Origin of the sequence: Pseudomonas sp. R1-6 (assembly GCF_051132115.1) — a bacterium.
GTDB lineage: Bacteria > Pseudomonadota > Gammaproteobacteria > Pseudomonadales > Pseudomonadaceae > Aquipseudomonas.
The window spans coordinates 228,944-687,120 of sequence record NZ_CP071662.1 but is presented as its reverse complement, the minus strand read 5'-3'; the positions used below and the strand labels follow the sequence as shown (position 1 = coordinate 687,120).

General features: G+C 60.9%; 420 protein-coding genes, 7 tRNA genes, 3 rRNA genes, 1 other RNA gene, 4 pseudogenes and 1 riboswitch (2 of these 436 running past the window's edge). Of the genes and pseudogenes, 189 read left to right on the top strand and 246 right to left on the bottom strand.

What is annotated here, in order from left to right; translation table 11 throughout:
- From J3P81_RS03170 to J3P81_RS03140, 7 genes are all read right to left on the bottom strand, one after another.
- Positions 1-233, bottom strand: the 5' end (the start) of a protein-coding gene (locus tag J3P81_RS03170; RefSeq protein ID WP_420767567.1) for an MBL fold metallo-hydrolase. It extends 652 nt beyond the left edge of the window; 233 of the gene's 885 nt are visible here — the first part of the coding sequence; the start codon lies at positions 231-233; its stop codon lies beyond the left edge, outside the window.
- A 272-nt stretch (positions 234-505) separates the two neighbouring features.
- Positions 506-1,336, bottom strand: a complete 831-nt coding sequence (locus J3P81_RS03165; protein WP_434562090.1) for a YfaP family protein — start codon at positions 1,334-1,336, stop codon at positions 506-508.
- Positions 1,337-1,339: 3 nt separating this feature from the next.
- On the bottom strand, positions 1,340-2,959 hold the full coding sequence (locus J3P81_RS03160; RefSeq protein ID WP_434562088.1) for a DUF2300 domain-containing protein: 1,620 nt from the start codon (positions 2,957-2,959) through the stop codon (positions 1,340-1,342).
- A gap of 1 nt (position 2,960) precedes the next feature.
- Positions 2,961-7,529 (bottom strand): alpha-2-macroglobulin family protein, encoded by a 4,569-nt coding sequence (locus J3P81_RS03155; protein WP_434564074.1) that lies wholly within the window; start codon positions 7,527-7,529, stop codon positions 2,961-2,963.
- Positions 7,526-8,185, bottom strand: coding sequence for a DUF1175 domain-containing protein (locus tag J3P81_RS03150; protein WP_420767564.1), 660 nt, complete (start codon positions 8,183-8,185; stop codon positions 7,526-7,528). Before J3P81_RS03150 ends, J3P81_RS03155 begins: the two co-directional genes overlap by 4 nt.
- Positions 8,170-9,879 carry a DUF2138 domain-containing protein gene (locus J3P81_RS03145; protein ID WP_434562086.1) on the bottom strand — a complete coding sequence of 570 codons (1,710 nt, stop codon included), beginning with the start codon at positions 9,877-9,879 and terminating at the stop codon, positions 8,170-8,172. The genes J3P81_RS03150 and J3P81_RS03145 overlap by 16 nt, the downstream gene beginning before the upstream one ends.
- Positions 9,880-9,915: 36 nt before the next feature.
- Positions 9,916-10,707 carry a YfaP family protein gene (locus J3P81_RS03140; RefSeq protein ID WP_420767584.1) on the bottom strand — a complete coding sequence of 264 codons (792 nt, stop codon included), beginning with the start codon at positions 10,705-10,707 and terminating at the stop codon, positions 9,916-9,918.
- A gap of 469 nt (positions 10,708-11,176) precedes the next feature.
- Between J3P81_RS03140 and J3P81_RS03135 the strand changes: the two genes are divergently transcribed.
- The 4 genes from J3P81_RS03135 to J3P81_RS03120 all read left to right on the top strand — a co-directional run bounded on the left by J3P81_RS03135 (position 11,177) and on the right by J3P81_RS03120 (position 16,345).
- Entirely contained in the window at positions 11,177-11,419 is a 243-nt protein-coding gene (locus J3P81_RS03135) for an exodeoxyribonuclease VII small subunit (RefSeq protein WP_003185917.1), read from the top strand.
- Positions 11,416-12,303 (top strand): (2E,6E)-farnesyl diphosphate synthase, encoded by an 888-nt coding sequence (gene ispA, locus J3P81_RS03130; RefSeq protein WP_420767562.1) that lies wholly within the window; start codon positions 11,416-11,418, stop codon positions 12,301-12,303. Before J3P81_RS03135 ends, ispA begins: the two co-directional genes overlap by 4 nt.
- 113 nt (positions 12,304-12,416) lie before the next feature.
- The gene (dxs, locus tag J3P81_RS03125; protein ID WP_434562084.1) at positions 12,417-14,315 is read left to right on the top strand and encodes a 1-deoxy-D-xylulose-5-phosphate synthase; all 1,899 of its coding nucleotides are present in this window, start codon (positions 12,417-12,419) and stop codon (positions 14,313-14,315) included.
- A 149-nt stretch (positions 14,316-14,464) separates the two neighbouring features.
- Positions 14,465-16,345, top strand: coding sequence for a TonB-dependent receptor domain-containing protein (locus J3P81_RS03120; protein WP_434562082.1), 1,881 nt, complete (start codon positions 14,465-14,467; stop codon positions 16,343-16,345).
- Positions 16,346-16,482: 137 nt separating this feature from the next.
- Here J3P81_RS03120 and J3P81_RS03115 read toward each other — a convergent pair whose 3' ends face one another.
- From J3P81_RS03115 to nrdR, 12 genes are all read right to left on the bottom strand, one after another.
- The gene (locus J3P81_RS03115) at positions 16,483-17,268 is read right to left on the bottom strand and encodes a cobalamin-binding protein (protein WP_434562080.1); all 786 of its coding nucleotides are present in this window, start codon (positions 17,266-17,268) and stop codon (positions 16,483-16,485) included.
- Positions 17,268-17,687: an MFS transporter gene (locus J3P81_RS03110; protein ID WP_420767558.1), complete on the bottom strand. Its 420-nt coding sequence runs from the start codon at positions 17,685-17,687 to the stop codon at positions 17,268-17,270. Before J3P81_RS03110 ends, J3P81_RS03115 begins: the two co-directional genes overlap by 1 nt.
- Positions 17,684-18,301: a GTP cyclohydrolase II gene (ribA, locus tag J3P81_RS03105; protein ID WP_420767557.1), complete on the bottom strand. Its 618-nt coding sequence runs from the start codon at positions 18,299-18,301 to the stop codon at positions 17,684-17,686. The genes J3P81_RS03110 and ribA overlap by 4 nt, the downstream gene beginning before the upstream one ends.
- A gap of 109 nt (positions 18,302-18,410) precedes the next feature.
- Positions 18,411-19,169: a substrate-binding periplasmic protein gene (locus J3P81_RS03100; protein WP_434562078.1), complete on the bottom strand. Its 759-nt coding sequence runs from the start codon at positions 19,167-19,169 to the stop codon at positions 18,411-18,413.
- An 11-nt stretch (positions 19,170-19,180) separates the two neighbouring features.
- Positions 19,181-19,684: a phosphatidylglycerophosphatase A family protein gene (locus tag J3P81_RS03095; protein ID WP_420767555.1), complete on the bottom strand. Its 504-nt coding sequence runs from the start codon at positions 19,682-19,684 to the stop codon at positions 19,181-19,183.
- Positions 19,681-20,646 (bottom strand): thiamine-phosphate kinase, encoded by a 966-nt coding sequence (thiL, locus tag J3P81_RS03090; protein WP_434562076.1) that lies wholly within the window; start codon positions 20,644-20,646, stop codon positions 19,681-19,683. Before thiL ends, J3P81_RS03095 begins: the two co-directional genes overlap by 4 nt.
- A gap of 22 nt (positions 20,647-20,668) precedes the next feature.
- Positions 20,669-21,169, bottom strand: a complete 501-nt coding sequence (nusB, locus tag J3P81_RS03085) for a transcription antitermination factor NusB (protein WP_039594265.1) — start codon at positions 21,167-21,169, stop codon at positions 20,669-20,671.
- Positions 21,166-21,642 (bottom strand): 6,7-dimethyl-8-ribityllumazine synthase, encoded by a 477-nt coding sequence (gene ribH, locus J3P81_RS03080; protein WP_039594266.1) that lies wholly within the window; start codon positions 21,640-21,642, stop codon positions 21,166-21,168. Before ribH ends, nusB begins: the two co-directional genes overlap by 4 nt.
- Positions 21,643-21,731: 89 nt before the next feature.
- Positions 21,732-22,823: a bifunctional 3,4-dihydroxy-2-butanone-4-phosphate synthase/GTP cyclohydrolase II gene (gene ribBA, locus J3P81_RS03075; protein ID WP_420767553.1), complete on the bottom strand. Its 1,092-nt coding sequence runs from the start codon at positions 22,821-22,823 to the stop codon at positions 21,732-21,734.
- Between the two features lie 16 nt (positions 22,824-22,839).
- Positions 22,840-23,502 carry a riboflavin synthase gene (locus J3P81_RS03070; RefSeq protein ID WP_420767552.1) on the bottom strand — a complete coding sequence of 221 codons (663 nt, stop codon included), beginning with the start codon at positions 23,500-23,502 and terminating at the stop codon, positions 22,840-22,842.
- A gap of 46 nt (positions 23,503-23,548) precedes the next feature.
- Entirely contained in the window at positions 23,549-24,682 is a 1,134-nt protein-coding gene (ribD, locus tag J3P81_RS03065) for a bifunctional diaminohydroxyphosphoribosylaminopyrimidine deaminase/5-amino-6-(5-phosphoribosylamino)uracil reductase RibD (RefSeq protein ID WP_434562074.1), read from the bottom strand.
- Complete coding sequence (gene nrdR, locus J3P81_RS03060; RefSeq protein WP_013694316.1) at positions 24,679-25,143, bottom strand: transcriptional regulator NrdR; 465 nt, start codon at positions 25,141-25,143, stop codon at positions 24,679-24,681. The genes ribD and nrdR overlap by 4 nt, the downstream gene beginning before the upstream one ends.
- A 128-nt stretch (positions 25,144-25,271) precedes the next feature.
- On the opposite strand from nrdR, the gene J3P81_RS03055 reads away from it, so the two are divergent.
- From J3P81_RS03055 to trxA (J3P81_RS03045), 3 genes are all read left to right on the top strand, one after another.
- Entirely contained in the window at positions 25,272-25,736 is a 465-nt protein-coding gene (locus tag J3P81_RS03055; RefSeq protein WP_420767550.1) for a YbaY family lipoprotein, read from the top strand.
- Positions 25,733-26,392, top strand: a complete 660-nt coding sequence (locus tag J3P81_RS03050) for a class I SAM-dependent methyltransferase (RefSeq protein WP_434562072.1) — start codon at positions 25,733-25,735, stop codon at positions 26,390-26,392. Before J3P81_RS03055 ends, J3P81_RS03050 begins: the two co-directional genes overlap by 4 nt.
- Positions 26,393-26,579: 187 nt before the next feature.
- A complete protein-coding gene (gene trxA / locus J3P81_RS03045) occupies positions 26,580-27,452 on the top strand; it encodes a thioredoxin (RefSeq protein ID WP_420767548.1) in 873 nt (290 codons plus the stop codon).
- Here trxA (J3P81_RS03045) and J3P81_RS03040 read toward each other — a convergent pair.
- Positions 27,446-27,793 (bottom strand): hypothetical protein, encoded by a 348-nt coding sequence (locus tag J3P81_RS03040; protein ID WP_434562070.1) that lies wholly within the window; start codon positions 27,791-27,793, stop codon positions 27,446-27,448. The genes trxA (J3P81_RS03045) and J3P81_RS03040 overlap by 7 nt on opposite strands.
- A gap of 120 nt (positions 27,794-27,913) precedes the next feature.
- Between J3P81_RS03040 and J3P81_RS03035 the strand changes: the two genes are divergently transcribed.
- From J3P81_RS03035 to J3P81_RS03015, 5 genes are all read left to right on the top strand, one after another.
- A complete protein-coding gene (locus J3P81_RS03035; RefSeq protein ID WP_434562068.1) occupies positions 27,914-28,510 on the top strand; it encodes a DUF2796 domain-containing protein in 597 nt (198 codons plus the stop codon).
- Between the two features lie 136 nt (positions 28,511-28,646).
- Positions 28,647-29,357: an ABC transporter ATP-binding protein gene (locus tag J3P81_RS03030; protein ID WP_434562066.1), complete on the top strand. Its 711-nt coding sequence runs from the start codon at positions 28,647-28,649 to the stop codon at positions 29,355-29,357.
- Position 29,358: 1 nt separating this feature from the next.
- On the top strand, positions 29,359-30,624 hold the full coding sequence (locus J3P81_RS03025) for an ABC transporter permease (RefSeq protein WP_434562064.1): 1,266 nt from the start codon (positions 29,359-29,361) through the stop codon (positions 30,622-30,624).
- Positions 30,625-30,635: 11 nt separating this feature from the next.
- Positions 30,636-31,154, top strand: coding sequence for a DUF3299 domain-containing protein (locus tag J3P81_RS03020; protein WP_434562062.1), 519 nt, complete (start codon positions 30,636-30,638; stop codon positions 31,152-31,154).
- Positions 31,155-31,292: 138 nt separating this feature from the next.
- Complete coding sequence (locus tag J3P81_RS03015) at positions 31,293-31,991, top strand: OmpW/AlkL family protein (protein ID WP_434562060.1); 699 nt, start codon at positions 31,293-31,295, stop codon at positions 31,989-31,991.
- Positions 31,992-32,195: 204 nt separating this feature from the next.
- On the opposite strand, the gene J3P81_RS03010 is transcribed toward J3P81_RS03015, so the two are convergent.
- Positions 32,196-33,125 (bottom strand): NAD-dependent epimerase/dehydratase family protein, encoded by a 930-nt coding sequence (locus J3P81_RS03010; protein WP_434562058.1) that lies wholly within the window; start codon positions 33,123-33,125, stop codon positions 32,196-32,198.
- On the bottom strand, positions 33,118-34,002 hold the full coding sequence (locus J3P81_RS03005; RefSeq protein WP_420767540.1) for a sugar nucleotide-binding protein: 885 nt from the start codon (positions 34,000-34,002) through the stop codon (positions 33,118-33,120). Before J3P81_RS03005 ends, J3P81_RS03010 begins: the two co-directional genes overlap by 8 nt.
- 339 nt (positions 34,003-34,341) lie before the next feature.
- On the opposite strand from J3P81_RS03005, the gene J3P81_RS03000 reads away from it, so the two are divergent.
- A complete protein-coding gene (locus tag J3P81_RS03000; protein ID WP_434562056.1) occupies positions 34,342-38,655 on the top strand; it encodes a DEAD/DEAH box helicase in 4,314 nt (1,437 codons plus the stop codon).
- A 127-nt stretch (positions 38,656-38,782) separates the two neighbouring features.
- Here J3P81_RS03000 and J3P81_RS02995 read toward each other — a convergent pair whose 3' ends face one another.
- Positions 38,783-40,870 (bottom strand): mechanosensitive ion channel family protein, encoded by a 2,088-nt coding sequence (locus tag J3P81_RS02995; RefSeq protein WP_434562054.1) that lies wholly within the window; start codon positions 40,868-40,870, stop codon positions 38,783-38,785.
- A gap of 320 nt (positions 40,871-41,190) precedes the next feature.
- On the opposite strand from J3P81_RS02995, the gene J3P81_RS02990 reads away from it, so the two are divergent.
- Genes J3P81_RS02990 through J3P81_RS02975 form a run of 4 tightly spaced genes read left to right on the top strand, consistent with a single transcriptional unit; the run spans position 41,191 to position 45,215 of the window.
- Positions 41,191-42,117 carry a DUF72 domain-containing protein gene (locus J3P81_RS02990; protein WP_420767538.1) on the top strand — a complete coding sequence of 309 codons (927 nt, stop codon included), beginning with the start codon at positions 41,191-41,193 and terminating at the stop codon, positions 42,115-42,117.
- On the top strand, positions 42,114-42,932 hold the full coding sequence (locus tag J3P81_RS02985) for an endonuclease/exonuclease/phosphatase family protein (protein WP_420767537.1): 819 nt from the start codon (positions 42,114-42,116) through the stop codon (positions 42,930-42,932). The genes J3P81_RS02990 and J3P81_RS02985 overlap by 4 nt, the downstream gene beginning before the upstream one ends.
- Entirely contained in the window at positions 42,929-44,227 is a 1,299-nt protein-coding gene (clsB, locus tag J3P81_RS02980; RefSeq protein ID WP_420767536.1) for a cardiolipin synthase ClsB, read from the top strand. The genes J3P81_RS02985 and clsB overlap by 4 nt, the downstream gene beginning before the upstream one ends.
- A complete protein-coding gene (locus J3P81_RS02975; RefSeq protein WP_420767535.1) occupies positions 44,214-45,215 on the top strand; it encodes a lysylphosphatidylglycerol synthase domain-containing protein in 1,002 nt (333 codons plus the stop codon). Before clsB ends, J3P81_RS02975 begins: the two co-directional genes overlap by 14 nt.
- A gap of 44 nt (positions 45,216-45,259) precedes the next feature.
- On the opposite strand, the gene J3P81_RS02970 is transcribed toward J3P81_RS02975, so the two are convergent.
- From J3P81_RS02970 to J3P81_RS02960, 3 genes are all read right to left on the bottom strand, one after another.
- Positions 45,260-46,018 (bottom strand): alpha/beta hydrolase family protein, encoded by a 759-nt coding sequence (locus J3P81_RS02970; RefSeq protein ID WP_305498458.1) that lies wholly within the window; start codon positions 46,016-46,018, stop codon positions 45,260-45,262.
- Positions 46,008-47,117, bottom strand: a complete 1,110-nt coding sequence (locus J3P81_RS02965) for a DUF3182 family protein (protein WP_420767534.1) — start codon at positions 47,115-47,117, stop codon at positions 46,008-46,010. The genes J3P81_RS02970 and J3P81_RS02965 overlap by 11 nt, the downstream gene beginning before the upstream one ends.
- 190 nt (positions 47,118-47,307) lie before the next feature.
- The gene (locus tag J3P81_RS02960; protein WP_434562052.1) at positions 47,308-48,303 is read right to left on the bottom strand and encodes a GlxA family transcriptional regulator; all 996 of its coding nucleotides are present in this window, start codon (positions 48,301-48,303) and stop codon (positions 47,308-47,310) included.
- A 98-nt stretch (positions 48,304-48,401) separates the two neighbouring features.
- On the opposite strand from J3P81_RS02960, the gene J3P81_RS02955 reads away from it, so the two are divergent.
- On the top strand, positions 48,402-48,959 hold the full coding sequence (locus J3P81_RS02955) for a cysteine hydrolase family protein (protein ID WP_420767532.1): 558 nt from the start codon (positions 48,402-48,404) through the stop codon (positions 48,957-48,959).
- 91 nt (positions 48,960-49,050) lie between these two features.
- Here the strand turns inward: J3P81_RS02955 and J3P81_RS02950 are convergent, their stop codons facing one another.
- Complete coding sequence (locus J3P81_RS02950) at positions 49,051-49,566, bottom strand: single-stranded DNA-binding protein (RefSeq protein ID WP_024778338.1); 516 nt, start codon at positions 49,564-49,566, stop codon at positions 49,051-49,053.
- A 9-nt stretch (positions 49,567-49,575) separates the two neighbouring features.
- Positions 49,576-50,973 carry an MFS transporter gene (locus J3P81_RS02945; RefSeq protein ID WP_434562050.1) on the bottom strand — a complete coding sequence of 466 codons (1,398 nt, stop codon included), beginning with the start codon at positions 50,971-50,973 and terminating at the stop codon, positions 49,576-49,578.
- A gap of 168 nt (positions 50,974-51,141) precedes the next feature.
- Here J3P81_RS02945 and uvrA point away from each other — a divergent pair, with 168 nt between their 5' ends.
- Entirely contained in the window at positions 51,142-53,976 is a 2,835-nt protein-coding gene (gene uvrA, locus J3P81_RS02940) for an excinuclease ABC subunit UvrA (protein ID WP_434562048.1), read from the top strand.
- A 79-nt stretch (positions 53,977-54,055) separates the two neighbouring features.
- Here uvrA and bfr read toward each other — a convergent pair whose 3' ends face one another.
- The 56 genes from bfr to tyrS all read right to left on the bottom strand — a co-directional run bounded on the left by bfr (position 54,056) and on the right by tyrS (position 97,768).
- Positions 54,056-54,520 carry a bacterioferritin gene (gene bfr, locus J3P81_RS02935; protein WP_420767529.1) on the bottom strand — a complete coding sequence of 155 codons (465 nt, stop codon included), beginning with the start codon at positions 54,518-54,520 and terminating at the stop codon, positions 54,056-54,058.
- 158 nt (positions 54,521-54,678) lie between these two features.
- Positions 54,679-56,127: a catalase gene (locus J3P81_RS02930; RefSeq protein WP_434562046.1), complete on the bottom strand. Its 1,449-nt coding sequence runs from the start codon at positions 56,125-56,127 to the stop codon at positions 54,679-54,681.
- Positions 56,128-56,367: 240 nt separating this feature from the next.
- Positions 56,368-56,754 carry a 50S ribosomal protein L17 gene (rplQ, locus tag J3P81_RS02925; RefSeq protein WP_003176402.1) on the bottom strand — a complete coding sequence of 129 codons (387 nt, stop codon included), beginning with the start codon at positions 56,752-56,754 and terminating at the stop codon, positions 56,368-56,370.
- A gap of 42 nt (positions 56,755-56,796) precedes the next feature.
- Positions 56,797-57,798, bottom strand: coding sequence for a DNA-directed RNA polymerase subunit alpha (locus tag J3P81_RS02920; protein ID WP_420767527.1), 1,002 nt, complete (start codon positions 57,796-57,798; stop codon positions 56,797-56,799).
- A 22-nt stretch (positions 57,799-57,820) separates the two neighbouring features.
- Complete coding sequence (gene rpsD / locus J3P81_RS02915) at positions 57,821-58,441, bottom strand: 30S ribosomal protein S4 (RefSeq protein ID WP_003176404.1); 621 nt, start codon at positions 58,439-58,441, stop codon at positions 57,821-57,823.
- An 18-nt stretch (positions 58,442-58,459) separates the two neighbouring features.
- The gene (rpsK, locus tag J3P81_RS02910) at positions 58,460-58,849 is read right to left on the bottom strand and encodes a 30S ribosomal protein S11 (protein ID WP_002555466.1); all 390 of its coding nucleotides are present in this window, start codon (positions 58,847-58,849) and stop codon (positions 58,460-58,462) included.
- A gap of 30 nt (positions 58,850-58,879) precedes the next feature.
- Positions 58,880-59,236, bottom strand: coding sequence for a 30S ribosomal protein S13 (gene rpsM / locus J3P81_RS02905; RefSeq protein WP_009045849.1), 357 nt, complete (start codon positions 59,234-59,236; stop codon positions 58,880-58,882).
- Between the two features lie 130 nt (positions 59,237-59,366).
- A complete protein-coding gene (rpmJ, locus tag J3P81_RS02900; protein WP_002555468.1) occupies positions 59,367-59,483 on the bottom strand; it encodes a 50S ribosomal protein L36 in 117 nt (38 codons plus the stop codon).
- 30 nt (positions 59,484-59,513) lie between these two features.
- On the bottom strand, positions 59,514-60,842 hold the full coding sequence (gene secY / locus J3P81_RS02895) for a preprotein translocase subunit SecY (protein ID WP_018612224.1): 1,329 nt from the start codon (positions 60,840-60,842) through the stop codon (positions 59,514-59,516).
- Complete coding sequence (gene rplO / locus J3P81_RS02890) at positions 60,843-61,280, bottom strand: 50S ribosomal protein L15 (RefSeq protein WP_003186032.1); 438 nt, start codon at positions 61,278-61,280, stop codon at positions 60,843-60,845.
- A 3-nt stretch (positions 61,281-61,283) separates the two neighbouring features.
- Entirely contained in the window at positions 61,284-61,460 is a 177-nt protein-coding gene (gene rpmD, locus J3P81_RS02885; RefSeq protein ID WP_003176408.1) for a 50S ribosomal protein L30, read from the bottom strand.
- A 2-nt stretch (positions 61,461-61,462) separates the two neighbouring features.
- Entirely contained in the window at positions 61,463-61,963 is a 501-nt protein-coding gene (gene rpsE / locus J3P81_RS02880) for a 30S ribosomal protein S5 (RefSeq protein WP_003186035.1), read from the bottom strand.
- 3 nt (positions 61,964-61,966) lie between these two features.
- Positions 61,967-62,317: a 50S ribosomal protein L18 gene (gene rplR / locus J3P81_RS02875; RefSeq protein ID WP_003186037.1), complete on the bottom strand. Its 351-nt coding sequence runs from the start codon at positions 62,315-62,317 to the stop codon at positions 61,967-61,969.
- 10 nt (positions 62,318-62,327) lie between these two features.
- The gene (gene rplF / locus J3P81_RS02870) at positions 62,328-62,861 is read right to left on the bottom strand and encodes a 50S ribosomal protein L6 (RefSeq protein WP_003186039.1); all 534 of its coding nucleotides are present in this window, start codon (positions 62,859-62,861) and stop codon (positions 62,328-62,330) included.
- Between the two features lie 12 nt (positions 62,862-62,873).
- Complete coding sequence (rpsH, locus tag J3P81_RS02865) at positions 62,874-63,266, bottom strand: 30S ribosomal protein S8 (RefSeq protein ID WP_017848802.1); 393 nt, start codon at positions 63,264-63,266, stop codon at positions 62,874-62,876.
- A gap of 210 nt (positions 63,267-63,476) precedes the next feature.
- The gene (rpsN, locus tag J3P81_RS02860) at positions 63,477-63,782 is read right to left on the bottom strand and encodes a 30S ribosomal protein S14 (protein WP_003186042.1); all 306 of its coding nucleotides are present in this window, start codon (positions 63,780-63,782) and stop codon (positions 63,477-63,479) included.
- 13 nt (positions 63,783-63,795) lie between these two features.
- The gene (gene rplE, locus J3P81_RS02855; RefSeq protein ID WP_030140492.1) at positions 63,796-64,335 is read right to left on the bottom strand and encodes a 50S ribosomal protein L5; all 540 of its coding nucleotides are present in this window, start codon (positions 64,333-64,335) and stop codon (positions 63,796-63,798) included.
- Positions 64,336-64,355: 20 nt separating this feature from the next.
- On the bottom strand, positions 64,356-64,670 hold the full coding sequence (gene rplX / locus J3P81_RS02850) for a 50S ribosomal protein L24 (protein WP_003186046.1): 315 nt from the start codon (positions 64,668-64,670) through the stop codon (positions 64,356-64,358).
- 11 nt (positions 64,671-64,681) lie between these two features.
- Positions 64,682-65,050: a 50S ribosomal protein L14 gene (rplN, locus tag J3P81_RS02845; RefSeq protein WP_420767526.1), complete on the bottom strand. Its 369-nt coding sequence runs from the start codon at positions 65,048-65,050 to the stop codon at positions 64,682-64,684.
- Positions 65,051-65,073: 23 nt separating this feature from the next.
- On the bottom strand, positions 65,074-65,340 hold the full coding sequence (rpsQ, locus tag J3P81_RS02840; RefSeq protein ID WP_003194644.1) for a 30S ribosomal protein S17: 267 nt from the start codon (positions 65,338-65,340) through the stop codon (positions 65,074-65,076).
- Between the two features lie 2 nt (positions 65,341-65,342).
- Positions 65,343-65,534 carry a 50S ribosomal protein L29 gene (gene rpmC / locus J3P81_RS02835; RefSeq protein ID WP_002555481.1) on the bottom strand — a complete coding sequence of 64 codons (192 nt, stop codon included), beginning with the start codon at positions 65,532-65,534 and terminating at the stop codon, positions 65,343-65,345.
- Positions 65,534-65,947 (bottom strand): 50S ribosomal protein L16, encoded by a 414-nt coding sequence (gene rplP, locus J3P81_RS02830; protein WP_003186052.1) that lies wholly within the window; start codon positions 65,945-65,947, stop codon positions 65,534-65,536. Before rplP ends, rpmC begins: the two co-directional genes overlap by 1 nt.
- 12 nt (positions 65,948-65,959) lie before the next feature.
- The gene (gene rpsC / locus J3P81_RS02825) at positions 65,960-66,646 is read right to left on the bottom strand and encodes a 30S ribosomal protein S3 (protein ID WP_003176422.1); all 687 of its coding nucleotides are present in this window, start codon (positions 66,644-66,646) and stop codon (positions 65,960-65,962) included.
- A gap of 13 nt (positions 66,647-66,659) precedes the next feature.
- Positions 66,660-66,992, bottom strand: a complete 333-nt coding sequence (rplV, locus tag J3P81_RS02820; RefSeq protein ID WP_003103908.1) for a 50S ribosomal protein L22 — start codon at positions 66,990-66,992, stop codon at positions 66,660-66,662.
- A gap of 11 nt (positions 66,993-67,003) precedes the next feature.
- Positions 67,004-67,279 (bottom strand): 30S ribosomal protein S19, encoded by a 276-nt coding sequence (rpsS, locus tag J3P81_RS02815; protein WP_002555486.1) that lies wholly within the window; start codon positions 67,277-67,279, stop codon positions 67,004-67,006.
- Positions 67,280-67,295: 16 nt separating this feature from the next.
- Positions 67,296-68,120, bottom strand: coding sequence for a 50S ribosomal protein L2 (gene rplB / locus J3P81_RS02810; protein WP_007924198.1), 825 nt, complete (start codon positions 68,118-68,120; stop codon positions 67,296-67,298).
- A gap of 14 nt (positions 68,121-68,134) precedes the next feature.
- Complete coding sequence (gene rplW, locus J3P81_RS02805; protein WP_002555488.1) at positions 68,135-68,434, bottom strand: 50S ribosomal protein L23; 300 nt, start codon at positions 68,432-68,434, stop codon at positions 68,135-68,137.
- Positions 68,431-69,033 carry a 50S ribosomal protein L4 gene (gene rplD / locus J3P81_RS02800; RefSeq protein WP_003186057.1) on the bottom strand — a complete coding sequence of 201 codons (603 nt, stop codon included), beginning with the start codon at positions 69,031-69,033 and terminating at the stop codon, positions 68,431-68,433. Before rplD ends, rplW begins: the two co-directional genes overlap by 4 nt.
- A 12-nt stretch (positions 69,034-69,045) precedes the next feature.
- The gene (gene rplC / locus J3P81_RS02795; protein WP_003186059.1) at positions 69,046-69,681 is read right to left on the bottom strand and encodes a 50S ribosomal protein L3; all 636 of its coding nucleotides are present in this window, start codon (positions 69,679-69,681) and stop codon (positions 69,046-69,048) included.
- 80 nt (positions 69,682-69,761) lie between these two features.
- Positions 69,762-70,073 (bottom strand): 30S ribosomal protein S10, encoded by a 312-nt coding sequence (gene rpsJ, locus J3P81_RS02790; RefSeq protein WP_003186070.1) that lies wholly within the window; start codon positions 70,071-70,073, stop codon positions 69,762-69,764.
- Between the two features lie 155 nt (positions 70,074-70,228).
- Positions 70,229-71,422: an elongation factor Tu gene (gene tuf / locus J3P81_RS02785; protein WP_339481469.1), complete on the bottom strand. Its 1,194-nt coding sequence runs from the start codon at positions 71,420-71,422 to the stop codon at positions 70,229-70,231.
- A 31-nt stretch (positions 71,423-71,453) separates the two neighbouring features.
- Positions 71,454-73,559, bottom strand: a complete 2,106-nt coding sequence (gene fusA, locus J3P81_RS02780) for an elongation factor G (protein ID WP_434562044.1) — start codon at positions 73,557-73,559, stop codon at positions 71,454-71,456.
- A 30-nt stretch (positions 73,560-73,589) separates the two neighbouring features.
- Positions 73,590-74,060, bottom strand: coding sequence for a 30S ribosomal protein S7 (rpsG, locus tag J3P81_RS02775; protein WP_003186074.1), 471 nt, complete (start codon positions 74,058-74,060; stop codon positions 73,590-73,592).
- A 102-nt stretch (positions 74,061-74,162) separates the two neighbouring features.
- Complete coding sequence (rpsL, locus tag J3P81_RS02770; protein WP_003186084.1) at positions 74,163-74,534, bottom strand: 30S ribosomal protein S12; 372 nt, start codon at positions 74,532-74,534, stop codon at positions 74,163-74,165.
- Between the two features lie 216 nt (positions 74,535-74,750).
- Complete coding sequence (rpoC, locus tag J3P81_RS02765) at positions 74,751-78,950, bottom strand: DNA-directed RNA polymerase subunit beta' (protein WP_420767525.1); 4,200 nt, start codon at positions 78,948-78,950, stop codon at positions 74,751-74,753.
- Between the two features lie 64 nt (positions 78,951-79,014).
- Positions 79,015-83,088: a DNA-directed RNA polymerase subunit beta gene (gene rpoB / locus J3P81_RS02760; RefSeq protein WP_420767524.1), complete on the bottom strand. Its 4,074-nt coding sequence runs from the start codon at positions 83,086-83,088 to the stop codon at positions 79,015-79,017.
- A 220-nt stretch (positions 83,089-83,308) separates the two neighbouring features.
- Positions 83,309-83,674, bottom strand: coding sequence for a 50S ribosomal protein L7/L12 (gene rplL, locus J3P81_RS02755; RefSeq protein ID WP_434562042.1), 366 nt, complete (start codon positions 83,672-83,674; stop codon positions 83,309-83,311).
- 78 nt (positions 83,675-83,752) lie between these two features.
- Positions 83,753-84,253, bottom strand: a complete 501-nt coding sequence (gene rplJ, locus J3P81_RS02750) for a 50S ribosomal protein L10 (protein ID WP_003206099.1) — start codon at positions 84,251-84,253, stop codon at positions 83,753-83,755.
- A 197-nt stretch (positions 84,254-84,450) separates the two neighbouring features.
- The gene (gene rplA / locus J3P81_RS02745) at positions 84,451-85,146 is read right to left on the bottom strand and encodes a 50S ribosomal protein L1 (RefSeq protein ID WP_030138521.1); all 696 of its coding nucleotides are present in this window, start codon (positions 85,144-85,146) and stop codon (positions 84,451-84,453) included.
- The gene (gene rplK, locus J3P81_RS02740; protein ID WP_003176435.1) at positions 85,146-85,577 is read right to left on the bottom strand and encodes a 50S ribosomal protein L11; all 432 of its coding nucleotides are present in this window, start codon (positions 85,575-85,577) and stop codon (positions 85,146-85,148) included. Before rplK ends, rplA begins: the two co-directional genes overlap by 1 nt.
- Before the next feature lie 117 nt (positions 85,578-85,694).
- Complete coding sequence (gene nusG, locus J3P81_RS02735) at positions 85,695-86,228, bottom strand: transcription termination/antitermination protein NusG (protein WP_010443972.1); 534 nt, start codon at positions 86,226-86,228, stop codon at positions 85,695-85,697.
- Between the two features lie 9 nt (positions 86,229-86,237).
- Positions 86,238-86,606, bottom strand: a complete 369-nt coding sequence (gene secE / locus J3P81_RS02730) for a preprotein translocase subunit SecE (RefSeq protein WP_024776457.1) — start codon at positions 86,604-86,606, stop codon at positions 86,238-86,240.
- A gap of 45 nt (positions 86,607-86,651) precedes the next feature.
- A tRNA-Trp gene (locus tag J3P81_RS02725) sits at positions 86,652-86,727 on the bottom strand.
- Positions 86,728-86,780: 53 nt separating this feature from the next.
- Positions 86,781-87,974, bottom strand: a complete 1,194-nt coding sequence (gene tuf, locus J3P81_RS02720) for an elongation factor Tu (protein WP_339481469.1) — start codon at positions 87,972-87,974, stop codon at positions 86,781-86,783.
- Between the two features lie 84 nt (positions 87,975-88,058).
- Positions 88,059-88,134: transfer RNA gene (locus J3P81_RS02715), tRNA-Thr, on the bottom strand.
- 26 nt (positions 88,135-88,160) lie between these two features.
- Positions 88,161-88,234 (bottom strand) — tRNA-Gly (locus tag J3P81_RS02710).
- Between the two features lie 24 nt (positions 88,235-88,258).
- A tRNA-Tyr gene (locus J3P81_RS02705) sits at positions 88,259-88,343 on the bottom strand.
- 142 nt (positions 88,344-88,485) lie between these two features.
- A complete protein-coding gene (locus J3P81_RS02700) occupies positions 88,486-88,941 on the bottom strand; it encodes a hypothetical protein (protein WP_434562040.1) in 456 nt (151 codons plus the stop codon).
- Positions 88,942-88,948: 7 nt separating this feature from the next.
- Positions 88,949-89,698: a pantothenate kinase gene (locus J3P81_RS02695; protein WP_434562038.1), complete on the bottom strand. Its 750-nt coding sequence runs from the start codon at positions 89,696-89,698 to the stop codon at positions 88,949-88,951.
- Complete coding sequence (birA, locus tag J3P81_RS02690) at positions 89,688-90,644, bottom strand: bifunctional biotin--[acetyl-CoA-carboxylase] ligase/biotin operon repressor BirA (protein ID WP_434562036.1); 957 nt, start codon at positions 90,642-90,644, stop codon at positions 89,688-89,690. The genes J3P81_RS02695 and birA overlap by 11 nt, the downstream gene beginning before the upstream one ends.
- Positions 90,645-90,778: 134 nt before the next feature.
- Positions 90,779-90,894 (bottom strand): 5S ribosomal RNA (rrf, locus tag J3P81_RS02685).
- A gap of 155 nt (positions 90,895-91,049) precedes the next feature.
- A 23S ribosomal RNA gene (locus J3P81_RS02680) occupies positions 91,050-93,941 on the bottom strand.
- Positions 93,942-94,182: 241 nt separating this feature from the next.
- Positions 94,183-94,258, bottom strand: a tRNA-Ala gene (locus tag J3P81_RS02675).
- 10 nt (positions 94,259-94,268) lie between these two features.
- Positions 94,269-94,345: transfer RNA gene (locus J3P81_RS02670), tRNA-Ile, on the bottom strand.
- Positions 94,346-94,468: 123 nt separating this feature from the next.
- Positions 94,469-96,007: ribosomal RNA gene (locus J3P81_RS02665) — 16S ribosomal RNA — on the bottom strand.
- The 16S, 23S and 5S rRNA genes sit together here with 2 tRNA genes alongside, the layout of an rRNA operon.
- Before the next feature lie 561 nt (positions 96,008-96,568).
- On the bottom strand, positions 96,569-97,768 hold the full coding sequence (gene tyrS, locus J3P81_RS02660) for a tyrosine--tRNA ligase (RefSeq protein WP_434562034.1): 1,200 nt from the start codon (positions 97,766-97,768) through the stop codon (positions 96,569-96,571).
- Positions 97,769-97,980: 212 nt separating this feature from the next.
- On the opposite strand from tyrS, the gene J3P81_RS02655 reads away from it, so the two are divergent.
- Together J3P81_RS02655 and J3P81_RS02650 are read left to right on the top strand one after the other, a co-directional pair.
- Complete coding sequence (locus J3P81_RS02655) at positions 97,981-99,387, top strand: peptidoglycan DD-metalloendopeptidase family protein (protein ID WP_434562032.1); 1,407 nt, start codon at positions 97,981-97,983, stop codon at positions 99,385-99,387.
- A gap of 3 nt (positions 99,388-99,390) precedes the next feature.
- Positions 99,391-100,482 (top strand): anhydro-N-acetylmuramic acid kinase, encoded by a 1,092-nt coding sequence (locus tag J3P81_RS02650; protein WP_420764844.1) that lies wholly within the window; start codon positions 99,391-99,393, stop codon positions 100,480-100,482.
- A 66-nt stretch (positions 100,483-100,548) separates the two neighbouring features.
- On the opposite strand, the gene erpA is transcribed toward J3P81_RS02650, so the two are convergent.
- Together erpA and argC are read right to left on the bottom strand one after the other, a co-directional pair.
- Positions 100,549-100,899, bottom strand: coding sequence for an iron-sulfur cluster insertion protein ErpA (gene erpA / locus J3P81_RS02645; protein WP_420764845.1), 351 nt, complete (start codon positions 100,897-100,899; stop codon positions 100,549-100,551).
- A 146-nt stretch (positions 100,900-101,045) separates the two neighbouring features.
- Positions 101,046-102,080: an N-acetyl-gamma-glutamyl-phosphate reductase gene (gene argC, locus J3P81_RS02640; RefSeq protein WP_434562030.1), complete on the bottom strand. Its 1,035-nt coding sequence runs from the start codon at positions 102,078-102,080 to the stop codon at positions 101,046-101,048.
- 134 nt (positions 102,081-102,214) lie between these two features.
- Between argC and hemJ the strand changes: the two genes are divergently transcribed.
- From hemJ to coq7, 6 genes are all read left to right on the top strand, one after another.
- Positions 102,215-102,646 carry a protoporphyrinogen oxidase HemJ gene (gene hemJ / locus J3P81_RS02635; RefSeq protein WP_434562028.1) on the top strand — a complete coding sequence of 144 codons (432 nt, stop codon included), beginning with the start codon at positions 102,215-102,217 and terminating at the stop codon, positions 102,644-102,646.
- A 32-nt stretch (positions 102,647-102,678) separates the two neighbouring features.
- On the top strand, positions 102,679-103,647 hold the full coding sequence (locus J3P81_RS02630) for an NAD(P)H-dependent flavin oxidoreductase (protein ID WP_434562026.1): 969 nt from the start codon (positions 102,679-102,681) through the stop codon (positions 103,645-103,647).
- A 42-nt stretch (positions 103,648-103,689) separates the two neighbouring features.
- Positions 103,690-104,649: a DUF805 domain-containing protein gene (locus tag J3P81_RS02625; protein WP_420764849.1), complete on the top strand. Its 960-nt coding sequence runs from the start codon at positions 103,690-103,692 to the stop codon at positions 104,647-104,649.
- Positions 104,650-104,711: 62 nt separating this feature from the next.
- Positions 104,712-105,500 carry an SDR family NAD(P)-dependent oxidoreductase gene (locus J3P81_RS02620; RefSeq protein ID WP_434562024.1) on the top strand — a complete coding sequence of 263 codons (789 nt, stop codon included), beginning with the start codon at positions 104,712-104,714 and terminating at the stop codon, positions 105,498-105,500.
- Positions 105,501-105,581: 81 nt separating this feature from the next.
- A complete protein-coding gene (locus tag J3P81_RS02615; RefSeq protein ID WP_305498431.1) occupies positions 105,582-105,920 on the top strand; it encodes a histidine triad nucleotide-binding protein in 339 nt (112 codons plus the stop codon).
- A 74-nt stretch (positions 105,921-105,994) separates the two neighbouring features.
- Positions 105,995-106,642: a 2-polyprenyl-3-methyl-6-methoxy-1,4-benzoquinone monooxygenase gene (gene coq7, locus J3P81_RS02610; protein ID WP_420764852.1), complete on the top strand. Its 648-nt coding sequence runs from the start codon at positions 105,995-105,997 to the stop codon at positions 106,640-106,642.
- Positions 106,643-106,723: 81 nt separating this feature from the next.
- Here the strand turns inward: coq7 and speD are convergent, their stop codons facing one another.
- A complete protein-coding gene (gene speD, locus J3P81_RS02605; RefSeq protein ID WP_039590886.1) occupies positions 106,724-107,518 on the bottom strand; it encodes an adenosylmethionine decarboxylase in 795 nt (264 codons plus the stop codon).
- Positions 107,519-107,756: 238 nt separating this feature from the next.
- The gene (locus J3P81_RS02600; protein WP_008061600.1) at positions 107,757-108,179 is read right to left on the bottom strand and encodes an OsmC family protein; all 423 of its coding nucleotides are present in this window, start codon (positions 108,177-108,179) and stop codon (positions 107,757-107,759) included.
- A gap of 238 nt (positions 108,180-108,417) precedes the next feature.
- Between J3P81_RS02600 and crp the strand changes: the two genes are divergently transcribed.
- A complete protein-coding gene (gene crp, locus J3P81_RS02595) occupies positions 108,418-109,062 on the top strand; it encodes a cAMP-activated global transcriptional regulator CRP (protein ID WP_420764853.1) in 645 nt (214 codons plus the stop codon).
- Here the strand turns inward: crp and J3P81_RS02590 are convergent.
- The 14 genes from J3P81_RS02590 to J3P81_RS02525 all read right to left on the bottom strand — a co-directional run bounded on the left by J3P81_RS02590 (position 109,059) and on the right by J3P81_RS02525 (position 124,802).
- Entirely contained in the window at positions 109,059-109,751 is a 693-nt protein-coding gene (locus J3P81_RS02590) for a lipoate--protein ligase family protein (RefSeq protein WP_434562022.1), read from the bottom strand. The two genes, crp and J3P81_RS02590, sit on opposite strands and share 4 nt — an antisense overlap.
- A gap of 2 nt (positions 109,752-109,753) precedes the next feature.
- Complete coding sequence (trpC, locus tag J3P81_RS02585) at positions 109,754-110,590, bottom strand: indole-3-glycerol phosphate synthase TrpC (protein ID WP_434562020.1); 837 nt, start codon at positions 110,588-110,590, stop codon at positions 109,754-109,756.
- Complete coding sequence (gene trpD / locus J3P81_RS02580) at positions 110,587-111,636, bottom strand: anthranilate phosphoribosyltransferase (protein WP_420764856.1); 1,050 nt, start codon at positions 111,634-111,636, stop codon at positions 110,587-110,589. Before trpD ends, trpC begins: the two co-directional genes overlap by 4 nt.
- A gap of 9 nt (positions 111,637-111,645) precedes the next feature.
- On the bottom strand, positions 111,646-112,239 hold the full coding sequence (locus J3P81_RS02575; RefSeq protein WP_420764857.1) for an aminodeoxychorismate/anthranilate synthase component II: 594 nt from the start codon (positions 112,237-112,239) through the stop codon (positions 111,646-111,648).
- 84 nt (positions 112,240-112,323) lie between these two features.
- A complete protein-coding gene (gene trpE / locus J3P81_RS02570) occupies positions 112,324-113,805 on the bottom strand; it encodes an anthranilate synthase component I (RefSeq protein ID WP_434562018.1) in 1,482 nt (493 codons plus the stop codon).
- A gap of 70 nt (positions 113,806-113,875) precedes the next feature.
- Positions 113,876-114,694, bottom strand: coding sequence for a phosphoglycolate phosphatase (locus tag J3P81_RS02565; protein WP_434562016.1), 819 nt, complete (start codon positions 114,692-114,694; stop codon positions 113,876-113,878).
- Complete coding sequence (gene rpe, locus J3P81_RS02560; RefSeq protein WP_434562014.1) at positions 114,691-115,365, bottom strand: ribulose-phosphate 3-epimerase; 675 nt, start codon at positions 115,363-115,365, stop codon at positions 114,691-114,693. The genes J3P81_RS02565 and rpe overlap by 4 nt, the downstream gene beginning before the upstream one ends.
- Positions 115,366-115,443: 78 nt before the next feature.
- On the bottom strand, positions 115,444-116,592 hold the full coding sequence (locus J3P81_RS02555) for an iron-containing alcohol dehydrogenase (RefSeq protein WP_434562012.1): 1,149 nt from the start codon (positions 116,590-116,592) through the stop codon (positions 115,444-115,446).
- A gap of 203 nt (positions 116,593-116,795) precedes the next feature.
- Positions 116,796-117,620, bottom strand: coding sequence for an ABC transporter permease (locus J3P81_RS02550; RefSeq protein WP_420764862.1), 825 nt, complete (start codon positions 117,618-117,620; stop codon positions 116,796-116,798).
- Between the two features lie 12 nt (positions 117,621-117,632).
- The gene (locus tag J3P81_RS02545) at positions 117,633-118,880 is read right to left on the bottom strand and encodes an ABC transporter permease (RefSeq protein WP_420764863.1); all 1,248 of its coding nucleotides are present in this window, start codon (positions 118,878-118,880) and stop codon (positions 117,633-117,635) included.
- 226 nt (positions 118,881-119,106) lie between these two features.
- The gene (locus J3P81_RS02540) at positions 119,107-120,150 is read right to left on the bottom strand and encodes an ABC transporter substrate-binding protein (RefSeq protein ID WP_042730717.1); all 1,044 of its coding nucleotides are present in this window, start codon (positions 120,148-120,150) and stop codon (positions 119,107-119,109) included.
- Positions 120,151-120,200: 50 nt separating this feature from the next.
- Positions 120,201-121,325 carry an ABC transporter ATP-binding protein gene (locus tag J3P81_RS02535; protein WP_434562010.1) on the bottom strand — a complete coding sequence of 375 codons (1,125 nt, stop codon included), beginning with the start codon at positions 121,323-121,325 and terminating at the stop codon, positions 120,201-120,203.
- A 345-nt stretch (positions 121,326-121,670) separates the two neighbouring features.
- Positions 121,671-122,348: a response regulator gene (locus J3P81_RS02530; protein ID WP_420764865.1), complete on the bottom strand. Its 678-nt coding sequence runs from the start codon at positions 122,346-122,348 to the stop codon at positions 121,671-121,673.
- Positions 122,349-122,405: 57 nt separating this feature from the next.
- Positions 122,406-124,802: a PAS domain-containing sensor histidine kinase gene (locus tag J3P81_RS02525; protein ID WP_434562008.1), complete on the bottom strand. Its 2,397-nt coding sequence runs from the start codon at positions 124,800-124,802 to the stop codon at positions 122,406-122,408.
- 74 nt (positions 124,803-124,876) lie between these two features.
- Here J3P81_RS02525 and J3P81_RS02520 point away from each other — a divergent pair, with 74 nt between their 5' ends.
- On the top strand, positions 124,877-125,872 hold the full coding sequence (locus tag J3P81_RS02520; RefSeq protein WP_434562006.1) for an alpha/beta hydrolase family protein: 996 nt from the start codon (positions 124,877-124,879) through the stop codon (positions 125,870-125,872).
- A gap of 172 nt (positions 125,873-126,044) precedes the next feature.
- Here the strand turns inward: J3P81_RS02520 and J3P81_RS02515 are convergent, their stop codons facing one another.
- The 3 genes from J3P81_RS02515 to J3P81_RS02505 are packed head-to-tail and all read right to left on the bottom strand — an operon-like array spanning position 126,045 to position 128,507.
- Positions 126,045-126,812 carry a TerB family tellurite resistance protein gene (locus J3P81_RS02515; protein WP_434562004.1) on the bottom strand — a complete coding sequence of 256 codons (768 nt, stop codon included), beginning with the start codon at positions 126,810-126,812 and terminating at the stop codon, positions 126,045-126,047.
- Between the two features lies 1 nt (position 126,813).
- Positions 126,814-127,485 carry an N-acetylmuramate alpha-1-phosphate uridylyltransferase MurU gene (gene murU / locus J3P81_RS02510; protein WP_434562002.1) on the bottom strand — a complete coding sequence of 224 codons (672 nt, stop codon included), beginning with the start codon at positions 127,483-127,485 and terminating at the stop codon, positions 126,814-126,816.
- Positions 127,482-128,507, bottom strand: a complete 1,026-nt coding sequence (locus J3P81_RS02505) for an aminoglycoside phosphotransferase family protein (RefSeq protein WP_434562000.1) — start codon at positions 128,505-128,507, stop codon at positions 127,482-127,484. The genes murU and J3P81_RS02505 overlap by 4 nt, the downstream gene beginning before the upstream one ends.
- Positions 128,508-128,637: 130 nt before the next feature.
- Between J3P81_RS02505 and J3P81_RS02500 the strand changes: the two genes are divergently transcribed.
- From J3P81_RS02500 to J3P81_RS02450, 11 genes are all read left to right on the top strand, one after another.
- Positions 128,638-131,436 (top strand): LPS-assembly protein LptD, encoded by a 2,799-nt coding sequence (locus J3P81_RS02500; RefSeq protein WP_420764871.1) that lies wholly within the window; start codon positions 128,638-128,640, stop codon positions 131,434-131,436.
- Complete coding sequence (surA, locus tag J3P81_RS02495) at positions 131,417-132,733, top strand: peptidylprolyl isomerase SurA (RefSeq protein ID WP_434561998.1); 1,317 nt, start codon at positions 131,417-131,419, stop codon at positions 132,731-132,733. The genes J3P81_RS02500 and surA overlap by 20 nt, the downstream gene beginning before the upstream one ends.
- Positions 132,730-133,719 (top strand): 4-hydroxythreonine-4-phosphate dehydrogenase PdxA, encoded by a 990-nt coding sequence (gene pdxA, locus J3P81_RS02490; protein ID WP_434561996.1) that lies wholly within the window; start codon positions 132,730-132,732, stop codon positions 133,717-133,719. The genes surA and pdxA overlap by 4 nt, the downstream gene beginning before the upstream one ends.
- Positions 133,716-134,534 carry a 16S rRNA (adenine(1518)-N(6)/adenine(1519)-N(6))-dimethyltransferase RsmA gene (gene rsmA, locus J3P81_RS02485; RefSeq protein ID WP_420764874.1) on the top strand — a complete coding sequence of 273 codons (819 nt, stop codon included), beginning with the start codon at positions 133,716-133,718 and terminating at the stop codon, positions 134,532-134,534. Before pdxA ends, rsmA begins: the two co-directional genes overlap by 4 nt.
- A 108-nt stretch (positions 134,535-134,642) precedes the next feature.
- Positions 134,643-135,023, top strand: coding sequence for a Co2+/Mg2+ efflux protein ApaG (apaG, locus tag J3P81_RS02480; protein ID WP_434561994.1), 381 nt, complete (start codon positions 134,643-134,645; stop codon positions 135,021-135,023).
- The gene (locus J3P81_RS02475) at positions 135,023-135,898 is read left to right on the top strand and encodes a symmetrical bis(5'-nucleosyl)-tetraphosphatase (RefSeq protein WP_434561992.1); all 876 of its coding nucleotides are present in this window, start codon (positions 135,023-135,025) and stop codon (positions 135,896-135,898) included. The genes apaG and J3P81_RS02475 overlap by 1 nt, the downstream gene beginning before the upstream one ends.
- A 33-nt stretch (positions 135,899-135,931) precedes the next feature.
- Complete coding sequence (glpE, locus tag J3P81_RS02470) at positions 135,932-136,261, top strand: thiosulfate sulfurtransferase GlpE (protein WP_420764877.1); 330 nt, start codon at positions 135,932-135,934, stop codon at positions 136,259-136,261.
- Between the two features lie 299 nt (positions 136,262-136,560).
- Positions 136,561-138,483, top strand: coding sequence for a PrkA family serine protein kinase (locus J3P81_RS02465; protein WP_420764878.1), 1,923 nt, complete (start codon positions 136,561-136,563; stop codon positions 138,481-138,483).
- Between the two features lie 117 nt (positions 138,484-138,600).
- On the top strand, positions 138,601-139,872 hold the full coding sequence (locus J3P81_RS02460; protein ID WP_420764879.1) for a YeaH/YhbH family protein: 1,272 nt from the start codon (positions 138,601-138,603) through the stop codon (positions 139,870-139,872).
- A complete protein-coding gene (locus tag J3P81_RS02455) occupies positions 139,869-141,434 on the top strand; it encodes a SpoVR family protein (RefSeq protein ID WP_434561990.1) in 1,566 nt (521 codons plus the stop codon). The genes J3P81_RS02460 and J3P81_RS02455 overlap by 4 nt, the downstream gene beginning before the upstream one ends.
- 64 nt (positions 141,435-141,498) lie before the next feature.
- Entirely contained in the window at positions 141,499-142,728 is a 1,230-nt protein-coding gene (locus J3P81_RS02450) for a multifunctional CCA addition/repair protein (RefSeq protein ID WP_434561988.1), read from the top strand.
- 46 nt (positions 142,729-142,774) lie between these two features.
- Here the strand turns inward: J3P81_RS02450 and folK are convergent, their stop codons facing one another.
- Together folK and folB are read right to left on the bottom strand one after the other, a co-directional pair.
- Positions 142,775-143,293, bottom strand: a complete 519-nt coding sequence (gene folK / locus J3P81_RS02445) for a 2-amino-4-hydroxy-6-hydroxymethyldihydropteridine diphosphokinase (protein ID WP_420764882.1) — start codon at positions 143,291-143,293, stop codon at positions 142,775-142,777.
- Positions 143,284-143,637 (bottom strand): dihydroneopterin aldolase, encoded by a 354-nt coding sequence (gene folB, locus J3P81_RS02440; RefSeq protein ID WP_420764883.1) that lies wholly within the window; start codon positions 143,635-143,637, stop codon positions 143,284-143,286. The genes folK and folB overlap by 10 nt, the downstream gene beginning before the upstream one ends.
- Positions 143,638-143,711: 74 nt before the next feature.
- Here folB and plsY point away from each other — a divergent pair, with 74 nt between their 5' ends.
- Positions 143,712-144,281: a glycerol-3-phosphate 1-O-acyltransferase PlsY gene (gene plsY / locus J3P81_RS02435; RefSeq protein WP_420764884.1), complete on the top strand. Its 570-nt coding sequence runs from the start codon at positions 143,712-143,714 to the stop codon at positions 144,279-144,281.
- Between the two features lie 8 nt (positions 144,282-144,289).
- Here plsY and tsaD read toward each other — a convergent pair whose 3' ends face one another.
- Entirely contained in the window at positions 144,290-145,315 is a 1,026-nt protein-coding gene (gene tsaD, locus J3P81_RS02430; protein WP_434561986.1) for a tRNA (adenosine(37)-N6)-threonylcarbamoyltransferase complex transferase subunit TsaD, read from the bottom strand.
- Between the two features lie 199 nt (positions 145,316-145,514).
- Between tsaD and rpsU the strand changes: the two genes are divergently transcribed.
- From rpsU to J3P81_RS02405, 5 genes are all read left to right on the top strand, one after another.
- Entirely contained in the window at positions 145,515-145,730 is a 216-nt protein-coding gene (rpsU, locus tag J3P81_RS02425; protein ID WP_002551877.1) for a 30S ribosomal protein S21, read from the top strand.
- Between the two features lie 480 nt (positions 145,731-146,210).
- Complete coding sequence (gene dnaG / locus J3P81_RS02420; RefSeq protein ID WP_434561984.1) at positions 146,211-148,169, top strand: DNA primase; 1,959 nt, start codon at positions 146,211-146,213, stop codon at positions 148,167-148,169.
- Between the two features lie 67 nt (positions 148,170-148,236).
- Positions 148,237-150,084 carry an RNA polymerase sigma factor RpoD gene (gene rpoD, locus J3P81_RS02415; RefSeq protein ID WP_420764887.1) on the top strand — a complete coding sequence of 616 codons (1,848 nt, stop codon included), beginning with the start codon at positions 148,237-148,239 and terminating at the stop codon, positions 150,082-150,084.
- Positions 150,085-150,207: 123 nt separating this feature from the next.
- The gene (locus J3P81_RS02410) at positions 150,208-153,951 is read left to right on the top strand and encodes a bifunctional diguanylate cyclase/phosphodiesterase (protein ID WP_434561981.1); all 3,744 of its coding nucleotides are present in this window, start codon (positions 150,208-150,210) and stop codon (positions 153,949-153,951) included.
- 15 nt (positions 153,952-153,966) lie between these two features.
- Positions 153,967-154,043, top strand: a tRNA-Ile gene (locus tag J3P81_RS02405).
- Positions 154,044-154,142: 99 nt separating this feature from the next.
- Here the strand turns inward: J3P81_RS02405 and J3P81_RS02400 are convergent.
- On the bottom strand, positions 154,143-154,850 hold the full coding sequence (locus J3P81_RS02400; RefSeq protein ID WP_434564073.1) for a CatB-related O-acetyltransferase: 708 nt from the start codon (positions 154,848-154,850) through the stop codon (positions 154,143-154,145).
- Between the two features lie 312 nt (positions 154,851-155,162).
- On the opposite strand from J3P81_RS02400, the gene J3P81_RS02395 reads away from it, so the two are divergent.
- The 11 genes from J3P81_RS02395 to J3P81_RS02345 all read left to right on the top strand — a co-directional run bounded on the left by J3P81_RS02395 (position 155,163) and on the right by J3P81_RS02345 (position 168,384).
- Complete coding sequence (locus J3P81_RS02395) at positions 155,163-157,454, top strand: hypothetical protein (protein WP_434561979.1); 2,292 nt, start codon at positions 155,163-155,165, stop codon at positions 157,452-157,454.
- A gap of 35 nt (positions 157,455-157,489) precedes the next feature.
- A complete protein-coding gene (locus J3P81_RS02390; protein ID WP_420764891.1) occupies positions 157,490-157,951 on the top strand; it encodes an Lrp/AsnC family transcriptional regulator in 462 nt (153 codons plus the stop codon).
- Between the two features lie 274 nt (positions 157,952-158,225).
- Positions 158,226-159,908 (top strand): flavin monoamine oxidase family protein, encoded by a 1,683-nt coding sequence (locus J3P81_RS02385; RefSeq protein ID WP_434561977.1) that lies wholly within the window; start codon positions 158,226-158,228, stop codon positions 159,906-159,908.
- Between the two features lie 10 nt (positions 159,909-159,918).
- Positions 159,919-160,713 (top strand): carbon-nitrogen hydrolase family protein, encoded by a 795-nt coding sequence (locus J3P81_RS02380; protein ID WP_420764893.1) that lies wholly within the window; start codon positions 159,919-159,921, stop codon positions 160,711-160,713.
- Between the two features lie 48 nt (positions 160,714-160,761).
- Entirely contained in the window at positions 160,762-163,197 is a 2,436-nt protein-coding gene (pqqF, locus tag J3P81_RS02375; RefSeq protein ID WP_434561975.1) for a pyrroloquinoline quinone biosynthesis protein PqqF, read from the top strand.
- 170 nt (positions 163,198-163,367) lie between these two features.
- Entirely contained in the window at positions 163,368-163,442 is a 75-nt protein-coding gene (gene pqqA, locus J3P81_RS02370) for a pyrroloquinoline quinone precursor peptide PqqA (protein ID WP_003177660.1), read from the top strand.
- A gap of 79 nt (positions 163,443-163,521) precedes the next feature.
- Positions 163,522-164,433, top strand: coding sequence for a pyrroloquinoline quinone biosynthesis protein PqqB (pqqB, locus tag J3P81_RS02365; RefSeq protein ID WP_420764895.1), 912 nt, complete (start codon positions 163,522-163,524; stop codon positions 164,431-164,433).
- 11 nt (positions 164,434-164,444) lie between these two features.
- Positions 164,445-165,197, top strand: a complete 753-nt coding sequence (gene pqqC / locus J3P81_RS02360) for a pyrroloquinoline-quinone synthase PqqC (protein ID WP_434561973.1) — start codon at positions 164,445-164,447, stop codon at positions 165,195-165,197.
- On the top strand, positions 165,194-165,469 hold the full coding sequence (gene pqqD / locus J3P81_RS02355) for a pyrroloquinoline quinone biosynthesis peptide chaperone PqqD (RefSeq protein ID WP_434561971.1): 276 nt from the start codon (positions 165,194-165,196) through the stop codon (positions 165,467-165,469). The genes pqqC and pqqD overlap by 4 nt, the downstream gene beginning before the upstream one ends.
- Entirely contained in the window at positions 165,462-166,592 is a 1,131-nt protein-coding gene (gene pqqE / locus J3P81_RS02350; protein ID WP_434561969.1) for a pyrroloquinoline quinone biosynthesis protein PqqE, read from the top strand. The genes pqqD and pqqE overlap by 8 nt, the downstream gene beginning before the upstream one ends.
- Positions 166,558-168,384 (top strand): prolyl oligopeptidase family serine peptidase, encoded by a 1,827-nt coding sequence (locus J3P81_RS02345; protein WP_434561967.1) that lies wholly within the window; start codon positions 166,558-166,560, stop codon positions 168,382-168,384. The genes pqqE and J3P81_RS02345 overlap by 35 nt, the downstream gene beginning before the upstream one ends.
- A gap of 133 nt (positions 168,385-168,517) precedes the next feature.
- Here J3P81_RS02345 and J3P81_RS02340 read toward each other — a convergent pair whose 3' ends face one another.
- The 11 genes from J3P81_RS02340 to bioB all read right to left on the bottom strand — a co-directional run bounded on the left by J3P81_RS02340 (position 168,518) and on the right by bioB (position 181,693).
- A complete protein-coding gene (locus J3P81_RS02340; RefSeq protein ID WP_038436734.1) occupies positions 168,518-168,676 on the bottom strand; it encodes a YqaE/Pmp3 family membrane protein in 159 nt (52 codons plus the stop codon).
- A 342-nt stretch (positions 168,677-169,018) separates the two neighbouring features.
- Positions 169,019-170,797, bottom strand: coding sequence for an acyl-CoA dehydrogenase C-terminal domain-containing protein (locus tag J3P81_RS02335; protein WP_434561965.1), 1,779 nt, complete (start codon positions 170,795-170,797; stop codon positions 169,019-169,021).
- 251 nt (positions 170,798-171,048) lie between these two features.
- Complete coding sequence (locus J3P81_RS02330) at positions 171,049-172,845, bottom strand: acyl-CoA dehydrogenase C-terminal domain-containing protein (protein WP_434561963.1); 1,797 nt, start codon at positions 172,843-172,845, stop codon at positions 171,049-171,051.
- Between the two features lie 91 nt (positions 172,846-172,936).
- Positions 172,937-174,226: a GGDEF domain-containing protein gene (locus J3P81_RS02325; protein WP_434561961.1), complete on the bottom strand. Its 1,290-nt coding sequence runs from the start codon at positions 174,224-174,226 to the stop codon at positions 172,937-172,939.
- A 368-nt stretch (positions 174,227-174,594) separates the two neighbouring features.
- Positions 174,595-176,400, bottom strand: a complete 1,806-nt coding sequence (locus J3P81_RS02320; protein ID WP_420764903.1) for a phenylacyl-CoA dehydrogenase — start codon at positions 176,398-176,400, stop codon at positions 174,595-174,597.
- A 275-nt stretch (positions 176,401-176,675) separates the two neighbouring features.
- Complete coding sequence (locus tag J3P81_RS02315) at positions 176,676-176,972, bottom strand: pyrroloquinoline quinone biosynthesis protein PqqE (protein WP_420764904.1); 297 nt, start codon at positions 176,970-176,972, stop codon at positions 176,676-176,678.
- A gap of 119 nt (positions 176,973-177,091) precedes the next feature.
- Complete coding sequence (bioD, locus tag J3P81_RS02310) at positions 177,092-177,772, bottom strand: dethiobiotin synthase (protein WP_420764905.1); 681 nt, start codon at positions 177,770-177,772, stop codon at positions 177,092-177,094.
- On the bottom strand, positions 177,769-178,581 hold the full coding sequence (gene bioC / locus J3P81_RS02305; RefSeq protein ID WP_420764906.1) for a malonyl-ACP O-methyltransferase BioC: 813 nt from the start codon (positions 178,579-178,581) through the stop codon (positions 177,769-177,771). The genes bioD and bioC overlap by 4 nt, the downstream gene beginning before the upstream one ends.
- Positions 178,574-179,305 (bottom strand): alpha/beta fold hydrolase, encoded by a 732-nt coding sequence (locus J3P81_RS02300; RefSeq protein WP_434561959.1) that lies wholly within the window; start codon positions 179,303-179,305, stop codon positions 178,574-178,576. The genes bioC and J3P81_RS02300 overlap by 8 nt, the downstream gene beginning before the upstream one ends.
- Positions 179,298-180,476, bottom strand: a complete 1,179-nt coding sequence (bioF, locus tag J3P81_RS02295) for an 8-amino-7-oxononanoate synthase (protein WP_420764908.1) — start codon at positions 180,474-180,476, stop codon at positions 179,298-179,300. The genes J3P81_RS02300 and bioF overlap by 8 nt, the downstream gene beginning before the upstream one ends.
- A gap of 161 nt (positions 180,477-180,637) precedes the next feature.
- On the bottom strand, positions 180,638-181,693 hold the full coding sequence (gene bioB, locus J3P81_RS02290) for a biotin synthase BioB (RefSeq protein WP_434561957.1): 1,056 nt from the start codon (positions 181,691-181,693) through the stop codon (positions 180,638-180,640).
- 90 nt (positions 181,694-181,783) lie between these two features.
- Here bioB and J3P81_RS02285 point away from each other — a divergent pair, with 90 nt between their 5' ends.
- From J3P81_RS02285 to rarD, 5 genes are all read left to right on the top strand, one after another.
- Positions 181,784-182,524, top strand: coding sequence for a double zinc ribbon domain-containing protein (locus tag J3P81_RS02285; protein WP_434561955.1), 741 nt, complete (start codon positions 181,784-181,786; stop codon positions 182,522-182,524).
- Positions 182,525-182,578: 54 nt separating this feature from the next.
- Positions 182,579-183,343 (top strand): TOBE domain-containing protein, encoded by a 765-nt coding sequence (locus J3P81_RS02280; RefSeq protein WP_434561953.1) that lies wholly within the window; start codon positions 182,579-182,581, stop codon positions 183,341-183,343.
- A gap of 67 nt (positions 183,344-183,410) precedes the next feature.
- Positions 183,411-185,312, top strand: a complete 1,902-nt coding sequence (locus tag J3P81_RS02275; RefSeq protein ID WP_434561951.1) for a PhoX family protein — start codon at positions 183,411-183,413, stop codon at positions 185,310-185,312.
- A gap of 129 nt (positions 185,313-185,441) precedes the next feature.
- Positions 185,442-186,416 carry a serine/threonine protein kinase gene (locus J3P81_RS02270; protein ID WP_420764913.1) on the top strand — a complete coding sequence of 325 codons (975 nt, stop codon included), beginning with the start codon at positions 185,442-185,444 and terminating at the stop codon, positions 186,414-186,416.
- Positions 186,417-186,537: 121 nt separating this feature from the next.
- Positions 186,538-187,425 (top strand): EamA family transporter RarD, encoded by an 888-nt coding sequence (gene rarD, locus J3P81_RS02265; protein ID WP_434561949.1) that lies wholly within the window; start codon positions 186,538-186,540, stop codon positions 187,423-187,425.
- Between the two features lie 217 nt (positions 187,426-187,642).
- On the opposite strand, the gene J3P81_RS02260 is transcribed toward rarD, so the two are convergent.
- Complete coding sequence (locus J3P81_RS02260; protein ID WP_420764915.1) at positions 187,643-188,161, bottom strand: glycine cleavage system protein R; 519 nt, start codon at positions 188,159-188,161, stop codon at positions 187,643-187,645.
- Between the two features lie 438 nt (positions 188,162-188,599).
- On the opposite strand from J3P81_RS02260, the gene J3P81_RS02255 reads away from it, so the two are divergent.
- A complete protein-coding gene (locus J3P81_RS02255) occupies positions 188,600-190,777 on the top strand; it encodes a malate synthase G (protein ID WP_434561947.1) in 2,178 nt (725 codons plus the stop codon).
- Positions 190,778-190,996: 219 nt separating this feature from the next.
- Here J3P81_RS02255 and J3P81_RS02250 read toward each other — a convergent pair whose 3' ends face one another.
- Positions 190,997-191,443 (bottom strand): response regulator, encoded by a 447-nt coding sequence (locus tag J3P81_RS02250; protein WP_060740319.1) that lies wholly within the window; start codon positions 191,441-191,443, stop codon positions 190,997-190,999.
- Between the two features lie 259 nt (positions 191,444-191,702).
- Between J3P81_RS02250 and J3P81_RS02245 the strand changes: the two genes are divergently transcribed.
- The 8 genes from J3P81_RS02245 (at position 191,703) to J3P81_RS02210 (ending at position 201,007) form a co-directional block, all read left to right on the top strand.
- Positions 191,703-193,637 carry a putative nucleotidyltransferase substrate binding domain-containing protein gene (locus J3P81_RS02245; RefSeq protein ID WP_434564072.1) on the top strand — a complete coding sequence of 645 codons (1,935 nt, stop codon included), beginning with the start codon at positions 191,703-191,705 and terminating at the stop codon, positions 193,635-193,637.
- On the top strand, positions 193,634-194,341 hold the full coding sequence (locus J3P81_RS02240; RefSeq protein WP_434561945.1) for a 3'-5' exonuclease: 708 nt from the start codon (positions 193,634-193,636) through the stop codon (positions 194,339-194,341). Before J3P81_RS02245 ends, J3P81_RS02240 begins: the two co-directional genes overlap by 4 nt.
- 220 nt (positions 194,342-194,561) lie before the next feature.
- A complete protein-coding gene (locus tag J3P81_RS02235; RefSeq protein WP_420764918.1) occupies positions 194,562-195,080 on the top strand; it encodes an RNA polymerase sigma factor in 519 nt (172 codons plus the stop codon).
- On the top strand, positions 195,077-196,057 hold the full coding sequence (locus J3P81_RS02230; protein ID WP_434561943.1) for a FecR domain-containing protein: 981 nt from the start codon (positions 195,077-195,079) through the stop codon (positions 196,055-196,057). Before J3P81_RS02235 ends, J3P81_RS02230 begins: the two co-directional genes overlap by 4 nt.
- 227 nt (positions 196,058-196,284) lie before the next feature.
- Positions 196,285-198,723, top strand: coding sequence for a TonB-dependent siderophore receptor (locus tag J3P81_RS02225; protein WP_434561941.1), 2,439 nt, complete (start codon positions 196,285-196,287; stop codon positions 198,721-198,723).
- A 248-nt stretch (positions 198,724-198,971) separates the two neighbouring features.
- The gene (locus J3P81_RS02220) at positions 198,972-200,102 is read left to right on the top strand and encodes a PepSY-associated TM helix domain-containing protein (protein WP_434561939.1); all 1,131 of its coding nucleotides are present in this window, start codon (positions 198,972-198,974) and stop codon (positions 200,100-200,102) included.
- Complete coding sequence (locus J3P81_RS02215; RefSeq protein WP_420764922.1) at positions 200,099-200,278, top strand: hypothetical protein; 180 nt, start codon at positions 200,099-200,101, stop codon at positions 200,276-200,278. Before J3P81_RS02220 ends, J3P81_RS02215 begins: the two co-directional genes overlap by 4 nt.
- Before the next feature lie 99 nt (positions 200,279-200,377).
- Positions 200,378-201,007, top strand: a complete 630-nt coding sequence (locus J3P81_RS02210) for a glutathione S-transferase (RefSeq protein ID WP_434561937.1) — start codon at positions 200,378-200,380, stop codon at positions 201,005-201,007.
- Positions 201,008-201,185: 178 nt separating this feature from the next.
- Here the strand turns inward: J3P81_RS02210 and creD are convergent, their stop codons facing one another.
- The 4 genes from creD to J3P81_RS02190 form a co-directional block, all read right to left on the bottom strand.
- Positions 201,186-202,559 (bottom strand): cell envelope integrity protein CreD, encoded by a 1,374-nt coding sequence (creD, locus tag J3P81_RS02205; RefSeq protein WP_434561935.1) that lies wholly within the window; start codon positions 202,557-202,559, stop codon positions 201,186-201,188.
- 124 nt (positions 202,560-202,683) lie between these two features.
- On the bottom strand, positions 202,684-204,102 hold the full coding sequence (gene creC, locus J3P81_RS02200; RefSeq protein WP_434561933.1) for a two-component system sensor histidine kinase CreC: 1,419 nt from the start codon (positions 204,100-204,102) through the stop codon (positions 202,684-202,686).
- Positions 204,102-204,782: a two-component system response regulator CreB gene (gene creB / locus J3P81_RS02195; protein ID WP_420764926.1), complete on the bottom strand. Its 681-nt coding sequence runs from the start codon at positions 204,780-204,782 to the stop codon at positions 204,102-204,104. The genes creC and creB overlap by 1 nt, the downstream gene beginning before the upstream one ends.
- Positions 204,783-204,851: 69 nt before the next feature.
- Positions 204,852-205,358 (bottom strand): ATP-dependent zinc protease family protein, encoded by a 507-nt coding sequence (locus tag J3P81_RS02190; RefSeq protein WP_420764927.1) that lies wholly within the window; start codon positions 205,356-205,358, stop codon positions 204,852-204,854.
- Positions 205,359-205,547: 189 nt separating this feature from the next.
- Between J3P81_RS02190 and J3P81_RS02185 the strand changes: the two genes are divergently transcribed.
- From J3P81_RS02185 to J3P81_RS02165, 5 genes are all read left to right on the top strand, one after another.
- Complete coding sequence (locus tag J3P81_RS02185) at positions 205,548-206,441, top strand: acyltransferase (protein ID WP_434561931.1); 894 nt, start codon at positions 205,548-205,550, stop codon at positions 206,439-206,441.
- A 154-nt stretch (positions 206,442-206,595) separates the two neighbouring features.
- On the top strand, positions 206,596-206,970 hold the full coding sequence (locus J3P81_RS02180; protein WP_434561929.1) for a hypothetical protein: 375 nt from the start codon (positions 206,596-206,598) through the stop codon (positions 206,968-206,970).
- 311 nt (positions 206,971-207,281) lie between these two features.
- On the top strand, positions 207,282-207,710 hold the full coding sequence (locus J3P81_RS02175; protein WP_420764930.1) for a DUF3757 domain-containing protein: 429 nt from the start codon (positions 207,282-207,284) through the stop codon (positions 207,708-207,710).
- Positions 207,711-207,801: 91 nt separating this feature from the next.
- Complete coding sequence (locus J3P81_RS02170) at positions 207,802-208,377, top strand: hypothetical protein (protein WP_434561927.1); 576 nt, start codon at positions 207,802-207,804, stop codon at positions 208,375-208,377.
- A gap of 120 nt (positions 208,378-208,497) precedes the next feature.
- Positions 208,498-208,851, top strand: a complete 354-nt coding sequence (locus J3P81_RS02165) for a hypothetical protein (protein WP_434561925.1) — start codon at positions 208,498-208,500, stop codon at positions 208,849-208,851.
- A 64-nt stretch (positions 208,852-208,915) separates the two neighbouring features.
- On the opposite strand, the gene fdhA is transcribed toward J3P81_RS02165, so the two are convergent.
- The 8 genes from fdhA to J3P81_RS02125 form a co-directional block, all read right to left on the bottom strand.
- Entirely contained in the window at positions 208,916-210,115 is a 1,200-nt protein-coding gene (gene fdhA, locus J3P81_RS02160) for a formaldehyde dehydrogenase, glutathione-independent (protein ID WP_039590652.1), read from the bottom strand.
- A 227-nt stretch (positions 210,116-210,342) separates the two neighbouring features.
- Positions 210,343-211,200 (bottom strand): formyltetrahydrofolate deformylase, encoded by an 858-nt coding sequence (gene purU / locus J3P81_RS02155; protein WP_420764933.1) that lies wholly within the window; start codon positions 211,198-211,200, stop codon positions 210,343-210,345.
- A gap of 174 nt (positions 211,201-211,374) precedes the next feature.
- Positions 211,375-212,007: a sarcosine oxidase subunit gamma gene (locus J3P81_RS02150; RefSeq protein ID WP_420764934.1), complete on the bottom strand. Its 633-nt coding sequence runs from the start codon at positions 212,005-212,007 to the stop codon at positions 211,375-211,377.
- Between the two features lie 146 nt (positions 212,008-212,153).
- Entirely contained in the window at positions 212,154-215,171 is a 3,018-nt protein-coding gene (locus J3P81_RS02145) for a sarcosine oxidase subunit alpha (protein ID WP_420764935.1), read from the bottom strand.
- Positions 215,168-215,497 carry a sarcosine oxidase subunit delta gene (locus J3P81_RS02140; RefSeq protein WP_434561923.1) on the bottom strand — a complete coding sequence of 110 codons (330 nt, stop codon included), beginning with the start codon at positions 215,495-215,497 and terminating at the stop codon, positions 215,168-215,170. Before J3P81_RS02140 ends, J3P81_RS02145 begins: the two co-directional genes overlap by 4 nt.
- Before the next feature lie 14 nt (positions 215,498-215,511).
- Entirely contained in the window at positions 215,512-216,762 is a 1,251-nt protein-coding gene (locus J3P81_RS02135) for a sarcosine oxidase subunit beta (protein ID WP_030139293.1), read from the bottom strand.
- A gap of 22 nt (positions 216,763-216,784) precedes the next feature.
- Complete coding sequence (gene glyA / locus J3P81_RS02130) at positions 216,785-218,038, bottom strand: serine hydroxymethyltransferase (RefSeq protein ID WP_420764937.1); 1,254 nt, start codon at positions 218,036-218,038, stop codon at positions 216,785-216,787.
- A 191-nt stretch (positions 218,039-218,229) separates the two neighbouring features.
- Positions 218,230-218,940 (bottom strand): TraX family protein, encoded by a 711-nt coding sequence (locus J3P81_RS02125; protein WP_434561921.1) that lies wholly within the window; start codon positions 218,938-218,940, stop codon positions 218,230-218,232.
- Between the two features lie 193 nt (positions 218,941-219,133).
- Here J3P81_RS02125 and J3P81_RS02120 point away from each other — a divergent pair, with 193 nt between their 5' ends.
- Positions 219,134-220,174, top strand: coding sequence for a low specificity L-threonine aldolase (locus J3P81_RS02120; RefSeq protein WP_434561919.1), 1,041 nt, complete (start codon positions 219,134-219,136; stop codon positions 220,172-220,174).
- A gap of 172 nt (positions 220,175-220,346) precedes the next feature.
- Here J3P81_RS02120 and gbcB read toward each other — a convergent pair whose 3' ends face one another.
- Positions 220,347-221,447, bottom strand: coding sequence for a glycine-betaine demethylase subunit GbcB (gene gbcB / locus J3P81_RS02115; RefSeq protein ID WP_434561917.1), 1,101 nt, complete (start codon positions 221,445-221,447; stop codon positions 220,347-220,349).
- A 284-nt stretch (positions 221,448-221,731) separates the two neighbouring features.
- On the opposite strand from gbcB, the gene gbcA reads away from it, so the two are divergent.
- A complete protein-coding gene (gene gbcA, locus J3P81_RS02110) occupies positions 221,732-223,027 on the top strand; it encodes a glycine-betaine demethylase subunit GbcA (protein ID WP_434561915.1) in 1,296 nt (431 codons plus the stop codon).
- Between the two features lie 116 nt (positions 223,028-223,143).
- On the opposite strand, the gene J3P81_RS02105 is transcribed toward gbcA, so the two are convergent.
- The 9 genes from J3P81_RS02105 to J3P81_RS02065 form a co-directional block, all read right to left on the bottom strand.
- Entirely contained in the window at positions 223,144-224,388 is a 1,245-nt protein-coding gene (locus tag J3P81_RS02105; protein WP_420764942.1) for a metallophosphoesterase, read from the bottom strand.
- A 27-nt stretch (positions 224,389-224,415) separates the two neighbouring features.
- Positions 224,416-226,284 (bottom strand): hypothetical protein, encoded by a 1,869-nt coding sequence (locus J3P81_RS02100; protein WP_420764943.1) that lies wholly within the window; start codon positions 226,282-226,284, stop codon positions 224,416-224,418.
- 153 nt (positions 226,285-226,437) lie between these two features.
- Positions 226,438-229,890 carry a GMC oxidoreductase gene (locus tag J3P81_RS02095; protein ID WP_434561913.1) on the bottom strand — a complete coding sequence of 1,151 codons (3,453 nt, stop codon included), beginning with the start codon at positions 229,888-229,890 and terminating at the stop codon, positions 226,438-226,440.
- Positions 229,891-230,988: 1,098 nt separating this feature from the next.
- Positions 230,989-231,759 (bottom strand): electron transfer flavoprotein subunit beta, encoded by a 771-nt coding sequence (locus J3P81_RS02090; RefSeq protein WP_434561911.1) that lies wholly within the window; start codon positions 231,757-231,759, stop codon positions 230,989-230,991.
- Positions 231,760-231,774: 15 nt separating this feature from the next.
- Positions 231,775-232,995 (bottom strand): electron transfer flavoprotein subunit alpha/FixB family protein, encoded by a 1,221-nt coding sequence (locus J3P81_RS02085; protein ID WP_434561909.1) that lies wholly within the window; start codon positions 232,993-232,995, stop codon positions 231,775-231,777.
- The gene (gene dgcB / locus J3P81_RS02080; RefSeq protein WP_434561907.1) at positions 232,995-234,944 is read right to left on the bottom strand and encodes a dimethylglycine demethylation protein DgcB; all 1,950 of its coding nucleotides are present in this window, start codon (positions 234,942-234,944) and stop codon (positions 232,995-232,997) included. The genes J3P81_RS02085 and dgcB overlap by 1 nt, the downstream gene beginning before the upstream one ends.
- 171 nt (positions 234,945-235,115) lie before the next feature.
- Entirely contained in the window at positions 235,116-237,176 is a 2,061-nt protein-coding gene (dgcA, locus tag J3P81_RS02075; protein WP_434561905.1) for a dimethylglycine demethylation protein DgcA, read from the bottom strand.
- A 15-nt stretch (positions 237,177-237,191) separates the two neighbouring features.
- On the bottom strand, positions 237,192-237,722 hold the full coding sequence (locus J3P81_RS02070) for a DUF5943 domain-containing protein (protein ID WP_018612374.1): 531 nt from the start codon (positions 237,720-237,722) through the stop codon (positions 237,192-237,194).
- A 79-nt stretch (positions 237,723-237,801) separates the two neighbouring features.
- Complete coding sequence (locus J3P81_RS02065; RefSeq protein WP_420765167.1) at positions 237,802-238,779, bottom strand: dipeptidase; 978 nt, start codon at positions 238,777-238,779, stop codon at positions 237,802-237,804.
- A 233-nt stretch (positions 238,780-239,012) separates the two neighbouring features.
- Here J3P81_RS02065 and J3P81_RS02060 point away from each other — a divergent pair, with 233 nt between their 5' ends.
- The 3 genes from J3P81_RS02060 to J3P81_RS02050 all read left to right on the top strand — a co-directional run bounded on the left by J3P81_RS02060 (position 239,013) and on the right by J3P81_RS02050 (position 240,766).
- Positions 239,013-239,414 (top strand): lysozyme inhibitor LprI family protein, encoded by a 402-nt coding sequence (locus J3P81_RS02060; RefSeq protein ID WP_434561903.1) that lies wholly within the window; start codon positions 239,013-239,015, stop codon positions 239,412-239,414.
- Positions 239,415-239,523: 109 nt separating this feature from the next.
- On the top strand, positions 239,524-240,300 hold the full coding sequence (locus tag J3P81_RS02055) for a DUF4239 domain-containing protein (protein WP_434561901.1): 777 nt from the start codon (positions 239,524-239,526) through the stop codon (positions 240,298-240,300).
- 49 nt (positions 240,301-240,349) lie between these two features.
- Positions 240,350-240,766 (top strand): DUF3010 family protein, encoded by a 417-nt coding sequence (locus tag J3P81_RS02050; protein WP_434561899.1) that lies wholly within the window; start codon positions 240,350-240,352, stop codon positions 240,764-240,766.
- A 130-nt stretch (positions 240,767-240,896) separates the two neighbouring features.
- On the opposite strand, the gene J3P81_RS02045 is transcribed toward J3P81_RS02050, so the two are convergent.
- Positions 240,897-241,856 (bottom strand): GlxA family transcriptional regulator, encoded by a 960-nt coding sequence (locus J3P81_RS02045; RefSeq protein WP_434561897.1) that lies wholly within the window; start codon positions 241,854-241,856, stop codon positions 240,897-240,899.
- 187 nt (positions 241,857-242,043) lie between these two features.
- On the opposite strand from J3P81_RS02045, the gene choX reads away from it, so the two are divergent.
- The 6 genes from choX (at position 242,044) to J3P81_RS02015 (ending at position 247,511) form a co-directional block, all read left to right on the top strand.
- Positions 242,044-242,988 carry a choline ABC transporter substrate-binding protein gene (gene choX / locus J3P81_RS02040; RefSeq protein ID WP_420764953.1) on the top strand — a complete coding sequence of 315 codons (945 nt, stop codon included), beginning with the start codon at positions 242,044-242,046 and terminating at the stop codon, positions 242,986-242,988.
- A 71-nt stretch (positions 242,989-243,059) separates the two neighbouring features.
- Positions 243,060-243,947 (top strand): 3-keto-5-aminohexanoate cleavage protein, encoded by an 888-nt coding sequence (locus J3P81_RS02035; protein WP_045157164.1) that lies wholly within the window; start codon positions 243,060-243,062, stop codon positions 243,945-243,947.
- Positions 243,948-244,090: 143 nt separating this feature from the next.
- Positions 244,091-245,056: an L-carnitine dehydrogenase gene (locus J3P81_RS02030; RefSeq protein WP_434561895.1), complete on the top strand. Its 966-nt coding sequence runs from the start codon at positions 244,091-244,093 to the stop codon at positions 245,054-245,056.
- A gap of 160 nt (positions 245,057-245,216) precedes the next feature.
- Positions 245,217-245,693 (top strand): thioesterase family protein, encoded by a 477-nt coding sequence (locus J3P81_RS02025; protein ID WP_434561893.1) that lies wholly within the window; start codon positions 245,217-245,219, stop codon positions 245,691-245,693.
- A gap of 20 nt (positions 245,694-245,713) precedes the next feature.
- A complete protein-coding gene (locus tag J3P81_RS02020; RefSeq protein WP_434561891.1) occupies positions 245,714-246,877 on the top strand; it encodes a gamma-butyrobetaine dioxygenase in 1,164 nt (387 codons plus the stop codon).
- Positions 246,878-247,247: 370 nt separating this feature from the next.
- The gene (locus tag J3P81_RS02015; protein WP_434561889.1) at positions 247,248-247,511 is read left to right on the top strand and encodes a hypothetical protein; all 264 of its coding nucleotides are present in this window, start codon (positions 247,248-247,250) and stop codon (positions 247,509-247,511) included.
- A gap of 93 nt (positions 247,512-247,604) precedes the next feature.
- Here the strand turns inward: J3P81_RS02015 and J3P81_RS02010 are convergent, their stop codons facing one another.
- Both J3P81_RS02010 and J3P81_RS02005 read right to left on the bottom strand, forming a co-directional pair.
- The gene (locus J3P81_RS02010; protein ID WP_013694424.1) at positions 247,605-248,708 is read right to left on the bottom strand and encodes a GlxA family transcriptional regulator; all 1,104 of its coding nucleotides are present in this window, start codon (positions 248,706-248,708) and stop codon (positions 247,605-247,607) included.
- Positions 248,709-249,185: 477 nt separating this feature from the next.
- Positions 249,186-250,562: an L-serine ammonia-lyase gene (locus J3P81_RS02005; protein WP_434561887.1), complete on the bottom strand. Its 1,377-nt coding sequence runs from the start codon at positions 250,560-250,562 to the stop codon at positions 249,186-249,188.
- Between the two features lie 433 nt (positions 250,563-250,995).
- On the opposite strand from J3P81_RS02005, the gene J3P81_RS02000 reads away from it, so the two are divergent.
- The 3 genes from J3P81_RS02000 (at position 250,996) to choV (ending at position 254,030) form a co-directional block, all read left to right on the top strand.
- Entirely contained in the window at positions 250,996-251,943 is a 948-nt protein-coding gene (locus tag J3P81_RS02000) for a choline ABC transporter substrate-binding protein (RefSeq protein ID WP_420764959.1), read from the top strand.
- Positions 251,944-252,009: 66 nt separating this feature from the next.
- Positions 252,010-252,855: a choline ABC transporter permease subunit gene (gene choW / locus J3P81_RS01995; RefSeq protein WP_420764960.1), complete on the top strand. Its 846-nt coding sequence runs from the start codon at positions 252,010-252,012 to the stop codon at positions 252,853-252,855.
- Positions 252,852-254,030, top strand: coding sequence for a choline ABC transporter ATP-binding protein (gene choV, locus J3P81_RS01990; protein WP_420764961.1), 1,179 nt, complete (start codon positions 252,852-252,854; stop codon positions 254,028-254,030). The genes choW and choV overlap by 4 nt, the downstream gene beginning before the upstream one ends.
- 130 nt (positions 254,031-254,160) lie before the next feature.
- Here the strand turns inward: choV and J3P81_RS01985 are convergent, their stop codons facing one another.
- Positions 254,161-255,696, bottom strand: a complete 1,536-nt coding sequence (locus J3P81_RS01985; protein ID WP_434564071.1) for a BCCT family transporter — start codon at positions 255,694-255,696, stop codon at positions 254,161-254,163.
- Positions 255,697-256,061: 365 nt separating this feature from the next.
- Between J3P81_RS01985 and betI the strand changes: the two genes are divergently transcribed.
- From betI to yccS, 9 genes are all read left to right on the top strand, one after another.
- Positions 256,062-256,682, top strand: coding sequence for a transcriptional regulator BetI (gene betI / locus J3P81_RS01980; RefSeq protein WP_434561885.1), 621 nt, complete (start codon positions 256,062-256,064; stop codon positions 256,680-256,682).
- A 79-nt stretch (positions 256,683-256,761) separates the two neighbouring features.
- Positions 256,762-258,234, top strand: coding sequence for a betaine-aldehyde dehydrogenase (gene betB, locus J3P81_RS01975; RefSeq protein WP_420764963.1), 1,473 nt, complete (start codon positions 256,762-256,764; stop codon positions 258,232-258,234).
- Positions 258,235-258,452: 218 nt separating this feature from the next.
- Positions 258,453-260,156 carry a choline dehydrogenase gene (gene betA, locus J3P81_RS01970; protein ID WP_420764964.1) on the top strand — a complete coding sequence of 568 codons (1,704 nt, stop codon included), beginning with the start codon at positions 258,453-258,455 and terminating at the stop codon, positions 260,154-260,156.
- A gap of 255 nt (positions 260,157-260,411) precedes the next feature.
- On the top strand, positions 260,412-261,854 hold the full coding sequence (locus tag J3P81_RS01965) for a TldD/PmbA family protein (protein WP_434561883.1): 1,443 nt from the start codon (positions 260,412-260,414) through the stop codon (positions 261,852-261,854).
- Complete coding sequence (locus J3P81_RS01960; RefSeq protein ID WP_434561881.1) at positions 261,854-263,191, top strand: TldD/PmbA family protein; 1,338 nt, start codon at positions 261,854-261,856, stop codon at positions 263,189-263,191. Before J3P81_RS01965 ends, J3P81_RS01960 begins: the two co-directional genes overlap by 1 nt.
- Before the next feature lie 174 nt (positions 263,192-263,365).
- Positions 263,366-264,793 carry a multidrug transporter subunit MdtD gene (gene mdtD, locus J3P81_RS01955; RefSeq protein ID WP_420764967.1) on the top strand — a complete coding sequence of 476 codons (1,428 nt, stop codon included), beginning with the start codon at positions 263,366-263,368 and terminating at the stop codon, positions 264,791-264,793.
- A gap of 331 nt (positions 264,794-265,124) precedes the next feature.
- Positions 265,125-266,462 carry an ATP-dependent RNA helicase DbpA gene (dbpA, locus tag J3P81_RS01950; protein ID WP_420765169.1) on the top strand — a complete coding sequence of 446 codons (1,338 nt, stop codon included), beginning with the start codon at positions 265,125-265,127 and terminating at the stop codon, positions 266,460-266,462.
- 146 nt (positions 266,463-266,608) lie between these two features.
- Positions 266,609-267,787 (top strand): NAD(P)/FAD-dependent oxidoreductase, encoded by a 1,179-nt coding sequence (locus J3P81_RS01945; RefSeq protein WP_434561879.1) that lies wholly within the window; start codon positions 266,609-266,611, stop codon positions 267,785-267,787.
- 176 nt (positions 267,788-267,963) lie between these two features.
- Complete coding sequence (gene yccS / locus J3P81_RS01940; RefSeq protein WP_434561877.1) at positions 267,964-270,147, top strand: YccS family putative transporter; 2,184 nt, start codon at positions 267,964-267,966, stop codon at positions 270,145-270,147.
- A 67-nt stretch (positions 270,148-270,214) separates the two neighbouring features.
- On the opposite strand, the gene J3P81_RS01935 is transcribed toward yccS, so the two are convergent.
- Positions 270,215-270,952, bottom strand: coding sequence for a substrate-binding periplasmic protein (locus J3P81_RS01935; RefSeq protein ID WP_434561875.1), 738 nt, complete (start codon positions 270,950-270,952; stop codon positions 270,215-270,217).
- Positions 270,953-271,213: 261 nt separating this feature from the next.
- Here J3P81_RS01935 and J3P81_RS01930 point away from each other — a divergent pair, with 261 nt between their 5' ends.
- Positions 271,214-271,666: a GNAT family N-acetyltransferase gene (locus J3P81_RS01930; RefSeq protein ID WP_420764971.1), complete on the top strand. Its 453-nt coding sequence runs from the start codon at positions 271,214-271,216 to the stop codon at positions 271,664-271,666.
- Between the two features lie 99 nt (positions 271,667-271,765).
- Here the strand turns inward: J3P81_RS01930 and J3P81_RS01925 are convergent, their stop codons facing one another.
- From J3P81_RS01925 to J3P81_RS01915, 3 genes are read right to left on the bottom strand one after another with little or no spacing between them, the layout of a single operon-like run.
- Entirely contained in the window at positions 271,766-272,062 is a 297-nt protein-coding gene (locus J3P81_RS01925; protein ID WP_420764972.1) for a winged helix-turn-helix domain-containing protein, read from the bottom strand.
- A gap of 4 nt (positions 272,063-272,066) precedes the next feature.
- Positions 272,067-272,570 (bottom strand): M48 metallopeptidase family protein, encoded by a 504-nt coding sequence (locus tag J3P81_RS01920; protein WP_420764973.1) that lies wholly within the window; start codon positions 272,568-272,570, stop codon positions 272,067-272,069.
- A gap of 41 nt (positions 272,571-272,611) precedes the next feature.
- Positions 272,612-274,735 carry a putative bifunctional diguanylate cyclase/phosphodiesterase gene (locus J3P81_RS01915; RefSeq protein WP_434561873.1) on the bottom strand — a complete coding sequence of 708 codons (2,124 nt, stop codon included), beginning with the start codon at positions 274,733-274,735 and terminating at the stop codon, positions 272,612-272,614.
- 323 nt (positions 274,736-275,058) lie between these two features.
- On the opposite strand from J3P81_RS01915, the gene J3P81_RS01910 reads away from it, so the two are divergent.
- The 5 genes from J3P81_RS01910 (at position 275,059) to J3P81_RS01890 (ending at position 278,248) form a co-directional block, all read left to right on the top strand.
- Positions 275,059-275,730, top strand: a complete 672-nt coding sequence (locus J3P81_RS01910) for a polysaccharide lyase family 7 protein (protein ID WP_434561871.1) — start codon at positions 275,059-275,061, stop codon at positions 275,728-275,730.
- Positions 275,731-276,064: 334 nt separating this feature from the next.
- The gene (locus J3P81_RS01905; protein ID WP_420764976.1) at positions 276,065-276,733 is read left to right on the top strand and encodes a polysaccharide lyase family 7 protein; all 669 of its coding nucleotides are present in this window, start codon (positions 276,065-276,067) and stop codon (positions 276,731-276,733) included.
- A gap of 461 nt (positions 276,734-277,194) precedes the next feature.
- Positions 277,195-277,479 carry a fructose-bisphosphate aldolase gene (locus J3P81_RS01900; RefSeq protein WP_420764977.1) on the top strand — a complete coding sequence of 95 codons (285 nt, stop codon included), beginning with the start codon at positions 277,195-277,197 and terminating at the stop codon, positions 277,477-277,479.
- Positions 277,480-277,654: 175 nt separating this feature from the next.
- Positions 277,655-277,933, top strand: coding sequence for a ribbon-helix-helix domain-containing protein (locus J3P81_RS01895; protein ID WP_420764978.1), 279 nt, complete (start codon positions 277,655-277,657; stop codon positions 277,931-277,933).
- Positions 277,934-278,248 carry a type II toxin-antitoxin system RelE/ParE family toxin gene (locus J3P81_RS01890; RefSeq protein WP_434561869.1) on the top strand — a complete coding sequence of 105 codons (315 nt, stop codon included), beginning with the start codon at positions 277,934-277,936 and terminating at the stop codon, positions 278,246-278,248.
- Between the two features lie 107 nt (positions 278,249-278,355).
- Here J3P81_RS01890 and fba read toward each other — a convergent pair whose 3' ends face one another.
- From fba to tkt, 6 genes are all read right to left on the bottom strand, one after another.
- Positions 278,356-279,420, bottom strand: coding sequence for a class II fructose-bisphosphate aldolase (gene fba / locus J3P81_RS01885; RefSeq protein ID WP_003177554.1), 1,065 nt, complete (start codon positions 279,418-279,420; stop codon positions 278,356-278,358).
- Positions 279,421-279,665: 245 nt separating this feature from the next.
- The gene (locus tag J3P81_RS01880; protein ID WP_434561867.1) at positions 279,666-280,001 is read right to left on the bottom strand and encodes an MliC family protein; all 336 of its coding nucleotides are present in this window, start codon (positions 279,999-280,001) and stop codon (positions 279,666-279,668) included.
- Positions 280,002-280,057: 56 nt separating this feature from the next.
- On the bottom strand, positions 280,058-280,282 hold the full coding sequence (locus J3P81_RS01875) for a hypothetical protein (RefSeq protein ID WP_434561865.1): 225 nt from the start codon (positions 280,280-280,282) through the stop codon (positions 280,058-280,060).
- Positions 280,283-280,313: 31 nt separating this feature from the next.
- Positions 280,314-281,477, bottom strand: coding sequence for a phosphoglycerate kinase (locus tag J3P81_RS01870; RefSeq protein WP_434561863.1), 1,164 nt, complete (start codon positions 281,475-281,477; stop codon positions 280,314-280,316).
- Positions 281,478-281,501: 24 nt separating this feature from the next.
- Entirely contained in the window at positions 281,502-282,557 is a 1,056-nt protein-coding gene (epd, locus tag J3P81_RS01865) for an erythrose-4-phosphate dehydrogenase (RefSeq protein ID WP_420764983.1), read from the bottom strand.
- Positions 282,558-282,711: 154 nt separating this feature from the next.
- Positions 282,712-284,709, bottom strand: a complete 1,998-nt coding sequence (tkt, locus tag J3P81_RS01860; protein ID WP_420764984.1) for a transketolase — start codon at positions 284,707-284,709, stop codon at positions 282,712-282,714.
- 254 nt (positions 284,710-284,963) lie between these two features.
- Between tkt and J3P81_RS01855 the strand changes: the two genes are divergently transcribed.
- Positions 284,964-285,959, top strand: a complete 996-nt coding sequence (locus J3P81_RS01855; RefSeq protein WP_434561861.1) for an ArsR/SmtB family transcription factor — start codon at positions 284,964-284,966, stop codon at positions 285,957-285,959.
- A gap of 19 nt (positions 285,960-285,978) precedes the next feature.
- Positions 285,979-287,169 carry a methionine adenosyltransferase gene (gene metK, locus J3P81_RS01850; protein WP_030137860.1) on the top strand — a complete coding sequence of 397 codons (1,191 nt, stop codon included), beginning with the start codon at positions 285,979-285,981 and terminating at the stop codon, positions 287,167-287,169.
- 75 nt (positions 287,170-287,244) lie between these two features.
- Here metK and J3P81_RS01845 read toward each other — a convergent pair whose 3' ends face one another.
- Positions 287,245-287,865, bottom strand: coding sequence for a LysE family translocator (locus J3P81_RS01845; RefSeq protein ID WP_434561859.1), 621 nt, complete (start codon positions 287,863-287,865; stop codon positions 287,245-287,247).
- 207 nt (positions 287,866-288,072) lie between these two features.
- Here J3P81_RS01845 and ligB point away from each other — a divergent pair, with 207 nt between their 5' ends.
- Positions 288,073-289,746 carry an NAD-dependent DNA ligase LigB gene (ligB, locus tag J3P81_RS01840; RefSeq protein WP_434561857.1) on the top strand — a complete coding sequence of 558 codons (1,674 nt, stop codon included), beginning with the start codon at positions 288,073-288,075 and terminating at the stop codon, positions 289,744-289,746.
- A 91-nt stretch (positions 289,747-289,837) separates the two neighbouring features.
- Positions 289,838-290,233, top strand: a complete 396-nt coding sequence (locus tag J3P81_RS01835) for a DUF1090 domain-containing protein (RefSeq protein ID WP_434561855.1) — start codon at positions 289,838-289,840, stop codon at positions 290,231-290,233.
- A 69-nt stretch (positions 290,234-290,302) separates the two neighbouring features.
- Here the strand turns inward: J3P81_RS01835 and J3P81_RS01830 are convergent, their stop codons facing one another.
- On the bottom strand, positions 290,303-290,752 hold the full coding sequence (locus tag J3P81_RS01830; protein ID WP_420764989.1) for a c-type cytochrome: 450 nt from the start codon (positions 290,750-290,752) through the stop codon (positions 290,303-290,305).
- Positions 290,753-290,875: 123 nt separating this feature from the next.
- Between J3P81_RS01830 and mltA the strand changes: the two genes are divergently transcribed.
- Complete coding sequence (gene mltA, locus J3P81_RS01825) at positions 290,876-292,063, top strand: murein transglycosylase A (RefSeq protein ID WP_434561853.1); 1,188 nt, start codon at positions 290,876-290,878, stop codon at positions 292,061-292,063.
- Positions 292,064-292,143: 80 nt separating this feature from the next.
- On the opposite strand, the gene J3P81_RS01820 is transcribed toward mltA, so the two are convergent.
- The gene (locus J3P81_RS01820; RefSeq protein WP_434561851.1) at positions 292,144-292,527 is read right to left on the bottom strand and encodes an MAPEG family protein; all 384 of its coding nucleotides are present in this window, start codon (positions 292,525-292,527) and stop codon (positions 292,144-292,146) included.
- 45 nt (positions 292,528-292,572) lie between these two features.
- Positions 292,573-292,671: pseudogene (locus J3P81_RS01815) on the bottom strand (EamA family transporter); the annotation flags it as partial.
- A 190-nt stretch (positions 292,672-292,861) separates the two neighbouring features.
- On the opposite strand from J3P81_RS01815, the gene J3P81_RS01810 reads away from it, so the two are divergent.
- Positions 292,862-294,031 carry an MFS transporter gene (locus J3P81_RS01810; protein ID WP_434561849.1) on the top strand — a complete coding sequence of 390 codons (1,170 nt, stop codon included), beginning with the start codon at positions 292,862-292,864 and terminating at the stop codon, positions 294,029-294,031.
- Here the strand turns inward: J3P81_RS01810 and J3P81_RS01805 are convergent.
- On the bottom strand, positions 293,982-294,866 hold the full coding sequence (locus tag J3P81_RS01805) for a formate/nitrite transporter family protein (RefSeq protein ID WP_434561847.1): 885 nt from the start codon (positions 294,864-294,866) through the stop codon (positions 293,982-293,984). The two genes, J3P81_RS01810 and J3P81_RS01805, sit on opposite strands and share 50 nt — an antisense overlap.
- A 91-nt stretch (positions 294,867-294,957) precedes the next feature.
- Entirely contained in the window at positions 294,958-295,359 is a 402-nt protein-coding gene (locus J3P81_RS01800) for an acyl-CoA thioesterase (RefSeq protein ID WP_420764994.1), read from the bottom strand.
- Positions 295,360-295,548: 189 nt separating this feature from the next.
- Positions 295,549-295,655, top strand: a riboswitch (S-adenosyl-L-homocysteine riboswitch).
- 23 nt (positions 295,656-295,678) lie between these two features.
- Here J3P81_RS01800 and ahcY point away from each other — a divergent pair.
- The 5 genes and pseudogenes from ahcY (at position 295,679) to J3P81_RS01775 (ending at position 302,249) form a co-directional block, all read left to right on the top strand.
- Positions 295,679-297,088, top strand: coding sequence for an adenosylhomocysteinase (ahcY, locus tag J3P81_RS01795; protein WP_420764995.1), 1,410 nt, complete (start codon positions 295,679-295,681; stop codon positions 297,086-297,088).
- 180 nt (positions 297,089-297,268) lie between these two features.
- Positions 297,269-298,114 (top strand): methylenetetrahydrofolate reductase [NAD(P)H], encoded by an 846-nt coding sequence (gene metF, locus J3P81_RS01790; protein WP_420764996.1) that lies wholly within the window; start codon positions 297,269-297,271, stop codon positions 298,112-298,114.
- Between the two features lie 80 nt (positions 298,115-298,194).
- Complete coding sequence (locus tag J3P81_RS01785) at positions 298,195-299,277, top strand: hypothetical protein (RefSeq protein ID WP_434561845.1); 1,083 nt, start codon at positions 298,195-298,197, stop codon at positions 299,275-299,277.
- A 55-nt stretch (positions 299,278-299,332) separates the two neighbouring features.
- A pseudogene (locus J3P81_RS01780) lies at positions 299,333-300,141 on the top strand (substrate-binding periplasmic protein); the annotation flags it as partial.
- A 233-nt stretch (positions 300,142-300,374) separates the two neighbouring features.
- Positions 300,375-302,249, top strand: a complete 1,875-nt coding sequence (locus J3P81_RS01775) for a DEAD/DEAH box helicase (protein ID WP_434561843.1) — start codon at positions 300,375-300,377, stop codon at positions 302,247-302,249.
- Between the two features lie 244 nt (positions 302,250-302,493).
- On the opposite strand, the gene J3P81_RS01770 is transcribed toward J3P81_RS01775, so the two are convergent.
- The 3 genes from J3P81_RS01770 to J3P81_RS01760 all read right to left on the bottom strand — a co-directional run bounded on the left by J3P81_RS01770 (position 302,494) and on the right by J3P81_RS01760 (position 306,114).
- Complete coding sequence (locus J3P81_RS01770; RefSeq protein WP_420764999.1) at positions 302,494-303,075, bottom strand: YceI family protein; 582 nt, start codon at positions 303,073-303,075, stop codon at positions 302,494-302,496.
- 32 nt (positions 303,076-303,107) lie between these two features.
- On the bottom strand, positions 303,108-303,659 hold the full coding sequence (locus J3P81_RS01765; protein WP_434561841.1) for a cytochrome b: 552 nt from the start codon (positions 303,657-303,659) through the stop codon (positions 303,108-303,110).
- A 694-nt stretch (positions 303,660-304,353) separates the two neighbouring features.
- A complete protein-coding gene (locus J3P81_RS01760) occupies positions 304,354-306,114 on the bottom strand; it encodes a flavin monoamine oxidase family protein (RefSeq protein WP_434561839.1) in 1,761 nt (586 codons plus the stop codon).
- A gap of 248 nt (positions 306,115-306,362) precedes the next feature.
- On the opposite strand from J3P81_RS01760, the gene J3P81_RS01755 reads away from it, so the two are divergent.
- Positions 306,363-307,769 (top strand): adenosylmethionine--8-amino-7-oxononanoate transaminase, encoded by a 1,407-nt coding sequence (locus J3P81_RS01755; RefSeq protein WP_420765002.1) that lies wholly within the window; start codon positions 306,363-306,365, stop codon positions 307,767-307,769.
- An 88-nt stretch (positions 307,770-307,857) separates the two neighbouring features.
- The gene (locus tag J3P81_RS01750; protein WP_434561837.1) at positions 307,858-308,577 is read left to right on the top strand and encodes a 16S rRNA (uracil(1498)-N(3))-methyltransferase; all 720 of its coding nucleotides are present in this window, start codon (positions 307,858-307,860) and stop codon (positions 308,575-308,577) included.
- Positions 308,578-308,692: 115 nt separating this feature from the next.
- Here J3P81_RS01750 and J3P81_RS01745 read toward each other — a convergent pair whose 3' ends face one another.
- Both J3P81_RS01745 and J3P81_RS01740 read right to left on the bottom strand, forming a co-directional pair.
- Positions 308,693-309,595 carry a transporter substrate-binding domain-containing protein gene (locus tag J3P81_RS01745; RefSeq protein ID WP_434561835.1) on the bottom strand — a complete coding sequence of 301 codons (903 nt, stop codon included), beginning with the start codon at positions 309,593-309,595 and terminating at the stop codon, positions 308,693-308,695.
- 23 nt (positions 309,596-309,618) lie between these two features.
- The gene (locus J3P81_RS01740; RefSeq protein ID WP_434564070.1) at positions 309,619-310,857 is read right to left on the bottom strand and encodes a D-amino acid dehydrogenase; all 1,239 of its coding nucleotides are present in this window, start codon (positions 310,855-310,857) and stop codon (positions 309,619-309,621) included.
- A gap of 105 nt (positions 310,858-310,962) precedes the next feature.
- Here J3P81_RS01740 and J3P81_RS01735 point away from each other — a divergent pair, with 105 nt between their 5' ends.
- Complete coding sequence (locus J3P81_RS01735) at positions 310,963-311,886, top strand: LysR family transcriptional regulator (RefSeq protein ID WP_434561833.1); 924 nt, start codon at positions 310,963-310,965, stop codon at positions 311,884-311,886.
- On the opposite strand, the gene trhA is transcribed toward J3P81_RS01735, so the two are convergent.
- A complete protein-coding gene (trhA, locus tag J3P81_RS01730; protein ID WP_420765005.1) occupies positions 311,874-312,491 on the bottom strand; it encodes a PAQR family membrane homeostasis protein TrhA in 618 nt (205 codons plus the stop codon). The genes J3P81_RS01735 and trhA overlap by 13 nt on opposite strands.
- A gap of 172 nt (positions 312,492-312,663) precedes the next feature.
- On the opposite strand from trhA, the gene J3P81_RS01725 reads away from it, so the two are divergent.
- On the top strand, positions 312,664-313,578 hold the full coding sequence (locus tag J3P81_RS01725) for a LysR family transcriptional regulator (protein WP_434561831.1): 915 nt from the start codon (positions 312,664-312,666) through the stop codon (positions 313,576-313,578).
- 119 nt (positions 313,579-313,697) lie between these two features.
- On the opposite strand, the gene madM is transcribed toward J3P81_RS01725, so the two are convergent.
- The 15 genes from madM to pilG form a co-directional block, all read right to left on the bottom strand.
- Positions 313,698-314,462 (bottom strand): malonate transporter subunit MadM, encoded by a 765-nt coding sequence (madM, locus tag J3P81_RS01720; RefSeq protein ID WP_420765007.1) that lies wholly within the window; start codon positions 314,460-314,462, stop codon positions 313,698-313,700.
- Positions 314,463-314,467: 5 nt separating this feature from the next.
- Positions 314,468-314,860 (bottom strand): malonate transporter subunit MadL, encoded by a 393-nt coding sequence (gene madL / locus J3P81_RS01715; RefSeq protein WP_420765008.1) that lies wholly within the window; start codon positions 314,858-314,860, stop codon positions 314,468-314,470.
- 66 nt (positions 314,861-314,926) lie between these two features.
- Complete coding sequence (mdcH, locus tag J3P81_RS01710; RefSeq protein WP_434561829.1) at positions 314,927-315,847, bottom strand: malonate decarboxylase subunit epsilon; 921 nt, start codon at positions 315,845-315,847, stop codon at positions 314,927-314,929.
- Positions 315,844-316,464, bottom strand: a complete 621-nt coding sequence (locus J3P81_RS01705; protein ID WP_434561827.1) for a malonate decarboxylase holo-ACP synthase — start codon at positions 316,462-316,464, stop codon at positions 315,844-315,846. The genes mdcH and J3P81_RS01705 overlap by 4 nt, the downstream gene beginning before the upstream one ends.
- Positions 316,461-317,264: a biotin-independent malonate decarboxylase subunit gamma gene (gene mdcE, locus J3P81_RS01700; RefSeq protein WP_420765011.1), complete on the bottom strand. Its 804-nt coding sequence runs from the start codon at positions 317,262-317,264 to the stop codon at positions 316,461-316,463. The genes J3P81_RS01705 and mdcE overlap by 4 nt, the downstream gene beginning before the upstream one ends.
- Entirely contained in the window at positions 317,261-318,112 is an 852-nt protein-coding gene (locus tag J3P81_RS01695) for a biotin-independent malonate decarboxylase subunit beta (protein ID WP_434561825.1), read from the bottom strand. The genes mdcE and J3P81_RS01695 overlap by 4 nt, the downstream gene beginning before the upstream one ends.
- Complete coding sequence (locus J3P81_RS01690) at positions 318,105-318,404, bottom strand: malonate decarboxylase subunit delta (RefSeq protein ID WP_420765013.1); 300 nt, start codon at positions 318,402-318,404, stop codon at positions 318,105-318,107. The genes J3P81_RS01695 and J3P81_RS01690 overlap by 8 nt, the downstream gene beginning before the upstream one ends.
- Positions 318,404-319,279 carry a triphosphoribosyl-dephospho-CoA synthase gene (locus J3P81_RS01685; RefSeq protein ID WP_434561823.1) on the bottom strand — a complete coding sequence of 292 codons (876 nt, stop codon included), beginning with the start codon at positions 319,277-319,279 and terminating at the stop codon, positions 318,404-318,406. Before J3P81_RS01685 ends, J3P81_RS01690 begins: the two co-directional genes overlap by 1 nt.
- Positions 319,280-320,950, bottom strand: a complete 1,671-nt coding sequence (mdcA, locus tag J3P81_RS01680) for a malonate decarboxylase subunit alpha (RefSeq protein WP_434561821.1) — start codon at positions 320,948-320,950, stop codon at positions 319,280-319,282.
- A 163-nt stretch (positions 320,951-321,113) separates the two neighbouring features.
- A complete protein-coding gene (locus tag J3P81_RS01675; RefSeq protein WP_434561819.1) occupies positions 321,114-321,575 on the bottom strand; it encodes a chemotaxis protein CheW in 462 nt (153 codons plus the stop codon).
- Positions 321,568-327,495: an Hpt domain-containing protein gene (locus J3P81_RS01670; RefSeq protein WP_434561817.1), complete on the bottom strand. Its 5,928-nt coding sequence runs from the start codon at positions 327,493-327,495 to the stop codon at positions 321,568-321,570. Before J3P81_RS01670 ends, J3P81_RS01675 begins: the two co-directional genes overlap by 8 nt.
- Before the next feature lie 201 nt (positions 327,496-327,696).
- Complete coding sequence (locus tag J3P81_RS01665) at positions 327,697-329,757, bottom strand: methyl-accepting chemotaxis protein (protein ID WP_434561815.1); 2,061 nt, start codon at positions 329,755-329,757, stop codon at positions 327,697-327,699.
- A 153-nt stretch (positions 329,758-329,910) separates the two neighbouring features.
- Entirely contained in the window at positions 329,911-330,450 is a 540-nt protein-coding gene (locus J3P81_RS01660) for a chemotaxis protein CheW (RefSeq protein ID WP_420765020.1), read from the bottom strand.
- A 10-nt stretch (positions 330,451-330,460) separates the two neighbouring features.
- Entirely contained in the window at positions 330,461-330,826 is a 366-nt protein-coding gene (gene pilH, locus J3P81_RS01655; protein WP_420765021.1) for a twitching motility response regulator PilH, read from the bottom strand.
- Between the two features lie 45 nt (positions 330,827-330,871).
- Complete coding sequence (gene pilG / locus J3P81_RS01650) at positions 330,872-331,300, bottom strand: twitching motility response regulator PilG (RefSeq protein ID WP_434561813.1); 429 nt, start codon at positions 331,298-331,300, stop codon at positions 330,872-330,874.
- Positions 331,301-331,522: 222 nt separating this feature from the next.
- Between pilG and gshB the strand changes: the two genes are divergently transcribed.
- The 7 genes from gshB (at position 331,523) to J3P81_RS01615 (ending at position 337,560) form a co-directional block, all read left to right on the top strand.
- On the top strand, positions 331,523-332,494 hold the full coding sequence (gene gshB, locus J3P81_RS01645) for a glutathione synthase (protein WP_434561811.1): 972 nt from the start codon (positions 331,523-331,525) through the stop codon (positions 332,492-332,494).
- Positions 332,495-332,590: 96 nt separating this feature from the next.
- Complete coding sequence (locus J3P81_RS01640) at positions 332,591-333,487, top strand: energy transducer TonB (RefSeq protein WP_420765024.1); 897 nt, start codon at positions 332,591-332,593, stop codon at positions 333,485-333,487.
- Between the two features lie 180 nt (positions 333,488-333,667).
- Positions 333,668-334,237 (top strand): YqgE/AlgH family protein, encoded by a 570-nt coding sequence (locus tag J3P81_RS01635; RefSeq protein WP_434561809.1) that lies wholly within the window; start codon positions 333,668-333,670, stop codon positions 334,235-334,237.
- Complete coding sequence (ruvX, locus tag J3P81_RS01630; protein WP_434561807.1) at positions 334,237-334,674, top strand: Holliday junction resolvase RuvX; 438 nt, start codon at positions 334,237-334,239, stop codon at positions 334,672-334,674. The genes J3P81_RS01635 and ruvX overlap by 1 nt, the downstream gene beginning before the upstream one ends.
- A gap of 82 nt (positions 334,675-334,756) precedes the next feature.
- Positions 334,757-335,263 carry a bifunctional pyr operon transcriptional regulator/uracil phosphoribosyltransferase PyrR gene (gene pyrR, locus J3P81_RS01625; protein ID WP_420765026.1) on the top strand — a complete coding sequence of 169 codons (507 nt, stop codon included), beginning with the start codon at positions 334,757-334,759 and terminating at the stop codon, positions 335,261-335,263.
- 24 nt (positions 335,264-335,287) lie between these two features.
- A complete protein-coding gene (locus J3P81_RS01620; RefSeq protein ID WP_434561805.1) occupies positions 335,288-336,292 on the top strand; it encodes an aspartate carbamoyltransferase catalytic subunit in 1,005 nt (334 codons plus the stop codon).
- Positions 336,289-337,560 carry a dihydroorotase gene (locus tag J3P81_RS01615; protein WP_434561803.1) on the top strand — a complete coding sequence of 424 codons (1,272 nt, stop codon included), beginning with the start codon at positions 336,289-336,291 and terminating at the stop codon, positions 337,558-337,560. Before J3P81_RS01620 ends, J3P81_RS01615 begins: the two co-directional genes overlap by 4 nt.
- 133 nt (positions 337,561-337,693) lie before the next feature.
- Here J3P81_RS01615 and J3P81_RS01610 read toward each other — a convergent pair whose 3' ends face one another.
- Positions 337,694-338,122, bottom strand: coding sequence for an NINE protein (locus J3P81_RS01610; protein WP_420765029.1), 429 nt, complete (start codon positions 338,120-338,122; stop codon positions 337,694-337,696).
- Between the two features lie 249 nt (positions 338,123-338,371).
- On the opposite strand from J3P81_RS01610, the gene J3P81_RS01605 reads away from it, so the two are divergent.
- A complete protein-coding gene (locus J3P81_RS01605) occupies positions 338,372-338,983 on the top strand; it encodes a C40 family peptidase (protein WP_420765030.1) in 612 nt (203 codons plus the stop codon).
- A 164-nt stretch (positions 338,984-339,147) separates the two neighbouring features.
- Here the strand turns inward: J3P81_RS01605 and J3P81_RS01600 are convergent, their stop codons facing one another.
- Positions 339,148-340,182 carry a type IV pilus twitching motility protein PilT gene (locus J3P81_RS01600; protein ID WP_434561801.1) on the bottom strand — a complete coding sequence of 345 codons (1,035 nt, stop codon included), beginning with the start codon at positions 340,180-340,182 and terminating at the stop codon, positions 339,148-339,150.
- Between the two features lie 56 nt (positions 340,183-340,238).
- Between J3P81_RS01600 and J3P81_RS01595 the strand changes: the two genes are divergently transcribed.
- The 9 genes from J3P81_RS01595 (at position 340,239) to J3P81_RS01555 (ending at position 347,018) form a co-directional block, all read left to right on the top strand.
- The gene (locus J3P81_RS01595; RefSeq protein WP_434561799.1) at positions 340,239-340,931 is read left to right on the top strand and encodes a YggS family pyridoxal phosphate-dependent enzyme; all 693 of its coding nucleotides are present in this window, start codon (positions 340,239-340,241) and stop codon (positions 340,929-340,931) included.
- 27 nt (positions 340,932-340,958) lie between these two features.
- Positions 340,959-341,777: a pyrroline-5-carboxylate reductase gene (gene proC / locus J3P81_RS01590; RefSeq protein WP_420765033.1), complete on the top strand. Its 819-nt coding sequence runs from the start codon at positions 340,959-340,961 to the stop codon at positions 341,775-341,777.
- Positions 341,778-341,787: 10 nt separating this feature from the next.
- Entirely contained in the window at positions 341,788-342,378 is a 591-nt protein-coding gene (locus J3P81_RS01585) for a YggT family protein (RefSeq protein WP_420765034.1), read from the top strand.
- A 281-nt stretch (positions 342,379-342,659) separates the two neighbouring features.
- Entirely contained in the window at positions 342,660-343,799 is a 1,140-nt protein-coding gene (gene metX, locus J3P81_RS01580; protein ID WP_420765035.1) for a homoserine O-succinyltransferase MetX, read from the top strand.
- Between the two features lie 7 nt (positions 343,800-343,806).
- Positions 343,807-344,427: a methionine biosynthesis protein MetW gene (metW, locus tag J3P81_RS01575; protein ID WP_420765036.1), complete on the top strand. Its 621-nt coding sequence runs from the start codon at positions 343,807-343,809 to the stop codon at positions 344,425-344,427.
- A 25-nt stretch (positions 344,428-344,452) separates the two neighbouring features.
- Positions 344,453-344,887, top strand: coding sequence for a DUF4426 domain-containing protein (locus J3P81_RS01570; RefSeq protein ID WP_434561797.1), 435 nt, complete (start codon positions 344,453-344,455; stop codon positions 344,885-344,887).
- Positions 344,884-345,480, top strand: a complete 597-nt coding sequence (gene rdgB, locus J3P81_RS01565; protein ID WP_434561795.1) for an RdgB/HAM1 family non-canonical purine NTP pyrophosphatase — start codon at positions 344,884-344,886, stop codon at positions 345,478-345,480. Before J3P81_RS01570 ends, rdgB begins: the two co-directional genes overlap by 4 nt.
- Positions 345,477-346,676 (top strand): radical SAM family heme chaperone HemW, encoded by a 1,200-nt coding sequence (hemW, locus tag J3P81_RS01560; protein ID WP_434561793.1) that lies wholly within the window; start codon positions 345,477-345,479, stop codon positions 346,674-346,676. The genes rdgB and hemW overlap by 4 nt, the downstream gene beginning before the upstream one ends.
- 18 nt (positions 346,677-346,694) lie before the next feature.
- Complete coding sequence (locus J3P81_RS01555) at positions 346,695-347,018, top strand: DUF3392 domain-containing protein (RefSeq protein WP_014340681.1); 324 nt, start codon at positions 346,695-346,697, stop codon at positions 347,016-347,018.
- A gap of 129 nt (positions 347,019-347,147) precedes the next feature.
- On the opposite strand, the gene trmB is transcribed toward J3P81_RS01555, so the two are convergent.
- The 4 genes from trmB to J3P81_RS01535 form a co-directional block, all read right to left on the bottom strand.
- Positions 347,148-347,873, bottom strand: a complete 726-nt coding sequence (gene trmB, locus J3P81_RS01550) for a tRNA (guanosine(46)-N7)-methyltransferase TrmB (RefSeq protein ID WP_434561791.1) — start codon at positions 347,871-347,873, stop codon at positions 347,148-347,150.
- A gap of 9 nt (positions 347,874-347,882) precedes the next feature.
- Complete coding sequence (locus tag J3P81_RS01545; RefSeq protein WP_003177480.1) at positions 347,883-348,677, bottom strand: thiazole synthase; 795 nt, start codon at positions 348,675-348,677, stop codon at positions 347,883-347,885.
- 54 nt (positions 348,678-348,731) lie between these two features.
- Positions 348,732-348,932 carry a sulfur carrier protein ThiS gene (gene thiS, locus J3P81_RS01540; RefSeq protein ID WP_420765040.1) on the bottom strand — a complete coding sequence of 67 codons (201 nt, stop codon included), beginning with the start codon at positions 348,930-348,932 and terminating at the stop codon, positions 348,732-348,734.
- A gap of 91 nt (positions 348,933-349,023) precedes the next feature.
- Positions 349,024-349,404 carry a DUF423 domain-containing protein gene (locus tag J3P81_RS01535; RefSeq protein ID WP_420765041.1) on the bottom strand — a complete coding sequence of 127 codons (381 nt, stop codon included), beginning with the start codon at positions 349,402-349,404 and terminating at the stop codon, positions 349,024-349,026.
- A gap of 74 nt (positions 349,405-349,478) precedes the next feature.
- On the opposite strand from J3P81_RS01535, the gene mtgA reads away from it, so the two are divergent.
- Complete coding sequence (gene mtgA / locus J3P81_RS01530) at positions 349,479-350,201, top strand: monofunctional biosynthetic peptidoglycan transglycosylase (protein ID WP_434561789.1); 723 nt, start codon at positions 349,479-349,481, stop codon at positions 350,199-350,201.
- A gap of 193 nt (positions 350,202-350,394) precedes the next feature.
- Here mtgA and rpoH read toward each other — a convergent pair whose 3' ends face one another.
- The 4 genes from rpoH to ftsY form a co-directional block, all read right to left on the bottom strand.
- Positions 350,395-351,249: an RNA polymerase sigma factor RpoH gene (rpoH, locus tag J3P81_RS01525; protein ID WP_003177476.1), complete on the bottom strand. Its 855-nt coding sequence runs from the start codon at positions 351,247-351,249 to the stop codon at positions 350,395-350,397.
- Positions 351,250-351,361: 112 nt separating this feature from the next.
- On the bottom strand, positions 351,362-352,384 hold the full coding sequence (ftsX, locus tag J3P81_RS01520) for a permease-like cell division protein FtsX (RefSeq protein WP_420765043.1): 1,023 nt from the start codon (positions 352,382-352,384) through the stop codon (positions 351,362-351,364).
- Positions 352,381-353,052: a cell division ATP-binding protein FtsE gene (ftsE, locus tag J3P81_RS01515; RefSeq protein WP_024778908.1), complete on the bottom strand. Its 672-nt coding sequence runs from the start codon at positions 353,050-353,052 to the stop codon at positions 352,381-352,383. Before ftsE ends, ftsX begins: the two co-directional genes overlap by 4 nt.
- Positions 353,049-354,476, bottom strand: coding sequence for a signal recognition particle-docking protein FtsY (gene ftsY, locus J3P81_RS01510; RefSeq protein WP_434561787.1), 1,428 nt, complete (start codon positions 354,474-354,476; stop codon positions 353,049-353,051). The genes ftsE and ftsY overlap by 4 nt, the downstream gene beginning before the upstream one ends.
- Before the next feature lie 344 nt (positions 354,477-354,820).
- Between ftsY and J3P81_RS01505 the strand changes: the two genes are divergently transcribed.
- From J3P81_RS01505 to J3P81_RS01490, 4 genes are read left to right on the top strand one after another with little or no spacing between them, the layout of a single operon-like run.
- Complete coding sequence (locus tag J3P81_RS01505) at positions 354,821-356,176, top strand: M16 family metallopeptidase (RefSeq protein ID WP_434561785.1); 1,356 nt, start codon at positions 354,821-354,823, stop codon at positions 356,174-356,176.
- Positions 356,169-357,659: a M16 family metallopeptidase gene (locus J3P81_RS01500; protein WP_434561783.1), complete on the top strand. Its 1,491-nt coding sequence runs from the start codon at positions 356,169-356,171 to the stop codon at positions 357,657-357,659. Before J3P81_RS01505 ends, J3P81_RS01500 begins: the two co-directional genes overlap by 8 nt.
- Positions 357,659-358,270, top strand: coding sequence for a 16S rRNA (guanine(966)-N(2))-methyltransferase RsmD (rsmD, locus tag J3P81_RS01495; RefSeq protein WP_420765047.1), 612 nt, complete (start codon positions 357,659-357,661; stop codon positions 358,268-358,270). Before J3P81_RS01500 ends, rsmD begins: the two co-directional genes overlap by 1 nt.
- Before the next feature lie 31 nt (positions 358,271-358,301).
- Positions 358,302-359,300, top strand: a complete 999-nt coding sequence (locus tag J3P81_RS01490) for a hydrolase (RefSeq protein ID WP_434561781.1) — start codon at positions 358,302-358,304, stop codon at positions 359,298-359,300.
- 122 nt (positions 359,301-359,422) lie between these two features.
- Here J3P81_RS01490 and J3P81_RS01485 read toward each other — a convergent pair whose 3' ends face one another.
- A complete protein-coding gene (locus J3P81_RS01485) occupies positions 359,423-360,277 on the bottom strand; it encodes a sulfurtransferase (RefSeq protein WP_434561779.1) in 855 nt (284 codons plus the stop codon).
- Positions 360,278-360,314: 37 nt separating this feature from the next.
- Positions 360,315-360,986: a TetR/AcrR family transcriptional regulator gene (locus J3P81_RS01480; RefSeq protein ID WP_420765050.1), complete on the bottom strand. Its 672-nt coding sequence runs from the start codon at positions 360,984-360,986 to the stop codon at positions 360,315-360,317.
- A 148-nt stretch (positions 360,987-361,134) separates the two neighbouring features.
- On the opposite strand from J3P81_RS01480, the gene J3P81_RS01475 reads away from it, so the two are divergent.
- The 5 genes from J3P81_RS01475 to J3P81_RS01455 all read left to right on the top strand — a co-directional run bounded on the left by J3P81_RS01475 (position 361,135) and on the right by J3P81_RS01455 (position 365,775).
- Positions 361,135-362,565 carry a coniferyl aldehyde dehydrogenase gene (locus J3P81_RS01475; protein WP_434561777.1) on the top strand — a complete coding sequence of 477 codons (1,431 nt, stop codon included), beginning with the start codon at positions 361,135-361,137 and terminating at the stop codon, positions 362,563-362,565.
- Positions 362,566-362,592: 27 nt separating this feature from the next.
- A complete protein-coding gene (locus J3P81_RS01470) occupies positions 362,593-363,138 on the top strand; it encodes a twin-arginine translocation pathway signal protein (protein ID WP_420765052.1) in 546 nt (181 codons plus the stop codon).
- Positions 363,139-363,187: 49 nt separating this feature from the next.
- Positions 363,188-364,783: a GMC family oxidoreductase N-terminal domain-containing protein gene (locus J3P81_RS01465; RefSeq protein ID WP_434561775.1), complete on the top strand. Its 1,596-nt coding sequence runs from the start codon at positions 363,188-363,190 to the stop codon at positions 364,781-364,783.
- Between the two features lie 115 nt (positions 364,784-364,898).
- Positions 364,899-365,378 (top strand): pantetheine-phosphate adenylyltransferase, encoded by a 480-nt coding sequence (gene coaD / locus J3P81_RS01460; protein WP_007897855.1) that lies wholly within the window; start codon positions 364,899-364,901, stop codon positions 365,376-365,378.
- A gap of 145 nt (positions 365,379-365,523) precedes the next feature.
- Positions 365,524-365,775 carry a YfhL family 4Fe-4S dicluster ferredoxin gene (locus tag J3P81_RS01455; RefSeq protein ID WP_009683359.1) on the top strand — a complete coding sequence of 84 codons (252 nt, stop codon included), beginning with the start codon at positions 365,524-365,526 and terminating at the stop codon, positions 365,773-365,775.
- A gap of 130 nt (positions 365,776-365,905) precedes the next feature.
- Here J3P81_RS01455 and J3P81_RS01450 read toward each other — a convergent pair whose 3' ends face one another.
- The 3 genes and pseudogenes from J3P81_RS01450 to J3P81_RS01440 all read right to left on the bottom strand — a co-directional run bounded on the left by J3P81_RS01450 (position 365,906) and on the right by J3P81_RS01440 (position 367,994).
- Positions 365,906-366,226 carry a multidrug transporter gene (locus tag J3P81_RS01450; RefSeq protein WP_420765054.1) on the bottom strand — a complete coding sequence of 107 codons (321 nt, stop codon included), beginning with the start codon at positions 366,224-366,226 and terminating at the stop codon, positions 365,906-365,908.
- A 56-nt stretch (positions 366,227-366,282) separates the two neighbouring features.
- A pseudogene (gene mutM / locus J3P81_RS01445) lies at positions 366,283-367,094 on the bottom strand (bifunctional DNA-formamidopyrimidine glycosylase/DNA-(apurinic or apyrimidinic site) lyase).
- A 30-nt stretch (positions 367,095-367,124) separates the two neighbouring features.
- Entirely contained in the window at positions 367,125-367,994 is an 870-nt protein-coding gene (locus tag J3P81_RS01440; protein WP_420765056.1) for an HDOD domain-containing protein, read from the bottom strand.
- Between the two features lie 178 nt (positions 367,995-368,172).
- Here J3P81_RS01440 and J3P81_RS01435 point away from each other — a divergent pair, with 178 nt between their 5' ends.
- The 6 genes from J3P81_RS01435 to ilvD all read left to right on the top strand — a co-directional run bounded on the left by J3P81_RS01435 (position 368,173) and on the right by ilvD (position 375,764).
- The gene (locus J3P81_RS01435; RefSeq protein WP_434561773.1) at positions 368,173-368,712 is read left to right on the top strand and encodes a type 1 glutamine amidotransferase domain-containing protein; all 540 of its coding nucleotides are present in this window, start codon (positions 368,173-368,175) and stop codon (positions 368,710-368,712) included.
- Between the two features lie 109 nt (positions 368,713-368,821).
- Positions 368,822-370,018 (top strand): class I SAM-dependent rRNA methyltransferase, encoded by a 1,197-nt coding sequence (locus tag J3P81_RS01430; RefSeq protein WP_434561771.1) that lies wholly within the window; start codon positions 368,822-368,824, stop codon positions 370,016-370,018.
- A 421-nt stretch (positions 370,019-370,439) separates the two neighbouring features.
- Complete coding sequence (locus tag J3P81_RS01425) at positions 370,440-371,507, top strand: SagB family peptide dehydrogenase (RefSeq protein ID WP_434561769.1); 1,068 nt, start codon at positions 370,440-370,442, stop codon at positions 371,505-371,507.
- Positions 371,504-372,457: a diiron oxygenase gene (locus J3P81_RS01420; RefSeq protein ID WP_434561767.1), complete on the top strand. Its 954-nt coding sequence runs from the start codon at positions 371,504-371,506 to the stop codon at positions 372,455-372,457. The genes J3P81_RS01425 and J3P81_RS01420 overlap by 4 nt, the downstream gene beginning before the upstream one ends.
- Positions 372,450-373,655, top strand: a complete 1,206-nt coding sequence (locus J3P81_RS01415; RefSeq protein WP_434561765.1) for an MFS transporter — start codon at positions 372,450-372,452, stop codon at positions 373,653-373,655. The genes J3P81_RS01420 and J3P81_RS01415 overlap by 8 nt, the downstream gene beginning before the upstream one ends.
- 267 nt (positions 373,656-373,922) lie before the next feature.
- Positions 373,923-375,764 (top strand): dihydroxy-acid dehydratase, encoded by a 1,842-nt coding sequence (gene ilvD, locus J3P81_RS01410; RefSeq protein WP_420765062.1) that lies wholly within the window; start codon positions 373,923-373,925, stop codon positions 375,762-375,764.
- Positions 375,765-375,889: 125 nt separating this feature from the next.
- On the opposite strand, the gene J3P81_RS01405 is transcribed toward ilvD, so the two are convergent.
- Positions 375,890-376,945 (bottom strand): haloacid dehalogenase-like hydrolase, encoded by a 1,056-nt coding sequence (locus J3P81_RS01405; protein ID WP_434561763.1) that lies wholly within the window; start codon positions 376,943-376,945, stop codon positions 375,890-375,892.
- Between the two features lie 241 nt (positions 376,946-377,186).
- Here J3P81_RS01405 and J3P81_RS01400 point away from each other — a divergent pair, with 241 nt between their 5' ends.
- Positions 377,187-378,578 (top strand): L-cystine transporter, encoded by a 1,392-nt coding sequence (locus tag J3P81_RS01400; RefSeq protein ID WP_434561761.1) that lies wholly within the window; start codon positions 377,187-377,189, stop codon positions 378,576-378,578.
- A 49-nt stretch (positions 378,579-378,627) separates the two neighbouring features.
- On the opposite strand, the gene J3P81_RS01395 is transcribed toward J3P81_RS01400, so the two are convergent.
- Positions 378,628-379,140 (bottom strand): dihydrofolate reductase, encoded by a 513-nt coding sequence (locus J3P81_RS01395; RefSeq protein ID WP_434561759.1) that lies wholly within the window; start codon positions 379,138-379,140, stop codon positions 378,628-378,630.
- 77 nt (positions 379,141-379,217) lie between these two features.
- On the opposite strand from J3P81_RS01395, the gene J3P81_RS01390 reads away from it, so the two are divergent.
- Positions 379,218-380,585: a DUF2868 domain-containing protein gene (locus J3P81_RS01390; protein WP_434561757.1), complete on the top strand. Its 1,368-nt coding sequence runs from the start codon at positions 379,218-379,220 to the stop codon at positions 380,583-380,585.
- Positions 380,578-381,951 carry a GTPase/DUF3482 domain-containing protein gene (locus J3P81_RS01385; RefSeq protein WP_434561755.1) on the top strand — a complete coding sequence of 458 codons (1,374 nt, stop codon included), beginning with the start codon at positions 380,578-380,580 and terminating at the stop codon, positions 381,949-381,951. Before J3P81_RS01390 ends, J3P81_RS01385 begins: the two co-directional genes overlap by 8 nt.
- A gap of 156 nt (positions 381,952-382,107) precedes the next feature.
- On the opposite strand, the gene J3P81_RS01380 is transcribed toward J3P81_RS01385, so the two are convergent.
- Together J3P81_RS01380 and J3P81_RS01375 are read right to left on the bottom strand one after the other, a co-directional pair.
- Positions 382,108-382,599 (bottom strand): DUF523 domain-containing protein, encoded by a 492-nt coding sequence (locus tag J3P81_RS01380; protein ID WP_434561753.1) that lies wholly within the window; start codon positions 382,597-382,599, stop codon positions 382,108-382,110.
- Positions 382,600-382,601: 2 nt separating this feature from the next.
- Positions 382,602-383,231, bottom strand: a complete 630-nt coding sequence (locus J3P81_RS01375) for a 2OG-Fe(II) oxygenase (protein ID WP_420765069.1) — start codon at positions 383,229-383,231, stop codon at positions 382,602-382,604.
- Positions 383,232-383,371: 140 nt separating this feature from the next.
- On the opposite strand from J3P81_RS01375, the gene J3P81_RS01370 reads away from it, so the two are divergent.
- A complete protein-coding gene (locus J3P81_RS01370; RefSeq protein WP_434561751.1) occupies positions 383,372-384,115 on the top strand; it encodes a DUF2059 domain-containing protein in 744 nt (247 codons plus the stop codon).
- Between the two features lie 98 nt (positions 384,116-384,213).
- Here the strand turns inward: J3P81_RS01370 and J3P81_RS01365 are convergent, their stop codons facing one another.
- Entirely contained in the window at positions 384,214-385,161 is a 948-nt protein-coding gene (locus J3P81_RS01365; protein ID WP_434561749.1) for an alpha/beta hydrolase, read from the bottom strand.
- Positions 385,162-385,268: 107 nt separating this feature from the next.
- Here J3P81_RS01365 and J3P81_RS01360 point away from each other — a divergent pair, with 107 nt between their 5' ends.
- From J3P81_RS01360 to J3P81_RS01350, 3 genes are all read left to right on the top strand, one after another.
- Entirely contained in the window at positions 385,269-385,856 is a 588-nt protein-coding gene (locus J3P81_RS01360; RefSeq protein ID WP_434561747.1) for a DUF6436 domain-containing protein, read from the top strand.
- A gap of 108 nt (positions 385,857-385,964) precedes the next feature.
- A complete protein-coding gene (locus J3P81_RS01355; RefSeq protein ID WP_434561745.1) occupies positions 385,965-388,373 on the top strand; it encodes a penicillin acylase family protein in 2,409 nt (802 codons plus the stop codon).
- Positions 388,374-388,472: 99 nt separating this feature from the next.
- A complete protein-coding gene (locus J3P81_RS01350) occupies positions 388,473-388,814 on the top strand; it encodes a carboxymuconolactone decarboxylase family protein (RefSeq protein WP_014340738.1) in 342 nt (113 codons plus the stop codon).
- Between the two features lie 2 nt (positions 388,815-388,816).
- On the opposite strand, the gene J3P81_RS01345 is transcribed toward J3P81_RS01350, so the two are convergent.
- Entirely contained in the window at positions 388,817-389,782 is a 966-nt protein-coding gene (locus tag J3P81_RS01345) for a GlxA family transcriptional regulator (protein WP_434564069.1), read from the bottom strand.
- Positions 389,783-389,966: 184 nt separating this feature from the next.
- Here J3P81_RS01345 and J3P81_RS01340 point away from each other — a divergent pair, with 184 nt between their 5' ends.
- Positions 389,967-390,605 (top strand): HD domain-containing protein, encoded by a 639-nt coding sequence (locus J3P81_RS01340; RefSeq protein WP_434561743.1) that lies wholly within the window; start codon positions 389,967-389,969, stop codon positions 390,603-390,605.
- 128 nt (positions 390,606-390,733) lie between these two features.
- On the opposite strand, the gene J3P81_RS01335 is transcribed toward J3P81_RS01340, so the two are convergent.
- The 8 genes from J3P81_RS01335 to J3P81_RS01300 form a co-directional block, all read right to left on the bottom strand.
- Entirely contained in the window at positions 390,734-391,621 is an 888-nt protein-coding gene (locus J3P81_RS01335) for an ABC transporter permease subunit (RefSeq protein WP_420765075.1), read from the bottom strand.
- The gene (locus tag J3P81_RS01330) at positions 391,621-392,538 is read right to left on the bottom strand and encodes an ABC transporter permease subunit (RefSeq protein WP_420765076.1); all 918 of its coding nucleotides are present in this window, start codon (positions 392,536-392,538) and stop codon (positions 391,621-391,623) included. The genes J3P81_RS01335 and J3P81_RS01330 overlap by 1 nt, the downstream gene beginning before the upstream one ends.
- Positions 392,535-393,677: an ABC transporter ATP-binding protein gene (locus J3P81_RS01325; RefSeq protein ID WP_420765077.1), complete on the bottom strand. Its 1,143-nt coding sequence runs from the start codon at positions 393,675-393,677 to the stop codon at positions 392,535-392,537. Before J3P81_RS01325 ends, J3P81_RS01330 begins: the two co-directional genes overlap by 4 nt.
- 71 nt (positions 393,678-393,748) lie before the next feature.
- On the bottom strand, positions 393,749-394,846 hold the full coding sequence (locus J3P81_RS01320) for a polyamine ABC transporter substrate-binding protein (protein ID WP_434561741.1): 1,098 nt from the start codon (positions 394,844-394,846) through the stop codon (positions 393,749-393,751).
- Between the two features lie 184 nt (positions 394,847-395,030).
- Positions 395,031-396,128 (bottom strand): polyamine ABC transporter substrate-binding protein, encoded by a 1,098-nt coding sequence (locus J3P81_RS01315; protein ID WP_420765174.1) that lies wholly within the window; start codon positions 396,126-396,128, stop codon positions 395,031-395,033.
- A 198-nt stretch (positions 396,129-396,326) separates the two neighbouring features.
- Positions 396,327-397,691, bottom strand: a complete 1,365-nt coding sequence (locus J3P81_RS01310; RefSeq protein ID WP_434561739.1) for an aspartate aminotransferase family protein — start codon at positions 397,689-397,691, stop codon at positions 396,327-396,329.
- A gap of 55 nt (positions 397,692-397,746) precedes the next feature.
- On the bottom strand, positions 397,747-399,105 hold the full coding sequence (locus J3P81_RS01305) for a glutamine synthetase family protein (protein WP_030138097.1): 1,359 nt from the start codon (positions 399,103-399,105) through the stop codon (positions 397,747-397,749).
- 40 nt (positions 399,106-399,145) lie between these two features.
- A complete protein-coding gene (locus J3P81_RS01300; RefSeq protein ID WP_434561737.1) occupies positions 399,146-399,922 on the bottom strand; it encodes a gamma-glutamyl-gamma-aminobutyrate hydrolase family protein in 777 nt (258 codons plus the stop codon).
- A 278-nt stretch (positions 399,923-400,200) separates the two neighbouring features.
- On the opposite strand from J3P81_RS01300, the gene J3P81_RS01295 reads away from it, so the two are divergent.
- Positions 400,201-401,577 (top strand): glutamine synthetase family protein, encoded by a 1,377-nt coding sequence (locus tag J3P81_RS01295; RefSeq protein ID WP_420765081.1) that lies wholly within the window; start codon positions 400,201-400,203, stop codon positions 401,575-401,577.
- Between the two features lie 239 nt (positions 401,578-401,816).
- Positions 401,817-402,449: a TetR/AcrR family transcriptional regulator gene (locus tag J3P81_RS01290; protein ID WP_434561735.1), complete on the top strand. Its 633-nt coding sequence runs from the start codon at positions 401,817-401,819 to the stop codon at positions 402,447-402,449.
- A gap of 75 nt (positions 402,450-402,524) precedes the next feature.
- Here J3P81_RS01290 and J3P81_RS01285 read toward each other — a convergent pair whose 3' ends face one another.
- From J3P81_RS01285 to J3P81_RS01255, 7 genes are all read right to left on the bottom strand, one after another.
- Positions 402,525-402,740, bottom strand: a complete 216-nt coding sequence (locus tag J3P81_RS01285; protein WP_003177394.1) for a TOBE domain-containing protein — start codon at positions 402,738-402,740, stop codon at positions 402,525-402,527.
- A gap of 25 nt (positions 402,741-402,765) precedes the next feature.
- Positions 402,766-403,572: an aliphatic sulfonates ABC transporter ATP-binding protein gene (ssuB, locus tag J3P81_RS01280; RefSeq protein ID WP_434561733.1), complete on the bottom strand. Its 807-nt coding sequence runs from the start codon at positions 403,570-403,572 to the stop codon at positions 402,766-402,768.
- Entirely contained in the window at positions 403,569-404,351 is a 783-nt protein-coding gene (gene ssuC, locus J3P81_RS01275) for an aliphatic sulfonate ABC transporter permease SsuC (RefSeq protein ID WP_434561731.1), read from the bottom strand. The genes ssuB and ssuC overlap by 4 nt, the downstream gene beginning before the upstream one ends.
- Before the next feature lie 7 nt (positions 404,352-404,358).
- Positions 404,359-405,507, bottom strand: coding sequence for an FMNH2-dependent alkanesulfonate monooxygenase (gene ssuD, locus J3P81_RS01270; protein WP_420765085.1), 1,149 nt, complete (start codon positions 405,505-405,507; stop codon positions 404,359-404,361).
- 24 nt (positions 405,508-405,531) lie between these two features.
- Complete coding sequence (locus tag J3P81_RS01265) at positions 405,532-406,497, bottom strand: sulfonate ABC transporter substrate-binding protein (protein ID WP_434561729.1); 966 nt, start codon at positions 406,495-406,497, stop codon at positions 405,532-405,534.
- 91 nt (positions 406,498-406,588) lie between these two features.
- Positions 406,589-407,182 carry an NADPH-dependent FMN reductase gene (gene ssuE / locus J3P81_RS01260; RefSeq protein WP_434561727.1) on the bottom strand — a complete coding sequence of 198 codons (594 nt, stop codon included), beginning with the start codon at positions 407,180-407,182 and terminating at the stop codon, positions 406,589-406,591.
- A 299-nt stretch (positions 407,183-407,481) separates the two neighbouring features.
- Positions 407,482-408,120: a peroxiredoxin gene (locus J3P81_RS01255; protein WP_434561725.1), complete on the bottom strand. Its 639-nt coding sequence runs from the start codon at positions 408,118-408,120 to the stop codon at positions 407,482-407,484.
- 330 nt (positions 408,121-408,450) lie between these two features.
- Between J3P81_RS01255 and mntA the strand changes: the two genes are divergently transcribed.
- Entirely contained in the window at positions 408,451-408,846 is a 396-nt protein-coding gene (mntA, locus tag J3P81_RS01250; RefSeq protein ID WP_420765088.1) for a type VII toxin-antitoxin system MntA family adenylyltransferase antitoxin, read from the top strand.
- A pseudogene (gene hepT / locus J3P81_RS01245) lies at positions 408,836-409,265 on the top strand (type VII toxin-antitoxin system HepT family RNase toxin). The gene mntA and the pseudogene hepT overlap by 11 nt, the downstream one beginning before the upstream one ends.
- An 83-nt stretch (positions 409,266-409,348) precedes the next feature.
- Here hepT and J3P81_RS01240 read toward each other — a convergent pair.
- The 3 genes from J3P81_RS01240 to argE all read right to left on the bottom strand — a co-directional run bounded on the left by J3P81_RS01240 (position 409,349) and on the right by argE (position 413,735).
- Positions 409,349-410,668, bottom strand: coding sequence for an OprD family porin (locus J3P81_RS01240; RefSeq protein ID WP_420765090.1), 1,320 nt, complete (start codon positions 410,666-410,668; stop codon positions 409,349-409,351).
- A gap of 473 nt (positions 410,669-411,141) precedes the next feature.
- On the bottom strand, positions 411,142-412,440 hold the full coding sequence (gene argA, locus J3P81_RS01235) for an amino-acid N-acetyltransferase (protein ID WP_420765091.1): 1,299 nt from the start codon (positions 412,438-412,440) through the stop codon (positions 411,142-411,144).
- A 137-nt stretch (positions 412,441-412,577) separates the two neighbouring features.
- Positions 412,578-413,735, bottom strand: coding sequence for an acetylornithine deacetylase (argE, locus tag J3P81_RS01230; RefSeq protein WP_434561723.1), 1,158 nt, complete (start codon positions 413,733-413,735; stop codon positions 412,578-412,580).
- A gap of 157 nt (positions 413,736-413,892) precedes the next feature.
- Between argE and J3P81_RS01225 the strand changes: the two genes are divergently transcribed.
- Positions 413,893-415,260, top strand: coding sequence for an inorganic triphosphatase (locus J3P81_RS01225; protein ID WP_434561721.1), 1,368 nt, complete (start codon positions 413,893-413,895; stop codon positions 415,258-415,260).
- Between the two features lie 144 nt (positions 415,261-415,404).
- Here J3P81_RS01225 and J3P81_RS01220 read toward each other — a convergent pair whose 3' ends face one another.
- The gene (locus J3P81_RS01220) at positions 415,405-415,875 is read right to left on the bottom strand and encodes an Lrp/AsnC family transcriptional regulator (RefSeq protein WP_434561719.1); all 471 of its coding nucleotides are present in this window, start codon (positions 415,873-415,875) and stop codon (positions 415,405-415,407) included.
- A 126-nt stretch (positions 415,876-416,001) separates the two neighbouring features.
- Between J3P81_RS01220 and J3P81_RS01215 the strand changes: the two genes are divergently transcribed.
- The 6 genes from J3P81_RS01215 (at position 416,002) to J3P81_RS01190 (ending at position 421,045) form a co-directional block, all read left to right on the top strand.
- Positions 416,002-416,340: a hypothetical protein gene (locus J3P81_RS01215; RefSeq protein ID WP_420765095.1), complete on the top strand. Its 339-nt coding sequence runs from the start codon at positions 416,002-416,004 to the stop codon at positions 416,338-416,340.
- Positions 416,341-416,490: 150 nt separating this feature from the next.
- The gene (locus J3P81_RS01210; protein WP_434561717.1) at positions 416,491-418,275 is read left to right on the top strand and encodes a GspE/PulE family protein; all 1,785 of its coding nucleotides are present in this window, start codon (positions 416,491-416,493) and stop codon (positions 418,273-418,275) included.
- Between the two features lie 125 nt (positions 418,276-418,400).
- Positions 418,401-419,321 (top strand): SPFH domain-containing protein, encoded by a 921-nt coding sequence (locus J3P81_RS01205; RefSeq protein ID WP_434561715.1) that lies wholly within the window; start codon positions 418,401-418,403, stop codon positions 419,319-419,321.
- Between the two features lie 7 nt (positions 419,322-419,328).
- Positions 419,329-419,778, top strand: coding sequence for an NfeD family protein (locus tag J3P81_RS01200; RefSeq protein ID WP_434561713.1), 450 nt, complete (start codon positions 419,329-419,331; stop codon positions 419,776-419,778).
- Between the two features lie 68 nt (positions 419,779-419,846).
- Positions 419,847-420,164 carry a DUF2388 domain-containing protein gene (locus tag J3P81_RS01195; protein WP_434561711.1) on the top strand — a complete coding sequence of 106 codons (318 nt, stop codon included), beginning with the start codon at positions 419,847-419,849 and terminating at the stop codon, positions 420,162-420,164.
- A gap of 17 nt (positions 420,165-420,181) precedes the next feature.
- On the top strand, positions 420,182-421,045 hold the full coding sequence (locus tag J3P81_RS01190; protein ID WP_434561709.1) for an outer membrane protein: 864 nt from the start codon (positions 420,182-420,184) through the stop codon (positions 421,043-421,045).
- 95 nt (positions 421,046-421,140) lie between these two features.
- Here J3P81_RS01190 and gcvH read toward each other — a convergent pair whose 3' ends face one another.
- The 8 genes from gcvH to J3P81_RS01150 all read right to left on the bottom strand — a co-directional run bounded on the left by gcvH (position 421,141) and on the right by J3P81_RS01150 (position 430,275).
- On the bottom strand, positions 421,141-421,524 hold the full coding sequence (gene gcvH / locus J3P81_RS01185; protein ID WP_434561707.1) for a glycine cleavage system protein GcvH: 384 nt from the start codon (positions 421,522-421,524) through the stop codon (positions 421,141-421,143).
- 53 nt (positions 421,525-421,577) lie between these two features.
- Positions 421,578-422,660, bottom strand: a complete 1,083-nt coding sequence (gene gcvT / locus J3P81_RS01180) for a glycine cleavage system aminomethyltransferase GcvT (RefSeq protein ID WP_420765100.1) — start codon at positions 422,658-422,660, stop codon at positions 421,578-421,580.
- Positions 422,661-422,828: 168 nt separating this feature from the next.
- A complete protein-coding gene (locus J3P81_RS01175) occupies positions 422,829-424,454 on the bottom strand; it encodes an ABC transporter permease (protein ID WP_420765101.1) in 1,626 nt (541 codons plus the stop codon).
- A 214-nt stretch (positions 424,455-424,668) separates the two neighbouring features.
- A complete protein-coding gene (locus J3P81_RS01170; RefSeq protein ID WP_434561705.1) occupies positions 424,669-425,673 on the bottom strand; it encodes an extracellular solute-binding protein in 1,005 nt (334 codons plus the stop codon).
- Positions 425,674-425,895: 222 nt separating this feature from the next.
- Positions 425,896-427,113 carry a 2-octaprenyl-3-methyl-6-methoxy-1,4-benzoquinol hydroxylase gene (locus J3P81_RS01165; RefSeq protein WP_434564068.1) on the bottom strand — a complete coding sequence of 406 codons (1,218 nt, stop codon included), beginning with the start codon at positions 427,111-427,113 and terminating at the stop codon, positions 425,896-425,898.
- Positions 427,114-427,174: 61 nt separating this feature from the next.
- Complete coding sequence (gene ubiH / locus J3P81_RS01160) at positions 427,175-428,362, bottom strand: 2-octaprenyl-6-methoxyphenyl hydroxylase (RefSeq protein ID WP_434561703.1); 1,188 nt, start codon at positions 428,360-428,362, stop codon at positions 427,175-427,177.
- Complete coding sequence (gene pepP, locus J3P81_RS01155) at positions 428,359-429,693, bottom strand: Xaa-Pro aminopeptidase (RefSeq protein WP_434561701.1); 1,335 nt, start codon at positions 429,691-429,693, stop codon at positions 428,359-428,361. The genes ubiH and pepP overlap by 4 nt, the downstream gene beginning before the upstream one ends.
- 27 nt (positions 429,694-429,720) lie before the next feature.
- Positions 429,721-430,275 carry a YecA family protein gene (locus tag J3P81_RS01150; RefSeq protein WP_420765105.1) on the bottom strand — a complete coding sequence of 185 codons (555 nt, stop codon included), beginning with the start codon at positions 430,273-430,275 and terminating at the stop codon, positions 429,721-429,723.
- A gap of 129 nt (positions 430,276-430,404) precedes the next feature.
- Between J3P81_RS01150 and J3P81_RS01145 the strand changes: the two genes are divergently transcribed.
- The 4 genes from J3P81_RS01145 to J3P81_RS01130 all read left to right on the top strand — a co-directional run bounded on the left by J3P81_RS01145 (position 430,405) and on the right by J3P81_RS01130 (position 431,858).
- Positions 430,405-430,614, top strand: a complete 210-nt coding sequence (locus tag J3P81_RS01145) for a TIGR02449 family protein (RefSeq protein ID WP_030138125.1) — start codon at positions 430,405-430,407, stop codon at positions 430,612-430,614.
- Positions 430,611-430,928, top strand: coding sequence for a cell division protein ZapA (locus J3P81_RS01140; protein WP_039590276.1), 318 nt, complete (start codon positions 430,611-430,613; stop codon positions 430,926-430,928). Before J3P81_RS01145 ends, J3P81_RS01140 begins: the two co-directional genes overlap by 4 nt.
- Before the next feature lie 30 nt (positions 430,929-430,958).
- Positions 430,959-431,138, top strand: a non-coding RNA gene (ssrS, locus tag J3P81_RS01135) — 6S RNA.
- A gap of 117 nt (positions 431,139-431,255) precedes the next feature.
- Entirely contained in the window at positions 431,256-431,858 is a 603-nt protein-coding gene (locus tag J3P81_RS01130) for a 5-formyltetrahydrofolate cyclo-ligase (RefSeq protein WP_420765106.1), read from the top strand.
- A 39-nt stretch (positions 431,859-431,897) separates the two neighbouring features.
- On the opposite strand, the gene J3P81_RS01125 is transcribed toward J3P81_RS01130, so the two are convergent.
- Positions 431,898-432,044, bottom strand: a complete 147-nt coding sequence (locus tag J3P81_RS01125) for a hypothetical protein (protein ID WP_420765107.1) — start codon at positions 432,042-432,044, stop codon at positions 431,898-431,900.
- A 195-nt stretch (positions 432,045-432,239) separates the two neighbouring features.
- Between J3P81_RS01125 and J3P81_RS01120 the strand changes: the two genes are divergently transcribed.
- A complete protein-coding gene (locus tag J3P81_RS01120) occupies positions 432,240-432,692 on the top strand; it encodes an EVE domain-containing protein (RefSeq protein ID WP_434561699.1) in 453 nt (150 codons plus the stop codon).
- 135 nt (positions 432,693-432,827) lie between these two features.
- Here J3P81_RS01120 and J3P81_RS01115 read toward each other — a convergent pair whose 3' ends face one another.
- Positions 432,828-433,235, bottom strand: coding sequence for a flagellar basal body-associated protein FliL (locus tag J3P81_RS01115; protein WP_420765109.1), 408 nt, complete (start codon positions 433,233-433,235; stop codon positions 432,828-432,830).
- 150 nt (positions 433,236-433,385) lie between these two features.
- Between J3P81_RS01115 and J3P81_RS01110 the strand changes: the two genes are divergently transcribed.
- Positions 433,386-434,363 (top strand): NADPH:quinone oxidoreductase family protein, encoded by a 978-nt coding sequence (locus J3P81_RS01110; protein ID WP_420765110.1) that lies wholly within the window; start codon positions 433,386-433,388, stop codon positions 434,361-434,363.
- A 219-nt stretch (positions 434,364-434,582) separates the two neighbouring features.
- On the top strand, positions 434,583-435,932 hold the full coding sequence (glpT, locus tag J3P81_RS01105) for a glycerol-3-phosphate transporter (protein WP_434561697.1): 1,350 nt from the start codon (positions 434,583-434,585) through the stop codon (positions 435,930-435,932).
- Here the strand turns inward: glpT and J3P81_RS01100 are convergent.
- The 6 genes from J3P81_RS01100 to J3P81_RS01075 all read right to left on the bottom strand — a co-directional run bounded on the left by J3P81_RS01100 (position 435,908) and on the right by J3P81_RS01075 (position 442,097).
- Positions 435,908-436,576 (bottom strand): gamma-glutamylcyclotransferase, encoded by a 669-nt coding sequence (locus J3P81_RS01100; RefSeq protein ID WP_434561695.1) that lies wholly within the window; start codon positions 436,574-436,576, stop codon positions 435,908-435,910. The two genes, glpT and J3P81_RS01100, sit on opposite strands and share 25 nt — an antisense overlap.
- Before the next feature lie 307 nt (positions 436,577-436,883).
- Positions 436,884-437,852 (bottom strand): CDP-6-deoxy-delta-3,4-glucoseen reductase, encoded by a 969-nt coding sequence (locus J3P81_RS01095; protein ID WP_434561693.1) that lies wholly within the window; start codon positions 437,850-437,852, stop codon positions 436,884-436,886.
- On the bottom strand, positions 437,852-439,318 hold the full coding sequence (gene ubiD / locus J3P81_RS01090) for a 4-hydroxy-3-polyprenylbenzoate decarboxylase (protein WP_434561691.1): 1,467 nt from the start codon (positions 439,316-439,318) through the stop codon (positions 437,852-437,854). The genes J3P81_RS01095 and ubiD overlap by 1 nt, the downstream gene beginning before the upstream one ends.
- A 120-nt stretch (positions 439,319-439,438) precedes the next feature.
- The gene (gene rho, locus J3P81_RS01085; protein ID WP_003206716.1) at positions 439,439-440,698 is read right to left on the bottom strand and encodes a transcription termination factor Rho; all 1,260 of its coding nucleotides are present in this window, start codon (positions 440,696-440,698) and stop codon (positions 439,439-439,441) included.
- A 240-nt stretch (positions 440,699-440,938) separates the two neighbouring features.
- The gene (gene trxA, locus J3P81_RS01080) at positions 440,939-441,268 is read right to left on the bottom strand and encodes a thioredoxin TrxA (RefSeq protein WP_003206727.1); all 330 of its coding nucleotides are present in this window, start codon (positions 441,266-441,268) and stop codon (positions 440,939-440,941) included.
- Positions 441,269-441,389: 121 nt separating this feature from the next.
- Positions 441,390-442,097 carry a FadR/GntR family transcriptional regulator gene (locus tag J3P81_RS01075; RefSeq protein WP_434561689.1) on the bottom strand — a complete coding sequence of 236 codons (708 nt, stop codon included), beginning with the start codon at positions 442,095-442,097 and terminating at the stop codon, positions 441,390-441,392.
- 254 nt (positions 442,098-442,351) lie between these two features.
- On the opposite strand from J3P81_RS01075, the gene J3P81_RS01070 reads away from it, so the two are divergent.
- The 5 genes from J3P81_RS01070 (at position 442,352) to ppx (ending at position 446,817) form a co-directional block, all read left to right on the top strand.
- A complete protein-coding gene (locus tag J3P81_RS01070) occupies positions 442,352-443,137 on the top strand; it encodes a transporter substrate-binding domain-containing protein (protein ID WP_434561687.1) in 786 nt (261 codons plus the stop codon).
- Between the two features lie 21 nt (positions 443,138-443,158).
- The gene (locus J3P81_RS01065) at positions 443,159-443,827 is read left to right on the top strand and encodes an amino acid ABC transporter permease (RefSeq protein WP_420765117.1); all 669 of its coding nucleotides are present in this window, start codon (positions 443,159-443,161) and stop codon (positions 443,825-443,827) included.
- Positions 443,824-444,474: an amino acid ABC transporter permease gene (locus J3P81_RS01060; RefSeq protein WP_420765118.1), complete on the top strand. Its 651-nt coding sequence runs from the start codon at positions 443,824-443,826 to the stop codon at positions 444,472-444,474. The genes J3P81_RS01065 and J3P81_RS01060 overlap by 4 nt, the downstream gene beginning before the upstream one ends.
- A complete protein-coding gene (locus J3P81_RS01055; RefSeq protein WP_420765119.1) occupies positions 444,461-445,195 on the top strand; it encodes an amino acid ABC transporter ATP-binding protein in 735 nt (244 codons plus the stop codon). Before J3P81_RS01060 ends, J3P81_RS01055 begins: the two co-directional genes overlap by 14 nt.
- A gap of 119 nt (positions 445,196-445,314) precedes the next feature.
- A complete protein-coding gene (ppx, locus tag J3P81_RS01050; RefSeq protein ID WP_420765120.1) occupies positions 445,315-446,817 on the top strand; it encodes an exopolyphosphatase in 1,503 nt (500 codons plus the stop codon).
- 182 nt (positions 446,818-446,999) lie between these two features.
- Here the strand turns inward: ppx and ppk1 are convergent, their stop codons facing one another.
- Positions 447,000-449,216, bottom strand: a complete 2,217-nt coding sequence (gene ppk1, locus J3P81_RS01045; RefSeq protein WP_434561685.1) for a polyphosphate kinase 1 — start codon at positions 449,214-449,216, stop codon at positions 447,000-447,002.
- Between the two features lie 17 nt (positions 449,217-449,233).
- The gene (hemB, locus tag J3P81_RS01040; RefSeq protein ID WP_420765122.1) at positions 449,234-450,247 is read right to left on the bottom strand and encodes a porphobilinogen synthase; all 1,014 of its coding nucleotides are present in this window, start codon (positions 450,245-450,247) and stop codon (positions 449,234-449,236) included.
- A 206-nt stretch (positions 450,248-450,453) separates the two neighbouring features.
- On the opposite strand from hemB, the gene J3P81_RS01035 reads away from it, so the two are divergent.
- On the top strand, positions 450,454-451,074 hold the full coding sequence (locus tag J3P81_RS01035) for a DedA family protein (protein ID WP_434561683.1): 621 nt from the start codon (positions 450,454-450,456) through the stop codon (positions 451,072-451,074).
- Here the strand turns inward: J3P81_RS01035 and J3P81_RS01030 are convergent.
- Positions 451,058-452,290, bottom strand: coding sequence for a sterol desaturase family protein (locus J3P81_RS01030; protein ID WP_420765124.1), 1,233 nt, complete (start codon positions 452,288-452,290; stop codon positions 451,058-451,060). The two genes, J3P81_RS01035 and J3P81_RS01030, sit on opposite strands and share 17 nt — an antisense overlap.
- A gap of 125 nt (positions 452,291-452,415) precedes the next feature.
- On the opposite strand from J3P81_RS01030, the gene elbB reads away from it, so the two are divergent.
- The gene (gene elbB, locus J3P81_RS01025; RefSeq protein WP_434561681.1) at positions 452,416-453,084 is read left to right on the top strand and encodes an isoprenoid biosynthesis glyoxalase ElbB; all 669 of its coding nucleotides are present in this window, start codon (positions 452,416-452,418) and stop codon (positions 453,082-453,084) included.
- Positions 453,085-453,119: 35 nt separating this feature from the next.
- On the opposite strand, the gene J3P81_RS01020 is transcribed toward elbB, so the two are convergent.
- Positions 453,120-453,575 carry a YaiI/YqxD family protein gene (locus J3P81_RS01020; RefSeq protein WP_434561679.1) on the bottom strand — a complete coding sequence of 152 codons (456 nt, stop codon included), beginning with the start codon at positions 453,573-453,575 and terminating at the stop codon, positions 453,120-453,122.
- 114 nt (positions 453,576-453,689) lie between these two features.
- On the bottom strand, positions 453,690-455,588 hold the full coding sequence (locus J3P81_RS01015; protein WP_434561677.1) for an FTR1 family protein: 1,899 nt from the start codon (positions 455,586-455,588) through the stop codon (positions 453,690-453,692).
- 313 nt (positions 455,589-455,901) lie between these two features.
- Here J3P81_RS01015 and J3P81_RS01010 point away from each other — a divergent pair, with 313 nt between their 5' ends.
- From J3P81_RS01010 to lpoB, 3 genes are all read left to right on the top strand, one after another.
- Positions 455,902-457,296 (top strand): COG3014 family protein, encoded by a 1,395-nt coding sequence (locus J3P81_RS01010; RefSeq protein ID WP_434561675.1) that lies wholly within the window; start codon positions 455,902-455,904, stop codon positions 457,294-457,296.
- Positions 457,297-457,314: 18 nt separating this feature from the next.
- Entirely contained in the window at positions 457,315-457,686 is a 372-nt protein-coding gene (locus J3P81_RS01005) for a DUF1425 domain-containing protein (RefSeq protein ID WP_420765129.1), read from the top strand.
- Between the two features lie 92 nt (positions 457,687-457,778).
- Positions 457,779-458,177: the 5' portion of a penicillin-binding protein activator LpoB gene (gene lpoB / locus J3P81_RS01000; RefSeq protein ID WP_030138155.1), read on the top strand. The gene runs 189 nt beyond the window's last position; 399 of the gene's 588 nt are visible here — the first part of the coding sequence; it begins with the start codon at positions 457,779-457,781; the stop codon falls past the right edge of the window.

Below are 458,177 nucleotides of genomic sequence, written 5' to 3'. Positions count from 1 at the left end.
AGGCGATGCTCGAACTTGATGTTGTTGAACGCGCGGAAAAATCGACTCAGACGCTCGGGCGTCTGCACATCGCGCTGGCCAAAACCGGTGTCCACCAGTATCAGACCGTTGGTGTCGGTTTCAATCAACAGGCAATGACACACCAGGCACGCCGTCAGCCCCCGGCTGTAACCGTCGAACAGCTTTCCGCCCACCGGGCACATGCAACCGCAGTTGAGGTGGTGGATATGCATGGAGGCCTCCTGCACGAATGGCGCGTCGATTTCTGGTTATTTCCGGACTCTAAGAAATCGACAGGAAGGCGACAGGCTCAATTCCGCAAAGGCGACAGGCGGTGCCCATGCCTGGCCAAACCACAGATTGGGTGGGAGCGAGCCTGCTCGCGAAAGCGCTGGGTCAGCTTGCATTGATGTTGAATGTGCCCTCGTCTTCGCGAGCAGGCTCGCTCCCACAGGTATTTTGGTGTTTGAGCGCTCCCTCACCACAGGGATCACAGCCCACAGGTTTATGGGTAGCTGAAGCTCTTCACCAACGTCAGCTCCCCCACCGCCCGCATGGGCACCACGAAGGTTTCCATCTTCTCGCTCGGCGTGCCTTCTTCGGTGATGACGGTGACTTTCGCCGTGGTCAGGGCCTGTTGCGCCTGTTCGACTTGTTCGCCATCGCCTTCTTCATCCTCGTCACTGCGATAACCGCCGCCGTAGTAGTTCACATACACCAGGTATTGGCCCTTGATCGGCGCGGGCATGGCGAAGATTTCCGGGCCGTAGCCGGTGGTGACGTCGACGTCGAGGGCGGCGCCGTTGGCGACGGCGCGGTCGCCGTACCAGATGTGGGCGCCGTCGGGCGTAACCAGGTGCAGGTCCAGGTCGGTACCATCGCTGTCCCAGGTCAGCAATACCCGCAGCTTGGCCGGGGTCGCGCCGCCGCTGGTATTGAGGAATTGCGTGCGGTGGCGCTGCTGGCCATCGGCGCTGCGCACTTCCACGCTGTTGCTGCCGTTGGGGAACGAGAACGGCCGATCGAAGCGGCCTTCCTCATCAACCTTCAACGGCAGGCTCACACCGTTGACGATGAGTTGGCCTGGCTCATTGCTCTTCGGCGTGCCTTTGATCTGACCGCTGATGCGCGCCGTGTTCGCCTGGCCCTGGGGCGTGTTGACGGACGAGGCCGGGTAGTTGACGGTCTGGCTGAAGCTTTCGCCCTCGCCGCCCGGCGCGCCGCTGCGCCAGCCGCCGACTGGGGTTTCTAGCTTTATCGGGTCGGCGGCCATGGCCGATGGCAACGCAGCGAGGCCGCAAAGCAACAGCAAGACCTGTGAATAACGGAGTGTCATGGTCTATTCCAGCAAGAGGTGACGGGCGAGCCCTTCGATATAGGTTTCGTCCTGGCCGTTGGGGTGAGCTTCAAAGGCCAGGTGCAGATATTCATGGGTCAGGTCGAGGCGGTCTTGCAGCGACAGCACGCCGCGCACGTAGATGCGCTGGCGCTCGCGGTCCACATACGGCCGGCCGAAGGCGACGCGGCACACCGCGAAGGAACTGATTTCGTTGTAGCCCACTTCGCTTTCCAAGCGTTGACGCCAGCCACGTCGCTGCTTCAGCAACCATTCCTGGGCGGCGGGCAATGCTTGGCAGGATGCCACCGGATTGTCCCAACGGCTGAGGCTCGCGCGCGGATAGGCATGCAGCAGGATCGCGTCGTAACGCTGGCCGTCGTGGGCTTGTTCGACGGCTTGGACCCAGGATAGTTTGTCCGGGCCGGGTTGATCGGAGTGATAAGTGACGTCGGTGCCAGCCAGGACCAGGTCGCTGGTCCAAGCGGCAATGGCCCGGGTTTCAGGCGCCGCCGGACGTGGCGCGACGCGCTGGCGATGGCTGCTGTCGTCGATGCTCAGGCAATCGCCGTTGCGCTGGGCGTTTTGCAGCAGGTAGGTGCGAATCGCCACGGCCAGGGCTTTGGCCGCTTCGGCGGGTTCGGCCTTGGCTTCGCGTTGCAGGACCCGGGCGACGTATTCCTCCCGGTCCAGTCGCGCCACCAGTTTGCCCGGCAGCAGGAACAGTTCGCCGTCGCTGTGGATGTCCAGCTGGTTACCGTTGGTGAACTCGACGCGGTAGTCGCCGCGCAACTGGCCCGGCGTGGCGGGTCGCTCGCCAGCCATCACCCGTTGCAACGGGTAACGGGCAAACAGGTCGACTTCCACGCAGCGTCCGGTGTCCACAGGCCAGCGGGACGGCAGCGCCGTGGCCAAGCCATCGCCGAATTTCTTCAGGACCTGCTGACTGGTGCCGCGGCCACCGGCCCACACCGGGGTGCCATCAGCCAGCCAACCGGCGAAACCGCCTTGGCGCGACGAGGGCCCCTGGTCGCCCAACCAACTCCAGGTCTTGACCCGCAGGCGAGCGCCCAACTGGCCGACCAACCGACCATCCGCCGCGCCGAGCACCACGTCGAGCAATACCCGACGGGCCTGCTCCTGAGCCGGTAGCATCGCCAGCGCCTTGAGCAGTTCGGCCACCGGCACCTGGGTTTGCGGCTGCAAGGTCGGCAGGTCCAACAACCATTTCGGCGCCTGGCGCGCCTGCCAGTAATCACGCCATCCCGGCGCGGAAATCCCGAGTCGCTGGGGTTCGAAATACAAACCACAGGACTTCACCAGCGCCTGATCGCGGCCGATGCTCTGCCCAGCGTTGCAGCAATAGACCTCTTCCTTCGATTCGCCGCGGCATTCGTAAACCGGCTCGCGAGCATCGGTGTCCACCAGCCAGGCGTAGACGAAGAGTTTCCACAAACTGCCCAACGGTGCATGCAAGGAATTGGTCAACGGCTGGCGATCCAGCACCTGGGTCTGGCTCACCCGCAACAGTTGACCGTCGAAGGCCAGGCGCAACGGCTCCTCCTGCGCTGTCGTCAGCGCAGGAATCAGGCACAACCACCACCAGCCCCAAGCCCTGCGCATGTCAGTTGACCGTCACCTGACCCAGCGCCGGTTTCTGCTCCCGCGCCTGGTTCTGTGGCGCATAGACCTGGGTGAAACGCACCGGCGGCAAGGTGAACTGACCCTTCTGGGAGAAGCGCACCAAATGTCGCAGGCGCAACTCGCCACTGAGGGCATCGACCGGTACCGCGTAGGCCATCTGGCCCGGCTCGAAGCGCGCCTTTTCCAGGGAAGTTGGCTCGCTGTCGGCCTTGCCCATCAACTGGATGCCCCACGTGGTGCGCTCCACATCGGCGCCCGGTGGCAACGGCACTTCGAGCATGCCGTAGCGCAGCGGTGTCGCGGCCTTGCTGTTGATGATCACTTCATCCAGGTAGAGGGCGTCGCTGGACAACGGCTTGTTGCCCACGGCTTCAAGCTTGAACGTGAAAGCCTCGTCGCCCGGCACCAGGCGCGACAGGCGACGGGTGATGGACACCGCCATCGGCGCGACGGGCGCTTGCTGACTCTGGAAGCTCAATGCCGCTTGCAACGGACGCTCCTGGGCGCCGCTGAGCGTCAGCAAGGTCGGCAACTGCGCGCCCTGCCATTGCCAGTAGGTTTCACCCGTGGCGCCTTGCTGGGCTTTCCAACCTTCGCCCGGCGTCAATGCCACGGCCGGCGCGGCCTGTTCGATGCTGCGTTGCAGCCAGGTCAGGGCCAACGCGCGTTCCAAGGTGGATTGCTGCGGCAGCACGCGCTCCAGCAATGCACTGGCGCGGGCCTGATCGAAGCCCTGCAACGACAGCAGCAGTGCTTCCACGAACGGCTGCGAGCTCAGCTCCAACTGCTGTTGCGCGGCCTCGGCCTGACGGCTGAACGCTGCGGGCAACGGCACCTTCGCCTGCTTGGCGAGGGATGCGGTCAGCACCCGGGCGCTGGCCAGGCCGAGGGCCGAATCCGGCGCGTACATGACCAGGCTGTCTTCACCGCTGTCCAGCACGCTCTCGGTGCTGTCTTCACTGGCTTTCGCCAGGTCGTCCATCAGCCCGCTGAGCAAGGTATTCACCGGCAGTTGCATCTGCTTGGCGAACGACAGGATCAACGCCCGCTGCAACAGCGGCGTGTCAGCGGCCTGCTTGGCATAGACCTCCAGCACCCGCTGCCAGTGTTCCGCCGGCAGGTTCAGGTCCAAAGCCTTGCTGGCGTGCCAGTCGGCGTAATAGGCATAAGCGGTGAGGAATGCATCCGGCTCGCCGTCCTGACCCCACCAGGTGAAGCTCGCCGACGGCCCGGCCATCTGCACCAGGCGCAAGCGGCTGTTCTGCATGATCAACCGCAAGCGGTCGCGGATCTGCGGGTTCGACGCCAGGGTCGGATACGCGATGCTCAATGGCAATAGGCGGCTGGCCGTCTGCTCGACGCCGCCGTACGGGTAGCTCAGCAATTCGTCCAGGGCAGAACGGAACAGCGCTTGCGGGCTATCGTCCAGGCGCAGGCGGATATCGCTGGCGTCGGCCGGCAGGTTCAGTGGTGTGTCGCCGCCGGCCACATCGAGGCGCTGGCTCTGGGTGACTTGCCAACCGTTGCCGATGGCATTGAGGTGCATGGCCAGGGCGTCCTGGGTCTCACCGTTCAACTGCAACTGGACGCTCAAGTCGCCGCTGCTCAGTTCCAGGGCCGGCAACGCTACGTAGTTGATGCCATTTTTCAGTTCCGCCACCACGCGCTGTTCGGCGCCGGCGTAGCGGATCAGCAGCTCGGCTTTCAAAGGTTTCTCGGACTGGCTGAAAGCGAACAGGCCCAATTGCGGCTTGTCGCCCACACGGAAGCGGGTCGGGCCGCTCCACTTCAGGTACAGCGGTTTTTCCGACGCGATGAATTGCTTCTTCTGACCGACCTGGCCGTCGTCCGCGATTGCCTTGGCGGTGATGCGCCAGCGGGTCAACGAGTCCGGCATTTTGAAGGTAAAGCGGGCCTTGCCGTTGGCGTCGGTGACCAGCTCCGGTTGCCAGGCGGCGGTGTCGACGTCTTCGCGACGCGGCCGCTCCAGCACCTTGACCCCACGCTCGCTGCGGTTGGCCTTGCCCGGCGCGCCGGGGCTGCCTGGCAGTGCCACGTCGTAGCTGATGAACGACAGGCTGGCGCTGGTGCGCACGTTGTTGCGGCGCGGGTGATAGAAGAATTGGTCGATGGTTGGCGCGACTTCCGGTTGCAGCGCGTAGACCATCTCATCGACAACGCTGACGGTCAGGTGCGCCGGGATCGCCTTGCCTGCGAACTGGGTGCCCAGGTCGACGGTCACCGTGTCGCCGGGGCGATAGGTCGCTTTGTCGGTGGTGATCGCTACGTCGATCTGCGGCGCAACGACCTTGATGCCTGCGTTCTGGAAACTGTACTGGCCGCCCTTGGTGTACAGCACGGAGAAGGTCAGGTTCGGCGCGAAATGATCCTTCACGGCGATGCGTGCGCGGTACTGGGTATCGCTGAGTTTTTCCATCTTCAGCCAGTCGGCGCCCTTGGAGAGCATCGCGGTGGCCTCGACCTTGTCCCGCTCCAGTGACAACAGCGCGTCGCTGACCGGCTCCGGGAAGGTGATCAGCGCCAGGGCTTCGTCACCCGTCTTGTACTCGGCTTTATCGAGGACGATTTCGACCGTACCCGGCACGGCCTTGATGCCTTCGCCCGTCACCGCATGGCTGGTCGCGCCGATGGCCCGGCCATGGTCGTCCTTGAGCGTGAGGTTATAGGTGCCGGGACGGTCGAAGGTCAGGCTGAAGCCCTTGTCGTTGGCGGCGAGCTTGCCTTCGCCGGTGGTCTGGTCTTCCAGACGCACCCAGGCGTAGCTGCCCGGTGTCACGGCCTTGCTTTGTTCGCTGCCCCCTTCGTTGGCGTAGCTGAACGCGACTTTCTCGCCGGCTGCGCTGAAACGTCGAGGCGCGCCCAGGCGGAAATTCGCCGCGCCGCGGTCGATGAGGATTTCCTTGGTGGTCTTGACCCGATACGCCGCGCCATCACTGGCGAACACCGTGAGCGTGTAGCGGCTCGGTTTGTCGGCGGCAGGCAAATCGAGCGTGGCGTTGCCCTTGTCATCGGTGGTCACTTCGCTGCTGGTCAGCTCGACCGGGAATTGCCCAAGGTATTGCAGCTCGTTATCCACCATCGACAACTGCTGGGCCCGCAGGCTCAGGCTGACCTTGGCGTTCGCCACTGGCTTGCCGTCCGGGTACAGCAGCACCAGATTGCCCTTGACCGGCTCACCGGTGCGGTAATCCTGCTTGGCCAGGTTCAGCGCGATCTCGAAATGCGGCTTGATGTATTCGGCCACGCGGAAGGCGCTGCTGTAGAGCTGGTCCTTGTAGCTGAAGCGCAATTCATAACCACCGGCCACGGCATTTTCCGGCAGTTGGAAACGACCTTGTGTACCGGCCTTGGAATCGAGCTTCAGGGCCAGGGTTTGCAACGCCGTGCCGGTGGCATCGAGCACGCTGACGTTGACGTCGGCGGCCGCTGGTTGCACCGAGTCGCGGGCGTTCTTGAACTCGCGACCGACGATTTTCAGCGACACCCAATCTCCTGGCCGGTACAGCGGCCGGTCAGTGAAGGCGTAGAGCTTGGTGTCGTAGATTTCGCTGTCGTAGTAAAAGCTTTCCGAGACGAATACTCCGCCCTCTTCGTCTTCACCGATGACAAACGAACGCTCCGGGCTGACGTGCTTGAGACGCACCAGGCCGTCTTCATCAGTGGCACCGCTGCTCATCACGCCCAGGCCGTCGGTCCACAGCACATTGACCTTGGGTACCGAGCGCCCTTCATGCTTGCGCGCGGCCCAGACCAGCAATTCGTCCCCGGCGATCTTGCTTACGGCCACGGTATTGGACACGAAAACCATGGTGGTCGCGCGGTATTTGCCAATCAGCGCTTCCACCAGGTACAGGCCCGGTTTCAACTGCCCCAACGGCACGTAGACGTTACCCGGCGCGACGCTGACTAACTCGCTGGACGAACCGGCCAGGTTGACGCCGGCTGGCGGCTGGATCGGCTTGGCCTGCCACAGCGGATAGCGGAACTGGCTGACCACCGGCAAACCGGGGATCAAGGCGAATTGTGCCGGCGCATCGTATGGCGTCGGCGCGATCAGGGCGTTGCCGATCTTCAGCTCCGGCACCTCTTCGGTAACCTGCTGGCGGGATTCGTAGGAGAACGCCCGCTGCATCACGCGACGGGATTTGCGGTACCAGTTGTCCCACAGGTACGCGAGGGTGTTGGACAGGCCTTCACCCTTGAACTGGCCGTCGCTGACCACCCGGTGCAGATTCTTTTGGCGCTTGAGGAACTCCAACGGCTTTTCGATCCGATAGACCCGGATATCAGCACCGCCGTAGGGCTCCATGCGAAACCGTCGGTAATCACGCCCCGGGGCTTCGAGGCGGACCATCGCCTGCTCGTCGCTGGCGAAGCTGCTGTCGGCCAGCAGGAAAAAGCTTTCACCGGACACCGGCGTATAGCCACTGGGCTCCACGGTGTCTTCGGCATTCACGAGGGGCGCCAACAACAGAGCAAACAGCAGGGGCAGTTTCGAACACAAGCGCAGCATGCGGGCACCGGTCATTGGGTGAGAAAGTTGAGTCGATAGACGCCGATGAAGTTGGGGTTGGCTGCGTCGGGTATCCATCGGGTGTCCTTCCAGTTCATGAGTTGTTGCAGGCTTGCGGAGCGCATGCCGTTGTCGGTTGGGGTGGTGGTGCCGGTGTGATAGGCGATGTAGCGGCCCATCCAGATCATCAAGTGTTGATCGTCGCCCTGATCGAAGAACATCAGGTCGCCGGGGCGGGCCTGGGTGACATCCCGGCCCACCAGGCGGCTGTTGAACTGGATCAGCTTGATCGCATTGACGTAGGGCCCGATCTTGCCGCCGCCCTGTTGCCATTGCTGGGCGAGACGCCGTTGCGCATCGCTGAGGGGCAGTTCCGGCGGCAGGTAGCGATTGGACAAGCCATTGCTGCGCAGCCATTTTTCATCGTGGACCTTTAGCGCTTCGTTGGCCGCGAAACGCACCAGTCCGGCGCAGTCCTGCTGGTACCAGCGCGGGCTCGGGCCTTTGGTCAGCTGTTCCTGGGCGATGCGCACGAACCAGGCGCGAAAGACCTGGGATTGCTGTGCATCCAGCGCCGGCGCCTCGACGGCAAGCGCCGGCCCGCCGAGCAGCAAAGCCAGCAGCAACGCCCATGCGCGGTTGCGGATCAATCCCGTCACAGCGCTTTCCATTCCAGCGGCAACCACTGCCAGCGACCGTCCGGCTCGCTGCCTTCAGGCAATGTCAGAGCGTATTTGCCGTAGCCGCCGAGGGTGCGCAGTTTAGGGATCAGATAGGTTTGCGCGGCGTTGTAGAACACCGGCTCCATGTCTTGAGGCAGGCTGTCGAGGGTTTCGCGTTGCATCAGTTGCGCCATGGAATCCGGGCCGAAGTAGACCGGCATCAGCAAGTCCTTGGGCACCACGTCGGCCATGGGCGGGAAGCGCTTGTCGAGGGTACCGAGGGCTTTGTCGACCAGCTTGTCATCAAGGGAGAACAGCAATGTCGAACCGTGGCGCGCCAGGCTCACGCGCATGAACGCCTTGCCGGTGATCGCTTCAGGCTGCTCCGCCTCCTTGGCCGCGTAAGGGCCGAAGTTGGTGCTGACCTGGCGTTGCCATTGGTGCGTTGAACCTTGTTGTTTCTCTACCACCGGGAACGCGTGTTCAGCGACATTGTTTTCATATGCCCCCACCATCGAACCAAACAGGTTGCCCAAATCGGCGTCGAGCTTGCCATCGTCTTCGTTCAGGCTCGCCACCAGCAATGGCGTGTACAGGCGAGAATCGGCGTACCAGCACAGGCCCGCCGCGCCCGCCACATGATCAACCATGGCCTGGGCGGCTTTTTCCTCGGCGCCCAGTTTCACCAGCAACGGTTTCTGCTGCTCGGCGGCCAGGGGCAACGCTACGCAGGCGCTGGCGCCCATGGGCATGGCTTGCCAGATCGGCTTGAAATCGAAGTCCGGCTGGTTTTCCAGTTCGTCCATGGCCAAAAAGCTGTGCCAGCCCTTGTCGTCCATGTCGAAGCGCAAGCCGGCGAAGTTCGGGATGAAACGCTGGTAGCCCATGGCAAGCACACTGGCGTTGACCGAGATGCGCTGCTTGACCTCGGGTGCCTTGGCCGCCAGGCCGAATGCTTCGGGGAAGAGTTTTTCCCCCGCCAGCAGGGCTTCTAAGGCCTGGGTCGAAACCATGCCGGCTTCATCGGTAGGGCCATGGCCTTGGTCGTACAGCTTGCTCGGGTTGGAGAGCACGACGAGTTTGTCGCCGTGGGAGGCGAAAACCAGGGATTTGCTGGCGTTATAGCTCAGTTGATAGAGCGCGACCTCATCGCCGCTCACCTTCAGGTCGCCGAGCTTGCTCAACTGGGTGTCATCCAGGGCGACTTTCGCCAGCGGTTCCAGGACCTTGGCCAACCCGCCGCGATCCATCACCAGCAGGAAATCCTTGAGACGACCGTCCGCCCCGCGCCACAAGGCCACGTCCGCCGGCTGGTCGAAAAGCTGCTCGATCAGGCTGTCCTGCAGCTTGAGGTCATGCTCGTAGATGATCCGGCGCAGGCTGCCGATCAGGCCGAGACGGTCGGCGTGGGCTTCGTAATAGAAGACAAAATCTTCGGTGAGCGTGGCCTTGAGAAACGGCACCGTTAACAGGTCCTTGGGCAACTGGCTCAGGGAATGCGCCTCGATCAAGCCGTCGGGACGACTCACGCCGAGTTTTTCCAACGCCAGCGCCATGGGCGGGGCCTTGGGCTTGGTCATGAACCAGCCCAACCCGGCGGCAGCGCCGGCCACCAGGCACAGCCCGATCAGAATCGCCGGCCAACGGCGCCCAGGTTTGGCGACAGGTGTCGGCGTGGTCGGGGAAGCAGTGTTGTCGCTCATATTCACAAGGGCCTATTCATCCGTGGAGCGGAGTACTTAGTAGTTGAACGTCTTGACCAGCAGCAGATCGCCAATGGCGCGCAGGGGCACGACAAAGGTTTCGCGTTTTTCATCGACGGTGTTTTCGTTGAGCACCAGGTTGATCTGCGAGGTGATTACCTCGTTCTGGTTGCTGGCTTCGTCGAAGTTGTAGCCGCCGCTGCCGTAGTTGCCCCAATAGTTCACGTACACCAGGTAAGTGCCGTGCATGGGTGCGGTCATGGTGAACATCTCGGGGCCGGGGCCGTCGACGCCGTCCGGGTCGAGGCCGCCGCCGTTGGTCAGGGCCGGCCGGCCGAAAAAAGCATGTTGGCCGTCGGGTGTGACAATATGCAGGTCGAGTTCGGCTTTCGGATCGTCCCAGCCCAGCACCACGCGGATTTGCGCCGGAGTGCGCAAGTTGTTGGCTTCATAGAATTGCACGCGCTTGAGGGACTGGCCTTCGGAGCTGCGCACCTCGACGCTGTTGGAGCCGGCGCCAAACGCGTACGGCCGGGCGAAACGCCCCTCGTCATCGGTGTAGAGATTCAGCGGGTTGCCGTTGACCGACAAACTATGGGGCTGGCGCGCCGTGCCCATGTCCTTGATCCGGCCTTCGATCATCGTGCGGTTGCGCTGCACGCCCCGATCGATCGGTGGCGTGGGGTAGGCGACTTGCGGGTTTTGCGTGCGATCGAGCAAGCCGTGGTAACGCCAGCCGCCGACCGGCTCCGACATTTCAGCCGAAGGCCCGGCCCACGCCAGCGGCGCGCCGAGCAGCACGATCAACAATGAAAGAAAACGCACTATGCCTCCTGCCATGCACGACGCAACCCGGCGCCCTTCCTCGGCGCTGCTTGTCATTGTTCGGGTTTCGTCTGAAGGCCCCGTCGCAAGAGGGCCGTAGATGGCGCGAAGAGTAGCCATTTGACGGATTTTTCACAATCGGGGGACGCGCGATTCTGTGTGGGAAATCACGTATCAAAGCTGATGTGAGCCGAATAGGGAATTTATTCGGCTCACGAAATGAGCCGAATACGGAACCCGACGTCACTTCTGACGAAATCCCGTGGCGAGGGAGCTTGCTCCCGCTGGGCTGCGCAGCAGCCCCAAACCCGCCGGGTTGATCCAGTTTGCGACCGCTGCGCGCTCGAGCGGGAGCAGGCTCCCTCGCCACAAAAGCACTGGATCATAGCCCGCATTACCCCGCCCTGATTTGCCCGAGCACCCCATGTCTGCTAGTGTCGCGCCGGTTTAACAGTCAACCGGAATAGCCGCCATGGCCCGCAAAAAAGCTGCATTGGATTTCGAACAATCTCTGGCCGACCTGCAGACGCTGGTCGAACGCCTGGAGAACGGCGAACTGTCGCTGGAAGACTCGCTGACTGCTTTCGAGCAAGGTATCGGCTTGACTCGCGACTGCCAGGCAGCGCTGGCCCAGGCCGAGCAGAAGGTACAATTGCTGCTCGAACGCGACGGCGAGCTGACCGAAGAACCTTTCGACGCGGAACAGCCTGAATGATCGGCGCCTATCAGGCCAGCAGCCAGGCCCGGGTCAATGCTGCACTGGAGACCCTGTTCAGCGCCCCGAGCCCGGAACTGGCGCGCCTGTACGAAGCCATGCGCTACAGCGTGATGAACGGCGGCAAGCGTGTGCGCCCGCTGCTGGCCTATGCCGCGTGCGAAGCCCTTGGCGGCGTGGCCGAGCAGGCCAACGGCGCGGCCTGCGCGGTCGAGCTGATCCATGCCTATTCCCTGGTGCATGACGACCTGCCCGCCATGGACGACGACGACCTGCGTCGCGGCCAGCCGACAACCCACAAGAAATTCGACGAAGCCTGCGCAATTCTTGCGGGCGACGGTTTGCAGAGCCTGGCTTTCAGCGCCCTGCTGGACCCGACCCTGAGCGAATGCCCGGCGCAGGTTCGCCTGGACATGGTCAGCGCCCTGGCGTTGGCGGCGGGCCCGGCCGGCATGGTGGGCGGCCAGGCCATCGACTTGGGTTCGGTGGGCCTGAAGCTGGATCAGAGCGCGCTGGAATACATGCACCGGCACAAGACCGGCGCTCTGATCGAGGCCAGCGTCCGGCTCGGCGCCCTGGCCAGCGGCCGGGCCACGCCGGAACAACTGCAAGCCTTGCAGACCTACGCCCGGGCCATCGGCCTGGCGTTCCAGGTTCAGGACGATATCCTCGACGTCGAAAGCGATACCCAGACCCTGGGCAAGCGCCAGGGCGCCGACATTGCGCGCGACAAGCCGACCTATCCGGCCTTGCTCGGCCTCGATGCAGCCAAGGCCTACGCCCTGGAACTGCGCGACCAGGCCCTGGCCGCGCTGCGACCCTTTGACGCGGCGGCCGAACCGTTGCGCGATCTGGCGCGTTATATCGTCGAACGACGCAGCTGATCCACGGTCAACCCATTTAAGTGCGTATCGGCCAAGTTCCGGCCGACGCGTGGGCAGCTTGCGATGCATAAGGTAAACTGCCGCCTCTTTCTATACCTATAACGATTCGCCTGATGCCCACGACGTTTCAAGAGATCCCCCGCACACGCCCGACCACGCCCCTGCTGGACCGCGCCAACACGCCGGACGGCCTGCGTCGACTGGGTGAAGCCGAGCTGGAGACCCTGGCCGATGAGTTGCGCCTGGAACTGCTCTACACGGTCGGCCAGACCGGTGGGCACTTTGGCGCGGGCCTGGGTGTCATCGAGCTGACCATCGCGTTGCACTACGCCTTCGACACACCGGACGACCGGTTGGTGTGGGACGTCGGGCACCAGGCGTATCCGCACAAGATCCTCACCGGTCGTCGCGACCGCATGGGCACGTTGCGCCAGAAGGACGGTGTCGCCGCCTTTCCGCGCCGCTCCGAGAGCGAATACGACACCTTTGGCGTCGGTCACTCCAGCACCTCCATCAGCGCCGCCCTGGGCATGGCGATTGCCGCCCGCCTGCAAAACAGCGAGCGCAAGGCGATTGCCGTGATCGGCGACGGTGCACTGACCGCAGGCATGGCCTTCGAGGCGCTGAACCATGCGCCGGAGGTCAACGCCAACATGCTGGTAATACTGAACGACAATGACATGTCGATCTCGCGCAACGTTGGCGGATTGTCCAATTACCTGGCGAAGATCCTCTCGAGCCGCACCTACGCCAGCATGCGCGAAGGCAGCAAGAAGGTCCTGTCGCGCCTGCCGGGCGCCTGGGAAATCGCCCGACGCACCGAAGAATATGCCAAGGGCATGCTGGTGCCCGGCACGCTGTTCGAGGAGCTGGGCTGGAACTACATCGGCCCCATCGACGGCCATGACCTGCCCACGCTGATCGCCACCCTGCGCAACATGCGCGATCTCAAGGGCCCGCAGTTCCTGCACGTGGTCACCAAGAAAGGCAAAGGCTTCGCCCCGGCGGAAGTCGACCCGATCGGTTACCACGCCATCACCAAGCTTGAACCCCTGGATGCCCCGGCCGCCGCGCCGAAAAAGACCGGTGGGCCGAAGTATTCCGGCGTGTTCGGCCAATGGCTGTGCGACATGGCCGCCGCCGACCCGCGCCTAGTGGGCATTACCCCGGCGATGAAGGAAGGCTCCGACCTGGTGGCGTTCAGCGAACGCTACCCGCAGCGTTATTTCGACGTAGCGATTGCCGAACAACATGCCGTGACCCTTGCGGCCGGCATGGCCTGCGAAGGCGCCAAGCCGGTGGTGGCAATCTATTCGACTTTCCTTCAGCGCGGCTATGACCAACTCGTCCACGACGTGGCTGTGCAAAACCTCGATGTGCTGTTCGCCATCGACCGCGCCGGGCTGGTGGGCGAAGACGGCCCGACCCACGCTGGCAGCTTCGACTTGTCCTACCTGCGCTGCATCCCCGGCATGTTGGTGATGACGCCGAGCGATGAAAACGAACTGCGCAAGATGCTCACCACCGGCCACCTGTTCAATGGCCCGGCGGCAGTGCGCTACCCTCGCGGCACCGGCCCGAACGCGACGATCGAGGCTGACCTTGAGCCCATCGAGATCGGCAAGGGCGTGATCCGCCGTCAAGGCAAGCAAGCGGCCCTGTTGGTGTTTGGCGTGCAGTTGGCCGAAGCCCTGAAAGTCGCCGAAAAGCTTGATGCCACCGTGGTGGACATGCGCTTTGTCAAACCCCTCGACGAAGACCTGGTGCGCGAGATGGCCGACAGCCACGAACTGCTGGTGACCATCGAGGAAAACGCCATCATGGGTGGTGCCGGCGCCGCGGTCAGCGAATTCCTGGCGCGGGAAAACATCCTCAAGTCGGTACTGCACCTTGGGCTGCCGGATCTCTACGTCGAACACGCCAAGCCTGCGCAAATGCTGGCCGAATGCGGGCTGGACGAGGCGGGGATCGAAGCGGCGGTGCGACTGCGGTTGCAGCTGTTGGGCCTGTAACTCTTCAGACCACACGGCCCCCCTGTGGGAGCGAGCCTGCTCGCGATAGCGGTAGACCAGTCGATGCTGTGCTGACTGACCTACCGCTATCGCGAGCAGGCTCGCTCCCACATTGGTTTCTGTGTGGACCACGAAATCATGGAACACCGATGAAACGCCGCCTCGCCCTCGCCCTCGCCCTGCTCCCCACCCCCGACCTGCTGGCCAATACCTTCGAACGCGACCAAGCCCTCAAGCTGCCCGACATCCTCATCAGCGCCAACCGCCAGGTAGAGGCCCGCAACGACAGCAGCGCCGCCAACACGGTATTCACCCGTGACGACATCGACCGCCTGCAACCGGCCAGTGTCACCGACTTGCTCAGCCGCGTGCCGGGCGTGCAAGTGGCGCCATTGGGCGGGCGCGGCAGCCTGCCGGGGATTTACATCCGCGGCACCAAGTCGGCCCAGAGCCTGGTGTTGGTGGACGGCCAGCGCATCGGCAACGCCACCTCTGGCGACAGCAACCTGCAACGCCTGAATATCAACCAGATCGAGCGGGTAGAAGTGTTGCGTGGCTCGCGCTCGGTGATCTACGGCGCCGATGCGGTGGGCGGGGTGATCCAGATCTTCACACGGCGCGGCAACGATCAAGGGCTGCGACCACGCCTGCACCTGGGTATTGGCAGCCACCAGACCTGGGAGCGCAGCGTGGGCATGTCCGGAGGCGACGAGCAGACGCGTTTCAACCTCGGCGCCAGCCTGGACGAAACCGCAGGAAGCAATCGGACCCACGAGTCCTACGCCAGCGACCGAGACGCCGACGCCAACCGCAACCGGTCCTTCAGCCTGAGCTTGAGCCATGCCGCCAGCGACGATCTGGAGCTCGGCCTGAACCTGCTGGATAACCGTGGCAAAAGTGAATACGACAACCCGTTCGGCCGCTTCGACCCCAGCACCTTCGAGTCCTTGCCCCAGCAGCCGTACAGCGAGTTTGCGGTAAGCAGTTTCAGCAGTTACGCGGACGCTCGGATCAACGACGCCTGGACGTCCCGCCTCGAACTGAGCCACAGCGAGAACCGTGAGAAAACGTTCGACAAGCTCAGTGATGTTCGCGAAGTCTTCAACACCTACCGCGATTCGGTGAATTGGCAGAACGACGTGACACTGGACGAGCGCAACAGCCTGATCGTGGGCGGCGACTGGTATCAAGACCGGGTCAACAGCAGCACGCCGTTCGAGGAAGACAGCCGCTGGAACCGCGCGGCGTTTATCCAGCATCGCTACCAGGCCGAAACCTTCTCGACAGAGTTGGGCCTGCGCCGCGACCAGAACCAGCAATTTGGTGGCCAGAACAGTTGGAGCGGCACCTTCACCTTGCCAGTGAACTCGGACAACGACGTATTGCTGACCTACAGCGAAAGCTTTCGCGCCCCCACATTCAACGACTTGTATTACCCGGACTTCAGCAACCCAGACCTGAAACCCGAAACGGCCAAGAGCTACGAAGTGCAATGGCGCAGCCAACTTAGCGACAGCGCCCGCCTGGAGGCTTCGCTGTACCGCACGGACCTGGAGGACGCGATCATCTTCGGCAGCGGCTCACGCCCGCAGAACGTTGCGTCGGCGCGGATCAATGGTTTCGAAGCGGCCTTGCGGCAGGAATTGTTCGGTTGGCAGGGCAACCTGGGCCTGGCCTTCATCGACCCACGGGACCGTGACAGCGGCCACACCCTGGCCCGCCGCGCTCGTCGCACGTTGAGCCTGGACCTGGACCGACAATTCGATCGCCTGGGTTTCGGCGCCACCTGGCAAGCGGTGAGCAGCAGCTATGACGACGAAAACAACCGCAATGCCCTGAGCGGCTATGCCCTGCTCGGGTTGCGCGGCAGTTGGGCGCTGAGCCGGGAAGTGAAGTTGGAGATGAAGGTGGATAACCTGTTGGACAAAGGTTACAGCCGGGCGCTGTATAGCCATGAGGGGTTGCAGCACGGGTATCGGGAGGAGGGTCGGGCGTGGTTGTTTGGGGTGACCTGGACCCCGGAATTTTGATCCAGAATCTGTTGTGCCTGGGCCGCCCCCATCGCGAGCAGGCTCGCTCCCACAATTTGATTCGATGTGAATCCAAAATCAGCGGCGCTACGAATTCTTGTGGGAGCGAGCTTGCTCGCTATTGAAGGCACCGCGGTCTACCGGTCGGGCGCAATCAACCCACACAGCCGCGCTGTCGCCTCGATCATCTGCCCACTGGGCCGCTCCAGCCCTTTGTCATCCACCAGCAAAAGTCGCCCCTGCGCCACCGGCCAGGCTTTCCAGGCATCGAGCTGTGCCTGATCCGTGGCGAGGATCATCTGCGGCTGGCGCTGGAGTACCGATTCCACACTCACTTGCGGCGCCGGTACGCTCAGGTCGGCGAACACATTGCGCGCGCCGCATATCGCCAAGGCGTCACTGATGATCTGCCCACCGCCGACGGTATACAGCGGCCGGTCCCAGACCTGATAGAACACCGGCACAGGCCTCTCCCGTCGGTAGCGTTGGCGTAGCGCCTCCAGGCGCTGGCGCAGTTGCGCCGCTCGCTGCACGCCCCGCTCCGGGCGGCCGAGTTGGGTGGCTATATCTTGAATTTGCGTAATGAGTTGATCGAGATCGTGGGGCTCGGCGATGTAGATCGGGATGCCCAACGCCTTGAGCTGCTGGCGCTGGGCCGGGCCCACGCTGCCTGGCCAAAGCAGGAGCAGATCAGGCTTGAGGCTGAGCAGGCGCTCCATATCCAGTTGGCCGTAACGCCCAACGGAAGGCAGCTCTTTGAGGGCCGGCGGACGTTCACCACCGTCCAACACACCCACCAGCAGGTCAGCGGAGTCCAGCTCAACGACTATTTCAGAAAGCGAGGGCGCCAGGCTGACAACGCGCGAAGCCGCCATCGTCGAGGCGCTGGCGGCCAGCAGGAGGACCGCCAGCCAGAGACGCATCAACCGAGCTGACGCGGGATGCGATACAGGTAGAACAGCACGGCGGTGGATAACGCCAACAGCATCAGCGGCACCGCTTCGAGGCCGACGAATACCGCCAACGCGCCAATCCAGGCCGGCAGGCCTGCCACCAGGAAAGCTGCGCGACGCCGGGCTGCCAGGGTGATCCAGGCCTCGGGTTCTTCAGGCGTATCGAGGGATTTTTGCGTGGCGATCAAGGCGTTTTTATAGCCGCCGAAAAACCGCAGGCTGACAAACATCGACGCCACGCCCGCGATGAACAGCGGCATCGCCAGCACCGGCAGGATCGCCTCGCCCTGACCAAATACCGTGTTGATCACAAATAATGGCAGCAAGGCCAGCGCCAGGTACTGCCACCAACTGACGGCCAGCCGCCGCCGAACCTGGCCGCGCGTCACGCCCGGTCGACCTCGCCCTGGTGCTCGTTGCCCATCATGTGGTCGAGTTTGCTGGCTTTGGTCGCCAGGTAGAGCTTGTTGTGAGGGTTGTGGCCGGTGTGCAGCGGCACGCGTTCAGCCACCGCGATGCCCATGTCGGTCAGTGCCTTGACCTTGCGCGGGTTGTTGGTCATCAACCGCAAGGCCTTGACGCCCAGGTGTTCCAGCATCGGCAGGCAGATGCTGTAATCGCGCAAATCGGCGGCGAAGCCGAGGCGCTCGTTGGCTTCCACGGTGTCGGCCCCGCCGTCTTGCAATTCATAGGCACGGATCTTGTTCAACAGGCCAATGCCGCGCCCTTCCTGGCGCAAATACAGCAGCACGCCGCGACCTTCACGGGCGATGGCTTGCAGCGCGGCTTCAAGCTGCGAGCCGCAATCACAGCGCTGGCTGAACAACGCATCGCCCGTCAGGCATTCGGAGTGCAGGCGACCGAGTACCGGAGCACCGTCGGCGAAATCACCCAGGCTCAGCACGACGTGCTCGCGACCGGTGGCTTCATCGAGAAAACCATGCATGGTGAATTGAGCAAAAGGCGTTGGCAGCTTGGAAGCGGCAACAAAAACGACAGGCACCGGTGTGCTCCTGATCTAGTACTGGAGATTCGCAGAGGCGGGCATTGTAACAGCACGATCCGATGGGCGCTTAGGCTGAATTATCACGCATAACCATCGAAAAGTTTGATCACAACTTCGGTGGTTTGCCGTGCTCGTCGAAGGGATAGGGTTGATTCCAACGCTCGAAAATCGGTTTCAGCTCACCGCTCTTCACTAACACTTCCATGCGTCGGTCGAACAGCGCACGCAGCACGCGACCGTTTTCGTTGTCGGCGAAGCCCAGGTACAGCGGTAGATTGATCAGCGGCGACATTTTGAATTGCTGGGGATCGTCGGCCTTGGCGAGCACCTCCTCGATCTCCATGGAAGCATCGATATAAAAATCGGCACGGTCATGGGCCAGCATCGGCAGGATTCCCACGGCGCGATGAATTTCGTTGAAACGTCGTACGTTGGGCAGGTAGTTGTCGTACTCGTAGCCGCGCACCCACACCAGTCGATAGTTGCCGATGGTGGCTAACGTTGGGGACGGCTTGGAGGCCAGCCCGAGGGCATAGATATGGTCAACATCGTAGTGCCACTTTGGGTAAAGCACTCCTGCGGACTCATTCCGATAGGCGCCGACCTGCACATCGACCTCGCCGCGCTGCACCAACCCGATCGAGCGCGTGTAGGGCACGCTACGGGTTTCCAGCTTGACGCCTTCGGGCTCGAATACCGCGCGCAAAAGCTCCCACCCCATGCCCTGCCCATCGGCCTGTGTGTAATCGGCCCACTCTTCACTGGCGGCGCGAATCTTGCCGGGCAGCGGCGCCGACTCGGCCACCCGAACGCCGAACAACGCTCCGATACACAGCAACAGCAAAAGTGCGCGGCTTACGCCCATGCCTCGTTCCCTCAGGTGAAACACCACACCAACCCTTGCATTGCAAGCCAGGCAAAAACGCCGGCCAACACGTCGTCGAGCATGATGCCGACACCCCCGTGTACCTTCCGGTCGATCCAGCGGATCGGCCATGGCTTGAGGATATCGAAGAAGCGGAACACCAGGAAACCGGCCAACAGCCATTGCCAACCTTCAGGCACCAGCCACAAGGTGATCCACATGCCGACCATTTCGTCCCAGACGATGCCTTCGTGGTCGTGTACCCGCAGGTCATCCGCCACTTTGCCGCACAGCCAGAAGCCGAACAGCATGGTGATGCCCAGCATCAGCCAGTAGCCCCAATCCGGCAACATCTGCCACAACGGTATAAAGGGTAGCGCAACCAGCGAGCCCCAGGTGCCCGGCGCCTTGGGCAAGGTACCCGAACCGAAGCCGAACGCCAGGAAATGCCAGGGATTGCGCCAGACCGAGGGCGGAACGAATTCGGCCGGTACCTGGTTGGGATGATCTGTCACGGTGTCTCCCCAAAATGTTGATAGCCCCGTGTTTGCGGGGTGATGTCGCGCCCAAGGTCGTCAACCAGCATGACGCCCTGCCCCTGCGTGACACTGCCGACCACATGGATCGGCCAGCCTTCGGCCAGAAGTGCCGACAATCGGACCGACGGCAGGGTGAACAGCAATACATAGTCGTCCCCACCACTCAGGGCGGCGTGTTGCGCGCCTGACGGGCCGAGCAACGCCAGAAGTGCATTGGACAGCGGAAGCCGGTCACGTTCAACCGTCAACGCCACGCCGGACGCCACCGCGATATGCCCACAGTCGGCCAGCAGGCCGTCGGAAATGTCCATCGCCGCGCTGGCCTTGCCCCGCAGTGCCAGGCCGAGGTCGATCTGCGGTCGCGGCGCCCAGTAATGGCCCAGCAATGGCTCGGCGACTGCAGGCTCAGCGCTGCGCTGGCCGAGGACCAGCGGCAACGCGCCGGCGGCATTGCCCAGCTCACCGCCGACACACAGCAGATCGCCGGGCTGCGCGCCGCCGCGGGTCAAGGCCTGGCTGGACGGGACGCGGCCGAACACGGTCAGGGTCAGGCTCAGGGGCCCCCGCGTGGTATCGCCGCCCACCAACGCCACGCCGCATGCCCGGGCCATCTGACTCAAACCCTGGGCATAGGCTTGCAGCCAATCAGCGGCAACCATCGGTAAGGTCAGGGCAAGGGTAAAGGCGAAAGGGCTCGCGCCCATGGCGGCCAAGTCACTGACCGCCACGGCCAGCGAGCGCTGGCCGAGCAGGAACGGATCGCAAGGATCCGGGAAATGCACACCGGCGACCAGCGTGTCGGTGGAAACCGCCAGCTGTTCCCCGGGAGGGACGGCCAGCAAGGCGCAGTCGTCGCCGATCCCCAGCGCAACGCCCTCGCCGCCCTGCGCGCATGGCGCAGCGGCGAAGTAGTTACGGATCAGCTCGAATTCACCCATAGTCAGTCGTCACAAACGCCAATCAGCGCTTGAACGCCTTCACTTCGGCTTCACGCAGGCGCGGGGCGAGCTTGTCGAGCACACCGTTGACGAACTTGTGGCCGTCGGTGGAACCGAAGACTTTCGCCAGCTCGATCCCTTCGTTGATCACCACGCGGTACGGCACGTCGACGCGCTGCATCAGTTCCCAGGTGGACAAGCGCAACACCGCGAGCTCGACTGGGTCCAGCTCATCGATGGTCAGGTCCAGGCAAGGTGCCAGGGCGTTGTCGATTTCAGTCTTGTGGGCGGGGACGCCGTGCAGGATCTCGCGGAAGTACGCACCATCGACATCACTGAAATCGTTATCGACGCGAAACTGCGCTTCGATCTCGTTCAGCGATTGCTTGGCCATGTGCCACTGATACAGGGCCTGGGTCGCGAGCTGACGGGCTTCGCGGCGCTTGACGCTTTTCGAAGGCTTGCCGGCGTCCGCAGGCTTTGGATCGCGCGGGTTGAAACGATCGCTCTCGTCGCTAATCACTTGGCCTCCAACTGCGCCAGCAGGCTGACCATTTCCAGGGCGGACAAGGCAGCTTCGGCACCTTTGTTACCGGCCTTGGTGCCGGAACGTTCGATGGCTTGCTCGATGGAATCAACGGTCAGCACGCCGAAAGCGACCGGCACGCCGAACTCCATGGACACCTGGGCCAGGCCCTTGGTGCATTCGCCGGCCACGTATTCGAAGTGCGGAGTACCGCCACGAATGACCGCACCGAGGGCGATGATTGCCGCAAATTCGCCCTTTTGGGCGACTTTCTGCGCAACCAGCGGGATTTCGAAGGCGCCAGGCGCACGGATGATGGTGATGTCGCCTTCGCTCACGCCATGGCGAACCAGCGCATCCACCGCGCCGTCGACCAGGCTTTCAACCACAAAGCTGTTGAAACGGCCGACTACCAGCGCGTAGCGGCCCTTGGGGGCGATGAAGGTACCTTCGATGGTCTTCAGGGTCATTCGTCAGATCTCTTAAAGAGCCGGAGCACGTTCGATACGCGCTCCTCAGTGATATTAGCCACGAATACAGGGCGGGAAATCCCGGGCCATTATTCGGAGGGCACGTATTCTACAACTTCCAGATCGAAACCGGATATCGCATTAAATTTCATCGGCGCGCTCATCAGACGCATCTTGCGCACGCCCAGGTCGCGCAGGATCTGCGAACCGGCGCCGACAATGCTGTAGGTGGTCGGTTTTTTCACCGGTTGCTGCTCGGTGGTCTCACGGATGTGGGCCAACAGCACGTCACCATCGAGTGGATGCCCGAGCAACAGCACCACGCCGCTGCCCGCCTCGGCCACGGCGGCCATGGCCGCGCGCAGGCTCCAGCGGCCCGGTTGCTTGACCATCAGCAGGTCGCGTAGAGGGTCCATGTTATGCACGCGGACCAGGGTCGGCTCTTCAGCACAAACAGTGCCCAGGGTCAGCGCCATGTGCACGTCGCCTTCCACCGAGTCGCGGTAGGTCACCAGGTTGAACTGGCCCAGTTCGCTGTCCAGCGGCTGCTCGGAAATCCGCTGAACGGTACGTTCGTGGATCATTCGGTAGTGAATCAGGTCGGCGATGGTGCCGATCTTGATGTTGTGCTCGGCGGCGAACGCTTCCAGCTCGGCGCGACGGGACATGGTGCCGTCGTCGTTCATCACTTCGCAGATGACGCCGGCGGGCTCGAAGCCGGCCATGCGCGCCAGGTCGCACGCCGCCTCGGTATGGCCGGCGCGGGCCAGGGTGCCGCCGGCCTGGGCCATCAACGGGAAGATGTGGCCGGGGCTGACGATGTCTTCGGCCTTGGCGTCGGCGGCCGCGGCCGCTTGTACGGTGCGCGCGCGGTCAGCGGCGGAGATACCGGTGGTCACGCCCTCGGCGGCCTCGATGGACACGGTGAACTTGGTGCCGAAGCCCGAGCCATTGCGCGGCGCCATCAGCGGCAGCTTCAGCAGCTCGCAGCGTTCGCGGGTCATCGGCATGCAGATCAGGCCACGGGCGTGCTTGGCCATGAAGTTGATGTGTTCGGCCTTGCAGCATTCGGCGGCCATGATCAGGTCGCCTTCGTTCTCGCGGTCTTCGTCATCCATGAGGATGACCATCTTGCCTTGGCGGATGTCTTCAACCAGTTCTTCGATGCTATTGAGCGCCACGCGGCACCCCCTTGGGTCAGGATTTGAGGTAGCCGTTAGCGGCCAGAAAGCTTTCAGTGATATTGCCGGCTGCTGGCTCCGCGGCCTTGTCGCCCAGCAGCAGACGCTCCAGATAGCGGGCCAGCAGGTCGACCTCCAGGTTGACCCGACGACCAGGCCGGTACGAGGCCATGATGGTTTCGCTCAGGGTATGGGGGATGATCGTCAGCATGAACTCAGCGCCGTCCACCGCGTTGACCGTCAGGCTGGTGCCATCGACGGTGATCGAGCCTTTATGGGCGATGTACTTGGCCAGCTCTTTCGGGGCCCGGATACGAAACTCCACGGCCCGGGCGTTATCGGTACGCGAGACCACTTCGCCGACACCGTCGACGTGGCCGCTGACCAGGTGCCCGCCGAGGCGCGTGGTCGGCGTCAGGGCTTTTTCCAGGTTGACCGGGCTGCCACTCTTGAGATCGTTCATCGCGGTACAGTCGAGGGTTTCGCGGCTGACGTCAGCCAGGAAGCCATTGCCGGGCAGCTCGACGGCAGTCAGGCAGACGCCGTTCACGGCGATGCTGTCGCCCAACTTGACGTCGCTCAGGTCGAGCTTGCCGGTTTCGACATGCACCCGCACATCGCCGCCCTTGGGGGTGAGTGCGCGGATACTGCCGATGGATTCGATGATGCCGGTAAACATGGAGTCCTCCTCGAGAACGGGCCGCCGCTTGAGCGAAAGCCGGGAATTATACGCTGGCCGATGAAACGGGAACGGCGATGACTCGCCAGTCATCGCCCACGGCGCGGATTTCGGTGATTTTCAGCGGCGCGGCGTCCTTCATCTGCGCCAGCGGCCAGTCCAGCAGCGGTCGCGCCGAGGAGCCCAGAAACTTGCCGGCGATGAAAATCTGGAACTCGTCCACCAGGCCCTGACGGGCAAAGGCTCCCGCCAGGCGCGGGCCGGCTTCCACCAACACTTCGTTGACGCCTCGGGCCGCCAACTCCGCCAACAGGCGGCGCAGATCGACCTGACCGTCGTCACCCGCCACGATCATGCATTCGGGGCCGTTGGCGTACTGTTCTTCCACCGCCATGCAGGTAGCGACGAGCGCCGGGCCGGCCCTGAAAAACGGCGCATCCAGCGGCACTCGCAAGCGGCCGTCCACCAGCACCCGCAGCGGCGGACGGCTCATGGCCAAGGCGGTCTGCTCGGCGTCCAGCCCGAGCTCGTCGGCACGCACGGTCAGCCGGGCATTGTCCGCCAGCACCGTATCGGCGCCGGTCAGCACCACGCTGGCCTGGGCCCGCAGGCGTTGTACCGCCGAGCGCGCGGCGGGGCCGGTGATCCACTGGCTCTCGCCACTCTCCATGGCGGTGCGCCCATCAAGGCTCATGGCGAGCTTGACCCGCACGAACGGCAGGCCATGTTCCATGCGCTTGAGGAAACCTTCATTGAGCTTGCGCGCTTCGCCTTCCAGCACGCCGCTTTCTGTGGCGATGCCGGCCTGGGCCAGCCGCTGCAGGCCGCGCCCGGCGACTTCCGGGTTCGGGTCTTGCATCGCGGCCACCACCCGCGCCACCCCGGCGGTGACCAACGCATCGGCACAGGGCGGTGTGCGCCCATGGTGGCTGCACGGTTCGAGGGTCACGTAGGCCGTGGCGCCCCGGGCATTTTCACCGGCGGCGCGCAGGGCATGGACTTCGGCATGGGGTTCGCCAGCGCGGATGTGCCAGCCTTCGCCGACGACTTCGCCGTCCCGCACGATCACGCAACCCACCCGTGGGTTGGGATGGGTCGTGTAGTGACCGCGTCGCGCCAATTCCAGGGCGCGGGCCATGTAATGGGCGTCGAGGACGGCTTGTTGCGCCGGGCTGGTCATTCTTTCACCGGCTCGCGGGCCAGGCGGTCGATTTCCTCGCGGAACTCATTGAGGTCCTGGAAACGCCGGTACACAGAGGCGAAACGGATGTAGGCCACTTCATCGAGCTTCTGCAGCTCGGCCATCACCAGCTCGCCGACCACCAGGGATTTGACCTCGCGCTCGCCGGTCGCCCGCAGCTTGTGCTTGATGTGCACCAGCGCGGCTTCCAGGCGTTCGACGCTCACCGGGCGTTTTTCCAGGGCGCGCTGCATGCCGGCGCGCAGTTTTTCTTCATCGAACGGCTGGCGACTGCCGTCGGTCTTGATCAGGCGCGGCAACACCAGTTCAGCGGTCTCGAACGTCGTAAAACGTTCGCCGCAGGCCAGGCATTCGCGGCGGCGGCGGACCTGTTCGCCCTCGGCGACCAGTCGCGAGTCGATGACTTTGGTGTCGTTGGCACCGCAGAAGGGACAGTGCATGGTGGGCAGGCAACAAAAAAAGGGAGGGCCATGGTAGCGCATCCCACTGGCAAGACAAGCCATAGGGTTTACGGTATACAGACGGGCTTAACGCCAGATCCATCGAATTCACCTTGCTGGAGCCACCCATGCCGCTACGATCCATTGTTCTGCTCAGTCTCTTCAGCCTGCTGATGGCGTGCAGCAGCGACGCCCCGAAACCCGCCGCGCCAGCCCCGGCGCCTGCGCCTAAACAGGCTCAGGAAAAGGCCCGCCAAGCCACCGAGCTTGGGCCGCTGCCGGCGCATCAGCGAGAACTGAGCGGTACCTTGCAAGGCGTGCCGGCAGGGGCCGAGGTGGAACTGGCGCTGCTGGTGATCGATGACAAGGATCGCCCGCAGCAACTGCTCGCCAGTTCCAGCCTGATCGGCACCAACCAGGCACTGCCCTTCCGCCTGCGCTTCAACCCCGAAGCCTTCCCCGTTGGCGCCCGCGTGGAACTGCGCGGCCGGGCCAGCCAGTCGGGCCAGTTGATCCTGCACCTGCCGGAGCAACGCATCAGCCAACCGACCACCCAGGCGCTGGGCGTCCTGCAATTCGTCAAAGCGCCATGAGGCCACCGCAGGACCTGCAACAAGCGCTGGACGAGTTACTTGGCGATGCACGTTTGGTGGCCTGTGCGCTGCCGGACACAGACTTGAAGCTGTGGTTGATCGACGGCGACAACATGGACCAAGCCTTCAGCCCGGAAGAAACCCGGTGCATCCTCCACGAGCCGCCGTATTGGAGCTTCTGCTGGGCCAGCGGCCTGGCGATGGCGCGCTATCTGGCCGAACAGCCACAGTGGGTCGAGGGCAAGCGAGTGCTGGATTTCGGTGCCGGCTCCGGCGTGGCGGGCATTGCGGCGGTCAAGGCCGGGGCGCTGGAAGTGGTGGCCTGCGACCTGGATCCGCTGGCGCTTGCCGCGTGCCAGGCCAATGCAGCGCTTAACGGCGTGACGTTGGGTTATTCGGCGGATTTTTTCGCCGAGGCTGATCGCTTCGATCTGATCCTCGTCGCCGACGTGCTCTACGACCGGGCGAACCTGCCGCTGCTGGACCAGTTCCTCAGCCGTGGCCGCGAGGCACTGGTGGCGGATTCCCGGGTGCGGGACTTCCAGCATCCGCTGTACCGACGCATCGAAATGCTCGAGGCCATGACCTTGCCGGACCTGGCTGAGCCGGAGGAGTTTCGGCATGTGAGCCTGTACCACGCGCGGCGCTTGTCTTAAAGCATCGCGAGCAGGCTCGCTCCCACATAGAACTTTTTTCAGTTCATGAAAAATGCAGGCAGCATAAAACACGGTGGGAGCGAGCCTGCTCGCGATAGCGGTCTATCAGGCGCCGCAAGCCCCCGCTTTCAGCCACCCCCCACCAAGCCGTATAGTTGCCCCATTCAAGCGTTCTACGAGATTCCCCATGACCCAGGACACGTCTTACATCTTCGACGCCACCACGGCCGATTTCGACCAGTCGGTGATCGCCAACTCTTTTCACAAACCGGTGCTGGTGGATTTCTGGGCCGAGTGGTGTGCGCCCTGCAAGGCACTGATGCCCATGTTGCAAGGTATCGCCGAGAGCTATCGGGGCGAATTGCTGCTGGCCAAGGTCAACTGCGACGTCGAGCAAGACATCGTCGCCCGCTTCGGCATTCGCAGCCTGCCGACCGTGGTGCTGTTCAAGGACGGCCAGCCGGTGGACGGCTTCGCCGGGGCTCAACCGGAATCGGCGGTGCGGGCAATGCTCGAGCCCCATGTGCAGATGCCGCCTCCAGCCGCAGCCGACCCTTTCGAACAGGCCCAGGCGCTGTTCGATGAGGGCCGCTTCGCCGATGCCGAAGCCGTGCTCACCGTGTTGCTGGGCGAAGACAACACCAACGCCAAGGCGCTGATCCTTTACGCACGTTGCCTGACCGAGCGCGGCGAGCTGGGCGAGGCGCAAACGGTGCTCGACGCCGTGAAAAGCGATGAACACAAGGCCGCACTGGCCGGCGCCAAGGCGCAGATCCAGTTTCTCGGCCTGGCCAAGGATCTGCCGGACGCCGCCGACCTCAAGGCGCGGCTGGCGAAAGATCCTCAGGACGACGAGGCGGTGTATCAACTGGCGATCCAGCAACTGGCGCGCCAGCAGTACGAGCCAGCGCTCGAGGCGCTGCTCAAGTTGTTCATCCGCAATCGCAGCTACAGCGAAGGCCTGCCCCATAAAACCTTGCTGCAAGTGTTCGAACTGCTGGGCAACGATCACCCGCTGGTGACGACCTACCGTCGCAAGCTGTTCGCCGCGCTTTACTGACCGATCCAGCTATAGAGCGGCGTATCCCCGCCGCTCAGCACCTTGACCTCGGCGCTGTGGCGCAGGCGCACCAGCAAGCGCTTGCCTGACGAAGTGCTGCCGGTCAGGCCCTCAAGCTGTTCGAGCAAGTCCGGGCCGCTCAGTTGCCCGGCCTTGCGCAACAACTCCCGGGCGATCTGCCACTGGGCGTCATCCTGATTCGTCGACTTGGCGGGCGCCGCCGCCGCGCCTTCGGACTTGGCCACTTGCAACCGCGCGCCGAGCTGCGCCCAGTCGCCTTCATCCATCTCTATCGTCAAGTCCACCGGCCAATCACCGACCGTCCCGCGTATCCGCAACATCAGCGTGCTCCTGAAGATTTCATCTGCCCATGCTCCCATGGGCCTTGCGCGACGCCAAGCAGATGGTCAAACTCCTCGCACTATCGTTATAAGATTACATAACCTTTCTGGAGATTAGTCATGCGTCGTTTGCTTCTTGCCCTGCCATTCGCCCTGCTGCCATTGGCTGTCGCTCACGCGGCGGTGGAGCATGACCACGATCATGAGCATGATCACGAGCACGGCAGCCTGGGCGCCCATGAGCACGGCGTCGCCCGGTTGAATGCGGCCCTGGATGGCCAGACCCTGGAATTGGAATTGGAAAGCCCGGCGATGAACCTGGTGGGCTTCGAACACGCCGCCAGCAGCGATGCCGACAAAGCCAAGGTCGCCGCCGTGCGGGCGCAGCTGGATAAACCCCTGGCGTTGTTCAACCTGCCGGCCGCCGCCAAGTGCACCGTGGCCCAGCAGGAATTGGAAAGCCCGTTGTTCGGTGATGAGCCGGACCATGAAGACCACGACGAAGAGGCCGATGGCGACGAGCACCATGGCGAACACAGCGAGATCCATGCCGACTATCAATTCACTTGCACGGCCCCTGGCGCCTTGAAGAACCTGGATCTGGCGACACTGTTCAAAACCTTCCCGGCCACGCAGAAAATTCAGGTACAACTGATCAGCCCGAGCGGCCAGCAAGGCGTGGAAGTGACGGCCAAGGCGCCAGCGTTGAAATTCTGATTCACCGCAAAAACCATGTGGGAGCGAGCCTGCTCGCGAAGGCGCCGGCACATCCAAACCGATGTTGACTGACTCACCGCATTCGCGAGCAGGCTCGCTCCCACAGGAATTCCCGTTAACCTGAAAAACCGGCGATATGACCCAAGCACTCATCGAACTGTCCGACCTGGGCTTCAGCTGGCCCGGGCATCCGCCACTGCTGGACATCCCGGCGTTTCGCCTGGATGCCGGCGAAACCTTGTTCCTCAAGGGGCCGAGCGGCAGCGGCAAGACCACTTTGCTGGGGCTGTTGGGCGGTGTGCAAACGCCGGATCGCGGCAGCATCCGCCTGCTTGGCCAGGAGCTCACCGAATTGGGCGCGGGCAGCCGCGACCGCTTTCGCGTGGACCACACCGGCTACATCTTCCAGCAGTTCAACCTGCTGCCGTTTCTCTCGGTGCGCGAGAACGTCGAACTGCCTTGCCATTTCTCGAAATTGCGCGCGCAACGGGCCATCCAGCGCCACGGGAGTGTCGATCAAGCCGCCGCCACATTGTTGGCCCACCTGGGGCTGAACGATACGAACCTGCTGGAGCGCCGGGCCGACTCGCTGTCCATCGGCCAACAACAACGGGTCGCCGCCGCTCGGGCACTGATCGGTCAACCGGAACTGGTGATCGCCGACGAACCGACCTCAGCCCTGGACTACGACGCCCGGGAAAACTTCCTGCGTCTGCTGTTCGCCGAATGCCGCGAAGCCGGGTCGAGCCTGTTGTTCGTCAGCCACGACCAGAGCCTGGCGCCGCTGTTCGACCGTCACCTCTCGCTGGCCGATCTGAATCGCGCCGCCAAGCCACTCGAGGTCTGAGATGTATTTGCTCCGTCTAGCCATGGCCAGCCTGGCGAACCGTCGCTTCACCGCGATCCTTACCGCTTTTGCCATTGCCCTCTCGGTGTGCCTGTTGCTCGCGGTGGAGCGAGTGCGCACCGAGGCGCGGGCCAGCTTCGCCAGCACCATCAGCGGCACCGACCTGATCGTCGGCGCCCGCTCCGGCTCCGTGAATCTGTTGCTGTACTCGGTGTTTCGCATCGGCAACGCCACTAACAACATCCGCTGGGACAGCTTCGAGCAGTTCGCCAACAACCCGAAAGTGAAGTGGGCGATCCCCATGTCCCTTGGCGACTCCAATCGCGGTTACCGGGTGATGGGCACCACCGGGGCCTACTTCGAGCATTACCAGTACGGCCGCCGGCAACACCTGGCGTTGGCCGATGGCCGCGCGTTCGCCACCGACCCATTCGAAGTGGTGCTCGGCGCGGAAGTGGCCGAGGCGCTCCATTACAAACTCGGGGAAAAGCTGGTGCTGGCCCACGGCGTGGCGGCGATCAGCCTGGTCAAGCACGACGACAAACCCTTTACCGTGGTGGGGATTCTCAAGCGCACTGGCACGCCGGTGGATCGCACGCTGCACATCAGCCTCGGCGGCATGGAGGCCATCCATATCGATTGGAAAAATGGCGTGCCGGCCCAGGGCAATGGGCGCATCAGCGCCGACCAGGCCCGCAACATGGACCTCACGCCGAAAGCGATCACCGCGTTCATGCTTGGCCTCAACAGCAAGATTTCCACCTTCGCCTTGCAACGCGAAATCAATGAGTTTCGTGGCGAACCGCTGCTGGCGATCCTGCCGGGCGTGGCGCTGCAAGAACTGTGGAGCCTGATGGGCACGGCGGAAAAAGCCTTGTTCGTGATCTCGCTGTTCGTCGTGCTGACTGGCTTGATCGGCATGCTCACGGCGATTCTCACCAGCCTCAACGAGCGGCGCCGGGAGATGGCGATCCTGCGTTCGGTGGGCGCGCGGCCCTGGCATATCGCGAGCCTGCTGGTACTCGAAGCCTTCGCCCTGGCATTGGCCGGGGTCACCGCCGGGCTGGCCTTGTTGTACATCGGCATCGCCGCCGCCCAGGGTTATGTGCAGTCGGCCTACGGTTTGTACCTGCCATTGGGCTGGCCGAGTGAGTATGAATGGACGCTGCTGGCTGGCATTCTGGTCGCCGCCCTGCTGATGGGCAGCGTGCCGGCCTGGCGCGCCTATCGCCAATCGTTGGCCGATGGCCTGTCGATCCGTTTATGAGGACGTTGAAAATGCCCCGCGCCCTGCTTGCGCTGTTGATGATGGTTTCCCTGCCGCTGTGGGCGGCCGAGCCGAGGGACCTGGCCTGGTCGGAGATGATCCCACCGGATGCGCTGCCGGAAGTGCCGAACATGACGCCCCTGCACGACCTGTCGAAGATGAGCGATGCCTTGGCCGCCGAATCCGCCCCGGCGGCCAAGCAGGACCTGCCCAATGCCCCGGTGGTCAAGGCCCTCGATGGCCAGCAGATCCGCTTGCCCGGTTATATCGTGCCGCTGGAAGTCAGCGAGGAAGGCCGCACCACCGATTTCCTGCTGGTGCCGTATTTCGGCGCCTGCATCCACGTGCCGCCCCCGCCGTCGAACCAGATCGTGCATGTGAAAAGCGAAGTCGGGGTCAAGCTCGACGAGCTGTACCAACCGTACTGGGTCGAAGGGCCGATGCAGGTCAAGCCGTCCACCAGTGAACTGGCCGATGCCGGGTATCAGATGGAGGCGCAGAAGATTTATGTCTATGAACTGCCGGAGTGAACCCCGCAGTGATGCGTTGTTTTTGCGATAGCTTGCTCGCGATGGGCTTCATCACATTTTCATTGAGCTGAGTCAAAAGACCGGACCAGACGGCTCCGTACCATGGGACATCAATTTTCGATGCCTTCTGGAGCCCCCATGCACAAGTCTCTGCTCAGCGCCTCCCTCATCGCGCTAGCCCTCGCTGCGCCGTTTGCCCAAGCCCATACCGCCGGCGACATCATCGTTCGCGCCGGCGCGATCACGGTCAACCCGGACGCCGACAGCTCCAGCGTCAAGGTCGACCGTGGCCCGCTGGCCGGCGCCGACCTGGGCGGTAAGGCGACCCTGAGCAGCGACACACAGTTGGGCCTGAACTTCGCCTACATGCTCACCAACAACTGGGGAATCGAATTGCTGGCGGCCTCGCCATTCGAGCACGACGTGAAACTCAAGGGCACCGCACTCGGCGCCGCCAACAACAAGCTCGGCACCCTCAAGCACCTGCCGCCGACCCTGAGCGTGGTCTACTACCCGCTCGACGCCAAGTCGGCATTCCAACCCTATGTCGGCGCCGGCATCAACTACACCTGGATCTATGACGAACACGTCGGCAGCGAAGCCAGCGCCAATGGATTCAGCAACTTTCGCGCGAAAAACAGCTGGGGCATGGCGTGGCAAGTCGGTGCCGACTACATGCTGACAGACAACATCATGATCAACGGCCAGATCCGCTACATCGACATCGACACCACGGCCTATGTCGACAACAACGCCGTGGCCGGCGGTACCCGGGCCAAAGTGGACGTCGATGTGGACCCGTTCGTCTACATGGTTGGGTTGGGTTACAAGTTCTGACCCCACACGACATTGACATGCCTACACACCCCGTGGCGAGGGAGCTTGCTCCCGCTGGACTGCGAAGCAGGCCCGACGAATTTGCGACCGCTTCGCGCTCGAGCGGGAGCAAGCTCCCTCGCCACAGGTTTCACTTGCCACAAAAGCGATGCATGACTTACAAAAAAGGCGCCCCGAAAGGCGCCTTTTTTTCGGCTGCGAAACTCAGCGCCCCAACAACCGCGCCAGCCCCACGCTCATCGGCGTCTGCTTCGGGACGTTGAAACGCTCCAGTAAACGAGCATTGTTTGCCCGCGAATGGCGGATATCGCCGGAGCGCGCCGGGCCATGGCTGATCGTAGGTAAATCGCCCACCACCACGGCCAGGGCCTGGAGCATCTGCTTCAAGGTCGTGGCCTGGTTCCAGCCGACATTCACCGCGCCGACCTCCACGTCAGGTTTTTCGATGGCCTGGACCAGCACGTCCACCAGATCCTCAACGTAGACGAAATCCCGAGTCTGCTCGCCGTCGCCAAACACGGTGATCGGCAGGCCTTTCTGCGCCCGTTCGCTGAAGATACTGATGACGCCTGAATACGGCGAGGATGGATCCTGGCGCGGACCATAGATGTTGAAGAAGCGGAACACCACCGGCTCCAGTTCATGCTGGCGACGATAGAAGTCGAAATAGAATTCGCTGGCCAGTTTGTCTGCCGCATAAGGCGTCAACGGCGCCTTGGGCGTCTCTTCGTCGATGGACTGGCCTTCGCCATTGTTGCCGTAGACCGCGGCGCTGGAGGCGAACAGCACCCGCTTCACCCCGGCCTGGCGCATGGCTTCGCAGACGTTCAGGGTGCCGATGAAATTGCTCTGGTGCGTGCGCACCGGGTCGTCCACCGAGGCTTGCACCGAGGCCACGGCGGCCAGATGCGCCACGGCGCTGCAACCGGCCACGGCCCGGGCGACCAGCGCGGCGTCGGCGACATCGCCCTCGATCAGCTCCAGAGCCGGGTTATCCAGCGGCAGGTTGCTGCGCTTGCCAGTGGACAGGTCATCGAGAATGCGCACCGAATGCCCTTTGGCAAGCAAGGCGTCGGTCAGGTGCGAACCAATGAAACCCGCGCCGCCGGTGATGAGAACTGGGCCTTCAGCCATGGCGATAGAACCTATCCAGTAGGGCCGGGAGTGCGGCGCGCCAGGCGCGGGGCTTGATCCCGAAGGTGTGCAGAATTTTCTTGCAGGCCAATACCGCGTGCTGCGGTTCTTCCGCCGCGTCCGGCCTTGCGGCGTGGGCCTGGGGCGTCGGCGACTCGATGGCCAGCGGGTGCAGGGCGCGGGCTTCGGTGAGGATCGCCTGGCCCAAAGCCAGCGGCGTGGTCGCCTCATGCCCGGCGTAATGATAGGTGCCCCACAGCGGCGCCGCGCAATCGAGTTGCTTGAGCACCGAGATGATCACCCGCGCGGCATCATCCACCGGCGTGGGGTTACCCCGACGGTCGTCGGCCAGCAACAGCTCTTCAGGCTGCTCGGCCCGGGCCAGGAAACGGCCGAGGATGCCGTCGGCGCTGTCGTCCAGCAGCCAGCCAAAACGCAGCAGAACATGTTGCGGGCAAGTGGCGCGCACGCTTTGCTCGATGCGCCACAACGCCTGGCCACGCAGGCCCAGGGGCACCGGTTCATCCTTTTCGCTGTAGGCGGTGGCGCGGGAGCCGTCGAACACGCGATAGCTCGACGGTTGCAGCAAGACAATGTTGTGATGCTGGCACAGTTCGGCCAGGCGCTCGACCGCCCGCTCTTGGCTGGCCAGGCGTTGCTCGCTGACGGTTTCGGCCTGGAACCAGTCGAAGTAGTACGCCAGGTTGATCAAGGCGTCCGGCCGGGTGTCGTCGAGCAACTGCGTGAGGCTCGCGGCATCCCAGCCGTCTTCGGGGGGGCGGGGGGCGAGAAAACCGATGTCTTCTTCCGCACCGAGGCGAATCAGCGCCTGCCCAAGGGCATTTCCGCCGCCCAGTAACATAAGGCGCATTCGCATAAAGTCAGCAGGCCCAGTCTGTTGGCACAAGAATTTGGTCGACAACGCCCGAGGGCGTCGCAGGAATCGTTGCATTTTGCGGGTTTAGTGCGCAACCGTCATCCGTAATGTGTAGATCGCCGGGTTTGCCGTCTTCCAAGGCGGTTGCCGAGCTCTTGTGGCGAGGGGATTTAGCGAAACGTCGCACCGCCCCGCTGGGCTGCGCAGCAGCCCCAACCAAGCAAATGAGGCGAGCCTGACCCACCCAGGTGTTAATTAAAGGGACTGCTGCGCAGTCCAGCGGGGATAAATCCCCTCGCCACTTGCATCCTCCCCACCCCACCCGCCTAAACTGCCCCCATGAATCTGCCCCTTGCAGCCGACCACGCCATGGCAGGCTTTCATCCCGCCGTTCGCGCCTGGTTCAGCCAGACATTCCCGGCCGTCACGGCCGCCCAGGCCCGGGCGTGGCCGTTGATCGGCCAGCGCCGCTCGGTGCTGGTCGCCGCGCCCACGGGTTCGGGCAAGACCCTTACTGCATTTCTCGCGGTCCTGGATGACTTGGTACATCGTGGCCTGGAGCAAGGCGGGCTGCCGGACGAGACACTCGTGGTCTACGTCTCGCCGCTCAAGGCCTTGAGCAACGACATCCAGATCAACCTGCAGAATCCCCTGGCCGGCATCACCGAGCAATTGCAGCGAATGGGGCTGCCGCCCTTGCCCATCACCACCGCCGTGCGCACCGGCGACACGCCGCAAAAAGAACGCTCGGCGATGCGCAAGACCGCGCCGCACATCCTCGTGACCACGCCCGAATCGCTCTATGTGCTGCTCGGCTCCGATTCCGGCCGGCAGATGCTTGCCAGCACCCGCACGGTGATCGTCGATGAAATCCACGCCATCGCCGCCAGCAAGCGCGGCAGCCATCTGGCCTTGAGCCTGGAACGGCTGCAAGCACTGTGCGCCGAACCGTTGGTGCGCATCGGCTTGTCCGCCACGCAAAAGCCCATCGAGGCGGTATCGCGGTTTCTCGTCGGTGAAGGACGCGCCTGTGAAATTGTCGACATCGGCCACGCCCGCCCCCGCGACCTGGACATCGAGGTGCCGCCGGTGCCGCTTTCTGCGGTGATGGCCAACGACGTCTGGGAACTGGTCTACAACCGCCTCGCCGAGCTGGCCCGGGCGCACCGAACCACACTGGTATTCGTCAACACCCGGCGGCTGGCCGAACGCCTGAGTCGTCACTTGAGTGAGCGCCTGGGCAAAGACTCGGTGGCGGCCCACCACGGCAGCCTGGCGAAGGAGTTTCGCCTCGACGCCGAGCAACGCCTCAAGCGCGGCGAGCTGCAGGTACTGATCGCCACGGCGTCGCTGGAGTTGGGCATCGATATCGGCGACGTCGACCTGGTCTGCCAGATCGCCTCGCCCCGTTCGATCTCGGCGTTCCTGCAAAGGGTTGGCCGCTCCGGTCACCAGGTCGGCGGCACGCCCAAGGGGCGCCTGTTCGCTACCACGCGCGACGACTTGATCGAGTGCGCCGCCCTGCTCGATTGTGTGCGCCGTGGCGAGCTGGACATCCTGCACATCCCCAAGGCGCCGCTGGACGTCCTGGCCCAGCAGATCGTCGCCGAGGTCAGTTGCCAGGAATGGCATGAGCAGGCGTTGCTGGAGATGTTCCGCCGCGCCTCGCCCTATGCCGGGCTCGACGAAGATCATTACCAGGCCCTGTTGCAAATGCTCGCCGAAGGCCTCAATGGCCGGCAAGGCGTACGCAGTGCCTACCTGCACCGCGATGCCGTGACCCGGACCTTGCGTGGACGGCGGGGTAGCAAGCTGACGGCCGTGACCAGCGGCGGCACCATCCCGGACAACGCTGACTACAGCGTGCTGCTCGAACCGCAGGGCTTGAACATCGGCAGCGTCAACGAAGACTTCGCTGTCGAGAGCATCGCCGGCGACGTCTTCCAACTCGGCAATACCTCGTACCGGATCATTCGCGTCGAGACCGGCCGCGTGCGGGTCGAGGACGCCCAGGGCCAACCGCCCACCATTCCGTTCTGGCTCGGCGAAGCCCCAGGGCGCAGCGCCGAACTGTCCCTGGCCGTGGCCCGCCTGCAAGCCCAGCTGGATCAGTTGCTCGGCGCCACGCCGGGCAACCTGCAACCGGCCCTCGACTGGCTGACCGGCACCTTGCACCTGAACCTCGCCAGCGCCGAACAGATCCTCGACTACCTGGCCCCGGCGCGCCTGGCCTTCGGCGCCCTGCCCTCCCAGGACACCTTGGTGATGGAACGGTTTTTCGACGAATCCGGCGGAACCCAACTAATCATCCACACGCCCTTCGGCAGTCGCATCAACCGCGCCTGGGGCCTGGCCCTGCGCAAGCGTTTCTGCCGCACCTTCAACTTCGAATTGCAGGCCGCCGCCAGCGAGGACGCCATCGTGCTGTCGCTGTCCACCAGCCACAGCTTCGAACTCGACGAAGTCTGGCGCTACCTCAACAGCCAGAGCGCCGAGCAGATCCTGGTCCAGGCGGTGCTGGACGCGCCGTTGTTCGGCGTGCGCTGGCGCTGGAACGCCGGCGTGGCCCTGGCGTTGCCGCGCTACACGGGCGGGCGCAAAGTCGCCCCGCAGATCCAGCGCATGAAAAGTGAAGATTTGATCGCCAGCGTATTTCCTGACCAGATCGCGTGCCTGGAAAACCTCGCCGGCGAGCGTGAGATTCCCGACCACCCGCTGGTGGAACAGACCCTCGACGATTGCCTCCATGAAGCCATGGACAGCGAAGGCTGGCTGGCCCTGCTGCGACGGATGGAGGCGGGCGAGATACACCTGGTCAGCCGCGACCTGCCTGCGCCCTCGCCCCTGGCGGCAGAAATCCTCAGCGCCCGACCCTATACCTTTCTCGACGACGCGCCGCTGGAAGAACGCCGCACCCAAGCGGTGATCAATCGACGCTGGAGCGATCCGCAGTCCACCGATGACCTGGGCGCGTTGGACGCCGATGCCATCCAGGCCGTGCGGGAAGAGGCGTGGCCGACGCCGACCAGTATCGATGAAATCCACGAAGCGCTGATGAGCCTGGCCTGCATCGCCGACAGCGAAGCCAGCGCCGATCCGTCGTGGCTGGAGGGGCTGCAAACCCTGGCCGAGCGCGGCCGCGCCAGCCATGTGCGAATCAGCGATGAACGCGGCCTGTGGGTGCCGTTGGAGCGGCTGACGTGCTTGCAAGCAATTTATCCACAAGCCCAATGGCAGCCGCCGCTGGCACCGCTGCCGGGGTTTGATGCGCCGTGGGACAGCGACGAGGCCGTGGTGGAAGTGCTGCGCGCGCGTCTCAGTGCCTTTGGCCCGCAGCCATTGACTGCGATCGCCTACCCGCTCGGGCTGTCGCCGGCGCAAGCGACCCAGGCCCTGGCCCAGCTGGAACAGCAAGGCTATGTGCTGCGCGGTCGCTTTACCCCGGGCACCGGGCAAGAGGAATGGTGCGAACGGCATCTGCTGGCGCGGATCCACCGCTACACGGTCAAGCGCCTGCGCCGGGAAATCGAGCCGGTAATGTTGCAGGACTTCATGCGGTTCCTGTTCGACTGGCAGCACTTGTCGCCGTCCAGCCAGGGCCGGGGCAGCGCCGTGCTGCCATCGATCATCAGCCAGTTCGAAGGCTACCCGGCCGCCGCCTCGGCCTGGGACAGCGACCTTTTGCCGGCGCGGATCAAGGATTATTCGCCGAGCTGGCTTGACGAGCTGTGCCGCAGCGGCAAGTTCGTCTGGACGCGCCTGAGCGCCCGCCAGAAGCTGTCCGTCAGCGCCCTGCGCAGCACGCCAGTCGTGTTGCTGCCGCGCGCCAAGGTCGCGCTGTGGAGCAGCCTCGCCGAGCAGACACCCATCAGCGAACTGTCGCTCAAGACGCAAAAAGTCCATCAAGCCCTGAGTGAACACGGCGCGTTGTTTTTCGATGAATTGCTGCACGAGGCCCACCTGCTGCGCAGCGAACTGGAAACCGCCTTGCAGGAATTGGTCGGTGCCGGGCTGGTGAACGCCGACAGCTTCGCCGGGCTGCGTGCCTTGATCACCCCCGCCAGCAAACGCCAGGCCCGCAGCAGCCGGCGCGGGCGCGGGGCGTTTGTCGGAGGCATGGACGATGCTGGGCGCTGGGCCTTGCTGCGCCGCAGCTCGCCAGCGCCAGAACCCGGCAACCGGCCCGCGCCCACACCGCCCGACACCCTGGAACACATCGCCATGGCCCTGCTGCGCCGTTATGGCGTGGTGTTCTGGCGTTTGCTGGAACGCGAAGCCGACTGGCTGCCGAGCTGGCGTGAGTTGCTGCGCACGTTTCATCGCCTGGAGGCGCGAGGCGAGATTCGGGGCGGGCGTTTCGTCAGCGGGCTGGCCGGCGAACAGTTCGCCTTGCCTGAAGCCATCCCGCTGCTGCGCGACGCACGGCGCAGGCCCATCGATGGCAGCCTGGTGGCGGTGTGCGGGGTCGATCCGTTGAACCTCGCTGGCACGTTGCTGCCGGGGGCGAAAGTACCGGCGCTGGCGAGTAATCGGCTGGTTTATCGGGACGGGTTGCCGGTGGCTGCGATGGTTGCGGGCAAGCAGCATCTGTTTGTGGAGTTGGATGCAGAAGGGATGGCTGGGGTCAGGAACAAGCTTATTCAGAAAAGTTGAGGGTGTCTGGCTGGACCCCATCGCGAGCAAGCTCGCTCCCACAGGGGCTGTCCAATCACCACAAACCTACTGTGGGAGCGAGCTTGCTCGCGATGGAGCCATAAGCCCCACCACAAACCTGAAGTAATCATTGAGCTTGATCAGCCTGCTCGCCCCCTGCCTTCGGCTCCTCAACCAAGCGCTTCGGCAACACCACCTGCTGTGGATAAGTCTGCGCGAAGTGCACCGACGGCTCGTTATCCACAAGCTTTTTCAACCGCTGGTTGAACGCCCGGCTCACGGCATATTGTCCGCCCGAGACCGTGCGGAACTGGGCGGTGAGGACCACGCCGTTGAGGTCCATCTTGTCCACGCCGAATACATCCAGCGGCCCTTGCAGGTTGAACTTGAGAAATGGGTCCTCGGAGATCGAATCGCCGGCTTCGCGGATCAGCTCGATGGCGCGGTCCACGTCGGTGTCGTAGGTGAACTGCACCGAGAAAAACGCAAAGGCGAATTGCCGGGATTGGTTGGTCACGGCCTTGATCTGCCCGAACGGCACCGAATGCACGAAGCCCTTGCCGTCGCGTAGGCGCAGGGTGCGGATGGTCAGGCCTTCGACGGTGCCGGCATGGCCGGAGCTGAGCACCACCCAGTCGCCAATGGACAGCGTGTCCTCGATGATGATGAACAGCCCGGTGATCACGTCCTGGACCAATTGTTGCGATCCAAAACCAATCGCCAGCCCCACCACGCCGGCCCCCGCGAGCAATGGCGCGACGTTGATGCCGAGATTGGCCATGGTGGTGATCGCGCAAATCACCACCAGGATTATTTTCGACGCGTTGCGCAACAGCGGCAGGATGGTCTTGACCCGCGTGCTGGGCTGGCGAGCGCCGCGCTTGTTGAGCGGTGGTTTCAGTGCTTCCTGGATCGCCGTGTCGAGCACTACCCACGTCAACCACGTCACCAGGAAGATCAAGCCAATGCGGCTCAGGGAATCACTGATCGCCCGCCCCACGGCATTGCGCGAGGCGAACTCGAACAGCGACACGCCCCAGATCCGCCCGAGGATCTCAATGAATGCCACGGCCATGACGATGCGCAACAATCCATGCAACAGGCTCAACAGCCGCCCTTTGTAGGCGCTGTGGCGCTGGATGGCCTCGGCTTTGGGTGATTTGAAGATGTGCTGGAACACGGTGCTGAGGAACACCGTCGCGATCAGCAAAATGGTGGTGAACAAGGCGCAACGCAGGGCTTTCTGGTTGTCCTCGCCGACACCGACCAGGCTCACCGCCGACACCAGCACCATCAGCAGGATCGGCCAGTACCAAAGGCCGGAAAAGATCCGCAGCGACTCCTGCAATGCGGGTTGCTTCAAGCGCTGGGCCAGCGACCGGTTGCGGATGAGATGGGCCACCGGCCGGCGCATGTGGATCACCAGCCAACCGAAGATCATCGAAGCCGACAGGCCGGTGAACACCGCGACGCTGCTGGTGATGTTGCCACCCAACTGTCGAGCGATCTGCGGGCTGGTCAAGGCATCGCTCAGCGCGGCCAGGAAGCCGATCAGGAACAACGGCCGCGGGCTGAAACGACGAAGGATCGCCACTGCTCGCCGCTTGTGGCCGCCATTGAACATGACGATGACGCAGAGCAGCACCGATGTGGAAACAATGCCGCTGCTGGTGGCGTAGGCGAAACACAACGCCAACGCCCGGCCGACCGACACTTGCAGGAAATGGCTGACATAGAGGGTCAGCGGCAGACAGGCCACGGCCGGTAACGTGTAAGGCAGCAGGTAGCCGAGCAGGTCCAGCATCCGTTGGCGAGTGCGCAGCCAGCGGCGCCGACTCAAACGGCGCATCAGCAATCGCGCGCTGCTCCATATCAGCGCAAACGTCCCCAGCCACACGCCCGAAAGCAACAGGAAATCCCCCGCCACACGCCACGACGAGCGGGACGTCTGATCCACCAGGCGATCCACCTCGTCCGCCGCACGATCCGCCCGCAGACGCCACGCGCCCACCAGGCTGCGGTCAAGGTCGAGCTTGTCCTGGACGTCGTCGATGCTCGAGCTGATGGCCCCCAACAGGCCCCCCTGTACCAGCGGCTCGGGTTCGGCCGGGGCTTCGGCGGGCTTGGAGGTGCCGGGGATCGCAGCGGTCCCGTAGGCGCTGGTGCCGGTCATGGCCAGCAGGAAAAGCAGCAACACAGTGCTCAATCGGGACAAGACGCAGGGCTCCTTCACGCAGGATCGGTAAGGAACTGATCAACAACGGGCCGGCAAGTTCGCTCGGAAGGCCAATACAACCCTGGTGGCGAAGGGATTTATCCCCGCTGGGCTGCGCAGCGGCCCCAAAAGCAGCCCCTCGGTGTCTCAGGCTGATCATGCCCGACCTTATTGGGCCTGCTGCGCAGGCCAGCGGGGATAAATCCCCTCGCCACAACTGCTCAGCCCCTTCCGTCGGTAAGGCCATCGAAACTTTCCAGCCCGCCCAGCGGTCATCAAAAGACACAGGCGGTACGAGGTCATTGGCACGGGAGGGATACATGACGGCGATCCACATTGGCATTTCCGGTTGGCGCTACACGCCTTGGCGGGGCGACTTCTACCCCAAGGGGCTGGCGCAGAAACGGGAACTGCAATTCGCCTCTCGAGCGGTCAACAGCATCGAAATCAATGGATCGTTCTACGCCCTGCAACGTCCCGAGCGGTATGCCCAGTGGTACGCCGAGACGCCGCCAGGCTTCGTGTTCAGCGTCAAGGCGCCGCGCTTCATCACCCATGTCAAACGCCTGCGGGATATCCACAAGCCGTTGGCGAATTTCTTCGCTTCCGGGGTGCTGGAGCTCAAGGAAAAACTCGGCGCCATCCTCTGGCAGTTTCCGCCCAACTTCAAATTCGACCCGGAGCTGTTCGAGGACTTCCTCAAGCAGCTGCCCCACGACACCCACGCCGCCGCCGCGCTGGCACGCGAGCACGAGTCGCGCCTGGACGGCCACGCCAGCACCGAGACCGATAAAAAGCGACCATTGCGCCACGCGGTGGAGATCCGACATGAAAGCTTCGTCGACCCACGCTTCGTCGCCCTGCTCAAACGCTACGACGTCGCCTTGGTGGTCGCCGATACCGCCGGAAAATGGCCCTATCGCGAGGACGTGACCAGTGACTTCGTCTACCTGCGCCTGCACGGCGCCGAAGAGCTGTACGCCAGCGGCTATACCGACGAGGCGCTCAAGCGTTGGGGCGACCGGATCGAGGCCTGGAGCCACGGCACGCAGCCGAGCGACGCCCAGTTGATCGATCCGAAAAAAAAGCCTCGGGCACGCAAGAGCCGAGAGGTGTTCTGCTATTTCGACAACGACATCAAGGTCCGCGCGCCCTACGACGCGCGCCACCTGCTGGAGCGCTTCGACCTGGACAAGCACCTCGCCACCGCTCCCGGTGAGCGCCCGGCAGAAGGAGTATTGCCATGAGCACGCCAGAATCCAGCGAAGCCACCCGCGAGCCGTTGCAGGACGCCGCGCAGCGCTTGCTCGACCAGGTCAATCGATTCACGGTGCTGACGGTCAATACGCACAAGGGCTTCACCGCGTTGAACCGGCGTTTCATCCTGCCGGAACTGCGCGAAGCCGTGCGCAGCGTTTCCGCCGACGTGGTGTTCCTGCAAGAAGTGCATGGCACCCACGAGCACCATCCCCAGCGCTACAGCAACTGGCCGAGCATTCCCCAATACGAATTCCTCGCCGACACCCTCTGGCCGCAGTTCGCCTACGGGCGCAACGCGGTGTATCCGGCGGGCGACCATGGGAACGCGTTGCTGTCGAAATTCCAGATCATCCGCCACGACAACCTCGACGTGTCCATCAGCGGCCACGAAAGCCGCGGCATGCTGCACAGCGTATTGCGCCTGCCGAACGCTGAGGGTGGACGGGACGTGCACGCCATTTGCGTCCACCTGGGGCTGCGTGAAGGCCATCGCGTCGAACAATTGAAGTTGCTTTGCCAACGCCTGGGCGAGCTGCCGCCCGAGGCCCCGGTGATCGTCGCGGGGGATTTCAACGATTGGCGCGGCAAGGCCACTGACCTGCTCGAGCCCTGCGGTTTGCGGGAGGTGTTCGCTGAACAGTGGGGCAAACCGGCCCGAAGTTTTCCGGCACGCCTGCCGATTTTGCGCCTGGACCGGATCTATGTGCGCAACCTCAAGGCCCATCACGCCCAGGTACTGAATGTACGACCCTGGTCGCACCTTTCCGACCACGCACCGCTGTCGGTGGAGATTGAATTATGAGCGCGACGATGAACAAGGCGACGGTGGAAAAGGTCGAGGTACCGCCCACCGAGCGCAACCCGGCGCTGGCCGACGTCGAATATGGCTGGCATGGCAACAACCGCGTCACGCTCCTGGAAAACGGAGAGGAGTATTTCCCACGTGTCTTCGAGGCGATTCGCCGTGCCCAGGAAGAAGTTCTCCTGGAGACTTTCATTCTGTTCGAGGACAAGGTCGGCTTCGAACTGCGGGACATATTGGTGGACGCGGCCAAGCGCGGCGTACGCATCACCGTCAACCTCGACGGTTTTGGTTGCGGTGAGCTGAGCACTGCGTTTCTCGCGTCGTTGAGCGATGCCGGAGTACGCCTGCAAATGTTCGACCCTGCCCCACGGCACCTGGGCATCCGCACCAACTGGTTCCGCCGCCTGCACCGCAAGATCGTGGTAGTGGATGGCGTGATCGCATTCATCGGCGGGATCAACTTTTCCGCTGACCACCTGGGCGATTTCGGCCCCGAGGCCAAGCAGGATTATTCGGTGGAGATCAAAGGCCCGGCGGTGGTGGATATCCATCACTTCGCGCTGCTGCAAACCGGGCGTCCGGCCCGGGCCAAGTATTGGTGGCAACGTCGCCGCAGCCGCCGTACCGAGCTGGCATTCAATGATCATGACGGTCAGGTGCGCCTGGTTTATCGCGATAACCACGAGCATCAGACCGACATCGAGGAGGTCTACCTGCAAGTGCTGCGCAGCGCCCAGCGCCGGGTAGTGATCGCCAACGCCTATTTCTTCCCCGGTTATCGGTTGCTGCGTGAGCTGCGCAACGCCGCGCGACGCGGCGTCGAGGTGCGGCTGATCCTGCAAGGGCAACCGGACATGATGATCGCCAAGCTCGCGGCGCGGATGCTTTATGACCATTTGATCAAGGCCGGCGTGACGATCTACGAATATTGCGAGCGCCCGCTGCATGGCAAGGTCGCCCTGGTGGACGAGGACTGGGCCACCGTGGGTTCGAGCAACCTCGACCCGCTGAGCCTGTCGCTGAACCTGGAAGCCAACGTGCTGATCCGCGACCGCGGCTTCAACCGCGAACTGTTCGAGCGCCTCGAACACCTGAGCCGCAATCACTGCACCGTCATGCCAGAAAACCACGCCCCGCGCGGGCTGCTCTGGCGCATGACTATCGGTTTCATGGTGTTCCACTTCCTGCGTCATTTTCCGGCCTGGGCCGGATGGCTGCCGGCCCATAAACCACGTCTGAAACCTTTTTCACCGCCGACGGCGGTCCGGAGCGAACCCCATGAACCACTCTGACGCGCACACCGCGCCGAGAGATGCCCATGCGCCGGAACAGGCCAAGCCCAAGTCCCGCTGGAGCCGCTGGAAACGCCCGCTGACCCTGGCTTTTTTCCTGCTGTTGATTGTGCTGTTCACCGCATTGGCCCGGCGCATCGACTGGTCCGAGGTTTTCACCACACTGGCGGACTTCAAGCTGCGCACGCTTTTCATTGCCGCCGCCCTGACCATCACCAGTTTCGTCACCTACGCCTGCTTCGATCTGATCGGCCGTACCTACATCCGGCAGAAACTTGGGTGGCGGCAGATCCTCCCGGTGGGGGTGATCAGTTATGCGTTCAATCTCAACCTCAGCGCCTGGGTGGGTGGCATCGCCATGCGCTACCGACTTTATTCGCGGCTGGGGGTGAGCACGGGCAATATCGCCAAGATCCTGGGCTTGAGCCTGGCAACCAACTGGTTCGGTTATATGACCCTGGCCGGCGTGGTGTTCAGCAGCGGCCTGGTGACCATGCCTCCAGGCTGGAAGCTGAGCAGCAATGCACTGCAAGGCGTCGGGGCGCTGTTGTTGCTGGCAAGCGCCGGCTACCTGCTGGCCTGCCGCTTTTCAAAACGCCGCGCCTGGACGGTTCGTGGGATGGAGATCAACCTGCCTTCCCTGCGCATGGCCGTGCTGCAACTGGCCCTCGGGGCGTTGAACTGGTCGCTGATGGCGGCGGTGATCTTTACGTTGCTGCCGAGCAAACTGGATTACCCGGTGGTGCTCGGGGTGTTGCTGATCAGCAGTATCGCCGGGGTGATCACTCACATTCCCGCTGGGCTCGGCGTGCTGGAAGCGGTGTTCGTCGCGCTGCTGCAGCATGAGGTGTCGCGGGGCAGCTTGATCGCGGGGCTGATTGCCTATCGGGCGATCTATTTCATCCTGCCGTTGTTGATCACGGTGGTGATGTACCTGGTGATCGAGGCGAAGGCCAAGGCGTTGCGGGTCAAGCCTGGGGTCAAGTGATGCGGTGCCTGATCCGACGAACAGGCCCGCCTGGACACTTATGTCTACCGCTCCTGAATGATGCTCAACCGCTCGCCCACCACCATCTCCGTGATCCAGCTCACCAGGATCGAGGTGTAGGCCTGTTGTGACACGGGGTCGCTCAGGGAATGGTCGGCGCCGTCGATGATCCGGTGGGTCAGCGAATGGGTCTGCTGACAGGCGGCGCGGTAGCTCATGATGGTGGCATGGGGCACATGATCGTCGGTCTCGGACTCCACCAGCAGCACATCGCCTGTGAACTGCGAGCACGCGTGCAAGGCGCGATTGGTGTCGGCATGGACGAGCGTGCTGCGATAATCGAGCAGATCGGCTTTATCCAGGTCGCGCTTGGGCGTGTGCCATTGCTCGTCGCGATAAAGTGCCGGCACGCGCAAGGCGAGCCAACGCACCGGACGCAGCGAGGTCAGGATCGAGGCCAGGTAGCCACCGTAGCTGGTGCCAACCACGGCTATCGCCGAGGTATCGAGGGCGGGATGGGCGAGCAATCGGTCGTAGGCCGCCAGCAGGTCCCGCAGATTGTCCTCCCGCGTGACCCGTGACAGCGGGATCCCGGCGCCCCCCGTATGCCCGCGCAAGTCGAACGTCAGGCAGACACAGCCCAGGCCGGCGATGCCCTTGGCCCGCTCCAGGTCGCGCTCCTGGCTGCCGCCCCAACCGTGTACGAACAACACGCCGGGGACCTTCGACTTGGGGCTGAGGAAGGTCCCGTTCATATGCTCATCGTCAATGGCAATCTGGATGGTTTCGCTTCTAGCCGTCATAGGATTGGACCGTTACGTATTTGAGTAGGAAATCACCATTCTCTGCCGCGCCGCGATAAACCTCCGTAGCGCCGGCCGGCAGTGGTTGGTCGGTGTAGGTCTCAACCGAGGACACCCGAACCGCGCGGGTCGCGGGATCCTCGACAAACACCTGCAATGCCGCGAGCTCCGCGCTGCTGGCGCCGCCCATTCGCCACGACTGCTCCAGCACGCCGCCGCGAAATTGGCCACCGGTGTCGGTCCCTTGGGCAATGTCGTAGTTGCGCCGCGAAGCAAAGAACGTGGGATACGCCTGGTTGGCAGCGTCATCGAACACCTGCGCCAACCGCACCGCTTCGCGTACATCGTCCGGCAATTCCAGGCCGAGCAACTCGATGTAGCCACCCTGAGCCACCAGCAGGTCAGAGCCGCCGTAGACCTCTTCGCCTTGGTTGTCGCGGGTCAGGTGCTGGACGCCGCAATAGCTCAGGACCTTGCCGTTGATAAAGCTCTGGCCCACGCTCTGGGTCTTGACCTCATTGAGGTTCTGCTCCAGCACGATCCCCTCGCTGAATAACGCCTGGGCGTCTGGAGCCGCGACGATTTCATCGAATTGCGCGATGCTGCGGATAACCCGCTGACCCCGTCCGGCACAAGCATGGATTGGCTTGAAGCGAATCGGCCCGGCGTAGAGCAAATGCTCGGCGGCCTGGCGCGCATCCTTGAGCGAGAAGACGCTGACACCATCAAGCACGACGCCACGGGTCAACTTGCCGAACAGCGGTGACCAGCCCTTCGGCGCGACCGCGTCCTTATTCAACAGACCATGGGCAATCGCCTTGGTGCAGATGAAATCGTGATCGACATAGCCGCCCCAAAGATCGTCCGGTCCCTTGACGCCCAGACGCAACGCGGCCTCTGGACCGATCAGAGTTTGCGTTGGCAACAGATACAAATCCCGCTCGGCGTGTTGCTGGCTGTCGTAACTGCCGCCGTATTCCAAGCCAAGGATATTCGCCAACCAGCGGGCCAGAGCCCTATTGGTTTCGACTTCATGCAGGGGTGCCTGGGGATTGACCGAGTGGGCCACCACTAATTTGTCACGAGGGATCGACGTCATGCGTTGTCCTTTTAACTGCGCTCAATAGCCGTAGCTATAAGGATTGCAGAGATCAGGCCAACGGCTCGGCGGGGGACGAACGGTCGAGGAAACGGGGGGATGGGCGAATAATGTGGCACGGGGCCTGTTTCATTCTGCACGACTGCAAGCGGCCGTCCGGCAATTTGCACGACCGCTGCGCACATCCCCGTCAGCCTCTGGGTGCGTTCTGAGGGGTCACGCCAAATTTCGCCCGGTAGTCACTCGGCGCTAAGCCGGTGATTTTCTTGAAAGTCGCTCGAAAGGCAGAAGGGTCCTGATAGCCGACGGTCCAGGCGATGTGATCGATGGTGCCGTTGGTGAATTCCAGCATTTCCCGGGCCTTGCCAACTCGCAGGTGCTGGCAGTATTCGGTGGGCTTGAGGCCCGTGGCCGCGCGGAACCTGCGCAGGAAGGTGCGCTCTTCCAGTCCCGCCTGTTCGGCCATCGCGCCAAGGGAAACATCCACCGCGCCGCTGCGTTGCAGCCAGTGTTGCACCTTCAGGATCGCACCGTCGCCATGCCCCAGGATTGGCGCGAAATTGCTGCCGCACTGGCTCGCGCTGTCGCTGTGCTCGATCACCAGAAACTGCGCGGTGCGTGTGGCGATGCTTGGCCCGAGCAGACGATCCACCAGCCGCAGCCCAAGCTCCGCCCAGGCCATGAGCCCGGCGGTGGTGATCAGATCGCCGTCGTCCACAATGGGTTTATCGGCGTCCAGCTTGATCTTGGGATAACGCGCCGCGAAGGTCGTGGCTGAAGTCCAATGGGTGGTCGCGCTGCGCCCATTCAGCAAACCGCTTTCGGCCAGCAGGATCGAGCCGACGCAAACCCCGCCCAAAACGGTGCCGCCTGCGTGCTGCGTCCGTAGCCAATCCATCAGTGTCGGCGTCGCGATAGCTTCATTGAAGCCGGCAATAGAGGGCGGTATCAACAAGGCGGTCAAGGGCGCGTGCGGACCGGCATCGCTGGCAAACACCCGCGACGGCACTTCGCCGTTCGCCGTTTGCCAGTGACTTACGCGCAGCCGTGGCAATTGCACACTGGCCTGCTCCGCCGCGATGGCATCCGCCACCGCAAACAGGTCGGTCAAACCGTGCACCGCCGCCATTTGCGCGCCGGGGTAGATCAGCACGCCGAGTTCGACGAATGCCCTTTCCTGCGCCATTGTCAGTTTTCCCTCGCTTATTGTCGTTGCGGCCAATCGTCGAATCCCGGACAAACGCCAATACTGGCGCCACATCCTGATTAAACGAGGAAGACCCCATGTCCAAGCAAGCGCTCATCGTAGTCGATATCCAGAATGACTACTTCCCCCAAGGGAAATGGCCTCTGGCCGGCGCCGAAGCAGCCGCCGATAACGCCGCCAGGTTGATCGAGGCGTTTCGCCAGGCCGCAAACCAGGTGATTCACATCCGCCACGAATTCACTTCCGACCAGGCCCCTTTCTTCACGCCAGGCTCCGAAGGCGCGCAGTTGCACCCCAAGGTAACCAACCGCGCCGACGAACCGGTGGTGCTCAAACACTTCGTCAATGCGTTTCGCGAAACCGAGCTGCAAGCGACACTCGAGCATCACGGTATCGAACGGCTGGTGGTCGTGGGTAGCATGAGCCACATGTGCATCGACGGCATTACGCGGGCGGCCGCTGACATGGGTTATGAGGTGACGGTGGTCCACGACGCCTGCGCCAGCCGCGACCTGGAATTCAATGGGCTTGTCGTCCCTGCTGCCCATGTCCATGCCGCGTTCATGTCAGCGCTGGGGTTTGCCTATGCGAAGGTGGTGAGTACGGAACAACTACTGGCTGTCGAAAAGCCCTAACCAACTCTCAGGCAGAAAAAAACCGCGCCTCGGGAACCGAAGCGCGGTTTTGTTTTAGCTTGGAGCTTGGGGCTTGATGCTCAGAGCTGCCTCAGAACGGAATATCGTCATCGAAGCTGTCGAAATCCGGTGCCGGCTGCGGCGCGGCCTGTTGTGGGGCCGGGCGCTCGCGTTGTGGCTGTGGCGCTGACTGCGGACGAGGGGCTTGCTGGCGCGGGGCGGACTGCTGGTAGTTGTTGCCACCCTGCTGCTGGTCGCCTTGCGGACGGCCACCAAGCAATTGCATGGTGCCTTGCATGTCGACCACGATTTCAGTGGTGTAGCGCTTGATGCCGTCCTTTTCCCACTCGCGGGTCTGCAGCTTGCCTTCGATGTACACCTGCGAACCCTTGCGCAGGTATTCGCCGGCGATCTCGGCCACTTTGCCGAACATCGACACGCGGTGCCATTCGGTCTTCTCGACCTTCTGGCCGGTCTGCTTGTCGGTCCATTGTTCGCTGGTCGCCAGGCTCAGGTTGGTCACGGCGTTGCCGTTAGGCAGGTAGCGAACTTCTGGATCCTGGCCGCAAGTACCGACCAATATGACTTTGTTAACCCCACGGGCCATAACGTTCTCCTAGGCTTCGCACGCTGCCGGGGCCGGGTTGTTCACCAGGCGCTCGAGCGTCGCACGATCCAATAATTCGGTGTCCAGTTTGATGTATACGGCCGCCTCGTCGGCGACCACCACTGCATCGGTTACTCCAACGACGGCCCTGAGGCGCTCGGCCAGGCCTGCTTCGCGAATGGCTTCGGGCGACAACGGCAAGCGCAGGCTCGTCACATACGGAGGTTCGCGCATGGTAACAGCAAAGGCCAACCAAAGTGCAGCCAGCGCGGCGCAACCCAGGAACACAACCGACAAACCGCCATGCTGGAACAGCCAGCCGCCGAGAATCCCGCCCAACGCCGAACCGAGGAATTGGCTGGTGGAATACACCCCCATCGCCGTGCCCTTGCCGCCCGCCGGTGAAACCTTGCTGATCAGCGACGGTAACGACGCCTCCAGCAGATTGAACGCGGTAAAGAAAACCACGGTGCCGATCACCAGGGCCCGCAGGCTGTCGCCGAACTGCCAGAAGAATAGCTCAGTGAGCATGAGGGTCACGACGGCGCCGAGTAAAACTCGTTTCATTTTGCGTCGCTTCTCGCCATAGATGATGAACGGGACCATGGCGAAGAACGAAATAACCAGTGCCGTCAGGTATACCCACCAATGCTGCTCCTTGGGCAGGCCGGCCTTTTGCACAAGTGCCAGCGGCAGGGCCACGAAGCTGGACATCAGCATGGCGTGGAGGACGAAGATGCCCAGGTCCAGGCGCAGCAGGTCGGGATGTCTGAGTGTCGGCACCAGCGCCTGGCGGGCCACGCCGGATTCGCGGTGCTGCAAGGGCCCGGTAGAGCGCGGCACGAAGACCGCGACGATGAGGATACCGACCAATGCCATGGCACCGGTTGCCAGGAACAGGCCCGATAAGCCAAAGGCACGCGTCACCAATGGTCCTAGAACCATGGCGACCGCGAACGACAGACCAATCGTCATGCCGATCATGGCCATGGCTTTTGTCCGATGCTGTTCGCGAGTCAGGTCTGACAGCAAGGCCATGACGGCGGCGGAAATCGCCCCCGCCCCTTGCAGGATCCGTCCGGCGATCACGCCCCAGATCGAATCCGCGTTCGCCGCCAGCACACTGCCGAGGGCAAACACGATGAGCCCCAGGTAAATGACGGGACGTCGCCCGATACGGTCGGAAATAATGCCGAAGGGAATCTGGAAAATGGCCTGGGTCAGGCCATAGGCGCCGATCGCCAACCCGATGAGGGCCGGGGTCGCGCCCGCCAGGTCCATGCCATAGGTCGCCAGTACCGGCAACACCATGAACATGCCCAGCATGCGGAAGGCGAACACCAGGGCCAGACCGCTTGCCGCGCGGGTCTCGCCGCTACTCATGCGTTCGCTGTGGGGATCGTGCATGGAAAAACCTCGTGTGAACCGGCGGGGATTCTACCAGTCCCATCGATTGAGGGGGTATATGGCGACCGTTTGCCGCGCAGTCTTCATGTATGACACTTGATAGTGTGTATCCATCCAGTGTTTACCCGTATACTCCTACGTTTTCGACGCCCGCCGAGCGAGGCCACTTTGGACAAGATCCTGATTCGTGGGGCCCGTACCCACAACCTGAAGAACATCGACCTGACCCTGCCCCGGGACAAGCTGATCGTCATCACCGGCCTGTCCGGATCCGGTAAATCATCCCTGGCCTTCGATACCTTGTACGCCGAAGGCCAACGACGCTATGTCGAATCGCTGTCGGCGTATGCCCGGCAGTTCTTGTCGATGATGGAAAAACCCGACGTCGACACCATCGAAGGCCTGTCGCCGGCGATCTCCATCGAGCAGAAATCGACCTCCCACAACCCGAGGTCGACGGTAGGCACCATTACCGAGATCTACGACTACCTGCGCCTGCTGTATGCGCGTGTCGGCATGCCCCGCTGCCCCGATCACGACATCCCGCTGGAAGCCCAGACCGTCAGCCAGATGGTCGACCTGGTGCTGGCCCAACCCGAAGGCAGCAAGTTGATGCTCCTGGCGCCGGTCATACGCGAGCGCAAGGGCGAACACCTTATGGTGTTCGAAGAACTGCGCGCTCAAGGCTTCGTACGTGCCCGGGTCAACGGCAAGCTGTGCGAGCTGGACGAACTGCCGAAGCTGGATAAACAGAAGAAGCACTCGATCGACGTGGTAGTGGACCGTTTCAAGGTCCGGGGCGACCTGCAACAGCGCCTCGCCGAATCCTTCGAGACGGCCCTGAAACTGGCGGACGGCATAGCGTTGGTTGCGCCGATGGACGACGAACCCGGCGAAGAGATCATCTTTTCCGCGCGCTTTGCCTGCCCGATCTGCGGCCACGCCATCAGCGAGCTGGAGCCCAAGCTGTTCTCGTTCAACAACCCGGCCGGCGCTTGCCCGACCTGCGACGGTCTGGGGGTCAAGCAGTTCTTCGACACCAAGCGTTTGGTCAATGGCGAACTGACCCTGGCCGAGGGCGCGATTCGCGGCTGGGACAGGCGTAACGTCTACTATTTCCAGATGCTCGGGTCGCTGGCGGCTCACTATAAGTTCAGCCTGGACAAACCCTTCAACGAACTGCCCGCCGAACAGCAGAAGTTCATCCTGCAAGGCAGCGGCTCGCAAAACGTCGACTTCAAATACCTGAACGACCGTGGCGATATCGTCAAGCGCTCCCACCCGTTCGAAGGCATCGTGCCCAACCTGGAGCGGCGCTACCGCGAGACCGAGTCGGCCAGCGTGCGTGAGGAACTGGCCAAGTTCCTCAGCACCCAGCCCTGCCCGGACTGCCGCGGCACCCGTTTGCGCCGGGAGGCGCGGCACGTGTGGGTCGGCGAGAAAACCTTGCCGGCGGTGACCAGCCTGCCGATCGGCGATGCGACCGATTATTTCGGTGGGCTCAAGCTGACGGGCCGTCGGGGCGAAATCGCCGACAAGATCCTCAAGGAAATCCGCGAGCGCTTGCAGTTCCTCGTGAACGTAGGCCTGGACTACCTGACCCTCGACCGCAGCGCTGACACGCTGTCTGGTGGCGAGGCCCAGCGTATCCGCCTCGCCAGCCAGATCGGCGCCGGCCTGGTGGGCGTCATGTACATCCTCGACGAACCGTCCATTGGCCTGCATCAGCGGGACAACGACCGCTTGCTCGGAACGCTGAAACACCTGCGGGACATTGGCAACACAGTCATCGTGGTCGAGCACGATGAGGACGCTATCCGCCTGGCCGACTATGTAGTGGACATCGGTCCCGGCGCGGGCGTGCACGGCGGCCACATTGTCGCCCAAGGGACGGCGGCCGAGGTCATGGCGCACCCTGACTCGTTGACCGGCAAGTACCTGTCTGGCCGAGTGAAGATCAAGGTGCCGGCCAAACGTACGCCGCGTAACAAGAAGTTGTCGCTGACCCTCAAGGGCGCCCGCGGCAACAACTTGCGCAATGTCGACCTGGAAATTCCCATTGGTCTGCTGACCTGCGTCACCGGCGTATCCGGCTCCGGCAAGTCGACGTTGATCAACAACACGCTGTTCCCGCTGAGCGCCACGGCCTTGAACGGTGCCACGACCCTGGAAGCCGCCGCCCACGACAGCATCAAGGGCCTCGAGCATCTCGATAAAGTCGTTGACATCGACCAGAGCCCGATTGGCCGGACGCCACGTTCCAACCCCGCGACATACACCGGATTGTTCACACCGATCCGTGAGCTGTTCGCCAGCGTACCGGAATCGCGCTCACGGGGCTACGGGCCAGGCCGGTTCTCGTTCAACGTCAAGGGCGGACGCTGCGAAGCCTGCCAGGGCGATGGCTTGATCAAGGTGGAAATGCACTTCCTGCCCGATATCTACGTGCCGTGCGACGTATGCAAGAGCAAGCGCTACAACCGGGAAACACTGGAGATCAAGTACAAGGGCAAGAACATCCACGAAACCCTGGAGATGACCATCGAAGAGGCCCGGGTCTTCTTCGACGCGGTGCCAGCATTGGCGCGCAAGCTCCAGACATTGATGGATGTAGGCCTTTCGTACATCAAGCTCGGGCAATCGGCGACGACCTTGTCCGGTGGGGAGGCCCAACGGGTGAAGCTATCCCGCGAGCTGTCCAAGCGCGATACCGGCAAGACCCTGTATATCCTCGACGAGCCGACCACCGGTCTGCATTTCGCCGATATCCAGCAGTTGCTCGACGTGCTCCACCGCCTGCGCGATCACGGCAACACCGTGGTGGTTATCGAGCACAACCTGGACGTGATCAAGACCGCTGACTGGCTGGTGGACCTGGGGCCGGAGGGCGGATCCAAGGGCGGACAGATCATCGCGGTAGGTACGCCGGAACAAGTGGCGGAAATGAAGCAGTCCCACACTGGGCACTACCTCAAGCCATTGCTGGAGCGTGACCGGGACTGATTGGCCCGGACACGAAAAAGCCCCTGGCATCTCATCGATGCCAGGGGCTTTTCGCTTTCCAGAGAGAGCCTGCCTACGATCAATATTGCGATTGCAGGTAATTCTCCAACCCGATCAGCTTGATCAGGCCCAACTGTTTTTCCAGCCAGTAAGTGTGATCTTCTTCGGTGTCGTTGAGCTGCACACGTAAGATCTCGCGAGTTACATAGTCGTTGTGCTGCTCGCACAGCTCGATACCTTTACACAAAGCAGCGCGAACCTTGTACTCCAAACGCAAGTCGGCAGCGAGCATGTCAGGCACGGTAGTGCCGATGTCCAGGTCGTCCGGACGCATGCGTGGCGTGCCTTCAAGCATCAGGATCCGGCGCATCAGCGCATCGGCGTGCTGAGCCTCTTCTTCCATCTCATGGTTGATACGTTCGTAGAGCTCGGTAAAACCCCAATCCTCGTACATCCGCGAATGGATGAAATATTGATCACGGGCCGCCAGTTCGCCGGTCAGCAACGTGTTGAGGTAATCGATTACGTCTGGGTGACCTTGCATCGCCCTACATCTCCACAAGCTTTGAAAGGCTCTAGTTTGAACCAAGCTGACTGCAAGGTCACTCGCCCAGCGGAACAAAAGCGAAGAAAATCTAAGAAAAGAGCGCTAAATAACGCAAAAACCGCCCAAATGAGGGCGGTTCTGCTTCTCGTTTAGACTTAGTTAAGCTGTACGCCCAACGCCTTCGCGATACCCTCTCCGTAAGCAGGGTCTGCCTTGAAGAAATGCTGCAGTTGGCGATCAATCACGTCAGCCGACACCCCTGCCATTGCACCGGCGATATTGCTGATCAACAGCGCCTTCTGTTCCTCGTTCATCAAGCGGAACAGCGCACCTGCATGGCTGTAGTAGTCGGTGTCCTCGCGATGATCATAACGATCCGCTGCACCGCTGAGGGCCAGCGCCGGCTCCGCATAACGCGGGGCTTGCTTCGGCGCCTCCACGTAACTGTTGGGCTCATAGTTTGGCGCTGCGCCGCCGTTACTGCCAAAAGCCATGGAACCGTCGCGCTGGTAGGTATTGACCGGGCTGCGGGGAGCATTCACCGGCAGTTGCTGGTGGTTGGTACCTACGCGGTAGCGGTGAGCATCGGCGTAGGCGAATACACGGCCCTGCAACATGCGATCAGGCGAAAGACCCACGCCCGGCACCATGTTGCTCGGCCCGAACGCCGCTTGCTCCACTTCGGCAAAGTAGTTCAAGGGATTACGATTCAGCTCGAGTTCGCCGACTTCGATCAGCGGGAATTCCTTCTGCGACCAGGTCTTGGTCACGTCGAACGGATTCTCGTAATGGGCTGCAGCCTGGGCTTCGCTCATGATTTGGATGCAGACGCTCCATTTTGGAAAGTCACCGCGCTCAATCGCATTGAACAGGTCACGCTGGGCGTAATCCGGATCGGTGCCCGCCAGGCGCGCGGCTTCGGCCGGCGCGAGATTCTTGATGCCTTGCTTGGTCTTGTAGTGCCATTTAACCCAGTGACGCTCGCCTTGGCCATTGATCAGGCTGTAGGTGTGACTGCCGAAGCCGTGCATATGACGGTAGCCGTCAGGAATACCCCGATCGGAAAACAGAATGGTGACCTGGTGCAGCGCCTCTGGGGAATGCGACCAGAAATCCCACATCATCTGGGCACTCTTGAGGTTGCTTTGCGGCAAGCGTTTCTGAGTGTGGATGAAGTCTGGGAATTTCAGCGGGTCGCGGATGAAGAACACCGGGGTGTTGTTGCCAACGATGTCCCAGTTACCTTCTTCTGTGTAGAACTTAAGGGCGAAGCCTCGAGGATCGCGCTCGGTATCCGCAGAACCGCGTTCGCCGCCCACGGTAGAGAAGCGAAGGAACGTAGGCGTCTGCTTACCGACCGATTCGAACAGCTTGGCGCTGGTGTATTGGGTAATGTCACGCGTTACGGTAAACGTACCGTATGCGCCCGACCCTTTAGCGTGCACACGACGCTCGGGAATATTTTCGCGGTTGAAATGAGCAAGCTTCTCGATCAAGTGGAAATCATCGAGCAGCAGCGGGCCACGAGGACCTGCGGAGCGAGAGTTCTGGTTATCGGCGACGGGGGCGCCGCTAGCGGTCGTAAGCGTTTTGATCTGGCTCATGCTCAATTCTTCCTAGGTCGGTCTTCGGACTGCCGGCTAATCGGCTGGTGAGGAGTATTGATCAACAAGATGAGCGCCACAAATTCATTAAATCGTGCGCTTCAATAGAAATTATCTAACAACAACCCCAACGCCATATAGTGGCGTTTGCGACCCAAGCAAGCTTGTATGAATAAGCTCTTTTCTTGCGAGCACAAAAAACCGGGCACTGGGCCCGGTTCTTCGTTGCAGACTGTCGTCTTACTCGGCGCTTACAGCTTCGCCAGCAGTAGCACGATCAACCAACTCGACGTACGCCATAGGCGCGTTGTCGCCAGCGCGGAAACCGCACTTGAGGATGCGCAGGTAGCCACCCTCACGGGTAGCGTAACGCTTGCCCAGGTCGTTGAAGAGCTTACCAACGATGGCTTTCGAACGGGTACGGTCGAAGGCCAGGCGGCGGTTAGCCAGGCTGTCTGTCTTGGCCAGAGTGATCAGCGGCTCGGCAACGCGGCGCAGTTCTTTGGCTTTCGGCAGTGTAGTTTTGATCAGCTCGTGCTCGAACAGCGACACCGCCATGTTCTGGAACATGGCCTTGCGGTGCGAGCTGGTGCGGCTCAGGTGACGACCACTTTTACGATGACGCATGGTTCATTCCTTACCAAACACAACGTTCGGTGATTACGACGATCAGGCAGTCGCCTTGTCGTCCTTCTTAAGACTTGCAGGCGGCCAGTTGTCGAGGCGCATGCCGAGGGACAGACCGCGGGAGGCCAGAACGTCCTTGATTTCAGTCAAGGATTTCTTGCCAAGGTTCGGAGTCTTCAACAGCTCTACTTCGGTACGCTGAATCAGGTCGCCGATGTAGTAGATGTTTTCCGCCTTAAGGCAGTTAGCCGAACGTACAGTCAGTTCCAGATCGTCAACCGGGCGAAGCAGGATCGGATCGATCTCGTCTTCCTGCTCGATAGCCTCAGGCACGATGTCACCCTTGAGGTCGACGAACGCAGCCAACTGCTGTTGCAGAATGGTTGCAGCGCGGCGGATTGCCTCTTCAGGATCCAGGGTACCGTTGGTTTCCAGATCAATAACCAGCTTGTCCAGGTTGGTACGCTGTTCGACACGGGCGTTTTCCACCACGTATGCGATACGGCGAACCGGGCTGAACGAAGAGTCAAGCTGCAAGCGACCAATGCTGCGGCTTTCGTCTTCATCGCTCTGACGCGAGTCTGCCGGTTCATAACCACGACCACGAGCTACGGTGAGCTTCATGTTCAGGGCGCCGTTAGACGCCAGGTTAGCGATTACGTGATCGGGGTTAACGATCTCGACATCATGATCCAGCTGAATATCGGCAGCGGTAACCACCCCCGAACCCTTCTTCGACAAGGTCAGCGTAACTTCGTCACGACCGTGCAGCTTGATAGCCAGACCTTTAAGGTTCAACAGGATTTCAATTACGTCTTCCTGTACACCTTCGATGGCGCTGTACTCATGGAGCACACCGTCAATCTCGGCCTCGACTACTGCACAGCCGGGCATTGAGGACAACAGGATGCGGCGCAGCGCGTTGCCCAGGGTGTGGCCGAAACCACGCTCGAGAGGCTCGAGTGTGATCTTGGCGCGGGTTGGACTGACAACCTGCACATCAATATGGCGGGGTGTCAGGAACTCATTTACCGAAATCTGCATGGATGCACCTATTTTCTAGCCCTTACTTGGAGTAGAGCTCGACAATCAGGCTTTCGTTGATGTCGGCGGACAGATCACTGCGAGCAGGAACGTTCTTGAAAACGCCCGACTTCTTCTCAGTGTCTACTTCTACCCATTCTACGCGGCCACGTTGGGCACACAGATCGAGAGCTTGGACAATGCGAAGTTGGTTCTTTGCTTTCTCGCGAACAGCAACCACGTCACCAGCACGAACCTGGTAGGACGGAACGTTCACGGTCTGGCCGTTAACGCTGATCGACTTGTGCGATACCAGCTGACGGGATTCGGCACGAGTAGAACCGAAACCCATACGGTATACAACGTTGTCCAGGCGGCATTCGAGCAGCTGCAACAGGTTTTCGCCGGTTGCGCCTTTCTTGCCAGCAGCTTCTTTGTAGTAGCCGCTGAATTGACGCTCGAGAACGCCGTAGATACGACGGACCTTCTGCTTTTCACGCAGTTGGGTGCCGTAGTCGGACTGGCGACCGCGGCGTTGGCCGTGGATACCAGGTGCTGCTTCGATGTTGCACTTCGATTCGATCGCGCGCACGCCGCTCTTCAGGAAGAGATCGGTGCCTTCGCGACGAGCGAGTTTGCATTTTGGACCAATGTAACGAGCCATTCTTTACAATCTCCTGGATTACACGCGGCGCTTCTTCGGCGGACGGCACCCGTTGTGCGGGATTGGCGTCACGTCGGTGATGCTGGCGATCTTGTAGCCACAGCCGTTCAAAGCGCGGACTGCGGATTCACGACCTGGACCTGGACCTTTGACGTTGACGTCGAGGTTTTTCAGGCCGTATTCCAGCGCAGCTTGACCAGCACGCTCAGCAGCTACTTGAGCAGCGAACGGGGTGGACTTGCGGGAACCGCGGAAACCCGAACCACCGGAGGTAGCCCAGGAAAGAGCGTTACCTTGACGGTCGGTAATGGTCACGATGGTGTTGTTAAAAGAAGCATGGATGTGGGCGATGCCATCAACCACTGTCTTTTTAACTTTTTTACGAGGACGAGCAGCAGGTTTTGCCATGATTAAATTCCTGTCGATTCGCTGGGGCGATTACTTGCGGATCGGCTTACGCGGACCTTTACGGGTACGCGCGTTGGTCTTGGTACGCTGACCGCGTACTGGCAGACCACGACGATGACGCAGACCGCGATAGCAACCGAGGTCCATCAAGCGCTTGATTTTCATGTTGATTTCGCGACGCAGGTCACCTTCAGTGGTGAACTTCGCCACTTCGCCACGCAGCTGTTCAATTTGCTCGTCGCTCAGATCCTTGATCTTTGCGGCTGGGTTGACCCCAGTCTCTGCACAAATTTTCTGTGCAGTAGTGCGACCAACACCATAGATGTAGGTCAGCGAGATAACAGTATGCTTGTTATCTGGAATGTTAACGCCTGCAATACGGGCCATTCAGTGGGACTCCAATTGACAGCTACCTACGCCCCGGAAGCCAAGAAATAGGGCGCGAGATAATATCGCTGTAATAACAAATAATCAACCCGGCAGCGCACTAGCTGCCGGGCTTAAAGCACAATCACACTCAGCCTTGGCGCTGTTTGTGACGCGGTTCCGCGCTGCAAATTACCCGAACAACACCTTCGCGGCGAATAATCTTGCAGTTGCGGCACAGCTTTTTCACCGATGCACGAACTTTCATCACCAACTCCTCGAACCTTATGGACGCTACTCAGCGCAACATGCCGCTGCCGTAGCCCTTCAGGTTGGCTTTCTTCATCAGGGATTCGTACTGGTGCGAAACGAGGTGCGATTGTACTTGGGACATGAAGTCCATCACAACCACGACCACGATCAGCAACGAGGTCCCGCCAAGGTAGAACGGAACGTTTGCCGCAACCACCAGGAACTGGGGAAGCAAGCAGACGGCCGTCATGTAAAGAGCACCGAACAAGGTCAAACGAGTCAGAACGCCATCAATGTAGCGCGCAGACTGCTCACCAGGACGGATACCCGGAATAAAGGCACCGGACTTCTTCAGGTTTTCCGCTACGTCTTTCGGATTGAACATCAACGCCGTATAGAAGAAGCAGAAGAAAATAATCCCTGCACTAAACAGCAGAATATTCAACGGCTGACCAGGAGCGATCGACTGCGAGATGTCCTGCAACCAGCCCATACCTTCAGACTGGCCGAACCAGGCACCCAACGAAGCCGGGAACAGCAAGATGCTGCTCGCGAAAATGGCCGGGATAACACCGGCCATGTTCACCTTCAACGGCAAGTGGCTGGTCTGCGCAGCAAAAACCTTACGGCCCTGCTGACGCTTGGCGTAGTGAACAGCAATACGACGCTGACCACGCTCGATGAACACCACGAAACCGATAATCGCTACTGCCAGCAAACCGATGGCAACCAGAGCAAAGATGTTGATATCGCCCTGACGCGCAGACTCGAAAGACTGCCCGATCGCTCTCGGAAGACCGGCGACGATACCTGCGAAGATCAACATCGAGATACCGTTGCCAACACCACGCTCAGTAATCTGCTCACCCAGCCACATCATGAACATCGCGCCCGCCACAAAAGTGGTTACCGCGACGAAATGGAAGCCAAAGTCACCAGTGAACGCTACGCCCTGCCCCGCCAGACCGATGGACATGCCAACGGCCTGGACGAGAGCGAGGACGACAGTGAGGTAGCGGGTGTACTGGCTGATCTTGCGACGGCCAGCTTCACCTTCCTTCTTCAACTGCTCCAACTGCGGACTGACAGCGGACATCAGCTGCATGATGATCGATGCCGAAATGTACGGCATGATCCCCAGTGCAAAGATGCTCATCCGCTCCAGCGCGCCGCCGGAAAACATGTTGAACAAGCTAAGAATGGTCCCCTCATTCTGTCGAAACAGGTCCGCGAGTCGGTCCGGGTTGATACCTGGAACCGGGATGTGTGCGCCTATTCGGTAGACGATAATCGCCAGGAACAGAAAACGCAGACGAGCCCAGAGTTCAGACATACCGCCTTTGCCGAGCGCAGAGAGAGCACCTTGCTTAGCCATTTATTCCTCGAACTTGCCGCCAGCTGCTTCGATAGCCGCACGCGCACCTTTGGTGGCGCCGATTCCCTTTCCGATGGTGACAGCACGAGCAACTTCGCCCGACAGCATGATTTTCACACGCTGTACGTTCTGGTTGATCACGTTGGCATCCTTCAGGGACTGCACGGTGACGATGTCGCCGTCCACTTTGGCCAGCTCGGACAGACGCACTTCAGCGCGGTCCATGGCTTTCAGGGAAACGAAACCGAATTTCGGCAGGCGACGATGCAGCGGCTGTTGACCGCCTTCAAAGCCTGGAGCGATGGTGCCACCGGAGCGGGAGGTCTGACCTTTGTGGCCACGGCCACCGGTCTTGCCCAAACCACTACCGATACCACGGCCCGGACGATGCTTTTCGCGACGGGAACCCGGCGCTGGACTCAGATCATTGAGTTTCATCGATTAACCCTCGACACGCAGCATGTAGTAAGCCTTGTTGATCATCCCGCGATTCTCGGGAGTATCCTGGACTTCTACAGTGTGACCGATGCGACGCAGACCCAGACCCTTAACGCACAGTTTGTGGTTAGGGATGCGGCCGGTCATGCTTTTGATCAGCGTAACTTTTACGGTAGCCATGATCAGAAGATCTCCTTGACGCTTTTGCCACGCTTGGCGGCAATGGATTCAGGAGACTGCATTGCTTTCAAACCCTTGAAAGTGGCGTGAACCACGTTTACTGGGTTAGTCGAGCCGTAGCACTTGGCCAGAACGTTCTGAACGCCAGCAACTTCGAGGACAGCACGCATAGCGCCACCAGCGATGATACCGGTACCTTCAGAAGCAGGCTGCATGTACACCTTCGAAGCGCCATGGGCAGACTTCATTGCGTACTGCAGGGTGGTGCCGTTCAGATCAACCTGGATCATGTTGCGGCGAGCAGCTTCCATTGCCTTCTGGATCGCAGCAGGCACTTCACGCGACTTGCCACGGCCGAAGCCAACACGGCCCTTACCATCACCTACCACGGTCAACGCGGTGAAAGTGAAGATACGGCCGCCTTTAACGGTTTTGGCTACGCGGTTAACTTGAACCAGCTTCTCGATGTAGCCTTCGTCGCGCTTTTGGTCGTTATTTGACATAACTTAGAACTCCAGCCCAGCTTCACGAGCAGCATCAGCCAGCGCCTTGACGCGGCCGTGGTACTTGAAGCCAGAGCGGTCGAAAGCCACCTGCGAGACGCCAGCGGCTTTAGCACGCGTAGCGACCAGCTGGCCAACCTTAGTGGCCGCGTCGATGTTGCCAGTGGCGCCATCACGCAGTTCTTTATCCAAAGTCGAGGCACTTGCCAGGACTTTGTTGCCGTCGGCCGAAATGACCTGGGCGTAGATGTGCTGCGACGAGCGGAACACGCAGAGACGCACGACTTCGAGTTCGTGCATTTTCAGGCGTGCTTTGCGAGCGCGACGCAGTCGAGTAACTTTTTTGTCGGTCATTTGCTATGCCCTACTTCTTCTTGGCTTCTTTACGACGGACGACTTCGTCCGCGTAGCGCACACCTTTGCCTTTGTACGGCTCTGGTGGACGGAAGTCGCGGATCTCGGCGGCCACTTGACCTACCAGCTGCTTGTCGATGCCCTTGATCAGGATATCGGTCTGGCTAGGAGTCTCAGCGGTGATGCCTTCCGGCAGTTCATAATCCACTGGGTGCGAGAAGCCAAGAGCCAGGTTCAGCACTGTGCCTTTTGCTTGCGCTTTGTAACCAACACCGACCAGCTGGAGCTTGCGCTCGAAGCCTTGGCTTACGCCTTGGACCATGTTGTTAACCAACGCACGAGTGGTACCAGCCATTGCGCGAGTCTGTTGATCGCCATTGCGAGCAGCGAAACGCAGCTCACCAGCTTCTTCAACGATCTCAACGGACGAATGGATGTTCAGTTGCAGAGTGCCCTTGGCACCCTTCACCGAAAGCTGTTGGCCTGCGAATTTGACTTCGACACCGGCTGGCAGCTTAACGGGGTTCTTAGCGACGCGTGACATGCTTATCCCCCCTTAGAACACAGTGCAAAGAACTTCGCCGCCGACACCGGCAGCGCGCGCAGCACGATCCGTCATCACACCTTTGTTGGTGGAGACGATAGACACGCCCAGGCCGCCACGAACTTTCGGCAGATCCTCAACGGACTTGTACTGACGCAGGCCAGGACGGCTAACGCGCTTCACTTCCTCGATGACCGGACGGCCTTCGAAGTACTTCAGCTCGATGGACAGCAGAGGCTTGATTTCGCTGCTGATCTGATAACCCGCAATGTAACCTTCGTCCTTCAGGACTTTGGCAACAGCTACCTTCAACGTGGAAGATGGCATGCTTACGACGGACTTTTCAGCCATCTGGGCATTACGGATACGAGTTAGCATGTCCGCTAACGGGTCCTGCATACTCATGGGCTAGACGCTCCTAATACACAAAAAATTAGCCTTTCGGCTAGTACGTGTCGCCGAGCGCATCCGCGCAATAAAAACACGGGCTCAGGCGAGCCGGGTATTCTAGACACACCCCAGAAATGAATCAAGCCCCAAAAGGGGCTTGATTCAAGTTCAAGGTCACCGGCGGTCAGGATCTCGCGACCCCGAACACCAGGACATTGACAGTGCTTACCAGCTGGCTTTGACCAGACCTGGAACGTCACCACGCATAGCGGCTTGACGCAGCATGTTACGGCCGAGGCCGAACTTGCGGTACACGCCGTGCGGACGACCAGTCAGGCGGCAGCGGTTACGCATGCGCGAGGCGCTGGCGTCACGTGGCTGCTTCTGCAGTGCTACGGTAGCTTCCCAACGCGCTTCTGGACTTGCGTTCAGATCAACGATGATAGCTTTCAGCGCTGCACGCTTGGTGGCGTACTTGGCAACGGTGAGCTGACGCTTCAGCTCACGGTTCTTCATGCTCTTCTTGGCCATTGTCCTACTCCAATCAGTTGCGGAACGGGAATTTGAAAGCACGCAGCAGCGCGCGACCTTCTTCATCCGTCCGAGCAGTGGTGGTCAGGGTAATGTCCAGACCGCGGAGAGCGTCGATCTTGTCGTAATCGATTTCCGGGAAAATGATCTGCTCTTTCACGCCCATGCTGTAGTTGCCACGACCATCGAAGGACTTGGCATTCAGGCCGCGGAAGTCGCGAACCCGAGGCAGGGAGATCGACAGCAGACGATCCAGGAACTCGTACATACGCTCACGGCGCAGGGTCACTTTGACGCCGATCGGCCAACCTTCACGGACTTTAAAGCCAGCGATGGATTTCCGAGCGTAAGTCACAACGACTTTCTGACCGGTGATCTTTTCCAGGTCGGCAACGGCATGCTCGATGACTTTTTTGTCGCCGATCGCTTCGCCCAGACCCATGTTCAGGGTGATTTTGGTAACGCGCGGAACTTCCATCACGTTCGAAAGCTTAAGTTCTTCCTTAAGTTTCGGTGCGATTTCCTTCCGGTAAATCTCTTTTAGTCGTGCCATGGTCTTCTACCTAGCAGTGTTCAAGCATCAACCGCTTTTTGGGTCGACTTGAAGACACGAATTTTCTTACCGTCTTCTACTTTGAAACCAACGCGGTCAGCCTTGTTGGTTTCGCCGTTGAAGATGGCGACGTTGGAAGCGTGCAGTGGCGCTTCTTTCTCGACGATACCGCCTTGTACGCCCGACATCGGGTTAGGCTTGGTATGACGCTTGACCAGGTTCAGACCACCAACAACCAGACGGTTGTCAGCAAGAACCTTCAGCACCTTACCGCGCTTACCCTTGTCTTTGCCGGCGATCACGATGATCTCGTCGTCACGACGAATCTTTTGCATGTCGGATCTCCTTACAGCACTTCTGGGGCGAGCGAGACGATCTTCATAAACTTCTCAGTACGAAGTTCACGGGTCACTGGCCCAAAGATACGGGTGCCGATTGGCTCTTGCTTGTTGTTCAACAGAACAGCAGCGTTGCCATCAAAGCGGATGATGGAGCCGTCAGCACGACGAACACCGTGGCGAGTGCGGACTACGATAGCAGTCATCACTTGGCCTTTTTTCACCTTACCGCGAGGAATTGCTTCCTTGACGGTAACTTTGATGATGTCACCGATACCAGCGTAACGACGATGGGAGCCACCCAGCACCTTGATGCACATAACACGGCGAGCGCCGCTGTTATCGGCCACATCGAGCATGGATTGAGTCTGAATCATATAATTTCTCCGACCCCTAGCCCTTAGACTTCCACAGCGCGTTCGAGAACATCAACCAGTGCCCAAGACTTGGTCTTAGCCATCGGACGAGTCTCACGAATAGTGACCTTGTCGCCGATGTGGCACTGATTGGTTTCGTCGTGCGCGTGCAGCTTAGTCGAACGCTTAACGTATTTACCGTAGATCGGGTGCTTAACGCGACGCTCGATCAGAACGGTGATGGTTTTGTCCATCTTGTCGCTGACAACACGGCCAGTCAGCGTACGGACAGTTTTTTCGGCTTCAGCCATGATTACTTACCTGCCTGCTGGTTGAGCACAGTTTTCACGCGAGCGATGTCACGCTTAACTTGCGAGAGCAGATGAGACTGCCCCAACTGGCCAGTTGCTTTCTGCATACGCAGATTGAACTGGTCGCGCAGCAGGCCGAGCAGTTGCTCGTTCAGCTGCTGTGCTGATTTTTCACGAAGTTCATTCGCTTTCATCACATCACCGTCCGTTTAACAAAGGAGGTGGCGAGCGGCAGCTTTGCAGCAGCCAGGGCGAAAGCCTCACGCGCCAGCTCTTCAGAAACACCCTCGATTTCGTACAGGACTTTGCCTGGCTGAATCTGGGCAACCCAGTACTCCACGTTACCCTTACCTTTACCCATCCGAACTTCGAGTGGCTTCTTGGTGACAGGCTTGTCCGGGAATACACGGATCCAGATCTTGCCGCCACGTTTTACGTGACGGGTCAGAGCACGACGCGCTGACTCGATCTGACGAGCGGTGAGACGACCACGAGCAACAGACTTCAGCGCGAACTCGCCGAAGCTGACTTTGCTACCGCGCAATGCCAGGCCACGGTTGTGACCGGTCATCTGCTTGCGGAACTTCGTACGCTTTGGTTGCAACATTTGGCGTACCCCTTACTTAGCAGCTTTTTTACGAGGCGCTGGTGCTTGTGGCTTCAGTTCTTCTTGGCGACCACCAATTACTTCGCCTTTGAAGATCCAAACCTTTACACCGATCACACCGTAGGTGGTGTGAGCTTCGTAGTTGGCATAGTCGATGTCGGCACGCAGGGTGTGCAGTGGCACACGACCTTCGCGATACCATTCAGTACGTGCGATTTCAGCACCGCCGAGACGACCGCTCACTTGGATTTTGATGCCTTTGGCACCAATGCGCATTGCGTTCTGTACAGCGCGCTTCATAGCGCGACGGAACATTACACGGCGCTCCAGCTGCTGAGCTACGCTCTGCGCAACCAGCATACCGTCGAGTTCCGGCTTGCGGATCTCTTCGATATTGATGTGCACAGGCACACCCATTTGCTTGGTCAGGTCCTGACGCAGTTTCTCAACATCTTCACCTTTCTTCCCGATAACGATACCTGGGCGAGCGGTGTGGATGGTGATACGTGCAGTCTGAGCCGGACGATGGATATCGATACGGCTGACGGACGCGCTTTTTAGTTTGTCTTGGAGATACTCACGCACCTTCAGATCAGCGAACAAGTAGTCCGCATAAGTCCGACCGTCTGCGTACCAGACGGAGGTGTGCTCCTTGACGATTCCCAGGCGAATGCCAATGGGATGTACTTTCTGACCCATCTCTTCGACTCCGTTACTTGTCAGCAACCTTGACAGTGATATGGCAAGACCGCTTGACGATGCGATCAGCACGGCCTTTGGCACGTGGCATGATGCGCTTCAGCGAACGCCCTTCGTTGACGAAAACGGTGCTGACCTTCAGGTCATCAACGTCTGCGCCTTCGTTATGCTCGGCGTTGGCTACGGCCGACTCCAGCACTTTTTTCATGATCTCGGCGGCTTTCTTACTGCTGAAAGCCAACAGGTTGAGCGCTTCGCCCACCTTCTTCCCGCGGATCTGGTCGGCGACCAAGCGGGCTTTCTGGGCGGAGATTCGAGCGCCCGACAACTTAGCGGCTACTTCCATTTCCTTACCCCCTAACGCTTGGCTTTCTTGTCAGCCACGTGCCCACGGTATGTGCGGGTACCGGCGAACTCGCCCAGTTTGTGGCCGACCATGTCTTCGTTCACGAGAACTGGGACGTGCTGGCGACCGTTGTGTACAGCGATGGTCAGACCGACCATTTGTGGCAGGATCATCGAACGGCGCGACCAGGTCTTAACTGGTTTGCGATCGTTCTTTTCCGCCGCCACTTCGATCTTCTTCAGTAGGTGAAGATCAATAAAAGGACCTTTTTTCAGAGAACGTGGCACTGTCGTATCCCTCTATTTACTTGCGACGACGGACGATCATTTTGTCGGTACGCTTATTACCACGAGTCTTCGCGCCCTTAGTCGGGAAGCCCCATGGCGATACCGGATGACGACCACCAGAGGTACGACCTTCACCACCACCATGTGGGTGGTCAACCGGGTTCATGGCAACACCACGAACGGTTGGGCGAACGCCACGCCAGCGCTTGGCACCAGCTTTACCCAACGAACGCAGGCTGTGCTCGGAGTTCGAGACTTCGCCCAGGGTCGCACGGCATTCAGCCAGTACTTTACGCATCTCACCAGAACGCAGACGCAGGGTCACGTAGACACCTTCACGAGCGATCAGCTGAGCCGAAGCACCAGCGGAACGAGCGATTTGCGCGCCTTTACCTGGCTTCAATTCGATGCCGTGTACGGTGCTACCAACTGGAATGTTACGCAGTTGCAGAGCGTTGCCCGGCTTGATCGGCGCCAAGGCACCTGCGATCAGCTGGTCGCCAGCGCTCACGCCTTTAGGGGCGATGATGTAGCGACGCTCGCCATCTGCGTACAGCAGCAGAGCGATGTGAGCAGTACGGTTTGGATCGTATTCGATACGCTCGACGGTGGCAGCGATGCCATCCTTGTCGTTGCGACGGAAGTCGACCAGACGATAATGCTGCTTATGACCACCACCAACGTGACGAGTGGTAATACGGCCATTGTTGTTACGACCACCAGACTTCGATTTTTTCTCGAGCAGCGGTGCGTGAGGAGCGCCTTTATGCAGCTCCTGGTTGACCACCTTGACCACAAAACGGCGGCCAGGGGAAGTCGGTTTGCATTTAACGATTGCCATGATGCACCCCTTCCTTACTCAGCACTGCTGCTGAAATCGAGATCTTGGCCTGGCTGAAGGGAGATAACTGCCTTCTTCCAGTCATTACGCTTGCCCAGACCGCGAGCAGTGCGCTTGCTCTTACCCAGAACATTCAGGGTAGTAACGCGCTCTACTTTGACGCTGAACAGGCTTTCGACGGCCTTCTTGATTTCCAGCTTGGTTGCATCGGTTGCAACCTTGAAAACGAACTGGCCTTTCTTGTCTGCCAGAACCGTAGCCTTCTCGGAAACGTGCGGGCCAAGCAGAACTTTAAATACGCGTTCCTGGTTCATCCCAGCAGCTCCTCGAATTTCTTCACGGCCGACACGGTGATCAACACCTTGTCGTATGCGATCAGACTGACCGGATCGGAACCCTGCACGTCACGAACGTCGACGTGTGGCAGGTTGCGAGCAGCCAGGTACAGGTTCTGATCAACAGCGTCAGACACGATCAGGACGTCAGTCAGACCCATGCCATTCAGCTTGTTCAGCAGATCTTTGGTTTTCGGTGCTTCAACAGCGAAGTCCTGAACCACGACCAGACGATCAGTACGCACCAGCTCAGCAAGGATGGAACGCATTGCTGCGCGGTACATCTTCTTGTTCAGCTTCTGGGAGTGATCCTGAGGACGAGCTGCGAAAGTGGTACCGCCGCCACGCCAGATTGGGCTACGGATAGTACCGGCACGAGCACGGCCAGTACCTTTCTGACGCCATGGGCGCTTACCGCCACCAGAAACGTCGGAACGGGTCTTTTGCTGCTTGCTACCTTGACGGCCGCCGGCCATGTAGGCCACGACTGCTTGGTGAACCAGCGTCTCGTTGAATTCGCCGCCAAATGTCAGTTCGGAAACTTCGATCGCTTGAGCGTCATTTACATTTAATTGCATGTCAGCTTCCCCTTAACCGCGAGCCTTGGCTGCTGGACGTACAACCAAGTTGCCGCCAGTAGCGCCAGGAACAGCGCCCTTGACCAACAACAGATTGCGTTCAGCGTCCACGCGCACTACTTCGAGGGACTGCACGGTCACGCGCTCAGCGCCCATATGACCGGACATTTTTTTGCCCTTGAATACACGACCAGGAGTCTGGCACTGGCCGATAGAGCCTGGAACGCGGTGGGATACGGAGTTACCGTGGGTGTTATCTTGCCCGCGGAAGTTCCAACGCTTGATCGTACCCTGGAAGCCTTTACCTTTGGACTGACCGGTTACATCAACCAGTTGACCAGCAGCGAAGATTTCAGCGTTGATCAGATCGCCGGCCTGGTACTCGCCTTCTTCAAGGCGGAATTCCATTACGGTACGACCAGCGGCTACGTTCGCCTTGGCGAAGTGGCCAGCTTGAGCAGCTGTTACACGCGAAGCGCGACGCTCGCCGACAGTGACTTGCACTGCACGATAGCCATCGGTCTCTTCAGTTTTGAACTGGGTGACGCGATTCGGCTCGATCTCAATGACCGTGACCGGAATGGAGACACCTTCTTCGGTGAAAATACGGGTCATACCGCATTTACGACCGACTACACCAATAGTCATGTTGTAAACCTCATGAGTGTACGGGGCTTTCACCCGCTATGGCCGCCCATTTCAGAGCGTTACACGACTAAGACCGAGTCTTAGCCGAGGCTGATCTGCACTTCCACACCGGCCGCAAGATCAAGCTTCATAAGAGCATCAACGGTTTTATCCGTTGGCTGGACGATGTCCAGAACGCGCTTATGAGTACGGATCTCGTACTGGTCACGCGCGTCTTTGTTGACGTGCGGGGAGACCAGAACGGTGAACCGCTCTTTACGGGTAGGCAGTGGAATTGGACCACGCACTTGAGCACCAGTACGTTTCGCGGTTTCCACGATTTCCTGGGTGGATTGGTCGATCAGGCGATGGTCAAAAGCCTTCAACCTGATACGGATTTGCTGATTTTGCATTGGATTTCAGACTCCGGCTGCTATTCCCACCGGGCGCAATACGCCCGTTAAAAGGAGGCGCAATTCTATAGACGCCCCTGATAGGTGTCAACCTAATAAAAAAGCCCCCGCTAAGCGGGGGCTTTCTTGTTCATCGAGTCGGCTCTGAAAGAGTCTTATTCGATGACTTTGGCTACGACGCCAGCGCCGACGGTACGACCGCCTTCACGGATAGCGAAACGCAGGCCGTCTTCCATTGCGATGGTCTTGATCAGAGTGACAGTCATCTGAATGTTGTCACCTGGCATTACCATTTCAACGCCTTCTGGCAGCTCGCAGTTACCAGTCACGTCAGTTGTACGGAAGTAGAACTGTGGACGGTAGCCTTTGAAGAACGGAGTGTGACGACCGCCTTCTTCCTTGCTCAGAACGTAGACTTCTGCGGTGAACTTGGTGTGCGGCTTGACGGTGCCTGGCTTGACCAGAACCTGGCCACGCTCAACGTCGTCACGCTTGGTGCCGCGCAGCAGTACGCCGCAGTTCTCGCCAGCACGACCTTCGTCGAGCAGCTTGCGGAACATTTCAACGCCGGTGCAGGTAGTTTTCTGAGTGTCGCGCAGACCGACGATCTCAACTTCTTCCTGGATACGGACGATGCCACGCTCAACACGACCAGTCACAACAGTACCGCGACCGGAGATCGAGAATACGTCTTCGATTGGCATCAGGAACGGCTTGTCGATAGCACGCTCTGGCTCTGGGATGTAGCTGTCCAGAGTTTCCACCAGCTTCTTGACAGCAGTGGTGCCCATTTCGTTGTCGTCTTGGCCGTTCAGAGCCATCAGAGCCGAACCGATGATGATTGGAGTGTCATCACCTGGGAAGTCGTAAGTGCTCAGCAGGTCGCGCACTTCCATCTCAACCAGTTCCAGCAGCTCAGCGTCGTCAACCATGTCAGCCTTGTTCAGGAAGACAACGATGTACGGAACGCCTACCTGACGGGACAGCAGGATGTGCTCACGGGTTTGTGGCATCGGACCATCAGCGGCCGAGCAAACCAGGATCGCGCCGTCCATCTGGGCAGCACCGGTGATCATGTTTTTTACGTAGTCGGCGTGACCTGGGCAGTCAACGTGTGCGTAGTGACGCACGGACGAATCGTATTCAACGTGAGCGGTGTTGATGGTGATACCGCGAGCCTTCTCTTCCGGGGCGCTGTCGATCTTGTCGAAGTCAACCTTGGCCGAACCGAAAACTTCGGAGCAGACACGGGTCAGAGCAGCGGTCAGGGTAGTTTTACCGTGGTCAACGTGGCCGATGGTGCCAACGTTGACGTGCGGTTTGTTCCGTTCAAATTTTTCTTTAGCCACGACAATTAACTCCTAGCTTAAAGGGGCTGGATCAGCCTTGCTTTTTGGTAACAGTCTCGACGATATGCGACGGAGCTGTATTGTATTTTTTGAATTCCATAGAGTAGCTTGCGCGACCCTGAGACATGGAGCGAACGTCGGTTGCGTAACCGAACATCTCACCCAACGGAACCTCGGCGCGGATAACCTTGCCGGAAACCGTATCTTCCATACCCAGAATCATGCCACGACGACGGTTAAGGTCGCCCATGACATCACCCATGTAGTCTTCAGGCGTAACGACTTCTACCGCCATGATAGGTTCAAGCAACTCACCACCGCCCTTCTGGGCCAGTTGCTTGGTAGCCATGGAAGCAGCCACCTTAAACGCCATCTCGTTGGAGTCGACGTCGTGGTAAGAACCGTCGAACACAGTCGCCTTCAGGCCGATCAGCGGATAGCCGGCAACAACGCCGTTCTTCATCTGCTCTTCGATACCTTTCTGGATCGCCGGGATGTATTCCTTAGGAACCACACCACCAACGACTTCGTTCAGGAATTGCAGACCTTCCTGACCTTCGTCAGCCGGTGCAAAACGGATCCAGCAATGACCGAACTGGCCACGACCGCCGGACTGGCGAACGAACTTACCTTCGATTTCACAGCTCTTCGTGATGCGCTCACGATAGGAAACCTGAGGCTTACCGATGTTGGCTTCGACGTTGAACTCACGGCGCATCCGGTCAACCAGGATGTCCAGGTGCAGCTCGCCCATGCCGGAGATGATCGTCTGACCAGTCTCTTCATCAGTCTTGACGCGGAAAGAAGGGTCTTCCTGAGCGAGCTTGCCCAGAGCGATACCCATTTTTTCCTGGTCGTCCTTGGTCTTAGGCTCAACGGCAACCGAGATAACCGGCTCCGGGAAGTCCATGCGAACCAGGATGATTGGCTTGTCAGCGTTGCACAAGGTTTCACCGGTGGTGACGTCCTTCATGCCGATCAAGGCCGCGATGTCGCCAGCGCGCACTTCCTTGATTTCTTCACGGGCGTTTGCGTGCATTTGCACCATACGACCCACGCGCTCTTTCTTGCCTTTTACCGAGTTGATCACGCCGTCGCCGGATGCCAACACGCCCGAGTAAACTCGAACGAAGGTCAAGGTACCCACGAATGGGTCAGTAGCGATCTTGAACGCCAAAGCCGCGAACGGCTCGTCGTCACTTGCGTGACGCTCCATTTCCTCTTCCTCGTTATCCGGGTTGGAACCCTTGATAGCAGGAATGTCGGTTGGAGCAGGCAGGAAGTCGATAACGGCGTCGAGAACCAGGGGAACGCCCTTGTTCTTGAAGGAAGAACCGCAAACAGCCAGAACGATCTCACCAGCGATAGTACGCTGACGCAGAGCGGCCTTGATTTCCTCGTTGGAGAGTTCTTCGCCCTCGAGGTACTTGTTCATCAGCTCTTCATTGGCTTCGGCCGCAGCCTCAACCATGTTGCTGCGCCATTGCTCGGCTTCTTCCAACAGCTCGGCAGGAATTTCCTTACGAACAGGGACCATGCCCTTGTCGGAGTCATTCCAGTACACGGCCTGCATGTTGATCAGGTCGATCTGGCCCTGGAAGTTGTCTTCCGAACCGATAGCGAGCTGGATAGGCACCGGAGTGTGACCCAGACGCTGCTTGATCTGACCGATCACGCGCAGGAAGTTGGCACCAGCACGGTCCATCTTGTTTACATAAACAAGACGTGGAACACCGTATTTGTTGGCCTGACGCCATACGGTTTCCGACTGAGGCTCAACGCCCGAAGTACCACAGAACACAACGACCGCACCGTCGAGTACACGCAGGGAACGCTCAACTTCAATGGTGAAGTCTACGTGGCCCGGGGTATCGATAACGTTGAAGCGATGCTCGTGCGGATACTGCTTCTCGGAACCTTTCCAGAAGGCGGTAATAGCAGCAGAAGTAATGGTAATACCACGCTCCTGCTCCTGAACCATCCAGTCTGTGGTCGCGGCGCCGTCATGCACCTCGCCCATTTTGTGACTTTTGCCGGTGTAAAAAAGGACGCGCTCGGTGGTGGTGGTCTTACCAGCATCCACGTGAGCAACGATACCGATGTTACGGTAGCGGTTAATCGGTGTAGTACGAGCCATAAAGCCCTCGCAAATTGAGTGACGCTAAAATTAGAAGCGGTAGTGCGAGAAAGCCTTGTTGGCTTCAGCCATACGGTGCACGTCTTCACGCTTCTTAACTGCAGCACCTTTACCTTCAGCAGCGTCCAACAGTTCACCAGCCAAACGCAGGGCCATAGACTTCTCGCCGCGCTTGCGGGCGAAGTCTACCAGCCAGCGCATTGCCAGGGCGTTACGACGGGAAGGACGAACTTCGACCGGAACCTGGTAAGTAGCACCGCCTACACGGCGCGACTTCACTTCGACCAGCGGAGCGATGGCGTCGAGAGCTTTCTCGAAGATTTCCAGGGGATCGCTGTTCTTGCGTTCCTTAACTTTGTCCAGTGCGCCATAAACGATACGTTCGGCAACGGCTTTCTTGCCGCTTTCCATAACGTGGTTCATGAACTTGGCGAGAATCTGGCTTCCGTATTTCGGATCGTCCAGAATCTCACGTTTGGCTGCTACGCGACGTCTTGGCATGATAAGCCCTCAAGCGGTCTTCAGGTTAGCCCGGGACAGCGGATGCGTGCCCGACCTTACTCTTATCGACTCAATAAAAATGAAAAACTGCAAAACGACCGATTACTTCGGACGCTTGGTACCGTACTTCGAGCGACCCTGGTTACGACCTTTAACGCCGGAAGTATCCAAAGAACCGCGGACGGTGTGGTAACGAACACCTGGCAAGTCTTTTACACGACCGCCGCGGATCAGTACCACGCTGTGCTCTTGCAGGTTGTGACCTTCACCACCGATGTACGAGGAAACCTCGAAACCGTTGGTCAGGCGCACACGGCATACTTTACGCAGTGCCGAGTTAGGTTTTTTCGGCGTGGTGGTATACACACGGGTGCATACGCCACGACGTTGCGGGCAGTTCTGCAGCGCAGGCACGTCGGATTTCTCGACGATACGCTTACGCGGCTGACGTACCAGCTGGTTGATAGTTGCCATCTACTAGCTCCACTGTTGTCTTGCGACGCTATTGTCTTACAAGAAAAGCAAAATGGCAGGAACGAATTCCCGCCAAATTTAGGGGATCAAGAGTCTAAAGAGGATCTTGTCCCCAGTCAAGGCAAGGCCCCGACCTCCCCGCCCGCCGAATCTCGACAATTTGTCTCGATCCGCCGAACGGGATGGCCAGGGCCAGGCACTTAATCAAGGCCGAACTCAGTTACCGCTCGAGTTCAGTGCTTCGGTCAGTGCAGCTTCCACTTCACTGGCGCTCACGCGCAGCGGCTTGTCTGCATCACGACGACGCTTGCGTTCGCTGTGATAGGCCAAACCGGTACCGGCCGGAATCAGACGACCCACGACCACGTTTTCTTTCAGGCCGCGCAAGTAGTCGCGCTTGCCGGTTACCGCCGCCTCGGTCAGTACGCGAGTGGTTTCCTGGAAGGAAGCCGCCGAGATGAACGATTCGGTGGACAGCGACGCCTTGGTGATACCCAGCAGTACGCGAGTGAACTTGGCAAGGAACTTGTCCTCGTTCGCCAGACGCTCGTTTTCCACCAGCACGTGAGTCAGTTCCATCTGGTCGCCCTTGATGAAGCTGGAGTCGCCAGACTCGGAGATCTCAACTTTACGCAGCATCTGACGCAGGATGGTCTCGATGTGCTTGTCGTTGATCTTCACGCCCTGCAGACGATAAACGTCCTGGATTTCGTTCACGATGTACTTGGCCAGCGCACTGACACCCAGCAGACGCAGGATGTCATGTGGATCGCTCGGACCGTCGGAGATAACTTCGCCGCGGTTTACCTGTTCGCCTTCGAAGACGTTCAGGTGACGCCACTTAGGAATCAGCTCTTCGTACGGATCGCTACCGTCGTTCGGGGTGATAACCAGGCGGCGCTTGCCCTTGGTTTCTTTACCGAACGCGATGGTGCCGCTGACTTCAGCCAGAATCGAGGCTTCTTTCGGACGACGAGCTTCGAACAAGTCGGCAACACGCGGCAGACCACCGGTGATGTCGCGGGTCTTCGAAGTTTCTTGCGGGATACGAGCGATAACATCACCGATCGCGATCCGCGCACCGTCCGCAACACCGACCAGGGCGTTGGCTGGCAGGAAGTACTGAGCGATTACGTCAGTACCTGGCAGCAACAGATCCTTGCCGTTGTCGTCGACCATCTTCACGGCCGGACGGATGTCCTTGCCTGCAGCTGGACGATCTTTTGCGTCGAGCACTTCGATGTTGGTCATACCGGTCAATTCGTCAGTCTGACGCTTGATCGTGATGCCTTCTTCCATGCCCACGTAGGTCACGGTACCTTTCATCTCGGTGACGATTGGGTGAGTGTGCGGATCCCACTTGGCCACGATGGCACCAGCGTCGACCTTGTCGCCTTCCTTCACCGAAATCACGGCACCGTACGGCAGCTTGTAGCGCTCGCGCTCACGACCGAAGTCGTCGGCAATCGCCAACTCACCGGAACGGGAAACGGCGACCAGGTGACCGTCGACACGCTCAACATGCTTCAGGTTGTGCAGGCGGACAGTACCGCCATTCTTCACCTGAACGCTGTCGGCCGCGGAGGTCCGGCTTGCCGCACCACCGATGTGGAACGTACGCATGGTCAGCTGGGTACCCGGCTCACCGATGGACTGGGCAGCAATAACGCCGACCGCTTCACCGATGTTCACCTGGTGACCACGTGCCAGGTCGCGACCGTAGCACTTGGCGCAGATGCCGTAGCGGGTTTCACAGCTGATCGGCGAGCGCACGATCACTTCGTCGATGCTGTTGAGCTCGATGAATTCGACCCACTTCTCGTCAACCAGGGTGCCAGCAGGAACGATGACGTCCTCGGTACCCGGCTTGAATACGTCACGGGCGATGACACGACCCAATACGCGCTCACCCAGCGGCTCAACAACGTCACCGCCTTCGATGTGCGGAGTCATTACCAGGCCATGCTCGGTGCCGCAATCGATCTCGGTCACGACCAGATCCTGGGCAACGTCTACCAGACGACGAGTCAGGTAACCGGAGTTCGCCGTTTTCAACGCGGTATCCGCAAGACCCTTACGAGCACCGTGAGTGGAGATGAAGTACTGGAGTACGCTCAAACCTTCACGGAAGTTCGCAGTAATCGGGGTCTCGATGATGGAGCCGTCCGGCTTGGCCATCAGGCCACGCATACCGGCGAGCTGACGGATCTGCGCAGCAGAACCCCGCGCACCCGAGTCGGCCATCATGTACATCGAGTTGAAGGATTCCTGGTCGACTTCCTTGCCATGGCGGTCGATGACCTTCTCTTTCGAGAGGTTGGCCATCATGGCCTTGGATACTTCGTCGTTCGCCTTGGACCAGAGGTCGATCACCTTGTTGTACTTCTCGCCCTGGGTTACCAGGCCGGAGGCGTACTGGCTTTCGATCTCTTTCACTTCTTCGGTGGCTGCACCGATGATGCGGGCTTTTTCATCAGGGATAACGAAGTCGTTAACACCGATGGAAACGCCGGAGATGGTCGAATAGGCAAAACCGGTGTACATCAACTGGTCAGCGAAGATCACGGTCTCTTTCAGACCAACCACGCGGTAGCACTGGTTGATCAGCTTGGAGATCGCCTTTTTCTTCATCGGCAGGTTGACGACATCGAAGGACAAGCCTTTCGGCACGACCTGGAACAGCAGCGCACGGCCGACGGTGGTGTCGACGATACGAGTGTTGGTCACGCTGTTGCCATCACGATCGTTTACGGTTTCGTTGATCCGCACCTTGACCTTGGCGTGCAGTGCGGCTTCGCCGGCACGGAACACACGGTCAACTTCCTGCAGGTCCGCGAACACACGACCTTCGCCCTTGGCGTTGATCGCTTCACGAGTCATGTAGTACAGACCCAATACAACGTCCTGGGACGGAACGATGATTGGCTCACCGTTGGCTGGCGACAGGATGTTGTTGGTCGACATCATCAACGCACGCGCTTCGAGCTGGGCTTCCAGCGTCAGCGGTACGTGCACGGCCATTTGGTCGCCGTCGAAGTCGGCGTTGTACGCAGCACAGACCAGCGGGTGCAGCTGGATAGCCTTACCTTCGATCAGTACCGGTTCAAACGCCTGGATACCCAGACGGTGAAGGGTCGGTGCACGGTTGAGCAGCACTGGGTGTTCGCGAATCACTTCGGCAAGAACGTCCCAGACCTCTGGCAGCTCGCGCTCGACCATCTTCTTGGCGGCCTTGATGGTGGTCGCAAGACCACGCATTTCCAGCTTGCCGAAGATGAACGGTTTGAACAGTTCCAGGGCCATTTTCTTTGGCAGGCCGCACTGGTGCAGACGCAGGGTCGGGCCTACGGTAATTACCGAACGACCGGAGTAGTCAACACGCTTACCGAGCAAGTTCTGACGGAAACGACCCTGCTTACCCTTGATCATGTCAGCCAGGGATTTCAGAGGACGCTTGTTCGAACCGGTGATAGCGCGGCCACGACGACCGTTGTCGAGCAATGCGTCCACCGCTTCCTGCAACATACGCTTTTCGTTGCGCACGATGATGTCCGGAGCGGACAGATCGAGCAGGCGCTTCAAGCGGTTGTTACGGTTGATCACCCGACGATACAGATCGTTGAGGTCGGAAGTCGCGAAACGACCGCCATCGAGCGGAACCAGCGGACGCAGGTCTGGCGGCAGTACCGGCAGAACGGTCAGCACCATCCACTCTGGCAGGTTGCCGGAACCCTGGAAGGCTTCCATCAACTTCAGACGCTTGGACAGCTTCTTGATCTTGGTTTCGGAGTTGGTTTGCGGAATCTCTTCACGCAGACGACCAATCTCGTGCTCCAGGTCGATAGCGTGCAGCAGTTCGCGGACAGCTTCGGCACCCATGCGGGCATCGAAATCGTCGCCGAACTCTTCCAGCGCTTCGAAGTACTGTTCGTCGTTGAGCAGCTGACCTTTTTCAAGAGTGGTCATGCCTGGATCGATAACGACATAGCTCTCGAAGTAGAGAACGCGTTCGATATCACGCAGGGTCATGTCCATCAGCAGGCCGATACGGGACGGCAGCGATTTCAGGAACCAGATGTGGGCAACCGGCGAGGCCAGTTCGATGTGCGCCATGCGCTCACGACGAACTTTTGCCAGCGCGACTTCAACGCCGCACTTCTCGCAGATCACGCCGCGATGCTTCAAGCGCTTGTACTTACCGCACAGGCACTCGTAATCCTTTACCGGGCCAAAGATCTTGGCGCAGAACAGACCATCACGCTCGGGTTTGAACGTACGGTAGTTGATGGTTTCCGGTTTTTTTACTTCACCGAACGACCACGAACGGATCATCTCAGGCGAGGCCAATCCAATACGGATGGCGTCGAACTCTTCGACTTGACCCTGGTTTTTCAGCAAATTCAGTAGGTCTTTCAAGGCCTTTCCTCCTGGCGGAGCAGAGAGCGGGCAAAACAGCCCCGCTCTCGATTCGCGTCACGTGTTATTCGGTTTCCAGATCGATATCGATGCCGAGGGAACGAATTTCCTTGATCAACACGTTGAAGGACTCGGGCATGCCCGGCTCCATACGGTGATCGCCGTCCACGATGTTTTTGTACATCTTGGTCCGGCCGTTCACATCGTCCGACTTCACTGTGAGCATTTCTTGCAGAGTGTATGCAGCACCGTATGCTTCCAGTGCCCAGACCTCCATCTCCCCGAAACGCTGACCACCGAACTGCGCCTTACCACCCAGCGGCTGCTGGGTAACCAGGCTGTAAGAACCGGTAGAACGAGCGTGCATCTTGTCGTCTACCAAGTGGTTCAGCTTCAGCATGTACATGTAGCCAACGGTAACCGGACGCTCGAACTTGTTGCCGGTACGACCATCGAACAGCTGCATCTGGCCGCTTTCTGGCAGGTCCGCCAGTTTCAGCATGGCCTTGATTTCGCTTTCCTTGGCACCGTCGAACACCGGGGTAGCCATTGGAACGCCGCCGCGCAGGTTCTTCGCCAAGTCCAGGATTTCCTGGTCGGAGAAGGTGTCCAGCTCTTCGTTGCGCCCGCCGATCTCGTTGTAGATCTCGTGCAGGAACTTACGCAGATCAGCGACCTTGCGCTGCTCTTCGATCATGCGGTTGATCTTCTCGCCCAACCCTTTGGCCGCGAGGCCCAGGTGAGTTTCGAGAATCTGACCAACGTTCATACGCGAAGGTACGCCCAACGGGTTGAGAACCACATCGACCGGGGTGCCATTGGCATCGTGCGGCATGTCTTCAACCGGCATGATCACGGAGACCACACCCTTGTTACCGTGACGACCGGCCATCTTGTCGCCCGGCTGGATGCGACGACGGATTGCCAGGTAAACCTTGACGATTTTCAGCACGCCTGGAGCCAGGTCATCGCCCTGCTGCAGTTTGCGCTTCTTGTCTTCGAACTTGTCGTCCAGCAGACGGCGGCGATCAACGATATAGGCCTGGGCCTTCTCGAGCTGCTCGTTCAGAGCATCTTCAGCCATGCGCAGCTTGAACCACTGGCCATGCTCAAGACCGTCGAGGACTTCGTCGGTAATCTCCTGACCTTTCTTCAGGCCGGCGCCGCCTTCGGCTTTGTGGCCGACCAGGGCGGAGCGCAGACGTTCGAAAGTCGCGCCTTCGACGATACGGAACTCTTCGTTCAGGTCCTTGCGGATCTCGTCGAGCTGAGTCTTCTCGATCGACAGTGCGCGAGCGTCACGCTCAACGCCGTCGCGGGTGAAGACCTGTACGTCGATGACGGTACCCTTGGTGCCGGTAGGCACGCGCAGGGAGGTGTCTTTCACGTCGCTGGCTTTTTCACCGAAGATCGCACGCAGCAGCTTCTCTTCCGGAGTCAGTTGGGTCTCGCCTTTCGGAGTGACCTTGCCGACCAGGATGTCGCCCGCGCCTACTTCAGCACCTACATAAACGATACCGGCTTCGTCCAGCTTGTTCAGTGCAGCTTCACCCACGTTCGGGATGTCCGCAGTGATTTCCTCTGGGCCAAGCTTGGTGTCACGAGCCACACAGGTCAGTTCCTGGATGTGGATCGTGGTGAAGCGGTCTTCCTGGACCACACGCTCGGACAGGCAGATGGAGTCTTCGAAGTTGAAGCCGTTCCATGCCATGAACGCGATGCGCATGTTCTGACCCAGCGCCAGTTCACCCATGTCGGTGGACGGGCCGTCGGCCATGATGTCGCTGCGCTGAACCCGATCACCTTTGCTGACCAGCGGACGCTGGTTGATGCAGGTGTTCTGGTTGGAGCGGGTGTACTTGGTCAGGTTGTAGATGTCGACACCGGCTTCGCCCGGCTCTACTTCGTCATCGGCAACACGAACCACGATACGGCTGGCGTCGACGGAATCGATCACACCGCCACGACGAGCCACGACGCAAACGCCGGAGTCGCGCGCAACGTTGCGCTCCATGCCAGTACCTACCAGCGGCTTATCGGCACGCAGGGTCGGTACAGCCTGACGCTGCATGTTCGAACCCATCAACGCACGGTTGGCGTCGTCGTGCTCGAGGAACGGGATCAGCGACGCTGCAACCGACACTACCTGCTTCGGCGATACGTCCATCAAGGTGACGTCTTCCGGCGCCTTGACGGTGAACTCGTTCAAGTGACGAACAGCTACCAGCTCGTCGGTCAGGACTTTCTTGTCGTTCATCGTGGCCGAAGCCTGGGCGATCACGTGATCAGCCTCTTCGATGGCAGACAGGAACACGATCTCGTCGGTGACCAGGGCGTCTTTCACCACACGGTACGGGCTTTCGAGGAAGCCATACTGGTTGGTGCGCGCATAGGCGGCCAAAGAGTTGATCAGACCGATGTTCGGACCTTCCGGCGTTTCGATCGGGCATACACGACCGTAGTGAGTCGGGTGTACGTCACGAACTTCGAAGCCTGCACGCTCACGGGTCAGACCGCCTGGGCCGAGTGCGGAAACACGACGCTTGTGGGTGATCTCGGACAGCGGGTTGTTCTGGTCCATGAACTGGGACAGCTGGCTCGAGCCGAAGAATTCCTTCACCGCCGCGGCCACTGGCTTGGCGTTGATCAGGTCTTGCGGCATCAGGCCTTCGCTTTCAGCCATCGACAGGCGTTCCTTGACCGCGCGCTCTACGCGCACCAGGCCAACACGGAACTGGTTTTCGGCCATTTCGCCTACGCAGCGAACGCGACGGTTACCCAGGTGGTCGATGTCATCGACGATGCCTTTGCCGTTACGGATGTCGACCAGGGTCTTGAGCACCGCAACGATGTCATCCTTGTTCAGCACGCCCGAACCTTCGATCTCGGTACGACCGATACGACGGTTGAACTTCATCCGGCCGACCGCGGAGAGGTCATAGCGCTCTGGGCTGAAGAACAGGTTGTTGAACAGGGTCTCGGCAGCATCCTTGGTTGGCGGCTCGCCAGGACGCATCATGCGATAGATCTCGACCAAGGCTTCCAGCTGGTTGCCAGTGGAGTCGATCTTCAGCGTGTCGGAGATGAACGGACCGCAGTCGATGTCGTTGGTGTACAGGGTCTCGATACGAACGACCTGAGCCTTGACGATTTTCGCCAGGATCTCGACGGTGAGCTCGGTATTGCACTCAGCGATGATCTCGCCGGTGGCTGGATGCACGATGACCTTGGCGGTGGTGCGACCCAGGACGTAGTCCATCGGCACCTGCAGCTCTTTGATACCGGCTTTTTCCAGCTGGTTGATGTGGCGAGCAGTAATACGACGGCCTTGCTCGACAATAACCTTGCCCTTGTCGTCCTGGATATCCAGGACCGCGATTTCACCGCGCAGGCGCTGAGGCACCAACTCCAGGCTCAGGTTCTCACCTTGCACATGGAAGACGTTGGTGGTGTAGAACGCGTCCAGCACTTCTTCGGTGGTATAGCCGAGCGCGCGCAGCAGTACCGATGCAGGCAGCTTGCGACGACGGTCAATACGCACGAATACGCAGTCTTTCGGGTCGAACTCGAAGTCCAGCCACGAACCGCGGTAAGGAATGATGCGCGCGGAGTAGAGCAGTTTGCCGGAACTGTGCGTCTTACCACGGTCGTGGTCAAAGAACACGCCCGGGGAACGGTGCAGCTGGGAAACGATTACACGCTCGGTACCGTTGATTACGAAGGTACCGTTCTCAGTCATCAGGGGGATTTCACCCATGTAGACTTCTTGCTCTTTGATGTCCTTGATCGCTTTATTCGACGATTCTTTGTCGAAAATGATCAGGCGCACTTTTACCCGCAAAGGTACGGCGTAAGTAACACCGCGCAATACGCATTCTTTGACATCAAATGCCGGTTCGCCCAGGCGATAACCGACGTACTCCAGCGCAGCATTGCCGGAGTAGCTGATGATCGGGAAAACGGATTTGAAGGCCGCATGCAGGCCCACGTCGCGGAACTGATCTTTAGTCGCTCCCGCTTGCAAGAATTCACGATACGAATCCAGCTGGATGGCCAGGAGGTACGGCACATCCATGACGTCCGGCAACTTGCTAAAGTCCTTGCGGATACGTTTTTTCTCAGTATATGAGTAAGCCATCAGCGTTCCCCAGCTTGGTCACCTGCTTGTTTGGCCCCTCCCGACGGGAGCAGCCAGAAAATCGTGCAAACCCCATGGTTTGCGCCACCACATCGGGTGGTTACAGCTCGCGATCAGCACCGACCCAGTCGGCTGCCAATAACGGAAAAAGGCCGGTGGCAAGAGCCACCAGCCATCAGCCTGTCGCTTAACGCTCGGGCTGGAGACGCAAAGTCGATGCTTACTTCAGCTCGACTTTAGCGCCTGCTTCTTCCAGTGCTGCTTTGGCTTTGTCAGCTGCGTCTTTGGCAACAGCTTCCAGAACCATGGCAGGAGCGCCGTCAACTACAGCCTTGGCTTCTTTCAGGCCCAGACCGGTCAGTTCACGTACTGCCTTGATCACGTTTACTTTCTTATCGCCAGCTTCGGTCAGCATGACGTTGAATTCGGTTTGCTCTTCAGCAACGGCAGCGGCAACAGCTGGACCAGCGGAAGCAGCAGCAGCGGTAACACCGAATTTTTCTTCGAAAGCTTTGATCAGCTCAACAACTTCCATTACGGACATGTTGCCAACGGCTTCGAGGATATCGTTTTGAGAGATAGACATGACTCTAAATTCCTGGATTGGGGGACGGCCTACGCGACCATCGAAATAAACAAAAAACGCGAAAAGGAGTGTCGAGCCTTAGGCTGCGGCAGCTTCTTTCTGGTCGCGCAGTGCCGCCAGAGTACGAGCCAACTTGCTGGTAGCGCCTTGAATCACGCTCATCAGCTGGGAGATTGCTTCGTCACGGGTCGGCAGAGTTGCCAGTACGTCGATCTGGTTAGCTGCGAGGAACTTGCCCTCGAACGCAGCTGCCTTAATCTCGAACTTGTCCTGACCTTTGGCGAATTCCTTGAACAAACGGGCAGCAGCGCCAGGATGTTGGGTGGAGAACGCGATCAAGGTCGGGCCGGTGAACACGTCGTTGAGGACACTGTATTCAGTGTCAGCAACAGCGCGCTTGAGCAGGGTGTTACGTACTACACGTACGTAAACGCCAGCTTCACGAGCCTCTTTACGGAGTCCGGTCATAGCGCCTACTGTTACGCCACGGGCATCAGCCACGACAGCGGACAGAGCAGCTTTGGCAGCCTCGTTGACTTCAGCGACGATGGCCTTCTTGTCTTCGAGTTTAATTGCCACGGGTTTAACTCCTGCTTGTTACCGTTTCATCCGATCGAAACCGAATGTCGTTTTGGTGTCTGATTCGGTAAGGAACCGGGAGCACCATCTGCGTAGGCTTGTGGTTTAAGACTTTCGTCGCCTACGGTCTTGGACAGCCCCCGCCAGGCAGGGACCCCAATATTTGATTGGCGCAATCGCTTGCGCCAACCTTTGTCTTACGCGTCGAGCGAGCTCTGATCAATGATCAGACCTGGGCCCATAGTGGTGCTCAGGGTAACGCGCTTGACGTAGATACCTTTCGAAGAAGCTGGCTTGATGCGCTTCAGATCAGCGATCAGAGCTTCAACGTTTTCCTTCAGCTTGACGGCGTCGAAGCCGATTTTGCCAACGGAAGTGTGAATGATGCCGTTCTTGTCGGTGCGATAACGAACCTGACCGGCCTTGGCGTTTTTAACCGCGGTGGCTACGTCTGGGGTTACGGTGCCGACTTTAGGGTTAGGCATCAGACCACGTGGACCGAGGATCTGACCCAACTGGCCTACAACGCGCATGGCATCCGGGGATGCGATCACGACGTCATAGTTCAGGTCGCCGCCTTTCATTTCAGCAGCCAGATCGTCCATGCCTACGCGATCAGCACCAGCGGCCAGAGCAGCTTCAGCTGCTGGGCCCTGGGTGAACACGGCAACACGAACAGTCTTGCCAGTGCCGTGTGGCAGCACGGTAGCGCTACGTACGACCTGGTCGGATTTACGTGGGTCAACGCCCAGGTTAACAGCAACGTCGAACGACTCGCTGAACTTGACAGTCGACAGCTCGGCCAGCAGAGCGGCGGCGTCTACAAAGTTGTAGGCCTTGCCTGCTTCGATTTTGCCGGCGATAGCCTTTTGACGCTTGGTCAGCTTAGCCATTACACACCCTCCACGTTAAGGCCCATGCTACGAGCAGAACCGGCGATAGTACGCACGGCTGCATCCATATCAGCTGCAGTCAGATCCGCGTTTTTGGTTTTCGCGATTTCTTCCAGCTGAGCACGGGTAACGGTGCCAACCTTAACGGTGTTTGGACGAGCGGAACCGCTGGTCAAACCTGCAGCCTTCTTCAGCAGAACCGAAGCAGGGGTGCTTTTTGTTTCGAAAGTGAAGCTGCGGTCGCTGTAGACAGTGATGATCACTGGAGTCGGCAGACCTGGCTCAAGACCCTGAGTACGGGCGTTGAAAGCCTTGCAGAATTCCATGATGTTCACGCCGTGCTGACCCAGTGCAGGACCAACAGGTGGGCTTGGGTTAGCCTGAGCGGCCTTCACTTGCAGCTTGATGTAAGCGGTAATCTTCTTGGCCATGAGGCACTCCAATTACGGGTTCGAACGCCTCGAAAGGCTCCCCGGTTGCTTGCGCGTTTATCCCAGTGACGACAAAACCCCACAGCCTTGGGCTGCGGGGTTGGGATGCCTGTCCAATCAGACCTTTTCGACCTGACTGAACTCCAACTCTACCGGAGTAGAGCGACCGAAAATGAGCACCGCGACCTGAATCCGGCTCTTTTCGTAGTTAACCTCTTCAACCGTGCCATTGAAGTCAGCGAATGGACCGTCGGTGACGCGCACAACCTCACCTGGCTCAAACAATGTCTTCGGCTTCGGCTTGTCGCTACCATCAGCGACACGACGCAGAATCGCTTCCGCCTCTTTATCTGTGATCGGCGCCGGCTTGTCGGCGGTACCGCCAATAAAGCCCATCACCCGAGGGGTATCCTTGACCAAGTGCCAAGTCCCTTCGTTCATATCCATCTGTACCAGCACATAGCCTGGAAAGAACTTACGTTCACTTTTGCGCTTCTGGCCATTACGCATTTCAACCACTTCTTCAGTGGGAACCAGAATCTCGCCAAAGCCATCTTCCATGCCTGCCAGCTTCACACGCTCTATCAACGAGCGCATAACATGCTTCTCGTAACCCGAGTAAGCATGCACAACGTACCAACGCTTAGCCACGGGACACCCTTAGCCAACAATCAAGGAAACAAGCCAACCGAGCAGGGAATCGAGCCCCCACAGCAGCAACGCCATCACCAAAACAACAGCCACAACGATCAACGTGGTCTGCGTGGTTTCCTGGCGAGTCGGCCATACGACTTTACGAATCTCGGTGCGAGCTTCCTTAGCGAGTACAAAGAAAGACTTGCCCTTGGCTGTCTGCAGGCCTACAAAGGCAGCTACAGCAGCAATGGCAAGCAATGCAAGTACACGGTACAGGATCGGCGAAGCAGAAAAATACTGATTGCCAACAACGCCAACAACCACCAAAGCGACTACCACTAGCCACTTGAGCAGATCGAAGCGAGAGCCTTGAGCTTCAGCTTTAGGAGTCATCTATGAAGATCCTGTGAAAAGAAAGCCAGACACACCGAGTGAATCTGGCAGGTCAGGAGGGAATCGAACCCCCAACCTACGGTTTTGGAGACCGTCGCTCTGCCAATTGAGCTACTGACCTAAAACAAAATCAGGCCGACCATTATGCCGGCCCGAAAAAGACATTACAACTATTTACTCGATGACTTTGGCTACGACGCCGGCGCCGACGGTACGACCGCCTTCACGGATAGCGAAACGCAGGCCGTCTTCCATCGCGATGGTCTTGATCAGAGTGACAGTCATCTGAATGTTGTCACCTGGCATTACCATTTCAACGCCTTCTGGCAGCTCACAGTTACCAGTCACGTCAGTTGTACGGAAGTAGAACTGTGGACGGTAGCCTTTGAAGAACGGAGTGTGACGACCGCCTTCTTCCTTGCTCAGAACGTAGACTTCTGCGGTGAACTTGGTGTGCGGCTTGACGGTGCCTGGCTTGACCAGAACCTGGCCACGCTCAACGTCGTCACGCTTGGTGCCGCGCAGCAGTACGCCGCAGTTCTCGCCAGCACGACCTTCGTCGAGCAGCTTGCGGAACATTTCAACGCCGGTGCAGGTAGTTTTCTGAGTGTCGCGCAGACCGACGATCTCAACTTCTTCCTGGATACGGACGATGCCACGCTCAACACGACCAGTCACAACAGTACCGCGACCGGAGATCGAGAACACGTCTTCGATTGGCATCAGGAACGGCTTGTCGATAGCACGCTCTGGCTCTGGGATGTAGCTGTCCAGAGTTTCCACCAGCTTCTTGACAGCAGTGGTGCCCATTTCGTTGTCGTCTTGGCCGTTCAGAGCCATCAGAGCCGAACCGATGATGATTGGAGTGTCATCACCTGGGAAGTCGTAAGTGCTCAGCAGGTCGCGCACTTCCATCTCAACCAGTTCCAGCAGCTCAGCGTCGTCAACCATGTCAGCCTTGTTCAGGAAGACAACGATGTACGGAACGCCTACCTGACGGGACAGCAGGATGTGCTCACGGGTTTGTGGCATCGGACCATCAGCGGCCGAGCAAACCAGGATCGCGCCGTCCATCTGAGCAGCACCGGTGATCATGTTTTTTACGTAGTCGGCGTGACCTGGGCAGTCAACGTGTGCATAGTGACGCACGGACGAATCGTATTCAACGTGAGCGGTGTTGATGGTGATACCGCGAGCTTTCTCTTCCGGGGCGCTGTCGATCTTGTCGAAGTCAACCTTGGCCGAACCGAAAACTTCGGAGCAGACACGGGTCAGAGCAGCGGTCAGCGTGGTTTTACCGTGGTCGACGTGACCGATGGTACCAACGTTGACGTGCGGCTTATTACGTTCGAACTTTTCCTTAGCCATCGAAATCACCCCTAGGAGAAGAATTTAGCAAGTCACACGAGCCATTAAAACAAAGGCAGATATTTTCATATCTGCCTTGTAATATGGAGCTCTTGAGCGGATTTGAACCGCTGACCTCACCCTTACCAAGGGTGTGCTCTACCAACTGAGCTACAAGAGCAAAACATTTTGCACAACCTGCAAACTTGGAGCGGGTAGCGGGAATCGAACCCGCATCATCAGCTTGGAAGGCTGAGGTTCTACCACTAAACTATACCCGCGGAGCTTGCAGCTCACGCTAAAACTGGTGGAGGGGGAAGGATTCGAACCTTCGAAGTCGTAGACGTCAGATTTACAGTCTGATCCCTTTGGCCGCTCGGGAACCCCTCCTAAGCGAGCCGGCATTCTATATCATGCCAGCCTTCTGTCAAGCATTTTCTCATTAAAAACCTGAGGTTAGCTGCGTTGACATCGCTCCGCACTGATAACCGTTAAAGGTCTTCACTGCGAAGCGGGCGCCATTCTATGCAAACTACCCAGCAGGCGCAACCCCTTCGCATGGCATTATTTTATGTTTTAACTCATTGAATTCTTTAGAAAGGTTTTGAACCAACCCTTCATTAACCTTTCCTGCGCTTTCAGGAACAACCTGGACCCAAAATCCTCCGCCCTCAGGTGCACCTTCGGAGCTCAGCACGGATGTACGCCCCATCACGCCCAACGAAACCAATCGCTGCTCCAGCTGCCTGGCCAGCTCAGCACGAGCAAAACCGCCTAGATAATTACAATTCTTGCGCACCTCTCCGGACTTGCCGAAATCACGCCTGACAAGCGAATCCGCCGTTTCACTCAGAAGATGAATATCCTGCTGCGAGCCGCGATACAAGCTCAGTGGCGTTACATCCTTGGCCCGCAGCGGGGCCTCCTGCTGATGCCAGACATAGTAGAAGCCATTCAGAACCAGTAACAACAGAAACAGCCACCGCATAGAAACCTCAAGACAAAGGACAAGCCATCGCCAAGCCAACAAAAACCAGGTCAGGCGCAACCTTGGCTTGCGGTACGACCCCAACAACCAGACTGGCGTCCCCTCCCGTTAAAAACACCTCGAAATCCTGCCCCCAATATTGCCGCGCCAATTCAAGCTGGGTCAGGACGAAACCTCTGAGCATCAGCATACAACCGCGCTCAACCGCCTCGACCGTCGCCCTTCCCGGAGCAAGAGTCTCGTGCGCTCGCTCGGCAGCAGTGTCATCGTAGCGAATTCGCCGAGTATGGGTACGCAACTGGTTGCGCATCAAAGGCATGCCCGGACAAATGAACCCCCCTAGATGCTCACCGTCCGCCGCCACGAAGTCGGCTGTAACGGCCGTGCCAAAATCGAGCACCAGGCAAGCACCGGAAGCGAGATGGAAACCGCCAAGCAAGGCAAGCCAACGATCAAGACCTAACCGATCGTACTCTTCGTAACCATTTGTCACGCCCGCCATTTCTCGAGCCGGTACGGCACGTACCACGGACACCCCGAAGGTCTGTGTCAAGGAAGCGACCAACGAGTCAGTTTCCTCGGGCGTCCTGACGCTGACCAGACGGCATTTCTTTAGCTGAAACCTCTGGGCATCGCCCAGGCTGGCGAGCAGATCATCATCGGAACCGACCACACCACCTTCAACAGGCGTAACACCGTCGGAGCAAAGAACCCGCCATTTGATAAAACTGTTGCCGCAATCGAGCTCAAGAATCATCACGCAACCTCAAACTGAGCTCACCGCCGCTAAAGCTCTTTTCCACACCATCCACCTTCAAACGCAGCGCTCCCTGGTGGTCAATGCCCATCACTACGCCGTCAATCTGGTTCACACCCGCAATTAGCGAAACGGCACGGCCCTGCCATAAATGATAGTTTTCCCACTCCAGCTGGATCGCCGCAAACCCCGACGCATGATGCAACTCGAGGTACTGTTGAAGCTTCGCGCTCATATGGACCACAAGATCGTTACGATCAAATACACGGCCTGCCTCTAGGCTCATGGACGTCCACTGCTGATCAACCTCGTCAGTTGATTGCATATTCACGTTGACCCCGACACCCAGGACGACATGACAGACGTCCGCCGGATCACCCACTAATTCGAGCAAGATACCGGCAATTTTTTTGTTGCCCACCAACACATCGTTGGGCCATTTCAACCCAGCCTCAGCGATTCCAAAATCACGAAGCGCATGCATGACAGCGAGCCCAACAACGAGACTCAGCCCTTCGATTTGCCGCATACCGCCATCAATGCGCAAGACCAGACTGTAATAAAGATTGGCAGCGAACGGACTGACCCATTTACGGCCACGACGACCGCGGCCAGCGAGCTGCCGCTCAGCCAAGACCAAGAATGGCGCATCCACTCCGCGCTCTATGGAACGCAACGCTTCGGCATTGGTAGAGTCGATGGAGTCATGGATATAGACAGGCCACTCAAGGCCTTCTTTCGCGCAGATTTTCGCAGCATCCAAAAGTGACAGCGGCCTAGCCAACTGATACCCCTTGCCTCTAACTTTATGAACAGACAATCCCAACTCGGCCTCCAGATGCTGCAATTGCTTCCAGACAGCACTGCGACTGATGCCCAGCCCGGCACCTAGTGCCTGGCCTGAATGGAAACGACCATCCTTCAGAAGTTTTAACAACGTGAGCATACGAACCGCGCCTGATTACCGAGGCCAGCATGATAGCCATGCACAGGACTGTTGCATAGAAACTCGAAACGGCTTTACCAGGCGCAAAAACAAAACCCCTACCTGCGTCAGCAGATAGGGGTTTCGGAATTTAATCTTGACGATGACCTACTCTCACATGGGGAAACCCCACACTACCATCGGCGATGCATCGTTTCACTTCTGAGTTCGGGATGGGATCAGGTGGTTCCAATGCTCTATGGTCGTCAAGAAATTCGGTAGCCAGCGCGTGCCTTGCGGTCACGTTCCAGCGAATGGGTATGTGATAGCGTGTTGTTTTGTGAGTATCTCGAACTTTCGGTTCGTTTCGTCTTCACAACACCGCAATCTGGCCTCTTTCGAGTCTACAAATTGCTTGGGTGTTATATGGTCAAGCCTCACGGGCAATTAGTACAGGTTAGCTCAACGCCTCACAGCGCTTACACACCCTGCCTATCAACGTCGTAGTCTTCGACGGCCCTTCAGGGAGCTCAAGGCTCCAGTGAGATCTCATCTTGAGGCAAGTTTCCCGCTTAGATGCTTTCAGCGGTTATCTTTTCCGAACATAGCTACCCGGCAATGCCACTGGCGTGACAACCGGAACACCAGAGGTTCGTCCACTCCGGTCCTCTCGTACTAGGAGCAGCCCCTCTCAAATCTCAAACGTCCACGGCAGATAGGGACCGAACTGTCTCACGACGTTCTAAACCCAGCTCGCGTACCACTTTAAATGGCGAACAGCCATACCCTTGGGACCGGCTTCAGCCCCAGGATGTGATGAGCCGACATCGAGGTGCCAAACACCGCCGTCGATATGAACTCTTGGGCGGTATCAGCCTGTTATCCCCGGAGTACCTTTTATCCGTTGAGCGATGGCCCTTCCATACAGAACCACCGGATCACTAAGACCTACTTTCGTACCTGCTCGACGTGTCTGTCTCGCAGTCAAGCGCGCTTTTGCCTTTATACTCTACGACCGATTTCCGACCGGTCTGAGCGCACCTTCGTACTCCTCCGTTACTCTTTAGGAGGAGACCGCCCCAGTCAAACTACCCACCATACACTGTCCTCGATCCGGATAACGGACCTGAGTTAGAACCTCAAAGTTGCCAGGGTGGTATTTCAAGGATGGCTCCACGCAGACTGGCGTCCACGCTTCAAAGCCTCCCACCTATCCTACACAAGCAAATTCAAAGTCCAGTGCAAAGCTATAGTAAAGGTTCACGGGGTCTTTCCGTCTAGCCGCGGATACACTGCATCTTCACAGCGATTTCAATTTCACTGAGTCTCGGGTGGAGACAGCGCCGCCATCGTTACGCCATTCGTGCAGGTCGGAACTTACCCGACAAGGAATTTCGCTACCTTAGGACCGTTATAGTTACGGCCGCCGTTTACCGGGGCTTCGATCAAGAGCTTCGCGTTAGCTAACCCCATCAATTAACCTTCCGGCACCGGGCAGGCGTCACACCCTATACGTCCACTTTCGTGTTTGCAGAGTGCTGTGTTTTTAATAAACAGTCGCAGCGGCCTGGTATCTTCGACCGGCGTGGGCTTACGCAGCAAGTGCTTCACCCTCACCGGCGCACCTTCTCCCGAAGTTACGGTGCCATTTTGCCTAGTTCCTTCACCCGAGTTCTCTCAAGCGCCTTGGTATTCTCTACCCAACCACCTGTGTCGGTTTGGGGTACGGTTCCTGGTTACCTGAAGCTTAGAAGCTTTTCTTGGAAGCATGGCATCAACCACTTCGTCACCCAAAGGGTAACTCGTCATCAGCTCTCGGCCTTAAGATCCCGGATTTACCTAAGATCTCAGCCTACCACCTTAAACTTGGACAACCAACGCCAAGCTGGCCTAGCCTTCTCCGTCCCTCCATCGCAATAACCAGAAGTACAGGAATATTAACCTGTTTTCCATCGACTACGCTTTTCAGCCTCGCCTTAGGGACCGACTAACCCTGCGTCGATTAACGTTGCGCAGGAAACCTTGGTCTTTCGGCGTGGGTGTTTTTCACACCCATTGTCGTTACTCATGTCAGCATTCGCACTTCTGATACCTCCAGCAAGCTTCTCAACTCACCTTCACAGGCTTACAGAACGCTCCTCTACCGCATCACTTACGTGATACCCGTAGCTTCGGTGTATGGTTTGAGCCCCGTTACATCTTCCGCGCAGGCCGACTCGACTAGTGAGCTATTACGCTTTCTTTAAAGGGTGGCTGCTTCTAAGCCAACCTCCTAGCTGTCTAAGCCTTCCCACATCGTTTCCCACTTAACCATAACTTTGGGACCTTAGCTGACGGTCTGGGTTGTTTCCCTTTTCACGACGGACGTTAGCACCCGCCGTGTGTCTCCCATGCTCGGCACTTGTAGGTATTCGGAGTTTGCATCGGTTTGGTAAGTCGGGATGACCCCCTAGCCGAAACAGTGCTCTACCCCCTACAGTGATACATGAGGCGCTACCTAAATAGCTTTCGAGGAGAACCAGCTATCTCCGAGCTTGATTAGCCTTTCACTCCGATCCACAGGTCATCCGCTAACTTTTCAACGGTAGTCGGTTCGGTCCTCCAGTCAGTGTTACCTAACCTTCAACCTGCCCATGGATAGATCGCCCGGTTTCGGGTCTATTCCCAGCGACTAGACGCCCTATTAAGACTCGCTTTCGCTACGCCTCCCCTATTCGGTTAAGCTCGCCACTGAAAATAAGTCGCTGACCCATTATACAAAAGGTACGCAGTCACCCAACAAAGTGGGCTCCCACTGCTTGTACGCATACGGTTTCAGGATCTATTTCACTCCCCTCTCCGGGGTTCTTTTCGCCTTTCCCTCACGGTACTAGTTCACTATCGGTCAGTCAGTAGTATTTAGCCTTGGAGGATGGTCCCCCCATATTCAGACAAAGTTTCTCGTGCTCCGTCCTACTCGATTTCACTTCTAAGATCCTTTCGCGTACAGGGCTATCACCCACTATGGCCGCACTTTCCAGAGCGTTCCGCTAAAATCAAAGAAGCTTAAGGGCTAGTCCCCGTTCGCTCGCCACTACTAAGGGAATCTCGGTTGATTTCTTTTCCTCAGGGTACTTAGATGTTTCAGTTCCCCTGGTTCGCTTCTTGCACCTATGTATTCAGTACAAGATAGCCATCTTATGATGGCTGGGTTCCCCCATTCAGACATCTCCGGATCACAGTCTGTTTGCCGACTCCCCGAAGCTTTTCGCAGGCTACCACGTCTTTCATCGCCTCTGACTGCCAAGGCATCCACCGTATGCGCTTCTTCACTTGACCATATAACCCCAAGCAATCTGGTTATACTGTGAAGACGACATTCGCCGAAAATTCGATCTGGCTCTAAGAGCCACTCACAAATTTTACCTTAGCCTGATCCGTTACCAGTGAAAGTAACGTTCAGTCTATCTTTCTATCACATACCCAAATTTTTAAAGAACGATCTAATCAAAAGACTAGAAATCAACATTCACCATCCAGCGGATGGAACGCTCATTTCTAAGCTTTCAGAAGCAGTTTATGGTGGAGCCAAGCGGGATCGAACCGCTGACCTCCTGCGTGCAAGGCAGGCGCTCTCCCAGCTGAGCTATGGCCCCATAACAAAATTGGTGGGTCTGGGCAGATTCGAACTGCCGACCTCACCCTTATCAGGGGTGCGCTCTAACCAACTGAGCTACAGACCCAATTTCGAGCTTGTAACTGTTAGCTGTGAGCTATCAGCTTGGAGCTTAAAGCTGCTTCTATCGTCTTCTTCAATGAATCAAGCAATTCGTGTGGGAGCTCATGGAGCCGCTGCTGTCGTCGATTAAGGAGGTGATCCAGCCGCAGGTTCCCCTACGGCTACCTTGTTACGACTTCACCCCAGTCATGAATCACACCGTGGTAACCGTCCCCCCGAAGGTTAGACTAGCTACTTCTGGTGCAACCCACTCCCATGGTGTGACGGGCGGTGTGTACAAGGCCCGGGAACGTATTCACCGCGACATTCTGATTCGCGATTACTAGCGATTCCGACTTCACGCAGTCGAGTTGCAGACTGCGATCCGGACTACGATCGGTTTTGTGGGATTAGCTCCACCTCGCGGCTTGGCAACCCTCTGTACCGACCATTGTAGCACGTGTGTAGCCCAGGCCGTAAGGGCCATGATGACTTGACGTCATCCCCACCTTCCTCCGGTTTGTCACCGGCAGTCTCCTTAGAGTGCCCACCATAACGTGCTGGTAACTAAGGACAAGGGTTGCGCTCGTTACGGGACTTAACCCAACATCTCACGACACGAGCTGACGACAGCCATGCAGCACCTGTCTCAATGCTCCCGAAGGCACCAATCCATCTCTGGAAAGTTCATTGGATGTCAAGGCCTGGTAAGGTTCTTCGCGTTGCTTCGAATTAAACCACATGCTCCACCGCTTGTGCGGGCCCCCGTCAATTCATTTGAGTTTTAACCTTGCGGCCGTACTCCCCAGGCGGTCAACTTAATGCGTTAGCTGCGCCACTAAGAGCTCAAGGCTCCCAACGGCTAGTTGACATCGTTTACGGCGTGGACTACCAGGGTATCTAATCCTGTTTGCTCCCCACGCTTTCGCACCTCAGTGTCAGTATCAGTCCAGGTGGTCGCCTTCGCCACTGGTGTTCCTTCCTATATCTACGCATTTCACCGCTACACAGGAAATTCCACCACCCTCTACCATACTCTAGCTCGACAGTTTTGAATGCAGTTCCCAGGTTGAGCCCGGGGATTTCACATCCAACTTAACGAACCACCTACGCGCGCTTTACGCCCAGTAATTCCGATTAACGCTTGCACCCTCTGTATTACCGCGGCTGCTGGCACAGAGTTAGCCGGTGCTTATTCTGTCGGTAACGTCAAAACACTAACGTATTAGGTTAATGCCCTTCCTCCCAACTTAAAGTGCTTTACAATCCGAAGACCTTCTTCACACACGCGGCATGGCTGGATCAGGCTTTCGCCCATTGTCCAATATTCCCCACTGCTGCCTCCCGTAGGAGTCTGGACCGTGTCTCAGTTCCAGTGTGACTGATCATCCTCTCAGACCAGTTACGGATCGTCGCCTTGGTGAGCCATTACCTCACCAACTAGCTAATCCGACCTAGGCTCATCTGATAGCGCAAGGCCCGAAGGTCCCCTGCTTTCTCCCGTAGGACGTATGCGGTATTAGCGTCCGTTTCCGAGCGTTATCCCCCACTACCAGGCAGATTCCTAGGCATTACTCACCCGTCCGCCGCTCGCCACCAGGTACAAGTACCCGTGCTGCCGCTCGACTTGCATGTGTTAGGCCTGCCGCCAGCGTTCAATCTGAGCCATGATCAAACTCTTCAGTTCAAACATCTTTGGGTTTTGAGAAAACCCTAAACTTGGCTCAGCAATCGTTGGTTACATCTTTGATTTCTCGCGGAGCAACTTGTGATGCTGATAATCTGTTGACTAGCAGTCTGACTCCACAAGCACCCACACGAATTGCTTGATTCAGTTGTTAAAGAGCGGTGGGTTGAGCCTTTCGTCTCAACCGAGGCGCGCATTCTACAGCGCCCCGTGTATCTGTCAAGCGGTTATTTTAAGAAGTTTTCAAAGTTTCGCTTGGAAATCCTTAACAACTTCAACCACTTGCGCTTTCGATCTCTCGTTAGCGGGAGGCGAATTCTACAGCGTTACTCGCTGCTGTCAACACCTCTTTTTTACCGCTTTCGACCGAGAGGATCGAACCGTCGATAGCGCCCAACAAACCGGCCTATCCACTCCTTCCGCGCTTCGATGAACTGAAGCGAAGCACTTACCGAAACTTGGTTAACTCATTGAAACTCAAGGAGTTTTCCGTTTCGACTGCGCCGGAAGTGGGGCGAATTATAGACATCCAGAATTTGCCGTCAACCGTTATTTTCAGCTTTACGCAGATTTCAGCGTAATACGTGCGAAAGCCTTCTTGCCGGCCTGGCACACATGAGTAGAACCCAGCTTATATATGTAGGCGCGATCCACCACCTCACCATCTATACGCACACCTCCCGAACCCAGGAGATCCCGCGCCATTGCGGCATTCTTGACCAAACCTGCCTTATTAAGCACCGCAGCGATCGGCATATCCTCAGCGGCGATCAACTCGACCTCAGGCAAATCATCCGGCAACTCACCATCTTTCATGCGATTACCTGCTGCACGATGAGCATTGGCCGCAGCCTCCTCACCATGGAAACGCGCAACGATTTCCTCGGCCAACTTGATCTTGATGTCACGCGGATTCGTCCCAGCCTCCACATCCGCACGGAACCCATTGATCTCGTCCATGGACCGGAAACTCAACAGCTCGAAATAACGCCACATCAGAACATCAGGAATAGAGACCAATTTGCCATACATGACGCCTGGCGCTTCCTGGATGCCTACGTAGTTGCCCAGGGACTTGGACATCTTCTTCACGCCATCGAGCCCTTCCAGCAAAGGCATGGTCAGGATGCACTGCGCCTCCTGGCCATAACCGCGCTGAAGTTCACGCCCCATCAACAGGTTGAACTTCTGGTCGGTTCCGCCAAGCTCAACGTCCGCGCGCAACGCGACCGAGTCATAACCCTGCACGAGCGGGTAGAGAAACTCATGAATGGCGATTGGCTGGTTGGTTGTGTAGCGCTTGTCGAAATCATCACGCTCGAGCATGCGAGCGACAGTGTATTGGGAAGTCAGGCGAATGAAATCAGCCGGCCCCATCTGATCCATCCAAGTAGAGTTGAAAGCCACCTCAGTCTTGGCGGGGTCAAGAATCTTGAAAACCTGAGTCTTGTAGGTTTCCGCGTTGTCGAGAACCTGCTCACGGGTCAACGGTGGGCGTGTCGCGCTCTTCCCGCTCGGATCACCGATCATCCCGGTGAAGTCACCTATAAGAAAGATGACCTGGTGCCCAAGGTCCTGGAACTGGCGCAGCTTATTGATAAGCACGGTATGGCCAAGGTGCAGGTCAGGCGCCGTCGGATCGAAACCAGCCTTGATGCGCAGCGGCTGCCCGCGCTTGAGCTTTTCGATCAGCTCGGACTCGACCAACAGTTCTTCCGCACCACGTTTGATCAGCGCTAGCTGCTCTTCAACCGACTTCATAACAGACCCGTAAGGCTCAGATTCAAAGGGCCCCAACCATACAAGATCGCGCACCAAATACAAGGTTTGCCGGGCATGAGGAAGCCCATCCAACAGAACAGAAGGCTCGCGGGCTTGCTTCGCAGGGGTTTTGGTTATATTTTATACAGTTATTTCATCTTCATCATGTCATTCATCTTTTCCAATTCATTTTTTAAAAGTCAAAATTACTTATGACCTCAGAACCGTCTAAAGCGCCGCCGCTTTACCCGAAGACCCACCTGCTTGCTGCAAGTGGCATCGCAGCCCTCCTTAGCCTGGCGCTCCTGGTGTTTCCCTCCAGCGATGTTGAAGCCAAAAAGACGACTTTGAGTCTCGAACTGGAAAGCCCTGCTGAACAACTGACACAAGAACAAGACGCCGCCGAAGCCGTTCAGGCCACAAACGAACCGGCCGCCTCTCCTTTTGCGCAGATTGAAAACAGCCCGGAAGATACTGCCCAGGCTGCAGCACCTGTCGCAGAAGAACAGAAAGGACCGGACCATCGCGAAGTGATCGTTGCGAAAGGCGACACGCTCTCTACCCTTTTTGAAAAGGTCGGCCTGCCCCCGACTGCCGTCCATGAAATCCTGGCCAGCGACAAGCAAGCCAAACAATTCGCCCAACTGCAACGCGGCCAGAAGCTGGAATTCGAACTCGATCCAGAAGGCCAACTGACCAACCTGCACACCAAGCTGAGCGATCTGGAAACCATCACCCTGACCAAGAACGACAAGGGTTATGTGTTCAACCGCGTCACCGCCAAACCTACCGTTCGCTCAGCCTACGTTCATGGCGTCATCAACAGTTCGTTGTCTCAGTCGGCAGCGCGCGCCGGCCTTTCCCATAGTCTGACCATGGACATGGCCAATGTGTTTGGCTACGACATCGACTTTGCCCAGGACATTCGCCAGGGTGACGAATTTGACGTCATCTATGAACAGAAGATGGTAAATGGGAAGAGCGTCGGCAACGGCCCGATTCTTTCCGCGCGCTTCACCAACCGTGGAAAAACCTACACCGCGGTGCGCTACACCAACAAACAAGGCAATAGCAGTTACTACACCGCCGACGGCAACAGCATGCGCAAGGCATTCATCCGCACACCGGTTGATTTCGCCCGCATCAGCTCGAAGTTTTCCGCCGGTCGCAAGCATCCGATCCTGAACAAGATCCGCGCCCACAAAGGTGTCGATTACGCTGCTCCTCGCGGTACGCCAATCAAGGCTGCCGGTGATGGAAAGGTACTGCTGGCCGGACGTCGCGGCGGGTATGGCAATACGGTGATCATCCAGCACGGCAATACCTATCGCACGCTGTACGGTCACATGCAGGGATTTGCCAAAGGCGTGAAAACGGGCGGCACCGTCAAGCAAGGCCAAGTCATCGGCTATATTGGCACCACCGGCCTGTCCACCGGTCCGCACTTGCATTATGAGTTCCAGGTCAACGGCATCCACGTCGACCCGCTTGGCCAGAAACTGCCGATGGCCGATCCGATTGCCAAGGCCGAGCGCATGCGCTTCTTGGCTCAGAGCCAACCCTTGATGGCTCGCATGGATCAAGAGAAAGCCACGATGCTAGCCTCGAGCAAGCGCTAAGTCATGGCGCTTTATATCGGTGTGATGTCCGGGACCAGCCTGGATGGCTTGGATATCGCACTGGTTGAACTGGAGCCGGCGATCAAATTGATCGCCACCCACTACATCCCCATGCCCACCGCCCTGCGCACCGAGCTGCTCGAATTGTGCACCAGCGGGCCCGACGAGATTGCTCGCTCGGCGATTGCCCAGCAAAACTGGGTAAAGCTGGCCGCACAGGGCATACACGCCTTACTCAACGAACAGAAACTCAAGCCGGCGGACATCACGGCAATTGGCAGCCATGGCCAGACCATTCGCCATGAGCCGGCCCGTGGATTTACCGTGCAGATCGGCAATCCAGCATTGCTGACTGAGTTGACCGGCATCACCGTCGTTAGCGATTTCCGCAGCCGTGATGTGGCTGCTGGCGGACAAGGCGCCCCACTCGTTCCTGCGTTTCACGAGGCGCTGTTTGAAGAGCGAGTCGGTAATCGCGCCGTTCTGAACGTCGGCGGCTTCAGCAATCTCAGCCTGATAGAGCCCGCGAAACCCGTAGCCGGTTTCGACTGCGGTCCGGGGAACGTATTGCTCGATGCCTGGATACTTCAACAACGAGGCGAGCACTTCGATCGCGATGGCCAATGGGCCGCCAGCGGGAAAGTCGAACCAGTCCTGCTGAAGACCCTGCTCAGCGACCCGTTCTTCGTCACCAAGGGGCCGAAAAGCACCGGGCGTGAAGTCTTCAACTTGCCTTGGCTGACCCGGCATCTGTCGCAGCTGCCAGGCATCGCCCCGCAAGACGTACAGGCCACGCTGCTCGAACTCACTGCCCTGACGATTGTTGAATCACTGCAACATGCCCAGTCAAATACCCAAGAGTTGTTGGTCTGCGGCGGCGGCGCGCACAACCACACGCTCATGAAGCGCCTGGCTGACTTGCTGCCGCATGCTACCGTCAACAGTACTGCAGTTTACGGCGTTGATCCGGATTGGGTCGAAGCCATGGCCTTCGCCTGGCTTGCCCATTGCTGCCTTGGCGGTATTCCAGGCAATCGCCCAAGCGTCACAGGCGCCCGCGGCCTGCGCGTTCTCGGCGCTATCTACCCGGCCTGAGGTCAAAATTGCAGGCAACAAAAAACCGCAGTGCCGTAAGGCACCCGCGGTTTTTTTATGAAGCTATCAGATCGAGAATGAAGAGCCGCAGCCACAAGTAGTGGTAGCGTTTGGATTCTTGATCACGAAACGCGACCCTTCCAGGCCCTCCTGGTAATCCACCTCGGCCCCGGCCAGATACTGGAAGCTCATCGGATCGACCACCAGGCTCACGCCTTCGCGCTCGACAATAGTGTCATCCTCAGCCACTTCTTCATCAAAAGTGAAGCCGTACTGGAAACCTGAACAACCGCCACCCGTTACAAATACGCGCAGCTTCAAACGATCATTGCCCTCTTCATCGACCAGGCTCTTCACCTTGTGCGCGGCACCTTGGGTGAATTGCAAAGCCGTGGGGGTGAAGGTTTCGACGCTCATGCTGAATATCTCCCGGCGCTTACGCCGCCATAATGCGTGATGGCGGGCATTATCCGCTTCTCCTACAAAATTGGTCAACTATTAGAAAAGCAACGGCAGCTACAAGCCCGAGCCTATAGCTGCCGCGGTGAAGCTTGCAGTTGCGGTTACGGCAACATCCCTGCGTGGGACAGGCCCAGGCGTTCATCCAGGCCTAACAGGATGTTCAGGTTCTGCACTGCCTGGCCGGACGCACCCTTGACCAAGTTGTCGATGACCGACAATACCACTACCAGGTCGCCATCCTGCGGACGATGCACGGCAATCCGGCAAACGTTCGCACCACGCACGCTGCGGGTCTCAGGGTGGCTGCCGGCGGGCATTACGTCGACAAACGGCTCATTGGCGTAACGCTTTTCAAACAACGCCTGCAGGTCCACCGAACGGTCGACGACGGTCGCATACAGGGTGGAATGGATACCACGTATCATCGGTGTCAGGTGCGGCACGAAGGTCAGGCCGACATCCTTGCCCGCTGCCCGGCGCAACCCTTGGCGAATCTCCGGCAGGTGGCGGTGCCCCTTCACCGCGTAGGCCTTCATGCTTTCCGACGTTTCGGAATACAGCGAACCGACACTGGCGCCACGCCCGGCACCGCTGACACCCGACTTGCAGTCGGCAATCAGCCGCGAGGTATCTGCAAGGCCGGCTTCCAGCAGCGGCAGGAACCCCAGTTGCGTTGCAGTCGGGTAGCAACCAGGGACAGCGATCAGCCGTGCCTGCCTGATTTTCTCCCGATTGACTTCCGGCAGCCCATAGACCGCCTCGTCAAGCAGCTCCGGCGCGCCGTGAGGCTGGCCGTACCACTTGGCCCATTCGTCGGCGTCCTGCAGGCGGAAGTCCGCTGACAGATCGATGACCTTGGTTCCGGCGGCGAGCAATTCGCCTGCCAGCGCGTGAGCCACGCCGTGGGGGGTGGCGAAGAACACCACATCGCAGGCGCCAAGGGTCTTGATATCCGGAACACTGAATGCCAGGCCATCATAATGACCACGCAGGTTCGGATACAGGTCGGCGACGGCCAGGCCGGCCTCGGATCGGGAGGTGATGACCACTACCTCAACCTGCGGATGCTGTGCCAGCAGACGCAGCAGTTCGACACCGGTGTAACCCGTGCCGCCGACAATACCGACCTTGACCATAGACCTGCCCTCAACGAACCCACTGGAAAGCCGTCGATGATAGGGGGCACGCGTCGCCGCGACAACCGCCAAGGTGACGTGTGGCCGCTCTAACCTCTACTATCGGCCTACCGTGAATCTGGGAATAACCAAAAATGCTCTATCTGTGGCTCAAAGCACTTCACATCGTCAGCATGGTCTGCTGGTTTGCCGGCCTGTTCTATCTGCCTCGCCTGTTTGTCTATCACGCCCAAAGCGAAGACAGCGTCAGCAAGGAACGCTTCAGCATCATGGAACGCAAGTTGTATCGCGGCATCATGGGTCCGGCGATGATCGCTACCCTGGTGTTTGGCATCTGGCTGCTCAGCCTTAACGCCGGCGCCTACTTCACTCAAGGCGGCTGGATGCACGCCAAGCTCACCCTGGTGGTATTACTGATCGGTTATCACCACATGTGTGGAGCCCAGGTGAAGCGCTTCGCCCGTGGCGAAAACACCCGCAGCCATGTCTTTTATCGCTGGTTCAATGAAATACCGGTCGTGATATTGCTGGCTATCGTAATTCTCGTCGTGGTCCGGCCGTTCTGATTTCAAACGCACACTGACCCGGGGTACCTCCAATGTCACTGCCCGCCTTGCTTGAACAACGTCTGCGGCTGCCCGTCGTGGCAGCACCCATGTTTCTCATTTCCAACCCCCAATTGGTGCTGGCCTGCTGTCGCAACGGTGTAGTCGGCAGCTTTCCGGCCTTGAACCAACGCGAGAGCAGCGGCTTCAAGGCGTGGTTGGAAGAAATCGAAGCGGGCTTGGCCAAGCTGGAAAAACCGGCCCCCTACGCGGTCAATCTGATCGTCCATAACAGTAATCCACGGCTTCAGGCCGACCTGGCGATCTGCATCGAACACAAGGTGCCGATCGTCATCACCAGCCTGGGTGCAGTGAAAGAACTGGTCGATGCGGTCCATGGCTATGGCGGACTGGTCTTCCACGATGTGACGACTCGCCGCCATGCCGAAAAAGCCGCCGAAGCAGGCGTCGACGGCCTGATTGCCGTCGCGGCCGGTGCGGGTGGGCATGCCGGGACCTGGAGCCCGTTCGCACTGGTTGCGGAAATCCGGCAATTCTTTGATAAAACCCTGCTACTCGCAGGATGCTTGAACCACGGCCATCAGATCCTGGCGGCTCAAATGCTCGGCGCGGATCTGGCCTACTTCGGAACGCGCTTTATCGGCACGATCGAAAGTCACGCGTCCGACGCTTATAAAGAGATGTTGCTCACATCCAAAGCCGCGGACATCGTGCATACTCCCGCTGTATCTGGAGTGCCGGCCAGTTTCATGCGCCAGAGCCTGGAAAGTGCCGGCTTCGACCTGGCGGCCCTGCAAGGCAAGGGTGCGTCGGGCTCCGATTCGAAACTCAAACCGCTCAATGATGAAGCCAAGGCCTGGAAAACCGTATGGTCCGCAGGTCAAGGCGTGGGCGAGATCGATGATTTGCCAAGCGTCGACCAACTGATCGCACGCCTGGATGAAGAATACCGCCAGGCGCAAGCGCGGGCGGCACAGCTTGGCGGCCAATGGCCCCGCTGAAACCAACCACAAATACAACTTGGAAAGACAAGGATGCCAGGCATGAGCGAAAACCGCTTCAACATTGTATTCGACGGGGCTTTGCTGCCTGGCGTCGATACAACTACCGCCAAGCTCAATCTCGCCGAACTGTTCAAAAGCGATGTCAGTGCCATAGAACGTCTGTTCAGCGGTCGCAAAGTGTCCCTGAAGCACAACCTCTCCCAGAATGAAGCGCAGCAGTATCTGGAAGCGCTCCATAAAACCGGGATCGATGCACGGATCGAAACGGAACCGTCCCTCCAACTGAACCTTGGCGAAGTGCAGGAATCGCCCCAGTCGAGTGCGCGTCATCCCGAGTCGGTGATCGACCCAGTCTCTCCCTACGCGCCTCCCCGGGCACAGGTAGGTGAAGCATTCGCCGAGTACGGCACGCTCAAGCCCTTCAGTTTCGAAGGCCGTATCGGGCGCCTGCGCTACCTGGCATGGACCATGGTTTTGACTCTGGCCGTCCTGCCGCTGGTCGGCCTGGGATTCTGGCTCGCCACGACCTGGCTGCTCGCTTCCGATTCGATAGCGGGGCTGATCGTCGGCGGCCTGGTCGCTGCCGTGGTTGTGCTGGCTTTTGCCTTCGTGAGTATCCAGTTCAACGTCCAGCGCCTGCATGACCTCGGCTGGTCAGGTTGGTTGTGGCTGATCAACCTCGTGCCTTTCGTGGGCAGTATTTTCCCGTTCATCCTCATCATCGCCCCGGGCAATACCGGCGCGAACCAATACGGCCCACCTCCGCCACGCAATACCACGGCAGTCAAAGTACTTGCGTCGCTCTGGCTGGTGATGATCGTGTTGATTTTCATGGCCACGTTTGCCGGCATCTTCGGAGCCCTCCAGGATTACGACAGCAGCGACGTAAGCAGCTATGAGAGCAGCGAATACAGCGACCAGAGCGCCGAAGAACCCGCCGTCGAGGCAGCGGAGCCCGCCTCGCCTTCTGTAGACTATCAAGAAGAAGAGGAACAATAAGCGTACTTCGTGCCGGTGACTGCCCCATCCACCGGCGCGAAGCCGTTGCGATGGAGAACTGCATGACCCGTTACGCTCTGATCACTGGCGCCTCCAGTGGTATCGGCCTGGCCATGGCCGAAGCACTGGCTCGGCGCGGGCGCAACCTGTTACTGGTAGCTCGACAGCGCGATCGGCTGGAAAGCATTGCGATCGAACTGACCCAACGATTTGGCGTGGAGGTTTTGTTTCGGGCCTGCGACCTGAGCGAGCCCCTGCGGCTTTCAGGTTTCCTGCTCGAGCTGGAGGAAGGTGAACGCCAGATCGACCTGCTGGTCAACTGCGCCGGCATCAGCACCTGCGGTCCGTTCCTGGGCCAGGACTGGATGACCGAGCAAGACCTGATCGAGGTGAACATCCTTGCCCTGACCCGCCTTTGTCATGCCGTAGGCAATAGCATGGCGTTGCACGGAGGCGGTCAGATTCTCAACGTTGCTTCTATCGCAGCGTTCCAGCCTGGCCCCTGGATGAGCACCTATCACGCCAGCAAAGCCTATGTATTGCACTTCTCCGAAGCCCTTCGAATAGAGCTGAAGAAATACGCAATCAACGTATCCGTACTTTGCCCAGGCCCCACCCAAACTGCCTTTTTTAGCAAGGCCCAGCCCGACGGGAAGACGCTGCGCAGCACTAGCAACTCGATGCCCCCTGAGGAGGTCGCGCTGTACGCCGTCCGCGCACTGGAAAGAAACCGGGCCATCATCATTCCTGGGCGCCGCAATCGCTGGATTGCCCTGCTGCCACGACTCGGGCCGCGCTGGCTGGTTCGAATCCTTGCCGGCCGATCCAACAGAGCCTGTTACTCACGTTGAAGCCCCTTCCCCTGAAAAACCCGGGCTCGATGACCGAGCCTTCAGTAAACTTGGCTCAAACAACTCAACGGAGAAACAGCTGTGGATACTCTGTTTACCAAGATCATCAACCGGGAAATCCCGGCCAGGATCATTTACGAGGATGATCAGGTCCTGGCCTTCCATGACATTGCCCCACAGGCTCCGGTGCACTTCCTGGTCATTCCGAAAAAGCCGATCCGAACCCTCAACGACCTGACCGAGGAAGACAAGGGACTGGCCGGGCACATCCTGTTCACCGCCCAGCGCCTGGCGCTCGAACTTGGCTGCGAGGAAGGCTTCCGCGTAGTGATGAACTGTAATGAACTTGGCGGGCAGACTGTCTATCACATCCATATGCACGTGCTGGGACAGCGCCAGATGAACTGGCCGCCGGGTTGATACCCTGCCCCAACGCAAATCCTCAGCGGCCGATTGAGTTAGACTGGCCGCCGTGATTTTTTCCGGAGGTAAGCATGACTACCCAACGTCACTACTCGCCCATTGACCGTCTGTTGCTGCAGGCCGATACCGCGATGCGCACGCTGCTGCCTTTCAGTGGCCAACCGTACCGCCCATCACCGGCAATCGTGCAGCCGGAAGTGCAGATGAGCGATGAAGAGACTCGCCATGTCGCTGGGCTGATGCGCATCAACCACACCGGCGAAGTTTGCGCCCAGGCCCTATACCAGGGCCAGGCGCTGACGGCGAAACTGCCGCAGGTCCGGGAGGCGATGGAACAGGCCGCCGAGGAAGAAATCGATCACCTGGTCTGGTGCGAGCAACGTATCCACCAACTGGGAAGCCACACCAGCGTGCTGAATCCCTTGTTCTACGGCATGTCTTTCGGGATCGGCGCAGTCGCCGGGTTGATCAGCGACAAGGTCAGCCTCGGATTCGTAGCGGCAACCGAACATCAAGTGTGCAAGCACCTGAACGAACATTTGCAGCAATTGCCGGCCGAGGACGAAAAGTCCAGGGCGATTCTCGAACAGATGCGCCAGGACGAAGAACATCATGCTGAAAGCGCGCTCGATGCAGGCGGCTTCCGATTCCCGGCCCCCGTCAAATTCGGCATGAGCTTGTTGGCCAAAGTGATGACCAAGAGCACCTATCGGATCTGACAGCGGACGCGGAACCAAACCTTCAAAACCAAAAAAGGCGACTGTCCATTCAGGGCAGTCGCCTTTTTTTCAGCCGAAACCTTAGCGCGGCATGTTGCGCGCGTAGAAGATCTCCAGCATTTCGTGTTTCACGCGCTCTTCCACCTGGCCACGCTGTTCGATGGACAGGTTGCTGGTGGCGTCACCGAACAGGTAGTTGTCCAGTTCGAAGTCCTTGAGGAGCATTTTCGTGTGGAACAGGTTCTCCTGATACACGTTCACGTCGGTCATCTGGTACGCGTCGCGAGTGTCTTCGGAGAGGTAGTTCTGGATCGAGTTGATTTCATGATCGATGAAGTGCTTGTGCCCTTCCACGTCCCGGGTAAACCCACGCACACGATAATCCACCGTCACAATGTCGGAATCGAACTGGTGAATCAGGAAGTTGAGCGCCTTGAGCGGTGAAATGACGCCACAGGTCGACACATCAATGTCCACTCGGAACGTCGCGATACCGTCCACCGGATGAATTTCCGGGTAGGTGTGTACCGTGATGTGGCTCTTATCGAGGTGGGCCAGGATAATTTCAGGCAACGGGCCCGGCGACTCTTCGATCTGGCTGTCGGTCGGTGTCACCGGCTCTTCCGAGATCAGAATGGTCACGCTGGCGCCTTGGGGTTCATAGTCCTGACTGGCGATGTTCAGGATGTTGGCACCAATGATATCGACAACTTCCGTGAGGATCTGCGTGAGGCGCTTGGCGTTGTACTCTTTATTGATGTACTCGACGTAGGCCTGTTGGTCTTGCGGGGTTTCCGCATAGCAGATGTCATAGATGTTGAAGCTCAAGGTCTTTGTCAGGTTATTGAACCCATGGAGCTTGAGTTTGCTTTTCACCGTTTGAAAACTCTCTGTGTATTGCGGCCTGGCCGCGTGATCAAGCATGCCCGTCAGATGCGAACGACGCACCTGCGTAGGACGGTTAACACCTCTTCGCGATGGCGATTTTGGTTGTCTGTCCAGACAAGTGAGCGGCCTCTGGCCGATCACTGCCCTGAAAAAAGTGGCGCATTATGCAGACGTCAGCTTCTGATCGCCAGAGCTTGCACCGCTTTTGTGATGGTTGGATGTCGATTTAACCCAACTCGATGATTTCATAATCATGGGTGATTTCGACGCCTGCCGCACCGAGCATGATCGAGGCCGAGCAGTATTTCTCCGCCGACAGCTCAATGGCGCGCTTGACCTGGGCCTCCTTCAACCCTCGGCCCTTTACTACAAAATGCATATGGATCTTGGTGAACACCTTTGGATCCTCGGTCGCGCGCTCGGCTTCCAGAAAAGCTTCGCAGCTTTCCACTGCCTGGCGCGACTTCTTGAGGATGCTGACCACGTCGAAATTACTGCAGCCACCCACACCCAGCAGAAGCATTTCCATTGGTCGAACACCCAGGTTCCGACCTCCGGCATCCGGCGGGCCGTCCATGACAACTACATGACCACTGCCCGACTCACCGAGGAACATGGCTTCGCCAGCCCATTGGATGCGTGCCTTCATCGCCAAGACTCCACTGTCAAAAAAAGGGGGCGCCAGCTTAGCACAGGGCCCCGTCATGGCAGCGGTCGCCTGGCGTTACTTGGAGCTGATACAGCTAAGTAAATTCTCGAATCAATTTTGAACGCCTCTGTTAAGCTGGCGCCCAATCGCTGGCGTATGGCCAGCTTTTTTTGCGAAAGCTATTCGCACCCACAACAACACCAAACCAACACAAAGCGCAGTTTTCCGGGACACAACCATGGTTGCTATTACTCCCACGTCCAAGATCAAGAATCTCGACAAACTCTTGATGCATTGCCAGCGTCGCCGTTACCCCGCCAAGCACAACATCATCTGCGCAGGTGATCGTTCCGACACGCTGTTTTTTATCATCAAGGGCTCGGTCACTATCCTGATTGAAGATGACGATGGGCGAGAGATGATCATCGCCTACCTCAATTCAGGGGATTTTTTTGGCGAGCTAGGGTTGTTCGAACAGGCGGGGAAAGAGCAGGAACGCAGTGCCTGGGTGAGAGCCAAGGTCGAATGCGAAGTTGCGGAAATCAGTTACGGCAAGTTCCGGGAACTGTCGCAGCAAGACCCGGACATCCTCTACGTCCTAAGTGGACAAATCGCACAGCGCTTGCGCAACACCACTCGCAAGGTCGGCGACCTCGCCTTCTTTGATGTAACAGGCCGCGTTGCCCGCTGCCTCCTGGAACTGTGCAAGCAACCCGACGCCATGACTCATCCGGACGGCATGCAGATCAAGGTGACCCGCCAGGAAATCGGTCGGATCGTGGGCTGTTCGCGGGAAATGGTCGGCCGGGTACTCAAGGATCTGGAAGAACGTAACCTGGTCAATGTCAAAGGCAAGACCATGGTGGTGTTCGGAACCCGCTAAAGGCTGTCGAGCAAGTTCTGATAGAGCGTTTGGAGCCGTTCCAGCGCGTGAGGCGCCGGGTATTTTTCATGGAGGGCGATGTGGCTCTCGGCGCGCACGCGCTGCTCCAGGCCACACGCCTCATTGAAACGATTGACCGCAGCCACCATGCAGTCGCGTTCGTCTTCCAGCAACAACGCGCCATGCACCAGCCCTACAGGCCGTTGCCCGCCCTTGCTCTGGCGCCAGCGCTGCGCAGTGCCGACCATCTTGCGACCGTCAAGATTGACATTGAAGCGCCCGTCACAAAACGCTCCCTCCACTTCACCCAGCGAAGCGACCCCGCCCAACTCATCGAGCAACTGGCAGATGGGATCGCACAAGCGGCGGTAAGCGGTTTCGATCCGACCGTGGTCACCCTCGCTTCTCTGTGGTGCGTAGACCAACGCGATATTGACGGTGGCAGCGGATTGAGGCACCGGCTCACCGCCGGTTTCACGCAACAGCACGGGCCACCCATTGGCGGCCGATACTTCACAAGCCAGCTCGAAGCCAGGCAAGCGGCTCAAGCGCCGCGGCATGACCAATGCGCGGTCACTGGGCTGCCAGAACAGCAAGCCGGACTCAGCGTCCCCGGCGCAGATGCTGGCCAGCAGATCCTGTTCGGCGTGGAGTCCGTTTTCAATGGTGAAGGCTATGGCTGGAGGCATCATCAGTCCAGCGTCGAGCCGCTCACCGGAACGCCGCGCTCAGGGAAAAACAACCGCTGCAATTCCGTGCCCGGGCTTTCAGCCCGCATGAACGCCTCGCCCACCAGGAACGAATACACATCGCTGACTTCCATCAACTCGACATCGGCCCGGTTGAGGATGCCGCTCTCGGTGATGACCAGCCGATCACGGGGGATCCGTGGCAACAGGTCCAAGGTCGTCTCCAGGCTGACTTCAAAGGTGTGCAGGTTGCGGTTGTTCACGCCAACCAGTTTGGTGTCCAACGTCTTGAGGGCACGCTCCAGCTCGTCGCCATCATGAACTTCCACCAGCACATCCAGGCCAACGTCCTTGGCGACCGCAGCCAACTCGGCCATCTTCACGTCGTCCAGGGCAGAGACGATCAACAGCACGCAATCGGCGCCCAACGCTCGCGCCTCGACGATTTGATACGGATCGATCATGAAGTCCTTGCGGATGACCGGCAACTTGCATGCCGCCCGAGCCTGCTTGAGGTAATCGTCCGCGCCTTGGAAAAAATCGACATCGGTCAGCACCGAAAGGCAGGTCGCGCCGCCTTTCTCGTAGCTCTTGGCAATGTCGGCCGGAACAAAATGCTCCCGGATCACGCCCTTGCTGGGGGAAGCTTTTTTGATCTCGGCGATTACCGCCGGTTGCTTTCTCTTCGCCTGGTCGATCAATGCCTGGGCAAAGCCACGTGGCGCGTCCGCCAAACGTGCGAGGGCTTCAAGCTCGGTCAGACTGACCCGGGCACTGCGCTCGACGACTTCCTGCCTTTTGCGGGCCAGAATGTTTTCCAGAACCGTTGGCACGCTCATCCTTCATTCTCCACTTTGAATACGGCGGTAAATGCGCCCAATTCTTCCAGTTTTTCCCTGGCCAGCCCGGTGTGCAATGCATCGTGGGCGAGCTCTACGCCTTGCTTGAGGCTGCTGGCGTGATCAGCGGCGTACAACGCGGCACCCGCGTTGAGCATGATCATTTCCGCCGCTTTCTGGCCATTCTCCGTTTTACGACGTCCCAGGGCATCGCGGATCAACTCCAGCGACTGGGCCGGTCCATCCACCGCCAGGCCATGCAGGCTCTGGCTCTTCATGCCCAGGTCTTCAGGTTCGACCCAATATTCAGTGATCTGATCGTTTTTCAGCTCAGCCACGAAGGTCGGCGCGGCGAGACTGAACTCATCCAGGCCATCCTTGGAATGGACCACCAATACGTGTTTACTGCCCAGGCGCTGCAGGACCTCGGCCAAGGGGCGGCACAGCGCCTGGCTGAATACCCCGACGACCTGGTGCTTCACGCCGGCCGGATTCGTAAGCGGGCCGAGCATGTTGAACAGCGTGCGCAGTCCCAGTTCACGGCGCGGTGCCGCCGCGTGCTTCATGGCGCTGTGGTGGGTCTGGGCAAACATGAAACCGATGCCGACGCTATCGATACACCGGGCCACCTGGACTGGCGTCAGGTTCAGGTAGATACCGGCGGCCTCCAGCAAGTCGGCGCTGCCGCTCTTACCCGAGACAGCGCGATTGCCGTGTTTGGCGACGGTGCAGCCGGCTGCCGCAACCACAAACGCCGAGGCCGTGGAAACGTTGAAGATGTTGGCGCCATCGCCCCCCGTACCCACGACATCCACCACGCCGTCCAGCGTCTTGAGTTCAACTTTGTCCGCCAATTCACGCATGGTCGTGACTGCACCGACGATCTCGTCGATGCTCTCGCTCTTCATGCGCATGGCCATCATGAACGCGCCGATCTGCGCATCCGTGCATTGGCCGGTCATGATTTCGCGCATCACGTCGCGCATTTCATCGGTGCTCAGGTCGAGCTGGCCGACGATACGGTTCAGGGCTGCCTTGATATCCATGAAAAGTCCTTAGCGCGTGCCGCCGCTTTGTTTGAGGAAGTTGGCGAACAGCTCGTGGCCCTGCTCTGTGAGGATAGACTCGGGGTGGAATTGCACACCCTCAATATTTAACGTCTTGTGTCGCAGTCCCATGATCTCGTCCACCGAGCCGTCTTCGCGCTGGGTCCAGGCGGTCAATTCCAGGCAATCAGGCAAGGTTTCGCGCTTGACGACCAGGGAATGGTAGCGAGTGACCGTAAGCGGATGATTCAGGCCTTCGAATACGCCCTTGTCTTGGTGGAACACCGGGCTGGTCTTGCCATGCATGACTTGCCGGGCGCGCACGACGTCGCCACCGAACGCCTGGCCGATGGACTGGTGGCCCAGGCAGACACCGAGGATCGGCAATTTGCCGGCGAAATACTTGATGGCCTCGATGGACACGCCCGCTTCGGTCGGCGTGCACGGGCCGGGCGAGACCACGATACGTTCGGGCTTGAGGGCCTCGATCTCGGCGATGGTCAGCTCGTCGTTGCGCACCACCTTGACCTCGGAGCCCAGCTCGCCGAGGTATTGCACAACGTTGTAGGTAAAGGAGTCGTAATTATCGATCATCAGCAACATGGCGTAGCAACCTTTGGATTCACTGACTTTAAATACGGCCTCGGAGCGCGAAAAGCTCCGGGCCACAGGTTGTCGGGGAGCAATTCAGTTGCCTGAAGTCTGCTCCGCCAACGCCACGGCGCGGAACATCGCCCGACGCTTGTTCAAGGTTTCTTCCCACTCCAATGCGGGCACAGAGTCGGCGACAATGCCACCGCCCGCCTGTACATGCAGTTCGCCGTTCTTGATGACCGCGGTACGAATGGCGATGGCCGTGTCCATGTTGCCGTTCCAGGCGAAATAACCCACCGCGCCGCCGTACACACCGCGCTTGACCGGTTCCAGCTCGTCGATGATTTCCATCGCCCGGATTTTCGGCGCGCCAGACAAGGTGCCCGCCGGCAGGATCGCCCGTAACGCATCCATGGCCGTCAATCCGGCCTTCAACTCGCCGGTGACGTTGGACACGATGTGCATCACGTTGGAATAGCGCTCGATGACCATTTTCTCAGTGAGCTTCACCGAACCCACTTCCGATACCCGCCCGGTGTCATTGCGGCCAAGGTCGATCAGCATCAGGTGTTCGGCAATTTCCTTGTCGTCCGACAGCAGGTCTTCTTCCAGAGCCCGATCCGCTTCTTCCGTGGCGCCGCGAGGACGAGTGCCGGCAATCGGACGCACGGTGATCAGGTTGTCTTCGACTCGCACCAGCACTTCCGGCGAACTGCCCACGACGTGGAAGTCGCCGAAATTGAAGAAGTACATATAGGGTGTGGGGTTGAAGCAGCGCAGCGCCCGGTAGAGGTCGATAGGCGCGGCCTTGAAGTCGATGGACATCCGTTGCGACGGCACGACTTGCATGCAATCGCCGGCGAGGATGTATTCCTTGATGGTATCGACGGCCCGTTCGTAATCGTCCTGCGTGAAGCTGGAGCGGAACACCGGGTCGGTCGCCGACTGCTTGCTGAAATCCAGGCCTGGGCGTGGCGTGATCGGCTGGCGGAGTTTTTCCAGCAGCGCCTGCAGGCTTTTCTGACCTTGCTCGTAGGCATCTTCCTGAGACGGATCGGCCAGGACGATCGCGTGCATCTTGCTCGCCAGGTTATCGAAGACGACAACCGCATCGGAGACCATCAACAGGATGTCCGGTACGCCCAACGGATCAGGGTTGGGACAAGTGCCGAGGCGCTTCTCCACATAGCGCACGCAGTCGTAGCCGAAATAACCCACCAGGCCGCCGTTGAAACGGGGCAGGCCGGGGATGGTCGGCACGTTGTAGCGAGCCTTGAAGGTCTCGACGAACGCCAGCGGGTCTTCGGCTTCGAGGCTTTCGATCTCAACGCCGTCCTGGGTCACGCTGATGTGATGGCCATGCACCCGCAACACGGTGCGACACGGCAAGCCGATGATGGAATAACGGCCCCATTTCTCACCGCCCTGCACCGATTCGAGCAGATAGGAGTTGGGCTGGTCAGCCAGCTTGAGATAGATCGACAACGGCGTGTCGAAGTCGGCCAGGGTTTCGCGGGCGAGCGGGATGCGGTTGTAGCCGGCAGCGGCTAGACGCAGGAATTCTTCGCGGATCATGGGGTGCCTCGTGGCAAGAGGAGCTGTCAGTCAGGTATGCAAACGCGCCGGATAACCGGCCAGGAACAAGTCAGGCGCGCCAACGCCAGCGGGCCAAGGCCTTCATGACTTTCATCCAGAGTTTGCGAGTGACCACCACGATGGCGTTTCCAGAAGAGGATTGAACAGCGTCGGGCAACGTTATCTCAGCGGCCGGGTCCAGGCAACCGGGAATTAACAGGCGCAAATCATCGATCACCAGTGTCGGAAACTCTTCGGCGATCGGCCGGCCGTGGTTGTAGCCATAACTCAGCGCCACGCATTTGACTCCGGCCGCCTTTGCCGCCAGCACATCACTGCGCGAGTCGCCGACGAACAGCGATTGGGAAGCCGGGACATTGGCCATTTTCATCACGAAGAACAGCGCGGCCGGGTCTGGCTTTTTCTGCGGCAGGGTGTCGCCGCCGATGATCCAGCGAAAATATCGGCCGATTTTCATCTGGTCCAGCAGCGGCGCGACGAAGCGTTCCGGCTTGTTGGTGATCAACGCCATTTCCACGCCTTGCTTGTGCAGCCATTTGAGCGTGGAACGCACTCCGGGATAGACCACGGTCAGTTCGTGGTTGCCTTCGTAGGCTTCGTTGAAAAGCTCCATCGCCCGCTCGGCCTCGGCTTCATCGACGCTCTGGGCATCGATGTGGTTGGCCAGGGCCCGGCGCACCAGCATGGGCGCGCCGTTGCCAACCCATTGGCGAACCGCGTCGATACCAGCGGGGGGACGTCCAAGTTTGAGCAGCATGCTGTCCACGGCTGCCGCGAGGTCCGGGACCGAATCAACCAGCGTGCCATCGAGGTCGAACATCACCAGGCGCGGCAGGCTGCCGGGAAACAGCTGCTCGAAACCGCTCATGGGCGCGCCAGGGCCAATTCGGCGCGCATTTTCTCAATGACCTCTTTGTAGTCGGGCGCATTGAAGATCGCCGAACCGGCGACAAAGGTGTCGGCGCCGGCCGCGGCGATTTCGCGGATGTTGTTCACGTTCACGCCACCGTCGATCTCCAGCCGGATGTCGCGCCCCGAGGCATCGATCAGCGCCCGGGCTTCGCGCAGCTTGTCGAGGGTGCCCGGGATGAACTTCTGCCCGCCGAAGCCGGGGTTGACGCTCATCAGCAAGACCATGTCGACCTTGTCCATCACGTATTTGAGTATATCCAAGGGCGTTGCCGGGTTGAACACCAGGCCAGCCTTGCAGCCACCTTCGCGGATCAACTGCAAGGAGCGGTCGACATGCAACGTGGCTTCCGGGTGGAAGGTGATATAGGTCGCGCCTGCCTCGATGAAATCACCGACGATGCGATCCACCGGGCTGACCATCAGGTGCGCGTCGATCGGCGCGGTGATGCCGTACTTGCGCAGCGCCGCACAGACCATCGGGCCGATGGTCAGGTTGGGTACGTAATGGTTGTCCATGACATCGAAGTGCACGATGTCGGCCCCGGCGGCCAGAACGTTGTCCACTTCTTCGCCCAAGCGGGCGAAGTCGGCGGAGAGAATCGACGGAGCAATAGCGAAGGGCTGCATGACGCACCTGTTTTGAGCGAAATCACGATGGCGCGCATTGTATACCTCAAGATTTGGCGCGCCCACCGTGGCAGACGATCAATACGCCGCGCGGTAGATCTTCTCGATATCGGCGGCGCTCAGTTGCCGCGGGTTGTTGCGCATCAGCCGCTCTATCCCCGCAGCCTCCGCTGCCATGGACGGGATCACATCCTCGGTCACGCCCAAGCCGCTGAGCCCTGAGGGGATTTCAACGGCGGCACACAACGCAACCATGGCTTGCACCGCCTCGTCCGCGGCTTCGAGGTCGCTCAGATGGGCGGTCTTGATGCCCATGGCGTCGGCGATGTCTCGCATGCGTTCGACACAGGCCATTTTGTTCCACGCCATGACATAAGGCAGCAGCAACGCGTTGGCCACACCATGGGATACATGGAACCGCCCGCCCAGCGGATAAGCCAGCGCGTGCACAGCCCCCACCCCGGCATTGCCGAACGCCATGCCCGCCATCAGGCTTGCGGTGGCCATGTCTTCGCGGGCTTGCAGGTGCGAAGGGTTGGCGTAGGCCTTGGGCAGTGCGCGGGTGATCAGTTTGATTGCGCCGATGGCCAGGGCATCGGTGATCGGTGAAGCATTGAGCGACAGATAGGACTCGATCGCGTGCACCAGCGCATCGACACCGCTGGCGGCGGTCACCCCCCGCGGGCAGGTGAGGGTCATTTGCGGGCTGACCAGCGCCACGTCCGGCAACAGGTAATCGCTGACGATGCCTTTCTTCAGCTGTGCAGCCTTGTCGGAGAGGATCGCCACGTTGGTGACTTCCGACCCGGTACCGGCCGTGGTGGGGATGGCGATCATCGGCGGGCCTTTGCGCGGCACCTGATCGACGCCGAACATGTCTTGCAGTTCGCCGTGATAACCGGCATAGACGCCCACGCACTTGGCGATATCGATGGCACTGCCGCCGCCCAGGCCGATCAGGCCGTCATGGCCACCGTCGCGGTAGGCTTGCATGCAGTCTTCGACGATGGCGATTTCCGGGTCCGGCATGACCCGGTCGAAAATCTCGTAGTCGCGACCGCCAAGATGCTGCAGCGCCAACTCCACGGTGCCGGACTTCACCAGCGCCGCATCGGTCACGATCAGCGGGTTGTCGACATCCAACCGCGTCAGTTCCGCCGCCAGTTGCTCGATGGCAGCGGCACCGGTGATCAGTTTGTGGGCGATCTTGAACGAGGAAAGACTCATGTGCGCGGCCTCTTGCTCGAGAGTGGGCTGGCACAAGGATAGCTCGGTATGGCGGGTTGTCTGCTATTCAGCGTGTGAATGCCCCAACGAATCCCAATGTGGGAGCGAGCCTGCTCGCGAAGCGGAGTGTCAGCCGACATAAACGTTGAATATGCCACCGCATTCGCGAGCAGGCTCGCTCCCACACTGCTCTACCGCAAGCCTCAGACCTGGGTAGTACGCAGCTTCTCGCTGCGCCCACGCAACCACTCCAGGGTCAGCAACAGGATCACCGAGAAGGCGATCAGCAGCGTTGCTGCCGCCGCGATGGTGGGGCTGAGGTTTTCACGGATGCCGCTGAACATCTGCCGAGGCAACGTCGCCTGCTCCGGCCCCGCCAGGAACAAGGTCACCACCACTTCATCGAACGACGTCGCGAAGGCGAACAGCGCGCCGGAAATGACGCCCGGGGCGATCAACGGCAAGGTCACCCGGCGAAACGCCGTCAATGGCGACGCTCCGAGGCTGGCGGCAGCCCGGACCAGGTTGTGGTTGAAGCCCTGCAAGGTCGCCGAAACGGTGATGATGACAAACGGTACGCCCAGCACAGCGTGGACGACGATCAGTGAAAAGAAGCTGTTTCCCATTCCCAACGGCGCGAAGAACAGGTAGCTGGCCACGCCGATGATCACCACCGGCACCACCATGGGCGAAATCACCAGGGCCATCACCAGCGCCTTGCCCGGGAAGTCGCCACGGGTCAGTCCGATAGCGGCCAATGTGCCAAACACCATCGCCAACAGCGTCGCCGCCGGAGCGACGATGATGCTGTTCTTCAAGGCCCGCATCCATTCCGCCGAAGCGAAGAAGTCGTGGTACCACTGCAGCGAAAAGCCCTGCAACGGGTAAACCAGGAAGCTGCCGGAGTTGAACGACAACGGAATGATCACCAGCACCGGCAGGATCAGGAACAACAGGATCAGCCCGCAGAGTATGCGCAAGCTGTAGAACCACACCCGTTCGACGGGGGACATGTAAGGACTCAGCATTTCGATCTCCCCTTAGCTCAGGCGCAGGCGACTGGCGCCCACCAGCCAGCTGTAAATCAGATAAAGCACGATGGTCGCCAGCAACAGCAGGCCGCCGAGCGCCGTGGCCATGCCCCAGTTGATGCTGGTGTTGGTGTAGAACGCGACGAAGTAGCTGACCATCTGGTCGTTCGGGCTGCCCAGCAGCGCTGGGGTGATGTAGTAGCCGATGGCGAGAATGAACACCAACAGGCAACCGGCACCGACACCTGCGTAGGTCTGCGGGAAGTATACCCGCCAGAAACTGGCGAACGGGTGGCAACCCAGGGAAATCGCCGCGCGCATGTAGGTGGGCGAGATACCCTTCATCACGCTGTAGATCGGCAGGATCATGAACGGCAGCAGGATGTGGACCATGGAGATGTACACACCGACGCGGTTGAACACCAGTTCCAAAGGTTTATCGATGATGCCCATGGCCATCAAGGCGCTGTTGATCAAGCCTCCCGATTGCAGCAGCACGATCCACGCCGCCACACGCACCAGGATCGAGGTCCAGAACGGCAGCAGCACCAGAATCATCAACAGATTGCTCTGGCGCGACGGTAGGTTCGCCAGTAGATAAGCCAACGGATAGGCGAGCACCAGGCAAATGGCGGTAATGACCAGGCCCATCCAGAAGGTGCGGGTAAAAATGTCCAGGTAGATCGCCTGGTCGGGAGTGGCCGGCGCGAGTTCACCGAGATCGTCGATGCGATGGTCGACCGCCGCGAGCAGGTAGTACGGCGTGACGTCGCTGGTGTTGCGGCGGATCACCTGCCAATAGGCCGGGTCGCCCCAACGTTCGTCGAGGCCTTCGAGCGCTTCTTTATAGGAAGCCGGTTCGGCAGCGAACGGCAGCGCCCTGGCAGTCTTGGTCAGGAGGCTGCGATAGCCGGCCAGTTCCATGTTCAATCGTTTGGACAGGTCGCCCAAAGTCTGATTTTTCCGGGCTTCAGCCAGGTCCTCGCTGGCTGCCTTGTAAACAGGCTCGCCTGGCAATCCACGTCCATCCCAGGCGGCGACCGCAGCCACGGTGCGCGGCATTGCGTTGACCACTTCCGGGTTGCTGACGCTTTTGAACAACAGCGCGACGATGGGCACCAGGAACACCAGCAACAGAAACAGCACCAACGGCGCGATCAAGGCCTGGGCCTTCCAGCGGTTGACCCGCTCGGCGCGCTTGAGCCGCTGCTTTAGGGTGGGGCTGGTGCCCGCGTTCAGTGGAACGGCGATGGCCATGGCGAACTCCGCAAATCTTTTTATCGTTACAGGGGCGGCGGGCCGCCTCTGTTCTTTTGAAACCACAACCTGGACGTACGCGTGATCGTGGCGAGGGAGCTTGCTCCCGCTGGGCCGCGAAGCGGCCCCAAAAAATGTCGGCAATGCCTATCTCGTGAGTGCTGCGCACTCAAGCGGGAGCAAGCTCCCTCGCCACAAAAAGCCTCGCCTCCCAGGAAGACGTGGGTTACTTCGCCGCCCAGGAGTTGAAGCGCTGTTCCAGTTGCTCGCCGTTGTCAGCCCAGAAGCTCACGTCGATCTGCACTTGGTTGGCAATGTTCTCCGGAGTGGTCGGCATGTCTTTCAGGACATCCTTGGCCAGCAACGGAACAGCCTGGGTGTTGGCCGGGCCGTAGGCGATGTTTTCCGAGTAGGTCTTCTGCTGCTGTGGCGCCACAGAGAAGGCGATGAATTTCTTCGCCGCTTCTGCGCGCGTCTTGTCCAGGCCACGAGGAATAGCCCAGGCGTCGAAGTCGTAGATGCCGCCGTTCCACACCACTTTCAGGTTGCTTTCTTTCTGCACCGCGGCGATCCGGCCGTTGTAGGCCGAGCTCATGACAACGTCACCGGAAGCGAGGTATTGCGGCGGTTGCGCACCAGCTTCCCACCATTGGATGTTCGGCTTGAGTTCGTCCAGCTTCTTGAAGGCGCGGTCCTGGCCATCTTTACCAGCCAGCACTTTGTAGACGTCTTTGGGCGCCACGCCGTCGGCCATCAAGGCAAATTCCAAGGTGTACTTCGCGCCCTTGCGCAGGCCACGCTTGCCCGGGAACTGCTTGGTGTCCCAGAAATCAGCCCAGCTGGTCGGTGCGGTTTTCAGCTTATCGGCGTTGTAGGCCAGCACGGTCGACCAGACGAAAAAGCCCACGCCGCAAGGCTGGATGGCGCCCTTGACGTAGTCTTCGGTCTTGCCGAACAAGGCCGGATCGAGCTGCTCGAACATGTCCTCGTCGCAGCCACGGGACAATTCCGGCGACTCGACTTCCACCAGGTCCCACGAGACGCTCTTGGTATCGACCATGGCCTTGACCTTGGCCATTTCGCCGTTGTACTCGCCCGCCACGATCTTGCCATTGCCGGCAGCTTCCCACGGTGCATAAAAGGCTTTGACCTGAGCCGCCTTGTTCGCCCCGCCGAAAGACACCACGGTCAGGTCCGGGCCCGCCGCCATCGCGCTTGCCGCACCCATCATGCCCAATGTCAGGGCTGTGAACTTCAAGGATCTCAACATTTATTGTTCTCTCCACGTGCAGGGTTGGTGTTGGTACAGCAGGGGGGCGATCAGTTCGCCTCTAAAAGGGGATCGAGCGCGCGCACATGCTCGACTTGCCAGCCAAGCGGAACCACGTCCCCGACGGCGAGCGCGGGATCGAGCTCGGCAATGGGCTGTTTCACGAAGAAGTCGTTCTTGCCGCAGACCTCCAGGCGAACCCGGACGTGGTCGCCCAGATAGATGAATTCCGCCACCCTCCCTGAAAAGCGGTTGACGCATTGTTCGCTGGAGCCGTTGAGGCTCACCCGCTCCGGCCGGATCGAGAGCGTGACCGGCTCGCCAGGCTGGCCGACATTGACGGCCAGGGCCTCGACTTTCTCACCGCGCGCCAACTCCACCAGGCACCGATCGCCGGTCTGGCTGTGCAGGCGGCCGTTGAGGCGGTTGTTTTCGCCGATGAAGTTGGCGACGAAGGTGTTTTTCGGTTCTTCGTACAGTGTGCGCGGCGGGGCGATCTGCTGGATCTCGCCCTGGTGGAACACGGCCACACGGTCGGACATGGTGAGGGCTTCGCCCTGGTCGTGCGTCACGTAGACCACGGTGACACCGAGGCGCTGGTGCAGGTGCTTGATTTCCATCTGCATGTGTTCGCGCAGCTGTTTGTCCAATGCACCAAGGGGTTCGTCCATCAAGACAAGTTGCGGCTCGAACACCAGCGCCCGGGCCAGGGCCACGCGCTGCTGCTGGCCACCGGACAATTGCGCCGGATAACGCTGGGCAAAGGTTTCCAGCTGGACCATGCTCAAGACTCGCTTGACCCGATCACCGACGTCGCTCTTGTTCAAGCCGCGAACGGTCAACGGGAAGGCCAGGTTCTCGGCGACGGTCATGTGGGGAAACAAGGCGTAGTTCTGGAACACCATGCCGATGTCGCGCTTATGAGGCGGCACGTTGTTGATGGAACGGCCAGCCAGCAGGATTTCACCGGCGGTCGGAGTCTCGAAACCGGCGAGCATCATCAGGCTGGTGGTCTTGCCGGAGCCGGAAGGTCCGAGGAGGGTCAGGAATTCGCCTTTGCGAATGTCCAGGTTGAGGTCTTTGACGATCAGGTTCTCGCCGTCGTAGCTCTTTTGCACACCACGAAAGCTGACCAGCACATCACTGGCCCCCGCGCTTGAATCGACCTGGCTCATACCCGCACCTTTTGTATTGATGACTGCTTGTGAGTCCAAGCCTAGTGGAGCCCGGGACCCGCGCAAATCGGGCCGCAGGAGAGAATCGCCTCAGCCGGATGGAAGAGTCGGGGTAGGGATTTCCCTACACGGGTGGCGGGATTGGATAAGTGCAATGGCAAGTTTCAAGCAGCGAGCTGCAAACCGGGGCAAACGCTGTGCTGGGGCGTGTCGCAAATGGATATGCCAACACAAACCCTGTGGGGGCGAGCTTGCTCGCGATGGCGGTCTGTCAGCTACCTATGCGCTGTATGGTCCGACGCTATCGCGAGCAAGCTCGCTCCCACAAGGGGACAATGGTGGGATTCAGAGCAACTTGTGCTCCATCGCGTATTTCACCAGTTCCGCCAGCGAGGTGATGTTGAGTTTCTGCATCAGCCGCGCCTTGTGGGTACTGATGGTCTTGCTGCTCAGGGCCAGTTGCTGGGCGATGTCGTTGACATTGGCGCCTTGGGCGAGGCGTTCGAAGACTGAGAACTCGCGCTCCGACAATAGGGAATGCAGCGGTCGGGTGTCGGTCAGGCCCACTTCGAAGACCATGCGGTCGGCCAGGTCCGGGTCGATGTAGCGTCCGCCGGCAGCGACTTTTCGAATCGCCATGAGCAGCAATGCCGGGTCGCTGTCCTTGGTGGCGTAGCCGGCGGCGCCGACCTTAAGGGCGCGAGCCGCCATTTGCGCTTCGTCATGCATGGACAACACCAGGATGGCCGGCGGGTTGTTCAACGCCCGGATCCGTGGGATCGCCTCCAGGCCGTTGACGCCCGGCATGGAAATATCCAGCAGCACGACTTCGCAGGGCACGTGTCGCAGGGTCTCGAGCAGTTGTTCGCCATTGCTCGCCTCCCCCGCCACCACCAGATCCTTGGCCAGGCCGATCAACTGCTTGATCCCTTCGCGGACGATGGTGTGGTCTTCGGCTACCAGTACACGGATCACATTGTTCTCCAGATTCAGAATCTCATCGCGAGCAAGCTCGCGTAACATTAATCCTTGTGGGAGCGAGCTTGCTCGCGATGCGGTCACCCCGGATAACCACTCCCGTCATGCCTCACCCAACGGCACGCGCACCGACAAGGTCGTCCCCTCCCCCGGCTCGCTGTCCAGAGTCAACTGTCCGCCCATGATCAACACACGCTCACGCATGCCAACCAAACCAAAGGACGTTGGCCTACTGGCGTCGGCAATGAATCCTACACCGTCATCGCTGACCGTCAGGCATAGATGGCCGCCTTCCTGGGTCAGCGTCAGTTCCACAGTATGCGCCTGGGCGTGGCGCATCACATTGGTCAGCGCTTCCTGGAGAATCCGGAACAGACCGATGGCCTTCGCGTCGCTCAACGGTGGCAAGTTGTCAGGCACCTGCACCAGGCACGGGATGTGGGTACGCGCCTCGAAACGCCGTGCCTGCCATTCAATTGCCGAAGCGATACCGGCATCCAGGATAGGTGGGCGCAACGCTGTCGCCACGTCTCGCACCAGTTGAAACAGCTGGGCGATCAAGCGCTTCATGCTGTTGAGCCGCTCCTGCAGGCCAGGATCCAGCTGCGCGTAGGCCAATTCGCACATGGAAGTCTCCAGCTTCAGCACCGTCAGCATCTGGCCCAGCTCGTCGTGGACCTCCCGGGCAATACGTGCTTTTTCTTCCTCTCTTACGCTTTCCAGGTGCGCCGACAACTCACGCAACTGTTCACGCGAGCTGGCCAGCTCCAGTTCGATGCGCTTGCTTTCAGTAATGTCCCAGACGATACCGTCCCAGACGTAGGCGCCATCCTCGAGACGACGTGTGATTGCCTTGATCTCGGCCCAGCGTTGCTGCCCTTCGCGCGTCAGGATGCGGCCTTGCCATGACCAGTCGCTGTCGCTGTCCAGCGCCTGGTCCTGGGTGCGGTGGTAATCGGCCTTGTCGTCCGGATGGACCAGGCTGCGCAGACCGGTATCACTGCGGGCCAAAGTCGCCGGGGAGTAGCCCACCAGGCTTTCGCTGCCTTCGCTGATGTAGGCAAAGTCGATTTGTCCAGTCACTGGAGCCCGCTCCAGGCGAAAGACCAACCCCGGCACGTTCGCCGCGATGCCTTGCAGGCGCGCCTCGCTTTCACGCAAAGCCGCCAGTGCGCGTCGACGCTCCGTCACGTCGTTTAGGTAGACGACCAGGTATTCGGCATCGCGAAAACGCAGGAAACTCAGGGAAACGTCGGCCGGCAGGATGCTGCCATCGGCGCGCACACATTCGGTCTCGAAACTCTGCGGCCCGTCTTCACTGGCTCGGGCGCGCTTCCACAAATTCAACCAACGGTCCATGTGCAAGCCCGGCTCGAAATCGATCAGCGGGCGGTCGATGATTCCGCCCGGGCCGTAGCCCAGCATGGTTTCGGCGGCGCGGTTGGCGTAGCGCACATGACTGTCCCAGTTGACCCAGAGGATGCCGACCGTACTTTGATCGATGGAAAACTGCGTCAGCCGCAAGGCTGCTTCGCTGGCGGTGCGTTGGGCGATGTCCTCTCGCGCGGCACGCAACCGGCGCTCCAGTCCACGTTGCTGGCGGCGTTGCCAAGACACGGTGGCCACGCTGGCGAGCAGCAATGCCAGCAATAGCAAGGTCAGGTTCTGCCAGAAACCCGGAGTTTCGGTCAGGCGCGGGTATTTCGGCTTGAGCCAACGACTGTGCAGTTGCTCAAGTTCCTTGGCCGGGATGGCTTGCAGCCCCTTGTCGATAATTTCGGCCAACTGGGGCCAGTCCCGGCGCGTGGCGACCCGTAGCAACTGTGGCGACCCAATATCGCCCACCACCGCCAGTTCCGAGAACTCGGGCTCGACCATCAACCGTCCCAGCTGCGCCTCATCGACCACCGCGAACCGGGCCTGCTGGGTCAGCAACAATTGCAGCGCCTCGCGCTCCATCGGCACCCCTTGCAGGTTCAACGCTGGGTAATTGCTGCGCAGATAATCCGCCGTGGCGCTGGGCATGCGCACCGCAACGCGGACCTGGCCGTCGAGCTTCTCCAACTCCACGCCCTCGGCGCTTTTCTGCGCGCCGACGATCAATTGCGGCACTCGCATGTAAGGGTCGGAAAACTGCCAGAGCCTGAGCCCGACCGGGGTCTGGGTCAGGCCGGGCGCGACATCGATTTCGCCGTCACGTACCGCTGCTTCCAGCTGCGCGACGTCTTGGAAATTGCGCCAGGTCAACTCGACGTTCAACGTCTTGCCCAGCCATTGCATCAACTCGACATGGGTACCGGACAACCGCTGTAAACGCCGATCGTATTGTGCATAGGGGGCCTGCAATACCACGCCGACCCGCAGCTGTTGATGTTGCGCCAGCCATTGACGCTGTTCCGCACTCAGTTGCACGCCATGAACCTGCGGCGCAGGCGCAGCCCACACCATCAAGGGAAGCCATAAACAGCCGATAACCCACAGGCAGCAATAACGCATCATCGAAGTCTCATGCACTGACAAATACTGACCAACCCATTAGGCTGCCGGAAATACTTCTGGTCATGGAATATCCGATGCCCTCTGTTTATCGCCTGGCGTTGCCAGCATTGTGCCTGTCGCTGATCCTGCCGAGTGCATTTTCTGTGCAGGCTGGCGAAACGGCACCCGCCGCAGTGGAACCATCCGCTGGGGAAAAGCCGGTCGAACGCCAACCCTTGCTCGAGCGTAGCCAGGAAGAGGCGGCGGCGCTCGTAAGAAAAGTCCCCGCTCAAGAACAGCAACAGCTACAAACCGGTAGCGACGCCTTCCTCGCGCTGTGGAAGCCAGCCAATACCAGCGAGCCCGAGGGCGCCGTCATCATCATCCCTGGCGCCGGTGAAACCGCTGACTGGCCTCAAGCAGTCGGCCCCCTGCGCAAGAAACTGCCTGATGCCCAATGGAGCAGCCTGAGTATCACCCTGCCGGACCTGCAAGGCGACGTCATCGCTCCGCGCACCGTGGAAACGCCACCCGAGACCAAACCCGCCGACGTCGCGGCCGCGGCACCGGACGCCACCACCGCCGCACCGATCGAGCAAGTGACGGGGGGCGAAGCCGAGGCAGCGGATGCCGCCATCGCCGAAACCGGTGAAGAACACGCCAACGCCGATGCCGAGCGCATTTTCGCCCGCATCGATGCGGCGCTGGCCTACGCCGAACAGCAGAGCGCCCGCAGCATTGTGCTGCTAGGCCATGGCACGGGCGCCTATTGGGCAGCGCGCTACCTTAGCGAAAAGCAACCCTCGCAGATCGAACGCTTCGTGATGGTCGCGGCCCAGACTCCGGTAACCGCCAAGCCTGGCCTGGCAGAGCTGACACCCACCCTGAAGCTGGCGACCGCCGATATCTTCTATATGGACAAGCCACTGGACCGCAACGCGGCACTGGAGCGCTTGCAAGCGAGCAAACGCCTGAAAGGATCGACCTTCAGCCAGGTTGCCCTCAAAGCCGTGCCGAACCGTTCGGCGGAGCAAGAGCAATTGTTCCGTCGGGTCCGGGGTTGGTTGAATCCGCAAAACCCTGGGGAGTGAAACCTTCCCAGCGGTAAGCGACACGCTAGCTATCTGTGGCAAGGGAGCTTGCTCCCGCTCGGCTGCGCAGCAGTCGTCAGCCAACTGAGACTCCGTAAGAAATTCGGCGCTAGGTTGAGGCGCCGCTTCGTGAACCAGCGGGAGCGAGCTCCCTCGCCACAGGCACCCCGTATTAGCGGAAATCCCTCCGCTCGCGAATCAAACGATAGGCATTGTGCAGCTCTCGGGTCCTGTCGGTCGCTTCACGCACCTGTAAAGGCGTGGCGCCGCTGCCGGCGATCTTGTCCGGGTGATGCCGGCTGAGCAAGCGGCGATAAGCCCGCTTTATTTGCGACGGCTCGCTGGTGGCCGAAACACCCAGCAATCGCAATGCCTCCTGATAAGTCACGCCGCTTGAGGGTTGCGACAGTTTCTGCGGTTCGTAATCCATCGCCAACGTCTGGACCTGCTGCGGCGTCCAGCCCAGCCATTTGCCCCACTGGACAAGCAACTCGCGCTCGCTGGCGCCAGCGCGACCGTCAGCCCAGACCATCCTCCAGCAGGCGCGTAGCACGCCTTCGGCCGCGTGGGGCTGAGTGGCGAGGCGACGCAGATAACCGCGCAAGCGATCATGCTCGGACTTGCCTCGGTTGAATGCCGCAATGGCACGACGCTGCGCCGGTTCGCTCAAGTCGAGGGCGCGCATTTCCAGGCGAGCCTGCTGAATGTGACCGTCCACAACCCGCCCATCGCTTTTCGCCAGGCGTCCGAGCAACACGAACAATAATTCATCGTTGCGCAACGCCGGGCGCCCGCCCAGCCGTTCGCGCACTTGCGCCCAGCTGTGGACGTTCAGGCGCCTGTCCAGCGCCTGTCCCAGCAATGCGCCAAGCATGGCCCCCGGGATGCTGGCTATGGCAAAGCCTGCTCCCGCTCCGATCAGAGTCCCTGGCCACCACATATCAACGGCTCGCTTCTATCAATTTTTCAACCTGCGCCAAACGTTCAAGGGTTCCCACATCTACCCAATGACCTTGCAGCCGCTCGCCGCTGACCTGCCCATGGTCCATGGCCTTGCGCAGCAACGGTGCGAGCTTGAACGCGCCAGCCGCGCAACCGTCGAATAATCGCGGATGCAGGACGGCGATACCGCTGTAGGTCAGTTTGTCGGCCGTGGACGCGCCTTCATGAACCTTTCCGTCGGTGAGGACGAAATCGCCATCTGGGTGATGTTCAGGATTGTCCACCAGCACCAGATGAGCCGACGCGTGGAGCGAACGAGGCAAGGTGCTGAAATCGAAATCAGTCCATATGTCGCCATTGACCACGAGAAACGCTTCATCGCCCAGCAACGGCAGCGCCCGGAGAATCCCCCCGCCGGTTTCCAGCGGCTCGCCTTCCGGGGAATAGACGATGCGCACGCCGAACCGTGAGCCGTCCCCCAGGTGGTCTTCGATCTGCTGCCCGAGCCAGGCGTGATTGATGACGATCTCGCCAAACCCGGCGGCGACCAGCGCCCGCAGGTGATATTCGATCAAGGGAATTTCGGCGACACGGATCAAAGGCTTAGGCGTGGTAAGCGTCAGCGGGCGCATGCGCTCCCCCTTGCCCGCCGCGAGGATCATCGCCTTCATGCATTTGCCCCGGCCGATTGGCGCAGGCTGCGGAGCAACCCATCCAGCGGCGCCAGCTCAGGACGGCGGTCGATGACCGCTTCTATATAGTCGAAGAAGCGCGGTACGTCCTTCAGGTAGCGCGGCTTGCCGTCGCGGTGGCAAATGCGCGCGAAGATGCCGATCACCTTGAGATGGCGTTGCACGCCCATCAAGTCGCTGGCCCGCAGGAAATCTTCGAAGTCCGGCTGCACAGCAATGCCAAGGGCACCGGCCTGCTGCCAATAATCCTCCAGCCAACCGCGCACTCGCGCCTCGGGCCAACTGAGGAAAGCATCCTTGAAAAGGCAGGTCACATCGTAGGTCACCGGCCCGTAGACCGCGTCCTGGAAATCGAGCACACCTGGATTGGGATCGCTGAGCATGAGATTGCGCGGCATGTAGTCGCGGTGCACCAGCACTTTCGGCTGGGCCAGGGCGCTGTTGATCAACAGTTCGCAAGCCTGCTGCCAAAGTTGCTGCTGTGTCGCATCGAGTTCGATGCCCAACTCGCGCTTGACGTACCACTCCGGGAACAGCTCCAACTCGCGACGCAGCAAAGCAACGTCATAACTGGGCAGCGGAGCCACCATAGGCAATTGCTGAAAAGCCAACAATGCCTGCAAGGCATCGCGGAATAAATCGTCGGCATTTTCGCCGTTGATTACATCCAGGTAGGTCTGGTTACCCAGATCATTGAGCAAAAGAAAACCGCGATCGAGGTCTTCGGCATAAATTTTTGGCACGTTGATGCCGGATTTCGCCAGCAAAAACGCGATATCCACGAAGGGTTTGCAGTTTTCCTGGGGCGGCGGTGCATCCATCACGATCAGGCTGCGGCCCTCGCCTTCCCAGCGGAAATATCGCCGGAAACTCGCGTCGCTGCTGGCCGCGGTCAACGTGGCCGGGGGTACGGCACCCCACCCCTGTTGATTGAAAAGGATCGGTAACTGCTCATCGAGCCAAACTTTCAGGTGTTGCAAGCGTACATCTTGGTCAGGCATTGCAAGGGTCTCCGACGGCGCTAGCCGTCAAGCGGGTCATGCTTTATTATCCAGCATCTTTTTCAGACCATCGAGAGGCGTGCGGCCCACACCGCGGGCAGATGGCACGCAGGAAGCCCGGACTAATAAGATGGCATTGAAATCCCCCGCGTTTCGTAAAAAATTTCCGTTGCTGGTTACCGGCAGTCTGCTGGCCCTGCAACCCCTGGCCTCTTCATTCGTCGTTGCGGCGCAACAGTATGACTGTTCCGTCTCCGCTTCGGGTGCCTGGGACTGTTCACCCAAGACGCCGGCCGCTGCATTGCCGCCACGCCCCGTGCATGAAGGCAGCGCGGTTGCCGACAGCGGCAGCGCACCGGCCGACAGCGATTCGGGCGAGGTGGCCGGCGACAAGCCGATGCTCGTCACCGAAGCCAAGGGCCGCGGCTTGAAGACGCGCAGTGAAGACTACAGTCACTTGGACTGGGTTCCGCGCGAGAACCTCACGCCCGCTCAACTGGCTGAAACCGGTCCTTACTGCGCTGGCGCGTACATCGAGCCGACGCGCCCGGGCATGAACGACAAGACCGCCAAGAGCGACGCGCCGACCTTCCTGGGCGCCAAGGCTTCGCGCTACGAGCAGGAGCAGCAGGTGGCGACCCTGGCCGGCGACGTGGTCATGCGCCAGGGCAGCATGCAGGTCGAAGCCGACGAGGCCAGCCTGTACCAGGCCGAGAACCGTGGCGAGCTGAACGGCAACGTGCGGGTCCGCGACAACGGCGCGCTGATTGTCGGCGACCACGCCGACGTGCAGCTGGACACCGGTGAAGCCAAGGTCGACAACGCTGAATACGTGATGCACAAGTCGCGCATCCGCGGTAACGCGCTGTACGCCCGCCGCGCCGAAAACGCGATCATCCGCCTCAAGGACGGTACGTACACCACGTGCGAACCGGGCAGCAACGCGTGGACACTCAAGGGCAACAACATCACCTTGAACCCGGCCACGGGCTTCGGCACCGCGACCAACGTCACGCTGCGGGTCAAGGACTTCCCGGTCCTGTACACGCCTTATATCTATTTCCCGATCGACGACCGTCGTCAGTCCGGCTTCCTGCCGCCGACCATCGGCAGCGGCAGCGATACCGGCTTCCTGCTGGTCACCCCGTATTACTTCAACCTGGCGCCGAACTACGACGCCACGTTGTACCCACGCTATATGAGCAAGCGCGGCTTGTTGATGGAAGGCGAGTTCCGTTACCTGACCAAGTCCAGCGAAGGCCAGTTCGGCGCCGCGTACCTCAACGACGAAGACGATGAGCGCAGTGGGCAGAGCGACTACGACAAGACCCGCTACATGTACAACTGGCAGCACAAGGGCGGCCTCGACTCGCGCGTGCTGACAGAAGTCGACTACACCAAGATCAGCGATCCGTATTATTTCCAGGATCTGCAGACCGATCAGATCGGCGTCGAGTCGCGGGACTACGTGAACCAGCAAGGCGCTGTCAGCTATCGCGGCGACAACTACACCGCTCGGCTCAATGCCCAGGCTTACCAGATGGCGACGATTTCGAAGATCACGCCATATAACCGCCTGCCTCAGATCACCTTCAATGGCTCGCTGCCCGAACATCCGTATGGACTGGATTTCGCGTACAAGACCGAACTGGTGCGGTTTGATCGTGATTTGCGCACCGGTGACTACACCGATGAAGACGGCAACACCGAGCCGTTCCTGGATAACAACATCCGCGGCTTGGCCAGGGCTAACGGCGACCGGCTGAACCTGGCACCCGTCATGAGCCTGCCGATGACCGCAAGCTATGGCTACATCAAGCCGTCGCTCAAGTACCAGTACACACAATATGACCTGGACCTGGATAGCAGGGGCAGATCTCAGGTCGCTGCGCAGAACGCCGAGGCCGATCGCCTGCGCGGCACCTACAGCAGCAGCCAGAGCCGTGGTGTTCCAATCGCCAGCATCGACAGTGGCCTGTATTTCGACCGCGACACCCAATGGTTCGGCACCAACTATCGCCAGACCCTGGAGCCCCGCCTGTTCTATCTCTATGTACCGGAGAAGGACCAGAGCGATATCCCCGTGTTCGACACTAGCGAATCGACCTTCAGCTACTCCTCGCTGTTCCGGGATAACCGTTTCACCGGCTCCGACCGTGTCGGCGACGAAAACAAACTGTCCCTTGGCGTGACCAGTCGCTGGATCGAAGAAAACGGGTTCGAGCGTCAGCGCATCAGCGTCGGCCAGGCCCTGTACTTCAAGGATCGTGAAGTCCAACTGCCAGGCATCGACTTCAAGACACGTGAAGACGCCAAGTCCGACGTTTCCCCGTATGCCTTGGAATACGAATATCGCTGGAACCGCGATTGGCGCACCACGGCGACCTACAACTGGGATCCGGACACCCGCAGCCCCCGTTCGGGCAGCGCGATGTTCCACTACCAGCCTGAAGACAACCCGAACAAGGTCATCAACGCCGGTTATCGCTATCGCAACGACCAGGTCCGCTATGACGAATCCACCGGCCAATGGCAAGTGGGCGGTGGCGACTATGGCCGTCCGGGCGATCCGAACTACGTGAAGGACTACTACAAGATCAAGCAGCACGATTTTTCGATCATCTGGCCGATCGTGCCGCAGTGGAACGCCATCAGCCGCTGGCAATATGACTACAACCGCAACCGTACCCTGGAAGCCTTCGGTGGTTTCGAATACGACAGCTGCTGCTGGAAACTGCGCCTGATCAACCGTTACTGGGTCGACTATGAAGAATTCAGTCAAGCCGCCCCGCAAAACGAAAAAGGCGACCACGGCGTCTTCCTCCAAATTGTTCTGAAGGGACTCGGCGGCCTTACCGGCGCCAAAGTAGAGAGTTTCCTCGACAAAGGCATTCAAGGTTATCGTGAACGTGAAGACCAAGCTTTCTGATTGTCTGCGCCCGCTGATGCTGGGCGCGCTGTTCCTGGGTACCGCAGCGAACGCTGCGGTACAGTCCATCGACAAGGTCGTGGCCATCGTCGACAACGACGTGGTCATGCAGAGCCAACTGGACCAGCGTGTCCATGAAGTGCAGCAAACCATCGCCAAGCGTGGCGGCGGCTTGCCACCACCGGGCGTGCTGGACCAACAGGTGCTCGAGCGCCTGATCGTCGAAAACCTGCAGCTGCAGATTGGCGAACGTTCCGGTATCCGCATCACCGATGAGGAACTGAACCAGGCCGTCGGCACCATTGCCCAGCGCAACAACATGTCCATCGATCAGTTCCGCGCCGCCCTGGCTCGCGACGGCCTGTCCTTTGATGACGCCCGCGACCAGATCCGCCGTGAGATGGTCATCAGCCGCGTACGTCAGCGACGCGTGGCCGAGCGCATCCAGGTGTCCGAGCAGGAAGTGAAGAACTTCCTCGCTTCCGACCTGGGCAAGATGCAGCTGTCTGAAGAACTGCACTTGGCGAACATCCTGATCCCAACCCCCGAGAGCGCCAACTCCGAAGCGATTCAGAGTGCCTATCGCCAGGCGATGGATGTTTACCAGCAGCTCAAGCAAGGTGCTGACTTCGGCCAGATGGCCGTGGCGCGTTCGGGCAGTGAGAACGCCCTGGAAGGTGGTGACATGGGCTGGCGTAAAGCCGCTCAATTGCCGCCTCCGTTTGATCGCGAGCTCAGCGCCATGGCCGTGGGCGACATCACCCAGCCGGCCCGCACTCCAGGTGGTTTCATCATCCTCAAGCTGCTGGAAAAACGCGGCGGCGGCACCCAGGTGCGCGACGAAGTACATGTCCGCCATATCCTGATCAAGCCGAGCGAGATCCGTAGCGAAGCCGAGACCAAGCGCCTGGCCGAAAAGCTCTACGAGCGGATCACCGCCGGCGAAGACTTCGCCGATCTGGCCAAAAGCTTCTCGGAAGACCCGGGTTCCGCCCTTAACGGTGGCGACCTGAACTGGGTCGACCCGAATGCGCTGGTCCCCGAGTTCCGCCAGGTCATGGCCGAAACACCCCAGGGCCAACTGTCCAAGCCGTTCAAGAGCCCTTACGGCTGGCACGTCCTGGAAGTCCTTGGCCGTCGCGCCACGGACAGTACCACCCAGGCGCGCGAGCAACAGGCGATGACGGTATTGCGTAACCGCAAATACGACGAAGAGTTGCAAACCTGGCTTCGCCAGATTCGCGACGAAGCCTACGTCGAGATCAAACTCCCTGGTGCAGACCAGGCCGCGCAGTGAAACCCAAGCGTTTCGCGCTGACCCCCGGCGAGCCTGCCGGCATTGGTCCCGACCTGTGCCTGCTGCTCGCCTCGCAAGCCCAGCCTCACCCCCTGATTGCCATCACCAGCCGCGACCTGCTCCTCGAGCGGGCCGCGCAACTGGGGCTGGCCGTCGATCTGCGGTTGGTTACGCCAGACGCCTGGCCCGATGCCCCGGCGCCTGCGGGCAGCCTGTATGTCTGGGATACGCCCCTTGGCGCCCCGGTCGTCACCGGTCAATTGGATACGGCAAACGCGGCGTTTGTTCTGGAAACCCTGACCCGCGCCGGCCAAGGCTGCCTGGATGGGGCTTTCGCCGGGATGATCACCGCCCCGGTACACAAGGGTGTCATCAATGAATCCGGTATTCAGTTTTCCGGACACACGGAATTCCTGGCAGACCTGACCCGAACCTCGCAAGTCGTGATGATGCTCGCCACGCGCGGCCTTCGCGTAGCCTTGGTCACCACTCATCTGCCCTTGCGAGATATCGCCGACGCGATCACACCGCAACGCCTGGAACGGGTCACGCGCATACTGCACGCCGACCTTCAGGAAAAATTCGGCATCGCCCGGCCACGAATCCTGGTGTGTGGGCTCAATCCCCATGCCGGCGAAGGCGGACACCTGGGCCGTGAAGAAATCGACATCATCGAACCTACATTGGAACGCCTGCGTAGCGAGGGCATGGACCTGCGTGGCCCGCTGCCTGCCGACACTCTGTTTACCCCCAAATATCTGGAGCACTGCGATGCGGTGCTGGCGATGTACCACGACCAGGGCTTGCCCGTGCTGAAGTACAAAGGCTTCGGCGCGGCGGTCAATGTGACGCTGGGCTTGCCGATCATCCGCACCTCCGTGGACCACGGCACCGCCCTGGACCTGGCCGGCAGCGGCAGGATCGACACCGGCAGCCTGCAAGTCGCCTTGGAAACCGCTTACCAGATGGCCGAGACCCACTTATGACCGAGCAATACCAACACCGCGCGCGCAAGCGCTTCGGCCAGAATTTTTTGCATGACGCTGGCGTGATCGACCGCATCCTGCGTTCCATCAATGCCAAGCCCGATGATCGCCTGCTGGAGATCGGTCCGGGCCAGGGTGCACTGACCCAAGGCCTGCTCGGTAGCGGCGCGCAACTGGACGTGGTGGAACTGGACAAGGATCTGGTGCCGATTCTCAACCAGCAATTTGCCGGCAAGAGCAATTTCAACCTGCACCAGGGCGACGCACTGAAGTTTGACTTCAACAGCCTGGACGCCGCGCCGGGCAGCCTTCGGGTGGTTGGCAACCTGCCCTATAACATTTCCACGCCGCTGATTTTCCATCTGCTGAGCAATGCCGCACTGATCCGCGACATGCATTTCATGCTGCAGAAAGAAGTGGTCGAGCGCCTCGCCGCCGGTCCTGGCGGTGGTGATTGGGGCCGACTATCGATCATGGTCCAGTACCATTGCCGGGTCGACCATTTGTTCAACGTGGGCCCGGGAGCATTCAACCCGCCCCCTAAAGTCGATTCCGCGATCGTCCGCCTCGTACCTCATGCGGTCCTTCCGCACCCGGCCAAGGATCACCGCCTGCTGGAACGCGTAGTGCGCGAAGCTTTCAACCAGCGTCGCAAAACCCTGCGCAACACGTTGAAACTGCTGCTCAGCAGCGCTGAAATCGAAGCCGCGGGTGTTGACGGCAGCTTGCGCCCCGAGCAACTGGACCTGGCGGCCTTCGTGCGCCTGGCCGACAAGCTCAGTGAACAGGTCGCGCCAAAAGACAACGCCATTTGACATGCGAGGCCGTTATCGGGAAGTACGCCGGTCTGGTTTACTACCCGACACTTGGCCTAGACTGACTCCCTCAGTTCTTCCCGCGTCCCGCTTTCAAGGCCTTTTTGCATGTCCGATCCTCGTTACCAGGTCGACGTCAGCGTCGCCACCCGCTTCCTCGCTGAACAGTCACAACCCGAGCACGACCGCTTCGCCTTCGCCTACACCATCACAGTGCGCAACAATGGCTCGCTGCCCGCCAGGCTGCTGTCACGGCATTGGATCATCACCAACGGCGACGGCCATGTAGAAGAAGTGCGTGGTGAAGGCGTGGTTGGCCAACAGCCACTGATCGATGCCGGCAAGAGCCACAGCTATAGCAGCGGGACAGTGATGACGACCAAGGTCGGCACCATGGAGGGCACCTACCAAATGCTCGCCGACGACGGTAAGCGCTTCGATGCGATCATCAAGCCCTTCCGACTGGCGGTGCCCGGAGCGCTGCACTGATGGCCACGTATGCGGTTGGTGACCTGCAGGGCTGCCTGGACCCGCTTAAATGCCTGCTGGAGCAGGTAGCGTTCGACCCACGCAAAGACACGCTGTGGCTAGTCGGCGACCTGGTCAACCGTGGCCCGCAGTCGCTGGAAACCCTTCGTTTCCTCTATGGTATCCGCGACTCTTTGGTATGCGTGCTCGGCAATCACGATCTGCACCTGTTAGCCGCCTGGCAAAACATCGAGCGCCTGAAAAAATCCGACACCTTGAGCGAGATTCTCGACGCCCCCGATTGCGTCGAGGTGCTTGAATGGTTGCGCCAGCAAAAACTCATGCATTACGACGAGGCGCGCAACCTCGCGCTGGTCCATGCCGGCATCCCACCCCAATGGTCGCTGCGCAGAGCGCTCAAGTGCGCTGGCGAAGTGGAACAGGCGTTGCGCGACGACAACCTGTTCGGCCCCTACCTGGACGGCATGTACGGCAACGAACCCGTCAAATGGGACAACGACCTCACCGGCACGGCCCGTCTTCGCGTCATCACCAATTATTTCACGCGCATGCGCTTCTGCACCCGCGACGGCAAGCTCGATCTCAAGGGCAAGGAAGGCATCGAGACCGCCCCGCCCGGCTACGCGCCGTGGTTCAAGCACAAGGAGCGCAAAACCCGCGACCTGAAGATCATTTTCGGGCACTGGGCGGCGCTCGAAGGCCAAACTGACGAAGCCGGGGTTATTGCCCTCGATACCGGCTGCGTCTGGGGCAGCGCGATGACACTGATGAACGTCGACACCGGCGAGTTGCTGCGCTGCGATTGCGACGAGAAGGGCCACGCCAGACCCAATACATCGACCATTGCATCATTGCCGGCCGGCACCGACGCTTGACCGGCGTTGCGCCCAAGGCCACAGGAGTACCTCATGACCGAATTCAAACGCATCTCCCCCGAGCAGGCCCAGGCCCTGCGTGAACAAGGCGCGGTGCTCGTCGATGTGCGCGACCCGGCCACTTACGCAACTTCACATATCAGTGGCTCCAAGCATTTGGATAACCATTCCCTTCACGCTTTCATCCAGGGCGCTGATCTCGATGCGCCTACCATCGTAGTCTGCTATCACGGCAACTCCAGCCAAAGCGCAGCGGCTTACCTGGTCAGCCAGGGTTTCAGTGACGTGTACAGCATGGACGGCGGCTTTGAGCTGTGGCGCACGGTTTATCCTGATGAAACAGAGCAAGGCACCCACGAATAATTTTTTATGACACCCAAGCCCACGAGAACCGCGGGCTTGGGCGATGGCGGACGAACGGTCTGCCACAACTAATTACGTATTCAACCTTTACCTCTCGGATTCCGAACTATCCTTAGCCTCAGGCCATCCAAAACAGGGGAGAGCCGGTACACCGGCGCGCGGATCATCGGGAGTCAGCTTTCAGGAGCCGCATTCTTGAAAGCATTCTGGGGGGTAAAACGGCAACTGGGGTCCCAGCGGCTGTCCAGCATCGACTGATTGATCCGACACCGGCTCCACGTATCGAGCGAGGTGACGTCATGAGTATTTTTAGCCACTTCCAGCAACGTTTCGAGTCCACGCGGCAGGAGGAGTACTCGCTGCAGGAATACCTCGAACTCTGCAAGCAAGACCGCAGTGCCTACGCATCGGCTGCGGAGCGTCTGTTGCTGGCAATCGGAGAACCGGAACTGCTGGACACCTCCACCAACTCGAGGCTCTCGCGGATTTTTTCCAACAAAGTGATCCGGCGCTACCCGGCCTTTGCAGACTTCCACGGGATGGAGGAATGCATCGAACAGATCGTGTCCTATTTCCGCCATGCCGCCCAAGGCCTGGAGGAGAAGAAGCAGATTCTCTATCTGCTCGGCCCCGTCGGTGGCGGTAAATCGTCCCTGGCCGAGAAACTCAAGCAACTGATCGAAAAAGTGCCCTTCTACGCCATCAAGGGCTCTCCTGTCTTCGAATCGCCCCTGGGGCTTTTCAACGCCACCGAGGACGGCGCGATCCTCGAAGAGGACTTCGGCATTCCCCGTCGCTACCTCAACACCATCATGTCGCCATGGGCCACCAAGCGCCTGGCGGAGTTCGGCGGCGACATCAGCCAGTTCCGCGTGGTCAAGCTCTATCCTTCGATCCTCAACCAGATCGCGGTGGCCAAGACCGAACCAGGTGACGAAAACAACCAGGACATCTCGGCCCTCGTGGGCAAGGTCGATATCCGCAAGCTAGAGGAATTCCCACAGAACGACGCCGATGCCTATAGCTATTCGGGCGCGCTGTGCCGGGCCAACCAGGGCCTGATGGAGTTCGTCGAGATGTTCAAGGCGCCGATCAAGGTGCTTCACCCATTGCTGACCGCCACCCAGGAGGGTAACTACAACAGCACCGAGGGGCTGGGGGCGATACCATTCAGCGGCATTCTGCTCGCTCACTCCAACGAATCGGAATGGCATACCTTCCGCAACAACAAAAACAACGAAGCCTTCATCGACCGGATCTACATCGTCAAGGTGCCTTACTGCCTGCGCGTCTCCGATGAGGTGAAGATCTACGACAAGCTGCTGTTCAACAGCTCGCTGTCCAAGGCCCATTGCGCGCCCGACACGCTGAAGATGCTCGCCCAGTTCACTGTGTTGTCGCGCCTGAAGGAGCCGGAGAACTCCAACATCTATTCGAAGATGCGGGTGTACGACGGCGAAAACCTCAAGGACACCGATCCGAAGGCCAAGTCGATCCAGGAATACCGGGACAACGCGGGCGTGGACGAAGGGATGAACGGACTGTCCACCCGTTTTGCGTTCAAGATCCTGTCCAAGGTGTTCAACTTCGACCCCCACGAAATCGCCGCCAACCCTGTCCATCTGCTGTACGTTCTCGAGCAACAGATCGAGCAGGAGCAGTTCCAGGCGGAGACCCGGGAGCGCTACTTGCGTTTCCTCAAGGAGTACCTGGCGCCACGGTACATTGAGTTCATCGGCAAGGAGATCCAGACGGCCTACCTGGAGTCTTACAGCGAGTACGGCCAGAACATTTTCGACCGTTACGTGCTGTATGCGGATTTCTGGATCCAGGACCAGGAATATCGCGATCCGGAAACGGGCGAGATTCTCAATCGCGTAGCGCTCAACGAAGAGTTGGAAAAGATCGAGAAACCCGCGGGCATCAGCAATCCGAAGGACTTCCGCAACGAAATCGTCAATTTTGTCCTACGCGCCCGGGCCAACAACAACGGCAAGAACCCTACCTGGCTCAGCTACGAGAAGCTTCGGGTGGTCATCGAGAAGAAAATGTTCTCCAACACCGAAGACCTGTTGCCCGTCATCAGCTTCAATGCCAAGGCCAGCAAAGAGGACCAGCAAAAACACAACGACTTCGTTACACGCATGGTCGAACGTGGCTATACCGACAAACAGGTACGGCTGCTGTCCGAGTGGTACCTGCGGGTCCGTAAATCACAATAGCCAGCAACAAGCCGCAAGCGACAAGCTGCAAGAGGAAAGCGCGTGAACCCTGGAGCCGGGTTACTGCTTCCACTTGCAGCTTGCAGCTCACCACTTGAAGCTGCCCGGAGGGCACCCATGAGCTATGTGATCGACCGACGCCTGAATGGCAAGAACAAGAGCACGGTAAATCGCCAGCGTTTCTTGCGGCGCTACCGCGACCACATCAAGAAGGCCGTCGAGGAGGCGGTCAGTCGTCGTTCCATTACGGATATGGAACATGGCGAGCAGATCAGCATCCCTGGCCGGGATATTGACGAGCCGGTGCTTCACCATGGCCGGGGCGGCAAGCAGACCGTCGTACACCCCGGAAACAAGGAATTCACCAGCGGCGAGCATATCCCTCGTCCACCCGGTGGAGGCGGCGGCAAGGGCCCGGGCAAGGCTGGCAATTCCGGCGAGGGCATGGATGAATTCGTCTTCCAGATCACCCAAGAAGAGTTCCTTGAATTCATGTTCGAGGACCTGGAACTGCCAAACCTGGTCAAACGCAACCTGACCGGCACCGATACTTTCAAGACCGTGCGCGCCGGTATCAGCAATGAGGGTAATCCGGCGCGGATCAATATCATCCGCACCCTGCGCTCAGCCCACGCACGTCGCATCGCGCTTTCGGGCAGCAGCCGGGCAAAACTGCGCGAGGCCAAGGAGGAGCTTGCCCGCCTCAAGCAGGAGGAGCCGGACAATTTCGGCGACATCCAGGCCTTGGAAGCAGAAATCGAGCGTCTTAGCGCGCGCATCCATCGCGTGCCGTTCCTCGATACCTTCGACCTCAAGTACAACCTTTTGGTGAAGCAACCGAATCCTAGCTCCAAAGCGGTCATGTTCTGCCTGATGGACGTGTCCGGCTCAATGACGCAGGCCACCAAAGACATCGCCAAGCGGTTCTTCATCCTCTTGTACCTGTTCCTCAAGAGGAATTACGACAAGATCGATGTGGTGTTCATCCGGCACCACACCAGCGCCAGGGAAGTCGACGAAGAAGAGTTTTTCTATTCAAGGGAAACCGGCGGCACCATTGTTTCCAGCGCCTTGAAGCTGATGCAGGAAATCATGGCTGAACGCTACCCCGCCAACGAATGGAACATCTATGCGGCCCAGGCGTCCGACGGTGACAACTGGAACGACGACTCGCCGATTTGTCGCGACATTCTGATCAACCAGATCATGCCGTTCGTCCAGTACTACACGTACGTCGAGATTACGCCGCGCGAACATCAAGCGCTGTGGTATGAATACGAACGCATTGCCGAAGCGTTTTCCGATACGTTTGCCCAGCAGCAACTGGTCTCGGCCGGGGATATCTACCCGGTCTTCCGTGAACTCTTCCAGCGCAGGTTAGTGACATGACCGCCAAAAAAGAGCAGAAACGCCAGCCTATTTCCACCGGCTCCGAATGGACGTTCGAGCTGATACAAGCATACGACCGCGAGATCAGCCGTATCGCGGATCGCTATGCCCTGGACACCTATCCCAACCAGATCGAAGTGATCACCGCCGAGCAAATGATGGATGCCTATGCATCCGTCGGTATGCCGTTGGGTTATCACCATTGGTCGTATGGCAAGCATTTTCTCAGTACCGAGAAATCCTATAGCCGCGGCCAGATGGGCCTGGCCTATGAGATCGTGATCAACTCCGACCCATGCATCGCCTACCTGATGGAGGAGAACACGATCTGCATGCAGGCGCTGGTGGTGGCCCATGCCTGTTATGGCCATAACAGCTTTTTCAAGGGCAACTATCTGTTCCGCACTTGGACCGATGCCAGCTCGATCATCGACTACCTGGTCTTCGCCAAGCAGTACATCATGCAGTGCGAAGAGCGCCATGGCATCGACGCGGTGGAGGACTTGCTGGACTCTTGCCATGCCCTGATGAACTACGGCGTGGACCGCTACAAGCGACCCTATCCGATCTCCGCCGAAGAGGAACGGCGACGCCAGAAGGATCGAGAGGAACATCTGCAGAAACAGATCAATGACCTATGGCGGACCATTCCCAAAGGCGCCGACAAGTACAACGAGAAGGACAACGCACGCTTTCCGGCCGAGCCCCAGGAAAACATTCTCTACTTCATCGAAAAACATGCGCCGCTGCTGGAGCCCTGGCAACGGGAAATCGTGCGTATCGTGCGCAAGATCGCCCAGTATTTCTATCCGCAGCGCCAGACCCAGGTCATGAACGAAGGGTGGGCGACGTTCTGGCACTACACCTTGATGAACGACCTGTACGACGAGGGCCTGGTCACGGACGGCTTCATGATGGAGTTCCTGACCTCCCATACCAGCGTGGTGTTTCAGCCCGGCTTCGACAGTCCGTATTACAGCGGCATCAATCCCTATGCTCTGGGTTTCGCCATGTATCGGGACATCCGGCGCATGTGCGAAAACCCTACGGAGGAAGATCGCCGCTGGTTCCCGGAAATCGCCGGCTCGGACTGGCTGTCGACGATCAAATTCGCGATGAGCAGCTTCAAGGATGAAAGTTTTATCCTGCAATACCTGTCGCCCAAGGTAATACGCGACCTCAAGCTGTTCAGCATCCTTGACGACGATCAAAAAGATGACCTGCTGGTGCCCGCCATCCATGACGAAGGTGGTTACCGCGTCATCCGGGAAACCCTGGCGGCGCAATACAATCTGGGCAACCGCGAGCCCAACGTGCAGATCTACAGCATCGACCGCCGTGGTGATCGCTCACTGACTCTGCGTCATCAGCAGCACAACCGCAAACCGCTAGGCGAATCAACGGATGAGGTACTCAAGCACCTGCATCGTCTATGGGGGTTCGACATCCATCTGGAAACCCTGCAGGGCGATCAAGTGATGAAAACCCATCATGTGCCGCCACGCACCGAACAAGCCGAAGGAGATTATGGGCGCCTGGATCTGGCCGTCATTCATCTTTGATCACGCTTTCGCCTCCGAACGTCTGACATAAAGGTTTATCCTGTCGGCCCAACGGAGGTTTTTTATGCAGATCTACAAAGTCGGCGGCGCTGTACGCGATCGCCTGCTAGGCATCCCCGTCACCGACGTTGACCGGGTCGTGGTGGGCGCCACTGCCGAGGAGATGCTCGCCAAGGGTTTTCGCCCCGTAGGGGCTGATTTTCCGGTATTTCTTGATCCAAAGACTGGCGAGGAATACGCCCTGGCCCGCACGGAGCGCAAGAACGGCCGAGGTTATGGTGGTTTCGTGTTCCATGCCAGCCCCGAGGTCACGCTCGAAGAAGACCTGGTCCGCAGAGACTTGACGATCAACGCGATGGCCGAGGACGACCACGGCAATCTCACCGATCCCTACCACGGGCAGCGCGATCTGGAAGCACGCTTGCTCCGTCACGTTTCCCCCGCATTCGCCGAAGATCCCCTTAGAGTCTTGCGCGTTGCACGTTTTGCGGCACGCTATGCCCCCCTGGGTTTCAAGGTGGCCGACGAGACGCTCGAGCTGATGCGCCAGCTCAGCGAATCCGGCGAACTGGAGGCATTGACGGCTGAACGCAGCTGGAAGGAAATTTCCAGAGCGCTGATGGAGAGCCAGCCCCAGGTATTTATCCAGGTACTGCGCGACTGCGACGCCCTAAAAATCCTCATGCCCGAAGTGGATGCGCTGTTTGGCGTTCCACAACCCGAAGTCCATCATCCGGAAATCGACACCGGCGCTCACACGCTGAGCGTGCTGGAACAGTCGGCACGGCACAAGCAACCGCTGACCGTGCGCTGGGCTTGCCTGCTGCATGACCTGGGCAAAGGCCTGACACCCGAGCATGAATGGCCGAGACACATCGCCCATGAGCACAAGGGGCTGAAGCTGATCAAAGCGGTCAACGAACGCTTCAAGGCGCCACGCGACTGTCAGGAATTGGCACTGCTGGTTGGCCAATATCACACGCACGGACACCGCGCGCTTGAATTGAAGGCGTCTACGCTGCTGGAACTGTTGCAAAGCTTTGATGTGTACCGCCGTCCCCAGCGCTTCGAGGAGTTCATCATGGCCTGCGAAATGGATGCACGGGGGCGCAAGGGGCTTGAGGAACGGAATTATCCACAGGCTGATTATCTGCGGGGAGCCGCGGCAGCGGCTCGCGCAGTGGCGGTGCAGCCGCTGTTGGAAAAGGGCTTCAAGGGACAGGAACTGGGTGAGGCAATCAAGCGTGAGCGCCTCAGGGCATTGAAGGCCTACAAGGAAGCAGCAGCGAATTAAAGGCGGTCGTGCCAGTTTCCACGTGTTCGCCGGGGGTTCCGCCGCCTCAGAGCAGATCCGGCGGCGTAAGCTGCTGCCCTCGCCATTGGAAAGCCACCGGGGCCAATACCTGGTCGATCTGCGCCTCTTCCCACAACGTAGCAAAGCTTTTGCCCACGCCAGGGTGGATTCGATCCGGCGCGATCAAAGACAAAGGCCACAGGACAAAGGCATTCTTGAGAATTTCGGCACGCGGCAGGATCAAGCCGTCGAAGTTGCCTACCTGCTCGCCATACAACAACACGTCGATGTCCAGCGGCAGGCCCTTGCGGTCCGGTGCATAACGACCGTTGTCGGCCTCGATGAACTTGAGGCGACGGTCCAACTCAATCAGCGACAGGTCAGTGAAGGCCGACAAGACGAAATTGAAAAAAGGCCCACTCTTGATACCCACCGGCTGGCTCTCGAACACGGCCGAACAGCGCATGTCCACCAGGAAACCGGCCAGTGCTTCAAGCCCCGCGCATAGATGGGTTTCGCGCTCGATATTGCTACCAAGCCCGAGGAAAACCTGTGTCAGCGACATCCGCGCTCGATCTCCACGCCCACACCGCTGGCAGCCGGTACGGCGCCAGGCTTGGTCACTTTCAGGCGCAGCCAGGTGATTTCGAACTCATCCATGAGCACCTGGGCCAGTCGTTCGGCAAAGGTCTCGACCAACTGGAACTGCGCCTGCTCGGCGAACGCCTGGATGCGTGACGATACGCTGGCGTAATCGAGCGCCAGGGTCAGGTCGTCGCCCGCAGCGGCCGGACGGTTGTCCCAGGCAAAACTCAAGTCAAGGCGCAGGCACTGTCGGATGCCTCGTTCCCAGTCGTAGGCACCGATTACCGTGTCGACTTCAAGGCCTTCGATAAAAACTCTGTCCAAGCACTCTTCTCCGCAGCACGACAAGGGCGCATTGCGCCGTTAGAATCAGGGCGTCCCCGCCCGGAATGGTTAGCATGTTTTGGTTACTGGCGATCCTCGCCTACCTGCTCGGCTCACTGTCCTTCGCCATTTTGCTCAGCCGCCTGACCGGTCGTCCGGATCCGCGAATGAGTGGCTCGGGTAATGCCGGCGCCACCAACATGCTACGCCTGGCCGGACGAAAACTCGCCATCCTGACCCTGCTCGGTGACCTCTGCAAAGGCCTCTTCCCGGTACTGATCGCCAGCCTTGCAGGACTGTCGTTACAGCAACAGGCCTGGATCGGCGTCTGTGCCGTCATCGGCCATCTGTTCCCATTGTACTTTCGCTTTCGTGGCGGCAAGGGCGTCGCCACTGCCGCTGGAATGCTGCTGGGCCTGTATCCGCCGGCCGCCCTGCTTGCCGTCTGCACCTGGCTACTGACTTTCTACCTGACCCGCACCAGCTCGCTAGCCGCGCTGATCGCCACACCGCTCACCCTGCCATTACTGGCTTGGCAGGAGCCGGCGGCCCTGCTGCCGATGACAGCGCTCGTCGCGCTGATCGTCTGGCGTCACCGGGGCAATCTACGCGACCTGTTCGCCGGGCGCGAACGGCATTTCTAAACATCGCTTCACAGCGGCGACAACTGCTCCATTGGCCAACGGGCCTGCACGCTGATCGCCAGGCTCTCCTGCTGGCCCGCTTGCAGGCGCTGGCAGCCGGCAAAGGCAATCATCGCGCCGTTATCCGTGCAGAACTGTGGTCGAGCGTAGTAAACGTCGCCCTTCATGTCGCCGAGCATTTTTTCCAGGGATATCCGCAACGCCTTGTTCGCGCTCACGCCGCCGGCGATAACCAGACGCTTGAGCCCGGCCTGCTTCAACGCGCGCTTGCACTTGATGGTCAAAGTCTCTACCACGGCCTGCTGGAACGCCACGGAGATGTCGCAACGGGCTTGCTCACTGTCGTCCCCGGCGCTGACACATTGCTGCCAGGTGTTCAGCGCGAAGGTTTTCAAGCCGCTGAAGCTGAAATCCAGACCCGGTCGATCGCACATCGGACGCGGAAAGACGAAACGTCCTTCAACACCCTGGGTTGCCAGCCGTGCGATTTCCGGCCCGCCCGGATAGTTGAGCCCCATCATCTTCGCGGTTTTGTCGAAAGCTTCCCCGGCGGCATCATCGAGCGATTCACCCATGAGCTCGTATTGACCGATCCCATCCACGCGGACCAGCTGGGTATGCCCACCCGACACCAACAAAGCGACGAACGGGAATTGCGGCGGCTGCGGCTCCAGCATCGGCGCCAGCAGATGGCCTTCCATGTGATGCACGCCCAGCGCCGGGATGCCCCAGGCAAAGGCCAGCGCCTGGGCGCAGGAAGCGCCGACCAGCAGCGCGCCCACCAGGCCCGGCCCGGCCGTATAGGCAATGGCATCGATCTCGGTCGGCACACAGTCGGCTTCGGCCAGGACCTGGCGGATCAAGGGCAGCATGCGCTTGACGTGGTCGCGGGACGCAAGCTCGGGCACCACGCCGCCGTAGGCGCGATGCAGGTCGATTTGACTGAACAAAGCGTCAGCCAGCAGGCCGCGCTCACTGTCGTAGAGGGCAACGCCGGTTTCGTCGCAGGATGTTTCTAATCCCAGTACTAGCATGGGTTTGCGCCTTGTAGAGGCTGAATTCGAAGGCGCGCATAATAGTCGCCGCGTTGTGCCCCGACCAGCGGTTTTCGATCAGAGGCTTTGCATTCCGAGCGATGAGGGGTTAACATCCGCAACCCTTAAAAACCGACGTCTTCAAGTGCTCTTTTGCCGCGAGGATGTTGACCCCGGTAATGAATGAAGGTAGCTCTGGATGCCAGCCGTCAAAGTAAAAGAGAACGAACCCTTCGACGTAGCTCTGCGTCGTTTCAAGCGCTCCTGCGAAAAAGCCGGTGTTCTGGCTGAAGTTCGTAGCCGCGAATTCTACGAGAAGCCGACTTCCGAGCGTAAGCGCAAAGCAGCAGCCGCTGTTAAGCGTCACGCCAAGAAAGTTCAGCGCGAACAGCGCCGCGCCGTACGTCTGTACTAATACACAGACGCCCGTCGCAAGCTTCTTGCCAAGCCCGGCCTTCAAGCCGGGCTTATGGCATTTGCGGAACAACGCTTGATGCTTCACCGTCAAAGTCGCAGACGCGACCTAGACAACCCGCTTCACCGCGTCAGACCTGGCTCTTTTGCCAGCGGTGCACGTCTCTTCTGACGAGCCTTCCAAGGCTACTGACGAGCACACCCTGATTCCTCTAACGACGATCAGCCCAAGGCACCTGCCTGCGTGCCCGCCTCATGAGCTATCCGTGGCCAGATCGGCCGTTACCGGATTCAGCGCAACACATTCATACAGTCGAGTACTGATAGTAATTAACGTCAGTGGACAATCGGCAGATACACTTCCGACAGCAATGAAGCAAACGATCCGGTCGAGCCACCTTTTTGCCGTGCCTCGAAACCTGGAATCGATCATGCCTGCTGGTTTCGGATCCCTATTTCGCGCAGTGATGATGAGAACGCCATGGCCGGGCTAATTCCCCAGAGCTTTATTGACGACCTCCTGAACCGCACCGACATCGTCGACGTGGTCAGCTCTCGCCTGCAAATGAAGAAAGCAGGCAAGAACTACACCGCCTGCTGCCCGTTTCACAAAGAGAAAACCCCGTCCTTCAGCGTCAGCCCCGACAAGCAGTTCTATTACTGCTTTGGCTGCGGCGCGGGCGGCAATGCCCTCGGCTTCATCATGGACCACGACAACCTGGACTTCCCCCAGGCAGTCGAAGAACTGGCCAAAGCCGCAGGCATGGAAATTCCACGGGAAGAGAGCGGCCGGCAGCACAAGCCACGCCAACCCACCGATTCGCCGCTTTATCCGCTGCTGACGGCGGCAGCGGACTTTTATCGCCAGGCGCTTAAAAGCCACCCCGCGCGCAAGGCGGCGGTGGATTACCTCAAGGGTCGCGGATTGACTGGCGAGATTGCCCGGGATTTCGGCCTCGGCTTCGCCCCGCCCGGCTGGGACAATCTGTACAAACACCTGAGCAGCGACACGCTCCAGCAGCGCGCCATGATCGACGCAGGCCTGCTCATCGAGAACGCCGAGACAGGCAAGCGCTACGATCGCTTCCGTGACCGAGTGATGTTTCCGATCCGCGATACACGGGGGCGCATCATCGCCTTCGGCGGCCGGGTTCTGGGCGATGACAAGCCCAAGTACCTGAACTCTCCGGAAACCCCGGTTTTCCATAAAGGCCAGGAACTCTATGGCCTTTACGAGGCACGCAAGAACAACCGCAACCTCGACGAGATCATTGTCGTGGAAGGCTACATGGACGTTATCGCCCTGGCACAGCAAGGCTTGCGCAACGCCGTTGCGACCCTGGGAACGGCCACCAGCGAAGAACACATGAAGCGCCTGTTTCGCGTGGTGCCCAGCGTGCTGTTCTGCTTCGATGGCGACCAGGCGGGACGCAACGCCGCCTGGCGCGCATTGGAAGCGACATTGCCATGCCTGCAGGACGGGCGACGTGCACGTTTCCTGTTCCTGCCCGAAGGCGAGGACCCGGATACCCTGGTGCGCTCCGAAGGCACCGACGCATTTCGTGCGCGGATCAACCAGCACGCCCAACCGCTGGCCGATTATTTTTTCCAGCAACTGACCGAAGAAGCCGATCCACGCTCCCTTGAAGGCAAGGCCCACATGGCCACTCTCGCGGCACCGCTGATCGACAAGGTGCCCGGTGCCAACCTGCGCACACTCATGCGCCAACGGCTCAGCGAAATCACCGGCCTGAACAACGAAGCGATGAATCAATTGGTGCACAGCGCTCCGCAGAAAGCACCGCCAGCGTATGACCCAGGCATCGATTACGACGCGATGCCGGATTTCGCCGACTATCATCAACCTCAGCAGGATTACGCGCCTCAGCAGGAATGGACGTCGAAAAAAACCGCCGGTGGCGGCAAGAAATGGGACAAGAAACCCTGGGACAAGAACGGCAAGCGGGGCGATCGCGACCAGCCACGTGTCCCGCGCGTGCCGGCCGCCGTCGAACCACCAACACTGGCCGCCCTGCGCACCTTGCTGCATCACCCGCAACTGGCTGAGAAGGTCGAGGACGCAGGACATTTTGCCGCCGAGGACCACAGCAATACACAATTGCTGGTCGCACTCCTTGAAGCCGTGCAGAAGAACCCCAAGCTAAACTCATTCCAGTTGATCGCTCGGTGGCATGGCACCGAGCAGGGGCGCCTCTTGAAGGCGCTGGCCGAGAAGGAATGGCTGATAGAGGGAGACAACCTTGAACAACAGTTTTTCGACACCATTACTAGCTTGTCCGCCCGCCAACGCGAGCGAAACCTGGAACAACTTCTGCGCAAAGCTCGCCAGAGCGAGTTGACCAGCGAAGAGAAAAACCAATTGCGGGATTTACTCAGCCGCAATGTTTGCGCATCAAACCCGACCTCAACTGGCGCGTGAGGTCACAGCTCAGGTATAATCCTCGGCTTGTTTTTTGCCCGCCAAGACCTTCAGTGGATAGGGTGTTATGTCCGGAAAAGCGCAACAGCAGTCTCGTATCAAAGAGTTGATCCTATTGGGTCGTGAGCAGGGCTACCTGACTTACGCGGAGGTCAACGACCACCTGCCGGAGGATATTTCAGATCCGGAACAGGTGGAAGACATCATCCGCATGATCAATGACATGGGGATCAACGTATTCGAGGTTGCTCCAGATAAGGATGCCCTTATGCTGGCCGACGCCGATACCGACGAGGCGGCCGCTGAAGAAGCGGCCGCAGCGTTGGCGGCGGTCGAGACCGACATTGGTCGCACCACCGACCCCGTGCGCATGTATATGCGTGAAATGGGTACGGTAGAGCTCCTCACGCGTGAAGGCGAAATCGAAATCGCCAAGCGTATTGAAGAAGGCATACGTGAAGTGATGGGCGCGATCGCGCACTTCCCTGGCACGGTCGACCATATTCTCTCCGAGTACACCCGCGTTACCACCGAAGGTGGCCGCCTGTCCGACGTCCTGAGCGGCTACATCGACCCGGACGACGGCATCGCGCCGCCTGCCGCTGAAGTGCCGCCGCCGATCGACGCGAAAGCCGCCAAGGCTGACGACGATACCGATGACGAAGACGCCGAAGCGAGCGATGACGAAGAAGAGGCCGAAAGCGGTCCCGATCCGGTCATCGCTGCCCAGCGCTTCGGTGCCGTGGCCGACCAGATGGAGATCACCCGCAAGGCCCTGAAAAAGCATGGTCGCAACAACAAGCAGGCAATCGCCGAGCTGTTGGCGCTGGCCGAGCTGTTCATGCCGATCAAGCTTGTACCCAAGCAGTTCGAAGGCTTGGTAGAGCGTGTTCGCAGTGCCTTGGATCGCCTGCGTCAGCAAGAGCGCGCGATCATGCAATTGTGCGTTCGTGATGCGCGCATGCCCCGTGCAGACTTCCTGCGCCAGTTCCCTGGTCACGAAGTCGACGAAAGCTGGACCGATGCACTGGCCAAGGGCAAGAGCAAATACGCCGAAGCCATTGCCCGCCTGCAACCGGACATCATTCGTTGCCAGCAGAAGCTAAGCGCGCTGGAGACCGAGACCGGCCTGAGCATCGCTGAAATCAAGGACATCAACCGTCGCATGTCGATCGGCGAAGCCAAGGCCCGCCGCGCGAAGAAAGAGATGGTCGAAGCGAACTTGCGTCTGGTGATCTCCATCGCCAAGAAGTACACCAACCGTGGCCTGCAATTCCTCGACCTGATCCAGGAAGGCAACATCGGCCTGATGAAAGCGGTGGACAAGTTCGAATACCGTCGCGGCTACAAGTTCTCGACTTATGCTACCTGGTGGATCCGTCAGGCGATCACTCGCTCGATCGCCGACCAGGCCCGCACCATCCGTATCCCGGTGCACATGATCGAGACGATCAACAAGCTCAACCGTATTTCCCGGCAGATGTTGCAGGAGATGGGTCGCGAACCAACCCCGGAAGAGCTGGGCGAACGCATGGAAATGCCTGAGGACAAGATCCGCAAGGTACTGAAGATCGCCAAAGAGCCGATCTCCATGGAAACCCCGATCGGCGATGATGAAGACTCCCATCTGGGTGACTTCATCGAAGACTCCACCATGCAGTCGCCGATCGATGTCGCCACCGTTGAGAGCCTCAAGGAAGCGACTCGCGAAGTACTTTCCGGCCTCACGGCCCGTGAAGCCAAGGTTCTTCGCATGCGTTTCGGCATCGACATGAATACCGACCACACCCTCGAGGAAGTCGGTAAGCAGTTCGATGTGACCCGTGAGCGGATTCGTCAGATCGAAGCCAAGGCGTTGCGCAAACTGCGCCACCCGACGCGAAGCGAGCATCTACGCTCTTTCCTCGACGAGTGACCTTCAAAACCCCCGGCCATGCCGGGGGTTTTGCTATGCGCAGATAAAACGCTTTCGTTGCCACCCCCGCCCTTTTGCCCGTCTACACTCGAAACATCCTCCCCAAGCCAAGACGAGACCGTGATGCCCAGACTGACGGCCGTGCTTTTGCTGTCACTGATGACATGGACCGCGACGGCCGGCGCGTTGACGCTCACCGACGAAGAGCGCCGCTGGCTCAAGGACCACCCCGACCTGCGCCTGGGTGTCGATGCCTCATGGCCGCCGTTCGAATTCCGCGACGATCAGGGGCGCTACCAAGGCCTGGCCGCCGATTACGTCGATATCATTCGCCAGCGACTGGCGATTACATTGACGCCCATCGAGCCAGTGAGCTGGACCGTGGTGCTGGAGCAGGTCGCACAGGGCAAAATCGATCTTTTGCCGGGCATCATGTCCACCCCCGAACGCCAGAATTATCTGGCTTTTACCCGTCCCTACCTGGATTTCCCGATTGTCATCCTCGCCCATCACGGTGGCGCCCAACCGCGCAGGCTGGAGGACTTGTACGGCTTGAAGATCGCCGTGGTGGAAAACTATGCCCCCCACGAGTTGTTGCGCAATCACCATCCCGACCTGAATCTGGTTGCCCTGCCCAACGTCAGCTCGGCCTTGCAGGCGCTGGCGACGGATCAGGTGGATGCCGTGGTGGGTGACCTTGCTTCCAGCGTCTGGAGCCTGCGCCAGCTCAAGCTCGATGGGCTTTATGTAAGCGGGGAAACGCCTTACCGGTATCAATTGGCGATGGCCGTCCCCCAGGAAAACAAGATTCTCGTGGGCATTCTGGACAAAGTGATGGCAGACATGACGTCAGCCGAAATCAGCGAGATCCAGGAAAAGTGGATCGGCAATGTGCGCGATTATCGTCAACTCTGGTCAGATCTGCTGCTTTACGGCCTGCCAGGAATGCTTCTGCTGGGCGGCATCCTGGCCGTGGTGATTCGCATCAATCGTCGCCTCAGCTCGGAAATAGCCCGGCGAGTCGATCTTGAACAGGAACTGCGCAGCAGCGAATACCATTATCGGGGATTGGTCGAGAGCCTTTCGGCCATCGCATGGGAAGCGAGGGTCAGCGATTTCACCTACAGCTACGTGTCGCCCCACGCCGAAGAGCTGCTCGGCTACCCTCTCGCCCATTGGCTCATTCCTGGCTTCTGGCGCAACATCATCCACCCGGCAGACCTCATACGCGCCCAGACTTATTGCGACCACGAAGTGCTTGCCGGCCGCGATCACTGCGTCGATTACCGGGTTATCACCGCTGATGGTCGCTGCCTCTGGGTCAGGGATATCGTCAGCCTCATCCAGCACGGCCACGAGCCGCTGATGCGTGGCTTGATGATCGACATCAATGAAGCCAAGCACACCGAGGAAGCGTTACGTCTTTCCGAACAAAAATTCGCCTCGGTGTTTCGCCAGTGCCCCGACATCCTGGTGATTGCGCGCCTGCAGGACGGCTGCCTGCTGGAAGTGAACAAAGCTTTCGAGGAACAGATCGGCATCAGTGCCGACCAGGTGATTGGCAAAAACACTACGGACCTGGACATCTGGGGCATCCAAGGCGTCGGGCCAAGCCTGTTGCAGCGTTTGCAGGCCGGCAGCATCCGCAACCTCGAAATGCCCTTTCGACGCAGCAACGGCCAGGTGTTTACCGGCCTGATCTCGGCCGAACCCTTCGATCTCGACACCACCCCCGCCCTGGTGGTGGTCGTGCGCGACATCAGCCAACTCAAGGAAACCCAACAACAACTGCAGACCTCCGAAGAAAAGTTCGCCAAGGCTTTTCATGCCTCGCCCGACGGCCTGTTGCTGTCCCGGCAAAGCGACGGCCTGCTGATAGAAGTCAACGAGGGCTTCAGTCGCATCACCGGTTTCAACAGCGCCCTGTCGGTGGATCGCTCCACGCTGGACCTCGGCATCTGGGTCAACCTCAACGAACGCAAACAGATGCTCGACCTGCTGCAACGGGACGGTTTCGTCAAGGATTTCAGCTGCCATATCCGCCGCAACGATGGGCAGATCCGGCTCTGCGAGGTGTCCAGCCGTCCCCTGCCCATCGGCAATGAAGATTGCATGCTGACCATCGCCCGGGACATCACTGAGCGCCACTTCATGCAGGAAAAACTGCAACAGGCAGCCACCGTGTTCGAAAGCACCGCCGAGGGCGTCCTGATCACCGACACGCAACAGCACATCAACGCCGTCAACCGCGCCTTCACCGAAATCACCGGCTATAGCGAAAGCGAAGCATTGGGCCACACCCCTCGCTTACTGGCCTCCGGCCTACATGACAGTGCCTTCTATGCGGCAATGTGGCATCAGCTGACGGCGGAGGGTCATTGGCAAGGAGAGATTTCCAACCGACGTAAAAACGGGGAACTGTACCCCAGCTGGCTAACCATCAGCGCCGTGCGCAACCGGGGCCATCAAATCACTCACTTCGTTGCGGTTTTTGCCGATATTTCAAGCCTCAAGCACGCCCAGGCCCGACTCGATTACCAGGCACACCACGACCCGCTCACCGGCCTTCCGAATCGCACCTTGTTCGAAAGCCGCTTGCTGACCGCCCTGAACAGCCAGCAGGAAAACGGGGGACAAGGCGCAGTGTTGTTCCTTGATCTGGACCGTTTCAAACACATCAACGACAGCCTCGGGCACCCGGTCGGTGACCTGCTGCTAAAGGGCATCGCCGTACGGCTGCGCGAGCAGCTACGGGACATCGACACAGTGGCGCGCCTGGGAGGCGACGAGTTCATCATCCTGCTGCCTGGCCTGCAACAGCCCAGCGACGCCGAGCACATCGCCCAAAAACTCCTGAACTGTTTTGGCGCGCCCTTCCAGGCAGGTGAACACGAGTTTTTCATCAGCGCCAGCATTGGTACCAGCCTGTATCCTCAGGATGGCTGCGACGTGGCCACGCTGGTCAAGAATGCCGACGCGGCGATGTACCGATCCAAAGCCAAGGGGCGCAACCGGGTAGAAAGCTATACCCGCGACCTCACGGCCCAAGCCAGCGAGCGCGTGGCGCTGGAACACGAACTGCGACGGGCGATCGAGCGCAACGAGTTATCGTTGTCTTTCCAGCCAAAAATCAGCCTGGTCGACAACAGCCTGGTGGGCGCCGAGGCACTGATTCGCTGGACCCATCCGACGTTCGGCGACGTGCCCCCGGAACACTTCATCCCACTGGCCGAAGAAAACGGGATGATCCTGCAGATCGGCGACTGGGTGCTAGAGACCGCCTGCCGACAGCTATGCGAATGGAATTGCACTCACGAAAGCCTCGGCCCGCTGTCAGTGAACCTGGCTGGCGTCCAACTGCGCCAACCCAACCTGCTGGGTCGTATCGAACAACTCTTGCGGGAAAACCATCTCGAACCGGGCTTATTGCAACTGGAGATTACCGAAAACTTCATCATGAGCCAGGCCGAAGAAGCCCTGGCAGTGTTGCACCAGTTAAAAAAGCTCGGTGTGCAACTGGCCATCGACGACTTCGGCACCGGCTATTCCTCACTCAGCTACCTCAAGCGCCTGCCGCTGGATATCCTCAAGATCGACCAATCCTTCGTCCGCGGCCTGCCCGATGACCCCCACGACGCCGCCATCGTACGGGCAATTATCGCCCTGGGTCGCAGCATGCAATTCACCATCATCGCCGAAGGCGTCGAAACCCTGGCCCAACAACAATTCCTCGCCGAGGAGGGCTGCGAACAGATCCAGGGCTACATTGTCAGCCTGCCCCTGTGCGCCGAAGAGTTTGCCGCAACGTTTCTGCGTGTAACCGTATCGGATTTTTCGGATAGCACAGCCGAGAAACCGTCGCTATAATCCGCGGCCTACTGAGGGCCCATAGCTCAGTTGGTTAGAGCAGAGGACTCATAATCCTTTGGTCCACGGTTCGAGTCCGTGTGGGCCCACCAAATTGAAAGCCGCGCATTGCGCGGCTTTTGCTTTTCCAGACGGTCATCATCTTGACTTGTCGGGGCCAGAAAAAAGCGTACAACCATCAATCGCAAGCACTACGTCACGGTCATCATTTCACCCGCGCGACAACCCTTACGTGTCACGCTGATTTTTCGGTACTGAGCAGCCGCTGGAGCTTTGCGCTCCAGCAGTTCCAGGCAGGTTTCAGGCTCGTCGAGGGGCAGCGTCTTCAATTCCTCCACCTCGATTTCCCACCACCGACTCGCCAACAGGCGCTCGATAACATCAGGAGCGTGCCTGAACCGCACTACCTTGGCCGGGACGCCCGCTACGATTGCGTAGGCCGGCACATCCCCAGCCACGACTGCCCGGGTTGCAATCACCGCGCCCGTGCCGACGTTGACGCCCTCCATGACCATGGCATGACTGCCCACCCAGACGTCGTGGCCAATCGTGGCCATTTGGGTCCTGGCACGGTAACTCAGCGGGGAAGCCGTGTATTGGAAAGGATGAGAGCTGAGCCAATCGGTGGGATGCGTGTGCTTTTCCTGGCCTATCACCACGCCAGTGCCCATTGAGCAAAAGCGACCGATCGATGCCACCAGGGATAGATGGCTGCCACTGCGGATATAAGTGTGGGCGCCGATCGCGAGACGCGGCGAGTCAATGTCGACGTGCCCAAGGGCAACGCCCTCCTCCAGGGTCAGCTTTGTCCTCCTGCTCAGCGATTGGAGGCCGCCAGCAAGCTTGCACCGGTGTCTCTTGACCCAACGCTTCCAGTAAAAATCTTTTAACGATCCCATCTTGTTTCCCAAGACTGCAAAGCAGTTCATAGCGGAACGCAATTGCAGCAGAGATACCGGGCCGTGTATGTCAGGCCATTCCGAAAATCCTCATGAAGCCGGTTAGCCTCGACCCGTCGTTTTTTTCAGTGCGGCTCACTTACAATTGCAAACCCCGGCCTTCGAGAGACCTCCATCATCGCCACTCCCAGCCTGTCCCGCCTGTTCCTCGAACTCTTCTGGCAACTCGCCATCCTCGTGGTGCCAGCCTTTTTCGTTACCGTTCTGCCCCCGCCGCTGGCCTTGCTGGCAGTGATTTTCCTAGGGTCGCTGATGGGCCTCGCCGCGCGCCTGGGCGCTCTGACGATGGGCCGGGGCATCGCGCGGCTGACGGTGGGTGCCATATTTGGCCTGGGCTTCAGCCTGGGCCGGGCGCTGCCGGAGTGGTGGGGCATTCTCGTGGCGATCATCGCCATCATTGTCGGGCTCGCCTGTGTCAGCAAATGGGAGCGGCGCCTTGGGTTGGCACCGGTTTCCACCAAGGGGCCAAGCGCCTGGGGCGGTAACGAGCCGCTTCTGACCCCGGAAGGCGAGCCAATCCGGGTCTTCAACCACAGTGAAATCGCCATGGGCGGTCCTGTGTATTGCGATTACTTGTTTCCAGACGGCGTACTTTTGCAAGGGATCGGCTCTTCGGCGGTGTTTTCCAGCGAAGGGCGCTATTTTGCCGCGCCGGTGCCGTCACGGCAGGACTGGGGACTGGTCATTCTCGACCGCCAGCAGCGCACCTTATACCGCTGCGCCGAAAGCGAATTTTGGGAGCTGGACGCTTTTGATTCTGATCAACTGAGCGGCCGCTACAGCCCATTGGTCGATAACGGCGTCCGTCAGGTTCGCCTGGAAAAGCTGCTACAAACCGCAGAGGCAGTCGACCTGATTCCCGTCGCGGATCTTTGGCTGGAGCCTGGCTGGCACCCGGACAATCTCCAGCCCACCTTCGAACGTCCGTCCGCTGATGGTCGACAATGCCTGGCTGGCAACATCATCTTGCCGGCTACGCTGCGCGATTTGGACCGACCCCTGGAGCCACTGTATTCGCCGCGCTATGCCGTCAGCATCAATGGGCAGCCGTCCGGGCTCTTGATGACCGCCGATGCGCCATTGGTGTGGAGCACCGATCACCGCGCCCTGGTGTGCCTGGCCGGGGAACAGGCCAACGAGGCGCAAGGCGAACGGTATTGGTCGTGGCAAGTGGAGAAAGGCTGGCGCGACCTGCCCTTGCCTTGGATCAAGAGCACCACCGAACCGTCTTTTTATTGGCATGACTTGCTGAAGCTCGATGCAGGCCAAGTGCATATCGACGCTTACCTCGACTATCCACGACCGGGTTCCGGCCAGTATGGCTACCGCTTGGACAGTATCCACAGCGATACCGAGACGCAGACGGGCCACGACATTCAGGGTCGGGTGCAGGTGGGCGAGTTCAAGCTGACGCGCATGGCCATCGTCATGCCATTGGACAGCCCGGGCCGCCGGGGCGATTCGCACATCGAGACACAAGCGCTGCTGGGCTGCACAAGCGCGCGCCTGAGCTGGCAGGGTGACAATCGCGAAGGGCTTGGTGGCTATCGCTGCCAGATCGGTGACTGGCTCCTGCCGGAACGCTGGCTGCTGGATCATCGCGCCTCGGACTGTGGTCGCTACCTGGCGCTGCTGCCTTTTGGAGGGGCAACGACCGTTGCCACCCATGCAGTGGTGGCCGACGTGCAAGAGCGGCGCCTGCTGAAAGGGCCCGCCATGTGGGTAGAACGGATCCTCGACTTTCGCGATGGTCGGTTGAGTCTGGCGGTGGTCGTAGGTCGTCTCGACAATGATCTGCAGAGCAGCCCGCTCCGGCGCTTCAATGTCGCGGCGCCAGAGGTCGGCAGCGACGCGTTTTTCTGTCGCCCCAACGAGCAATCCCGGCCGTTCTACGACACGGTGCAGTTGCAGCCCACAGACTCGCAACTAAACGTCATCCCCCCGTGGCGCTTGGTGGATCGGCCGCAGGCGGCGACTGCCGATGGCGATTTCATCCAGCCCGCGCCGACTCATCGGGACGCCGCCTGGCTGTTCGGCAGCGAGACCGAATATGCCGACAGCTGGGTGCGCGCCGGTACGCCGCGGCTTGGCGGTTATCTGCTGACGGCTTCAGGCTGCGCCTTGGTCGATCTGGCCCCTTCGATGATCTGGTCCTCGGATGGCCGCTACCTGGCCCTGACCCGCATGGCAACTGACGTGGCGCAGCTGTGCGGAAGTTATCGGGGCTGGCAACTGATGCTTCTCGATGTCCAGGCGCACACGCTGCGGATTCATCCGCGATGGCTGGGCAATCGGCCCGAGTTCGAAGGCTTCGATGAAGAAAAGCTGCGGGTCCGGTGTTTCGAACGCGACTGGGAAACCGAAGACGATGAGGATCGAGGCGCGGCGCAGTCGTTTACGCTCGACGATTTGCTGCTGCTGCCCGCGGAACAACTGATCGGCGAGGACGGCCTCTGGCTCAGGCCTTCGCAAGCGCACCTCGCCCCAGCCTGGCAAGCGCTGGCCTTGCCTGCCATCAGCTACTTCGAACGCCGGAGCCTGTAACATGCCCGCCAATGATGCCTGCGCCGGAGCTGACCTTGACTGATACCCGCCCTCCCGTCCTCGACGAAATTGATCGCCAGCTGATCGCGGCGCTGCAAATCAACGCCCGGGAAAGCGTCGCCGTGCTTGCCCGGCAGTTGGGCATCGCCCGCACGACCGTGACCTCGCGCCTGGCTCGACTGGAAAAATCCAAGATCATCACCGGATACGGCGTGCGCCTGGGGCAGCGAGTGATCGATGGCGGTTTGCAGGCTTACGTCGGCATAAAGGTCCAGCCACGCTCGGGGAAAGACGTATTGCGGCGCTTGAGTGCGATGGCCCAGGTCCAGCAGTTGTGCGCGGTGAGCGGCGAGTTCGATTACGTGGCCTGGCTGCGCACCGACTCGCCGGAACAGCTGGATCAACTGCTGGACCAGATCGGCAGCGTGGACGGGGTGGAGAAAACTACCACTTCGATCATTCTCAGCAGCAAGATCGACCGGGGGCAGCCCGTCTAGAACCTGCCCAAAATCCTGTGGGAGCGAGCCTGCTCGCGATGGCGGCGGATCAGTCAACATTTGCACGGGCTGACGGCCCGCTATCGCGAGCAGGCTCGCTCCTACAAGAGCTGGTTTCGTCATTAAGCCTATTTAGCCAGTGAAAATGACGGCTATACGTACAAAACGACGACACATTGCGTCTTATTAACGTGTTTCATGCTCTCTAGAATGGCTGGCATCTTTCCTATACTCAGACGCGAACACCGCGCCGAGTCGCCTCCCAAGGTCAGCCATGAACAAGAACAATCGCCACCCTGCCAACGGCAAGAAACCCATCACCATTTTCGGCCCGGACTTTCCCTTCGCCTTTGACGACTGGATCGAACACCCAGCTGGCCTGGGCATGATTCCGAAGCACAATCACGGCGCCGAGGTAGCGATTGTCGGCGCCGGGATCGCCGGCCTGGTGGCGGCTTACGAGCTGATGAAAATGGGCCTCAAACCGGTGGTGTACGAGGCGTCGAAGCTGGGCGGACGCCTGCGCTCCCAAGCGTTCAACGGCGCCGAAGGTATCGTCGCCGAACTCGGCGGCATGCGTTTCCCAGTGTCGTCCACGGCGTTCTACCACTACGTCGACAAGCTGGGCCTGGAGACAAAACCCTTTCCCAACCCGTTGACGTCGGCCTCGGGCAGCACGGTCATCGACCTTGAAGGACAGACCTATTACGCAGAAAGCATGGCTGACCTTCCGGCGTTATTCCAAGAAGTGGCCGACGCCTGGGCCGACGCATTGGAGGCTGGCTCGCGCTTCGGCGACATCCAGCAAGCGATCCGCGACCGCGACGTCCCGCGTCTCAAGGAGCTGTGGAACACCCTGGTGCCGCTGTGGGATGACCGCACCTTCTACGACTTTGTCGCTACGTCAAAGGCCTTCGCCAAGCTCTCGTTCCAGCATCGCGAAGTGTTCGGCCAGGTTGGTTTCGGCACTGGCGGCTGGGACTCGGACTTTCCCAACTCGATGCTCGAAATCTTTCGCGTGGTGATGACCAACTGCGACGATCATCAGCACCTGGTGGTCGGCGGCGTCGAGCAGGTCCCCCACGGAATCTGGAAACACGTGCCAGAGCGCTGCGTGCATTGGCCGGAAGGCACCAGCCTGAATTCGTTGCACCTGGGCGCGCCTCGCAGCGGCGTGAAGCGCATTGCCCGTGCCGATAACGACCGCTTCACCGTGACCGACGTCTGGGGTGACACCCGGGAATACGCCGCCGTGCTGGTGACGTGCCAGACTTGGCTGCTGACCACCCAGATCGAATGTGAAGAAGCGCTGTTCTCGCAAAAAATGTGGATGGCCTTGGACCGCACCCGCTACATGCAAGCATCGAAGACATTCGTGATGGTCGACCGGCCCTTCTGGAAGGACAAGGACCCGCAGACCGGCCGCGACTTGATGAGCATGACCCTCACCGACCGGCTGACTCGCGGCACTTACCTGTTCGACAACGGCGACGACAAGCCAGGCGTTATCTGTCTGTCCTACTCATGGATGAGCGATGCGTTGAAAATGCTGCCGTATCCCGTGGAAAAACGCGTGAAACTGGCGCTTGATGCACTGAAAAAAATCTATCCGAACGTCGACATCGCCGCGCGGATCATTGGCGATCCGATCACAGTTTCCTGGGAAGCCGACCCCTATTTCCTCGGTGCATTCAAAGGCGCCCTGCCGGGCCACTACCGATACAACCAACGCATGTATGCACACTTCATGCAAGACGACATGCCGGCTGAACAAAAAGGGATCTTTATCGCCGGTGATGACGTCTCATGGACACCCGCCTGGGTAGAAGGCGCGGTCCAGACCTCGCTCAATGCCGTGTGGGGGATCATGAAACATTTCGGCGGTGAAACTCACCCCGAGAACCCGGGGCCAGGCGATGTGTTCGACGAAATCGGTCCGATCGCCTTGCCCGAATAAGGAGTTGTCGATGCGCGTAGCCCTTTACCAATGCCCACCGCTGCCCATGGAACCGGCCGGCAACCTGCAGCGACTGCACCAGGTCGCGCTGGAAGCCAGGGGTGCCGATGTGCTGGTGTTGCCGGAGATGTTCTTGACTGGCTACAACATTGGGGTCGATGCGGTGAATGTACTGGCCGAGGTCTACAACGGCGAATGGGCGCAGCAAATCGGCCGCATCGCCAAGGCGGCCGGCCTGGCCATTCTCTATGGTTACCCGGAGCGCAGCGAAGATGGGCAGATCTACAATTCGGTCCAATTGATCGACGCCCACGGCGAGCGCCTGGCCAATTATCGCAAGAGTCATTTGTTCGGCGACCTCGACCGCACAATGTTCAGCGCGGGCGATTCAGCGTTGCCGATCGTGGAGCTCAACGGTTGGAAGCTCGGCTTCCTGATCTGCTATGACCTGGAGTTTCCAGAAAATGCCCGGCGCCTGGCGCTGGCCGGCGCCGAGCTTATCCTCGTACCCACCGCCAACATGCATCCGTACGAGTTCATCGCCGACGTCACCGTGCGCGCCCGGGCCATCGAGAACCAGTGTTTCGTGGCCTATGCCAACTATTGCGGCCACGAAGGTGAGTTGCAGTATTGCGGTCAGAGCAGCATTGCCGCCCCGAACGGCAGCCGTCCGGCGTTGGCGGGGCTGGACGAAGCGTTGATCGTGGGTGAGCTGGATCGGCAATTGATGGAGCAATCGCGGGCAGCCTACAACTACCTGCACGATCGGCGTGCGGCGCTGTACGGCGACTTGCATAAACACTGATCCGGGCTAATCCGCTAGCATGAGCACATCCCAGTCCTGGAAGCGCTCATGCCGGCCCCCGATTCCCTCCGCCCCCATACCGAAACCCTGTCCAACGGCCTGAAATTGACGTTGCGTCATGCTCCTGGCCTCAAGCGCAGCGCTGCGGTGTTGCGCGTGGCCGCCGGTAGCCATGATGCGTCCAAGGCCTGGCCGGGGCTGGCGCACTTTCTTGAACATCTTTTCTTTCTGGGGACGGAGCGTTTTCCCACTGGGCAGAACCTGATGGCCTACGTGCGGGACCACGGCGGGCAGGTCAACGCGCGTACCAGTGAACGCACCACGGAGTTTATTCTGGAGCTGCCACCTGCCGCCCTGCCCGGTGGGCTTGAGCGGTTGACGGACATGCTGGCCCATCCGCGTCTGGATGAGACCGACCAGTTGCGAGAGCGGGAAGTGCTGCACGCAGAGTTTATTGCCTGGTCCCAGGATGCGGCGGCCCAGCGGCAGGTTGCCTTGTATGAAGGACTGTCGAAGGATCACCCATTGCGCGGCTTTCATGCGGGCAATCGCGACAGCCTCGCCGTACCACAGCCAGAATTCCAGAGCGCGCTGCGCGATTTCTACCAGCGTTTCTATCGGAGCGGCCAGATGACCTTGAGCCTGGCCGGCCCGCAACGCATCGGGACCTTGGAGGCGCTGGCCACTCAGTTCGGTGAAAGCCTGCCAACCGGCAGGACGCAGGTCAGGCAGCCACCGCCGAGGCTCATGGCAGCAACCGAGACCGGGTACCAGCAGGCCCGGCAAGATTCGCTCGACGTACTGTTCGCCTTCGAAAGCTTGCCTGCCGCCTCGCCCCAAGCCTTGGATTTCCTCTGCCACTGGCTCAACGCCCCTAAACCGGGCGGGTTGCTTGCAACGTTGCGCCAACGCGGTCTGGCTGACAGCCTCAAAGCCGTGCCCCTGTATGAATTTTCTGGTCAGGCACTGCTTCACATCGAGTTCAAGCACGACCGCGACCAGGTGCCGACTGATATCCAACCGCTGCTGCGCGATTGGCTGGGTTTTTTTGCCGCTCAGGATGACTGGGTATCACTTCGCCAGGCGTTCACTGCGCTACGCCAACGCCAACTGGAGACGGCAACAGCCTTGCAACTGGCTCGTTGGGACAGCGAAGGACGCCAAGGCCCCTTGTCGGAAAACGACCTGATGCGCCTCAGGGAAATCCTCAAGCAATTAGACGCCGTCGATCAGCCCGTCGAACCGTGGCAATTGCCCTCGCCCAACCGGTTTCTGCAAAGCATCAACGAACCACCCCGCGCCGGATTGATTCGCGGCCAAACCAGTGCCCACCGCGGCTTACGAACATTCGCACAAGACCGCAGCCGGGGCCGGCGCGAACGCTCGCCCATGCAGTTCAGCCAGGCATTGCCGGATACCTCGCCGGAAGGCGCGGTGTACCTGCGCTGGCTATTGGCGGCCCCCGTATCGCCCGGCCACCAACGCAGGCTCGATCGGCAATTGGCGGATCTGCGCGAAGACGCCCGCCAGGCCGGCGTGGACATTACCTTCGAGACTCATGACGAACAATGCCTGCTGAAACTGACCGGCTTGCAGGCACCGATGCCGCGAGTACTTGAACACCTGCTGGTGGAACTGGGCCAGCCGCTGCCGCCAGTCCCGGCCAATAGCGAGCCTCCCTTGATACCGATCCGACAGCTGTTGCGTGAATTGCCGGAGCTCTTGCGGCAAACCCCACGATCGCCATCATCGTCCGACAGCGATCAGAGCGTCTGGACGAACGCCCGATGGGACGGCTTGGCTGTCGGTCTGGCGGCGGCCACTCAAGTGGCGCTGGGCCCCGTTCTGGCGCGAATTCCTGGGATCGCCCGAGAAGAAGCGGTGTCGACGCTCGTGGCTGCTCCGGGACGCACCTGGCACACGCTCGAAACTCCAGGAGACGACCACGCCGTACTGATGTTCTGCCCCACGGCAACCCAGGACATTTGCGACGAGGCTGCGTGGCGTTTGTTCGCCCATCTGAGCCAAACCCCGTACTACCAACGCCTGCGAGTGGACCTGCAACTGGGCTATGCGGTGTTCAGTGGTTTGAAGCAGATCGACGGACGCACCGGCCTGCTACTGGGCGCCCAATCACCCGGTGCCTCGGCAGCGCAGTTGGCTGAACATATGGAGCAGTTCCTGGAAGCCTTGCCTGAGTTGATCCAGCAGCTAGACGACTCGACCCTGACCAGCCAGCAACAGGCCTTGGCCAGCCAGCTTCAAAGCGCGGCGATGCCCATCGCCCAGGCAGCCGAACTGCTCTGGCAGGGCAAACTGGCCGGTCGTCCAACGGACTACCTGCAACGGTTACCCGACGTCATAACATCGATGACACGCGGACAACTGGTCGACGCCGCGCACCGTTTGAAAGAAGCCCTCGGCGGACGTTCCTGCCTGAGCAACGCGCCGTGCCCGGGAACGCCCTGGCGCGCGGTGCAATGATCGTTACCGGCCATGCAACGAGCTTTCTCAAAGAATCGCGGCGAAGGAATTTGTCAGATTTAGTAACATAGCCGCCTAAGCATCTGAACATCTCCGAGCGGAGGTGGACTATATGTATAGGTTCCACCCGTACCATCTAACCGAAGTATCCCAACCAAAGGAGTATTCCCATGTCCTGGTCCAAACCCGCATATATCGATCTGCGTATCGGCTTCGAAGTCACCATGTACTTCGCCAGCCGTTGATTGCTGCAGGCGGTAGTACGCAACACCACGCCTCGGTCATCCGGGGCGTTTTTATTTTCGGTTTGCAGATGGAGCGACCATGTTCGTCCAGATTCTAGGCTCCGCCGCGGGCGGCGGTTTTCCCCAGTGGAACTGCAACTGCGCCAATTGCGCAGGTTTTCGCAACGGCAGCCTGCGGGCCCAAGCGCGTACCCAGTCGTCCATCGCGATTTCCGACGACGGCGTGAGCTGGGTGCTGTGCAACGCCTCGCCGGACATTCGCGCCCAGCTCCAGGGATTTGCCCCGATGCAGCCTGGCCGGGCCCTGCGGGACACCGGTATCGGCGCGATCATTCTGATGGACAGCCAGATCGACCACACCACCGGCCTGCTCAGCCTGCGCGAAGGTTGCCCGCACCAGGTCTGGTGCACCGACATGGTCCATGAAGACCTGAGCACGGGTTTCCCACTGTTCAACATGCTCACCCACTGGAACGGCGGCCTGAGCTGGAACCGCATCCAACTCGATCAGAGTTTCACTATTGCCGCTTGCCCAAGCCTGCGCTTTACCCCACTGCCACTTCGCAGCGCCGCCCCGCCCTATTCCCCGCACCGCTTCGACCCGCACCCGGGCGATAACATCGGGCTGATCGTCGAAGACCTGCGCACCGGCGGCAAGCTGTTCTATGCACCGGGCCTGGGCAAGGTCGACGGTCCGCTGCTGGACATCATGGCCGGCAGCGACTGCCTGTTGGTGGACGGCACGATGTGGGACGACGATGAGATGCAGCGCCGTGGCGTCGGCACCCGCACCGGTCGGGAAATGGGCCACCTGGCGCAGAACGGTCCCGGCGGCATGCTCGAAGTGCTGGAGCAACTGCCCGAGCAACGCAAGGTCCTTATTCATATCAACAACACCAACCCGATACTCGACGAGGATTCACCCGAGCGGGCCGAGCTGGTGCGACGCAATGTCGAAGTCGCCTACGACGGCATGAGCATCGAACTGTAGGAGGCCCCGAAATGACTGACACGCCATTGACCACCGCAGAATTTGAAGCAGCCTTGCGCGCCAAGGGCGCCTTCTATCATATCCATCACCCGTACCACGTGGCGATGTACGAAGGCCGAGCCACCCGCGAGCAGATCCAGGGTTGGGTCGCGAACCGCTTCTATTACCAAGTGAACATTCCGCTCAAGGACGCCGCGATCCTGGCCAACTGCCCGGATCGGGAGATCCGCCGCGAGTGGATCCAGCGTTTGCTTGACCATGACGGCGCCCCTGGCGAAGACGGCGGCATCGAAGCCTGGCTACGGCTGGGTCAAGCGGTGGGCCTCGATCCCGATCAATTGCGTTCCCAGGAACTGGTGCTGCCAGGTGTGCGCTTCGCCGTGGACGCCTACGTCAACTTCGCCCGCCGCGCCTCCTGGCAGGAAGCCGCCAGCAGCTCGCTGACCGAACTGTTCGCCCCGCAGATCCACCAGTCGCGCCTCGACAGTTGGCCGCAGCACTACCCATGGATCGACCCGGCCGGCTACGAATACTTCCGCACCCGCCTGGGCCAGGCCCGGCGCGACGTGGAGCACGGGTTGGCGATCACCTTGCAGCACTACACCACGCGTGAAGGCCAGGAACGCATGCTGGAGATTCTCCAGTTCAAACTCGACATTCTCTGGAGCATGCTCGACGCCATGAGCATGGCCTACGAACTGAACCGCCCGCCCTATCACACCGTGACCGACCAACGGGTCTGGCACAAAGGAATCGCCTTATGAGTTTCGATCGCAGCCAAATCCCCGATTGGCGCCCCGGCTATCGCTTTCAGTACGAACCGGCCCAGAAAGGTCACGTGCTGCTCTATCCTGAAGGCATGATCAAGCTGAACGACAGCGCTGCGCTGATCGGTGGCCTGATCGATGGCAAGCGCGATGTGGCGGCGATCATCGCTGAGCTGGACAAACAATTTCCCGGTGTGCCTGAGCTCGGTGACGACATCGAGCAATTCATGGAGGTCGCCCGTGCTGAGCACTGGATCACCCTTGCCTGAGAAGCCCGCCGTCGGCCTGCCGTTGTGGCTGCTGGCCGAGCTGACCTATCGCTGCCCGCTGCAATGCCCGTACTGCTCCAACCCGCTGGACTTTGCCGAGCAAGGCAAGGAACTGAGCACCGAGCAGTGGTTCAAGGTGTTCCGCGAGGCCCGGGAGATGGGCGCTGCGCAGTTGGGCTTTTCCGGTGGCGAACCGCTGGTGCGCCAGGACCTGGCCGAGCTGATCGGGGAGGCGCGCAAGTTGGGTTTCTACACCAACCTGATCACCTCCGGTATCGGTTTGACCGAACAGAAAATCAGCGATTTCAAGAAGGCCGGCCTGGACCATATCCAGATCAGTTTCCAGGCCAGCGATGAGCAGGTGAACAACTTGCTGGCCGGCTCGAAGAAAGCCTTCGCGCAAAAACTGGAAATGGCCCGGGCGGTGAAGGCCCACGGCTATCCGATGGTGCTGAACTTCGTGACCCATCGGCACAACATCGACAAGATCGATCGCATCATCGAGCTGTGCATCGCCCTGCAAGCCGACTTCGTCGAGCTCGCCACGTGCCAGTTCTATGGCTGGGCGCATCTCAACCGCGTCGGCCTGCTGCCGACCCGGGAACAGCTGGTGCGGGCCGAACGCATTACTAACGAATACCGGGCCAAGCTGGAAGCCGAAGGCAATCCGTGCAAGTTGATCTTCGTGACCCCAGACTACTATGAGGAACGCCCCAAAGCCTGCATGAACGGCTGGGGCAGCATCTTCCTGACCGTCACGCCGGACGGCACCGCATTGCCGTGCCATGGCGCCCGGCAAATGCCGGTGCAGTTTCCGAATGTGCGCGATTACAGCATGCAGCACATCTGGTACGACTCGTTCGGCTTCAACCGTTTCCGCGGATACGACTGGATGCCCGAGCCCTGCCGCTCGTGCGATGAAAAAGAGAAGGATTTCGGCGGCTGCCGCTGCCAGGCGTTCATGCTCACAGGCGACGCCAGCAACGCCGACCCGGTGTGCAGCAAATCCGAACACCACGGCATGATTCTCCAGGCGCGCGAAGACGCCGAGCATGCCACGCAAACCATTGAACAACTGGCCTTTCGCAATGAACGAAACTCGCGCCTCATCGTTAAAGGCTGATCCGCTCAGCGCCGCCCAGGCTGTCGCGGCAGGCATCGACTTTGCCGAACTGCAACTCGGGCCTTCAGGGCTTTTCTGGAATGAATACCGCCCAGCGGATGGCGCCTGCCGGATCTGGCATTGGCAAGATGCCAAGGCCCGCTGTCTGACCCCGGACGGGTTCAGCGCGCGCAGTCGGGTCTACGAATACGGTGGCGGGTCGTTTTGCCTGAGCGATGACGGCGTGCTGTTTGTCAACGAGGCTGACCAACAGCTGTATCACCAGTCATTGGACGGCGATCGTCCCGTGGCGCTGACTTCGGGCGAGAGGCGATATGGCGACCTGCACTTCGCCGCGGGGCGAGTGCTGGCGGTTGAGGAACAGGCCAATCAGCATCGTCTGGTGTCGATCGGGCTGGCCGATTTTAAGCGACGGGTGCTGGCCGAGGGTGCGGATTTCTACGCCGCGCCGATCCTGAGCCCGGATCAAAAGCGCCTCGCCTGGATCGAATGGAGCCGTCCTCATCAACCCTGGACGGCCACGCGACTGATGTTGGCAGAGCGTAACGATGCAGGTTGGAGTGAGCCGCGCTGCGTGGCCGGCCAAGGTGAGGATGAGTCCATCCAGCAACCACGATTCGACGCGGCGAATCGTCTTTATTGCCTGACGGATCGGGGTGGTTATTGGCAGCCTTGGGTCGAAGATGCCGGCTTCTTGAAACCATTGGCTGCCGCCGAAGCCGATCACGCCCCGGCGCCTTGGCAATTGGGCGGCTGTACCTGGCTGCCCTTGGGCGAGGACATTTACCTGGCGAGCTGGACCGAAGCGGGTTTTGGCCGGCTGGGCCTGCGCCATAGCGGCGCGATTGAGGAGTTCACCGGACCCTACAGCCGCTTTCGCAGCCTGGCATTGGATGAGCAATTCGTTTATGCAATTGCCGCTTCGCCGACCAGCCCGTCGGCGGTCATTGCTATTGAACGACAAAACCACGAAGCCATAATCGTGGCCGGCGGCGTTTCGCCGTTACCCGCCGAGCACATCAGCTGTCCGCAAACCTTGCGCTATCCCGTCGCTTCAAGCGAGGCCCACGGGTTCTTTTATCCTGCGATGGACGCCGAGGCTAAACCGCCGCTGGTGGTGTTTATCCATGGCGGGCCGACGTCGGCCTGCTATCCCATTTTCGACCCGCGCATCCAATACTGGACCCAGCGCGGCTTTGCCGTGGCCGATCTCAACTACCGCGGCAGCAGTGGCTACGGCCGGGCTTACCGGCAGGCATTGCATTTGAACTGGGGCGTGGTGGATGTCGAGGATGCCTGCGCGGTTGTCGCGTATCTGGATGAGCAGGGCTTGATCGATAGCCGCTGCGCCTTCATTCGTGGCGGCAGCGCCGGTGGGTACACGACACTTTGCGCCTTGGCGTTCCGGAACGTATTCCGTGCCGGCGCCAGCCTCTACGGCGTCAGCGACCCCGCTGCCCTGGGCCGCGCGACACACAAATTCGAAGGGGACTACCTGGACTGGCTGATCGGCGATCCACAACTGGACGCCGAACGCTACAGGGCCCGCACGCCGTTGCTTCACGCCGACCGGATCCGCGCGCCGATGATTTTTTTCCAAGGTGAACTCGATGCCGTGGTCGTGCCGCAGCAAACCCGCGATATGGTCAAGGCCTTGGAAGACAACGGTGTTCCGGTGGAGGCGCACTACTACCCGGACGAGCGCCACGGCTTTCGCAAGGCGTTGAACCAGGCGCATGCGCTGGAGCATGAGTGGTTGTTTTATCGAAAAGTGATAGAAGCGAGCTTATAAAAAGTGGCGAGCTCTTGTGGCGAGGGAGCTTGCTCCCGCTCGATTGCGCAGCAATCGCAGGGCTTGGGGCCGCTCCGCGACCCAGCGGGAGCAAGCTCCCTCGCCACAAGAGCAATCCTCTAGCTGCAAACTTTCAGCGCTTGGCGATGATGTACACCGCATGCACGATGCCTGGGATGTAGCCCAACAGCGTCAGCAGAATATTCAGCCAGAAAGCCCCGCCGAAACCGACTTGCAGAAACACACCCAACGGCGGCAGAAGAATGGCGATGATGATGCGAATGATATCCATGGATGACTCCCTGATTGGCGATGGCCATATTGCCATATGCTCATGGACACCTGACCGCTCGTCAGGGTTCAGTGCGGACCATCAAGGGGCGCCCAAAGGGAAGGTTATGCGCGGACAAAAAACGCAGGCAAAAGAAAACCCCGCCGAAGCGGGGCTTTGCAGACTGTTTCCCTGACATCCATTTCACTCCGCCTTCCTGGCAGAATCCTACGTGTCCGTGTTGTTACTTTTGCGCGTCCTGCGCTACGTCCATGGAAGCTAGATTAGCCGTGGATCCAATCTGCCGATAGAGGGAAATCGCCAGCACGTGATGTAAGCATTTGCTTACATCACGACACATCTTCAGAACTGACCCGGCTCCAAGAGGAACAGCGACTCACTGCCGGCCTTCACCGAAGCGCTCAGCGAATGAATTCGCGGTAACAGGCGGGCGAAGTAGAATCGCGCTGTGCCCAGCTTGCCTGCGTAGAAATCATCCTGGCTTTCCTTGCCCAGGGCCGCCCTGGCCATCAACGCCCACATGTAGGCGTAAGCGGTGTAGCCGAACGCTTGCAGGTATTCCACCGAAGCCGCGCCAATTTCGTTCGGGTTGTTTTTTGCCCGATCGAGCAGCCATTCGGTCAGCTCGTCCAGCGTGCCAACGGCATCGTTCAACGGTTGGGTGAACTCCGACAAATCGCTGCTTGCGGTGGCGGTGAAATGACGGATTTCATCGGCGAACAATTTATAGAACGCCCCACCACTGCCGACGATCTTGCGCCCTACCAGATCCAGCGCCTGGATACCGTTGGTGCCTTCATAGATCTGCGTGATGCGCACGTCACGCACCAGTTGCTCCTGGCCCCATTCGCGGATGTAACCGTGACCGCCGAAGATCTGCTGGCCATGGACCGTGGTTTCCAGGCCCAGATCGGTCAGGAAAGCCTTGGCCACCGGCGTCAGCAGCGCGACCAGGTCTTCCGCACGCTTGCGCGTGGCTGGGTCTTCGCTGAATTTCGCGGTATCCAGTTGCATCGCCACATAGGTGGAAAATGCGCGGCCACCTTCGTTCGAGGCTTTCATGGTCAGTAGCATGCGGCGCACGTCCGGGTGGACGATGATCGGGTCAGCAACCTTGTCTTTGTTTTGCGCGCCGGTTGGCGAACGGCTTTGCAGGCGATCGCGGGCGTATTCGATGGCGTTCTGATAGGAACGCTCGCCAGTGGCCAGCCCTTGGATACCGACACCCAGGCGCTCGTAGTTCATCATGGTGAACATCGCCGCCAGGCCTTTGTTGGGCTCGCCGACCAGATAACCTACCGCTTCGTCGAAGTTCATCACGCAGGTGGCGGACGCCTGGATGCCCATCTTGTGCTCGATCGAACCGCAGTTGGCTGCGTTGCGTGCGCCCAGGCTGCCGTCGGCATTGACCATGAATTTCGGCACGAGGAACAGCGAGATGCCTTTCGGCCCGGCCGGTGCGTCCGGGAGCTTCGCCAACACCAGGTGAATGATGTTTTCGGTGAGGTCGTGTTCGCCGCCTGTGATGAAAATCTTGGTGCCGCTGACTTTGTAGGAACCGTCGGCCTGGGGTTCAGCCTTGGTCCGGATGATCCCCAGGTCGGTACCGGCGTGAGGCTCGGTCAGGCACATCGAGCCGGCCCAGATGCCCGCGTACATATTCGGCAGGTACGCGGCCTTCAACGCTTCGCTGGCGTGGGCATTGATCGACAGGCAAGCCCCGGCGGTCAGCATCGGGTACAGCCCAAATGAGAGGCTGGCGGAGTTGACCATTTCCTCGACCTGGGCCGAAACAGCCTTGGGCATGCCCATACCACCATACGCCGGATCACCACCGACACCCACCCAGCCGCCTTCGGCATAAGTCTTATAAGCCTGTGGGAAACCTGCCGGGGTCGTGACGGCGCCGTCAGCCCAGTGGCAACCTTCCTCGTCAGCCGCGCGGCTGAGGGGCGCTACGCTTTTGCTGGTGACCTTGCCGGCCTCTTCAAGAATCGCCTCGACAGTTTCAGCGTCCACAGTGTCGGCCAGCGCCGGCAATTGAGCCCAAAGTTTCGCGACCTCGAATACTTCATTGAGGACGAAGCGCATATCGCGCAGGGGCGCTTTGTAGTCAGCCATGGCAAACCTCGCAGGATCTAAACAATTGGTTCGTGGGAAAGCGTTTCACAATGGGCCAGAGTGTACCCCAACAACTTTTGCGACACATAGGGTCAACCCATGACCGTTTTGTAATTTTTAGTCACGGTCGAAATTTGCTGTTTTATCGTGGCGAGGGAGCTTGCTCCCGCTGGGGTGCGCAGCAGCCCTTTTTTGAGAGCTACGCACTCAAGCCGGAGCAAGCTCCCTTGCCAAGGAGATATTTCAGCCCTTCAAAGCGCAAACAACTGCGCCGGCAACTTCATCAGGCATTCGCTTCCCGCCTCGACAGCTGAGCGATGCGCGGCCGTGCGCGGCAACAGGCGCTTGAAATAAAATTCACAAGTCGCCAGCTTGGCCCGGCAAAAATCCGCGTCGCCATCGCCACTGTCGAGTTGCGCCTGAGCCACCAACGCCATGCGCAACCACAGGTAAGCCAGGATGATGTAACCGCTGTACATCAGGTAATCCACGGAGGCGGCCCCCACCTCATCGGGATTTTTCATGGCAGCCATGCCGACCTGGGTCGTCAAATCACCCCATTGCCGATTAAGCCCGTCCAGTTGCGCAATGTATCCCTGGAGTTGCGGATGCCCGGTATTGGCGGCGCAGAACTGATGAACAATTTTGGTAAACCCGCGCAGCAGCTTGCCTTGGCTGCCCAGCACCTTGCGTCCCAGCAAGTCCAAGGCCTGGATGCCGTTGGTGCCTTCGTAGATCGGCGCGATCCGACAATCGCGTACCAATTGTTCCATGCCCCACTCGCGGATAAAGCCGTGGCCGCCGAAAACCTGCATGCCGTGGTTGGTTACCTCCAGCCCCGTGTCGGTCATGAACGCTTTGCAGATAGGCGTGAGGAAGGCCAACAGGTCTTCAGCCTCTTGGCGGGCGGTTTCGTCGCGGCTCAAGTGCGCGGTGTCGAGCAATTGCGCAGTGAAGTACGTCAGCGCCCGGTTGCCTTCGTTGAAGGCCTTCATCGTCAAGAGCATCCTGCGCACGTCAGGGTGGACGATGATTGGGTCGGCCGCTTTTTCCGGCGCCTTGGGGCCGGTCAGCGAGCGCATCTGCAGACGATCATTGGCGTATCTGACCGCGCCCTGGAAACTCGCCTCGCCCAGGCAAAGACCCTGCATGCCGGTGCCGAGGCGGGCATGGTTCATCATGGTGAACATACAGTTGAGGCCCTTGTTCGCCTCGCCGATCAGGAACCCCTTGGCGCCGTCGAAGTTCAGCACACAGGTCGCCGAGGCCTTGATGCCCATCTTGTGTTCGATCGACCCGCAGGAAACGCCATTGCGCTCCCCGGCCTCGCCTGCGGCGTCGGGCAGGAACTTCGGCACGATAAACAACGAGATGCCCTTTGTTCCGGCCGGAGCATCCGGCAGCTTGGCGAGCACCAGATGGATGATGTTGTCGCTCATGTCGTGCTCGCCGGCGCTGATGAAGATCTTGCTGCCGGTCACCGCATAGCTGCCGTCAGCCTGGGGCACCGCGCGGGTTTTGATAATGCCCAGGTCGGTGCCGCAGTGGGCTTCGGTCAGGCACATGGTACCGGTCCACTGGCCGGCGGTGAGTTTGCTGAGGTAGGTCTGCTTCTGTTCCTCGGTGCCATGGGCGTGGATCGCCGACATGGCGCCGTGGGTCAGGCCAGGGTACATGCCCCAGGAAGTGTTGCTCGACCCGATCATTTCGCTGATGACCAGGCCCAGGGAACTGGGCAGGCCTTGGCCGCCATACGCTGGGTCCGCCGCCAGGCCGTGCCAGCCGCCTTCCACATACTGTGCGAACGCCTGCCGGAAACCTGTAGGCGTAGTCACCACGCCATTGTCGAAATGGCAGCCCTCCTCGTCACCCGGACGATTGAGCGGCGCCAGCACATTCTCACAGAACCGAGCACCTTCCTCGAGGATGGCGCTGACCATGTCCGGGCTGGCATCGCTGGCACCCAGTTCGGCATAGCGGCCATGGAAATCGAAGACGTGGTCGATCAGAAAGCGCATGTCGCGCAGGGGAGCTTTGTACTCGGGCATGGTGGTTTTCTCCGGTAGCAGATCGTTTAAACCTACTGCCGGCCACCGGGGCCCACAATCACAGTCCAGACGCTGAATGCGCCATCATCACTCAACCCGCGGCGGCCTCCATGCGCACCGCACCACGACGACTCTGCCCGAAGGCGACCACACAGTTTCGCCCCGCGCCCTTGGCGTTATACAGCGCCTGGTCCGCCGATTTGAGCACCTCTTCGGGCGTACGCTGCTCGATTCGCTCGGCCACGCCGATGCTGACGGTTACCGATACGCTGGAGGCGCCAGCGCCCGAGCGACGCTGGCGCCCTTGCTGATCGTCCTGGGGGCGACTGTCGGAATTACGCAATTGAATAGCGTAGGTCTCTATGGACTGACGGATGACTTCCAGATGGGGCATGCACTCATAAATGGTTTTACCGGCGAACACCAGCGCAAATTCCTCACCACCATAGCGATAAGCCCTACCGCCCCCGCCGATTTTCGACAGCTTGCTGGCCACCAGGCGCAGCACTTGATCGCCGACGTCGTGGCCGTGGGTGTCGTTGAACTTCTTGAAATGGTCCACGTCGCTCATCGCCAATACGTAATTGCGCCCCAGGCGCTGCATGCGCTCATTCAAGGCACGACGTCCCGGCAGGCCGGTGAGCTCGTCGCGGAACGCCATTTGATACGCCTCGTGGGCGACCGCGGCGGCAATCATCAGCATCACCTGGCTGCACATGATGTTCAGGGTGAACGGCAAGATGAAGGTTTTCGGCAGCATCCAGAACAATCCCAGCAGCCCCACCAGTTGCGCCGCGTGAAGCGGCCGGGGATTACGCCAGTATTGCCAGGCCAGCAGCAGGAACGCGGCGGCGAACATAGGGTAGGACAATTGGATCAGGCTCATCCAGGCGCCGTGCAACGCGGGCCAGCGGATCTCCGAAAGCCACAACAACAAGGCCTGGGGGAAACTTTGCTCCAGGGCCAGCGCCACGCTGCCGAAAACCAGCAACACCGCGAACCGCGCCACCATGTCCTGGAACAGATGGGTGCGCTCCTGCCACGCCGCAAACAGCCCGAACAACAGCGGCAGCAACAAGCAGACGAGATGGAACACCACCGCCGCGTCTTCACGCACCTTACCGTTATCGCGGTAGAAATCGGTTTGGGTGTCCAGCAGGAAGTAGGCGATGTACACCGTGACCATCAGAAACAGTTCACGCTGGCGCCGGTAAACGGAGCAATACGCGCCCCCCAGTAGCAATACCAATGTAGGAAGAACATTGAACAGGGAGGTAAAGAATACGTTGAGATCCTTGACGTAGGCAGCCGCGAGCCCTGCCAACAACAGCAGCAGTGACGGTAGGAAATGGCTGAGACGTACAGCGGAAGAACGCGGCAAGGGTAAGCTCCGACCCGACTGATCAAGGATGGCATTGTGCCTGCGCTGTGTGACCGATGTCACACTGCCATCGCTGTAACGGCAGAGGCCGGAGTTTTCTTAAGGCTTTGTTGGATGAATATTGTTTCAGGATCGCTATAAATCCCCGTGGCGAGAGAGCTTGCTCCCGCTCGGCTGCGAAGCAGTCGTAAACCGGCGGGTGCGGTGTGTCTGATGCTCGCATTCGGCAGGTTTGGGGCCGCTTCGCAGCCCAGCGGGAGCAAGCTCCCTCGCCACGGGTTCGTCGAAGGCCTTGATTGGGGTTATGGCAGGCATGAAAAAGCCGCTGCTCCCGAAGAAGCAGCGGCTTGTGGAGAATCGCCTAAGGCTCAGTAGCCCAGCGCGAAATCTTCTTCTTTCATGTCCATCAGGTTGTTGGCGCCCGACAACATGGCCGCAACATGGGTGCGGGTACGCGGCAGGATGCGCTGGAAGTAGAAGCGCGCGGTCTGCAGCTTGGCGGTGTAGAACGCTTCTTCGGTGGTGCCGGCTGCAAGTTTTTCCGCCGCCAGGCGCGCCATGTCGGCCCAGAAATAGGCCAGGCAGGCGTAACCGGAGTACATCAGGTAATCCACCGAGGCCGCGCCGACTTCTTCGCGATCCTTCATGGCCGCCATGCCAACCTTCATGGTCAGCTCGCCCCATTCTTTGTTCAGCGCAGCCAGGGGTTCGACGAACTCCTTGACCGCTTCGTTGCCTTCGTTGCCCTGGCAGAACTTGTGGACGATCTTGGTGAAGCCCTTGAGCGCTTCGCCCTGGGTCATCAGGACTTTACGGCCCAGCAGGTCGAGCGCCTGAATGCCGGTGGTGCCTTCGTACAGCATCGAGATGCGGCTGTCGCGAACGTTCTGCTCCATGCCCCACTCGGCGATGAAGCCGTGGCCGCCGTAGATCTGCACGCCATGGTTGGCCGATTCGAAGCCGACTTCGGTCATGAAGGCCTTGGCGATCGGCGTCATGAACGCCAACAGCGCATCGGCTTTCTTCTTCTCTTCTTCATCCACGCCGTACTTGACGATATCCACCTGCTTGGCCGTGAAGTACACCATCGCCCGGTTGCCTTCGGCGAAGGCCTTCATGGTCAACAGCATGCGGCGCACGTCAGGGTGCACGATGATCGGGTCGGCGGCCTTGTCTGGCGCTTTCGGGCCGGTCAAAGAACGCATTTGCAGGCGATCACGGGCATATTTCAGGCCGCCCTGGAAGCCGATCTCGGCGTGGGCCAGGCCTTGCAGCGCAGTGCCCAGGCGTGCGGTGTTCATGAAGGTGAACATGCAGTTCAGGCCCTTGTTCGCCGGGCCGATCAGGAAACCGGTGGCCGCGTCGAAGTTCATCACGCAGGTGGCGTTGCCGTGGATGCCCATCTTGTGTTCCAGGGAACCACAGCTCACGGCGTTGCGCTGGCCGACGGTGCCGTCGGCGTTCGGCAGGAATTTTGGAACGATGAACAGCGAGATGCCCTTGGTGCCGGCGGGTGCATCCGGCAGGCGTGCCAGCACGATGTGGACAATGTTGTCGGCCATGTCGTGTTCGCCAGCCGAGATGAAAATCTTGGTGCCGGTCACTTTGTAGGAACCGTCGGCCTGAGGTTCGGCCTTGGTGCGCAGCATACCCAGGTCGGTGCCGCAGTGAGGTTCGGTCAGGCACATGGTGCCGGTCCATTCGCCGGACACCAGCTTGGTCAGGTACGCCTCTTGCTGCTCGGGCGTGCCGTGTTCGGAAATGGTGTTCATCGCGCCATGGGACAAGCCTGGGTACATGCCCCACGACCAGTTGGCTTCACCGACCATCTCGCTGACCGCCAGGCCCAGGGACTCCGGCAGGCCTTGGCCGCCGTGCTCGACGTCATGGGCCAGGCTTGGCCAGCCGCCTTCGACGAACTGCTTGTAGGCTTCCTTGAAGCCGGTCGGAGTTTTCACGCCGGACTCGCTCCAGGTGCAACCCTCAAGGTCACCCACGCGGTTCAGCGGTGCCAGCACCTGCTCACAAAACTTGGCGCCTTCTTCGAGAATGGCGTCAACCATGTCTGGAGTTGCGTCCTGGCAAGCCGGAAGGCTCTGATAATGCGCTTCGTAGCCGAGCAGTTCGTCACGAACGAAGCGAATATCACGCAAGGGGGCCTTGTAGTCAGGCATAGCGATAAACCTCTGCTGATGTAACCGGGGATGAACGACCGCGCGGATTTATTGTAGCGGTCAAACAGTTGTTTGAAACATACGTTTACGCCCAAAACTTGTCAAGCATCGATCTTTTGCCATTCGTCATCGATTAGCAGGCGTTCGGGACGCGAGAAATCCATCGCTATGAATTGTGCGCAGGACGCGCAGGGAAAGATTAGTTGAGGGAGAAGGAGTTAGAGACAAAAACGCCGCGATTATCGCGGCGTTTTCAAAGTCCGTGTCGGGTCGGATCAGGCAAATGTGTCGATCAAAGTGCCGAGCATTTCGTCGGAAGCCTTGGCGACGTTCACGCCCAATTGCACTTGGAACTTGCCTTGGGCCATGTCCACCATGTTGCTGGCCAGGTCCGATTGCTGGCTGCGATCCACCGAGCGCAGGCGATCGACCTGGACTTCGGAGGATTGGCTGGTGACCGAACGCTCAATCGTATTGTTGGCGATCTGGCTGGAAGCCTGGTCGACACGGTTCTGCCCCGTCTGAATCGTGCTCAGACCAGCGTAGAACGCGGTATTTCCTGAGATTTCCATGGCGGGGCTCGTTTTCTTGAAAGGGTCGGCACTGGCATTGAACCAGAAGGCTTGGCAAAAGGCCCGACAAAAACACTAATGGCACAGTGCCTTGTCATAGGCAAAACCTTGGCAAGTCGTCAGTCCAACAGGTCCATTTGCAGGTGCCCGGCCACAGCCTCGGCGGTCACGCTCTGGATCCGCGCCACCCTGCCCAGGCAAGGCGCCGGGAGGCGCTCGGCCAGGGTTGCCAGGTTTTCTTCCAGGCGTGAGGTGGCCGGATCGATGATGTTCGCCACCCATCCGGCCAGTTGCAAGCCGTCGCGGGCGATTGCTTCGGCGGTCAACAAGGCGTGGCTGATGCAGCCCAAGCGCACGCCCACCACCAGGATAACGGGCAAGCCCAGCGCAATCGCCAGGTCGGACAGATTGTCCTGGCCGGCCAGCGGCACGCGCCAACCGCCCGCGCCCTCGATCAGGGTGAAATCGGCGCCCAGCGCCAGCACTTCACGCATCGGCCCCAGCAGCGACTGCACCGTGAGCGCGACGCCCGCCTCCCGGGCGGCGAGGTGCGGCGCAATGGCCGGTTCGAACGCCACCGGATTGACCTGTGCATAACTCAACGGCACCGAGCATTCGGCCAACAAGGCCAAGGCATCGGCGTTGCGCAGCCCTTTGGGCGTCACGTCGCAACCGGAAGCCACCGGTTTTCCGGCGGCCGTGCTCATGCCGGCCTGGCGCGCCGCGTGCAGCAGGCCCGCTGCCACGGTGGTCTTGCCCACATCGGTATCGGTGCCGGTGATGAAATAAGCCTGGCTCATAGCGGTTTCTCCAACACGGCGTAGACCGCCTGGTAAGTCGCGGGCAGGCCCTGGACCTGGCGAAACTGTTCATAGGCTTCAACCAGCGCCAGGATCCGTGCCCTGCCCGTCAACCCACCGGGACGGCCGGGATTCAGATTATGGGCGCCCAATGCTTTCAATTCGTGGGTCAGGCTACGTACATCCGGGTAATGCAAGACGTGGGGCTGATTTTCCAGACTGAGGACGTTCAAACCACTGGTTGCGCATAACTGTCGATAAGTCTCGAAATCACGGAAACGGTTGACGTGTACCAAGCCATCCACCTGACGCCAACTGTCGCGCAGTTCGTACAACGTGCCGACACACAGACTGGTAAAGGCAAACAGTCCACCCGGCCTCAAAACACGATGGGCCTCGCGCAACACCGAGGCGAAATCATCGCACCACTGCACCGCGAGGCTGGAAAAAACCAAGTCGCAGCTCGCCGAGTGCAAAGGCAAACGCTCCGCATCCCCAGCGATAAAATGCGCAGCACCGCCCTGCGGGCGGGCATGGATGAGCATCCCCTCGGCGATATCCAGCGCCAGGCCCGCGTCCTCGCCGAACCGCGCGCCCAGCGCTCGGGTGAAATAGCCCGTGCCGCAGCCCAGGTCCAACCAGCGTTGTGGATCGAGCGACGAAGGCAAGCGCCCGAGCAATTGCCCGCCTACATCGCGCTGTAGCTCGGCAACGCTGTCATAACTGGCCGCCGCCCGGGAAAACGAGGCCGCTACCTGACGTTTATCAGGCAAAGCACCCGGTAGCTTCACAACGGATAAGTCAGTCATCACCGGACTCATGCAAGAAAGCCTGGATCGCCCCCGCCACGCCGTGGGGATCCTCCAGCAGAAATCCATGGCCGGCCTGTTCAATCAGGCCGATTTCGACATCCGGCAGCAACGCCAGCAACTCGCCCGCCGCTTCGGCCGGCACCAAGGCATCGAGCCCGGCAAACAAATGCAGCTGAGGACCGCGAAAGCCCTGCAACGCAGCCCGGGTATCGAGTTGCGCCAATAATTCGAGCCCGGCCATCAACACGTCAGGCGCGGTGTTCGGTGCACCGCCGAGCAGCAATCGCGACAACCCGCGTGGGTCGTCGCACCCTTGGGCGCACAGCAAACTGAAGCGCTTGAGCGTCTGGCGCGGATCGGCAACACACCCGGCAAGAAACCCATCGAATATTTCTGGGGCCATCGCCCCCGGCCATTGTTCATGGGCCACGAAAGACACATTACTGGCCAAGGTCAGCAAGCCGCAGCAGCGCTCGCCCCGGCGCGCGGCCAGTTCCGCGGCCAACATGCCGCCCAGGGACCAGCCTCCCAGCCAGGCATCCTGGGGCAACGTAGCATCCAACTCATCGAGCCAATCATCGAGCGCACTCGACGCCAAAGCGGGCAAGGGTTCGATTTCCACCTGCAAGTGCTCATCGAGCCCTCGCAGCGCAGCGGCCAACGGTTCGAGGGGCGAAGTACCCAGGCCCCATCCTGGCAACAAGATCAATCGATCACGCATGGTTTGGCTCCGGTCCCAGCCTTGCATAACAATCGGCCAATGCATCCAACAATAGCTGGACCTGGGCCTCGCTGTGGGCGGCGGTCAAGGTGACCCGCAGGCGGGCGCTACCGGCCGGCACGGTGGGCGGCCGGATCGCCGTGACCATCAGCCCGCGCTCGCGCAGCATCCGGGACAGCTCCATCGCCCGCCCCGCATCACCGATCAGGATGGGTTGGATCGGGGTGAAACTGTCCATCAAGCGCAAGCCGATCTGCTCGGCGCCCTGGCGGAACTGGCTGATCAACTGCCTCAGATGTTCTCGCCGCCAATGCTCACTGCGCAGCAGTTCAAGGCTCCGGAGCGTGGCGCAGGCCAAAGCGGGTGGCTGGCTGGTGGTGTAGATGTAGGGCCGGGCGAACTGGACCAGGCTTTCGATCAGTTCCTCACTGCCCGCCACAAAGGCGCCGGCGGTGCCAAACGCCTTGCCCAGTGTGCCGACCAGCACGGGCACGTCTTCCTGGCTCATGCCGAAATGTTCGACGATACCGCCGCCGGTAACGCCCAGCGTGCCGAAGCCGTGGGCGTCATCGACCATCAGCCAGGCGCCCTTGGCCTTGGCTTCGCGGGCGAGCGCCGGCAAATCCGCGACATCCCCGTCCATGCTGAAAACACCATCGGTCACCACCAGCGTGTTGCCAATGGCTTTCTCCAAACGCTGGGCCAGGCTTCGGGCATCGTTGTGCAGATAGCGATTGAAGCGCGCGCCGGATAACAGCCCGGCATCGAGCAACGAGGCGTGGTTGAGGCGATCCTCCAGCACGGTATCGCCCTGCCCCACCAAGGCAGTGACCGCGCCAAGGTTGGCCATGTAGCCGGTGGTGAACAGCAACGCCCGCGGCCGGCCGGTCAGCTCGGCCAGGGCTTCTTCCAAGGCGTGGTGAGGCGCGCTGTGGCCGACCACCAGGTGGGACGCTCCACCGCCGACGCCCCAGCGCGCTGCGCCGTCGCGCCAGGCCTCGATCACTTGCGGGTGATTGGCCAGGCCCAGGTAGTCGTTGTTGCAGAACGCCAACAACGGCTGGCCGTCCACTACGACTTCCGGGCCCTGGGGGCTCTCGAGCAGCGGTCGCTGGCGATATAGATTTTCGGCACGACGGGCAGCCAGGCGTGCGGCGAGATCGAAGGGCATGCAGGCCTCAACTGTCTATGGATTGGCCCAGGACCTTTTTGGTAGCGAGCCTGCTCGCGATTGCGGTGTACCAGTCGACATGAATGTTGAATGTTGCATCGCTATCGCGAGCAGGCTCGTTCCCACAGTGTCCTGCTTCCAATCAGGGAATTGGCGAGCGATCAAACAGCAGCGTTATAAAACTGCTCGCTGCTCTTCTGCTCCACCAATGCCTGTTCAATGGCCGCCTGGTGCACTTCGTCAGCGTGTTCTTCGCGGGCTTCGGGTTGGATGCCCAGGCGTGCGAACAACTGCATATCCTTATCGGCTTGCGGGTTGGCGGTCGTCAACAGCTTGTCGCCATAGAAAATCGAGTTGGCGCCGGCAAAAAATGCCAGGGCCTGCATTTGCTCGTTCATCGCTTCACGGCCGGCGGAAAGACGTACATGGGATTGGGGCATCATGATCCGCGCCACGGCGAGCATGCGGATGAAATCGAACGGATCGACGTCCTCGGCATTTTCCAGCGGCGTGCCGGCGACCTTGACCAGCATGTTGATCGGCACCGATTCCGGGTGCTCCGGCAGGTTTGCCAGTTGGATCAGCAGGTTGGCACGGTCGTCCAGGGATTCGCCCATGCCCAGGATGCCGCCGGAGCAGATTTTCATACCCGAATCCCGTACATAGGCCAGGGTCTGCAGGCGCTCGCTGTAGGTGCGGGTGGTGATGATGCTGCCGTAGAACTCAGGCGAGGTGTCCAGGTTGTGGTTGTAGTAATCCAGGCCAGCCTGGGCCAGCGCTTCGGTCTGCTCCTGGTCGAGCCGTCCGAGGGTCATGCAGGTTTCCAGCCCCATGGCCTTCACGCCCTTGACCATCTCCAGCACGTAAGGCATGTCCTTGGCCGACGGATGCTTCCACGCCGCGCCCATGCAGAATCGGGTCGAACCGATGGCCTTGGCGCGCGCCGCCTCTTCGAGGACCTTCTGCACTTCGAGCAATTTCTCTTTTTCCAGCCCGGTGTTGTAGTGGCCGGACTGCGGACAATATTTGCAATCTTCCGGGCAAGCGCCGGTTTTGATCGACAGCAGCGTGGAAACCTGGACGCGGTTGGCGTCGAAGTGCGCGCGGTGCACGGTCTGCGCCTGGAACAACAGATCATTGAATGGCTGGACAAAGAGTGCTTTGACTTCGGCCAAAGACCAGTCATGACGCAGGTTGGCAGTGGTGCTGGCGCTCATGGGCATTTCCTTGATTATGCTTGGCTGGCGCCCGGGAAATCGAATACCCACAGGCGCGACACGGATGTTCGGCATATTTAAGGAAGAGTCATGCGCTGTCAACCACGACACACAACACCGGTTTACATCTGGTTAAAAAACAAACAGACCTGTCTGCTGTGCGGCGAATCCACCGACACACCGCAACCCATCTGCACGCCGTGCGAAAGCGAGTTGCCCTGGCTCGGCGATCAATGCAGCGTCTGTGCGCTTCCGCTGCCGATGGCCGGGCTCCGCTGTGGACAATGCGCCACGCGACCGCCGGCCTTCGAACGGGTCGTGGCGCCATGGGTCTATGACTTTCCCGTGGACACGCTGGTCACCCGCTTCAAGCATCAGGCCAAGTGGCCGCTTGGCCGTTTGCTGGCCGAACTGTTGGCGCAGTCGGTCCAACATCATTTCGATGAAGGGCTGGAGCGACCCGATGCGCTGGTGCCGGTACCGCTGGCGGCTCGTCGACTGCGCCAACGCGGGTTCAACCAGGCGACATTGCTGGCCCGCTGGCTCAGCGGGCCGCTGCACATCCCTTGCGAAGAAAACCTGTTGCAGCGCATCCAGGACACGCCTGCACAACAAGCCCTCGACGCCCCGGCAAGACGTCGAAACCTGCGCCATGCCTTCGCCCTGACGCCCGACGCCACTTTGGCAAACCGTCACCTGGCGCTGGTGGACGATGTGCTCACCACAGGCGCGACGGCTCAGACGCTTGCGCATCTGCTACTCGAAGCCGGCGCCGCCCGGGTCGATGTGTATTGCCTGGCTCGCACGCCGAAACCCGGCGACCCGGCTTGACGCGCGGGCGCCGAGGCGCCAACGTCCTTGCTTCGATCCCGCGCAGTTTCCGTCATGTCATTGCCTACGCTCCTGACCCAACACATCGTCCGCCGACCACAACGCATCGCGCTGTTGCAGCACATCGCCGAGCAGGGCTCGATCACTCGGGCGGCCAAGAGCGCCGGGCTGAGCTACAAAGCGGCATGGGACGCGATCGATGAGTTGAATAACCTGGCCGACCGGCCACTGGTCGAGCGCAGCGTAGGTGGCAAGGGCGGAGGTGGTGCAAAGCTGTCGGAGGAAGGCCAGCGCGTGCTGCGTCTTTACCAGCGCCTGCAAACCTTGCAGGCCCAGCTTCTGGAAGCGAGCGAGGACGCAGGCGACCTGGGCTTGCTCGGTCGCCTGATGCTGCGCACCAGCGCCCGAAACCAATTACATGGCAAGGTCCTCGATATCACCGCCCAAGGCCACAACGATCGTGTTCGCCTTGAACTGGCCCGCGGGCTGGTCATCGAAGCGCAGATCACTCATGACAGTACGCAGCGGTTGGAGCTGGAGACCGGCACCGAAGTCGTCGCGCTGATCAAGGCCGGCTGGCTGGAACTGTACCCCTCCGATCAGCCGGAGGATCCGTCGACCAATACACTCCACGGCATCATCGAACACATCGCCATCGCCGAAGACGGCCCCAGCGAAGTGCGTATCGGTCTGCCCAACGGCCAGACCCTTTGCGCCCTCGCCGCCCCGTCTCAATTGGGCGAACGCAACCTGACCTGCGATTCGCCGGTGCAGGTGCGGTTTTCTTCGACAAATGTGCTGCTGGGCACGCCCCTATAAAGCGCTGCAACAAAATCGTCATCGACCCGCTTTAAGGTGGCTGCCAAAACCAGCAGGGAGCCCGATGATGAGCCTATTAGAAGAAAACCAATCCACCGATCTGGAAAAGATCGTCGGCCTGAGCCGTCGACGTTTCATCGGCGCGGGTGCCCTGTGTGGCGCGGCGATGTTCCTGGGCGGCAACCTGCTGAGCCGCAGCGTCATGGCCGCCGCCGTGAGCGAAGGCAACAAAAGCATGCTGGGCTTCGACAGCATTGCCGCCGCGACGACCGACACCATTACCCTCCCACCAGGCTACAAGGCCTCGGTGTTGATCAGTTGGGGCCAGCCGCTACAGAAAAACGCCCCGGCTTTCGACCCCAGCGGCAACGGCACCGCCCGCGCCCAGGAAGTGCAGTTTGGCGACAACAACGACGGCATGAGCCTGTTCCCGTTCCCTGGCGACGAAAACCGGGCGCTGATGGCGATCAACAATGAGTACACCAACTACCGCTACCTCTTCCCCCACGGCGGCCAACCGCAGTCGGCCGAAGAAGTGCACAAGGCCCAGGCCAGCGAAGGCGTGTCGGTGATCGAGATCGAGCGTCGTCAAGGCCAATGGCAGTTCGTCCAGGACTCGCGCTACAACCGCAGGATTCATGGCAACACGCCGATTCGCCTGAGCGGCCCGGCTGCCGGTCACGACTGGGTGAAAACCCTCGCCGACAAGAGCGGCAAGAATGTGCTGGGGACCTTCCAGAACTGCGCCAACGGCATGACGCCATGGGGCACTTACCTGACCTGCGAAGAAAACTTCACCGACTGCTTCGGCAGCAGCCAGCCCGACCTGAAATTCGATGACGGTCAAAAGCGCTACGGCGCTACCGTCACCAGCCGCGAAATCAACTGGCACCTGCACGACCCTCGCTTCGATCTGGCGAAGAACCCCAACGAACTCAATCGCCACGGCTGGGTGGTGGAAATCGATCCGTTCGATCCAAAATCCACCCCGGTGAAACGCACCGCCCTGGGTCGCTTCAAACACGAAAACGCCGCCCTGGCGCAGACCGATGACGGTCGCGCGGTGGTGTACATGGGCGACGACGAGCGAGGCGAATTCATCTACAAATTCGTTAGCCGTGATCGTATAGATCACCGCAATGCCAAGGCCAACCGCGACCTGCTCGACCACGGCACCTTGTACGTGGCGCGCTTCGACGCCGGGGACGGCAATCCGGACCATCCCAAAGGCAAGGGCCAGTGGATCGAGCTGACCCATGGCAAAAATGGCCTCGACGCGGCAAAAGGCTTCAATGACCAGGCCGAAGTCCTGATCCATGCGCGACTGGCCGCCAGCGTCGTTGGCGCCACTCGCATGGACCGCCCAGAGTGGATCGTGGTAAGCCCCAAGGACGGCCAGGTCTATTGCACCTTGACCAACAACGCCAAGCGCGGCGAAGACGGCCAGCCGGTGGACGGGCCCAACCCGCGGGCGAAAAACGTCTACGGGCAGATCCTGCGCTGGCGCACCGACCGCGACGATCACGCCGCCAACACCTTCGACTGGGACCTGTTCGTGGTCGCCGGCAACCCGACGGTACACGCCGGCACGCCCAAGGCCGGATCGTCCAACGTCAACGCGCAAAATATGTTCAACAGCCCTGACGGCCTGGGTTTCGACAAGAGCGGGCGGCTGTGGATCCAGACCGACGGCGACTCCAGCAACACGGGGGACTTTGCGGGAATGGGCAACAACCAGATGCTGTGCGCCGATCCCAACAGCGGTGAGATTCGCCGCTTCATGGTCGGACCGGTGGGCTGTGAAGTCACCGGGATCAGTTTCGCCCCGGACTACAAGGCCATATTCGTCGGCATCCAGCATCCAGGCGAAAACGGTGGCTCGACGTTCCCCGAGCATCTGCCCAACGGCAAGCCACGCTCTTCGGTGATGGTGATTACCCGCGAAGACGGCGGCGTCATCGGCGCCTGACACTTTCCTGGCGGGGGAGCTTGCTTCCTCGCCACGAAGAGCGACCCAATGCCTACCGACCCATCATGACCGCTTTGCGCTACCATGCTGGGCCGGACGCGGCAGCCCTGCCGCTGCGCAGGAGTCAGCATGTCCCATCCGTTTGAAACCCTCACGCCCGACCTGGTCCTGGATGCCGTCGAAAGCATCGGCTTTCTCAGTGATGCCCGGGTGCTGGCCCTCAACAGCTACGAAAACCGCGTTTATCAAGTGGGCATCGAAGATGCAGAACCGCTGATCGCCAAGTTTTATCGTCCGCAGCGCTGGACCAACGAAGCCATCCTGGAAGAGCACCGCTTCACCTTCGAACTGGCTGATCACGAAGTGCCGGTGGTGGCACCGCTGATTCACAACGGCGCCAGCCTGCATGAGCACGCAGGGTTTCGTTTCACCCTGTTTCCCCGTCGAGGTGGACGAGCGCCGGAGCCGGGCAATCTCGATCAGCTCTATCGCCTGGGCCAACTGCTCGGGCGCTTGCATGCGATCGGAGCCACCCGCCCGTTCGAGCACCGTGAAGCGCTGGGCGTGAAGAACTTCGGCCATGACTCGCTGGAGACGGTACTGCAAAGTGGTTTCGTCCCCACGAGCCTGCTACCCGCCTACGAGTCGGTGGCCAGGGATCTGCTCAAGCGTGTCGAAGAGGTCTACGCCGCCACGCCCCATCAGAACATCCGCATGCATGGCGATTGCCATCCCGGCAACATGATGTGCCGCGACGAGGTGTTCCACATCGTCGACCTGGACGACTGTCGCATGGGCCCGGCCGTGCAGGATCTATGGATGATGCTTGCCGGGGATCGCCAGGAGTGCCTGGGCCAGCTATCGGAATTAATGGACGGCTATCAGGAATTCCATGACTTCGACCCGCGCGAACTGGCACTGATCGAACCCCTGCGTGCCCTGCGCCTGATGCACTACAGCGCCTGGCTGGCCCGCCGCTGGGATGATCCGGCGTTTCCGCGAAGCTTCCCGTGGTTTGGCAGTGAGCGTTATTGGGGCGACCAGGTGTTGGCATTGCGCGAGCAATTGGCGGCGCTCAATGAAGAGCCGCTGAAGTTGTTCTGATTGGGCTGGGTCCCAAAGCCACTGGAAATCCCTGTGGGATCGGCAATGAAAGGTTCGCTGCACAACCAGACAAATCTCCTTACAATCAATTTTTTGTTAGCTGCCTAAGCAAGGATTCTGCATGCAAGCCGCCAACCCGCGTCGCGGGTACATCCTGGGCCTGAGCGCCTACATCATCTGGGGTCTGTTCCCGATTTATTTCAAAGCCATCGCCAGCGTCCCATCGGTGGAAATCATCATCCACCGAGTACTCTGGTCGGCCTTGTTCGGCGGGGCGTTGCTGATGGTCTGGAAACACCCTGGCTGGTGGCGCGAGTTGCGGGACAATCCGCGTCGGCTGGCTATTCTGGCCCTGAGCGGCACGCTCATCGCGGCCAATTGGCTGACCTATGTCTGGGCTGTGAATAATGGTCGGATGCTTGAAGCCAGCCTTGGCTACTACATCAATCCGCTGGTCAACGTGTTGCTGGGCATGTTGATCCTGGGTGAGCGGCTGCGGCGCATGCAGTGGGTGGCCGTAGGGCTGGCGGCGGTTGGCGTGGCCCAGCAGGTCTGGCAGGTGGGCAGCCTGCCGTGGGTATCGCTGGTGCTGGCGCTGACTTTTGGCTTCTACGGCTTGATCCGTAAGCAAGCACCAGTGAAGGCTTTGCCCGGGCTGGTGGTGGAAACATGGATGCTGGTGCCGATTGCCATCGCGTGGCTGCTGTTCAACCCGACTGCCACCAGTGCCCAGGCCGCGTTCTGGACCACGTCCGAAGCGTGGTGGCTGGTGGCGGCCGGCCCCGTGACGCTCGTGCCATTGGTGTGCTTCAACGCGGCGGCGCGACACCTGCCCTATACCACGCTGGGTTTCCTGCAATACATCGCCCCAACCCTCGTGCTGCTGCTCGCAGTGCTGCTGTTCGACAAGCACCTGTCCTCCAGCACGCTGATGGCATTCCTGTTCATCTGGGCCGGTTTGGCTGTGTACAGCATCGATGCCGTGATCGGCATGCGCCGTCGCAGCTGATCAAAAAACGCACACACCTCTACAGGCCACGTTTTGCGTGGCCTGCGCTTATCCTTCCAAAGGTTATCCACAACGTGATCCCCGCCGTTTGTGCACAACCCCTTGAAAACTGGTGATTTTTTGATCATCGCTGGCTGAGGCCCGACGGGCCTGGGCTGGCGCCAGGTCTCTACAGGTTATCCACAGGCAGGCGCAGTTTTTCCTTGGATAACACCTGTCAGGTTTCGTCGCTGAATTTCAACTCAACCATCAATTCATCGGCCAGGGTTTCCAGGCATGCCTGCAGCGTGTCCAGCGACAAGGTCAACGGCACCCCAAGGATCGCCTCGGCATGGAACAGCAACTCGCTGCTCATCGGTGCCGGTCGCACCTGGGTGATCAAGCGCTCGACGTTCACGCCCTGCTCGCTCAGCAGACGAGTGATGTCGCGCACGATACCCGGACGGTCATTGCCCACCAATTCCATCGCGATAGGTTTCCAGGTGCAGGATTCTTCGATTGCGTTCTCGGCGATCAGCACGCGAATGCCATGGGCCGACAGGCCTTGCAAGGCTTCGATCAATTCTTCATGGGACTCGGCCGGGGCACTGAGACGCAGGATTCCGGCAAACTGCCCGGCGAGGTGGGACATGCGGCTGTCCAGCCAGTTTCCGCCATGTTCGGCGATGCATTGGGCGATTCGCTCGACCTGCCCTGGTTTGTCCGGGGCGAAAACAGTAATGACGAGATGGTCCATGGCGCAGCCCTGTTATGGATGGAGAAGACAGTATAGGCAAGGCCCGCCCACGGCGCGGTCGGGGCATTTTTCGTTAATGTGTACAGTTATCGAGATTTATCTGGAACAATCCATCTGTTTTTTGAGAACATCCCATGCCGCGCAATGACTGTACTGCTTTAGTCGGTCGCAGAACGACGCAATTAGTCTAATTTTCACAAGCGCAAATGATCATGTAGTATTCCCCAGCGAGCACTACATAATCGCGGCAATCCTGTTGTACCGATGTCTGCTTAAGGCCAGTCGCACCCCTGAAAGCCCCGTCCAGCAAGGCTTAACAACCCAGCCGCCAGCGATGGCATGTACTGGTTCAGGGGTTTGTGGTTTAAATGTCCCGAGGCTTCATTGTCAAAATCGAAGAGCTGAAAAGCGAAATAGCTGAGCAGAGTGAGGCAAGCAATGACTGAACACGTTCAAGTCGGTGGCCTGCAGGTCGCCAAAGTCCTGTTCGACTTCGTTAATAACGAAGCCATTCCCGGAACCGGCCTCACCGCCGACGCATTCTGGGCCGGGGCCGACAAGGTCATCCATGACCTGGCTCCGAAGAACAAAGCCCTACTCGCCAAACGCGACGACTTCCAGGCACGGATCGACGCCTGGCACCAGGCCCGTGCCGGCCAGGCCCACGACGCCGTGGCTTACAAAGCCTTCCTGCAAGACATTGGATACCTGCTGCCAGAAGCGGCGGATTTCCAGGCCACGACTCAAAACGTCGATGACGAAATCGCCCGCATGGCCGGCCCGCAACTGGTAGTGCCGGTGATGAACGCCCGCTTCGCCCTCAACGCCTCGAACGCCCGCTGGGGTTCGTTGTACGACGCGTTGTACGGCACCGACGCCATCAGCGAAGCCGATGGCGCGGAAAAAGGCAAAGGCTACAACAAGGTGCGCGGTGACAAGGTCATCGCCTTCGCCCGCGCATTTCTCGACGAAGCGGCCCCCCTGGCGGCCGGCTCCCATGTTGATTCCACTGCCTACAAGATCGTCGACGGCAAGCTGGTGGTGGCCCTCAAGGGCGGCGCCAACAGCGGCCTGCGCGACGACGCCCAACTGATCGGTTTCCAAGGCGATATGTCGGCGCCGAGCGCGGTTCTGCTGAAACACAACGGCCTGCACTTCGAGATACAGATCGACGCCAGCACCCCCATCGGCCAAACCGACGCCGCCGGTGTCAAAGACATCCTGATGGAAGCCGCGCTGACCACCATCATGGACTGCGAAGACTCGGTTGCCGCGGTCGATGCCGATGACAAAGTGGTGATCTACCGCAACTGGCTCGGCTTGATGAAAGGCGACCTGTCCGAGCAAGTCGCCAAGGGCGGCCAGACCTTCACCCGCACCATGAACCCCGACCGCGCCTACACCGCCGTCGACGGTTCGGGCTTGACGCTGCACGGTCGCTCGCTGCTGTTCGTGCGCAACGTCGGTCACCTGATGACCATCGACGCGATCCTGGACAAGGACGGCAACGAAGTGCCGGAAGGCATCCTCGACGGGCTGGTCACCAGCCTGGCGGCGATCCACAGCCTCAACGGCAACACCTCGCGCCGCAACAGCCGCACCGGTTCGGTGTACATCGTCAAGCCGAAGATGCACGGCCCGGAAGAAGTGGCGTTCACCAACGAACTGTTCGGCCGCGTCGAAGACGTGTTGAACCTGCCGCGCAACACGCTCAAGGTCGGCATCATGGACGAGGAGCGCCGTACCACGGTCAACCTCAAGGCCTGCATCAAGGCTGCCAGCGAGCGCGTGGTGTTCATCAACACCGGCTTCCTGGACCGCACCGGCGACGAAATCCACACCTCCATGGAAGCCGGCCCGATGGTGCGCAAGGCCGACATGAAGGCCGAGAAGTGGATCGGCGCCTATGAAAACTGGAACGTCGACATCGGCTTGAGCACCGGCTTGCAAGGCCGCGCGCAAATCGGCAAGGGCATGTGGGCGATGCCGGACCTGATGGCAGCGATGCTCGAACAAAAGATCGCTCACCCGATGGCCGGCGCCAACACCGCCTGGGTTCCGTCGCCGACCGCCGCCGCGCTGCATGCGCTGCACTACCACAAGGTCGACGTGTTCGCCCGCCAGGCCGAACTGGCCAAGCGTGCGCGCGCCTCGGTGGACGACATCCTGACCATCCCGCTGGCCGTCAACCCGAACTGGACGGCAGAGCAGATCAAACACGAACTGGACAACAACGCCCAGGGCATCCTTGGCTACGTGGTGCGCTGGATCGACCAGGGTGTCGGCTGCTCCAAGGTGCCGGACATCAATGACATCGGCCTGATGGAAGACCGCGCGACGCTGCGCATTTCCAGCCAGCACATCGCCAACTGGTTGCGCCACGGCATCGTCACGCAAGAGCAGGTGATGGAAAGCCTCAAGCGCATGGCACCGGTCGTGGACCGCCAGAACGCCAGCGACCCGCTGTACCGCCCGCTGGCGCCGGACTTCGACAGCAACATCGCCTTCCAGGCGGCGGTCGAGCTGGTGATCGAAGGCACCCGGCAACCAAACGGCTACACCGAGCCGGTGCTGCACCGTCGCCGACGCGAGTTCAAGGCCGCCAATGGGCTGTGATTGAGCGGTAGATAGCAATGAAAAAGCCCTGGCCGAAAGACCAGGGCTTTTTCATTTGCGATCCCTAACTGCTTTTGTGCCGAGGGCGCTTGCTCCCGCTGGGGTGCGCAGCAGCCCTTCTTTACAGCTATTTTGAAACCTTATCTGCGGACTTGCGACTGCTGCGCAGTCGAGCGGGAGCAAGCGCCCTCGCCACAAAAAACCAGCCAGTACAGCGGTCTAGAGATCCATCCCCAACTCATGCTTGACCAGCCCCAGCAGCTTGTCGGTATCGATCGGCTTGAGCAGGAAATCCACCACGCTCAAGTGCATCGCCTCGATGGCATCCTTCACGTCGGCGTCGCCGGACACAATGATGATCGGCAGCGCCGCACGCTCCGACTCGCGCACCAGGCGCACCAGTTCAAGGCCATCGACATTGCCCATGCGAAGGTCCGTGATCAGAAGGCCGATGGACGGCTTGGTCTCCAGCATCTTGAGTGCGGTTTCGCCACTCGCGGCGGTCATGCAATGGATGCCGTCCAATGCCAGGATTTCCGACAACAGCTCGCGGGCGTCCTTGTCGTCGTCGACGATCAACACACGCTGCGGCGGCAGGTCGGGTTCCAGCATGACGGCACTCAGCGCCTCGCGCTCGGCGTCACTCAAAATATCGTGGTCGGACATGGTGCTCTCTACGTTCCTTGAATCGATCCCTTGGCACAGTGGTCAGACATCGTTCTGCGGCGCTTCAATGTGCACTTCGTCGGATTTTTTTCCAAGAGTCTTCCCTGAAGAATTTTCCGAGGCGAGGCGTGGGATATTTCCGTAGTTCCGGCTCTATCGTGGCGACCTAGACTTACGTCCAATGGGCACTCCACGTCCAGAGGCCGACCATGGCGAACAGATCCGACCACAACAATTCGAAAAAGATTGCGCAATGGTTATGAAAAAAGCGGACGCCTTCATCCAGGCAGGGAAAACCGCCGTGTTGCAGAACATTCAGGGGACATTGCAATTTCTCCAGCGCTTCCCCCCGTTCAACCAGATGGAAAACGCCCACCTGGCCTATCTGGTGGAGCAAAGCCTGCTGCGCTTCTACGCGCCGGGCGAAACGATCATCAAGCCGGCCGACGGCCCGGTGGAACACTTCTATATCGTCAAGCAGGGCCGGGTGGTGGGCGAGCGTCCCCATTCGGCGAAGGGCGGCACCGAGACCACTTTTGAAATCACCACGGGCGAATGCTTCCCCCTCGCCGCCCTGTTGGGTGAGCGCGCTACCCGCACCGAGCATCGGGCCGGTGAAGATACGTTCTGTCTGCAACTGAACAAGTTGGCGTTCATCAAGCTGTTTGCCTTGTCCGGCCCGTTTCGCGACTTTGCCTTGCGCGGCGTCAGCAGCCTGCTCGACCTGGTCAACCAGCAAGTGCAGCAAAAATCTGCCCAGACGCTGGGCACGCAATATTCGCTGAACACCCGCCTGGGCGAGCTGGCGATGCGTCATCCGGTCAGTTGTTCACCTGAAACACCGTTGCGCGAAGCCGTCAAACTCATGCATGAGCAACAAGTCGGCAGCATCGTCGTGGTGAACGAACAAAAAGCGCCGGTAGGCATTTTCACCCTGCGCGACCTGCGTCAGGTCGTGGCCGACGGTACCGGGGATTTTTCCGAGTCGATTGCGATGCACATGACTCAGGCGCCGTTTTTCCTGTCACCGGAGCACAGCGCCTTCGATGCCGCGATTGCCATGACCGAGCGTCATATTGCCCATGTCTGCCTGGTCAAGGAGCATCGCCTGTGTGGCGTGGTGTCGGAACGGGATCTGTTTTCCTTGCAACGCGTCGACCTGGTGCATCTGGCGCGCACGATTCGGAATGCCCCTCGTGTGGAAAACCTGGTCACCCTGCGCGGAGAGATTGGCCAACTGGTGGAGCGCATGCTGGCCCACGGCGCGTCATCGACCCAGATTACCCATATCATCACCTTGCTCAACGACCACACCGTGTGCCGGGTCATCGAACTGACCCTGGCCGATAAAGGCGACCCAGGCGTGCCCTTCAGTTGGTTGTGTTTCGGCAGCGAAGGCCGCCGCGAGCAGACCCTTCATACCGACCAGGACAACGGCATCCTGTTCGAAGCCCGGGACGCCGCCCACGCCGCGCAGATCCGTGGCCTGCTGTTGCCCATCGCCCAACAGGTCAACCAGAGCCTGGCGCTGTGCGGTTTTACCCTGTGCAAAGGCAACATCATGGCGGGCAACCCCGAGCTGTGCCTGTCCCGCGCGGAATGGGCGCGTCGCTTCGCGGCCTTCATCCGCGAAGCGACGCCGGAGAACCTGCTGGGCTCAAGCATCTATTTCGACCTGCGAGTGGTCTGGGGAGATGAACAAAGCTGCGAGCAACTGCGCCAGCAGATTCTCGATCAAGTGGCCGACAACCGATTGTTCCAGCGCATGATGGCCGAAAACGCTCTTCGCCATCGGCCGCCTGTTGGACGCTTCAGGGACTTTGTGCTGACCCGCAAGAACGGCGAAAAAGCCACCCTCGACTTAAAGGTACAAGGGCTGACGCCTTTCGTTGACGGCGCGCGGCTGCTGGCCCTGGCCAATGGCATCGAAGCCAACAATACCCTGGAGCGCTTGCGGCAACTGGTGGTCAAGGAAGTCATCGAGCCGCTTGATGGCGCCGCTTATGAAGAGGCCTATCACTTCATCCAGCAGACCCGGATGCAACAACACCAGTTGCAGACCCGGGAGAACCTGCCCTACTCCAACCGCGTCGATCCAGACAGCCTCAACCACCTGGACCGGCGGATCCTGCGCGAATCCCTGCGCCAGGCCCAACGTCTGCAAAGCAGCCTGACGTTGAGGTATCAGCTGTGAGCCTGTTTTCCTGGCTGCGCCCGGTCCAGCCGACGTTGTCGCAGGATTTGCAACAGCGCCTGGAAGCCCTGCCCGCGGCAGCACAACTGATTGAATGCAGCCTGCGGGAACAGCGTTGGGTCGTGGTCGATCTGGAAACCACCGGCCTGAACCTGAACAAAGACCAAGTGTTGTCCATCGGTGCGGTGGTGATAGAAGACGGCGCCATCGACTTCAGCCAGCAGTTCGAGCGGACCTTGCAATGCGACAAGCAAAAACTCGGGCCAAGCGTGTTGATACACGGGTTGGCGCCAAGCGCCATCGCCGCCGGCAGCGACCCGGCCGACGCGCTGCTGGCGTTCATGGAGTTCGTCGGCGACAGCCCACTGCTGGCGTTTCATGCGCCTTTCGACAGCCACATGCTCGGACGAGCGTTGAAGGAATACCTGGGCTATCGCTTGCAGCATCCCTTCATCGACGTGGCGGACCTGGCCCCGATGCTTTGCCCACAGGCTCATATCCGCCAAGGAGGCCTGGACGACTGGATCGACTGGTTCAAGTTGCAAGTCTTCGATCGCCACAACGCCAGCGCCGACGCCCTGGCCACCGCGGAGCTGGCGCTGATCCTGTTCAGCCGCGCCCGCCAGAAGGATATCCACAGCCCGCTCGACCTGCAGCAACGCCTGGGACAATGGAAACGGCGGCAGCAGGCGCCTTCGCTTTAATCCAAGACCCGAGCGCTCGGGAGCTTTTGTGGGAGCAAGCTTGCTCGCGATGGCGCAGTGTCAGTGAACCTCAATGCCACTGCCCCACCGCTATCGCGAGCAGGCTCGCTCCCACAAAAGTATTGAGTTATGAGCTCCGACCAGCGCCAATTGCTTTCCCTCCCCCGCCTCTGCCACAATCGCGAACAATTCTCGTTACTTAAAACGTCGGTGATGCTCTGTGTCGTCAGTCCCCAGTCCTCATAGTGATCTGGTTGGTGCGTTATACCGCGACCATCGCGCTTGGCTATTGGCGTGGCTGCGACGCAACGTGGCCTGTGCGCAACGGGCCGAGGACCTGAGCCAGGACACCTTTGTGCGCTTGCTGGGTCGCGAGGAGTTGAAGGCGCCCCGCGAGCCGCGCGCGTTCCTGCTGGCGATCGCCAAGGGGCTGTTGTTCGACTACTTCCGTAGGGCCGCGCTCGAACAGGCCTATCTGACCGAACTGATGCTGGTCCCGAAAGGCGAGCAGCCGTCGGTGGAAGAGCAACAACTGATTCTCGAAGACCTGAAGAATATCGATCGCCTGCTTGGAAAATTATCCAGCAAGGCCCGGGCGGCATTCCTCTACAACCGCCTCGACGGCCTCGGCCACGCAGAGATCGCCGAGCGCCTTGGCGTTTCGGTCCCGCGGGTACGGCAATACCTGGCCCAAGGCATGCGGCAATGCTACATCGCGCTTTATGGTGAGCCGACATGACCGCAGCCCTTGGCAAACCGGTCTCGGCGCGCGTTCTCGATGCGGCCATTGCCTGGCAGCTGTCCCTGGATTCTGGCTGCGGCAGTCCCCAGGAGCGGGAAGCATTCGCTCAATGGCACGCCGCCGATGAAGAGCACGCCCGCGCCTGGCAACAGCTCGGCATGCTTGACCAACGCTTCAGCATCGCCAGCGGACCTGCCCGGGCCGCGTTGCTGCAATCGAAGGCCAGCATCCGGCGACGGGTGCGCAAGGTTGGCAGTGGCCTGGCCAGTGTCGTCGCGGTCATCGGCCTGGCGCTGTTCGCCGGCGACCGTTACCTGCCGCTGGATTATTGGCTGGCCGACCAGCGCACCGCCACGGGCGAACAGCGCACGTTGCGCCTGGCGGACGGCACGGTGGTCAACCTCAATACCCACAGTGCGCTGGATGTACGTTTCGACGACAAGCAGCGGCTTATCGTTTTGCAGGAAGGCGAGATTCTCGTGGAGACCGGCCACAACGATCCGCGGCCGTTCATCGTCGAGACTCGCGAAGGCAGCATGCGCGCCTTGGGCACGCGTTTTCTGGTCAAGCTCGAAGACCAGGGCACACGCTTGAGTGTCTTGAAATCGGCGGTGGCGGCGCACCCGCAGCGCAGCGAAGGAGAACAGATCCTGCGCGAAGGCCAGCAAGTGCTGATGCACCGGGATGGCCTCGGGCCGGCCGTGGCCTTGAACGCGGGGGCCGATGCCTGGACCCGCGGAATGCTGGTGGTGGACAACGCGCGCCTTGAAGATTTGATCCGGGAGCTGGGGCGTTACCGGCGTGGATATTTCGGCGTCGAGCCCCAGGTGGCGGACTTGCGCATCACCGGCAGCTTTCCGCTGCACGACACCGACCTGGCCCTGACCGCCCTGCTGCCGACCTTGCCGGTGCAAATCGAGCATCGCACGCGTTGGTGGGTGGTGGTGGGGCCTAGGGCTGAAGCCAAGCGCTGAAGCGTATTGTTGCCAGTGATGGCCTCATCGCGAGCAAGCTCGCTCCCACAGGGGTTTGCACTTCAGTCCCATGTGGGAGCGAGCTTGCTCGCGATGAGGCCATTCGCCCCACCCCAAAGCCACCGGCCGCAATCTGAATCTAAATTATTTTCATCCAGCCCTATCACTTTTCGACTTTCATCCGGCACACAGGCAATTGAGAAATATTTCCATTCAGGAGCCGCCGTATGTCCCGTCCGTTTGAGACCCTGTTGCGCCCCAGTCTATTGGCCGTTGCCATTGCCTTGAGCACCCCGTTGGCCTGCGGCCCGTTGCTCGCCGCCGAACAGGCATCTGGCGTTCGTGCCTACAATCTGCCCGCGGCGCCATTGGCCAGCACCCTGAATCAGATCGCCAGCCAGGCCGGTCTCGCCTTGAGCCTGAACCCGTCATTGGCGTCGGGCAAGACCTCGGCCCCGGTCCAGGGCCAATTCGACGCCACCGGCGCCTTGCGCGAGGCCTTGCGCGGTACCGGCCTGCAACTGGAACAAAGCAGCGCCGGCACTTACAGCCTGGTGGCCGTGCCCGAAGGCGTCATGGTGCTGCCGGAAACCAGCGTGATCGGCGCGGGAATCAGCGAAACGGCGTGGGGGCCTAGCGAGGGCTACGCTGTGACCCGCACCGCCGCCGGCACCAAGACCGATACCCCGATAGTCGAGCTGCCACGCTCGGTCTCGGTGGTCACGCGCCAGCAGATGGAAGACCGCTCCGTCCTCAACCTCAATGACGCGCTGCGCTACACCGCCGGCGTGCAGAGTAGCGGCTACGGTTCGGACTCGCGTAACGATTGGCTATTGGTGCGCGGTTTCGTGCCAACGCAATTCCTCGATGGCCTGCCGCTGCCCAAGGGCAACTACATCACGACGAAAATCGAACCCTGGAACCTTGAGCGCATCGCAGTGCTTCGCGGCCCTGCTTCCTCGGTCTACGGCCAGACGCCCCCCGGCGGCATGCTCGACATGGTCAGCCGCCGCCCACAGGCTGAAAGCAGCAATGAAGTCCAATTGCAGGCCGGCAGCTACGAGCACAAGCAGATCAACTTCGACAGCACTGGCAAAGTCGATGACGAAGGCCAGTTCCTGTACCGACTCAGCGGCACGGTGCGCGACAGCAACTCCCAGGTCGACCACATCCCGGACAAACGCTACAACATTGCTCCAAGCCTGACGTGGAATATCAACGACGACACTCGCCTGACCTTCCTGTCGCAATACACCCGCGATGACACCGGTATCACTGGGCAATTCCTGCCGCTGCAAGGCACAAAACTGGCCTCGCCGGCGGGCAAGATTTCCCATCACAAGAACCTGGGTGATCCGGACTGGGAGTTCTACGATCGCACCTACTATGCGCTGGGCTACAACTTCGAGCATCGCCTGAACGACACCTGGCAGTTCCGCCAGAATCTGCGCTATACCAAGAGCGATCTGGAATTTCAGGGCATCTCCGCCGGTGGGGCTTTTTTCCCAGATGGCCCGGACGAATCCGTGAGCGCCGATGGCACCGTCAGGCGCAGCGCCAGTATTGTTGATGAAGACATCAGCCAATACGCCGTGGATAACAATTTCCAGGCCGATTTCCAGACCGCAGCCTTGAGCCACACGCTGCTGCTGGGCCTGGACCACCAGCGCTCCAATAGCAACGCTCGCTGGCGCTGGGGTTCTGGTGGTGTGCCCACCAGCAACGTCAACAACCCGACTTACGGACAGGACTTCTCCAACGTCCAGTATTTCGACATGTACCACTACAACCAAAAAACCCACCAGACTGGCCTGTACATCCAAGACCAGATCGCTCTGGACAACTGGCGCCTGACCCTTGGCGGCCGTGAGGACTGGATTCACACCGGCACCGTTTTCCACAACCAGAACGACGCGACCAACACCCAGCGCGACAAGAAATTCAGCGGCAACGCCGCATTGAGCTATGTGTTCGATAACGGCGTGACACCGTACGTTTCCTTCGCCCAGTCGTTCCAGGCCGTGGCGGGCTCAGCCGTCAACAGCACTGACTCGTTCAAACCAACTGAAGGCGAGCAGTACGAAGTCGGCATCAAATATCAGCCACCGGGTACCAAAACCCTGTTGACCGCCGCGGTGTTCGACCTGACTCAGCAAAACAACTCCGTCACGGAGAACAACATCACCCGGCAAGTGGGCGAGGTCCGCGTGCGTGGCCTGGAACTGGAAGCGTCCGGCGACGTCACCGACAACCTGAAACTGGTCGGTTCCTACACCTACAACGACAGCGAAATCACCAAGGGCGCCGCGGCCGAAGAAGGCAAGCGCATGGCCCAGGTACCGCGTAACCAGGCCACCGCATGGGCCGACTACACCTGGCATAACGGCCCTCTGGACGGGTTCGGCGTGGGGGCTGGCGTGCGTTATGTCGGCGACACCTATGGCAACACCACCAACACCGATTGGGGTCACGTCGGCTCCTACACGGTGTACGACGCCTCGGCCCACTACGACCTGGGCCGTTTGAACAAGACGCTCAAGGGCGTCACGGTGGCAGTGGACGCGAAAAACATCTTCAACAAGGACTACCTGTCCACCTGCGATGGTTTCTATTGCTACTACGGCGACCAACGCAACGTCGTCGCCAGCGTGAATTACAAATGGTAAACGGTTAGCATTTGCGCAAACCTCTTTGAGGGCACCTGCAACTGAGCTCAATCAGTCAGATCAAATGCCTGTGGGACGAGTCTTTGTGGGAGCGAGCTTGCTCGCGTTGGCGGTGAGTCAGCTGCGTTGATCTTGACTGACACTTCGCTTTCGCGAGCAAGCTCGCTCCCACACAAGCTGGCTCCCGTAGGTTTCACGGTTGGCTGAACGACCTCAAGCATCGTCGCCCTTCAGCATTCGGATCGATCATGAAAAGCAAAACCATCCGCCGCTGGTCCTTCGTCCACACCTGGACCAGCCTGATCTGCACGGTGTTCCTGCTGATGTTGGCAATCACCGGGTTGCCGTTGATTTTCCATCATGAGATCGAGCACCTGTTGGGCGATGCGCCAGAGCTGCGGGAGATGCCGGCCGGCACGCCGCCGCTCGACCTGCAACAACTGGTGGAAAAAGCCAAGGCCCATCGCCCGGGCGAGGTGGTCCAGTATTTTGGCTGGGACGAGGACGACCCCAACGGCATCATCACCATCATGGCGCCGACGCCGGGCACCGAACCCAACTCCTCCCACACGTTCATGCTCGATGCACGCACGGGCGAAGCCCTGGAAATGCCCTCGGCCAACGGCGGTTTCATGATGGTCATGCTGCGCCTGCACGTGGACATGTTCGCCGGTTTGCCGGGCAAGTTGCTGCTGGCGTTCATGGGTTTGCTGTTCGTGATCGCCATCGTCTCCGGCGTGGTGCTGTATTTGCCATTCATGCGCCGCTTGAAGTTCGCCACGGTACGCCAGGACAAATCCACGCGCCTGCGCTGGCTCGACCTGCACAACCTGATCGGTGTGGTCACCCTGGTCTGGGCGCTGACCGTCGGCGTGACCGGCGTGATCGCCGCCTGCGCCGACCTGATCATTGCCGCATGGCGCAACGATAGCCTCAGCGCCATGGTCGAGCCCTATCGCAACGCGCCGCCATTGACCGAGCTGGCCCCGGCAACCCGCTTGCTGGACATTGCCAAGGATGTCGCTCCCGGCATGGAGCCGAGCTTCATCGCCTTCCCCGGCACGCTGTTTTCCAGCGAGCACCATTACAGCGTGTTCATGAAAGGCAGCACTCACCTGACCTCCCATCTGCTGACGCCTGTACTGATCGACGCCAGCACCCTGGATGTCACCACCGTGGCCGAACGGCCGTGGTACATGGACATGATGAGCCTGTCCCTGCCTTTGCATTTCGGCGACTACGGTGGCCGGCCAATGCAGATCTTCTGGGCGACCCTGGACATCCTGACCATCATCGTCCTGGGCAGTGGTGTTTATCTGTGGGTGGTTCGGCGCAAGACCGCCAAGCGCGCAATCGTCGGCGCGGAGGTCGAAGCGTGAGGCCTCGGCAGTCGAATTTCTGGAAGGTGTTTGGTATCCCCGTGGTCATCGGCGCTTTGAGCGCGGCGGGGCTGTTTTCGGCATTGTTGGGCGATGGCGCGTGGGATGCGGTGAGTTGGGTGGGCTTGGGCGTACCGACGGTGCTGGGGACTTGGGGTTTGTTCAAGCGCCGATAATTCCAGCGCGGCAATAAACCTGTGGGAGCATTCGATACTCGCCAGCCGCCGTGCAACTGTCTAGGCTAAGCCCCAGCCCGCCCCATCGAGGATCTCTGCATGTCCAGCCCCAGCATGACCCTGTTCCACAACCCCGCGTCCCCCTTCGTCCGCAAGGTGCTGGTGCTGCTGCACGAAACCGGCCAGCAGGACCGTGTGGCGTTGCAGTTGAGTCAACTCACGCCGGTCAAGCCCGACCGGGCGCTGATCGAAGAAAACCCGTTGAGCAAGATCCCGGCCTTGCGCCTGGCCAACGGGACGGTGATCCACGACAGCCGCGTCATTCTTGATTACCTCGATCACCAGCATGTCGGCAACCCGCTGATCCCCCGCGAGGGCGCGGCCCGCTGGCGGCGCTTGACCTTGGCCTCCCTGGCCGACGGGATCATGGACGCGGCGGTGATGATCCGCTACGAGACCGCGCTGCGCCCCACGGAAAAACACTGGGCCGAATGGCTCGATGCGCAACGGGACAAGATTCGCCGTGCCGTGGCCCTGCTCGAAGCCGAGGCGATTGCCGAACTGGCCTGTCATTTCGACATCGCCTCCATCAGCGTCGCCTGCGCCCTGGGTTACCTGGACCTGCGCCATCCGGACCTGGAATGGCGCAAGTCCAATCCCCAGCTGGCGGCGTGGTTTGCCGAGGTGAGCTTGCGGCCTTCGATGCTCGAGACGGTGCCCCGGGTTTAATTTTTACTGAATATCACGACTTTTTCGCCAGCAGGCTCGCCCCCCATTGATCGTGTGGTCCCTTTGGGAGCGAGCCTGTCGCGAAGGCCGCGCACCGGATCCATCGGAAACAACCCAGCAATTCGCTTCACCAGCAGCTCTCCCAACCACTGATCCTCCCGCAACCCCAGCGACCGACTCATTTCACCTCTCCCAGATCGAAGCTCATCGCCGCAACAGGCTTCGCGCCCACGCCGTACCAGTCCAACTTGCGGGTCAACACCATGAACACACCGAGCAGGCCGAACAGCAGCAGCGAGCCCATCAACAGCGCGTAGTCTTCAGCGCTTAGCAACCCATAGAGCAAACCGTACAACCCCGCCAACCCGGCTGAAAAACCCAGGCCGTGGCTGACGCTGCGCAGCACATGGCAGACATAAAAGCCGATCAACACCACGCAGGCACTGGCCGAAACAAGGTACGCCAGGGTGAAGCCTATGTGTTCCGAAAGCGACAAAAGCAATAGATAGAAGAAGGCCAGGGCCACGCCCACCAGTGCGTATTGGACCGGGTGCACCGCCAGGCTCTTGAGCACTTCGAAGAGGAAGAACCCGGCGAACGTCAGCGCAATGAACAGCAGCGCGTATTTGATCGCCCGATCGCTCTTCAGGTATTGGTCCACCGGATCGACGAAACTCACGCCGAATGCACGGCTGCGGAATGCTTCGCAGCCATCGCTGGGCTCGCATGCCTGCAATGTTTCCAAGAGGTTGGTGGAGAAAAACGAGGTCTGCCAATCGGCACTGAAGCCCTGCTCGTTGACCTCGCGATCGACCGGCAGGTAGTTGCCGATAAAGCTGGGGTGCGGCCAGTCGGCGGAGAGGTGCACCTTGGTGGACTTGCCCACCGGCAGGATCTGCAATTCACCGGTACCTTGCAGGCGCAGGTCGAAACCGAAGGTCAGCTCGGGGCTGCCTTGGGAGGTGATCATGGGCAGCGGTACATGCACGCCTTGCCCAAGCCAGCCAAGCCGCGAGCCGGGAAGGAAGTCGACGGTCTGCTGGTTCAGCGTCAGGGTCATGGCATTCTCGATGCCGCGAATGTCGCTGATACCGACGCTCAGGTACGGCTCGTCAAAACGATAGTCGGCGAAATCCTTCGCGGCGACGCCATAACGCTCCGGCACCTTGAAGCGCCCATCGATCCGATTGTCAGCGTGAAACAAGCGCGCCTCGTAGATACCCCGGGCGCGGGTTTCGGTGCGCACCTGGCCGTCGAGTTCGAATTGCTCCGGCAAAAAGTACAACTCACCACTTCGTTCGACGGTCTCCAGGAAACGCACGCCCGTCTTTTCGTTGGTATTCCAGACTTTCACGTCCTTGCGAAACGGCACGACGATCATCGGCCCGATCAGTTGCTGGCTGTGGCTGGAACTGCGGGCGATATCCTGCAGCACCCCGTCGCGCAGCTCCTGGCGCTCATCGATAAGGCCGCTGATCATCAACAACGGAATCATCAGTAAGAGGATCAAGAGGGCAATCATGCCCAGTTTTATAGCGAGACTGCGGTTCATGTGAGGCTCTCCCTGTTCGAATGAGGGAGAGTCTGGCGTGGCCGTGTGGGGGGTTTATGGGGCGAATGTGGAGATTGTGTGGAGAATCGCGACCGGGAACCTGTGGGAAATCAGCAACAGTGGTTCAGGGCAACCGCAGCAGCACTTCCACCCCTCCCTCGACATTGCCTATGCTGAACGCCCCGCCATGCAACTGCACCACCTCCTCAACGAAGTTCAGCCCCAGGCCGGTGCTCTTGCGGCCGCTGTCCGGGCGAGGCAAGGAGTAGAAACGTTCGCTCAAACGGGGCAGCGCATAGTCGGGGATCGGCTCGGCCTGGTTGAACAAGCGGATCTCGACCACGCTACCGATACGCTCGGCGCTGAGCCGTAGCAGGCCCGCGACAGGCGTGAAGTCCAGGGCATTTTCCAGCAGATTGCCCAACGCCTGGCGCAACAGAAAAGGCTCCCCGGTCAGCGCCAGGTCGGCAGCGATGTACTGCTCGATCTTTAACTGGCGACTTTCGATCCAGCCGCCACGCGCTTGCAACAACTCATCCATCAACGCCGCCACCGGCACCGCTACCACTTCCTCCAGGCCTTGCCGCTGCTCGACCTGGGCCAGGTTGAGCAAACGCTCGATCAACTGCTGCATCCGCACGCTTTCGCTGTCGATGTTGCTGACGAAACGCTGGTGCTGGGCGGCCGGCATGTCGCTCTGCAGCAGCTCGGCGGCGCCGCGAATCGCCGCCAGCGGACTCTTGAGTTCATGGGTCAGGGTATGTACGTATCGCTCGACATACGCCTTGCCTTCAAGCTGGGTGCGCATATGCTCCACCGCCCCCGCCAATTGTTCGAACTCGCCGCCGCGATAGTGCGGCACCTCCACCCGACGGCCCTGGCTGACCGCCTGGGCATAAGCCGTCAAGCGCCGCAATGCCGCGCTGAGCCACCACGACAGCAAGGCGCCGAGCAACAGGCCAAGGCCGATCAGACCGGCGCCGTAGGCGAGCAAACGCCGCTCCGTGCGGTCAACGTAAGGCTGCAAGGAGCTATTGGGCTTGGCCACCGTCACCACGCCGATGATCCGGCCGTTGTCACGGATCGGCGCCCCGACATGCATCACCGAAGACGCCGGGTCATCCGGATCGCTGCGGGTCGAACGGGCGCCATAGTGACCGCGCAGCGTCAGGTAGACGTCGTTCCAGCGCGAATAGTCCTGCCCCACTGCCGCGCCGCTGGAATCGAGCACCACGATGCCGTTGGCGTCGGTGACGTAGATGCGGTGGCTGACCTGGTTTTTCGACAGCCCCCAGATTGTCGCGGCCGGCTGGCGCTCACCATAGGATTTGAGCAGTTGCGGCCAGCGGTTCTGGCTAAGCGTTCCGGCCTTGAAATCGTCCCGCAGGATCTCAGCCATCAGGTTGGCCGTGTCCACCAGGGTTTCCTCGGTGGACTGGCGCACACCGGGGCGGATTTCCTCCATGACCGTGTTGAGCACGAAATACCCGGCCAAGCCAATAAACAGCACATAGGCAAGGAAGATACGAATGCCCAGTGACATCAGCTGTGCCCCGGGCTGTAGCTGTAGCCGAGCCCCCGATGAGTCTGGATCGGCTCGGCCTCGGCCCGGACCAGGCGCAGTTTGGCACGTAGGCTCTTGATATGACTGTCGATCGTGCGCTCGTAACCGGCGTCGCTGGCCACGCCCAGGGCATCGAGCAACTGTTCGCGGCTGAAGACCCGTTCGGGCTGGTCCAGCAAACAGTGCAACAAGCGAAACTCGTGGCGCGTGAGGTTCAGCGGTTTGCCGCGATAGTTGATCTGCACGCGATCAGGGTCGACCTGGAACAACGCTGTCCCCGTTTCGGCGATCGGTCGCGGCGCCACTCGCTTGAGGATGGCGCGGACCCTGGCGGCCACTTCCCGAGGGCTGAAGGGTTTGACCACGTAGTCGTCGGCACCAATCTCCAAGCCCACCACCCGATCAATCTCGCCGTCCCGAGCTGTAAGAAAGATGACCGGAACGTCGCTGAAACGTCTGAGATTCTTACACGTCTCAAAACCACTGATATCCGGCAGGCCTACATCGAGAATGATCAGGTCCGCCGGCGTGTTTTTCTGGTGCTCGAGGGCAGCTGCGCCAAGGCTCAGCCAAGTGGTGTCAAAGCCTTCGCCCTGCAGGGCAAACACCAGCGTATCGGCAATGGCGGCTTCGTCTTCGACAATCAGAATATGAGGCATGGCGTCCGAGCCCGACAGGAAAGTTGCCGGAACGGTGCCCCAAGCCTAGGGGCACGTCAATCGCGCAAATCAACAGTCCGGTTTATCCGCTGTAAACCGCCGTGCCGGGTTGACCGCCGCCTTGAATTCGCGCAAGGCCTTGGCGCCGATCAGTAGCGGGTAGTTGAAGCTGCTGCGGTCGGTCAGGTTGACCTCGACGGTGCGCTTGACGTTACCCAGGCACATTTCCAGTTCCACCACCGGACGTTTGCTCGGGGCGATCTTTTCATCGTCGTCCTCGTCCTCTTCTGAACGGGTCTTGATCTTGCTGATGCGGGCAATCTTATGCTCGTAGATCTTGTTGCTCGCGTCTTTGGTTGCCAGGCGAAACCGTACCCAATCATCGCCGTCACGGGTGAACGTCTCGATGTCCTTGGCCGACAGCGAAGCGGTCAGCGCACCGGTGTCCATTTTCGCCTTGAGCACTTCGCCGCCCATTTCCGGCAGCGCTATGTATTCATAGCGCCCGTACAAGGTGGGTTCGGCGGCAAGCACTGGAAGGGCCACCAGGGAAAGCAGGGCTAGAACGGATTTCATGTAGGAGGCTTCCATTGTGGGAGTGGGATTTTAGACCGTGGTCGGTGAATTCGTTCGGTTGACTTCGACAGGGATGGCTACGGGACATCCAGCCCATCGATCAAAAGGGGAAACATTCGTCCATCGCGATTTGGCCTGTCGCTCGAAGCTGCTTATCATGGCCCGCCCACCCGTTTGCAAGAGTCATCTATGCGCCGCCTGCTCACCGGCTGTCTCGTCACCCTGTTGCTGCTGCTCAACACCTTGGTGCTGTTCGGACCGCTCATGGTGTTTGCGCTCTTGAAACTGGTCCTGCCCGGGCGTTTTCGCGACTACGCCTCGTTGGCGGTCATGTGGATCGCCGAGACCTGGGCCGAAATCGACAAACAGATCTTTGCCCTGTGCATCCCCACTCGCTGGGACATTCGCGGTGGCGAAGGCCTGCGCGGCGACACCTCCTACCTGGTGATCAGCAACCACCAATCCTGGGTGGACATCCCCGCCCTGGTCCAGGCCCTCAACCGGCGCACGCCTTTTTTCAAGTTTTTCCTCAAGAAGGAACTGATCTGGGTGCCCTTCCTTGGCTTGGCCTGGTGGGCGCTGGATTACCCCTTCATGAAACGCTACACCAAGGCCTTCCTGGCGAAGAACCCGGAACTGGCTGGTCGCGATCTGGAAATCACCAAGGCCGCCTGTGAGCTGTTCAAGCGCCAACCGGTCACTGTGGTGAACTACCTTGAAGGCACACGTTACACAACGGCCAAAAGCCAGGCGCAGCAATCGCCCTTCGCTCACCTGCTCAAGCCCAAGGCCGGCGGGGTGGCATTCGTGCTGGCGGCGATGGGCGAGCAACTGGACGCGGTGCTGGACGTAACAGTGGTCTACCCGCAAGAGCGGATTCCAGGTTTTTGGGACTTGATCAGCGGGGCGGTGCCCAAGGTCATCATCGACATCCAGACCCGCGAACTGGACCCGACGCTATGGCAGGGCGATTACGAGAACGACCCCGTGTTTCGCCAGCACGTCCAGGACTGGGTCAACTTGCTGTGGGCCGAAAAAGACCGGCGTATTGCTGCGCTGCGCAGCGAAGGCCGGCTTGGGTAACACCTTCTAAGCTGAGAACTGAGGTTTATCGCGAAAAAATCAGATCACGCCATGGGTAGTTCCAAATCGAGATAAAAAACTGTCAGGGTTGACAGTAGCCCTCACCGGACACAGCCGTAACGATGTCGCCGAGAATTAAATTGGAGACATGCACATGCGATATTTCATTGGAGGCGGCGCGGGAATGATGCTGCTGATAATCGGCCATGTTCAGGCTGGAGAAGCTTCTTGTCCGGCCTTGACACAACTCCAGGACGACACTGCAACTGTCAATATCCAGGATGCTCCTGACTGGCAGAGCCAAACCATCGTGCAAGAGCTCAACCCTGCGTCACTACAATTCGACGAAGCGGAATTCGCGATCCAGGAACCTGACGAATATCAACAGGTCAGCGTGAACTACCAGCACTGCGAGACGAAACTTACCCTTGACTACCTTACACCGGGATTGAACGGTCATTGCACAAGCCTCGGCACCCGTGCTTGCCAATTTCGGAACAGCAGCGATTATTTCAGTCTCATATTTTGATGAGCCGTGGCGGATTTTCGAGGTCGCCACCTTCATCAGATACCTGCGCCAGCCCCAACTGCGGGAAAGCCAGGCTGGCCGCCGCTGAAGAATAGCTTTTCTATCGCTCACAAGTTTCCACATAACAGGGAAACTTCCTACAGCAAACTCCGAAACTTCCAATTTCTTCTGTATTTATCTCACGCTAGAGCAGTGAGCCGATATATATCTATACATAATTGCGGATTGACATAAAGGACTGTCAACTCTGACAGTAGCCCGACCTGGAAACAGCCGTAAGAATAGCCATGGGCCGAGCCAGGAGGCGCGACATGTTTAAGATACGAGCCGGCGGCGTGGGGGTATTACTAGGGGTTATTGGCCAGGTTAACGCTGGCGAAATAACCTGCCCCGCGGCCACGGACATACACAGAAACATCGAGGCGGTAGAAGATGTTTATTTTGTCGAAGGGCACGATGAGTTCGAATGGCGGAGCGAAAACCTCGTGGATTTGGTCAACCCGAGAAAACTGTTATTCGAAGGCGCGGAGTATGTACAGCACGAAGAGAGCGAGGACGAAGAAGAACTTGCCATTCGTACCACCATCACATGCCGATATGGCGATATGAATCTGGTCATGCAATATCCGCACGTCCAAGAACCCACCTTTTCGCCGTGGATAAACAACAACTGTAAAAGCCAGGATGTTAACGAGTGCCAACTCATCAATGCCGATTATTTTCAAGTCAGCTTTGATTAAGGTCAGGTACGCGTTTCGCTACTCCAAACCTGCTCTGCCATTCCCGCTGGGGTTACCGTAAAGTGCGGCATCTTCTTACCAGAGCTTGCTCATGAATGTACAAATCGGTGGCGCCACCCTCGCCGTCATCCTGACCGGCATGCTGATTGTCCTGGGCGTCAATGAATGCAAGCGTGGCCCTTTGAATCCGGATCTTGCCGACAACCTCAGTGACGAGCAGAAGGCATGGCTGACCATCGAACATCGCATCAAACGCTCGGACCCGGCCCTTACCGAAGTCATACGCAACCAGCAATCCTTGACCGTCTTCTACCGTCCAGACGCTGCCACGCAGGCATCAGAACCGTGGGTGGAGCACATGTTGCGCGTGGTTGGGCATGGCCTGGCCGCACTCAACAACGCGCCCGGCGCCAAGCAATACACACACGTCACGATCAAGGCGCGGATGCTTGTCGATGATGATGTGGAACTGGTCTACGACATGCCGGGTTTTGACGCCATCAAGACGCAACAGGGCGGCTACGTGACCTTTGCCAGCATGCCGCAAAGCATGGTGCTCAGTCGCGAGGCCTTGACCAGGGTCAAGGAATATTGCCGTGGCCCCAGTGCCCGGGGGTTTTATCCCGAATTCTGCGAACGGGTCCTGACGGCACCAACGCCCCCTTGAACATTGTTAAGAATACGCAAGGTTATTTCGAATCGGCCTAATGTACTGTCATTTCTGACAGTAGGTGCGAGCACGACACTCAGCGATCATCGTAGCTCGATCAACCAACGAGTACCTGATATGCGCGCCTTAATATTTGGCTTACTTTCCATCGCTGGGCTCCCGGGCGTTACCCATGCCGTGGATGCAACAAGCTGCCCCACCGTGAAAGAAATAGAGCTTAGTTTAGTGCATGAACCTATTCAGGGACGAACCATTTATGACCAATATGTGGCGAAGGATCCATCTGGGAAAATTATCTGGAAGGGCGAAGCCGAGAGTTCTGACCTTTTAGGAAAAATCAATATAGAACCAAATGATTCTACAGCAGACACCTGCGTATATAGCTATCCGGAGGTATATACAGATTATGATAGTTACCCGTATACGTCGGCCTGGAGACGTAAGGATCTGATACTCCGTAAACAGCCTTGAGCGCAACTCTGTCAAATAAAAAGGGCGACATCACTGCCGCCCTTTTTCCGTCTTGCCTACAACCTTACGCCGCGCTGAACAACTTGTGCGGATCGATCACGAACTTCTTCGGCACGCCCGCATCGAACTCGCCATACCCCTTCGGCGCGTCGTCCAGGCTGATGACCTGCACACCCACGATTTCGGCAATGTTGATACGGTCCCACATGATCGCCTGCATCAGTTGGCGATTGTATTTCATCACCGGGGTCTGGCCGGTGTGGAAGCTGTGGGATTTAGCCCAGCCCAAGCCGAAGCGGATGCTCAGGCTGCCCATTTTCGCTGCGGCATCGACCGCGCCAGGGTCTTCGGTGACGTACAGGCCGGGGATGCCGATCTTGCCAGCGACGCGGACCACGCCCATCAATGAGTTGAGCACGGTGGCCGGGGCTTCGTGCTTGACGCCGTCATGGCCATGGCCGCGAGCTTCGAAGCCTACAGCGTCGACCGCGCAGTCGACTTCAGGCTCGCCCAGCAGCGCGGCGATCTGCTCATGCAGCGGAGTGTCCTGGGACAGGTCGGCAATTTCGAAGCCCTGGGCCTTGGCGTGGGCCAGGCGGACCGGATTCACGTCGCCGATGATGACCACGGCCGCGCCCAACAGGCGAGCGGACGCAGCGGCCGCCAGGCCAACCGGACCGGCACCGGCGATGTAGACGGTGCTGCCCGGGCCAACGCCGGCGGTGACGGCGCCGTGGTAGCCGGTGGGCAGGATGTCGGACAGGCAGGTCAGGTCACGGATTTTCTCCATGGCCTTGTCACGATCCGGCAGTTTCAGCAGGTTGAAATCGGCGTACGGCACCAGCACGTATTCGGCTTGGCCGCCGGTCCAGTCGCCCATGTCGACGTAACCGTAGGCACCGCCGGCACGGGCCGGGTTGACGGTCAGGCAGACGCCGGTGTGCATTTCCTTGCAGGAACGGCAGCGCCCGCAAGCCACGTTGAACGGTACCGATACCAGGTCGCCGATTTTCAGGTTCTCGACGTCGCTGCCCTTCTCGATCACTTCACCGGTGATCTCATGGCCCAGGACCAGCCCGGTCTGGGCGGTGGTACGACCGCGCACCATATGTTGGTCGGAGCCGCAGATGTTGGTGGAGACTACGCGCAGGATGACGCCGTGCTCGATCTTCCTGCCGCGCGGGTCCTGCATTTTGGGATAGTCGATTTTCTGTACTTCGACCTTGCCGTTGCCGAGATACACGACACCACGATTACCGGACATGCTTTCACCTCGCTGTTGTTTTTATGAAACTGCGCAGCCCAGGCAGGCAGCGCGTTGATTGCTCGGGTTGGTGCTTGTGGCTTGTTTCTGTGTTGTCTGTAAGGGCCTCTTCGCGAGCAGGCTCGCTCCCACAGTGGATCGTGGGTGTCAGCAGGATCTGTAGAACGACACGGATCCTGTGGGAGCGAGCCTGCTCGCGAATGGGTTGCGAAGCGGCCCAAAAAAATCTAAAGAACAACCGTGCGATTGGCGTTCAAGAACACCCGCCGCTCAATGTGATACCCCACCGCCCGGGCCAAGGTGAGCCCTTCGATATCCCTGCCCTTGGCAATCAAATCTTCGGGGTAGTGGCTGTGGTCCACCACTTCCACGCCTTGGGCAATGATCGGCCCTTCGTCCAGATCGTTGTTGATGTAATGCGCCGTGGCGCCCACCAGCTTCACGCCTTTGTTGTAGGCCTGGTGATACGGCTTGGCACCCTTGAACCCCGGCAGCAACGAGTGATGGATGTTGATCGCCTTGCCATCAAGCTTGCGGCACAACTCTGGCGACAGCACTTGCATGTAGCGGGCGAGGATCACCAGTTCGGCGCCGGTGTCTTCGATCACCTGCCACACCTGCCGCTCCTGGGCCGGTTTGTCGTTCGGGTCAAGGGGGAAATGGTAGTAGGGAATCTGGTGCCAGTCGGCCAACGGCTTGAGGTCTGGGTGGTTGGACACCACGGCCACTACGTCCATCGACAACTGGCCGATGCGCTGGCGGTAGAGCAAGTCGTTGAGGCAGTGATCGGCCTTGGAGACCATGATCACCACTTTGGGTCGATAGTTGGGCGGGGTCAGTTCGAAGACCATGCCAAAGGCTTCGGCACGCTCGGCCAGGCCGGCGCGGAAACTCTGCTCATCGAAACCGTCAGGTTGGCGAAACTCCACGCGAATGAAGAAGCGCGCCGAGAGTCGGTCGTCGAACGAGTGGTGTTCGGTGACGTAGCAGCCCTGCTCGAACAGAAAGCGGGTCACCGCGTCCACCGTGCCGAGCACGCTGGGGCAATCGGCAGTCAGGATCCATGTGTCTGGGGCGCGGCTCATTGCGGTGACTCCTGTTCAAATTAGCGAAGCGACACAAAACCCGTGGCGAGGGAGCTTGCTCCCGCTCGGCCGGGCTGGCGCTCCAGTGCGTAGCAACCGCCAAAAAGCGAGGACCGCTACGCGCCCCAGCGGGAGCAAGCTCCCTCGCCACAAAAGCCGTGTCGGCTTTAGTCCTTACGCCTGCACGCTCAACCCATACTCCGCCGCGGCATCCTGCAACCACAGCCACCAGTAGTCGGAGAAGCTGCGGCGGATCACCAGTTCCCAGGTGTCTTCAGCCGTATGGCGGATCACCAGTTGCGACTTGGCGAACACCGTGCCCACGGCTTTGCCCACCGGGAAATTGCTTGGGTGTACATCGTAGCTGGTGGATTTCATCAGCACGTCGCGCACGTTCGGGCCGGACAGTTCGAGGATCTGCTGGCCGCCGCTGACATTGACGATCTGGATGTGCAGGTCGCCGAGGGCTTCACGCAGCTTTTGCTCGGCGGCGAATTCCTCGCCGGTGGGCACCACCAGCAGCCACTCATCCGGGCCGAGCCATTGCAGGCTGGTTTCGCCCTTGATGACGACGGTCAGCGCGGCCGGCAATTCCAGGCCCAGGGCCTTGTGCACGCCAGCGGCGAACGCTGGGTCATGGCCGTCGCCACGAATGGTCAGGTGGCCCAGGAGTTTTTTCTCGCGCACGGTCACGCCGGCGTTCTTGCGACCCTTGCCCACCTGGCTTGCGAGGTCGGCATGGTGCAGCGACGACTCGGCCTTGGCCCCGGTGGTTGGGCGTTGTTGGTACACGTTGACTGCGGTCATATGGAGCACCTGTCTGAATACTATTGAGCCAACCTTGTGGCGACCTTCAGGCCGTCATCGCGAGCAAGCTCGCTCCCACAAGGGTTACGCGATCAACTGTGGGAGCGAGCTTGCTCGCGATTGCGCCCCACAGGATCTCAAGCCAATCAGATGTTCTGCCGATCCCCCTTCGGATCGAAGAACACCGAAGAAACGATCTCTGCCTCGATCACCCGGCCGTCGGCCAATGGCGCGAATACCCGCTCGCCCAGGCGCTTCAAGCCACCCTTGACCACACCCATCGCAAACGAATAACCCAGAGAGTTATGCGCATAGCTGGAGGTGACGTGGCCGACCATCGACATCGGGATCGCCTGCTTGGGGTTGAACACCAGCTGGGCGCCTTCCGGCAGCCAGACATTCGGGTCGATCGGCTTGAGCCCCACCAGTTGCTTGCGATTTTCGCGCACGCAATCTTCGCGATTCATCCCGCGCCAGCCGATCCAAGAGAACGGCTTGGTCCGGCCGACGCACCAGCCCATGTTCAGGTCGTCCGGGGTCATCGAACCGTCGGTGTCCTGACCGACGATGATGAAGCCTTTCTCAGCCCGCAAGACGTGCATGGTCTCGGTGCCGTACGGGGTCAGGTTGTATTTCTTGCCGGCCTCAACGATCTGCTCGAGCACACCCATGGCGTAGTCGGCCTGCACGTTGATCTCGTATGACAGCTCACCGGTGAACGAGATACGGAACACCCGCGCCGGCACGCCGCCCACCAGGCCTTCCTTCCAGGTCATGAACGGGAAGCCGTCCTTGTCCAGGTCGATGTCGGTGACTTCGCTCAGCAGCTTGCGGCTGTTGGGCCCCGACAGGGTCATGGTTGCCCAGTGGTCGGTGACCGAGGTGAAGTACACCTTCAAGTCCGGCCATTCGGTCTGCTGGTAGATCTCCAGCCATTGCAGCACACGAGCCGCGCCGCCAGTGGTGGTGGTCATCAGGAAATGGTTGTCCGCCAGACAGGCTGTCACGCCGTCGTCGAAGACCATGCCGTCTTCCTTGCACATCAGGCCGTAGCGGGCCTTGCCCACGTCGAGCTTGGTCCAGGCATTGGTGTAGATGCGGTTGAGGAACTCACGGGCATCCGGGCCCTGGATATCGATCTTGCCCAGGGTCGAGGCGTCCAGCAGGCCGACGCTGTCGCGCACGGCCTTGCATTCGCGCTTGACTGCGGCGTGCATGTCTTCGCCGTTCTTAGGGAAGTACCAAGGGCGCTTCCACTGGCCGACGTCTTCGAACTCGGCACCGTTTTTTACATGCCAGGCATGCAGCGCGGTGAAGCGCACCGGCTCGAAAATGTGCCCGCAGTGACGGCCGGCCACCGCGCCGAAAGTCACCGGCGTGTAGTTCGGACGGAACATGGTGGTGCCCATCTGCGGGATGCTCACGTTCAGCGAACGGGCCGCGATGGCCAGGCCGTTGACGTTGCCCAGCTTGCCTTGGTCAGTGCCGAAGCCCAGGGCGGTGTAACGCTTGACGTGTTCCACCGACTCGAAGCCTTCGCGGGTGGCGAGTTCGATGGCGGCGGCGGTGACGTCGTTTTGCAGGTCGACGAATTGCTTCGGCGCCCGAGCGGTGGTTTTTTCGTGGGGCACCTGGAACAGCGCCAGGGTCGGTTCTTCGTGACGGCTCAGGGCTTTGGGCAACACGCCCTCCACTGCCTTGAAACCCGCTTCGCTGGCCGCGCGCACGCCGCCTTCGAAACCGTCGGCCAAGCTATCGCCGAGGCTGTACACGCCATTTACACCGCCGACGCACACCCGTTTCTGCGGAGCTTCGCCCGGTACGAAACCGAGGATGTCTTCACGCCAGATCGGCTTGCCGCCCAGGTGCGAAGCCAGGTGGACCACCGGGCTGTAGCCGCCGGAGCTCGCCACCAGGTCGCAGTCCAGCCATTCGCCGGGGCTGGTGACTGTATGGGCGCGCACATCGATCGCGGCAACCCGTGCCCCGGTGACGCGCTTGCTGCCACGGGCTTCGATCACGGCGCTGCCGGTAAGGATGCGGATGCCCTTGGCGCGGGCTTCTTCCACCAGTGCGCCACGTGGGTTGCTGCGGGCATCGGCCACGGCAACCACTTGCAGGCCGGCGTCGAACCAGTCCAGGGCCACGCGATAGGCGTGGTCATTGTTGGTGCTCAGGACCAGTTTCTTGCCCGGCGCCACGCCGTAGCGGCGGATGTAAGTAGAAACCGCGCCAGCCAGCATGTTGCCCGGCACGTCGTTGTTGCCGTAGACCAATGGCCGCTCGCAGGCGCCGGTCGCCAGCACCACGCGCTTGGCGCGGACCCGGTTGATGCGCTGGCGGACCTGGCCGATCGGAGCGCGATCACCCAGGTGATCGGTGAGGCGCTCATGGATGGTCAGGAAGTTATGGTCGTGGTAGCCGTTCACCGTGGCGCGAGGCAGCAACACCACTTCCGGCATCGAGCGCAGTTCAGCCACCGCGGCAGCGACCCACTCGGTCGCCGGCTTGCCGTCCAGACTCTCGCGAGAATCGAGCAGGCTGCCACCGAATTCTTCCTGCTCGTCAGCCAGGATCACGCGCGCACCGCTGCGGGCCGCGGCCAGTGCGGCGGCCAGACCAGCAGGGCCGGCGCCGACGATCAACACGTCGCAGTGACGGTTCATGTAGTCGTAGGTGTCCGGATCGTTCTCGGTCGGCGAGCGACCCAACCCTGCGGCCTTGCGGATGTACTTCTCGTAGGTCATCCAGAACGATTGCGGGTACATGAAGGTTTTGTAGTAGAAGCCCGGCGGCATCAGCTTGCCGCCGACCTTGCCGAGGATCCCCATCATGTCGTTGTTCACGTTCGGCCAGCCGTTGGTGCTGGTGGCGACCAGGCCTTGGTACAGCGCTTGTTGCGTGGCCCGTACGTTCGGAATCTGGGTGGCTTCGGTGGCACCGATCTGCAGCACCGCGTTCGGCTCTTCGGCGCCGGCGGCGAAAATGCCGCGCGGACGGGAATACTTGAAGCTGCGGCCGATGATGTCGACCCCGTTGGCCAGCAGCGCGGCGGCCAGGGAGTCGCCCTCGAAGCCTTTGTAGGTCTGGCCGTTGAAGGTGAAGCTCAGCACTTTGTTACGGTCGATCCGTCCGCCGTTGGACAGGCGATTGATCTGGCTCATACCTTCTCTCCCAGAGCCTGCGCGGCCGCTTTCGGACTGTCAGCCTTGTCGGTGAATTGCGGCTTTTGACCGATCTTGTAGGTTTCGAGAATTTCGTAGGTCACGGTGTCACGGGTCGCGTTGAAGTACTGGCGGCAACCGGCGGCATGGATCCACAACTCGTGATGCAAGCCGCGAGGGTTGTCGCGGAAGAACATGTAGTCGCCCCACTCCTCATCGGTGCAGGCGTTCGGGTCCAGTGGACGCGGGATATGCGCCTGGCCGGATGCATGGAATTCCTCTTCGGAGCGCAGTTCGCCGCAGTGAGGACAGAAGATGTGCAACATGGGGATTTCTCCTGTTAGTGGGCGACGGCAGCAGCGCCGTGTTCGTCAATGAGTGCGCCGTTGTGGAAACGGTCGATGGAAAACGGCGCGGCCAGTGGGTGCATTTCACCCTTGGCCAGGCTTGCGGCAAACACGTTGCCCGAGCCAGGTGTGGCCTTGAAACCACCGGTGCCCCAACCGCAGTTGAAGAACATGTTCGGCACCGGGGTCTTGGAGATGATCGGGCAGGCGTCCGGGGTGGTGTCGACGATGCCGCCCCACTGGCGGTTCATGCGCACCCGCGAGAGCACCGGGAACATTTCGACGATGGCCTGGATGGTGTGCTCGATCACCGGGTACGAACCACGCTGGCCGTAGCCGTTGTAGCCGTCGATACCGGCGCCAATCACCAGGTCGCCCTTGTCGGACTGGCTGATGTAGCCGTGTACGGCGTTGGACATGATCACACTGTCGATGATCGGCTTGATCGGCTCCGATACCAACGCTTGCAATGGATGGGACTCAACCGGCAGGCGGAAGCCCGCGAGCTTGGCCATGTGCCCGGAGTTACCGGCGGTCACCACGCCGACACGCTTGGCGCCAATGAAGCCCTTGTTGGTTTCAACGCCGATGCACACGCCGTTTTCCTTGCGGAAACCGATCACTTCGGTCTGCTGGATCAGGTCCACGCCCAACGCGTCCGCCGCCCGGGCAAAGCCCCAGGCCACGGCATCGTGACGGGCCACGCCGCCGCGACGCTGGACGGTGGCGCCCATCACCGGGTAGCGGGTGTTTTTCGAGCAATCCAGGTATGGGATTTCGTCGGCCACTTGCTTGGCGTTGAGCAGCTCGCCGTCCACGCCGTTGAGGCGGTTGGCGCTGACGCGACGCTCGGAATCACGGATGTCCTGCAGGGTATGGCACAGGTTGTAGACGCCACGCTGGGAAAACATCACGTTGTAGTTCAGGTCCTGGGACAGGCCTTCCCAGAGTTTCATCGCATGTTCGTACAGGTGGGCCGACTCGTCCCACAGGTAGTTGGAGCGCACGATGGTGGTATTGCGCGCGGTGTTACCGCCGCCCAGCCAGCCCTTCTCGACCACGGCCACGTTGGTGATGCCGTGCTCCTTGGCCAGGTAGTAGGCGGTCGCCAGGCCATGCCCGCCACCGCCGACGATGACCACGTCATAAACCTTTTTCGGCGTCGGCGTGCGCCACATCCGCTGCCAGTTTTCATGGTGGCTGAGTGAGTGTTTGAAGAGGCCGAAGCCCGAATAGCGTTGCATAGTCATTTACTCCAAAACCGACTCAGCGATAAACCGGGAAGTCCGCGCACAGGGCCGCCACTTGCTGCGCGACATTGGCCTCGACATCGGCATCGCCGAGGTTGTCGAGGATGTCGCAGATCCAACCGGCCAGCGTGACGCACTGGCTGACCTTGAAACCGCGCGTGGTCACCGCCGGGGTACCGATACGCAGGCCCGAGGTCACGAACGGCGATTGCGGGTCGTTCGGCACGGCGTTCTTGTTGACGGTGATGTGGGCGCGGCCCAGGGCGGCGTCGGCGTCCTTGCCCGTCAGGCCCTGGCGAATCAGGCTGACCAGGAACAGGTGATTATCGGTGCCGCCGGATACCACATCGTAGCCACGCTTGATGAACACGCCAGCCATGGCCTGGGCGTTTTCGATCACTTGCTGTTGATAGGCCTTGAAACCTGGTTCCAAGGCCTCCTTGAAGCACACGGCCTTTCCGGCGATCACGTGCATCAGCGGGCCGCCCTGGGCGCCGGGAAATACCGCGGCGTTGAGCTTCTTCTCGATTTCTTCGTTGGACTTGGCCAGGATCAGACCGCCACGGGGACCGCGCAGGGTCTTGTGGGTGGTGGTGGTGACCACGTCGGCGTACGGCAGTGGGTTCGGGTACAGGCCAGCGGCAACCAGGCCAGCGACGTGGGCCATGTCGACGAACAGCAGCGCACCGACCTTGTCGGCGATCTGGCGGAAGCGTGGAAAATCCAGGGTCTTGGAGTAGGCAGAGAAACCGGCAACGATCATCTTCGGCTTGCACTCGACCGCCAGGCGCTCGACTTCGTCGTAGTCGATCAGGCCGGTGGTGGTATCGATGCCGTATTGCACCGCGTTGTAGAGTTTGCCTGAGGACGACACTTTCGCACCGTGAGTCAGGTGACCGCCGTGGGCCAGGCTCATGCCCAGGATGGTGTCACCGGCTTGCAGCAGGGCCAGGTAGACGGCGCTGTTGGCCGACGAACCGGAGTGGGGCTGGACGTTGGCGTAATCGGCGCCGAACAACTGCTTGGCGCGCTCGATGGCCAGGGCCTCGACCTTGTCGACGTGCTCGCAGCCACCGTAGTAGCGCTTGCCCGGATAGCCTTCGGCGTATTTGTTGGTCAAGCCGCTGCCCTGGGCCTGCATCACACGCTTGCTGGTGTAGTTCTCGGACGCGATCAGTTCGATGTGGTCTTCCTGGCGTTGCTCCTCGGCATTCATCGCCGCCAGCAGTGCATCATCGTAGCCTTGGATTTGGTCTTGCTTGCTGAACATCGCGTCTCTCCCAGCGGCGGCGGTGCGCCTTTCGTCTCGGTGAGGCACGGACCGTTTCGGTCGTGCCCTTTGGATGCGATGGTATGGCCGGCGCAGGCAGGTCAAATGCCTATGGACGCCACGCAAAGGTGCGTTTACGACATGGGATCAAATGGAATCGAACACCTTCCCTTGTGGTGAGAGAACAAGGGTTATGCAAAGGCTTGGCGAACCGCGAGCAATAGCAGAAAGTGCGCGGGATAGAGCAGATAGGCCCAACGTCGCATCGGCACCGGATGAAAACGACTCGCGTGTCGCAAAAGCACCAGGCCCAGCCCTGGCGCGATCAGGCAAGCCACCAACCCCCACAACGCCACCGCATCCCCCAGCCACGCGGCGCCATACAGCACCCGCCATTGATTGGCCGCCACGCACACCAGTCCCGGCAGCAAGGCCAGAAACAGCGAGCGCTTGAACGCCAGCAATGTCGCCAGTGGCAGCAGCACCCCATAGAAGCCAAACATCAACCGCGACGAAAACAGCGCCGCCAGCAGCAACGCCATCGCGGCCAGGCATCGCGCTTCCAAGGTGGGCGTCTGCCAACAACGCGCTACCAATAACCCAAGCACCAACGTAGGCATGACATTCAAGGTGGCGGGGGCGGGAATGAACAAGCGATAGGGCATTTCGCTGACGGCGCTGAACAGCAACAGCCAGCCCAGGTAGCGCCACGCATCGGTGCCGGCGGCGCCGCCGCTGCGCGCCAGGTTTGCCGCCATCGCCAGGTAGAACCACGGAAACGCCAACCGCCCCGGCACATACAGCCAATCGACGGAAAAACCGACATATCGCAGATGATCGAGGACCATCGACAACAGTGCCAGCCACTTGAGCAGGTCCAGGGCGCCGTCGCGTCGACTCATGTGCGTCGCGGCCCTGGGGCTTTGTGATTTTCTGACAGAAACATCCCGTATGTTCCCCCGCTAATCTTGGGTAAAGTGCGCACCAACATAGACCACGGCGTTGCGCACTCAAGCACGCCGGACCAAGGAACCCCCATCCGGGAATTCCGCCAGGGATCTCTTACCCAGGACTCTCTAATCAAGGAGCACGGCCATGACCGACAAGAGTCAACAATTTGCCAGCGACAACTATTCCGGCATCTGCCCTGAAGCCTGGGCGGCCATGGAAGAAGCCAACCAGGGCCACCAGCGCGCCTACGGCGACGACGAGTGGACCCATCGCGCGGCGGATGATTTCCGTGCCTTGTTCGAAACCGACTGCGAAGTGTTCTTCGCGTTCAACGGCACGGCGGCCAACTCCTTGGCGCTGTCCTCACTGTGCCAGAGTTATCACAGCGTGATCTGCTCGGAAACCGCCCACGTCGAGACCGACGAATGTGGCGCGCCGGAATTCTTCTCCAACGGCTCCAAGCTGCTGGTGGCACGCACCGAGAACGGCAAGCTGACGCCCGACTCGATCCGCGAGGTCGCCCTCAAGCGCCAGGATATCCACTACCCCAAGCCGCGCGTCGTGACCCTGACCCAGGCCACGGAAGTGGGCAGTGTCTACACGCCGGAGGAAATCCGCGCCATCAGCGTCACCTGCAAGGAGCTGGGCCTGAACCTGCACATGGACGGCGCGCGATTCTCCAACGCCTGCGCCTTCCTCGGCTGCACCCCGGCCGACCTGACCTGGAAGGCCGGCGTGGACGTGTTGTGCTTCGGCGGGACGAAAAACGGCATGGCGGTGGGCGAAGCAATTCTGTTCTTCAACCACGACCTGGCCGAAGACTTCGACTACCGCTGCAAACAGGCCGGGCAACTGGCGTCGAAAATGCGCTTCCTGTCCGCGCCCTGGGTCGGCCTGCTGCAAAACGACGCCTGGCTCAAGCACGCCCGCCACGCCAACCGCTGCGCGCAATTGCTGGCGGAGCTGGTCAGCGACATCGAGGGCGTGGAGCTGATGTTCCCGGTCCAGGCCAACGGGGTGTTCCTGCAACTCTCGGAGCCGGCTATCGCCGCGCTGACGGCCAAGGGCTGGCGCTTCTACACCTTCATCGGCAAGGGCGGCGCACGCTTCATGTGCTCGTGGGATACAGAAGAGGCGCGGGTGCGGGAATTGGCGGCGGATATTCGGGAAGTGATGGCTGCCTGAAGCAACGACCCATCGCTTCAGGCTTTTTGAGCTTTTGTGGCGAGGGAGCTCGCTCCCGCTGGGCTGCGCAGCAGCCCCATGCGGTCTATCAGGTAGTCCCCACCTACCAGATGACGACTGCTGCGCAGCCGAGCGGGAGCAAGCTCCCTCGCCACAGAGGGCCCGCCACGATTTAAAACTCGATCCGCACATCCCCCTTCGGCACGCTGCAGCACGACAGGATATAACCCTCGGCCTCGTCGTCCTCGGTGATCCCGCCGTTGTGCTCCATCTCCACTTCCCCGCCCAGCTTCAACACCTTGCAAGTGCCGCAGATGCCCATGCCACAAGCCTTGGGGATCATCAGGCCGAGCTTGGCGGCGGCCGCGTGGACGGTTTCGCCCGGTGCTACGCCGATGCTCTTGCCGGAGGCGACGAATTCCACCTGGTGCAGGTCCGCCTGGTCAACTTCCGGTGCGTCAGCGGCCTGTTCGGCCTGTTCCACCGCATCGGCGCGGGCTTCCGGTGGCGTGGCGCCAAAGGATTCCTCGTGATAACGCTTCATGTCATAGCCGGCGGCTTCCAGCAGGCGCTTGACCGCACTCATGTACGGCGTCGGGCCGCAGCAGAACACTTCGCGCTCGAGGAAATCGGGCACCATCAATTCCAGCATCTTGTGATTCAAGTATCCGCGGTACCCGGCCCACGGCTCGCCCAGGCCATGTTTTTCGCAGATCAGGTGCAAGCTGAAGTTGTCGATCCGCGACGCCATGTGCTCCAGCTCGCGGTGGTAGATGATGTCCTTGGGCGAGCGAGCGCTGTGGACGAAGGTCATGTCGACGTTAGCGTTGGTATCGTAGAACCAACGCGCCATGGACATGCACGGCGTAATTCCCACGCCACCGCTGAGGTAAAGCACTTTCGGACTCGGGAAATCGATGGCGTTGAACAGCCCCACCGGCCCGTGCACCGCCAGTTCCTGGCCCTCGTGCAGCGTATCGTGCAGCCAGTTGGAAACCTTGCCCCCCGGCACGCGCTTGATGGTCACCGAGAAGCTGTAGGGCACCGACGGCGAACTGGAAATGGTGTAGGAACGCATGATCGGCTGGCCTTCGATTTCCAGCTCCAGGGTGACAAATTGCCCGGGCTTGAAAAAGAACATGATCGGCTGGTCGGCCATGAAACAGAATGTGCGCACATCCCAGGTTTCCTGGATGACTTTGACGCAACGAACGATATGTCGGCCATTGGCCCAGGTCTGGGTGGTGACCGGGTTCAGGAAATTATTGGACATGCTGATCTCCACGGCCGACTGTCGGCCTTAATGATGGCGATTGTGCTTAGGCGCCTGTACCGCCATTTACCTATCTGCGACATTCACATACTTATCGCGACCAGCCCCCAACTACCGGGGCTTGCGCGTCGGGAACAGATTGGGCCATGTCGCCCATGGATAAGGTTGCGCCCCTGCGCGGCCCCACACTCGCCCCAACAGACAATCACAAATTTCTGCCTTGCGTAGCACAACCGATCAGCCACTTTTTTGATGGTCTCGTAGAGGACCATGAGGACAAAACGATGGACGTCACCACCACCCTGAGCCTGGGCGATCCGCTGGAACCCGCACGCAAGGCCACCGCGCAGATGCTGCAAGAGCGCGAGCGCACCTTTTCGCTGCCGCAGCCGTTCTACTCCGATGAGCGCCTGTTCGATATCGACATGCAGGAAATTTTCCAGAAGGAATGGTTGATCGCCGGCATGACCTGCGAAATCCCGGCGAAGGGCAACTACCTGACGCTGCAGATCGGCAAGAACCCGATCATTGTGATTCGCGGCGCCGAGGGCGTGGTGCATGCCTTCCATAACGTCTGCCGCCACCGTGGTTCGCGGCTGTGCACCAGCGACAAGGGCAAGGTCGCCAAACTGGTCTGCCATTACCACCAGTGGACCTACGAACTGGACGGTCGCCTGCTGTTCGCCGGCACCGAGATGGGTGCCGACTTCGACATGAAGCAGTACGGCCTCAAGCCGGTGAACGTGAAGACCGCCGGCGGCTACATCTTCATCAGCCTGGCCGAGAACCCACCGGCCATCGATGATTTCCTGTCGACCCTGAACCACTACATGGAACCCTACGACATGGAGAACACCAAGGTGGCGGTGCAAACCACCTTGATGGAAAAGGCCAACTGGAAACTGGTGCTGGAGAACAACCGCGAGTGCTACCACTGCAACGCCTCGCACCCTGAACTGCTAAAAACCTTGCTGGAATGGGACGACGTCACCGACCCACGCGCCGACCAGGCGTTCAAGGACCACGTGGCCGCTTCCGCCGCCGCCTGGGAAGCCGAGAAGATCCCTTACGCCCACGCCAGCTTCGGCCTGCGCAACCGCATCGTGCGCATGCCGCTGCTCAAGGGCACCGTGTCGATGACCATGGACGGTAAGCAGGGCTGCGCCAAGCTGATGGGCCGCATCAAGAACCCGGACCTGGGCTCGATGCGAATCCTTCACCTGCCGCACTCGTGGAACCATTGCATGGGCGACCACATCATCGTGTTCACCGTGTGGCCGATCAGCGCCCAGGAAACCATGGTCACCACCAAGTGGCTGGTGCACAAGGACGCGGTCGAAGGCGTCGACTACGACGTAGAGCGCATGCGCCAGGTCTGGGACGCCACCAACGACCAGGACCGTCGCCTGGCCGAGGAAAACCAGCGCGGCATCAACTCCACCGCCTACCAGCCGGGCCCGTACTCCAAGACCTACGAGTTCGGCGTGGTGAATTTCGTGGATTGGTACAGCGAGCGCCTGCTCAACAACCTGGGGGCCGAACCTGCGCCGTACCTCAAGGGCGTTCCGGTCCAGGGCTAAGTCAGAAGCATCATCGGATCGCCGCCCGGAGCAAGCTCGCTCCCACAGGTTCTGTGACCGACACAGAACCCTTGTGGGAGCGAGCCTGCTCGCGATAGCGGCCTGACATTCACCGACTACCTGGAAGACCACCGCACACTGCCATCCTCCCCATAAAACGTCTCGACAATCTCCTCCCCCCTCAGCTGAACCTTCACATACCCATTCAACACCCGCTCCGGATACGTCTCGTCCCCCGCCAGTTCAGTTTCCGACCATAGCACCCGGGCATGCCCGTTCAACTCGCTGGTGGTGCCATAGGGAATCGCCCCGTGCCCGGCGCAGCGCGCATGCAGCCCACCTTGGGGTGCGTAACAGATGCCATTGTGCAAATGGCCCCAATACCAATAATCCGGCTCGCGCCCCAGGGCGTCGCAGACCGGTTGATAAAGCGCGGTCTTGTTGTGCCCTGAAATGTCGAAGCCTTGGTGATGACTGAGCACCATGAGCTTCTTGCGCTTGGGCAGGGTTTTCATCCACTCGATCTGCTGGGTGTTGAGGGTGCCGTCCATGTACAGGTTCATTGCGTCCGAAGCGTAGGCACTGTCGAGCCCGACCACCAGCCAGTCGTCGTTGTATAAGGCGAAATAACTGGTGCCCTGTTGCACCGGAAAACGCGACGCCAGCTCCTTGAAGTAGCCATGGGCGCCGCTGTACATCTCATGGTTGGAGTTGAGGGTGAACGACCCATGCTTGCCCTGCGGCCACCCGGCCATGTCGACATCTTCCTGGGAATGCGTGCCGGCGTAGTAGACATCGCCCAGGTGGATGGTGAAGTCAGCCTGGGCCAGTTGCATCTGGTTGGCGACGGCCACCGCGGGTGCGTGACTGTCGAACGGCCCGGTGCCCCAGTCGCCTGCGATGGCGAGCACCACGTCGTTGTCCATTTTCACCAGCGCCGGGGTGGTGGCGAACGTCGCGTGGTGGCGCAGGTTTTCAATCCATTTGAGCAGCGCCTCGCTCCACAGCAGGTCCAGCAATTCCCATTTGCGACACCCCAGCAAGGTGCCGTCCTTGAGTACTCGGGTGCGCAGTTCGTCTTCGCTTTGCGGCAAGGCGCTGGCGTTGCCGATCTTCAGGATCGACAAGCCATGAGCGAGCTCCCAGGGCACGGCCGGCTCATCGTCCGGCAGATCGCCATGATCGATGACGTGCCGGGCCTGGTCATGGCCTCGCTGCAGCAACTTGACGATGGCCTGGAATTCCTCCGGTTCAAGATCGTTGACGAGTTTTTTCCAGGACATTTCCAGCCGCGTGACCAACCCATGCAGGCGGACCTTGACCTTGTCGAACTCATGTTCCCAATGATGCAGTAATGACATGTGGACGCTCCTTCGTTGTGCCCTGGACTACAGGGTCTTCATGAATTCGATCAGGGCCCGCTTGTCGACGTCCGACAGTTGCGTGCCATACAGGTGACCGCCGTTGTGATTGCCTTCCAGGCGGGTGTCGTATTTGAAGTCAGCCGACGCCTTCATCTGCGCGCCGCTGGTGATGAAGCCGACCTTCTGCGGATCGTAGATATCGGAGCCGGTGTAAAAGACCTGCGGACGCTGCTCCGGCGCTTGCAGCAAATCCCACAAGGTCGGCACCGAACCGTTGTGCAGATACGGCGCACGCAACCAGATGCCGTCGGTGGGCGTGTTGCTGTAGCTCTGGGTCTTGCGGTAGGCGCCAAAGTCGAACGGCGGTTTCTTGAAGCCGTGGAACGCGCTCACCAGGCCGGTGGTAAAGGAGTTCAGGCGATGGGGATCGGTGCCCAACTGGTCGATATTGGTGGTGACTTGCCCGGTATCGCTGCGCCCGAAATCGTGGCAACCGGCGCAGTTTTGATCCCAGATCGGCTTGCCCTGGGCAACTTTTCCTTGGTCCAGGGCGAACGGCCACGCCGGCGCCTTGTGGCCAAGCAGCCAGTTGGTCACGCGGTTGAAACTAGGCGGCAGTACCGATCCCGGCGTCGCGCCCACGGCCATGGCGGCGGCGTAGTTGCGTTCGTGGATCTTGTTGTTATTGCCGTCCCAGTGCAGGTACATGGATTCGCGAGGTTTCTGGTTCCACACCTGGGGCAGGTCCACGGTGCCGATGGTGGAGTCATCCGGGAAGCCAAAGACCACCATCTTGGTCGGGTTGAAGGTGTCGGTCCGCCCTGGCCCCTGGGCCGGACGCAGCTTCTGCCAGGCATAGGCCTGCTTCTGCTTGAGCAACGCGCTTTTTGCCATTGGGATGATCAGGTAGCGGTTGTAGAGCTTTTCGAAAAAGCCCAGCTGGAACTTGCCGTTGATCGCCGCCATGACGGCGTCGGGGGTGAATTTCGGGTCGCTGGCACACTCGTAGGCGAACCATTGGAAGGCTTGCAGTTGCAGGGTATTGGCCGGCGCGGCGGCGACGGGCACCGCGACGTCGGAGGCATTGGCCCGATACGAACCGGTATGGCACAGGGCGCAGTTCGGCTCCACGGTGGGGTAGCCGAGCTGCCGCTTGGCCATGCCGATGGGCAGGTCGTTGCCATTTTCATAGAGAAAACCGAACACCTCGTAGCCGCCTGGCTTGGGCATTTTTTCCGGACACATCTGCGGCAGCACGGCGAACAGGTAATAGGGAATCCGCGCCTCGATGCCCAGGCCGATGGCGGCGTATTTGTAGTGATCTTCATCGGATGCAAAGTCCGGTTGCGGCACCTCCCGGATCATCTGGTACCAGGTCTGGTAGCCGATGAAACCCAACAACAAGACCACCACCAACGTGCCGACCCTGAACGCGTGGCTCTGCCAGCGCAGCGCCCAGCCGGCGCGCCACTCGCGCCAACCGGCCTGGAGCAAGGCCAGCGGACGGTTGGCCACCGGGCTGCCCAGGTAAAGCAGCACGCCCAGGATCAGGAACATGCTCAGGTCGCCCATCAACATCGGCACGAACAACGAGCCCTGGTTGTTGGTGTTGATCAGGTAGATCCAGAACACCACCGCCACCAGCCGCGACAGCACGCACAACCACGAATGCACCACGAAACGCGGCGCGTTGAAGCCCGAAGGCATGTAGAACAGGCTGATCCCCACCAGCAACATGCCGGTGTTCTCCAACCAGGGATCGGACAGCACGGGCGGCAGGCCAAGCATGGACGTCAGCAACGCCGGCGCGAACAGCGCCGGGATCGCGAAGACCATGTTCATGACGATGCCGATCCAGATGATGCGTTGGAACCAGCGGATGTGAGCGTTCAAGGCATCCTTTTCCTTATTCTTGACTCACCACAAAACCCATGTGGCGTGGGAGCTTGCTCCCGCTGGGCCGCGTAGCGGCCCCCAAGACTTCAAAAGCGACGACTGCTTCGCAGCCGAGCGGGAGCAAGCTCCCTCGCCACCGAGGGCAGCCAGCTAGCCCAGCGCCGTTTTCTCCAGGTGCTCAAGAATGATCGGATACACATCCACCACCGCATCCTTGCCGAACATGCAGTCGATGTGACCGTAGCCGGGTATCTCGTGGCGGCTGAAGAGTTGCGGGCCATGCATGTCGCACAGCCGCTCGTAGGTCTTGAGGGTGCTTTGCGGCAGGTAGCACTGGTTGTCGGCACCGCTGATGAAGCAGATCGGCAAACTCAACCGATCGAAATGCGGCATGTAGACGTCGTTGCCCTTGAAGTCCACCAGATGCCCCTTGCGCACGATCAACGCCAGATGCTCGAAGGTCTGGATGTTCGACTCGCCGAACAACTCGTGCAGGTTGTCGTGCAGGGTTTCGTTGAGAGTGTCGTGGCGGTACAGCGAGGCGTACATGAACGTGATGCGGTGGCAGACCGGGTTGGTGCAATAACCCTGAGCCTCGATCCGGGCATAGCCATTGAGGGCCTTGTCGTAGAGTTTGTTGAACCAGCTTTCCTTGGTGTCGGCGTAGGCCGTCATGGATTTGATGCCGATGGCATCGAGCACTCCCGGCAGGTGCAGACCGGCCTTGAGCCCCGTGGCGGTGGCGACCACCGTGTCGGCCGCGATCTGCGAGCAAACCACCGAACGCACGCCCTGCAACCCGGCGAGCATCGACATGAAGAAGGTCGTCGCGCCATAGCAATGCACCACGCATTGCACGTCGCGGGCCAGGGTTGCCTGCTGGATCTGCTCGATGGCCGCCTTGAAGTCATACTGGGCCACCTGGTCGCCATTCCATTCATGCTTGCTGGCCGGCAGCAGGATGCTGACGCGCAGGTCCAGTAGCCAGACGTCATATTCGTGCTTGCACAGGTACTCCAGCAGGTTGGTGTGGATGGTGTCGGTGGAGAAGATATTCGAGCCCACGCCCAGGCCATGCACCAACATCACGGGGCCTTTGCTGCCAGCTTGGTAGCGGGTCAGGCGAAGCTCGACGTTATCTTCGGTCTGGAAGAAATGCACCACCGGGGCCGGCGCATCCAAGGGGCGTTTCAAGCGTGGCGGCGCGTCCGGGTTGAAGTAGACGTCGCCGGCGAAGACGCCGCCGTAGCTTTCCCACAAGATACCCGCGAAGAACTTGCCGAACCGCGCCAACGCCTCCACGCGCTCGCGCTCATTGCGGGCGTTGAGCACTTTCATGGTGGTCATCTGCCTGGCGAAGTCGGCCGGCAGAATGTGCATGACGCCGGAGCCGAGCACCGCGCCGGTCTTGTCCGGCCCGCGATAAAGCGTGACGTACAGCGTGCTGGTGTCGTGCCAGATGTTCAGCACGCCGTTGTCCTCGGGCACGGTCTTGAAGGCGCTGAAGTAATAATCGCTGCCGTCTTCGGCGGTCAGCTTCATGTCGTAGTTCATGTGCCGCACGCCGACCTGTTCCTGGTATTGCTCGAACAGGTTGAATACGCCATTGCTGGCAACCAGGGGCTTGGGCGACAGCAGCGGCGCATCGAGGGTGCCCACCAGCGTCGCGGCGTGTTCCGGCTCCTTGATCAGGCGATTGAGGTCGGCGGCGGTGATGGTCAGGGTGAACTCAATGGGTGAGTTATCGGCCTGGCCGCGCTTGGCCGCTGCTTCGTAAAGGCTGAGGTCGGTGCCTTGGGGCTGGGTGAACGCCGTGGAGAAGAAGCCCTTCATGGTTTCGGTGAACTGCACGCCGAGGGTTGGCGCCGCCACCGGTTTGCGCGGCGCCGACGGTAGCGTGTAATCGATCAGCCAGCCGCGATCAGCCGCCAGCAGCCCCATGTTGCGCTCACTCACTGCTGAAATCGTCAGCAAGGGATTGACCGCCAGTGAGGTCGGAATCACCGAGCCGTCCGTCACATACAGGCCCGGGTAGACATCGGTGCCGCTGGCGCCGCTGAACACCTGGCCCTTGTGGTTGACCACGCCCTGGACCGCGTCCTCGCCCATCACGCAACCGCCCAGTGGATGAACCGAAACGATGCTGTGCTTGAGCAACTTGGTCCAGATCGGATTCTCGACCCAGATCCCGCCCAGGGCCTTGGTGCTCTGGTGCAGGCGCTCGTTGCCAAGGGTGACGTTTTCCTGCTCGCCGACACCGGGCCAGTCGATGCGCAGTTGGTCCTTGTTATCGAGCACCATGCGGCCCTTGCCGTTGTCATGGCTCATGATCAAATAGGTCTGCATGTTGTGCAGCGCGCCGTAATACGGCCCACGCAGGAAACTCTCGGCCTCGCGGCCCTTGTACTTGAGGCTGGCACCGAAGCCGGTGTCGGCGGGCACGCCGATCGTTTCGGCGAACGCCGCCATGCTTGGCACCATGGCTCGGCCGAGGGCGCCGGGGATCGAGCCTTCCTCGATCACCATGCGGCTGCGCCAGTCGCCCTCGGTGCGCATGTCGATGACCGACGTAATGCATGGCCCCACCGGCTCGAGTTCCTTGGCCGAATGGGCGCCAAAGCCGATGCCGTTGATCACTTGATCGCAGTTGTGGCCGAAACCGAGGATGTCACCGTTGCCGCTCATGTTTTCGCCCAACTGGGCGGACATCGACAGGCCCTTGTCCCGCGAGCGCAGCATGATTTCGGTGGAACCCAGGGTGCCGGCGGACACCACCACGATGTCCGCGCGCACAAAGAGCGTCGGCGCCGAAAACATTTCGCGACCGCTGTCCAGGTATTGGAAATGCACGATCCAGCCGTCACCCTCGCGCTCCAGGTGACGCACCTCGGCCTGGCAGAAAATCTCCGCGCCATGGTTCCAGGCATCCGGCAGGTAGTTCATCAGCGTGGTGTTCTTGGCCTTGTTGTTACAGCCCGAGACGCAGTCGCCACAGCCATTGCACGGCAGTTGCTCAACGCCGACGTGATTGAGATTGTTGGGCAGCTTGTCGAAGGTGACGTTGATCGGCGGTTTGTAGAAGTGGGCGCCTTGCTTGAGGTAGTCCGCCGACTTCTTGTGGGCGTCGAGCTTGGGCAGGTTCGGCGAGGACGCCGGATAAGGGTTGGGCTTGAGCATTTCACGGGCCCGGGCGTAGCCGTCCTTGAGCAACGTATCGCTGTGCTCGCGCATCGCCAGGGGCCAGCGCGGGTCCTCGAAGACACCGGGCTCGGCTTCCAGCGCAACGTTGGCGTTGATCAGCGAGGTACCGCCCAGGCCACACCCGACCACCACGTTCTGCTGGGCGTTGACGTGCAGGTCGAACAACCCGGTGCGCGAACCGATGTGGCCGTCCGGGTCATGCACCTGCAATTCTTCGGTGGCGGCGAGCAAGGTATTGGGATACTCGCCGGGCTGGATCTCCCGGCCGCGCTCCAGCAGACAGACCTTGCGCCCGGCCCGGGACAAGCGTGACGCGGCGATACCGCCGCCGTAGCCGGAACCAATGACGATAACGTCGTAGTGCTCCTTGATTTCACTGATGGGGGTCGAGATCCGTGTCATGTTCAAGTCCTCTCAGGCAGAAGGGGCAACTCTGCGGTTGCCTGTAAATTCACAGGCGCAGGAACGCCTGGCCACTATCCCGTATGGGTTGAAGCGGCAGTCAACGGTGACTGGGGAAAAGCTCAGGTGTTATAGGCGTGCACGCTGATTGGCCCCGCGACGATGGGTGCGTCGAAGCGGCGAGACGGCAGGCGTAGGGATGCATGTCGGGGCTGAAGCGGGAAACGGTTGGGGGGCCTTGCTATCCATCGTGCGTTCTCCCTGAACCAGATATGGATAATGTTCGCTGTCCTTGTGCCATGAGTGAAGACAGGCGACACCCCTACGTCAAGGCAGTTCCTTAGAACTGTATGAAATTTGATCTATCGCGATTAGCACTAAGCCGGCCGTGGCTTCCAGAGTTCCGCGAACAAGTTATCCACATGACCACCCACAGCAAATGGGGACAAATGTGCACGCGCCGGCAATTTACCGAGGGCAATGTGAATAAAATCCGTGACTTATCAAACGGCAACAGTTTCCTGACGGTGTGAGTGTTTTTTGATCAGCGCTCTGAGAGCCTTTGGTTTAGCGGGCTACAGGGCATAGCGAACACCTTATCCACAGAAGCGCCAACAGTGTTTGGGGGTAACTTTGACGGTTTTGTGGAAAACCCATTTCACGCCCTATAGATCCGTGGTTTTCCAGTGGTTTTCCTGGTGACGGCGCGAATCTGGCTATTATTTGATCAGCGCCGCGAAAGCCGCGAAGCGCTTGGCCTGTAGCGGACAGCGAACATCTTATCCACAGAAGCGCCAACAGAGATTGGGGGCAAGTTTTGCTCGAAGCGGGGTTTTATTCACGGAGAAAAGCCAATAAAAACCGTAAGTTAGGCTGGATGTTTTTTGATCGAAGGGCTACAGCGCCTGATTGGCGTGGGCCGTAGCGAGGGGCGAACAGGTTATCCACAGAGGCGCACACAGGGATTGTGAGTAACGCCGAACAAACTATGGGAGCGAGCCTGTTCGCGAAGACGGCGCATCGGTCGATACCTTCAGCGGCTGACGGAATGTCTTCGCAAGCAGGCTCGCTCCCACAGGGTTTTGTTTTGAATTGGGTTTAACGAACCACCCCTTCCTCTACCAACAATTTGAGAATTGCCTCTGCCCCTGCCTCCGGGCTCACGCCCTTGAGCACCTGCCCGCCCCCGCCGCTGGCCTTGGCCGTGGCGGCTTTCATGCGATCGGCGCCGCTCTTGGCCTTGATCACTTTCAGGCGCTTGGGCCTTGGCTTGGCCGGTTGCAGGGTCGCCACGGCCAACAACGTATCGTCAATGACCTCGACCTCTTCAGCATGCAACGCCCCACGCCGCGCCGGGCCGTAGGCGCTTTGCCGAGGTTTTGGCGCGGCGTTATCCACAGTGGCGAGAAATGGCAGGCGCACCTTGAGCCGCCGCCGCTGACCACGGGGCAAGGCTTGCAACACCAGGGCCGCGCCGTTTTCGATGGATTCGACCTGGGCCAGCCCCACCACCAGCGGCCAACCGAGGTTCTCCGCCAGCAAAAATGGAAGCATGCCCGAACCTTCGCCGGTTTCCGCCTGGCTGCCGGTCAGCACCACCTGGGCGCCGGCGTCACGCAGATAGTCGGTGAGGGCCGGCAGCGCGTCGGCTCCGACGGGGTTTTCCAGGACGTGAAGTTCATCCAGCCCCATGCCCAGATAAGCGCGCAACGCCGGTTCCGCCACATCGCCGGCATGCAGCACTTGCAGGTCGTTGCCGGCCAGCTGCAGGCCCAGTTCCACGGCACGGGCGTCTTGCTCGGCGCGCCGTGGCCGACCGGAGGTCGGGTGGGCGCCAATAGAGACGAGGCTGATCACTTGGGTACTCATGAACGTTTCCTTAGCTTAAGCCGCATCGCGCCTGGCTTCGTTGCGGTAAGCCTCTACCGCCGCGATCAGGGCCTGGAGAATCGCCGCGCTGTCACCGATCACCGACAGGTCCGCCCGTTTGATCATGTCGCAGCCCGGATCGAGGTTGATCGCCACCACCTTGTCGCAGGCGCCGATGCCTTGCAGGTGTTGAATTGCCCCAGAAATCCCGACGGCCACGTAGACCCTCGCCGTGACCCAGGTGCCGGACGCACCGACCTGGCGATCCCGGGCCATGAAACCGTCGTCCACCGCTACCCGCGAGGCACCCTCGGTCGCGCCCAAGGCCGCCGCTGTCCTGTGGAAAAGCGCCCAGTCCTTGACGCCGTTGCCGCCGGAGAAAATGAACTCGGCCTCGGCCATCGGAATCGCACCCGGGTCAACCGCCACCGCGCCGAGGTCTTCAATGCGCGACAGGCTGCGCGCCACGCTTGTGGATAACTCCACCGGCAGGGCTTCGTGACGGGTTTCGCTGACCGGCTCGGCGCATTCGGCGGCGGCCAGGATCAACCGCGCCAATGGCCGTGCGAGGTCTTGCAGCCCCGCACCGGCGCGGCCGATGCAGGCCTCGTCCTTAACCTGCCAGACCCGCGTGGCCGGGCGTTCGCCCAAGGCCGCGGCAAAGCGCCGACCCAGTTCGCCACCACCGCTGCGGCTGTCGGGCAGCAGCCAGTGGCGTGGGTTGAACTGGTTATCCACAGCCCGTAACCCTTGTACCCGTTGCTCCGGTGCATAACCGCTGAATTCCTCGCCATCGAGCACCAGCAAGCGGTCCACGCCCGCCGTGGTGAAGGTGTTCTCCTTGTGCTCGCCGAAGACCACGGCCAGCACCGCCCCGTCACTGCCGGCCAGCTGATGGGCCAAGCCCAGCAAATCGCGGTCGTGGCTGCTGAGGCGGCCGCCGACCATATCCGGCACAACGCTGATGTAGAACGCCGGTTGCACGACTTGATGCAGCGGCAATTGCACTTGCGTCGCGGCGGTGCGTTTGGTTGCACCGCCCTGCTGGGCACCGCTACGGTCGATGCGCTTGATGCCGTTGGGGCCGATGAAACCGACGCCATGGACGTTCTTGCGAATGACGCCGTTGGGCCCCATCCAGCTGTGCTGCACCGGTTGCATGGCCGTGTGCAACGGGTGCAGGCGGTTGCGGGCAATCCACTCGGCGCGAGGGTCGCGGCGGATGATGTCGCTCATTAATGCACCTCCGCAGGTTCACGTTTGGCCGGCGCCACAGGCTTGCGCGGCGCAGCCTCTTCAAGCAGCGCGTCGGCCACCAGTTCGGCAATGTCCTTGATCATCGGCCGAGGTTCGACCACGCCTTCGAGCATCGCGGTGCATTGTGGACAACCCACCGCCACCAGCTCGGCGCCGGTTTCACGGATGTCTTCCATGCGCATGTCCGGGATGCGCTGCTTGCCCGGGATGTCGGTGATCGGCGCCCCGCCACCACCGCCGCAGCAACGCGAACGGAAACCGGAACGCTGCATTTCCTTCACCTCGATGCCGAGCGCACGCAGCACTTGGCGCGGCGCTTCATATTCGCCGTTGTAGCGGCCCAGGTAGCAAGGGTCGTGATAGGTCACGCTGTCGCCCTTGTGCTGACCAAGATTCAGGGCGCCGGCGTCGATGATCTCGGCCATATAGGTGCTGTGGTGCTGCACCAGGTAATTGCCATCAAAGGCACCGTATTCGTTTTTCAACACGTGGAAGCTGTGGGGGTCGCACGTGACGATGCGGTTGAAGCTGTATTTGGCCAGGGTCTGGATATTGCGCTTGGCCAATAGCTGGAACGTCGCTTCATCACCCAGGCGCCGGGCCACGTCGCCGCTGTCGCGCTCCTCGAGACCGAGCACGGCGAAGTCGATTTTCGCCGCCTTGAGCACTTTTACGAAGGCACGCAAGGTGCGCTGGTTGCGCATGTCGAAGGCGCCGTCGCCGACCCAGAACAGAACGTCGGTGGATTTCTTCTCGCTGAGCAGGTCGAGGTTCAGGTCCGCCGCCCAATTCATTCGCCCGCCCGGGGCGAAGCCGCCGGGGTTATCGGTGGCGATGAGGTTTTCCAATACCTCGGCGCCCTTGTTCGGCGTCGCGCCTTTTTCCAGGGTCAGGTGACGGCGCATGTCGACGATGGCATCGACGTGCTCGATCATCATCGGGCATTCCTCGACGCACGCCCGGCAGGTAGTGCAGGACCACAGGGTCTCGGCGTCCACCAGGCCGTTGACGATCGGCTGATGCGGATTGCCGCCGTGCTCACCCACCGGTTTGCCTGGATAAGGGCTGCCGGCGAATTTCGCATCGGTGCCGCCGGCCAGGCCGACGACCATGTCCTGGATGAGTTTCTTCGGGTTCAACGGCTGGCCGGCGGCGAACGCCGGGCAAGCCGCTTCGCACTTGCCGCACTGCACGCATGCGTCAAAACCCAGCAGTTGGTTCCAAGTGAAGTCCTTGGGTTTTTCCACGCCCAGCGGTGCGGCAGGATCGTTCAGGTCCAACGGTTTGAGACCGGTGGAACGGCCTCCACCGAAGCGCTCGGCGCGGCGGTGCCAGGCCAGGTGCAGGGCACCGGCGAAGGCGTGTTTCATCGGCCCGCCCCAGGTCATGCCGAAGAACAATTCCGACACGCCCCACAACACGCCGACACAGAGGATCGCCGCCACCAGCCAGCCGCCAAAGTTTTCCGGAAGGATGCCCGCCACCGGCAGCGTCACCAAAAAGAACGACGCCGAGAAGGCCAGCAGGCTTTTCGGCAGGCGCATCCACGGGCCTTTCGACAAGCGCGCCGGCGGGTTGCGCCGACGCAGGTACATGAAGATCGCGCCCACGAACATCACCGCCGACATCAGCAGCAAGGCGTAGCCGAGGATGCGGTTGTGCAGGCCAAAACCATGGACCAGGATCGCCAACACTATCGACGCCACCGCACCACCCGCCGTGGCGACGTGGGTGTTGGCAATGTATTTGTCCCGCGCCACCACATGGTGCAGATCCACCATGTAGCGTTTGGGCATGGCAAAAAGTCCGCCGATCAGATCGACCTTGGCCGGTCGTCCCCGGCGCCACATGTTCACCCGCCGCAAGGCGCCGAGGGCAGCGAGGCCCAGGGCTGCGAACAGCAGGATTGGAAGAAGGGTGTTCAACATAGGTGTTGCTCCCAAAGACCTCAGGGTCTTGCAGGCCAAACTGCGTGGATGCCTTGCCCGATTCCTGTGGGAGCGAGCCTGCTCGCGAAAGCGGTGGATCAGTCAATCCAACAATGACTGACAAAATGCATTCGCGAGCAGGCTCGCTCCCACAGGGTTATCCACAAGCCGTTAGAAATCCTTGCACAACCGCAGGGCGTCGTAGATGGCCGCGTGGGTATTACGCTGGGCCACGCAGTCGCCGATGCGGAACAGCAGGTAACCATCGCCGATCTGCTCCAGGCACGGCTGGGGTTTGATCGCGAACAGGGCTTCGACGTCGATCTGGCCCTTGTTGCGCGAACCTTCCTTGAGCGCGTAGTAGATTTCTTCGTCCGGCCGCACGCCGTTCTCCACCACCACCTGGTCGACCACGCGTTCTTCCTTGGCGCCGGTGTATTCGTTCTCCAGCACCGCCACCAGCTTGTCGCCTTCGCGGTAGACCTTTTCCAGCATCATGTCCCCGGTCATGATCACTTCCTTGGGGTACATGCTGCGGTAGTAGGTGGGGAACGAAGTCCCGCCAATGGCCACGCCCGGCTTGATGTCGTCGGTGACGATCTCGACCTGGCTGCCCTTGTCGGCGAGGAAGTCGGCCACCGACATGCCGGTGAATTCGCAAATGGTGTCGTAGACCAGCACGTTCTTGCCCGGCGCGACCTTGCCGTCGAGCACGTCCCAGCTGCTGACCACCAGCCCTTCGGCGGCGCCCCAGTGTTCGTTCTGCTCCACGTTCGGATGACCGCCGACGGCGAGCACCACCACGTCCGGACGCAGGTCCATGATGGTCGGCGCGTCCGCCGCCACGCCCAGGCGCAGGTCGACTTTCAACCGCGCAAGTTCCAGTTGGAACCAGCGGGTGATACCGGCGATCTGGTCCCGTTGCGGCGCTTTCGAGGCGGTGGTGATCTGTCCGCCGATGAGTTCCTTCTTCTCGAACAGGGTCACGTCGTGCCCACGTTCGGCGGCCACGCGCGCCGCTTCCATCCCGGCCGGGCCGGCACCGACCACCACGACTTTGCGCTTGGGCCCGGTGGACTTCTCGATGATGTGCGGCACGCCCATGTATTCACGGGACGTCGCGGCGTTCTGGATGCACAGCACGTCCAGGCCCTGGTACTGGCGGTCGATGCAATAGTTGGCGCCGACGCACTGCTTGATCTGGTCGACCTGGCCCATTTTGATCTTGGCGATCAGGTGTGGGTCGGCAATGTGGGCGCGGGTCATGCCGACCATGTCGACGTAGCCGCCCTCCAGGATCCGCGTGGCCTGGTTCGGGTCCTTGATGTTCTGCGCGTGCAGCACCGGGACCTTGACCACTTCCTTGATACCGGCGGCCAGGTGCAGGAACGGCTCCGGTGGATAACTCATGTTCGGAATGACGTTCGCCAGGGTGTTGTGGGTGTCGCAACCCGAACCCACCACGCCGATGAAATCGAGCATGCCGGTGTCGTCGTAGTACTTGGCGATCTGCTTCATGTCCTCGTGGGATAAGCCGTCCGGGTGGAACTCGTCACCGCACAGGCGCATGCCCACGCAGAAATCCTCGCCCACTTCGGCGCGCACGGCCTTCAACACTTCCAGGCCGAACTTCATGCGGCCTTCGAAGCTGCCGCCCCATTCGTCGGTACGCTTGTTGACCCGCGGGCTCCAGAACTGGTCGATCATGTGCTGGTGCACGGCCGACAGCTCGACGCCGTCCAGGCCCCCGGCCTTGGCACGCCGCGCGGCCTGGGCGTAGTTGCCGATCACCCGCCAGATTTCTTCCGGCTCGATGGTCTTGCAGGTGGCACGGTGCACCGGCTCACGCACGCCGGACGGCGACATCAGGGTCGGCCAGTTGAAGCCGTCCCAACGCGAGCGACGGCCCATGTGGGTAATCTGGATCATGATCTTGGCGCCATGCTTGTGCATGGCGTCGGCCAGGTTCTGGAAGTGCGGGATGATACGGTCGGTGGACAGGTTCACCGAGCTCCACCATTCCTGCGGGCTGTCGATGGCAACTACCGACGAGCCACCGCAAATCGCCAGGCCGATGCCGCCCTTGGCCTTCTCTTCGTAATACTTCACGTACCGGTCGGTGGTCATGCCGCCGTCGGTGGCGTAGACCTCCGCGTGCGCGGTGCTGAGCACGCGGTTGCGGATGGTCAGCTTGCCGATCTGGATCGGCTGGAACATTGCTTCAAAAGCCATGGCGCGATCCTCGACTTACAACGGCTTGACGATGAACAGGCCGTCGTCGTGGCCTTCTTCGGAACCGCCGTAGACCTGCTCGGCCACGGTGCGGATCTGGCTGCCGCGCGCGGCGAGGATCTGGTCCATGGCCCCGGCGAACCAGCCGGTGAACATGTAGTCGACCTTGCGCCCGACCTTGCCGTACACATAGACGAACGCCGAGTGTTCGAGCTTGACGCTGGCGGTGCCTTTGTCCAGGTCAATGTCCTGGATCTTGAACAGGCCCCAGCCACGCTGCGACAGGCGCTTCATGTAGTGCTCGAACACCGCGACGCCTTCCAGGCCGTGGCATTCGGCTTCTTTTTCACACCAGTGCCAGGCGGATTTGTAGCCAGCCTTGTAGAGAATCTCGGCGTAGGCGTCGGCGCCCAGCACTTCCTCGATGCCCATGTGGTTGTTGACGAAAAAGTGGCGCGGCACGTACAGCATCGGCAGGGCGTCGGAGGTCCAGACACCGGTTTCGCTGTCGACTTCGATAGGCAGTTGCGGGGCGATCTTGGCCATGAAAACTTGACTCCGGAAATTCGTGATGTGCCTGCGGCGCGAGTGGCCGCAGGTAAAGGATTCAGTGACGCGACGGCGTTTATTCGCCCCAGACATCTTTCAAAATGTTGACCCAGTTCTCGCCCATGATCTTGCGCACCACCCGCTCCGGGTGACCGCGCTTGAGCAGCGTTTCGGTGAGGTTCGGAAACTCGCCCACGGTGCGGATGCCCAGGGGGTTGATGATCTTGCCGAAGCTGGTCAGACGACGGGCGTAGCCCTTGTCGTGGGTCAGCATTTCGAAGAAGTCCTGGCCGTGACCCTGGGTGAAGTCGGTGCCGATGCCGATGGCGTCCTCGCCGACGATGTTCATGGTGTATTCAATGGCTTCGGCGTAGTCGTCGATGGTCGAATCGATGCCCTTGGCCAGGAACGGCGCGAACATGGTCACGCCGACGAAACCACCGTGGTCGGCAATGAATTTCAGCTCTTCATCGGATTTGTTGCGCGGGTGTTCTTTGAGGCCGGACGGCAGGCAGTGGGAGTAGCAGACCGGCTTCTTCGATTCGAGGATGACTTCCTCGGAGGTCTTGGAGCCAACGTGGGACAGGTCGCACATGACGCCGACGCGGTTCATCTCGGCGACGATTTCGCGACCGAAGCCCGACAGGCCGCCGTCGCGCTCGTAGCAACCGGTGCCCACCAGGTTCTGGGTGTTGTAGCACATCTGCACCACACCGACGCCGAGCTGCTTGAAGATCTCGACGTAGCCGAGCTGGTCTTCGAAGGCATGGGCGTTCTGGAAGCCAAAGATAATGCCGGTCTTGCCCTGTTCCTTGGCGCGGCGGATGTCGGCGGTGGTTTTCACCGGGATCACCAGGTCGCTGTTCTCGCGGATCAGTTTCTGGCTGGCAACGATGTTGTTGATGGTGGCCTGGAAACCTTCCCACACCGACACCGTGCAGTTGGCTGCGGTCAGGCCGCCCTTGCGCATGTCTTCGAACAGGTCGCGGTTCCACTTGGCAATGATCAGCCCGTCGATAACGATGCTGTCGGCGTGCAATTCGGCTGGGCTCATCAGGCAGTCCCCTTGTTGGCGATTCATGCGCCGAATCGTGTGCCGGCGCTTTGGGGCCAGCATATGCCGGAGGGCCGTGGCGACCGGGTGCAAAAACGACAGGGGAATTGCCGAAAGCGTCAATCCACGACAATGGGCTGCGGCGGCCCCCCTCTGTCCATCTGTTATTTACCCGGCGCTTGGGCCAGAATCCGCGGCACCACTGGCTTTCACTGGATTTGAGCGACAACCCGATGAAATCGATCTTCCTTGCCCTGGCACTGATCAGCACCGTCGCCCACGCGACCGAAGACACCGAGCCCAACCCCTGCGACGAAGTTGAAAACGACGTCCAGACCCTGGCCTGTTCCGCCTATGGCAAAGCCGCCGCCGAGCAGTTGCTCAGCGACAACCTGCAGAGCCTCAACGAACGCCTGCAAACCCGCTACGCCAGCGACAAGGCCCAGCTCAACGACATCACCGCCAAGATCAAGGCCGCTCAACAACTCTGGCAAAAACAGCGCGAAGCCGACTGCGCCATCGCCGCCTTCCCGGCCAAGCCCGGCAGCGACGCCTACAAAATCGCCGAAAACGACTGCATGGCCCAGGTGAGCGATGACCGGTCGGAGTTCTTGGAATCGATTGGGCAGGAGTGAACGAACAGCGGTTATAGGAAGAACTGCGCAACGCCGTCTACACTGGCTGCATACCCGTCCGAGCCGGGCTGTACAGACGAGTCACACACGACGATCAGAGGATTTTCGTATGCACTCTCTTACAGCCTTGCCCTTCTACGGGTTAGCCATCTTTATCGCCATCGTGCTGGGCATCGAGGCCGGTCGCCAAGTCGGCAACCGTCACCTGGCCCAGGACCCGGACGGCGCTCGCCAGGGCATCGGGGCCATCGAAGGCGCGGTGTTTGGCCTGCTGGCACTGCTGATTGCCTTCACCTTTTCCGGGGCGGCCTCGCGCCTGGACCAGCGCCGCGCGTTGATCGTTGCCGAAACCAATGCCATGGGCACCGCCTGGTTGCGCCTGGATCTTCTGCCCGCCAGCGAACAACCGGACATCCGCCAGGCATTCCGAGAGTATGTCGATGCCCGTATCGAGTATTACCGCGACTTGCGCGAAGACGAAGTCGACGAAGCGGCCCATGACCGAGCCAATGATCTGCAGCAAACCATCTGGAAACGTACCGTCGCCGCCCTGCAACAGATGCCCACCCCAACCTTGGGAACGCCTGTGCTGCAGGCGCAAAACGAAATGATCGACATCACCACGACGCGCGCCGTGGCTCACGAAACCCACCCCCCCCTGACCATTTACCTGATGCTCGTGACCATGACCCTGATCAGCGCCATGCTGATCGGCTACGGCATGGCCGGCACCCGGCAGCGCAACTGGCTGCACAGCCTGGGCTATGCGGCGGTGATGGTCTGCGTGTTGTATGTGATCCTGGATTTCGAGTACCCGCGCTTTGGGGTGATCCGGGTCGACTATTTCGACAAGATCATGCTGGACCTGCGGGCGAGCATGAATTGAGCAAGGCGGATACACTCGCGTTCCAGACCTCCGGAATCCAAGGCCAAGCATGATCATCTGCGGCATCGAAATCAAAGGCAGCGAAGCGATCATCGCCGTTGCCTTGCTGGACCAGCAGGCGTTGAGCCACGTCGCGCTGAACACCAAGAAAATCGCCCTGGACGATGACGACGAAGCCGCCAGCGTCAAAGCCTTCGCCGCGCAAGTGCGGGCTTTCGTGGCGGACAATGGCATCGACCGCATCGCCATCAAGAAGCGCAGCAAGAAAGGTGAGTTCGCGGGCGGCCCGACCACCTTCAAGATCGAAGGCGTTTTCCAATTGCTCGAAGGCTGCGAAGTGACACTGCTGTCGCCACAGACCATCAACGCACAGAGCAAAAAACATGACTTCGCCCTGCCGACGACGCTGAACAAGTATCAGCATGAGGCATACAAGGCGGCGTGTTCGGCGTTGATGAAGAAGTAGCCCTTTCCAAACACAGTACCCGTGGCGAGGGAGCTTGCTCCCGCTCGGCTGCGCAGCAGTGGTGAACCGGTTTGCAGGGGTTACCTGTTGCACCGCGGTGTCTGGTTTTGGGGGCGGCCGGGCCAGCCTGTCAAACCACCTCCCGCTCATCCCCCTGCCGCCGCCGATCCTCCCTAGGGCAACGTGCAAACCGTGCCCTGTAGCTGCGGGTGAAATACGACGGCGATTCGAATCCACAGGCAATGCTGACTTCCAGCACACTCATGTCGGTCTGGCGCAGCAGTTGCCGGGCCTTTTCCAAGCGCAGGCGCAGGTAGAAATTACTCGGCGTGTCGTTCAGGTGCAGGCGGAACAGGCGTTCAAGCTGGCGGCGCGTGACGTTGATCGATTCGGCCAGCGCCAGGGTGCTCAGTGGCGGTTCGCTGTTGGCCTCCATTTCTCCAATCACATGCACCAGCTTCTTGTTGCGAATGCCGTAGCGGGTGGCGATTTCCATGCGCTGGTGATCTTTGCGTGGACGAATGCGACCGAGCACGAACTGCTCGCTGACCTGGATTGCGAGTTCCGGGCCGTGGGCCTGCCCGATCAGGTCGAGCATGAGGTCAATCGAGGCAGTGCCGCCGGCGCAGGTGATGCGGCGGCGGTCGATTTCGAAGAGCTCCTGGGTCACGGCGAGCTGGGGATAGGACTCCTTGAACGCCTCGATCGCCTCCCAGTGCAGGGTGACGCGATGGCCATCCAGCAATCCCGCTTCCGCGAGCACCACGCTGCCGGTGTCGATTCCGCCGAGGATGACACCGTCGTTATCCAGCCGGTGCAACCACCTCTCAAGCACCGGGCTGACGAACTTCAACGGCTCGAAGCCCGCCACGATCCAGAGCGTCGCGCCCTTCTTCAGCGGCTCCAGCGCAGCATCGGCGTTGACCGACATGCCATTGCTCGCCAGCACCGCTCCGCCATCGGCACTCAGGACATGCCAGCGGTAAAGCTCGCCACGAAACCGATTGGCGACCCGTAACGGCTCGATGGCCGAAATGAAACCGATGGCCGAGAAACCCGGCATCAACAAGAAATAGAAATCCTGGGACATGAAACGCTCTCGGTTGGCGGGCAGCGTGCGGACCTTGATACGCCAGTTGCAACAACCGTTCAAGAGTCGCTGTAGTGCAAGAGCACGTCGCCGCTGTGCGTTTTGCCCCGCCCGGGCCTGCGTAACGTGGCATCACCGGCGCACAGACACCGGGCCCCATAACAATAAGCTGCCGAGGAACCCGACAATGAAACGACTGATCAGCTGCTGCGTTATTGCACTCAGCACCACTTCTTTACTGAACCAGGCCGCCCTCGCAGCCGAACCCGCCGCTTGCCAGAATGTGCGCCTGGGCGTGGTCAACTGGACGGACGTCATTGCCACCAGCGCCCTGACCCAAGTGATGCTCGACGGCCTCGGCTACAAGACCAAGCAGACCAGCGCCTCCCAGCAGATCATTTTCGCCGGCATCCGCGATCAGCGCCTGGACATGTTCCTGGGCTACTGGAACCCGCTGATGACCCAGACCATCACCCCGTTCGTCGAAGCCAAGCAGGTCAAGGTGCTTGAGCAGCCCAGCCTGAAGGACGCCCGCGCCACCCTGGCCGTGCCGACTTACCTGGCCGACAAGGGTCTGAAGACGTTCGCTGACATCGCCAAATTCGAGAAGGAGCTGGGCGGCAAGATCTACGGCATCGAGCCCGGCTCCGGCGCCAACACCCAGATCAAGGCGATGATTGCCAAGAATCAGTTCGGCCTGGGCAAATTCCAACTGGTCGAGTCCAGCGAGGCCGGCATGCTCGCCGCCGTGGACCGCGCCGTGCGACGCAAGGAAGCCGTGGTGTTCTTCGGCTGGGCGCCGCACCCGATGAACGTCAACGTGCAAATGACCTACCTCACCGGCAGTGAAGACGCCCTCGGTCCGAACGAAGGCATGGCCACCGTGTGGACCGTCACCGCGCCGAACTACGCCGAGCAATGCCCGAACGTCAGCCGTCTGCTGAGCAACCTGACCTTCACCGCCGAAGACGAGAGCCGGATGATGCAGCCGCTGCTCGATCACAAGGATCCGCTCGAATCGGCCCGGCAATGGCTCAAGGACCATCCACAGGACAAACAGCGCTGGCTCGAAGGCGTGACCACCTTCGATGGCAAGCCCGCCGCCGACAACCTGAAACTCACCAGTAACTGACTGAACGTTATCCCTCTGCGCGGTCTTCAAGGGCTGCGCAGTGACTCACCACGCCTGAAGGAATCCGCACCATGAACCACGACGTCATCATCACCTGCGCACTCACCGGTGCTGGCGACACGACCGCCAAGAGCCCTCACGTGCCGGTCACTCCGAAACAGATCGCCGCCGCTGCCGTCGAGGCCGCCAAGGCCGGCGCCACGGTGGTCCATTGCCACGTTCGCGATCCGCAAACCGGCAAGTTCAGCCGTGATGTGGCGCTGTATCGCGAAGTGATGGAGCGCATCCGTGAGGCGGACGTCGACATCATCGTCAACCTCACCGCTGGCATGGGCGGCGACCTGGAGATCGGTGCCGGCGAACGTCCGATGGAGTTCGGCCCCAACACTGACCTGGTGGGTCCACTGACCCGCCTGGCCCACGTTGAAGAGCTGCTGCCGGAAATCTGCACCCTGGATTGCGGCACCCTGAACTTCGGCGACGGCGACACCATTTACGTCTCCACTCCGGCGCAACTGCGGGCCGGCGCCAAGCGCATCACCGAGCTCGGCGTGAAGGCAGAGCTGGAGATCTTCGACACCGGCCACCTGTGGTTCGCCAAGCAACTGATCAAGGAAGGCCTGCTGGACAATCCGCTGTTCCAACTCTGCCTGGGCATCCCATGGGGCGCGCCGGCCGACACCACCACAATGAAAGCCATGGTCGACAACCTGCCCGCCGACGCGGTGTGGGCCGGCTTCGGCATCGGCCGCATGCAAATGCCAATGGCGGCCCAAGCCGTGCTGCTGGGTGGCAACGTACGGGTCGGGCTGGAAGACAACCTCTGGCTGGACAAAGGCGTGCTCGCCACCAACGGCCAACTGGTGGAGCGAGCCGGCGAAATCCTCAGCCGCCTCGGCGCACGGGTGCTTACGCCTGCCGAAGGTCGCAAGAAAATGGGCCTGGTCCAGCGCGGCTAAACCCGAGTCCACATCTTCCCCTTGTGGGAGCGAGCCTGCTCGCGATAGCGGTGGAAGAGCCTACACATTCGTCGACTGACACTCCGTCATCGCGAGCAGGCTCGCTCCCACATTTGGATCACCGCACTATTCAGGAAACCACCATGAGCTTTATCACCGACATCAAGACCTTCGCCGCCCTGGGCAGTGGCGTCATCGGCAGCGGCTGGGTCAGCCGCGCCCTGGCCCATGGCCTCGACGTGGTCGCCTGGGACCCGGCGCCCGGCGCCGAAGCCGCGTTGCGCAAGCGCGTCGCCAATGCTTGGGGCGCCCTGGAGAAACAAGGCCTGGCCCCTGGCGCTTCGCAGGATCGGCTGCGTTTTGTCGCGACCATCGAGGAATGCGTGCGCGACGCCGACTTCATCCAGGAAAGTGCCCCCGAGCGCCTGGAGCTCAAATTGCAGCTGCACAGCCAGATCAGCGCCGCCGCCAAGCCGAACGCGTTGATCGGGTCGAGCACCTCCGGGCTGCTGCCGAGCGAATTCTATGAAAGCTCGACCCATCCGGAACGGTGCGTGGTCGGTCACCCGTTCAATCCGGTCTACCTGCTGCCCCTGGTGGAAGTGGTCGGCGGCAAAAACACCGCACCCGAGGCCGTGCAAGCGGCGATGCAAGTCTACGAATCCCTCGGCATGCGGCCGCTGCACGTGCGCAAGGAAGTGCCCGGTTTCATTGCCGACCGCTTGCTTGAAGCGCTCTGGCGCGAGGCGCTGCACTTGGTCAATGACGGCGTGGCGACCACCGGCGAAATCGACGATGCCATCCGTTTTGGCGCCGGCCTGCGCTGGTCATTCATGGGCACATTCCTGACCTACACCCTGGCCGGCGGCGACGCTGGGATGCGTCACTTCATGGCTCAGTTCGGCCCGGCGTTGCAACTGCCCTGGACCTACCTGCCGGCACCGGAACTGACCGAGAAACTGATCGACGATGTGGTGGACGGGACGAGCGAACAGTTGGGGCAGCACAGCATTTCAGCTTTGGAACGCTATCGTGATGATTGCCTGTTGGCGGTGCTGGAGGCGGTGAAGGCCACCAAGCAAAAGCACGGAATGATTTTTAGCGAATAACACCATTCCTGTGGCGAGGGAGCTTGCTCCCGCTCGGCCGCGCAGCGGTCGCAAAACCAGCGAATGCCATTTGGCTGATACACCGCGTACAACCGGTTTGGGGCTGCTTCACAGCCCAGCGGGAGCAAGCTCCCTCGCCACGATTGCATTGGAGTCCAACATGCCCACCCTCACTACCTACCAAACCCGCATCCTCCCAGAATGGGTCGACTACAACGGCCACCTGCGCGACGCCTTCTACTTGCTGATCTTCAGCTACGCCACCGATGCGTTGATGGACCGGCTCGGCCTGGACAGCCAGAGCCGCGAAGCCAGCGGCCATTCGCTGTTCACCCTCGAGCTGCACCTGAACTACCTGCACGAAGTGAAGCTCGGCGCCGATGTCGAGGTGCATACGCACATCCTCGGCCACGATGCCAAACGCCTGCACCTCTACCACAGCCTGCACTTGGCGGGCGGCGACAAAGAGCTGGCCGGCAATGAGCAGATGCTACTGCACGTCGATCTGGCGGGGCCACGTTCGGCGCCGTTTAGCGAACAGACCCTGAGCCAACTCAAAGCCCTGCTCGACAGCCAGTCCGACCTGCCGGCGCCATCCTGCATCGGGCGTGTCATCGCCCTGCCACCCGCCCGATAAACCTCCTATAGGAGACCGACATGCACACCGCCGCCGCAATTGCCGACTTCCGCAGCTACCCTCTGGTCCACGCCTTGACTGCCGCAATCCCCTTGGCCGACCGGGTTCACGTCACGTGGGCCGACGGTCGGATCAGTCCTTTTCATCACCAGTGGCTGCGGGACAACTGCCCTTGCCAGGAATGCGTCTACAGCGTGACCCGTGAGCAGGTCCTGGAGATTGTCGATGTGCCCGAAGATTTGGCGCCGGATGAAATCCGCGTTGATGGTGAAGGCCGCCTGCGCGTGGCCTGGCGGGACGGCCACCAAAGCCAATTCGACCCGGGCTGGCTGCGCGCTCACGCCTATGACGAAGTCTCCAGGGCCGAACGACTCGACGGCAGGCCGCAACGCCAGCTATGGCAGTGCGACTTGCAGCTGCCAATGTTCGAATACCAGGCGCTGATGGAGGATGCCGACGCGCTGCTGCAATGGCTGCTGGCGGTACGCGACATCGGCCTGACCCAAGTGCGGGGCGTGCCCACCGAGCCCGGCTCGCTGAAACAGATTGCCCAACGCATTTCCTTCGTTCGCGAGAGCAATTTCGGCGTGCTCTTCAACGTGCAATCCAAGGCCGACGCCGACAGCAACGCCTACACCGCTTTTAACCTGCCGTTGCACAGCGACTTGCCGACGCGGGAATTGCAGCCGGGGTTGCAGTTCCTGCATTGTCTGGTGAACGAGGCCGTGGGTGGCGAGAGTATCTTCGTCGACGGTTTCGCCATTGCCCAGGCGCTGCGCCAGGAAGATCCCGATGCCTTCGAGGCGCTGTGCCAGATCCCGGTGGAATTTCGCAACAAGGACCGCCACAGCGACTACCGCTGCCTGGCGCCGATCATTGCGTTGGACGCCCTTGGGCAAGTCTCGGAGATCCGCATGGCGAACTTTCTGCGCGGCCCCTTTGACACCTCGGTGGAGCAGATGCCCAGGCTTTACCGCGCCTACCGCCGCTTCATCGCGCTGACCCGCGAGCCACGCTTTCGCCTGGTGCAACGACTCGAACCCGGGCAGCTCTGGTGCTTCGACAACCGCCGCACGCTCCACGCGCGCAACGCCTTCGACCCTGCTACCGGGGCGCGGCATTTCCAAGGGTGTTATGTGGATCGGGATGAATTGCTGTCGCGCATTCTGGTGTTGCAACGCTAGACCGCGTCATCGTTCATCGCGAGCAAGCTCGCTGCCACAGGTGAAAGCATTTCCCTGTGGGAGCGAGCTTGCTCGCGATAGCGGCCTGCCAGACAACCGATTATTTGCGGATTCACACAGGCAAAAAAATCCCCGATCAAGCCGTGACAGGATCGGGGCAGGAGCGTTACTGGAGGAGCTGTGGCGCGAGGGTGACCAAACCATCGTGATGCAGCTTGGGGCCAGTGTGCCCAGTCCCGGACCCAGCGAGTTAGCCGAAAACGACGCGTTCATAGTCAATCATGACAGAACGACGATTTGCCCTTGCCGCCGATTCGGGTGGCTACCAGAATCCAGGCACGACCCCAATCCCTGAACAAGGAAAAGCGTCATGATGTACGCCGATTTGATCGACCAGGAAGACCTGCTGGGCCATCTGAAGGCCCTGGGGTTGCAGATACCCAGTGGCGCGACTGCCGAGCAGGCGTGCGAGTGCGCCGTACGCGGCCTGGACAGGGCTCGCGCCAATGAGCTGCGCAGGCTGGTCAAGGAAATGTACACCAGCAGCGCGACCATCCTGCCGGCGGTGCGCCAGGCAATCGATCAGCAACTGTTGCCGGCGTTGGCGCAGTACCAGCAGAACCATAACGCCTGATGAAACCCATCGCGAGCAAGCTCGCTCCCACAGGATTTGTGAACGCACAAAACCTGTGGGAGCGAGCCTGCTCGCGATGAACGCGCTGAAGTCTTAGAGCCTCACACTCGCAAACGTCGACTCATTGCGCGCCTGGCTCAGCGCCGACAGCGGGCCGGACAGCGGCGACAGCACCAACGCCTGCGGCAGCGGCATCATCGCCACTTGTTGCGTGGTGTTGGAGCCGACGCGCTCGTCCCGTGGCGGAATGCCGAAGTATTCGCGGTAGCACTTGGAGAAATGCGGCGTGGAGACGAAGCCGCACACCGAGGCCACTTCGATGATCGACATCGGCGTCTGCTTGAGCAATTGCCGCGCACGAATCAGTCGCAGCTTGAGGTAATAGCGCGACGGCGAACAATGCAGGTATTTCTGGAACAGGCGCTCCAGCTGACGGCGGGACACAGCGACGTACACCGCCAACTCGTCCAGGTCGATCGGCTCCTCGAGATTGGCCTCCATCAGCGCGACGATTTCCTGCAACTTCGGCTGGTTGGTGCCAAGCATGTGCTTGAGCGGCACACGTTGGTGATCCTGCTCGTTGCGGATACGCTCGTAGACAAACATTTCCGAAATCGCCGCCGACAACTCGCGACCGTGATCACGGCTGATCAAGTGCAGCATCATGTCCAGCGGCGCGGTGCCGCCGGAGCTTGTGAAGCGGTTGCGGTCAAGCGTGAACAGGCGCGTGCTCATCGAAACCCGTGGGAAAGCTTCCTGCATCGCGGCCAGGCATTCCCAGTGCACGCTGCAATCGAAACCGTCCAGCAGGCCGGCGCACGCCAGGGCCCAACTGCCGGTGCAGACTGCGCCAAGACGACGGGATTGACGGGCCTGGCCTTGCAGCCATGAGACATGTTCGCGGGTTACGGTGCGCTGGATGCCGATGCCGCCGCACACGATGACGGTGTCCAGGGCCGGGGCTTTGTGCATGGAGGCGTCCGGGGTGATCTGCAAACCGTCACTGGCCCAGACCTGGCCGCCATCGACGGTCAGGGTGGTCCAGCGGTACAGCTCGCGCCCCGACAGCTGGTTGGCCATGCGTAGCGGTTCCACCGCGGACGCCAGGGAAATCAGCGTGAAATTGTCCAGCAGCAGAAAGCCGATGGATTGAGGCGCACGGTTCTGGGGTTGGGCCCCGGAGTTGGACGTCGTCATCGCGGTATCTCCTCACACAAAGCGGGTGATGGCCTCAGGCGGAGGCTCTTGTTATTGCCCTCATTCTCTTGCGTGAGAGGGGCTTTATCGGGACAGAGCAATTGCCATGCCTAAATTTGAATGCGCGTTCAATAACTCCTGAAAACGACATGCCGGCGTGTCTATATAAGGGCCCCGTCGAGGCCGGGCTCCAAGTGCCATCATGGGCTGCGGGCGAACGCCAGGGCGGGCTGTGAGCAGATCGGTAGCACTTGTGGTCACTGGGCCGCGCCGTTTGCGCGATGGTTGTCACCGCAAGCGCGGGGACGGACGGTAGGGCGGCGTACAAAGGCGTGACCGCCAAGTCACGCCTTATCTGTTTGCGACGCGCCAAAACGTGGCGTGTTTTTCCTGCGGTGTGCGTTTTACGAGCGATTTTTCAACACCCGTGGCGAGGGAGCCTGCTCCCTCGCCACGGGATTATCTTGCAGTGCTGAATCAGCATTCCACCGCGCTTACCGCCAGCCCGCCCCGTGAAGTCTCTTTGTATTTGTCGTGCATGTCGGCGCCGGTATCGCGCATAGTGCGGATCACACGGTCCAGGGAGATGAAATGCTGACCATCACCCCGAAGGGCCATCTGCGCGGCATTGATTGCTTTCACCGCGGCGATGGCGTTGCGCTCGATACACGGCACCTGGACCAGGCCGCCCACCGGATCGCAGGTCAGGCCGAGGTTGTGCTCCAGGCCGATTTCCGCCGCGTTGCACAGTTGCTCCGGCGTGGCTCCGAGGATTTCCGCCAGGCCTGCCGCCGCCATGGCGCAGGCCGAGCCGACTTCACCCTGGCAGCCGACTTCGGCGCCCGAGATCGAGGCGTTCTTCTTGCACAGGATGCCCACCGCAGCCGCGCCGAGGAAATAATCCACGACGTTGGCGTCAGTAACGGCCTCGCTGAATTTCATGAAGTAATGCAGCACCGCCGGGATGATCCCCGCCGCACCATTGGTCGGCGCCGTGACCATGCGCCCGCCAGCGGCGTTTTCTTCGTTGACCGCCAGGGCGAACAGGTTGACCCACTCCATGGCGCTCAAGGTCGAGCCGATCACGTTCGGTTTGTTCAGCTCTTGCAGGCTGCGGTACAACTTGGCCGCGCGCCGGCGCACATTCAAGCCGCCAGGCAGGATGCCCTCGTGCTTGAGGCCCTGCTCTACGCAGTCCTGCATCGCTCGCCAGAGCCTCATCAGGCCGCTGCGAATCTCTTCTTCCGAACGCCAGACCTTCTCGTTGGCCATCATCAGCTCAGCCACTCGCAGGTTATGCGTGCGACACAGCCCGAGCAGTTCCTCGGCGCTGGAGAAATCGTAAGGCAACTCGGTGGTGTCCAGGTCCATCACGCCGCTGGACGCCTGGGCCTGGTCGACTACAAAGCCGCCACCGACCGAATAATAGGTGTCGCGGTGCAGTTCGCCGTTTTCACCCTCCGCCACCAGCGTCATCGCGTTGGGGTGGAACGGCAGGTTTTCGTCGAGCAGGCGCATATCGCGGGACCAGACGAAAGGCACCGGCAGGCGGCCATCGAGCAGCAGGGTCTGGGTCTCGCGCAGCAGCTCGATGCGCGTACCGATTTGCGACGGATCGATCGAGTCGGGCCATTCGCCCATCAAGCCCATGATCGTGGCGGTATCGCTGCCGTGACCGATGCCGGTGGCCGACAGCGAACCAAACAATTGCACCTCGACCCGCCGCACGTCATTTAAAAGCGACTTGGCCCGCAACGCTTCGACAAACAGCGCCGCTGCGCGCATGGGCCCCACGGTGTGGGAACTGGACGGGCCGATACCAATCTTGAACAGGTCGAACACGCTGATGGCCATTGCCTTGACTCTCCAGAACGGACACATCCGGGCGCGGGAGCGTCCGGTGGCGCAGCTGCTACGCTCAACGCCGGGATGGCCGCATCATCCGGCTTTTGAATGGGCTTTCGACGTCTGACACCGACGCAATCATGCCCACCAACGCCGCGTCTTTGTCGCCCAGGTTTTACGACGTTTTTTACGTATCAGAAGCCAGCCGAGGGCCGAAAAAATCTGTAAACGACGTCACCAACACTGGATGCGACCCTCCCTGTACTGGATACGACGCGCCCTGTAGGCGTCGGATTTGCACTGGTACATGATCGGTTACGGCTCGTTTGCAAGGCCGCGTGCCACGAAGAGTGCCCACGCGCCGCCAACCGCAACTTAAAAAAAGCAAAAAAGCGCGGTTGTCCCGACCGGACACTGCCGATAAAACACCAGGAGTCCACCCATGAAAGGTTCCACGCCGTTGTTGTTGGCCGCCATGCTGAGTCTTCCGATGCTGGCCAACGCTGCAGAACCCGCCCAATGCAGTACCGTCAACTTCTCCGATGTCGGCTGGACCGACATCACCGTGACCACCGCCACCACCAGCGTCGTGCTCGACGCCCTCGGCTACAAGACCAAGACCACGATGATCTCCGTGCCGGTGACCTACAAGTCCCTGGCCGATGGCAAGAACATGGACGTGTTCCTCGGCAACTGGATGCCGACCATGGAAAACGACATCAAGGCCTATCGTGAAGCGGGCACCGTGGAAACCGTGCGCGCCAACCTGGAAAACGCCAAGTACACCCTGGCGGTCCCCGAAGAACTGTACAACAAAGGCCTCAAGGATTTTGCCGACATCGCCAAGTTCAAGAAGGAACTGGACGGCAAGATCTACGGCATCGAACCGGGCAACGACGGCAACCGCTTGATCCAGAGCATGATCGACAAGAACGCCTTCGGCCTCAAGGACGCCGGCTTCAAGGTCGTCGAGTCAAGCGAAGCCGGCATGCTTTCCCAGGTCGATCGGGCCCAGCGTCGCAGCACCGCCGTGGTGTTCCTGGGCTGGGAACCGCATCCGATGAACACCCGCTTCAAGATGAAATACCTCACCGGTGGCGATGAGTACTTCGGCCCGAACTTCGGCCAGGCGACCATCTACACCAACACCCGCAAGGGCTATGCCCAGGAATGCAGCAACGTTGGCCAGTTGCTGAAAAACCTGGTCTTTACCCTGGACATGGAAAGCACGCTGATGGGCAACGTGCTGGACGACAAGATGAAGCCTGAAGCCGCCGCCAAGGCCTGGTTGAAGAAAAACCCACAAGTACTCGATACCTGGCTCGCCGGCGTCACCACCGTTGACGGTAAACCTGGCCTGGAGGCCGTGAAAGCCAAGCTCGCGCAGTAAAAAGCTTATGCCGGGCGAGTTCGCTCGCCCGGGCTGTTTATTCCTTGCATGCGGACGTTCACTACCATGCTTATTGATCAGAAAATACCCTTGGGCCAGTACATCGCGGGCTTTGTCGAATGGTTGACGCAAAACGGCGCCGACACCTTCGACGCAATCGCAATGTTTCTGGAAACGATGATTCACGGCGTGACGTTTGCGCTGACCTGGTTCAATCCCCTGGTGCTTATCGGCCTCATCGCGCTACTGGCGCACTTCATCCAGCGCAAATGGGGCCTGACCGTTTTCGTTATCGCGTCCTTCTTGTTGATCCTCAACCTGGGTTACTGGCAAGAGACCATGGAAACCCTCGCCCAGGTGCTCTTCGCGACCTTGGTCTGCGTGCTTATCGGTGTGCCGCTGGGCATTGTTGCCGCGCACAAGCCGATGTTCTACACCATGATGCGTCCGGTGCTCGATCTGATGCAGACCGTACCGACCTTCGTCTACCTCATTCCTACCCTGACCCTGTTCGGTCTGGGTGTGGTCCCGGGCCTGATCTCCACGGTGGTATTCGCGATCGCCGCGCCCATCCGCCTGACCTACCTGGGCATCCGCGACGTTCCGGACGAACTGATGGACGCCGGTAAAGCCTTCGGCTGCTCCCGGCGCCAGCTCCTGTCGCGCATCGAACTGCCTCACGCCATGCCGAGCATCGCCGCCGGAATCACCCAATGCATCATGTTGTCGCTGTCGATGGTGGTCATCGCGGCACTGGTCGGTGCCGACGGCCTGGGCAAACCCGTGGTCAACGCATTGAACACCGCTGATATCGCCCTGGGCTTCGAAGCCGGCCTGGCGATCGTATTGCTGGCGATCATGCTCGACCGAATCTGCAAACAACCCGACGCCAAAGTAGGGGGTGACGCATGAGCATAATCCGCTTCGAAGAGGTCGACGTGATCTTCTCCAAAGATCCACGCGAAGCCCTCAAATTGCTCGACAAGGGCATGACGCGCAACGAAATCCTGAAGAAGACCGGGCAGATCGTCGGCGTGGAAAAAGCCAGCCTCGACATCGAAAAAGGCGAGATCTGCGTGCTGATGGGCCTTTCCGGCTCCGGCAAATCCAGCTTGCTGCGTTGCATCAACGGTTTGAACACCGTGAGTCGCGGCAAATTGTTCGTCGAGCACGAAGGCCGGCAGATCGATATCGCCTCCTGCACTCCCGCCGAACTGAAGATGATGCGCACCAAGCGCATCGCCATGGTGTTCCAGAAGTTCGCCCTGATGCCTTGGCTGACGGTGCGCGAAAACATCAGCTTCGGCCTGGAAATGCAGGGCCGGCCGGAGAAGGAACGCAAGAAGCTGGTGGATGAAAAACTCGAGCTGGTGGGCCTGACCCAGTGGCGCAACAAGAAGCCCGACGAGCTGTCTGGCGGCATGCAGCAACGGGTCGGCCTGGCCCGGGCCCTGGCGATGGACGCCGACATCCTGTTGATGGACGAACCATTCTCGGCCCTCGACCCGCTGATCCGCCAAGGCCTGCAGGACGAACTGCTGGAACTGCAACGCAAGCTGAGCAAGACCATCGTGTTCGTCAGCCACGACCTGGACGAAGCCCTGAAGCTGGGCAGCCGTATCGCGATCATGAAAGACGGCCGCATCATCCAGTACAGCAAGCCGGAACAGATCGTGTTGAACCCGGCGGACGACTATGTGCGCACGTTCGTCGCCCATACCAATCCGCTCAATGTGCTCTGCGGCCGCAGCCTGATGCGCACCCTGGACAACTGCAAGCGCATCAACGGCTCGGTGTGCCTGGATCCGGGCGGCGACTCCTGGCTTGACCTGGCCGAAGGCAACACCATCAAGGGCGCCCGGCAGAACGGCGCCGCCCTGGACCTGCAGAACTGGGCGCCAGGGCAGTCCGTCGAAGGCTTGGGGCGTTTCCCGACCTTGGTCGACTCCAGCATCGGCATGCGCGACGCGTTGCAGATCCGCTACCAGACCGGCAACAAACTGGTGCTTCACGATAATCAGCAAGTCGTCGGCATCCTCGGCGACAGCGAGCTGTATCACGCCCTGCTCGGCAAGAACCTGGGCTAAAGCCAATGCACACAAAAACGCCGCGAGATGATCGCGGCGTTTTTGTGTGCGCAGAAACAAGAATTGGAATGCTGTTGTGGCGAGGGGATTTATCCCCTCGCCACAAGAGTGTTCACAACTATCGAACGGGTCAGCTAAAGACCCGACCCAGCGCCGCCAACTCCGCCCGTTCCTGCTCAACCCGCACATCCTCGCGCATGGCCTTGTGCAGCCCGAACATGAAGCACACCAGCACCACCGAGAACGGCAGGCCAGCCAACACCACCATGGTTTGCATCGCCTCGAAGTTGCCCGCGAACAACAGGCCGATGGTCACCAGCGTGATCACCACCGACCAGAAGATCCGCAGCCAATGCGGCGCGTCTTCGTCAACGTTGCCGCCCTGGCACGAAAGGTTCGCCATCATCACCGCGCCGGAGTCAGCCGGGGTCAGGAACAGGACGAAACCGACGAAGATCGACACGCCGATCACGACCTTCGACGCCGGATAGTATTCGAGCAGCTGATAGATCGACATCGACGGCTGCGTCAACGCCGTCTTGCCCAGCTCGACCGCGCCGTGGTTCATCACCAGGTCCAGGGCCGAGTTACCGAAGATCGACAACCAGGCCAGGGTGAAGCCCAGGGGTATCAGCAACACGCCCGCCACCAACTCACGCACGGTGCGGCCACGGGAAATGCGCGCGATGAACATGCCGACAAAAGGCGCCCAGGAGATCCACCAGGCCCAGTAGAACAGGGTCCACAAGCCCATCCAACGGCCCGATTTCGCGGTGTCATCGGCATAGACGTACAGGTCGAATGTCTTAAGCACCACGCCGTTGAGGTAGTCGCCGATGTTCTGCACGAAACCGTTGAGCAGGTGCAGGGTCGGACCGAACAGCAGCACGAAAATCAGCAAGCCGCTGAACAATACGATGTTCAGGTTGGACAACCGGCGGATGCCGTTTTCCACGCCGGACACGGCGGCGATGGTCGCCACGGTGCTCATCACGATGATCACGATCAGCAAATTGGTGTTGCTGTGCTCGATGCCAAACAGGTTTTCCAAACCGGACGCGACTTGCAGCGAACCGATCCCCAGGTTGGTCACCAGCCCCAGCAGCGTCACGAACATGCCGAAACCGTCCACCGCATGGCCGGCCGCGCCCTTGACCCAGCGCTCGCCCACCAATGGATACAGGGCCGAGCGCAGCGCCAGCGGCTGGTTGTGCCGATAGGCGAAATACGCCACGGCCAAGCCCACCAGGGCATAGATCGCCCAACCATGCAGGCCCCAGTGCAAGAACGTCAATTGCACGGCCTGGCGCGCGGCCATCTGGCTGCCGGCCACGCCTTCAGGGGGGTTGAAGAAATGGTCCAGCGGCTCGGATGCGCCGAAGTACAGCAATGAAATGCCGATGCCCGACGAAAACAGCATCCCGGCCCAGGCGCCGTAGCTGAAGTCCGGCGTATCGTCCTTGCCGCCCAGCTTGAGCTTGCCATAGGAGGAAAATGCCAGGCCGACCACAAACACCAGATAGGCAGCGATGACCACCATGTAGTACCAGCCGAAGCTGCGGGACAACCACGCCTGGGCAATGCCGAGCAGACGGCCGGCCTCCTGCGGGGCAATGATCAGAATGGCGGTCAGCAACAGAATCAGCGCGGTGGAGGTGTAGAACACCCAACCGTTGACCGTCACCTTCTGCGGCGGGGTCTTTATTAGCAAGGCAGAACTCATTGCACGGATGCTCCAGGCAGTGCGAGAGAAGGACAAGGCAACGCGATACCCGGCCAATCGGTGGGTTGGCAGCCGACCGGCGGGTGTTATAAAGACACCCGGAAAGCCCTTGCCCCGCGATTGCGCGGGTCTCTGGGCTCTTGATGTCTCGTTTCTGCGCCATTTACCCCGTAGGAAAACCGGTAAATCGCGACGAATTGTCGCAGAGCTTATTCTTTGTTGATTGAACGTTCAATCAAAACAAAATAGACTGGCCCTCATGACGGCGGACCTTACTCGTCCGCCCGATGGCCTAAGGAGATTTGCAGATGCCCAAGGTCGGTATGCAACCCATCCGCCGCCAGCAATTGATCGAAGCCACTTTGCAGGCTGTTGATCAGGTCGGGATGGGGGACGCCAGCATTGCGCTGATCGCCCGTTTGGCCGGTGTTTCGAACGGCATCATCAGTCACTACTTTCAGGACAAGAATGGCCTGATCGCGGCTACGGCCCAGTACCTGATGACTGTCCTGAGCGAGAACGTCACCGCGCGTCGTCAAGCGCTGACGGACCCGAGCCCGCGAGCTCACCTGAAGGTGATCATCGAGGGCAACTTCGACGCCAGCCAGGTCAACGGCCCGGCAATGAAAACCTGGCTGGCCTTCTGGGCCACCAGCATGCATCACCCGTCATTGCACAGGTTGCAGCGGATCAACGATCACCGTCTGTATTCCAACCTGTGTTGCCAGTTCCGCCGCGTGTTGCCTGTCGACCAGGCACGCAGCGCGGCCCGGGGCCTGGCCGCTCTGATTGACGGTTTGTGGCTGCGCGGAGCGCTGTCGGGAGACGCGTTCGACACCGCCCAGGCACATCGGATCGCGTACGAATACATGGATTTCCAACTGGCCAAGGCAGGAGCGCCAGAGCACACAGAACCGCTCGACTCCTGAACCCCCACCGCAGCGCGTAGTCAGCTGTAAACGACACGCTCGGTGGTCAGCCAACCACTTATGCACTTGCGAGGACTTTATGGCCCGTTTCGAACTGCAAAAACTCTACATCGATGGCGCGTACAGCGATGCCAGCGGCGACGCCACTTTCGAAGCCATCAACCCGGCGAACGGTGAAGTACTCGCCCTGGTGCAGCGCGCAACGAAAGAAGACGTCGAGCGTGCCGTGGTCAGCGCCGAAAAAGGCCAGAAAGTCTGGGCGGCGATGACCGCCATGCAGCGCTCGCGCATCCTGCGTCGCGCCGTGGACATCCTGCGCGAACGCAACGATGAGCTCGCGGCCCTGGAAACCCTGGACACCGGCAAGGCCTATTCCGAAACCCGCTACGTCGACATCGTCACCGGCGCCGACGTGCTGGAATATTACGCAGGCCTGGTGCCCGCTATCGAAGGCGAACAGGTTCCGCTGCGCACCACGTCGTTCGTCTACACCCGCCGCGAGCCCCTGGGCGTCGTCGCCGGTATCGGCGCATGGAACTACCCGATCCAGATCGCCCTGTGGAAATCCGCCCCGGCCCTGGCCGCTGGCAACGCGATGATCTTCAAGCCCAGCGAAGTCACCTCGCTGACCACCCTGAAACTGGCCGAGATCTACACCGAAGCCGGCGTTCCAGCGGGCGTATTCAACGTGCTGACCGGCAGCGGCCGTGAAGTCGGCACCTGGCTGACCGAGCACCCGCGCATCGAGAAAATCTCCTTCACCGGCGGCACCGACACCGGCAAGAAGGTCATGGCCAGTGCCTCGAGCTCTTCGCTCAAGGACGTGACCATGGAGCTGGGCGGCAAGTCGCCGCTGATCATCTTCGACGACGCCGACCTGGACCGCGCCGCCGACACCGCGATGATGGCCAACTTCTACAGCTCCGGCCAAGTCTGCACCAACGGCACCCGGGTGTTCGTGCCGAGCCACCTGAAGGCTGCCTTCGAAGCCAAGATCGCCGAGCGCGTGGCGCGCATCCGCATCGGCAACCCGGAAGACGAGAACACCAACTTCGGCCCGCTGGTGAGCTTCGCCCACATGGAAAACGTGCTGGGCTACATCGATAAAGGCAAGGCCGAAGGCGCGCGCCTGCTGTGCGGCGGCGGTCGCCTGACAGAAGGCGAACTGGCCAAGGGCGCGTTCGTGGCCCCGACCGTGTTCACCGATTGCACCGATGACATGACCATCGTGCGTGAAGAAATCTTCGGCCCGGTGATGAGCATCCTCACCTACGAAACCGAAGAAGAAGTGATCCGCCGCGCCAACGATACCGACTTCGGCCTGGCCGCCGGTGTCGTGACCCGCGACCTGAACCGCGCGCACCGCGTGATCCACCAGCTCGAAGCGGGCATCTGCTGGATCAACGCCTGGGGCGAATCGGCGGCGGAAATGCCGGTCGGTGGCTACAAGCAATCGGGCGTGGGCCGGGAGAATGGGATCAGCTCGCTGACCAACTACACGCGCATCAAGTCGGTGCAGGTCGAAATGGGCGATTACACGTCGGTGTTCTGATCTGAGACCGAGCCTGAGGCCGGGGCCCTTGTGGCGAGGGAGCTTGCTCCCGCTGGGCCGCGAAGCGGCCCCGACCCAGCTCCCAGGTTCATCCAGACAGAACACGGTCGCCCTGTTTGCGACTGCTGCGCAGCCGAGCGGGAGCAAGCTCCCTCGCCACAGAAAATGTGGCACTCGATACCCGCGACCTGAACCAACTCCAAAAGAGGGTACATTTCATGTCCCAAGAATTCGATTACATCATCATCGGTGCCGGCTCGGCCGGTAACACCCTGGCTACCCGCCTGACCGAAGACGAAGGCGTTACCGTCTTGCTGCTCGAAGCCGGCGGCCCGGACTATCGCCTCGACTTCCGTACCCAGATGCCCGCCGCCCTGGCATTTCCTCTCCAGGGTCGCCGCTACAACTGGGCCTACGAGACCGATCCGGAGCCGCACATGAACGGCCGTCGCATGGAATGCGGTCGCGGCAAGGGCCTGGGTGGTTCTTCGCTGATCAACGGCATGTGCTACATCCGCGGTAACGCGCTGGACTACGACAACTGGGCCAAGCTGCCCGGCCTGGAAGACTGGACCTACCTCGATTGCCTACCGTATTTCCGTAAAGCCGAAACCCGAGATATCGGCCCGAACGACTACCATGGCGGCGACGGCCCGGTCAGTGTGACCACGCCCAAGCCTGGCAACAATCCGCTGTTCCACGCCATGGTCGAAGCCGGCGTTCAGGCCGGTTACCCGCGTACCGAGGACCTCAACGGTTTCCAGCAGGAAGGTTTCGGCCCGATGGACCGTACCGTCACGCCCAATGGCCGTCGCGCCAGTACCGCGCGCGGTTACCTGGACGTCGCCAAGAAGCGCTCGACGCTGACCATCGTCACCCACGCCCTGACCGACAAGATCCTCTTCGAAGGCAAACGCGCGGTCGGCGTGCGTTACCTGGTGGGCGCCGCCGAAGAACGCGTCGAGGCCCGGGCGCGCAAGGAAGTGCTGCTGTGCTCCGGCGCCATCGCCTCGCCGCAGATCCTGCAACGCTCCGGCGTTGGCCCTGCCAAGCTGCTGGAAAACCTCGACATCCCGGTGGTCCACGACCTGCCGGGCGTTGGTGAAAACCTGCAGGACCACCTTGAGCTGTACCTGCAATACGCCTGCACTCAACCGGTCTCGCTGTACCCGTCGCTGCTCTGGTACAACCAGCCGGCGATCGGTGCCGAGTGGCTGTTCAACGGCACCGGTATCGGCGCCAGCAACCAGTTCGAGGCCGGCGGCTTCATTCGTACCCGCCCCGAGTTCGATTGGCCGAACATCCAGTACCACTTCCTGCCGGTGGCGATTAACTACAACGGCAGCAACGGCGTGAAAGAGCACGGTTTCCAGGCGCACATGGGCTCCATGCGTTCGCCAAGCCGTGGCCGGATCCAGGCCAAGTCCAAGGACCCGCGCCAGCACCCGAGCATCCTGTTCAACTACATGGCCACCGAGCAGGACTGGCAGGAATTTCGCGACGGCATCCGCCTGACCCGCGAGATCATGCAGCAGCCGGCACTCGATCCGTTCCGTGGTCGCGAAATCAGCCCGGGCATCGAGGTGCAGACGGACGAGCAATTGGACCAGTTCATCCGTGAGCACGCCGAAACCGCGTTCCACCCATCCTGCTCGTGCAAGATGGGCACCGATGATATGGCCGTGGTGGATGGCGAAGGCCGCGTGCACGGCATGGAAGGGTTGCGCGTGGTCGACGCCTCGATCATGCCGATCATCACCACCGGCAACCTGAACGCGCCGACGATCATGATCGCCGAGAAAATCGCCGACAAGATCCGCGGCCGCAAGCCTTTGCCGCGCAGCACCGCACCCTACTACGTCGCCGGCGACGCGCCGGTGCGCGGCAAGCCGTTGCGTGAAGTGGCGACGGCCGCGCAGTAAGACTCCAGACCGCGGCGCGGCCTTCGTCGGATCGCCGCCCGGAGCAAGCTCGCTCCCACAGGGGATTGGCGGTGAACACAGATTTTGTGACTACCAAAGATCCACTGTGGGAGCGAGCTTGCTCGCGATGACGTCCGACCTGACACCGCAAATACCCATCTGCCTTGATCCCTCCCCCGCCCCAGGCCTACTCTAGAGCCGCCCGCGCCAATGCGCCGCACCTCGCAGCACCGCCACTCCAGACAAGGAGGTTCCATGTTCGACTTCCAACCCCAGCTCAAGCAGCGTTTTGCTGCCTTGCGCACGGGCGCTGAGTTCTTTTCCCTGCGTTACGTACGCGAGTCCGGCCAACACTTGTCGGTGCGCAAGAACGTCGCCGAACCTCCGAGCCTGAGCCACGACGAAGGTGCGATGCTCACCGTGCGGGTCAACGGTGTCGAGGCGTATGCCGCCACCAATGATTTGTCCCAGACCGGCCTGCAAGCGGCGCTGGAGCGGGCCGAGCAATACGCTCGCCAGCTCAAGCCCCACGCCCTGCTGGACCTGCGCGACCAACCGGTGTCCAGCGACCGCGCCGACTACTTCTCGCCGCATTTCGACCAGGCCTTCCCGCCCCTGAGCGATTGCTACCAATTGCTCGGCGACGAATCGGCCGCGGTGCCCGCCGACGAACGCCTGGTGAACTGGCAGGCCAGCATCGGCCTGACCCAGGTCGAGCAGATCTACCTCAACAACGCCGGCGCTGAACTGCGCCAGGCCCAACGCTTCATCTACCCGGCCCTGGACGTCACCGCCTTCGACGGCAACGACAGCCAGACCCGCACTCTGGGCCGGGAAAATTTCGGCCAGCAAGGCGGTTTCGATGTGATCAGCCGTTGCGGCCTGATCGGCGCCGGTCCAAGGATCGCCGACCAGGCCCTGCAATTGCTCATGGCGCCCAACACCCCCCAAGGTCCCCGCGACCTGCTGTTGATGCCCGACCAGATGATGTTGCAGATCCACGAGTCCATCGGCCATCCGCTGGAACTGGACCGCATCCTTGGCGACGAGCGCAATTACGCCGGCACCAGCTTCGTCAAGACCAGTGATTTCGGCCACCTTCAATACGGCTCCAGCCTGTTGAACGTGACCTTCGATCCGGACATTCCCGAGGAGTTGGCCAGTTACAGCCATGACGACGACGGCACCGCCGCCAGCAAGCAGTTCCTGATTCGCGAAGGCCTGTTGCTGCGCCCATTGGGCGGCGCGCTGTCGCAGTTCCGCGCCGGCCTCGACGGTGTTGCCAACAGCCGCGCCTGCGGTTGGAATCGTCCGCCCATCGACCGCATGGCAAACCTGAACATCGAGCCCGGCGACCAATCCCTGGAGCAGTTGATCCAAGGCATCGAGCATGGCGTGCTGATGCGCACCAACCGCTCCTGGTCCATTGACGACGCCCGCAACAAATTCCAGTTCGGCTGCGAATGGGGCCAGTTGATCGAGAACGGTGAGCTCAAGGGCGTAGTGAAGAACCCCAACTACCGGGGCATCTCCGCGCAGTTCTGGAAGAGCCTGCGGGCCGTGGGCGACGCCAGCACTTCCCAAGTGCTTGGCACACCGAATTGCGGCAAGGGCGAACCGAACCAGGTCATCCGCGTTGGCCATGCGTCGCCGGCCTGTGTGTTCAGCAACGTGGACGTGTTTGGGGGGGATGCCTGATGAGCACCGTCAATAATCAAGCTGGGGCGTTCAAAGCACTGGTCGATTGGTTGCGCGACGCGTTGCGCGAACCTGAGCAATTCACCCTCGGCTACGCCGCCGAGTCGTCGGCCTTCGTGCGCTTCAACCACGGCAAGGTCCGTCAGGCCGGCCAGGTGCAACAGGCCAACGTCAGTTTCAAGTTGATCAATGACGGCCGTCATGCCGACCTGCAGATCACCTTGTCCGGCAACACCGAGACCGACCTGCGACGCTTGGCCGACGGGTTGCAACAGTTGCGCGAGACGTTGCCGCTGCTGCCAGCCGATCCCTACCTGCTGCTCAACCACAACCATTGGCAGAGCAACAACGTGCAGGACCATCCCCTGCCGGACACCGAGCAAGCCGTCGCTGAAATCAGCCGTGCCGCCGAGGGCCTGGACTTGGTCGGCTTTTACGCCGCAGGCCCCATCAGTCGTGGCTTCGCCAGTTCCTCGGGAGCGTTCGGCTGGCATCAGGCCAACAGTTTCAACTTCGACTTCAGCTTGTTCCATGAAAACGGCCAGGCCGTGAAGGCCAGCTACGCGGGACACGCCTGGAGCAGCGAAGGATTCGCCCAACGTTTCGAGCAGGCACGCCAGCAGCTGCAATTCCTCGGCCTGCCCCTACGTACGCTGCCGCCGGGCGAATACCGCGCCTACCTGGCGCCGGCCGCGCTGGAAGAAATCATGGGCATGCTCAGTTGGGGCGGATTCTCGGCCCGGGCGATCGCCAGCAAGCAAAGCCCGTTGCAGAAATTCTACGCCGGCGAAGTCCACTTCAGTCCCAACGTGTGGTTGACGGAGCAGGTCAGCGGCTCATTGAGCCCGGCATTTTCCGACGAAGGTTATCCCCGCGATGACCTGGGGCTGATCGCCAAGGGCATGGCCAACGCGCAACTGGTCAACTCCCGCAGCGCCGCCGAATACGGCCTCGCCGCCAACGGCGCCAGCAGCTATGAATACCCCACGGCGCTGGACATGCAGGGCGGGCAATTGGAACAGAAGTACATCCTCGAACAACTCGGCACCGGGCTGTACATCAGCAATCTCTGGTACCTGAACTACTCCGACCAACCGGCGGCGCGTCTGACCGGCATGACCCGCTTCGCCACGTTCTGGGTCGAGAACGGTCAGATCCAGGCGCCGGTGAGCACCATGCGCTTCGACGACAGCGTCTACAGTTTGCTCGGCTCGCAACTCGAAGCGCTGACCCGGGAGCGGGAACTTCTGCTTTCGGCCAGCACCTACAGCCAGCGGGCCACGGCCTCGATGTTGCTGCCGGGGGCGTTGGTCAAGAAGCTCACGTTGACGCTATAACACGCAGTGCCCCGTGGCGAGGGAGCTTGCTCCCGCTCGGCTGCGAAGCAGTCGTAATCCAGGCGACGCTATCTGTCAGGCACACCGTGTTCACCGGTTTGGGGGTGCTCCGCACCCCAGCGGGAGCAAGCTCCCTCGCCACAGGTAATTGTTTTATTTCACACGAGAGGTCCCATGCCCAACCGCGCTCCCCTCGACGCCGTCACCGCCCGCTGGCTTCCGTGGGTGGTGGCGATTGCCTTCTTCATGCAGTCCCTGGATGGCACCATCCTCAACACCGCCCTGCCCGCCATGGCCAGCGACCTGGCGGAAAACCCGCTGCGCATGCAAGGCGTGATCATTGCCTACATGCTCACCGTGGCCTTGCTGATCCCGGCCTCGGGCTGGATTGCCGACCGCTTCGGCACCAAGAAGATTTTCTTCGGCGCGATCCTGCTGTTCAGCTTCGGCTCGCTGCTGTGCGCCTTGTCTAACTCGTTGAGCATGTTGATCGGCGCACGGGTCGTCCAAGGCTTGGGCGGTGCGCTGATGTTGCCGGTGGGCCGGCTGGTGGTACTGCGGGCTTACCCGCGCTCGGAGCTGGTGCGAATCATGGGCTTCATCACCATCCCCGGGCTGCTCGGCCCGCTGATCGGCCCGACCATGGGCGGCTGGATGGTGGAGTACATGACCTGGCACTGGATTTTCCTCATCAATCTGCCGGTGGGCGTGGTCGGTTGTTACGCGGTATGGAAATTCATCCCGGACCTGCGCGGCACTGAGCGCACGCGCTTCGATGGCGTGGGCTTTCTGTTGTTCGGCGCGGCGATGGTGCTGATCACCGTCGCCATGGAGGGGCTGGGTGAACTGCACCTGCCGCACCTGCGGGTGATGCTGCTGCTGTTTGGCGGCATGGCTTGCCTGGCGGCTTACTGGGTGCGCGCCGGGCACGTCGAGAACGCGCTGTTTCCACCGTCGCTGTTCAAGACCCGGACCTTCGCGGTGGGCATCCTCGGCAACCTGTTCGCGCGCCTGGGCAGCGGTGCCCTGCCGTTCCTGGTGCCGTTGCTGTTGCAAGTCGCCCTGGGTTATTCACCGTCCCAGGCGGGGATGAGCATGCTGCCCCTGGCGGCCGCCGCGATGGTCGCCAAGTCCGTGGCCCGCCCGCTGATCGAACGCTTCGGCTATCGCATCGTCCTGACCGGCAATACCCTTGCCCTCGGCGTGATGCTGGCGAGCATGGGCTTGGTCAGCGAGCAAACACCGTACTGGCTGTTGCTGGCGCACCTGGCAGTGCTGGGAGCGATCAACTCGCTGCAATTCACCGCGATGAACACCGTGACCCTGATCGACCTGGACGACGCCAGCGCCAGCAGTGGCAACAGCCTGCTGTCGGTGGTGGCGCAACTGTCCCTGAGCCTGGGCGTGGCTTGTGCAGGTGCCCTGCTGGGAGGCTTTACCGCCCAGGTCGGCAACGACGGTGTGGACACGGTGCTGGGCGCCTTTCAATTGACTTTTGTGACGGTGGGGATCATGGCGATGCTGGCGGCGACGATCTTTTCCCAGCTGTCGAAGCAGGATGGGCGACGGGTCAAGCGGCCGGATGAGCATATCGAGCACTAGATAGGACTCGAACGGTTTTAAGGCTTCAGGGCTTTTGTGGCGAGGGAGCTTGCTCCCGCTCGGCTGCGCAGCAGTCGCAATCCAGGCAATGCGAACTTTCAGGTGCACCGTGTTGGCCGGTTTGGGGCCGGTTTGGGGCCGCTTCGCGCCCCAGCGGGAGCAAGCTCCCTCGCCACGGGGAATTCGCCCACTTCAGAACTGCGCCACAGCTCGTCCAGATCTTTCGAAGAAAGTGGCACGAGGCTGCTACACTGCGCGACATTTTGTTTTGCAGGCCCGTCCCGTGACCACCATCGCCACCGCTTTTAATACTTTGCCGTTGTCCGCCGCCATGCTGGCTAACCTCGAATCACTCGGTTATGCCCAGATGACGCCGATCCAGGCGCAAAGCTTGCCGGTGATCCTCAAGGGCATGGACCTGATCGCCCAGGCCAAGACCGGCAGTGGCAAGACCGCGGCCTTCGGCATCGGCCTGCTGAACCCGATCAACCCACGCTATTTCGGCTGCCAGGCCCTGGTGATGTGCCCGACCCGCGAGCTGGCCGACCAGGTCGCCAAGGAAATCCGCCGCCTGGCCCGCGCCGAAGATAACATCAAGGTCCTGACTCTGTGCGGCGGCGTGTCCTTCGGCCCGCAGATCGCCTCCCTCGAACACGGCGCCCACATCATCGTCGGCACGCCAGGGCGTATCCAACAGCACCTGCGCAAGGGTTCGCTGGTGCTCGATGGCCTCAACACACTGATTCTCGACGAAGCCGACCGCATGCTCGACATGGGCTTCTACGACGCCATCGAAGACATCATCCAGCAGACCCCGGAACGCCGCCAGACGCTGTTGTTCTCCGCGACCTACCCGGTGGGCATCAAGCAACTTGCTTCCAAATTCATGCGCGACCCGCAGCAGGTGAAGGCCGAAGCGCTGCACTCCGACGCGCAGATCGAACAGCGGTTCTACGAGATTTCTCCCGAGGAGCGCATGGACGCGGTGGTCAAGGTCCTGGCGCATTTCCGTCCGGCGTCTTGCGTGGCGTTCTGCTTCACCAAGCAGCAGGTCCAGGAAACCGTCGATCATCTGACGGCCAAGGGCATCTCCGCCGTCGGCCTGCACGGCGACCTGGAACAGCGCGACCGCGACCAGGTGCTGGCAATGTTCGCCAACCGCAGCACCTCGGTGCTGGTGGCCACCGACGTCGCGGCCCGCGGCCTGGACATCGATGCCCTGGACATGGTGATCAACGTCGAACTGGCAAGGGATTCGGAAATCCATATTCACCGCGTCGGCCGCACCGGTCGCGCCGGTGAGAAAGGCATCGCCATCAGCCTCGTGGCGCCCTCCGAAGCCCATCGCGCCCAGGCCATCGAGCAACTGCAGAAATCGCCGTTGAACTGGGACCAACTGGACAACCTCAAGCCTCAGGGAGGCGGCCCGTTGCTGCCGGCCATGAGCACCCTGTGCATCGGCGCCGGGCGCAAGGACAAAGTCCGCCCCGGTGACATCCTAGGCGCCCTGACCGGCGAGGCCGGCATCCCCGGCGCCCAGGTCGGCAAGATCGCAATCTTCGATTTCCAGGCCTATGTGGCCGTGGAACGCGGGATCGCCAAACAGGCGCTGCAACGCCTGAACGATGGCAAGATCAAGGGTCGGTCGTTGCGGGTGCGGATCCTCTGACCGATAGACAGAGATCAAACTGTGGGAGCGAGCTTGCTCGCGATGAGGCCGGTACATTCAACATTGATGTTGTCTGACAGTCCGCCATCGCGAGCAAGCTCGCTCCCACACTGGGTTTTGTGGCGACACATTTAGAGGACACCGTTTTGCGCTCTACCGAAGTCGTGATCATTGGCGCTGGCGCCGCGGGGTTGATGTGTGCGCTCACCGCTACCGCGCGCGGGCGCCAGGTGATGTTGCTGGACCACGCCAACAAGGCTGGCAAGAAAATCCTCATGTCGGGCGGTGGACGCTGCAATTTCACCAACATGTATACCGAGCCGGGCAATTTCCTTTCCCAGAACCCGCACTTCTGCAAGTCGGCCCTGGCCCGCTACACCCAGTGGGATTTCATCGCCCTGGTGGCCAAGCACGGTGTGCCCTATCACGAAAAAAAACTCGGTCAGTTGTTCTGCGACAACAAGTCCAGCGACATCCTTGGCCTGCTGCTGGATGAATGCGATCAGGCCGGCGTCAATCTGCACCTGGACACCTCCATCGAGCAGATCGAAAAGACCGACGGCGGCTACCAGTTGCAGACCACCCTCGGACCGATCGCCTGCCAGTCCCTGGTGATCGCCACCGGCGGGCTATCGATCCCGACCCTGGGCGCGACCGGTTTCGGTTATCAAGTCGCGAAGCAGTTCGGCCATCAACTGCTGCCGACCCGCGCCGGGTTGGTGCCGTTCACCATTACCGATCAACTCAAGGCCCTGTGTACCGAACTGTCGGGCACCTCGGTGGATTGCCTGGTGAGCTGCAACGACCAGAGTTTTCGCGAAAACATCCTGTTCACCCACCGCGGCCTGAGCGGTCCGGCGATCCTGCAGATTTCATCATTCTGGGAGCCAGGGGACACGGTGCAGATCAACTTGCTGCCCGACCATGACGTGCCGCAATGGCTGCAACAGCAACAAGCCGAACGCCCCAACAGCGAGCTGAAGACCTTGCTGGGCGAGCTGTTCACCAAGAAAATGGCCAACCTGCTGGCGGACACCTGGTTCGTCTCCAAACCCATGAAGCAATACACCCACGCGGAGCTCGCCGACATCGCCGAAAAACTGGCGAGCTGGAACGTGGTGCCCGCCGGCACCGAAGGCTACCGCACCGCCGAAGTCACCCTGGGTGGCGTCGATACGCGGGAAGTCTCGTCCAAGACCATGGAATCGTTGAAAAGCCCTGGCCTGTATTTCATTGGCGAAGTGCTGGACGTCACCGGGCACCTGGGCGGGTTCAACTTCCAGTGGGCATGGGCGTCAGGGTATGCGGCGGCGCAGTACGTCTGATTCTCACCGAGGTGGAGCCTGCTTTTGTGGCGAGGGAGCAAGCTCCCTCGCCACAGGGTAAAGGTGTGTCCTTGGCATGCAGGAACACTTTTTGCTGCCAGATGTGATCGCCGCCATTGCATCGGCGTCATTACTGCCTCAATTTAGCGTCATTGCCCGTCAGGCCCTTGCACTTCATGTCATCGACCTCGTTTAGCCAGTCACTGCGTCGCCTTTGGGCGTTGGACAAGTTCAGTTATAGCGTGCGGGTGTTCATCGCCCTGACCGGCAGCATGGGGCTGTGCTGGTACCTGGACGAGATGGCGCTGCTGATTCCCCTGTTTTTGGGCATCATCGCCAGCGCCCTGGCCGAAACCGACGACAGCTGGCAAGGCCGCCTCAACGCGCTCGCGGTGACGCTGGTGTGCTTCAGCGTCGCCGCGCTGTCGGTGGAATTGCTGTTCCCCTACCCCATCCTGTTCATCGTTGCCCTGGCCCTGGCGGCATTCGGCCTGACCATGCTCGGCGCCCTGGGCGAGCGGTATGGCGCCATTGCTTCGGCGACTCTGATCCTGTCGGTCTATACCATGATCGGCGTGGACCAACGCGGTGGCGCGGTCACGGATTTCTGGCATGAACCCTTGCTTCTGGTGGCGGGCGCCGCATGGTACGGCCTGCTCTCGGTGGTGTGGCACGCGCTGTTTTCGAACCAGCCGGTGCAGCAGAGCCTGGCGCGACTTTTCCGTGAACTAGGGCGTTACCTCAAGCTCAAGTCGTCGTTGCTCGAACCGGTCCGACAATTGGACGTCGAGGCACGACGCCTGGAACTGGCCCAGCAGAACGGCCGGGTGGTCGCTGCGCTCAACAGCGCGAAGGAAATCATCCTGCACCGCGTCGGCAATGGCCGGCCGGGCTCGAAAGTCAGCCGCTACCTGAAACTCTATTTCCTCGCCCAGGACATCCACGAACGCGCGAGCTCGTCCCACTACCCCTATAACGCCCTGGCCGAGGCCTTCTTCCACAGCGATGTGCTGTTCCGTTGCCAGCGTCTGCTGCGCCAGCAAGGCAAGGCCTGCCAGGCATTGGCCGAGTCGATCCAGCTACGCCAACCGTTCGTCTACGACGACAGCTTCGCCGAAGCCTTGAATGACCTGCATGCGTCCCTTGAACACCTACGCATCCAGAGCAACCCGGCCTGGCGTGGCTTGCTGCGCTCGCTGCGGGCGCTGTCGGTGAACCTGGGCACGATGGACCGCCTGCTCAGTGATGCGAGCAACCCCGACGCCCTGGCCGATGCCTCCGACAGCAGCCTCCTCGACCGCTCGCCGCGCAACCTCAAGGACGTCTGGCTGCGCCTGCGCACACAGCTCACGCCCACTTCGCTGTTGTTTCGTCACGCCCTGCGCTTGCCCCTGGCCCTGAGCGTCGGCTACGCCATGGTGCATCTGATCCACCCTTCCCAGGGCTACTGGATCATCCTCACCACATTGTTCGTCTGCCAACCCAATTACGGTGCCACCCGGCGCAAGCTCGGCCAGCGTATCATCGGCACCGCCATCGGCCTGACGGTGGCCTGGGCGCTGTTCGACCTGTTTCCCAACCCGCTGGTGCAATCGTGCTTCGCCATCGTCGCCGGAGTGGTGTTCTTCACCAACCGCACCACCCGCTATACCCTGGCCACCGCCGCCATCACGATCATGGTGCTGTTCTGCTTCAACCAGGTCGGGGACGGCTATGGACTGCTTCTGCCACGGTTGTTCGATACCCTGCTGGGCAGCCTGATCGCCGGGCTGGCGGTTTTCCTGTTCCTGCCCGACTGGCAAGGGCGGCGGCTGAACAAAGTCCTCGCCAATACGCTGACCTGCAACAGCATCTATCTGCGCCAGATCATGCAGCAATACGCGGCCGGCAAGCGCGACGACCTGGCCTATCGCCTGGCCCGACGCAACGCCCATAACGCCGACGCGGCGCTGTCCACGACGCTGGCGAACATGCTGATGGAGCCCGGGCACTTCCGTAAGGAAGCCGATGTCGGGTTCCGCTTCCTGGTGCTCTCCCATACCCTGCTCAGCTACCTGTCGGGCCTGGGCGCACACCGGGGCACGGAGTTGCCCACGAACGTGCGCGAGTACCTGATCGACGGCGCGGGGGTGAAACTGGCCACCAGCATCGACGAAATCGCCCAAGGCCTGGCGAGCAAGCAGCCGATTGCAATCCAGAGCGACGAGGAAGAAACCCTCGCCAGCGAGCTTGAGCAGATGCCCGATGAAATCGACGAAGGCCAGCGCCTGGTGCAGACGCAACTGGCATTGATCTGCCGCCAGTTGGGGCCGTTGCGCACCTTGGCGGCGCATTTGATCAAGGACACCAGTGAGGCTTGAGTGTTGCGGTGGCCAAACCAGCCCCTTCGCGAGCCTGCTCGCGAAGGAGATCAGCCACGCTGCGGTCTCACATCCCGTGCGCCTTCAATAGCCGCTGATAACTCCCATCGGCCTTCATCGCCGCAATCTCGCGATCGAAACCGGCCACGATCCGCTCATGCTCGGGGGTCTTCAGGCTGACCAGGATGTGCAGGCTGTTCTCGCTCAGGGGCTTGGGCAGGAATTCCACGGCATTGCGCACCTTGGGGGATTCTCGAGCCAGGTAGTAACGGGCGACGTATTCGTCTTCCAGGGTCAGCTTCACCCGGTCGGCGGCCACCATGCGCACGGCCATCGCGAAGTTATGCACAGGGACCTTCTGCATCTGCCCGTCCTCGTCGAACGCCTTGGCATAGGCGTAGCCGCGCACCACGGCGACAGGAAAAGCGTAAAGCTGTTGCAGATTGTCGAATTCGATGGCCGCGTCCTTGCGCTTGATGAAGCGCACGCGATTGAGCAGGTATTCGGCCGAAAACTGGCCCACATGGGTGCGCTCTTCGGCATACCAGGCGTTGATCAACACGTCGTAGCGCCCTTCACTGATACCGAGCATCGCCCGGGCCCAGGGCACCTGCTCGAAGTCGCTGGCATAACCGGCCCGTGCCAGTGCAGTGGTGACGATATCGGTGGCCAAGCCGCCATTGATCAACGTCGAATCGGTGAAGGGCGGCCAGGCATCCGCGACCAGGCGCAACTTCTGCGCGCAGGCGTGGTGGCTCAGCAACAGCAATCCGACCAAAGCAAGAGCTCGATGCAATCGCGGCATGCCAAACATCCTTGACGGGTTCAAAGCCCGGTTTGTTTTTAGCCGAAACTCAAGGGAAGTCCTGAGACATCCGGTCCTAACGTTAGCTCATCGAAACCGCTGCGCAGTGCTCGAATAAAGATTACACAAAGAAGACGGGACCGCGACACATCCATGATGGCATTTTGGCCTTTTATCACAGTTTTTTCGTCTGATCGCAGAAGAGACTTCCGACGCAAGGGCGCCTAATATCGGCATCAGGTTCTCAAGGAAATTCAAAAAATGGATATCGACTGGGTCTGCAAACATCACAACGACCTGAACAAGGAACAGCTGTACGCCATCCTCAAACTGCGCGCCGAGGTGTTCGTCGTAGAGCAGAACTGTGCCTATCCGGATGTCGACGGACTGGACCTTGAGGGCGACACGTGCCACCTGATGGCTTGGCGCGACAACCATCTGGTCGCCTACCTGCGCTTGCTCGATCCACATTCGCAAAACAGCGATGTGGTGATTGGTCGGGTGGTTATCGCGCCCGAAGCACGAGGCCAGGGGTTGGGACACGCGCTGATGGAACACGCCCTCAAGCAGGCGGAAAAACACTGGCCAGGTACGTCGATTTCATTGTCGGCCCAGGCGCATCTGCAAGGTTATTATGGGCGATATGGGTTTGAGGCGGTGGGCGTGGAGTACCTGGAAGATGGGATTCCACATATCGGTATGCATCGTCCCTGAGGTCCGCTTCGCGAGCAGGCTCGCTCCCACCAAGGTTGCATTCAAATATGGGAGCGAGCTAGCTCCCGGCGGCGGTGCGACGATTGGGCCAGTAAAACTTCAGGGATACCCAAGCACCGCCTTGATCCGCTCGAGGTTCTGCTCGATCCACCGCCGATCAATCGCCCCCCAATCACGAATTCGATACTGCCCGGCATGGTTGCGCGCGCCTTGCTGCTGTTCGAACTCACAGATGATGTCCAGGTCCGCCAATGCCGCGACAGTATCCTGCGCGGTACGCCGTGGCATGCCGGTGGCCTCGGTGAGCGCGGGAATGTTGCTGGCCAGGTCGCTGTCGATCAGGTAAGCCACATACAGGCGACGATAGAAGCTGCTCTTGGTCTTGCTGACGTCCATCCACTCATTCCTTGTCTTGTTGCAGGTCGCGCCAGGTCAGGTACACGCGCAAATCGAATTCCAGCTGGTGGTAGCCCGGCAGCATGTGTTCGCAAAGGTTATAGAACGCCTTGTTATGGTCCGACTCCTTGAAGTGGGCGAGCTCGTGGACCACGATCATCTTCAGAAACTCAGGCGCCGCGTCCTTGAACAACGAGGCAATGCGGATTTCCTTCTTGGCCTTGAGCTTGCCGCCCTGCACCCGCGAGACAGCCGTGTGCAGGCCGAGCGCGCGGTGGGTCAGGTCGAGACGGTTGTCGAACAGCACCTTGTCGATCGCCGGTGCGTTGCGCAGGTATTGCTGCTTGATTTGCAGCGCATAACCATACAACGCCTTGTCGCTCTGGATCGGATGGCGGCCGGGATAGCGCTGGTGCAGGTAGTCGCCCAGCCGATCCTGGGCAATCAATTGCTGCACCTGGGCTTGCAGAGCGGCGGGGTACGCCTGGAGGTACTTGAGCGTGGTCATCGGCCGGCAACAAATCACAAAAGGTTGCCAGTGTAGCGAATTCAGGCCTGCACCGCGCTCCAGTCGAAGGGCCGGGCAAAGGCATCGGTATCCTCGGCCATCAAGGGCCGCGCCACCAGGAAACCTTGTACATATTCACAACCGTGATCCCTGAGCCACTGGTATTGCGCCGCGGTTTCAACCCCCTCGGCGATCACCCGCAACCCCAGTTGACCGCACAGATCGATCACCGAGGCGGCCAACGCGGCGTCCCGTGGCGAGTCCGGCAAGCGGGCAATCAAATGCCGATCAAGCTTGAGGGTATCGAGCTCAAGATCGCGCAGATGCGCCAGCGAGCAAGGGCCCGAACCGAAATCGTCCAATGCCACCCGCACGCCCAGGTGACGCAGCAGCCGCAACTGCTTATGGGTTTCGTCGGGGTTGCGCATCAACGCATCTTCCGTCACTTCAACCTCCAGTTGCCGGGGCTTCAAGGCATGGCGCTCCAGCACCTGGCGTAATTCGGTGACCAGGTTCGGCATGCCGAACTGCGTACTGCTAAGGCTCACACCCAGCACCAGGTCATCCGCGAACATGCGTTCCCAGACTTTGCGCTGGGCCGCGCTGCGATGATAAATCCAGCTGCCCAGCCGGCTGATCAACCGTACCTCCTCAAGCAACGGCAGGAACAAGCCTGGCGGCACGTCGCCGACGCTCGGATGCTGCCAGCGCAACAGCGCTTCGAAGCCGCGAGTGCGCCCATCGCGAATGCTGACCTGCGGCTGATAGACCATGTTGAAATCACGGTTCTCGATAGCCGAACGCACGCTCTCTTCAAGCATGAGCCGTGAACGGGCTCGACCGTTCATTTCATGGTCGTAGAAACGATATTGCTGGCGGCCGGCACGCTTGGCTTCGTACATGGCGATGTCGGAGGCGCGCAGCAAACCGTCGAGGTTGGAGCCGCAGTCCGGATAGGTCGCGATACCAATGCTCGCCCCCAGCGTCACGTCCATGCCGTCGATCTGCTGGCAGACCGAGACCCGCTCGATGAGCTTTTCGGCAATCTTCGCCGCCTGCTCAGGCAGTTCCAGATCCAGCAGCGCGGTGAATTCGTCGCCCCCCAGGCGCGCCAGGATGTCGAACGGACGCAGGCACGTCTTCAATTGCTCCGAGACCCAGCGCAGCACCCGGTCACCGGCATCGTGGCCCAGGGAATCGTTGACCCGCTTGAATCCATCCAGATCCAGGTACAGCAACACCCAGTTGCTTTCTAGCCGCTCGCTGCGCATCAGCAGGTTTTCCGCCGTTTGATAGAACCCCCTGCGGTTGAGCAGGCCGGTCAAGGGGTCGGTGACAGCCTGGAATTCGAGTTGCTGATGCAGATGACGAACCACCGACATGTCCTGAAGCGTGACCACCATCGCCCTCTGCTCCGCAGGCAATGGCGCGCAGGACAAGGCCACCGACACCTGCTGTCCAGGCGCGGTACGCAACACGGCATCGTGCAAGCGCCAGGTTTCGCCGCGCATATAGGCGGAATGGATGTCGGAATCAAGCCATTCGGGAATGTGGGGTTTTTGCAGGAAATCGAGGAACGCCGAGCCCTGCAACCGGTCGGCGGTGGCGTTGAGCAAGCGGCAGGTGGAAGGGTTGGCGAACCGGATGCATCCGTTCTCATCCACCACGAGGATTCCCTCGGCGGCGTTGTCCAGCACCGAGGCATTGAAGGCCCGGGCAGCCTCGAGATCCTGGCTCAGACGCTGCAACGCGCGCCGGTTGCGCTGGTGCTCCAGCAAGGCATGCACCTTGGGCTTGAGGATCTGTGGATCGAATGGCTTGAACAGGTAATCCACCGCGCCACTGGCGTATCCCTTGATGACCGCGTCCTGGGATTGCTCATTGGCCGTCAGGAAGATGATGGGCGTAAGCCGCGTGCGCTGGCTGCCACGCATCAGGCGCGCCACTTCGAAGCCGTCCATGTCCGGCATCTGCACATCCAGCAGCACCAGGTCGATGTCGTGTTCCAGGAGCATGTTGAGCGCCTCGACACCAGAGGCGGCGGTCATCACCCGCCAATCCGGACGCTGCAACAACGCTCGCATGCTGAGCAGGTTTTCAGGGTAGTCATCAACGATCAAAAGGACGGAGCTGTCTTCGCCAAACGGGGGTTGCGCGCATTCCATGCTGCTTCTCTTATCGGGGCGCCATGTCCGTCTTATGGAACAAGGCGGACAACATACAGTGATCTCACTCTAGACCGGGATTTTGAAAAGCAGTAGGTGTCATCGCGCCATCATCCAGACAAAGCCCGAAATAGCCGACTAACGGTCACCCTCTCCAGGCACAGAAACTGCAATGACCTACTCGACGAACAATTGACGTCAAACATTCGCCGACCGGTCAACAACAAAAAGCCCCATCCAGCGTTTCGAAACGCTTCAAAGGGCGGTTTAAAGCCTCCCGACACGGCGTGCACCTTTTACATCAGATACGTAGGAACCTGGACATGATCGATCTCGCAACCTGGAACTTGAGCATCCCCGAAGGCAGCCCGGCGATGACCATCGACACCCCTCGCCTGGCCCAAGGGTTCAAGGACCAATATTTCAACGCCGAAACCGGCACCGTATTCTTTTGGGCGCCAGTGACCGGCACCAAAACGGCCAACGCGAGTTACCCGCGCAGCGAGCTGCGGGAAACCTTTCCCGACGGACGATTGCGCAACTGGCTCTACCCTGCGGCAGATAACACCTTGCGCGCGACCGTGGCGGTCAACCAGGTGCCCAGCACCGGCAAGATCGTGATCGGCCAGATTCACACAAAGGACAGCAACAGCCCGATGGTGAAGCTGGAATACCAATACAAGACTAAAAGTTCGACCGGCAACATCGTCGCCAAAGTGCGCATGCGCCCGGATGACAAGGAAGGCCAGGTCATCACCGTCGCTACCGGTGTGACGCTTAACCGCAACTTTTCCTACATGATCCACCTGAGCCCCAAGGGCGCGTTGGGCATTTCCGCGGCGGGTTACAACTGGCGCACCACCGTTGACCCAAGCTGGAAAGTAAAACCGCTCTACTTCAAGGCAGGCGCGTACGTGCAAGACAACACCGGTTATGTCACTGAAGGCGGGAAAGTGACGTTCAGCAAGTTGGAAATCAAGCACACCACGCTTTGATCGCCGACCCGCTCCGCCGCCATTGCAGCAGGGACGCTGCGATGGGTTCCCGCCTTCATCCCCCGGTTTCAACAGGCCCATGATGTCTTCACGCAACAAGCGTCAAAAGGCCATCGTGTAATCGTTCCCTCGAAAATCCAATTTCTCGACCAGCGGTCCCTTCTCCCGGGCACAAAACCGCAAAACGCCACTCTGACGGTCTGCTGACGCCAACCCTTCGCCGGACGAACGTGCCAATTTTTCGTCCGCGCCTGCGTCTGGCCTCAGCAAAAGCGCGTCTTAGAGCCTCCGGCTGTGGCGTAAATCATTTCTTTTTCTCAGAAAGGATCCGAACATGGTCGATCTTGCAACCTGGAACCTGAGCATTCCCGAAGGCAGCCCGCCGAAAACCATCGAAACGCCGCGCCTGGTGGACGGGTTCAAGGATAAGTATTTCAATTCCCAAGGCAGCACGGTGTATTTCTGGTCGCCGGTGACGGGCTCCAAGACTGAAAATGCGATCTACCCGCGCAGTGAACTGCGCGAAACCTATAAAGACGGAAGGTTGCGCAATTGGGTCTACCCAGACGCCGACAACTTCCTGAGGGCAACGCTCGCCGTCAATCAAGTACCTAGCAGCGGCAAGATCGTCATCGGTCAGATCCATGCCAAGGACAGCAGCAAACCCATGGTCAAGCTGGAATACCAATACAAGGACGACAGCGACACCGGGAACATCGTCGCCAAGGTCCGCATGCGCCCCGATGACAGCGAAGGCAGGGTTATCACCGTAGCCACGGGGGTGAAGCTCAATCGGTCGTTCTCCTACCGGATTCACCTCGATCGTACCGGTGACCTGGGCATCACCGCGGCCGGCAACAGTTGGTACACCACCGTCGGCCGCGCCTGGCGCGACAAGCCGTTGTACTTCAAGGCCGGGGTATATGTGCAGGACAACTCGGGCTACACCAGCGAAGGCGGGAAGGTGACGTTCAGCGTGCTGGATATCGATCACAACACCTGAGTTTTCACGTCCTAAAATCTCGTAGGAATTTACACCATGTGGCGAGGGAGCTTGCTCCCGCTGGGCTGCGAAGCGACCCCTTCTTTCCGCCAGCCCCATCTCATGCACCGGTTTTGCGGGGGCTGCGCCCCCGAGCGGGAGCAAGCTCCCTCGCCACGGGGGCCGGTGCGTCCTACAGGGTCGATTTTGGCCTCGGGAATCTGCTCTATAGTTCGGTGGGTCTGCTGGCTTTGGTCGGTGGACAGGGGTTTCGCAGCCCACAACAGACAGAGACTTTGCACCGTCAAATGAAAATTCAGGCAAACTCGCCTGCGTTCATTTTATGGCGGTTGCGCGCGGGAGGCCTTCGGGTCTGCCGGGTCTGGTCTCTATCTCGGTCTGCGAACCCGCGCGCAACTGCCACCCGTTTGTTTCGCAGCAAAAAGGTGGCAATGAATTTTCATTTATAGAGGCCGAACCTTATGACGACGCATCAATTACTCAGCCGCTTCACTCCGCTCACCCCGATCGCCACCACCCAGCCCGTCCTGTTCATCGATAAAACCGTCCCACTGACCGAGCTCCACGCCTGCGCCAGCGAACGCTTGCATGCCACGCTCGACTACCTGACGCTCATGGCCTGCGCCACCTTGCGCGACTCGGCTGCTGGCGACTTCAACACCCTAACGAACGTCGCCCGGATCCTCGTCCAAGACGTGACGGACGTGTTCGGTGTCATTGAACAGCGCGGCCTCGAAGACCAATAGAGGTCCCCTGTGTGCGAGCCTGTTCGCGAATCGGCAAAGCAGTGATCCACTGACACACCGCGAGCGCGAGCAAGCTCACCTAATCCGCAGGCAAAGTCATCGGACGATAGGAGGTCATGTGCATATTCTTTTGAGCAGAGTAGGATTAAATCCCATCTTACCCAGGAGGCTCATCATGCGTAGCACTCAACAGTTCAGCATCACGCTGCCTAACCAGATGGCTGACGTAGTGAAAGCCAAGGTGGCTGCCGGTGAGTACGCCACTGAAAGCGAAGTCATTCGGGATGGCCTCCGAGCACTGCTAGCTCGTGATCGTGCGTTGGAAAACTGGCTCGTAGGCCAAGTGGCCCCAGCTTATGACGCGTTGAAAACCGATCCCTCGCGAGCATTGAACGTGGACCAGGTGCGCTCCCGATTGGCGGCAGAGCACGAAAATTCCACTGTGAAACCGTGAATGGCTTACACCGTCGAGTTTGCACCGGAAGCCCTTGAGCAATTAGCTGCCCTCTACCGCTACATTGCCACAGCGGCTTCGCCGGAAATGGCCCGTCGGTATACCGACGCCATCGTGACCTACTGTGAAGAACTACAGACGTTCCCGCACCGAGGGAACCAAAGGCACGAGATACGCCCGGGTTTGCGTATCACAAACTACCGTAAACGGACCGTGATCGCCTTTGCTGTTGAAGCCGAGCTGGTTTCCATTCTGGGCGTGTTTTATGGCGGACAAGACTTTGAGGGCGCTTTGCAGAGTGGACTGGACGATTAAAACCAGCTCACTCTCGAAGCGGCCAACCCAAGCACCGGCTATACACACAAATCCGCCCCATTAAAAAACCCGCATCACTGCGGGTTTTTTCTCACAACGTTGAAGCCTCAGTTGACCTTAGCGTTCAACTCACCCTTCAAATACCGCTGATACATGGCTTCCAACGAGATCGGCTTAATCTTCGAAGCATTACCCGCAGTACCAAACGCCTCATAACGCGCGATACACACATCCCGCATAGCGGTCACGGTCGCGCCAAAGAATTTACGCGGGTCGAACTCGCTCGGATTGGTCGCCATCAACCGACGCATGGCACCGGTAGAAGCCAGGCGCAAATCGGTATCGATGTTGACCTTGCGCACGCCGTACTTGATGCCTTCGACGATTTCTTCAACCGGCACGCCGTAGGTTTCCTTGATGTCGCCGCCGTACTGGTTGATGATCGCCAGCCACTCTTGCGGTACCGAGGACGAGCCGTGCATCACCAGGTGGGTGTTGGGGATGCGCTTGTGGATTTCCTTGATGCGGTCGATCGCCAGTACATCGCCGGTAGGCGGCTTGGTGAACTTGTAGGCGCCGTGGCTGGTGCCGATGGCGATGGCCAGGGCATCGACCTGGGTTTTCTTGACGAAGTCCGCGGCTTCTTCCGGGTCGGTCAGCATCTGGCTGTGATCCAGCACGCCTTCGGCGCCGATGCCGTCTTCTTCGCCGGCCATGCCGGTTTCCAGCGAGCCCAGGCAACCCAGTTCGCCTTCCACCGAAACGCCGCAGGCGTGGGCCATGGCGACGGTCTGCTGGGTGACCCGCACGTTGTATTCGTAGTCGGTCGGGGTCTTGCCGTCTTCGCCGAGGGAGCCGTCCATCATCACCGAGCTGAAGCCCAGTTGGATGGAGCGCTGGCAGACGTCAGGGCTGGTGCCGTGGTCCTGGTGCATGCACACCGGGATGTGCGGGAATTCTTCGATCGCTGCCAGGATCAGGTGGCGCAGGAACGGCGCGCCGGCGTATTTGCGGGCACCGGCCGAGGCCTGGACGATTACCGGGGAGTCAGTCTTGTCAGCGGCTTCCATGATGGCGCGCATCTGCTCAAGGTTGTTGACGTTAAAGGCTGGGACGCCGTAGCCGAACTCGGCTGCGTGGTCCAGCATCTGACGCATGCTGATAAGTGCCATTGTGTGTATCTCTCCCGGTCGAGGGTCGTTAATCGTGCCAGCCTGCCGGAGCGGCGGCGGCTATTCAAGTCATTGCGGATCGGGGGTTGACCCGATCTGCGTGTCCAACGAAACAAAATCTCACTACAAACAAGAAGCCCTGTGGGAGCGAGCCTGCTCGCGATGAGGGCCTAGCAGTCAACATCTCTGCTGCCTGAGGCATCGCTTTCGCGAGCATCCTTGCTCCCACATTGGGTTTCGGCAGATCAGTCAGCCTTGCAGCCACGCCCAATCAAGTCATTGGTGGCGACCCAATACGCCAGGCCTTCCTCACCCTTGACGTGCAGCGCCAGCATGTCATCGCTGTACAGCGATCCTTCAGCGCCCGGCTCAAGCTTGAGACGGTAGACCTTGTCTGCGCCGCCCAGGCGAACATCCACTTCCTTGCGCGCTGCATCGGTATAACGCCAGAGCACCTTGGCCCCGCTATCACATGTCCAACTCGTCCAGCCTTCTGCAACGGGCTCGGACGATTGTAGAAAACCCAGTTGCGAGCAACCGGCCAACAATGCCAACGCCACAACGGCGACAAAGCCTTTCATCCGTGTTCCTCGGCTGACGGCCGAGCCGCCCGCCATGAGCTAATGAGTCTGACCCGTCAAGGGCAACCATGTTCCTTGACCGGCGCTTGCGTCTCGTATTTATCCAGGCCGTCCGGTCCTGAGCGCTTGTTCAGCACCGGATTGGTCTCGGCCTGCCAGTCAGCCTGGTAACAGCCTTTTTCGGGCGTCGGCACCGTATTATCTGGCGCCGTGCCTTGCGGGCTGCTGGAACAGGCTACCAGCAACGTCGCGGCCATCAGCGCCATGAACGTCTTGACCATCGGAACACTCCTTTGCCTGGTCAACGTCGCCTCAGGCCTTGGCCCGGCTTTCCAGGACTTCCACGGCAGGCAGCACTTTGCCCTCGACGAATTCGAGGAACGCGCCACCGCCGGTAGAAATGTAGGAGATCTGCTCGGCGACGCCATATTTATCGATGGCGGCCAGGGTGTCGCCGCCACCCGCGATGGAAAACGCAGCGCTTTCGGCAATGGCCTGGGCCAATACCTTGGTGCCGTTGCCGAACTGATCGAATTCGAATACGCCAACCGGGCCGTTCCACAGGATGGTCTGGGAGGATTTCAGCAGTTCGGCGAAATTGGCTGCGGTTTGCGGGCCAATGTCGAGGATCATGTCGTCTTCGGCGACATCAGCGATCAGCTTCACCGTCGCGGCGGCGCTCTCGGCGAACTCCTTGGCGACCACCACGTCCACCGGCAGCGGCACGCTGACCTTGGCGGCGATTTCACGGGCGGTTTCCAGCAGGTCCGGCTCGTACAGCGACTTGCCGACGGGATGTCCAGCGGCGGCGAGGAAGGTGTTGGCAATGCCGCCACCGACGATCAATTGGTTGCAGACCTGGCTCAGGCTGTTGAGTACATCCAGCTTGGTCGACACCTTGGAGCCAGCAACGATAGCGGCCATCGGTTGAGCTGGAGAGCCCAGGGCCTTGCCCAGCGCATCAAGCTCGGCAGCCAGCAACGGGCCAGCAGCGGCGACCTTGGCGAATTTCGCCACGCCGTGGGTCGAGCCCTCGGCACGGTGTGCGGTGCCGAAGGCGTCCATCACGAACACGTCGCAGAGGGCGGCGTATTGCTGGGCCAGTTCATCGGCGTTCTTTTTCTCGCCTTTGTTGAAGCGCACGTTTTCGAACAACACGACGTCGCCAGCCTTGACGTCGACACCACCCAGGTAATCAGCCATCAGGGGCACGTCACGGCCCAGGGCCTTGCTCAGGTAGTCGGCGACAGGTTTGAGGCTGTTTTCCGCCGAGAATTCGCCTTCGGTCGGACGGCCCAGGTGCGAGCAGACCATCACCGCAGCGCCTTTTTCCAGGGCCAGCTTGATGGTCGGCAGCGAGGCCAGGATGCGCGCGTCGCTGGTGACGACACCGTCCTTGACGGGGACGTTGAGGTCTTCGCGGATCAGTACGCGCTTACCTTGCAGATCGAGGTCGGACATCTTCAACACGGTCATGGGTCGCAATTCCTGGGTAACTGTTTAGAGAGCAGGTTTATTGGAAGCTGTTTGCAGGTAGTGCTCGGCAACGTCCAGCATTCGATTGGCAAAACCCCATTCGTTGTCGAACCACGCCAGGATGTTCACAAGCCTCGGCCCGGAAACACGTGTCTGGCTGGCATCGACGATGGCCGAATGCGGGTCGTGGTTAAAATCACAGCTGGCATGAGGCAACTCGGTATAGGCCAGAAGGCCTTTGAGCGGGCCGCGGGTGGCGGCTTCGCGCAGGATCCGGTTGACCTCGGTGGCGTCGGTATCGCTCACGGTCTGCATCGTGATGTCGAGGCAGGACACGTTGACCGTCGGCACCCGCACGGCTTTGGCCTGAATTCGTCCGGCAAGTTCCGGCAACAGCCGTTCGATGCCGCGCGCCAGACCAGTGGACACGGGGATTACCGACTGGAAGGCCGAGCGGGTACGGCGCAGGTCCTCGTGGTGATAGGCGTCGATCACCGGCTGGTCGTTCATTGCCGAGTGGATCGTAGTGATGGACACGTATTCCAGGCCAATGGCCTGGTCCAGCAGGCGCAACAGCGGCACGCCGCAGTTGGTGGTGCATGAGGCGTTGGACACCAGCAATTCTTCGCCGGTCAGGCAATCCTGATTGACGCCAAAGACGATGGTGGCGTCGACGTCCGCCTCGCTGGCCATCGGCTGAGAAAACAGCACCCTTGGCGCGCCCGCAGCGATGAAACGCTGGCCATCGTCGCGAGTGTTGTAGGCCCCGGAGCATTCAAGCACCAGGTCGACACCCAGGGACGCCCAATCGATGCCTTCGGGGGTGGCACTGCGCAGGACCTTCACGCAATCGCCATTGATATGCAGACAATCGCCCTCGACCCGCACTTCGCCGGGGAACCGGCCATGGGTGGAGTCAAAGCGTGTCAGGTATTCGATGCTGGCCATGTCGGCCAGATCATTGATGGCCACGATCTCGAACCCAGCCTTCGCCCCTCGCTCGAACAACGCACGCAAGACGCAACGACCAATGCGGCCGTAGCCGTTGAGTGCAACTTTGTAGGGACGCGGTTGGGGCATGGGGGTTCTCTGATCGGGTGAATCCGTTAAGACCAGCATTGTCTGCACCACCGCTATCGCGAGCTCGCTCCCACAGGGTCGGTGGAGATCCTTGTGGGAGCGAGCTTGCTCCGGGCGGCGATCTGACGATGGCAGAACAGACAACTTATGTGGATCAGTCTTCCAGCAGCTCTTCAGCCTGCCCCAGGATATTGTCCAGGGTGAAGCCGAATTCCTCGAACAGCGCCGAGGCAGGCGCCGATTCGCCATAGGTGGTCATGCCGATCACGCGACCTTCCAGGCCCACGTACTTGTACCAGTAATCGGCGTGAGCGGCTTCGATTGCGATTCGTGCGCTGACTTGCAGTGGCAACACCGCTTGCTTGTAGCCGGCGTCCTGAGCGTCGAACACGCTGGTGCACGGCATGGACACCACGCGCACGTTGCGGCCCTGCTCGGTCAGCTTGTCGTAGGCCTGGACGGCCAGGCCAACTTCCGAACCGGTAGCGATCAGGATCAGCTCAGGCTCGCCGATACAGTCCTTGAGCACATAGCCGCCACGGCTGATATCGCCGATCTGGCCGGCATCGCGGACCTGGTGTTGCAGGTTCTGGCGAGAGAAGATCAACGCCGACGGGCCGTCGTTGCGCTCGATGGCGTGTTTCCAGGCCACGGCCGACTCCACGGCGTCGCATGGGCGCCAGGTGTCCAGGTTCGGCGTGCAGCGCAGGCTCGCCAGTTGCTCGATCGGCTGGTGGGTCGGGCCGTCTTCGCCCAGGCCGATGGAGTCGTGGGTGAACACATACAGCACCCGCTTTTTCATCAGTGCCGACATGCGCACGGCGTTGCGAGCGTATTCCATGAACATCAGGAAAGTCGCGCCGTAGGGCACCAGGCCGCCATGCAGGGCAACGCCGTTCATGATCGCGCTCATGCCGAATTCACGAACGCCGTAGTACATGTAGTTGCCGCTGGCGTCCTCAGCCGTCACGCCTTTGCAGCCTTTCCACAGGGTCAGGTTGGAACCAGCCAGGTCGGCCGAACCGCCCAGCAACTCCGGCAACAGCGGGCCGAAGGCATTCAGGGTGTTCTGGCTGGCCTTGCGGCTGGCGACGGTTTCGCCCTTGGCCGCGATTTCGGCGATGTACGCCGAAGCTTTTTCGGCGAAATCGGCCGGCAGCTCGCCGCTGAGGCGACGCACCAGTTCGTTGGCGAGTTCAGGGAATTCGGCGGAATAGGCCGCAAAACGCTGGTCCCACTCGGCTTCGGCCGCGCGGCCTTTTTCCTTGGCGTCCCATTCGGCATAGATGTCGGCCGGGATTTCGAACGGGCCGTGTTCCCACTTCAGCGCGGCACGGGTCAAGGCAATTTCCTCGGCACCCAATGGCGCGCCGTGGCAGTCTTCCTTGCCCTGCTTGTTCGGCGAACCGAAACCGATGGTCGTCTTGCAGCAGATCAGGGTTGGCTGAGCGCTCTTGCGGGCCGTCTCGATGGCGATCTTGATTTCTTCCGGGTCGTGACCGTCGACGTTACGGATCACCAACCAGTTGTAGGCTTCGAAACGCTTGGGCGTGTCATCGGTGAACCAGCCTTCGACTTCGCCGTCGATGGAGATGCCGTTGTCATCGTAGAAAGCGATCAGCTTGTCCAGGCCAAGAGTGCCAGCCAGGGAAGCGACTTCGTGGGAAATGCCTTCCATCATGCAGCCATCACCCAGGAATACGTAGGTGTGATGGTCGACGACGTTGTGGCCGGGACGGTTGAACTGCGCCGCCAGGACTTTTTCCGCCAGGGCGAAGCCCACGGCGTTGGCCAGGCCTTGGCCCAGTGGACCGGTGGTGGTTTCCACGCCTGGCGTGTAGCCGTATTCCGGGTGGCCCGGGGTGCGGCTGTGCAGTTGGCGGAAGTTCTTCAGGTCATCGATCGACAGGTCATAACCGGTCAGGTGCAGCAACGAGTAAATCAACATCGAGCCGTGGCCGTTGGACAGCACGAAGCGGTCACGGTCAGCGAACGATGGGTTGCTCGGGCTGTGCTTGAGGTAATCGCGCCAAAGCACCTCGGCGATATCCGCCATACCCATGGGGGCGCCGGGATGGCCGCTGTTGGCTTTTTGCACGGCATCCATGCTGAGGGCACGAATGGCATTGGCACGCTCACGACGGCTGGGCATCGCTGATCTCCTGGGTTTTGAATAACGAAACTGAAAAAGGCGAGCATTTTCCCTCACCCACCCGCCCCGGGGCAATCAGATACTCGTCCAAAGGCGATATTTGCGGCGGATAAAGTCGCATCGGGCAGGTGAAACCTTTCCGCTGATGGTGGGTAGAGTCAAGCACACGCAAGGAAGTGCCATTTATCGAGCAATATCAAAACTTTTTGATATTGGCCTTGCGATGGACCAGGCCCGTCACTAGACTGCCGCCCATGAGCTTACGCGTGCCTTCCATTCGCCATGATGACAGCGATGAGCTGGCGGCCCTTTGCAAGGCCGGCGGCGATCCGTTGCGGCTCAATGTATTGCGCGCCCTGGCGAACGACTCGTTCGGTGTATTGGAGCTGGCGCAGATCTTCGGCATTGGCCAGTCGGGCATGAGCCATCACCTCAAGGTCCTGGCCCAGGCCGACCTGGTGGCGACGCGGCGCGAAGGCAACGCGATCTTCTATCGGCGCGCCCTGCCCCACACCGAGCTTCTGGGTGGCAAGCTGCACGCCGCGCTGCTCGAAGAAGTGGACGAGCTGGACCTGCCGATGGAGGTACAGGACCGCATTGCCCAGGTCCACGGGCAACGCGCCGCCGCCAGCCAGGATTTTTTCGCACGAGTAGCAGAGAAATTTCGCGCCCAGCAGGACCTGATCGCCGGGCTGCCGCAATACCGTGACAGCGTAGTGGCACTGCTCGACAAGCTGAGCTTCGGCCCCTGTGCCACGGCGATGGAAGTCGGCCCCGGCGACGGCGCTTTCCTGCCGGAACTGGCGCGTCGCTTCAGCCAGGTGACAGCGTTGGACAACAGCCCGGCGATGCTCGAACTGGCCCGCCAGGTATGTGAGCGCGAGTCCCTGGCTAATGTCAGCCTGCAATTGGCCGATGCCCTGAACGGCGTGAGCCTGCGGGCCGATTGCGTTGTATTGAACATGGTGCTCCACCACTTTGCCGCACCGGCCGACGCGCTCAAGCACATGGCCAACCTGCTGCAACCGGGCGGTAGCCTGTTGGTGACAGAGTTATGCAGCCACAACCAGAGTTGGGCCAAGGAGGCCTGCGGTGATCTCTGGCTGGGGTTTGAACAGGACGATCTGGCCCGTTGGGCCACCGCTGCGGGCCTCGTGCCCGGGGAAAGCCTCTATGTAGGCTTACGTAATGGTTTCCAGATACAGGTCCGCCATTTTCAGCGGCCGGCTGGCGACACTCACCATCGGTAACTTGTAGGAAAACATCGAGATGAGCGAATACTCCCTTTTCACCTCCGAGTCCGTGTCTGAAGGGCATCCGGACAAAATCGCCGACCAGATTTCTGATGCGGTGCTGGACGCCATCATTGCTGAAGACAAGTTCGCCCGCGTGGCGTGCGAGACTCTGGTGAAAACGGGCGTGGCGATCATCGCCGGCGAAGTCACCACCTCGGCCTGGGTCGACCTGGAACAGATCGTTCGCGACGTGATCCTCGGCATTGGCTACAACAGCTCCGACGTCGGCTTCGACGGCGCGACCTGCGGCGTGATGAACATCATCGGCAAGCAGTCCCCGGACATCAACCAGGGCGTTGACCGCGCCAAGCCAGAAGACCAGGGCGCCGGCGACCAGGGCCTGATGTTCGGCTACGCCAGCAACGAAACCGACGTGTTGATGCCGGCTCCGATCACCTTCTCGCACCAGTTGGTCCAGCGTCAGGCCGAAGCCCGCAAATCCGGCCTGCTGCCTTGGCTGCGCCCGGATGCCAAGTCGCAAGTGACCTGCCGCTACGAAGGCGGCAAGGTCGTCGGCATCGATGCCGTCGTGCTGTCGACCCAGCACAACCCGGAAGTGTCCTACAAGGACCTGCGCGAAGGCGTGATGGAACTGATCGTCAAGCACGTGCTGCCTGCCGAACTGCTGTCCAAGGACACCCAGTTCCACATCAACCCGACCGGCCAGTTCATCATTGGCGGCCCGGTGGGCGACTGCGGCCTGACCGGTCGCAAGATCATCGTCGACAGCTACGGCGGCATGGCGCGTCACGGCGGCGGCGCGTTCTCCGGCAAGGACCCATCCAAGGTTGACCGTTCGGCGGCGTACGCCGGTCGTTATGTCGCCAAGAACATCGTCGCCGCCGGCCTGGCCGAGCGTTGCGAGATTCAGGTTTCCTACGCCATCGGCGTAGCCCAACCTACGTCCATCTCGCTGAATACCTTCGGCACCGGCAAGATCGGCGACGACAAGATCATCCAGCTGGTGCGTGAAGTGTTCGACCTGCGTCCATACGCGATCACCACTATGCTCGACCTGCTGCACCCGATGTACCAGGACACCGCAGCCTACGGCCACTTCGGTCGCACGCCGCAGACCAAGACCGTGGGCGACGACACCTTCACCACGTTCACCTGGGAAAAAACCGACCGCGCCGACGCCCTGCGCGCCGCTGCCGGCCTGTAATACGCGCTGCAATGAAAAAGCCCCTGGCGACTCGGTCGCCAGGGGCTTTTTTTGCGTTTTGACAAAGGGGTATTGCTACGTCCGCCGCGCCACCAGCAAGAACGAAGCAGCACTCGCCAGCAACGCCGCACACATCCGGTTGAACAAGCGCTTGCCGCTAGGCCGGGCAAACAATCGCCGCGCATAAATGCCCATGTAGCAATACAAGCCGATCGCCACGCATTCCAGGGCGAGGAACAGCCCGCCCAATACGGCGAACTGTTGAGTGACAGTGCCAGTACGATCAACGAACTGCGGCAGGAAAGCGGTAAATAAAAGAATCGCCTTGGGATTGCCGATTGCCACCAGAAATTCCTGGCGCGCCAGGCTGGCCATGCTCATCAAGTTGGTCGCCGCCTCGCTGCCGGCGTCAGGCTGCGCGCGCCATAACTGCACGGCGAGGTAAAAAAGATAGCCGGCGCCGACAAGCTTGATGCCCAGGAACAACAATTCCGAGGTGTGCAACACAGCCGTCAGCCCCACCGCCGCCAGGGCAATCATGATGGCAAAGGCCACCAATCGACCCACTCCGCCGCTGCACGCTCGGACGAAACCATAACGCGAGGCGTTACTGATCGATAGCAGGTTGTTCGGGCCCGGCGCCATGTTCAGCGCGAAGCAGGCAGGGATGAAGACAGCGAGCGTCGTCAGGTCCATCGTTTGCACTCCTGGCAGATCGGATCGAGCGCCCATTCTGCACCGGCCACCGACGGGTTCAAGGGACAGTTGCGCAGCCAGATCGACCCGGACTGTACCGTCGGCGATTCGCCTTCATTTCTTCGTAAAACCCCGTAACGCTCCAGGCCTCGCGCCTTTCACGGCAGCGGCTAGCCTTCGAGTACCTCATTTAGCAAGGATGCTTCGATGCTGCCGTTATTGCGCGTCTTCGCCTGTTATCTATCACTCGTGGCCCCGGCCATTGCTGCGCCGTGCCCCGATTGGCCCAAGGAGCGCGCCCAGGCGCAGGTCGACATCCTCCAGCGACAGGTCGACGCCTGGGACGATGCCTATCATCGCCTCGGCCGCGCCCTGGTGGCCGACGAGCTGTACGACCAGTCCCGCATGCAGCTGGAGCAATGGCGCCGTTGCCAGGGCCTAGCCCCCCTAGCCTCGTCCTTGCGAACGGCGGGCGGAAAAGTACCGCACCCTGTCGCTCATACGGGCCTGGATAAACTCCAGGATGCCAAAGCCGTGGGGAACTGGCTTGAAGGGCGATCGGACGTCTGGGTCCAGCCAAAGGTCGATGGTGTCGCGGTGACCCTTATCTATCACGGTGGGCGCCTGCAACAGGCAATCAGCCGCGGCGATGGCAACCACGGGCACGACTGGACTTCGAACGCCCACAAGATCGAGGCCATTCCCCGCCAGTTGCGTCAACCCACGGACCTGCTCGTTCAGGGCGAGTTGTATTGGCGGCTCGACGATCATGTACAAGCCACTCGTGGCGGACTCAATGCCCGATCGGCGGTGGCCGGGTTGATGGCCCGCAAAGACCTGCCCCCCGGCCAGGCATCAGGAATCGGCCTGTTTGTTTGGGACTGGCCCGAGGGCCCGGCGACCCTGCCCGAACGGATCGCCGCGCTGAACGAGCTGGGCTTTGCCGATACGACCGGCTACAGCCAGCCTGTCGAGGCATTTGCCGATGCCGAACACTGGCGCAACCACTGGTATCGCACGCCCCTGCCATTTGCCAGCGATGGAATCGTGCTGCGCCAGAGCCACCGTCCACCGGCCGACCGCTGGCAGGCCCGGGCGCCGTTCTGGAGCGTGGCCTGGAAGTACCCGTACGCCCAGGCCCTGGCGCAGGTACACAAGGTGCGTTTCAAGATCGGCCGTACCGGGCGCATCACACCCGTGCTGGAGCTTGAGCCCGTGACGCTCGATGATCGCCAGATCCAGCGGGTAAGCGTCAGCTCGCTCAAGCGTTGGGAGCAGATGGACATCCGCCCCGGCGACCAGGTGGCCATCAGCCTGGCCGGGTTGACCATTCCACGGCTCGACAGCGTTGTACTGCGCAGCGTCGAGCGCCCGGACCTCGAGGTACCGATCGCCGCCAACTACCATTTCCTGAGTTGCTGGCAGCCGACGCCCGGTTGCGAAAGCCAGTTCCTTGCGCGCTTGAACTGGCTCAGTGGCAAACATGGGCTCGGCCTGCCCCATGTCGGCCCCGGCACCTGGGAAAAGCTGCTGGCCGCGGGTCGACTCGACGGATTACTGGATTGGTTGACCCTCGATGCCACGGAGCTTGCTAACATTGCCGGTTTCGGCGAGCGCAGCAGCGCCCGCCTGCTGGCCAGCCTGCACAGCGCACGGCAGCAGCCTTTTCGGCAATGGCTCAAGGCCCTTGGCCTGCCGCCCACTGCTGAGGCCAAGCTGGACGGATCGTGGCAGGCGCTGGCTGGGCGCAGCATTGAACAATGGCAAGCCGAAGCCGGTATCGGGCCGGGACGCGCCGCGCAACTGAGCGCTTTTTTTCGCGACCCGCAGGTGCTGGCCTTGAGAGAAACACTACACACCGCTGGCGTCGACGGTTTCTGATTCGACCCGGCGCGGTTGAACCCAAGGGGCGGACATGCGTTCCAACAGCGCATCTACACCGACCGCCCGAGAGTCTTTATACGGAGTTGCTATGAATTTCCTGTCCCCCGTTGCCCTGCTCGCCCTGTGCGGTGTCATGGCTTCGCCTTTGATGGCAACTGAGCAACCCCCGGAGCTGACCGGGTGCGCGGCAAAGCGCCAGGGCATCATCAACCAGATCGAACTGGCCAAGTCCCGAGGCAATTCGGCCCAGCAAGCCGGGCTCGAAACAGCGCTGAACGAAGTGACCACTCATTGCACGGACGCATCCTTGCGCAAGGAGCGGGAAAACAAGGTCCTCGAGGCCAAGCACGAGGTGAGTCGTCGCCAGGCCGACCTGGAAAAAGCCATGAAGAAAGGCGACGCGGAGCGAATCAACAAGCGTAAAGACAAACTGGCGGCTTCCCGCAAGGAATTGCAGGAAGCGGTGGATGAGTTGGATAAATAAGCGGCAAGCTGCAAGTTTCAAGCGGCAAGCTCAAAGCTCCATGCTTTGAAACTGCCCACTGCTTCACGATCAGTGATTGCGAAACTCTTTATGGCAGGCACTGCACGCATCTTCGACTTTCTGCACCGCCGGCCCCAGGTTGCTGGCCCTGTAAGGCTGGACCTTGCTGGCCGTCACCAATTCACCGGTGGCCGCCTCAAGATTGCGGGCCAGTTCCTGAAAGCGCGCCTGCTTTTGCCAAACCTCATCCGTGGCGCTGGTGTGGTCTTCTTCACGAACCGGCGGGAAGTGCTTCCAAGGTTCGTGAGACAGTTGGTCCAGCTTTACCGCGCCGTCGGCAAAACGCACGCCGTCGAACGGAACACGGCCGCGCAGCATGCCGCCCAGTTCTTCACTGGTCTTGAGCATCTGTTTGAAAATCGCCTTGCGCTGGCCCAGGGGAGAGTTGGGATCGACGCCACCGCAGCCGGATAACATCAGGCAGGCCAGCACAGCCATGGAAAATCGTCTTACAAACATCTTTGCCTCGGGACAGGAAACGGCCGTTAGTATCCCCGGGTCGCCAGAAAAGACCAATGGCCCTATCAACAATACGGGTTGTCGAGTGCGCGAAGGCACCCGACGATTGCAAAGGAAACCTTCATGAATAGCCGCTTCAAGTCATGGCACAAAAACCTGGCGCTGACACTGCCGTTGATCGTGCTGCTGGCCGGCTGCAATCGCGGCGAAAAGGTCGAAGAACCCAAGACTCACGCCCTTGCCACTTACGTCAACGCACCTTGGGAAGCGTTGCCGCCGGTGTCCGACGAGGACCTGCTGGCCGGCTTCGGCTCCTGGCGCAGCGCGTGCGTCCGGCTCAAGGCGGACGCAAGCTGGGGCCCAACCTGCGCGGCAGCGGTGAATGTGCCGCAGACCCCACAGGATGTTCGCAACTTCCTCAAGCAGACCCTGGATGTCTATGGTCTGCGTTCGGGGGACAACAGCCCCAACGGCCTGATTACCGGCTACTACGAACCGGTCTATCCCGGCAGCCTCACCCAGACTGCCACCGCCAACGTGCCAGTCTACGGTGTACCGGAGGACATGATCATTGTGTCGCTGGACAGCATTTATCCCGAGCTCAAGGGCAAACGCCTGCGCGGCCGTCTCGAAGGCCGGGTGCTCAAGCCGTATGACGACGCCGCCACCATCGAGAACAGCGGGGTGAAGGCGCCTGTCATCGCCTGGCTGACAGACCCGATGAACCTGCAATTCCTGCAAATCCAGGGCTCGGGGCGCATCCGTCTCGATGATGGCCGCCAACTGCGCATCGGTTATGCCGACCAGAACGGCCACCCGTATCGCCCCATTGGCCGCTGGCTGGTTGAGCAGGGCGAGCTGAAAAAAGAAGACGTGACCATGGGCACCATCAGTGCCTGGGCCAAGGCCCACCCGAACCGTATTCCCGAATTGCTGGCCAGCAATCCGAGCTACGTATTCTTCAACCGCAACCCCGACAGCAATGAAGGCCCGCGAGGCTCGCTGAACGTCCCTTTGACCGCGGGCTACAGCGTGGCCGTGGACCGCAAGGTAATTCCCTTGGGCAGTCTGTTGTGGCTGTCCACGACTCGACCCGACGGCAGCGCTTTGAACCGCCCCGTTGCGGCACAGGACACGGGAGGTGCGATTACCGGCGAAGTGCGTGCGGACCTGTTCTGGGGCACGGGCGAGGCCGCCGGGCAATTGGCGGGGGATATGAAGCAACAAGGCCAGATCTGGATGCTGTGGCCCAAGGGGATGGCGTTGCCTCAGGTGCCGCAGGTGGCGAATGCGGTCAGCGCCAATCCTTGAAGGACGTGTTTATTGTCCCGGCCCCATCGCGAGCTTGCTCGCGAGAGGCCGGCAAAAACACCGAAACGCCAAAGCCGGGTTCAAACCGAAACGAAGAAGAAACTCGCCACCAACCCTACCCCCACGAACCATACCAGCGAACGCAAGACTGCCCAGTCGGCCAAATAGCAAATGATGTAGAGCAGGCGGCTGGTGATGAACAACACAGCCAGGACGTTGATGGTCACCAGTTCGGCATTGCCGGCCAGGTGCGCAACGATCACGGCGGCGGCAAAGAACGGAGCGATTTCGAAACTGTTCAGTTGCGCGGCGTAGGCGCGCCGGGGAGCACCTTCGAGTGAGTCGAGAAAGTCCCGGGGATCGTGGTTATCTTGCAGCCTATATTTCCCGCCTGCCTTGGCGATGCCGATACACAGGTAAGGCAGGAGAAAAGCGATCAAAACACACCACAGGGCAACCGTCATACCGCATTTTCCTTTTTTAGTTTTAGAGATTCGAAGGCAAGCATCTCAGGATTTCATCACCAGCATGCCAACCTGCACCAGCCCGCAGGCTAAGAGTCGCTGCCAGCCGAAAGGTTCTTTCAGGCAGTGCATGCCTAAGAACACGCGCTCCATTACGCCTGCAGAATAGACTCGCGATCCGTTAGCAGCCGTTTATACTGCACTCGACCACGCCGCACTCAGTTGCGCATAGACCAATTCCAATAATTCTGCCGCCGCCTCGTTCGTCCGAACCAAGGCGTCGGCATGCGTATGCCTGATCCGAGCGTCAAGACTACAGACAGAGACCTTGCGCATGCCACTCGCCTTGCTTGCTTTGGCCGTTGCCGCTTTTGGCATCGGCACGACCGAATTCGTCATCATGGGCTTGCTGCCCGACGTCGCCCGAGACCTGGCCGTGAGTATTCCTCACGCCGGGTTGCTGATTACCGGTTATGCCCTGGGGGTTGTGTTCGGCGCGCCGATCCTGGCGATCGGCACCGCGAACATGCCGCGCAAGGCCACGCTGCTGGGAATGACCCTGATGTTCATTCTGGGCAACGTGCTCTGCGCCCTGGCGCCGAACTACACCACCCTCATGGCCGCCCGGGTCATCACTGCGTTATGCCACGGGGCGTTTTTTGGTATCGGCTCGGTGGTGGCGGCCGGGTTGGTGGCGCCGAACAAACGAGCCCAGGCGATCGCGATGATGTTCACCGGCCTGACCTTGGCGAATGTCCTGGGCGTGCCGCTGGGTACGGCCTTGGGCCAATATGCCGGCTGGCGGTCGACGTTCTGGGCTGTGTCGGTGATCGGTGTGATCGCGGCCATCGCCCAGTGGGTCTGGCTGCCAAAGGAAATCCCGATGGACAAGGCCAACCTCGCCAGCGAGTTCAAGGTATTGGGCAAGGCCAACGTGTTATTGGCCCTGGGCATGAGCGTGCTGGCCTCCACCAGCCTGTTCAGCGTATTCACCTACATCGCGCCGATCCTGCAGGACATCACCGGCGTCAGCCCTCACGGTGTCACCGTCATGCTGTTGCTATTCGGGGTCGGCCTGACGGCGGGGAGTTTCCTCGGTGGACGCCTGGCCGACCGGCGCTTGCTGCCATCCCTGGTGGGCATGGCGCTGGCCGTGGTGCTGGTGCTCGCCGCCTTCAGCCAGACCAGCCGATCGGTGATCCCGGCGGCGATTACCCTGGTGCTGTGGGGCGTCTTTGCCTTCGCCCTTTGTCCGATCCTGCAACTGCTGATCATTGACCAGGCCCATGAGGCCCCGAACCTCGGCTCGACCCTGAACCAGAGCGCGTTCAACCTTGGCAATGCCGCCGGCGCGTGGATCGGCGGCCTGGTCGTCGCCAGCGGGGCCGACCTTGCGGATCTGCCGTGGACCGGCGCCCTGGTTGGCGGGCTGACCGTACTGGCCGCGCTTTACTTTATTTTTCGGCAGCGTCGCTTGGGCGCCGTGGCACGCCTTGCCGACTGAGGGGCGTATTGGTCTCACTGCGCACTTGGGCGTGGCTGATCAGCGCGAAGATGAAACTGCCGCCAATAATGTTCCCCGCCAACGTCGGTGCGGCGAACACCATCCAGAAGTCCTCCCACGACAGCTGGCCGGCAAACACCAGGTAAGACACCTCGGCCGAGCCGACGACGATGTGGGTGAAATCCCCAAGCGCCATGAGGTAAGTGATCAGCACGATGATCCACATCTTGGCGCTTTCCATGGACGGGATCATCCAGACCATGGTGGCGATCATCCAGCCGGAGATGATGCCCTTGGCGAACATCTGGCCCGTGTCGTTCTCCATGACCTTGCGACCGATATCGAGAAAGGCCAGGTCGGTGCGCTGGTCGAAAATCGGTAGATGCAGCATCACGTAGGCCACCAGCAGCGTGCCGCAGAGGTTACCCACCAGCACCACGCTCCATAGCCGGAACAACCGGCCGAAGTTGCCCAGTGTCGGCTTGCTCATGATCGGCAGCACAGCGGTCAGGGTATTTTCGGTAAACAATTGCTGGCGCGCGAGGATCACCGCTAGGAAGCCCGCGCAATAGCCGAGGCTGGCGATCACCTTGAAACCTTCATGATCCGGCAACCGCGAGTTGAGCAGCCCCATCGCCATCAGCGACAGCCCCATGGTCAACCCGGCCGCAAGGGCCGACCACCACAGCGCCGCCACGCTGCGCTCCAATTCCTGGTCACCCTGGGTGCGGATGATTTCATGCAACACCGCGGCGCGAGGCGGCTGGTTGCGGTCGACTTCGTGCTGCTCCTCTGCCGAGAGATCAGGGGTCTTGCCGTCTTTATGAGTGTCCATACAGCTCCTGAACCGGTGGCGTGATGTAGCTACGACACGCGGCGTACGGAGCTGTTCAGTGGTGCCCGCAAATGAGAGGCATATCGCCATCCTATTCGATTGCATCGTCCTGGAATTGATCCTTGACGTACTTGATCTCGGTCCGGCCATGGGGGGCGGGCAAGCCGTCTTCGCCAAGATTGACGAAGACCATTTTTTCCACCGTCAGGATGCTTTTGCGGGTGATCTTGTTGCGCACTTCGCAGGTGAGGGTGATAGAGGTACGACCAAACTCCGTGGCGGTGATACCCAGTTCGATGATGTCGCCCTGGCGCGAAGCGCTGACAAAATTGATTTCGGAGATGTACTTGGTGACCACGCGCTGGTTGCCCAGCTGGACGATGGCATAGATGGCCGCCTCTTCGTCGATCCAGCGCAACAGGCTGCCACCGAACAGCGTGCCATTGGGATTGAGGTCTTCGGGCTTGACCCATTTTCGGGTGTGGAAATTCATGATCACTCCTGGACTTCTGGCCGATGAATGCCCGCATCATGGCAGACCGTGCAGATCCGCTCTACGCCGCGGCGCCTATAACGGTCATCGGCAATTTTGATTTGCCGACAGAAACCCTTTGGAAGATCCGCTTAGCCCGTTATAATCGCCCCGCTTTACCCGGCCCACCCTTTGGTCCGGTCCCGCCACCTGTCCGAGGGGCGCTGCAGCAGGCTCGACCTGTCAGGCTCGGATGGGGCGTTGCTTGTACGGGGCTCCCCGCACAGGCACTAAACGCACAACGGCGCCCATTCGCATACATTACGAATGGAGGCTCTTGATGAGCGCTGTTATCACGCCTGCTGCTTTTACCGACTACAAAGTCGCCGACATGTCCCTGGCTGACTGGGGCCGTCGCGAAATCATCATCGCCGAATCCGAAATGCCAGCCCTGATGGGCCTGCGTCGCAAATACTCTGGCGAACAGCCATTGAAGGGCGCGAAGATCCTCGGCTGCATCCATATGACCATCCAGACCGCCGTGCTGATCGAGACCCTGGTTGCACTGGGTGCCGAAGTGCGCTGGTCCTCCTGCAACATCTTCTCGACCCAGGACCAGGCTGCCGCCGCCATTGCCGCTGCCGGCATCCCGGTCTTCGCCTGGAAAGGCGAGACCGAGCAAGAGTACGAGTGGTGCCTGGAGCAGACCATCCTCAAGGATGGCCAGCCATGGGACACCAACATGATTCTTGACGACGGTGGCGACCTGACCGAGCTGCTGCACAAGAAGTACCCGGCCGTGCTGGACAAGGTCCATGGCGTGACCGAAGAAACCACCACTGGCGTACACCGCCTGCTGGACATGCTGGCCAAGGGCGAGCTGAAAATCCCGGCCATCAACGTCAACGACTCGGTGACCAAGAGCAAGAACGACAACAAGTACGGCTGCCGCCACAGCCTCAACGACGCCATCAAGCGCGGCACCGACCACTTGCTGTCCGGCAAGCAGGCCCTGGTGATCGGCTACGGTGACGTGGGCAAGGGCTCGGCCCAGTCCCTGCGTCAGGAAGGCATGATCGTCAAGGTGTCCGAAGTCGACCCAATCTGCGCCATGCAAGCCTGCATGGACGGCTTCGAACTGGTTTCGCCGTTCATCGACGGGATCAACGACGGCACCGAAGCCAGCATCGACAAGGCCCTGCTGGGCAAGATCGACCTGATCGTGACCACCACCGGCAACGTCAATGTCTGCGACGCCAACATGCTCAAGGCTTTGAAGAAGCGCGCCGTGGTCTGCAACATCGGCCACTTCGACAATGAGATCGACACCGCTTTCATGCGCAAGAACTGGGCATGGGAAGAAGTGAAGCCACAGGTCCACAAGGTTCACCGCACCGGCACTGGCAGCTTCGATCCGCAGAACGATGACTACCTGATCCTGCTGGCCGAAGGCCGCCTGGTCAACCTGGGCAACGCCACCGGCCACCCAAGCCGCATCATGGATGGCTCGTTCGCCAACCAGGTCCTGGCCCAGATCTTCCTGTTCGGCCAGAAATACGCCGACCTGCCACCGGCCCAGAAAGCCGAGCGCCTGACCGTGGAAGTACTGCCGAAGAAACTCGACGAAGAAGTGGCCCTGGAAATGGTCCGCGGTTTCGGCGGCGTGGTCACCAAGCTGACCAAGCAACAGGCTGACTACATCGGCGTTACCGTCGAAGGCCCGTTCAAGCCGCACGCTTACCGTTACTGATCGGCGCCCCCCTTGCGGGGGGATGCACTTTTGTAGGAGCGAGCCTGCTCGCGATCGACGTCGCCTCGGTCTGACACTCCGATCGAGGTGCCTGCATCGCGAGCAGGCTCGCTCCCACACTGGCCCGCCTCCACAGGGCTCTGCAAGCCTCACGGCCTACGAGTTTCCAAGGATATGACCATGTCCCAAGACCGTCGCTACAGCTTCGAATTCTTCCCGACGAAGACCGATGCTGGGCATGAAAAGCTGATCGCCACTGCCCGCCAGCTGGCAAGCTACAACCCTGATTTTTTCTCCTGCACCTACGGCGCTGGCGGTTCGACCCGCGACCGCACGATGAACACCGTGTTGCAGCTCGAAAGCGAAGTCAAAGTCCCCGCCGCGCCACACCTTTCTTGCGTGGGCGACAGCAAGGACGACCTGCGCAGCCTGCTGACCCAATACAAGGCAGCCGGCATCAAGCGCATCGTTGCCCTGCGCGGCGACCTTCCGTCGGGCATGGGCATGGCCAGCGGAGAGCTGCGCCACGCCAATGAACTGGTTGAATTCATTCGCGAGGAAACCGGCGAGCACTTCCACATCGAAATCGCCGCTTATCCGGAGATGCACCCGCAGGCGCGCAATTTTGAGGATGACCTGCACAACTTCGTGCGCAAGGCCAACGCCGGCGCCAACAGCGCGATCACCCAGTATTTCTTCAATGCCGACAGCTATTTCTACTTTGTCGAGCGTGTTCGCCAGATGGGTGTGGACATTCCTGTGGTTCCGGGAATCATGCCAATCACCAACTACAGCAAGCTGGCGCGTTTCTCGGACGCCTGCGGCGCGGAAATCCCGCGCTGGATCCGCAAGCAGCTGGAAGCCTATGGTGACGACACCGCCAGCATCCAGCGCTTCGGCGAAGAGGTCATCACGCAAATGTGTGAGCGTTTGTTACAAGGCGGCGCACCGGGGCTGCATTTCTATACCCTGAACCAGGCCGAGCCTAGCCTCGCGGTATGGAACAATCTCAAACTGCCGCGTTAATGACTTAATGCAGTGGTACAAAAGGGCCCTGGCAAAAACCAGGGCCTTTTTCTTTAAAAAAGGACATCAGGAGCAACTCGATGCCGAATGGTCAAAGGTCGACGACCCCACAACTTATCTATCTGGTCTATGGGGCCGAGACCTATCACCAGGAAGCGGTGTTCAGTATCGCCAGCGCCTTGGCGGGCCTGCGGGAGACCCCCGATGAGGCATTGGACATCCAAGTGTTCACCGACAATGCCGCGCCGTACGTGGATTTGCCCGTTCGAGTGCGCCACCTGGACAACGAAACGCGCCAAGGGTGGATCGCTCCCCACGGCTATCATTTCCGCGCCAAGCACGTGGTCATGCGGAAGGTGCTCGAGGAAAGCGACCTGGCATTGCTGATCGACACGGACACCTTCTTCCATTGCTCGCCGATCGAGCTGTTCAAGCGGATCGAGCCGGGCACACTGTTGTGCAATGCCGTCGGCATGAACTATGGCGCCAACAAGGATGCCGGGCTTTACCTGACCCTCGCCCAACCCTTGGCTCAACGAGAACTGGCCGACGACAACATGCCGCTACTCAATTCCGGCGTGATTGGCCTGTACGCAGTCGATGCGGCAATCCTCGATCACTCCATTGCGCTGATGGACGAATTTTATCCGTTGGCCCAAGGAGCCTATACCCTGGAAGAGTTCTGCCTTTCGGTGGCGGCCTATCGCAAGGTCAAGGTGCGTGAATGTCCAGACCTGATCCACCACTACTGGAGCCGCAAGCAGCTGTTTCGGGCCAAGACCAAGGCCTGGTATGACAAACACCGCGCAGCCCCCGTGGGCCAACATGCCCTGGATGAAACGCGGCAAGTCACTGCCATACTACCGCGCCCACCTACCTTCCAGCGCCTGGCCTACAAATTCATTACCGTGGCGTTGCCCGGTCACAAACGTCAGTTCATGCGCGAGATCCTGTACGGCTGCTATCGCCATACCAATCCATTCGACCAGGCGTGCGGCCCGGTCTGGTGGGAAAAGGCCCTGGAGAACGTCGAGCACCGGTTGAAGAAGCCTTTGGAAGACCATGAGCTCAAACATTGGCTCAGCCATCCCGTGATTCGCCTGGTGCTGGGTAAACGCCGAGAAGCCATCTATCGACACCTGATGCAGACAAAGAGCAACTGAGCCACGTGCTAGAGCGCTCTAGCTATTTAATGAGTTCTCGTCGTAACCTCCGGTCATGCCCGTAATCCTCCCGTTGCTGACAGCCCTCCTTCTCTCGTGCCTGAGCGTTGCCGCCCAGGCCGAGAAGTTGCGCATTGTCACCGAACCCTGGGCACCTTATGTCTACGAGGAAAACGGCAAGACCCTTGGCCTGGACTATGAAACCACGGCCATTGTGTTCAAACGCCTGGGCATCGATGTGGAATGGCAACTGCTGCCGTGGAAGCGCTGCCTGGCCATGCTGGAGCAAGGTTTGGCGGACGGCGCGCTCGACATATTCCACAGCGACGAGCGCGATGCCCTTCTGCTATACCCCAGCGAACCGCTGTCGGAGGTGGAATTCGTCATGTTCTACGCCAACGCCCGCCCCCACCCTTTTCGCACGCTCGACGACCTGGATGGGCTGACCGTCGGCACGTCGCCCGGTTATCTGTATAGCCAGGCGTTCAGGGAATCGAGCCGATTCAAACGGGAAGCGGCTCCGACCCACGAAGCCAACTTCGGCAAGTTACAGCTGGGCCGCATCGACCTGCTCATCACCGACCGTCGTGTAGGCCGACACGCCGTCAAGGCGCTTCAATTGGACAACCAGATCACAGAGAATCCCACCGTGGTGAGCCGCCAGAGCCAATACCTGGCGGTACGACGCAAGGCGGGCATGGACTTGCTCGTGCAACGCTTCGGCGCCGAGCTCAAGCGTTTCAAGCATGAACCGGCCTATGCCGAGCTGAGTGCTCGTTATGGCGCTGCTCCGGCGGCCAAGGCGGCTGGGCACAACGCGGTGTCACGCTGAAATGCACCGTTGAGCAGCAGGAAAGCAGCGCAGGGCGATTGCTCTGTTATACTCCGGCCTTCCCGCCAGGCTCACGCCCGGACGCCCGGTCTTGCAAAAGGCATCCCGACACCGCTACAGCGCAGCTTCCAGCCCGCGCGAGCCCTGTCCGGACGTGTCTTCCAGACCCGGCGGGACCGGACGGGATGAGGTCTCCAATCGACCGCATTCGCGCCAGGCAAGACTATCCCATTGGGCCAGGCCCTCACTAAAAACAGGATTACTCATGTCCTTTGCTTCCCTCGGTCTCTCCGAGGCTTTAGTCGGCGCCATCGAAGCCGCCGGCTACACCCAGCCTACCCCGGTGCAACAGCGGGCCATCCCCGCCGTGTTGCAAGGTCGCGACCTGATGGTCGCCGCACAGACAGGTACTGGCAAGACCGGCGGTTTCGCCCTTCCGATCCTGGAGCGGCTGTTCCCTAACGGTCACCCAGACAAATCCCAGCGTCACGGCCCGCGCCAACCGCGCGTCCTGGTCTTGACCCCGACCCGCGAACTGGCCGCCCAGGTGCACGAGAGCTTCAAGGTCTATGCGCGCGACCTGAAATTTGTCAGTGCCTGCATTTTTGGCGGTGTCGGCATGAACCCGCAGGTCCAGGCCATGGCGCGCGGCGTCGACGTGCTGGTGGCCTGCCCCGGTCGCCTGCTGGACCTCGCCGGCCAGGGCAGCGTCGATCTGTCCCACGTGGAAATCCTCGTGCTGGACGAAGCCGACCGCATGCTCGACATGGGTTTTGTCCATGACGTGAAGAAAGTGCTGGCACGCCTGCCGGCCAAGCGCCAGAACCTGTTGTTCTCGGCGACCTTCTCCAAGGACATCACCGACCTGGCTGGCAAGCTGTTGCACAACCCGGAACGCATCGAAGTCACGCCGCCGAACACCACGGTCGAGCGCATCGAACAGCGCGTATTCCGCCTGCCGGCCAGCCACAAGCGTGCCCTGCTGGCGCATTTGATCACCACAGGCGCCTGGGAACAGGTCCTGGTGTTCACCCGCACCAAGCACGGCGCCAACCGCCTGGCTGAATACCTCGACAAACATGGCCTGCCGGCCGTGGCGATCCATGGCAACAAGAGCCAGAACGCTCGCACCAAGGCCCTGGCTGACTTCAAGGCCGGCGAAGTGCGCATCCTGGTCGCCACCGACATCGCCGCCCGTGGCCTGGATATCGACCAGTTGCCCCATGTGGTCAACTTCGAACTGCCGAACGTCGATGAAGACTACGTGCACCGTATCGGCCGTACCGGCCGGGCCGGTCGTTCGGGCGAAGCGATTTCCCTGGTCGCGCCGGACGAAGAAAAACTGCTCAAGAGCATTGAGCGCATGACCAAGCAGAAAATCCCCGACGGCGACCTGATGGGCTTCGATGCCAGCACGATCGAGGCCGAAAAGCCTGAAGTGCGCGAGCGTCCGGATGTGCGCAACCCGCGCAACCCACGTGGCCCGCGGGGCGACGGCCCGAATGGCAGTGGCGGCGGTCGCAAGGACAAAGGCAAGGACAAGGGCAAGGACAAATCGGCCAGCAACGGTCGCGGCGAGCGCCCGGCCCGCGAGCAGAAACCACGCGAAGGTACGCCGGCCCGCGAACAGCAGCGCCCTGCCCCTCGCGCCGCAGCCGATCGCGGCCCGGCCGATCGCGCCCCGGACGAGTTCCTCGACGACGATATCGATAACTTCGGTAACCGTGTCGACTACGTGCCACAGCAGAAACCGGCCCAGGGTCGCGGTCGCCGTCCTGGCGCCCCGGCACAAGGCGCAGGTTCGGGCGCACCGCGCGGTGGCCAGTCACAAGGTCGCCAGAACGGCCCGCGCAACAGCAACGGTTCTTCCACCGGCACCCCGCCGGCCAAGCGCAACGGCCCGCGCAGCGGCGCCCCACGTGACGGCCAGGCCCGGCGCGAAGACTCCCGACCTCGCCGCCAGGCCCGTGGTGACGACCAGCCTCGCCAGGAACCCGCCGTGCAGAACCCGCGAGGCAACCAGCCGAAAATCATCCACAAGGAATCGAAAACCGATCGTTTCCCGACGCCTGAGCAGCTGGACCAATTACCAAGCCGTCCGCGTGGCGAAAAACCGGCCTTGCTGACACGCAATCGCTGAGTTTCTCCAAGCCATGAAAAATGCCCCGGGTCTCACGACCCGGGGCATTTTTTTTGTGAACTCTTCCAGCTGTGGGAGCGAGCTTGCTCGCGATGGCGGCAGGCCTGCCACATTGATGTTGGCTGAAGCACCGCTATCGCGAGCAAGCTCGCTCCCCCCAGCATCCTTTGTATCGCCGAAATCCAGAGCAATAAAAAACGCCCCTGGCCGCAAGACCAGGGGCGTTTTTCGTCAGGGGCTAACGTTACTTCGCCTTGACGCCTTCAAACGAGACATACAACTCGACCGCGTCGGATTTCGGACCCAGGTCTTTCTGCTTGCCGAAGTCGGAACGCTTGATGGTGGTAGTGCCTTCGAAGCCGGCACGGTAGCCACCCCATGGGTCTTTGCCTTCGCCCAGGAAGGTCGCCTTGACCACAACCGGCTTGGTCACGCCCATCAGCGTCAGGTCACCGGTCACGTCGGCGGTGTTTTCGCCGGTGGACTTGACGCTGGTGGACACGAACGTGGCCTTGCCGAATTTGCTGGCGTTCAGGAAGTCAGCGCTGGCGATGTGTTTGTCGCGCTCGGCGTGGTTGGTGAACACGCTGGCGGTGTTGACGTTGAACTCGATCTTGCTGTCTTCAGGCTTGGCGGCGTCGAAGCTGAACTTGCCGTCAATATCCTTGAAGGTACCGGTGATGAAGCTATAGCCCAGGTGGCTGATCTTGAAATCAACGAAGGCATGCTGGCCTTCCTTGTCGACCACGTAGTCTGCGGCCATGGCCTGGCCGGCGGACAGCAGGGCAGAACCGATTGCCAGGGCGGCGAGCGTCTTTTTCAACATGCTTTCTATTCCTTTGGAGTCGAGGTTGAACATCAGGCTTGGCGCCCCAGCATGCGCTTGAGGGTCGCGTCACGGTCGATAAAGTGGTGTTTCAATGCTGCCAACGCATGAAGGCCGGAAAAAATTACCAACGCCCATGCCAGGTAAAAGTGGATCTGGCCGGCGACATCTGCCTGATCGGGCAGTCCGGACACCAGCGCGGGTACTTCAAACAGACCAAACACCGAGATCCCGACACCGTCTGCGGTGGAAATCAGGTAACCGGCAATCATCACGGCGAACAGCCCGAGATACAGCGCGCTGTGGCCAAGCTTGGCGCCTATGCGGGTCAGTCGCCCGTAGGTTTCCAGGGTCGGTGGCGGCGGGCTGACAAACCGCCAGAGCACCCGCAACACCATCACCGCCAATAGCACCAGGCCGATACTCTTGTGCAGCTCCGGCGCGTCTTTGCGCCAGGTGCTGTAGTAGTCCAAACCGACCATCCACAAGCCCAGCGCAAACAGCCCATACACCGCCAAGGCAACAGCCCAATGGGAAACGATGCTGACCCAGCCATAACGAGAAGAGGAGTTGCGAAGCTGCATTGCTCATATCCTGTAAAGACTGCGATCAAGACTAGCGACTTATCTATCGATTTAAAGCGGAAAATTTCGCTTTGAAATATCGAGAATTACGATGATCAGTCTGCAGAGGGTGGGTTAAGGAAAGATTAAAGCGGATGCGTTGCGTGGTGGCGAGGGGAAGCGGGCATGGATCCCGCAAGGTTTCATATGTTGCTCCAGTTCTACGCGTCTAACGCTTTGAATTATCAATTAACCGAGCACTCAGGCTTGTATGGATCAAAGGTGCATTTGTACGCCAACTGAGGGTCCCGTTCTGGAATCATCGGAATAATCAGGGGATCCCGACATTCACCATACACACACCCGTACAGCGAAACCGATACGACCATTGCCATTAGTATTTTCATACGCGCTCCTGTTTTTCGAGGAGCCTAGACTTTTGGCTTGGTGCGCTATATCGCCTGCTTCCGGTTAAAGGGTGGGAAGTTTCCGATATCTCGTCTAGCCCTGTAGGACGTCGGCGTAATGATCCACCCGTGGCGAGGGAGCTTGCTCCCGCTCGGCTGCGAAGCAGTCGTAAACCGGCGGGTGCGGTGTGCCTGATGCTCCGCATTCGGCAGGACTGGGGCCGCTTCGCGGCCCAGCGGGAGCAAGCTCCCTCGCCACGGGTTTATTGGTTGCCTTAAGTGAACGGCAGCGTTCTTTGCACCTGACCTTACTGAGCCTTGATCTCAGTAGTCGCTGCCGGCTTGGCGGCGGGTTTCTTCACTGGCTCAGCCTTTTTCACTGGTGCCTTGGCCGGGGCCTTTTTAGCCGGGGTCTTGGCCGCCGGCTTCTTCGCCGCTGGCTTGGCCGTGGCTTTCTTGGCTGGCTCGGTCTTCGCCGGCGCCGGCGCGGGTGGCTCCACCGGCGCAGGGGCTGGGACGGGGGCCGGTGCCGGCGCTGGAGGCGGCGCTACCGGCTCGGGAGCCTTGACCGGTTCCGGCTTTTTGACGTCATCCGAGCCACCGAACAGGTTGGTGAAGAAGTTGCCCTTCTTCGCAGCCACCGCACCCGCTGCCGCCGCCGCCACCGGAGCCACCTTAGCCGGTTCGAATGATTTGCCGGCGGCCAAGTCTTGCACCTGGCTGGCGGCACGTTGGCCACTGCGCAGCGCGCCTTCCAACGTGCCTGGATACATGGCGTCGGTGTGTTCACCGGCAAAAGCTACGCGCTGCAAAGGCTTTTCCCACAGGCGCCAGTATTTGCTGATCTGACCCGGACCAAACGCCAGGTACGCGCCGCCCATGGAAGGGTCGGTGCTGTAGCGACGGATTTCATAACCGGTGAACGCACCGCGCGCTTGGGGATAAAACGCATGCAGGCGGATCAGCACTTGGTCGACCATCTGCTTGTCGCCAAAAGCCTGCATCACCCGGGCATTGTCGCCGGACAGGTTGATGACCACATTCGCCCCGCCCTTCAAAGCCGGCTCGATCCACATCATGCCCAGGCCGGCGTTGCTGTAGATCTCGCCCGACATGCGCGCCTTGCTGTCCCAGACCGGGGTCTTGAACTTGAGCATGATCTGGTCGCGCCAGCCGTAGTTGGTGCCTTTGATCGCGCCCTGGTGCTGGGCATCGAGGGCCGGGGTCAGCTGGATCTTGTTCAACGCCCGCAGCGGCACCGCGAGCACGACGTAGTCCGCCTGGTAACCCACGCTGCCGACCTTGACGGTGACGCCGTCCTTGTCCTGGGAGATGGCCGAGACCGGGGAGCCGGTCTTGATGGTTTTCAGTTGCTTGACGAACGCCTGGGCCAATACCGGGCTGCCACCGAGCAGGCGCGAGGCGCGCAGGTCACGGTCGGATACGCCGCGATAGACGCGGTTCTGCTGTGCGAAATACAGCAGCGACAGGCGGGACGGCTCGTCATAGCGCGTGCGAATTTCCTGATTGACCAACTGCCGCGCGGTAGCGGGCAGCTGCAAGCGGTCGAGCCAGTTGGACACGGTGATCTGGTCGAGGGCGTGCAGCGTGTTGGTGGCCGTCGGGTTCAGCGGATCGTCGATGGACCGCGCCAGCTCGTCCAGGGTGGTTTCATAGCGCTTGAGCGCTTCTGCGGTGGCGGGCTGCTTGGTCGCCAGGTCGGCGGCGGTGAAATAATTACCGTCGATCAGGTAACTCGGGGTGCGCACGAATTCCGGCGCCGGCGTGGTGCTCAGCTTGAAGGTGGAGACGTATTTGTTCAGCACCGGCTGGGTCTTTTCGTTGCCGATCCACTCACTGGTGGCCATGCCCGAGCGGCCGCCCAGGCTCGGCTTGGCTTCCAGCAGCGTCACGGCCCAGCCTTTGTTCTGCAATTCGTAGGCCGCCGTCAGCCCGGCCAATCCACCGCCGATGACGATGGCCGTCGGTTGCTTGTCCTTGGCCAGCGCCGAAACGCTGAACAGCCCTATCATCACCAGCGCACAGGCGCGCAGCCAACCAGCAGACATTCAACGAACTCCGGAACAAAGCGTAAGAATTTTCGGTTTTTTGAGCCAGTCGGCTCTCGGTCTTTCGAGCCAGTCGGCTCAGGGAACGGCGAAGAATACGTCAGCCATCAAAGCGCCGCCAGCGACGTCTATCGCCTGGCCCAAAGTCGCGTGAATGACACAATGGGTTGTCCGCGGGGCCGCCATTGCATAGGCTTGCGCGATTGTTTTGCCCGCGCCCGCCGCGAGCCGCCTCGAGGAGACTGTACATGGGCCTGAATAACCAGTGGATGCAACGCGATCTCGCGGTGCTTTGGCACCCCTGCACGCAGATGAAAGATCACGAACAGTTGCCGCTGATCCCCATCAAGCGCGGCGAAGGCGTGTGGCTGGAAGACTTCGAAGGCAAGCGCTACCTCGACGCGGTGAGTTCCTGGTGGGTCAACGTCTTCGGCCACGCCAACCCGCGCATCAACCAGCGCATCAAGGATCAGGTCGATCAACTGGAGCACGTGATTCTCGCCGGTTTCAGCCACCAGCCGGTGATCGAGCTGTCCGAGCGTCTCGTGAAGATGACGCCTGAAGGACTGACCCGGTGCTTCTACGCCGATAACGGTTCGTCCTGCATCGAAGTGGCGATGAAGATGAGCTTTCACTACTGGATCAATCGCGGCCGGCCGGACAAAAAACGCTTCGTCACCCTGAGCAACAGTTACCACGGCGAAACCATCGCGGCGATGTCGGTGGGCGACGTACCGCTGTTCACCGAAACCTACAAGGCGTTGCTGCTGGACACGATCAAGGTACCCAGCCCCGACTGCTACCACCGCCCCGAGGGCATGGGCTGGGAAGAGCACTCGCGAAACCTGTTCGCGGCCATGGAACAGACCCTCGCCGAACACCACGACAGCGTCGCCGCCGTGATTGTCGAACCGCTGATCCAGGGCGCCGGCGGCATGCGCATGTATCACCCGGTGTACCTGAAGCTGTTGCGCGAAGCCTGCGACCGCTACGGCGTACACCTGATCCACGATGAAATCGCTGTCGGCTTCGGTCGCACCGGGACGATGTTTGCCTGTGAGCAGGCCGGCATCACCCCGGATTTCCTTTGCCTGTCCAAGGCACTGACCGGCGGCTACCTGCCGCTGGCGGCATGCATGACCACCGACGAGGTGTACAGCGCGTTCTACGACGACTACCCGACTCTGCGCGCCTTCCTACATTCCCACAGCTACACGGGTAACCCGCTGGCCTGCGCCGCAGCCCTGGCAACGCTGGATATCTTCGAAGAAGACAACGTCATCGAAACCAACAAGGCCCTGGCCCAACGCATGGCGAGCGCCACCGCGCACCTGGCCGATCACCCGAACGTGGCCGAAGTGCGCCAGACCGGCATGGTGCTGGCCATCGAGATGGTCAAGGACAAGGCCAGCAAAACCGCCTATCCGTGGCAGGAACGGCGTGGCCTGGCAGTGTTCCAGCATGCCCTGGAGCGCGGTGCATTGTTGCGGCCGCTGGGCAGCGTGGTGTATTTCCTGCCGCCTTATGTCATCACGCCAGAGCAGATCGATTTTCTGGCGCAAGTGGCCAGCGAAGGCATCGACATTGCCACCCGGGAAAAGGTTAGCGTGGCAGTGCCGAAGGACTTCCATCCGGGTTATCGCGATCCGGGCTGAATCCCGGCCTCCTGCTGAAACACTGTTGTGGTGAGGAAATTTAGCGAAACGTCCCCTCGCCACAGATTTAACTTTTCAGAGACTCCACATGAGACTGTCCCGCTTCTTCATCGACACCCCCCTGAGCCTTGGCGATCACGAGCTGCCTGAAGCCCAGGCCCATTACATCGGCCGGGTGCTGCGCATGGCCGAAGGCGATGCGGTGCAGGTGTTCGATGGCTCGGGCCAGGAGTTTCGTGGCACCCTGGCCGAGGTCGGCAAGAAACGCGTGCGCGTGCAGCTCGACGAGCAATTTGCCGGGCAAGCCGAGTCGCCGTTGCGCATTCACTTGGGCCAGGGCCTGTCCCGGGGCGAGCGCATGGATTGGGCGATCCAGAAGGCCACCGAGCTGGGAGTCACCGAGATCACGCCGATCTTCACCGAGCGGTGCGAAGTGCGCCTCAAGGACGAGCGCGCCGACAAGCGCCTGCTGCATTGGCGCCAGGTGGCGATCAGCGCCTGCGAGCAATGCGGGCGCTCCACCGTGCCGGTGATCCACCCTCCACTGCTGCTGGCCGACTGGCTGAAGCAGACCGACGCCGAATTGAAACTGGTGTTGCACCCGGTGGCCGATCCGCTGACCAGCCATGCCAAGCCCTCGTCCCTGGCGTTCTTGATCGGCCCCGAGGGCGGGTTGTCGGATGGCGAGGTCGAGCAGGCCAAGGCCGCCGGCTACCACGCCGCCCGCCTCGGCCCCCGCGTGCTGCGCACCGAAACCGCTCCGGTGGTGGCGCTGGCGGTGGCGCAGCAGTTGTGGGGGGATTTCTGAAGCCGAATGTAGATCCCTGTGGGAGTGAGCTTGCTCGCGATGGCGGTGGGCCAGTCAACATCGATGCTGACTGATCCGGCGCTATCGCGAGCAAGGGCTCACCGGCACATGACAGCTACTGCACCGGATCGCTCGTCGGCTTGGCAATGATCGCCTTCAACTCGCTGGTCATCGGGAACTCCAGGTTCAGCCCCTTCGGCGGGATCGGCTTCTGGAACCAACGGTCGTAGATGGTGTTGATTTCTCCTGATTTGTACAGGTCCGCCAGGGTCGAGTTGACCAGCGCCAGGAATTGCGGATCGTCCTTGCGCACCATGCAGCTGTAGATTTCCCGCGACTGCTCTTCCCCGACCACGACCCATTTGTGTGGATCGCGCGCCTTGGCCCGTTCGCCATAGAGCAGCGCGTCGTCCATGTAGAACGCCGCCGCCCGACCGGTCTCGAGCATCTGGAAGGCTTCACCGTGGTCCTTGGCGCTGATGACGAACATCTCGACCTTGTTGTCCAGGTTGTAGCTTTTGAGGAACCGCTCGTTGGTGGTGCCGGCGGTGGTCACCACGTTCTTGCCCCGCAGGTCGGCGAAGCTGTGAATGCCGCTGTCCTTGGCCGTCAGCAACTGGCCCTTCACGTAAATGAAACCGTAGGAAAACGCCACTTGCTTCTGCCGCTCGGCCGTTACGCCAGTGGAGCCGCATTCCAGGTCCACGGTGCCGTTCTGCACCAGTGGGATGCGGGTCTGGGAAGTGACGAGGTTGTATTTCACGTTCAGTTGCGGCAGCGCCAGTTGCTGCTTGATCCGCTCGACGATCTTGCTCGCCAGCTCCACGGAGTAGCCCATCGGTTTGCCGCTGTTGTCCCCCACATAGGAAAACGGCACCGAGGCGTCGCGATAACCCAGCGTGATGCTCTTGCTGCTGGCGATCTTGTCCAGCGTGCCGGCCGGCGGCGCTTCGTTGGCGAATGCCGGGGCGCTCAACAGCAGGCTCAGGGTGCAGCCGATCAACGTGATTCTTTGCATTGTTATTCTCCGTTGCGGGTGGGTCAGGCGGCGCGGGGCGCGAGGCCTCGCATGTCGATGGAAGGTGTACGTTGGCGGATCAGTTCACTGAGCAAGCGGCCGCTGCCACAGGCCAGGGTAAAGCCCAAGGCGCCATGGCCCAGGTTGAGCCACAGGTTGGGATAGCCGGTGGCGCCAATCAGGGGCACGCCGCTGGGCGTGGCCGGACGCATGCCCGCCCACTCGACGGCGCGTTCGTAGTCCCCGGCCTGTGGGAAGGTTTCCATGGCCTGGCGGCGGATCAAGGCCAGGCGCCTGGGGTCCGGTGCCGGGTCAAAACCGACAATGTCCACCATCGCCGCCACTCGCAATTGTTCGCCGATGCGAGCGTAGACGACCTTGCGGTCATAGTCGGTGATGCTCAGGTCCGGCGCCCGGTGCCGCGCCTCGATGGGGACCGTCAGGCTGTAGCCCTTGAGCGGGTACAACGGCATTCGTACGCCAGGCAACGCCAGCGCTGCGCTGCGGTGGCCAGCGGCGATCACCAAGGCGTCCACGTCCAGGCGATGGCCGCCCAGGTCGATAGCCCGCACCTCACCGTTGGCATGATGGATAGCAGTCACCGCACGCCCCAACAGGAACTCGCAACGCCCCGAAGCCCGCAACCGCGCCGCCAATTGCTGGCAGAAGCCATGGCAATCGCCAACCTCCTCGTCCGGCGTATAGATCCCGCCCGCGAACGGCACGTCGGCCAATGCGGGTTCCAGGCTCGCGCAATCGGCGTGGCCCAGTACCTGCTGAGCAGGATCCGTTACCCGCCGCCGAGCGTGTTCGAAATGGCTGGCATTGCGAAACGTCACCAATTTGCCGTTGCGCCGCCAGTCAAAGCCGTCGAGGCGATCCTCTTCACGCCAGGTCTGCAATGTCGCTTGGCTCAGTAGTGCCAGACGCAACAGGTGTTCACCGTTGCGGCGGTTGACCGAGGTCCGGCACTTGGCGATAAACGCCGCCATCCAGCGCCATTGGGCCGGGTCGAGGCGTGGGCGCAGCTTGAGTGGCGAGTCCGCGCGCAACATCCAGCCAAGGGCCTGCCACGGCACCCCGGCATCCGCCAGCGGCGTGACGTAGCGATAAGATAACTGCCCGCCATTGGCGAAGCTGGTTTCGCTGCCCAACGCGTCGCGGGCTTCCACCAGTGTGACATCGACGCCTTCGCGGACCAGCGCGTAAGCCGTCGCCAACCCGATCACGCCTCCACCGATGATGCAAACCCGCTGAGCCATGTTCATCCCACACCTGTTTTGAATGGATCAAGGTTAGGATCGGATGACAGCGTTCGAACAATGAATAAAGATGGGCCTCCTATAAACAAAGGTTATGGACTCGCCATGCGCCTTCGTCATATCGAGATTTTCCAGGCCATCCGCCAGACCGGCTCCATCAGCGGGGCGGCGCAGTTGTTGCACGTCTCCCAGCCGGCCGTGACCAAGGTGTTGCAGCATGCCGAACAGCAACTGGGGTTTGCGCTGTTCCTGCGGGTGCGCGGCAAGCTGCAGGCCACGCCCGAAGCGCTGGAACTGGAACGCGAGGTCGACAAGGTCAGCGAAAGCCTGCAAGGCGTTCGGCGCCTGGCCCAGAGCCTGCGCCGCGAGCCCGGCCACAGCCTGCGGATCGGCGCCACGCCAGCCTTGGCCTTGTCGCTGATGCCGGCGGCGATCCATCACTGGACCCGACTGTATCCAGACATCGTGTGCGAATTATCCAGCGCCCACAGCCGCGAATTGACGCAAAACCTGCTTATGCGTGAGATCGACGTCGCCCTGACTTTGCAACCGCCCGATCACCCCGGCCTCAAGGCCCAGCCCCTCGCCAGCGGCGTGCTGGTGGCCCTGGCGCCCAGCGGGCACTGGCCCGAAATGGCCATCGGCACGCCCATGCCATTGCAGGCCCTGGCCGATGCGCCGTTGATCGGCCTGTCCAGCACCGACCCGCTATCGGCCAGGCTGGACGGCTATCTCAAGTCAGTGGAACCGCCGCCGCGCATCAACATCGCCGTGCAGACGTACTCACTGGCCCGGGCCATGGTCGAGTCCGGTGCCGGGCTGGCGGTGATCGACCCGTTCACGGCCTTGGGCGCTTCGAGCACCCGCACGGCCATCCGCCCGTTGTCACCTGCGCTGCCCATTTCCCTGTACGCCGTGACCCGGGCCAACGAGGCCCCAGCCCATACAATGGGTGCCCTGCTGGAGATTTTCGCCAGCCAGGCCCAGGCGCAACTGGATCGTCTGTTTACAAGTGCTCAAAGCACGTAGAACAGAATCGCCACGAAATGCAGCAGGCTGCCGGCAATGACGAACAAATGCCAGATGCCATGGGCATGGCGCAGGCGTTGGTCGAGCGCGAAAAAAACGATGCCCACGGTGTAGAGCACGCCGCCCGAGGCCAGCCAGGCGAACCCGGTGCTACCCAGCGCCGCCAACAACGGCTTGACCGCCACCAGGACGATCCAGCCCATCACCGCGTAGATGACGATCGAGAGGACCCGCGCTTCGGAGCGTGGCTTGATCTCCTGCAGGATGCCGATCAGGGCCAGTCCCCAGACAATCCCGAATAACGTCCAGCCCCACGGCCCGCGCAGGGTCACCAGGCAGAACGGCGTGTAGCTGCCAGCAATCAACAGGTAGATCGAAAAATGATCGACCTTCTGCATGATTTCTTTTTTGCGTCCGCGCACGCTGTGATAAACCGTCGAGGCGCTGTAGAGCGCCAGCAAGGTGAACCCGTAGATTGCCACGCTGACAATCTTCCAGGGATCGCCGGCCATCCCGGCAATCACCAACAACCACACCGCGCCGATAAACGCCGCGACAGCCCCAACCAGGTGCGTCCAGGCGTTGAGTCGTTCTCCGTGATACATCCAATCCCACCCCACATTCCGAAACTGGCGCCAAGGCTCAGGCCTGGCGCCTGAAACTGCAATGAATTGCTTTTCAAATTGCGATATAGCAGGTGTGGCGAGGGGATAAATCCCCTCGCCACAAAGGCAGGTTCGGGCACAATCAGCCCATACGAATAAGAGTCTGCCTCCCATGCTGATCGACGAAGAATTGACCCTGAAAAAACTCGAGGTGTTCCTGGCTTTCATGCGCACCGGCAACCTGGCGCGGGCGGCGGCCGATCTGCAAACCAGCAACGTCAGCGTGCATCGGGCCATTCACTCCTTGGAGAGCGCCCTGCGTTGTCCATTGTTCAAGCATGAGGGCCGCAACCTCACGCCGCTGGAAAGCGCCTATGTATTGGAAGAGCGTGCGCAGAAATTGATCCAGGACGTGATCGAAAGCGTGCGCCTGACCCGTGAGGCGGCTGGTTTTTCCGCCGAGCGTTTCAAGCTGGGATCGTTGTATTCATTGACGGTCAAGACCGTGCCGCAGCTGATCATGGGCCTGAAGATCCGCCGCAGCGAGCTCAATATCGACTTGATCATGGGCTCCAACATCGATCTGTTGTACAAGCTCAAGAACATGGAAGTCGATGCGATCCTGGTGTCGCTGGACGACAGCGTCAACGACCCGGACTGCGAGCAGATCCAGCTGTTTTCCGATGACATCTTCCTCGCCACGCCGGCCGACTCCCCCTTTGCCCAGCGCAGCGAAGTGGACCTGGCCGAAGTGCGCGACGAGACCTTCATCACCCTGACCCAAGGCTTCGCCACGCATCAGGACGGCGTTCGGGTATTCAAGCAGGCGGGGTTCGAGCCGAAGGTGGCGATGCAGGTCAACGACATCTTCACCCTGCTGAGCATGGTCAGCTCAGGGGTAGGCTATGCCTTGCTGCCGGGCAGGATCGCGGCGGTGTACGAAAACCGGGTGAAACTGATCCCGTTGCAGGAAAAGTACCGTTTGCAGCAGCACATCGGCGTAGTCTTTTTGAAAGCCAAGGAGCGCGACCCGAACCTGCTGGCGCTGTTGGCGGAGTGCCGGATGTATGCCAATCGCCAGGCTTGAAACCGAGCCGCGCCCATCGCGAGCAGGCTCGCTCCCACAGGGGATCTGTGAACACCGATCCAAAGTGAGAGCGAGCCTGCTCGCGATGGCGCCAGCGTAGTTAGCGAAGAGCCTAAGCCCTACCCCATCAACCCGCGCATGATCAGAAACAACAGCGAAGGCCCGAGCAAGCAGCCAAGCGCCGTATAGAACGCAGCCGTCAGGCAGCCATACGGCACCAGCTTCGGATCGGTCGCCGCCAGGCCGCCGGCTACGCCACTGGAAGTACCCATCAGCCCACCGAAGATCACCGCGCTGCGCGGGTTGTTGAGGCCGATGAAGGGCGCCACGAACGGCGTCGCCACCATCACCAGGATCGCCTTGATCAACCCGGCGGCGATGGACAGCGCCATCACCTCGGAACTGGCGCCAATCGCTGCCCCGGTCACCGGCCCGACAATATAGGTCACCGCCCCGGCGCCAATGGTGGTCAGGCTCACCACATCGGTGTAACCGAAGGCCATCGCCACCCCAACACCGGCGATAAATGAAGTCCCGACCCCGACGAACAAGGCCAGTATCCCCACGAAGCCGGCGCGCTTGAGCTCCTCGACGCTGACACCGAACGCCGTGGCGACAATCGCAAAATCACGCAGCATCGCGCCACCCAGCAAGCCGATCCCGGACAGCAGCGGGATGTCCACTACGCCCTTCTGCCCGCCGGTCATGGCCCCGCCGATGTATGAAAGCACCAGGCCCAGCAGGATCGCGATGGCCGAGCCATGCAGGCGACCTTTGGTGAACGTGTTACTCATCCAGTAGGACACCCACATGGTGATCCCGACAATCGCAAAACCACTGATCAGGCCGTAGCCGGTGATGACTTTCATCATGGATTCGTACATGGCGATCACCCGACCGTTTTCACGGACACGTTGGATTGAGGGTCCTTGTTACCAATGCGCACCAGCACCGGTACCAACGCAAAGGCAATCGCCACGGCCAGGGTCCCGGCCAGGATCGCCATCGGCCCGCCTTTCAGCGCGCCATAGACGTTTTGCTGCGCCGCCATCGCCACCACGATCGGGATATAGATGGCACTCCAGAATTCCACGCCAGCTTCAGACTTGCCCTTGAACAGGCCGCGCTTGTTCAGATAGCTGCCCAGGCCGATCAATAGCAGCATCGCAATGCCGACACCGCCGACATTGGCCGGCACGCCGATCAATTTGCCCAGCAGCTCACCGATGAAAATACCCGCCAGGGTACAAAAGGCCAGAAACGCCACACCGTAGATAATCATTGTCGTAATCCTCAAAATGCATCGTCGAAGTTGTTGTTTTTGTGCTTCGCCAGCTTGAGTCGGTGTCTAGGGTTGGCGGCGTCCCTCCTCATGCAGTAGCGCTTGCAGCGTATCCAGCCGCGCGCCATCAAACGCCATGACAGTGCCTTGCTCGAACACCCGGCGCGCCAGCCCGGTGAGCACCGCGCCGGGCGGCAATTCGATTTGCAGGCGCACGCCACGCTCATAGGCGCTCTGCACCGTGCCGCGCCAATCGACGACACGGCACATGTTGAACGCCAAATCGTCGCGTAGCGCATCGGTCTTGAACATCGGCCGGGCGCGGCTGCCACTGAGGTAGCCCAATGTTGGCGCCTTCAACGGCACGTCGGCGAATGCCTGGGCCAACGTCCGGGCCGGTGCCTCCAGCAACGGGCAATGGGACGGCACGCTGACCGCCAGCCGGCAAGCCTTGCCCGCGCCTTGACGCCGGGCCTTTTCGGCGACGAGGCCCATGGCTTCGTCGCTGCCGGCGATGACTACCTGGTTATCGGCATTGATATTGGCGAGGTAGACCGGCGCTGTTTCGCTGTGTACCTGGGCAAGCAAGGTCTCCACCACCGCGAGGTCCAGGCCGATGATCGCCGTCATGCCGTAGCCTCGTGGATACGCCTGCTGCATCAGCTCGCCCCGCAGGCTGACCAGGCGCAGCGCATCCGCAAAATCCAGCGCCCCAGCCACGACCGCCGCCGGATAAGCACCGATGGACAGCCCCGCGACGTAATCCGGAGCGCGAGCCTGCTCAAGCAACCGACGAGCCGCCGCCACGCCTGCGATCAGCAGGCACAGCTGCACGGCGCGAGTCGATTGCAAAGCCTGGGCACTGTCCAATCGCAATACATCTTCACCCAGCACATCCCCCGCCTCTTCGAGGATCAGCGGTGCCAACCCATGGAGCATGCCCACGCGCTGCGCACCCTGGCCGGGAAAGACGAAAAGGCTGCTCACGCGACCTGCTCCACTGAAGATTGCCAAGGGTCGCTCACCAGGCGCGCCTGGACATCATCCTTGAGCAAGACCCGACGCGACGAACCCGCCCACTCGCGTAGGGCGACGGCGCCGCAAGGCGTTTGCAACTGCATGTCCACGGCGCAGACCGAGGCATCCAACAGCGCCAGCAGTTCCTTGGCCTGGAGACGATTCAGACGACGCGGCGCGCGCAGAATCAAATCCAAGTCACTGCGTTCATGCAGCGCCTCGACACCCGTGGCCAATTCGAACCCGGCGCTGCCGCTCACGCCCCAGATCCAACCACTGGCGTCGAGCAAGGGGCGGAGCTGCGCCAGGGCGATCAGCGCAGGCAGGTCACGACGGCATTCGACATGACGAAGATCTTCCGGGCGTACCCGGCGCTGGACCGCAACCACAGGCATCGACGCGGCGTAACGCTGTTCCCGGGAGGAGCCGCGCAGGCCCACCGCGACGTGCCCGGGCAAGGTGAGCGCTCGACGCACCACCACCGGCTGCCCGAGGTCGAGCGATTCGACAGCCCAACCCGGCGCATCCGCAGGCAACTGCAAGGCAGTCATCCCCCAGAGCAGGTCATGGGTCAGGAACGTGCTCACCACTGCGCCCTCAACAACTGGCGAACTTGGCTGGAAGCTGCGCGATGGGCCGCCCCCAAACGCCCGCTCAGATCCCGAGGCGCACCCGCCACGTCGTTGATCGCCTGTTGCAGGCAATCAGTCACCCGCCCCAGATCCGCTGCCGTCGGTTGCTCGATCTGCTCAACCGACAAGGTTTCCCAGAGCAAACCCAGGCTGGCGTAGCTGTCGATGTCATAGGCCATTGGCGGCACGCTGGCAGCCAGGGCTTCAAGTTCTTCGACACTGCGCAAGGTCACCCGCGCCGCCGAGGCCTTGCCCATGGCATGGACCATCACCCCCGGGTCGCGCAGGGCAATCAGCCGGTTGGCCTGGTAGCCGTGGGCCAGGAACGCGCCGGACATCGCCTTGCCCACCAGCAAGCCAATCACCGGATGCCCGGCCAATCGGGCGCGGGCATAACTGTCTGCCGCGCCAGCCAGTGCTTGGTGAATGCCGAGGGCTTCTTCGCGACGGCCATAAGCCTGGCTGGGCACATCGACAATGGCGATCAGCGCACGTTTGCGAGGCGCGTTGCGGTCGGCTTCGATGGCATCGTCCACCGCCTTGGCCAAGCCCCAACCTTCGAGCAAACCGACTTCGCCATTGCGCGCCCGAGGAAAACGGTTGTCGGGGTCGGCCACCACGGCGATCAAACGTGCGGTTTGTTCGCCCAGTTGGACGTCGGCCACTTGCAGCGAAGCCGGCAAGCCATCCAACGGCTTGGCGCCGCCGCTCAAGGCCTCGAACCAGCGCGCGCCTCTCATTGAATACGAACTCATGGGCGTTCTCCCTGATACAGCTGGCGAACCGCTGACGGTTCGATTTGCACGTCGGTGTCCAGGCGGGCCAGGCGTTGCAGGAACAAATCTGCCTGACCGCTGCGGTGCTCGTCGGGTACACCCAGGTGCAACAGTTCGCCGACCTGCCGACGGATCTGCGCGACGTCATCGGCAACGTATCGGTCCACCAGCCCGGTCGCGTAGCGCTGCTCGCCGCCGGTCAGGCTCCAGATGAACGGACGATCGCGGGAGTCGTACTCGTCGATGCCGGCCTCCTGCTCGATCACTTGCGGGCCGTTCAACCCCAGCCGCGCTTCCTGGGTCACCAACAGGTAACTGCACAACCCGGCGGCAATCGACATGCCGCCAAAGCAGCCGACGCTGCCCGCTACCACGCCGATCACCGGTTGGAACTGGCGCAGGTCGACGATCGCCGAGTGGATCTCGGCGATCGCCGCGAGCCCGAGGTTGGCCTCCTGCAACCGCACGCCGCCGGTTTCCAGCAGCAGCACGGCGCGGGTCGCGATGCCTTTGCGGTTGTCTTCAGCCGCCAGTTCCAGCGCACCGGCAATTTTTGCCCCGCCGACTTCGCCGAGGCTGCCGCCCTGGAACGCACCTTCGATGGCGGCGATCACCACCGGTAGGCCATCGAGCGTGCCCTTGGCGATCACCACGCCATCGTCGCTCTGCGGCACCACGCCTTGGCGCAGCAGCCATGGCGACATGAAGCGCTGGAAGGGGTCGAGCAGTTCACGGAATGTTCCCTCGTCGAGCAAGGCCTTGGCCCGTTGCCGGGCACCGAGTTCGACGAAGCTGTGCTTGTTGAGCAGCGTTGCGCTGTCAGTCATGGCCGATCTCCTCGAAGCCTTGCTCCAGGCGCAGACGCACCACGCCTGGGGTGGCGCCGAAATCATGGATGTCGATGTTCATCGCCGGGGGCGTCTGGCCGTCGAACATGCGGGCGAACAAATGCTGCCAGCGTTGCTCGCTGCCATTGACCGAGGTCTGCACCTGAATGGTCAATTTTCCCGCCAGCCCCGGTTCGATCAGCACCTCCAGATCGCCCGAGCCGACGCAGCCCACCAGCGCCCGGCCTCGTGGCGGCTGTCCGGCGGAAAATTCAAAGGACAAGGTTTCCATCAGCACACTCCTGGAAAGAGGTCATCGCCGCGCTCGATACGGTCGAGAAAGAGGCAGGCGGCAAGCAGGTCGGCAGCGCCGCCGGGCGAGGCGTTCAAGGCAATCAATTGTTGGTCCAGCGCATGGAGTTGGCGGCGACCCACCAGGCTCGCGCTGCCACCGGCGTCGAGCACCGCTTTGGCGCCCTGTTGCATGGCTTGCAGCCCCGCTTCGCCGGCGCGGTAGAGCACGCAGGTGTCGGCCAGGGTGGTCATGATCGCCAGCAAGGCATCGAGCCGGGCGTTCTGTTCGCCCGCTCCAGCCGCGCGGCTGCGCTTGAGTTGCGGCAGGCCCAGGCCGGTGACGGCCGGGAACGCCAGCTGCGCTTCTTCCCGGGCACCGCGTACGCCGTAACGCTGGGCGACCTGGACGCCATGGGTCAAGGGTCGGGGCGCATAACGGTCGTTGAGCAAGGCCAGACGAGCGGCGCGTAGGGTGACGGCGCCCGCGACGTTGGATTCAGGCTTCAGCGCCGCCGCAGCGATCAACAGGCCCAAGGCCCAGATCGCGCCACGATGAGTATTTACCCCACCCGTGGTGGCGAGCATCGCGGCTTCACCGTCGCGGCCGATGCGGCCCAGGGCTTCGCGCAATGGCAGGCCGATCTCGCCACAGTCGAGGGCGGCTTCGGCCATTTCCTTGAAGGCCGGCCACAATGACAACGCCGAAGCGTGCATCAGACCCAAGTGCAGATCGGTGTGGGCACCGCTGCCGCGCCGATCCACCAGCGCCGGTTTCGGCGAGAGGTCGGCCTCATCGATCAACGCGTCCACCGCCAGGTCGGCCAGACGTTCAGCCAGGGAAATTGGCTTGGGTTGCAGATTCAAGGCGCGCATTTACCAGCTCCTGAACTTGGCGGGCGGGTTGTAGAGGCCACCGGACCACTCCACCAGATCGGCCACGCTCTTGGCCGCGAGCAACTCGCGGGTGGCGTCGGTGCGGCGGATACCGAGGTCTTCGGGCAAGGCAATCAACCCTTCGCGGCGCATGCGCGCGGTGTCTTTCGGGTCATGGCGCAAGCCGACGGCCGTCACCCCGGCCACGGCGGCGATCATCGCCTGGCGCTCTTCGAGGGAGCGAGCCTTGTACAGGTAGGCGATGCCTTCTTCGGTGAGCAGGTGGGTAACGTCGTCGCCGTAGATCATGATCGGCGCCAGGGGCATGCCGGCCTTCTTCGCCACGTCCACCGCGTCGAGGGTGTCGACGAAGGTCGGTTTGCCGCCCTCCTGGAACGTCTCGACCATCTGCACCACCAGCTTCTTGCCGCGCTCGAGCAGCGGCGCTTCGCCGTCGCCGTGGCGCATGTCGAGCCAGGCCGGGGTGCCGTGACGACGGCCGCGCGGGTCGTGGCCCATGTTCGGCGCGCCGCCAAAACCGGCGAGTCGGCCACGGGTCACGGTGGAGGAATGACCGTCGCCGTCCACTTGCAGGGTAGCGCCGATGAACAGGTCCACCGCGTATTGCCCGGCCAGTTGGCAGACCATGCGGTTTGAACGCAGCGAGCCGTCATGGCCGGTGAAGAACACGTCGGGCCGGGCGGCGATGTAGTTCTCCATGCCCAGTTCGGTGCCGAAGCAATGTACGCTTTCGACCCAGCCACTTTCGATGGCCGGGATCAGGGTCGGGTGCGGGTTGAGGGTCCAGTTGCGGCAGATCTTGCCTTTGAGGCCGAGGGATTCGCCGTAGGTCGGCAGGATCAATTCGATGGCGGCCGTGTTGAACCCAATGCCGTGGTTCAAGGATTGGACGTTGTGTTTTTCGTAGATCCCACGGATGGCCATCATCGCCATCAGCACATGCACAGGCTTGATGTGGCGCGGGTCGCGGGTGAACAGCGGCTCGATGTAGAACGGCTTGTCGGCCACCACCACGAAATCCACCCAGGACGCCGGGATGTCCACACGGGGCAGGTCGCTGACGTCGTCCACCAATTGGTTGACCTGGACAATGACGATGCCATCGCTGAAAGCCGCCGGCTCGATCAGCGCGGGGGTGTCTTCAGTGCTGGGGCCGGTGTAGATATTGCCGGCGCGGTCGGCCATGAAACCGGCCGAGAGCACAACGTTGGGAATCAAATCCACCACCAGCCGGGCATAGAGTTCGATGTAGGTGTGGATCGCGCCGATTTCCAGCAGGCCGTCTTCCAGCAATTGGCTGATGCGCAGGCTTTGGGTGCCGGCAAAGGAAAAATCCAGCTTGCGAGCGATGCCACGCTCGAAGAGGTCCAGGTGCTCGGAACGGCCGACGCTGGGCATGATCATGTGCAGGTCGTGCAGCTTCGATGGATCGGCCTTGGCAAGGGAGCGCGAAAGAAAATCCGCCTGCTTCTGGTTATTGCCCTCCAGCACCACACGGTCGCCGGGCAAGATCAATGCCTCCAACGCCGCAACGATGTTATCGGTGGGCAACACCACGCCATCGGCAAGGTCCTTGACCAACGCCAGGCGCCGCTGCTTTTCGCTGCGCCGCCGCGTCCATCGCGAGTCGGGGGATATTGTTGTTGTCATGACCACTCCACGGGTTCGCTTTCGTGGGGCTTACCTTAGGAGTGTTGTGGCGAGGGCATCAATCAAGCTCGATGGTGGATCGTTACGGTGGGAGTAATGGTTGAGTGCGGCGCGATGGACAGCGCTTTTCGTGGCGAGAAAGCTTGCTCCCTCACCACGGATATCAGCTCTGGGACAGCCCCGCGGCTAGGACCAGCTCCTCCAACGCCAACAGATCCGGTACTTTCGCCACATGTTCCCCGACCTGCACGGCGGCCTGCTCCAGCCCGCACAGCGGCACGTCAACGTAGCTCAACTGGCTGTCGAGCTTGTAGGAGCGCGGGATGCCTTGGACCAGCAGGGCAATGAAGCGCAACTCCGGGCGGCCGCCCAGGGCGTTGAGCACGACGATGCGCGCGCGCTCGCCGATCATGGTTTTCTGGCCACAGGCCGACTCGAAACTCAGCAGTGGGATCTGGCGTTCGCGCCAGCTCACCCAGCCCAGAAACCAGGGCGGTGTGTCCATGTCGAACGCGCTGCTTTGGTAGTCGATCAGCTCCGCCACCGCGACATTGGGCAATACCAGATGCCGGTCGGCCAAGGGCAGCAATAACCCGGTGAGATGACTGGCGCGAAATTCATCCATGGTTTTTGCTCCAGTAAGCGATGCTGTCGAGCAGCACCGATTCCTGGTACGGCTTGCCCAGGTAATCGTTGACACCGATGGTCATGGCGCGGTCGCGATGCTTCTGGCCGGTGCGGGAGGTGATCATGATGATCGGCAAGTGCGCCAGGCTTGGGTCGTTGCGCACTTGGGTGGCGACTTCGAAGCCATCCATGCGCGGCATTTCGATGTCCAACAGCATCAGGTCAGGCGTGTGTTCGCTCAACAGGGCCATGGCGTCAACTCCGTCCTTGGCCGTGAGGACATGCATGCCATGGCGCTCCAGCAAGCGGCTGGTAACCTTGCGCACCGTCACCGAGTCGTCCACCACCAAAATCAGCAGCGGTCGCTGGGGTTCGCTCTCACTTTGGGTAGACAACTGGCGGCGCGGCACCTGGTGCGGCAAGGCGCGGATCGGCGCCAGCAGGTCGAGGATCAGCACCACCCGGCCGTCTCCCAGGATTGTCGCCCCGGACAGGCCCCGTACCGCTGAGAACTGCGAGCCGAGACTCTTGACCACGATCTCCCGGGTCCCAGCGGTGGCGTCCACCTGCACCGCGACGTGCCGTTCGTTGCACTGCACCAGCAGCACCGGCAAGGGCTGGCTTTGCCCCAGTAATTTCGGGCGGGCCGCGGTTTTCAGCAGCTCCCCCAGGTAACACAGCTCGTAGCGCTGCCCGGCGTAGGTGTAGGTGGGCGGATCGAGCTGGTAATAGCCGTCCAGTTCAGCGGGCAATACCCGGACGATGCTGTCGATGGTGTTCAACGGAATTGCGTACTGGTCTTCATGGCACTGCACCATCAACGCCCGGTTCACCGACACCGTGAACGGCAGGCGAATGCGAAAGTGCACACCCTGCCCCGGCGTCGAGTCGATGGACATCGTGCCGCCCAACTGCCGCACCTCTTCGTGGACCACGTCCATGCCGACGCCACGCCCGGAAATCTGGGTAATTTTTTCCGCCGTGGAAAAGCCTGGCTGGAGAATGAACTGCAGCACATCACGGTCACTGATGTCGCTGTCGGGCGCCAGCAAGCCACGCTTGATCGCCTTGCGCCGCACCGCGTCCAGTGGCACTCCCGCACCGTCGTCGCGAATGTCGAAGATGATGTCGCCCCCCTCCCGGGACAGGTCGAGGCTGATGCGCCCCTTGGCCGGCTTTCCGGCGGCGATACGCACATCGGCGGGTTCAAGGCCATGGTCGACGGCGTTGCGCAACATATGCTCCAAAGGCGCCGCCATGCGTTCGAGCACGTTGCGGTCCATCTCGCCCTCGGCATTGTCGACCACGAACTCGACGTCCTTGCCCAGCTCTTGGGCGACTTGCCGGACGATGCGCTTGAGTCTCGGCACCATGCGCTCGAACGGCACCATGCGCGTACGCATCAGGCCTTCCTGGAGTTCGGTATTGATGCGCCCTTGCTGTTGCAGCAGGTTTTCCGCGTCGTGATTGCTGCGGTCGAGGGTTTCCTTGAGATCGAGCAAGTCCGAAGCGGACTCGAACAGCGCCCGGGACAATTGCTGCAACTGGGAATGGCGGTCCATCTCCAAGGGGTCGAATTCTTCGTAGCCCAACCGCTCGGCTTCCGCTTGCTGGCGGCTGAGAATGCGCCCCTGGGTTTCGGTATCCAGGCGACGCAACTGATCGCGCATGCGCTCGATGGTGGTTTCCATCTCGCCCAGGGCAATACGCGCGTCGTTGACTTGTTGCTCGATACGGCCACGGAAGATCGATGTTTCGCCAGCGAGGTTGACCAGGTCGTCGAGCAATTCGGCGGAGACCTTCACTGTGTCCACGCCGTCGCCCGACATTGCGGGCTCGGGTCGCGACGGCAGCGTTGCTGGCGCCTGGATCGAGGCAGGCTCCGGTGTTGCAACAGGTTCGGGCGCCTCGTTCTCCTGCGGATGGCCCACCGCGTGGATCCGCGCGATCAACCGATCGCCTGGCGGACACGGCTGCCCTGCGCGGACCGCGTCGAGCATCTGCGCCAGTCGGTCATGACTGCTTTGCAGCAGGACAAATAGCTCGGGGCCCGGTTGCAGCAGACCCGCCGACAGGCCTTCGTAAAGGTTTTCGAGTTCATGGGCGAGATCGCCGATGGGGGCGATTTCCACCATCCGTGCGCCGCCCTTGAGGGTATGCAAGTCCCTCAGCAAGGTTTCCACGGCCTGGCGGTTGCCCGGGTCTTCCTGCCAGCGCAGCAAAGCAGCGCCGGAACTGTCGAGGATGTCGAAACCCTCCTCGAGAAAGATTTCCAGCAGCTCCGGGTCATGCCCCGTGGCATCGCTCGGACTCGCCCCCGGTGTCTCGATGGCGTTCGGCCGGTCCTGGCGGAACCGGTGGATAGCGTCGATCAGCGCAACGGGATCGCCCAGTGGCTGGCCTTGCTGCAACTGCCCGAGCAAAAGATCGAGGCGCGCGTGGCTGCTGTCGAGCAGTTGCGCCAGTTCCTCGCTGTAGCTGTAGCGGCGATCCACCAGTCCCTCATAGAGGCTTTCGAGCTCCTGGGCGAGGTCACTGACCGGCCGGATATTCGCCATGCGCGCGCCGCCCTTGAGGGTATGCAGATCGCGCTGCAGCGACGACAGCGGCGCGCCGTTGTCCGGATCGGCGAGCCAGCGCTGCAAGGCCTGGGCGGCGCTTTCCAGGATGTCCTGCGCCTCTTCGAGGAAGATCGAGGCGATGTCGTCGTCGACCGACGTCTCGGTGGTCGCGCCCTGCTCCATTTCGGCGGTCGCCTGCCCCAGCTCGCGGATGCTAAGGGTGCGACTGCCGTCGCTGCGAATCAGCCCCGTGGCGGCTGGGTCGAGACTCTCTTCGAGCAGTTTGCGCAGGGCTTGCACCCGCTCGGACCGCGAATGCACATGCTGGCCGGCCGCCAACTCGTCGAGCATGTCGATCAATGCTTCGTGGGCGCGTTGCGCTTCCTGGAAAAAGGCGTCGCTGACTGCGAGGCTGCTTTCCTCCACCGCGCCGTAGAGGTCGAGCAACGCTTCGCAGAGCTCGTCCACCGGGTGCAGGTCGGCCAGGTGCGCGCCTTCGCCCAGGGTGGTCAGCTCATCGAGCAAGGCACTCAATTCCTGGCTTTCAGCGGGATGCTGCTGCCAACGCTGCAACAGGTTCTCTGCGTCCAGCAGGATATCCATGCCTTGGGCGAGGAAGTTATTGATCAACTGCGGATCACGCTTGGTCCGCGCGCCTTGATCCGCCGCGCCAACCGCCGCCTGCAAGCGCTCGGCCAGCAGCGCCCTGGCCCGCTGGATCAAGTCGGCGGCACCGGCTATCGAAGCCAACGGTTCGCTGTGCAACTGGCGCAGGCCGCGTCGCAACAGCCCCTCGCCCTCAAGCAGCAGTTCAATCTCATCCAGGTCCAGCGCCAGCGAATGCGCCTTGTATTCCCGGGCCAGCTCGTCCAGCGCCCCGGCAAGCTCGGCAATGGGCAGCACACCGGCCATCGATGCGCTGCCCTTGAGGGTGTGCAACGCCCGTTGCAGTTCGTCGCTGGCCTGCAACGGCAGTTGTTCGGCGGCTTGATCAAGGAAGCGATCGAGCGTGGCGAGGTGCCCTTGGGCTTCGTTGTCGAAAATGTTCAGGAGCAGCGGATCGAGAGCCGTCACGTCTCGCTCGTCGTCATCGTCTTCATCGCTGCCCTTGGCAAGGGCATGGGCGCGAGCCGCCAGACGATCGACGTCGTCACGCTGGGATTGGCGGTGCGCGGCGAATTCGGCGACCAGGGCCGGCAGCAGTTGCACCGTTTCTTCAATCAACTGCCGGACCGAAGCGCCCGGCTCCACGCTGCGTTCCAGCACCCGGTTGAGCAGGTTTTCCACGGCCCAGGCCAACTCACCGAGGATCAGCGCCCGAACCATCCGGCCGCTGCCCTTGAGGGTGTGGAAGGCTCGGCGCAGTTCTGTGAGGGCGCCATGATCGTCCGGATGGGCAGCCCAGCGCGGCAGGTACTCATTCAAGACATCGAGCACTTCGGCGGTTTCCTCGAGGAACACCTCGCGCAGCTCATCGTCTATCGGGCTTTCGTCCGCCGGGGGCGGCAGCAGGCTGGCCGGCATGTTTCTCGCCGGCGGGTTGACCGCCGAGACAGGGCTGGCCAGGACTTCGGCCAAGGATTGCACGGTCTGCGGGTCGTCCAGCTCTTGCAGATCCTGCATGACCTGGGCTTCGTTGGGGCTGAGCACGTCATCGAGTAACGGCACGCGGGCTTCGTCGGGGAAATACCCGAGGGCGCCCAGGCTGCGCTCGACCCCATCAAGCAGGTTCTCGGCAGGCTTGTGGGGGTCTTCGCTCAAGCGCTCCAGGTAATATTCCAGGCCAGTGATCACGTCGGCCAGGTGATCCAGCTCTTCCCAGCCCGGTCGGGCATGCTCGAGCAACAGGTGCTCGTGGATGAAACCGTGGCAAGCCTCCACGAGGCTGGCAGCACGGGTCAACGGGATCATCGCCAGCGCACCGCGCACCTGGGTCAGCAGCGCCGGCAATGGCTGGAGCTGCTCGCTGTTCCAGTCCGCGTCGATGTAGTCGACGATCAGGTCCTTGGCCTGCTGCAGGCAGGTGTGGGCTTCCTTGATGACGATCTGGTGGATCTGGGTCAGGTCGGTGGTCGGCAGACGGTTGTCTTCGCGGCTCTCCGGCTCGACAGTGCCGACCATGCCAGCCAGGGTCGCCTCGACATAGAGCAGGGCTCCGGCGACGTCCATCAGGGTCGCGTCATCCGGCTCGCGCTGGCCCTGGGCCAGGCTCAGGACCACCGCCAACTGGTCGATGATCACTTTTCGGGGCTGGCCGAAACCCAGCACCGCCAGGGTGTCGGCGATCTGGCGCAGGGGCGCCAGCAAACTGTCCAGCTCCGTGACGTGCTGCCGATCGCTGCGCACGAACAGGTCCAGGCGTTCCTTGACCCGGACCAGTTCCTCGCAGAGCGCCGCCAGCACCGAGCGCATGGCATCGCGGTCGGGCCCGGCCAGGCGGGCCCGTTCCTCATCGACCATGGCGCTGTCGGGCAGCGCGTCGTCCAGTGAGTAGCGTTCTTTCATGATCTGCATCTGCCCGCTGGGATGTTCGGCCTTGGCAATATAGAACAACAGGCTCTTGACCAGGTGTGACGGGGCCGGTTGATTGACGCCTGGCATGCCCTGCACCAGCAGGCGCTTGAGCTCCTTGTCGGCATCCTTGAACAGGCTACGCAACGCCGGGCTGTTGGCGATGCGCCCCTCGCGCATGCCCTCGACCAATGCCGAAGCGACCTGCCACAACGCATTGAGTGGCGCCCCGGCGCACAGCGTTTCCAAACGGTGGAAGACCTTGGCCAGGTAGCCGAGGTGAGTGGCGTCGTCTTGTTCGCGCAACAACCCCACCAACGCGACCTGCAAGGTTTGGCGCAGCTTGCGCAGGGTGCCTGGCAGGTCGGCGGGTTCGAGCCGTTTCAAGGCGTCATCCCTGAGAGGCGCGACATCAGGCAACTGCGGGCTGAACAGGCTGGTCTCCGACAACAGGCTTTCGCCCCTGGCGCTGCGCAAGTCGTTGATCAACGGCAGCACCACCAGCGGCAGGTCGCGACGGGCGCCTTGCACACGTTCAAGATAGGCCGGCAATTGGCCCAGGGCCTGGCGCAACAGGCTGACGGCCTCGTCGCGGTGGGCAATACGATTGTCCTGCAGCGCGATGCACAGTTGCTCCATTTCTTCGGCGAGTAACGCCGCGCCATAAAACTCGACCATCTGCAGGCCACCGTGGACCTGATGGATACAGGCCAGGCATAGGGCAAGTGCATCCGGCGCCTGCGGGTCGTCCTCCGGACGATTGAGTGCCAGATGAGCCTGCCTCAGCGTTTCGGCAATCTCGCCCTTGACCCACTCCAGGGCCACGTAGTCGTGCCGATCACCCATATCCACTCCAAATCAACAGTCATATGCAGCAGAGTACCTCAGCCCTTTTGGCGAGGGAGCTTGCTCCCGCTGGGCCGGTTCGACGCCTCGGGCGCAACGGCCAAGGATTTTATGAGCGCTGCGCGCTCAAGCGGGAGCAAGTTCCCTCGCCACAAAAACTTCCTCGCCAGATGCGTTTTTTCAATGTGCAGCGCTGGTCAGTCACTGCTTGTCCTCATCGCCAGCCGGTGCCGGCGGCAAGGTGAAACCCGACACCGAGCGGCGCAGTTGGCTGGCCATCTTCGCCAGGTTGCCGATGCTCTCGGCGGTGGCGGTAGAGCCGGACGAGGTCTGCGAGGTGATCTGCTGAATCACGTTCATGGTCAAGGAAATCTGCCCTGCGGAGGTGGTCTGCTGCTGCGCCGCGTTGGAAATGCTCTGGATCAGCGCCGCCAGGGTCTTGGACACACCTTCGATTTCCTCCAGGGCGACGCCGGCGTCCTGGGCCAGTCGGGCACCGCGCACCACTTCGGTGGTGGTCTGTTCCATGGAGATCACCGCTTCATTGGTGTCGGCCTGGATCGCCCGCACCAGCGTTTCGATCTGCCGGGTCGCCGCCGAGGAACGCTCCGCCAACCGCTGCACTTCGTCGGCCACCACTGCGAAGCCGCGACCGGCATCACCGGCCATGGACGCCTGGATCGCCGCGTTGAGTGCCAGGATGTTGGTCTGGTCGGCGATGTCGTCGATCAGGCTGACAATGTCGCCAATTTCCTGGGACGACTCGCCCAACCGCTTGATGCGCTTGGCGGTGTCCTGGATCTGTTCGCGAATGTTATCCATGCCATGGATGGTGTTGTGCACCACCTCGTTGCCCTTGTTGGCGATTTCCACGGAGCGCTCGGCCACCGCCGACGACTCGGCGGCGTTGGCCGACACCTGGTCGATGGATTGGGCCATTTCATTGATTGAAGTCGATGCTTCTGAAATTTGCTGGGCCTGGTGCTCGGATGCCTGGGCCAGGTGCATCGCCGTGGCCTGGGTTTCCTGCACGGCGGCAGCGACCTGGCCGGCGGTGAGGTTGATGGTCGCCACCAGATCACGCAACTGATCCACCGAGTAGTTGATCGAGTCGGCGATGGTCCCGGTGAAATCCTCGGTGACCGAGGCAGTGACGGTCAGGTCGCCGTCGGCCAGGTCCTCGATTTCGTCGAGCAATCGCATGATTGCATTCTGGTTGCGCTCGTTCTTTTCCGCCGTCTCTCTCAACTGGCGGTTGGTTTCGCGAACCATGACCAGGCCGATAAGGATAATCGACATCAACGCCAGCAGGCCTAACACATAGCCGCCAATGGTGTTGACCGAACGCCCGCCCGCCAGGTTCTCGAACGCCGTGGCCAAGTGCGAGGCCTCATCGAGGAGGGTTTGCGACAGGCTGAAGATATTGCTCGCCGACTCGCGGACCTTGAACAGTTCCGGGGAGGTCTCGAGGATTTCATCCACCGAGCCCGAGACGAACTCGAACAGCTCGCTGATTTCCGACAGGCGCGCCCGGGCATCGCGATCCTGTACCTGGGGGATCTTCAAGGTCGGGTCCCCTTGCAGCATGCCGTTGAGCACCTGGCCGAAACGCGCGGCGTCGCGGCCAAAGGTATCGGCGGCTTGGCTGGCATTTTCATCGCCGGCCAATACGGTATTCACCGCGCCGAGGATGCGTTCGGCCAGCAGCGACTGGCGCTGGGCCATGGCCACCTGGGCGGCCGGCGCTCCACGTTGCAGGAGGATCTCGACGACTTTTTCATACTCGACCTGCAGTTGCGGAACGGTTTCGGCCAGGGTCGCCGCGACTTGATGCAGCGACAGGACGGTTTGCTCGCTGGAGAGGATGGCATCGGTATTCTTCAGCAGCCGCTCCCAGTCCAACTGCACGGCACGCATCTGCGGACGCAGGGTGGCGGGCGCTGGCGGCAGGCCGGTCACCGGATCGCCCTGTTTCAGGTAGCCCCAGCGCTGGGCGAAGTCGTTGCGCGCATCGCTCAGCAGCTTGAACGCAGCCGCCTTGCCGGCCGCGGCCTCGGTGGCGTTCTTGGCGATGCGCTGGGACAACACCCGCAGCTCACCGGCATGGCCGATGTACTGTTTGTCATAGGTGGACTGGACGTTGAGGTACGCGAAATTGGCGAACAACAGCATGATGAAGACAATCAGCGCGACGAACAGCACGATGATCTGCGAACGACTGCGCGACGCTTCCAGTGGCTTGCCTGTTTTTGCTTTGATCATCGGTTCTCGCCTGTCCCCAAAACCCCAAACCACCGCCATTCAAATGTGGGAGCGAGCTTGCTCGCGATAGCGGCGGTACAGCTTGCATCAATGTTGACTGCACTGGCGCCATCGCGAGCAAGCTCGCTCCCACAGGGGCCGCGCTGCGGCCTGTTAAACCGCCACATCCATGAACCCCGGCGAACGCGCCAAGGCAAACGGGCTGAACACCTGCCATTGCCGCTCGCCGGCGAAACGGCCCTGGACGTACGCCGATTCCGGGCGATCCAAGGAGGCCGTGGGAATCGCTTCAAGGCTGTCCTTGGCAAAATGCTGCAAGCCGAGCACTTCGTCCACCAGCAAACCGGCGAAGACTTCGTCATGGTCCACCACCAATACCCGCCGCTGCTTGCGCACGCTGGACAGTTCATGGCCGAAAAAACCGCACAGGTCCATCAGCGGCAACAAGCGCCCCCGCAGGTTGGCCACTCCGCGAACCCATGGCTTGACCCCGGGCAACGAGGTGTGGCGCGGCTCATGCAGCACTTCACTCACTTCGCCCATGGGCGCCACGTACCAATGTTCGCCCAGGCGAAAACCGATGCCGCTCCAGCTGTCCCGGTGCATGGGCTGGGACGGGAGGTCCGCGCCCAGCAACCGGCAGCGTCGATCGATCTGAAGCAACAGTTCGAATGCGGTCAGGGAGTGGCTCATGCCCGCGTCGTCAGCCTTCCAGCACTTTGTTCAGGGTCGTGATCAGGGTGTCCTCGTCCACCGGCTTGGTCAGATAGTCCTTCGCACCCTGGCGCGTACCCCAGACCTTGTCGGTGTCCTGGTCCTTGGTGGTGATGATGATCACGGGGATGTGTCCGGTATCAGGATCCTTGGTCAGCTGGCGCGTGGCCTGGAAACCGTTGAGGCCGGGCATGACGATATCCATCAATACCGCATCGGGTTTTTCCTGGCGGGCCAATGCCACGCCATCGGCGCCGTTTTCGGCCTTCAGGACCTCATGGCCGTGCTTTTCCAGCATGCCGGTGAGCTTGTACATCTCAGTCGGCGAATCATCGACGATCAGAACGCGTGCCATGGTGTTCCCCATTCTTCTGGACCTCGGGCCCGAGGCCGAGCGTCATTAATGTGCCTGGTGCGACTGGACAGCGGCAAAGCCCGGGACATGGGCCTGTATCGCGCCCAGCAGTTCTTCCTTGCTGAAAGGCTTGGTCAGGAATTGATCGGAGCCGACGATGCGCCCCTTGGCCTTGTCGAACAGACCATCGCGGGACGACAGCATGATCACGGGCGTCGCCTTGAAGGCGCTGTTGTTCTTGATCAGGGCGCAGGTCTGGTAACCGTCCAGGCGCGGCATCATGATATCGACAAAGATAATGCCTGGATGATGATCGACGATCTTGGCCAGGGCATCGAAGCCGTCGACCGCCGTTATCACTTCGCAACCAACGTTGCGCAGCAGGGTTTCGGCGGTGCGGCGGATGGTCTTCGAGTCGTCGATGACCATCACCTTCAAAGCGCTGGGTTGCTGCTGCGTAAGATGCTCTGCCATTGCCACTGCGAACCGGTTTTTAACGCATAAGTGTGATCGACAGCGCAAACCCTTGATGTTCAAGGCCCGCACGTCACATGGCAGCCTTTTTAGCACAGTCTCCAGCAACGATCTATCCGCCGCTCGGTACGGTGGTTTTTCCTTGACCGCCAATCTTCGGGGCGCCACTCTGACGCCACTTTTTCAGCCATTTGTGCCCATCAAATTTCGAGGAACCAAGCCATGAGCGTACGCGTCGGCATTGTCATGGACCCAATCGCCAGCATTTCCTATAAGAAGGATAGCTCGCTGGCCATGCTGCTGGCCGCTCAAAAGCGCGGCTGGGAGTTGTTCTACATGGAACAGCGCGACCTCTACCAGGCCGAAGGCCAGGCCCGGGCACGGATGAAGCCGCTGAAAGTCTTCGCCAACCCCGAGAAATGGTTCGAATTGGGTGACGAGAACGACGCGCTGCTAAGCGACCTGGACGTGATCCTGATGCGCAAGGATCCGCCGTTCGACATGGAATTCGTGTATTCCAGTTATCTGCTGGAACAAGCTGAAAGCGCCGGCGTGCTGGTGGTCAACAAGCCACAGAGCCTGCGCGACTGCAACGAAAAGCTGTTCGCCACGCTATTCCCGCAATGCACGCCGCCCACCATCGTCAGCCGTCGCCCGGACGTGTTGCGCGAATTTGCCGATCATCATGGCGACGTCATCCTCAAGCCCCTGGACGGCATGGGCGGCTCTTCGATCTTCCGCCACACCGCAGGCCATCCGAACCTGTCGGTGATCCTGGAAACCCTGACCTTGCACGGCCAGCAACAGATCATGATCCAGGGCTACCTGCCGGCTATCGTCGACGGCGACAAGCGCATCCTGATGATCGACGGCGAACCCGTCGATTATTGCCTGGCGCGCATCCCGGCGGCCGGCGAAACCCGTGGCAACCTGGCGGCCGGTGGTCGTGGCGAAGCTCGTCCGCTGACCGACAAGGATCGCTGGATCGCCGCCCAGGTCGGCCCGACGCTGCGCGAGAAAGGCCTTCTATTCGTCGGCCTGGACGTGATCGGCGAGCATCTGACGGAGATCAACGTCACCAGCCCGACCTGCATCCGCGAGATCGACAATGCCTTCGGCACGGACATCGGCGGCATGCTGATGGACGCCATCGAGAAGCAGCTGCAAGCGGCAAGCCACACGCGGCAAGCTTGATGCAGCTTGTCGCTTGCTGCTTGAGGCTTGAAGCTAAAAACCAACATTGCGTTATCATGCCCGGCCTGTGAAACCCGCGATGTTGGTTTTTTTGCCATGACACTCCCGTCCGATCTGCCCCAAGAGCTCGCCCATCGTGGCGTGCGCCCGGCTGATCGCCTTGGCTTCACCCTTTTCCTGGCGGCATTGATCCACCTGGCGCTGTTGTTGGGCGTCGGCTTTGCCACGGTCGAACCCAAGCAGATCAGCCAGACCCTGGAAATCACCCTGGCCACCTTCAAGAGCGAAACCAAGCCACAGAAGGCGGACTTCCTGGCCCAGGAAAACCAGCAGGGCAGTGGCACCCTGGAAAAGAAAGCGACCCCCAAGACCACCGAGATCGCGCCGTTTCAAGACAATAAAGTGCAGAAGGTGACCCCGCCGCCCACGGCCAAGCCGGAGGTCCAGGAGACGGCGCCCAAGGCTGCCGTGACCACCGTGGCGCCGAAGCCGAAAAAAGCCCCGGTAAAGGAAGAGGTCAAGCCCGATCCGAAACCCAAGGCGCCAGAACCGACTTTCGACAGCTCGCAGTTGTCCAGCGATATCGCCAGCCTGGAAGCCGAACTGGCCCAGGAACAGCAGTTGTACGCCAAGCGCCCGCGCATCCATCGCCTGAGCGCAGCTTCGACCATGCGCGACAAGGGCGCCTGGTACAAGGACGAGTGGCGCAAGAAGGTCGAGCGCATCGGCAACCTGAACTACCCCGACGAAGCCCGGCGCAAGCAGATCTACGGCAACCTGAGATTGATGGTTTCGATCAACCGTGATGGCTCGCTGTACGAAGTGCTGGTGCTCGAATCCTCCGGCCAGCCGCTGCTGGACCAGGCGGCCCAGCGAATCGTGCGCCTGGCCGCGCCCTTCGCACCGTTTACTGGTGACCTGTCGGACATCGACCGCCTGGAAATCATCCGCACCTGGAAGTTCGCCCGGGGTGATCGGCTGTCCAGTAACTGATCTTCAGACAGTATCAATACCCTGTGGGAGCGAGCTTGCTCGCGATAGCCATCGATCATTCAGCATGAATGGCGACTGACACACCGCATCGCGAGCAAGCTCGCTCCCACAGGGGATTGGTGACAGCCCCAAGCATTTCCCAGCTTGTCAGTTCGCCCCCACGCCGCCACACTAGCGCCTATGAAAAACGTCAGCCCCACCTACCTCAAGCATCACTTCCTGATCGCCATGCCGCACATGGCCGATCCGAATTTTGCCCATACCTTGACCTACATCGTCGAGCACACGGCCAATGGGGCCATGGGACTGGTGGTCAATCGCCCACAGGAGCTGAACCTGGCGGATATCCTCGAGCAACTGCGCCCCGAGGTCGAGCCGCCATTGCTGTGCCAGCATGTGCCGATTTTCATCGGTGGCCCGGTGCAGACCGATCGCGGTTTCGTGCTCCACCCGTCGGGTCCCAAATTCCAGGCCACCGTCGAATTGAACGGTGTGTCGCTGTCCACATCCCAGGACGTGCTGTTTGCCATCGCCGACGGCGTCGGCCCGGAAAAGAGCCTGATCGCCCTTGGCTATGCCGGCTGGGAACCCGGGCAACTGGAAGCCGAACTGGCCGACAACGCCTGGCTGACCTGCCCGTTCGACGCCGACATCCTGTTCAACACCAGCAGCGAACTGCGCCTGGAAGCGGCCGCCAGCAGGCTGGGCGTCAACCTCAGCTTGCTCACCAGCCAGGCAGGACACGCCTGATGGCTCTCCGCCTGCTGCTGGGCTTCGACTACGGCACCAAACAGATCGGCGTTGCGGTCGGCCAGGTCGTCACCGGCCAGGCCCGCGAACTGTGTACCTTGAAGGCACAGAACGGCGTTCCGGACTGGAACCAGGTCGAAGCGCTGATCAAGGAATGGAAACCCGACGCCGTGGTGGTCGGCCTGCCGTTGAACATGGACGGCACGCCCAGCGACATGTGCGTGCGCGCGGAGAAATTCGCCCGACGGCTCAACGGCCGCTTCAATCTGCCCTTCTATACCCATGACGAACGCCTGACCACGTTCGAGGCCAAGGGCGAACGCCTAGTCCGCGGTGGGCAGAAAGGCAGTTACCGCGACAACCCGGTGGACGCCATCGCCGCCGCCCTGCTGCTGCAAGGCTGGCTCGATGCCAACGCCGCCCTGTTCAAAACCTGATTTTCTGAAAGCGCCGCGAGGCGCTTTCTTTTAGCGATAAACCGAGTCACCAGCACCGACCCGGAAACCTGAAGGAGCCAGCATGAGCCTGCCCAATCCCGCCGAACTGATCAGCCAGATGGCGATCCGTCTCACGGCGCACCTGGAACAACGCGGCATTAGCGAACCGCGCTACATCGGCATTCGCACCGGCGGCGTCTGGGTTGCCCAGGCCTTGCTCGATGAACTGGGCAGCGATTCGCCGCTGGGTACCCTGGATGTGTCCTTCTACCGCGATGACTTCAGCCAGAACGGCCTGCATCCACAAGTACGTCCCTCGGCCCTGCCGTTCGAGATCGAAGGCCAGCACCTGGTGCTGATCGACGACGTGCTGATGAGCGGCCGGACCATCCGCGCCGCCATGAACGAACTGTTCGACTATGGCCGCCCGGCCAGCGTGACGCTGGTGTGCCTGCTGGACCTGGACGCCGCCGAGCTGCCGATCCGCCCGAACGTGGTCGGCGCGACGCTGACGCTGGCCACCCATGAGCGGGTCAAGCTCTCCGGGCCGTCGCCGCTGCAACTCGAACTGCAAGATCTTGCCCTTTAACTGCCCTTGTAAGAGTCCATCGCGATGACGCCTCTCGAAACCAAGCGCCCGCTGCAGCTCAACGATCAGGGCCAGCTGCGGCATTTCCTGTCCCTCGACGGCCTGCGCCGCGAGCTGCTGACGGAAATCCTCGACACCGCCGACTCATTCCTCGAAGTCGGCGCCCGAGCGGTGAAGAAAGTCCCGTTGCTGCGCGGCAAGACCGTGTGCAACGTCTTTTTTGAAAACTCCACCCGCACCCGCACCACCTTCGAACTGGCGGCCCAGCGGCTGTCGGCGGATGTGATCAGCCTCAACGTGTCCACATCCTCGGCGAGCAAGGGCGAGACCCTGCTCGACACCCTGCGCAACCTCGAGGCCATGGCCGCCGACATGTTCGTCGTGCGCCACGGTGACTCCGGCGCGGCACACTTCATCGCTGAACATGTCTGCCCGCAAGTGGCGATCATCAACGGCGGCGACGGCCGTCACGCCCACCCGACCCAGGGCATGCTCGACATGCTGACCATCCGTCGTCACAAAGGCAGCTTTGAAAACCTGTCGGTAGCGATCGTTGGCGACATCCTGCATTCGCGGGTGGCGCGCTCGAACATGCTGGCCCTCAAGACGCTGGGCTGCCCGGACATCCGCGTAATCGCGCCGAAAACCCTGCTGCCCATCGGCGTCGAGCAGTACGGCGTGAAGGTCTACACCGACATGACCGAAGGCTTGAAGGACGTGGACGTGGTAATCATGCTGCGCCTGCAACGCGAGCGTATGACCGGCGGGCTGCTGCCCAGCGAAGGCGAGTTCTACCGCCTGTTCGGACTGACCACGGCACGCCTGGCCGGAGCCAAGCAGGACGCCATCGTCATGCACCCGGGGCCGATCAACCGCGGCGTGGAGATCGAGTCGGCGGTGGCCGACGGGCCGCGTTCGGTGATTCTCAACCAAGTGACCTACGGCATCGCCATCCGCATGGCCGTGCTGTCCATGGCCATGAGCGGGCAAACGGCCCAGCGCCAACTCGACCAGGAGAACGCCCAGTGAAGCTCAGCATTCTCGGCGCACGCGTGATCGATCCGGCCAGCGGCCTGGATCAAGTGACTGACATTCATATCGATGCCTGCAAGATCGTCGCTCTGGGCGCCGCGCCGGCAGGCTTCGCGGCGGTCGAGACCCTCGACGCCCACGGCCTGGTAGCCGCCCCCGGTCTGGTTGACCTCAACGTCGCCCTGCGCGAGCCGGGCTACAGCCGCAAAGGCAGCATCATCAGCGAAACCCGGGCGGCCGCCGCCGGTGGCGTGACCAGCCTGTGCTGCCCACCGCAAACCAAACCGGTGCTGGACACCTCGGCCGTGGCCGAACTGATCCTCGACCGCGCCCGCGAAGCCGGCAACACCAAGGTCTTCCCCATTGGCGCACTGAGCAAGGGCCTGGAAGGCGAGCAACTGGCCGAGCTCATCGCCCTGCGCGATGCCGGTTGCGTGGCGTTCGGCAATGGCCTGAACAATTTCCGCAACACCCGTACCCTGTGCCGCGCGCTGGAATATGCGGCGACCTTCGGCCTGACGGTGATCTTCAACTCGCAGGACCTTGACCTGGCCGAAGGCGGCCTGGCCCACGAAGGCCCCACCGCCAGTTTCCTTGGCCTGCCGGGCATCCCGGAAACCGCCGAGACCGTGGCACTTGCCCGGGACCTGCTGCTGGTGGAGCAAAGCGGCGTGCGCGCGCACTTCAGCCAACTGACCAGCGCCCGCGGCGCCGCGCTGATCGCCCAGGCCCAGGCACGTGGTTTGCCAGTGACCGCCGATGTGGCGCTGTACCAGTTGATCCTCACCGACGAAGCGCTGATCGACTTCAATAGCGTCTATCACGTCCAGCCGCCGCTGCGCACCCGCGCCGACCGCGATGGCTTGCGCGAGGCGGTGAAGTCCGGGGTGATCTCGGCCATTTCCAGCCATCACCAACCCCACGAGCGCGATGCCAAGCTGGCCCCCTTCGGCGCCACCGAGCCGGGCATCAGCAGCGTCGAGCTGTTGCTGCCGCTGGCCATGACACTGGTGGAAGACGGATTACTGGATCTACCGACCCTGCTGGCACGCCTGAGCGCCGGCCCGGCCCAGGCGCTGCAATTGCCTGCCGGGAAACTGGCCGTGGGTGCCGCGGCGGACCTGGTGCTGTTCGACCCCGCCGCGTCCACCGTGGCCGGTGAAGCCTGGCGTTCCAAGGGTGACAACTGTCCGTTCCTGGGTCACAGCCTGCCGGGGGTGGTGCGCTATACCCTGATGGATGGGCGGATCACTCACCAGGTTTGATACCGCGTCGTCCCTATCGCGAGCAAGCTCGCTCCCACAAGGGGATCTTTGGTGAACACAGGATATGTGAACACCCTCGATCCAGTGTGGGAGCGAGCCTGCTCGCGAATGCAGGCGACACGATCAACCTGTCTTAATGGAAAGCCCCACGCTTCTGCGCATTACGAATCGAGACCTGGTCATTCAGCGTCCAGAAGTCATACAGCACCCCCAGGAAAAACACCCCACCGGTCAGCAGGTAAAGGAGCCCACTGAGCCACTTGCCTTGGTACATGCGATGCACACCAAGCACCCCGAGGAACGTGAGCAGGATCCACGCCACGCTGTATTCGATGGGGCCAGGGGTAAAGCGCAGGTCCGCTTCGCGGTCCATGGCAGGGATCAGGAACAGGTCGATCAGCCAGCCAATGCCCAGCAGGCCGAAGGTGAAAAACCAGATCGTGCCGGTCACCGGCTTGCCGTAATAGAAACGGTGAGCGCCGGTAAACCCGAGAATCCAGAGCAGATACCCGATGACTTTGCTGTGGGTATCGCGGATTGCGTCCTGTTGATAGCTGTTCATGAATGGTCTCTTTTGCCTCGATAGAAAAATTTGTTCGGACTTTTTGTGACTTTTTTGTGTCTCGCCGACAAGCGGTCCTGGTCGACCCGAGCCGGGGAAACGCCCGTACTACGGGGCCTGTGTCGGACAATCAGGCCAAAATGACGGTATTGTGCGGCGTTTACGCTGGGTTCCGGATCGACAAACGGCCTCGGAAAGCGAAAAAAAGCTGTTATAAAGTTGCGCGCTAACCTTTATGAGCCCTGCCTAATGCGTCCATTTTTAAAGACATGGCTGACCATCTGCCTATTATTGCCACTGGCCGCCCACGCCACCAACCGTGAGCAACGTCTTCCCAACATCAATGGCTACACCCCTAAATCCCATGTTTCTGCTCCGTCGAGCAAGAACAAGCAAGGCGTCCAGCGCGTGAGCACGGCTCAGAGCCGACTGGTGCCACCCATGGCGACCAAGACCACCAGCAATGTCTTGAGCCGCGCCGTGAATGTACTCGGCACACCTTACCGTTGGGGCGGCAGCAGCCCAAGCAAAGGTTTCGATTGCAGTGGGCTGGTGAAATACGCCTTCAACGACGCCACCTTCGATTTGCCGCGCACATCCAACGCGATGGCAGCCGGCCACGGTGAAAAAGTCGAGCGCAAGGACTTGAAGCCTGGGGACCTGATTTTCTTCAAGCTCAAGAGCCGGCGAGTCAACCATGTGGCCATCTACCTGGGCAATGACCGCTTCATCCACGCCCCGCGCCGTGGCAAGTCGGTGACCATCGACACGCTGAACAAGCCGTATTGGAACACCCATTACGTGGTTGCCAAGCGGGTACTGCCCAAAGAGCCGGGTGCGATGCGGGTGGTTCAGCGCTGATCTGAAGACCACTTGGTCCTTGTGGCGAGGGAGCTTGCTCCCGCTGGGGCGCGGAGCGGCCCCGACGGTGCATGCCTGGGTGACGGTGGCGTCTGATTTGGGGCTGCTTCGCAACCCAGCGGGAGCAAGCTCCCTCGCCACAAGAGCGGTACTGCCTTCTTGCCCTAGAAATTATCCGGCGTACGCGCCCGCTCCCGCGCATGCTCGCGGCTGATCAGTCCCTTGCTCACCAACTCCTTCAGGCACATGTCCAGCGTCTGCATCCCCAGCGAGCCGCCGGTCTGAATCGACGAATACATCTGCGCGATCTTGTCTTCCCGGATGAGATTGCGGATCGCCGAGGTGCCGAGCATGATTTCATGCGCCGCAACCCGGCCGCCGCCGATCTTCTTGACCAGAGTCTGGGAGATCACCGCCTGCAACGACTCCGACAGCATCGAACGAACCATGGACTTCTCGTCACCGGGAAACACGTCCACCACCCGGTCAATGGTCTTGGCCGCCGATGTGGTGTGCAGCGTACCAAACACCAAGTGCCCGGTTTCTGCGGCAGTCAGCGCCAGCCGGATGGTTTCCAGGTCGCGCATTTCCCCCACCAGGATCACGTCCGGATCTTCCCGCAGGGCCGAGCGCAGCGCCGTGGAAAAGCCCTGGGTATCGCGGTGCACCTCGCGCTGGTTGATCAGGCATTTGCGCGGTTCATGGACGAATTCGATCGGGTCCTCGATGGTGAGGATGTGATGATGCTTGTGGCTGTTCAGGTAATCGATCATCGCGGCCAGGGTGGTGGACTTGCCGGACCCCGTCGGCCCGGTCACCAGCACGAGCCCACGTGGGGCCTCGGTGATCTTGCGAAACACCTCGCCCATCCCCAGGTCTTCCATGGTCAGGACTTTCGAAGGGATGGTCCGGAACACCGCCCCCGCGCCACGATTCTGGTTGAAGGCGTTGACCCGAAACCGCGCAACGCCTGGCACGTCGAAGGAAAAGTCGGTCTCCAGAAACTTTTCGTAATCCACTCGTTGCCGGTCATTCATGATGTCGTAGATCAGTTCATGGACCTGCTTGTGGTCCAACGCCGGCAGGTTGATACGCCGCACATCGCCATCGACACGGATCATTGGTGGCAACCCGGCGGACAGATGCAGGTCCGACGCCCCCTGTTTGGCGCTGAACGCCAGCAGTTCAGTGATATCCATAGCGCTCCTCAATTCCAGTAGAATGCCGCGAACCTCAGACCCGCTGGCCTTTCTTTATGACCACGATAGCAGACAACATTGCTCAGGTTAGATCGCGCATCCATGCGGCGGAACAGGCCGCCCGACGCGCCGGACACAGCGTCCATCTACTGGCCGTCAGCAAGACCAAGCCCGCCCAGGCCCTGCGCGAAGCCTACGCCGCCGGCCTGCGTGACTTTGGCGAGAACTACTTGCAAGAAGCGTTGGGCAAGCAGGCCGAACTGACTGACTTGCCCTTGATCTGGCACTTCATCGGCCCCATTCAATCGAACAAGACGCGCGCTATCGCCGAACATTTCGACTGGGTGCATTCCGTGGATCGCTTGAAAATTGCACAGCGCCTGTCCGAGCAGCGGCCAGCCGAGCTGCCACCATTGAACATCTGCATTCAGGTCAACGTCAGCGGCGAAGCCAGTAAATCCGGCTGCGCGCCAGCGGACCTGCCCGCCCTTGCCAGCGCCATCAGCACGTTGCCACGCCTCACGTTGCGCGGGTTGATGGCGATTCCCGAACCGACCGACGATCGCGCTGAACAGGACGCGGCTTTTGCTGCTGTCCAGCGCCTGCAAGCCAGCCTGGACCTGCCCCTGGATACGCTGTCCATGGGCATGAGCCATGACCTCGAATCCGCCATTGCTCAAGGCGCCACCTGGGTGCGCGTCGGTACTGCGCTGTTTGGGGCTCGCGACTACGGTCAATCGCCCAGCTGACTCACTCATTTTTCATAAGGATCCGTCATGAGCAACACGCGTATTGCCTTTATCGGCGCCGGCAACATGGCCGCCAGCCTGATCGGCGGCCTGCGGGCCAAGGGCCTGGATGCAGCGCAGATCCGCGCCAGCGATCCGGGTGAAGAAACCCGCCAACGGGTGAGCGCAGAGCACGGCATCGAAGCCTTCGCCGACAACGCCCAGGCCATCGACGGAGTGGACGTCGTGGTGCTCGCGGTCAAGCCGCAAGCAATGAAAAGCGTGTGCGAAGCCCTTCGCCCGCATCTCAAGCCACATCAACTGATCGTGTCGATTGCCGCTGGCATTACTTGCGCGAGCATGAACAACTGGCTCGGCGCCCAGCCCATCGTGCGCTGCATGCCCAACACCCCGGCACTGCTGCGCCAGGGCGTCAGCGGCCTGTTCGCCACCGAACAGGTGACGGCCGCCCAACGCCAGCAGGCTGAAGAGCTGCTGTCGGCCGTGGGTCTTGCGCTGTGGCTGGAAACCGAGCAGCAACTGGACGCGGTCACCGCCGTCTCCGGCTCTGGTCCGGCGTACTTCTTCCTGCTGATCGAAGCCATGACCGCCGCCGGCGAGAAACTCGGCCTGCCCCGGGAAACCGCCGCGCAGCTGACCTTGCAGACTGCCCTGGGCGCCGCGCATATGGCGGTCGCCAGCGATGTCGATGCGGCGGAGCTGCGTCGCCGCGTGACTTCGCCGGCCGGTACCACCGAAGCGGCCATCAAATCATTCCAGGCCGGAGGCTTCGAAGCCCTGGTTGAAAAAGCACTCGGCGCCGCCGCGCACCGCTCGGCCGAAATGGCCGAACAACTGGGCCAATAAGGAGCCATTCATGATTGGATTGAACACTGCAGCGGTCTATGTCCTGCAAACCCTCGGCAGTCTGTACCTGCTGATCGTGCTGATGCGCTTCGTGCTGCAACTGGTGCGCGCCAACTTCTACAACCCGTTGTGCCAGTTCATCGTCAAGGCGACCCAACCGCTGCTTAAACCATTGCGCCGGATCATTCCGAGCCTGTTCGGCCTGGACATGTCCTCGCTGTTGCTGGCGATCCTGTTGCAAATGGCGCTGATGGCCCTGACGCTGCTGCTGACCTATGGCATCACCGGCAATCCGCTGCAATTGCTGATCTGGTCGATCATCGGCGTTACCGCACTGTTCCTGAAGATATTTTTCTTTGCCCTGATCATCAGCGTGATCCTGTCCTGGGTCGCGCCGGGCAGCCACAACCCGGGCGCCGAACTGGTGAACCAGATCTGCGAGCCGGCCCTGGCGCCGTTCCGCCGCATCGTGCCGAACCTCGGCGGCCTGGACATCTCGCCGATCCTGGCTTTCATGGTGCTCAAACTGATCGATATGCTGGTGATCAACAACCTGGCGGCGATGACGATGATGCCGGAGATCCTGCGGGTGCTGATCTAAAGCACGCTGCAACTTTTCCTGTGGCGAGGGAGCTTGCTCCCGCTGGGCCGCGAAGCAGCCCCAAACCGGGCGCCACCGTCGTCCAGACAGCCCCGGGCGGCAGCATTCAGGGCCGCTTCGCGCTGGAGCGCCAGCCCGGCCCAGCGGGAGCAAGCTCCCTCGCCACAGATTGATCCAGTCACCACAGGGTTTGCATCAGCGGACAATCAGCGCCGCCCTTTGCTTGCCGCTAACCCCAGCGGTCTTTAGACTTACGCCTCATTTCAACGAGAGCAGGGTCGATGCCAGCTGCCTTTCCCCCCGATTCCGTTGGTCTGGTGACGCCGCAAACGGCGCATTTCAGCGAGCCCCTGGCCCTGGCCTGCGGCCGTTCGTTGCCAGCCTATGACCTGATCTACGAAACCTACGGCACCCTCAACGCCACGGCGAGCAATGCCGTGCTGATTTGCCACGCCTTGTCGGGGCATCACCACGCCGCCGGCTACCACAGCGTCGATGACCGCAAGCCCGGCTGGTGGGACAGTTGCATCGGCCCCGGCAAGCCCATCGACACCAACCGGTTCTTCGTGGTCAGCCTGAACAACCTCGGCGGTTGCAACGGCTCCACCGGCCCCAGCAGCCTCAACCCCGACACCGGCAAGCCCTTCGGCGCCGATTTCCCGGTACTGACCGTGGAAGACTGGGTCCACAGCCAGGCCCGCCTGGCCGACCGCCTCGGCATCGGTCAATGGGCGGCGGTGATCGGTGGCAGCCTCGGCGGCATGCAGGCCCTGCAATGGACCATCACCTACCCGGATCGCGTGCGCCATTGCCTGGCAATCGCCTCGGCGCCCAAGCTGTCGGCGCAGAACATTGCCTTCAACGAAGTGGCGCGCCAGGCGATCCTCACCGACCCCGAATTTCACGGAGGTTCGTTCCAGGAACATGGCGTGATTCCCAAGCGCGGGTTGATGCTGGCGCGGATGGTCGGGCACATCACCTACCTGTCCGACGATTCCATGGGTGAAAAATTCGGCCGAGGCCTCAAGAGCGAAAAGCTCAACTACGACTTCCACAGCGTGGAATTCCAGGTCGAGAGCTACCTGCGTTATCAGGGCGAGGAATTCTCCGGGCGCTTCGACGCCAACACCTACCTGCTGATGACCAAGGCGCTGGACTACTTCGATCCGGCGGCGAACTTCGACGATGACCTGGCGAAAACCTTCGCCAATGCCACCGCCAAGTTCTGCGTGATGTCTTTCACCACCGACTGGCGCTTCTCCCCGGCCCGTTCCCGGGAGCTGGTGGACGCACTGATGGCCGCGCGCAAGGACGTCTGCTACCTGGAAATCGACGCACCCCAGGGCCACGACGCCTTTTTGATTCCGATCCCGCGCTACCTGCAGGCGTTCGGCAACTACATGAACCGTATTACGCTGTGAGGACGCCATGAGAGCCGATCTGGACATCATCCAGGAATGGATCCCCGCCGGCAGCCGCGTGCTCGACTTGGGCTGCGGCAACGGCGAACTGCTGACCTGGCTGCGCGACAACAAGCAAGTGACGGGCTACGGGCTGGAAAACGACCCGGACAACATCGCCGAATGCGTGGCCAAGGGCATCAACGTCATCGAACAAGACCTGGATAAAGGGCTGGGCAACTTCGCCAGCAACAGCTTCGACATCGTGGTCATGACCCAGGCCCTGCAAGCCGTGCATTACCCAGACAAGATTCTCGACGAAATGCTGCGCGTCGGGCGCCAGTGCATCATTACCTTCCCCAACTTCGGCCACTGGCGCTGCCGCTGGTACCTGGCGAGCAAGGGACGGATGCCGGTGTCGGAATTCCTGCCCTATACCTGGTACAACACCCCGAACATCCATTTCTGTACGTTCGAGGATTTCGAAGAACTGTGCCGCGAGCGCAAGGCCAAGGTCATCGACCGGCTGGCGGTGGACCAGCAGCACCGCCACGGGTGGGCCAGCAAGCTATGGCCTAATCTGTTAGGTGAGATTGGCATTTACCGGGTCAGCAGCCCGGGCCTTGCCGACCATCAGGTCGCGGTGTGAGCACCCGCCTTTTCAGGAGCACGACATGAAGCGTCTAGCGTTGCTGTTAATCACCTCCTGCCTGAGCATCGGCGCCATGGCGGCCGATGTCATCAAGGCCGAGCGCAAGGAAGTGTTCGGTGACGTCACCGTTCACTACAACACGTTCAACTCCACCTTTCTGACCCCCGACATCGCCAAGGGCGCCGAGCTGATTCGCAGCAAGCACCAGGGCGTCATCAACGTCTCGGTGATCAAGGAAGGCAAGCCGTTGATGGCCCAGGTCAGCGGTACGGTCAAGGACCTGACCAGCAAGACAGTCCCGCTCACCTTCCGCCAGGTCACCGAAGCAGGCGCGATCTACTACATCGCCCAATATCCAGTGGAACAGCAGGAAACCCGCACCTTCGAGATCAAGGTGCAAACCGGCGACAAAATCAACACCATCAACTTCAACCAGGAACTGTTTCCGGGCCAATGATCAACCTTACCCAACTCGTACTGGCCAGCCACAACGCCGGCAAACTCAAGGAACTCCAGGCGATGCTCGGCGGATCGGTGCAGCTGCGCTCGATCGGTGAATTCAGCCAGGTCGAGCCGGAGGAAACCGGTTTGTCGTTCGTCGAGAACGCCATCCTCAAGGCCCGCAATGCGGCGCGCATTTCCGGCCTGCCGGCGCTGGCCGACGATTCCGGTCTGGCGGTGGACTTCCTCGGCGGCGCGCCGGGCATCTATTCGGCCCGTTACGCCGATGGCAAAGGTGACGCAGCGAACAACGCCAAGCTGCTCGAAGCCCTCAAGGACGTGCCCGAAGCCGAGCGCGGCGCGCAATTCGTTTGTGTGCTGGCGCTTGTGCGCCATGCCGACGATCCACTGCCGATCCTCTGCGAAGGCCTGTGGCACGGGCGCATCCTCGCCAAGGCCAGCGGCGAACACGGCTTTGGCTACGACCCGTTGTTCTGGGTGCCTGAGCGCAATTGTTCCAGCGCCGAGCTGGGCCCCGTTGAAAAGAACCAACTGAGCCACCGCGCCCGCGCCATGGCCCTGCTGCGCCAACGCCTGGGCCTGCAATGACCACCGACTCCCCCGCACCGCTGATCCACGGCGGCGCACAGACACCTCGGGCACCGCTGCCCGTGCTGCCGCCCTTGGCGTTGTACATCCATATCCCCTGGTGCGTGCGCAAATGCCCGTATTGCGACTTCAACTCCCACACCGCCAGCCCGCAGCTGCCGGAGGAGGAATACGTCGACGCCTTGCTGGCCGATCTCGACCAGGATTTGCATGGGGTTCACGGCCGGCCGTTGTCCTCCATTTTCTTTGGTGGCGGCACGCCGAGCCTGTTCAGCGCCCAAGCCCTGGGGCGTCTGCTGCGGGGCGTCGAGGCGCGCATCCCTTTTGCGCCCGATATTGAAATCACCCTGGAAGCCAACCCAGGCACCTTCGAGCAAGAGAAATTCGTCGCCTACCGGGCGCTGGGCATCAATCGTCTGTCCATTGGCATCCAGAGCTTCCAACAGGCCAAGCTCCAAGCGCTTGGCCGAATCCATAACGGCGACGAGGCGGTGCGTGCCGCTGGCATGGCCCGCCAGGCCGGGTTCGATAATTTCAATCTCGACTTGATGCATGGCCTGCCGGATCAATCCCTCGAAGATGCCTTGAGCGATCTGCGCCAGGCCATTGCCCTGAAGCCCACCCATTTGTCCTGGTATCAACTGACGCTGGAGCCGAACACGGTGTTCTGGAACCAGCCGCCAATCTTGCCGGAAGACGACACGCTGTGGGACATCCAGGAAGCCGGGCAGGCGCTGCTCGCCGAGCATGGCTACGCCCAATATGAGGTCTCCGCCTATGCCCAGCCAGGGCGCGCGGCGCGGCACAACCTCAATTATTGGAGCTTCGGTGACTTCATCGGCATCGGCGCCGGGGCCCACGGCAAGCTCAGCCATCCGGACGGGCGCATCGTGCGCACCTGGAAGACTCGCCTGCCCAAGGATTATCTCAACCCGGCCAAACGTTTCCTGGCCGGCGAAAAGAGCCTGGCCAACGAAGAACTGCCTTTCGAGTTCCTGATGAACGCGCTGCGTCTTACCGAAGGTGTAGCGGCGCAGCTTTATCCACAGCGCACCGGCCTGTCTTTGGAAAGCCTGGCCGACGGCCGGCGCGAGGCCGAACAAAGTGGGTTGTTGCAGGTCGAACCGTCACGTCTGGCGGCGACCGAGCGCGGACAGCTGTTTCTCAACGACTTGCTGCAGAAATTTCTGAGCTGATCAACACAAGGAAATCGAATGGATCTGGTACTCGACCTGCTCGCCACCGTATCCCGCTGGAGCCGCAGCAACCTGTCGGAAATCTCCCTGGCGTTGGTAGGCTGCCTGCTGGTGTTGTTTGGTGCGGATATCAAGGGCTGGGTCGAACAGCGCCTGGGCAGCATCGCCGGCGCCTTGCGCGTCCCGCTGATCGCCCTGCTGTGCATGATCGGCAGCGGCGCCGCGCTGATCTACGCCACGCCGTGGATCGTCCGGGGCTTGAGCCAGTTCAACAACTACAGCCTGGCGCCGGTGTTATTGGTGGTGTTGGTGTTGATTGGTGTGGTGGCTGACCGCCGCTGATTTAAGCCATCACATAAAACACATGTGGGAGCGAGCCTGCTCGCGAAGAGGAAGTGTCAGGCAATGCTTTGTTGGCTGACACACCGTATTCGCGAGCAGGCTCGCTCCCACAGTTTTATTGCGTGATGTTTAAGGCAGCTTCTCGAACTTCAAGTCCCAAACCCCATGCCCGAGCCGTTCGCCACGACGTTCGAACTTGGTGATCGGCCGTTCAGCCGGGCGCGGTACGCACTTGCCGTCCTCGGCCAGGTTGCGATAACCCGGCGCGACGTTCATCACTTCCAGCATGTATTCGGCGTAGGGCTCCCAGTCGGTGGCCATGTGCAACACACCGCCGACCTTCAACTTGCTACGCACCAGCTCAGCGAACGACGCCTGGACGATCCGGCGCTTGTGGTGTCGGCTTTTGTGCCACGGATCCGGGAAGAACAGCATCAGCCGATCGAGGCTGTTATCGGCCACGCAACGATTAAGCACTTCGATAGCGTCGCAATCGTAGACCCGCAGGTTGGTCAGCCCTTGGGTCAGCACACCGTTGAGCAGCGCACCGACACCCGGACGATGGACCTCCACGCCGATGAAATCCTGTTCCGGCGCGGCGGCGGCCATCTCCAGAAGCGAGTGGCCCATGCCAAAACCGATTTCCAGCGAGCGCGGCGCCGAGCGTCCGAAGACCTGGTCGAAGTCGACCGGTGCATCGGCCAGGGGCAGGACATACAGCGGGGCGCCCTGTTCCAGGCCGCGTTGCTGGCCTTCGGTCATGCGCCCGGCGCGCATCACGAAACTCTTGATGCGGCGGTGCTGGCGCTCTTCGCCTTCTTCCGGCAGGACAGGCGTGTCGTTCGATTCAGTCATCAATGGCTCTTACTTGATCAGACCATCCAGCGGCGAGGACGCGCTGGCGTAGAGTTTTTTCGGCATGCGGCCGGCCAGGTAGGCCAAGCGGCCGGCAACGATGGCGTGCTTCATGGCTTCGGCCATCAGGATCGGCTGCTGGGCATGGGCGATGGCCGAGTTCATCAGCACCGCTTCGCAACCCAGCTCCATGGCGATGGTGGCGTCGGATGCGGTACCGACACCGGCATCCACCAGCACCGGGATCTTGGCTTCTTCCAGGATGATCTGCAGGTTGTATGGGTTGCAGATCCCCAGGCCGGTGCCGATCAGGCCGGCCAACGGCATGACCGCGATGCAGCCGATTTCCGCCAACTGACGGGCGATGATCGGGTCATCGCTGGTGTAGACCATCACGTCAAAACCTTCCTTGACCAGGGTCTCGGCGGCCTTGAGGGTTTCGATCACGTTGGGGAACAGGGTTTTCTGGTCCGCCAGCACTTCCAGCTTCACCAGGTTGTGACCGTCGAGCAGCTCACGGGCCAGGCGACAGGTGCGCACGGCCTCGATGGCGTCGAAGCAACCGGCGGTGTTCGGCAGGATCGTGTAGCGATCCGGCGGCAGGATATCCAGCAGGTTCGGTTCGCCCGGGTTCTGGCCGATGTTGGTGCGGCGCACGGCGACGGTCACGATCTCGGCACCCGAGGCCTCGATGGCCAGGCGGGTTTCTTCCATGTCGCGGTATTTGCCGGTACCTACCAGCAAGCGCGACTGGTAGGTACGACCGGCCAGGACGAAGGGCTTGTCGCTACGAACGATGCTCATGGGAAATCCTCTGTTGGGGTGAGGTTCTTGCGAAAGGCTGCGAAACCGAGGCGACTAACCGCCACCGATGGCGTGGACCACTTCGACGCTATCACCGTCGTTCAATTTGGTTTCGGCGTGCTGGCTGCGCGGGACGATATCCAGATTGAGTTCCACCGCGACGCGGCGTCCGGTGAGTTCCAGACGGGTCAGCAGGGCCGCGACGGTTTCACCGTCGGGCAGATCAAGGGGTTCGCCGTTCAACTGAATGCGCATGCCGGATGCCGCCATCATTTTTAGGGGCTGGCATTCTAGCCCGATCAGTCTGGGTGACCCAAGCCCCTTGGTCAGCTACGAGCGACAAGCTTCAAGCGGCAAGTTGCAGGCGCCAGGCCGCGATGCCCAGGCACAACCAACCGATCAGGAAAGCCACGCCGCCCAGGGGCGTGATCATGCCCAGCTTGGTGACACCGGTAAGGGTCAGCAGATACAGGCTGCCGGAGAACAGCAGGATGCCGATCACGAATGAAATTCCGGCCCAAGTGACGATACGACCCGGGATGTGCGTGGCCAACAGCGCAACGCCGAACAGCGCCAGGGTATGCACCAGTTGGTAGGTCACCCCAGTGTGGAAAATCGCCAGATAATCGGCGCTCAGGCGGTTTTTCAGGCCATGGGCGGCAAACGCCCCCAGCGCCACGCCCGTGAAGCCGAAAAAAGCCGCCAGCATCAGAAAGCTACGCAACATGGGGAACTCCGGTCAGACTCGATGGACAGGGTCTGTATAATGGCCCGCTCGACGGGTTCGGCCAAGCCATCTCTATGCTGCGTTCATTGTTTCGACGATTCATTAAAGCCCTGTTCTGGTTCGCCGCCTGCAGCGTTGTGCTGGTGCTGCTGTTTCGCGTGGTGCCACCGCCGTTCACCGCGCTGATGATCGAGCGCAAGGTGCAATCCTGGTTCGGAGGCGAACCGATCGACCTGCAGCGTGACTGGCAACCCTGGGACAAGATTTCCAATCATCTCAAGGTTGCGGTCATTGCCGGGGAAGATCAGAAATTTCCCGAGCATTGGGGCTTTGACATCGGCGCAATCCAGGCCGCGTTCGCCCACAACGGGCGCGGCGGTTCGATTCGTGGCGCCAGCACCCTTAGCCAGCAGGTTTCCAAGAACCTTTTCCTGTGGTCGGGCCGCAGTTGGCTGCGCAAGGGGCTGGAGGCCTGGTTCACCGCGCTGATCGAAGTGTTGTGGCCCAAGCAGCGGATCCTCGAGGTGTACCTCAATAGCGTCGAGTGGGACGACGGGGTGTTTGGGGCCGAAGCGGCGGCGCGGCATCATTTTCGTGTCGGTGCAAACGCCTTGTCCCGACAACAGGCCAGCCTGTTGGCCGCAGTCCTGCCCAACCCGAGGGCCTGGAGCGCCAGTCGGCCGAGCCCTTATGTGCTCAGGCGTGCGAGTTGGATTCGCCAGCAGATGAGCCAATTGGGAGGTGATGGTTATCTGTTGCGGTTGGATGAGTCTCGGCCGGCGCCCTGGGCTCAATAGCCGCGACACCACGGATTCTTGTGGGAGCGAGCCTGCTCGCGATGACAATCGAGCATTCAGCAGAGATGTCGCCTGACCCACCGCCATCGCGAGCAAGCTCGCTCCCACAAAGGCTGAGTTGACGCTTGCATCGCACAAACAAAAACGCCCCGATCAGTAATGATCGGGGCGTTTTTGTGATAGCTGTCGCAGGTCAAGCCGCAATCGACACCTTGAGCTTGTTCATCGCGCTCTTCTCAAGCTGGCGAATTCGCTCGGCCGACACGTTGTACTTTTGCGCCAGGTCGTGCAGCGTGGCTTTCTCCTCGGCCAGCCAGCGCTGGTAGAGAATGTCGCGGCTGCGCTCGTCCAGCACTTCCAGCGCTTCGTGCAGGTTGGTGTTGGAGTTGTCACTCCAGTCGGCGTCCTCCAGTTGACGCGCCGGGTCGTACCGGTGGTCTTCCAGGTAGTTGGCCGGCGATTGGAAAGCGCTGTCGTCGTCCGCTTCGGCGGCCGGGTCAAAAGCCATGTCATGGCCGGTCAGGCGACTTTCCATTTCGCGCACTTCACGAGGTTCCACACCGAGGCTCTCGGCCACGCGATGGACTTCCTCGTTGTTCAACCAGGCCAGGCGCTTCTTCTGGCTGCGCAGGTTGAAAAACAGCTTGCGCTGGGCCTTGGTGGTCGCGACCTTCACGATGCGCCAGTTGCGCAGGATGAACTCGTGGATTTCCGCCTTGATCCAGTGCACTGCAAACGACACCAGGCGCACACCCATTTCCGGGTTGAAACGCTTGACCGCCTTCATCAGGCCAACGTTGCCTTCCTGGATCAGGTCGGCCTGGGCCAGCCCGTAGCCGGAATAGCTGCGGGCAATATGTACGACAAAACGCAGGTGGGCGAGCACCATCTGCCGAGCCGCCTCAAGATCCTGCTCATAGTAGAGACTCTCGGCCAGTTCACGCTCCTGCTCGGGGGTCAGCAGCGGGATGCTGTTGACCGTGTGCACATAGGCCTCCAGGTTCGCACCTGGGACCAGAGCATAAGCAGGTTGCAAAGAAGTGGTCATACGAAAAAACCTCCGACTCACATAACTCGTGCAGTTCAGCACTGCGAAAATTGACCGGGAACCGTAGGACAAGTTCCCACAAAAACCGAAAGGTCAATACGCGCAAAATCAACTATTTTGGCGCAAGCTCACGTAGGTGGCGTGCTACCGCAATCCATGCACCGATATAACCCAACAGCACCGCGCCAAGCAAGAGCGACAGACCGTCAGCGACTGGCACTCCGGCCAGCGCGAAGTCACTGCCATACAAACCGGCCAGTCCCACTACCGCATCGTTCAGCCAGTCCAGGCCGAACGCCAATACGCCCCAGGACAGGATGCCTGCGCCGAAGCCATACAACGCTCCCATATAAAGGAAAGGCCTGCGTACATAACTGTCCGTACCGCCGACGAGTTTAATCACTTCTATCTCGGTGCGGCGGTTTTCAATATGAAGACGAATGGTATTGCCTATCACCAAAAGTAATGCAGAAACCAAGAGCACCGTCAGGCCGAAGACAAACCTGTCGCCGAGCTTGAGGATCGCCGCAAGACGCTCGACCCAGACTAGATCAAGTTGCGCCTGTTGTACCTTCGGCAGCTCGGAAAGTCTTTGTCTTAATGCTTCAAGGGTCGGCTTGTCGACCTCATTGGGGGTGACCAGCACAACGCCTGGCAGCGGGTTCTCCGGCAGCTCCTTGAGGGCTTCGCCCAGGCCCGACTGCTGCTGGAACTCTTCCAGCGCTTGCTCGCGCCCCACGTATTCGGCATCGGCCACGCCCGGCATGGTCTTGATCTGCTCACGCAGCGCCTCGCCTTCGCCTGGCGTCGCATCCAGTTGCAAATAAAGGGAGATCTGCGCCGCGCGCTGCCAGGAACCGCCCAGGCGCTCCACATTACTCAGCAGCAATGACAGGCCCATGGGCAGGCTCAAGGCCACCGCCATCACCATGCAGGTAAAGAAGCTGCCGATCGGTTGCTTGCCCAGGCGCCGAAGGCTGTCCAGCAGGCTGGCGCGATGGCTTTCGATCCAGGCGTGCAACAGCGTGGTGAAATCCGGGCCATCGTCATCGTCGCGCTTTTTCTTCTGCGGCTGCGGATCGGTGCCCTTCGGGGCCACGCGTTCGGCCACTTTCGGGCTGCGAGTAGCACTCATACGCCTGCCTCCCCGTCGCCGATCAGTCGACCGCGTTGCAAGGTCAGCATGCGGTGACGCATACGCGCGATCAGTGCCAGGTCGTGGCTAGCGATCAGCACGCTGGTGCCCAAGCGGTTGATGTCTTCGAATACGCCCATGATCTCCGCCGCCAGTCGCGGGTCGAGGTTACCGGTGGGTTCGTCCGCCAACAGCAAGGCCGGGCGATGGACGATGGCGCGGGCAATGCCGACGCGCTGTTGCTGGCCGGTGGACAGGTCGCCCGGGTACAGATCGGTCTTGTCCGACAGAGCCACGCGCTCCAGGGCCGAATCCACGCGTTTGTTGATTTCGGCCTTGGACAGCCCAAGGATCTGCAAAGGCAGCGCCACGTTATTGAATACCGTGCGATCGAACAGCAGTTGGTGATTCTGGAATACCACGCCGATCTGGCGCCGCAGATAAGGGATCTGGGCGTTGCTGATGGTGCTCAAATCCTGGCCGGCCAGCAGCAGCTTGCCGGTGGTGGGCCGTTCCATCGCCAGCAGCAGGCGCAGCAAGGTACTTTTACCGGCACCGGAGTGGCCGGTCACAAACAGAAACTCGCCCCGACGGACCCGAAAGCTCAGCTCGTGCAAGCCGACGTGACCGTTCGGATAGCGTTTACCGACCTGTTCGAAACGAATCATGAATGCTCCCGCTCGGCAAACAGCGCCTGGACAAAGGGCTCGGCTTCGAAGGTGCGCAGGTCATCGATGCCTTCACCCACGCCGATGTAGCGAATTGGCAGGCCAAACTGCTTGGCCAGGGCGAAGATCACCCCGCCCTTGGCGGTACCGTCGAGCTTGGTCAGGGCCAGCCCGGTCAGTTCGACGGTCTGGTTGAACTGCTTGGCCTGGTTGATGGCGTTCTGGCCGGTCCCGGCATCCAGCACCAGCAACACTTCGTGGGGCGCATCGGCGTCGAGCTTGCCGATCACCCGGCGGACCTTCTTCAACTCTTCCATCAGGTTGTCTTTGGTGTGCAGGCGACCGGCCGTGTCGGCGATCAGCACATCGATGCCACGGGCCTTGGCGGCCTGCACGGCGTCGAAGATCACCGAAGCGGAGTCGGCACCGGTGTGCTGGGCGATGACCGGGATCTTGTTGCGCTCGCCCCACACTTGCAGTTGCTCGACGGCGGCGGCGCGGAAGGTGTCGCCGGCGGCAAGCATGACCTTCTTGCCTTCGAGCTGCAGCTTCTTCGCCAGCTTGCCGATGGTGGTGGTCTTGCCGGCACCGTTGACGCCAACGACCAGGATCACGAACGGCTTGTTCTGCGAGGCAATCACCAGCGGCTGCTCCACGGGCTTGAGCAGGTTGGTCAGTTCACCCTGGAGGGACTTGTACAGCGCATCGGCATCGGTCAATTGTTTACGCGCGACTTTCTGGGTCAGGCTCTGGATGATCACCGAGGTGGCCTCGACGCCTACATCGGCGGTGAGCAGGCGGGTCTCGATGTCTTCCAGCAGCTCGTCATCGATGACTTTCTTGCCCAGGAACAGGCTGGCCATGCCCTCGCCAATACTGGCGCTGGTCTTGGACAGGCCCTGCTTGAGGCGGGCAAAAAAACCGACCTTGCTCTCTTCAACGGGCCGCGGCGGTTCGACCGGGGCCGAAGCCTCTACCACGACAGGTTCCGGCTCGGGGGCGAGCTCCGGGGTCGAAGGCGCGAGCACGGCAGCCGGCGCCTCCTCCGGTTGCGTCGGGGCTGGGATTGGCGGCGTGACGTGGGGCGCCTGGGCGTCCTCTACCAGCGCGACCGGTTCTTCCGCCACGGGCAAGGTGAGCCAAGGGGCCTGCCCGGGAGGCGGGGTCAGGGGTTGCTCGACCACCGGCTCATCCACCGGTTCAGCCACTGGCTCGGCTTCGGCCTCGGCCGGTTGCAGCACCGGCTCGGCGATCGGCAGGACAATGGGCGCAGCCTCTTCGACCACCGTCTCTTCGGCGGGCTCAGGCTGCGGTTGCGGCTGTTCGCCCACGGTTTCCTGCGGCTTCTTGCGCAGCCATCCGAACAGGCTTTTTTTCTCGCCAGCCGCAGCTGGGGTCTTCTTGTCGTCGTTGGAACCAAACATGGAGGACGGCTATCTCACGGTAGCGACGCGCCTGGAGGGCGCCTCGGTGATAAATATTCGATGCTGAACAGACTGCGTTTCATCGAGCTTGTTCACGCGCAACAGATTGTCGAAATGTCGCCAGGACACCTCATGGTCGATTTTTTCGAAGGACTGGTACGGCATCGTCGGCGAAAACGCGGGGATACAGGAACAAACCCAACGTTTGTGCACGGAACCCAGACAGCCTTGGGCCGATAAAAGACCCGATAGGCGTGGCCGCCAGTAAAACGGACCGTTATCCTAGCACCTCCTCGCCTGCTGAGGCTAAGACCCGGCAGGCAGCCCGACAGGTTTAAACACGAATGAATGCTCTTGCCCGCCGCGCCGCAGGCCTGCTGCTCAGCACGGTTTGTCTGCCCTTTTCAGCCTTTGCTGCCGATCCACAACCTACCCACGAATTCACCCTCGACAACGGCCTCAAGGTCGTGGTGCGTGAAGACCATCGCGCCCCGGTCGTGGTTTCCCAGGTCTGGTACAAGGTCGGCTCCAGCTACGAAACGCCGGGCCAGACCGGTTTGTCCCATGCCTTGGAACACATGATGTTCAAAGGCAGCGATAAAATCGGCCCCGGCGAAGCATCGTTGATCCTGCGCGACCTGGGCGCCGAAGAAAACGCCTTCACCAGCGATGACTTCACTGCCTACTACCAAGTGCTGGCCCGGGATCGCCTGGGCGTCGCCTTCGAACTGGAGGCCGATCGCATGGCCAGCCTGCGCCTGCCGCCGGAAGAGTTCAGCCGCGAGATCGAGGTGATCAAGGAGGAGCGCCGCATGCGCACCGACGACAAGCCGATGTCGAAGGCCTTCGAGCGCTTCAAGGCCATGGCCTATCCAGCCAGCGGCTATCACACGCCGACCATCGGCTGGATGGCCGATCTGGACCGGATGACCGTCGGCGAGCTACGTCACTGGTACGAATCCTGGTACGCCCCGAACAACGCAACCCTGGTGGTGGTGGGTGACGTGACGCCGGATGAGGTCAAGAACCTGGCCCAGCGCTATTTCGGTCCAATAGCGCGGCGCCCGGTGCCCGCCGCCAAGATCCCTCTGGAGCTGGCCGAACCGGGCGAGCGCAAGCTCACCCTGCATGTACAGACCCAGCTGCCCAGCGTCATGCTGGCCTTCAACGTGCCCAGCATCGCCACCGCGACGGATAAGGGTTCGGTCAACGCGCTTCGCTTGATCTCGGCCTTGCTGGACGGCGGCTACAGCGGCCGCATCCCGACCCAGCTGGAGCGTGGCGAGGAACTGGTGTCAGGGGGCTCGTCGAATTATGACGCATTCACCCGTGGCGACTCGTTGTTCACTTTGTCGGCAACGCCTAACACACAGAAAAACAAAACCCTCGCCCAGGCCGAAGCAGGTTTGTGGCGCTTGCTTGAACAACTGAAAACCACGGCCCCGACCGTCGACGAACTGGAGCGCGTCCGCGCCCAGGTCATCGCCGGGTTGGTGTATGAGCGCGACTCGATCACCAGCCAGGCCACCGCCATCGGGCAATTGGAAACCGTCGGCCTGTCCTGGAGGCTGATGGACACCGAGCTCGCCGAACTGCAAAGCGTGACCCCGCAGGATATCCAGAAGGCAGCCCAGCTGTATTTCACCCGCTCGCGCTTGAGCGTTGCGCACGTCCTGCCCGAGGAGAAAGCCCATGAGTAAGCGCCAATCATCACGCCTGGTGCTGATGGGCCTGGTGTTGGTTGCCCTGGCCGCTTCCCTGGCCGTCTACCTGTCGCCATCGAAGAACACCGATGCCAGCCAGGCATTGGACAAGGCCAAGTCAGGCAACAAGTTGCAATCGTTGGCCGAACTGGATGACAAGGCACCGAGCCGCCGCCAGCTCGATGTGCAGACCTGGAAAACCGCTGACGGTGCCAAGGTCCTGTTCGTCGAGGCCCGGGAATTGCCAATGTTCGACCTGCGCCTGACCTTTGCCGCCGGCAGCAGCCAGGACGGCGACGCCCCCGGCCTGGCCCTGCTGACCAATGCCATGCTCAACGAAGGCGTGGCCGGCAAGGATGTCAGCGCCATCGCCCAAGGCTTCGAAAGCCTCGGCGCGGACTTCGGCAACGGCGCCTATCGGGACATGGCCGTGGCCTCCCTGCGCAGCCTCAGCGCGACGGACAAGCGTGAGCCAGCGCTGAAGCTGTTTGCCGAAGTCGTCGGCAAACCGACCTTCCCCGCCGACTCGTTCGCCCGAATCAAGAACCAGATGCTCGCCGGTTTCGAGTATCAGAAGCAGAACCCCGGCAAACTGGCGGGCTTGGAGTTGATGAAGCGCCTGTATGGCGATCATCCGTACGCCCACTCCAGCGACGGCACCGAACAGAGCATTCCACCGATTACCCTGGCCCAAACCCGGGCCTTCCATGCCAAGGCCTATGCCGCCGGCAACGCCGTGATCGCCCTGGTGGGGGACCTGTCCCGCGCTGACGCCGAAGCCATCGCCAACCAAGTATCAGCCGCGCTGCCCAAGGGCCCTGCGCTGGCCAAGACTCCACCACCGGTGGAGCCGAAAGCGAGCGTCAACCATATCGAGTTCCCGTCCAAGCAGACCAACCTTATGCTCGCGCAGTTGGGCATTGACCGGGACGATCCGGATTATGCCGCCGTGTCCCTGGGCAACCAGATCCTGGGCGGCGGGGGTTTCGGTACACGACTGATGACCGAGGTCCGGGAAAAGCGCGGCCTGACCTATGGCGTGTACTCCGGCTTCACGGCAATGCAGGCTCGCGGTCCGTTCATGATCAATCTGCAAACCCGCGCGGAAATGAGCGAGGGCACGCTCAAGCTGGTGCAGGACGTGTTTGCCGATTACCTCAACAATGGCCCGACCCAGAAAGAACTCGATGACGCCAAGCGCGAGTTGGCCGGGAGCTTCCCGCTGTCCACCGCCAGCAATGCCGACATCGTTGGCCAGCTCGGCGCGATGGGCTTCTATGATTTGCCGCTGAGCTACCTGGAAGATTTCATGCGCCAGTCCCAGGCGCTGACGGTCGAGCAGGTCAAGGCTGCGTTGAATAAACACCTGAGCACCGACAAGATGGTCATCGTCACCGCTGGCCCGACCGTGCCGCAAAAGCCATTGCCGGCCCCCACTGACAAACCTGCCGAGCAGCCGCTCGGGGTTCCGGAGCACTAATGGCCCGCCCATCCAATTCCAGCAAGAAACCCGTGCACAACGGCGTGAACCAGTTGCGCATCATTGGCGGCGAATGGCGCAGCCGGCGGCTGAGTTTTCCGGATGCTCCAGGATTGCGACCGACACCGGACCGGGTTCGTGAAACCCTGTTCAACTGGCTAGCGCCTTACGTGGCGGGCGCCAAGGTGCTCGACCCGTTTGCCGGCAGCGGCGCACTGTTTCTCGAGGCGTTGTCCCGTGGTGCCGCCATGGGCCAGGCGCTGGACGCCAGCAGCCTGGCCGTGTCCAGCCTGAAGGAACACCTCGGCACCCTACGCTGCACCGTCGGCCAGGTGCAGACAGCCGATGCGCTGCGTTATCTCGACAGCCAGCCGGCAACTCCATTCGACCTCGTCTTCCTCGACCCGCCATTCAACCAGAATCTGCTGCCGACGGTATGCGCCTTGCTCGAGGAACGTCAGTGGCTGGCCGAGGATGCCTGGGTCTACACTGAAAGCGAGACCGCTCCGTCCACCCTGGGCTTGCCGAGCAATTGGCGCTTGCATCGCGAGCAGAAATCCGGACAGGTGCATTACGCGTTGTGGCAGCGTTTACCAAAGGACATTGGCTGAACGGCTGGCCGTGCATCGAGAAATAGTCAGAATGTCCGCCGCATCCGAACCTTTCGTCCCTGCCCCTGGGCTTGGCAACCCGCACCTGCAAACATTGTGGGGGCCGTTATGGCGGAAGTCCTGCCCCATCGATCGCGAACGGGAGCGGCTGTGGCTGGAAGACGGCGACTTTCTCGACCTCGACTGGTATGGACCCCATAGCGCCGAGGCGCCATTGGTACTGGTACTTCACGGGCTGACCGGTTCTTCCAACTCGCCCTACGTGACCGGGCTGCAACAAGCACTCAACGACCAAGGCTGGGCCAGCGTCGCGTTGAACTGGCGCGGGTGTTCGGGGGAGCCGAACCTGCTGCCCCGCAGCTACCATTCAGGAGTGAGCGAAGACCTGGCCGCCGCCCTGACGCATCTGCGCACCCGGCGACCTCTGGCGCCATTGTTTGCTGTGGGCTATTCACTGGGCGGCAACGTCTTGCTCAAGCATCTGGGCGAGACCGGCAGCGACAGCCAACTGCTGGGCGCGGTGGCCGTTTCGGTGCCGTTTCGCCTGGACCAGTGCGCCGATCGTATCGGGCAGGGCTTCTCCAAATTCTACCAAGCGCATTTCATGCGGGAGATGATCGCCTACATGCGCAACAAACAGCGCCAATTCCAGCACGACGGACGCCAGGAAGGGCTTGCGGCCCTGGCCGCGCTGGGCTCGCTGGACAATATGCGCACGTTTTGGGATTTCGATGGGCGCGTCACCGCGCCCCTACACGGATTCTCAGATGCGGCGGACTATTATCGTCGCGCCTCCAGCCGCTATTTCATGGCGGGGATCAAAACGCCGACCTTGCTTATCCAGGCCGCCGACGATCCGTTCGTATTTCCCCACAGCCTGCCCGCCCCTGAAGAGTTGTCAGCGTCGACCCGGCTTGAATTGCATGCCCGAGGCGGACATGTCGGATTCGTCGACGGGACGTTACGGCGTCCCGGCTACTATCTGGAACGACGCATCCCCAAATGGCTCGCCACCCTGGGCCATGGTTGACGATTCGCAAGCGAGAAAACTTTTGTGGGAGCGAGCTTGCTCGCGATAGCGACAGATCAGCGACATGACTGATACACCGCCATCGCGAGCAAGCTCGCTCCCAATTGGTTGTAGGTGCCTCGTTATTCGCCCTTCGCCACGCCCCGCCGCGGATCATTGATCCACTCGCTCCACGAGCCGGCGTACAGCTTGCCCAACGGATACCCTGCCAGGCACAAGGCAAACAGGTTATGGCATGCCGTCACGCCCGAGCCGCAATAGGCCACCAGGCCGCTCGGCGAGCGATCGCCGAATTTTGCGGCAAAGCGCTGCTTGAGCTGGTCGGTCGGCAGGAACCGCCCATCGGCGCCAAGGTTATCGGTGAAGGCCGCGCATTGCGCGCCCGGGATATGCCCGGCCACCGGATCGATCGGCTCGACCTCACCTTTGAATCGCGGCAACGCCCGCGCATCCAGCAACGTCATGTCCGGCTGGCCGAGACGTTGTTGCAATATGTCGGCATTGACCAGCAGATTCGCGTCCGGCGAACCACTGAAGGAGCCGGCCTGGATGGCCGGCGGATCGAGACTCAGGGGCAAACCGACCGTGTGCCAGGCCTTGAGGCCGCCGTCGAGAATGTAGACGCCCTCGCGCTTGCCCAGCCAGGCCAGCAGCCACCAGGCCCGGGCAGCGTAGGCCCCGGGACCATCGTCGTACAGCACGACGTCACTCTCGTTGTTGATGCCCCAGGCCTGCAGACGCGTAACCAAGGCTTCAGGTGCGGGCAAAGGATGGCGCCCGGTCACGCCTTTGACCACCGGACCGCTCAGGTCGCGCTCAAGGTCCGCGTGAGACGCACCGGCGATATGGCCTTCGGCATAACTGCGCTGGCCGTAGTCCGGGTCCTCCAGGGCAAAACGACAATCAAGGATCACCAGCCCAGGCTGTGATCGCCTCTGTTCTAGGGCCTGGGGGCTGATGAGTTGCGCGATGGGCATGGTGAACTCCTGTGGCTGAATCAAGCAGGTCCGATCCTTATTGCCCTTCCTCCAGGGTCTGGGCCAGGGGGACATAAAATTCTTTGAACAACGCATCCACCGCTTCACGGGCCTGGTCAGTCACGAAACCCGCCTCGAGCACCAGGACCTGGTATACGCCACGCTTGATGGCTTGTTCGCTCAAGTGGCTGGAGTTTTCACGGGTCGTGCACAGGAACCGTACCCAGGACGTGAGGATGATCCAGGCGTTGAGGGTCAGGGATTCGATCTGCACGCGGTCCATCTTCAGGATACCGGCTTCGACGAAGCCCTCGTAGATGGCGGTGCCATGGATCAGGCAGCGCTGGGAAAACCGCCGATAACGCGCCGCAAGTTCCGGGTCGCTGTCGAGCAGGTGTTCCAGGTCGCGATGCAGGAACCGGTAACGCCACATCGCCGACAGCAGCTCTTGCAGATAAAAGCGCTTGTCGTCCACCGTGGCCAGGCGGCCTTGGGGCGGGCGCAAGAAGCTGTCCACCAGGTTTTCATACTCACTGAACAGCACGGCGATGATCGCCTGCTTGTTGGGGAAGTGGTAGTAGAGGTTGCCGGGGGACATCTCCATGTGAGCGGCAATATGGTTGGTGCTGACGCTGCGCTCGCCCTGGCGGTTGAACAACTCGAGGCTGTTCTGCACGATGCGCTCGCTGGTTTTCATTCGTGGGGCCATGGCTTGGGCTTTAATAAAAAGTGATCGAAGGGCATCTTACGACCTATCGGTCACAGGATAAAACCCAAGGGATTTACAGAGGCTCATTTGACTTTCTAGAGCATAAGCTCTAGAAAACACCGATTCCAATAATAATCCGGTGCCCGCCATGCCTGCCGATGTCGCTTACCTGCACGAGTCTCAACAGCAGCTGGACGAGCTCCAAGCGCTCTTCATCGCCCAGCGCCAAGCCTACGCGGCTCACCCGATGCCACCGGCGGCGCAGCGACTGCAATGGCTCAAGGCATTGGGCGAACTGTTGAGCAATGAACGGCAGGCCTTGATCGACGCCATCAGCGAGGATTTCAGCCACCGCAGCGCGGACGAAACATTGTTGGCCGAGCTGATGCCGAGCCTGCACGGTATCCATTACGCCAGGCGACACCTCAAAGGCTGGATAAAGCCCTCTCGACGCAAGGTTGGCCTGGCCTTCCAGCCGGCATCGGCCAAAGTGGTCTATCAACCGCTGGGGGTGGTCGGGGTCATCGTGCCCTGGAACTATCCGCTCTTCCTGGCCATAGGGCCTTTGGTCGGAGCCTTGTCGGCGGGCAACAGGGTGATGCTAAAACTCAGCGAATCGACCCCTGCCACCGGCTTGTTGCTCAAGCAACTGCTGGCCCGGATATTTCCCCAGGACCTGGTGTCCGTCGTGCTTGGCGAAGCAGACGTAGGCATCGCGTTCTCCAGGCTGCCGTTCGATCACCTGCTGTTTACCGGCGCCAGCAGCATCGGCAAGCACGTCATGCGTGCGGCCGCTGAAAACCTGACGCCCATCACCCTGGAACTGGGCGGAAAATCTCCGGCCATCGTTTCCGAAGACGTCCCGCTTGAACACGCTGCCGAGCGCATCGCCTTCGGCAAGACCCTCAACGCCGGGCAAACCTGTGTCGCACCGGATTACGTGCTGGTGCCGCAAAACCGTGTCGGGGCGTTCGTCGAGGCCTATCGCGAGGCCGTACGCGGGTTCTATCCGACGTTGATTGACAACCCGGACTACACCGCCGTAATTAACGAACGACAACTGGCGCGGCTTAACGGCTACATCGGCGATGCAACAAGCAAAGGGGCGTTGCTGATCGAGCTGTTCGAGCAAAGCCAGGGACAACGCATGGCCCACAGCCTTTTGCTCAATGTCACGGACGACATGACTGTCATGCAGGACGAGATTTTCGGGCCGCTGCTCCCCATCGTCCCTTATGAGAACCTCGACCAGGCATTTGCCTACATCAATCAGCGACCTCGCCCCTTGGCGCTCTACTATTTCGGCTACAACAAGACCGAACAGAATCGCGTGCTCGACGAAACCCATTCCGGCGGCGTCTGCCTCAACGACACGCTGTTGCACGTGGCCCAGGACGATATGCCGTTTGGCGGTATTGGCGCCTCGGGGATGGGGCACTACCACGGACATGAGGGGTTCCTGACCTTCAGCAAGGCCAAGGGCGTGCTGGTCAAGCAGCGGTTCAACGCGGCGAAACTGATCTACCCGCCCTATGGAAAGCCGTTGCAGAAACTGATCCAGAAGCTGTTTATCCGCTAACCAGTGTCTTCCCGGGTAATAACAATAATGAACCCAAGCCTGACCGATAAGCCCGCCCTGTCACGACGCGGTTTACTGCAACTGAGCTTCGGCGCCAGCGCCTTCCTGGCCACGGTGGGATTGGGCGCCAGCCTGAGCGGCTGCTCCTCCAGCCAACCGGCCCTCGGGCTGGCGGCATTGCGCGACAGCGACTTGCCGTTCTTGCGTGCCGTGATTGCCGTCATGCTCGACGGGGCCACAACAGCTGGAACGCTCCCCGCCGCCACCGATGCCACGCTGCAAAGCCTGGATCGAGGGCTGGCGCACCTGTCGCCCGCCATGCTCAAGCTAACGCACCAGCTATTCGACGTGCTGACGCTGGGGATTACCCGCGGGCCGCTGACCGGGATCTGGGGCGCGTGGGAAAACGCCAGCGCCGATGACATTCGACAGTTTCTGACGCGGTGGGAAAACAGCTCGCTGAGCTTGTTGCGCCAAGGCCACGGCTCGTTGCTGCAAATGGTGATGATGGCGTGGTACAGCCGGCCCGAGTCCTGGGCCCATTGCGGGTACCCGGGACCACCGATGGTTTGAAAGCCACAGTGGACTCCAGCGCCGTCCATAACAACAAGGGACCCCTAGCATGCCCGTACCCGACCCGTTCCGTGAAGGCCTCGCCCGTGGCTGGACCACCTACAACGGCGCGCAACTGAGCCAGGACCTCACGCTGGAAGCGGACGTGGCGATCATCGGCAGCGGCGCCGGCGGTGGCACCACGGCGGAAATCCTCAGCGCCGCCGGTTACAAGGTATTGCTCATCGAAGAAGGTCCGCTGAAGACCAGCCACGACTTCACGCTGCGGGAGGACCAGGCCTATACCAGCCTGTACCAGGAAGGCCTCGGACGCATGAGCAAGGACGGCGCCATCACCATCCTCCAGGGACGTGCGGTGGGCGGCACGACGTTGATCAATTGGACTTCAAGCTTGCGCACCCCAACGCAAACCCTTGAGCACTGGGCGGCCGAACACAACGTCAAAGGCCACGGCCCCGCCGACATGGCCCCTTGGTTTGAACGGATGGAACAACGCCTCGGCGTGGCACCCTGGATGATTCCACCCAACGCCAACAACGACGTGATCCGCAAGGGCTGTGAACAATTGGGCTACGCCTGGCATGTCATCCCACGCAACGTGCGAGGTTGCTGGAACCTGGGATACTGCGGCATGGGCTGCCCGACCAACGCCAAGCAATCGATGCTCGTCACCACCATACCCGCCACGCTGGACAAGGGCGGCGCGCTGCTTTACCTCGCGAGGGCTGAGCGTCTGGTCATCAAAAACGATGCGGTCGTCGGCTTGAAATGCCTGGCCATGGACGAGCATTGCGTGGCACCGACCGGGCGGCGCATCACGATCAAGGCGCGGCATTATGTATTGGCCGGCGGCGGTATCAACAGCCCTGCCCTGCTGTTGCGCTCCGAGGCACCGGACCCGCACGGACGGCTGGGCCAGCGCACGTTCCTGCACCTCGTGAACATGTCGGCCGGCCAGTTCGATGAAGTGATCAACCCGTTCTACGGCGCTCCGCAGTCGATTTATTCGGATCATTTCCAATGGCAGGACGGCGTAAGCGGCAGGATGTCGTACAAGCTGGAGGTGCCGCCATTGCATCCCGCCCTTGCCGCCACGCTGCTGGGTGGCTTCGGCGGCGAAAATGCGGCGCACATGGCTCACCTGCCCCATACCCATGCCATGCTGGCGTTGCTGCGTGACGGCTTCCATCCGGATAGCCCCGGCGGCAGCGTCGAATTGCGCAGCGACGGCACGCCAGTGCTCGACTATCAGCTGTCGCCCTACGCCTGGGATGGCCTGCGCCGGGCATTTCACAGCATGGCCGAAATCCAGTTCGCCGGAGGCGCCCGGGCCGTGATGCCCCTGCACAGCGATGCCCATTATGTGAAAACCCTGGCGGAGGCCCGCGAAATGATCGACGGGCTTGATATGGTCCTGTACCGCACGCGCCTGGGCAGTGCCCATGTTATGGGCGGCTGCGCCATGGGAGAAGATCCGAAGGCTGCCGTGACAGACAGCCTCGGCCGACATCATCAATTGGGCAATCTCTCCATTCACGACGGCTCGCTGTTCCCCACCAGCATCGGCGCCAACCCGCAATTGTCGGTGTATGGATTGACGGCACAACTGGCGACATCCCTGGCCGAACGTCTGGAAAAACCTTGAAAACATGGATTATTCGCAGCGTCTATAGTGCTTTCTTCGTCAACAGCCGACTTGGCCGGCCGAGATGGCTGCGATACCATCCGACTCCCCAACGGACTCCCGCCAGGACGACGCGATGAACCGAGTGTTGTACCCAGGTACCTTCGACCCTATTACCAAGGGCCATGGCGATCTGGTCGAACGCGCCTCGCGCCTGTTCGACCATGTGATCATCGCCGTCGCCGCCAGCCCGAAGAAAAACCCGCTGTTCCCGCTGGAACAACGAGTGGAGCTGGCCCGCGAGGTCACCAAGCACCTGCCCAACGTGGAAGTGGTCGGTTTCTCGACCCTGCTCGCGCATTTTGCCAAGGAAAAGAACGCCAACGTGTTCCTTCGTGGCCTGCGAGCGGTCTCGGATTTCGAGTACGAGTTCCAATTGGCGAACATGAATCGCCAGCTGGCGCCGGACGTCGAGAGTCTTTTCCTGACGCCGTCGGAACGCTATTCCTTCATTTCTTCGACGCTGGTGCGAGAAATCGCGGCCCTGGGCGGCGATATCACCAAGTTCGTCCACCCGGCGGTGGCCGACGCGCTGACGCTGCGCTTCAAGAAATAACCCCTACGGGCGACGATCCCTAACGCGGCTCGACAGTCATGCGTGCGCAGTCCATCGCGCCCGCGTGCACTGCGCGCGTGATTGCGGCACAATTGCGTCTATTCGTTTTCAACTGCCCGGGCCCTACGCCCCGGCCGGAGTCTGCATGTCCCTTATCATCACCGACGACTGCATCAACTGCGACGTCTGCGAACCCGAGTGCCCGAACGAGGCCATTTCCCAAGGCGAAGAGATCTACGTCATCGACCCGAACCTGTGCACCCAGTGCGTCGGCCATTACGACGAACCCCAGTGCCAGCAAGTCTGCCCGGTGGATTGCATCCCGCTGGACGAGGCTCATCCGGAGACGGAAGAACAGCTGATGGCGAAATATCGCAGGATTACTGGCAAGGCTTGAGCTTCTGGACGGCCTTGCCGGCCCTATCGCGAGCAAGTGATTTATTTCTGCCACACAGCAGATCCCTGTGGAAGCGAACCTGCTCGCGACAGGGCCATCAGCCACACCACAAATGCACACAAGTGACGATTCACTCCTGCCGCTCGAACCCCTCACCGATACACCCCAGGCATCGCACGAACGTGGCCTTCGCCGGGTCCACCACCAACGCTTTGCCCGCATCGCCCACGCCGCCGCCCAGCGCGGTAAAGGGCAACGACACGACAAACGCGCCGGCGCCGATCACAGTGGCAGCGAGCAGCAGCGGTCGCGCGATCAGCAAGTCGCCGATCATGGCGTAGGCCGGTGGGTTCTGGATGGTGTAGCGCGGATCACCGCTTTCGGTGTTTGCGAATACAGGCAAACCGACACTCAGCGAGAGCGCCAGAACGACAGGTCGAATCAGACTCATGGATGCGATCCTTCGGCTAAATCAATATGACTACTGACTATAGACCGTAGGACGAATCAACTCTGGCAGCGTGGACACCAGACACTCGCTCGCTGCCCCAGGCGGATCTCCCGCAGCCCCGTGCCGCACATCTTACACGTCTGCCCGCCTCGTCCGTACACGAACAGTTCCTGCTGGAAATACCCAGGCTGGCCGTCGCCGCCAATGAAATCCCGCAGTGTGGTCCCGCCGCGCTCGATGGCATGGGCGAGGATGCGCTTGATCTCGATCGCCAGTTTCAAATAGCGCGCCCGGGAAATGCCCCCCGCTTCGCGGCGCGGGTCGATTCCGGCGGCGAACAGCGCTTCCGTCGCATAAATATTGCCCACGCCCACGACGATCGCGTTATCCATGATGAACGGCTTGACCGCCATCGAGCGGCCGCGGGAAAGCTGGAAAAGCCGTTCGCCGTCGAACAGATCGGTCAGCGGCTCAGGCCCAAGGCGGATCAGGAGTTCGTGGTTGAGCGGATCAAGACTCCAGAGCATCGCGCCGAAGCGACGAGGGTCGGTGTAGCGCAGAGCCAGGCCCGACTCCAGTTCGATATCGACATGCTCATGCCTCGCGGCGGGCATGCCGGTTTCTACCAGCCGCAAATTGCCGGACATGCCCAGATGACTGATCAACGTGCCGACTTCGGCGTTGATCAGCAAATACTTGGCCCGCCGTTCCACTTGAACGATGCGCTGCCCGGAGAGGCGCACATCGAGGTCTTCAGGAATCGGCCAGCGCAAGCGGTGATCGCGCACACCACGCGGCTGACCCGCTGCCCCTCGAGGTGTGGCGCGATTCCGCGGCGAGTGGTTTCGACTTCCGGCAGTTCTGGCATGGGGTTCTCGAATCAGGCGAAGACTGGCATTCAACGACTGGCCAGGTCGCGTATTTCCTGTTTCTGGGTCTGGAAGTCATATTCCGACAACCCGATATAGTCGAGCACCAGCGGTCCGACGCATTCCCACTCGTGATCGTCGGCCTGGTTACCCAGCACGCGGTGGGACGCGCAGATGTTTTCCGACATCTTCAGGATCGCCAGCAGGTTTTTCAGCGGGCAGTTATTGCGCGCATTTTCGTCGCTGAAGATCGCCAGGGCGTTGTGGTGATTGGCGATGGCCTGGCTGACATGGTCCGGCAGGCGCCAGGACTTGGACGTGTAGTAACCGACCACGGCATGGTTGGTATTGAACACACGGTTTTCGGTGTCCACCACCCGGCATTCGGCACTGGCGTTGGCGTAGGCCTCCTCCAGCACGCTCATGTAGGTTGGGAATTGCTTGAGCATCAGCGGCACGCCACAGTCGTGGAACAGCCCGAGGGCGTAGGCTTCGTCACCATTCTGCATACCGAGGCGCTTGGCCAGGGTCAGGCAGGTCATCGCCACGTCCTGGGCGGTGTCCCAGAAACGATTCAAGGTCACGATGGTGTCGTCGTGCAACTCTCCCTTGATCGATTGGGCATTGATCAGGTTGATAATCGAACGGCTGCCCAGCAGGTTCACCGCGCGCTGGATCGAGGTGATCTTGTTGCTCAAGCCGTAATACGGCGAATTGACGATCTTGAGCAAGGCCCCGGAGAGGCCCGGATCCTGGGAAATCAGCTTGGCGATGGTCTCCAGGTCCGGATCGGGCATGTACTGCTCCATCTGCAGATCCACCATGATTTGCGGCTGCGGCGGGACGCTGATCCCTTGCAGGGACTGTTGGATCTGTTCGGTGGAAAGCTCTTTGGACATGGGTACGCACTCTGGGCCAGGCGGGGATTCTAACCCTTAAAGATAAATCCGGCACACCGCCGGGTAGACCGGCGGAACTTTCATTCAAGCCTCGGCTTCGGATTTTGTAGGACCGACAACCAAGCCTGCTTACCGGCTTAGGTCGGCAGCTCACCCACTCAGCTTGAGGAGATTTTTCATGCCCGGCTCCCTGAATGACAAACGCGTGGCCATCCTGGTGACAAATGGTTTTGAACAGGCCGAACTGACCGGTCCGAAGCAGGCGCTGGAGCAGGCCGGGGCCAAGGTGGAAATCGTTTCGGCCAGCGAAGGCCAGGTCAAAGGGTGGAACCATGACCAGCCGGCCGACGATTTCCAGGTCGACCTGACGTTCAAGGCCGCCAATGTCGAGCAATACGATGCCGTGGTGCTGCCCGGTGGGGTACAGAACTCCGACACGATCCGTATCGACCCCGACGCCCAGAACCTGGTCAAGGGCTTCGAGGCGGCCGGCAAGCCCATCGCAGTGATTTGCCATGGCGGCTGGTTGCTGGTGTCGAGCGGGCTGGTCAAGGGCAAGACAATGACCAGCTACAAGACCCTCAAGGATGATTTGACCAATGCCGGCGCGAACTGGGTCGATCAGGAAGTGGTCAAGGATGGCAAACTGATCAGCAGCCGCCAGCCTGATGACATTCCTGCTTTCAACCGCGAGCTGATCAGCGCGCTGTCCGCCTGAAGCCGTTACATTGCGGCGAGGCGAGCGCGCTCCTTCGCCGCATGTCCAGCACAAGCCCCGCAACGGTTGCAACACGGTATACTCCCGCTCTTTTTTCCGGAGCGACGTCATGTCCCTGCCTAGCCTGCGCCTCAAAGCCAACGCCGACCGTCGCCTGCGCGCCGGCCATTTGTGGATCTACAGTAACGAAATCGACGTAGCTGCCACCCCGTTGCACGGTTTCAAGGCTGGCGACCAGGCCATCCTGGAGGCTGCGGGCGGCAAGCCGCTGGGCATCGTCGCGATGAGCCCCAACAACCTGATCTGCGCCCGATTGCTGTCCCGTGACGTGAAGCTGCCCCTGGACAAATCCCTGCTGGTGCATCGCCTCAACGTGGCGTTGTCCCTGCGCGAGCGCCTGTTCGACAAGCCGTTCTATCGCTTGGTCTATGGTGATTCCGATTTGCTGCCGGGGCTGGTGGTCGACCGTTTCGGCGACATCCTGGTGGTCCAGATCGCTTCCGCCACCATGGAAGCCCATAAAGACGACGTGATCGCCGCCCTGACCCAGGTCCTCAAGCCCAGCGGCATCCTGTTCAAGAACGACTCCGCGGCCCGTGACGCCGAAGGCCTCGAACGCTACGTCGAGACCGTGTTCGGCCTGGTACCGGAATGGGTCGCCCTGGAAGAGAACGGTGTGAAGTTCGAAGCCCCGGTGATGGAAGGCCAGAAGACCGGCTGGTTCTATGACCATCGCATGAACCGCGCGCGCCTGGCGCCGTATGCCAAGGGCAAGCGCGTGCTGGACCTGTTCAGCTACATTGGCGGCTGGGGAGTGCAAGCCGCCGCGTTCGGGGCCAGCGAAGTCTTCTGCGTCGACGCATCGGCATTCGCCCTTGACGGCGTGGAGCGCAACGCTGCCCTGAACGGCTTCGCCGAACGGCTGACCTGCATCGAAGGCGATGTATTCGAAGCCTTGAAGGAGCTCAAGGCCGGCGAGGAGCGTTTCGACGTCATCGTGGCCGACCCGCCCGCCTTCATCAAGCGCAAGAAGGATCTGAAGAACGGGGAAGGCGCCTACCGACGCCTCAACGAGCAAGCCATGCGCCTGCTCAGCAAGGACGGCATCCTAGTCAGCGCTTCGTGCTCGATGCACTTGCCCGAGGACGACCTGCAAAACATCCTGCTGACCAGCGCCCGTCACCTGGACCGCAACATCCAATTGCTCGAACGCGGCGGCCAAGGCCCAGACCATCCGGTGCATCCGGCAATCGCCGAAACGCGCTACATCAAGAGCATTACCTGCCGTCTGCTGCCCAACAGCTAAGGCCTTGTTGGGCGTAGCCGCTGCTGCGCCCAGCCTGCAACAATTAGAACGTCCCCACGCAGCCCAGGCTGCGTTTTTTTGGTCGTAAGAAAAGTTACCGCATCAGGAAGCAAATAATTGTATTAGTAGATCTTGTATGAACTATCCCACGCAATTACTGGAGCCGTCCTACCTGATATTTGCTTGCCATGCATTCGTTAGAAACTATGATTGAGCTGTCACACCGGAAGTGACAACCCATAGTAAAAAACAACACTTAACGAACAAGGAGTTTCGTCATGAAAACAATTATCCTCGAAGTCAGCAAAATCGCCAACCTGGCAGGCTTGGTGACGCCTAAAGCCCGCTAAGCAAGACGACGGGGACGCGGTTGCCGGCGCCTCGCCCCCTTCTTTCTCTTCGCCACAGCGGAAACGATGCCATGCAAATAAACCCTTGCCTGTTCATATTGGCGCGCCCACCCCATCAAGTCGTATGGAATTATGAGCAACACACCCAGTTCGAACTGGACATCTATTACGCAACCAGACTGGCGCAACTTATAAACGACCCTTCACGATTCGATCCTTCAAACCCCATCGACAGCGAATTTGCCAAAGTCGATATATTGGTCGAGGGTCGGACTAAGAATATTGACTGGAAGTGGGACGAACTCTCCAGGATCTTTCATATCGGAACAAAAAACATTCCCTGCGAGAGCGTCCCCCAGGATGTGGACGAATGGGCGACGCTTTACCTGCATCATTGCGCCGAAGTCCTCTCCTCACCCGCGCCCCCAGCCAGGACAACACCCTGTCCCGTCGGGCGAACCGTCCTTGAGCGCCCTTCAGGGGATGAACTCAAAGAGGTGTCGCTGGTACGGACGCTCGTCAGCCGAAGCACCTCCCGCTCATTCGACAATCGCGCCATTTCCATTGATCAGGTCAGCACTCTCCTTTACCTGGCCTTGGGTTACCTGAACGAACGATCATGCCCTCTCGAACGGTTCGCCGCGCGAAGAAGCAGCCCCTCGGGTGGTGGTCTTAATGCCTGCGAAGGTTATTTGTACGTGCGTAACGTCACGGGACTCGATGCGGGCCTCTATGCCTATCACCCGGACGAACATTCGGTCAGCCTGATCCGGACGCTGCCGGATGAATCCCTGGGCCAGCTGCTGTGCGGCCAGCATTTCATCAACAACCTGCCGTTCGGGCTGTTCATTACTTCGCGCTTCGACAAGCTCTGGTGGAAGTACGAACATTCGCGCGCCTATCGGATGGCTTTTGTCGAGACCGGCCATGTCTCCCAGAGCTTCCTGATGGTAGCCACCGCCATGGGCCTCGATACATGGCTGACAGGGGCCTTGGCCGACTGCCAGGTGGAGCACTTGCTCGGCCTTGAGGGAACCCCCGAACAACCGTTGTTCTTTGTCGGCTGCGGCCACGGTGACGGCCAGGTCCACTGCCGCGAGTTGATATCGTTGCTCGACGAACAGGACGCTGCGCCATGAGCGAGCAGACCTTTGTCCAGCCACCGCTTTACTCCTTGGCCGACTGGAATCGCAAAGCCGCCGTACGAGCAGGTAAGGACGACTATCGCCTGCCTGACGATCTGGAGCGGCAGTTATCGAGCCGGCACTGGTTTCCACCAGCCTTCATTCCCTATGTCGAACACCCGTTGGTCATACACGCAGGTCAATCCGTTGCCCAACGGCTGGCGGCCAATCACCTGGTGTACTTCCTCGATTACACGACGATGCTGGAACACCGGATCGTCAACCGCTCCGTGGAGGCACTGGTCCATGGCGAACTGGCCGTGCCGATTCCGACCGAAATGAAAACCGCGGCCCTGCAGCTGTATACGGACGAGGGCTACCACGCACTGTTTTCCAACGAGGTGGCTGAACAGATCGCTGCCTTGTACGGCATCCAGGATCGCCCTCCGGCCAGGCGAATCGGTCGGTTGTTGGGCGTGATCCAAAAATGCCCACCCCCGGACCGCCCCCTCGCGTGGTTCCTGTTGGGGTTTGTCTCCGAAACGATCATTGCCCGGGAGCTGCTCACCCTCACCCGGAATACCTTGGTCTGTACGGTCTACCGCATGCTCAAAACTCATCTGCAGGACGAAGCGCGCCACAGCCGATACTTCAGCGAGGTCTTCGGCTACCTCTGGCCGATTCTCGACGCAACACAACACGAGTGGGCGGCGAGGCTGCTGTTGGACATCATCGGGCTCTATTTCGAACCGGATATCCCCTGGTTGATGGGCAGCCTCGCCAGCGTGGGCTTCGAGGAGACGGCATCCCTTCAGATCGTTGCCGACATCGTGCCGCCACATGCCCATGCCGCACGGGTTCGCTCAGGTGCGGTATCGACATTCGCGGCCATGCAACGAGCCGGTTTTTTTGACAATGACCACAACCGAGCGCTCTTTTGCGAGGCGGGGTTCCTTGATGGCTGACCTATCCAGTCGTCCATCTGTGGACAAGCCAGCCATCGTCGGGCTCCTGACGATGTTGACGCTGCTTGGCGTGTTTCCGATCGATGTTGTACTGCCTTCGTTTCCGGCGCTGGCTGGGCACTTTCGCAACTCATCCTCAGACATTGCCCTGTCTGTCAGCCTGTTTGCCGTAGGCATTGCGCTCTCACAGCTATTGATTGGCCCGCTTTCCGATGCCATGGGCCGCAAGACACTGTTGTTGGTCGGCATCGCCGTCTCGGTTGTCGGCGCAGCGGGGTGCACCTTGACTGACGACTTCCGGCTGTTCCTGGTTTTCCGATTCATCCAGGCGTTGGGGTGCGGTTGCTTTGTGCTCTCCCAGGCACTGGTCCAGGACCTGTTTACCGGAACGCAACAGCAGCGGCTGCGTATCTTTCTGGTCACCTGCGGCGGCGTCTTTATTTCCATCTCGCCACTGGCCGGCACTGGCCTACAAGGTTGGATGGGGTGGCGCGGCAGTTTTCTGGTGTTCATCGTACTGGCAATCGGCGCATTTGCCGGCGCCTGTCTTTTACTTGAAGGCCCGGCCCAAAACTGCCGATCCGCGCGGATGAACTTCTTTGCGTCTTATCGCAGAGTCTGCGGTCATTTCAGCTTCATGGCCTATTGGCTGATTTCGGCACTCGCGTTTTCCTGTCATTTTTCATTCATTGTCATTTCGCCATTGATCTTCATCGACCAATTGCAGCTCTCGCAGCAGGCTTTCTCAGTGATGCTGCTGGGCTACGGGCTGGCCTATATCGGCGGCGGCGCATTCGCGACCATACTCGACAACCGAATCGACTCGCACACCCAGATCATCACCGGCCTGAGCCTGATCCTGACGGCGGGTCTATCGATGCTGGTGCTTTTCTACATCATTCGCCTGTCCATCACGACCGTTCTGCTGCCCATGGTTGTATGCACCACTGGCACAACGATTGCGCGCGCGGCCGCCCATACCCGGGCGATGAACACCTTTGCGGAGCAAGCGGGTACCTCCGCATCGGCGGGCAGCGTGCTGATCTTCATCACGGGCGGCCTGGCCAGCGCCGGCATCAGCCTCTCTCCCTTACCCTTGCCTTTCACGCTTGCGCTATGCCTGATCGCATTCAGCCTCCTTGGCATGACGCTCAACACGCTGGTCAGGCTTCGTCACCGAAGGTTATTGCCCGGCTGAACGCTGCCAGTCGTCATCCCGAGCGTGACATTGGCGACAGATCGGCGCTTTGCGTCATTTCATCCTGGCGCCAGCGGTGTAGAATCGGGGCATTCATCGCCATTCATCCCCGGCGGGTTTATGAGCTCATGCTGAGGCACGCAGCGATCCTGCAAAGTCATCGGCCACTTCCGGACACACCGCCAATCCCGAGTGTTCCAGACGTCGACAGAAGCTCACTCCCCATTGATACCTGATAAGTACCTGATTAGCCGCCCGGAGTGCTCCATGCCTGATTACCGTTCGAAAACATCCACCCATGGCCGCAACATGGCCGGCGCCCGTGCATTGTGGCGCGCCACGGGGATGAAGGATGACGACTTCAAGAAGCCGATCATCGCCATTGCCAACTCTTTCACCCAGTTCGTACCGGGTCACGTCCACCTCAAGGACCTGGGACAATTGGTTGCCCGTGAAATCGAACGTGCCGGCGGTGTTGCCAAGGAATTCAACACCATCGCCGTGGACGACGGCATCGCGATGGGCCACGACGGCATGCTTTATTCGCTGCCCAGTCGCGAGATCATCGCCGACTCGGTCGAGTACATGGTCAACGCCCACTGTGCCGACGCCATCGTCTGTATCTCCAACTGCGACAAGATCACCCCCGGCATGCTCATGGCCGCACTGCGCCTGAACATCCCGGTAATCTTCGTTTCCGGCGGCCCGATGGAAGCCGGCAAGACCAAGCTCGCCAGCCACGGCCTCGACCTGGTGGACGCGATGGTAATCGCCGCCGACTCCAGCGCTTCTGACGAGAAGGTCGCCGAGTACGAGCGCAGCGCCTGTCCGACCTGCGGTTCGTGCTCCGGCATGTTCACCGCCAACTCGATGAACTGCCTGACCGAAGCCCTGGGGCTGGCATTGCCAGGCAACGGTTCGACCCTGGCCACCCACAGCGACCGCGAGCAACTGTTCCTGCAGGCCGGCCGGACCATCGTCGAGCTGTGCAAGCGTTACTACGGCGAAAACGATGAATCGGTGCTGCCACGCAACATTGCCAACTTCAAGGCGTTCGAGAATGCCATGACGCTGGACATCGCCATGGGCGGTTCCACCAACACCATCCTGCACTTGCTCGCTGCCGCTCAGGAAGCCGAGATCGACTTCGATCTGCGCGACATCGACCGCCTGTCCCGTCACGTACCGCAGCTGTGCAAAGTAGCGCCGAACATCCAGAAGTACCATATGGAAGACGTGCACCGCGCCGGCGGCATCTTCAGCATCCTCGGCTCCCTGGCCCGAGGCGGTCTGTTGCATACCGACCTGCCAACGGTACACAGCAAGACCATGGCCGAGGCCATCGCCAAGTGGGACATCACCCAGACCACCGACGAAGCCGTGCATCACTTCTTCAAGGCCGGCCCGGCGGGCATCCCGACCCAAACTGCCTTCAGCCAATCGACTCGCTGGGAAACCCTGGATGACGACCGTGAAAACGGCTGCATCCGCAGCGTCGAGCACGCCTACTCCAAGGAAGGTGGCCTGGCTGTGTTGTACGGCAACATTGCCCTGGACGGCTGCGTGGTAAAAACCGCCGGCGTCGACGAGTCGATCCATGTATTCGAAGGCAACGCCAAGATCTTCGAAAGCCAGGACAGCGCCGTGCGCGGCATCCTTGCCGATGAAGTGAAGGCCGGCGATATCGTGATCATTCGCTACGAAGGCCCGAAAGGCGGCCCGGGCATGCAGGAAATGCTCTACCCGACGTCCTACCTGAAGTCCAAAGGCCTGGGCAAAGCCTGCGCGCTGCTGACGGACGGGCGGTTCTCTGGCGGCACCTCTGGCCTGTCCATTGGCCACGCTTCGCCGGAAGCGGCGGCTGGCGGCGCCATTGGCCTGGTGCGCGATGGCGACAAGGTATTGATCGACATTCCCAACCGCTCGATCAACCTGCTGATCAGCGACGAAGAATTGGCCGAACGCCGCGTCGAGCAGGACAAGAAAGGCTGGAAGCCGGTGGAAGTGCGTCCGCGCAAAGTCACCACCGCCCTAAAGGCCTACGCCCTCCTCGCCACCAGCGCCGACAAAGGTGCGGTGCGCAACAAGGCGATGCTTGACGGGTTGTAAGCGTCCTAGCTTCGAACAAAATGCCCCGCCAAGCGCGGGGCATTTTTTTTGGGCTTCAGTCTGACCCTTTTGGGCCAAGTGCTCCCTCGCCACAGGGTTACTTGGTGTCAGTGTGGGGGACGGGTTTACTGAATGTCCTCGGGCTTGACGATTACCCAGTTCTTGTCAGCCGTCACCGGCAATCCTTCCTTGGCCTGGGCGGCGGCGTGCTTGGCCATCATGCCGTTGATCTGGGTCATGTACTTGTCCTTGCGGTTGACCCACAGGTGGATGCCGCCCTTGGCCACGTCCACATCGTGGAACAACATGTAGCCGTCGCTGGTCGGCGTATCGCCGGCGACGAGTACGGGTTTTTTCCATTCGTCGATGTAAGTCAGGATCGCCGCATGCTTGCCGGCCATCCAGGTCGCCGGGGTCCAGAGGTAGGGGGTGTACTCCAGGCCCAGGTTGGCGTTCTCGTCGTATTTGCCGTTTGTGATCTGTTTGCGTGCGGTGGTCAGCTCGCCGGTCTTGCGGTCCTTGAGCAGCGTGGTCACGCCGATCACGTTCTGCGGCTTGAGGTTGTAGCCATACTTCGGATCGGCCGCGACCATGCGCACCAGCTCTTCGGAAGCCGCGGTCATGACGTAGACCTCGATACCGTTTTCCATCAGTTTGTTGTACAGCTCGGTCTGGCCGGTGAAGATTTTCGGCGGGTTGACGTTGTACTCAACCACCTTGTCGCCATCGTAATAGGTGGTCGGCACCGGTTTGCCTGAAGCCATCAATTCATCGACATAACCCTTCAGCTCCTTGAGCGTGAACCCAGAGAACACCTGGGCCACCCACGGGTAGCAAACCATGTCGTCCAGTTCGCACAGGCGGTAGTAATAGCTGAAGAGGCTTTCCTTGTGTTCAGCCGTATCCTTGAACGGCATCAGCTTCAGGGATGGGTCCAGGGTTTCACGGCTGATGAGGCCCTTGTTCTCCATGAACGGCAACAGCGACTCCTCCAGGTCGTAGCGGTAGCTGGTGTTGTCCATGTCAAAGACCGCGTAGTTACCCTTGTTGGCGTTGGCCGCGATCATCGCTTCCAGCGCCTTGGCCTGTTCCGCCGGCCAGTGCTTGAGATCGGTGGCGAGCGCTTGGCCGACGAGGCCCAAGCCTAGAGCGACAGCGAGCAGGTGCGGTACGAGCTTCATCGGCGTTTACTCCCAGTTTGTAAGAGTTCGACGCTAACAAATGCCTGTGGCGGATCCCGCCTGTGGGCGACCGCTTGCGTCCCGATAACGGCAGCGGCATGTCCGTGGACGCCAGCGCCTTATTCCAAAAGCGACAGTAAGCATTCTTTTTTAGTATTAATTCTTTAGATATCAGACTGTTAGGCTTTCCGGCTCACAGTCGCGGCTCGTGGCGACTGGCAAAGTCTTATCGGAGTTTTTCATGAATGTGCCGCTGATACTCAATCTGCTGGTGTTCATTGGCCTGCTGTTCGGCCTGGCGCAAACCCGCCACGGCACCTGGAGCCTGGCCAAAAAGGTCTTGCTGGCGCTGGCGCTGGGCGTGGTGTTCGGTATCGCCCTGCATACGATTTATGGGGCAGCGAATCCCGTGCTCAAAGCGTCGATCGGTTGGTTCGACCTCGTGGGCAATGGCTATGTGCAGTTGCTGCAGATGATCGTGATCCCGCTGGTCTTCGCCTCGATCCTCAGCGCCGTGGCCCGCCTGCACAATGCCGCGTCCCTGGGCAAGATCAGCTTCCTGACCATCGGTACGCTGCTGTTCACCACCGCCATCGCGGCGCTGATCGGCATCGGCCTGACCAACCTGTTCGGCCTCACCGCCGAGGGCCTGGTGGCCGGCACCCAGGAACTGGCGCGCCTGCAAGTGATCCAGGGCGACTACGCCGCAAAGGTCGCCAACCTGAACATTCCGCAGCTGCTGCTTTCGTTCATTCCACAGAATCCTTTTGCCGACCTTGCCCGGGCGAAGCCGACGTCGATCATCAGCGTGGTGATTTTCGCGGCGTTCCTCGGTGTCGCCGCGTTGCAGTTGCTCAAGGATGACGCCGAGAAAGGCCAGAAGGTGGTCGACGCCATCGACACCCTGCAAAGCTGGGTGACGCGCCTGGTGCGCCTGGTGATGAAGCTCACGCCATACGGCGTGCTGGCGCTGATGACGAAGGTGGTCGCCGGCTCGAATCTGCAGGACATCATCAAGCTCGGTAGTTTCGTAGTGGTGTCGTACCTGGGGCTGGGCTTGATGTTCGTGGTCCATGGCCTGCTGGTGTCGGCCGCCGGGATCAACCCGCTGCGTTTCTTCCGCAAGATCTGGCCGGTGTTGACGTTCGCCTTCACCAGCCGTTCCAGCGCCGCGACCATTCCGTTGAGCATCGAGGCCCAGACCAGTCGCCTCGGCATTCCCCGGGCGATCGCCAGCTTCAGCGCCTCGTTCGGCGCCACCATCGGCCAGAACGGTTGTGCCGGGCTGTATCCGGCGATGCTGGCGGTGATGGTCGCGCCCACCGTGGGCATCAACCCGCTGGATCCGGTGTGGATCGCAACGCTGGTCGCCATCGTGACCTTGAGTTCGGCGGGCGTGGCAGGAGTCGGTGGCGGCGCGACGTTCGCCGCGCTGATCGTGCTGCCGGCCATGGGTTTGCCGGTCTCGCTGGTGGCGCTGCTTATTTCGGTGGAGCCGCTGATCGACATGGGCCGCACTGCATTGAATGTCAGTGGCTCGATCACTGCGGGGGCGATTACCAGCCAGGTGATGCAGCAGACTGACAAAGCACTGCTCGATGCCGACGAGCATGGGGAGTTGGCGCAGGCTTGACGGGGGGCCTGTTAAATCGGCTATCGCGAGCAAGCTTGCTCGCGATGCTTCAGCGTTTTTCCCAGACTTCGAAACTGTAGGCCGGCTTGTCCCCTTCGGCCGGATTCGGCTGGTTCGAAACCAGCTTCCACTGGTTCGAATCAAACGCCGGGAACCAAGCATCCCCTTCCGGGCTCAGCGCCACGCGGGTCAGGTACAGCCGATCCGCCTGATCCAATGCCTGCGCATAGAGCTGGGCACCGCCGATCAGCATCAGCTCGTCCACGCCTTGTTCCAGCGCCCAGGCTTCGGCCCGTTCCACTGCGGCTTCAAGCGTGGAATAAACCTGCGCGCCTTCCAAAACCAGGCCGGGTTGGCGGCTCACCACGATATTCAAGCGACCCGGCAGCGGTCGACCGAGGGAGTCCCAGGTCTTGCGGCCCATGATGATCGGCTTGCCCAGAGTGGTGGCCTTGAAATATTTGAAATCCCCCGGCAAGTGCCAGGGCATGGTGTTGTCGATGCCGATCACACGGTTTTCACCGAGGGCTGCGATCAGGCTTAAGGGAAGAGTTTTTTTCATGGGGGCGAGAATACCAGAGGCCCGGACCGGCGCCACAGCGGTTATGCTCTTTGCTCATTCGAGCAACGGAAGCGCCCGTGACAGAACTGCAGAACCTCTGGTTGACCGAGACGATACGCCTGCGTGAAGAACACGCCGGCCCGCTCGAGGATCAGGAAGCCAATCGCCTGGCCCGCGCGGCAGGAGGCGATCTATCCACCCGCATCCGCCACCGCGCCCGCTGGCTGGCCGACCGCGACGGCCTTGCTCAAGCCCTGCGCCACTGGCTGCAGGGAGCGCGGCTGGCGCTGATGGCGTTGGCGGTGCTCGCCATCGCCAGCGGCGCCGGCCTGGGGTTCGCCGCCCTCGGCGATGGACGCGCGCCGGTCAACGTTTTCTGGGCCTTGGGCAGCCTATTGGGGCTGAACCTGCTCCTGCTCATTGGCTGGCTCCTGGGCCTGCTGTTCGCCGGGGAGCAAGGCGCCACGCTGGGACGCCTTTGGCTGTGGCTCAGCGAAAAACTGGCGCGTGATGCCAAGGCTGCCCAACTGGCGCCAGCCCTGCTGCTGTTGTTGCAACGGCACCGGCTCAATCGCTGGGCGCTCGGCGTGCTGGTCAACGGCTTGTGGCTACTGGCGATGCTCAGCGCGCTGGTCATCGTACTGATGCTGATGGCGACCCGGCGTTATGGCTTCGTCTGGGAAACCACGATTCTGGGCAGCGATACCTTTGTCGCCATGACCCAGGCCCTCGGTGCGCTGCCCGCCCTGCTGGGCTTCAGCGTGCCGACCGTCGAGATGATACGCGCCAGCGGTGACGCCGCGTTGGATATCGAGAGCGCCCGCCAGGCCTGGGCCGGGTGGTTGGTCGGCGTCTTGCTGGTCTACGGCGTGCTGCCGCGCCTGTGCCTGGCGCTGCTGTGTCTTTGGCGATGGCGTCGTGGCCGCGCCAGACTTCGCCTGGACTTGAACCTGCCCGGTTACGCGCAGTTGCGCGAGCGGTTGATGCCCAGCAGCGAGCGCCTGGGGGTCAACGATGCCGCGCCCGCACAGTTGCACAGAATCGACAGCGCCGTCGGGGCAATGGAAAGTGACGGCGCGTTGCTGGTGGCGATCGAGCTGGACGAACGTCCCTGGCCGCCCAAGCTGCCCGACTCCGTTAAAAACGCCGGCATCCTCGACAGCCGCGAGTCCCGCCACAGACTCTTGGAACAACTGTCGCGTTTCCCACCCGCGCGCCTGGCGATTGCCTGCGACCCCCGGCGTTCGCCGGACCGTGGAAGCCTAGCGTTGATTGCCGAGCTGGCCCGCAGCGCCAGCGCTACCCGTATCTGGTTATTGCAGGCGCCACCCGGCGAAGCGCTGGACGGCGAGCGCCTGGGTGATTGGCATAACGCGCTGCAACAGTTGGAGTTGCCGTTCGCCGATTGCGCCCCGATGAACTGGCTGGAGACCGGCCATGACTGAATCCATCAAGCCCCTGAAGATCGCGGTGGTCGGCCACACCAATGTCGGCAAGACCTCCTTGCTGCGCACCCTGACCCGCGACGTCGGCTTCGGCGAGGTGTCCCATCGCCCGAGCACCACCCGTCACGTCGAAGGGGCTCGCCTGTCGGTGGATGGCCAGGCGCTGCTGGAACTGTACGACACGCCGGGGCTGGAAGACGCCATCGCCCTGCTCGATTACCTGGAACGCCTGGAGCGGCCGGGCGAACGCCTGGACGGCCCGGCACGCCTGGCGCGCTTCCTCGATGGCAGTGAGGCCCGGCAACGCTTCGAGCAGGAAGCCAAGGTGCTGCGGCAGTTGCTCGCCAGCGATGCCGGACTGTATGTCATTGATGCCCGCGAGCCAGTGCTGGCCAAATATCGCGATGAGTTGGAAGTCCTCGCCAGTTGCGGCAAACCGCTGCTACCGGTGCTCAACTTCGTCAGCAGCGCCCAGCATCGCGAACCTGAGTGGCGCGAAGCCCTGGCGCGATTGGGCCTGCATGCGCTGGTGCGCTTCGACAGCGTCGCCCCGCCGGAAGACGGCGAACGACGCCTGTACGAAAGCCTTGCACTGTTGCTGGAAAACGCTCGCGAACAGCTGGAGCGACTGATCGATGATCAACAGGCCCAGCGCCAGGCTCGCCAGCAGAGCGCAAAGCGCCTGATCGCCGAACTTCTGATCGACTGTGCCGCCTGCCGACGCAGCGTCGCCAGCGATGCGGATCTGGAGCACCAGGCCATCGGCCAATTGCGCGACGCCGTCCGTCAGCGCGAGCAGCGCTGCGTTGAAGCGCTGCTCAAGCTTTACGCTTTCCGTGCCCAGGACGCGGCCGCCAGCGATTTGCCTCTGCTGGACGGTCGCTGGGGCGATGACCTGTTCAATCCCGACACCCTCAAGCAATTGGGCGTGCGAGTCGGTGGCGGGATCGCGGCCGGGGCAGCGGCGGGTGCGGGCGTGGATTTGCTGGTGGGAGGGTTGACCCTTGGCGCCGCAGCCCTGGCCGGAGCCATTGCCGGCGGTGCGCTGCAAACCGCCCGCAGCTATGGCAACCGGTTGATGGGCAAGCTCAAGGGCCAGCGCGAACTGACCGTGGACGACAGCGTGCTGCGCCTCCTGGCCTTGCGCCAACGGCAATTGCTGCAAGCGATCAATCAGCGCGGTCATGCGGCGATGGACAGTATCCGTATCGCCACGCCCCACGATAAGACATGGCGCGAAGGCAGGTTGCCCGAAGCATTGAACAAGGCCCGAGCGTATCCGCAGTGGTCGTCGCTCAACCCCAGTCCCCGCTTGAGCCAGGCCGAGCGGCAAGAGCAGATCGAGCTATTGGCCGAGCAGCTTTAGACACCGTCATTTCTGTGGTGAGGGCATTTATCCCCGTTGGGTCGCGAAGCGGCCCCCTGCTTTTTGGATGTGCGGCTGTGGTCGATATTTTTTTGGGGGCGCTTCGCACCCCAGCGGGGATAAATCCCCTCGCCACAAAAAAACGGTTCGCCGCAATTATTCCGCGGCCAACGCTTTTAGCGCCGACGCCGCTTCCGCCAGCTCCAGCTCGCTGAACACCCGTACGCCATGGCGCTTGAGCAACGCCGCCGTCACGCCCTCGCCGAGGACTTTCACACCGCTGAATGTCCCGTCATAGGTGAGCAGGTTGCCGCAGGAGGGGCTGTTGGCCTTCAGCACGGCGATCCGGATGCCGTGTTCGCGCACCAAATCCAACGCTTGATAGGCACCCGACAAAAACTGCGCGCTCACATCCTCGCCATCGGTGGTGATGACCGCCGCGTCGCCATCGAGCACTTTCACTCCTTGCCCGCCAGGAATCTCCGCCGCCGGCCGGGGCGTGGGCAAGCCGCCGGCGACCTCCGGGCACAGCGGCACGACACGACCCTCGTCGAGCCATTGCTGGAGCTGATCGAATGGCCCGCTGGCGCCACCGTCGTAACGCACGCGATGACCGAGCAGACAGCGACTGACGAGGATTTTTTCCATGCTCAGAACAACTCGTTGCCGCGGCGTCGGAACCAACCGGTCAAGGACAGGCGCTCACGCGTCGCCGGCAGCACTTCATGGGGAATGTCCCCCGAGAGAAACACCACCAGGCAGCCGCCGGTGGGCACTACATCGTGCTCGCTTTCGCCCAGGTACATGCGCAACTGACCGCCGTGTTCCGGCAGCCACGCGTCATTGAGATAGAGCACCGCCGAGACCATGCGCCGGTCATCGTCACGGAAGCGGTCGACGTGCTTGAGGTAGAACGCACCGGGCGGGTACAGGGCGAAGTGGCTCTCGAAATCCTCCAGTCCCAGGAACAGGCCCCGGTTCAAGGCCTCGCGCAGGCTGTCCATCAACCCCAGGTAACGGTCGCAGGCGTCAACCTGGCCGGGCTCGATCCACTGGATGTGATCGCCACGGATCCCTTCGCGAATTTCCGAAAACGGCCCGCGTCCAACGGCGGCCGGGGCCAGTTCACCTTCAGCGGCGCGCTGGCGGCACTCGGCCGCCAAGGCGCGCGTCAGCGCATCCGGCAGGAAGATGTTCTGCTGCGACCAGCCGCGCTCGGCCAGGTCGTCGACGATACGTAACAGCAACGGATGATCAGAAGGTATTTGCATGGCGCGCATAGTATTCCTGTGCCTGCAAAACCGACAGCGCCGCGCAGCGGGTTCGCTGCGCCAGGTGGCACCGCCGTACGAACTTGATACGAATTCTCGACAAGTTCCCGCACCCCACGGAGAATAGTCGGCTGCTGACAGGAGTCCCTATGCGCCGTTTGCTTTTCTCACTGTTGATGTTCTGCGTATTGCCCGCCTGGGCAGACAGCTACGACCAGTTGTACAAGGTCGCCGGCTGGCCGGAACAACGGGCGCATTTCAATGACGCCTTGAATGCCGCGCAGCAGCGCTATCAGAACAGCCTGCCGCCAGCGGTGTTCCAGGCGTTGGTGAACAACAGCAACCAACGGTTCGCGCCCCAGGCCATGGACCAGCGGGCCGAGGCCCAGTTGCGCAAGAACCTTGCCGACCCGGACCCGGCCCTGACCTTTTTCCAATCGCCCCTGGGCCGCAAAGTCGTCGCGGCCGAACTGCTCGCCACCCGCCGCGACCAATTGGCGAAGAACGCCAAGGGCCTGCCTAAGATGGAGGCCAGCGATAACCGCCTGCTGATCATCGGCCATCTGGCCCAGGCCCTGCCCGCCCGTGAAGCCGGTGCCGAAGTCAGCCTGGCGATCGCCGGCGTGGCGGCCGACAGCCTGAGTTCGATGATTCCAGGCTTGCTGGGCGGCGGGCAGGCTCAAGGCATGTTGAACGGCCAGCGCCAGCGCCTGATGGACCAGATCGGTGCGGACCTGAACAACACGTTGCTGTACGTCTACCGTGACCTGACCGACACCGAGCTGGAAGAATTCGCCACCTTCGCCGAGTCGGCCGAGGGGCAGGCCTATTACCAGGCGGCGCTGGCGGCGATTCGGGCGGGGTTGGCGGTGGGGCAGAACTTAGGGCAGTAGGGATTCAACATCGCTATCGCGAGCAGGCTCGCTCCCACAGGGACTGATTGCACAGATCCATTGTGGGAGCGAGCCTGCTCGCGAACGCGATAGATCGATCACCGCCGGACCCGACTCATCCGCCTGCTCAAGAACTCAAACATTTCCTGACGCATCGCCAACCTCTCATTCGCCAGGTGATGCCGCCCCTGGGGCAACATCAGAACCTGCGGCCGGTCGAATTTGCCCTGCAACACTTGCAGGTTGTGTCGCCAATCCACCGTCATGTCCGCCTGCCCCTGGACGATCAACGGCTGGCGCGGGCTGCTCGGCGCCGCCTCTATGCGCTTGATCCACTGCGCGAGCGCCCCGACCCACGCGGTGGGCAGGCGCAGCGGTTGCAGCGGGTCGGCCTGCAGGAACGGAAGGAAATCCGGGTCGGTGGAATTCTCGGTGAACCGCCGGGCAATGCCGGTCACGAACGGCTTGAGCAGGTAATAACTGAGGCGCGACCAGCCCCAGGCGCGAGGCCGGACCAGGGGCGACAACAGGATGACCTGGCCCTGGGCCGGGCTGTTTGCGCCCTGGTTGAGGACATGGTCGACCACAATTGCCCCGCCGGTGCTTTGTCCGCACAGGTGCCAGGGTTGCGGCAAGCCAAGGCTCTCCCCTTCTGCCAGCAAACCTTGCAATGTCGCCTGGTAGTCGGCGAAATCGCCGATGCTGGCGCGCTCGCCACTGGACAATCCATGGCCCGGCAAGTCGCAGCTGATCACCACGAACCGCTGCTCCAGCGCCCAGTCGATCAAGTGCCGGTAAAGGCCCATGTGGTCGTAATAGCCATGGAAAAGGAACAGGGTCGCCACGGCTTTTTCCGGCCACCAGACCTGGCCGACCAGCTCATACCCCGCAACGTCGAAACGACCCAGGCCGCTGCGCAGCGTGCGTGCAGGGAAATCCAATCCATAGAATTGCTGGTAGGCCTGCGCTTGCGCAGACAGCGGCTGCCACTGCGCCAAAGGTTGCAGGCTGGCGCGCAGATGATCAGGGTCAAAAGAAGCGGGCATTGGTATTCCAGGCAGGAGCGCATCGCGCGAAACAGGCTTTGTAAGCCTGTGATATTCATCTGTCGCGTCGGGCATGGCAAGCTACGCGGCTCCAGAGGATCGACTCCATGCGCCCGTCCCACCGCACGACCTTGCTTGCCAGCCTGCTCGCCCTCGCGTGCGCCGTCGTGCTGTGGCTCGCCTACGACTGGTTCCAGGGCCGATTCCTGAGGACGTTCAGCCAACACACGGCAGTATTTTCCGGCGACCCCCTGCGCCTGCCGCCCGACCTGGCCGGCCCCGGCGCAATCCGCCTGGTGCATTTCTGGGATCCGGCCTGCCCGTGCAACGTTGGCAATCAGCAGCACCTCTCCGAGCTGGTCGAGAAATACACCCCCCTTGGCGTGGCGTTCTACGCAGTACAAAAAACCGGCAGCCAGGGCCGCCTGCCTGCCACGCTGAATAGCCTCAAGGCACTGCCGGCGCTTCCCGGTTCGGAACAGATTCCTGCCAGCCCCGCCGTCGCGATCTGGGACCGCCACGGCAAACTTGCGTATTTCGGCCCGTACAGCGAAGGCTTGACCTGCAATTCGAGCAACAGCTTTATCGAACCGATTCTCGAAGCGTTGAGTACCGGCCGGCAAGTCGACGCAACCCACACCATGGCGGTGGGTTGTTATTGTCCGTGGGCCCAGGACACATCCAGCAAACAGTAGGGCAGAAGATATCCCTCCGAGGAACGATGCACCGGGAAGCGGTCACGTGTTAAACAGGCGATCCACAGCGAGATCGTGGGACCGCTGCCACTCGAATAAGGAATGACCATGAAACGGACCCTCGTCGCCTTCCTGTCACTGGTCGCCACCGCCGTTATCGTCGCGGGCGGCTACCTCTACAGCAAGCAGCCCACCCGCCAGGGCACGGTGCAGTTGCAAGGGCTGCAAGGCTCGGTGACGGTGCGCTACGACGAACGCGGCGTGCCGCATATCCGCGCCGAGAACGAAACCGACCTGTACCGTGCCCTCGGTTACGTCCACGCCCAGGATCGGCTGTTCCAGATGGAGATCATGCGGCGCCTCGCCCGGGGCGAGTTGGCCGAGATCCTCGGGCCCAAGCTGCTCGACACCGACAAGCTGATGCGCAGCCTGCGCATTCGCGAGCGCGCCGCCAGCTACGTCGCCGAGCAGGATCGACAGTCGCCGGCCTGGATCGCTACGCAAGCGTACCTGGACGGCATCAACGCCTATCAGCAAACCCACACGCGGCCGCTGGAGTTCGATGTGCTGGGCATTCCCAAGCGTCCCTTTACCGCTGAAGACACCGCCAGCATCGTCGGCTACATGGCCTACAGCTTCGCCGCGGCCTTTCGCACCGAACCCTTGTTGAGCTATGTGCGCGACGAATTCGGTGCCGAGTACCTGAAGATTTTCGACCTCGACTGGCAGCCCCAGGGCGTCCTGCCTCAGGATCCGGCAGGCGGCACGACACTGTCCGCCACTGACTGGAAAGGCCTCAACGCCCTCGCCCGCCTGAGTGAGCAGGCCTTGGCCGACCATGGCCTGCCGCAGTTCGAAGGCAGCAACGCCTGGGCGGTCTCGGGCAACCGCACCCACAGCGGCAAGCCTTTGCTGGCGGGCGATCCGCATATCCGCTTTTCCACGCCGTCGGTGTGGTACGAAGCCCACCTGTCGGCGCCAGGTTTCGAACTCTACGGCCAGTATCAGGTCCTCATGCCGTTCGCCTCCCTGGGCATGAACAAGGATTTCGGCTGGAGCATCACGATGTTCCAGAACGATGACCTGGACCTGATCGCCGAGAAGATCAACCCGGACAACCCCGAACAGGTCTGGTACCGCGGCCAATGGGTGGACATGACCCGCAGCGAACAGCAGATCGCCGTCAAGGGCCAGGCCCCGGTAACGCTGGTGTTGCGCCAGTCGCCCCACGGCCCGATCGTCAACGATGCCCTCGGCGCCAATGCGGGCAAGACGCCAATCGCCATGTGGTGGGGGTTCCTGGAAAGCCGCAATCCGATCCTCGAGGCGTTCTACCAGCTCAACCGCGCCGACACCTTGGTGAAGGCCCGCGGTGCGTCGGCCAATATCCATGCGCCGGGGCTGAACGTGGTCTGGGCCAATGCCAAGGGCGACATCGGCTGGTGGGCCGCGGCGCAATTGCCCAAGCGGCCGGCTGGCGTGAAACCCGGCTTCATTCTCGACGGCACCAGCGCCGAAGCGGAAAAAGACGGTTTCTACCCTTTCAGCAGCAATCCCCAGGAAGAGAACCCGGCCCGGGGCTACATCCTCTCAGCGAATTTCCAGCCGGTGGCGGCCAGCGGGATCGAGATCCCTGGCTACTACAACCTCGCCGACCGGGGTCAGCAACTCGACCGACAACTGAGCGACAAACAGGCCAAATGGGACATCCAGACCACCCAGAAACTGCAACTGGGCACCACCACCGCCTATGGCCCGCGCCTGCTTGCACCTTTGTTGCCGATCCTGCGCGAAGCGGTCAGCGACCCGCAGGAGCGCAAGTGGGTGGAACAACTGGCTGAGTGGAAGGGCGACTACCCGCTGGACTCCATCAGCGCCACGTTGTTCAACCAGTTCCTGTATGACCTGGCCAACACCGCCCTGCGGGACGAACTGGGCGACGGATTCTTCGAAACCGCGCTATCGACCCGTGTCATCGACGCCGCGCTGCCACGCCTGGCCGCCGAGAAAGACTCGCCGTGGTGGGACGACCGATCGACGCTGGGCACCGAAACCCGCGCCGACACGGTGATCAAAGCCTGGGACAAAGCCCTGGCGCACTTGAGGGCGACGCTGGGGGCCGCCCCCGCCCAATGGCGGTGGGGTCAGGCACACACCCTGACCCATGGGCATCCCTTGGGCCAGCAAAAGCCGCTGGACCGGGTCTTCAACGTTGGACCGTTCGCCGCACCCGGCACCCATGAAGTGCCAAACAATCTCTCGGCCAAGATCGGACCGGCGCCCTGGCCCGTGACCTATGGCCCTTCCACCCGGCGCATCATTGACTTCGCCGACCCGGCCCACAGCGTCACCATCAACCCTGTCGGCCAGAGCGGCGTACCATTCGACAAGCACTATGAGGACCAGGCCGACGCCTACATCGAAGGGCTGTATCACCAGGCGCACCTGGCCGAGGAAGAAGTCACCGCCAACACCCACGGCACACTGAAACTGCTGCCCGCCAGGGCCGAGCCCTGACCATGGCATCGGAATGTTTCTGACGATCGACAGGCTTGGACATCAATGATCGTCAGGACTGCAAAAGCCCAACCCGTTTATCACAATGGAGTCGATGCAATGTTCAATAACTGGTCCGAACTGCTGCCCACCATCAAGAGTGCCTTTGGCGCCCTGGGCAAAAGCAATCCGAAAATGGTCAAGGCCTACATGGCCCTGGATGAGGCTGCCGCCGAGAACAACGTGCTCGACGCCAAGACCCGTGAACTGATCTCCATCGCCGTGGCGATCACCACCCGATGTGACGGCTGCATCGGCGTACACACCGACGCCGCGATCAAGGCCGGCGCAACCCGCGAAGAAATCGCCGCCACCCTGGCAACGGCGGTCTCGCTGAATGCCGGAGCGGCTTATATCTATTCCCTGCGGGCGCTGGAGGCCCATGACGCACTGAAAAAATGAGCTTAAAGCAACGCGGCAAAATTCAACCTGAACTGTTGCGGCGTCACGCCCAACCGCCGATTGAAGACGCTGCGCATGTGTTGGGCATCGCGAAAGCCGCATTGGTAAGCGACGGTCTTGAGCGGTGCCCGAGTGCTTTCCAGCATCACGCGCGCCGCGTCTACCCGGGCCTGTTCGACGAACTCGGCTGGCGTGACCTTCGCCTCCCGGGCGAACACGCGGGAGAAATTGCGTGGGCTCATGTTCGCCGCGCTGGCGAGGTTGGCGATGCCCAGATCACCGTTGAGATTCGCCAGCACGTAAGCCTGGACCTGAGCCACGGTGGAGGTCGGCTCGGCATGGGGCGCGAGAAACGGACTGAACTGTGATTGACCGCCTGAACGCTGGGTGAACACCACCAGCCGCTTGGCGACATTCAGTGCCACCTCCGGCCCATGGTCCTGAGCCAGCAGAAACAGCGACAGGTCGATTCCCGCCGTAACGCCCGCCGAGGTATACAGCTCGCCGTCCTGCACGTACAGCCGATCGGCTTCGATCCGGGTCGAGGGGCACAGCTGCGCCAGCGCCGAAGCATCGCCCCAATGGGTGGTGACGGTCCGCCCCTGGAGCAATCCCGCCCGAGCGAGCATGAACGCGCCATTGCAGATCGAACCGAAGCGCCGGGCCCGGGCGCAGGCTTCGCGCAGCCAGGCATTGAACGCTGGGCCAACGTCCATGAACGGCAATTGCGGCCCGCCCGCGACCAGCAGCAGGTCGTACGGCCCTGACGCTTCGCTGAAATGGCGGTGGGGATTGAGGGACATGCCGTTGGAGCAAGACGTCGCGCCGCGCTCGACGCCGATCACTTCCAGCCGATAGTGATCCTGCGCGGCGAGAAAGCGATTGGCTTCGCAGAACACATCCAGGGGGCCGCTGACGTCCAGGGACTGGACGCCCGTGAACACCACGATGGCGACGGTTTTTTCCATGGTGCTCACTTACCTGTCCGGGTTGACCACAGAACCCTAGCCAATCCGGCGTGCAGAAGCCAGATGGCATGAAACCCAAGTTCATTGGCCGTAATCGCAGCCATGGCGCGATTGCTGCGCCGTATCCCGGCGAACAGACTGAACCCTCAGCGCCGCCACGGCGCACCGTCAAGAGGAGAGCAGCATGACCCGCATCGCCGGCATCCAGATTCCCGACAGCGCCCTCGCCCGGGCCACCACCGAATACATTCGCGACATTGAATCGGACCTGCTGTATCACCATTCCCGCCGGGTGTTCCTGTTCGGCGCCTTGAGCGGCCAGCGCCAGCAGTTGGCTTACGATCCGCAGCTGCTCTACGTTGGCGCGATGTTCCACGACCTCGGGTTGGTGGAAGGCTACCGCAGCGACGATGAGCGCTTCGAAGTGGACGGCGCGAATGCCGCCGCGGCCTTCCTCAAACCCTACGGGTTGAGCGATGACGACATCGAGCAAGTGTGGCTGTCGATCGCGCTGCACACCACGCCCGGGGTGCCGAAGCACCTGCGGCCCAACGTCGCCCTGGTGACCGCTGGCGTGGAAATGGACGTGCTGGGCATGGATTACGCCGCGTTCCCCGCCGCACAGCGCGACGCCGTGGTGCATGCGCATCCCCGGGGAGAAGGCTTCAAGGAGTGCATCATCTGCGCCTTCGCCGACGGCTTGCGGCATCGTCCACATACCACCTTCGGCAATGTGAAGACCGATGTGCTGAGGGATCAGGAGCCGGGGTTCAAGCCGATGAACTTCGTTGAAGTGATCCGCAGCTCGCCCTGGAATTCATAGCCAGCACACCCCGCCACTATCGCGAGCAGGCTCGCTCCCACAAGGGGATCTGCGCTGAGCCACGGATTTGCGGGCAAAAAAAAACCAGTGGGAGCGAGCTCGCTCCCACATTTTGGTCCCAGAGTCGGTTAGGCCGAAGCGGTTTCCGCCCGGCGTACTTCCGGTTGCTTCCAGGAATCGGCGGCGCTTTCCTCGATCGCTTGCTGGATCGCCCGCTTGCGGTTTTCTTCGGCACGGCGGCTGAAGTACCAGACCAGGAAGGTCACCAGGGACACCGCCAGCAGGATCAAGCTCGCCACGGCGTTGATTTCCGGTTTCACCCCCAGGCGCACCGCCGAGAAGACTTCCATCGGCAAGGTGGTCGAGCCAGGGCCGGAGACGAAGCTTGCCAACACCAGGTCGTCGAGGGACAGCGCGAACGACATCATGCCGCCCGCCGCCAGCGACGGCGCGATCATTGGAATGGTGATCAGGAAGAACACCTTCCACGGCCGCGCGCCGAGGTCCATGGCCGCCTCTTCGATGGACAGGTCCAGCTCACGCAAGCGCGCCGAGACCACCACCGCCACGTAGGCCGCGCAGAACGTCGTGTGGGCGATCCAGATCGTGACGATGCCACGTTCCTGGGGCCAGCCGATCATTTGCGCCATGGCCACGAACAACAGCAACAGCGACAAGCCGGTGATCACTTCCGGCATCACCAATGGCGCTGTGACCAGGCCGCCGAACAGCGTCCGACCCTTGAAGTGGGTGATGCGGGTCAGCACGAAGGCCGCCAGCGTGCCCAGGGCCACCGCGGCAATCGCCGTGTAGCAGGCGATTTCCAACGAGCGCATCACCGAGCCCATCAGCTGGCTGTTGTCCAGCAGGCCGACGTACCACTTGACTGACCAACCGCCCCACACCGTCACCAGTTTGGAGGCGTTGAACGAGTAGATCACCAGAATCAGCATCGGCGCGTAGATGAACAACAGACCCAGCACCAGCATCAGGCTTGAAAAACTGAAGCGCTTCATTACTTGCCCTCCATTTCTTTGGCCTGACTGCGGTTGAACAGGATGATGGGCACGATCAGGATCGCCAGCATCACCACCGCCAAGGCGGATGCCACCGGCCAGTCTCGATTATTGAAGAATTCCTGCCACAGCACTTTGCCGATCATCAGCGTTTCCGGGCCGCCCAGCAGTTCCGGAATCACGAACTCGCCCACCACCGGGATGAACACCAGCATGCAGCCGGCGATGATGCCGTTCTTGGACAGCGGCACGGTGATCTTCCAGAAGCTGTTGAAGGTGCTCGAACCCAGGTCCGACGCGGCTTCCAGCAGGCTGGCATCATGCTTCACCAGGTTGGCGTAGAGCGGCAGGATCATGAACGGCAGGTAGGAATAGACCACGCCGATATAAACCGCCAGGTTGGTGTTGAGAATTTGCAGGGGTTCGCTGATCCAACCCATGCTCATCAGAAAGCCGTTGAGCAAGCCGTTGTTGCTGAGGATACCCATCCACGCGTAGACGCGAATCAGGATCGCGGTCCAGGTCGGCATCATGATCAGCAGCACCAGCACCGTCTGCATCTCTTTGCGGGCGTTGGCGATGCCATAGGCCATGGGGTAGCCGATCAACAGGCACAACGTGGTGCTGATCAGCGCCATCTTCAGCGAGCCTAGATAGGCGGAGATGTACAGCTCATCCTCGCTGAGCATCACATAGTTGCCAAGGTTGAGCAGCACCTGCAGCTTCTGGTCGATGTAGCTGTAGATTTCGGTGTAAGGCGGGATCGCCACGTCGGCTTCGGCGAAACTGATCTTCAGGACGATGAAGAACGGCAGCATGAAGAACAGGAACAGCCAGATGAAGGGCACCCCGATGACCATCTGACGGCCACCGGGCGTTATTCGGGCGAGTCGGCGTTTGAACTTGCGCATGTTCATGAGCGAAGCACCACGCCGCTGTCGTCTTCCCACCAGACGAATACCTGGTCGCCCCAGGTCGGACGCTGGCCTCGGCGTTCGGCGTTGGCGACGAACGACTGCACCAGCTTGCCACTCGGCAGCTCGACGTAGAACACCGAGTGGCCGCCCAGGTAGGCGATGTCATGGACCTTGCCACTGGACCAGTTGTGCTCGCAGGTTGGCTGCTCGGGCGTGACCAGGAGTTTTTCCGGGCGGATGGCGTAGGTGACGGACTTGTCCTGCACCGAGGTGCTGATGCCGTGACCGACGTAAATGTTGCGGTCCAGGTCCTTGCACGTCAGCACCGCGTGGCCCTCGGCGTCGTCCACCACTTCGGTCTCGAAGATGTTGACGTTGCCGATGAATTCACAGACCAGGCGGCTGGTCGGGGTCTCGTAGATATCGATCGGGCTGCCGATCTGGGCGATCCATCCCAGGTGCATGATCGCAATGCGCTCGGCCATCGTCATGGCCTCTTCCTGGTCGTGAGTCACCATCACGCAAGTCACGCCGACCCGCTCGATGATCTCCACCAGCTCAAGTTGCATCTGCGAGCGCAGCTTCTTGTCCAGAGCGCCCATTGGCTCGTCGAGCAGCAAGAGTTTGGGCCGCTTGGCCAGGGATCGGGCCAGGGCCACGCGCTGGCGCTGGCCACCAGAGAGTTGGTGCGGCTTGCGCTTGGCGTACTGGCTCATCTGCACCAGCTTGAGCATTTCAGCCACGCGGGCATCGATCTCGGCTTTCGGGATCTTGTCCTGTTGCAGGCCGAAGGCGATGTTCTGTGCCACGGTCATGTGGGGGAACAAGGCGTAGGACTGGAACATCATGTTGATCGGCCGCTCGTAGGGCGGCAGGTCGGTGATGTCCACGCCATCGAGGAAAATCCGCCCCTCCGTGGGCCGCTCGAAGCCTGCCAGCATGCGCAGCAAAGTGGATTTGCCCGATCCCGAACCGCCGAGCAAGGCAAAGATCTCGCCTTTCTTGATTTCCAGGGACACGTCGTCCACGGCAATCGTCTCGTCGAACTTCTTCGTGACCCGGTCGATCTTGACCAGCACCTGCTTGGGTGTCTGGTCGCCCTCGAGGGCTTTCTTATAGGCGCCGGAGGCAACTGCCATTTACGAAACTCCCACAAAATTTGCAGCTCGCCCAAGACGGGCGAACCTTGGAAAAGTTAGAGCGCTTGACGCTATTTACCCGACTTGACCTTGGTCCAGCTGCGGGTCATGAGTCGTTGGATCTTGGGCGGCAACTCGGAGTTGACGTAGAGCTTGTCGACAACCTCCTGCGGGGGATAAACCGCTTCGTCGGTGCGCACTTCCTGGTCCATCAGTTCGCCAGCCTTGGGGTTCGGGTTGGCATAACCGACGTAGTCGCTCACCTGGGCGATGACCTCAGGCTTGAGCAGATAGTTGATGAACGCGTGGGCCTCCTTGACGTTGGCGGCGTCGCGTGGGATTGCCAGCATGTCGAACCAGAGGTTGCCGCCTTCCTTGGGAATCACGTAGGCGATTTCGACGCCCTTGCCGGCCTCGCTGGCACGTTCACGGGCCTGGAAAATATCGCCGGAGAACCCGGCAGCCACGCAGATGTTGCCGTTGGCCAGGTCCGAGATGTACTTGGATGAGTTGAAGTAGGTCACGTAAGGCCGGATCTTGAGGAGCTGGGCCTCGGCCTTCTTGTAGTCTTCGGGGTTCTGGCTGTTGGGGTCCAGACCCAGGTAGTTGAGCATCGCCGGGATCATCTCGTCGCCCGAGTCGAGGAACGAAACGCCGCAGCTGGACAGCTTCTTGATGTTTTCCGGTTCAAACAGCATGGCCCACGAGTCGATTTTTTCGACACCCAGTACCGCCTTGATCTTCTCGACGTTATAGCCGATGCCGTTGGTGCCCCACAGGTAAGGCACGGCGTATTGATTGCCCGAGTCGTTTTTTTCCAGACGCTTGAGCAGCGAAGGATCGAGGTTGGCGTAGTTCGGCAGCTGCGATTTGTCGAGCTTCTGAAACGCCCCGGCCTTGATCTGCTTGCCCAGGAAATGGTTGGACGGCACGACCACGTCGTAACCGGTGCGACCGGCCAGCAACTTGCCTTCCAGGGTTTCGTTGGAATCGAACACATCGTAGACCGGCTTGATCCCGGTGGCTTTCTCGAAGTCTGCCAGGGTGGATTCGCCGATGTAGTCCGACCAGTTATAAATATGCACGGTGGAAGCCGCTTGGGCACTGACAGCGAGTGTCAGGCCAGCACCGACCAGCAAGGCGTTGCGCAACAAAGAAAAGACAGGCACGTGGAGGTCCTCTTAAATAGTTGGGCCCAAGTTGCCCCCGTTACCGGGCAACGATATGCCCTGCAACAAAACCGGCGCGCAACTTACCCTCGATAAACCGATCCAGCAAAACTTTTAGTTATTTAATTGCTCCTGTTGCCGCCCTCCCGGGGACGGCGACAACCGGAGCGTGCTTCAAGCCGGCTTATTTGCCGGATTTGATCTTGGTCCAGCTGCGGGTCAGGATCCGCTGGGTCGCCGACGGCAGGTCGGCGATGGCGTACAGCTTGGCCTTCACTTCGTCCGATGGGTAGATGCTCGGGTCACCGGAGATTTCCTTGTCCACCAGCGCGGTGGCGGCCTTGTTGCCGTTAGGGAAACGCACGTTGTCGGTGATCTCAGCCATGATTTCCGGCTGCATGATGAAGTTCATCCACTTGTAGGCGGCTTCGACGTTTTCGGCATCTTTTGGAATGGCGACCATGTCGTAGAACGAACCGGCACCTTCCTTCGGAATGGTGTAGGCCACTTTCACCTTGCCGCCAGCTTCAGCCGCACGGCTCTTGGATTGCTCGATATCACCCGAGTAACCCACGGCCACGCAGATGTTGCCGTTGGCCAGGTCCGAAATGTACTTGGAAGAGTGGAAGTAACCGATCGATGGGCGCAGCTTGAGGAACAGTGCTTCGGCTTCGGCCAGTTGCTTCTTGTCCTGGCTGTCGGTCGGGTAGCCGAGGTAATGCAGAGCCACGGGAATCATTTCGGTTGGCGAATCGAGGAAGCTCACGCCGCAGCTCTTGAGCTTGGCAATGTTCTCGGGCTTGAGCAGCACGTCCCAGGAGTCGATCTTGTCGACGCCCAACGCGGCCTTGACCTTCTCGGGGTTGTACCCGATGCCAATGGTGCCCCACATGTACGGAAACGCGTGCTTGTTGCCCTGGTCGCTGGCATCGCCGACGGCCTTGAGCAGGTCGGGGTCCAGGTTCTTCCAGTTCGGCAGCTTGGACTTGTCCAGCTCCTGGTAGACGCCGGCCTTGATCTGCTTGGCGAGGAAGTTGTTCGACGGCACCACGACGTCATAGCCGGATTTGCCGGCCAGCAACTTGGCTTCCAGCGTCTCGTTACTGTCGAATACGTCGTAGACGACCTTGATCCCCGTTTCCTTCTCGAACTTGGCGACCGTGTCCGGCGCGATGTAGTCGGACCAGTTATAGACGTGCAGCACCTTGTCGTCCGCCTGGACGGCGCCCGCCATCACGCCCATCAGGGACATGGCGAGGAGGGTCTTGCCAGCTAACTTCATACCTAATGTCTTCATGCCTAATGCCTTCATGAAAAGTGCTCCAGTTATTCTTCTTGGCCACGGTTGCGTAGCCGGCTCTCTGGCAACTTGAACAGCGGGGGTAGTCTGGCAAGTTACAGGGCAAGCTTTCAACAAAAGCCCAGCCTTTTGTTCACGCTGGGCGAGGCCCATGCCGGCACCTCGCTCAGAGCCTAGCACTTAGCCCTGTAACGCACTGAGCGTCAGGTCCAGGCATTGCCGCGCCTTGGCCACCAGTTCGTCGATCTCGGCCTTGCTGATCACCAGCGGTGGCGCAATGATCATGGTGTCGCCCACGGCGCGCATGATCAGCCCATTATCGAAGCAGAACTGCCGGCAGATCATGCCCACGCCCTTGCCTTCGTAACGCTTGCGCGTGGCCTTGTCCTGGACCAGCTCGATTGCCCCCAGCAAACCGACGCCGCGCACTTCACCCACCAGCGGATGATCGTTCAGTTCCCGCAGACGTTGCTGCAAATAGGGTGCCGTCTCGCCGTGGACACGCTCTATGATCTTCTCGTCGCGCAGAATCCTGATATTTTCCAGGGCCACTGCCGCAGCCACCGGATGGCCGGAGTAGGTGAACCCGTGGTTGAAATCGCCGCCTTCGTTGAGCACCGCAACCACGTCGTCGCGCACAATCAGGCCACCCATGGGGATGTAGCCGGAGGTCAGGCCCTTGGCGATGGTCATCATGTGTGGTTTCAACCCGTAATGGTCGGTACCGAACCACTCGCCGGTGCGCCCGAAACCACAGATGACCTCGTCGGCCACGAAGAGGATGTCGTACTTGGCGAGGATTTCCTTCATGCGCGGCCAGTAGCTGTCCGGTGGCACGATCACGCCACCGGCGCCCTGGATCGGCTCGGCGATGAACGCACCGACGTTATCCACGCCGATCTCGAGGATTTTTTCTTCCAGCTGATTGGCCGCCCAGATGCCGAACTCTTCAGGGCTCATGTCGCCGCCTTCACCGAACCAGTACGGTTGGGCGATGTGGACGATGCCCGGGATCGGCAGGTCGCCTTGCTCGTGCATGTAGGTCATGCCGCCCAGGCTCGCGCCGGCCACGGTCGAACCGTGATAACCGTTCTTGCGACTGATGATGACTTTCTTGTTCGGCTGGCCCTTGATCGCCCAGTAGTGGCGGACCATGCGCAACATGGTGTCGTTGCCTTCGGAGCCAGAGCCGGTGAAGAACACGTGGTTCATGCCTTGCGGCGCGATATCGGCGATGGCCTTGGACAATTCCAGCACGGGCGGGTGAGCGGTCTGGAAGAAGAGGTTGTAGTACGGCAGCTCACGCATCTGTTGGCTGGCGGCGTCCGCCAGTTCATCGCGACCGTAGCCAACGGCCACGCACCAGAGGCCGGCCATGCCGTCGAGAATCTTGTTGCCTTCACTGTCCCAGAGGTACACGCCCTTGGCGTGGGTGATGATGCGCGGGCCTGTCTCTTTCAGTTGCTTGAAGTCGCTGAACGGTGCCAGGTGATGATCGCTGCTAAGAGCCTGCCATTCGCGAGTTTGCGGGTTGTTGCGGGTCATGCGAATTCTCCTTTATTCCATGAGGGCGGGGCCTATGGCAGCCCCGCCCGGCGCATCAGACGGCAAAGAGCAGGAATTCCCGCTCCCACGAACTGATGACGCGCTTGAAGTTTTCATGCTCGGCCCGTTTGACCGCGACGTAGCCCGTGATGAATTTCTTGCCCAGGTACTTCTCGATGGTGGTGCTGTTCTCCATGCGTTCCAGGGCGTCTTCGATGGTCAGCGGCAGGCGCAGGTTGCGGCGCTCATACCCTCGACCCACCACCGGCGCGCTCGGGTTGATGCCTTCGACCATGCCGATGTAGCCGCACAGCAGGCTGGCGGCAATCGCCAGGTACGGGTTGGCGTCGGCGCCCGGCAGGCGGTTTTCCACCCGACGGTTCTGCGGCCCGGCATCCGGCACCCGCAGGCCCACGGTGCGGTTCTCTTCGCCCCACTCCACGTTCACCGGCGCCGAGGTGTCGGGCAGGAAGCGGCGGAACGAGTTGACGTTGGGTGCAAACAGCGGCAACAGCTCAGGGATGAATTTCTGCAGGCCGCCGATGTGGTGCAGGAACAGATCGCTCATGGTCCCGTCTTCATTGGAGAAGACGTTCTTGCCTGTTTCCTTGTCGATAATGCTCTGGTGCAGGTGCATGGCGCTGCCCGGCTCGCCGGTCATGGGCTTGGCCATGAACGTGGCGGCCACGTCGTGCTTGAGCGCGGCCTCGCGCATGGTGCGTTTGAACACCAGGATCTGGTCGGCCAGGGACAGCGCATCGCCGTGACGGAAATTGATTTCCATCTGCGCGGTGCCGTCCTCGTGGATCAGTGTGTCGAGGTCCAGCTCCTGCAATTCGCACCAGTCATAGACGTCTTCGAACAGCGGGTCGAATTCGTTGGCCGCTTCGATCGAGAACGACTGGCGACCGGTTTCCGGCCGGCCGGAGCGGCCGATCGGTGGTTGCAGCGGAAAGTCCGGGTCGTCGCTGCGCTTGGTCAGGTAGAACTCCATCTCCGGCGCGACAATCGGCTGCCAGCCCTTGTCCGCGTAGAGCTTGAGCACCTTCTTCAATACGTTGCGGGGCGACAGCTCGATGGGGTTGCCCTGCTTGTCGTAGGAGTCATGGATCACTTGAGCGGTGGGCTCGATGGCCCAGGGCACCAGGAAGACTGCGTTTTCGTCCGGGCGGCACATCATGTCGATGTCGGCAGGGTCGAGCAGTTCGTAATAGATGTCGTCTTCGACATAGTCGCCCGTTACGGTCTGGAGCAGGACGCTCTCGGGCAGGCGCATGCCTTTTTCGGCAATGAACTTGTTGGTCGGCGAAATCTTGCCCCGGGTGATGCCGGTCAGGTCGCCAATCATGCATTCGACTTCTGTGATCTTGTGGTCTTTCAACCAATCGGTGAGCTGGTCGAGGTTGTTACTCATAAATGCCTCTAGGCGTGAGTTTCCTGGCTGCTATTAGTAGTCAGGCGTTGTTTGACGCATCGGCGTCGCGTTGTGTTGCCCTTGCTCGGCAGGCATCGCCAAATGCCTGGAAAATCGCAAGATAGTTCGGATTAGAGCCTACCGCCCATTCCGGGTGCCATTGCACACCTAAAGCAAAAGCCTTGCCTTGTACAACCGAGACGGCTTCGATCAGGCCATCCGGCGCCAGCGCTTCAACCCGCAGCCCCGGTGCCAGGCGCTCGATGCCCTGGCTGTGAATCGAGTTGACCTCAATGTGCGGCGGCAGGCCCAGGGCCGCGAGGACCCCGCCTGGCTGGACATGCACGGCATGGGCCGGGCCGTATTGAATGTCCACCGGCTGGGTGTCGTCTTCACGATGATCGATGAAGGTTCCGACTTCATGAACTTTCTGATGCAGGCTGCCGCCAAAGGCTACGTTCATCTCCTGGAAACCCCGACAGATGCCCAGCACCGGAACGCCCGCATCGACGGCAGCGCGTATCAGTGGAAGGGTAATGGCATCCCGTGCAGGATCATGGGCAGTGCCTGGCGCGCTGGCGGGGCCTTGATAGTGAAAAGGTTCTACATTGGAAGGAGAGCCGGTAAAAAGAATACCGTCCAGGGCGTCCAGAATATCGGACGGTGCGAACAGATCCGCCAGGGAGGGAATCAGCACTGGCAAACCCTTGGCGGCTGTTGCGACAGCCCGGGCATATTTGTCGCCAGTGGTGTGATACGCATGCAAACCGATCTGCCTGGAGCAGGTGGTGACGCCGATTAACGGCAGGCGAGACATGAAGCACCCCGGTATTATTGCTGTTATGGGTTTGAATCGAGCTTAGCCTTGTTCATTTTTTTACACAACACCCCCGTAAAAAATACAACACGGCACGCTCAAGCCTGCGGGCGCGAAGGCCCTCAAAAGAAAAAAAACGCCCCAAACTGCCTCAAAAATGCCCCTCGGGTGCTTTTTTAGGGCACAAAAGGCCCAGCTTGACTTCGGCATGCCGTTCGGGTTGACTGGCTTTCGAAGAGATCAATGATTGATATTTTTAACAACAAAGGTGTTGCATCATGTCGGTACCCCCGCGTGCCGTTCAGCTTAACGAAGCGAACGCGTTCCTTAAGGAACATCCTGAGGTTCTGTACGTTGACCTTCTGATTGCGGATATGAATGGTGTGGTGCGCGGCAAGCGCATCGAACGCACCAGCCTCCACAAGGTTTACGAGAAAGGCATCAACCTGCCGGCCTCTCTATTTGCCCTGGATATCAACGGCTCGACGGTGGAAAGCACCGGCCTGGGCCTGGACATCGGCGATGCCGACCGCATCTGCTATCCCATCCCCGGCACCCTGAGCAATGAACCCTGGCAGAAGCGCCCGACCGCGCAACTGCTGATGACCATGCACGAACTCGAAGGCGACCCGTTCTTCGCCGACCCTCGGGAAGTCTTGCGCCAGGTCGTGACCAAGTTCGACGAATTGGGCCTGACCATTTGCGCGGCATTCGAGCTGGAGTTCTACCTGATCGACCAGGAGAACGTGAACGGCCGTCCGCAACCACCCCGCTCACCGATCTCCGGCAAACGCCCGCATTCGACCCAGGTCTACCTGATCGATGACCTGGACGAATACGTCGATTGCCTCCAGGACATCCTCGAAGGGGCCAAGGAGCAAGGCATTCCCGCCGACGCCATCGTCAAGGAAAGCGCCCCGGCGCAGTTCGAAGTGAACCTGCACCACGTGGCCGACCCGATCAAGGCCTGCGACTACGCGGTACTGCTCAAGCGGCTGATCAAGAACATTGCCTACGACCATGAAATGGACACCACCTTCATGGCCAAGCCGTATCCGGGCCAGGCGGGCAACGGCCTGCATGTCCACATCTCGATCCTGGACAAAGACGGCAAGAATATCTTTGCCAGCGAGGATCCCGAGCAGAACGCCGCGCTGCGTCACGCGATCGGCGGTGTGCTCGAGACCCTGCCCGCGCAGATGGCTTTCCTCTGCCCGAACGTCAACTCCTATCGTCGTTTCGGCGCGCAGTTCTACGTGCCGAACTCGCCGTCCTGGGGCCTGGACAACCGCACCGTGGCCTTGCGCGTGCCGACCGGCTCAGCCGATGCCGTGCGCCTGGAACACCGGGTTGCCGGCGCCGACGCCAACCCGTACCTGCTGATGGCCTCCGTGCTGGCGGGCGTTCACCACGGCCTGGTCAACAAGATCGAGCCCGGCGCGCCGGTCGAAGGCAACAGCTACGAGCAGAACGAGCAAAGCCTGCCGAACAACCTGCGCGATGCCTTGCGCGAACTGGACGACAGCGAAGTCATGGCCAAGTACATCGACCCGAAATACATCGATATCTTCGTGGCCTGCAAGGAAAGTGAGCTGGAAGAGTTCGAACATTCCATCTCCGACCTTGAATACAACTGGTACCTGCATACCGTGTAAGCGGTTGCGGTAAAAAAGAAACGCCGCAGACCTTATGGCCTGCGGCGTTTTTTTATGTCTGGGCGGGTGGCCGCCTTCGGCCGATCGCGAGCAAGCTCGCTCCCACAGGGATTTTCAGCGCACATGATTCAAGGGGCACCGCACACTCAATGTGGGAGAGCGCTTGCTCGCGATGACGGCCTGGCAGACAACACAAGAACCGACTCGTACAATGCCCGCCAGCCCCGCAGGAGACGTCCATGACGCGCATCGCCACCCCTCGCAAACCTCGCGCACGCAGCCAGGCCCGGATCGACTCGATCCTCGATGCCGCCCGTACGCTGCTTGCCGCCGAAGGCGTGGCCAGCCTGTCGATCTACAGCGTCGCCGAACGCGCGGGGATCCCGCCCTCCTCCGTCTACCACTTCTTTGCCAGCGTCCCGGCACTGCTCGAAGCCCTGACCGCCGACGTTCACGCCGCCTTTCGCGCCTGCCTGCAAGCACCTATCGACCATGGCGCGCTGAACCATTGGCACGACCTGTCGCGGCTGGTGGAACAACGGATGCTGGTGATCTACAGCGAGGACGCCGCCGCTCGGCAACTGATCCTGGCCCAGCATGGCCTCACCGAAGTCACCCAGGCTGACCGCCAGCACGACCTGGAACTGGGGGCGTTGATGCACACCGTGTTCGCCCGGCATTTCGAGCTGCCGACACTGCCCTCCGACGTCGACGTATTCGCCCTGGCCATGGAACTGGGCGACCGCGTCTACGCCCGCTCGGTCCAGCAACACGGCCAGATCACTCCGCGAATGGCTGAAGAAGGCATGCGTGTGTTTGACGCGTACCTGGGGCTGTATCTGCCACCGTATCTGCCCAAGCGCCCTGATTGATCGTGCCCACGCTTCGCGTGGGAACGATAAGCCCCGAAGGGCTCACGCCGTCCGGGGCCCGGGGTAAAACACGGATCACAACTTGGCGATCGACACCTCGGTGGATTTGACGAAGGCAATCACTTCGCTGCCGATCGCCAACTCCAACTCCTTGACCGAACGCGTGGTGATGACCGACGTGACGATGCCCGAAGCGGTCTGCACATCGATTTCCGACAGCACGTCGCCTTCGACGATTTCCTTGATGGTGCCTTTGAACTGGTTGCGTACGTTGATGGCTTTGATGGTCATGGTGTCGATTCCTGTCTGGATGAAGTTATTGCGCCCAACGCAACTGCGTGGGCAAGGGTGAAACGGGTTCGGGTTCCGGCGGTTGGCCGGGCAAGGACAGCACACGGTTGAGAACTTCGGTTTCCAGGCTCGCCAGGCGATGCGAGCCGCGAGCACGGGGGCGTGGCAGGTCGATGGCCAGGTCGAGGCCGATCTGGCCGTCCTCGATCAGGATGACCCGATCGGCAATCGCCACTGCTTCGCTGACGTCATGGGTCACCAGCAGCACGGTAAAGCCGTGTTGCTGCCACAGACGCTCGATCAGTTGCTGCATTTCTATCCGGGTCAAGGCATCAAGCGCGCCCAAGGGCTCGTCCAGCAACAACAGGCGCGGTTGATGGATCAGCGCGCGAGCCAACGCCACCCGTTGCTTCTGGCCGCCGGACAACGCCGCCGGCCATTCATGGGCACGATCCGCCAGGCCCACGGCATCGAGCGCCTGCAAGGCTTGTGGCCGCCAGTTGCCCTTCAGGCCAAGGCCGACGTTGTCGATGATCTTCTTCCAAGGCAGCAGACGCGCTTCCTGGAACATCAGCCGAGTGTCTTCTCGCGCGGCGCTCAGCGCTGCCGAGCCGGCCAGCAACTGGCCGCCCGAGGGCTGATCCAACCCGGCCAACAAACGCAGCAAGGTGCTTTTACCGCAGCCACTGCGCCCCACTACCGCGACGAACTGCCCAGCCGGGATATGCAGGTCGATGTCACGCAATACCTGTCGCGAGCCAAACGTCTTCTGAAGATTGCGCACCGCCAGCGGAATGCCTCGCAGCAGGCGCGGTGGTTGTTGGGCGGTCATGCGACACCTCCCTTGTTCACTTGGTAGGCCGGATGCCAGCGCAGCCAGACCCGTTCAAGCCCACGGGCGGCGAGGTCAGCCAGCTTGCCAAGCACGGCGTACAGAAGAATCGCCAGCACCACCACATCGGTTTGCAAGAATTCCCGGGCATTCATCGCCAGGTAACCGATGCCGGAACTGGCCGAGATGGTTTCCGCCACGATCAGCGTCAACCACATGAAGCCCAGGGCAAAACGCACACCCACGAGGATCGAAGGCAAGGCACCCGGCAGGATCACCTGGCGAAACAGGCTGAAACCGGACAAGCCGTAGCTGCGGGACATTTCCACCAGCGCCGGGTCGACGTTACGGATCCCGTGGTAAGTGTTGAGGTAGATGGGAAACAGCGTGCCCAGCGCCACCAGGAAAATCTTCGCCGACTCGTCGATGCCGAACCACAGGATCACCAGCGGAATCAATGCCAGGTGCGGCACGTTCCGCACCATCTGCACAGAGCTGTCCAGCAGCCGCTCGCCCCACTTCGACAGGCCGGTGATAAAGCCCAGCGCGAGGCCGATACCGCCGCCGATCAGGAAGCCGACCGCCGCGCGCCAACCGCTGATGGCCAGGTGAGTCCAGATCTCGCCGCTGCGCACCAGGCTCACGCCAGCCTCGATCACTGCCACTGGCGCCGGCAGGATCCGCGTGGAGAGCCAGCCGGCCGATACCGACAATTGCCACACCGCCAATAACAGCAGCGGCACCGCCCACGGCGCCAGGTTGTGGATAAATTTCTTCATGGCCGCCTCAACTCTGGGACGCGGCTTTGGGCAGAATGTCGTTGGCGACCATCTCACCGAACGGGCTCACGTAGCCCTGGCTTTTTGGCAATTGCGGGCGTTCCACGTCCAGGTGCGGAAACAGCAGCTCCGCCACCCGATACGACTCTTCCAGGTGTGGATAACCCGAGAAGATGAACGTGTCGATGCCCAAGTCGGCGTACTCCTTCACCCGCGCGGCCACGGTCGGGCCATCGCCCACCAGCGCCGTCCCGGCACCGCCGCGAACCAGGCCGACACCGGCCCACAGATTGGGGCTCACCTCCAGTTTGTCGCGGCGACCGCCGTGCAGCGCGGCCATCCGCTGCTGACCCACCGAGTCGAAGCGCGCGAGGGAGGCCTGGGCGCGAGCGATGGTTTCGTCGTCCAAATGGGAGATCAAGCGGTCGGCCGCTTGCCAGGCTTCGGCATTGGTTTCCCGCACGATCACATGCAGGCGAATGCCGAAGCGCACGGTGCGTCCTTGCTTTGCGGCCTTGGCCCGCACCTGTTGGATTTTTTCGGCGACGGCTGCGGGCGGTTCGCCCCAGGTCAGCACCATTTCCACCTGCTCGGCGGCCAGGTCCTGGGCAGCTTCCGACGAGCCACCGAAGTACAGCGGCGGGCGCGGTTGCTGGATCGGCGGATAGAGCAGCTTGGCGCCCTTCACGCTGATGTGTTCGCCGTCGTAATCCACGGTCTCGCCTTCCAGCACCCGGCGCCAGATCCGGGTGAATTCCACCGAGGCCTGGTAGCGCTGTTCGTGATCGAGGAACAGCCCGTCGCCGGCCAGTTCGTCCGGGTCGCCGCCAGTGACCAGGTTGAACAGCGCGCGTCCTCCCGAGAGTCGATCCAACGTCGCGGCCTGACGCGCCGCCACCGTCGGGGAAATGATCCCGGGCCGCAGGGCTACCAGGAATTTCAAGCGCTGGGTCACCGGAATCAGGGAAGCGGCCACCAGCCAGGAGTCTTCGCAGGAACGCCCGGTAGGAATCAGCACGCCGCCGAAACCCAGTCGATCGGCCGCCTGGGCAATTTGTTGCAAGTAACCATGATCGACGGCGCGGGCGCCTTCAGCGGTGCCAAGGTAATGGCCGTCGCCGTGGGTGGGCAGGAACCAGAAAATATTAAGGCTCATGGAGTGGTCTCCTAAGGGATCGAATTACTGCGCGTTCGCAACGGCCGCCGGCGGCGTCCAGATCACGTCCTTGATGCTCAAGGGCTTGGGAATCAATTTGAGCTGGTAGAAGCTGTCGGCGATTTTCTGCTGCGCCGCGACGACTTCCGGCGTCAGGAACAACGCCCCGTAGCCTTGCCGCTTGACCGAGGTAAGCGTGATATCGGCAGGCAAGCCGAGCAGCGGCGAGACCTGCCGCGTCACGTCTTCAGGATTGGCCCTGGACCACTCCCCTACCGCCCGCACCTCTTCCACCAGAGCCGTAATCACCTGGGGATTTTTCTGCGCATAGGGTTTGGTGGCGAGGTAGAACTGGTGGTTGTCAACGATGCCTTTGCCGTCACGCAGGGTGCGCGCCTGCAATTGCTGCTCAGCGGCGGCCTGGTACGGATCCCAGATCACCCAGGCGTCCACGCTGCCTCGTTCGAACGCCGCGCGGGCATCGGCCGGTGGCAGGAAAACCGTCTGGACGTCGGTGTATTGCAGGCCCGCATCTTCCAGCGCCCGTACCAGCAGGTAATGGACGTTGGAGCCTTTGTTCAGCGCGATTTTCTTGCCCTTGAGATCCTGCACCGATTGGATCGGCGAGCCCTTGGGCACCAGGATCGCTTCACTGTTGGGCGCCGGCGGCTCATAGGCCACATAGAGCAGGTCCGCGCCGGCTGCCTGGGCAAACACCGGCGGGGTTTCGCCGGTCACGCCAAAATCGATGGAGCCGACGTTCAAGCCTTCAAGCAGTTGCGGGCCGCCAGGAAACTCGGTCCATTGCACGTCCACGCCTTGGGCGGCGAGGCGTTTTTCCAGGGTGCCCTTTGCCTTGAGCAGCACCAGGGTGCCGTACTTTTGATAACCGATCCGCAAGGTTTCGGCTTGAGCCTGGGTGATGACGCCGAAGGACACAGCCGCAGCAAACAGAGCGACCAGCCCGCGACGCAAAATGACAGTGCGCATGGCGCCTCTCCTTTTTGCTATGGGGTTTTGGCTGCACCTGCTGGGCCGTTGGCGGCTGAGTAAGGTGGAGTTGAATCAGGGATGTAGCGCGTCAAATGCTCCAGCGAGCACTCAACAGACGTTCGTTCAGTACGCTGGGATCCAACGGTTTGGGCCGACGGGCCATGGCGCTGTAGAACTGCTCCAGCGCTTCATCCAGGCGCTGTTGCAAGGCAGGCGTCAACCGCGCTTGAGCGCTGCCTTCGCCGTAGGCTATCTGGTTGTCTTCAGCGAAGATCCCATGGAGCATCTCCTGGGCCTTGAGCGCCGACAGTACCGGCTTGAGGGCATAATCCACCGCCAGCATGTGGGCGATGCTGCCACCTGTCGCCATGGGCAACACCACCTTGTGGGCCAGAGCCCGTTCCGGCAGCAGATCAAGGACGGTCTTCAACGCACCGGAAAAAGACGCCTTGTATACCGGCGTGGCGATCAACAGGCCATCGGCGTTTTCGATCTGTGCCAGCAGGTCTACCACCTTGGGACTGTCGAAGCGGGCATGGAGCAGATCCTCGGCCGGGAAGTCCCGTACCTGATAACTCACCACTTCCACACCTTGATGTTGCAACCAACGTTGCGAGCGCTCCAACAGCACACCTGAACGTGAGCGCTGGCTGGGACTGCCGCCGAGCGAGACAACCAACATGCCAACTATTCCTTAAGAGTCGTGCGCGATTCGCGGTGGGCGATCTCGCTGTATGGACCAAACCATAACAGCGCTTTGATATATCTTTAAATCATATTTGTTCATTTACTTATTCAATATGGAACTATACGAATGTCTTTTCGTTGCACATAAAAAAGGCCGTCGAAACGGCCAAAATCCTTGGTGCACTGAAGATCAATTTGTGGGAGCGAGCTTGCTCGCGATAGCGTCGGAGCTGCCAGCGTCGATGTAGGCCGGTAAAACGCCATCGCGAGCAGGCTCGCTCCCACAGGTTCGCGTCAACGATTAGGTTGAGGCGTGAGGCGCAGATAGGGCTTCACGGCACGGTAGCCCTTGGGGAAGCGCTGCTTGAGTTCTTCTTCATCCTTGAGCGACGGCACGATCACCACTTCATCACCGTCCTGCCAATTGGCGGGCGTGGCGACTTTGTAGTTGTCGGTCAGTTGCAGGGAATCGATGACCCGGAGGATTTCATTGAAGTTGCGTCCGGTGCTGGCCGGGTAGGTGATGGTCAGGCGAATTTTTTTGTTCGGGTCGATCACGAACAATGAGCGCACGGTCAAGGTGTCGCTGGCGTTGGGATGGATCAGGTCGTACAGGTCGGACACCTTGCGGTCGGCATCGGCCAGGATCGGGAAATTGACCACGGCGTTCTGGGTTTCGTTGATGTCGTCGATCCACTTGTGGTGCGAGTCCACCGGGTCCACCGACAGGGCGATGGCCTTGACGCCGCGTTTGGCGAACTCGTCCTTGAGCTTGGCAGTGAGACCCAACTCGGTGGTGCACACCGGGGTGAAGTCCGCCGGATGGGAGAACAACACGCCCCAGCTGTCGCCGAGCCATTTGTGGAAGCGAATCTTGCCGGCGCTGGAATCCTGTTCGAAATCGGGGGCGATGTCGCCGAGTCTGAGGCTCATGATGCGGCTCCTGAATGTTTTTGGAGCCCAACTGTGCACCGCTTTTCGTTGCTTTAAAAAGAATGAATACCCATTTATTTAGATCATTAAGAAATATAAAAAACTGTTCACTGGTGCCGCAGCGCATAGCGGCCCAAGATCATTCCCGAGGTTTCGAGAAGGCCTCGAGTGCTGAAAAGAGGAGAAGGTTCGGGAAAGGCTACAGGGGTGGGCCGGACCCGAAACGCAAAAGCCCCGCCGGGCGTGATGCCGGGCGGGACTTTTTTGTTTTGTAGGTACATTTCGGAAATTGTTGACGCGATCTCCGGACGAGCGGCTAGGATAGGCAGCATGAACGCTCATGCCTTGTTGACTCACTTGCAAAATCATCTGCCTGACCTGTTGGCTGTTTACCTGTTCGGCAGCCACGCCCAGGAGACCGCCGGGCCTGACAGTGATGTGGATTTGGCTGTGCTGTTGTCAGGCAAGGTCGACCCAGTGTCGTTGTGGCAACTTTCAGGCGATTTGGCGGACATCGCTGGCAACCCGGTGGATCTGATTGATCTACGGGCGGCCTCCACCGTCATGCAGCACCAGATCGTGACCCGAGGCCGAAGACTCTGGGCCAAGGACGTACAGGCGGGGTTGTTCGAATGCTTCATTCTCAGCGAGAAGACTGCTCTCGATGAGGCTCGAGCGCGATTGCTCAAGGATATCCAGGAAGAAGGCAGGGTGTATGGTCGATGATGTACTGATCAATAAAGCAGCAAGCATCGAGCGTTGCGTTGCCAGGGTGCAGGGAGGAATACGAGAAGGACCCCGCTACCTTTGCTACGGATTTCACTCGCCAGGACTCGGCCGTCCTGAACATTCAGCGTGCCTGTGAAGCCGCGCTGGACATGGGACAGCATCTGATTCGGCGTGAACGATTGGGGGTCCCGCAAAGCGCCCGCGATACGTTCGAGTTGCTTTTTCAAGGCGGTTGGGTCGAAGAAGGTCTGGTGAAAAACCTGAAGAACATGGTGGGGTTCAGGAATATCGCCGTGCATGACTACCAAGCCCTGCAATTGCCGATCATGGTCGCGATCATTACCGGCCATCTGGATGATTTCCTGGCGTTCAGCGCATTCATCCTGCGTAAGGACGCGATGGAACCCAGGGGATAAGGCGATAGCCGGCTCGTTGAGCCAAAAACGCAAAAGCCCCGCCGGGCGTGATGCCGGGCGGGGCTTTTTTACTTCGCTACGTCTTACATGAAGCTGTAAGTGTAGTTGAAGATTACGCGGGTCTGATCCTGGTCGTCGCCGACACCGCCGCTGCGGTAGCTACCGTGACGCACAGTAGTACCGAAGCCTTTCAACGCGCCTTGCTGGATCACGTAATCCACACGCATGTCGCGTTCCCACTCGGAGTAATCGCTTGTGCCGCTAGCGGTCTTGACGTCGTCGCCACGCAGGTAGGCAACCGAGGCTTTCAGGCCTGGAACGCCCATGGAAGCGAAGTCGTAGGAGTACTGGCCGAAGGTGGTGTTCTCACCGGCACGGACAAAACCGTTGATCATGCTGTCGGTGAACAGGTAGAAGCTCGCACCACCAGCACCTTCAGGACGGTTGTTGCCGTCAACCACGTTGCCTTGGTTCAGGTAGACGAAGCCACCGTCATCGCCGACTTGTTGATGACCCAACAGGAAGGCACTGCCACCCAGGGTGTAGGTGAACATGGCGCTCCAGGTCTTGTTATCGACCTCGCCCGGGTTCTTGGCATAGCCACCGTTGTTGTTGAAGCGATAGCCCAGGTCACCGTTGCGGCCATCCGAACTGCTGTCGAAGTAACGCAGGTCGGTCTTGAAGGATTGACCTTCGCTGATCGGGAAAACATGGACCGCGCCCAGGAAGTGTTGCTTGTAGTAATCCTGCAGGTTCGCGTAGTAGTACTGCAGCGTCAGGTCTTTGGTGACCTTCCAATCAGCACCCGCGTAACGGAACTGGTTACTGTCCTGGGTACCGCCCGCCACGGCCAGGCCAGTGCTGTTGCTCGATGCACGGCCAGTGGCCTGCTCCAGCTGACCAGCGTTGAGCGTGACGTTGTCGATTTCCTTGGAGGTGATGGTGCCACCCTCGAAGGTCTGCGGCAGCAGGCGGCTGTCGTTGGCCACCAGGATCGGCAGGCTAGGCGCCAAGGCACCGCCCAGGTGAGCTTCGGTCTTGGAGAAAAGAGCCTTTACGTTACCGGACAAACGGCTCCACTCGTGGACCGCCGCACCGTCGGTATCGGCTGGCATATAGGAACCGTTGTTACGACCCCTGCCGCCATCGAGACGGATACCCACCAGAGCCTGGGCGTCGATACCGAAGCCAACGACACCTTGAGTGAAGCCAGACTTGTAGTCGAACTTAAGGCCAGTGCCCGTTTCGCGCAGGTCTTCACTGCCCGTCTCGTGGTTGTCGTTGTTGAAGTACAGCGTGCGGGAACTGACGGACGCCTTGCTGTCTTCGATAAAACCGGCGGCGCCTGCCTGCTGCGCCAATACCCCAAAGGCCACTGCCATGGCCAAGGTAGACTTCTTCATGCTTCGCTCCTCTCGTTTTCTAATTCTTGTGTGTCTTTGGTTCCGAATCGAACGCCCGGAATCCGCGGATGCGCGATTAGCGCCAGACCGTGACTGGCAAGTCAACCGTAACCCTTTCGGCCTACGACCATGGTCTAACCCCGCGACACCGGCCCGGAGAATAAAGGATTATTTATAAATCCAAAAAGAATTGTTTCGGCAGTTTTCAGCGTTTTTTGACATATAAGTGCCATCACTGCGTCATCAAGCCGTGAAACGTCTTATCGGCGGCGCAAAGGATTACTGAATGGTGTTTTGTCGCCAGCTTTGGAGACCCGCAAAAGTCTGGCGCAGAGATGTGTTTGCGCGCCTCCTGCGCCTTCGATCCAGTCAACAACCGCTCGCGTATGCCGCGATCTTGACGGGATCCAGACTAGCTGCTCATTGTCTGAAATCAAGAAGACCGCGGTAACGCCAGTTTTCCGAATGGCTGCCTACAGGGTTTTTTCGAAGATTTTCGAATTGCGCTGGTAGTTGTAAAGCGATGCCCGGGCCGCAGGCAGGCGCTCGACGCTGCTGGGTTCGAAGCCCCGCTCACGAAACCAATGGGCCGTGCGCGTCGTCAATACGAACAACGTCTTGAGCCCCTGGGCACGGGCCCGGGTTTCGATCCGTTCCAGCAACTCATCGCCCCGGCCACCGTGGCGATACTCCGGATTCACCGCCAGGCAGGCCAGCTCACCGGCATCCGAATCGGCGATCTGGTAGAGCGCCGCGCAAGCGATGATCATTCCTTCGCGCTCTACCACGCTGAACTGTTCGATCTCACGCTCCAACACCTCACGGGAACGGCGCACCAGGATGCCCTGTTCTTCCAGAGGACTGATGAGGTCGAGCAATCCGCCGACGTCTTCGATGGCTGCTTCGCGCACCACCTCGAACTGCTCCTGGGCCACCAGTGTGCCGCTGCCATCGCGAGTGAACAATTCGGCCAGCAGCGCGCCGTTTTCGGCATAGCTGACGATATGGCTGCGGGCAACACCGCCGCGGCAGGCCTGGGCCGCCGCATCCAGCAGTTCGGCTTGGTAGTCGCTGCCCAAGCGCTGCATATGGGCCGGGACCTGTTGCGGGCGCAGCTCACGGACCAGTCGGCCATCTTCGCCAATCAGGCCTTGCTCGGCGCCGAACAGCAGCAGCTTGTCCGCCGCCAGGTCGATGGCGGCCCGAGTGGCGACGTCTTCGCAGGCGAGGTTGAAGATCTCCCCGGTGGGCGAATAGCCCAACGGCGACAGCAGCACGATGGAACGCTCGTCCAGCAGGCGATTGATGCCCTTGCGATCGACCCGGCGCACTTCGCCGGTGTGGTGATAATCCACACCCTCGAGCACGCCGATCGGCCGGGCGGTGACCAGGTTCCCACTGGCGACCCGCAACCGCGAACCCTGCATCGGCGATGACGCCATGTCCATGGACAGGCGTGCCTCGATGGCGATGCGCAACTGGCCGACCGCGTCGATCACGCATTCCAGCGTCGCGGCATCGGTGATGCGCATGCCGTGATGGTAATGGGGCGTCAGGCCCCGTGCGGCCAGGCGGGTTTCAATCTGCGGGCGAGAACCATGGACCAGCACCAGGCGCACGCCGAGGCTGTGCAGCAGCACCAGGTCATGGACGATGTTGCCGAAGTTGGGGTGCTCGACCCCGTCGCCAGGCAGCATGACGATGAAGGTGCAATCGCGGTGGGCATTGATGTAAGGCGAAGCGTGACGAAGCCAATTGACGTATTCGGGCATGAACCTGGACCTGTAATAAATAACAGCCGAAAAAAGACGAAACAGAACGCACAGCGGGCTGGTGGTTATCGTCGGAACAGGCTTGGCGACACGCGCGCTCTCCTCATGTGATGGATACGGGCCCGCACGCGGGCAATTTAATCGGCCGTGGTCGGCGTCAGGCAGTAATGACCGATCAACTGACGGAGCAATTGCACGGTAGGTTGCAAACGTGACATTTCAAGGTACTCGCCCGGCTGATGAGCGCAGGCGATATCGCCAGGGCCCAACACCAGGGTTTCGCAGCCAAGGCGCTGAAGATAAGGCGCTTCGGTGCCGAACGCCACTGCTTCGGCGCGATAACCGGTCAGCCGCTCGGCTACGCGCACCAATGCGCAGTCTTCGGGCTGCTCGAATGGAGGGACTTCAGGGAACAACGGAGCGTAGTCGATCTTGACCTTATGCCGCTCGGCGATGGGGTCGAGCTTCTGCCGGATCGCCGCCCGCAGCACTTCAGGGTCCATGCCCGGAAGGGGGCGCAAGTCGAACTCCATGGAACATTGCCCACAAATTCGATTGGGATTGTCACCGCCGTGGATGCAGCCGAAATTCAGCGTCGGTTGCGGCACGGTGAATTGTGGATTACGGAATTCACGCTGCCATTGCAGGCGCAAACCGCGCAATTCGCCCATGGCGTCGTGCATGGCCTCGAGGGCGCTGTGGCCCAGGCTTGGGTCGGATGAATGGCCGCTGCGCCCGAGGATGTCGATGCGCTCCATCATCACGCCCTTGTGCAGGCGAATCGGTCGCAGGCCGGTGGGCTCGCCGATCACCGCAGCGCGGCCCAACGGACGACCGGCATCCGCCAGGGCCCGGGCGCCGGCCATGGAGCTCTCTTCATCGCAGGTGGCGAGGATCAGCAACGGTTGCTTGAACGGTTGGTCCAGCAGCGGCCTGACCGCCTCGATGGCCAGGGCGAAGAAGCCTTTCATGTCGCAACTGCCCAGGCCCACCCAACGCCCATCGACTTCGGTGAGCTTCAGCGGATCGGTCTGCCATAACGCGCCGTCGAACGGCACCGTGTCACTGTGGCCGGCCAGTACCAGCCCGCCAGGGCCCGTGCCGAAACTGGCCAAAAGGTTGAACTTGCCGGGGCTGACCTGTTGGATGTCGCAGCGAAACCCAAGCTCGGAGAGCCAGCCCGCCAGCAGTTCGATGACGGTGCCGTTGGACTGATCCAGCGCGGGCTGGGTGCAGCTGACCGACGGTGCAGCGATCAGGGCAGCGAATTGGTCTTTCATGGACGGCAAAGGCATCGCTGGCTCCGGACTTGCAAATTGAAGTCCATCATAGAGCCATCGAGCGCAAGGATGGAACCGTTCGGCGCGTAGGCTCGACGAGTCCTGTACACTGCACGGCCTTGGCAGCCACACCTTCCCCCGGCTGCGCACCCGATCCCTGGATTTTCCGGCCATGCAGAAAGAAACCGAAATCAAACTCCGCGTCAGCCGCGAGACCCTGGCAGCGTTGCGTGAGCATCCGCTGTTGAAAAAACGTAACAAGAGTGGCTGGGAACGCCACGAACTGATGAACCAGTACTTCGACACTCCAGAACGCGACCTGGCTCAGGCCAAGGTCGCCCTGCGCCTGCGTCGCGATGGCGAAGCAGTGATCCAGACCCTCAAGACGCGGGGCCAGAGCATCGCTGGCCTGTCCGAGCGCAACGAATACGATTGGCACCTGCCCAAGGCCAAGCTCGACCTGAAGAAACTCGACGGCGAATGCTGGCCCGAGGCGCTGGCTGACCTGGACAAAAAAACCCTCAAAGCGATCTTCACCACCGACTTCGTTCGCGAACGCGCCGAAATTGCCTGGGGCCGTGGCAAGAGCAAAGTGGTCATCGAAGCCGCCCTGGACCTGGGCCACGTCGTGGTGGGCAAGCAGAAGGAAGAAATCTGCGAGCTGGAACTTGAACTGCGCGAAGGCGAACCCGCCGCTTTGCTGGAACTGGCCGCCGAACTGGCCGTGACCCTGCCCTTGATGCCGTGCGACATCAGCAAGGCCGAACGCGGCTATCGCCTGCATGATGCGAGCAGTTATGCCCTGAGCCTTCCGGCCCCGCAATTGACCGCTGAAACGCCGCTGGACGACGCCTTCGCCGCACTGAGCTGGCACCTCCTAGGGAGCAGCCAGCGCCTGGCCGAGCAGTACCGTTTCAACGGCCATTGGCGCCTGCTGCAAGACTGGGTGGAAAATCTCGCCGAACTGCGTGCCCTGCTCAGCAGCCTCGGCCAGGCCGCGCCGCGCCAGTCGACCCACGACCTGCGGGTGGCCCTGGACGCGCTGCTGGAGGACTGGCGTCCACTGGTTCAGGCCGGCATCGAAGACGAAGACGTGCGCAAGGCCGCGCCGGAGCAATTCCTCGAGGAGCTGCAGGACCCGCGTTGGGGCCTCTTCTCTCTCCAAGCGTCACGCTGGCTGCTGGCCCGCAGCTGGGCCGCCGACCGCAACACCCGGGGCAATCGCCAGGGCGCGGCGCAACTGGGCAGTTGGCTGCCACGGCTGCTGGGCGAAGAAGCTTCGTCGCTGCAACTGCAACGCTACCAACAGCAGCCGGAAGACCTCGCCGAACAACTGCCGCGCATCGAACGCATCCAGGCCTGGCTGCATCACGCCCGCCAGGTGCTGGAAATCCCTGAAATGGACCGACTCTACGGTGAGCTGAACAAGCTGGCGCAGCTGGCCAACGAACCGATCACCGACGAACTCCTGGACGCGCGCAAGCAACAGGCGATCGCGGTGTATCAGAATCGGGCCTGGAAGACTTTGTTGCGCCTGTAAGATCGCCATCGTCGGATCGCCGCCCGGAGCAAGCTCGCTCCCACAGGGGTCCAGCGTTGCACACAGATCTTGTGGCCGCTGAAGATCAACTGTGGGAGCGAGCTTGCTCGCGATGAGGCCAGCCCAAACATCGCAAAAACAAGCTCAGCGCACCACCGGCAAACTCGTCGTCGACTTGATCTCCGACAGCGCCACGATCGAATTCACTTCCTGGATCCCCGGCACCATCGACAGCTTCTCGAAAAAGAAGCGCTCGTAGGCCTCGATGTCCGCCGTGACAATGCGCAGCAAGAAATCCACCGACCCCATCAGCACGTAGCATTCCAAGACCTCAGGGAAGCCGCGGATCGCCTCCGTGAACTCGGTAAAATTCGAGCGTCCATGGGCGTTTAGTTTGATTTCGGCGAAGATCTGCGTGTTCAGGCCGATTTTCTTACGATCCAGCAACGTCACCTGCCCGCGAATGATCCCTTCTTCCTTCATCCGCTGAATCCGCCGCCAGCATGGCGATTGGGACAAACCTACCCGTTCGGCGATCTGCGCGCTGGAGAGCGAAGCGTCTTCCTGCAACAAGGCCAATATCTTGCGATCAAACCCGTCCAGCTCGCTTTGCATAAAAAATCCCCGATAAGGCCATCACATGATTTATCCAATTCGCCAGGTTGGCGAATAAGCCTATCTTAGATAAGAAATACCCCCAATCCCATGCAAAGATTTCTCTCCAATCTCAGGAGAAATGCCATGCCCTCTTTGCAAGCCCCCGGCACCGCCGCGCTCCGCGCCGACGTCTGGCACACCGCCAATCCCTATTGTCGCGCCCGCTTTCATTTGCTCGGGGAAGCCGAGGCGGACCTGCCCTGCCGGGTGCTCAACCTGTTCGCCTTGCAGGGCCTTGTTCTGGAAACCGCACGCATCGAACGTCTCGACGAATTGCTCTCGATGGAATGCCTCCTGACCGGGCTGAGCTGGCACCGCGCCCAAGTCATCGCTGAAAAATTGCGTAACCTGATAAGCGTCTGTTCAGTCGACTTGCAAGACGCTGATATCGCGCGCGCCGAGCCGGTGCTGGCGGCAGGTTGAGGGCCTCCAGGCAAGAATTGGAAACGCATTGGTCGGGTAGTGGCCCAACGGTCCGCAGGGTCGGGACTATTCTTTTGCAGAACGAGCCACGACGCCGAAGCGTCTGTATCGCGGCTTTGCTGCAATTGTCCAATAGGAACCCGAACGCCCATGTCCACCAAACACGCCACTCAGGACCGCTGGCTGGACCTCAACGACCTGCTGCGCCAACTGGTTGCCCAAGGCATCATCAGCCAGGACTCTGCCGAGACTGCGCTCAATGCCCGCCGGCGCCATAACGCCAACAGCCAGCTGCATCCACTGGAGTTCATCGCCAACCAGCATCTCGACGACCTCAGCCGTCCCGGCAAGCGCCTGGACCTGGAAAACCTTACGTTGTGGCTGGCCCAGCAGGCCGACCAGCCCTACATGCGCATCGACCCATTGAAGATCAACGTCGCGGCCGTTACGCCGCTGATGTCCTACGCCTTTGCGCAACGCCACAAGATTCTCGCGGTAGCGGTGGACCGGGACGCCGTGACGGTCGCCAGCGCCCAGCCCTATGTCAGCAGCTGGGAAGCGGACCTGACCCACGTACTGAAGTTGCCGGTCAAGCGCGTGGTGGCCAACCCTGTGGACATCCAGCGCCTGAGCGTGGAGTTCTATCGACTGGCCAAGTCGGTCAGCGGCGCGACCACGGTCGACCAGCAACCCAGCAATCTGACCAACTTCGAACAACTGCTCAACCTGGGCGCCAGCGATCAGGAACCGGATGCCAACGACGCGCATATCGTCAATATCGTCGACTGGCTGTTCCAATACGCCTTCCAGCAACGGGCCAGCGATATCCATATCGAACCGCGCCGCGAGCAAGGCACCGTGCGCTTCCGCATCGACGGCGTGCTGCACACCGTCTATCAATTTCCGCCACAGGTGACGATGGCCATCATCAGCCGGCTCAAGAGCCTGGGCCGGATGAACGTTGCCGAAAAGCGCAAGCCCCAGGACGGCCGCGTGAAGACCAAGACCCCGGACGGCGGCGAGGTGGAGTTGCGACTGTCGACCTTGCCGACCGCGTTCGGCGAGAAAATGGTCATGCGGATCTTCGACCCGGAAGTGCTGCTCAAGGATTTCGACCAGCTCGGCTTCTCTGTCGACGACCTGCGCCGCTGGCAGGACATGACTCGCCAGCCCAACGGCATCATCCTGGTCACGGGCCCCACCGGGTCTGGCAAGACCACGACCCTGTACACCACGCTGAAGAAACTGGCGACGCCTGAAGTGAATCTCTGCACCATCGAAGATCCGATTGAAATGGTCGAGGCGTCCTTCAACCAGATGCAGGTCCAGCACAACATCGAGCTGTCGTTTGCCGCGGGGGTACGCGCATTGATGCGGCAAGACCCCGACATCATCATGATCGGCGAGATCCGCGACCTCGAAACCGCTGAAATGGCGATCCAGGCAGCGCTCACCGGGCACCTCGTGCTCTCGACCCTGCACACCAACGATGCACCGAGCGCCATCAGCCGGCTGCTCGAACTCGGCGTGCCGCATTACCTGATCAAAGCGACGGTGCTCGGCGTCATGGCCCAGCGCCTGGTGCGAACATTGTGCCCGCATTGCAAGGCTCCCCTGACCCTGGACGAAGACGACTGGCAAACCCTGACGCGTCCCTGGCAGGCGCCGTTGCCCACCAATGCCCAGCAGGCCGTGGGTTGCTCGGAATGCCGTGACACCGGTTATCGCGGTCGCGCCGGGGTGTACGAGATCATGCAACTGAGCGACAGCGTCAGAGCCTTGATCCACCCCGACACCGACCTGCTTGCCGTGCGCCGCCAGGCGTTCAAGGAAGGCATGCGAAGCCTGCGGCTTTCAGGCGCGCAAAAGGTGGCGGCGGGCTTGACCACGGTCGAGGAAGTATTACGAGTGACACCACAGAGCGAGCAGAAGTAGGCACGGTCCGGCTCAGGGACCGGAAACGTCCCACAGACATACCGGAACGGACCGTAGCGAAGATAATGGCCGCTTGCCCTACACTCAGGGTTAGCAGGTCCATTCAATTCGTACAGGGAACCGTCATGCAGATCGGCAGCGTGCTTCTACTCTTCATCGGCCTCGTGGTCGCCATTCTGTTCATGGGGTTCAAAGTGGTGCCCCAGGGTTATCAATGGACGGTCGAGCGGTTCGGCCGCTATACCAATACGCTCAAGCCTGGCCTGAACATCATCATTCCCGTGATGGACCGCATCGGGCGCAAGATCAACGTCATGGAAAGCGTGCTGGACATCCCGCCCCAGGAAGTCATCACCGCCGACAACGCTACAGTGCAGATCGACGCCGTGTGCTTCTTCCAGGTGGTCAATACCGCCCAGGCCGCCTACGAGGTCAACAACCTCGAACACGCCATCCGCAACCTGTTGCAGACCAACATCCGCACGGTGCTGGGCTCCATGGAACTGGACGCCATGTTGAGCCAGCGCGACGGTATCAACGAGAAGTTGCTGCGCACGGTCGACGAAGCCACGGCGCCATGGGGCATCAAGATCACGCGGATCGAGATCAAGGACATCAGCCCGCCGGCCGACCTGATGGCCGCCATGTCGGGGCAGATGAAAGCCGAACGTATCAAGCGTGCACAGATCCTGGAAGCCGAGGGGCTGCGAGCGTCGGCGATTCTTACCGCCGAGGGCAAGAAACAGGCCCAGATCCTCGAAGCCGAGGGCAGCCGCCAGGCCGCGTTCCTTGAATCCGAGGCACGTGAACGCCAGGCGCAAGCCGAAGCCCTCGCCACCCAGGTGGTGTCCCAGGCAATCGCCGACGGTAACGTACAGGCCGTGAACTACTTTGTTGCGCAAAAATACATCGATGCGCTGGGGCAGTTGGCCTCGGCCAACAACAGCAAGGTGATTCTGATGCCGCTGGAAGCCAGCCAGGTCATCGGTGCGGTGGGCGGCATTGGCGAAATCGTCAAGGCCACCTTCGACAACAAGAAAGCCTGAGGCGCGTATGTGGCTGTTCCTGCAGCAATTGTCTTATTGGGACTGGCTGGCGCTGGGCGTCATCCTGTTGATACTGGAAGTGTTCGGCGCGGGCGGATACCTACTGTGGATTGGCATGGCCGCCGCAGCGGTCGGCGTGCTGACGTTCGTCCTGCCGCAATTGGTGTGGGAGATCCAGTTCCTGCTGTTCGGCCTGTTCGCTATCGCGACAGCCCTGTATTGGTGGCGACGCCAGCGCAGCGCCATCCGCCAAAGCGACCAGCCGCACCTGAACCTGCGCGGGCAGGAGCTGATCGGCAAGGTGTTCCAGGTCCACGAGGCGATTGTCGATGGGCGCGGCAAGATCAGGGTGGCCGACGGCGTCTGGTTGGCGAAGGGCCCCGACCTGTCCATTGGCACGCGGGTCAGGGTGGTGGCACAGGAAGGTACGGTATTGACAGTGGAAAGGGCTGACTGACGTGCCATGGAACTGAACCGGGGCAACCGTAATCCAACGTCATAGTTAACCCTGTGGAGTCACCTATCATGCGTCTCAAACTTGCTGTCGCGACCCTGGCCTTGCTTTCTCTCCCTGTGGGCTCGGCAATGGCCGACGCGTTTTGGCGTAACGTCATTTCGTCCGGCGCAACCACCGGTTCCACCTACCTGACCTTCAAGGATAACAAGCTGATCGTCGCCGCCCAGGACGACGCCGGCAGCTTCGTCGCCAGTGACGGCGGCATTCGTGGCCCTTACCTGGAAGCGGCCATGCAGAAAGTCCGTGCCGACAACCCTGGCCTGCAAGCCACCGACATGGAACTGGCCAACGCGATCCTGGCGAAGAACGCCATCGCCCAGGAGTGATTCCCGCCCCATGAAAAATGCCGCTCGATCGAGCGGCATTTTTTTATGGGCAAACAACTGCTGAGCTTCTTTCCTACATCGAACCGGCCAACAACCCCGCCGCTACGATGAAAGTTCACCTGCCCGCGGAGGAAGGCTCTGATACAAACGTGCGAGGCTGGCACTGCAAACTCTATCGATTCGAACTTTACCCACAATGCGAACCGATACTCATGAACAAGCCATGCCTTTCGTTGCTGCTGATCACCGCCGCACTTAGCACCACCTCACATGCCGAGGGCCTATACGGCTCGATAAAAATCCTGAGCGTGCAGCAAGATCTTTCCGATGCACTCCTTACCAGCCCCAGAGTCAACAATCGTGTTGTCAGCCCGACCAGCAGCAAAGACGTTGGCGGATCTGTAGCGGTTGGCTATGGATTCGAAGGCAACTGGCGGCTGGAAACCGAGTATTCACTCAAACAGAATTCGGAGTTCAAGAGTCATTGGGCGCCGTTCGATGCCAACGTCAACAATATGCAAGTTTCGTCCAGCCGCTTGATGATCAACGGGTACAAAAACTTCCCGCTTAACCAACATTTTTCGCTGTACGCCATGGCTGGCCTGGGTGTGGCGTTTATCGATTCCGAGGGTTACCAGTCCAACCCTTCGCGACGATTCGCAAACAACAGCCAGAACAACTTCGCCTATACACTGGGCGTAGGGGCGGATATCAAGCTCAGCCAGCAACTCACCCTTGGCACTGGTTATCGCTACGTTGACATGGGCGATATCGAAACCGGTTACAACACCTTTGCCAATCGCATCAACGCTCGGGACGAACAGCTCAAGGGCAAATTGCGCGAACAGAACCTCTACGTCGAGGCACGGATGGCGTTCTGATCTGAGACACAAATCAGAACTGCGGTGCACACTCAAAAAAAATGCCGCTCAGTTGAGCGGCATTTTTGGCCCGGTGAGCTCTAGCCAGGTCCGGGTTATTCGCCGATTGCAGCTTTGTAGCCGGCCGCATCAAGCAACTTGTCCAGCTCGGCCTCGTCGCTTGGCTTGAGCTTGAAAATCCAAGCGCCGTACGGATCAGAGTTCAGCAGCTCTGGTGAACCACCCAGCTCTTCGTTGATTGCAATCACTTCTCCCGAAACCGGGGCATAGATATCGGAAGCGGCCTTGACCGATTCCACCACGCCGGCCTGATCGCCTGCAGCAAAAACTTTACCGACTTCAGTCAGCTCGACAAACACCACGTCGCCCAACGCTTCCTGTGCATGGTCGCTGATGCCCACGGTAACGGTACCGTCGGCTTCCAGGCGTGCCCACTCGTGGCTTTCGGCAAAACGCAGTTCGGCAGGGATATCGCTCATAATTCTGTGTCCTCAAGAAAAAGTGTCAGCGGCCGGCGGCCCGCCGTAAAAAATCAGATCAGGGTTTTGCCATGGCGGACGAAGGTCGGCTTGACCACTCGTACCGGGTACCACTTGCCACGAATTTCCACCTCGGCACGGTCGGCGGTAGCCATCGGAACGCGTGCCAGGGCAATCGACTTGCTAAGCGTAGGAGAAAAACTACCACTGGTGATCTCTCCTTCGCCAACATTGGCGATACGGACCACTTGGTGGGCGCGCAATACACCGCGCTCTTCCAGCACCAACCCCACCAGTTTGTGCTGCACGCCGGCGGCAAGTTCAGCCTCCAGCGCAGCGCGACCGATGAACTGACGGCTCGCCGGTTCCCAGGCAATGCTCCAGGCCATGTTCGAGGCCAACGGTGAAATATCCTGGTGGATGTCCTGGCCGTAGAGGTTCATGCCGGCTTCCAGGCGCAAGGTATCGCGGGCGCCGAGTCCGATGGGAGGAATACCGGCACCCACCAGGTCGTTGAAGAAACTCGGGGCCTCACGGGCCGGCAGGACAATTTCCAGGCCGTCTTCTCCGGTATAGCCGGTACGGGCAATGAACCAATCACCGTCGGCGCGACCTTCGAAGGGCTTGAGTTGCTGGATCAACTGGCCGCGTGGTTGCGTAACCAGCTCGGCAATCTTGTGCCGGGCCTGGGGGCCTTGGATAGCCAGCATCGCCAGTTCGGCACGCTCGTGCAGCTGCACTGCGTAATCGCCGAGTTGCGCTTGCATCCAGGCCAGGTCCTGGTCACGTGTCGAGGCGTTGAACACCAACCGGTAACCGTCCTCGACACGATAGATGATCATGTCGTCGACAATGCCGCCGCGCTCGTTGAGCATCGTGCTGTACAACGCGCGACCAGTGTCCTGCAAGCGATCGACGTCGTTGGCCAGCAGGCGCTGCAGCCAGGCTTTGGCCTGGGGGCCGGCTACATCGATCACGGTCATGTGGGATACATCGAACACACCGCAGTCGCGACGCACCTGATGGTGCTCTTCAACTTGCGATCCATAGTGCAAGGGCATATCCCAACCGCCAAAATCGACCATTTTCGCGCCGAGGGCGAGATGAAGGTCATACAGAGGCGTACGCTGTCCCATGGGTTTCTCCTTCCGGGCTTGGCGAAGGTGCGGATGGGTACTGCCACAGCTCGAACGCCTGAAAAAAGAATTTTCCGACGCTCCTAGCTACCCGGTCCGACAGACGGACCGCACCGAATGCCGCGCATTGTATCCGCATGATCCAAGGCTGGCACCTAGGCGTGTGCTCTATTCACTCAGAACGCGTCGATGGGCCGAACGCCGTATCAATCCGATGACTGGCAGCAGCCCCACCAGCACCAGGCTCAGCGCCGGTAGGGCGGCCCGCGCCCACTCCCCTTCGCTGGTCATTTCAAAGATCCGTACCGCCAGCGTGTCCCAGCCAAACGGGCGCATCAGCAAAGTCGCCGGCATTTCCTTGAGCACATCGACGAATACCAGCAGCGCGGCGCTCAGGGTGCCAGGAAGCAGCAACGGCAGATACACTTTGAAAAACAGTCGCGGCCCACTCACCCCGAGACTTCGTGCGGCTTCGGGCAACGACGGGCGAATACGCGCCAGGCTGCTTTCCAACGGGCCATAGGCCACGGCCAGGAAACGCACCAGGTACGCCAGCAACAGTGCCGACAAACTGCCCAGCAGCAACGGTTTGCCCGCGCCTCCGAGCAGTGTCGACAGCGGGATGACCAGCTCGCGATCCAGATAACTGAACGCAAGCATGATCGATACCGCCAGCACCGAACCGGGCAAGGCGTAGCCCAGGTTCGCCAGACCGACCCCGGCGCGGATCGACCGGGTCGGCGCCAGACGTCGAGCGAAGGCAAGCAGCAAGGCGACGCAAACCGTGACAAGTGCCGCGAGTCCGCCCAGGTAGAGGGTATGGAGAATCAACCCGGCGTAACGCTCATCCAGGTCGAAACGACCGCGCTGCCAAAACCAGACCACCAATTGCATGAGCGGAATGACAAACGCACAGGCGAAAACCAGCAGGCACCAGCCGCTGGCCGCCACCGCCTTGAGTCCTCGCAGGTGGTATAGCGCCTGGGCTCGCGGTCGCTCGTTGCCGGCCCGCTGGGCGCCCCGGGCGCGGCGTTCGCCGTAGAGGACCACCATGACCGTCAACAACAGGAGACTGGCCAGCTGGGCTGCGCTGGAAAGGCTGAAAAACCCGTACCAGGTCTTGTAGATGGCCGTGGTGAAGGTGTCGAAGTTGAACACTGATACCGCACCGAAGTCCGCCAGGGTTTCCATCAGCGCCAGCGCCACGCCGGCGCCGATTGCCGGCCTGGCCATCGGCAGCGCCACACGCCAGAACGCCTGCCAAGGCGATTGCCCGAGCACCCGCGCCGCTTCCATCAGGCCCTTGCCTTGCGCCAGGAAAGCGCTTCGCGCCAGCAGGTAGACATAGGGGTAGAACACCAGGACCAGCACCAGGATCACACCGCCAGTGGAACGCACCCGAGGCAGGCGCAGGCCACTGCCAAACCATTCGCGCAGCAACGTTTGCACCGGACCGGCAAAGTCCAGCAGGCCTACGAAGACAAATGCCAATACATAGGCAGGCACCGCGAACGGCAGCATCAGCGCCCAGTCGAGCCATCGACGGCCGGGAAATTCGCAAAGGCTCGTGAGCCAGGCCAGGCTCACGCCCAGCAGCGTCACCCCGACACCCACACCAAAGATCAGCGTGAGGGTGTTACCCAACAGGCGTGGCATCTGGGTGTCCCACAAATGGGACCAGATTTGTAGATCAATGCTCTGCCAGGACAGCAGCAGCACGCTCAAGGGCAACAAGACTAGCGCAGCGACGGCGAAGACCAGGGGATACCAGCGGCGTTGGGCGGGGTGGGTCAAGGAAAGTTCTCGTTCGCGTCATTACTGACAAAGGGCTCATGTGGCAAGGGAGCTTGCTCCCGCTGGGCTACGAAGTAGCCCTAACGATCCGGATCATGCCCCGTCAGATAGACCCGGTCGATAGTTGGGGAGGGCTTTGCCCTGGAGCGCCAGCCCGATCCCGCGGGAGCAAGCTCCCTCGCCACACTTCATCGATGGACTGAGCGATCCCGTCTCAATTCCAGCCAGCACGGTCCATCATGCGGATGGCTTCGGCCTGGCGCTTACCGGCCACTTCCACTGGCAAGGTATCGGCCTTGAACTTGCCCCAGGCAGCGACTTCCTTGGAGGGTGCCACTTTTGGATTCGCCGGAAACTCCTGGTTCACGTCAGCAAAGATACTTTGCGCTTCAGGCGTGGTCATCCATTCCACCAGCTTCTTCGCGGCTTCCGGGTGCGGTGCGTGCTTGGTCAGGCCGATGCCCGAGAGGTTGATGTGCACGCCCCGATCGGCCTGGTTCGGCCAGAACAACTTGACCTTCAGGTCCGGCTTCTGCTGGTGCAGGCGACCGTAGTAATAGGTGTTGACGATGCCGACATCACACTGGCCGGCATTGATCGCTTCAAGCAGCGCAGTGTCGTCGGAGAACACGTCGGTGGAGAGGTTCTTGACCCAACCCTTGAGGATTTCCTCGGTTTTTTCCGCGCCGTGGGTTTCGATCAGCGTCGCGGTCAGGGACTGGTTGTAGACTTTCTTCGAAGTCCGCAGGCACAGGCGGCCTTCCCACTCCTTGCCCGCCAGCGCCTCATAAGTGGTCAACTCACCCGGTTTGACCCGGTCAGTGGAATAGGCGATTGTCCGCGCCCGCAGGCTCAGGCCAGTCCAGGCATGGGAGGACGCGCGATATTGAGGCGGGATGTTGGCGTCGATGACCGTCGAGGTGAAGGGCTGCAGGATCCCCATCTGCTCGGCCTGCCAGAGGTTCCCGGCGTCCACGGTGAGCAACAGGTCGGCGGTGGCGTTTTCACCTTCGGCCTTGATCCGCTGCATCAACGGCGCTTCCTTGTCGGTAATGAACTTCACCGCTACGCCGGTCTTCTTGGTATACGCGTCGAAAACCGGTTTGATCAATTCATCGATGCGCGAGGAATAGACCACCACCTCATCGGCGGCCTGGGCCGTGGTAGTGCCAATCAGGGCCAAGGCGAGGGCGGACAGCAGGCGTTTTGTGGCCGACATGGTGGCGATCTCTCGATTGTGAACAGAGCGCAAATGATAAGGACTCACATTTAGCACCACAATCGAACAGTGGGCAGACACGTTTCCAAATGTTGCAGCGGTGGGGTCGAGGTAGCGGTTCCGGCCTCATCGCGAGCAGGCTCGCTCCCACATTGACTTGCTTTCACATAACCCTGTGGGAGCGAGCCTGCTCGCGATGAGGTCATGAGCCCGACACACCTCTCAGGCCCTGGCCAGTTCCGGCAAATCCCCGGTCAACCCCAGCGCCTCGCGCACGAACAACGCCTTGGCTTCAGGCAGGCGGTCCACCAACTTCAGACCGGCGTTGCGCAACCAGCGAACCGGCAACGGATCAGCCTGGAACAACCGCTCGAAACCTTCCATCGCCGCCATCAACGCCAGGTTGTGGGGCATGCGGCGGCGCTCGTAGCGGCTCAATACCTTCACGTCAGCCAAGCGTTCGCCACGCCCAGCCGCTTGCAGCAGCACTTCGGCCAGCACGGCGGCATCCAGCAAGCCCAGGTTCACGCCCTGCCCGGCCAGCGGATGGATGGTGTGGGCGGCATCACCGATCAGTGCCAGCCCTTCGGCCACATAGCGCTTGGCATGGCGCTGGCGCAGTGGCACGCACAGGCGCGGGTCGGCGCTCAGTACCGTGCCGAGCTGGCCTTCGAAGGCACGCTCCAGCTCGTTGCAAAACACAGTGTCATCAAGAGCCATCAAGCGCTGCGCTTCATCGGGAGTGGTGGACCAGACGATCGAACACCAGTCTTCCTGACCCTCGCGGGCCAGTGGCAGAAACGCCAGCGGGCCGTTGTCGGTGAAACGCTGCCAAGCCGTCGTCCGATGAGGACGGGCGCTACGCACGCTGGTGACAATAGCGTGGTGCAGGTAATCCCACTCCCGCGTGGCCACCCCGGTCAGGCGACGCACGGCTGAATTCGCGCCGTCAGCGGCAATCACCAGCGGCGCGCGCAAGGTACGGCCGTCGGCCAGCGTCAGCAGCCAGTCATCACCTGAGCGGCGCATCTGCTCCAGGCGCGCGTTGGCAAGCAGGCCTAAATCACAATCGTGCAGTCGGTCCAGCAGCGCGTCCTGGACGACGCGGTTTTCAACGATATGCCCCAGCACGTCGGCATGCAGACTGGCGGCGGAAAAGTGAATCTGCCCCGTGCCGCTGCCATCCCAGACGTGCATGTCGGTGTATGGGCTGGCCCGTCGGCCGGTGATCCCGTCCCAGACACCCAGGCGTTCGAGGATCCGTTGGCTGGCTGCCGACAGGGCACTGACCCGTGGCTCGAATGCGGCCTGGGCATCAAAGGGCTTGACGCTCATCGGGCTGCCGTCGAGCAGCAGCACTTGCAGGCCACTGCCCTGCAACGCCAGCGCCAGGGCGCTGCCGACCATGCCGGCACCGACAATCAACAGATCTGCACGCAATTCCATGCTTTAAGCCTGTGTTGCTGGCGACATCAGCCGCCGGTGAAAGGAATGATCCGTATCAAGCATCAGGGCGTGTTCCCAAACCCATGGCCTGACGGGCGAACCAGCGCTTGGCGGGCGGCAGCAGGTCCAGGCCCAGCAGGCCGAGATTACGGCCCAGGGACACCAGCGGCAGATCGCTGCTGAACAGCCGCGTCACCCGGTCGGAGAAGCCCACGGTCAAGGCCTGATCCATCCGCTGACGCTCGCGATAGGCTTGCAATACGGTGAAGTCGCCGGGCGTGCTGTCGCTCTCAAGCAAGGTATCGGCCAAGGCCTGGGCGTCACGCAGGGACAGGTTGAAGCCTTGCCCGGCAATCGGATGCAAGCTGTGGGCAGCATTGCCCAGGATGGCCAGGTGCGGACGCACCTGTTCCTCGGCTTCCACCAGCGCCAATGGATAAAGATGACGCGCGCCTACTTGCTTCAGCGTGCCCAGGCGATAGCCGAACACATTCTGCAATTCACTGAGGAAGCTGCGCTCGTCAAGGGCTGCGAGTCGTTGCGCATCCATGCCCTGGCGAGTCCAGACCAATGCACAGCGATTTTCCGGCAGCGGCAACAACGCCATCGGGCCGTCATCGGTGAAGCGCTCGAAAGCCATGCCGTTGTGCGCTTCGCTGGGCGTGATGTTGGCAATCAAGGCGCTCTGGTCGTAGGGACGATTGCGCACCCCGACCCCCATCTGCTCCCGCAGGCCGGAGCGACCGCCGTCGGCCAATACCGCGAGGTCGCATTCCACGACAGTTTCGTCGTCCAGCGTCAGGCGATAGCCCGCGATTTGCGGCTCCATCCGAGCGACCTGCGCGGGGCAGCGCCAACTGACGACATCCTTGTCCAGGCCTTGCCACAGGCATTGGCCGAGCCAGGCATTCTCCACGACGTAGCCAAGGGCCGGCACGCCCTCCTCCATGGCCGACAACCGCGCCGTCGAAAACCGCCCGCGGTCGGACACGTGGATCTGCTTGATCGGCTCGGCCCGGCGGGAAACTTCCTGCCACAGGCCCAAGCGTTGATAAATTTGCCGCGCGCCGAACGAAAGCGCCGACGAGCGCGCATCGTAGCTCGGCTGCCAGGCGTCACCGGGAGCGAAGGGCTCGATCAGCATGATCTTCCAACCCCGTGCCTTGGCACCGGCTTGCAGCGCCAGCGCCAGGCTCGCGCCGACCAGGCCGCCACCGATGATTGCAACGTTGACCCGGTTCATGCCGCTTGAGTCCGTGCGGCGGCCATCAAGGCCTCGATTTCGGCGACCGTCTTCGGTACGCCGCGGGTCAGGATTTCACAACCGGTCTTGGTCACTACCACGTCATCCTCGATGCGCACGCCAATGCCGCGCCATTTCTTCGCTACGCCGCGATTGTCCGGGGCAATGTAGATGCCCGGCTCGACGGTCAAAGTCATTCCGACCTCCAGCACTCGCCACTCGCCACCCACGCGGTATTCGCCCACATCGTGTACATCCATTCCCAGCCAGTGGCCGGCGCGGTGCATGTAGAACGCCCGGTGGGCTTCGTTTGCGATCAGTTCGTCCACTTCGCCTTCCAGCAGCCCCAGGCGGACAAGCCCCTCGGTAATTACCCTGACGGTCGCCTCGTGGGCCTGGTTCCAATGTTTGTTCGGCGCGATTTGCGCAAATGCGGCTTCCTGGGCCGCCAGCACTACTTCGTAGATCGCCTTCTGCTCGGCAGAAAACTTCCCGCTGACCGGCCAGGTGCGGGTGATATCGCTGGCATAACAATCGATTTCGCACCCGGCATCGATCAACACCAGGTCGCCATCCTTGAGCACGGCATCGTTTTGCTGGTAATGCAAAATGCAGCTGTTGCGCCCCGCCGCGACGATGGAACCGTACGCCGGCATCTTTGCCCCGCCCTTGCGAAACTCATAATCGAGCTCGGCTTCCAGGCTGTACTCATACAGCCCAGGCCGCGCCGCCTGCATCGCCCGGATATGCGCCTGGGCGGAGATCCGCGCCGCTTCGCGCATCACCTTCACTTCCGCCGCCGATTTATACAGGCGCATGTCGTGCAGCAAATGATCCAGGGCAACGAATTCGTTCGGCGGCTGGGCACCGAGGTGGGCCTTGGAGCGGATCACGTTGATCCACTCCATCAGGTGCCGATCGAACTCCGGGTTGCTGCCCATGGCCGAGTACACCCGGTCGCGGCCTTCGATCAGCCCCGGCAGGATGTCGTCGATGTCGGTGATGGGGAACGCGTCGTCGGCGCCATAGTCACGGATCGCTCCCTCCTGGCCGGCACGCAGGCCATCCCACATTTCCCGCTCGGCATTGCGCTCGCGGCAGAAGAGGATGTATTCGCCATGGGCCCGGCCGGGCATCAGCACGATGACGGCCTGCGGCTCGGGAAAGCCGCTCAGGTATTGGAAATCACTGTCCTGGCGATAGACATGCTCGACGTCGCGGTTGCGAATCGCAACGGCGGCGGCGGGCAGGATTGCGATACTGTTGGGCTCCATCTGCGCCATCAGGGCCTTGCGGCGACGGCTGTATTCCGACTTCGGGATATGAATCATGGGCAGACGGTGTTCCCTTTCAAGCGATCAGTGCAAGGACGGTTTGGCGGCCGGTTCAGCGGTCTTCTTGGTCTCGGTGAACAGGAGCAGAGGCGCGACCCGCAGGTACTCCATCACTTCCATATAGTCGCTTTCGCCGTCGTCGGACTCTTCCAGGGCATCCTGTACCTGGGAGATCGCCGCCAGGTCCTGCAGGACTTCCTTCGCTTCATCGCTCAGGGCATATTCGCGGCGGGTCAGGCCGAAACCGGCGAGAAAGCCCTGGCACCACTGGCCCAGCGCAGCGGCGCGCTCGCTCAGCGGCGCATCGTCAGTCGGCAGCAGCAGGACGACGGTCATGTCATCGCTGGTCAGCTCGCCCTTGACCATTTCCTGCAGGCCGATGAGCGCATTACGCACGTTGTCCGCCGGCTCGCCTTCGAGCAGCTCGGCGGCGTCGGCCAACCAGCCGTCGGCCTCGAAGCCGGCGCCGGCGCAGCTGCGGCCAAGCAACAGGCCGTGGAGTTCGGCGGGCGAGACAGGATGACCGCTGGTGCTCAGCAGGGTGGCGAACGCTTGATACGGGGAATTCTGAATGGGCATGGGCAGCTAGGCGCCAGACGGCGCTATGTCTAGAATGGAGGCCTTGTATCCTACATCGACAGACTCGCCAAGACCATTAAAGGCTGTGCGACCTTTATCCCCCATCAGACACAATCTTCAGTGGACACAATGGAAGACACCGACCTGCAAGCGCTGATGGCCAGACTCGAGCTGCTAATTGAACGGGTCGAGCAACTTAAGAGCCAAAACGGACTCCTATTAGCTCAGGAAAAAACCTGGCGCGAGGAACGCGCGCACCTCATTGAAAAAAACGAAATCGCCCGGCGTAAGGTCGAATCGATGATTTCGCGCCTCAAGGCCCTGGAGCAAGACTCATGAGTTCAAGCAATAGCGTTACCGTGCAGATCCTCGATAAAGAATATTCGATCATCTGCCCCCAGGAAGAGCGTAGCAACCTGGTGAGTGCCGCCCGTTACCTGGACGGCAAGATGCGCGAGATCCGCAGCAGCGGCAAAGTCATCGGCGCCGATCGCATCGCCGTGATGGCCGCCTTGAACATCACCCACGACCTGCTGCACCGCCAGGATACGCCGGACGTACAGGTCAGCGGCTCGACCCGCGAACAAGTCCGCGACCTGCTGGATCGAGTGGATTTGGTACTGGCCACCGATCCGGACGTCAGCAAGGGCTGATTCGCGAGGCTGCCTGGGGTATACTTGCGTCACTCCCTGGGGTGCTTGCCAGTTGGTGATGTCCCTGAGCCGATACGCACAACCACGGGGGTTGCACGTTGGGGCCGGTGTGCATGTCCGCTTGACGGAAAGCCTTAACGCCTCCTGCAACTTCCACCTTGAACTTTCGGGTTCAAGGGCTAAGCCGACAGCGGTTCATCCGGGGAGCCTGATTCTCGAAACAATGCCAGTCATCATGACTGGCATTGTCGTTTCTGGCGTTTGGCATTTCTGGCGCCGTTGTTTGCAGTTACGCTGTTTCGATGCCACCGCCTCGGAAACCTCGATATGACCGAACCTGCGTTGCCGACCCGCCCGCAACTTCGCCGCCTGCTGCGCCAGGCGCGTCGCTCCCTGACCCCGGCCCAGCAACGGGACGCCGCCCAAGGCCTCTACCGGCAACTGGCCCAGCACCCGCTGTTTCGCCGCGCGCGACACATCGCCCTGTACCTGCCCAACGACGGCGAGATCGATCCACGCCTGCTACTGCGCGCGGCCCAGCGTCGGGGCAAGGCGACGTACCTGCCGGTGCTCAGCCCATGGCCGCAGACGAAAATGGTTTTCCAGCGAATCCATCCCGGCGAGAAGATGCAGCCCAATCGCTTTCGCATCCCGGAACCACGCAAGAATATAGCCCGGCAACGCAAGGTCTGGACGTTGGACCTGGTGCTGTTGCCGCTGGTCGGGTTTGACGATGCCGGGGGTCGGCTGGGCATGGGCGGGGGATTCTACGATCGCAGCCTGGCGTATCTGTCGCGCCGCAAACAATGGCGCAAGCCGACCTTGCTGGGGCTGGCCCACGAATGCCAACGGGTCGAGCGATTGGTACAGGCAAGCTGGGACGTGCCGCTGCAAGGAACAGTCAGCGACAGGCGTTGGTACATCGCATGATAGGCGCCACCGGAATCAGCGGCGCCTGAAAGAAAGCGCTCAGCGCTTGAGCGATGGGGCAGGCTGGGCGATGTTCATCGGAACATCGTTCTTGCTGCTCCACAAGCTCTGGGCGTAACCCGTGGTCACGACACCCAGGCCGAACAGAATGACCAGTATCCACAACAAATCCGGTTTGCGTTTCATCGATTGCCCCCCTCAAGGCATATCACACACGATGACAGCAGCGGTTTTCTTATTGGCCGTGCAGCAGCGTCAAGCTTGGAAGGCCGGCATTTTGCGATAACCCGGACCCACACGCAAACTCTGGCGTCAACCGACTGTCGGTTTGTCATAAAATCGCTGAACTATTTTTAACTATATCGCCCAGGAGTAGAAATCATGGCTTATTGGCTGATGAAATCCGAGCCCGACGAATTGTCCATCCAGGGCTTGGAAAAGCTCGGCCAAGCTCGCTGGGACGGAGTTCGCAACTATCAGGCACGCAATTTCCTGCGCGCCATGGCAGAAGGCGATTTATTTTTTTTCTATCACTCCAGCTGCCCGGAGCCTGGCATCGCGGGCACCGGAAAAATCATCAAGGCCGCCTACCCCGATCCCACGGCGCTGGAGCCTGACAGCCACTACTTCGACGCCAAGGCCAGCCCGGAGAAAAACCCCTGGACCGCGATCGACGTGGCCCATGTCGAAACGTTCCGCCACGTCCTGAAGCTCGACCACCTCAAGCAACAGACCGCCCTGGCAGAAATGCCGCTGGTGCAGAAAGGCTCGCGACTGTCAGTGATGCCGGTGACGGCGGAGCAATGGGCGGCGGTGGTTGCTCTGAAGCCTTGAGTGATTCGCTGTCCGGTAGGCCACCATCGCGAGCAAGCCCGCTCCCACAGGGAATCTCGGTTGCTCACTGTTCACTGCAGATCCACTGTGGAAGCGAGCCTGCTCGCGAAAGGGCCCGCCTGGTTACCACAAGACTTATTGAATGATCAGGTTGTTGAACAACAGATCCTCAACCATCGGCTTGCCGGTCTCGTCGTTCATCACTTGCTGGGTCTGCTTCAACGCTTCCTGACGCAGCTTTTCCTTGGCTTCAAGGTTGTTCATGGTCTCGGTCGTCTGCTGAGCGAACAGCGCCACCAACTGGTTGCGAATCAACGGCTCGTTCGCTTTCACCGCCGCAGCGGCGGCATCGCCGGTCACGCGCAAGGCGACGTCAGCCTTGTAGACCTTCAGCTTGGTCGTACCATCCAGCCCATAGTTGCCCACGAACGGCGGGCTCAACGTGATGTAACTGACCTTGGGTGCCTCGCCTTCCTTGCTCTCTTCGGCCATCGCCGCCACAGGCAGCGACAGGGCCAGCATCAACATCATCCACGCTTTCACATTCCACTCCTCATCCGGTTTGCGGCCCAGCATACCGACCCGCCGTCCAAGCACAAGCTTATGGCTGGCTATCAGGGCGGGGCATGCTCGTTGACCCGTTGACTCTCACACCTACACTTATCGGCCATCACTCCCAAAGGAATAGCCCTGATGAAAGCCGTGCTGTGCAAAGAATTCGGTCCCGCCGAATCGCTGGTGCTGGAAGACGTCGCCAGCCCTGTCGCAAAGAAGAATGAAGTGTTGCTGGATGTGCACGCCGCCGGGGTGAATTTTCCTGACACGCTGATCATCGAGGGCAAATATCAGTTCAAGCCGCCCTTCCCGTTTTCCCCGGGTGGCGAAGCTGCCGGGGTCATCAGCGAAGTAGGGGAAAAGGTCAGCCACCTGAAAGTCGGTGATCGGGTCATGGCCCTGACCGGCTGGGGCAGCTTCGCCGAGCAAGTAGCGGTACCGGGCTACAACGTGCTGCCGATTCCCTCCGCCATGGATTTCAACACCGCGGCCGCGTTCAGCATGACCTACGGCACGTCGATGCACGCCCTCAAGCAGCGCGCCAACCTGAAGCCCGGAGAAACCCTGCTGGTGCTCGGTGCCTCCGGCGGGGTCGGCCTGGCGGCGGTGGAAATCGGCAAGGCCATGGGTGCGCGAGTCATCGCGGCCGCCAGCAGCGCGGAAAAACTCGCCGTGGCAAAGGCCGCCGGTGCTGACGAGTTGATCAACTACAACGAAACCAGCCTGAAGGACGAAATCAAGCGCCTCACCGACGGCCAGGGCGCCGATGTCATCTACGACCCGGTGGGCGGCGACCTGTTCGACCAGGCCGTGCGCGCCATCGCCTGGAACGGCCGGTTGTTGGTGGTTGGCTTTGCCAGCGGGCGCATTCCCGAATTGCCGGTGAACCTGGCCTTGCTCAAGGGCGCCTCGGTGGTCGGTGTGTTCTGGGGCTCCTTCGCCCAGCGCCAGCCCCAGGACAACGCCGCCAACTTCCAGCAGCTGTTCGGCTGGTTCGCCGAAGGCAAGCTCAAGCCGCTGGTGTCGCAGGTCTACCCGCTGGACGATGCCGCCCAGGCGATCAATGACTTGGGGCAGCGCAAGGCGGTCGGCAAGGTGGTGGTGCAGGTTCGCTGATTGGCTGCGATTCTCTTTCATCTGTACCGGGTCGAAGCCCTACGACCCGGCTTCGCCATTCCCGCAACGCCCTTCATTTATATCTGAGCGACATGTTCATAAAAGAACATGCCAAATCCAGCATTTCCACTGTTTTGCTGATTCGAACCAATGCTATTTTCGGTAACGAAACTGTAACATTCGCATCCGCAGTCAAAACAAGAATTCTGGAGCACTTGAATGTTTGCTTTCTTTCGACCCGCCGCACATCAGGCAACCCTGCCTGAAGAAAAAATAGACAGCACCTACCGACGCCTTCGCTGGCAAATTTTCGCGGGGATTTTCATCGGCTATGCCGGTTACTACCTGCTGCGCAAGAACTTCTCCCTAGCCATGCCCTACCTCATCGACGAGGGCTACACCCGTGGCCAACTCGGCCTGGCCATGTCGGCCATCGCGATTGCCTATGGCTTGTCGAAGTTCTTGATGGGCCTGGTGTCCGACCGCTCGAACCCCCGCTATTTCCTGCCATTCGGCTTGCTGGTATCAGCCGGCGTGATGTTCATTTTCGGTTTTGCGCCCTGGGCGACGTCCAGCGTGACGATCATGTTCATCCTGCTGTTCATCAACGGCTGGGCACAAGGCATGGGCTGGCCGCCGAGCGGACGGACCATGGTGCACTGGTGGTCGCAGAAGGAACGCGGCGGCGTGGTGTCGGTGTGGAACGTGGCGCACAACGTCGGCGGCGGCCTTATCGGCCCGTTGTTCCTGCTGGGCATGGGCTGGTTCAATGACTGGCATGCGGCATTCTATGTGCCCGCTACCGTAGCACTTGCCGTTGCGGTGTTTGCCTTCGCGACCATGCGCGACACCCCGCAATCGGTGGGCCTGCCGCCGATCGAGAAGTACAAGGACGATTATCCGGAAGGCTACGACGACAGCCACGAAAAGGAATTCAGCGCCAAGGAAATTTTCGTCAAGTACGTGCTGCGCAACAAGATGCTCTGGTACATCGCCATGGCTAACGTCTTCGTCTACCTGCTGCGCTACGGGGTGCTGGACTGGGCGCCGACCTACCTGAAGGAAGCCAAGGGCTTCACCGTGGACAAAAGCTCCTGGGCCTACTTCTTCTACGAATGGGCCGGTATCCCCGGCACGCTGCTGTGTGGCTGGATGTCGGACAAGATCTTCCGTGGCAATCGTGGCCTGACCGGCATGGTATTCATGGCCCTGGTGACCGTGGCCACCCTGGTGTACTGGCTGAACCCGGCCGGCAACCCGACCGTCGATATGATTGCCCTGGTATCCATCGGCTTCCTGATCTATGGCCCAGTCATGCTGATCGGCTTGCAGGCATTGGAACTGGCGCCGAAAAAAGCCGCCGGCACCGCCGCCGGTTTCACCGGCCTGTTCGGGTACCTGGGTGGTTCGGTCGCGGCCAGCGCCGCCATGGGCTATACCGTCGACCATTTCGGCTGGGACGGCGGTTTTGTACTGCTGGTCGGCGCTTGTCTGCTGGCGATGGCGTTCCTTGCGCCAACCTTGTGGCACAAGCAGATCGCCAGTCAGAGCCGCGAAGCGGTCGCCTGATCCCACATTGATTGGCAGCGCTTGAGCCGCGCCTCCAGATTTCGGTCTGGCATGGCGTGGCTGCGCAGGGCGTGTACGGTCTGCTCGACATAATCGCGAGTGGTGCCGTAACGCCCGCAAGCGCTTTCAAACACTTGGCTCAGCACATGGTCCGGCAGGTTGCCGGCATAGCTGGGCAGGTGTCGCTCCAGCACGAAGCCCAGGGCTTGCACCCGATTGCCACCCTCGAGACGGCAACTGAGCCAGTGCGGGCGATAGGACGGCACCGGCATTTCCCGCTGCCACAACGCGAACAGCGAATCCTCGAGGTTTTCCTCCGGCAGCCGGTAGGCGAAACCGCTGCACGAACCGCCGCGATCCAGTCCGAACACCAACCCTGGCAACTCCGGAGTGCCGCGATGTTCGTGGGACCACAGGTATAAACCGCGATGGTAGCCATGGACCCGACCGCGCACGCGCTCCACCGCCGTGCATTCCGGCCGCCAGATCAATGAACCGTACGCGAACAACCAGACCGGACCGCCCTGGTGGAGACTCATGGTCAATCGCATCGAGGCGAGTAGTTGTTCATGGGTCAGCTGCGCACCCAGCTCGAGTCGTGGCGGGTACAGGGCGCAGGTAATGGCGGATTCGATAGCGGTCATGGCCGTTAGCGGTTGGCTTCTCAGAAAATAAAGGGACGCCAGTGTGTTGACGTTCGTGAGGAGCGAGGCAAGTTAAATGCCAGCCCGACGCTATATACGTTATCGGTATCTGGCCGGCCAACTAAATACCGAAACGCAATATATGAAGTTATATCGAGGGCGATCAGGGCTTTTGTGGCGAGGGAGCTTGCTCCCGCTCGGTTGCGCAGCGACCGCCTCTTTTGGGACTGCTTCGCCCGAGGCGTCGGACCGGTCCAGCGGGAGCAAGCTCCCTCGCCACAACGGCACAGCTCAAGGCTCGGTTGGGTCAAGCCCTTGGCGCATACGCAAACACATCGGCGCGCATCTGGTGAGCGTCCATGCCGGCTTCCACCAGGGCGTCGAGGGTGGCATAGATCATGGCCGGCGAGCCGCTGGCGTAGACGTGCACACCAGAAAGGTCGCTGATGTCCTCACACACCGCCTCATGGAGCATCCCGCAGCGCCCTTCCCAGCCACACAAGTCGCTGACGACTTTATGCAGGAACAGGTTCGGCAGTTTTTTCCATTCGTCCCAATGCTCGATTTCGTAGAAATCTTCCGGTCGCCGTACGCCCCAATACAGATGCACCGGGTGCTTGAAGCCCGCCGCGCGGCAGTGCTCGATCAAGCTGTGCATCTGCGCCATGCCGGTCCCGGCAGCGATCAGCACGAGCGGACCGTCAGGAAGCTCGGACAGGTGGGTGTCGCCAAACGGCATCTCGATGCGCACATTGGGGTTGCGCTGCAGTTGCTCCAGGAGCTTTTGCGCACTGCTTTCGCGCACCAGCACGTGTAGTTGCAGGTCGCGCCCCGAGTGCGGCGCCGAAGCGAGGGAGAAGGCTGATTTTTCACCGTTGTCGCGCTCGATCAACAGGTATTGCCCGGCGTGGTAGCGCGGCGGTTTGCCCGCTGGCGCGCGCAAGCGTACCCGCCAGACGTCGCCGCCCACTTCAACGCATTCGCTGACCTGGCACGCCAGGTTGCGCACCGGCAGCTCGCCCGGTGCCAACACGCCATCCCACAACACCACGCAGTCCTCCAGCGGCTCGGCGATGCACGTGAAGATCTCGCCATGGTCACGCACTTCACCGGCCTGCTCCACGCGACCTTCCACCAACAATGCGCCACAGACATGGCAGTTGCCATTACGACAGCTTTGGGGGCAGTCGTAGCCCAGGCGCCGCGCGCCGTCGAGAATCCGCTCGGCCGGCTGTATCTCCAGCACCGCGCCGGAAGGCTGCAAGGTTACACGCATCAATCTATTCCTAACTGATTCCAAATGGCATCGATCCGTTGGGTAACGGCTTCATCCTTGACGATAACCCGACCCCACTCGCGGGTGGTTTCACCGGGCCATTTATGCGTGGCATCGAGCCCCATCTTCGACCCGAGGCCGGATACCGGCGAGGCGAAGTCGAGGTAGTCGATCGGCGTGTTCTCGATCATCACCGTGTCGCGCTTGGGGTCCATGCGCGTCGTGATGGCCCAGATCACGTCGTTCCAATCCCGTGCGTTGATATCGTCGTCGGTGACGATAACGAACTTGGTGTACATGAACTGTCGTAAAAACGACCAGACGCCCAGCATCACTCGCTTGGCGTGCCCAGGATACGACTTCTTCATCGTCACCACGGCCATGCGATAGGAACAACCTTCGGGCGGCAAGTAGAAATCGGTGATTTCCGGAAACTGCTTCTGCAGGATCGGCACGAACACTTCGTTCAGCGCCACGCCAAGAATCGCCGGCTCATCAGGCGGACGACCGGTGTAGGTGCTGTGGTAGATCGGCTTGATCCGGTGAGTGATGCGCTCGACAGTGAACACCGGGAAGCTGTCTACCTCGTTGTAATAACCGGTGTGATCGCCGTAGGGACCTTCATCGGCCATTTCGCCGGGGTGGATCACGCCTTCAAGGATGATTTCTGCGGTGGCCGGCACTTGCAAATCGTTGCCCCGGCACTTCACCAGCTCCGTACGGTTGCCGCGCAGCAGGCCGGCAAACGCATATTCGGAGAGGCTGTCGGGCACGGGCGTGACAGCGCCGAGGATGGTCGCCGGATCGGCGCCCAAAGCGACCGACACCGGGAATGGCTGGCCGGGATGCTTTTCGCACCACTCCCGATAATCCAGCGCGCCGCCCCGATGGCTCAGCCAGCGCATGATGACCTTGTTGCGGCCAATCACCTGCTGACGGTAGATACCCAGGTTCTGACGGTCCTTGTTCGGGCCTTTGGTGACGGTCAGGCCCCAGGTGATCAGCGGCCCGACGTCGCCCGGCCAGCAGGTCTGCACCGGAAGCATGGCCAGGTCGACTTCGTCACCCTCGATCACCACTTCCTGGCAGACCGCGTCCTTGACCACCTTCGGCGCCATGGAAATGATCTTGCGGAAAATCGGCAGCTTGGACCAAGCGTCCTTCAGCCCTTTCGGCGGCTCGGGCTCCTTGAGGAACGCCAGCAGCTTGCCAATCTCGCGCAGCTCGCTGACCGCCTCGGCGCCCATGCCCAGGGCCACGCGCTCCGGCGTGCCAAACAGGTTGCCCAGCACCGGAATGTCATAACCCGTGGGGTTTTCAAACAGCAGCGCCGGGCCTTTTGCGCGCAGGGTGCGGTCGCAGACCTCGGTCATTTCCAGGACGGGTGACACCGGCACCTGGATGCGCTTGAGTTCGCCGCGCTGTTCCAGACCGCTGATAAAGTCGCGCAAGTCGCGATACTGCATGCAAAAGCCTCATGGTGTCCGTGGCGTTCGGGGGCCCGAGTTTAACGCCGCCCGTCCAGAATAGTGAATGCACGGACAGCAAAAAGCCGGGTTTCCCCGGCTCTTGCTGGCCTGCTCGATTTACTTGCGTTTCATCGACAGGAAGAACTCATCGTTGGTCTTGGTCGTTTTCAGCTTGTCGACCAGGAACTCGATGGCCGCGACTTCATCCATCGGATGCAGCAGCTTGCGCAGGATCCACATGCGCTGCAACTCGTCATCGGCCGTCAGCAACTCTTCGCGACGGGTACCGGAACGGTTGATGTTGATGGCCGGGAATACACGTTTCTCGGCGATGCGACGGTCCAGGGGCAGTTCCATGTTACCGGTACCCTTGAACTCTTCGTAGATCACTTCGTCCATCTTCGAGCCGGTTTCGACCAGCGCGGTGGCGATGATGGTCAGCGAGCCGCCTTCTTCGATGTTCCGCGCGGCGCCAAAGAAACGCTTCGGCTTTTCCAGGGCATGGGCATCGACACCACCGGTCAGTACCTTGCCGGAACTCGGGATGACGGTGTTGTAGGCACGGGCCAGACGGGTGATGGAGTCGAGCAGAATCACCACGTCCTTCTTGTGCTCGACCAGGCGCTTGGCCTTCTCGATCACCATTTCGGCAACCTGCACGTGACGGGTCGGCGGCTCGTCGAACGTCGAGGCAACCACTTCGCCGCGCACGGTGCGCTGCATCTCGGTCACTTCTTCCGGACGCTCATCGATCAGCAACACGATCAGGTGGACTTCAGGGTTGTTACGGGCGATGTTGGCCGCGATGTTCTGCAGCATGATCGTCTTGCCCGCCTTCGGCGGCGCCACGATCAGGCCACGCTGGCCCTTGCCGATAGGTGCGCACAGGTCGATGACACGACCGGTGAGGTCTTCGGTGGAACCGTTGCCGGCTTCCATCTTCATGCGCACGGTCGGGAACAGCGGAGTCAGGTTCTCGAAGAGAATCTTGTTCTTCGCGTTTTCCGGACGGTCGAAGTTGATGGTGTCGACCTTGAGCAGTGCGAAGTAACGCTCGCCTTCCTTAGGAGGGCGGATCTTGCCAACGATGGTGTCACCGGTGCGCAAGTTGAAGCGACGGATCTGGCTCGGCGAGACGTAGATATCGTCCGGGCCGGCGAGATAGGAAGCGTCTGCGGAGCGGAGGAAGCCGAAGCCGTCCTGGAGAATCTCCAGCACGCCATCACCGGAGATTTCCTCGCCGCTTTTCGCGTGCTTCTTGAGCAGGGAGAAAATCACGTCCTGCTTGCGCGAACGGGCCATATTTTCTATGCCCATCTGTTCGGCCAATTCGAGCAGTTCGGTAATCGGCTTTTGCTTGAGTTCAGTCAGATTCATATAGGAATGACGTAATCATTTATGGAGGGGAAAATTAAGCTTTTGGCTTAATGAGGCCGCGCCGCGGAGAAGGCGACAGGATCGCGTACTTATTCGAAAGGAGAGCGTCGGCGACGGCTTGCAGGGGGCAATGGAGAAACCAGTGCGGGGCCGAATGTAACACCTGGATTTGCGAGCGTCTAGCCCCGGATAACGAAAAAGCCCCGCGATTTGCGGGGCTTTTGGCAAGGCATTCGACGCTTAGATGTTGGCGTCGAGGAACGCGGCCAGTTGCGACTTCGACAGCGCGCCGACCTTGGTGGCTTCGACGTTGCCGTTCTTGAACAGCATCAGGGTCGGAATGCCACGCACGCCATGCTTGGCCGGGGTTTCCTGGTTTTCGTCGATGTTCAGCTTGGCAACGGTCAGCTTGCCCTTGTAGGTCTCGGCAATTTCGTCCAGGACCGGAGCGATCATTTTGCAAGGACCGCACCACTCAGCCCAATAGTCGACCAGCACTGCGCCTTCGGCTTTGAGTACGTCAGCTTCGAAGCTAGCGTCGCTAACGTGTTTGATCAGATCGCTGCTCATGGAAATCTCCGGGGTAATCAGCAAAAAAACGTGGCCCATCATAGCTGCCCTTCCCAGGTTCAGGAAGCCGCAGTTGATTGAGTCTCCCTATGGTGACCGATGGGTTTACGTATGGCCCACGTCAGGAAGCGGTCGGGGCGATAAAGGAAATACCGGTGCGCAACGCAGCATTACGTACATGTTCTTGCATGGTTTTGTGCGCCGAAACCGATGCGCGACGGGCCAGGGCGCGAAGGATCTTGCGGTGTTCCTGCCACGTTTCCATCGCCCGCTCCGCCCTGATGAACGGTAGCTTCTGACTCTCCAGAAAGATATCGGCGCTGGCGGTGAGAATGCTCAACATCGCCTGGTTGCCGCTGGCCAGCAGAATGCGCCGGTGAAATTCGAAATCCAGTTGTGCCGCTGCGTCGAACTCCCCGGCCTTCAATTCGCGGCGCATGGCCTCGACGTTGTCATCCAGTGCGTCGAGTTCATCGGCGCTCAACGTCACGGCCGCCAATCCGGCCGCGAAACCTTCAAGGGCATAGCGCAGCTGGAAGATATCCACTGGCGAGGCCTGGGCGGCGAACGGCCAGCGCGCTGTCGAGTCGTCGCGCGCGACCTGCGCTGCTCCCTGGACGAAAACGCCCCTACCCGGTTGGACGCTGACCAACCCCAGGGCGCTCAACGATGACAGCGCCTCGCGCAGAGACGCCCGGCTGACCCCCAGTTGCAAGGCCAGGTCCCGTTGAGAGGGCAGCGCATCGCCCGGGCCGAAGCCTTCGTCGACGATGAGTTTGCGGATGGCTTGCAGCGCCACTTCAGGCACGGCACGAGCGATGGAATTCATGGTTTTCCAGACAACCCGGACGAATGAGCGGCTAGTTGTAAAGCTATTCGAAGCCCCCGGCAAGTCGTGCCCCAGCGGGGTTCGGCCGCCCGAAGCGACGCTCGATAACGGTGCGAAAAACCACCCAACTGTTCAGACCAGTCAGACCGACCGGTGCCTGCAAAACCGTGGCTTTGGCGGACAGACGCCCGGTTTGGCATGCCCTGTGCTGTGTCCGATCGGAGAAATCACACCATCGACCGCGGAGATTCACCATGATCCAGCGTTGCAGCGTCCTGCTCACTGCCCTGTTTGCCAGCCTGATGCTTTGCCAATTGCCCGCCCACGCCGATGGCCTGGAAGACGTGGTAAAACGCGGCACGCTGAAGGTCGCGGTGCCCCAGGATTTTCCACCGTTCGGTTCGGTCGGCCCGGACATGAAGCCGCGCGGCCTGGATATCGACACGGCGAAACTGCTGGCCGACCAGCTCAAGGTCAAGCTGGAATTGACGCCGGTCAACAGCACCAACCGCATCCCTTTCCTGACCACAGGCAAGGTCGACCTGGTGATTTCCAGCCTGGGCAAGAATCCGGAGCGTGAGAAGGTCATCGATTTCTCCAGCGCCTATGCGCCCTTCTACCTCGCCGTGTTCGGGCCGCCCGATGCCGCAATCACCGGCCTGGACGACCTCAAGGGCAAGACCATCAGCGTCACCCGTGGCGCTATCGAGGACATCGAGTTGACCAAGGTCGCCCCCGAAGGCGCCACCATCAAGCGTTTCGAAGACAACAACTCGACGATCGCCGCCTACCTGGCCGGTCAGGTGGACCTGATCGCCAGCGGCAACGTGGTGATGGTCGCCATCAGCGAGCGCAACCCCAAGCGCGTCCCGGCGCTGAAAGTGAAACTCAAGGATTCTCCGGTCTACGTGGGCGTGAACAAGAACGAGCCGGCGTTGCTGGACAAGGTCAACCAGATTCTCGCCACCGCCAAGACGGACGGAAGCCTGGAAAAGAACGCGCAGACCTGGCTCAAGCAACCGCTGCCGGCCGATCTCTGATCGTCCTTTGAGAGGCTGAGCATGGCTTACCAGTTCGATTTTCTGCCGGTGGTGCAAAACACCGAGCTGCTGTTGCGCGGTGCGCTGTTCACCGTGGAACTGACAGCCATCGGCGCGTTGCTCGGGGTTGGCCTGGGCATCGTCGGCGCGGTGGTGCGGGCGTGGAATATCCGTCCGTTCGCGGCGATCTTTGGCGTGTACGTGGAGCTGATCCGCAACACGCCGTTCCTGGTCCAACTGTTTTTCATTTTCTTCGGCTTGCCGTCCCTTGGCTTGCAGATTTCCGAGTGGCAAGCGGCGGTGCTGGCGATGGTGATCAACCTGGGGGCGTATTCCACCGAGATCATCCGGGCCGGTATCCAGGCCATTGCACGAGGGCAACTGGAAGCCGCCGCGGCGTTGGCGATGAGCCGCTTCGAAGCGTTCCGCCACGTGGTGCTGCTGCCGGCGCTGGGCAAGGTCTGGCCGGCCTTGAGCAGCCAGATCATCATCGTGATGCTCGGCTCGGCGGTCTGTTCGCAGATCGCCACCGAAGAGCTGAGTTTCGCCGCCAACTTCATCCAATCGCGCAATTTCCGCGCCTTTGAAACCTACGCACTGACGACGCTGATCTACCTGTGCATGGCACTGCTGATCCGCCAGTTCCTGAATTGGGTCGGGCGTCGCTACATCGCCAGGAGCAGCCAATGAGCGATTTCACGTTCTGGGACGTGGTGCGCAACCTGCTCACCGGCCTGCAATGGACTCTGGCGCTTTCGCTGGTGGCGTTTATCGGCGGTGGTGTGGTCGGCTTGTTGGTGATGGTGCTGCGCATCTCCAAACGCGCCCTGCCCCGCAACATTGCCCGCACGTATATCGAGCTGTTCCAAGGCACGCCGCTGTTGATGCAATTGTTCCTGGTGTTCTTCGGCGTGGCCCTGGCCGGGGTGGAGATTTCGCCGTGGATGGCGGCGGCGATTGCCCTGACGCTGTTCACCAGCGCTTACCTGGCGGAGATCTGGCGCGGTTGTGTCGACTCGATTGCCAACGGCCAATGGGAAGCCTCCGCGAGCCTGGCCCTCAACCCGTTGGAGCAGTTGCGCTACGTGATCCTGCCCCAGGCCCTGCGCATCGCCGTGGCGCCGACCGTGGGCTTTTCCGTGCAGGTGGTCAAGGGCACGGCCGTGACGTCGATCATCGGTTTTACCGAACTGACCAAGACCGGCGGCATGCTCGCCAACGCCACGTTCGAGCCGTTCATGGTGTATGGCCTGGTCGCCCTCGGTTACTTCCTCCTTTGCTACCCCCTGTCCCTCAGCGCGCGCTACCTGGAAAGGAGACTGCATGCCTCTGCTTAGAATTTCCGCCCTGCATAAATACTACGGCGATCACCATGTGCTCAAAGGCATCGACCTGAGTATCGAAGAAGGCCAGGTGGTGGCGATCATCGGTCGCAGCGGCTCGGGCAAATCCACCCTGCTGCGCACCCTCAATGGCCTGGAATCGATCAACGACGGCGTAATCGAAGTGGACGGCGAATACCTCGACGCGGCCCGCGCCGACCTGCGCAGCCTGCGGCAGAAAGTCGGGATGGTGTTCCAGCAGTTCAATCTGTTCCCGCACCTGACCGTCGGCGAAAACGTCATGCTCGCGCCGCAGGTTGTACAAAAAGTGCCCAAGGCCAAGGCGGTGGAACTGGCCCGCCAGATGCTCGAACGGGTCGGGCTCGGCGAAAAATTCGACGCCTTCCCCGACCGCTTGTCTGGCGGGCAGCAGCAACGGGTGGCGATCGCCCGTGCCTTGGCGATGTCGCCGAAAGTCTTGCTTTGCGATGAAATCACCTCGGCGCTGGACCCAGAGCTGGTCAACGAAGTGCTCAGCGTAGTGCGGCAACTGGCCAAGGAAGGCATGACACTGATCATGGTCACCCATGAAATGCGTTTCGCCCGGGAAGTGGGCGACAAACTGGTGTTCATGCATCAGGGCAAGGTGCACGAGGTGGGTGATCCCAAGTTGCTGTTCGCCGATCCGCAGACGGCGGAGCTGGCGAACTTCATCGGGACGGTGGAGCCTGCCTGATTTTTACTGCCAAAGAACACTCTGTGAATGGCTCTGGATCAAGGGTTTGGATCAGGTGCGTTGGCGTAGGCGGTCGATCGTGGCAGGATGGCAAGGTTATCGACCGAGACTCTCTGACCATGCCGCCATCCCAAGCCAAGAATCTGTCCCTGATCGCCGCTATCGACCTGGGCTCCAACAGCTTCCATATGGTCGTCGCGAAGGCCCAGAACGGGGAAATCCGCATTCTTGAGCGGCTCGGTGAAAAGGTTCAGCTGGCCGCCGGGATCGACGAAGAACGCAGGTTGAGCGAGGAGTCCATCCAACGCGGGCTCGATTGCCTCAAGCGATTCGCCCAGTTGATCAACGGCATGCCCTTGGGCGCGGTGCGGATCGTGGGCACCAACGCCCTGCGCGAGGCGCGCAACCGTGGCGAGTTCATCCATCGCGCCGAAGCGATCCTCGGCCATCCGGTGGAAGTCATTTCCGGCCGTGAAGAGGCCCGCCTGATCTACCTCGGCGTTTCCCACACCCTGGCTGATACCCCCGGCAAACGCCTGGTGGCGGACATTGGCGGTGGCAGCACCGAGTTCATCATCGGCCAGCGCTTCGAACCGCTGTTGCGCGAAAGCCTCCAGATGGGTTGCGTCAGCTACACCCAGCGTTATTTCCGCGACGGCAAGATCACCCCGGCCCGCTATGCCCAGGCCTACACGGCGGCACGCCTGGAAATCATGAGCATCGAACATGCCTTGCACCGGTTGACCTGGGACGAAGCCATCGGCTCCTCGGGGACCATCCGCGCCATCGGCCTGGCGCTCAAGGCTGGCGGCCACGGCACCGGTGAAGTCAACGCCGAGGGCCTGGCCTGGCTCAAGCGCAAGGTGTTCAAGCTCGGCGATTCGGACAAGATCGACTTCGAGGGCATCAAGCCTGATCGCCGGGCGATTTTCCCGGCGGGACTGGCGATCCTCGAGGCGATCTTCGACGCGCTCGAATTGCAGCGCATGGACCATTGCGAAGGCGCCCTGCGTGAGGGCGTGCTCTACGACTTGCTCGGGCGGCATCATCACGAAGACGTGCGCGAACGCACCCTGGGCTCGCTCATGGAGCGTTATCACGTCGACCAGGAGCAGGCGGCGCGGGTCGAGCGCAAGGCGCTGCATGCCTTCGACCAGGTGGCCGACGATTGGGACCTGAACGACGGCGTTTGGCGCGAACTGCTGGGTTGGGCCGCCAAGGTGCATGAAGTGGGCCTGGACATCGCCCACTACCATTACCACAAGCACGGCGCCTACCTGATCGAGCACTCCGACCTGGCGGGTTTCTCACGCGAAGACCAGCAAATGCTGGCGCTATTGGTACGTGGTCATCGACGCAATATTCCCAAGGACAAATTCGCCGAATTCGGCGATGACGGCATCAAGCTGATTCGCCTGTGCGTGCTGTTGCGCTTCGCGATCCTGTTCCACCACATCCGCGGCACCCAGCAAATGCCCCAGGTTACCCTGCACGCCGACGGCGATCAGTTGGATGTGATATTCCCCGAAGGCTGGCTGGACGAGAACCAACTGACCCAGGCGGACTTTGCCCAGGAAGCCGAATGGCTGACGCGGGTGGGGATTTTGCTGAACATCCACTGATCGGCACACAGCAAGCTCCCCCGTGGCGAGGGAGCTTGCTCCCGCTCGGCTGCGCAGCAGCCGCAGGATCTGCCTGAAATGGAATTTTTCCTGACCCACCGAGCTGAATGGCTTCGGGGCTGCTTCACGCAGCCCAGCGGGAGCAAGCTCCCTCGCCACGAAAAACCAATCTACTCCGGGCTTTAACTAACCGCCAACACCGGGCTGCTCAAGCGCTCCAGCAAAGTCGCCTGGGCGCTGCGCGGGTTCTGGTTGCCGGTCGGTGTGTTGCGGATGTAGCGGCCGTCCGACTGCAAGCTCCAGCTGTGAGTGTTGTCGGTGAGGTAACTCTCCAGCTCTTTCTTGACCCGCAGGATCAGCTTCTTGCCCTCCACCGGGAAGCAGGTCTCGACGCGCTTGTCGAGGTTGCGCTCCATCCAGTCGGCACTGGAAAGAAACATCTGCTCTTCGCCATCATTGAGGAAATAGAACACCCGCGTGTGCTCCAGGAAACGCCCGATGATCGAGCGCACGTGGATGTTATGGGACACCCCCGGGATACCCGGCCGCAGGCAGCACATGCCACGCACCACCAGGTCGATGCGCACGCCCGACTGGCTGGCCTTGTACAACGCACGGATGACTTTCGGATCGGTCAACGAGTTGAACTTGGCGATGATGTGCGCAGGCTTGCCGTCCAGGGCGAACTGGGTTTCCCGGGCGATCATGTCGAGCATGCCCTTCTTGAGGGTGAACGGTGCATGCAGCAGCTTCTTCATCCGCAACGTCTTGCCCATGCCGATCAACTGGCTGAACAACTTGCCGACGTCTTCACACAAGGCGTCGTCGGACGTCAGCAAGCTGTAGTCGGTGTACAGGCGGGCGTTGGCCGCGTGGTAGTTGCCGGTGCCCAAGTGGGCGTAGCGCACGATCTCGCCGGCCTCGCGCCGCAGGATGAGCATCATCTTGGCGTGGGTCTTGAAGCCCACCACGCCGTAAATCACCACCGCACCGGCCGCTTGCAGACGGCTGGCCAGTTGCAGGTTGGACTCTTCATCGAAGCGCGCGCGCAATTCGATCACCGCCGTGACCTCCTTGCCGTTTCGCGCCGCGTCCACCAGGGCATCGACGATCTCGGAGTTGGCGCCACTGCGGTACAGCGTCTGGCGCACCGCCAGGACATGTGGATCCTTGGCGGCCTGGCGCAGCAAGTCGACCACCGGGGTGAACGACTCGAAGGGGTGCAACAGCAGGATGTCCTGCTTGCTGACGACACTGAAAATGTTTTCGCTGTTTTGCAGCAGTTTCGGGATCTGCGGTGTAAACGGCGAATATTGCAGCTCCGGATGGCTGTCCAGGCCGGTGATGCTGAACAGCCGCGTCAGGTTCACCGGACCATTGACCTGGTACAGCTCGGTCTCATGCAGGTTGAACTGCTTGAGCAGGTAGTCGGACAGGTGTTTCGGACAGGTATCGGCCACTTCCAGGCGCACCGCATCGCCATAGCGACGGGAGAACAACTCGCCGCGCAGGGCGCGGGCCAGGTCTTCTACATCCTCGGTGTCCACCGACAGGTCGGCGTTGCGGGTCAGGCGGAATTGGTAGCAGCCCTTCACCTTCATGCCCTGGAACAGGTCATCGGCGTGGGCATGGATCATCGACGACAGGAACACATAGTTGTCGCCCGGGCCGCCGACGTCTTCCGGCACGCGGATGATCCGCGGCAACAGGCGTGGCGCCGGAATGATCGCCAGGCCGGAATCACGGCCAAAGGCGTCGATGCCTTCCAGCTCGACGATGAAGTTCAGGCTCTTGTTCACCAGCAATGGGAACGGGTGAGTCGGGTCGAGGCCGATCGGGGTGATGATCGGAGCGATTTCGTCACGGAAGTAACGGCGTACCCAGGTCTTGAGCTTGGTGGTCCAGTAGCGGCGACGGATGAAGCGCACCTGGTGCTTTTCCAGCTCCGGCAACAGGATGTCGTTGAGGATCGCGTACTGGCGATCGACATGACCGTGCACCAGTTCGCTGATGCGCGCCAGGGCCTGGTGCGGTTGCAGGCCGTCGGCACCTGCCTGCTCGCGGGCGAAGGTGATCTGCTTTTTCAGCCCGGCGACGCGAATCTCGAAGAACTCGTCCAGGTTGCTGGAGAAGATCAGCAGGAATTTCAGCCGCTCCAGCAGTGGGTAGGACTCATCCAGCGCCTGTTCAAGGACGCGGATGTTGAATTGCAGTTGCGACAGCTCACGATGGATGTACAGACTGCTGTCATCCAGGTTGGGCACCGCAATCGCCGGCGCTGGGGCCGGCTCGGGCGCGGCAGCCGGGGCCGGTTCCAGCTCCGGTGGCGTTTCGGCGACTGGCTCGACCACGGGTTGAGCGTCTTTTACGGCAACTTCTGTGAGTCCTTCGGTATTCATCGCAAGTTCCTGGGAGGCTATTTCTGCTCTCGTAACAATTGGGCGGCGCGCACGGCAAAGTACGTCAGGATGCCATCAGCACCCGCGCGCTTGAAAGCGGTCAGGGATTCGAGAATCACCCCTTCGCTCAGCCAGCCGTTCTGGATCGCCGCCATGTGCATCGCATACTCGCCGCTGACCTGATAAACAAAGGTCGGCACTTTGAATTCATCCTTTACCCGACAGAGAATGTCGAGGTAAGGCATCCCCGGCTTGACCATGACCATGTCTGCCCCTTCTGACAAGTCGGCAGCCACTTCGTGCAAGGCTTCGTGGGCATTGGCCGGGTCCATCTGATAGGAGGCCTTGTTGGCCTTGCCCAGGTTCAGGGCCGAGCCGACCGCGTCGCGGAACGGGCCGTAATAGGCGCTGGCGTACTTGGCCGAGTAGGCCATGATGCGCACATTGACATGCCCGGCCACTTCCAAGGCTTCGCGAATTGCCTGGATCCGGCCGTCCATCATGTCCGACGGCGCCACCACCTGGGCACCGGCCTCGGCGTGGGACAGCGCCTGCCTGACCAGCGCATCGACAGTGATGTCGTTCTGCACATAGCCTTCTTCGTCGAGAATGCCGTCCTGCCCGTGGGTGGTGAACGGGTCCAGCGCCACGTCAGTAATCACCCCCAGCTCCGGGAAACGTGCGCGCAGGGCACGGGTCGCGCGCTGTGCGATGCCCTCGGGGTTCCAGGCTTCGGCGGCATCCAGGGATTTCAGGCCCGGCGGCGTGACTGGAAACAGTGCCAACGCCGGGATACCCAGCTCGACCCACTCGGCCGCCGCTTCCAGCAACAGGTCGATGGTCAGGCGCTCCACGCCTGGCATCGAGGCCACCGCCTCACGGCGATTCTCGCCGTCCAGCACGAACACCGGCAGGATCAGGTCGTCGGTGGTCAGCACGTTTTCGCGCACGAGCCGACGAGAAAACTCATCCCGGCGATTGCGACGCAGGCGAGTGGCGGGAAACAGACGGTTGGCGGGGGTAAAGCTCACGGCAGACTCCTGAGCCCGCAAAAACGGGCGAGCGTGACAGTTATAAGCGGCCATTATGACGAACACATGACAGTTGTGCTAAAGCGTGACCGGTAGTCGCAGTCATTGTCTTCTGTAGGAAATGTTCACGTCGAGACACATTTCGATACTTTCCTGAATGTGCCTGAAGGGTTAGGCTGCGCGTTCATTTCGCCAGCACCCAGACAATGCTCCAACAATTTCTCCACGACTTCGGCTACCTGGCCCTGTTCATCGGCACGTTCTTCGAAGGTGAAACCATCCTCGTGCTCGCAGGTTTCCTGGCGTTCCGTGGCTACATGGACATCAACCTGGTGGTCGTCGTGGCGTTTTGCGGCAGCTACGCCGGTGACCAGCTGTGGTATTTCCTGGGGCGCAAGCACGGTCGCAAGCTGCTGGCGCGCAAACCGCGTTGGCAGTTGATGGGTGATCGGGCGCTGGAGCACATCCGCCGGCATCCGGACATCTGGGTTCTGAGCTTCCGCTTCGTCTATGGCCTGCGCACCGTGATGCCAGTGGCGATCGGCTTGTCAGGCTATCCACCGGGCCGCTATCTGTTGCTCAACGGTATCGGTGCGGCGATCTGGGCCACGGCGCTGGCTGCCGCCGCGTATCACTTTGGCGCGGTGCTCGAAGGCATGCTGGGCAGTATCAAGAAATACGAACTTTGGGTACTCGGCGCCCTGCTGTTGCTGGGCTTGGGCCTGTGGCTGCGCCGTCGCATCAAAAATGCCCGGCTGGCCAGGAAAAATCTCGAGACCGAGCGACAGGAACAAACCAGGGCCAGCGAATCTACGCCAGGCGAGTGAGTCGGTTGCGACAGCAGTAAAGCCCGATGCCACTGACCAGGCTGTAGCTCAACAACCCCACCCAAGCCACTGGGCTCGCTGGCCACAACCCTGCCACCGGCGCCAACCCTACCAGCGGCAGGTTCGCCGCCAGCCGCAGCAACTCCAGCTTCAGCGCCCAAGGGCGATTCTCAAGGGCCACGCCCAAGGCAAACAGCCCCAACGCAATCGCCCCCCAGCCCAATACCAGGGCGGCAACCGGCAGGCTGTTTTCAAGGTTCATCAGATAGCTGCCCAAGGCGATGTAGATACAGAACTGCAGCGCCACATACCACCGCTGGCGTGCGTCCAGCGGCACTTCGAATTTGCGGAATTGGGACAGGTCAGGCTTGTTCAGCGGGTATCTGGCGGCCACATCGGCCGGGCGCCAACCGGTGGGCATGAACCAGATCCGCAGCTTGTCCCACCAACGCTCGGCCCGCCGGGCATCAGCCCAGAGCTGCCCATAGAACTGCACGTTCGCCCACAACGGATTCCAGCTCGCCAGCGGCGTAGTCACGCCAAACACCACCGGCTCATCCTCGTCCTCTTCCTGGAAGGTGCCAAACAGACGGTCCCAAATAATGAACACGCCGCCGTAGTTGCGATCCATGTAGAGAGGGTTCTGCGCATGGTGGGCACGATGATTGGACGGCGTGACGAAGCACCATTCCAGCCAGCCGAGCTTTGGAATGTGTTGGGTGTGGACCCAGAACTGATACAGCAGGTTCAGCGCCGCGACGCTAACGAACACCACCAACGGCACGCCCAGGATCGCCAGCGGCAGATAGAAAATCCAGCTCAGCAGAAAGCCGGTGCTGGTCTGGCGCAAGGCGGTGGAGAGGTTGTAATCCTCGCTCTGGTGATGCACCGAATGAGCGGCCCAGAGGATATTGCGTTCATGGCCCATGCGGTGCAGCCAGTAGTAGCAGAAGTCATAGAAGACGAAGGCAGCCACCCAGGTCCAGGCCTGGTCAGCCGGCAGTTGGAAGATTGCCAGGTGCTCCAGTGCAAAGGCATAGGTGACCAAGCCGACACCTTTGGTCAGCAGCCCGGTGGTGGTCGACAGCACGCCGGTACTCAGGCTGTTGATGGCGTCCGCCAGCCGATAATGGCTCACGCCGCGCCAACGATCGGCGAGCAACTCGACGGCGATCAACACGAAGAAAAACGGCACGGCATACAGAATGAAATTCATGATGCGACCCGGGCAGGCAAGGCAAGGAAGATAGTCGGCAGATTAGGTGTAGCTGCCCGAGGCCCCTATGGCAACGAGTGACAAATTAGTAGACATTTAACGCCATGAATCTGGAGAAAAAGCCCATGAGCAAAAAAGTTGCAGTGATCCTTTCCGGCTGTGGCGTGTACGACGGCGCGGAGATTCACGAAAGCGTGATTACCTTGCTGCGTCTCGACCAGCGTGGCGCACAGGTCCAATGTTTCGCCCCCAACATTGCCCAGCTGCATGTCATCAACCATCTGACTGGCGAGGAAATGCCCGAAAGCCGCAACGTGCTGGTGGAGTCGGCGCGCATCGCCCGAGGCGATGTGAAAGACCTGCGCGAAGCCAAGGCCGAGGACTTTGACGCGCTGATCGTGCCCGGTGGTTTCGGCTCGGCGAAAAACCTGTCCAACTTCGCTGTCGAAGGGGCCGGTTGCGTCGTGCAGCCGGACGTCCTGGCGCTCACCGAGGCTTTCGCCGAAGCGGGGAAACCCGTGGGGCTGATGTGCATCTCACCGGCCCTGGCGGCGAAGATCTACGGCCCCGGCGTGACGTGCACCATCGGCACGGATGCCGATACCGCCGCTGCCGTGACCAAGATGGGCGGCACCCATGAAGAATGCCTGGTCACCGATATCGTCGAGGACACTGCGCGCAAACTCGTCAGCACACCCGCCTATATGCTGGCGAAGAACATCAGCGAGGCGGCTTCGGGGATCAACAAGCTGGTGGACCGGGTGTTGGAATTGACCCACGAGAACGACGCCTGACCCCATTTCCTCTTTCCTGTGGGAGGGGGCCAGCATCAGGACAAACGAGCCAACCGCGTCAATATCCGATCCAGCGCATTGGCGAAACCCTGCTTGTCCCGCTCGCTGTACGCCGCCGGCCCGCCGCCCACATGGCCCTGCTCACGCAAGTCGGTAAACAGGTTGCGCACCGCCAGTCGATCGCCCATGTTCTGCGCGTCGAATTCCTTGCCCCTCGGATCGAGGGCGGCGATGCCCTTCTTGACCAGGCGGTCCGCCAGCGGCACGTCGCTGCAGATGACCAACTCACCCGGGACGGCGTGCTCCACCAGGTAGTCATCCGCCGCATCAGGACCGCTTGGCACCACGATCAGCTTGACCAGGGCCAGGCCCGGCTTGATTTGCGGCTGCCCAGCGACCAGCACCACTTCGAACTGGCGCTTCAAGGCGAACTTGACCACCAGTTCCTTCGCGGCCTTGGGGCAGGCGTCAGCGTCGATCCATACGCGCATAAGTGGTTTCCTCTATCTAAAAAAGCATCGCGAGCAAGCTCGCCCCCACAGAGATAGCCTACATCCTGTGGGAGCGAGCTTGCTCGCGATTATGAGCGCAGCGAATGCGGCCGTTCAGGAAACCTGGACCCGACGCTTCTCCGCCACCCAACTGCGCCCGTACAGTACGACGATCGCCAGGATCGCCACCACCTGGGCGGTCAGCGAATAAGCATCGGCATGAATGCCCAGCCAGTCGAACTCGAAGAATGCCACCGGCCGCGTGCCGAATATCCCGGCTTCCTGCAGCGCCTTCACGCCATGGCCAGCGAACACCACCGACAGCGCACAAAGCAACGCGGCGTTGATGCTGAAGAACAGCGCCAGGGGCAGTTTCGCAGAGCCCCGCAAGATCACCCAGGCCAACCCGACCAGCAACACCAGCGCCGTCGCGCCGCCAGCCAATACGGCGTCATGACCGGCGGGACCGGCCTGCAACCACAGGGTCTCGTAGAACAGGATCACTTCGAACAATTCGCGATAGACCGAGAAAAACGCCAGGATCGCGAATCCGAAACGGCCACCGCCGCCCACCAGGCTGCTTTTGATGTAATCCTGCCAGGCCGCGGCGTGACGCCGGTCGTGCATCCAGACACCCAGCCACAACACCATCACGCTGGCGAACAACGCGGTGGCGCCTTCGAGCAACTCACGCTGGGCGCCGCTGACGTCGATCACATAGGCGGCCAGCCCCCACGTCGCCAGACCGGCGAGCAATGCCAGCCCCCAGCCGATGTTGACGCTGCGAACCGCCGACTGCTGGCCGGTGTTGCGCAAGAATGCCAGGATCGCCGCGAGCACCAGGATCGCTTCCAACCCCTCGCGCAACAGGATCAGCAAGCCAGAGATGTAGCTCAACGACCAGCTCAAGCCATCGCCACCCAACAGGCCGGCGGATTCCTTCAACTTGGCCTTCGCCGCGTCCAGGCGTTGTTGGGCCTGGTCCACTGGCAAGCCATCCTGTAAAGACTGACGGAAAGCCATCAACGCCTTTTCGGTGTCCTTGCGCACATTGGCGTCGACGTTATCGAGCGAACTCTCCACCAGCTCGAAGCCTTCCAGGTAAGCCGCGACCGAAAGGTCGTAGGCCTGGTCATGATCACCGGCGCGATACGCCGCGATGCTTTTGTCCAACGTCGTGGCGGTGTAGTCGAGCAACTGCGCCGGGCCGCGCTGCACTTGCGGCGGCTGGGCACGTTGGGCGCGAAACGTCGCTGCTGCCGCGGGCCCTTGGGCAGCCAGGATTTCGGCCGGAGTCTGGCGGGCCAGATCGGCCAGGTTGTAGGTCAGCTCGCTTTTTGTCGCGGCCGGGTCGGCGCTGAAGCTGGCAATGTAAGTTGCCAGGTCCCAGCGCTGGCGGTCGTCGAGCTGGTCGGCGAAAGCTGGCATGTCCGTGCCCTCGACGCCCATGCCCAGGGTGTTGTAGATCGCGTAGAGGCTCAGGCGATCCAGGCGCTGGCCATCACGCAGGTTCGCCGGTGGCGGCTCCAGGCCGACGCCGGCCGGACCATCGCCAGCACCGGTGTCACCATGGCAAACCGAGCAATTCTGCGCGTACAACGGCGCACCGCGCGCCGGATCCGGGGTAATGATCGGCGCTTGGCTGACTTCGTACGCCACCGCCAGCCTTGCCCCCAACTGCCGAGCCAGGCGGGCGACGTCGTCGCCGTCCCGGCGTTCGGTGATAGCCCCGCGCAACGTGCCGATGCCTTGGGTCAACTCAGCCTTTTCCGGCTTGGCCGGCAGCGCAGCAATCAACCCCTCCAACACTTGGGTGAACTCCAGTTGCTCGCGGTATTCCGAATCGTCGATGACTTTTCCCGCTTCGACAGTCGCTGGGTAATCCGCCCCGATGTAATCAAGCAGGTGCAAGGCCTGGGGAGCGCCTTCAGTGGTATCGGCCAGCAAATCGGCGCTGCACAGCGCCAACAACGGCAGCGCTAGCCAAGCCAGGAAACGAAACGGGGCAGGCATGAATGACTCTCGGTTGGAAATAAGAAGTAACATATTGTTCACTTCCAATGCGCTTGACTCAAGTACCGATGTGTTTTCCACGCACATTTTCATCGGATCTTCATGGTTTGGAAGTGACATCACAAAAACATCATTTGGCGATTAAAAAGCCACTACGCGGTCAATCCTCCTGTTTATAATGCGCCGCCCTCTTATTTGTTGAAGGCATAAGAGCTCCTCTCCCTATGAGGAACCGACGGCGCTCCAGTGCCCCGTTCGTGGATCGCCCCAGCCCGACCCGCACACCTGGCTGATATTCAGGGAAGAAGTGTTCATGGCATCCCGTGCCTGTTTTCCGGTCGCCCTCTGCGCGATCACTCTGCTGTCCGGCTGCTCGGCCTTTCGCAACTACGACAGTGAATTGGCCCAGACCAATCAGCAATTGGCCTCCGGCAATGTCGACGCGGCGCTGGCCCTGCTGGAGAAGAACAACTCCAGCCAAGATAAAGACCTGCTGTATTTCTTCGAGAAGGGCGAATTGCTGCGGGCCAAGGGTGACCTCTCCGGCAGCCAGGCGGCCTGGGGCAGCGCAGACCAGCAGGTTGGCCAATGGGAAGACGCGGTCAAGCTCGACACCGCCAAGTACCTGGCGCAGTTCGGCAGCTTCCTGGTCAACGACAAGGTCCGGCGCTACGAGGGTTATGACTATGAGAAGGTCATGCTCACCACGCAGATGGCCTTGAACCTGCTGGCGGTGAATGACTTCGACGGCGCACGGATGCAGATCAAAAAGACCCACGAGCGCGAAGCGGTGATTGCCGACCTGCGGGACAAGGAATATCTCAAGCGTGAAGAGGACGCCGAAAAGCAAGGAGTCCAGACCGAATACAAGGACCTCAAGGGTTACCCGGTTGCCAGCCTGGACGCACCGGAAGTGGTCAGCCTGAAAAACAGTTACCAGAGCGCGTTCAGCCATTACCTGGCGGGCTTCGTGTACGAGGCGTTGGGCGAAAAAGACCTGGCCGCGCCGGGTTACCGTAAAGCCGCCGAACTGCGCCCCAATACCCCACTGCTGGAGCAGGCGCTGCTCAATCTCGACAAGCCCGCCGCCAAGGACGACGACAGCGATATCCTGATCGTGGTGCAGAGCGGGCTGGCGCCCTCCCGGGATTCGATCCGTATCCCGCTGCCCCTGCCCATCAGCGGCAACGTGGTTATCACGCCGTTGTCATTCCCGCTGATCAAGCCGGACACGTCCACCGCCACCTTCGCCCAGATCGGCGTCGACGGCCGGCAACTGGACCTGACCTCACTCAACAGCACCACGGCCATGTCGCGCCGCGCCCTGCGCGATGACATGCCGGGAATCATCCTGCGTACCACCGTACGCGCGGTGAGCCGTGGCGTGGCGCAAAAGCAGATCAACGAAACCAATCCCCTGGCCGGCCTGGCCGTGGGCATTACCTCGGCCGTGCTTGAAGGGGCCGACACCCGGACCTGGCGCACCCTGCCGGATTACACCCAGGTGGTGCGCCTGCGCCTGAAAAAAGGCGAGCACCAGGTCACCTTGCCAAGCGTGGTCGGCGGCTCGGTGGTGAAGGTCAAGGTCGATCAGCGTTACCAGGTCATCACCCTGCGGGCGGTGGGCAACCAGGTGTTCGCCGGCGGCCTGGCGGCCCAGGTAATCCCGAGCGCCAATCCCACCGCCATCGCCGTCAAGCAACCTTAAGAACGGAGTCTTGTTCACATGCGTTTAAAACTGATCGCCGTCGGCGCCCTGGCCTTGCTGGCCGGCTGCGCCACCCCACCGCCACCGGAGCCGGGCAGCGCCGCCAGCAAGGTCGTGGCAATGGGCAAGACCAAGAACATCGTGGTGGGCGCCATGCGCGTCGCTCGGGAAAACGGCTACATGACCGTCAATGTGCAGCTGAGCAACACCAGCTTCAACAACAAGAACATGTATTACCGCTTCGCCTGGCTGGGACCGGAAGGCTTCCCCATCGCCGAGGAAGAAAGCTGGAAAAGCCTGACGCTGTACGGCGAACAGACCCGCTTCCTGCCGGCCATCGCACCGACACCCAAGGCGGTGGATTTCCGACTGGAAATCAACACCCCGTGAGATGCTGAAACCTGTGGGAACGAGCTTGCTCGCTCCCACACCAGCCCCCGAGTGATGCCTGATCCCTTTATTCAGCTTTGAGAGCAACCCCTATGTTCCTACGCATTTCCTCCCTTGCCCTCGCCGCCCTGCTCGTCAGCGGCTGTGCGAACAACTCACCGGTCCTGGGCAACAAGAACATCAGCTATGGCGACACCAAGGCCGTGGAAACCGTCACCAACGAATTCGGCTCCACCGATCTGCAAATGATCGCCGAATCCATGACCCGCTCCCTCGCCCAGTCCGGCGTGCTGCAGGGTCGCCCAGTGGTCCAGGTCTATGACGTGAAGAACAAGACCAGCGAGTACATCGATACCCGGGAAATCACCACCAGCATCAAGACCCAACTCATGAAGACTGGCGCGGCGCGCTTCGCCAGCGACAACAACGCCATGGACAGCCAGGTCGACCAGCTGAAGTTGCAGAACCAGAGCGGCCTGTACAAAAAGAGC

What these genes read in the sequence shown, in the direction of transcription:
- J3P81_RS02620 (WP_434562024.1), top strand. Translation starts at nt 104,712, where the DNA reads ATGACCCGTTACGCTCTGATCACTGGCGCCTCCAGTGGTATCGGCCTG.
- J3P81_RS02045 (WP_434561897.1), bottom strand. Translation starts at nt 241,856, where the DNA reads ATGTCCCAGGATTTCTATTTCTTGTTGATGCCGGGTTTCTCGGCCATC.
- J3P81_RS01365 (WP_434561749.1), bottom strand. Translation starts at nt 385,161, where the DNA reads ATGCCCGCTTCTTTTGACCCTGATCATCTGCGCGCCAGCCTGCAACCT.
- fusA (WP_434562044.1), bottom strand. Translation starts at nt 73,559, where the DNA reads ATGGCTCGTACTACACCGATTAACCGCTACCGTAACATCGGTATCGTT.
- thiL (WP_434562076.1), bottom strand. Translation starts at nt 20,646, where the DNA reads ATGGGTGAATTCGAGCTGATCCGTAACTACTTCGCCGCTGCGCCATGC.
- creC (WP_434561933.1), bottom strand. Translation starts at nt 204,102, where the DNA reads ATGTCACTGGGCATTCGTATCTTCCTTGCCTATGTGCTGTTTATTGGC.
- erpA (WP_420764845.1), bottom strand. Translation starts at nt 100,899, where the DNA reads ATGAGCGTCGAAACCTTCACCCCCACGGCTTTGCAATTCACCCAAGGT.
- J3P81_RS02545 (WP_420764863.1), bottom strand. Translation starts at nt 118,880, where the DNA reads ATGGCCATCGCCGTTCCACTGAACGCGGGCACCAGCCCCACCCTAAAG.
- J3P81_RS02285 (WP_434561955.1), top strand. Translation starts at nt 181,784, where the DNA reads ATGCGCTGTCAACCACGACACACAACACCGGTTTACATCTGGTTAAAA.
- rpe (WP_434562014.1), bottom strand. Translation starts at nt 115,365, where the DNA reads ATGCAGCCCTTCGCTATTGCTCCGTCGATTCTCTCCGCCGACTTCGCC.
- metW (WP_420765036.1), top strand. Translation starts at nt 343,807, where the DNA reads ATGAGAGCCGATCTGGACATCATCCAGGAATGGATCCCCGCCGGCAGC.
- J3P81_RS02345 (WP_434561967.1), top strand. Translation starts at nt 166,558, where the DNA reads ATGAACGAAACTCGCGCCTCATCGTTAAAGGCTGATCCGCTCAGCGCC.
- J3P81_RS01265 (WP_434561729.1), bottom strand. Translation starts at nt 406,497, where the DNA reads ATGCGCACTGTCATTTTGCGTCGCGGGCTGGTCGCTCTGTTTGCTGCG.
- J3P81_RS01640 (WP_420765024.1), top strand. Translation starts at nt 332,591, where the DNA reads ATGACACTCCCGTCCGATCTGCCCCAAGAGCTCGCCCATCGTGGCGTG.
- J3P81_RS01370 (WP_434561751.1), top strand. Translation starts at nt 383,372, where the DNA reads ATGCGCCGTTTGCTTTTCTCACTGTTGATGTTCTGCGTATTGCCCGCC.
- J3P81_RS01845 (WP_434561859.1), bottom strand. Translation starts at nt 287,865, where the DNA reads ATGGACCTGACGACGCTCGCTGTCTTCATCCCTGCCTGCTTCGCGCTG.
- rpoH (WP_003177476.1), bottom strand. Translation starts at nt 351,249, where the DNA reads ATGACCACTTCTTTGCAACCTGCTTATGCTCTGGTCCCAGGTGCGAAC.
- pqqB (WP_420764895.1), top strand. Translation starts at nt 163,522, where the DNA reads ATGTTCGTCCAGATTCTAGGCTCCGCCGCGGGCGGCGGTTTTCCCCAG.
- pilH (WP_420765021.1), bottom strand. Translation starts at nt 330,826, where the DNA reads ATGGCACGCGTTCTGATCGTCGATGATTCGCCGACTGAGATGTACAAG.
- J3P81_RS01685 (WP_434561823.1), bottom strand. Translation starts at nt 319,279, where the DNA reads ATGCGCGCCTTGAATCTGCAACCCAAGCCAATTTCCCTGGCTGAACGT.
- J3P81_RS02300 (WP_434561959.1), bottom strand. Translation starts at nt 179,305, where the DNA reads ATGCGTGATCGATTGATCTTGTTGCCAGGATGGGGCCTGGGTACTTCG.
- rpsU (WP_002551877.1), top strand. Translation starts at nt 145,515, where the DNA reads ATGCCAGCCGTCAAAGTAAAAGAGAACGAACCCTTCGACGTAGCTCTG.
- bioB (WP_434561957.1), bottom strand. Translation starts at nt 181,693, where the DNA reads ATGAGCGCCAGCACCACTGCCAACCTGCGTCATGACTGGTCTTTGGCC.
- J3P81_RS01890 (WP_434561869.1), top strand. Translation starts at nt 277,934, where the DNA reads ATGGCTTACACCGTCGAGTTTGCACCGGAAGCCCTTGAGCAATTAGCT.
- J3P81_RS02975 (WP_420767535.1), top strand. Translation starts at nt 44,214, where the DNA reads ATGAACCACTCTGACGCGCACACCGCGCCGAGAGATGCCCATGCGCCG.
- rplE (WP_030140492.1), bottom strand. Translation starts at nt 64,335, where the DNA reads ATGGCACGACTAAAAGAGATTTACCGGAAGGAAATCGCACCGAAACTT.
- J3P81_RS02575 (WP_420764857.1), bottom strand. Translation starts at nt 112,239, where the DNA reads ATGTTGCTGATGATCGATAATTACGACTCCTTTACCTACAACGTTGTG.
- rplR (WP_003186037.1), bottom strand. Translation starts at nt 62,317, where the DNA reads ATGACCGACAAAAAAGTTACTCGACTGCGTCGCGCTCGCAAAGCACGC.
- J3P81_RS02320 (WP_420764903.1), bottom strand. Translation starts at nt 176,400, where the DNA reads ATGCCTGACTACAAGGCCCCCTTGCGTGATATTCGCTTCGTTCGTGAC.
- madM (WP_420765007.1), bottom strand. Translation starts at nt 314,462, where the DNA reads ATGTACGAATCCATGATGAAAGTCATCACCGGCTACGGCCTGATCAGT.
- J3P81_RS01610 (WP_420765029.1), bottom strand. Translation starts at nt 338,122, where the DNA reads ATGAACAGCTATCAACAGGACGCAATCCGCGATACCCACAGCAAAGTC.
- creD (WP_434561935.1), bottom strand. Translation starts at nt 202,559, where the DNA reads ATGAACCGCAGTCTCGCTATAAAACTGGGCATGATTGCCCTCTTGATC.
- J3P81_RS01215 (WP_420765095.1), top strand. Translation starts at nt 416,002, where the DNA reads ATGCCCTCTTTGCAAGCCCCCGGCACCGCCGCGCTCCGCGCCGACGTC.
- J3P81_RS01505 (WP_434561785.1), top strand. Translation starts at nt 354,821, where the DNA reads ATGAATGCTCTTGCCCGCCGCGCCGCAGGCCTGCTGCTCAGCACGGTT.
- J3P81_RS01670 (WP_434561817.1), bottom strand. Translation starts at nt 327,495, where the DNA reads ATGGGTGATCGGCACGACTACGTGGCCCTGGAGTGGGTCAAGGGCGAG.
- choW (WP_420764960.1), top strand. Translation starts at nt 252,010, where the DNA reads ATGCTTATTGATCAGAAAATACCCTTGGGCCAGTACATCGCGGGCTTT.
- J3P81_RS03035 (WP_434562068.1), top strand. Translation starts at nt 27,914, where the DNA reads ATGCGTCGTTTGCTTCTTGCCCTGCCATTCGCCCTGCTGCCATTGGCT.
- gcvH (WP_434561707.1), bottom strand. Translation starts at nt 421,524, where the DNA reads ATGAGCGATATCCCTGCCGAACTGCGTTTTGCCGAAAGCCACGAGTGG.
- J3P81_RS01035 (WP_434561683.1), top strand. Translation starts at nt 450,454, where the DNA reads ATGCTCCAACAATTTCTCCACGACTTCGGCTACCTGGCCCTGTTCATC.
- rplB (WP_007924198.1), bottom strand. Translation starts at nt 68,120, where the DNA reads ATGGCAATCGTTAAATGCAAACCGACTTCCCCTGGCCGCCGTTTTGTG.
- bioC (WP_420764906.1), bottom strand. Translation starts at nt 178,581, where the DNA reads ATGACTGACTTATCCGTTGTGAAGCTACCGGGTGCTTTGCCTGATAAA.
- J3P81_RS01455 (WP_009683359.1), top strand. Translation starts at nt 365,524, where the DNA reads ATGTCCCTTATCATCACCGACGACTGCATCAACTGCGACGTCTGCGAA.
- folK (WP_420764882.1), bottom strand. Translation starts at nt 143,293, where the DNA reads ATGTCGCTGACACAGGTTTTCCTCGGGCTTGGTAGCAATATCGAGCGC.
- J3P81_RS01830 (WP_420764989.1), bottom strand. Translation starts at nt 290,752, where the DNA reads ATGTTTGTAAGACGATTTTCCATGGCTGTGCTGGCCTGCCTGATGTTA.
- J3P81_RS02315 (WP_420764904.1), bottom strand. Translation starts at nt 176,972, where the DNA reads ATGGAAATCTCAGGAAATACCGCGTTCTACGCTGGTCTGAGCACGATT.
- mtgA (WP_434561789.1), top strand. Translation starts at nt 349,479, where the DNA reads ATGCTGCGTTCATTGTTTCGACGATTCATTAAAGCCCTGTTCTGGTTC.
- J3P81_RS02070 (WP_018612374.1), bottom strand. Translation starts at nt 237,722, where the DNA reads ATGGCCAAGATCGCCCCGCAACTGCCTATCGAAGTCGACAGCGAAACC.
- J3P81_RS01870 (WP_434561863.1), bottom strand. Translation starts at nt 281,477, where the DNA reads ATGACCGTGTTGAAGATGTCCGACCTCGATCTGCAAGGTAAGCGCGTA.
- J3P81_RS01065 (WP_420765117.1), top strand. Translation starts at nt 443,159, where the DNA reads ATGGCTTACCAGTTCGATTTTCTGCCGGTGGTGCAAAACACCGAGCTG.
- metK (WP_030137860.1), top strand. Translation starts at nt 285,979, where the DNA reads ATGAGCGAATACTCCCTTTTCACCTCCGAGTCCGTGTCTGAAGGGCAT.
- J3P81_RS01200 (WP_434561713.1), top strand. Translation starts at nt 419,329, where the DNA reads ATGTGGCTGTTCCTGCAGCAATTGTCTTATTGGGACTGGCTGGCGCTG.
- J3P81_RS01660 (WP_420765020.1), bottom strand. Translation starts at nt 330,450, where the DNA reads ATGAGCCACTCCCTGACCGCATTCGAACTGTTGCTTCAGATCGATCGA.
- J3P81_RS01770 (WP_420764999.1), bottom strand. Translation starts at nt 303,075, where the DNA reads ATGTTGAAAAAGACGCTCGCCGCCCTGGCAATCGGTTCTGCCCTGCTG.
- J3P81_RS01605 (WP_420765030.1), top strand. Translation starts at nt 338,372, where the DNA reads ATGCGTCCATTTTTAAAGACATGGCTGACCATCTGCCTATTATTGCCA.
- tuf (WP_339481469.1), bottom strand. Translation starts at nt 87,974, where the DNA reads ATGGCTAAGGAAAAGTTCGAACGTAATAAGCCGCACGTCAACGTTGGT.
- rplC (WP_003186059.1), bottom strand. Translation starts at nt 69,681, where the DNA reads ATGACTATTGGTGTAGTCGGTCGTAAATGCGGTATGACCCGTATTTTC.
- J3P81_RS01415 (WP_434561765.1), top strand. Translation starts at nt 372,450, where the DNA reads ATGGCTGACCTATCCAGTCGTCCATCTGTGGACAAGCCAGCCATCGTC.
- J3P81_RS02540 (WP_042730717.1), bottom strand. Translation starts at nt 120,150, where the DNA reads ATGTTGAGATCCTTGAAGTTCACAGCCCTGACATTGGGCATGATGGGT.
- rpsD (WP_003176404.1), bottom strand. Translation starts at nt 58,441, where the DNA reads ATGGCTCGTTACATTGGTCCAAAATGCAAACTCGCTCGTCGCGAAGGC.
- J3P81_RS01905 (WP_420764976.1), top strand. Translation starts at nt 276,065, where the DNA reads ATGGTCGATCTTGCAACCTGGAACCTGAGCATTCCCGAAGGCAGCCCG.
- pqqF (WP_434561975.1), top strand. Translation starts at nt 160,762, where the DNA reads ATGCCGGCCCCCGATTCCCTCCGCCCCCATACCGAAACCCTGTCCAAC.
- trxA (WP_003206727.1), bottom strand. Translation starts at nt 441,268, where the DNA reads ATGAGCAGCGATCTGATCAAACACGTTAGCGACGCTAGCTTCGAAGCT.
- ppx (WP_420765120.1), top strand. Translation starts at nt 445,315, where the DNA reads ATGCCGCCATCCCAAGCCAAGAATCTGTCCCTGATCGCCGCTATCGAC.
- J3P81_RS03025 (WP_434562064.1), top strand. Translation starts at nt 29,359, where the DNA reads ATGTATTTGCTCCGTCTAGCCATGGCCAGCCTGGCGAACCGTCGCTTC.
- J3P81_RS01340 (WP_434561743.1), top strand. Translation starts at nt 389,967, where the DNA reads ATGACCCGCATCGCCGGCATCCAGATTCCCGACAGCGCCCTCGCCCGG.
- coq7 (WP_420764852.1), top strand. Translation starts at nt 105,995, where the DNA reads ATGACTACCCAACGTCACTACTCGCCCATTGACCGTCTGTTGCTGCAG.
- J3P81_RS02970 (WP_305498458.1), bottom strand. Translation starts at nt 46,018, where the DNA reads ATGACGGCTAGAAGCGAAACCATCCAGATTGCCATTGACGATGAGCAT.
- J3P81_RS01930 (WP_420764971.1), top strand. Translation starts at nt 271,214, where the DNA reads ATGGATATCGACTGGGTCTGCAAACATCACAACGACCTGAACAAGGAA.
- J3P81_RS02695 (WP_434562038.1), bottom strand. Translation starts at nt 89,698, where the DNA reads ATGATTCTTGAGCTCGATTGCGGCAACAGTTTTATCAAATGGCGGGTT.
- rpsJ (WP_003186070.1), bottom strand. Translation starts at nt 70,073, where the DNA reads ATGCAAAATCAGCAAATCCGTATCAGGTTGAAGGCTTTTGACCATCGC.
- rdgB (WP_434561795.1), top strand. Translation starts at nt 344,884, where the DNA reads ATGATCAACCTTACCCAACTCGTACTGGCCAGCCACAACGCCGGCAAA.
- J3P81_RS02330 (WP_434561963.1), bottom strand. Translation starts at nt 172,845, where the DNA reads ATGCCCGAGTACAAAGCTCCCCTGCGCGACATGCGCTTTCTGATCGAC.
- J3P81_RS02990 (WP_420767538.1), top strand. Translation starts at nt 41,191, where the DNA reads ATGACGGCGATCCACATTGGCATTTCCGGTTGGCGCTACACGCCTTGG.
- J3P81_RS01030 (WP_420765124.1), bottom strand. Translation starts at nt 452,290, where the DNA reads ATGAATTTCATTCTGTATGCCGTGCCGTTTTTCTTCGTGTTGATCGCC.
- mdcA (WP_434561821.1), bottom strand. Translation starts at nt 320,950, where the DNA reads ATGACAACAACAATATCCCCCGACTCGCGATGGACGCGGCGGCGCAGC.
- J3P81_RS01385 (WP_434561755.1), top strand. Translation starts at nt 380,578, where the DNA reads ATGACTGAATCCATCAAGCCCCTGAAGATCGCGGTGGTCGGCCACACC.
- betA (WP_420764964.1), top strand. Translation starts at nt 258,453, where the DNA reads ATGTCCCAAGAATTCGATTACATCATCATCGGTGCCGGCTCGGCCGGT.
- ispA (WP_420767562.1), top strand. Translation starts at nt 11,416, where the DNA reads ATGATCGGCGCCTATCAGGCCAGCAGCCAGGCCCGGGTCAATGCTGCA.
- J3P81_RS02090 (WP_434561911.1), bottom strand. Translation starts at nt 231,759, where the DNA reads ATGAGTACCCAAGTGATCAGCCTCGTCTCTATTGGCGCCCACCCGACC.
- J3P81_RS02650 (WP_420764844.1), top strand. Translation starts at nt 99,391, where the DNA reads ATGGCGCTTTATATCGGTGTGATGTCCGGGACCAGCCTGGATGGCTTG.
- proC (WP_420765033.1), top strand. Translation starts at nt 340,959, where the DNA reads ATGAGCAACACGCGTATTGCCTTTATCGGCGCCGGCAACATGGCCGCC.
- J3P81_RS02035 (WP_045157164.1), top strand. Translation starts at nt 243,060, where the DNA reads ATGAACCACGACGTCATCATCACCTGCGCACTCACCGGTGCTGGCGAC.
- rsmD (WP_420765047.1), top strand. Translation starts at nt 357,659, where the DNA reads ATGGCCCGCCCATCCAATTCCAGCAAGAAACCCGTGCACAACGGCGTG.
- rpmC (WP_002555481.1), bottom strand. Translation starts at nt 65,534, where the DNA reads ATGAAAGCGAATGAACTTCGTGAAAAATCAGCACAGCAGCTGAACGAG.
- J3P81_RS01740 (WP_434564070.1), bottom strand. Translation starts at nt 310,857, where the DNA reads ATGGCTCAGCGGGTTTGCATCATCGGTGGAGGCGTGATCGGGTTGGCG.
- rplX (WP_003186046.1), bottom strand. Translation starts at nt 64,670, where the DNA reads ATGCAAAAGATTCGTCGTGACGACGAGATCATCGTGATCGCCGGCAAA.
- J3P81_RS01125 (WP_420765107.1), bottom strand. Translation starts at nt 432,044, where the DNA reads ATGAAACGCAAACCGGATTTGTTGTGGATACTGGTCATTCTGTTCGGC.
- rplV (WP_003103908.1), bottom strand. Translation starts at nt 66,992, where the DNA reads ATGGAAGTAGCCGCTAAGTTGTCGGGCGCTCGAATCTCCGCCCAGAAA.
- J3P81_RS03055 (WP_420767550.1), top strand. Translation starts at nt 25,272, where the DNA reads ATGCCGCTACGATCCATTGTTCTGCTCAGTCTCTTCAGCCTGCTGATG.
- J3P81_RS01240 (WP_420765090.1), bottom strand. Translation starts at nt 410,668, where the DNA reads ATGAAGAAGTCTACCTTGGCCATGGCAGTGGCCTTTGGGGTATTGGCG.
- glpT (WP_434561697.1), top strand. Translation starts at nt 434,583, where the DNA reads ATGTTTGCTTTCTTTCGACCCGCCGCACATCAGGCAACCCTGCCTGAA.
- J3P81_RS01325 (WP_420765077.1), bottom strand. Translation starts at nt 393,677, where the DNA reads ATGGCAGTTGCCTCCGGCGCCTATAAGAAAGCCCTCGAGGGCGACCAG.
- J3P81_RS03160 (WP_434562088.1), bottom strand. Translation starts at nt 2,959, where the DNA reads ATGCGCAGGGCTTGGGGCTGGTGGTGGTTGTGCCTGATTCCTGCGCTG.
- J3P81_RS01425 (WP_434561769.1), top strand. Translation starts at nt 370,440, where the DNA reads ATGCAAATAAACCCTTGCCTGTTCATATTGGCGCGCCCACCCCATCAA.
- mdcE (WP_420765011.1), bottom strand. Translation starts at nt 317,264, where the DNA reads ATGAGTTCGTATTCAATGAGAGGCGCGCGCTGGTTCGAGGCCTTGAGC.
- ribH (WP_039594266.1), bottom strand. Translation starts at nt 21,642, where the DNA reads ATGACCCTGAAGACCATCGAAGGTACCTTCATCGCCCCCAAGGGCCGC.
- J3P81_RS02655 (WP_434562032.1), top strand. Translation starts at nt 97,981, where the DNA reads ATGACCTCAGAACCGTCTAAAGCGCCGCCGCTTTACCCGAAGACCCAC.
- trpC (WP_434562020.1), bottom strand. Translation starts at nt 110,590, where the DNA reads ATGAGCGTGCCAACGGTTCTGGAAAACATTCTGGCCCGCAAAAGGCAG.
- rplQ (WP_003176402.1), bottom strand. Translation starts at nt 56,754, where the DNA reads ATGCGTCATCGTAAAAGTGGTCGTCACCTGAGCCGCACCAGCTCGCAC.
- choV (WP_420764961.1), top strand. Translation starts at nt 252,852, where the DNA reads ATGAGCATAATCCGCTTCGAAGAGGTCGACGTGATCTTCTCCAAAGAT.
- J3P81_RS02005 (WP_434561887.1), bottom strand. Translation starts at nt 250,562, where the DNA reads ATGGCCATCAGCGTGTTCGACCTGTTCAAGATTGGTATCGGCCCGTCC.
- J3P81_RS02245 (WP_434564072.1), top strand. Translation starts at nt 191,703, where the DNA reads ATGAAAAAAGCGGACGCCTTCATCCAGGCAGGGAAAACCGCCGTGTTG.
- J3P81_RS01150 (WP_420765105.1), bottom strand. Translation starts at nt 430,275, where the DNA reads ATGCCCATTCAGAATTCCCCGTATCAAGCGTTCGCCACCCTGCTGAGC.
- rplF (WP_003186039.1), bottom strand. Translation starts at nt 62,861, where the DNA reads ATGTCACGCGTCGCTAAGAACCCCGTTAAGCTGCCAGCCGGTGTCGAA.
- pyrR (WP_420765026.1), top strand. Translation starts at nt 334,757, where the DNA reads ATGAGCCTGCCCAATCCCGCCGAACTGATCAGCCAGATGGCGATCCGT.
- J3P81_RS01005 (WP_420765129.1), top strand. Translation starts at nt 457,315, where the DNA reads ATGCGTTTAAAACTGATCGCCGTCGGCGCCCTGGCCTTGCTGGCCGGC.
- rpsQ (WP_003194644.1), bottom strand. Translation starts at nt 65,340, where the DNA reads ATGGCTGAAGCCGAAAAAACTGTCCGTACGCTGACTGGCCGTGTTGTC.
- J3P81_RS02600 (WP_008061600.1), bottom strand. Translation starts at nt 108,179, where the DNA reads ATGAAGGCACGCATCCAATGGGCTGGCGAAGCCATGTTCCTCGGTGAG.
- J3P81_RS02085 (WP_434561909.1), bottom strand. Translation starts at nt 232,995, where the DNA reads ATGAGCGACATCATCCGCCGCGACCCTCGCGCCGAGTGGATTGCCCGC.
- J3P81_RS01785 (WP_434561845.1), top strand. Translation starts at nt 298,195, where the DNA reads ATGCCGAATGGTCAAAGGTCGACGACCCCACAACTTATCTATCTGGTC.
- J3P81_RS02525 (WP_434562008.1), bottom strand. Translation starts at nt 124,802, where the DNA reads ATGATGCGTTATTGCTGCCTGTGGGTTATCGGCTGTTTATGGCTTCCC.
- J3P81_RS02960 (WP_434562052.1), bottom strand. Translation starts at nt 48,303, where the DNA reads ATGGCGCAGGAAAGGGCATTCGTCGAACTCGGCGTGCTGATCTACCCC.
- hemJ (WP_434562028.1), top strand. Translation starts at nt 102,215, where the DNA reads ATGCTCTATCTGTGGCTCAAAGCACTTCACATCGTCAGCATGGTCTGC.
- J3P81_RS02380 (WP_420764893.1), top strand. Translation starts at nt 159,919, where the DNA reads ATGCGCGTAGCCCTTTACCAATGCCCACCGCTGCCCATGGAACCGGCC.
- J3P81_RS01635 (WP_434561809.1), top strand. Translation starts at nt 333,668, where the DNA reads ATGAAAAACGTCAGCCCCACCTACCTCAAGCATCACTTCCTGATCGCC.
- J3P81_RS01665 (WP_434561815.1), bottom strand. Translation starts at nt 329,757, where the DNA reads ATGATCAAAGCAAAAACAGGCAAGCCACTGGAAGCGTCGCGCAGTCGT.
- creB (WP_420764926.1), bottom strand. Translation starts at nt 204,782, where the DNA reads ATGCCTCATATTCTGATTGTCGAAGACGAAGCCGCCATTGCCGATACG.
- J3P81_RS01675 (WP_434561819.1), bottom strand. Translation starts at nt 321,575, where the DNA reads ATGGATGAATTTCGCGCCAGTCATCTCACCGGGTTATTGCTGCCCTTG.
- J3P81_RS01375 (WP_420765069.1), bottom strand. Translation starts at nt 383,231, where the DNA reads ATGCGCGCCATGCAAATACCTTCTGATCATCCGTTGCTGTTACGTATC.
- rplO (WP_003186032.1), bottom strand. Translation starts at nt 61,280, where the DNA reads ATGAAACTCAATGATCTGAGTCCAGCGCCGGGTTCCCGTCGCGAAAAG.
- madL (WP_420765008.1), bottom strand. Translation starts at nt 314,860, where the DNA reads ATGATTATCTACGGTGTGGCGTTTCTGGCCTTTTGTACCCTGGCGGGT.
- J3P81_RS02460 (WP_420764879.1), top strand. Translation starts at nt 138,601, where the DNA reads ATGAGCTATGTGATCGACCGACGCCTGAATGGCAAGAACAAGAGCACG.
- J3P81_RS01925 (WP_420764972.1), bottom strand. Translation starts at nt 272,062, where the DNA reads ATGGACGTCAGCAAGACCAAGAGCAGCTTCTATCGTCGCCTGTATGTG.
- J3P81_RS01430 (WP_434561771.1), top strand. Translation starts at nt 368,822, where the DNA reads ATGTCCCTGCCTAGCCTGCGCCTCAAAGCCAACGCCGACCGTCGCCTG.
- J3P81_RS01765 (WP_434561841.1), bottom strand. Translation starts at nt 303,659, where the DNA reads ATGCAGCTTCGCAACTCCTCTTCTCGTTATGGCTGGGTCAGCATCGTT.
- J3P81_RS01470 (WP_420765052.1), top strand. Translation starts at nt 362,593, where the DNA reads ATGAACCCAAGCCTGACCGATAAGCCCGCCCTGTCACGACGCGGTTTA.
- ssuC (WP_434561731.1), bottom strand. Translation starts at nt 404,351, where the DNA reads ATGAAGAAATTTATCCACAACCTGGCGCCGTGGGCGGTGCCGCTGCTG.
- metX (WP_420765035.1), top strand. Translation starts at nt 342,660, where the DNA reads ATGCCAGCTGCCTTTCCCCCCGATTCCGTTGGTCTGGTGACGCCGCAA.
- J3P81_RS01015 (WP_434561677.1), bottom strand. Translation starts at nt 455,588, where the DNA reads ATGCCTGCCCCGTTTCGTTTCCTGGCTTGGCTAGCGCTGCCGTTGTTG.
- ahcY (WP_420764995.1), top strand. Translation starts at nt 295,679, where the DNA reads ATGAGCGCTGTTATCACGCCTGCTGCTTTTACCGACTACAAAGTCGCC.
- secE (WP_024776457.1), bottom strand. Translation starts at nt 86,606, where the DNA reads ATGACTCCTAAAGCTGAAGCTCAAGGCTCTCGCTTCGATCTGCTCAAG.
- thiS (WP_420765040.1), bottom strand. Translation starts at nt 348,932, where the DNA reads ATGCGCATTCAGTTGAACGGCGAACCCCTTGATCTGCCCGACGGTGAA.
- J3P81_RS03155 (WP_434564074.1), bottom strand. Translation starts at nt 7,529, where the DNA reads ATGACCGGTGCCCGCATGCTGCGCTTGTGTTCGAAACTGCCCCTGCTG.
- J3P81_RS01895 (WP_420764978.1), top strand. Translation starts at nt 277,655, where the DNA reads ATGCGTAGCACTCAACAGTTCAGCATCACGCTGCCTAACCAGATGGCT.
- J3P81_RS02340 (WP_038436734.1), bottom strand. Translation starts at nt 168,676, where the DNA reads ATGGATATCATTCGCATCATCATCGCCATTCTTCTGCCGCCGTTGGGT.
- gshB (WP_434561811.1), top strand. Translation starts at nt 331,523, where the DNA reads ATGAGCGTACGCGTCGGCATTGTCATGGACCCAATCGCCAGCATTTCC.
- J3P81_RS01820 (WP_434561851.1), bottom strand. Translation starts at nt 292,527, where the DNA reads ATGACGGTTGCCCTGTGGTGTGTTTTGATCGCTTTTCTCCTGCCTTAC.
- J3P81_RS01075 (WP_434561689.1), bottom strand. Translation starts at nt 442,097, where the DNA reads ATGAATTCCATCGCTCGTGCCGTGCCTGAAGTGGCGCTGCAAGCCATC.
- J3P81_RS01145 (WP_030138125.1), top strand. Translation starts at nt 430,405, where the DNA reads ATGGAAGACACCGACCTGCAAGCGCTGATGGCCAGACTCGAGCTGCTA.
- J3P81_RS02225 (WP_434561941.1), top strand. Translation starts at nt 196,285, where the DNA reads ATGTCCCGTCCGTTTGAGACCCTGTTGCGCCCCAGTCTATTGGCCGTT.
- J3P81_RS02465 (WP_420764878.1), top strand. Translation starts at nt 136,561, where the DNA reads ATGAGTATTTTTAGCCACTTCCAGCAACGTTTCGAGTCCACGCGGCAG.
- J3P81_RS01310 (WP_434561739.1), bottom strand. Translation starts at nt 397,691, where the DNA reads ATGACCCGCAACAACCCGCAAACTCGCGAATGGCAGGCTCTTAGCAGC.
- rpsE (WP_003186035.1), bottom strand. Translation starts at nt 61,963, where the DNA reads ATGTCAAATAACGACCAAAAGCGCGACGAAGGCTACATCGAGAAGCTG.
- J3P81_RS02520 (WP_434562006.1), top strand. Translation starts at nt 124,877, where the DNA reads ATGCCCTCTGTTTATCGCCTGGCGTTGCCAGCATTGTGCCTGTCGCTG.
- J3P81_RS01020 (WP_434561679.1), bottom strand. Translation starts at nt 453,575, where the DNA reads ATGCGCGTATGGATCGACGCTGACGCCTGCCCCAAGGCCGCGAAGGAA.
- J3P81_RS02135 (WP_030139293.1), bottom strand. Translation starts at nt 216,762, where the DNA reads ATGCAACGCTATTCGGGCTTCGGCCTCTTCAAACACTCACTCAGCCAC.
- J3P81_RS02250 (WP_060740319.1), bottom strand. Translation starts at nt 191,443, where the DNA reads ATGTCCGACCACGATATTTTGAGTGACGCCGAGCGCGAGGCGCTGAGT.
- J3P81_RS02625 (WP_420764849.1), top strand. Translation starts at nt 103,690, where the DNA reads ATGAGCGAAAACCGCTTCAACATTGTATTCGACGGGGCTTTGCTGCCT.
- J3P81_RS03150 (WP_420767564.1), bottom strand. Translation starts at nt 8,185, where the DNA reads ATGGAAAGCGCTGTGACGGGATTGATCCGCAACCGCGCATGGGCGTTG.
- J3P81_RS02275 (WP_434561951.1), top strand. Translation starts at nt 183,411, where the DNA reads ATGAGCCTATTAGAAGAAAACCAATCCACCGATCTGGAAAAGATCGTC.
- J3P81_RS01920 (WP_420764973.1), bottom strand. Translation starts at nt 272,570, where the DNA reads ATGACCACGCTCAAGTACCTCCAGGCGTACCCCGCCGCTCTGCAAGCC.
- J3P81_RS01835 (WP_434561855.1), top strand. Translation starts at nt 289,838, where the DNA reads ATGAATTTCCTGTCCCCCGTTGCCCTGCTCGCCCTGTGCGGTGTCATG.
- J3P81_RS03000 (WP_434562056.1), top strand. Translation starts at nt 34,342, where the DNA reads ATGAATCTGCCCCTTGCAGCCGACCACGCCATGGCAGGCTTTCATCCC.
- ppk1 (WP_434561685.1), bottom strand. Translation starts at nt 449,216, where the DNA reads ATGAATACCGAAGGACTCACAGAAGTTGCCGTAAAAGACGCTCAACCC.
- J3P81_RS02170 (WP_434561927.1), top strand. Translation starts at nt 207,802, where the DNA reads ATGAATGTACAAATCGGTGGCGCCACCCTCGCCGTCATCCTGACCGGC.
- J3P81_RS01585 (WP_420765034.1), top strand. Translation starts at nt 341,788, where the DNA reads ATGATTGGATTGAACACTGCAGCGGTCTATGTCCTGCAAACCCTCGGC.
- J3P81_RS02150 (WP_420764934.1), bottom strand. Translation starts at nt 212,007, where the DNA reads ATGACCGCAGTCAACGTGTACCAACAACGCCCAACCACCGGGGCCAAG.
- betB (WP_420764963.1), top strand. Translation starts at nt 256,762, where the DNA reads ATGGCCCGTTTCGAACTGCAAAAACTCTACATCGATGGCGCGTACAGC.
- dgcB (WP_434561907.1), bottom strand. Translation starts at nt 234,944, where the DNA reads ATGTTGAACACCCTTCTTCCAATCCTGCTGTTCGCAGCCCTGGGCCTC.
- rplD (WP_003186057.1), bottom strand. Translation starts at nt 69,033, where the DNA reads ATGCAATTAAATGTAAATGACGCTCAAGCGATCGAAGTTTCCGAACTG.
- J3P81_RS02210 (WP_434561937.1), top strand. Translation starts at nt 200,378, where the DNA reads ATGTCCAGCCCCAGCATGACCCTGTTCCACAACCCCGCGTCCCCCTTC.
- mdtD (WP_420764967.1), top strand. Translation starts at nt 263,366, where the DNA reads ATGCCCAACCGCGCTCCCCTCGACGCCGTCACCGCCCGCTGGCTTCCG.
- J3P81_RS03040 (WP_434562070.1), bottom strand. Translation starts at nt 27,793, where the DNA reads ATGTTGCGGATACGCGGGACGGTCGGTGATTGGCCGGTGGACTTGACG.
- secY (WP_018612224.1), bottom strand. Translation starts at nt 60,842, where the DNA reads ATGGCTAAGCAAGGTGCTCTCTCTGCGCTCGGCAAAGGCGGTATGTCT.
- J3P81_RS01545 (WP_003177480.1), bottom strand. Translation starts at nt 348,677, where the DNA reads ATGAGCATCGTTCGTAGCGACAAGCCCTTCGTCCTGGCCGGTCGTACC.
- J3P81_RS02055 (WP_434561901.1), top strand. Translation starts at nt 239,524, where the DNA reads ATGCACTCTCTTACAGCCTTGCCCTTCTACGGGTTAGCCATCTTTATC.
- J3P81_RS01485 (WP_434561779.1), bottom strand. Translation starts at nt 360,277, where the DNA reads ATGCCCATCGCGCAACTCATCAGCCCCCAGGCCCTAGAACAGAGGCGA.
- J3P81_RS02280 (WP_434561953.1), top strand. Translation starts at nt 182,579, where the DNA reads ATGTCATTGCCTACGCTCCTGACCCAACACATCGTCCGCCGACCACAA.
- J3P81_RS02955 (WP_420767532.1), top strand. Translation starts at nt 48,402, where the DNA reads ATGTCCAAGCAAGCGCTCATCGTAGTCGATATCCAGAATGACTACTTC.
- J3P81_RS02965 (WP_420767534.1), bottom strand. Translation starts at nt 47,117, where the DNA reads ATGACGTCGATCCCTCGTGACAAATTAGTGGTGGCCCACTCGGTCAAT.
- rplL (WP_434562042.1), bottom strand. Translation starts at nt 83,674, where the DNA reads ATGTCTATCTCTCAAAACGATATCCTCGAAGCCGTTGGCAACATGTCC.
- J3P81_RS01600 (WP_434561801.1), bottom strand. Translation starts at nt 340,182, where the DNA reads ATGGATATCACTGAACTGCTGGCGTTCAGCGCCAAACAGGGGGCGTCG.
- J3P81_RS02475 (WP_434561992.1), top strand. Translation starts at nt 135,023, where the DNA reads ATGGCCACGTATGCGGTTGGTGACCTGCAGGGCTGCCTGGACCCGCTT.
- rpsH (WP_017848802.1), bottom strand. Translation starts at nt 63,266, where the DNA reads ATGAGTATGCAGGACCCGTTAGCGGACATGCTAACTCGTATCCGTAAT.
- tyrS (WP_434562034.1), bottom strand. Translation starts at nt 97,768, where the DNA reads ATGAAGTCGGTTGAAGAGCAGCTAGCGCTGATCAAACGTGGTGCGGAA.
- J3P81_RS01750 (WP_434561837.1), top strand. Translation starts at nt 307,858, where the DNA reads ATGAGACTGTCCCGCTTCTTCATCGACACCCCCCTGAGCCTTGGCGAT.
- J3P81_RS01205 (WP_434561715.1), top strand. Translation starts at nt 418,401, where the DNA reads ATGCAGATCGGCAGCGTGCTTCTACTCTTCATCGGCCTCGTGGTCGCC.
- nrdR (WP_013694316.1), bottom strand. Translation starts at nt 25,143, where the DNA reads ATGCACTGTCCCTTCTGCGGTGCCAACGACACCAAAGTCATCGACTCG.
- J3P81_RS02385 (WP_434561977.1), top strand. Translation starts at nt 158,226, where the DNA reads ATGAACAAGAACAATCGCCACCCTGCCAACGGCAAGAAACCCATCACC.
- rpsC (WP_003176422.1), bottom strand. Translation starts at nt 66,646, where the DNA reads ATGGGTCAGAAAGTACATCCCATTGGCATTCGCCTGGGAATCGTCAAG.
- J3P81_RS02220 (WP_434561939.1), top strand. Translation starts at nt 198,972, where the DNA reads ATGAAAAGCAAAACCATCCGCCGCTGGTCCTTCGTCCACACCTGGACC.
- J3P81_RS02255 (WP_434561947.1), top strand. Translation starts at nt 188,600, where the DNA reads ATGACTGAACACGTTCAAGTCGGTGGCCTGCAGGTCGCCAAAGTCCTG.
- trhA (WP_420765005.1), bottom strand. Translation starts at nt 312,491, where the DNA reads ATGTATCACGGAGAACGACTCAACGCCTGGACGCACCTGGTTGGGGCT.
- J3P81_RS02410 (WP_434561981.1), top strand. Translation starts at nt 150,208, where the DNA reads ATGCCCAGACTGACGGCCGTGCTTTTGCTGTCACTGATGACATGGACC.
- glpE (WP_420764877.1), top strand. Translation starts at nt 135,932, where the DNA reads ATGACCGAATTCAAACGCATCTCCCCCGAGCAGGCCCAGGCCCTGCGT.
- J3P81_RS01010 (WP_434561675.1), top strand. Translation starts at nt 455,902, where the DNA reads ATGGCATCCCGTGCCTGTTTTCCGGTCGCCCTCTGCGCGATCACTCTG.
- J3P81_RS02180 (WP_434561929.1), top strand. Translation starts at nt 206,596, where the DNA reads ATGCGATATTTCATTGGAGGCGGCGCGGGAATGATGCTGCTGATAATC.
- apaG (WP_434561994.1), top strand. Translation starts at nt 134,643, where the DNA reads ATGTCCGATCCTCGTTACCAGGTCGACGTCAGCGTCGCCACCCGCTTC.
- J3P81_RS01220 (WP_434561719.1), bottom strand. Translation starts at nt 415,875, where the DNA reads ATGCAAAGCGAGCTGGACGGGTTTGATCGCAAGATATTGGCCTTGTTG.
- J3P81_RS02190 (WP_420764927.1), bottom strand. Translation starts at nt 205,358, where the DNA reads ATGAAATCCGTTCTAGCCCTGCTTTCCCTGGTGGCCCTTCCAGTGCTT.
- J3P81_RS02950 (WP_024778338.1), bottom strand. Translation starts at nt 49,566, where the DNA reads ATGGCCCGTGGGGTTAACAAAGTCATATTGGTCGGTACTTGCGGCCAG.
- J3P81_RS01130 (WP_420765106.1), top strand. Translation starts at nt 431,256, where the DNA reads ATGACCGAACCTGCGTTGCCGACCCGCCCGCAACTTCGCCGCCTGCTG.
- J3P81_RS02145 (WP_420764935.1), bottom strand. Translation starts at nt 215,171, where the DNA reads ATGAGCCAGATCAATCGCCTGTCCAACGGCGGACGGATCGACCGTAAC.
- J3P81_RS03145 (WP_434562086.1), bottom strand. Translation starts at nt 9,879, where the DNA reads ATGAGCGACAACACTGCTTCCCCGACCACGCCGACACCTGTCGCCAAA.
- J3P81_RS01620 (WP_434561805.1), top strand. Translation starts at nt 335,288, where the DNA reads ATGACGCCTCTCGAAACCAAGCGCCCGCTGCAGCTCAACGATCAGGGC.
- J3P81_RS03005 (WP_420767540.1), bottom strand. Translation starts at nt 34,002, where the DNA reads ATGCGAATGCGCCTTATGTTACTGGGCGGCGGAAATGCCCTTGGGCAG.
- J3P81_RS01195 (WP_434561711.1), top strand. Translation starts at nt 419,847, where the DNA reads ATGCGTCTCAAACTTGCTGTCGCGACCCTGGCCTTGCTTTCTCTCCCT.
- rplK (WP_003176435.1), bottom strand. Translation starts at nt 85,577, where the DNA reads ATGGCCAAGAAGATTACCGCTTACATCAAGCTGCAAGTGAAGGCCGCT.
- J3P81_RS01285 (WP_003177394.1), bottom strand. Translation starts at nt 402,740, where the DNA reads ATGACCATCAAAGCCATCAACGTACGCAACCAGTTCAAAGGCACCATC.
- rarD (WP_434561949.1), top strand. Translation starts at nt 186,538, where the DNA reads ATGCAAGCCGCCAACCCGCGTCGCGGGTACATCCTGGGCCTGAGCGCC.
- argE (WP_434561723.1), bottom strand. Translation starts at nt 413,735, where the DNA reads ATGCCTTTGCCGTCCATGAAAGACCAATTCGCTGCCCTGATCGCTGCA.
- rplN (WP_420767526.1), bottom strand. Translation starts at nt 65,050, where the DNA reads ATGATTCAGACTCAATCCATGCTCGATGTGGCCGATAACAGCGGCGCT.
- J3P81_RS02985 (WP_420767537.1), top strand. Translation starts at nt 42,114, where the DNA reads ATGAGCACGCCAGAATCCAGCGAAGCCACCCGCGAGCCGTTGCAGGAC.
- J3P81_RS01725 (WP_434561831.1), top strand. Translation starts at nt 312,664, where the DNA reads ATGCTGATCGACGAAGAATTGACCCTGAAAAAACTCGAGGTGTTCCTG.
- betI (WP_434561885.1), top strand. Translation starts at nt 256,062, where the DNA reads ATGCCCAAGGTCGGTATGCAACCCATCCGCCGCCAGCAATTGATCGAA.
- yccS (WP_434561877.1), top strand. Translation starts at nt 267,964, where the DNA reads ATGTCATCGACCTCGTTTAGCCAGTCACTGCGTCGCCTTTGGGCGTTG.
- purU (WP_420764933.1), bottom strand. Translation starts at nt 211,200, where the DNA reads ATGAGCCGCGCCCCAGACACATGGATCCTGACTGCCGATTGCCCCAGC.
- J3P81_RS01500 (WP_434561783.1), top strand. Translation starts at nt 356,169, where the DNA reads ATGAGTAAGCGCCAATCATCACGCCTGGTGCTGATGGGCCTGGTGTTG.
- trpE (WP_434562018.1), bottom strand. Translation starts at nt 113,805, where the DNA reads ATGATCCGCGAAGAATTCCTGCGTCTAGCCGCTGCCGGCTACAACCGC.
- J3P81_RS01910 (WP_434561871.1), top strand. Translation starts at nt 275,059, where the DNA reads ATGATCGATCTCGCAACCTGGAACTTGAGCATCCCCGAAGGCAGCCCG.
- ftsY (WP_434561787.1), bottom strand. Translation starts at nt 354,476, where the DNA reads ATGTTTGGTTCCAACGACGACAAGAAGACCCCAGCTGCGGCTGGCGAG.
- bioD (WP_420764905.1), bottom strand. Translation starts at nt 177,772, where the DNA reads ATGAGCCAGGCTTATTTCATCACCGGCACCGATACCGATGTGGGCAAG.
- gbcA (WP_434561915.1), top strand. Translation starts at nt 221,732, where the DNA reads ATGGACGTCACCACCACCCTGAGCCTGGGCGATCCGCTGGAACCCGCA.
- J3P81_RS02030 (WP_434561895.1), top strand. Translation starts at nt 244,091, where the DNA reads ATGAGCTTTATCACCGACATCAAGACCTTCGCCGCCCTGGGCAGTGGC.
- J3P81_RS01120 (WP_434561699.1), top strand. Translation starts at nt 432,240, where the DNA reads ATGGCTTATTGGCTGATGAAATCCGAGCCCGACGAATTGTCCATCCAG.
- J3P81_RS01225 (WP_434561721.1), top strand. Translation starts at nt 413,893, where the DNA reads ATGCAGAAAGAAACCGAAATCAAACTCCGCGTCAGCCGCGAGACCCTG.
- J3P81_RS01290 (WP_434561735.1), top strand. Translation starts at nt 401,817, where the DNA reads ATGACGCGCATCGCCACCCCTCGCAAACCTCGCGCACGCAGCCAGGCC.
- rpsL (WP_003186084.1), bottom strand. Translation starts at nt 74,534, where the DNA reads ATGGCAACTATCAACCAGCTGGTACGTCAGCCGCGTAAGCGTATCGTC.
- J3P81_RS02450 (WP_434561988.1), top strand. Translation starts at nt 141,499, where the DNA reads ATGCAGATCTACAAAGTCGGCGGCGCTGTACGCGATCGCCTGCTAGGC.
- gcvT (WP_420765100.1), bottom strand. Translation starts at nt 422,660, where the DNA reads ATGGGACAGCGTACGCCTCTGTATGACCTTCATCTCGCCCTCGGCGCG.
- J3P81_RS02530 (WP_420764865.1), bottom strand. Translation starts at nt 122,348, where the DNA reads ATGTTACGCGAGCTTGCTCGCGATGAGATTCTGAATCTGGAGAACAAT.
- J3P81_RS01760 (WP_434561839.1), bottom strand. Translation starts at nt 306,114, where the DNA reads ATGTCTGCTGGTTGGCTGCGCGCCTGTGCGCTGGTGATGATAGGGCTG.
- ribD (WP_434562074.1), bottom strand. Translation starts at nt 24,682, where the DNA reads ATGACCAGCCCGGCGCAACAAGCCGTCCTCGACGCCCATTACATGGCC.
- J3P81_RS01060 (WP_420765118.1), top strand. Translation starts at nt 443,824, where the DNA reads ATGAGCGATTTCACGTTCTGGGACGTGGTGCGCAACCTGCTCACCGGC.
- J3P81_RS01315 (WP_420765174.1), bottom strand. Translation starts at nt 396,128, where the DNA reads ATGAAGTTAGCTGGCAAGACCCTCCTCGCCATGTCCCTGATGGGCGTG.
- argA (WP_420765091.1), bottom strand. Translation starts at nt 412,440, where the DNA reads ATGCCCGAATACGTCAATTGGCTTCGTCACGCTTCGCCTTACATCAAT.
- J3P81_RS02590 (WP_434562022.1), bottom strand. Translation starts at nt 109,751, where the DNA reads ATGCCTCCAGCCATAGCCTTCACCATTGAAAACGGACTCCACGCCGAA.
- ubiH (WP_434561703.1), bottom strand. Translation starts at nt 428,362, where the DNA reads ATGAACCGGGTCAACGTTGCAATCATCGGTGGCGGCCTGGTCGGCGCG.
- J3P81_RS01055 (WP_420765119.1), top strand. Translation starts at nt 444,461, where the DNA reads ATGCCTCTGCTTAGAATTTCCGCCCTGCATAAATACTACGGCGATCAC.
- J3P81_RS02065 (WP_420765167.1), bottom strand. Translation starts at nt 238,779, where the DNA reads ATGAGCCCAGCCGAATTGCACGCCGACAGCATCGTTATCGACGGGCTG.
- J3P81_RS01330 (WP_420765076.1), bottom strand. Translation starts at nt 392,538, where the DNA reads ATGAACATGCGCAAGTTCAAACGCCGACTCGCCCGAATAACGCCCGGT.
- ssuD (WP_420765085.1), bottom strand. Translation starts at nt 405,507, where the DNA reads ATGAGCCTTAATATTTTCTGGTTCCTGCCCACCCACGGCGACGGCCAT.
- J3P81_RS01805 (WP_434561847.1), bottom strand. Translation starts at nt 294,866, where the DNA reads ATGGACACTCATAAAGACGGCAAGACCCCTGATCTCTCGGCAGAGGAG.
- J3P81_RS02010 (WP_013694424.1), bottom strand. Translation starts at nt 248,708, where the DNA reads ATGACGACGTCCAACTCCGGGGCCCAACCCCAGAACCGTGCGCCTCAA.
- ligB (WP_434561857.1), top strand. Translation starts at nt 288,073, where the DNA reads ATGCTGCCGTTATTGCGCGTCTTCGCCTGTTATCTATCACTCGTGGCC.
- J3P81_RS02395 (WP_434561979.1), top strand. Translation starts at nt 155,163, where the DNA reads ATGGGCCTCGCCGCGCGCCTGGGCGCTCTGACGATGGGCCGGGGCATC.
- bioF (WP_420764908.1), bottom strand. Translation starts at nt 180,476, where the DNA reads ATGCCCTTCGATCTCGCCGCACGCCTGGCTGCCCGTCGTGCCGAAAAT.
- J3P81_RS01450 (WP_420765054.1), bottom strand. Translation starts at nt 366,226, where the DNA reads ATGAGTCTGATTCGACCTGTCGTTCTGGCGCTCTCGCTGAGTGTCGGT.
- J3P81_RS02700 (WP_434562040.1), bottom strand. Translation starts at nt 88,941, where the DNA reads ATGCGGTGGCTGTTTCTGTTGTTACTGGTTCTGAATGGCTTCTACTAT.
- J3P81_RS01170 (WP_434561705.1), bottom strand. Translation starts at nt 425,673, where the DNA reads ATGTCGGCCACAAAACGCCTGCTGTCCGCCCTCGCCTTGGCCCTGATT.
- dbpA (WP_420765169.1), top strand. Translation starts at nt 265,125, where the DNA reads ATGCTGGCTAACCTCGAATCACTCGGTTATGCCCAGATGACGCCGATC.
- ftsX (WP_420765043.1), bottom strand. Translation starts at nt 352,384, where the DNA reads ATGAGTGCTACTCGCAGCCCGAAAGTGGCCGAACGCGTGGCCCCGAAG.
- ruvX (WP_434561807.1), top strand. Translation starts at nt 334,237, where the DNA reads ATGGCTCTCCGCCTGCTGCTGGGCTTCGACTACGGCACCAAACAGATC.
- J3P81_RS01480 (WP_420765050.1), bottom strand. Translation starts at nt 360,986, where the DNA reads ATGGCCCCACGAATGAAAACCAGCGAGCGCATCGTGCAGAACAGCCTC.
- J3P81_RS03050 (WP_434562072.1), top strand. Translation starts at nt 25,733, where the DNA reads ATGAGGCCACCGCAGGACCTGCAACAAGCGCTGGACGAGTTACTTGGC.
- J3P81_RS03010 (WP_434562058.1), bottom strand. Translation starts at nt 33,125, where the DNA reads ATGGCTGAAGGCCCAGTTCTCATCACCGGCGGCGCGGGTTTCATTGGT.
- J3P81_RS02455 (WP_434561990.1), top strand. Translation starts at nt 139,869, where the DNA reads ATGACCGCCAAAAAAGAGCAGAAACGCCAGCCTATTTCCACCGGCTCC.
- J3P81_RS01305 (WP_030138097.1), bottom strand. Translation starts at nt 399,105, where the DNA reads ATGAGTAACAACCTCGACCAGCTCACCGATTGGTTGAAAGACCACAAG.
- J3P81_RS01535 (WP_420765041.1), bottom strand. Translation starts at nt 349,404, where the DNA reads ATGTTGCGTAGCTTTCTGATGCTGGCGGCTTTTTTCGGCTTCACGGGC.
- J3P81_RS01735 (WP_434561833.1), top strand. Translation starts at nt 310,963, where the DNA reads ATGCGCCTTCGTCATATCGAGATTTTCCAGGCCATCCGCCAGACCGGC.
- J3P81_RS03030 (WP_434562066.1), top strand. Translation starts at nt 28,647, where the DNA reads ATGACCCAAGCACTCATCGAACTGTCCGACCTGGGCTTCAGCTGGCCC.
- gbcB (WP_434561917.1), bottom strand. Translation starts at nt 221,447, where the DNA reads ATGTCCAATAATTTCCTGAACCCGGTCACCACCCAGACCTGGGCCAAT.
- J3P81_RS02535 (WP_434562010.1), bottom strand. Translation starts at nt 121,325, where the DNA reads ATGAGCCAGGTCGATTCAAGCGCGGGGGCCAGTGATGTGCTGGTCAGC.
- J3P81_RS01745 (WP_434561835.1), bottom strand. Translation starts at nt 309,595, where the DNA reads ATGCAAAGAATCACGTTGATCGGCTGCACCCTGAGCCTGCTGTTGAGC.
- J3P81_RS01255 (WP_434561725.1), bottom strand. Translation starts at nt 408,120, where the DNA reads ATGAGCCTCAGACTCGGCGACATCGCCCCCGATTTCGAACAGGATTCC.
- J3P81_RS01775 (WP_434561843.1), top strand. Translation starts at nt 300,375, where the DNA reads ATGTCCTTTGCTTCCCTCGGTCTCTCCGAGGCTTTAGTCGGCGCCATC.
- rpoB (WP_420767524.1), bottom strand. Translation starts at nt 83,088, where the DNA reads ATGGCTTACTCATATACTGAGAAAAAACGTATCCGCAAGGACTTTAGC.
- rplW (WP_002555488.1), bottom strand. Translation starts at nt 68,434, where the DNA reads ATGAACCAGGAACGCGTATTTAAAGTTCTGCTTGGCCCGCACGTTTCC.
- rpmD (WP_003176408.1), bottom strand. Translation starts at nt 61,460, where the DNA reads ATGGCTACCGTAAAAGTTACGCTGATCAAAAGCATGACCGGCCGCATC.
- rpsM (WP_009045849.1), bottom strand. Translation starts at nt 59,236, where the DNA reads ATGGCCCGTATTGCAGGCGTTAACATTCCAGATAACAAGCATACTGTT.
- J3P81_RS01810 (WP_434561849.1), top strand. Translation starts at nt 292,862, where the DNA reads ATGCCACTCGCCTTGCTTGCTTTGGCCGTTGCCGCTTTTGGCATCGGC.
- J3P81_RS01210 (WP_434561717.1), top strand. Translation starts at nt 416,491, where the DNA reads ATGTCCACCAAACACGCCACTCAGGACCGCTGGCTGGACCTCAACGAC.
- J3P81_RS01465 (WP_434561775.1), top strand. Translation starts at nt 363,188, where the DNA reads ATGCCCGTACCCGACCCGTTCCGTGAAGGCCTCGCCCGTGGCTGGACC.
- J3P81_RS02550 (WP_420764862.1), bottom strand. Translation starts at nt 117,620, where the DNA reads ATGCTGAGTCCTTACATGTCCCCCGTCGAACGGGTGTGGTTCTACAGC.
- J3P81_RS02140 (WP_434561923.1), bottom strand. Translation starts at nt 215,497, where the DNA reads ATGTTGCACATCTTCTGTCCTCACTGCGGCGAACTGCGCTCCGAAGAG.
- J3P81_RS01380 (WP_434561753.1), bottom strand. Translation starts at nt 382,599, where the DNA reads ATGGAAAAAATCCTCGTCAGTCGCTGTCTGCTCGGTCATCGCGTGCGT.
- J3P81_RS01190 (WP_434561709.1), top strand. Translation starts at nt 420,182, where the DNA reads ATGCCGCTCGATCGAGCGGCATTTTTTTATGGGCAAACAACTGCTGAG.
- J3P81_RS01915 (WP_434561873.1), bottom strand. Translation starts at nt 274,735, where the DNA reads ATGGAATGCGCGCAACCCCCGTTTGGCGAAGACAGCTCCGTCCTTTTG.
- mltA (WP_434561853.1), top strand. Translation starts at nt 290,876, where the DNA reads ATGAATAGCCGCTTCAAGTCATGGCACAAAAACCTGGCGCTGACACTG.
- J3P81_RS01350 (WP_014340738.1), top strand. Translation starts at nt 388,473, where the DNA reads ATGTTCAATAACTGGTCCGAACTGCTGCCCACCATCAAGAGTGCCTTT.
- ilvD (WP_420765062.1), top strand. Translation starts at nt 373,923, where the DNA reads ATGCCTGATTACCGTTCGAAAACATCCACCCATGGCCGCAACATGGCC.
- J3P81_RS02230 (WP_434561943.1), top strand. Translation starts at nt 195,077, where the DNA reads ATGACCGCAGCCCTTGGCAAACCGGTCTCGGCGCGCGTTCTCGATGCG.
- J3P81_RS02125 (WP_434561921.1), bottom strand. Translation starts at nt 218,940, where the DNA reads ATGAGTCGACGCGACGGCGCCCTGGACCTGCTCAAGTGGCTGGCACTG.
- mntA (WP_420765088.1), top strand. Translation starts at nt 408,451, where the DNA reads ATGAACGCTCATGCCTTGTTGACTCACTTGCAAAATCATCTGCCTGAC.
- tsaD (WP_434561986.1), bottom strand. Translation starts at nt 145,315, where the DNA reads ATGCTAGTACTGGGATTAGAAACATCCTGCGACGAAACCGGCGTTGCC.
- J3P81_RS01875 (WP_434561865.1), bottom strand. Translation starts at nt 280,282, where the DNA reads ATGGTCAAGACGTTCATGGCGCTGATGGCCGCGACGTTGCTGGTAGCC.
- J3P81_RS01360 (WP_434561747.1), top strand. Translation starts at nt 385,269, where the DNA reads ATGCGCCCGTCCCACCGCACGACCTTGCTTGCCAGCCTGCTCGCCCTC.
- J3P81_RS02020 (WP_434561891.1), top strand. Translation starts at nt 245,714, where the DNA reads ATGCACACCGCCGCCGCAATTGCCGACTTCCGCAGCTACCCTCTGGTC.
- J3P81_RS01960 (WP_434561881.1), top strand. Translation starts at nt 261,854, where the DNA reads ATGAGCACCGTCAATAATCAAGCTGGGGCGTTCAAAGCACTGGTCGAT.
- J3P81_RS01880 (WP_434561867.1), bottom strand. Translation starts at nt 280,001, where the DNA reads ATGAAAGGCTTTGTCGCCGTTGTGGCGTTGGCATTGTTGGCCGGTTGC.
- J3P81_RS03120 (WP_434562082.1), top strand. Translation starts at nt 14,465, where the DNA reads ATGAAACGCCGCCTCGCCCTCGCCCTCGCCCTGCTCCCCACCCCCGAC.
- J3P81_RS01595 (WP_434561799.1), top strand. Translation starts at nt 340,239, where the DNA reads ATGACCACGATAGCAGACAACATTGCTCAGGTTAGATCGCGCATCCAT.
- J3P81_RS02270 (WP_420764913.1), top strand. Translation starts at nt 185,442, where the DNA reads ATGTCCCATCCGTTTGAAACCCTCACGCCCGACCTGGTCCTGGATGCC.
- dnaG (WP_434561984.1), top strand. Translation starts at nt 146,211, where the DNA reads ATGGCCGGGCTAATTCCCCAGAGCTTTATTGACGACCTCCTGAACCGC.
- J3P81_RS02175 (WP_420764930.1), top strand. Translation starts at nt 207,282, where the DNA reads ATGTTTAAGATACGAGCCGGCGGCGTGGGGGTATTACTAGGGGTTATT.
- J3P81_RS01405 (WP_434561763.1), bottom strand. Translation starts at nt 376,945, where the DNA reads ATGAAGCTCGTACCGCACCTGCTCGCTGTCGCTCTAGGCTTGGGCCTC.
- J3P81_RS01435 (WP_434561773.1), top strand. Translation starts at nt 368,173, where the DNA reads ATGCCCGGCTCCCTGAATGACAAACGCGTGGCCATCCTGGTGACAAAT.
- J3P81_RS01110 (WP_420765110.1), top strand. Translation starts at nt 433,386, where the DNA reads ATGAAAGCCGTGCTGTGCAAAGAATTCGGTCCCGCCGAATCGCTGGTG.
- J3P81_RS01070 (WP_434561687.1), top strand. Translation starts at nt 442,352, where the DNA reads ATGATCCAGCGTTGCAGCGTCCTGCTCACTGCCCTGTTTGCCAGCCTG.
- pqqD (WP_434561971.1), top strand. Translation starts at nt 165,194, where the DNA reads ATGAGTTTCGATCGCAGCCAAATCCCCGATTGGCGCCCCGGCTATCGC.
- fba (WP_003177554.1), bottom strand. Translation starts at nt 279,420, where the DNA reads ATGGCACTTATCAGCATGCGTCAGATGCTGGACCACGCAGCCGAGTTC.
- trpD (WP_420764856.1), bottom strand. Translation starts at nt 111,636, where the DNA reads ATGGATATCAAGGCAGCCCTGAACCGTATCGTCGGCCAGCTCGACCTG.
- J3P81_RS03015 (WP_434562060.1), top strand. Translation starts at nt 31,293, where the DNA reads ATGCACAAGTCTCTGCTCAGCGCCTCCCTCATCGCGCTAGCCCTCGCT.
- J3P81_RS02050 (WP_434561899.1), top strand. Translation starts at nt 240,350, where the DNA reads ATGATCATCTGCGGCATCGAAATCAAAGGCAGCGAAGCGATCATCGCC.
- J3P81_RS03165 (WP_434562090.1), bottom strand. Translation starts at nt 1,336, where the DNA reads ATGACACTCCGTTATTCACAGGTCTTGCTGTTGCTTTGCGGCCTCGCT.
- J3P81_RS01855 (WP_434561861.1), top strand. Translation starts at nt 284,964, where the DNA reads ATGAGCTTACGCGTGCCTTCCATTCGCCATGATGACAGCGATGAGCTG.
- pilG (WP_434561813.1), bottom strand. Translation starts at nt 331,300, where the DNA reads ATGGCAGAGCATCTTACGCAGCAGCAACCCAGCGCTTTGAAGGTGATG.
- pepP (WP_434561701.1), bottom strand. Translation starts at nt 429,693, where the DNA reads ATGATTCATATCCCGAAGTCGGAATACAGCCGTCGCCGCAAGGCCCTG.
- ftsE (WP_024778908.1), bottom strand. Translation starts at nt 353,052, where the DNA reads ATGATTCGTTTCGAACAGGTCGGTAAACGCTATCCGAACGGTCACGTC.
- dxs (WP_434562084.1), top strand. Translation starts at nt 12,417, where the DNA reads ATGCCCACGACGTTTCAAGAGATCCCCCGCACACGCCCGACCACGCCC.
- J3P81_RS02930 (WP_434562046.1), bottom strand. Translation starts at nt 56,127, where the DNA reads ATGAGCCAGATCAAAACGCTTACGACCGCTAGCGGCGCCCCCGTCGCC.
- ssuB (WP_434561733.1), bottom strand. Translation starts at nt 403,572, where the DNA reads ATGACCGCCCAACAACCACCGCGCCTGCTGCGAGGCATTCCGCTGGCG.
- J3P81_RS02260 (WP_420764915.1), bottom strand. Translation starts at nt 188,161, where the DNA reads ATGGACCATCTCGTCATTACTGTTTTCGCCCCGGACAAACCAGGGCAG.
- coaD (WP_007897855.1), top strand. Translation starts at nt 364,899, where the DNA reads ATGAACCGAGTGTTGTACCCAGGTACCTTCGACCCTATTACCAAGGGC.
- J3P81_RS02515 (WP_434562004.1), bottom strand. Translation starts at nt 126,812, where the DNA reads ATGTGGTGGCCAGGGACTCTGATCGGAGCGGGAGCAGGCTTTGCCATA.
- J3P81_RS02060 (WP_434561903.1), top strand. Translation starts at nt 239,013, where the DNA reads ATGAAATCGATCTTCCTTGCCCTGGCACTGATCAGCACCGTCGCCCAC.
- trxA (WP_420767548.1), top strand. Translation starts at nt 26,580, where the DNA reads ATGACCCAGGACACGTCTTACATCTTCGACGCCACCACGGCCGATTTC.
- J3P81_RS02335 (WP_434561965.1), bottom strand. Translation starts at nt 170,797, where the DNA reads ATGGCTGACTACAAAGCGCCCCTGCGCGATATGCGCTTCGTCCTCAAT.
- J3P81_RS03115 (WP_434562080.1), bottom strand. Translation starts at nt 17,268, where the DNA reads ATGCGTCTCTGGCTGGCGGTCCTCCTGCTGGCCGCCAGCGCCTCGACG.
- fdhA (WP_039590652.1), bottom strand. Translation starts at nt 210,115, where the DNA reads ATGTCCGGTAATCGTGGTGTCGTGTATCTCGGCAACGGCAAGGTCGAA.
- J3P81_RS01420 (WP_434561767.1), top strand. Translation starts at nt 371,504, where the DNA reads ATGAGCGAGCAGACCTTTGTCCAGCCACCGCTTTACTCCTTGGCCGAC.
- J3P81_RS02120 (WP_434561919.1), top strand. Translation starts at nt 219,134, where the DNA reads ATGACCGACAAGAGTCAACAATTTGCCAGCGACAACTATTCCGGCATC.
- argC (WP_434562030.1), bottom strand. Translation starts at nt 102,080, where the DNA reads ATGGTCAAGGTCGGTATTGTCGGCGGCACGGGTTACACCGGTGTCGAA.
- epd (WP_420764983.1), bottom strand. Translation starts at nt 282,557, where the DNA reads ATGCCCCAACCGCGTCCCTACAAAGTTGCACTCAACGGCTACGGCCGC.
- J3P81_RS01395 (WP_434561759.1), bottom strand. Translation starts at nt 379,140, where the DNA reads ATGAAAAAAACTCTTCCCTTAAGCCTGATCGCAGCCCTCGGTGAAAAC.
- J3P81_RS02025 (WP_434561893.1), top strand. Translation starts at nt 245,217, where the DNA reads ATGCCCACCCTCACTACCTACCAAACCCGCATCCTCCCAGAATGGGTC.
- J3P81_RS01555 (WP_014340681.1), top strand. Translation starts at nt 346,695, where the DNA reads ATGGATCTGGTACTCGACCTGCTCGCCACCGTATCCCGCTGGAGCCGC.
- J3P81_RS01295 (WP_420765081.1), top strand. Translation starts at nt 400,201, where the DNA reads ATGTCGGTACCCCCGCGTGCCGTTCAGCTTAACGAAGCGAACGCGTTC.
- J3P81_RS02185 (WP_434561931.1), top strand. Translation starts at nt 205,548, where the DNA reads ATGCGCCGCCTGCTCACCGGCTGTCTCGTCACCCTGTTGCTGCTGCTC.
- rplA (WP_030138521.1), bottom strand. Translation starts at nt 85,146, where the DNA reads ATGGCTAAGCTGACCAAGCGTCAAAAGGCTATCGCCGGCAAAATCGAA.
- J3P81_RS02400 (WP_434564073.1), bottom strand. Translation starts at nt 154,850, where the DNA reads ATGGGATCGTTAAAAGATTTTTACTGGAAGCGTTGGGTCAAGAGACAC.
- J3P81_RS01475 (WP_434561777.1), top strand. Translation starts at nt 361,135, where the DNA reads ATGCCTGCCGATGTCGCTTACCTGCACGAGTCTCAACAGCAGCTGGAC.
- J3P81_RS01690 (WP_420765013.1), bottom strand. Translation starts at nt 318,404, where the DNA reads ATGGAAACCTTGTCCTTTGAATTTTCCGCCGGACAGCCGCCACGAGGC.
- plsY (WP_420764884.1), top strand. Translation starts at nt 143,712, where the DNA reads ATGTTTTGGTTACTGGCGATCCTCGCCTACCTGCTCGGCTCACTGTCC.
- choX (WP_420764953.1), top strand. Translation starts at nt 242,044, where the DNA reads ATGAAACGACTGATCAGCTGCTGCGTTATTGCACTCAGCACCACTTCT.
- J3P81_RS02165 (WP_434561925.1), top strand. Translation starts at nt 208,498, where the DNA reads ATGCGCGCCTTAATATTTGGCTTACTTTCCATCGCTGGGCTCCCGGGC.
- J3P81_RS01900 (WP_420764977.1), top strand. Translation starts at nt 277,195, where the DNA reads ATGACGACGCATCAATTACTCAGCCGCTTCACTCCGCTCACCCCGATC.
- J3P81_RS02095 (WP_434561913.1), bottom strand. Translation starts at nt 229,890, where the DNA reads ATGACACGGATCTCGACCCCCATCAGTGAAATCAAGGAGCACTACGAC.
- rsmA (WP_420764874.1), top strand. Translation starts at nt 133,716, where the DNA reads ATGACCGAGCAATACCAACACCGCGCGCGCAAGCGCTTCGGCCAGAAT.
- pqqC (WP_434561973.1), top strand. Translation starts at nt 164,445, where the DNA reads ATGACTGACACGCCATTGACCACCGCAGAATTTGAAGCAGCCTTGCGC.
- J3P81_RS02565 (WP_434562016.1), bottom strand. Translation starts at nt 114,694, where the DNA reads ATGAGCGGTTTCGAGCAGCTGTTTCCCGGCAGCCTGCCGCGCCTGGTG.
- J3P81_RS01490 (WP_434561781.1), top strand. Translation starts at nt 358,302, where the DNA reads ATGTCCGCCGCATCCGAACCTTTCGTCCCTGCCCCTGGGCTTGGCAAC.
- J3P81_RS02630 (WP_434562026.1), top strand. Translation starts at nt 102,679, where the DNA reads ATGTCACTGCCCGCCTTGCTTGAACAACGTCTGCGGCTGCCCGTCGTG.
- murU (WP_434562002.1), bottom strand. Translation starts at nt 127,485, where the DNA reads ATGAAGGCGATGATCCTCGCGGCGGGCAAGGGGGAGCGCATGCGCCCG.
- J3P81_RS01570 (WP_434561797.1), top strand. Translation starts at nt 344,453, where the DNA reads ATGAAGCGTCTAGCGTTGCTGTTAATCACCTCCTGCCTGAGCATCGGC.
- rho (WP_003206716.1), bottom strand. Translation starts at nt 440,698, where the DNA reads ATGAATCTGACTGAACTCAAGCAAAAGCCGATTACCGAACTGCTCGAA.
- J3P81_RS02945 (WP_434562050.1), bottom strand. Translation starts at nt 50,973, where the DNA reads ATGCACGATCCCCACAGCGAACGCATGAGTAGCGGCGAGACCCGCGCG.
- dgcA (WP_434561905.1), bottom strand. Translation starts at nt 237,176, where the DNA reads ATGGCTTTTGAAGCAATGTTCCAGCCGATCCAGATCGGCAAGCTGACC.
- ubiD (WP_434561691.1), bottom strand. Translation starts at nt 439,318, where the DNA reads ATGCAGTATCGCGACTTGCGCGACTTTATCAGCGGTCTGGAACAGCGC.
- J3P81_RS03135 (WP_003185917.1), top strand. Translation starts at nt 11,177, where the DNA reads ATGGCCCGCAAAAAAGCTGCATTGGATTTCGAACAATCTCTGGCCGAC.
- trmB (WP_434561791.1), bottom strand. Translation starts at nt 347,873, where the DNA reads ATGACTGAATCGAACGACACGCCTGTCCTGCCGGAAGAAGGCGAAGAG.
- J3P81_RS01965 (WP_434561883.1), top strand. Translation starts at nt 260,412, where the DNA reads ATGTTCGACTTCCAACCCCAGCTCAAGCAGCGTTTTGCTGCCTTGCGC.
- J3P81_RS02105 (WP_420764942.1), bottom strand. Translation starts at nt 224,388, where the DNA reads ATGTCATTACTGCATCATTGGGAACATGAGTTCGACAAGGTCAAGGTC.
- clsB (WP_420767536.1), top strand. Translation starts at nt 42,929, where the DNA reads ATGAGCGCGACGATGAACAAGGCGACGGTGGAAAAGGTCGAGGTACCG.
- bfr (WP_420767529.1), bottom strand. Translation starts at nt 54,520, where the DNA reads ATGCAAGGTCACCCAGACGTAATCGATTACCTCAACACGTTGCTGACC.
- J3P81_RS01400 (WP_434561761.1), top strand. Translation starts at nt 377,187, where the DNA reads ATGAATGTGCCGCTGATACTCAATCTGCTGGTGTTCATTGGCCTGCTG.
- J3P81_RS01440 (WP_420765056.1), bottom strand. Translation starts at nt 367,994, where the DNA reads ATGTCCAAAGAGCTTTCCACCGAACAGATCCAACAGTCCCTGCAAGGG.
- J3P81_RS02555 (WP_434562012.1), bottom strand. Translation starts at nt 116,592, where the DNA reads ATGAGTCTTTCCTCGTTCAAGATCGCCCACAAACTGATCACCGGTGCC.
- J3P81_RS01800 (WP_420764994.1), bottom strand. Translation starts at nt 295,359, where the DNA reads ATGAATTTCCACACCCGAAAATGGGTCAAGCCCGAAGACCTCAATCCC.
- J3P81_RS03020 (WP_434562062.1), top strand. Translation starts at nt 30,636, where the DNA reads ATGCCCCGCGCCCTGCTTGCGCTGTTGATGATGGTTTCCCTGCCGCTG.
- J3P81_RS03100 (WP_434562078.1), bottom strand. Translation starts at nt 19,169, where the DNA reads ATGGGCGTAAGCCGCGCACTTTTGCTGTTGCTGTGTATCGGAGCGTTG.
- J3P81_RS02000 (WP_420764959.1), top strand. Translation starts at nt 250,996, where the DNA reads ATGAAAGGTTCCACGCCGTTGTTGTTGGCCGCCATGCTGAGTCTTCCG.
- J3P81_RS01755 (WP_420765002.1), top strand. Translation starts at nt 306,363, where the DNA reads ATGGGCCTGAATAACCAGTGGATGCAACGCGATCTCGCGGTGCTTTGG.
- J3P81_RS02015 (WP_434561889.1), top strand. Translation starts at nt 247,248, where the DNA reads ATGATGTACGCCGATTTGATCGACCAGGAAGACCTGCTGGGCCATCTG.
- glyA (WP_420764937.1), bottom strand. Translation starts at nt 218,038, where the DNA reads ATGTTCAGCAAGCAAGACCAAATCCAAGGCTACGATGATGCACTGCTG.
- J3P81_RS01695 (WP_434561825.1), bottom strand. Translation starts at nt 318,112, where the DNA reads ATGACTGACAGCGCAACGCTGCTCAACAAGCACAGCTTCGTCGAACTC.
- J3P81_RS02500 (WP_420764871.1), top strand. Translation starts at nt 128,638, where the DNA reads ATGGCATTGAAATCCCCCGCGTTTCGTAAAAAATTTCCGTTGCTGGTT.
- rpoD (WP_420764887.1), top strand. Translation starts at nt 148,237, where the DNA reads ATGTCCGGAAAAGCGCAACAGCAGTCTCGTATCAAAGAGTTGATCCTA.
- J3P81_RS01335 (WP_420765075.1), bottom strand. Translation starts at nt 391,621, where the DNA reads ATGAAGCGCTTCAGTTTTTCAAGCCTGATGCTGGTGCTGGGTCTGTTG.
- J3P81_RS01140 (WP_039590276.1), top strand. Translation starts at nt 430,611, where the DNA reads ATGAGTTCAAGCAATAGCGTTACCGTGCAGATCCTCGATAAAGAATAT.
- rpmJ (WP_002555468.1), bottom strand. Translation starts at nt 59,483, where the DNA reads ATGAAAGTTCGTGCATCGGTGAAAAAGCTGTGCCGCAACTGCAAGATT.
- hemW (WP_434561793.1), top strand. Translation starts at nt 345,477, where the DNA reads ATGACCACCGACTCCCCCGCACCGCTGATCCACGGCGGCGCACAGACA.
- birA (WP_434562036.1), bottom strand. Translation starts at nt 90,644, where the DNA reads ATGCTCACGTTGTTAAAACTTCTGAAGGATGGTCGTTTCCATTCAGGC.
- J3P81_RS01355 (WP_434561745.1), top strand. Translation starts at nt 385,965, where the DNA reads ATGAAACGGACCCTCGTCGCCTTCCTGTCACTGGTCGCCACCGCCGTT.
- elbB (WP_434561681.1), top strand. Translation starts at nt 452,416, where the DNA reads ATGAGCAAAAAAGTTGCAGTGATCCTTTCCGGCTGTGGCGTGTACGAC.
- J3P81_RS03070 (WP_420767552.1), bottom strand. Translation starts at nt 23,502, where the DNA reads ATGTTTACCGGCATCATCGAATCCATCGGCAGTATCCGCGCACTCACC.
- J3P81_RS01935 (WP_434561875.1), bottom strand. Translation starts at nt 270,952, where the DNA reads ATGCCGCGATTGCATCGAGCTCTTGCTTTGGTCGGATTGCTGTTGCTG.
- rpsG (WP_003186074.1), bottom strand. Translation starts at nt 74,060, where the DNA reads ATGCCAAGACGTCGCGTAGCAGCCAAACGTGAGATTCTGGACGATCCG.
- J3P81_RS01100 (WP_434561695.1), bottom strand. Translation starts at nt 436,576, where the DNA reads ATGACCGCTATCGAATCCGCCATTACCTGCGCCCTGTACCCGCCACGA.
- rpsN (WP_003186042.1), bottom strand. Translation starts at nt 63,782, where the DNA reads ATGGCCAAGAAGAGCATGAAGAACCGTGAGCTGAAGCGTCAGCTCACC.
- J3P81_RS01300 (WP_434561737.1), bottom strand. Translation starts at nt 399,922, where the DNA reads ATGTCTCGCCTGCCGTTAATCGGCGTCACCACCTGCTCCAGGCAGATC.
- ssuE (WP_434561727.1), bottom strand. Translation starts at nt 407,182, where the DNA reads ATGTTGGTTGTCTCGCTCGGCGGCAGTCCCAGCCAGCGCTCACGTTCA.
- rpsK (WP_002555466.1), bottom strand. Translation starts at nt 58,849, where the DNA reads ATGGCAAAACCTGCTGCTCGTCCTCGTAAAAAAGTTAAAAAGACAGTG.
- crp (WP_420764853.1), top strand. Translation starts at nt 108,418, where the DNA reads ATGGTTGCTATTACTCCCACGTCCAAGATCAAGAATCTCGACAAACTC.
- J3P81_RS01345 (WP_434564069.1), bottom strand. Translation starts at nt 389,782, where the DNA reads ATGGAAAAAACCGTCGCCATCGTGGTGTTCACGGGCGTCCAGTCCCTG.
- rplP (WP_003186052.1), bottom strand. Translation starts at nt 65,947, where the DNA reads ATGTTGCAACCAAAGCGTACGAAGTTCCGCAAGCAGATGACCGGTCAC.
- J3P81_RS01095 (WP_434561693.1), bottom strand. Translation starts at nt 437,852, where the DNA reads ATGCGTGTAACCTTGCAGCCTTCCGGCGCGGTGCTGGAGATACAGCCG.
- tkt (WP_420764984.1), bottom strand. Translation starts at nt 284,709, where the DNA reads ATGCCCAGCCGTCGTGAGCGTGCCAATGCCATTCGTGCCCTCAGCATG.
- J3P81_RS02505 (WP_434562000.1), bottom strand. Translation starts at nt 128,507, where the DNA reads ATGCCTGACCAAGATGTACGCTTGCAACACCTGAAAGTTTGGCTCGAT.
- metF (WP_420764996.1), top strand. Translation starts at nt 297,269, where the DNA reads ATGTCCCAAGACCGTCGCTACAGCTTCGAATTCTTCCCGACGAAGACC.
- J3P81_RS02920 (WP_420767527.1), bottom strand. Translation starts at nt 57,798, where the DNA reads ATGCAGATTTCGGTAAATGAGTTCCTGACACCCCGCCATATTGATGTG.